The organism is Gordonia sp. WA4-43, assembly GCF_020520305.1.
GTDB classification, from domain to species: Bacteria; Actinomycetota; Actinomycetes; order Mycobacteriales; family Mycobacteriaceae; genus Gordonia; species Gordonia hongkongensis.
This window is the reverse complement of the sequence record NZ_CP084736.1, coordinates 3,506,676-3,968,048: the sequence shown is the minus strand read 5'-3', so window position 1 is coordinate 3,968,048 and position 461,373 is coordinate 3,506,676. Positions and strand designations below refer to the sequence as shown.

Here is a 461,373-nt window from a genome sequence, read left to right as displayed (position 1 = left end):
ATCGGTGAGTGGTACGCCGACCGCGGACTCCCTCCGCTCCTCGCCTACCCGGATCGCCTCATCCCGTCGGGCTCCGTTCCCGGAGACCCCGGGGTCGAGGTACAGATGCTGACCGCCGACCTGCCGGGGCTCCGCGCGCGCACCGGCGAGATGCACGGACGGACAGTACAACTCGATCCGCAACCGGACGCCCGCTGGTTGAGCGCATACGCCGGTGGGCGCGCGTCGCGCGGACTCGGCACCGTGGCCGGCGTCGTGACCGCCGGGGACGGCCCGATGACCTTCGCGACCGTCGACGACGCAGCAGCGATCGGGCGGGGTTCGGTGACCGAGTCGCCGGACGGACACCGGTGGCTGGGGTTGACCGCCCTGTGGACCGACCCGGGCTCGCGCGGGGGCGGGCTATCCTCCGCGGTGGTCGCGGCGCTGACGGCGTGGGGGGTCGAGCAGGGCGCCGACTCGGTCTACCTGCAGGTCGAGTCCACCAACCGGTTGGCCGGATCGTGGTATCGCCGCCTGGGTTTCGGGCTGCATCACACCTATCGCTATGTGACACCGCACGTGCCGGCCGCGTCGGAGGACATCCGATGAGGATCGCCACCTGGAACGTCAACTCGATTCGCGCCCGGTCCGAGTCCGTCGTCGCCTGGGCGGAGACCGCCGGCATCGACGTGCTCGCGATGCAGGAGACCAAGTGTCACGACGACGCGTTCCCGCTGATGAGTTTCCTCGCCGCCGGTTACGACGTCGCGCACGTCGGGCAAGGCGCCTACAACGGTGTCGCGATCGCCTCACGGGTCGGGCTCGACGAGGTCGAGATCTCCTTCGACGGCGTGCCGACGCACCCGGTCGACGGCCAACCGATCCGGGAGGCTCGGTCGATCTCCGCGCGCTGCAACGGTGTTCGCGTCTGGAGTCTCTATGTACCCAACGGCAGGACACCCGACGACCCGCACTACACCTACAAGCTCGCCTGGCTCGACGCGCTGCGGAATCACGTCACCCTGCGGCTGGCCCACGACCCCGCCGCAGACATGATGCTCGCCGGCGACTGGAACGTCGCCCAGACCGACGACGACGTGTGGGATCGCGAGTACTTCGAGGGACGCACACACGTGACCCCACCCGAACGCGCCGCAGTGCAGGGGTTCCTGGAGGCCGGCCTCGTCGACTCGGCCCTTCCGTACGCCCCGGGGTACACCTTCTGGGACTACACCCAGCTGCGGTTCCCCCGGAACGAGGGCATGCGCATCGACTACGCGTTCTGCTCGCCCGCTCTCGACACCCGCATCATGGGCGCCGTTGTCGATCGTGCCGCGCGAAAAGCGAAGGGCGCCAGCGATCACGCCCCCGTGGTCTTCGACGTCGCCGACTGATCGCGGCTGCGCAACACAACTACTCCCTCAGGTGCGAACCTCCCCATGCTCCCTGAGCCTGGATATTTCACTGATGTTGCTGGTGTTCGGCGTGTGATACGCGAAAGTGCCTGTCTACCTTGTGATTATTGATTCACCACAAACAAATAGTCACAAGAAGAAAGGCACCTCGCAGGTGAAGAATAACGTGTATCCCGAGTTGATGGTGGACCCCACGCGCACTGAGTCGGTGGTGACAACCTCGGGAGCGGTGTTGCTGACGAAAACCGTGCAGGTCTGCGGCCTGGGCGCCGTGAATCACCCTAGGTTCTGTGCCGCCTCCAATGTGGGCTGGTCCTCGGGGCCGAGGCCAGCGTAGTGGAGCGTTTCGAGCTCGGTCGGGGGGATCTGGCCGATACTCGAGTGCAGCCTGCTGTTGTTGTACCAGTCGACCCAACCAGCGGTCGCGAACTCGACGTCGGAGACTGTCTTGTACGGGCCGGAGTGGAAGATCGTGGTCCGGATGCACTCGGTCTTGTACAAGCCGTTCACCGACTCGGCCAGCGCGTTGTCGTAGGCGTCCCCGACCGTTCCGATCGACGCGGCGATGTCTTCGAGTCGCAGACGTTCAGTCAGTGTAACTGATGTGTACTGGGCGGGTTCAATCGGTCCATGCAACACCGGGTTGTTGTAGTGAGTGTAACTGTCCTTCAAAGACTTCGGCGGGGGTCTTCCAGCCGAGGGCCTTTCGGGGACGGTTGTTGAGGGTGTATGCGATGGCCTCGAGGTCGTTTGCAGACCACCGTGACAGGTCAGTTCCCTTCGGAAAATATTGGCGCAGCAGCCCATTAGTGTTCTCGTTGGACGGTCGCTGCCACGGTGAATGCGGATCGGCGAAGAACACCTGCGTTCCGGTATCCATCGCGAACTGGGCATGAGCGGACAGTTCCTTACCGCGATCCCACGTTAACGTCTTGCGCAACTGCTGCGGCAGCGCCGCTATCGACGCCGTCAGTGCCGCGTTCATCGCGATGGCGCCGTAGCCACCGAGTGCCGGCCCGTTCTTCACCCGCGGTTGCTCACCCCACCCTTGCAAGCGTGGGAGATGGACTAGAATCGTTGCGCGACTGCGCCGTTCGACAACAGTGCCGATAGCCGACCGACCCACACCGATGATGAGATCACCCTCCCAGTGGCCGGGGACAGCACGGTCGTGGGCCTCAGGCGGGCGCTGGCTGAGGACGACATCGGAGGTGACGTGACCCTGCGGCTTGTTGCGTGAGCGAGCACGGGGCTCCCGCAATGCCCGCCCGGTCCGCAGGCACGCCACCAACTCGCGTTTGAGCGCGCCACGGCCCTCGATGAACAGGGATTGATAGATTGCCTCATGACTGATGCGCATGGATTCATCATCGGGGAAATCGACCCGCAGGCGCTGGGAGATCTGCTCCGGACTCCATGCCAGAGACCACCGCCGGTCGGCCCGGTGCGGCTTGTTGAGCCCCTTCCACGGCGGCGGCGTGGGGCCGGCGACGATCGTGCCGTCGGGGCTACGGACAGTGCCCGCCAACCGCTCCTGCACGTACTCCCGCAACTCGACGTTGGCCACGAGTTTCGCTGTTTTCGGGCGCTTGGCGGCCTGCTCAGCTTTCCACTGCGCCACCGAGGCTCGATACTCACGTTTCCCACTCCTGGTAGCGGAGTTGCGGCGCAACTCACGCGAAGTCGTTGCCGGACTGCGTCCGATCTGCCGAGCAATCTCTCTCACACCACACTGTTGGGCGCGGAGCAGCGCGATCTCTTCCCGTTCAGCGAACGACAGGTAACGACCCGCCGGCTCGTCCAGACTCAGTGGCGTCATTCCGCCAGCGTGGCGGAACCACCGCGACCCCACCGGCACCGACACGCCGACCGCCACCGACGCCTCCGCCGTGCTCATCCCCGTCGCGATCAACCCCCAAAACTGACGTTGCACCGCCCGCGACGGCTCGGGCCGGCCCGGCGAACGCATCGCCGGCCGCAACGCACGATCAGCTCGCCCCTGCCGACGAACCCCCGTGGGCGCATCGCTGGTCTTCTTGCTCCAGTCTGCTGTAGCCAAAGCCAACACCTCCACGATCAAGGTGTTGCGACGACCAGTTGAATTCACCCTGACTGCCGGAATCCGAATGGTGAATCAGCTCAGCAGCTTTCACCGGATGCCCTTCCCGATTGCGCTGCCACAGCGCCATCCGAAGCGGGACCGTCACCAGCTCGACTGTCTTCGATGTCGATGCGTGCCACGCCACGATTCGACGGGAGAACACGTCGATGATGAACACCACGTACACCCACCCAGCCCAGGTCCGGCAGTAGGTGAAATCGGTCACCCAGACCCGGTTGGGTTCGGCGGCACTGAACTGTCGGTTCAGCAAATCCTCCGCGCGTACACCGTCAGCGGAGCGGACGGTCGTGCGGACCCCTTTGGATCTTCGAATTCCGTTGTGGCCTAGCATTTTCATTGCTCGATCAACAGCGCCGTAGGACACCCCAGGCAGTGTTGTGCGGTGCAGATGGGCGCGCATCTTCACCCGCCCGTAGAGGCCCTCGGGAGTCATCTTCCGTCGGCCGTCGTCATCGGTGCGCCAGACGACATTGCGCACCGCATCGACGACGTGAGCGTCGGAGACGGTACGAGCAGCAGGCATTCGTGTTCGCCATGCCCGGTAGGTTCGTGCGGCAACCATGCAGCCCTGCTCACGCAGGACCCGGCAGATCGACTCGACCGCAAAACCGTTGCTGCGCATCTGATCTATGAACGCCACGATCATCGGTTGCGGGGGTCGAGTTCCCCCGCGAAGAAAGTTGTCGCCGCCTTCAGAATGGCAACGTCTTCTCGCAACTGCTTGTTCTCCGCCTTGAGACGCTTGATCTCGGCGGACTCCTCCGAGGTGGTCCCGGAGCGGGCGCCGGCATCGACCTGTGCCTGCACTGCCCACCGGCGTACCGTCTCTCCGCCGACACCGACCTGCTTAGCGATCGCTTCGGCAGCGGCAGTCAACGACGTGTACTCGCCGCCGTGGGCCTCCAGCAACCGCAGAGCCCTCGAACGGACCTCTGGATCGATCTTTTTAGGCATGAGCTCATCCTTCCTGACTCAGAAGGAAGCGGCATCAAACCAGGGGTGATTCACCGCCCTGACCGCGGCAATGGCGCCATGGCGAACGACAGCCACGGTCCATGATCCGGCCAAGATCGTGCTGGATCTGGCGATGACCTTGGCGACCGGTGGTGACTGTGTGGCCGATGTGGCCACAGTCCGTGCTCAACCACAGTTGTATGGGCAGGTGGCCTCTGATCCCACGATCTCGCGGGTGATCACCCGACTCGCTGCTGATGTCGAGGCGGTCAGTACCGCGATCGGTGCGGCTCGCGCCGCCGCGCGGGAACGGGTGTGGGACATCGCCCGCCCACTGGAAGGCGCCGCGGGCAGCGTCGATGGCGGGCTGGTGACCGTCGATCTCGATGCCACGACCGTGACGGCCGGATCGGCCAAAGAACAGGCCCAGAAAACGTATAAACGGGTGTTCGGGCATTCCCCGATGTGTTCGTTCGTCGACCACGGCGCCTACGGCACCGGGGAAACACTGAACCTGGACCTGCGGCGTGGGGGCGCCTCCCCCAAGGGTGCGGACATGCACATCGCCGCCACCGAAAGGGCGGTGGCGCAGTTGCCCGCTGCCGAACGCGCCCACGTGCTCATCCGTACCGATTCGGCCGGGTGTGCCAAAGAGTTCCTGGCCTACCTGGCCGAGCAGAATCTGCAGTACTCGGTCGGGTTCACCATCACCGAACTGGTCAAAGAAGCCCTAGACGTGCTGCCCGAGGCTGCCTGGGTCACCGCGGTCAACAACGCCGACGCCGATCCGCGAGCTGATGCCCAGGTCGCCGAGATCACCCGCTACCTACCGCCGGCCACCCGTGCCGCAGAACCCGGCTACAAGTCCTGGCCATCGGGGATGCGGCTGATCGTGCGCCGTGAGTACCCCCACAACGGAGCCCAACACCTCATCACCGATATCGAGGGCCGCCGCTACACCGTGTTCGCCACCAACACCCGCGGCCGCGGCTGGACCCTACCGACCCTGGAACTACGACACCGTCAACGCGCCCGCGCCGAGGACCGTATCCGCTGCCTCAAAGACACCGGCATGGCCAACCTGCCCTTCGAGGAATTCGCCAAAAACCAACTGTGGCTCGACATTGTCGCCCTAGCCTCCGACCTACTCGCCTGGACTCAAACCCTCGGCTACACCCGCCACGACCCCATCCGCCGCTGGGAACCCAAACGCCTACGCCACCGCCTACTCACCGTCGCCGGCAAAATCATCACCCACGCCCGCACCACCACCCTGCGACTACCCACCGACTGGCCCTACAACCACCACATACACCACGGCTGGCAACGCCTCACCGCCTAACCAGCCCCCTGTCACACGCACCCGGTCACCGCAGCCCCCACCCCCACCAGGAACTGAGAACAACCAGCGAACCGAACGCTGGCGACCCACCCTGCCCACACACCAACACCAACCCCACAACCCCACACCGACCGTTGATCGACGAAAACCCAGTCACCCATGAAAGATTCAGGCTGAGGTGCGAGGAGCGATAGCGACGAGCCACGAAGGGCGCGGCGAGATGCGTCGCGAGGCCCTTCGAGGCTCGCTTCGCTCGCACCTCAGGGAGCAGGGGCGCCGTCAGGCGAACGACTTCCCGACGATCCAGTAGGCCTGGGATTTCACCGACTTCTTGGGAATCCCGTAATCGTCCCTGAACAATCCGGCGACCGTGCGGGTGCTCGTGGAATCGAGTGCAACCCAACCGAAGTGGTCGGCGGCGTCGAAGGCGGCGGATCGGACCGCGTCGACGAGAGCCGCGCCGTCGCGCTCACGCGGAAGCCAGTGCACCGTGTCCTGCGCGCGGGCGCGCAGCGGCAGCGATCTGTCGCTCTCGTGCTGATACTCGAACCAGATCGTCGCGCCCGCCCCGGAGTCGCCGAGCGAGTCCAGAAGCGAATTGATCGCCGGTAGCGAGGCGGTGTCGCCGGCGACGAGCCATCCCGCCGGCGCGGGGTCGGGGATCGCGAACTTCGAGCCCATCAGGGTCGCGCCGATGGCGTCACCCACATGTGCGTCCTGAGCCCATCGGGCGGCGGTGCCGTCGTGGATCGCGAACTCGATGTCGAAGGTGTCCGTCGCCGGGTCGGGATCGACGAGCGTGTACCCGCGCTGATGCAGCTTGCCGCCGTCGGCGAACCAGAGGCGCACCCACATGGTCGGGTGGATCGCGGAACCGGTGAGGAGCCCGCCACCGTGGAAGCGCAGTCGCAGATAGTGATCCGTCACCGCCTCTTTGCCGGTGAGGGTGAAGGTGAAGTCGTCACCGCCCAGGATCTTCATGACGGCGCCCTGCCAGCCGCGCCCCTTCGTGGATACCTCGCTCATGTCTGAACCTCTCTACAGTGCCTCCCCGGCCCGGGGTCCGGGCCGGGGAGACACTGTCATTCTCGTGACCGTCGGCATGACACGACGCACCACGGAAAACCGGACCTACTGGAAGGTGCCGTTCTCGACCATCTGACGGGTCTCCAGGCGACGGATCTTGCCGGATGTGGTGCGCGGCACCGAGTCCGGCGCGACGAAGATGACTTCGGCGGGCATGATCCCGCACGCCGACGCGACCTCGGAGTTGACCTCTGCACGCGCCTGGTCGGGATCGGACCCCTTGTACTCGGCGAGGATCACCAGGCCCGGCCGGGCCGAACCCTCCCCCCGCGCCATGGCGACGACGCCGCCGCGACGCACGCCGGCGACTTCGGCGGCCGCGCGCTCGATCTCGATCGGGAACAGGTTGCGGCCCGCGACGATGATGACCTCCTTGGCCCGGCCGCAGATCACCAGCCGATCGTCGATCAGGTAGCCGAGGTCGCCGGTCGAGAACCATTCGCCCGCACCGAGATCGGCGTCGCCCAGGTAGCCACGCATCATCGACGCGCCGCGGATCTCCACGTGTCCGACGTTGCGCCCGTCGATGACCGGGACGTCGACATTCGGCTCGACGATGCGAACCTGCATGCCGCCCAGCGGCTTACCAAGGATCGCGTACCGGCGGCGAATGGGCTCGCCACCGCCGGGCGGGGTCACGGTGACCTCGTCGTAGTGCACCCCCTCGCCGACCGCGGGCATCGTCACCGCGCAGGCGGATTCGGCCATTCCGTAGGCGGGTGCCGCGGCGGAACGATCGAATCCGAACGGAGCGGTCGCCTCGAGGAACTTGTCGAAGGCGTCGGCGTCGATCGGCTCACCGCCGCTGATCGCGACGCGCAGGTGTGAGAGGTCGATGTCGCGCAGCAGTTTGCCGTAGCGGCCGAGGATGTCGTAGGCGAAGTTCGGCGCCGCGGTGACGGTCGTCTTGGTCTCGGTGAGCCACTGCATCCACTTGAAGGGCGCCGCCGCGAAGGCGGTGTTCGGCACGATGTAGGCGGGGATGCCGGTGGTCATCCCGGCGAGCAGGAACATCAGACCCATGTCGTGGTAGAGCGGCAGCCAGCTGAACCCGGTGTCGCGGGTGCGGTGGAGGCCGAGCCGGCTGACCAGTTCGATGGCGTTCGAGTAGACGGCCGAGGCCGTCAGGGCGACGGTCTTGGGGTCTCCGGTCGATCCGGCGGTTCCCTGGAGGACGGCGATGGTGTTGCCGTTGACGTTGCGGGCGACGAAGTCGGTGGTGTCGGCGCCGAGGCCGTACTCGCCCACTCGCGCGATGTGCAGCCGTCCCTCGACCTTCGACAGCAGATCGAGCTGGGCTCCGCTGCCGAGGACGGTGCCGACGCCGATCGACACGTACCGGTGGTAGGTGTTCTGCGCCCATCGCTCCTCGTCGGCCCCCCGGATGGGGCCCGGCAGGATGGTGACCGGAACACCGGCGAGCCACGCGCCCTGGATGGCGGCGATCAGGTCGACCGTGGGGTCCCCGATGAGGCCGAGCGCCTGCGGCTCGTGCAGTTCGCTGTCGGCCAGCAACTGGACCGCGATCTGCTCCGCGCGGGCATGGACCTCGCGCCACGGCGCCGTCACCCACTCGCCGGTGTCGGAGTCCAGGACGGACAGACTCGTATCCCCCGCCAGCATCGCCTCACGAACGGTGGCCGCCAACGCATTGGTCGAGCCCGCTTCCTCCAGGATCACGCTGTTCTGCGACATTCTCGTTTCCCGTTCTCGCCAGCACCTGGCGTCGGTCGTCTGATCGTCTTCCGGTCGTGTGAGCGACCGAGTGGTCATACCGCGGGTCGTCCCCGACCGCTGGTCTCGGCGAACACAACTGCTCGCACCATTTGGGTAGGGTAGCCTAATCTTTCTCGGACACAAGACCCAGAGTCGATCATCGCGACTACGTGATCCGCGTCATCCGATGAGACCAATACGCGAAACTTAGGCTAACCTAATTCGCGTCGGCTCGCGGGGCTCTCGCCGGCATTGCCCAGAGATTGGGCGGAGCGGTTAGTTAGTATAACCTACCCTAAATGCGGGTTCCCCGGACTGAGTAAACATGTCACCGAACTGCGAGAGGCACGCCGGCTGATGGCCACGAATTCCCAGACCACGGATCTTGTCACCGCGGCCGACATCGTCGCCGAGGTGTCCGAGGCGCTCGGCGTGACGCCCGAGTCGATCGACCCGGAGCAGGACCTCATCGCCCAGGGACTCGACTCGCTGCGGATGATGCGACTGGCCGGCACCTTGCGCAAACGCGGCCTCGACGTCGACTTCGCCCGCCTCGCCGCACAACCGACCATCACCGCGTGGGCGGCGTTGCTGGGCGGCACGCCCGCGCCGACCACCGACGACATCGCACCTTCGTCATCGGAGCCGACCGAAGGACCGTTCCCCCTCGCTCCGATGCAGCACGCCTACTGGATCGGTAGGTCGGACAGCCACGCGTTCGGCAATGTCGCCGCTCACCTCTACATCGAGTTCGACGGTTCCGACGTCGATCCCGACCGCTTCACCTCGGCGATGGCCGCGCTGCTGGAACGCCACCCGATGCTGCGCGTCCGAGTGCTTCCCGACGGTACCCAGGAGATCGGCCCGGCACACCCCGAAGCCATTGCGGTGCACGACCTTCGGGAACATACATCGGAGACGGTCGAGCAGGTCCTCGCGGCCCGTCGCGCGGACGGCACCCACCGCGCACTGCCGGTCGACGAGGGAGCGGTGATCCGCGCCGAACTGAGTCTGCTGCCGGGGAACTCGACCCGTGTCCATCTCGACGTCGACATGATCGCCGCCGACGCGATGAGCTACCGCGTCCTCGTCGACGACTTCGCTCGCCTGTACCGCGGCGAGTCCCTTCCGGAACTCGGCGTCACCTTCGCGACGATCACCGCGGATCGCACGTCGCGGGAGATCCGCGACGACGACGTGACCTGGTGGCGCGAACGCATTCCCACGCTCCCCGGCCCGCCGGAACTCCCGCTCGACGAGCGGGCGATGCGCGGCGATGCCGAACCGCACAGTGTCCGCCTCCACCATTCGGTGTCCGCGTCGGACTGGAAGCGACTCGAGGAGCACGCGCACCGGCGCGGCGTCACCCCCGCGGCCGCGGTGGCCGCAGTGTTCGCCGAAGCCGTCGGAACACATTCGGCCACATCGCGATTCCTGCTCACCGTGCCGTTGTTCGATCGTCCACAGGTCCATCCGGACGTCGAGCGGGTGGTGGGCGACTTCACGTCGTCGATCCTCGTGGGCGTCGACCTGAGTGAGCCGGCGACGCTCGCCGAACGTGCGCGATCGATGCGGACATCGATGCACGAGGCCGCCGCGCACGGTTCGATGAACGGACTGGACGTGCTTCGCGAACTGAGTCGCCACCGGGGCGAACCGGTGGTCTCGCCGATCGTGTTCACCAGCGCGCTGGGACTGGGAGACCTGTTCTCGCAACAGGCAACCGACGTGCTGGGCGATCCGTCGTGGATCGTCTCGCAGGGTCCGCAGGTGCTGCTGGACGCACAGGTGACCGAGGTGGCCGGCGGGCTGCTCCTCAACTGGGACGTCCGCGCCTCCGACCTCGAACTCACCACCGCACGTTCGATGTTCGACCACTATGTCCGTCTGCTCGGGCTCCTCGTCGACGGTGAATGGGATGCGCCCGCGCCGGACCCGATCACGGCCGAGGTTCGAGCACAGCGCCTTTCGGTGGAGAGTCCACTACCGGCCACCGACACCTTCGACGGCACCCTGCACGGAACCTTCTTCGCCCGCGCCGCCGAGCGTGCCGGGACACCGGCAGTCGTGTCCGACGCACGCACCTGGACCCATGCCGAATTGGCCGACGAGGCCCGCCGAGTCGCCGGAGCCCTGGTCGCAGCCGGGGTCACACCGGGTGACACGGTCGTCGTGCACCTCCCCAAGGGCGGCGACCAGGTCGTCGCCGCACTCGGAGTGCTCGCCGCCGGCGCGGCCTACGTCCCGATCGCCCCCACCCAGCCCCGGGCGCGCCGCGAGCGCATCGTCGACGTCGCCACCCCGGCCGCAATTCTCACCTCCGAACCCTCCGCCTGGACCTCTGCCGAAGCCACCGTGCTCGAGGTGGACGACGCCCGACGCACCGATCCGGTCGACCCGGTCGCGATCGGCGGCGACGCCCTCGCCTACGTCCTGTTCACCTCGGGCTCCACCGGATTGCCCAAGGGCGTACAGGTTCCGCACCGGGCCGCGGTCGCCACGATCACCGACCTCGTCGACCGGTATGCGATCGGAGCCGACGATCGCAGCCTGCAGGTGTCCTCGCTGGAGTTCGACCTCTCGGTCTTCGACATCTTCGGCCTCCTCGCCGTCGGCGGCGCCGTCGTCGTGCCCGGCGACGACGAGCAGACCAAGGTCGACGACTGGGCGCGGCTGCTCACCCAGCACTCGGTGAGCGTGCTCAACTGCGTGCCGTCGATCCTCGGCATGCTCCTCGATCTCGCCCCCCTGCCCGCGTCGCTACGGATGATCATCATGGGCGGCGACAAGGTCGACGTGTCGCTGCTCGAGCGTGTCGGGGCACAGTTGCCGGATTGTCGCGTGGCCGGCCTCGGCGGGACCACCGAGACGGCGATCCATTCCACCATCTGCGAAGCGGATGCCGTCCCGGCCGGAATGGCGTTCGTGCCGTACGGGATTCCGCTCCGCGGTGTGCGCTGCCGGGTCGTCGACGACGCCGGTCGCGACCGTCCCGACCTCGTGCCGGGTGAACTGTGGATCGGCGGAGCCGGCGTCGCCGACGGTTACCGCGGCGACCCCGAGCGCACCGCCGATCGTTTCGTCGAGCACGAGGGACAGCGTTGGTACCGCACCGGCGATCTCGCGCGTTACCTCCCGGGTGGCTTCCTCGACTTCCTGGGCCGCGCCGACCACATGGTGAAGATCCGCGGGTACCGCGTCGAACTCGGTGAGGTCGAGGCCGGGTTGCTGGGTCTGGCCGGGGTGGGCTCGGCCGTCGCCTGGTCCGACGGTCGCGACCTGCGTGCCGCGGTGGTACTCACCGACGGATCGACCGAGGACGACGCCGCCCTGCGCGCCCGATTGTCGGAAGCCCTTCCACCGCACATGGTTCCGCGGTCCATCACGGTCCTGGACCGGTTCCCGCTGACGCCGAACGGCAAGCATGACCGCAAGGCCATCGCCGCCGGCGTCCGGTCCGACGACGACGCCGTCGAGGCGGTCGCGCCGCGCGGCCCGGTCGAAGAGGCCCTCACCCTGATCTTCGGCGAGGTCCTGCCGACCCCGCCCGGGAACGTCACCGAGGACTTCATCTCCCTCGGCGGCGATTCCGTCCAGGCCACCCGGGTGGTCGCACTGACGCGCCAGTGGCTCGACGCACCCGGCCTCTCGGTCGCCGACATCTTCTCCCGGCGGACGATCGCGGGGCTCGCCGGACGGCTCACCGAACTCGGCGGGGAACGCGCTGAGTTCGTGGCACAGACCTTCCTCGACGTCCTGCAACTCACCGACGAACAGGTGGAGGCCGAGATCGCGCGCGGCTGACCGCATCCGGCACCTTCTCCGGCACACCAACCGACCACCTCCAGAGCAAAGGCATCATGACCATTTCCTCCGCCCCGACCTACGACCTGACCTCGGTCGACCTCGACGACGTATCGCACGCCGCGACGGTCCACGGATGGCTCACCCATCCCAAGGCCAAGTACTGGGACATGCTCGACAGCTCGGTTGCCGACGTGGAGAAAATGATTCGCGAGTCGGCCGAGGCCACCGCCGGCACGCCCCACGGAATGCGCCTGGGCTACCACGACGGGCGCCCGCAGTTCCTGTTCGAGCTCTACGACCCGGCCACCAGCGAACTCGCCGACCCCGCCAGCGGTTACGTACCCGCCGACGGCGACATCGGCATGCACCTGCTGGTCGCCCACGCCGAACAGTCCCTGCCGGGCTTCACCGGCGCGGTGATGCTGCACATCATGCGGACCGCGATCCTGGAGGTCGGCGCCGCGCGCGTCGTCGTCGAGCCCGACGTCCGCAACAAGGCCGTGCACCGCCTCAACGCGAGTGTCGGCTTCCGCGTCGACGGCGACTACCCCGTCGGGAACAAGACCGCGCACCTGAGCTACTGCACCCGAGCCGACTTCCTCGAGGTGACCGACAACGGCAAGTGCGTCGGACCCGTCGAGGTCACGGACCTGGGGGCGTAGATCGTTGACTCTCCAGGACATCGGGACCACTCCGGGATTCGCGACGCGCACGGCCGGGGGGTCGGGTGCGCGAAGCCATCGCCAGACGTATCACACCAGGATCGCGAAGAAGATCCTCGCCGAGTTCTCCCACGAGCGGGCACTCGCCCCGGTGGCGAGTGGCGACGGGTACGTCGTCTCCTCCGCCGACGGCCGCACCGACTATTACTTCCGCGCCGACCGACTCGCCCTGGACAGCTGGGCGATCGACGAGTCGACGCTGCGTCGTGTGCGCGACGGCGCCGAACTCCCAGTCGACGCGGTGGCGATGATCGTCGACCTCGCCCCGTTCCTGGGGATCGGTCCCCAGGCGCTGCCGGAGTACCTCGAGGAGTTCATCAACACCCTGGCGATCAGCGCCGACCGTCCGGACGAACGACGCATCCCGGCAACGGATCTCGCTCACGCCGACTTCCAGACCATCGAGGCGACGATGACGGAGGGGCACCCGTGCATCGTCGCCAACGCCGGCCGTCTTGGTTTCAGCGCGGACGACATCGAGCGCTACGCCCCCGAGGTGGGCAACCACTTCAGGCTCGTCTGGCTCGCCGTCCGTCGCGAGGACTGTGACGTCGCCACGGTCAGCGACGTCGACTACGGCGCGCTGCTCCTCGACGAGCTCGGACCCGAGACGCTGTCCGACTTCGGGGACGCCCTGCGCGAAGTCGGTTGCGACCCGGCCGATTACCGGTACCTCCCGGTGCATCCCTGGCAGTGGGTCGAGAAAGTACGCAAGCTCTACTCCGCCGACATCGCCGACCAGCGCATCGTCGAGGTCGGCACGAGCCCCGACCTCTATCAGGCACAGCAGTCGATCCGCACGGTGTTCAACGCGACCACCCCGACCCGCAACTACGTCAAGGTCGCACTGTCGATCGTGAACATGGGTTTCACACGCGGGATGTCGGCCGACTACATGCGGACGACGCCGCTGATCAACAACTGGGTCCGTGGACTCGTCGCCGACGACCAGTACCTCGCCGCGATCGGCTTCGAGATGATCTTCGAGGTCGCGGCGATCGGTTACCGCAGTCCGACGTTCACGCCGATCACGCAGCCGGGGTCGGAGTACCGCAAGATCCTGTCCGCGCTGTGGCGACAGAGCCCGGTGCCGCTGGCAGCCGCCGACGAGCAACTGTCGACCATGGCCGCGCTGCTTCACGTCGACCACCTGGGGGAGCCACTGGTCGGCGCGTTCATCGACCGTTCGGGTGTTCCCGCGACCGAGTGGATCCGTCGCTACCTGCGCACCTATCTGCACCCCATCGCCTACCTGCTCTACCGATACGAGCTGAAGTTCTCACCGCACGGGGAGAACCTCATCCTGGTTCTCGCCGAGGGCATCCCGGTGCGAGCGATCCTCAAGGACATCGGCGAGGAGGTATCGGTGTTCGGCGAGGCGGACGGACTCCCGGAGAGTTGCGCCCGCGTCCGGACCACCGAACCGGACGAGATCCGCAACCTGGGTGTGCTGTCGGACGTCTTCGACGACTTCCTGCGTCCACTCGCCGAGATCCTGCACACGCACGGCATCGTCGGCGACGACGAGTTCTGGTCGCTGGTGGCCGAGAGCCTGCGTGAGTTCGTCGCCGCCCACCCCGATCTGGAAGACAGGTTCGCTCGCTGGGATCTGTTCGCACCGGAGTTCGGGGCGGTGCACATGAACGGGCTGCAACTGCGCAACAACAAGCGCATGGTCGACATCGAGGACTCCTACGCATCGCTGATCGACGCGGGTCACCGGCTCGTCAATCCGATTGCGCCGCCGAGGGACCGGTGACGGAGATGACCACCACCCGCACCCACGCACCCGACGACGTGGAGATCCTGCGTGATGACCACGGCATCCCGCACGTCCTCGCCACGACGCCGCGCGGAGCTCTGTACGGACAGGGCCGGGCATGCGGCGAGGACCGGCGCTGGCAGATCGAGTTCATGCGGCTGCGCGCCGAGGGACGCACCGCCGAGGTCTTCGGGGCCGGCTGCGTCGAATGGGACACCTTCGCCCGCCGCGCCCAGCTCGACGTGGCGGCGAAACGCATCTTCGACGCATCGTCCACCCGCACCCGGGAACTGGTCACCGCCTACGCCGACGGCGTGAACAGCACCCTCGGCGACCTCGAGACGTCGGCTGCCGCACCGGAACTCGAGGCGTTGGCGCATCGTCCGCTGCCGTGGCGGCCGTGGACGCCGATCTCGGTGTTCATCATGCATCACGTGCTCTTCGGGCGGTTCACCACGAAACTCTTCCGCCTGCATGCCTGCCGCACGCTCGGTCTGGATGCGCTGCGGTTCTGGGACTTCGAGACGCGGGAGACCGACCCCACGGTGCCCGCGATGCCCGATGAGGCGTTCCTGGGGGAGATCCTCGCGATCACCCGCCCGGCGTCGCCCGAGCAACCCGCCCCGGCGGTGGACCTCGGCGATCCGATGTCGGGGAGCAACGCCTGGGGTGTGTCCGCCGAGCGGAGTTCGACCGGTGCGCCCATCGTCGCCGGCGACCCGCATCGATTCCTCGAACTGCCGGGCATCTATCAGCAGTTCCACCTCGCCTCGACAGGTCCGCACGAAGCATTCGACATGGCCGGGTTCGCCTTTGCCGGTGTCCCGGGAGTCCCGCACTTCTGTCAGGGCGACGACATCGCCTGGGGCATCACGAATGCCATGGGTGACTATCAGGATCTGTACCTCGAGCGATTGACGCGCGACGAGGCCGGCACGCTCCTGGTCGAGGTACCGGGCGGCGGGCGGGTGCCGGCCGGGGTGAGCACCGAGACGATCCTCGTCCGGGATGCCGAACCCGTTGCCGTGCAGCTCGTCACCACCCCGAACGGTGCCGTCGTCTTCGGCGGCCCCGACGAGTCGTTCGCGATGAGCATCCGGTCCCCGCTGCTCACCGAAGAGGTCACCTTCGACGCGCCGATCGACCTCCTCTTCGCGCGCACCGTCGCCGATGTCGAAGCAGCCCTGACGAAGTGGGTCGAGCCGGTCAACCGCGCGGTCATCGCCCACGCCGACGGCACCGTCGCCACCCACGTGGCCGGCCGGGTGCCGGTCCGCGCGCCCGAGAACTACTGGTTGCCGGTCCCGGGCTGGGACGAGCGCTACCAGTGGCGCGGATACGAGGCGGGTTCGCTCGGTGACCCCGGCTTCGACGCGACCCTCCGCAGCAGCATCACCGTCACCGCCAACCAGCGGATGTCCGATGTGCCTGCGTTGCAGCCGCTCACGAGTGAGTGCGTCGAACCGTTCCGTGCCGACCGGATCACCGCGCGGCTCGACGGTCTCAATTCGGTGAGTCCGGCGGATTGCGCCGAGATCCACACCGATGTCCGGCTCGAGCAGGCGTCCGTCGTCCAGGAGTTGCTGTCACGCGTACGCGGCGCCGACGCCGAAGCCGAGGGCATCCGGGAGAGCCTGGTGGCGTGGGACCGGTCGATGACCGCCGACAGCACCGACGCGTACCTCTATGCCGAGTTCCGTACCCAGTTGGTTCTCGGGGTCGCGAGTACCGACGTGCTCGCGCCGCTGCGCGGGCCGCACGGGTTCCCGGCGGTGTTCCAGCCGTGGTTCGTGCCCGAGCCCCGTCTCGCGACCGCGCTGACCTCGGTCGTCGCCAACACGGCGGGGATCGGCATCGACATCGAGGCCGTGGCGGTCGCCGCCCTCGATGCCGTGGTGGCCCGGATCGGGACCTTCGGTTCGACGCCCACGTGGGGCAGCGTCCACCGCCTGTCACCGATCCACGGATTCGACCTGGTCGGCGCGTCGCCGCAGCACCCGGACCTGTTCGCCACCCTTCGTCCGACCCCCCTGCCCCTGGCGGGGGACGCCGAGTGCGTGTTCGCCAACGCCGCGGCGGTCGGCACCCACCTGTGCATCACGGGTGCCGCCGCACGCTACGTGTGGGACCTCGCCGACCGCGGGGCGAGCCGCTGGATCGTCCCGCTGGGCGTGAGCGGTGATCCCCGTTCCGACCACTTCCAGGACCAGGCGCCGCGGTGGGCGGCGGGCGAGCTGATCGAGGTCGTCCGCGACTGGGATGTGTTGCGTGGCACGACCGCAGCAGCGTCGACGCCGTCCACCGCCACATCGACCGAGAGGGAGCCATGCCCGCGTTGACCGAAGCGCGACTGACGCTGTTGCGGCGTCGAATCGCGCAGACCGGCGAACCCGCCCGCACGGCCGCAGCTGACGAACCAAGGACCTCCGTGCCGTTCGGCGAGTTCGGCACCGCCGAACGGCGGATGTGGCGGATCTACGACCTGGATCCGGAATCGGTGTCGCACAACATCGGACTCGTCCTGCAGTTCGGCGGGACGCGAACGCTCCGATCGGTCGTCGACTCCGCCGAACTACTCGTCGAGCGCTTCGGGGTCCTGAGATCGGTGGTCGAGGTCGACAACGAGGGCACGCCGCGTCGCCGCGTCGTGTCGCACGCGGGATCGTGGGACGCATCGGGCACGGTGTGGACCTGGGGCCTGCCGGACGCGGAGGCAACCGGACCCGTCGACGATGCCGACGCGATCGCGACCTCGCTGACCCGCACGCCATTCGATCTGACGTCGGATGTGCCGCTCCGGCTTCGGGTCTCGGGTTCGGACGGCGACGTCACGATGATCCTCGTCGTCCACCATCTCGCCGTCGACGACACCTCATGGCCGCTGCTGCTGGGCACCCTGGTCTCGGGTTCGTGGCCCGGGGACGTCACCGCCGACTCCCGCCCGGTCACACCCGATTCCGCGGCCGTCGCGGCGGCCGCCGACGACGCGGTGCGCCACGCCCTCACGACCTGGGCCGCCGAGGACGTCCGCTATCCGCTCAGCGGCGAGTTGCCCACCGAGAGTGCCGCCGACAGTTGGCTCTCGCCGATGGACGACCGCGACGGCATCAAGGTCGCCGCCCCGGTTGCGGCCGACTCGCTGGCCGCTTTCGGCCGAGTCGCCCAGACCGTCGGGGCCACCCCGAACGCGTTGCTGATCGGCGTGTGTTCGCTGGCCGCGTATGCCCTGACCGGCGCCGCCGATCACGTCCTGGTGGTGCCGGCCGACAACCGTCGTCGGACGCAGTCACCCCAGAACGTCGGATACTGCGGCAACATCATCCCGATGCGGTTCCGCATCGACCCCGACGCCACCGTCGAGCAGGCTCTCCGGGACGCGGGCGCAGTCATCTACCGATCGATGGAACACTCCGGCACCGACTTCGGGCCGATCCTCACCGCGTTGCGACAGCAAGGCGGCCGTTTTCCCGTCATCGAGATCATGGCGTCGGTCCGGCCCGCACCGCTGCGCGGGATCCCGCAACCCGCCGACGCCCCGGTCACCTGCCGGTCGGTGTTCAACGGGATCGCCAACTACCCGCTCTCGATCGCCTTCGAGGCCGACGACGAGAGCACCCGCGTCGAGGTCGACCACCAACCGGGGATCGTCCCCGACACGGTGGCCGACCGCGCCACCGCAGTACTCACCGCACTCGTCGATCTGATTCCGACGTCGTTGCACCAGAACGTCTCCGCACTCGTCGAAACCCTCGCCGAGAGCGCACCACAGAAGGGCAGCGCCGGATGACCGGCCTGCCACCGCGCCACCGCGCACCAGAGTCAACAGGGGGGAACTCAGTGTCCGAAGACCGCCAGTCCGTATGGGGTGCCTCGCGATTCGCCCGTCCCGGCGATGGCTGGGCCGACGTCGGGCGCGGCTTGGCCGAGGTCGCGGCCGCGGTCGGCGACGATCACCACGGCGCCCCGCTGCCGAGCGGTGACCCCGTCGCCGTGCTCGGCGGGGTGACGGCACTACTCGGTCCGCACGGAGTCCCGGAGAACGGGATCGGCGAGTCCGAGGCGCTGACCCGGCTCGCCCGCCTGGTGGCCGAGTTCGGACTGGACCTCACCCATCCGATGGCCGCGGCGCATCTGCAACCCGCTCCCCTGTCGGTCGCGGTCGCCGCCGACGCCCTGGCCTCGGCCACCAATGCCTCACTCGACACCTACGATTCCGGCCCGGCCACGCTGGCGCTCGAGACCTGGACCGTCCAGTCGCTGGCTCGTATGGCCGGGTTCGGCGAACATGCCGGCGGTGTCTTCAGTCCCGGTGGATCGATCTCGAATCTGCTGGCGCTCATGATCGCTCGCGACCACACCGCTGCCCGGCGGGGCATCGACGTGCGGCACGACGGCGTCGGCGCGTTGCACCGCCCGGTCGTCTTCTGCTCGCGCGTGGCGCACTTCTCGGTTCACCGCGCCTGTGCGGCACTGGGGCTGGGCGAGACCGCGGTCATCCCGGTCGAGGTCGACTCGCATCACCGGATGATCCCGGAGGCGCTGGAGACGGCCATCCGCGAGGCCGGCGCGGCGACCCCGCTGGCGATCGTCGCCACCGCGGGCACCACCGACTTCGGTACCGTCGACCCGCTCGGGGAGATCGCCGACATCGCCGAGCGGCACGAGATCTGGATGCACGTCGACGCCGCCTACGGATTCGGCTCGCTGTTCTCCGACCGTCTCGCCGGTCTGCTCACCGGCGTCGAACGCGCCGACTCGGTCACCCTCGACCTGCACAAGGTCGGTTGGCAGCCGGCGGCCGCGAGCCTCATGCTGCTGTCCGACGCCGATCGCTTCGTGTCCCTGAACCGTTCGGTGGCCTACCTCAACCCCGACGACGACGTGGAGGCCGGGTACAGCGGCCTCCTGGGTCAGACGCTGCAGACGACGCGACGACCCGACGTCCTCAAGGTCGCGGCGACCCTGCTCGCCTACGGACGCCGCACTCTGGGTGACATGCTCGACAAGTGCAACGACCTCGCGGTGTACGCCGAACAGCGAATCGCCACCGAACTGCAGCTCGAGCTCATCGCACCGGTCACGCTGACCACCGTCGTGTTCCGGTATCGGTGCACCGATCTCGACGCGGTCAACGGCGAACTGCGGCGTCGGTTGATCGCCGACGGCAAGGCACTCATCGGCCGTACCCAGGTCCGGGTGCCCGGTGAGGAAGAGCCCCAGACCTGCCTGAAGCTGACCCTCCTCAACCCGGAGACCTCGGAGAGCGACATCGACGAGCTGTTCGACGAACTGTTGCGCGTCGCGCTCGAGGTGGAGTCGGAAGGCACCGCCGCACCCGGCGCGGAAGTCCACAGTGAAGAAATGGTGAGAGTGTCCGAATGACCCCAGAAGAGAAGACCACTGTCGAGAACGTAGACGTACTCGCGATCGGTTGCGGCCCATTCAATCTGGGCCTCGCCGCGCTCGCCTCGACGCTCGACGACGTGAACCTCCTGGTCGTCGACTCGCGAGACGAGTTCCGGTGGCATCCGGGCCTGATGTTCGACGACGCCACCCTCCAGGTGAGCTTCCTGTCGGACCTGGTGACGCTCGTCGACCCGACCCATCCGCTGTCGTTCCTGAACTACATGGCCGACATCGATCGCATGTACCGGTTCCTGGTGCGCGAGGACTTCTTCCCGACCCGCATCGAGTACGAGGCCTACCTGCTCTGGTGCGTGTCCCGGCTCGACTCGCTCCGGTGGGGCACCACCGTCGACGACGTGGCCTGGGACGCCGAGGCCGACGCGTTCCGGGTGACCGTGCACACCGGCGCGAGCTCCTCGACGGTGATCGCACGACACGTGGTGGTCGGCATCGGCACCGAACCGCTCGTCCCGCAGGCACTCTCGTCGGATTCGCCCGCGGTGGTCCACAGCTCCGACTACCTGTTCAACCAGGAGAAGGCGCTCGCCGCCGAAACCGTCACCGTCATCGGCTCCGGCCAGTCGGGTGCCGAGATCGTCATCGATCTGCTGGAGGCGAACCTACGCGGCGGCCCCGCGGTCCGATGGTGGACGCGCACACCGTGGTTCGCGCCGCTGGACTTCACGAAGCTCTCGCTGGAGATGACCACGCCGGCCTACATGGACTACTTCCACAGCCTTCCCGAGGCCGCGCGGGATCGGGTTCGCCCGCAGCACTGGCAGTTCCACAAGGGCATTTCCACCGACACCCTGGAGCGCCTGCACGACCTGCTGTACCGGCGCCAGTTGCAGGACAAGCTCAACCCGGTGCAGCTGCGGATCTCGGTCGAGGTCGAGGGCATCGACACCCTCGCCGACGGCAAGCTCCGGGTCCGCGGCCGTCACCTCGACACCGGCTCCGAGCTGGCCCACACCACCGACATGGTCATCGCCAGTACCGGCTACCAGGCCCGCAGGGCGGACTTCCTGGCCCCGATCGAGTCTGCGCTGCACCGGGATTCGCGCGGGCGCCTGGTCATCGGCGCCAACCACGAGATCGAGACCGACGACGCCCTGACCAACCGGATCTTCGTCGCCAATGCCGAGGAGCACGCGCACGGCGTCTCGGCCCCGAACCTCGACATCGGCGCGGTCCGCAACGCACGCATCCTGAACACCGTGCTGGGCCGCGAGGCCTACCGCCTGCCCAAGCACACCGCGTTCACCAGCTTCGGCGCGTCGGACGACGACGACATCGTCGCGCCGTAACCCGCTAGCCGGCTCACGGCCCGATTCGCCACGTGCGGCTCGGGCCGTTGTCGTTGTTGCGAAGTGGCTTCGACACGGCTCCTCGCTGCGCTCGTCGCCTGCTCAACCAGCGGGGGTGATCCGCTGCGCTCGTCGCCTGCTCAACCAGCGGGGGCGATCCGCTGCTCCCTGAGGTGCGAGGAGCGATAGCGACGGGCACCCCCCTGCTCCCTGAGGTGCGAGGAGCGATAGCGACGGGCACCCCCCTGCTCCCTGAGGTGCGAGGAGCGATAGCGACGGGCACCCCCCTGCTCCCTGAGGTGCGAGGAGCGATAGCGACGAGCCACGAAGGGTCCGGTGCCCCCGAAAACCAACTCGCCCTCCGCATTCCGCGGAGGGCGAGTTCGTTCCAGACCGAGCTCAGTTGGACGCCGCGGCGAACGACGGCTTCAGCAGGTCGAGGACGTACGGGATCGAGTTCGGCGTCGGCGCGTTGAGACCCGTGATCTGCGACTGGGTCATGAACGTGACGGCGTTGTCCTTGACCGCCTTCAGGTTCTTGTACCCGGGCAGCGACTTCAGGGTCTCCGCCTGCTCGGGGGTGGCCGTGGCCACGACGAGCACGTCGGCGTCGAGCATCGGGATGTTCTCGGTGCTCAGCCCGAAGCGCGGCTGGCCGGTCCGCTGGTACTCGGCGACCAGCTTGGGAGCCATCTTCATCCCGAGCGAGGTGAACAGCTTTCCGGCGCCGTCGTTCTCGTCACCGAGCACCGACAGCTGGTCGTTGCCGTACATGAACGCGAACGCGTAGGTCTTACCCTTCAGATCCGGGTACTCCTGCGCCACCGCCGCGATCTTCGCGTTGGTGTCGTCGATGATCGACTTCGCCTTCTCCGGGTCGTGCAGCACGGTGCCCATCACCGTGACCATGTCCTGCCAGGGATCGATCTCCTGGTCGCTGATGGCGTTGACCGTCGGGGCCAGCTTCGAGATCTGCTGGAACTCCGGACTGTCCGAGGCGAAGCCGGGTGCGAAGATCAGGTCCGGGTTCAGCTTGGCGATGGTCGTCGCGTCGTCGCCCTTGGTGGGATCGACGAACGTCGCGTCGGCCAGTTTCTCGCCGTACCACGGCTGCATCTCGCCGGTCGCCGACTTCGAGTAGTCGTAGTACCCGACCGGCGTCTCACCGAAGGACAGAACGACGTCGGTCCATTGGTCTCCCAGGGTCACGATCCGCTCCGGGGTGTCCGGGATCGTCACCGACCGGCCGTCCGGAAGGTTGAGTTGGACGGTGCCACCGGCGGATTCGTCATCCGAGCTCGAGCAACCGGCCAGCAGGCCCGCGAACAGGAGTGCACTCGCGGCGAGTGCACCCAGGCGTGGTCGTGAAATCACGTGAAGATCCCCCAATGGGTTGTCGGTGTCGTCCGGCGGACCGGACCGTGTCACCCCGCGCGGTCAGAGCGAGCAGGGCAGCAGGACGAATCCCGCGATGGTGCAGACGCTTCGGTTGGAGAGCTTCCACTTGTTGCCGCTCCACACGAACGTCATCGAGCGATTCTGGCTACCGCGGCCGACCACGCTGATCTGCAGCGGAGCGGTCAGCGTGTTGCCGCTGACCTGGACGGGCCCGACCATCTGGTAGCTGAGCCCGACGTTGCCGTAGGTCGTGATCGCGCGGGCGACGAGGTCGATCTGACGGAGCGCGCGCTCACCGCCCTCGAGTTCGGCGGCGCGTGCGGCGCGGCTGCCACTGGAGTTCATGACGATGCGGACCTTGGTGTTGAGCTGTCCGGGCGTCAGCGCGGTCGGGCCGGCGGCAACGCTCTGCTGCGGGGCGGCCGTGGTGCCCGGCGCTGGAGCAGGTGCGGGGGCCGCACCCGGAGCCGGCGCGGCTCCTTCACCGGGAGGACCGACCGGTCCACCGATCGCTCCGCCGCCTTCGGGCACGTTTTCCGTCGGGGCCGCTGCCGGCGCTCCGGCCGGTGCGCCGGCGGGTGCGGGCTGACCCGGGACGGGCTGCTGGCCGGCAATGCCCTGCTGGGGCAGCGCGGTCTGCGCGGCACCGAGGTTGACGACGGTCGGCTGTGCGGCGGTGGCGGAGTCGTTGCGCTCGCTGACCACGATGCCCACCACGCCGATCGTCACGACGATCGCGGAGATGATGGCAGCGATGCCTGCCGACGCCAGGACGGTCGGGACGCTGACCCCGCCCGATCGGCTAGACGAACCGGTGTCCGACTCGCGGTGATCGACCCCCGAGTAGTAATCGGCCCCGGCCGGGTCCTGGTAGTTGACGTCGTTGCTCATGTTGTTCTTTCTCCGTGTATGTCTTCGCCCCCGCCGGGCCGACGGCCACCTGTATATTGCAGCCCTCGGACCCCGGATTACAAGGCAAGCCTAAGCTCGCACCCCCGTCAGGTCGACGGGAGGGCCTCCTGAAGTACTTCGTCGAGCGCGGACACGAATCGTTCGGCGTATCCGGGTAGCGCCTGCGCGTCGGTGACGACGCCGAACGTGGTGGTGTGTCCGAGGATCAGGGTCGTCACCGACAGTGAGTAGCCCGCGAGCGGCGACAACGGTGTCAGGGTGACGATCGAACGCCCCAGCACCGACCGGACCCGCGAGAACCCGGGGTTGATGCCGATGTGGATGTCGGGGTGCATGTGGGACATCGACGCGTTCACGATCGCGCGTTGCAGACCCCACAGCGGGGCGCGCGGCAGATCGTCGGCGGCGGCCAGGTACAGCTCCGGCTTGCGCGTTGCTATCGTCTCGAGTTCGCTTCGCGCACGGCCGATCTGACGCGACAGATCAGGCTCGTTGCCGAGCAGGTTGAGGAGCGCCACGGACACCGCGTTGCCGGTGTGCCGGAACTCGTCGTCGAGGGTCACGGGCAGTGTCACGCGGACGACGTCGGCCTGTGGGGACGCGGGCGGGTTGAGGCTGATCGCCCGGCCGATGGCCGCGAGGAGGAACTCGTGGACGGTCGCGCCGTTCCCCTTGGCCGCCTTGCGCAGCGTCCGGGTCGACGCGGAGAACAGGGCGTACTCACGCTCGCCCGACTTCGTCAGGGCGGGCCAGGCTCGTTTCTTGCCACCGCCCGCCGCGTGCTGGTCGCCATAGGCGGCCTTCGCCTCTTTGAGTTCCTCGGGATCGATGCCGCTGATCCGGAAGCGCGGGCTGGTGGCGAATCGCTCGAATTCCGCGAGATCGTCGGGCTCCCCGTCGGCGAGGAGGGCGGCGAAGGCCGCGCCCGCGATGCCGTCGGAGATGCTGTGGTGCACCCGGAGCAGGACCCACTGTCCGACACCTTCGGCACCCGCCGACGGCGTGAACAGGGTGATGTCCCAGAACGGGCGCGGGCGCGGCAGCGGCGACTCGAGCAGTTTCGTCACCCGGCGCTGGAGATGGGCGCGGTCGGTGAACCCGAACTCGGTCACGTGCTCGCCGGCGTCCCAGCTGTCGTCGGCGAGCACCACCTCGGGCTTGCGCCAGCGGCCGTTGCGGATGCCCAGCCGGAAGATCTCGAACAGGCCGGCCCGCTCCCGGACACGCGTCCGCACCTCGTCGAGGCCGAGCAACCCGCCGTCGCTCTCGAGTTGCAGGATCATCGACCAGTGCATGGGCGCACTGTCTTTGTCCATGTGCAGGTAGGTGTGGTCGGGCGGCGCGAGTTCGGTGACACGCGCGTCGGCCGGTGCCTGGCTGGCTGGGCTGTTCATGGGATGACCGCCTGGGTGAGAGGGACGATGGCTCGAGCGCTTCAGGACACCGGCGAGCCGGTGCCGTGGAGTTCGGAGTCGACGAACATGGCCTGGTACCGCTCGGTGTCGGGTTTCATCGCCGCCGCGACCAGTTCCCACAGCACCTCGTCGGTGCCGCCGCCGACGCGGGCCAGTTTCATGTCCCGCCACCAGCGACCGATCGGGGATCCGGTCTCGAGGTAACCGATCCCGCCGAAGATGTGCAGGCACTCCGACGCGACCTCTTCCCCGAGGTTGGCGGCGGTGGCCTTCAGTGCCGCGGCGGTGCGCAGGTTGATCTTGCCCTCCGCGGCGACTCCGGCCAGCGAGTAGCGCAGGACGTCCACCCTGGCCTGCAGGTCGGCGACGCGCAGGCGCAGCGCCTGATGGTCGTAGAGCTTCTTGCCGAACTGGGTGCGCTCCACCATCCGGGCAAGCGTCACGCCGATCATCACGTCGCACGCGGCGGCGATCTGGGCGGCCACCGAGTACCGCTCGTGCGCCAGTCCCCAGCTGATGATCGCCAGGCCCGTCCCCGGCCGGGCGATCAGCGCCTCGTCGGGAATCCAGGCGTCGATGGTCACCGGCGCGGTGTCGAGGGGCCCGGCGCCGAGTTTCGCATACGGCTTCCCCACCGTCACCGACTCGATCGGGACGGCGGCCAACGCCACGTTGCCGCCCACGTCGGGACCGTCGTCGACGCCCCGGCAGACCACGAACACGTGGTCCGCGATCGGCGAGAGAGACACGAACTTCTTGTGCCCGACGACGCGGAACCCGCCGTTCTCCGGCAGGATCCGGGTCTCGGAGTTCTGTAGATCCGACCCGCCCTGCTCCTCGGAGGCCCCGATACACAGCACGGTCTCGGCGGTCAGGGCGCGCTGGGCCAGGTCTCTGAGATAGTCGTTGCGGCCGAAGCGGCGGAGGATTGCGATGGCCGAATCGTGCAGGCTCACACCCACTCCGATGGCCGCGGAGCCCAGCGCGCCGAGATGTGCGCCGAGGGCGAAATGGTCGTGGAGGTCGGTGACCTTGCGGTCCTCCCACTTGCGGACGAAGACGCCCTCGGCACCGAGGTGTTCGAGCAGGGGCCGCGGGAATCGATGATCCCGCTCGGCCTGCGCCGTCCACGCCGTAACCTGCTCGTCGAACGCGGCGTCGAGCAGTTCGGCGTACGTCTGCACTGGGGTCTCCACAGTCATGTCGGGTCCGGGTCCTTTCAGGCCGGGGTGCCGGCCTTCGACCGGATGAGGTCCTCGAGGTCGCCGACGGTCTTGGACTCGAAGAGCTCCCGTTCCGACAGCTTCACGCCGAGACGCTCTTCGATCGCCACCACGCCGATGGCGAACGCCACCGAGTCCAGCCCCAGGTCGTCGATCAGCTTCGAGTCGCGGCTGATGTCGCCGAGCGCGAGGTCGAGGTCCTCTTCGAGGATGCCGCGCAGGGCTTCGGTGATGTGATCGGACATGTGGTGGCTCCTGGGGTGGTGATGTTCGGTCGAAAGTATCGGTAGGTCAGCGCGGGACCACGTACGGGGCGACGCTGGCCAGCTTCTCGCAGGTCTCGGTGAACTCGCGCTCCGGCGTGGACTGGGCGACGATCCCGGCACCGGCACGCAGCCATGCGCCTTGCCCGGACGAGAAGATGGTGCGCAGGGCCAGGGTCGCCTCGAGCTCGCCCGTCGACGACGCGGTGAGGATCGCACCGGAGTACAGGCCGCGGCGTCGGGGCTCGAGACGGTCGATCGCCTCCACGGCCGGGGTCTTGGGAATGCCCGACGCGGTGATCGACGGGAACACCACCTCAAGTGCGCGCCAGGGGGTTTCGTGGTCAGCAAGGGTTCCACGCACGGTCGAGGCCAGATGCTGGACGCTCCCGCGCTCGCGGACCTCCATGAACTCACTCACGGCCGTGGTGTCCGCAGTGGCGATCGAGGAGATCTCGTCGAAGCACGCACGTACCGACATGGCGTGCTCGGCGATCTCCTTGGCATCCGAGAGCAGGTCGGCCCGGGCCGCCGCGTCCTGCTCCGCGGAGATCCCGAAAGCCCTTGTGCCGGCAAGTGGTTCGGTGACCACGGTCCGGTCGTCGTGCACCGCGACCACGAGTTCGGGACTGAACCCGGCCGCCTGCAGGTCACCGAGCGAGAGCAGGTAGCTCCGGGCGGGGTTGTTGTCGGCGCGGCCGCGGGCGTAGGTGGCGGGGATGTCGACGTCGAACGGGATGTCGACGGCACGCGAGAGGATCACCTTCTGGTACCGGCCGGCTTCGATCTCGGCGACAGCGGTGGCCACACGGCCCCGGTAGTCGTCCGGGTCGGACTGCACGTCCACCGGCCGCGACTCGCCGGAAACGGTGGCTCGCGAGGCGATCTCGAGGAGACGACCGGCACGCTCGGCGTCGAGCGACCCGGTGTCGACCCCGTCGGCGTCCACGGTCACCTCGAACTCGGGGACGATGAGGTGCGCGAGGACGGTGTCCTCCGGAACACGGTCGATGATGCCGTGGTACGGGGCACAGAAGTCGAAGCCGACCCAGCCGTAGACGCGCCAGTCCGGAATCGACAGCGACGCGGTCGCGGCGGCGAGCGCGTCGGCGGGGTCGCCGTGCCAGGGCGTCGTCGTGCGGTCGCCCTGATCGTCGACGATGACCTCGCTGCGTGTGATCACCACGCGGGCGCGGACACCCGCCGCGAAGGTCCAGCGCCGGTCACGCTCGTAGACGACATGGTCGCCGAATTCGCCGGAGCCGGCCCAGGCCGCCGTGATCCGCGCGGCATCGGACTCGCTCAGCGGCGAGGCCGGCGCGAGCAGGTCGACGAACTGCGCGGCGTGCGATTCGGTTGTCAGCGACATGTCCTTCGTTCCTCCGGTCGTGATGCACTCGAGCACCGATGATCATAGGGAATCTTAGGGCAGCCTAATCAAACAATCCCCCGCGGGTCGATAGCCGGCCTCCCGCCCTGCATCGACCGGTAAGGTTACCCTATCCTGCCTGTGTTTGAATGAACTCATGCCGACGCATCTCGACCCCGCGACCGATCTGCTCGACGGTTTCGCTCCCCACACCGACGCACAGGCACAGAAGTACCGCGACGCCGGCGTCTTCCTCGACCGCCCGTTGTTCGCCGGCCTCGATCTGGCCGCCGAGCGAACTCCCGACTCCCCTGCGCTGACCGATGCCTCCACCGACGGGCCGCGCACGCTCACCTATGCCGAGTTCCGCGACGCCACCCTCCGTCGTGCCGCCGGTTTCGTCGCGGCCGGACTGCGGCCGACGCAACGGGTCGTGTTGCAGCTGAACAACTCCCTCGACTTCGCGGTCACCCTGTACGGCCTCCTACGCGCGGGTGTCGTGCCGGTGATGACGCTGCCCGCGCACCGGATCACCGAGATCGCCCATCTCGCAGCCGGTGCCGGCGCGGTCGCCTACATCGGCGAGGACGGCCGCCGGGGATTCGACTACCGCGACCTCGCGACCGAGCTGCAGTCACGGGTGCCCGACGTCGCGCAGGTCTTCATCTCCGGCGAACCGGGTCCATTCACACCGCTCCCCGACGCCGACCCCGCCTCGGTCGAGCTCCCGGCCGCCCCCGACGCCGGGCTTCCCGCCCTGTTCCTCGTGTCGGGGGGCACCACCGGACTGCCGAAACTCATCGCGCGCACGCACGACGACTACGACCTCAACGCCCGGCTGTCCGCGGACGTCGCCGGCCTCACCGCCGACGACACCTACCTCGTCGCATTGCCCGCCGCGCACAACTTCCCGCTGTGCTGCCCGGGAATCCTGGGCGTCTTCGGTGCGGGCGGCCACGTCGTCTTCGCCGACAACCCCAGTCCGGACAACACTTTCGAGCTCATCGAGCGGCACCGCGTCACGGTGACCGCGCTCGTCCCCGCGCTCGCGCAACTCTGGTGCGCGGCGACCGAGTGGGAGCCGGCGGACATCAGCTCCCTGCGCCTGCTGCAGGTGGGCGGCGCCAAGCTGGCCCAGTCCGACGCCGTCGCCCTTGACACGGCCCTCGGCCCCGTCGTCCAGCAGGTCTTCGGCATGGCCGAGGGGCTGATCTGCTACACCCGGACCGACGACCCACGCGACCTGGTCCACCAGGTGCAGGGGGCGCCGATGTCGGCGCTCGACGAGGTGCGGGTCGTCGACGAGCAGGGAGCCGATGTCCCCGACGGGGAAGAAGGCGAACTGCTGGTGCGGGGGCCGTACACGATCCGCGGCTACTACCGCGCCGAGGCGCACAACGAGAAATCGTTCACACCGGACGGCTTCTACCGGTCCGGGGACAAGGTCACCCGGCTGCCGTCGGGGCACCTGGCCGTGACCGGCCGCATCAAGGACACCATCGTGCGCGCCGGGGAGAACGTCGCCGCCGACGACGTCGAGGAGAACCTCCTCGCCCACGATTCGGTCCGGCAGGTCGCGGTGGTCGGGCTGCCCGACGATGCGCTCGGTGAGAAGATCTGTGCGGCAGTCGTGCTCTCGCACGAACACCCCCCGGCCCGACCGCTCGAGCTGGCGACGATCCGTACGTTCCTCGCCGAACGCGGTCTCGCGTCCTTCAAACTGCCCGACGTGATCCGCGTCGTGACCACCCTGCCGGTCACCGCGGTCGGCAAGATCGACAAGAAGGTGCTCCGCGAGACATTGCTGTCGGAGCCGTCGGCGGGCTGAGCCGAGTCGGAGCCCGTTCCTCACACCGGCGCGAGCGCGACCACCGCTTCCTAAGAGCCTGCTGAATTAGGGTCCAGCCTGGGTTGAGGTTCCTGCTGCGGGGATGTGTCGGTTCCGGGGTGTGGTCGTGGTGATCGATCTAGGTGGGGCGGCGGTGCCGCGGTTCAGGCGGTGGCCAGTGTCCAGGTGCCGTTGGTGGTAGTCAGTCCGAGGGTGATCAGGCGGCGTAGGTTGATCGCGGCGGCGCGGTGGTGCAGCCAGTTGTTGTTGCGTTCGATTCCACGGTAGGGCACCCGCCGGTTACCGCGGGTGAGCCAGGCAATCGTCCGTTCGACCATGGGTCGATGCTGGCGGTAGGTGTCGGCAATAGTGTTGTCAGAGAAGTGTTGTCGGTGTTCGCGCTGGAGTTGGTGGTGTTCGCCGAAACTGATTTTGCGTCCACGAACCGCGGTGGTGCACCGTGCCCGAAGTGGGCAGTCGTGGCAGGCCGCACCGTAGGTGACGTGGCCTTTCGCGCTGACCGGTCGGGTCAGGTTGTTGGGGCAGGTCAATGTGTTCGCGTCGGCGTCGAAGGTGAAATCGTCGACGACGAAACCACCAGCAACCGCCGGCATGTGTGGCTTGGGTTTGATCACCGCGTTCCATCGTGTCCGCGCCAGCGTGGCCAGCATGTCACCGGAGGCATACGCTGAATCACCCAGCACCTCACGATCGTCGGCGTCGTCGGCGACGGTCGGATCGCTCAGCAACAACCGTGCCCCGACTGCTCCGTCGGAAGTGTCCGGACCAGCGGCTTTGGTCATCTCGATCGCGGTGACCAACCCGGTCTCCGGTTCATTGACGATGTGGCCCTTGAACCCGTCCTGCTGGCGTGCCCGGGTTTTGTGGGCGTGCCGGGTGTCGGTATCGACGGTGGAGATCACCCGGTCCGGGGCGGTCCGGGGCGCGATGCGCCAGCGTCCGTCGGTGCCATCAGAACCTGGTGCCGGTTCCACATCCTGGCCGGTCACCAATGCCAGCAATGCCACCGCCTGCGCCTGGGCCTCGTTACTCGGCTCCTTGTCGATGGCCTCGAGGTCCAGACCGTCGAGCACGGCCAACCCATCTTCGACAAGGGCGCTGATCAGGTCCTGTTGAGCACACTCATCATCCCAGGCGATCCGCGGCTTGCCGGGCCGGTCATAGCCGCCGCCGGTCAACGCGGCCAGACGAGTCGCGTGCTGCTCGACCACCACCGCACCACCGTCGACCTCTCGGGCGACCCGCCGGATCGCCGCGATCACCTGGGTGATGGCGTCCTGGCGGGCCACCGCGTCATCGAAGATCGTCGAATCCAGCGCTCGACGGCTCTTACCCGCGAGCACCCCGGTGGTGGTGATGACCTCGCGTACCACCTCGAAAATGCGGTGCGGCCGATCGCTGGCTGCCAGTCGCCGACGCCAGTACGTCAGAGTCGACGGATGAAAACCTTTGTTACCCAACACGAATCCACACGCCGCTTTCCACCGCAGATCGAAAGTGACCGCATCAGCGGCTTCGCGATCGGACAAACCCTGCAGCGTTTGCAGCACGATCACCGACGCCATCGTGGCCGGCGGGATCGACGGACGGCCCCGGCCGCTGGGAAACAGGTCCGCGAACATCTCCGCAGGAAACAACTGCTCGCGATGAGCAGCCAAAAACGCGAACACACTGCCCTCGGCCAGCAAATGCCCGACGACCGAGTTCACATCCAGAAACTCACCCTGACGATCCGGCTCACCCTGCATACCCACCAGGATCCCAGCCCACCAGGCAAACCCGCTCACCCCACACCGAAACGACACCGACTATTTCAGCAGTCTCCTAATCCGAAAGAAGCGCATAACCCCTGCTCCCTGAGGTGCGAGGAGCGATAGCGACGAGCCTCGAAGGGTCCGGCGAGGAATGTTCTGGAGCCGCCGAGGCTTACCTTCGGATCACACCGGCGCGAGCGGCACGATCCCGGGATGGCTGTCGAGGTAGCGCTTGGTGAACGTGCACACCGGCCGGAGGCGGGCACCCTGTTCGCGGGTGTAGTGCACGGCGCTACGGGTGAGTCGCGTGGCGAGTCCGTGTCCGCTGTATTCGTCGTAGAGCACGGTGTGCAGCACGGTGATGGTGGTCTGACCGTCCGCCGACTCGGTCGAATAACCGAGCACGCCGACCAGGTCGCCGGCGACCCAGAGTTCGAATCGGTCGCGGTCGGGATTGTGTACCACCTGCGAGATCTGTTGCAGGATGGACTTTGCCGACTGTGGTGGTCGCTGACGATGCTTGCGTAGCACCCGACCCTCCTCACCTCGTGATCGCGGACATCGGATCACCGGCGCGTACCTGCCACACGCGACAGCGCCATCCCTGTGATCCGGGTCACACGGTACCTTACGGAACCGTAACTGCCGACCCCGATCGTGTGATCGTCGCAAATCGATACGGTCTTCCCCACCCGCACGCACCGACCGGACGATGCGATGTAGGGTGGCGGACGCACGACAACTACACACCGCGGGGGCTCTCACGATGACCGAGGGCTGAGATGGCGACGGGCGGTCGCCGACCGCTCGAACCTGTCCGGGTAATGCCGGCGTAGGGAGACCAGCCATGGGCACACGTGTATCCACCACCCGCAACAGCAGCGCACCCGCCGATTCCGGGTTCCTGACCCTCGGCCCGATCGAGGGCAGCGCCAAGCACTACCTCGCCGTCGACGACCTGCGTGTGCCGCAGCGTCGAATCCAGCTCACCAACGGCGAACACCTCGACGTCTACGACACCTCCGGCCCCTACACCGATACGGCGGCGCACATCGACGTCGAGAAGGGCCTCACCCCCACCCGCGACAGCTGGCATCGGCCCGACCCGATCGAAGGCGCGAGCACCCAGCTGGCCTGGGCGCGTGCCGGCATCATCACCGACGAGATGCGGTTCATCGCCGCCCGGGAGGGCGTCGACGCCGAACTGGTCCGGTCGGAGGTCGCCATCGGCCGCGCGGTCATCCCGGCCAACCACCGCCACCCCGAGTCCGAACCGATGATCATTGGCAAGAACTTCGCGGTGAAAGTCAATGCGAACATCGGTAATTCGGCGGTGCGCAGCTCGATCTCCGACGAGGTCGAGAAGATGGTGTGGGCCACCCGCTGGGGCGCCGACACGATCATGGATCTCTCGACCGGCGCCGACATCCACACCACCCGCGAGTGGATCATGCGTAACTCGCCGGTCCCCGTGGGGACGGTTCCGATCTACCAGGCGCTGGAGAAGGTCAACGGCGATCCCGCCTCGCTGACCTGGGAACTGTATCGCGACACAGTCATCGAGCAGGCGGAGCAGGGCGTCGATTATATGACCGTCCATGCCGGTGTCCTGCTGCGCTACGTTCCGCTGACCGCGAAGCGGGTGACGGGCATCGTCTCGCGCGGCGGTTCGATCATGGCGGCCTGGTGTCTCGCGCACCACCGGGAGTCGTTCCTGTACACGCACTTCGACGAGTTGTGCGAGATCTTCCGCCGCTACGACATCACGTTCTCCCTCGGCGACGGCTTGCGCCCCGGATCGATCGCCGACGCGAACGACGAGGCCCAGTTCGCCGAACTCCGCACTCTCGGCGAGCTGACCGCGATCGCCAAATCGCATGGTGTGCAGGTCATGATCGAAGGCCCCGGGCACGTCCCGATGCACAAGATCGCCGAGAACGTGCGCCTGGAGGAGGAGCTGTGCGAGGAGGCCCCCTTCTACACCCTGGGTCCGCTCGCCACCGACATCGCGCCGGCCTACGACCACATCACCTCGGCCATCGGCGCGGCGATGATCGCTCAGGCCGGCACCGCGATGCTGTGCTACGTGACTCCGAAAGAGCATCTAGGACTTCCGGACCGCGACGACGTCAAGGTCGGCGTGATCACGTACAAGATCGCGGCGCACTCGGCCGACCTGGCCAAAGGCCACCCGCGGGCACAGGAACGCGACGACGCACTGAGCAAGGCGCGCTTCGAGTTCCGCTGGACCGACCAGTTCAATCTCGCCCTCGACCCCGACACCGCGCGCGCATACCACGACGAGACGCTGCCCGCCGAGCCCGCGAAGACCGCCCACTTCTGCTCGATGTGCGGACCCAAGTTCTGCTCGATGCGGATCTCGGCGGACGTCCGCGCCTACGCCGAGGAGCACGGTCTCGTCACCGCGGACGACATCGACCGGACTATCGCCGAGGGCATGGCCGCGAAGTCGGCCGAGTTCGCCGAGGCCGGTAACCGCGTGTACCTCCCGCTCCAGACGACCGGCGGCGCCTGATGCGCACAGACGACGCACGACGACGCACAGTCGACGCGAATCAGCGCACGGTCGACGAACAGGCCTACACGGGACTCCCGCTGTCACCGCCCGGAACGGCCCCGGTACGGGTCCTGACCATCGCTGGTTCGGACTCCGGCGGGGGCGCGGGAATTCAAGCAGACATGCGCACCTTCGCCCTGCTCGGGGTGCACGGGTGTGTCGCGGTGACCGCGGTGACGGTCCAGAACTCGGTGGGCGTGAGCGGGTTCGAGGAGATCTCACCGCAGACCGTGGCGGCGCAGATCGACTCCGTGTCCGGTGACATCGGTGTGGCCGCGGCGAAGACCGGGATGCTCGCGTCGGCGCCCATCATCGAGGCCATCGTCGAGCAGTGCCGCACGAGCGGTATCGGCCGGGACACATCCGTTCCGCTGGTGGTCGATCCGGTGTGCGCGTCGATGCACGGCAACCAGCTGCTCGCCGACTCGGCACTCGACACCCTGCGGCACAGCCTGTTTCCCCTCGCGACGGTGGTGACCCCGAACCTGGACGAGGTTCGCCTGATCACCGGGATCGAGGTCACCGATACCGCGTCGCAACGCGACGCGGCCAGGGCGCTGCTCGATCTCGGGCCGCGCTGGGCGCTGGTGAAAGGCGGGCACCTGCGAAGCTCGGACCACTCCCCCGATCTGCTCTACGACGGCGACCAGTTCATCGAGCTCAGCCACGAACGCATCGACACCCCGCATGACCACGGCGCCGGCGACACCCTCGCCGCCGCGATCGCATGCGCGCTGGCCCACGGGCACGACGTTCCCGCGGCGGTCGGCTTCGGCAAGGACTGGGTGACCCGCTGCCTGGCCGCTGCGTATCCACTGGGCGCCGGCCACGGTCCGGTCAATCCGCTGTGGCGTGTGGGCGTCGGGTCGGCGGACTGACGCGAACACGAGAAACAGACAACGCTCCCCGACGGCGACCGGCGCCATCGGGGAGCGATGTCTGTGTCGAGGGACCGTCAGGCGGTTCCGCTGAGGGCCTTGCTCTTCAAGTGCTCGAACTCCTGGGGTGTGATCGCGCCCGAGTCGAGCAGGTTCTTCGCGTCGGCGATCTGCTGGGTCGGCGAGGTGCCTGCGACGGACCGGATGTACTCGTCGGACGCCTGCTTGGCCTCGCTGTAGGCCTCACGCTGACGCTCGGCCATCCCCTTGCCCTTGGCGAGCAGGTACACGATGGCGGTGAGGTACGGGAGGAAGATCAAGAAGACAATCCAGGCCGCCTTCTGCCAGCCCGACGCGGCCTTGTCCCGGAACAGGTCGCTGATGATGTGCCACAGGACGATCAGGTAGGCCACGAACGCGAAGATGACGATCGTGTACCAGATGAAGTCCCAGAATGAATCCCACATCGGAGTGTCTCCCTTGTCTAGAAGAAATCGGCGAGTTCAGAGCCGAGCACATGAACCGTTATGAAGCATTACACAGCACCGACCTCGACACCGTGACGAACTGGAAAGATGTTCGTGAAATCGTGTGAAAAGACCATTGCGGGCGCAATTCCTCCGATTTCGCCCCGCACGATCACAACTTCGCGAAGGGCGACATGGAATCTCACCCGGTAGGTATCGAGAAGGTCGAGCTCGGTCTCGACACGTTCGGGGACATCACCGCCGAACCCGACGGCACATTGCGCTCGGGGTCGCAGACCCTGCGCGATCTGCTCGAGCAGGCCATCCTCGCCGACACGGTCGGCGTCGACTTCCTCGGTGTCGGTGAGCATCACCGGGACGACTACGCGGTGTCGGCACCCGAGGTCGTACTCGGCGCCATCGCGGCGCGCACCACCCGGATGCGTCTCGGTTCGGCCGTCACCGTCCTGAGTTCCGATGATCCGATCCGCGTGTTCCAGCGGTTCTCGACAGTCGATGCGTTGTCGTCGGGTCGTGCCGAGGTGATCCTCGGGCGCGGGTCGTTCACCGAGTCGTTTCCGCTGTTCGGTTTCGACCTCTCCGATTACGAGGAACTGTTCAGCGACAAGCTGGCCCTGTTCGCCGAACTGCGCACCGGCCGACCGGTCTCCTGGTCGGGTTCCACGCGCAGTCCTCTGCAGTCCCAGACGGTCTACCCCGAACTCGAGAACCCGCCCCTGCCGACGTGGATCGCGGTCGGCGGCAGCCCGGAGTCGGTGGTACGTGCCGCGTCGTACGGCCTGCCGCTCATGCTCGCGATCATCGGCGGCGACCCACTGCGCTTCAAGCCGTACGTCGATCTCTATCACCGCGCCCTGCGCGAGATGGACAAGCCGCTGATGCCCGTCGGCGTGCACTCACCGGGACATGTCGCCGACACCGACGCGCAGGCACGCGACGACCTGTGGCCGCACTACCGCGAGTACGTCGGACGCATCGGTCGCGAACGCGGCTGGCCGCCCCCGACCCGCATCGAGTTCGAGCGGTCGACCGGACCCGGCGGCTCGCTCTACGTCGGGTCGCCCGACACCGTTGCCCGCAAGATCGCGTCGACCGTCCAAGCTCTGGGACTGAGCCGATTCGACCTGAAGTACTCGCACGGGACACTCGGCCACGCCGAGCTCATGCGCAGTGTCGAGCTCTATGGGACGCAGGTCATCCCGCGGGTGCGCGAACTGCTCAGCGTCGGGTCAGGGTGAGCTGGAAGTCGCCCGCGGGATCGGTCCACGCCGACACGACGGACAGTCCGGCCGACTCGAGTTCTTCCGCGAGCGCCCCCGGCTGGAACTTGGTGCTGATCTCGGTGTGGATCTCGGTTCCCGCGGGCACCCGCCACGATCGGCCCAGCACACCGAAGTACGCGTCGACGTCCCGTCGGGCACGTAGCCACATCTCGACGCGGTGCTCGCCCGGATTCCAGCGGGCGATGTGTTCGAAGTCGTCGGCGTAGAGCCCGCGAGCGTCGAGGCCGGCACGGAGCACCTCGATCATGTTCCGGTTGAAATCGGCGGTCACACCGGCACTGTCGTCGTAGGCGGCGACGAGCCGCCCGGTGTCCTTGACGAGGTCGGTGCCGAGGAGAAAGTAATCACCCGGGGACAACGAGCCGACCATCGAACGATAGAACTCCGCGCGCGCAGCAGGATCGAAGTTGCCGATAGTGCCACCGAGGAACACCGCGAGGCGCGGGCCGTCGGCGGGCGGGAGATCCAGGTCGGGCTCGGTGAAGTCGGCGACCACGGGGACGACGTCGATCCCGGGATAGTCGACGGCGAGCACTTCGGCTGTCGTCGTGAGCATCTCGGTGCTGACGTCGACGGGGACGTAGGTCGGACGCTCACCGTCGGCGGCCGCGTCCACGAAGGCGTCGAGCAGCAGACGCGTCTTGGTCGATGTGCCCGAGCCCAGTTCGACGATGACGTCGGCACGGGTCGTCGAGGCGATCTCGGCCGACCGCGCGCGCAGGATCGCGGTCTCGCGGCGGGTGGGATAGTACTCGGGCAGACGGGTGATCTCGTCGAAGAGCTTGCTGCCGCGCTCGTCGTACAACCACTTCGTCGGGAGGACCGGCGGTTGCTGCCACAATCCCGAGAGTGCGTCTGCGGCAAGGCCCCCGATGGCCGTCTCCCCGGTGGTCGCCGTCACCGGGGTGTCGCTGTCGAGGCTCATCGGGCCAGCCGGAGTCCCGAGAAGACCCAGCGCGACGGCGCCGGGAAGAAGTTCCGGTACGTCAGTCGTTCGTGACCCACAGGCGTCACCGCGCTCGCCCCGCGCAGCACATGCTGGTCGGACATGAACTTGCCGTTGTATTCACCCACCGCGCCGTTGGCGGGCACGAAGCCGGGATAGGGCAGGTACGCACTGGCCGTCCACTCCCACACATCCCCGATCATCGCCGCACCGACGCGGCCGGGATGACATCGGTCCGGGTCGAGCAGGGCCCCGCGCTCGGTACCCAGTGAGCCGGCAGCGATCTCCCACTCGAATTCGGTGGGCAGCCGGGCCCCCGCCCAGCGGGCGTAGGCGTCGGCCTCGTAGAACGAGACGTGCAGGACGGGCTCGTCGGGCACGATCTGCCGCCGGCCGGACAGGGTGTACGTCGTCCAGTCCGACGGGTCGGTGGAGCGCGCACCCGTTTCGTCGCGCCAGTATCCCGGTGCGTCCCATCCGGTCTGGCGGATGGTCGCCCACCCGTCGGACAACCAGAATTCGGCGCGCCGGTAACCGTCGTCGGCCATGAACTCCAGCCAGTCGGCGTTGGTGACCGCGCGGTCGGCTATCTCGAAGTCCTCGAGATACACCCGGTGCCGGGGGCCCTCGTTGTCGTAGGAGAATCCGCTGCCCAACGCGCCGATCTCGTTGACGCCGCCCTCGAACTGCCGCCAGCCCAACGCTTTCGCGATGCCCGGTTCGTCGGGTTCGCGATCGATGTACACCGGCCCGAACGTATTGGTGGAGAAGAGATGCTTGATGTCCATGAGCAGCAGCTCTTGGTGCTGCTGTTCGTGATTGAAGCCGAGTTCGACGAGTTCGAGTGCGGCCTCGTCGAGGTCGCCGCGCTCGAGGAGATCCACCATCGCGGCGTCGACATGCTCGCGGTAGCGGGTCACATCGCGGACACCCGGCCGCGTGACGAGACCGCGATCAGGTCGTGGATGCCGTTCTCCCACAGCCTCGTAGTAGCTGTTGAACAGGTACCGGAACGTGTCGTCGTAGACCTTGTACGCGGGGTCACGCCGCAGGATGAACTCCTCGAAGAACCAGGTGACGTGCGCCCGGTGCCATTTCGCCGGGCTCGCCTCGGTCATCGACTGCGGTGTCTGGTCCTCGGGCGAAAGCCGTTCGGACAGCGTGTCGGTCAGGGCGCGGACGTCGAGGTAGCGACGCGCGACATCGGTGACGACACCGTTCGCCGGCGGGCTCTCGGCGGACCGGGTGTCTGTGGACTGGGGACGAACCGACGGTTCGGTGATGCTCACTGGATAACCTCCCGTGGCAAAGCCTGGAGCGGCCGGCGACGACTTCGCCGATCTCCGCATCCATCGTCATGACGCTTGCCGTTCCTGTCAACGCACAGGCTCTTATCGGCCTCGACGTGTCGTCGTCAACTCGGGGTTGACGCGATCGACTCGTCAACCTACGGTTGACGCATGCCCCAGAATTCAGTCACCATCCGCCTCGACGACCTGATCCATGCCATCCGCAAGGTCCACGACGACCCGCTGGACCAACTCTCCGACGCGGTGGTCGCCGCGCAGCACCTGGGCGACATCGCCGACAGCCTGATCGGTCACTTCGTCGACCAGGCCCGCCGCTCGGGAGCATCGTGGACCGCGATCGGCACCAGCATGGGCGTGAGCAAACAGGCCGCTCAGAAGCGGTTCGTCGACCGCGTGTCGTCCGCAGGCGAGAACAATGCACCCGGCGCGGACAACCCGTTCTCGCGTTTCACGCCCCGGGCCGCGAACGTACTGATGGCCGCGAACGCGGCAGCGGCCGCGGGCCGTGCCGAGCACGTGACCCCGGCCCACATCGCGCAGGCCCTCACGGTCGAACCGAAGTCCCTCGTGTTCCATGTGCTGCGGGACTCCGGTATCGACGCCGACGCCTGGCGTGCAGCCATCGCGCCACTGCTCCCGGCACCGCGGGACATCGCCGACGACGAAGCAACGAGCGTGGTGCCCTACGACGACGCGTCGAAGTCGGTCCTGGAGTCGACCGTCGCTGCCGCCCTCGATCTCGGGCACAACCACATCGGCACGGAGCATCTCCTGCTCGGCTTCTTCGTCGATGCAACGCTCGCCGAGGCGATGAGCGGGCTGGGTCTCACGGCCGATGCCGTCCGCTCGACCATCGTCGCGACGCTGGCGCAGGTATTGGAGCAGCCCGGCGCCGGGAGCGAAGCGAGCGGGCCGAATCAAACCGGCGCCGGGAGCGAAGCGAGCGGGCCGAATCAAACCGGCGCCGGGAGCGAAGCGAGCGGGCCGGGTCAGACCGACTAGTCCGAATCGGAGATGTAGTGCACCGCAGCCTCTTCCGCGGAGGCCCCGGCGCCGTCGATCCCGGCGTCCTCGGCGACGGCGTCCGACTCGGTGTCGATACCAGATCCGGCATCCGGGGCGATGAGACGTCCGGCGCGGCGGTCGCCGACCTCGTCGTCTTCCTCGAACTCCTCGTCACGGTCGGAATCGTGTGCGCGCCAATCGGTCCGCGCACGTTCCTCGGCAGTGATCTCGTCGAGCGGATCGACCGCTCCGACGTCGGGCTCCTCCTCGGCCAGCCGCTCGTCGAGCGTCTCGCCCTCGGCCTGTTCCCGGGAGGTCAGCCCGTGGACGGCACCCTTGGGGACATAGTCGGGCGGTGAGTACCCCTCGTCGAGGACGTCGTCGACGCCGCGGTCGTCCAGAGTGTCCTCCGGCTGCAGTTGGTCGTCCTCGTCCAGGCTGTACTCGCCGTCCGAACCCTCCGGGGTGCTACCGATGTCGTCCTTCATCCTTGCCACGATGCCAGCCCGCCGGGAGTCCCGCCAGGACGACCCGACGGCGCGACGTGGCCGACCGCTGTCGGTCGCGCTCACCCGGTTCGGCCGAATCGCCGGTGCCGTCGTGCCGGATCGGCGACAATGTCGAGGGTGATCGAGGAAATGCAGGCCGAGGCCCGGGCGCTGCTCTCGGCCGGTGAATACGACCACGCGCTGGCCGAGTTCTCCGTGCTCCGCGAGATCAGATCGCGCCGCGAGGGACCGTATTCGGTGATGTACCTGTCCAATCTGCACGACTGCGTCCGCTGCATGTCCCATCTCATGCTGTGGTCCGACGCCAGCCACCTGTGTCGTGAACTGCACGGCAAGTACGTGCGCACGCACGGGCGCGCCGAAGCCGACACGGTCGACGTCGCGAAGCACTGGGCCTGGGCGCTCGTGCACCTGCACGACTATCCGCCGGCCGTCCGGTTGTACCTGCTGACCGCCGACGCGCTCTGGAAGTCCGATCCCGCCCAGGCGCAACGTCTGCTCGGCGCGGCGGTGGTCCATCGGCACGACACCGATCCCCTCGCGCTGATCTCGCCGGGGCTCATCGACGGTGTCGGACTCCGTCACGCCGACGAGGAGCGAGAACTGCTCACGCGCCTGGTCGATAGGTTGGCCGATGGTGGCGGCGCTCCGGCGAGCGCGGCCACCATCGACGGTCTGGCTCTGGTGTGAGCCGTCAGACGACGTCTCGGCGTCGGCGTCGCATGATGTAGCTGTCGGCGCCCATCCGGCCGGCCGACGTGTAGCCGACGGCCAGCAGGCCCGCGATCAGCGCGAGCGGCCACTCGTAACCGCCGTCCATGTTCCAGAACCCGGCGTCCCAGTGCACGAACACGATCGCGCCGATCATGTCGGCGATCAGCAGGGTCGCGACGATCGGCAGCAGCAGTCCGAGGATCAGCAGGATGCCGCCGATCAGCTCGACCCATGTCGCGTAGTACGCGGCGAGCTCTGGGTAGGGGATGTCCATGCCGGCCGGGCCGAATGCCGCCTTGGTGGCGTCCATACCCTGGGTGACCAGCTTCTGCCACCCGTGGGCGATGAAGATGATGCCGAGTATCAGGCGCGCGAGAAACTGCGCCACACTACCGAATCCGCTCATTCCGCACTCCTCGAATCGATCGGGCGGGCCGGCTGTGCCGCCGCCAGGTACTCTCTCAGTGTCCGGGACAGCATCGCCCCGTCGCGGGTGAACAGCCGAATCGAGACGTCACCACCGAACCGCAACCGCTTCGTGACCGGTCGCAGCGCGTCGCCGACGCGACTCGTCGAGGCGCGCCGCCGCACGTCAGCCCGCCGGGGCAGAACGGAGTAGGAGTCGAGAGTGCCGGGAAAGTCTGGGCTGGGTTCACGTGGCAACTCCGGGCAACCCGTGCTGGGGGCACCCGCCGACGTCCTCGATACATATCTGCCCGACAACGGCAATCTGGGCTATCGCATCTCTCGATACGATCTGGAACTTGAGTACAAGGTGTCGAGCAATCGACTCGAGGGCACCGCGATCCTGACCGCGACGTCGTATGCCGAGCTCAAGCGTTTCACCCTCGACCTGGCGAGCTCGCTGTCGGTGCAACGGGTGTCGGTCAACGACAAGCGCGCCCGCTATTCGCATCGTCGGCACAAGCTGACCATCACCCCCGACACTCCACTCCCCCCGGGCGGGGCGATGACCGTCACCGTCCGATACCACGGCAGTCCGCATCCGATCCGCGGCCCGTGGGGTGAGGTCGGTTGGGAGGAACTGACCGACGGCTCGCTCTGTGCGAACCAGCCCAACGGGGCGGCGTCGTGGTTCCCCTGCGACGACCACCCGAGCGCCAAGGCGCCGTACCGGATCTCGATCACCACCGACAGCCCGTATCACGCGCTCGCCAACGGCGTCCTGGAGTCCAAGCGGGTCCGCGCCGCGCAGACCACCTGGGTCTACGAGCAGGTGGAACCGATGCCCACCTACCTGGCGTCGATCCAGATCGGTCAGTACAAGCAGATCTCGTTGGCGTCCAAACCGATTCCGGTCTCGGGCCTCGTCCCCTCGCGACTCGAGGAGAACTTCGGGGTCGATTTCGGTCAGCAGACCGAGATGATGTCCGCGTTCGTCGAGATGTTCGGGCCGTATCCGTTCCCCCAGTACACCGTCGTGGTCACCGACGACGAACTCGAGATCCCCATCGAGGCACAGAGTTTCTCCACCTTCGGGGCCAATCACTGCGACGGCAGCCGGCACGCGGAGCGGTTGATCGCCCACGAGCTCGCGCATCAGTGGTTCGGCAACTCGGTGACCGCGGCCCGCTGGCGCGACATCTGGCTCCACGAGGGTTTCGCCTGTTACGCCGAGTGGCTGTGGAGTCAGCACTCGGGCGGCCGCAGCGCCGACGAATGGGCGCGTCACTACTACGCGAAACTCGAATCGTCGCCGGTGCGTGTGCCACTCGCCGATCCCGGTCCGCGCAAGATGTTCGACGACTGGATCTACAAACGCGGCGCACTCACCCTGCACGCCCTGCGGCTGACCATCGGTGACGGCGACTTCTTCGCGCTGCTGCAGCGGTGGACCGACAAGTATCGGTACGGCTCGGTGACCACCGAGGACTTCATGGCGCTCGCCGCCACCCACTCGTCGAAGCCGCTCAAGGATCTCTGGGACGACTGGCTGTTCACGCCCGAGTTGCCGCCGTTCCCGGGTCCTTCCTGAACCGTTCGATGACGACCGATCCGACGACGCCGGGTCCGGACGCCGGTTCGGCCAGTCCGCCAGGCGACACCGACGCACGTTCACTGGGCCGGGTCACGATGGCGACGATCGTCGCGGCCGCGTCGGGATATGTCGTCCTGCTCTTGGCGGCCAGGCATCTCGGGGCCGTCGGTTACGGCGTGTTCGCCGTGTTCTGGGCTGCCTACGGCCTGGTGACCGGGGCGCAGAACGGGCAACTCCAGGAGACGACGCGGGCGGTCCGGACCGCCGCATCGGAGGGGCTCGCCCGGTCACGCCCGTTGCTGGTCAACGCGGGCATCGGGCTCGGCCTGGCCGTTCTGGTCGTCGCGACGTCACCGGTGTGGAGCTCACGCGTTTTCACCGCGGATCGCGGCCTGTCGGTGCTGCTGCTCGCCGTCGGCGTGGCGAGCTTCGCGGTGTACGCGCACCTGTGCGGAGCGTTGTCGGGGCGGCTGGACTGGTCGTCGTTCGCGGTGCTGCTGTCGGTCGACGCGCTGATCCGGCTCGCTGGTGCCGGTGTCGCGGTGGCGGCCGGCTGGGGTGTCACCGCGTTCCTGGTCGTCACCGTCGTCGGGTCGGTGTCGTGGTGCCTGCTGCTCGTGGTGTCGGCCTCGGCCCGCCGTGCGATCGGCGTCGCCGGCGACGTCGCGCCCCGACGTCTGACGGGCAACACCCTGACCGCGATGGCCGCCGCCGCCGCGAGCGCCGTCCTCGTCATGGGTTTTCCCGTGCTCATCAACCTGACCACCGACCTGCGTGGCGGCCCCGACGCCGACGACGTCCGGACTATCGGCGCGCTGATCCTCGCCGTCACCCTGACCCGCGCACCACTACTGGTGCCGCTCAACAGCTTTCAGGGTGTGCTGATCTCGAGGTTCGTCGACCGCCGGGACCACCGCCTCGCCGCGCTGGGTGCTCCCCTCGGGATCGTCGCCGCGGTCGGTGGCGTCGGGGTGACGGCCGCGTGGCTGGTGGGCCCGTGGTTGCTGCGATCGGTGTTCGGCGCCGACTTCGATCTCGACGGTGTGGTCGTGGCGATGCTGACGCTCGGCGCGACGTGCCTGGCGCTGCTGACGGTGACCGGCGCCGCCGCGATCGCCGCGGGCGCCCACCGCTGGTACGCGGCCGGATGGTGGATGTCGACCCTGGTCGCGATCGCGATGTTGTTGCTGCCGCTCGACGTCGCGACCCGGACCTGCGTCGCCCTCGTCGTCGGACCCCTGGTCGGCCTCGGCGTTCATCTCGTCGGGGTGCTGCGGGCCTGACCCTTCGTGACGCTCGCAAGCTCGCTCCTCAGGGAGCATGGGGTCGGCTCGCAAGCTCGCCCCTCAGTACCTGCGGCCTCGCGGCCGTCGTTGACCGAAAGAACCGCATAACCCCTGCTCCCTGAGCCTGGATATTTCACTGATGTTGCTGGTGTTCGGCGTGTGATACGCGAAAGTGCCTGTCTACCTTGTGATTATTGATTCACCACAAACAAATAGTCACAAGAAGAAAGGCACCTCGCAGGTGAAGAATAACGTGTATCCCGAGTTGATTGTCGACCCCACGCGCACCGAGTCGGTGCTGACAACCTCCGGCGGGGTGTTACTGACGAAAACCGTGCAGGTCTGCGGCCTGGGCGCCGCCCTGACCGCGGCAATGGCGCCATGGCGAACGACAGCCACGGTCCATGATCCGGCCAAGATCGTGCTGGATCTGGCGATGACCTTGGCGACCGGTGGTGACTGTGTGGCCGATGTGGCCACAGTCCGTGCTCAACCACAGTTGTATGGGCAGGTGGCCTCTGATCCCACGATCTCGCGGGTGATCACCCGACTCGCTGCTGATGTCGAGGCGGTCAGTACCGCGATCGGTGCGGCTCGCGCCGCCGCGCGGGAACGGGTGTGGGACATCGCCCGCCCACTGGAAGGCGCCGCGGGCAGCGTCGATGGCGGGCTGGTGACCGTCGATCTCGATGCCACGACCGTGACGGCCGGATCGGCCAAAGAACAGGCCCAGAAAACGTATAAACGGGTGTTCGGGCATTCCCCGATGTGTTCGTTCGTCGACCACGGCGCCTACGGCACCGGGGAAACACTGAACCTGGACCTGCGGCGTGGGGGCGCCTCCCCCAAGGGTGCGGACATGCACATCGCCGCCACCGAAAGGGCGGTGGCGCAGTTGCCCGCTGCCGAACGCGCCCACGTGCTCATCCGTACCGATTCGGCCGGGTGTGCCAAAGAGTTCCTGGCCTACCTGGCCGAGCAGAATCTGCAGTACTCGGTCGGGTTCACCATCACCGAACTGGTCAAAGAAGCCCTAGACGTGCTGCCCGAGGCTGCCTGGGTCACCGCGGTCAACAACGCCGACGCCGATCCGCGAGCTGATGCCCAGGTCGCCGAGATCACCCGCTACCTACCGCCGGCCACCCGTGCCGCAGAACCCGGCTACAAGTCCTGGCCATCGGGGATGCGGCTGATCGTGCGCCGTGAATACCCCCACAACGGAGCCCAACACCTCATCACCGATATCGAGGGCCGCCGCTACACCGTGTTCGCCACCAACACCCGCGGCCGCGGCTGGACCCTACCGACCCTGGAACTACGACACCGTCAACGCGCCCGCGCCGAGGACCGTATCCGCTGCCTCAAAGACACCGGCATGGCCAACCTGCCCTTCGAGGAATTCGCCAAAAACCAACTGTGGCTCGACATCGTCGCCCTAGCCTCCGACCTACTCGCCTGGACTCAAACCCTCGGCTACACCCGCCACGACCCCATCCGCCGCTGGGAACCCAAACGCCTACGCCACCGCCTACTCACCGTCGCCGGCAAAATCATCACCCACGCCCGCACCACCACCCTGCGACTACCCACCGACTGGCCCTACAACCACCACATACACCACGGCTGGCAACGCCTCACCGCCTAACCAGCCCCCTGTCACACGCACCCGGTCACCGCAGCCCCCACCCCCACCAGGAACTGAGAACAACCAGCGAACCGAACGCTGGCGACCCACCCTGCCCACACACCAACACCAACCCCACAACCCCACACCGACCGTTGATCGACGAAAACCCAGCCACCCATGAAAGATTCAGGCTGAGGTGCGAGGAGCGCAAGCGACGAGCCACGAAGGGCGCGGCGAGATGCGTCGCGAGGCCCTTCGAGGCTCGCTTCGCTCGCACCTCAGGGAGCAGGGGTTAAGCTCGCTTCGCCCGCACCTCAGGGAGCAGGGGTTGGGCTCGCTTCACACGCACCTCGAGGAGCGGGGGGCGCTCCTAGCCCCCGGACGAACCCCGCAACCGGCCGAGGCCCGCCCCGACGCGAGCCGAGAGGTGGTTCAGCCTCGACGTCGCGTGCCACCTGGCGGCGCGTGCCGCCTTCGGCCAGCCGTGCGCCTCGCAACGCTGCGCTTCGTCGGCGAAGAATCGGTTCTCCTCGGCGAACCGCCGACCGTCGACGGCCTGCACGGAACTCACCGAGGCGCGGTGCCTGCGGTAGGAGAAGACCACCTCGGGGTCGTAGACCAGTGACCCGCCGGCGCTCGCCAAATCGACGAGGAGTGCGAGATCGAGGACGATCTCGAGTCCGGGCCGGAACCCGACCTCGCGCACGGCGGCGGTCCGCCACACCAGGGACGGAAAGTAGGTCCAGTTGCCGTGGTACAGCGAGGTGGCCAGCTGTTCCCCGGACAGCACGGTCGCCCGCGGCGGCGCGAGAACCGACTTGATCCGGTCACCGAGCGGCGTGACCGGTTGTCCGTTCTCGTCGATGACGTCGACGCCGGGCGCGATGACCGCGGCGTCGGGATGGTGGCGGGCCATCGTACGGACGGTGGCGAGGTAGGCACGGTGCATCACGTCGTCGCACCCCATGACCACGAACCAGTCGGCGGTGACCAGCTCGACGCAGCGCCGGAAGTTCCCGTTCACGCCGAGGTTGGTCTCGTTGCGGAGGTACTGGACCCGGGCGTCACCGAGCGACTCCAGCCAGTGCCGCGGCGTCGGATCCGGGTAGCAGTCGTCGACGACGACGAGCCGAAGGTCCGGGTCGTCTTGGTCGAGCACACTGGTGACGGCTTGCCGGAACTGGGCGACGTCGCCGTAGAACGGCATCATCACGTCGATCGTCACCGGACAAGACTAACCAGGTCCGATCACCACGCGGCCCCCGAGGCGTGCCGGGCGGCAGACCCCGCGCGGAAGCGGGTTAGGGTTGTTGACCATGGCCGACCCCAGTACCAACGCCGACGTGTGGCTGGTGGTACCCGTTTTCAACGAGGGCCAGGTGATCCGCGAGGTGGCGGCCAAGGCCCGCGAGACGTTTCCCAACATCGTCTGCGTCGACGACGGCAGCTCGGACAATTCGGCCGAGGAGATCCGGGCCGCCGGGGTGCATCTGGTTCGGCACCCGGTGAACCTCGGTCAGGGCGCCGCGATCCAGACCGGCGTCGAGTACGCGCGTCGCCGGCCGGGGGCACGGTTCTTCGTGACCTTCGACGCCGACGGACAGCACCAGGTCGACGACGTGTCGGCCATGATCGAGCGCTTACGACGCGAGCCGGTCGACATCATCGTCGGAACCCGCTTCGCCGATGGTCGCAGCGAATCGGTTCCGATCCTGCGCCGGATGGCGTTGCGCACCATCGTGTTCCTGAGCCCGCGCACCCGTCGCCTCGGATTGTCCGACGCGCACAACGGACTTCGGGCGTTCAACAAGACCGTGGCCGATCAGCTCGACCTGCTCATGAGCGGGATGAGCCACGCGTCGGAGTTCATCGCGCTCATCGATCACCACCGGTGGCGGGTGGCCGAACAGCCCGTGACGATCCTCTACACCGACTACTCGCGGGCGAAGGGACAGTCGCTGATCAACGGGGTCAACATCGTCGCCGACGGCCTGTTCCACACCCGGATGAGGAAGTGATGCCACGATGATCTGGTTCCAGATCCTCGCGATCCTCGGTCTGGTCGCGCTCGTCGGTTTCTTCGTGGTGAACCGGGGCACGGCCCGCGCGTCGGCAGGCGTGAAGCTGCTGTTCGTCGCGTTCATCGGCTTCGGCCTCTACGCGATGCTGAGGCAGGACGACGTCACATGGGTGGCCAACAAGATCGGCATCCAACGTGGCCTCGACCTGGTCCTGTTCCTGCTGGTCATCGCATTCGCCTTCACGACGGTGTCGACGTATCTGCGGTTCCGCGACCTGGAGGTCAAGTACGCGCGGCTGGCCCGCGCGATCGCGCTGCAGGACGCGGAGCGCGAGAACCATTCCGGAACGGGCGACTAGCTCCGGACCGTCATCGACTGCGCCACGGCACTACCCGACTCCAGCCGATCGTTCGCACCATCGGCGGCGGAACGGCTTTCGGCCGCGGCCACCTGGAACATGGTGGCGACGATGGAGGCGTACAACACCAGCTCACCGAAGTTGCCTAGCCAGAGAACCGACATGCCCGCGGCCGCGGTGACCAGCATCGTCACCGAGCCGAGCAACAGCCAGAGCGACCGCACCTGACGCCACGCGGTCATCCCGATCGCGACGAGGATCAGCACGGTGCCCAGTGCGGGGACCGGCGGGCCGGCAGCGGCGGCGTTGGCGTACCGCAGCGCATCACCGTCGGTCGCCGGCGTCAGCTCCAGCGCCACGAAGCACTCGACGATCCCGACGACCACCAATGCGGCGACGAGAACGGCCCCGACCACGACCACCGGACGACTCCACCGCACCCCCAGACGCCAAGCGAGCACGGCCGCGGCGACAACGATCAGCGGAGTCATCAGCCCGTGAATCCAGAAGCGGGGCAGATTGATCGCGTACAGGAGGTCACCGAAGCCGACGAACCGTCCCACCGCAACCGCCATGTTGTCGAATGTCAGTGCCACGCCGAGCAGGACCACCAACCAGGCCACGGCCCCACCCGACCGCCTCAGGCGGAACGCACACGCGGTCAACGCGATCATCCCCAGCCCTATCGCGGCCATGATCGCCGAATTTCCCATCAGTCCAGTGAGCATCAGCTCGCCACCTCCCATCGCTCAGCTTACTGAACGATTCGGAGCCGTCACCCTCACGGACTGCCCTCCCGGACACAGTTTCGCCAACCCCTTGCGTCTACGTATACATCTACATATAGTTACCGCATGCCCAACAAGACCATCTACGTCTCCGACGAGGACCTCAAAGTCCTCGAACGCGCTCAACAGGTGTCAGGAGGCAATCTCTCCGGCGCAGTCGTCGAGGCACTGCGCGCGTACGTGCGGGCGGCCGACTACCGCGACGCCGGTTACGACGAGGTCGTCCTGCGCGACGGTCCCGACGGAGTGCGTCGTAAACGGTTCTTCGGCAGACTCCTCGCCGAGGAGACCGAGTACGACGAAACCACCGGCAATGCAACCAAATTGACCGCATACGGAGGGCGGACCGGCAAGATCGTCCTCGCGGTCCACCACGTCGACTGGGCGAACTACGGGGTGACACATCGCCAGAAGACCGGTAACTGGCTGAAAGACCTGACCGGCCTTCCCAGTGTCCGCAGCCTGTTCACCGCCGACCTACCCGACTGGGGTGACTACCGCGTCGACATCGTCGACTCTCCCGACCAGCTCAAACCGCTTGTTCCCGAACGCTTCTACGCACGTACCGCAGCCGCCCTCCGACCCGAGGTCGAAGACCTGGATGTGTAACAGTCGAAGACCCTTCGTGACGCTTCGCTCCTCAGGGAGCACGGGGTGAACCCCACCCGACCGCACCGCTAGTACAACCGAGCACTTCCCGGCGACGTCTATCAGGGACGGTCGTCTACCCACACATGCATATATGCGCATGAGTTTATCTCTCGTTTCACCAACCACAGGGAGCACGATCATGACAACAACCGCCATCCGCGCCTCCGGACTCACGAAGTCCTTCGGCGACCACTCCGTCCTCGACGGTATCGATCTCGAAGTGCCCGCGGGCACGGTGTTCGCGCTGCTCGGACCCAACGGCTCCGGGAAGACGACCACCGTGAAGATTCTGTCCACGCTGTCGCAACAGGACGCCGGCGAGGTGGAGGTCGCCGGACTCGATCCGCGGACCAACCGCGCCGAGATCTGCGCGCAGATCGGCCTGACCGGGCAGTTCGCCGCCGTCGACACGTTGCTGACCGGGCGGGAGAACCTCACCATGGTCGCCCGCCTGCGACATCTCTCGAAAGCGGCGACCCGCGAACGGGTCGACCGGTTGCTGCGCGACTTCGACCTCACCGACGCCGCGGACCGTCGGGTCGCCGAATACTCCGGCGGTATGACCAGGCGCCTCGACCTGGCCATGACGTTGGTGGGCGAACCGTCGATCATCTTTCTCGACGAGCCGACGACCGGACTCGATCCACGGTCCCGCCGCGCGGTCTGGGACACCGTCCGCGGTCTCGTCGCGGGCGGCACCACCATCTTCCTCACCACGCAGTACCTCGAGGAAGCGGATCACCTCGCGGACCGGATCGCCGTGCTCGACCGCGGCCGCATCGTGGCCGAGGGGACGGCGGCCGAACTGAAGCGTCTCGTGCCGGGCGGATACATCCGGATCGATTTCACGAACGGCGACGACCTCGAACGGGCGCGGTCCCAGTTCCCCTCGGCGGTCGACACCCCGGGCGAGAACACCCTCGCCGTCCCCGGTGGCGCCGGTATCGGCGCTGTCCGCGACGTGCTCGCCACCCTCGACGACGCCCGGATCGACGCCGCCGGGATCTCGGTCCACACACCGGATCTCGACGACGTCTTCCTCACCATCACCGGCCGCACCGCCGCTACCACCAGCAACTAGGAGAAGTCATGACCACCACGCTCGACCACACCCTGTCCGACTCCGCTGTGATGGTGCGCCGCAACCTGATCCGGCTACGGCGCTACCCCACCATGATGTTCTCCACGATTGCGATGCCGGTCGTGATCCTGCTGATGATGACCTACTTCTTCGGCGGTGCCATCGAGAGCGCCCTCGCCGCGGACGGACCGCTGGACGGCAAGTACATCAACTATCTTCTCCCCGGCCTCCTGCTCTTCGTGCCGTCGTTCCTGACGGTGGCGGTTGCGGTCTCGGTCAATCAGGACGTCACCGAGGGCATCATCAATCGGCTGCGATCACTGGCCACTCCGCCGACAGCGATCCTGGCCGGACACTTCGTCGGCGCCCTCATCCAGGGTGTGGTCGCGGTCTGCTTCCTGCTCGCGGTCGCGTTCGCGATGGGCTTCCGTGCCGACGCAAGCCTTCTCGACTGGTTCGCGGCCGGCGGATTGCTCCTGCTACTGACCGCCGGCCTCGTGTGGATCGCGGTTGCCATGGGCGTCGTCGCGCCGAATCCGGAGAGTGCGAGCAACATGCCGCTGCCGCTGCTGTTCTTGCCCTACCTCGGCAGTGGGCTGGTCCCGACGGACAGCATGCCCAACGGTGTCCGCCAGTTCGCCGAGTACCAGCCGTTCAGTCCCATCGCCGACACGCTGCGCGGACTCCTCATGGGTCTCGACATCAGTGATCGCTGGCCGTGGGCGCTGGGATGGTGCCTGGTGTTCCTGGTGGTCGGCTACTTCTGGGCGGTCACCGCGTTCCGGCGGTCCACCACCGGCTGATGCTTCCCGCCCCGCGACGTGTACGGCTTGCGCCGTGCACGTTTCGGCGTTCGCGCCTCAGTCCCGCAGCGAACCCAGGAAGTCGGCCACCTCGTCGTGGTTCGGCAGCAGACCCGACTCGCGCGCCTCGGTGAGCCCCGGTGCCGCGGTGTCCTTCGGCGAGAGTTCGAACTCCAGCGGTGAGCCATCGGGGGCCTGCGTCGGCCATTCGATATCCAGTTCCGGATCGAGCGGGTTGATGCCGTGCTCACCCGTCGGGTTGTATCCGGTGGAACAGAGGTAGGTCACGGTCGAGTTGTCGGCGAGCGCGCAGAATGCGTGGCCGAGACCCTCGGACAGGTAGACCGCACGACGATCCACGTCGTCGAGCAGGACGGTGTCGTAGGTACCGAAAGTGGTTGAGCCGACGCGGATGTCGACGATGACGTCGAGAATCGCGCCGGTGGGGCAGGTGACGTATTTCGCCTGTCCGGGGGGGACGTCGGCGAAGTGCACGCCGCGCAGCACGCCGGCCGCGGACACCGAGAGGTTCACCTGCGCGAGGTCGAAGCGGTGGCCGATGGTCTCGGCGATCACGTCGGCCTTGAACGCCTCGGCGAACAACCCACGGGCATCGCCGTGTTGGACCGGGGTGAACTCCCACGCTCCGTCGATGGCGAGCGGGCGGACCTTCATGCGGACACCTTTCCCAGAGTCGGTCGTCGGATATGCGCCTCGGGGGCGGCGCTCAGAAACCCTTGCCCCGCTGCAACAGTTCGAGCAGGTAGTCACCGTAACCCGACTTGCGGAGTTTGTCGGCACGAGCCCGCAACTCCTCGTCGGAGAGATAGCCTTGCCGCCACGCGATCTCTTCTGGGACAGCGATTTTGAGCCCCTGGCGTTGTTCGACGGTGCGGACGAAGTTGCCGGCGTCGAGGAGGCTGTCGAACGTGCCGGTGTCGAGCCACGCCGTGCCGCGCGGCAGGACGGTGACCGACAGTTTGCCGCGGTCGAGGTAGTGGGCGTTGACGTCGGTGATCTCGTACTCGCCGCGGGAGCTGGGGCGCAGATTGCGGGCGATGTCGACGACATCGTTGTCGTAGAAGTACAGACCGGGCACCGCGAAGTTCGACTTCGGTTGTGCCGGTTTCTCTTCCAGCGAGATAGCGGTGCCGTCGGCATCGAAGTCGACCACCCCGTAGGCCTCCGGATTGGCCACCCAGTACGCGAACACCGCGCCACCGTCGACGTTCTCGAAACCCTGCAACCGGCTGCCGAGTCCGGGGCCGTAGAAGATGTTGTCGCCGAGGACGAGAGCCACCGAGTCTGTACCGATGTGGTCGGCGCCGAGGACAAAGGCCTGCGCGAGTCCGTCCGGGGATGGCTGGGTCTTGTAGGTGAGGTCGATGCCGAACTGGTCGCCGTTGCCGAGCAGGTTCTCGAAGGCCGGGGCGTCGTGCGGGGTGGTGATGATCAGGATGTCGCGGATCCCGGCCAGCATGAGCGTCGAGAGCGGGTAATAGATCATCGGCTTGTCGTAGACCGGGACGAGTTGCTTGCTCACCCCCTGCGTGATGGGGTGCAGCCGCGTGCCCGTACCGCCGGCCAGGATGATCCCTTTCATGGCGATCAGGGTAATGCCCGCGACGGCACGCGAGTCGCACCGCTGCGCTCACCCGAGGCGAGCAGGTCAGCTGCTCGGTAGAGTGACTGCGACCATCGACCTCGACGAAAGGCGCCGCGCGTGCGTGTTCTCGTGACCGGGGGTGCCGGGTTCATCGGCGCCAACTTCGTGCTGCGCACCCTGACGACCCGCCCCGACGTCTCGATCCGGGTCCTGGACAAACTCACCTACGCCGCCAACCCCGACACCCTCGCCCCGGTCGCCGATCGCGTCGAACTCGTCGAGGGCGACATCACCGACGCCGCCCTGGTCGGCCGACTCGTCGCCGACGCAGACCTCGTCGTGCACTTCGCCGCCGAATCCCACAACGACAACTCCCTGGCCGACCCGTCGGCGTTCGTCTCCACCAACCTCGTGGGCACCTACACCCTGCTCGAAGCGGTCCGCGCCCACCAGGTTCGCTACCACCACATCAGCACCGACGAGGTCTACGGCGACCTCGATCTCGACGACCCGGCCCGCTTCACCGAACAGACCGCCTACAACCCGTCGAGCCCCTACTCCTCGACCAAAGCCGGCAGCGACCTGCTCGTGCGCGCCTGGGTCCGCTCCTTCGGCGTGGCCGCGACCATCTCCAACTGCTCCAACAACTACGGCCCGTACCAGCACATCGAGAAGTTCATCCCCCGCCAGATCACCAACGTGCTCTCCGGGGTGCGCCCCAAGCTCTACGGCGACGGCCGCAACGTCCGGGACTGGATCCACGTCGACGACCACAACGACGCCGTGTGGACCATCATCGACCGCGGCCAGATCGGCGAGACCTACCTCATCGGCGCCGACGGCGAGGTCGACAACCGCACCGTCGTGGAGACCATCCTCGAACTCCTCGACCAGCCCGCCGACGCCTTCGACTTCGTCACCGACCGCCCCGGCCACGACCGCCGCTACGCCATCGACTCCACCCGCCTGCGCACCGAACTCGGCTGGACCCCCTCCTACCTCGACTTCCGCGCCGGCCTCGCCGCCACCATCGACTGGTACCGCGACCACCCCGGCTGGTGGCAACCCGCCAAAGAAGCCGTCGAACAGAAGTACGCCACCACCGAACGCGTCACCGGCTGACCGGCACCTCCGCTTATCGACCCAGCCCTCCACTAATTGACCCGCCCCCTCCGCTGGTTAAGCCGGCCCCTCCGCTGGTTGACCCGCCCCCCGCTGGTTGAGCCGGCCCTCCCGCTGGTTGACCCGCCACTCCCCTGGTTGAGCCGCCACTCCGCTGGTTGACCTGGCCCCTCCGCTAATTAACCAGCCCCTCCGCTGGTGACCCGGCCCCTCCACTGGTTGACCCGCACCCTCCGCTGGTTGAGCCGGCCCCTCCGCTGGTTGAGCCGGCCCCGAGCGAAGCGAGGCGCCGAGTCGAAGCCACCTGGTGACCTCCATGCGGTCCACTTGGCCCATTCCCAGGGTCGCCACTTACGGTGGTCCTCATGCGCGTACTCGTGAGCGGAGGCGCGGGCTACATCGGCTCGCACACCGTCATCCAATTGGTCTCGGCCGGACACGACGTCGTCATCGTCGACGATTTCAGCAATGCCAAACCCACTGTCGTGGGTCGGCTCGAGGCGCTGACCGACCGTTCCATCCCCGTCCACGCCTTCGACCTCGCCGACGTCGACAAGACCGAACACTTCTTCGCCCACGAGGACATCGACGCCGTCATCCACTTCGCGGGGTTCAAGGCGGTCGGCGAGTCGGTGGCCAAGCCGCTCGACTACTACCAGAACAACCTCGGCACCACGTTCGCCCTGCTCCGCGCGATGGAACGCCACGATGTGCACACGCTGGTGTTCTCGTCGTCGGCGACGGTCTACGGCGCCGAGCCACAGTTGCCGATGACCGAGGATCTGCCGACGTCGGCGACCAACCCGTACGGCTGGACCAAGGTGATGATCGAGCAGATCCTGCGCGATGTCGCCGCCAGTTCGGACGTGTGGCGCATCGCGGCACTGCGGTACTTCAATCCGGTGGGCGCACATCCGAGCGGGCAGATCGGCGAGGACCCGTCGGGCATTCCGAACAACCTGATGCCGTTCGTCGCGCAGGTCGCGGTCGGCCGGCGCGAGAAGCTGGCGGTCTTCGGCAACGACTACGACACCCCCGACGGCACCGGCGTGCGCGACTACATCCACGTCGACGACCTGGCCGCCGGCCACGTCGCGGCCCTCGACCGCATCAGCACCGGCGAGACCGGCATGTCGACCTGGAATCTCGGTACGGGGCAAGGTGTTTCGGTCTTGGAGGTCGTGCACGCGTTCGAGAAGGCCAGTGGGCGCCCCATCCCCTACGAGGTCGCCCCGCGGCGGGCCGGCGACATCGCCGCGTCCTACGCCGATCCGACCCGGGCGAACGACGACCTGAACTGGCACGCCGCCAAGACCATCGACGACATGTGCGCCGACACCTGGCGCTGGCAGTCGGGCAACCCGAAGGGCTACCCGGACGCCTGACTCGAACCGGCAGGTCCTCGGGCGGGCGCGTGCGGATCGTCGGAATCAACGATCGAGTCGGTGACCCAGCCGATGTAGCGCCGCGCCGAACTGTCCACCACGTCCCGGGCGTTCTCGGCCACGACGACACCGAACGCGTCGTAGAGCCGGTCGAACCGGAGTTCGTTCACCCGGTCGACGATCTGACGGACGAGCCGCGGTGACAGCGGGATCATGTTCGGGTAGCTGCGCATGAAGGTCACCATGCCGGGCTGCATGACGCCCTTGATGGTGTCGCCGGTCAGCACCGCACCCCGGCCGTCGGCGGCGTCGGGAAGGTGTAGCACCGCGCTGCCGGGGAAATGACCGCCGCACTGGACGAGTCGCACCCCGCCGAGGACTTCGGTGGTGTCCGACCAGAAGCGCACGACGGGGTCGGGTCGGGTGACCCATCGCCGGTCGGAGTCGTTGTAGTACACCGGAACTCGACCGAATCGATGACTGAGCGAGACGCTCGCGCCCACCAGATGGGGGTGACTCGCGGCGATGGCGGCGACCCCGCCGTGCTGCTCCAGCCAGTCGACGAGGGACGGCCCGAGGAAACCCGGCGGTTCCCAGAGGATGTTCCCGTCAGGAGTCGTGACGAGCAGGGCACGCTGCCCGATCCCGACGGAGGGCTGCACCGACAGCGCGATCAGACCGGGCTCCAGTTCGTGGGCGGTCAGCGCGTTGTCGGCGGTCTCGTCGAGGTGGGTCCAGCTGGGCCCGCTGACTGGAAGCCACTGCCGGTCGTCGTCGCAGATCGGGCACATCGCGGGCGGCGTCTCGCCCGGCGGGAACTCGTTGGCGCAGAACACACACATCCAGGGCCGCATGTCCCGACGCTAGCCCGTGCCCGTGCGTCGAACGGGGTGAATCGCCGCTCCGCTCCGTAAGGAGCGAGACGCGGCCCCACTGCTCCCGAGGAGCGAGACGCGGCCCCACTGCTCCCTGATCCGAAAGAAGCGACCCCATTGCTCCCTGAGGTGTGAGGAGCGATAGCGACGAGCCACGAAGGGCCTGGTGAGACACGTTGCGGAGCCCTTCGTGGCTCGCTTCGCTCGCACCTCAGGGAGCATGAGTTCAGTCGCCCAGGATTGGTCTTTCGTGGCCCACGACCGCCGGGCCGCAGTTACTGAGGAGCGGAGACACTCAGGGCGCGGGCGGCGGCGGGTAGACGAGGTCGTTGACGCGGTAGACCACCGCGTCGCCGCGGCGGAACACCTCGGTCAATCCGGGAGCGCCGTTCTGACGCAACGCCAGGAAGGGGTCGCCCTGGTGACCACGGGCGGGGTCGGGCATGCCGCGCTGGAACTCCCAGTAACTCGGCGGCGAGTCGATCACGTAGTGCACGTTCATGTCTCGCACGATCTGGTCGATGGCCGGGTCGGCGCCGATCTCCGACACACCCCAGAACAGGTCGCGCTGCCGCTCGGAGAACTCGTTGGCCCGGTAGAAGGGGAACATCGGGGTGACCCCGGTGACCGGGTACAGCCAGCCGGTGCCCTGGTCGAGGTTGTTGAGGACGAGTACGTCCTGGGCGTCGGGTTGCGCGGCGAGCCACTCGTAGGCGGCGAGATCGTCGGGCCCGACATACTTGCCGCCCCGCTCCTTCGACGCGATCTGCGCGTTCGGCGGATAACGCACGACGGCGGCGCCGGCGATCAGACCCAGCAACACCACGTACGTCGCGGCCACCACCCAGCGCGCCTTCCCCGAAGTCGCCTCGGCCTTCTCCTGACCGTCGGTCGGGTCCGATGCCACGCGCCGTCGGACCAGACCCGCGACGCCGAGCGCGAGAACCCCGATCGCGACGCCGGCCGCCGCGGCCGAGAGGATCGCGACCACGAACGTGAGCCGGTGGGGTGAGTTGTAGAAGTAGCCGCCGATCGCCCCGAGCGGGTACGACAGCGGCCCCAGGGACACCATCGCGTTGGCGGTCACCAGGGCGAACACGAACCATGCGACCAGGCCGGCCCAGCATCGCAGCCATACGAGCGCGATCAGCCCGAGCAGGGTGACGACGATCAGCGGCCACACCGGGAAGTGGTCGAGCTCGAGCGGGATCGTCCCGTTGAACGCGCCCTTGACGAGCCCGTCGAGAACGCCGATCGTCCCCTCACGGAAGTCGAAGAACGGGAGTTCGTTGGTGTCGGCGACCCGGATGGTGCCCAGGACGACCGGTGCGATGAGGACCAGCGTCACCACCGCCGTGACGGCCAGCGTCGCGAGATCGCGCAGGCGACCGGCGACCGGACGCCACAGACCCTCGCACAGCCACCAGAGGCCGACGATCACGCCGACGACGATCAGGCCGGAGGGGTGGGTGGCGGTCACACCGGCCACGGCCAGCGCGGCCGGCAGCACACGCGATCTGTCCGACACCACGCTCATCACGAGGACGGCGGCGACCGGCGCCAGGCTCACGCCGACCGCGTTCGGCACCGAGGTCAGCTGGACCTCGACGTAGGGCAGGGACGGGAACAGCGCGCTCAGCGCACCCGCGGTACCGGCGATGAGAGCCGACGAGTCGACGTCGTAGCGGTGCCGCGCGAACCAGTAGGCCAGCGACGCGACACCGAGCGGAACGGTGATCGCCAGCACGGCGGGCGAATACGTGTTGTAGAGCTCGACCGGGTCGGCACCGGTCAGCGGGAACAGCAACGCACCCAGCGCATGCCAGGTGTTCGGGTAGTAGTTGAACCCCTGGGTGTCGTAGTTCATCAGCTCGCCCATCCTCATGGCCGAGCCGACGCCCGTCTCGTGGATCCAGCGCAGCGAACTGGCGTGCCACAACGAATCCCACACCTGCGAGATGTTGCCGAGACCGGCGAATGCGGTCGTCGCGATCGGCCGGATACAGGTGACGGCGATGACGAGTCCACCGAGTCCGAGCCCGGCTGCGACGCGCACCATCGCGGTCCGTCCCACGCGGGATTCGCCGTCGGCGTCGGGTACCGGCGCCAGCCGCTGACCCCACCGGGTGAGCAGCAGTGCCGAGTAGACCCAGGCACCGCCGACCGCGAAGACCAGACCCACCAGGGCCGAGACGGCATTCCACTCGAAGCCGACGACGGAGTACAGCACCGTCAGGATCGAGACCAGGGCGAACGTGATGGGTGGACCGGCGGCCAGCGCGACCGGCCACGGGAGGTTCATCCGTCGGCCGACGAACGCGCCGGGCAGGATGAGCACGAGCGCGGTCACGACGACGACCCATGCTCCCAGCATCATCGTCTGCGCCTTTCCACACTCACCCGCTGCACTCCCCGTCGCACCGCGGTGTCACTGCGCGGTGCCTGATCAAACTCTCAGCAGGTTACCGGGTGGTCGATCGACGACGCGTCACCGTGTGCGGGCGGCCCCGGCGGCCGAGCCCGCCATCGCGGCGGTACCGGGTTCGTCGACGGGCGCACCGTGGCGACTATGTCCGAGGAGAGCGACGATCAGGCTCATCATCGCGGCGACGGCGCCGAAGCCGAACATGACCGGGTAGGTGATCGCCGGCCAGCTCTCCGAGATCCAGGCCAGAACCGCCGGAACCCCGAAGCCGAGGTAGGTCACGCCGTAGAACACGGCCGTGAGCCCGGCGAGGTCGTCGGGTCCGGCGATGCGCTGCACCTTTAGCAGGCCGACGATCATCGCCATGCCGTATCCGCAGCCGAGCAGCGTCGACGCCAGGAGCGCGACCCAGACGGTCAGCACGTGTGCCGCCACGGCCGCGAGGACCATTCCGGCCACGAGTACCACGAAGGCGACGACGACACCGCGGAGACTCCCCGGCCGGTTGATCCGCCGACCCAACGACTGGATGCCGAAACCGGCGGACAGGCCGAGGACGCAGCACAGGCCGGCGAACGCGATCGGCGCTCCCGCGGTGCGGGCGGACATGAGGGCGGGGACGATCGCGTAACCCGATGCGGCGGCACCGAAAACCCAGGGCGCCAGTGGCAGCACGACGAACAGGAAACGACGATGGCCCGCGGACGGGATGCGCAGGTCGTCACGCAGACGCCCCGGCGAGTCTTGTCTGGGACGTGTCTCCGGCACCAGCACGATCAGGTTCGTCGCGACGACCGCGACGGCGATGTTGATCAGGTACGGCAGCACATGCGGCCACGGCCCCCACTGCGCGAGCACCCCGGCCACCCCGGCGCCGACGCCGAAGCCGGCGGTGAGACTCATGGCCGCGCGACCGGCGCCGGCACCCGTCCGCGCACCGTCTCGGTCCGAGAGTTCCTTGATCCAGCTCCCGCCCACGGCCATCGAGAGACCCAGCGCGATGCCGCTGCACACCCGCCCGGCGGTCAGCAGTGCCACCGACTCCGAGCCCGCGGCCAGCAGTCCCGAGCCGACCGCCGCGAACAGCGGGGCGGGCAGCATGAGTGGCCGTCGGCCCAGCCGATCCGACAACGGGCCGCCGATCAGCAGGGCGGGCACGATGCCCAGGACGTAGGCGAAGAGCAACGCGTCGACGACGACCGGCGACATGTCGGTGATCTCCCGGTACATGACCAGCAGCGGCGTGAATTCGTTGCCGCCCCACGCGGTGGCGAACACGGCGAGCGCGACGGCGGGCCATCCGAAGCGCGCGCGGTCGGCGCTCATGCCGGTGCCCCGGGGAGGTCGTGCCCGGGTAGATCGTGAACCGCGACGAGGTGGCCGGCGAGCAGGGTGTCGAAACGTTCGGCGTCGGCGGACTCGATCGCGTCGAGGAGCGCGCGGTGGTCGTCGAGGATTCGGGCCGCGACACTCGCGTCCCGGTGCACCGACGCCGTCGTCATCCGTCGATGCCGCTCCCCGAGCGTGGTGTAGAAGCCGGACAGCAATGCGTTGTCGCCGGCGGCGGCGATGAGCTGATGGAACTCGGCGTCGATGCGGGAGAACTCTCGGATGTCCGAGGCGTCGGACCGACGATGGGCGTCGAGGTTGGCGCGCAGACTCCGCACGAGTCCGGCCACCGCGCCCGGCCGACCGACGACCGCACGCACCGCGTGCCGTTCGAGGAGCAGGCGTGCGTCCACGACGTCGCGGATCTCGCGCTCACCGATAGGGACCACGAGGGCTCCCCGTTTCGGGTAGAGACGCATCCAGCCTTCCGTCTCCAACCGCAGGAACGCCTCGCGCACCGGCGTACGGCTCACCGAGCACTTCGCGGCGATCTCACCCTCGCTGATCAGCTCACCGCCGGCGATCGCGTTTGTGAGAATCTGCTCTTTGACCTCGACATATACCCGCTCAGCAGCGGATTCGGAGGTCGCATGCAACATAGACACAAGTTGTACCTTATCAATGATCATTGGACACTTCACCTGGGCCGACCCACCTTCCGGAACGATCCCAGACGGTGAGACACTTAATCCGGCCGTAACGAGCGTCACCCCGCTCACACGAGCCCGGCCCGCGTCCGCTGAGCCCACCTGCTCGCGTCGATGCGGATCACTTCTAGCTCGCGGGCAGCGTGGCCGGCGAGACGATGCAACCCGCATTTTCGCGGCTTTTCAGGAGGACCCGTGACGAGCACGGAGGACACACGTATGGGTGAGACCCCCTACACCGAACCCACGATCGCCGACCAGCCCATCACCGACGAAGAGATCTTCTTGGCCCACGTCGGCGGCAAGCTCTCGGTGGAGCTGCGCGCACCCATCGACACCCAGCGCGACCTGTCGATCGCCTACACCCCGGGTGTGGCCCAGGTGTCGCGTGCGATCGACACCGATGCCACCCTGGTGAACAAGTACACCTGGACCGATCGCCTGGTCGCCGTGGTGAGCGACGGCTCTGCGGTCCTCGGACTCGGCGACATCGGTCCCCGCGCCTCGCTGCCGGTCATGGAGGGCAAGTCCGCACTGTTCCGCAGCTTCGCCGGACTCAACTCGATCCCCATCGTTCTCGACACCCAGGATCCCGACGAGATCGTCGAGACCCTGATCCGACTCCGCCCGAGCTTCGGCGCCGTGAACCTCGAGGACATCTCCGCGCCGCGCTGCTTCGAGATCGAGCGCCGCGTCATCGAGGCGCTCGACTGCCCGGTCATGCACGACGACCAGCACGGAACCGCGATCGTCGTCCTCGCCGCCCTCAAGGGCGCGACGACCCACCTCGGCCGCGATCTCGCCGGCCTGAAGGTCGTGATCTCCGGCGCCGGTGCCGCGGGTGTCGCGTGCGCGAACATCCTTCTGGCAGTGGGCATCTCCGATGTCGTCGTGTTGGATTCCAAGGGCATCGTGTCTGCGGGACGTGACGGCCTGAACGAGTCGAAGAGCGAACTGGCGTCGCGCACCAACCCGCGCGGGCTGACCGGTGGCGCGGTCGAGGCCCTCGCCGGCGCCGACGTCTTCATCGGTGTGTCGGCAGGTCTGATCCCCGAAGAGCTCATCGCGTCGATGAACGACGATTCGATCGTCTTCGCCCTGTCGAACCCCGACCCGGAGATCCATCCGGAGGCCGCCGCGAAGTACGCGGCGATCGTCGCGACCGGGCGCAGCGACTTCCCGAACCAGATCAACAACGTGCTCGCCTTCCCCGGCGTCTTCAAGGGTGCGCTCGACGCCGGTGCACGACGCATCAGCGAGGGCATGAAAATCGCTGCGGCCGAAGCCATCTTCTCGGTCGTCGCCGACGACCTGCGCGCCGACCGCATCGTGCCCAGCCCGCTCGACGACCGGGTCGCCCCGGCGGTCGCGGCCGCCGTCGCCGACGTCGCCCGCGCCGAGGGGCACTGCTCCTAGCCGTAGGGCTTCGATCTCGACTGAAAACCACCCTCCAGGAGGGCGCCGACGGCAATTTGTCGTCGGTCCGCCTGTGGAGGGTGGTTTTCAGCAGTTCGGCGGCGTCACTCACCACCCCGATTGATCAGTAGTTCTGGTCCTGCCAGGTGCACAGGCACACCTCGTTGCCCTCGGCGTCGGCGAGGACCCAGAAGGCCGGGGCGTACTCGTCGGTGAGGAGTTGGCCGCCGGCGGTGATGGCCGACTGCAGCCGCTCGTGTAGTTCGTCGGTCGGGATCCACAGGTCGACGTGCATCCTGCTCCGCTGGGGACGAGGTTCGTCCATCTGCTGGAACCAAACGCTGGGTAGGCGCCCAGCCGGATCGACGAGGTCGACAGGTTCGCGATCGGCCGCGTCGCCGTAGCCCAGGACGGCTTTCCAGAAGGGCCTGATGGCCGGGATGTCGAGGGCGTCGATGGCGAGGTTGAACTGGGTGACGGGTGCGGACACCGGCTCGAGGCCGAGGTCGGCGGCGATGCCGGTGATCCGGTTCGCCAGCGCGACATCGGCTTCGGTGAGCTGGTGCGCGCTGTGCGTGGTGAGCACGAGATGCACCGTGCCGTAGCGCAGGTCGATGTCGGGGTGGTGGTTCGCCTCTTCGGCGGCGTCGATGATCTTGGCGACGAATTCACCGCCCCGCACCATCGATCCGGTGTTGTAGGCGGCGGCGAGTCGGTCGGCGATGACACGCCAGGGATCGGCGACCATCTCGGCGGCCTCGGCGGTGGTGAGCGGTGAGCGAGTGGACCCGGTCATGTCGCCCCATGCTGCCCCGTTCCGGTGGATTGCGAAAGGGGGCGCGCCTCAGTGCCTGTTGGTGGTCGCCGCGGCCAGTGTCGCGATCGACTGGTGCGTCGCCGGCAGGAACCCGCGGCGCGCCTCTAGGTCCAGGGCGGTGCCGGCGCCGATGACCGGGTCGTAGTCGAGCCCGATGACTCCGCCGACCGCACCGGACACCACGTTCACCAGCATGTCGGCGAGGCCAACCTGATGGGTGGCCGGTAGTTGGGCGGAGATGACGACGATGGTCTTCTCCAGCACCCCGGCCCGGTCCCATTCGGTGAAGACGACCCGGGCGCGGTTGAGCAGGTCGGGTCGCGCCGCGATCACGAGTACCGGGGTGAGATTCGGGAGGTCGTCTTCGGCGAGTTCGGGCAGCAGCGTGAGCGGATGCGCGCCGGCGTCGACGACGGGAACCGCGCCCTGCCGCCACGTCTCGACGACGGCGTCGGTGACCGTCGCCTCCTCGGGCGGAAGCCACAGACCCGTGCCCGACGCCGTGCGCAACAGTTCGGGGTTACCCGACCCGCAGAGCCGCAGCTCGATGTCGCAGTCGTTCCCCGACGCATCCACCCACCACGAGAGAAGGCCGAGCGTCGACGACGCCCGATGCTCCGCGAGCAGCGCCGAGACAACCGACGTGCCAACGCCTCCCGCAGTCCCGCACACGACGACGGCCCGCTCGGCCCAGGCCTGCGGGTCGCCGTCGCGTGGAGTGGTCGGGTTGGTCATCAGGGGTCAAGGAACGAGCATGTAGATGGTCGAACCGTAGCCGGAAGGGACTCGAACAGGACTATTGGTGGAAAACCCACCGAACCCAAGGCTGACTGGACCTGAGCCGGTGTTGATCTCCCAAACCTTCTTCTCACCCGGACGCGGGCCGAACGTTGCGGTAACCCACTTTTCCAGGTTGTAACCCCGCACGCTGGTGTAGTAGTTCCCAAACAGCACTCGGCAATTCGGATTACGCTTCCAACTCGCCCCAGCCCCGGTGAACCCGTGCGACCGCACCGTGACCCTGACTACACCCCGCTTACCCTTCGGCGCATCCACAGTCGCGTTGACCGCACCCCGGCAGTAGGAGTGGTCGCCAAATATCCCGAAGTTGTAGCCGGTGGTCGAAACCTGGGGAATCGGAGCCGCAGACGCCTGACTGACGCCCGCCATGCACAACGCGCCAACGATAAGGCCGACAAACATAGTCGCGAGTAATCGTTTCACTTGATCCCTCCTTACCTTCTGCGGGCGCTCAGTTACGGGACCAACAGGTAGAAACCCGCCCCGTACGACTGGGGTGAGGCGATCGGGCTGTTAGTCGAGTAGGCAGTTACGCCGAATACGACTACACCCGAACCCGTATGGACGTCCCAAGTCTTGCTCTCACCGTGTCGCGGCCCGAAGCCAGCTCTCACCCACTTCTGAATGTTGAGTCCTCGACCGCTCGTGTACGTTGTCGCAAAAAGGACTCGACACCTCGGATTCTTTTTCCATCCCGGGCCGTCGCCTGTGAAGCCGTGCGACCGTGCAGTTACTCGAACCACGCCGGGCTTCCCTGCCGGCGCATCGAGACCGATGTTGACAGCTCCGCGGCAGAAGGAGTGGTCACCAAAGGTGCCGAAATTGTTCCCGGTCGTTGATAGCTGGGGAATAGGGGCTGCGGTTGAGTGACCACCGCCAGCAACCGTAGCGATACTTGCCAAGACAAGCACGACCATAAAGACCATGAGTTTATTCATTCGTCCCTCACTATTCGATTCGGATCAAAAATTGGAAGTGGCCCCGCGTCGGTGCGCCACCCATCTGTGAGCACGCACCGAATATCTTGTCGGCGCGGTGCGGCGTACTAGATCGTCAGTTTTCGCTGGGTTCGTCAAGGAACCAGCATGTAGTACGACACGCCCACCGACTGCCTCAGACGAATCGGGTTGTTACGGGCATACGTCGACACCAGAAACTCGACCACTCCCGACCCAGTCCTGACCTCGTGAACCACCTTCTGCCCACGCCTCGGACCAAAATTGGCATTGAAGAAGTTCCATTGCGCGTACCCAATCGCACTGGTGTGCACCGTGCCGACCAACAGCTTGCACACCGGATTCCGCTTCCAACTCGGCCCCTGGCCGGTAAATCCGCGAGACGTGAGCGAGACGCGGACAACTCCCGGCTCCCTGGGCGCTGCGGTGAGACTGACGTGTAGTACACCGTTGCAGAATGAATGGTTGCCCACCGTAGCAAATTGGTTGCCGCTGACCGAGATTCTCTGCAGTTCGGGCGCCGCGTTGACATCTCCTGGACCAGCGATCACCCCGGTCAGCGCTGCTACAGCCACCGTCAGTGCAACTGCAATACATCTTGACATCAGAAACTCAACTCACTTCGTAAGCTACGGGACCAACATGTAGTGCGACACTCCGTAGGACTGCATGACGCGAACGGGGTTGTTGCGCGCATACGAGACGGCCTGGAACTGAACAAGACCGGACCCGGTCCTGATGTCGTGGACCACCTTCTGTCCGCGGCGCGGTCCAAAATCGGCGTTAAAGAAGTTCCATTTGGCATACGCCTCGATGCTCGTATGCACTGTGCCGATCAGAAGCTTGCACACCGGCTTCCGCTTCCAACTCGGACCGTTTCCTGTGAAGCCAGAAGACGTGAGGGTGACCCGGACGACCCCGGGCTTGGATGGGGCGGCAGTCAAGCCCACGTGCAGGACTCCTCTGCAGTAGGAATGATCGCCAAAGGTTCCCATGGTGTCGCCGGTAATACCTATGCGTGGCAACTGTGGTGCAGCATCGCTTTTCCCAACTCCGACGACAACACCCGCGGACACGACGACAAGGCCGATCACTACACACAACAGACGTTTCATATTCAAAGGCCCTTGTTCTCAGTGATGTTCGGCTGAAGAGTTGCCAACCTCAGCCGGCCACAAGACGTCACTTCCAGGGACCGCGTTCTTCAGGCTGTCGGACTGTGCGCGAGTCCAGTCGCGTACCGACTTCTCAGTCTGCGGGCCGAACACTACATAGGGTGACCGAGCTTGCGCTCCCGACCATTTGAAGGTCGAAGCCCCTATTCTTGCGTCAACGTCGCCACGATGGTTGACGACATAGTCGACGGCTGGCAACCCCGCGCTGCGCGCGCGATCTGCTGTCAGGTGGAATTCAAACTGATTCGGCCCATCAGGCTGCGGGAGCGCGTGCCGTGGACCGTTCTGATTCCATGGCTCATCCGGGTTCGCGCCGGGGTCACCCGCGCCAAGCGCATACGCGAGGGCTCCGCCAGCAGTCCCACCGATGGCGAAACCGACTATTGCGCCTGCAGCGCCAGCCCCGGCACCTCCAACCCCGGCACCGATTAGTGCACCTACACCCGTCTGAAACGGCTGCGGCGGGAACGCGGAGCCGATCAACGCCCCGACTCCCGCACCAACTCCCGCGCCCACAACCGCCGACGGAATACCAAGCGCGACAGCACCAGCCGTGCCGCCGGCCATGACGCCGATGATCGTGGCGGCAGCGCGACGAGTCGCCTCGTCCTCAGGAACACCAGCAGAGATCAAACCCTGCGCAATCTTCGCCTCGCCGTACGCCGACCACGCATTGATCGAGTTCACATCCCGCTTCGACATCCCCTCCGGAATGTCGGTGACGAAGTTGCCCACACGGATCTTCTCCGGCGGCGGCGCGATCGGCCGAACCGGCGGAGCAACCCGCGGAGCCACCCGATTGTTGATCAACGGAGTGTAGGGCTCGTCATACGAATACGACCCAGGCGCGGTGTACGCCTGATACGGCGCCTCCACCGGCGGCCCCGGAATACTGCCCGGCCCCGGAACCACGACCGGCTCGACCGTGGCCTCAGCACCGGCACCACCATCCGGCGACACATCGCTCGGACTCGTGCCACCCTGCCCCGGCGCCGTGTCACCCGGACTCGTGCCCCCCTGCTCCGGCACCGCAAACGCCGCTCCCGCGCCCGCAGTGATCGACGCTGCGACCACCGCCGATGTCACCGACAGCAATGGACCACTCGGCACCCGACGCTTCCGGTGCCGACCCCGACTATGACTCATTACTCGACTACCTCTCTGGTGCGCCCACGGCGGGCGAGATCTCACTCAACTGATCGAATGGACTGGATGTAGGACCTTCCGCCGATGGTCGTCGTGCGGATGACCTGGCGGTAGGTGATGGGCGCCGCGTCGGGCTGCAGTTCGGTGAGCACCACCGAGTACTCGCCCGGGCCGCGCTCGGCGACCGTCAGACAGTGCCGGGTACCGATGGGACGCTGGTTGATGTACTGCTGCATCACGTACTCGGAGGCCACCGCGCCCGGCGCCGCGACCGCCCGTGCCGCCCTCGCCGAGCGCAGAACGTAGTAGGCGTGGTTGAAGGCGCGGATCGCGCCGGCGCCGGACTCTTGATCACCGGCATCGTCGCCGTCGGACACCGTCGTCCCCGCCCCCACCGGGCGTTGCGTACAGGCGGGCTCGCTCGCCACAGCGGACGTGGATGGCAACAGCGAATCAGAGGCGTCAGCGGTGGACGTCGATGCCGTCGTCGATTCGGACTCGCCGCCGCGCGTCAGGACCACACCCAAGGCTGTGGCGACAATCACAAGAATCGCTGCTGCCGCACCTGCGATTCGCAGTGGCGAACCGAGACGTGCGGGCGTCTCACCGCGTGCGGCCGATCCGCTCTTCCGCTTCGCACGGACCGACTTCTCCGCCTCCGCCAGGAACGCGTCGAGCTCCGACGCCGGGCGAGGCGCGACGACCTGCGGTACGGCGACCACCGGGCGGATCGGCTCCTCGAGCTGTGGAAGTGGACGCTCGAGAACAGCCACCACGGACGGCTGCGGGGCCACCTGAGCTGGGCCGACGGAGCGGTATCGGGCCAGGTGAGCGGCCAGATCGGCGGCTGGCGTCGCGTCGGAAGCGGGCGACGGCGGGACGTCGGGGAACCACAGTGCGGAAGCGCGCGGCGGCACCAAAGATCCCTCCCCCCGGCCGGTGATCATGTCGTCGTGAAGTTGCGCTCAACGACGGCACGACGCAGGGGGTCCCCCGATGACGTCGGCATATGCCGTCGCTGACCTCGGGACACCCTACAACAGCTCTCAGGACCTTCTCAGCTGTCATCCACAGAGGTGACAGACGATCCTGCGCTGCGAATTCATGCACACAGATGCCGCGCTGACTAGGGTCGCGAGTGTGCTTCTCACGGCCGCAGTCGCCCGCGGGGTCGCGGACGGAACCGTCGACCTCGCCTTCCGGCGATGGGGCCATCCGCGCATACATCCCGGCTCGAGCTTCATCGCGCTGACTCACGTCATCGAGGTGACGTCGCTGGAACGCGTCGACCCCGAGCGGATCACGCGCGACGAGGCGCGGCGCGCAGGATACGACGATGCCGACGCCGTCCGGGCCGCCCTCTGCGTCAACGTCCACAATCCGACCTACCGCATCGGACTGCAGTGCATCGGCGAGGACCCACGGATCGCCCTGCGCGCCGACGATGATCTCGCGGACGCGGACGTGGACGAGATCCGAACCCGCCTCGACCGGATGGACGCCCGGTCCAAGAACGGGCCGTGGACCCGAGAAACCCTCGACCTCATCGCGCGCCGCCCGGGCGTGGTGTCGACCGACCTCGCGGCCGAACTCGGCAGGGAACGAGCAGGATTGAAGCAGGACATCACCAAGCTCAAGAAGCTCGGGCTGACCGACAGCCTCGTCGTCGGGTACGAACTGTCGCCGCGCGGCGTCGAGTTTCGGCGTCGCGACCGCGACTGAGGTCACCGAACATCCGACGGCGACATGTCGACGTGGGCATCATCAATTCATGCCCAGCGCACACCCGGCCCGTCACCTTCTGCGCGCCAAGGATCTCGCGGACGTGCGCTTCGCCGAGCCGCTGACGGTCGACGACATGGCCGCCGCGGCGAAACTGTCCCGCGCCCACTTCTCGCGGGCCTTCGCAGCCGCATACGGACAGTCGCCACACGCGTATCTGCAGACTCGACGACTGGAACGGGCAGCGGCCATGCTGCGAACGACAGACCGTACCGTCGCCGACATCTGCATGGCGGTGGGTCTTTCCAGTGTCGGTTCGTTCACCACGAGCTTCACTCGCGCATTCGGCAAGACGCCGACCGCATATCGGGATTCGTTCCCACCCGCCTCCACGTACGCACGGATACCGGCATGCGTTCTGCGCGTCTACTCGCGCCCGGCGCCGACGAGCCGGACGAGCAACCCCCGGAAAGGGACGCAACATGCGACGGGCCAGGTGAGGACAGCACACGGGGAGAAGACCTCGACGGCCGCAGCGACCTACGTTGATCTCACCACCGCAGCATCCCCCAAGCGAAGGAAGACAACATGATTCGCATCGCCAGCGCCGAGTTCACCGAGACACCCGAAGAACGGCCGTACGGCATCGACGCGGGTTTCCGCGACCCGTCGGGAAACAGTGTTCGCCTGACGCAACTGGCCGAGGTACTCGCCTAGACCGCCCGGCGTTCCGGCAATCGCGGGTCGCGTCGCCGCGTCGTCGGCGACAATCCGACCATGAACAGCATCCGATCCGGAGTCACGGCGGCTGTGCTCGCGCTAGCCGCCGCAGGTTTGTGCCTCGTGGCCGGAAGCGCGAACGCCGCGCCGTTCCCGGTGATCACTGATGCGCCGACCGCCATCGCCACTCGCTACCTGAGTCCGGCATCGGAGTCGCCCGCCGGCGCCAACCGCTTCGGCTGCCGCGACCGGGACGGACGCAATCCGGTCGTGCTATTGCACGCGACCGCCATGAACCAGAGCGCCAACTGGGCGTATCTCGCGCCGACCCTGGCCAACGCGGGGTACTGCGTGTTCAGCCTGACCTACGGCCAGACGAGCTGGAGCGGCAACACCGGCGGCCTGGGCAACAAGGAGCAGTCCGCCCGTGTGGTCCCGGCTTTCGTCGGACGGGTTCTGGCTGCCACCGGTGCCCAGAAGGTCGATGTCGTCGGCCACAGCCAGGGCGGCGCGATCGCACAGCTCGTCACCCAATTGCCCGGACGCGCCGAACAGGTGGGCACGATCGTCGGGCTGTCCGCGTCGAACCGGGGATACTCCCGCGTCGGGTCGATCACCGACCGCCTACCGGCCCGTGCCCCCGGTCAGAGCTACTGGGGTCCGACGCATCGCTCGATCCGATACGTGAACCTCGCGACGCGATTCGACGAGATCTCGACGCCGTACACCGTGACCTTGATGCCGCCCGGCCCCAACATCACCAACACGGTGATCCAGGACGTGTGCCCGGCGTCGAAGATCGGTCACGTCGGGATGGCCTACTCCCCGACCGTCGCTGCGCTCGTCCGCAACGCACTCGATCCGCAGCGTCGGGTGCCGGTCGTCTGCGGTTCCGACTTCCCGGGTTGACCTGGGCCCTCTGGCTTCGACGACCCGGGTTTTGTTCGTGCCCCCGTCCCTCGCTAGACTCGTCTGCGCTGCCTCGCGTAGCACGCCGCCCTAGCTCAGTCGGTAGAGCAATTCACTCGTAATGAATAGGTCAGGGGTTCGATTCCCCTGGGCGGCTCCATCTCCTCCCGGCCACTCATGCCTCGGTTCTGGCCCACCCCTGCGTCGTCAGAAATCCGCCGCGCGGCCGCCTCGACGCACTGACCGCAGGCCGTTTAGTTCACTCGTTCAACCATGAACAGGCGGGCGTGTGGCAGCCCCGCGGTGCGCGACCCCCGTCGACCGACCCTGCGAACGCAGCCCTGGGCACCATTGGAACAATAGAGGCCACTCCGACTGTTCCTTATTTTATCTATCTCCGTCTCTGTATAACATAGGCCATACAGGCCACCCCGCTTTTGCGTATGGATGCGGAGATAGATCAAGTGTCATACAGAACGCTCAAGTCCGTCTTCCACCAGCGCGATCAAGTCGGCGCCGACGCTGAGGAACGGGTCCGACGCGAGTCTCCCGCCGCCCTCCGCTGGGACTTGATGATCGGCGAGTACCCGATGTTCGCGCTGCTGACCCCCGAGATCGCAGTGCTGATCGAACGAATCATGAGCTTTGAGCCGAAGATTCAGTCCGAGTGGAAAGATCTGCCAGGACGAGCACGGACCCACTATCTCCATCGCATGGTCATCGACGAAATCCAAGCGACCAACGAGATCGAACAGGTCCGTTCGACCCGACAGGAGATCGGTGCTGCGATCAGGGCCGTCCGGGCGCGACAACCCATCGAAAACAAGCGCTTCGCGGAGATGGCGCGTCTTTACCTCGACATCGGCAACGACGAGGCCGAAAGTCCGCATACGCTGGACGACATCCGGGCTGTCTACGACGCGGTGACCGCGGGAGAGATCCGTGATGAAGACGCTCCCGATGGGCGGCTGTTCCGGCAGGGACCGGTATCGATCGAATCCGGGACCAAGATCGTGCATACCGGAGTCGTGCCCGAGTCAGCGATCGACGCAGCGCTCACCCTGATGCTGAGCCAGGCGCGCGACGATTCGGTCCCCCAACTCATCAGGGCCGTGGCTGCGCACTTCATCTTCGAGTACACGCACCCGTTCTACGACGGCAACGGCCGAACCGGGCGCTACCTTCTCGCACTCGACCTCCGACAGGTGATCGCTCCGTACGCGAGCCTCGCGCTGTCGGCGACCGTCGCCGACAACAAGGACCGTTACTATCGCGCGTTCGCGGACGTGGAGAATCCACTGAATCGCGGGGATCTGACGCCTTTCTTGATCAGAATGTTGGAGATCATCGCCGAGGCACAACATCGGCTGCTGCTCGACCTCTCCGAACGTCGGCAGAAGATCGAGGCGCTCAGGGCACGCCTTCGCGATCTGGTTGATGACGAACAGTTTCCGCTCAGCGTAGGGCTCGACCGCGAGTCGTCACCGCCGATAAGTCCTGACGACTTCGGCGCGATCTTGTACACCCTCGGCCAGGCCTACTACTTCGATGTGAACCGCGCCGTCCGATCGAACACCCTGGCCGACGTGCTGGGAAGATCCAGTCAGTTCGTCCGACCGCGACTCCAGCTCTTGGACGACGCCGGGATCATCGAGACCGTCACGAGGAAACCGCTGCGTTTCCGGCTCACCCAGCGGGTGGCCGCGCTGCTGGATCTGGAAGGACCGTGATCTCCAGTAGCTGACCCTCCGAGTAGATGTCCCGATTTGTGTCATTCAGACGACAGCGAGCTGCCCACTCGTCGTCTAATATCTGATCGACAAAGAGGGGGCCCAGGGGTGGCAGGATATCGGCGCGGCACGCGACGCGCCGTCGAGAACGACGGCGTCGGTCCTCTTCGACGACCCTCGGGCCTCTCCAACGCCTCCCTCACCCTCGGCGTGCTCTCGCTGGCCACCGTCATCCCGACCGCGGTCGCCTCGATCAACGTGACCACCCTGGTCCACGCTCTCGCCGCGCCGGACACCGTCCAGGTGGCCACCGAATCGACCACAGGGTGGAGCCAACCGATCCCGTTGTCGCCGGGCGCCGGCGGCCCCGCCGCCCCGTCCGTCGCTGCGACACCGACCGGCGGGCCGGCCGCTCCCATGACACGCGACCTGTCTTCCACGGGTACACCGAGAACGCTGGTCATCGACTTTCCGCACTCGGTCGGACCCATCATCGCCGGCGGTCCCCGAACCCGCGCAGTGTTGTCGACGGAGCTCGACGACGAACTCAAAGAACGTGCGGTGCAACAGAACCTGGCGGTCATGACCGTCATCGCCGGACTCGACGCGAACAGTCCGTTCGTCGTCTACACCGGCGACGCCCAGGGCTCCGGCGGGCCCGGCGCGCCCGGTGTACCCGAGGGCGGCACCAGCCTGACTCCGCCCCCGCCGGGTACCGACGGGCCGGTCATCGTGCTGGTGTCGGATCCGCGCGGGCCGTGGAGCATTCGAGTCTGGCTGGAGACCATCCCGCTCGTCTCGGCACTCCTGAAGTCGATCGGATGGAAGGTCGACCCGCCCCGGACGGACCGCCCTGTCGAGACGCCACGTCCCGATGCCGGCACGGGCAGCGAGCCGGAGGTCACCGAACCACCCCGCGGACGGCCCATCGAGCCGACCACCGACCGTGGCGACACCACATCCGACGCCGGAGCCGATGCCGAGACGCCCAGGAACACCGTCGAGACACGGGACGTGGGCCGGGAAACCCTGCGGGACATCGTGGTCGACGATGACCAGGACTTGCCGACCGAGTCCGCCGATGTCGAAGACGACGGGGACACCGGACCGGACTCAGGCGAAGCGGGCGACGACGGTCCGTCCGAGGGCTCGGGCAACTCGCGATCCGACTCGTCGAGCCGTGACAGCTCCGGCGCGGGCGACGACAGCGACTCTTCCGACCACGGTGGTTCCGACAGCGAATCCTCGGAATCCGCCGCCTGATCCGTCGTCGTAGATCAACTGCTCAACCGAACACGGACCCGAGTGGTGCTGCCGAGTCGGGCGACAACGGCGAGGTCAGCATCACCGGCCCCTGCGCCATGAATCGTGGAGTCGCACCACGATGTTCGTCGGCCGCGTGCACGGTGAACGGATGGACCACGTAGACGTCACCGGGACTGCCGGTCGCGTAAGCGACGCGACGCTCGCGACTCGCGGCGTCCAGTAGCGGACCGGCGTCGAAGGGGCTCATCCCGTCGTCGTCGAGGACGGCGACTGCGTCGCGATGTGACCCCACCCGGATGCGTGTCGGTGCGTCGGTCGGTCCGACTTCGGAGAGCAGGGTCAGGATCAGCACGGTGTGGGGCCGTCGACTCACCACCCACGATCCGTCCTCGCGCGGTGTGTTGGCGTCGATGTGCCAGCCGCGGTCATCGACCGTCGGCGGCAGCGGGAAGCGGACCGGTATGTTGCCCAGGGCGCCGCGCGGTGTCCAACCGCCGACGCCACAGATCGCATCGAGCGCCTCGGTCAGCTCCGGACTGTTCGCGAGCAACCCGAATGGGCCGGCCCCCACCATGTCCGACGCCCAGCGCACCGGATCGGTCCAGGCGTCCGGGTCGTCCTCGGACAGACCCAGCTGAGCCCACAATCCTGCCCGCGCCCGGTCCGCGGCCTCGCGCAGCGACGGACGCTCGATCTTGAGGAAACCGTCTGCGCTGAACCTGTCGACGTCGATCACCGTCGCAGCCTCCCACCATCGGGCGTCTCCCGCGAGCGATTTTCGCCGCACCGCGGGCGACAGATCACCAAGCGTCGAGAAGCTCACGGCCGCAATACCTCTGGAATCGACTACCGGAGAGCTTGGTCGATCAGGACTTCGGCGGCGGCACGTGCATCGTCGGCGGCACGCGCCGAGCCCGCGATCGCCGCCGTGGTCTGGGCCCCCTCGGCGAGGATGGACAGCTGCGCGCCGAGGCCGTCGGGGCCTCCCAACTCCGCCACCAGACCCGCGACGTAACGCTGGAAATCAGCTTTCTGCGCACGGACCGCGGCGGCGACCGAGGGCATCTCGGCCCCGAGTTCGCCGTAGGCGTTGATGAACGCGCACCCGCGGAACTCGTCGGTGCCGAACCACTGGAACAAGAAGTCGAACACGGCGAGCAGCCTCTCCCGCGGCGACGACAGCCCCTCCGCACAGGCGGCGATCCCGCTGTTCCACTGCCGGGTCCGATCGTCGAGCACCGCGAGGATCAACGCCTCCTTCGACGGGAACATCGAGTAGATCTTCTTCAGCGACACCCCCGCCGCATCGCGGACCTTGTCCATCCCCACCGCGTGGACCCCGTGCGCGTTGAACAGCCGGTCAGCGGCACGGACCACCTGCTCGCGCGGGTCCACGGCGTCGGCCACCTCGATCTCCTCTGCTGCCGGATCCCGGCTTGGGGGTTGCGCGGGGAACGATCGTTCTCTAGTGTAGCAATCACCGGCGAGAACGACCGTTCTCCCGCCCGCCGCATCGATTCCGATCCCGATCGGGTCGCCTCAACAGAGAGAAGTGATCGCAATGGGCTACATCAAAGTCGGCACCGAGAACTCCACCGACGTCGAGCTGTACTACGAAGATCACGGCACCGGCCAGGCCGTCGTGCTGATCCACGGCTATCCGCTCGACGGCAACAGCTGGGAACTGCAGGCGCGCGAGCTCATCGACGCCGGCTACCGCGTGATCACCTATGACCGTCGCGGGTTCGGGAAGTCGAGCAAGGTCGGCACCGGCTACCACTACGACACCTTCGCCGCGGACCTGAACACCGTCCTGGAGACGCTCGATCTCCGCGACGTCATCCTCGTCGGATTCTCCATGGGCACCGGCGAACTCGCCCGTTACGCCAAGAACCACGGCACCGACCGGGTCGCGAAGTTCGCGTTCCTGGCGTCGCTCGAACCGTTCCTGGTGAAGACCGACGACAATCCCGAAGGCGTCGACCGGTCCGTCTTCGACGGTATCGCGGCGGCCGCCAAGGAGAACCGCTACGCCTGGTACACGCAGTTCTACAAGGACTTCTACAACCTCGACGACAACCTCGGCACCCGCATCACCCAGGAGGTCGTCGACGCGAACTGGAACACCGCGGTCGGCAGCGCGCCGGTCGCCGCCTACTCGGTCGTCCCCGCCTGGATCGAGGACTTCCGCGAAGATGTTGCCGCAGTCCGCGACTCGGGCAAGCCGACCCTCATCCTGCACGGCACGGCCGACAACATCCTGCCGATCGACGCCACCGGACGCCGCTTCCACCAGGCCGTTCCGGACGCCGAGTACGTCGAGATCCCCGATGCGCCGCACGGCCTGCTGTGGACTCACGCCGCCGAGGTGAACGAGGCGCTGCTGGGGTTCGTTCAGAAGTGAGCGACCCGGGGTGAGTTCGCCCAGCGAGCACACCCGCGTGACAGCAGGACGGCCGCCGGATGGATTCTCCATCCGGCGGTCGTTTGTCGTCTGCTTCCCTACCGCGACTCGCCCTCCACCGGCGCCGAATCGTCGGCGGTCTCGTCGGACGCCTCGGCGTCCTTGTTGTCGGCGAGGGGGTCGTAGCCGGGGACACCCTCGAGCACCGTCAGTTCCTGATCGATGGCGGCCGAGACGGCCTTGGCATCTTCCTTGATCTTGCGGATGAAGTCCGACATCGCTCGCTCCTCGCTCATCGTCCGGCCGCGGCACGCGACCGTGACCTCATGATAGGTCGAGGCCCGCGTCGCCCTTCGGCGATCGGAGTCCGGGCGCGACCGATCAGTCCCGGAACAGGTCCGCGTACGACGACGACAACGCCGGGTAGTAGGCGTCCCAGTCGACCTCGGCGACGCTACGGCCGGCCTCGGCCGCCACCAGACGGTCGAGGTAGTACTCCCATCCCGGGCCCACGTTCTCGGCCATGTCGGCCCGTGGCAGTCCCTGGGCGAAGCTCAGTGTCGTCGTTCCGTGGGCTTCGGCCAGGTCCAGTTCCAGCCGCCACACGTCCTCACCCCCGTCCTGAGCCGGGGACTTCGATTCGACGACCAGCCGGCCCGGCGGATCGCATTCCAGGATCGTGAACCGTTCGGACTCCACGTCCTCGCCCTCGGCGGTCATCCGGAAGTCGACGAACCCGTCGGCCGGATCGCCCGCCCACGTGCCGATCCAGCGTTCGAGCCGGGAAGGTTCAGTGATCGCCGCCCATACGGCGTCGATCGGCGCGGCGAACGACCGCTCGAGGACCACATGGGGCACGCCCGCACGGATCTCGCGTCGGCCCGTGGCCGTGATGTCCGCAGTCATCCTGTCTCCTTGTGTCGTTTGCCTGAATCGGGCTGTGCAAGAAGGGAGTCCGCGGATTTCTCATCGTCGAACTCGCGCACGGTGCGTCGCACCTCGAGGTCGAGCGCGTCGAGATGACGCTCATCGAATCTCGGCTGCACGGCGTGCGAGTCCACGGCGCGCGAGTCCACGGCGTGCGAGCCCGCAACCGCCGAGTCCACCGCGTCGAGCCACGCCCGGACCCCGGCCAGCGCGCCGGACGCCAGCTCGTAATGCCGCTCCCGGCCGTGGTCGACGGCCGTCGTCACGCCAGCTTCGCCGAGCACACGAAGGTGACGCGAGATCGCCGGTCGGCTGATCGGGTGGTCGGCCGCGAGATCGACGACGCGCGCCGACCCGCGAGCGAGCCGCTCGATCAGCGCACGACGCACCGGGTCGGCGATCGCCTCGAAGTCATCCACGTCCTATTGGTAACACACGAGTTACCAATAGGGAAGGGTGGAGCTGTCTACGCCCCGACCGGACGCGCAAGCGCGAGTCCGATCCGCGCGACCATGTCGTCGACGGCGAACTTCGGCTTCACGTTCATGTCGAGCGCCTCTCGGCACGCGAGCACGGCTTCGACGCACTGCAGCAGCTGCTCGGGCTTGGCGTAGCCGGCGAGCGGGTTCGCGAGGTCGGCGGCCTTGTCCGGATGCATCGCGGTGACCTGGGCGCCCACGCCGACGACGAGCGCGTCGCGGAACAGCGCGGCGAGATCGACCAGAGCACGGTCGAGGACGTCGCGTCCGACCCGGGTCGCCCTCGACTTCTGCCGCTTCTCCAGTTCCTTGAGCGCGCCGGCACTTCCGCGCGGCATCCGCGCGGTGCCCTTGCCCGTGCCGCCCGCCCCGAGCGCGGTCTTCATCTCCTCGGTCTCGGCCGCGTCTAGCTCGGCACTGATCGCCTTGGCGGCCTCATCGGCCGACCGGACGAGCTCCTCGGCAGCGGCATAGGCGGTCGAGTCGCGGGCGGCGGCACGCGCCAGCCCGAGCGCCTTCTCGCGTTGCGTGCGCGCTTCGGGATCCGTCGCCAGCCGACGCGCGCGCCCGATGTGGCCGCCACACACCGACGCCGCCCACCGAGCCTGCTCCGGATCGAGACCGTCGCGCTCGACGAGCACCCGCTCGATGTCGGCGGTCGTCGGCGTCACCAGTGCGATGTGCCGGCAGCGCGACCGCAGGGTCACCGAGATGTCCTCGGGATCGACCGACGGCGCGCACAGCAGGAACACCGTGCGTGACGGCGGCTCCTCGACGACCTTCAGCAGCGCGTTCGCGGCCTGCTCGGTGAGCCGGTCGGCGTCCTCGACGATGACGATCTGCCAGCGTCCCGTGCCCGGCCGGCGCGCGGCGGCCTGCACGATGTCCCGCATCGCGCCGACGGCGAGGCTCAACCCCTCCGGCACGACGTGGCGGACGTCGGCGTGGGTCTTCGCCATCACCGTGACGCACGCCCGGCATTCACCACAACCGACGTTCGTGGCGTCGGGCGCCTGACACTGGAGAGCCGCGGCGAAGCACTGCGCGGCCACCGACCGACCGCTGCCCGGTGGTCCGGTGAACAGCCACGAGTGGGTCATCGACGCCCGCGACCACCCCGCATCGACGGCCGGGATCTCGTCGTCGGCGAGGAACAGATCGTCCGACGCACCCGCGTCGAGCCTCGCCGCGAGAGCACGCGCTGCCCGGGCGGCGGCCCGCAGATCGTCGGCGATGGCCTCTTGCCCGGTCAGCCGATCGAAGACATTTGTCACAGCAACACCCTAATCCGCAGTTCGGACACGCCTGAGGCGCGGAACCGTGTTTAACGATTGCAAGCAGCCAGCTACCGTGGTCTCCGTGGTTCAACAACGGTCGCGGTGGTCAAAGGGCCTGCATCTGGCCCGATGGCTCATTCATACGCCGTGGCCGATTCTCGCGCTGGACATGCTGCGGGCGAACCTCGTGGGTGCACTGTTCACCTTCGCGTTCCTGCGCTTCGGCATGCCGATCCAGGATTCGATCAGCCTCGACGAGATCACCGCGCTGAACCAGGTCATCTTCGCGGCCTACCTGTTGATCGCGATGGTCATCGGCGGCTTCGCCAGCATCCAGTTGTCGCTACCCGTGCTCATCTGGCATCGGCGTCGCACCCGACTCGACAACGAGGCCGCACGACGCCGCGCCCTCGCGCTACCGATGCTGCTGACCGCGGTGAACGCCGCGCTGTGGGTCGTGGGCGGCACGCTGTTCACGCTCGTCAACCTGACCGTGTCGTCGAAGAACGCCTTCATCGTCGCGATCGCCAGCACGATCGGCGCGATGGTCACGTGTGCGCTCAGCTACATGCAGGCGGAGAAGGTCATGCGGCCGATCACGGTCGCGGCGATGGCCAACAATCCCGACAATGCCATCGCGCCCAGTGTCACCACCCGCATCACCGCGTTCTGGGTGATCAGCGTGGTCGCCCCGATGCTGGTGATCATCGGGATGATCGTGCTGCACCGGCTCGGCATCATCGAGGCCGACTCCACCGGCCTGGAGCGGCCGATCCTGTGGATGGCGATCTCGGCGCTCGCGTTCAGCGTGATCGCGATCGTGCGCGTTGTCGCCGCCATCAACGACCCGATCAAGCAGCTGCGGCGCGCACAGTCCAAGGTCAGCGAGGGCGACCTCAACGTCGCGGTGAAGATCTACGACGGCAGTGATCTCGGCCTGCTGCAGGCCGGGTTCAACGACATGGTCGCCGACCTGCGCGAACGCCAGCAGCTGCGCAACCTGTTCGGCCGCTACGTCGGCGAGGACGTTGCGCGGCGGGCCATCGAGACCGGCACCGAACTCGGTGGCGAGGAACGCTACGTCGGCGTCCTGTTCGTCGACATCGTCGGCTCGACGCGCCTGGCGGTGAATCGGCCGCCCCGCGAGATCGTCGAACTGCTCAACGAGTTCTTCCGGGTCGTCGTCGGCGTGGTCGGTCGCCACGGCGGGTTCGTCAACAAGTTCCAGGGCGACGCGGCGCTCGCCATCTTCGGGGCGCCGCTCGACCTCGACGACTTCGCCGGCCGGGCACTCGCGTCCGCGCGCGAGCTGCGGGCCGAGCTCTACGAGACGCTCGGTGACACCGACATCGGCATCGGAGTATCGGCCGGCAAGGCCATCGCCGGGCACATCGGCGCCGAGCAGCGACTGGAGTACACGGTCATCGGCGACCCGGTCAACGAGGCGGCCCGCCTCACCGAGCTCGCGAAGGACGAACCCACCCGCGTCCTCGGGTCCGCACGCGCGGTGTTCCTGGCATCTCACGAGGAAGCCGAGCACTGGGAGATCGGCGAGGGCGTCGAACTCCGCGGCCGCGGGATCGAGACGCTCCTCGCGCGCCCGCACCTCGAGCCGGACCGGCGGGACTGAGCTACCACCCTCCCCTGCCCCTGAGGCGACTCGCCTTCGCTTGTCCCCAGCGTTTATTGGGCGCATTTACTCGGCGTCCGGCGTCGCCTTCTTGGCCGCCGTCTTCTTGGCGGTCGACTTCTTGGCTGCGGTCTTCTTCGCCGTCGTCTTCTTGGCTGCGGTCTTCTTCGCCGCCGTCTTCTTGGCCGCTGCCTTCTTGGCGGGGGCCTTCTTCGCCGCCGCCTTCTTCGTGGTCTTCTTCGCAGCCTTCTTGGCCGGGCCACGTGCCCGACGATCGGCGAGCAACTCCATCGCGCGCTCCGGCGTGATCGAGGCGACCTCGTCGCCCTTGCGCAGGCTGGCGTTGGTCTCGCCGTCGGTCACGTACGGTCCGAACCGACCGTCCTTGATGACCATCGGCTTGCCGCTGACCTCGTCGTCCTTGCCGAGCTCACGCAACGGCGGCGCGGCGGCCTGACGACCGCGACGCTTGGGCTCCGAGTAGATCTTCAGCGCCTCGTCGAGGGTGATCTCGAAGAGCTGCTCCTCGGTGCCGAGGGACCGCGAGTCCGAGCCCTTCTTGAGATACGGGCCGTACCGGCCGTTCTGCGCGGTGATCTCGTCGCCCGACTCCGGGTCGACGCCGACGACGCGCGGCAGCGACAGCAGCTTCAGAGCGTCCTCGAGCGTGACCGTCGAGATGTCCATCGTCTTGAACAGCGAGCCCGTACGCGGCTTGGGACCGGCCTTCTTCGCCGCCTTCTTCGCGGTCTTCTTCGCCGCCGGCTTCGTCTTGGTGGCCGTGCCCCCGCCGGGCGAGTCGAGCGGGACGACGTCGCCGTCGGCGGCGTCCGAACCTCCGGTACCGCCCCCCGACCCGCCGTCACGCGGCGTCGGGCCCGCGGGAATGGTTGCGGGCGTGTCCCCGTCGTCGTCATCGTCGTCCGACGGCAGGACCTCGGTGACGTACGGACCGAAACGTCCTTCCTTGGCGACGATCTCGTGACCGGTGGCGGGGTCCGTACCGAGCGAACGCCCCTCTTGCGGTGTCGCGAACAGCTTTTCGGCGACCGCGAGGGTCAACTCGTCCGGGGTGATGTCGGCGGGCAGGTTGGCGCGCTGCAGATCCTCGTCCGCACCGTCCGCGGCGACATTGCGCTCGAGATACGGCCCGTAACGGCCGACCCGCACGTAGATCGGGCGGCCCTCTTCGTCGTTGAACAGACGGATGGAGTTGACCTGCCGTGCGTCGATCTCCTCGAGATTGACGCCGACGAGCTTCTTCAGACCGCCGTATTGCGCGATTGCCGAGTGGGCGGAACGGGTTTCACCGTCGGCACCCTGGTGATCATCGCCGAAGTAGAACTCCGACAACCACTTCGTGCGGTTCTCGTTACCCGTGGCGATCTGATCGAGGTCGTCTTCGAGGGTCGCGGTGAAGTCGTAGTCGACGAGGCTCTGGAAGTACGCCTCCAGCAGACCGACGACCGCGAATGCGATCCACGACGGCACCAGGGCGTTGCCCTTCTTGACCACGTACCCGCGGTCCTGGATGGTGCCGATGATCGACGCATACGTCGACGGTCGGCCGATCCCGAGTTCCTCGAGCACCTTCACCAGCGACGCCTCGGTGAACCGCGCGGGCGGGTTGGTGGAGTGACCGTCGGCCGTCAGGTCGGTGGCCGTCAGCGACTGCCCCTCGGTGAGCTGCGGCAACCGGTTCTCGGCGTCGTCGGCCTGGCCGCCGCTGAGCTCGTCGACCGTCTCCACGTAGGCCGACAGGAAGCCCGGGAAGGTGATCGTGCGACCTGACGCGGCAAAGGTGCAGCGCTCTCCGGAAGAGGCGGTACCGGCAATACGCAGGCTCAGAGTGGTGCCCTTGGCGTCGGCCATCTGCGACGCGACCGTGCGCTGCCAGATCAGTTCGTACAGGCGGAACTCGTCGGCCTCGAGCTGCCCGGCCACCTGGCCGGGGGTACGGAAGGTCTCACCGGCGGGTCGGATCGCCTCGTGAGCTTCCTGGGCGTTCTTGACCTTGCGGGTGTACTGACGCGGCGTCGGGTGGACGAAGTTGTCGCCGTAGAGCTCGCGGGCCTGGGCGCGGGCGGCGTTGATCGCCGACTCGCTGAGGCTCGTCGAGTCGGTACGCATGTAGGTGATGAAGCCGTTCTCGTACAACCGCTGCGCGATCCGCATCGTGCGGTCGGAGGTGAACCGCAACTTGCGGCCGGCCTCCTGCTGCAGCGTCGAGGTCATGAACGGCGCGTACGGACGGCGCGTGTAGGGCTTCTCCTCGACCGAGGTGACGGTCATCCCCGCACCTCGCAGGCCGGTGGCCAGACTCTCGGCGCGGTCGGCGTCGAGCACGATGACGCCGTCGGACCTCTTCAGGACACCCGTCGACTCGAAGTCGCGTCCCGTGGCGACCCGGGCTTCGTCGACGTTGACCAGCCGCGCCTTGAAGGTCTGCGGATTGGAGCTGTCCGCACTCTCCGCGCTCGCGTTCATCGTCGCGGAGATATCCCAGTACTCGGCCGACACGAACGCCATGCGCTCGCGCTCCCGCTCGACGATGATGCGCGTCGCCACCGACTGCACACGGCCCGCCGACAGCTTCGGCATGACCTTCTTCCACAGCACCGGCGACACCTCGTAGCCGTAGAGGCGGTCGAGGATGCGTCGGGTCTCCTGCGCGTCGACGAGGTCGATGTCGAGGTCACGCGGGTTCTCGGCAGCCGCCCGGATGGCCGGCTCGGTGATCTCGTGGAACACCATGCGCTTGACGGGGATCTTCGGCTTGAGGGTCTCGAGGAGATGCCAGGCGATCGCCTCCCCCTCGCGGTCACCGTCGGTGGCGAGGTAGAGCTCGTCGACGTCCTTCATCAGCGACTTGAGTTCGCTGACGGTCGACTTCTTGTCAGGCGACACCACGTACAGCGGCTCGAAGTTCTCGTCGACGTTCACGCCGAGACGTGCCCAGGACTGCCCCTTGTACTTGGCCGGCACGTCGGCGGCACCGCGCGGGAGGTCGCGGATGTGCCCTCGGGAGGACTCCACCACATAGTTCGCCCCCAGGTACCCGGCGATCTTGCGGGCCTTGGTCGGGGACTCGACGATCACGAGGCGTCGAATACCCCTGTTCGAGCGGGATGCGGTGCTGGTCTCTGCCACCGGGGCGTCCTTCGGTTGACTGGGTGGAGAACGTTCCTGCGTGTCAGTTCAGGTGTGTTCGATGGGTTTGTACCTTATGTATAGCGCCGTTTGCACATCTGAATTCCGTCTCGGACCCGGCGAGGTGACCGATCCGACACCGTTCCGACCCGTTGTAGCAGCTCAACGGCTCGAATGCGGGATGACTAATGCTCGTCGACCGGAGGCCAGTCGGCGACGGCCTCGGCACAGGGCGGGACGCCGACGTACTCGTGCAACCGGGACAGGCGCCGGTGGCCTGCGATCCGCAGGGCCGGGGAATGCCCGCGCGTACCGACGAGGGTTGGTGCGATGCCGACCCGCATCAGCGCCGTGGCGAGTGCCGCGTGCGACTCCGGAGCGTGGGGATCCAATCCGAGCTGGTAGCGGCCGGCATCCGAGTGACCGGCGGCGATCACCCACAGGCGCAGGGCCCGGAAACTCGGAACCCAGCCGGGGGGCATCGCCTTGACCGCTCCCGCGGACCAGGCCGCGTGCAGGGGATCGAGTTCATGGCAGGGCGCGGTCCGGGCCAGCGGCGTGCCCTCGTCCGAGACCGTCGACTCGGCTTCGAGGCCGGCCGCACGCATCTCGACGACGATCTGCTCTGCCCGCCAGCGGTCGGCGACCACGATCGAGACCCGCGTACCGGTTTCGGAGCGGACGGCCTGTCCGTGCGCCGCGAGCAGCCCCGCGAGGTCGGCGTACGCGGGCTGTTCGGTCTCCGCGGAGAAAAACGACAACTGGCCCACGATTCGAGACTAGTGCTGTGTCTCGGAAATAGGTGGGCGGTTCAGGTGGCGCGTTCGCGACGCGCGGAGCGCTGCGGAACGGGAGCCAGACAACAAACCGCTCCCGCCTCGACGAATCGAAACGGGAGCGGTGGTTTGCCCCGACTGCTTGGTGCAGTCACACGCGGGTCTTCTCAGACAGCGCGGACGCCGGTGGCCTGCGGCCCCTTGGTGCCCTGACCGACCTCGAACTCGACCCGCTGGTTCTCCTCGAGGGTGCGGAAACCGGATCCCTGGATCTCGGAATAGTGGACGAACACGTCGTCGGAACCCTCATCAGGCGCGATGAAGCCGAAGCCCTTTTCCGCGTTGAACCACTTCACAGTTCCCTGTGCCATTCTTGCAATCCTTTACATATCAACTGTCGCGACACGATGGGTCATCGTGTCGTGGCCGGTCGACCGCCATACCTCAAAGAGCCCCGCGAAGATCTGCATCGATCCGCCAAACTAACCTCAGTACCACGGCTGCAACATGCTTGTCGCCCACCGGGCGGTGGGTCGCGAAAGCTGCGGCCGGAACCAGTCAATCATGTTCGGCCCCCCAGCGATAGTCACACGAACCAAAGTGAGTCAAAACCTCGTCAAACTTCAGACCAACGACACCAGCCGGTAGCATCGACGCAGGTCGGAGACCCGTCGCTGCAACACTATTTCGAAGAGTTCTCACCAGAAGATGCAGTACTCCACATTCGGGACAGGCCTGTTGGCCCGCACCCTCGCGGGGTCCGACGCCGACCCCTCCCCGCTCACCCACCTCTCGGTAATCCCATCGCGCTCACCATCTTTCGACGCCTGGCCGGAGTGGGTGCCGCAGCCCCTGATCGACGCCTACGCCGACAACGGCATCGAGAAGGTGTGGACTCACCAGGCGCGTGCGGCCGACGCCGCATTCCGCGGCAATCATGTGGCTATTTGCACCGGGACCGCATCGGGCAAATCGATGTCGTATCAAATGCCCATTCTCACTTCTTTTCTGAACGAAAAGAATGCGACCGCGTTATACCTCGCGCCGACAAAAGCTCTCGGGGCCGACCAGATCCGGGCGGTGTCCTCGATCATCGCCGGGCGACCGGAGTTCGGGCACCTCCAGCCGTGCGCATACGACGGCGACACCGACCCCGAGATCCGGCAGTGGGCGCGCGCCCATTCGCGCTGGATCTTCACCAACCCCGACATGCTGCACATCGGCATCCTGTCCCATCACCACCGATGGCGTCAGTTCTTCCGGCATCTGCGGTTCATCGTCGTCGACGAATGTCACCACTACCGAGGCGTGTTCGGGTCTCACACCGCCCTGGTGATGCGGCGTCTGCTGCGGATCGCGCGGGCCGCCGGTGCCGATCCGGTCGTCATCGGCGCGAGTGCGACGGTCGCCGAACCGGCCGAGGCGCTGGGCCGGTTGATCGGTGAACCGGCCGTCGCGGTGACCGAGGACGCATCTCCCCGCGGGGAGCGGACCGTCGCCCTCTGGGAGCCCGATTTCCTGCCGGTGGTCACCGGCGAGAACGGTGCACCCGTCCGACGCTCGGCCGGCGCTGAATCCGCCCGACTGCTGGCCGATTTCGTGGTGGAAGGTGCTCGTACACTGTGTTTCGCCCGGAGCCGGCGGGGCGTCGAACTGACCGCACTCAGCGCACGACACCTGTTGTCACAGAGCGCCCCCGAGCTCGAGTCCCGGATCGGCGCGTACCGGGCGGGATACCTGGCCGACGATCGGCGACGTCTGGAGAAGGCCATCTCCGACGGCGAACTGCTGGGCGTGGCCACCACCAATGCGCTCGAACTCGGCGTGGACATCAGCGGACTCGACGCCGTGATCGTCAGCGGGTACCCCGGCACGGTCGCCTCGTTCTGGCAGCAGGCCGGGCGCGCGGGACGCCAGCGCGAGTCCGGCGACTCACTCGTCGTGCTCGTCGCCCGCGACGACCCGCTCGACACCTACCTCGTGCATCATCCGGAGTCACTCCTCGGCAAACCCGTCGAGGCCACGGTCACCGACCCCGCCAACCCGTACATCCTCGGTCCGCACCTGCTGTGCGCCGCCATGGAGAAACCGCTGTCGGACAGCGAGATCGACGCCTGGAACGCCCGCGACGTGGCGCAGGACCTGGCCGCCGACGGCCTGCTGCGCAAACGTAAGTCCGGCTGGTACGTCACGGCCGGAACCGAACCCCACGCCGACGTCGACATCCGCGGCGGCATCGGCGGGCAGGTCCTGATCGTCGACACCACGACGTCGCAGCTGCTCGGTACCGTCGACACCGGCCGGGCCATGTCGACGGTGCACCCCGGCGCCGTCCACATTCACCAGGGCGAGACCTATCTCGTCGACGAGCTCGATCTCGACGACGGTCTCGCGCTGGCGCATCCGGAGGACCCGGACTGGACGACGTCGGCGCGGGAGACGACGGACATCAGCATCACCGCGACGCTCGCGAGCCGGCGATTCGGCCCGCTGACGGTCGCGTTCGTGGAGGTCGACGTCACCCATCAGGTCGTCGGTTACCTGCGCACGTTGCGCACCGGAGAGGTGCTCGACGCCGTCGAGCTCGACATGCCCGAGCAGACCCTGAGCACCCGCGCCGTGATGTACACCCTCACACCGGAGGCACTCGCCGACGCCGGTATCGACGAGACCCGGTTGCCCGGTTCGTTGCACGCCGCGGAACACGCGGCCATCGGCCTCCTCCCTCTGGTTGCGACCTGCGACAGGTGGGACATCGGTGGACTCTCGACCGACCTCCACCCGGACACCGGTCTGCCGACGGTCTTCGTCTACGACGGGCACATGGGCGGTGCCGGTTTCGCCGAACGCGGGCATTCGGCGTTCCTGACCTGGATCGACGCCACCCGAGACGCCGTGGCCAGCTGCGGTTGTGAGAGCGGTTGCCCGTCCTGCGTGCAGAGTCCCAAATGCGGCAACGGTAACGATCCGCTCGACAAGAATGGCGCAGTAGCCGTCCTGGATCTTCTCCGTCGGGAATACTTGGCCCATGCATGACGAGGCATCCGACCGGGGGACCCACACGTATCGTCAGGTCACCCGACCCTCTCGTGCCTTCTTCCTGCTCGCCCGCCCGACGCAGAACACCGACCAGTTGCCGTCGTCCATCGGCGAGCGCGACGTGTTCTTCTCCGAAGACGAGGCGCTCGACGCCCTGGACCTCCACTACGCCTGGTGCGCGGCCCGTTCCGGAGGTTTCACCGATGTCGTGACCACGGCACAGTGGTATCTGCAGACGGCGATGGTCGGTCCGCGGGTCACCGCCTCCCTCGGTGAGGTCTATCTGGCGTCCACCGATGCCCACTCCGGTGAAACCTGGGCAGCGGCAGGCGGTTTCCTCACCGAGGGGGAACTCATCCACTGGTCGTCGTTCGTCCGGGCCGCCCGATCGTGGATTCCGCTGAACACCGGGACCGATGCGCTCGAACTCGCCTATCGCGGCGACACCGACGTGCACTTCCACCAATTGTGGTTCGCGCCCATGCAGTCCATCCGGGTGTATCCCAAGCGGATCTCCGTCGAATCCGACGGTCTCGGGTAGGGCCGCCCTTCGGCACGGGGTCAGTCCACCGGTCCCGCGCGCGCCTGGGCGGTGGCGTCGCTCGTCCCGAAGCTCCCGAGTGCCACCGGCACCCGAACCGTCACCACCACATCGTCTCCGGCGGTACGGCACTCCACGAGCTCGGCCCCCGAGTCCTGTCGGCGGCTCAGATCTCGTGCCGCCGCGCATGGATTCGGCTCACCCGCGGCATGCTCGATCGCCGCGGCCAGAGCGGACAGATCGGCCGCCGACTGGGCGCGGTGGCGGGCGAGCACCGCTGCCCCGACATAGATCACCATCACGAGAACCGCAGCCAGCGCCGCGATCACGAATGCGCCCAACACCGTTGCGTGACCGTCGTCGTCGGCGATCAGCCCACGACGGCGCGTCATGGCCCCACCCCCGGCGCGAACACCACCTGATCCGCACCTGTCGGCTCCTTGGCCGCGACCGCCCGGGCCGACACCGTGAGACCCGGCAGCATCGCCACACCCGATCGGACCTCGACCACGACGACCCGATCGTCCGCATCCGAGATCGACACCCGCGCATCATCTCCGACGAGCCGTTGCGCGACCTCGCGCCCCGAAGCATCACCCGCAGCGGACAGGCGAGCCACCTCGCGCGCCGCGTCGGTACAGCGGATCTGGGTGGTCACCGCGGCGACCGCACCCACGGCGATGAGCACCATCACGACGATCGCGGCGATCGCGTACGCGGCCTCGACCGTCACCATGCCTGATTCGTCGGCGAGCAGGCGTCGCAGCCACTTTCGGCGGTTCATCAACCGACCGAGGTGTTAAGCGCCTTTCCGATGATGCCCGTCAGGGCACTCACGATGTTGTCACCGGTGACCACCGTGTAGAGGATCGCCCCGAACGCCGCCGCGGCGATGGTGCCGATCGCGTACTCCGCCGTGGACATGCCTTCCTCGTCGGTCATCAGGCGCGTCATGTGCGCGCCTAGACGTCCGATCACATCGCTTCGATCGTGCGGCGCCGCGGCCTGGGTGGCGTCGTGGGTCCGGAACATGGTGCGTGACATGGTCTCTCCTGGGAGTCGATGGAACCGAGTGAACGGTGTTGCACGTACTTGGACGCAGCGCGTCGCCGTTCGGATCCCTCGGATTTGCCGACCCTGCCGTTCCGGCGCAAACCCCGACGATTCCCGGCTAAGAGGTCGACCACACCCCGAGTTCGTTGCCGCTCGGATCCGTGAAGTGGAACCTACGACCACCGGGAAAAGCGTAGGGGCCGTTCACGATCTCGCCACCCGCCGCGCGCACCCGCTCCACTGAGGCGTCGAGATCGTCGGAGTAGAGCAGCACAAGGGGACCACCGCGTACGGCCGCGACCTCGCTCGTCGCGAGACCCCCGACCTCGGGCAGGTCCGGGCCGCCCGGATTCGCGATTCCCGCGTATACGGGACCGTAGTCGTTGAACTGCCAGCCGAACGCAGCCGCGTAGAACGCCTGCGCCGCGGCCGAGTCGGTGACGGTGAGTTCGATGTAGTCGATGGCATGGTGTCGGTGCCCGGAGTCGGTCATGGAGAACATTCTGCGTCGTCGCACCGACAGATACGTCAGATCGAACCCAGAACCGACGAGGCGAGCCCGACGACGACCGGGACGATCCCGAGACAGATGAACGCGGGCAGGAAGCACAGTCCGAGCGGGCCACTGATCGCGACACCGGCCCGTTCGGCGGCGGCAAGTGCGTCGTCGTGCGCCCGGCGTCGAACATCGTCGGCGAGTTCGGCGAGACCGCCCGCCAGCGACGAGCCGGCCCGCGCCGACCGGCGCGCCATCGCGGCGAGTGCATCGAGATGGTCGTCGGACGTCTCGCCGTCCGGTCCGTCGAGCAGGGCCGACCATGCCGCGTCCGGATCGGCGCCCAGCTGCAGCAGGTCGGCGACGTGAGCGAGGGGCGCCGCCATCGACGCCGGCGCGCGTTCGGCGACCACCGAGGCCGCGGTCCCCACCGGCAGACCGGCGCGTAGGCACACCGCGAACAGATCGAAGGCCGCCGCGACCGCGAACGGGTCGTCGGCGGTGGGACCGGCACCGAGCCACCGCGGCGTGCGATCGGGCGGCGGCGGATCGGTCACCCGATAGAGCAGCCATCGCGGCGCAGGCCAGATCCACAGCGCGGCCGCGAGCAGCACCGCCGAACACGCAGTGCCGGTGAGGGCGCCGGCGATCAACGTGTCAGCACCTTGCCGGTGATGCGCTCGGACCAGCCGATCCCCGCCGCGACCAGAGCACACCCGACCACCAACAGGATCCCTCCCAGGCCACCGCCGAGGAGGACCTGGATCGGACCCGCACCGGTCGCCTGACCCAGGGCGATCCCGAGCAATGGCAGACCGGCGAGGACCGCCGCCGTCGCCCGCGGTCCCGACAGTCCGGCTCGTGTCCGATCCGCGAAGCCACGCCGCGCCTGAAGATCCGAACGCACCGCACCGAGCAGGTCGACCATCGGCAGGCCGCGGTCCTCGGCGATCTGCCAGGCCACGCCGATACGACGCCAGGACGCCTCGCCCGAGACCCTGCCCGCCAGGCCGGCCCCGGACACCGGGTCGATCACCGACCCGCCCAGGGCGGCCCGGAACGCCATCGACTCCAACCCGTTCGCGATCTCCGCTCCGGTGGCCGGGTCATGGGGCTCGCGACGACGGAGTTCGGCGACCGCGACCTCGCAGGCCCGGACCGGTGGCGCACCCACCGACAGTTCGGCGATCATCAGCGACAGCCCCAGGAGCAAGTCATCCGACTGGCGGTCGAGGCGCTTCTCGGCCGACCGCCGCCGACGTACCCACAGCACGACCGTCACAACGATCGCGGCAGCGACGGCGGCCGCCAGTCCGCCGATCAGGAGCGCCCCCAACGGGACCGTCATCGGGATCAGCACGGCCGGTGCCGATCTCCGGGCGGGGCGGGGTTGTCCGGACACCGTCTGGAGTCGGTGTCTCGCTCGCGGCGCGGCCGACAGCGGCAGCGCGACGCCCACGGCTCCCATGACCAGCGCGACGGCGACCGGCGTGGACATCATCGTCGGCCCCCCGACACCGGCCCACGCCCGGCGACCAACCGGTCGAAGTGATCGCGCTCCGCCGTGAATCCGCTGTTCCGCAACCAGATCGGCACGATCGTCACGCGTCCGGCGTCGTCGCGCCGGACGACCCCGACCTCGGCGAGTCCGCGGGTCCCGCCCGCGTTGCGCGCCACGCCGAGCACCACCTGCAGTGCGGCACCCAGCTGACTGTGGAGAGCGTCGCGGGCCATGCCTCCGAGGGCGGCGAGGGCCTCCATCCGCGCCGGCACCTCCGACGTCGAGTTCGCGTGGACCGTGCCGGCACTCCCGTCGTGCCCGGTGTTCAGCGCGGTGAGGAGGTCGATGACCTCACCGCCGCGAACCTCTCCGACGATGATCCGGTCGGGTCTCATCCGAAGTGCCTGACGGACCAGGGTCCGCACCGGCACCTCGCCCACGCCTTCGACATTCGACGCGCGCGCGACCAACCTCACCACCTGCTGATGGCGCGGGGCCAGTTCGAGCGCATCTTCGACGCAGACGACCCGCTCGCGCGGATCCATCGCTCCGATCAATGCGTTGAGCAGGGTCGTCTTGCCGGTCCCGGTACCGCCGATCACCAGGAATGCCAGGCGGTTCCGGAGGATGTCCCCGATGATCGGCACCACCTCGGACGGGATCGCGCCGCTCTCGACGAGGCTCGGCAGATCCTTGGATGCCGAACGCAGGACCCGCAAGGAGATACATGTACCGTCCGCGGCAAGCGGCGGGATGATCGCGTGCAGCCGCACGGTGTATCCGCGCCGACCGACGTTCGACAACTGCCCGTCGACCCAGGGCTGGGCGTCGTCGAGCCGCCGCCCGGCGCCCAGGGCCAGCCGACCCGCGAGGCGGCGTACCGACGCCTCGTCCGGGAAGCGGATCGTCGTCTGCTCGAGTCCGGATCCGCGGTCGACCCAGACCTCGTCGGGACCGGCGACCAGGATGTCGGCGATGTCGGGTTCGGCGAGGAGTTGCTCGAGCTTGCCCGCCCCGGTCAGCTCGGTCTGCAGGAAGCGGAGAGCGGCGAGCAGGTCGGTGTCACCCAGCACTCCCCCGGCCTCGGCGCGGATCGCGTCGGCGATGACGGCCGGACTCGGGTCGGCCGCGTCGGCGGCCAGTCGCGAGCGAACCCGGTCCAACAGCGCCTCGTCGGCCGGTCCGTCGATTCGCGCCTGGGTCACGACGCACGCTGTCGGCGCTCGGCGACTCTGGCGTGCACGGTGTGCGCCGCGCGTCCGAGCGGACTGCGGCGTCGCAACCGCAACGGACCACCCTCCAGCCTCCCCGCGAGACGGGGCTCCGGCCGATAGGCGGCGAGCAGTGGGAGTCCGATGGCATCGGCGACCTGTTGCGGACGCAACCCGCCGGGCGACGGTCCGCGCACCACCAGCTCGACGGCCACCTCGTCACCGACGACACGGTCGACGATGCGTCGAGCCGCGGCGCATCCGCCGACGGTGGGTGTGGTCACCACCACCACGACATCGGAGGACGCGATCGCGGCGCGCACCACCGGCGCGTCGGACCGGGGCAGGTCGAGCACGACGAGATCACCATGGGTGTGCCCGGCGTCGATCACCGCGGTGACCGCCTCGACACTCAACCCGGCGCTCGGCCGGCGTTGTGAGGTCAACACCGCCAGGCCCTCGCCCGCGCTCGGCAGCGCCTGGTGGAGCGCCGTACCGCCGACGACGCCGCCGTCGAGCGAGAGATCCTGCCACCGCAGCCCGCGGCGGCGCTCGATGCCCAGCAGGAGATCGGCTCCGGCGCCCATGTCGTCGAGGTCGAGCAGCAGCGTGGGCGACTCGGCACCTGCCGACGTCAGCGCGACCGCCGCGGCCAGGGTCGACGCCCCGGCACCACCGTGAGCACCGATGAGCGCCACGACACCCGCAGGTCGGCGCCTGGGCACCCGGCACTCCGTCAGTACCCGGACGAGGCGTCCTTCGTCGGCCGGGAGCGTCGACGCGTCCTCGATACCCAGTTCCATCGCCATCCGCCAGATGTGTGCTCCCGGTTCGGTCGCACTCACCAGTACGAGACCGGGTCGCCGAGGTGGGCGCACCCGGGCGAGAACGGCGATCGCGGACGGGTCGGCCGCGACGCCCCGGGCGGTCAGCCATTCGCGACGGCAATCGTCCGCCGGCGCGCTGAGCACGTGGTATCCGGCTGCGGCGGCGCAGCGTGCGACGTCGTCGTGGAGGTCGGGGTCTACGAGAACCAGGAGTTCATCGGGCATGCGGCCGATCATGCGACAGGCGCGGCGTTCCGACGGGCGGGATCGCGGGCGGTTGGGGATGGCGACGAAGGCTGTGGACAAACTCTCGCGACCGGCGGGGTCTCGGGATACAAAAGACCCCAGACAGAGGACAACCCCGGCCAGGGGGGGAGGAGGCCGGGGTCGTCACGTTTCAGCCCCGGGGGGTCGGGCTGAAACGTGACGGTATGAGAACCGGGTACCGATGACTATACACACGGGTTTGGATTATTTGCAAGCACAACAATCCCATTCACTAATGTCCGTTCTACTGCGGAGTAACCAGCAGATCAAATCAGACGCCCGTTCCGGGCGCATATTCGGGAATCGCGATTCAGGCTCGCGAATCGCGCAACGTCTTTGCAACGTTCCCGCTCGAGGCCGCCGAACTCCGAATCGGACACCTACCACCCCCAAACCAGCTGTCGATTCCGTCGAAGATGGTGCGTCACAGGGCGTTTCGTCCCCATCCGCAAGTCGTTCAACATTCCGGCGCGGAACGCTTGATGTGATCGGCATCACGGTGTAGAACAGTGGTTACGGAATCTCGGAAGGCCAAGTTCGATCCGGAAGAGAAGGAACGAACCCCCACGCCGAGCACTTCCCAGCACGGGCGGCAAGCACCCACGCGGAGCACGCCGCATATGGCAAAAGTGTTGTGCGCCTGCGACATCACAGTCAGGACGACCGACCGCCACCACTCGATGCGCCACCGCCTTCCCCTCGTGAGGCGCCAGGCCCGAGAGGAATGGCCCACAGCTGGCAGCACGTGGACGGTCAGTAATCCCGACTCGCGATCAATCGCCGAGGCGGTGACCACAACCCACCAAGCACGCTTGGTAACTTGAGTCCGTGCTACGCGGGCGGCAACCGCGTCGTTTACGACGCCGGTGGCCGCCCGCAGTGCTGTCCGGGCCGGGTTCGAGACCTCGCGAGACTAACCAGACCGGGCCGCGTCCGCGATCGACTTCGCCTCGGCCGCACCGGCTTCCAGGGCCTCGCAGCAGAAGATGATCCAGTCCCGCAGGCCCGACTCGGTACCAGCCCCGAAGTTCGTAGCCAACGTGCGATACTCGCCGACCCGCTTGAACCAGGTCACCTCCGGCACGCCGAGGCAGTGCGGGTCCAGCCCGGTCGCGGCGCCGACGAGCCGAGACGCGGCACGAGCGACGACACCGTTGGCAGCGGGGAAGGCGTCCACCGCCAGCAGCTCGCCGTGCACCACCGCCACGAGCACCGGCGCCGGGACCGAGGTGGCGCCGGTTGTCAACTGCCCCAACACGTTGAGACGTTCGGCGACATCCGTCCCACGCCGGGGCCGCCCGAGATCTTCCGGGTCGTCGACGAGGTCCGCGGCGGCGAGGGTGTGCAACCTCGCCAGCGCCTGCGCGGGAGCCCGGCGGATCACCGAGGTGAGTGTGACCAGCGAATCGCCGTCGAGGGCCTGCGACACCCGCATCGCGCCGGCCAAAATCGGGTCGTCGAAGTCGCCATCGCGTCGGAGCTCGACACTTCCGCCGTCGATCGCGGCCGAGGACCGGCCCGCCCGCCACGACGCCTCGGTGGCGGTCTTGTCCCATCCTCGCAGGTTGGCGGGGTGCCGGTGCACTGCGGAGAGGGCATCCCGTGCTCGATCGGCGGCGGCGGCGACGCCGGGCAGCTCCAGCAGGGGCAACAGTGGGTCGGTGGTCACGAACCGACGATAGTTGCGGCCGCGGACCGCTCACCAGGTCGCCCTCGGTTCGGTCGATCAGGGCTACGGATTCGGACACCCACGGTGTCAGCCGAATGGGCGCCGATGATCCATTGTTAGTCACCGTTTCAGATAATGCGCACCTGTAATTGTTCACGGTGTTCGTCAGTTGACTGACTGAAACGCATCGCTCCCGACGTCGGCGCGGTCCAGAGGGCATCCCGACCGCTCGTCGCCGCTTACCCGCCGTTCGTCGCCAATCGGCCGCGCTCACATACCGGACGGTTCCAGCCTAGACCGCGACGTGACTACGCTCACACTGATTGCCCGTTCTGACGCCAGGTCACCCTACTGTTGAGTGACCGCCGTCGACAGCGAAAGGCCCTTGTCACCGATGTCCTCCACCGTCCAGGCATTTCCTCCCTCCGACGAGTTCGCCGCCCAGGCCAACGGCACCGCCGAGATGTATGACCATGCCGATGCCGACCGCCTCGAGTTCTGGGCCGAGCAGGCCCGGCGGCTGGACTGGGCCACCGAGTTCACCACCACCCTCGACTGGTCCGACGCCCCGTTCGCCAAGTGGTTCGTCGGAGGCAAGCTCAACGTCGCGGTCAACTGCGTGGATCGGCACGTCGCCGCAGGCAAGGGCGACCGCGTCGCCATCCACTGGGTCGGTGAACCCGGCGACACCCGCGACCTCACCTACAGCCAGCTGCTCGCCGAGGTCAGCAAGGCCGCCAATTACTTCTCGTCCATCGGGCTGGTCGCCGGCGATCGCGTCGCCATCTACATGCCGATGGTCCCCGAGGCCCTGATCTCGATGCTCGCCTGCGCCCGCCTCGGCCTCACCCACTCCGTGGTCTTCGCCGGCTTCTCTTCCGGCGCGCTGCGCTCCCGCGTCGACGACGCCGAGGCCAAGCTCGTCATCACCACCGACGGGCAGTACCGCCGCGGCCAGCCGGCGCCGTTGAAGACCCAGGTCGACGAGGCGCTCGGCACCGGCGACGACGCCGCGAAATCCGTCGAGAAGGTCCTCGTCGTGCGTCGTACCAACCACGACCCCGACCTGAACTGGGTCGAAGGACGCGACGTGTGGTGGGAAGACACCGTCGACGAACAGTCGGGCACCCACGACGCCGAGGCCTTCGACGCCGAACACCCACTCTTCCTGCTCTACACCTCGGGCACCACCGGCAAGCCCAAGGGCATCGTCCACTCCTCCGGCGGTTACCTCACCCAGGTCAGCTACACGTTCCACTACGTCTTCGACCACAAAGAAGGTCGCGATGTCTTCTGGTGTGGCGCCGACATCGGCTGGGTGACCGGCCACTCCTACCTCGTCTACGGTCCGCTCTCCAACGGCGCGACCGAGGTCGTCTACGAGGGGACCCCCAACTCCCCCAACGAACACCGCCACTTCGAGATCATCCAGAAGTACGGCGTCACCATCTACTACATCGCGCCGACCCTGATCCGCACCTTCATGAAGTGGGGACGGGAGATCCCCGACGCCCACGATCTGTCCAGCATCCGGCTGCTCGGCAGCGTCGGCGAACCGATCAACCCCGAGGCCTGGAAGTGGTACCGCGAGGTCATCGGCGGCAACTCCGCGCCCATCGTCGACACCTGGTGGCAGACCGAGACCGGCGCCATCATGATCTCGCCGCTGCCCGGCGTGACCGCGACCAAGCCGGGATCGGCGATGAAGCCCCTGCCCGGTATCAGCGCCAACATCGTCGACGACCAGGGCAACCCCGTCGGCGCCGGTGAGCAGGGCTACCTCGTGCTCGACCAGCCGTGGCCGTCGATGCTGCGCGGGATCTGGGGCGACGACGAGCGCTTCCGCGACACGTACTGGTCACGGTTCGCCGAGCAGGGCTGGTACTTCGCCGGCGACGGCGCCCGCTACGACGAGGACCACGCACTCTGGGTCCTCGGACGCGTCGACGACGTCATGAACGTCTCCGGCCACCGCATCTCCACCGCCGAGGTCGAGTCCGCGCTCGTCGGGCACTCCGGTGTCGCCGAAGCCGCGGTCATCGGCGCGGCCGACGAGACCACCGGCCAGGGCATCGTCGCCTTCGTCATCCTGCGCGAGGGCGTGGAGAACACCGGGGACCAGCTGATCGCCGAACTGCGCCAGCAGGTGTCGGTGGAGATCTCGCCGATCGCCAAACCCCGCGAGATCAACGTCGTGCCCGAACTGCCCAAGACACGCTCGGGCAAGATCATGCGCCGTCTGCTCAAGGACGTCGCCGAGGGCCGCGAACTCGGCGACACCTCCACCCTCGTCGACCCGTCGGTCTTCGAAGCGATCCGCGCGAAGAAGGCCTGAGGCCGTTCGAGTTCTCCAGGGCCTGCCGACCTGAGGTCGGCAGGCCCTGCCCGTCTTCGCGCCACTCCATTCGACGGGTGGCTCGCCACCCCATTCGACGGGTGGCTCGCCACCCCATTCGACGGGTGGCTCGCCACCCGGACCGCCCGCGCATGGCAACATATGGCCATCAGCCGAACAACGGAGGATTCTGTGAGCCCCAACGAGCACGGCCTGCCCGACGCGGGCCGGGACTCCGTCCCGTCGATCCCGCTCTCCGACGCCAACGCCGGCCGCAACGGCGAGCCGACGATCGGAAGCCTGGTCAAGGACGCGACCGCCAGTGTCTCCACCCTGTTCCGATCCGAGGTCGCGCTCGCCAAGGCCGAGCTGGTCACCGAGGCCAAGAAGGCCGGCGCGGGCACCGGGCTGCTCATCGTCGCCGGTGTGATGGCGCTCTACGCGAGCTTCTTCTTCTTTTTCTTCCTCGCCGAACTGCTCGACGAGTGGGTCTGGCGCTGGCTGGCGTTCCTCATCGTGTTCCTCATCCTGGTGGCGGTCACGCTGATCGCCGCGTTCGTCGGATACCTGTTCTTCAAACGCGTGCGCGGACCCGCGAAGACGATCGAGACGGTCAACGAGCTGCCGACCGTCCTGCCCCACCGGGCCGCGGCGCACGACACCTCCACGCACCCGAGAATCCCGCCCGCCCGCGAAGGGTGATCCGTGAGCGAGGAGCCCGACCCCTCGACCGTTCGTCTCCCGGGTGATTGGGAGCATCTCGACGTCCGCGCCAACGGAGTCCGTTTCCACGCCGTCCAGCCCGCCGGCGTTCCCGCTGACGACCGCCCGCTGGTGCTGCTGCTCCACGGTTTCGGCGAGTTCTGGTGGAGCTGGCGACATCAGCTGACCGCGCTCACCGACGCCGGCTTCCGCGCCGTCGCCGTCGACCTCCGCGGCTACGGCGACACCGACAAACCGCCGCGCGGCTACGACGGCTGGACCCTGGCCGGCGACACCAACGGCCTCGTCCGCGCGCTCGGACACACCCGGGCCACCCTGATCGGACACTCCGACGGCGGCCTGGTCTGCTGGGCGACCGCCACGCTGCACCCGCGCGTCGTCGACCGGATCGTCGTCATCGCGTCCCCGCACCCCCGCGCCCTGCGTCGACGCGTGTTGCGCGACAAGGCACAACGCACACAGTTCCTACCTCTGTTCCTGCGCAACCAGATCCCCCGCCTCGGTGAACGGCAGGTCACCCGCGACGACGCGGCCTTCGTGTCCGACTACTTCGCGGAACGGTCGTCGGCTCCATGGCGCGGTGAACCCGACTACGCGCACACCGTCGAACTCAACCGGTCGGCCATGCTGATCCCCAACGTCGCGCACTGCAGCCTGGAGTACCGGCGCTGGGCGTTCCGTTCGCAGTTCCGACCCGACGGCGCCCGCTTCATGGAACTGATGGACCAGCGGCTGCATCTCCCCGTGCTGGCCCTGCGGGGCCGCGACGACCCGTACATCCTCGACGACGCGATGGCCGACAGTCACCGATGGGCCGCGCACCAGACGTATCGGCAGGTCGAGGGCAGCGGCCACTTCGTCCATCAAGAACAACCGGCCGCGGTGACCGAGCACATCCTCGAGTTCCTACGCCACGAACCCGCACCCACGGCCGACGGCGCGCGCCGATCGGCCCGCAAGGTCAGGCGAGGACGCAACGTTGCGTACTCACCCGCTCGCTTCGTCGCTCGGATTCGTCGAAGTCGGAGCGCACCTGACGGGCGGTGAGCACGAAACCGGTCTCGTCGGCGGCATTCTCGGCCGCACCGAAGACCACACCGAGCACCTCGCCGTCCGAATTCAGCAGCGGTCCACCCGAATTGCCCTGCCGGATCAGACCACGGACGGCGTAGACCTCACGGGTCACCTGCCCGGTCCGGTAGATGTCGTCACCGGTGTGGGCGAAGACCGCACGCACCCGCAGCGGGCTCACGTAGAACGGTCCGGCCTCGGGGAAACCGAGTGCGATGGCGTCGTCCCCGGTCGACGCGGGGCGTGAGGCGAACCGCAGGGCCGGCGCCCGGAGGCCCGGGACGTCGAGAACCGCGATGTCGTTCTCGCTGTCGAAGAGCACGACGCGCGCCGGGAGCTGCGCCCCCGTCGAGGTCTGGACCTCCAGCCGTTCGGTGCCCGCGACCACGTGCGCGTTCGTCATGACGCGCTCCGGAGAGACGACGAACCCGCTCCCCTCGAGAGCCTGCCGGCAGCTCGGTGCCACGCCTTCGATCTTCACCACGCTGGGACGCGCCTGCGTCACCACCGGCAGTTCGGCCAGCGCCTGATCGGGAGGGTCGACGTTCGTCGACGGGGTGCTGACGAACGGGAGCTTCGGGAGTCCCGAACTGTCCAGGAGCGCCTTGAAGTCGTCCGGGATGTCGTCGACCCACTGCGGCGACACCGCGTCGACGCCGGTGAGCACCTTCGAGTCCCGAACCGCCCCGGCGATCGCCGGGTCGGCGGACTCGCGCAGCGGGATCGCCAGCAGGCCCGCGGCCAGCAACACCGCGACCACCTGTAGGAGCGAGCCGACTCCGCTGTCGACGGCGCGCAGCCCGGGCGACCGGATCCCACCGCGAGCCGCACGTCCCAGAACCATGCCGGCGACCTCGCCGACGACCACGAGCACGACCAGCACCAGAATCCCGGCGAGCACCCGTACCTGCAGATCGTCGAACTGCTCGATCAGGCGGGGTGCGAGCAGCAGACCGGCGACGGCGCCGAGTGCGACTCCGATGAACGCCAGGGCCGAGGCGACCGCACCCGACCGGTACCCGCTGGCCGCCGCGAGCAGGGCGATGCCGATCACGATGATGTCGACCCATGTCGAGCCGGTCATCGGGCACCTCCGGACTCGGCGTTACCGGCGTCGACCACGTCGCGGTCGTCCGGGTGCAGTTCCGCGAACCCGGATTCCTGCCGGCTCCCGGCGAGCTCGATCATCTTCTCCAGCGAACGAACGTCGGCGGAGTCCCACGGACGGTCCCAGCCGGACACTTCGCTGATGGCGGCGATGAGCCCACCCGTGAATCCCCAGACGAGCAACTGGTCGACGAAGAACGCGGGCCCCTTGTAGACGATGCCGACCGCCTTGCGGCGGACCTGGAACCGGTTGTCCGGGTTCAGCAACTCGCGCAGATTGATCCGGTCCACGCGCGCGGTCTCGCCCTGGTCGACGACGCGCACCTCGCTCGGGCGGTGCCAGTAACCGATCACCGGGACGACGTCGAAGCCCGAGACCCCGACGGGAAAGCTCGGCAGGGTCGCGAGGATGGTCACCCCGGATGCGTCGAGGCCGGTCTCCTCGGCCGCCTCGCGCAGCGCGGTGCCCACCGGGAAGTCGTCGCCGGGATCGGCCGCGCCCCCGGGGAACGCGACCTGCCCGCTGTGCTGGCGAAGTGTGGGAGCGCGCTCGGTCAGCAGGACCTCGGCGTCGGCCGGCACCCCGCCGGGATGATCGTCGGCCGACTCCCACGAACCCGAGAACAGGATCAGAACGGCCGCCGACCGGGAGTTGGTCGGCAACATCGACGCCCAGCGCGATCGATCCCCGCCGCGGTTGTCGACGCTTTTCCTGACGGCGCTGACATCGTCGGTCAACGCCTGCAGCCACGGCGGGATCTCGTCACGCGGGACCAGCGGTCCCGCATCGGCGCGCGAACGCCCGCTCATATCCGCACGCCCAGATGCTCGGCCACCGAATCGGCGATCTCCTCCGGACTGTCGAAGACACCGGGATAGACCTCGGCGACCGTGCCGTCGGGTCGAAGGAAGACGGTCGACGGGAACACCCTGGGCGCGTTGATGGCCGCGGCCACCTTTCCGTCGAGGTCGAGCACGGACGGCAAGCGGACTCCGATCTCGGTGAGCAGCGTCAGCGGGAAGAACGGGTTGCTGCCGCCTTCCTTGGCGTGCAGGGCCAGCACGGTGACCCGGTCGCCGGCCCGCGCGGCGAACTCCTCGAAGTAGGGCAGCTCGGTCTTGCACGGACCGCACCACTGCGCCCAGACGTTGATGACGAGCGGTCGGCCGGCCGTCGAGGCACCGAGGTCGTAGGGCGCTCCGGTACTCAAGCAGGGTTCGACGACGCCGTCGAGGACGGAGTCCGGCGACTCCGGCAGTCCGGTGACCGGGCAGTCCGGCAGGTCGGCGGTGCTGCGCGCCTCCGCCAGACGCGCCTCGTCCACCGGCGCATCGATCGGGCGGACTCCACTCGACGAGGGCGGTGCGCTCGACATCGGCGACGGATCGTCCCCGCGCGGCCAGATCGCCACGATCAGCGCGATCATCACGACCACGAAGACCACGGTCCACCGCGCGGCAGGTGGAAACCGAGAACCCCGGGGTGACGTCGGCCCGCTTGGTTCGCTCACGGGGCCGCGATCCCGGCCAGCGCGAGGAGATGCTCGGTCTCCGGCCCTTTCACCAGGGCCGCGGCCTCGGCCTTGTCCATCGGTCCGGTGCCCACCGACGGACAGTCCTTGGCGAGGACGCACACCCCACACGCCGGCTTGCGCGCATGACACACCCGTCGGCCGTGGAAGATCACCCGGTGCGACAGGTCCGTCCACTCCCGCCGCTCGATCAGCTCGCCGACGGCGTGCTCGACCTTCACCGGATCGGTCTCCTCGGTCCACTGCCAGCGCCGGACCAGGCGGCCGAAGTGGGTGTCGACGGTGATGCCGGGCACACCGAACGCGTTGCCCAGCACCACGTTCGCGGTCTTGCGCCCGAACCCGGGCAGCGACACCAGATCCTTCAGATTGTCCGGGACCTCCCCGTCGAACCGCTCGACGAGCGCCTGCCCGAGTCCGATGATCGAGTTCGCCTTGTTCCGGTAGAAGCCGGTGGGACGGATCATCTCCTCGAGCTCGGTGCGGTCCGCCCCGGCATAGTCCGCGGCCGTCCGATACCTGGCGAACAGCGCGGGGGTGGTCATGTTCACGCGCACATCGGTGCACTGCGCCGACAGGATCGTCGCCACCGAGAGCTCGAGCGGGTCGGTGAAGTCGAGTTCGCAGTACACGTGCGGGAAGGCGACCTGGAGGGTCCGATTCATCCGCCGAGCGCGCCGGACCAATCCGAGATGGGTCTCCTGCTTGCGTGCCGGGGTCGGTCCCGCGGCCGCAGACTTGCGTGCGCTCACCTGATTCAGGTTAGCGATGCGCACGGCGAAGCCCGATTCCGCTGGCCCCCGACACGGGGCGAAGCACTCTCACACACCTCCTGAATGGAACATCACCGCAGGTCAGAACCGCGTGTTCGCCCTGGGAGAAGGGCTGGTCACGGCCACATCGGCGTGCTCACGCGCAACCTACGGTCAGGTAACAAGTCAATGACGGCGGCCCTCTCGATGCGGTTCCGGGCGGGTCGATTGTGTTTACTTGTCCCCATGCACGGTCTCGCGGCGCTGCTGTTCCCGGCTGTACTCATGTTGTTCGCCATGGGCATGGACAAGGTCCAGTCCCGGATCGACCGCTCGGCGGTCTCACGCGATGAGGTGGAGGACTTCCTCGACTCGGCCGACGCCCAGAACGTCCAGACCCTCGCCCGCGAGGGCATGCCGGCCGCGCTCGACGAACTCCGCGACCGACGGGTCACCCGTCACGAATCAGCGGTGTCCGGCCACACCGAATCGCCGCAGCGGGCCAGCTGACCGGCCGTCGCCGCCCCCGCTTCCGTACCGCCCGACCACCGCGTCGACACTCCGCCAATCGGACACACCCGCAATGAGCTTCCAGTGACCCATCCAACACATATGCTTGTGCGCGGGGTAGCGTAGCCAACGGCGCGATCTGACGCGGGCTGTAGAGAGATTCGAGAAAGGTTCCCTAGGTGGAAGAAGTACTGGCGCGGGCGGGCATATTCCAGGGCGTCGAGCCCTCCGCCGTCGCGGCGCTGACCAAGCAGCTTCAGCCCGTCGACTTCCCTCGCGGACACGTGATCTTCCACGAAGGCGAGCCCGGCGATCGGCTCTACATCATCATGTCCGGCAAGGTGAAGGTCGGCCGACGCTCGCCCGACGGACGCGAGAACCTGCTGACGATCATGGGCCCGTCCGACATGTTCGGCGAACTCTCCATCTTCGATCCCGGCCCCCGTACCTCGTCGGCGACGACAGTCACCGAGGTCCGCGCGGTGTCAATGGACCGTGACGCGCTGAAGGCGTGGATCAAGGACCGTCCGGAGATCGCCGAGCAGCTGCTGCGCGTGCTGGCACGCCGCTTGCGCCGCACCAACAACAACCTCGCCGACCTCATCTTCACCGACGTGCCCGGTCGCGTCGCCAAGCAGCTCCTGCAGCTTGCGCAGCGCTTCGGCACCCAGGAGGGCGGCGCGCTGCGCGTCACCCACGACCTGACCCAGGAAGAGATCGCCCAGCTCGTCGGCGCATCGCGCGAGACCGTCAACAAGGCGCTCGCCGACTTCGCCCAGCGCGGATGGCTGCGCCTCGAGGGCAAGAGCGTGCTCATCGCCGACTCGGAGCGTCTCGCGCGCCGCGCGCGCTGACTCGAGTTCACCACGAAGCCGCTCGCTCCTCCGGGAGCGGGCGGCTTTGCTCCTCCCCGCTCCCTGAGGTGCGAGCGGCGTTGCTCCTCCCCGCTCCCTGAGGTGCGAGCGAAGCGAGCCTCGAAGGGTCAGGCCTCGCGCAAATACTCCAACTGTGCCTTCACCGACATCCGCGCGGCGGGCCACAGCTTCTTGTCGACGTCGGAGTACACCTTGCGCACCACCTTCATCGGCTTCGCGTCGCGGGCCGAGACACCCATCGTGTCCAGAGCGGCGACGATCTGGTCGATCCGCTCCTCGCGATGCGCCTTGTAGTACCGCGCGACGGGGCCCAGATCGGGATGGTCCGGACCGTGCGCCGGGAGCAGTGCCGCCCCTTCCCCTTCGACGATCAGACGGTTCAGCGAGTTCAGATAGTCGCGCAACCCGCCGTCGGCGGGATCGAGCACGGTCGTGCCACTCCCGAGGATCGTGTCGCCGGTCAGGACCGCACGTTGTCCGTCGTGTTCGACGAGGAAGCTGACGGAATCCCCCGTATGTCCCGGGGTGAACAGCACCGTGATCCGCAGACCCGCGGCCTCGATCACCTCACGATCCCGCAGTGGCGCCCCGTTGCGGCAGTGCTTCTCCAACCGAGCACGTACCGGCGCACCCGTGCGCTTGTGCAGGCGCGACACCCCGCCGGTGTGGTCGAAGTGCCGATGGGTCACCAAGACCAGTGCGACCCCGGGCAATTCGGCGAGGCGCCGGGCGTGGTGTTTGTACTTCGGCGGTCCCGGGTCGACGACCACGCATTCCTCGCTGCCGGGAGCGCGCAGCACGTAGGTGTTCGTGCCGTCGAGTTCCATCATCCCGGAGTTGTCGCACAGCAGGACCGACGCGAAGGGGGTCACTTCCCGCAGCACCCCGTAGGCAGGGTGCGTGGGTGCGGCGTCGTTCGGTGAGCTCATGGTCCCCGAGCCTATCCACTCGGTGCGGAGAACCGGGCGAAGCCCGACGATCCGACCATGCCGAGTCGATCCCCGGGTCAGACCCCGCCGACCGTCGCACCGTTCACGGACTGCTCGCCGGCCGACCCGTCCACCACCGTGGGCGCCACCTGATCCTGCAGGCTGCGCAGCAGCGCGGCACCCTGGGTGATCACACCGGTCATGATCTCGTTGACGCCCTCGGCCCCGTTGTACACGGTGAGGTTCGCGGTGCTGAGGCCCTTGGCGACCTCGCCGACGAGCGTGGGCAGGGCCTCGATGAGCTGCTGATCGAGGGCGATGCGGTTGTGCTGTGCGGCGGCCGCCGACTGGATCTCGACCGCCTTGGCCTCCGCCTCGGCGATGATCTGTCGTCGTAGCGCCTCGGCCTCGGCCGGTTTCACCACTTCGGAGATCAGTTCCTGTTCACGGAGTTCGGCCTGCGCCTGCGCGAGCACGGACTGTTCGCGGATGACCTCTTGGTTGACCCGCGCCTGCGCGAGCGGACCGGCCTGGGCGGCTTCGGCATTGGCCTTGTCGGTCTCGGCCTTGATCGCAGCCCGCTTGATCGCGGTCTCCCGCTCGTAGTCGGCCTGGTTCCGCAGCGACTCCTGCTGCGCCTTCGCCGACTCCTGGTCGGCGCGAGCACGCTCGACCGCCGCCTCGCGCTGCACCTTGGCGATGTTCGGGGCAGCCAGCGCGTTGATGTAACCGGAATCCATGTCGTCGATCGACTGGATCTGGAACGAGTCGACGACGAGACCGATCGATCCCATCTCACGCTTGGACGCGTCGAGCACCTGACGGGCCAGGGTGTCGCGCTCGCGGATGATCTGCTCGACGGTCATCGAGCCCACGATGGAACGCAGGTGACCCGAGAAGATCTGTCCGGTCAGCTGATTCATCTCGTTCTCCTGCTCGGAGATGAAGCGCTGTCCGGCGTTGACGATCGACGCCACGTCATTCCCGACCTTGTGGGCGATGACCGCCCGCACGTTGAGTTGGATGCCCTGGGTCGTCACACAGACCTCGCGGATCGTCGCCTCGTGCAACGCCATCGACAGGAAACGGACCTTCCGGAAAAAGGGCATGACCCACTTCCCGTGCCCGACGACGACCACGAACGGCGCATCGTCGAAGTCGGACTTGGCGCCGGAGATCAGCATCGCCTCGTCGGGTTCGGGAACGTAGTAGCCGAGCATGGTCTCTCCTCGGGCGGCAGGCGGTATGTGTCGACGTCAGATCCTGCCGCATCCGGGACGTTTCGACGATCGGTTGTTCACATGGTTCGGTTCGCCGTGTCGGGGACCGGTACCCATGGCTCGACGTCGACGACTCGGCCGGAACGTTCGGCGATGACCAGAACGGGCGCGTCGAGCCCGATCGGTGCGGCGGCGCGGGCGAGGAACCGCTCGGTTCCGCCGGCCAACGGCAGTTCGATCTCCCCGAGGAGTTCGCCGCCCGGTATCGACATCGTCACCGTCCCTGTACGCCCGACGAGTTGCGATGCTGCCATCCGACGGCCTCCCCAGTGTCCCCGATCCGTGTGTCGAACCCTAGGCCATGGCGGTCCGTCGTCGGTCGCGGACACCGTCGAGCACCACGTAGGCCGCCGTGAGCACCGCGATCACGGCGGCGCCGAGCACCAGCACCCCGTAGCCGAAGGCCCCGACGACGAGTCCGGAGAGCGCGCCCGCCGCCGCGCCGGCCAGACTCATCGCGGTGTCCGAAACCCCCTGCGCCGGTGCGCGTCGCGCGGTGTCGACACTGTCGGTGAGGAGCGTGGAGGCCGCCACGGTCGACGCCGACCATCCCACGCCGAGCAGGACCAGCGCGACGACGAGACCCGTCTGAGATTCCGCGAAGACGAATCCGACGACGCAGCTGACGACGAGTGTCGCCTGACCGCCGAGGATCACCGGGATCCGGCCGGTCCGGTCGGCGAGCAGGCCCATCACCGGTGCGAGCGCGTACATCCCGGCGATGTGCGCGCTGATCGACAGGCCGACCAGCGTCACCGAGGCGCCCCCGTGATGCATGTGGACCGGCGTCAGCGCCATCACCCCGACCATGACCGCGTGCGCCGACACCACCGCGGCCATCGCGGCCCGCGCCGGCGGCGAGTGCGTGATCGCCGAGAGCCCCTCGGCCAGCGACGCTTTGACACGACCCCCGTCCGTGTCGCCGGTCGCCACGACCAGCGGGTCGGGGCGGAGGCCGACGAACAGCACGGCCGCCGCCCCGAGGCACCCGACCGCACCCACGAGGAACGGTCCCGACAGATCGGCCATCGCGAACCACCCGGCGACGGTGGCGCCGATCGGGACCACCGCCGGCCCGATCACCGCGCCGACCATCGTCGTCCACACCACGAGCGAGAGGTCGCGGCCACGAGTGCCGGCCGACGACAGATCCGTTGCCGCGAAACGTGCCTGCAGGCTCACCGCGGTGCCCGACCCCACCCCGGCCATCCCGACGAGCATCAACGCGAACCAGCCGCGATCGACGGCGGCGGCCACGACCAGCGAACCGGCCCCGGCGATCACCAGGCCCGTGGTCAACGCGGGACGCCGCCCGCGTCCGGCGGCCAAGGACGCCAGCGGGAGACCGGCGGCCGCGGCCCCCAGCGTGACCACGGTCGTCGGTATCCCGGCCAGGGACGCCGTTCCCGACAGTTCCTCACCGAGGATCGCCCCGAGCGCCAGCGCTCCGCCCATCGACAGGCCGGCCAGGATCTGGGCCGTGCACAGCAGGACGATGGTCCGCCGTTGCAGAGCGACGTTCTCACTCATGATTGCGGACGACCGGGTCTGCTCCGCATCCGCAGCGAATTGATCGTGCCGAGAACACCCGCAGCGAGTGGGACCACAAGCGCCACCTGTAGCGCGACCGGCCGGACTTCGGTGTTGATCCGGATGATCTCGTCGCTTACGTCCGTGGGCTGCCCGGCCAGCAACTCGGTCAGTTGTGTATTGCTCATGACCTGTGCGTCGTCGTCGAGCACCTGCGCCACCCGCTGCTGTTCCGAGGGCGCCAGGACCTCGCTGGACTCTGCCTCGCGCGCGAATCCGAAGGCGAGCGAGGCCAACAGGATCGCACCGGCACTCGCGAGTCCGAAGGACAGACCGAATGATCCGGCCGCAGAGTTGGTTCCGGCCGCCTCGCTCACACGCTCGTCGCTCATCGGCCCGAGCGTGTAGTCGTTCAGCTGCGAGACGAGCAGCCCCAGGCCGGCACCCGCCACGACGAGTGGCACGACGAGACCCCAGCCGAAGTCCGCCCGCGGCACGATCGGGAGCAGAACCGCGACCCCGAGCGTGAGCAAGCCGAAACCGATGAGCACCACCGTCGACGGGGGCCGGGTGTGTGTCCGCCGACCGGCGACCAGCGCGACCGCGAACATGCTGAGCGACAGGGGCGCCAGGGACAACCCGGCCTCCATGGCGTCGTACTCGAGGACCATCTGCAGATAGATCGGCAGCGAGATCATGATGCCGCCGAGAGCGATCTGCTGCAGCAACTGCTGGCTGACGCCCAGGCGGAACGGCTTGGAGCGAAACAGGTCCGGGTCCAATAGCGTGGGCCGCCCGGCGCGCCGCCGGCGGGTCAGCCACCAGGTCAGTCCGCCCAGACCCGCGGCACCCAGGACCAGCAGGATGCCGACGGCCTCACCGCCCTCCTGCCAGACGAGGATCCCCAGCACGATCCCACCCATTCCCAGCACCGAGAGCAGCGCACCGACGGGGTCGACTCCCCGTGGACCCGTGTACTCGACGTCGCGGACCAAACCGACGCCGCACAACACGATCGCGATGATGACGACCTCACCGACGAAGGCGATCCGCCAGGACAGGTATGTGGTGATGAAACCGCCCAGGAGCGGGCCGACGGCGGCCGCGATCGCGGCGGCGGCGCCCACGAGGGCGTAGACCCGCTTCTGGTCGCCGCCGTGAAAGTTGCCGTGTACCAGCGACTGCATCGCGGGCAGGAGCAGGGACGCCCCTATCCCGCCGACGATCGCCCAGAAGACGATGATCGTCGTGAGACCTTGTGCGAGCGCCATGGCCGACGCGCCCACGGCATAGGCGAGCAAACCGATCACGTAGGCCCGCCGGCGACCGATCAGATCCCCGACCTTGCCCCCGATCAGGATGAACGCGGCGGACACCAACGCCTCGAGGGCAATCGCCGACTGCACACCGCTCACGGTCGTGTCCAGATCACGGACCACCGCCGAGATCGACACATTCATGAACGAGGTGTCCACGACGAGAACGAACATCGCCATCGCGAGGAGCAGCGCGAGGACCCGCTGCTTTCCCGACAGCGGCGTCGCGGCCTCGGAAGCCGTCGAATCGCTGATGATGCACCGCCTCTACGACGATCGGGTCGCGACCCGTCCGCTGCGGGGTCGACGAGGAGAGCATAGTTCGGCCGATGCCGTTCCACAGCGCTGTCCGCCGAGTCCGGCCACCTCAGCCGACGATCAGGTCGTACCCGAGCTTCCCCACCATCACGACGACGACGGCCAGCAGGACCCACCGCACGAACGAACTGCCGCGGCCGATCGCCATGTGCGAGCCGATCTGGGCGCCGACGATGTTGGCGACGGCCAGGCCGAGACCCAAGAGCCACAGCACATTTCCCTGCAGGCCGAAGACCGTGAGGGCGCCGAGGTTGGTACCGGTGTTGATGACCTTCGCCATCGCCGAGCTCTCCAGGAAACTCGTCCCGACCAGCGCGGTCAGGCTGATGATGAGGAAGGTACCGGTCCCGGGACCCATCACCCCGTCGTAGAAGGCCACGACGACACCGGCCAGCACGAGGCCCGCGATCGTCGAGACGCGCGAGCGCGGTCCCGTCGACGCGTCAGTCCCGAAGCCGGGATTGAGCGCGACGAACAGTCCGACGCCGACCAGCATGACCAGCACGATCGGCGTGAAGATCTCGGTGGGCAGGACGACGGCCACCGTCGCGCCGAGGGCCGAGAAGGCGAGCGCCGCAACGAACACCGGGATCAGGCGACGAAGATCGATCCGGACGTGCCGCACGTAACGCCACGCTGCCGACGCGGTCCCGAAGACCGCCGCCAGCTTGTTGGTCCCCAGGGCCGTCGCGATCGGCAACCCCGGCTGGGCGATCAGCATCGCCGGGATCAGGACGAGGCCACCGCCGCCGACCACGGCGTCGACCCACCCGGCCGCGGCGGCTGCCACGACCAGCAGCGCGACGTCCAATGGAGACGTCAGGCCACTTCGACGATCAGTTCCACCTCGACCGGCGCACCGAGCGGGAGTTCGGCGACGCCGACCGCGGACCGGGCGTGCACACCGGCGTCGCCGAAGATCTCACCGAGGACGTCCGAAGCCCCGTTGATCACGGCCGGCTGACCGGTGAAGCCCGGTGCGGACGCGACGAACCCGACGACCTTGACCACCCGGACGACCGAGTCGATCCCGACGAGTGCGTGGATCGCGGCGAGCGCGTTCAGCGCGCAGACCCGGGCTGCTGCCGTCGCCTCGTCCGGCCGAACGACGCCTTCGGCGCCCTCGTGGACCTTGCCCCGCGCCGACAGTTCGCCGTCGACGATGGGCAGCTGTCCCGAGGTGTAGACGAGGTTGCCGGTGCGCACGGCCGGGGTGTAGCTCGCCACCGGTGGCACCACCGACGGGAGTTCGATGCCCAGTTCGGCCAGACGATCGGTCCACGTGGTCGCCATGGTCAGCCCTTCGGTCGCTTCAGGTAGGCGACGTGCTGCTCGCCGGTGGGACCGGGCAGAACCGAAACCAGTTCCCAACCGTCTGCGCCCCACTGATCGAGGATCTGCTTCGTGGCGTGCGTCAGCAGCGGCACGGTCACGTATTCCCACGCGGTCACTTCACTCATGGACTCACCCTATCTGGCGACGGTCAATGGATAAGGTGTTGCGGTGGCCAACGAACAGGGCTCACGATCCGGGTCGGGCGAGGCGCTCGATTCCGGCGTGACAGACAACTCCTCCGTCGCGCGCGAGAACGAGTGGCCGGCGGCCGCCGCGCGCGCTCGCCTGCACTTCGTGACGGGCAAGGGCGGCACCGGCAAGACCACGATCGCCGCGGCGCTCGCACTCGCGCTCGCCGCCGACGGCAAGAAGGTCCTCCTCGTCGAGACCGAGGGTCGCCAGGGCATCGCGCAGGTCTTCGACATCCCGCCGCTGCCACCCACCGACACCCGCATCGCGACCGCCGAGGGCGGTGGCGAGGTGTCCGCGCTGGCCATCGACATCGAGCACGCCCTTCTCGAGTACCTCGACATGTTCTACAACCTCGGCTTCGCCGGCCGCGCGATGAAGCGGATCGGCGCGATCGACTTCGTGACGACCGTCGCTCCCGGACTCCGCGACGTCCTGCTCACCGGCAAGATCAAAGAGCGCATCATCCACACCGACAAGCAGGGCAACCGCGTGTACGACGCGGTGGTCGTCGACGCGCCGCCGACCGGCCGGATCGGCAATTTCCTCGACGTCACCCAGGCCATGGCCGACCTCGCCAAGACCGGCCCGATCCGCAACCAGAGCGAAGGTGTCGTCCGCCTGCTCCACTCGGAGGAGACGATCATCCACCTGGTGACGCTCCTCGAGGCGATGCCGATCCAGGAGACGATCGAGGCGATCGACGAACTGCGGGGCAAGAACCTCAACCTCGGCAGTCTCGTCATCAACCGCGTCAGCGAACCCCACCTGCCGGCCGAGGTGATCGACGAGATCGCCGAAGGTCGGGTCGACGCGGGGCGTGTCGAGGACGGCCTCACCGCCGCCGGACTCAAGCTCGCCGACGGGGACCTGGCCGGCCTGCTCACCGAGACGATCGAGCACGCGACCCGCCTGCAGGCGCAGCAGATCGCCAAGGCGCAGCTCGACGAGGTGGAGATGCCGACACTCGAACTGCCGTCCCTCGGTGACGGCGTCGACCTGGGGTCGATCTATGAGCTGGCCGACCTCCTCCAGAAAGCGGGTGCGTGATGCCACTCGACCTCAAGATGGGCGCGGTGCTCACCGACCCCGCGACCCGCGTCGTGATCTGTTGCGGCGCAGGCGGAGTCGGCAAGACAACGACTGCTGCCGCGATGGCGATGTACGCCGCCGAACAGGGCCGGACCGTGGCCGTGCTGACGATCGACCCGGCCCGGCGCCTGGCGCAGTCGCTCGGGATGTCCGAACTCACCAACGACCCGCAGCCGGTCGCGATCGACGGCAAGGGCACGCTCGACGCGATGATGCTCGACATGCGGCGCACGTTCGACGAGATGGTGCTCGAGTACTCCACTCCCGAACGCGCCGAGGCGATCATGCAGAACGCCTTCTATCAGACGGTCGCCTCGTCGTTCTCCGGGACGCAGGAGTACATGGCGATGGAGAAGCTCGGCAAGCTTCTCGAGCAGGACCACTGGGACCTGATCGTCGTCGACACCCCGCCGTCGCGCAACGCACTGGACTTCCTCGACGCCCCGCAGCGGTTGGGGTCGTTCCTGTCCGGGCGTCTGATGAAGGTGCTGGTCGGCGGCGGTCGCGGCGTCGGCCGGATGGTGACCGGCGCGATGAGCCTGGCCATGCGGGGTGTCTCGACGATCATCGGCGGCGAGATGCTCCGCGACGTGGCGACCTTCGTGCAGTCACTGGACTCGATGTTCGGCGGCTTCCAGGACCGCGCCGCGAAGACCTATGCCCTGCTGAAACAGCCGGGCACCCAGTTCGCGGTGGTGGCTGCGGCCGAGGCCGATGCCCTGCGGGAGGCCGCGTTCTTCGTCGACCGCCTGTCCGAGGAGTCGATGCCACTGGCCGGACTGATCCTCAACCGGACCCACCCGAACCTGACGTCGATCCACGAGGAGGCAGCGCTGGTCGCCCTCGAATCGGTCAACGACGAACTGGCTCGCGGTGTACTCCGGATTCACGCGGATCGGGCCGCCACCGGGAAGCGCGAACTCCATCTGCTGCAACGGTTCACGGCGTCGCACCCGCGGGTGCCGATCGTCGGGGTCCCGGCGCTGCCGTTCGAGGTGGCCGATGTGACCGCCCTGCGCGCGGTGGCCGAGCAGATCACCGGCCGCGGCTGATCACCGAGCGCGACGAGCCGTCCCCCGCTGGTTGAGAAGGCGAGGAGCGTGCGACGAGCCGCCTCCCGCTGGTTGCAGGCGAGGAGCGTGCGCCGAGCCCCCCCCCTGCTGGTTGAGCAGGCGAGGAGCGTGCGACGAGCCGTGTCGAAACCACTCGACACGGCTCGGCGGAGAAGAGGTCAGACGGCGTCGCGATGACGCCGGCGCTGCGCGGCGAAGAACGCCGACCAGGACGTGACCTCGGGGTGCTGGCGGAGGAGTGCGCGACGCTGACGTTCGGTCAGTCCGCCCCAGACGCCGAACTCGACGCGGTTGTCGAGTGCATCGGCACCGCATTCGAGCTGCACCGGGCAGTGGCGGCAGATCGTGGCGGCTTTGCGCTGGGCCGCGCCCCGCACGAACAGATCATCGGGGTCTCCCCCTCGACAACGCGCCTGAGCAACCCACGCCAAGCGATCCTCTTCGTTGGAAACTGCCGCTGTCGCCATCCGCCACCCCTACCTGTCGTATCTGCGTAGCTGCGAGAACGTCTCAACCTCGCTGCTCAAGCCACATTTGCAGCGAACTGTTAAGTGAGTCACATTCTGCACTCAATCTAGGGATCTGTGCTTGGGGGCGCAACCCCTGGAGCGAACAAAGTGGGACAACCGTGCAAACTCATCCGAACGGACGGCCCCGCGGGCGGCGGCCGCCGGCGCATCCGCCGGCGATCCTCGGGCACCCCGACCGTCGGCTCGGGACCACGCTGCGCCGATGCCGCGGGCGAGGCAGGACGATGTTCGGAACGAACGCACGTATCCTGTCGGGGTGATGTCGAAGAAACTGTGGTCGCTGGCGTGGGCGAGCCTGCTGGCCGGAGTTCTCGTCGCCGGCCTGCTGTACCCCGTGGCCAGCGGAATCGGCGTCGTCTCCAACCGAGCGGCGGCCGCTGTCGAGAACGTGTCCTCCGAACTGCTCAACGGCACGTTGCCGGAGGTCACCACGATGACCGACGTCGACGGGAAGCCGATCGCGGTGCTATTCGACCAGTACCGGTATCAGGTGGGCTACAACGACATCTCCCCCGACATGATCCGAGCGATCATCTCCGTCGAGGACCGGCGGTTCCTGGAACACGACGGCGTCGACTGGAAGGGCACCATCCGTGCCGCTTTGAAGAACTCGTCGTCGGGCGAGGTCCAGCAGGGTGCGTCGACGCTCGACCAGCAGTACATCAAGAACTATCAGCTCCTGGTGCTCGCACGGACCGAGGCGGACCGCCAGGCCGCGATCGAGACCACGCCCGCGCGCAAGCTCCGCGAGGTGCGCATGGCGCTCACCCTCGAGCAGACCCTGATCGACCAGGCCAAACGCGACAAGGGACTCGACGACGCCGCCGCCAAGCAGGAGGCGAAGAAGCAGATCGTCACGCGGTACCTGAACGTCGTCCCGTTCGGCAACAACGCCTACGGCATCGAGGCCGCCGCGCAGACCTACTTCGGCATCCCCGCCAAGGACCTGCGGGTCGAGCAGGCCGCGTTGCTGGCCGGCATGGTGCAGTCCAGCTCCGCGCTGAATCCGTACTCGAACCCCGAGGCCTCCCTCGCGCGCCGGAACATCGTGCTGGACACGATGATCGACAACTTCCCGGAACGACGCGCCGAGCTCGTCGCGGCCAAGGAGGCACCCCTGGGCGTGCTCCCGAGTCCGCGGACCCCGACCCAGGGCTGCATCGCGGCCGACAACAACGGCTTCTTCTGCGACTACGCCCTGCAGTTCCTGGCCGAGAACGGCATGTCCCGCAATTCGGTCCTGCGCGGCGGCTACATCATCCAGACCACGCTCGACCCCGAGGTCCAGCGCTCCACGGTCCGCGCGGTGAAGAGTCAGGCCAGCCCGACCGCCGACGGCGTCGCCGACGTGATGAGCACCCTGCGTCCGGGCAAGAAATCGCACGACGTGCTCTCGATGGCGTCGAGCCGCGACTATGGTCTCGATCTCAACCGCGGCGAGACGATGCAGCCGCAACCCTTCTCGATGGTCGGCGACGGTGCCGGGTCGGTATTCAAGATCTTCACAGTCGCCGCCGCGATGGAGAAGGGTCTCGGCGCCGGCTCCACCATCCCCGTCCCCGGGTCCATCGCCGTCGAGGGCATGGGCAACAGCGGCGGGGCGAACGGGTGTCCCGCCAATGCGTACTGCGTCAAGAACGACGGCCGCTACCCGGCGTCGATGTCGGTGACGAACGCCCTGGCACAGTCGCCGAACACCGCTTTCGTGAAGCTGCTGCAGCAGGTCGGCGTCAAGCCGGCGGTCGACATGGCCGTTCGCCTGGGCCTGCGTTCGTACACCATCCCCGGGTCGTCGGGTTACGGCGAGAAGAGCATGGCCCAGTACGTCAAGGACGGGAACTTCGGCTCCTTCACCCTCGGCCCGCTACCGCTCAACGGCCTCGAGCTCGCCAACGTCGCCGCCACCATCGCGTCGGGCGGCACCTGGTGCCCGCCCAACCCGATCAAGTCGATCAGCCAGATCAAGCGGGACCAGTACGGCAACCCGGTCATGGGACCGGACGGCCGGCGCGCCCTGACCGCGGTGCCGTTCACGCCACCTCCGTGCGAGCAGGTCGTGGACGAAGGCCTGGCACACTCGCTGGCCAACGCCATGAGCAAGGACGACGTGGGCGCCGGCACCGCGGCCGGTGCCGCGGGCTCCGCGGGCTGGACGCTGCCGATGTCGGGTAAGACCGGCACGACGGAAGCGCACCGCTCCTCGGCATTCGTCGGGTTCACCAACCAGATCGCCGGCGCCGCGTACGTCTACAGCGACGGCCCGAACCCGCAGGGCGTCTGCAGCAGTCCGCTGCGCTCCTGCTACGACGGCGACCTCTACGGCGGCATGGAACCGGCGCGCACCTGGTTCCAGGCCGTCAAACCGGTGGCGACGAAGTTCGGCCCCGTCAACCTGCCCCCGATCGACCGCGAATACTGGAACGGCAGCGACCGGGGCCGCATCCCGCAGGTCAGCGGCCTGCCCGCCAGCGAGGCCACATCGCGCCTGCAGGGTGCCGGGTTCAAGGTCAGCGAGCTCGACGTGGACAGCGGACGCCCGCAGGGCACCGTGGTCTTCACCGCACCGTCCGACTCGGCCATGCCCGGCAGCACCGTGACGATCTACGTCAGCAACGGCCGCCGCGCCGACGGTGACGAGGGCGGCCCCACCGAGACCACCGTCGTGGTGCCCGGTGTCGGCCCGGTGGTGATCCAGCTACCCGGCTGACCCGCGGTGTGGGTACGGCCCGCTCCGCAAACCGGGGCGGGATCGTCGTCGGGGATGCGTATTCTGGGGTGATGCAGCACTCCGAACTCGACATCGCACGCCTCGGCATCTCTCGCCTCGGTCCGTCCGGTTCCGGGGTACCCGCGCGCGCTCTGGCCGGCGTGGCGGGGCTCGCCGCCGCCGGTCTGCTCTACTCGACGGTGATCGAGCGCAACGCCTTTGCGTTACGACACACGACGCTGTCCGTTCTCGAACCGGGCGCCTCGCCGTTGCGTGTCCTGCACATCAGTGACCTGCACATGATGCCCAACCAACGGCTCAAGCAGGCATGGATCGCCGAGCTCGAGGCGCTCGAACCCGACCTCGTCGTCAACACCGGGGACAACCTCGCGCACCCGCAGGCCGTGCCGTCGGTCATCCAGTCGCTGGGTGGGTTGTTGTCGCGGCCCGGCCTGTTCGTCTTCGGGTCCAACGACTACTTCGGTCCCAAACCGAAGAACCCTCTCAAGTACTTCAAGAAGGACCATCAGCGCACCCAGGGCGATCCCCTGCCGTGGCAGGATCTGCGTGCGGCGTTCACCGAGCGTGGATGGCTCGACGCGACGCACACGGTCCGCGAGCTGGAGGTCAGCGGCGTGCGGGTCGTCGCGGCCGGCGTCGACGATCCCCATATCGAGCGAGACCGCTACGAGACGATCGCGGGCCGTCCGAACCCCCTGGCACACTTGCGGCTCGGGCTCACCCACTCCCCCGAACCCCGGGTCCTCGACCGGTTCGCCGCGGACGGCTACGACCTCGTGATGGCCGGACACACGCACGGCGGCCAGCTCTGCCTGCCGTTCTTCGGCGCGCTGGTGACGAACTGCCAGTTGGATCGTTCCCGGGTCAAGGGTCCGTCGAGCTGGGGATCGTCGATGAAGCTCCACGTGAGTGCGGGCCTGGGCACGTCCCCGTACGCCCCGGCACGCTTCTGCTGCCGCCCCGAGGCCAGCCTGCTCACCCTCACACCGGTGTCGCACGGTGATGCCGACTACGACGCCGACCAGTCGCTCCCGCAGCTGGCCCGGGAGACCATGTGAGCGTTGACCTTCATCCCCGTGTGAAGGTCCTGGCGTTCGACACCTTCGGGACGGTCACCGACTGGTTCACCGGGATATCCGGTGCCGTCGGCGCGATCGCACCGGAGATCGACGCCGCGGCGTTCGCCAAGGAGTGGCGACGCCGGTACTCGCCGATCCTGGCTCGCGTCGAATCCGGCGAGCTGCCGTGGCGTCGCCTCGACGACCTGCAGACCGAGACGCTGCACGACGTCGCCTCGCTGTTTGCGCTGTCACTCGACGACGATCAGGCCCGCACCCTCGTCCGAGCCTGGCGGACGATTCCCGCCTGGCCGGACGCGGTCGAGGGTCTGCAACTCCTCAAACGCGATCACATCGTCTGCGCACTGAGCAACGGCACCGTCGCGCTGCTCACCGACATGGCCCGGTACAACGCGTTCCCCTGGGACGTGATCGGCGGGTCCGACCTCTGGCGGCACTACAAACCTGCGCGCGAGACCTACTGCGGGCTGGCGGATCTGCTCGAGGTGGAGCCCGCCGAGGTGATGATGGTGGCCACCCACCAGAGCGATCTCGACGCCGCGCGCTCCTTCGGCCTCCGGACGGCCTTCGTCGAGCGGCCAGACGAGTGGGGCGGGGACGAGAAGGACGATTCGGGCTCGCCGGACAACGACTTCCACGCGACGGATCTCCTCGACCTCGCGCGGCAGCTGGGCCCGTCGGTGACCGGCCCGTCCCGATGACCCTCGACGACCTGCTGCGCTGGGAGGATTCGGGGGCGTCGTGGCGGGTGGTCCATCACGGACCGGATGGAATCACCCTGGGTCTGCTGCGCTGCGACGGTGGCGAGGAGGTGGACCGCGTCGTCACCGACGATCCGATCATCCTGGCCCACATCGGGGGCCGGTCGTCGTCGGACGAGGACCCGGAGTGACCCCGCAGAGACGAGGAGACCCCGACCGGATTTCTCCAGGTCAGGGTCTCTTCTGCAATCTCAACCTTGCGTCGGGGTGGCGGGATTCGAACCCACGACCTCTTCGTCCCGAACGAAGCGCGCTACCAAGCTGCGCCACACCCCGTGTGTAGCCTGCGATAGCTTATACCCCGCCCCGGCCGACTACTAAATCGCCTGGTCAAAGATGCGTCCGGTCTGGCTGAAACCCGTGCGGAGGAGAGTCGCACACCCCATCCTTGATGTGGTCCATCCGTACCAGTGCCGCCGCGCCGTCGGTCGGGACCAAGGAGTCGGCGCACAACCACTGAAAGGACACGCCAAACAATGAGCGCTTCCCCCGATCAGCAGGCCAACTCATCGGCCAAGCAGGGTTTCGCCTTCGGTATCGCGATCGTGGCCGCCGCGCTGCTCTTCGTGGCCGGCTTGGTCTCGATCTTCCAGGGCATCTCGGCCATCGCGAACGACGACCTGTTCGTCGCCGGCCAGAACTACATCTTCGAGTTCGACCTCACCACCTGGGGCTGGATCCACCTGATCCTCGGCATCGTCGGAGTCCTCGTCGCCGGCGGTCTCGCGGTGGGCGCCGACTGGGCGCGGATCTCTGCGATCATCATCGCCTCGCTGTCGATCATCGCCCAGTTCCTGTGGCTGCCCTACTACCCGGCCTGGGCCATCCTGATCATCGTGCTGGACCTGATCGTCATCTGGGCTGTCTCCACCTGGAACCCCAACAACGAATACAACCTGTGACCGACCGCTCTGACGCAGTGACGACAGTTCGCTGAGACGAGGGCTGCGGGGTAACCAATCCACGACGCGCATCCGGTCCGAATCGTCTGGTGACGCTGCTCCACTTGGGCGGCGCGACGACGAACCGCCCGAAAGGAACACCATGCGCATCGCCCGGTCCCTCGCAGCCCTTGTCGCCGGCGTCCTCCTCAGCGTCGGCTTCGCCGCCGGGACGGGTCCGGCGCAAGCCGCACCGCTGGCCCCCGTGGCGAAGGTCGAGGTGGATCGCTACCTCGGCAAGTGGTGGCAGCTCGCCACCGTGCCGTCCTTCTTCGGGGTCACCTGCGCCCGGGACACCAGCGCGACCTACACCTACATCGACGCCAAGACGATCGGCGTCGACAACCAGTGCACCGGCCCCACCGGCATGCGTGGTGGCGTCGTCGGCCGTGCGACGGTCGTCGACCCGCAGACCAATGCCCAACTGAGCGTCCGGTTCCCACAGACACCGGGCAGCATCAACCCGGGCGGCGCACCGAACTACATCGTCGCCTACCTCGAAGACGGGCCGGATCCCGCCGGGCCGTACCGGTACGCGATCGTCGGGGACCCCTCGCGCGGATCGGGATTCCTGCTGTCGCGCGACAAGGTGGTCCCCAACTCGGAGTTGCGTCGCCTGACCAAGGAGATCGAGAAGGTCGGGTACAACCCGTGCACGTTCCTCGTCTCGCCGACCACCGGTGGTCGCAGCGACTATTCACCGCTCTGCACCGTGTGACGGTCAACGCCATACGATGACGCGACTCCGGCGCAGACAGGAAAAGGTCTGCGCCGGAGGTGTTTCAGCCGGCTTCGGCGTCCGGTCCCGACGCCGGCGCCATCCGGCGGAACTCGTCGGGGGTGCACCCGAACTTCGACCGGAAGCGGTTGCGCATCGTCGCCGTCGAGGCGAATCCCGACGCGTGGGCGATGGCCTCGAGTTTCAGGTTGCCCGGACCCATGAGCAGCCCCTCCGCCCACTCCAGGCGTCGATCGGCGATCATCTCGGCGAGCGACGTGGTGCCACCGGCGAGCACCCGGTACAGGTGCCGGCGGCTCACGTGCAGGTGCCGGGCGACGACCTCCACACTGAAGTCGGGATCACGAAAATTCTGCTCGATGAGGTCGGCGACCGCGGCACGCAGGTACCGCTCACTCGTCCGGACGTCCGACCGTACTACACTCGAAACCGATTCCGGCACAACACGTATCGACTGAACGTCACGACCATTGAGGACTGCGGTCACCTGGGTTCCTTCCACGCGAGAGAATGCTCCCGCCCGATACACGAGTTTATCGACGGTCACACCTGCGGTCTTGGGCCTTTTGTCCCACTTTCAAGGATTCCGGTCCCGCGATTGTGCTGCGCGGCGCGAACTTCCGTGAGCGGCCGCGACGGCGGAGTCGGTCAGTCGTCCAACTTCCCTGCCGGCCCGGACACTCGTCGTACTGTGAGAGTCGTGACCACCCAGGACGCCGGAGCCGAGCGACGAGCCGAGTTGCGAACAGCAGCGCTCAGGGTGGCCGACGAGGTCCTGTTCCCTGCGGCCGGCGAGGTGGACCGCACCGGAGCGGTCCCCGAATCCCACTGGCGAGCGCTGGCCGACGCGGGCCTGTACGGCATCGCGGCGCCGGTCGAGGCCGGCGGGCCGGGACTCGAATTCGGTGAGGTCACCGAGATCCTCGAGGTGCTCACCAGTGGGTGCCTCGCCACCGCTTTCACCTGGATCCAGCACCACGGCGTCGTCCTGTCCCTCTCCCGGACCACCAACGACGAGCTACGTGGTGAACTCCTCGACGCGACCGTGAGCGGACGTCTACACGCGGGCGTCGCCTACGCCGGAGTCGTCCCCACGCCACCACGGATGGTCGCGACGCGCACCGACGACGGTTGGCTCCTGAACGGGCACGCACCGTTCGTCAGCGGCTGGGGTGTCGTCGACCTGCTCCAGATCTCGGCGCGCGACGCCGCGACCGATGACGTCATCTCCGCGATCCTGCGCATGCCCGACCTGGTCGGCGGCAGGTCGTCCGCAGCGGTCCGGGCAACGCCCGTGGATCTGTCCGCCGCCGCCGCGACGACCACGGTGTCCCTACGGGTCGACGGTCTGATGGTCCCGTTCGATCGCGAGGTCACGCGCGTGGGCCTCGCGGAATTCTTCGCGACCCAGAACGTCGGCGTCCGATTGAACGGCACCCTGCCCTTTGGTCTGGTGCGGCGCTGTGCGGGACTGCTCGATGTCGGCGGCCATCACCGGGAGGGGCGGGCGCTGCGCGAGCGCGCCGACGTCGTCCGAACCGCGCTCGACGCCGGGATGGCGGATGCCACCGCACTGCTGGCGGCCCGGGCCGACGCCGCGGCTCTGGCGCTCGATGCCGCGGCCGCGTTGGTGTCCGCGGACGGCGGCCGCGGCGTCGTGCGCGGGAGCGATTCCGAACGGTTGTTCCGCGAAGCCGCGTTCGTCCTGGTGGCCGCGAGCCGCCCGGAACTCAAAACAGCTCTGCTACACCGCTTCAGCGGTACCTGAAGTCGCGCAGGAAGAGTGCCTCGGCCAGGGCGATCCGCTCGATCTCGGAGGGGTCGACGCTCTCGTTGGGTGCGTGGATCAGGCACCGCGGTTCCTCGACGCCGAACAGCATGATCTCGGCGTCGGGGTACAGCGATTGGAGAACGTTGCACAACGGGATCGATCCACCCTGCCCCTGGATCAGCACCTCGCTGTCGTAGGCGGTCGACAGGGCGCCGGTGAGCGTGTCGTACGCCGGACCGCTGGTGGATCCGACGAAGGGCGCGCCCACCGCCTCGCGCTCGAAGGACACCCGTGAGTTCCAGGGCGCGACGCGATGGAGGTGCTCGACGAGCGCGTCCTGCGCAACCATCGGGTCCATCCCCGGTGGCACGCGGAGGTTGATGCGCGCCCGCGCCCGCGGCTGCACCGCCGCCGACGATCCGACCACCGGCGGGCAGTCGATGCCGAGGACCGTCGCGGCCGGGCGCGCCCACACCATGTCGGACACCGATCCCGATCCGACCAGGTCGACTCCGTCGAGAACCGTTGCATCGTTGCGGAATCGGTCGGGCGGGTAGGACACACCCGGCCAACGGGCGTCGGCATCGAGTCCGGCGACGGTGGTGTTGCCGTGCTCGTCACGCAGGGTCGCGAGCATCGAGATGAGCGCCGCGAGTGCGTCCGGGGCGGCCCCGCCGAACATTCCGGAGTGCATCGCCGACCCCAGCGTCTCCACGGACACGACGACGTTCGCGATGCCGCGCAGCGTCGTCGTCAGACTCGGTTTCCCGACCGCGAAGTTGCCGGAGTCCGCGATCAGGATTGCGTCGGCGGCAAGCAAGTCCGGATTGCGGACCGCGAAGTCCTCGAGGCCTCCCGTCCCCTGCTCCTCGGACCCCTCGCCGATGATCTTCACCGTCACCCCGGCCCGGCCGGCGACTGCGCGCAGCGCGGTGAGGTGCACGGCGATGTTGCCCTTGCAGTCGGCAGCGCCGCGGCCGTACCACCGCCCGTCCCGCTCGGTCAGTTCCCAGACGGGAGAGTCCCATTCGTCGTCGCCGAGCGGCGGTTGCACGTCGTGGTGGAAGTAGAGCAGGACGGTCGGAGCACCCTCCGGGCCGGGAATGGACCCGGTGATCGCCTTGCTGCCGTCGCTGGTGACATGCGCGGCGGCGTCGTCGACGCCGACGGCACCGAAGGCCGCCAGCAGCCAGTCGACCATCCCGTTACACTCCTCGACGGGGAACTGCTGCGGGTCGTGCACCGACCGGAACCGGACCATCTCCGCGAGATCTGATCTCGCCTGCGGCATCAGCGCGGCGACCTGCTCCCGCAACGACGTCTCATCTTCGCGCGCAGTCGGTTCCACCGGCATCCTTCCCTGTCGGACTCAACTCTTACCCTCGGCCGCCAGGTCGTACACCTCGAGCTCGCCTCGACCGATGGCCTCCATCATCCGGGTGTGGTCGGAGTCGTTGAGATTCGCGTACGCGAGCGAGAACTCGGCGATCGCGTCACTGAAACCCTTCGTGGTCCCGAGGTACTCGGCGATCCGGAACCGGCTCGCGGTCCGGGCGTGTGCCTGACCGAGAACCAGCCCGCACAGCTGTGCGTACAACTTCATCCCCTCCGCGCTCAGGGCTTCGACGACGACCGAACCCTTTCCGTCGCGGAGCTGCCGCACGTAGAAGTCGCGTCGCTCACCGTTCTCGTCGATCCCGGTCGACCAGCCGAGGAAGAGGTCGCTCGTCGCCTGGAGCAGGCGTTGACCCTCGACCACCCGCTGCCCTTGGTTGTCGAAGCCCGATGCCGGCACGTGGTCGGCGAGCACCGACCGCTGCGCTTCCTTGACCTGCAAGAACAACGGATCACCCAGCTCCTTGCCGGTGAGCAGGATGATCCACGCCCGCGTGCCGACACTGCCGACGCCGACCACCTTGAACGCGATGTCGACGATCGCGAACTGGTCGAGGAGCGCCTGCACGTGCAAGGGCACGGTGTCGCGGTAGGCGCTGACCCGCTCGCGGACCCGTTCGGCCACGATCTCGGCGGTCTCGGCCGGAAACCGCTCGTGCAGCGGCACCAGCAGCGGTGGGTCGCTGCGGATGAGAGCGGAGCCGTCGGCGCCGATCACACAGAGCTTCGCGAGGGCCTGCGCACTGTCGCGGTGCCGCGCCTTCTTCAGCGCCCTCTGCGTTCGCTCGCTCATCGACGTGTCCAGCTTGGGTCCGAACTCCGCCAGGAAATGGTCGACGTCGATCCCGGCGTACCAGTTCTCCAGAGTCGTCTTCGACGCACTGCGCACGACCGCCCGCCGGTACGCCTTGGCAACGGTCTTGGCGACCCTGCGATTGGTCGCGTCGTCGAATCCGTTGTTACGTCCCGCGATCGCGAAGCTCGCGGCGAGACGCTTGACGTCCCACTCGAACGGTCCGATGTGCGTCTCGTCGAAGTCGTTCAGGTCGAACACCATTCGACGCTCCGGGCTGAAGAAGAGGCCCAGATTGCTCAGGTGCGCATCGCCGCACAGCTGGGTGATGATCCCGGTGTCCGGCGTTCTCGACAGGTCGTCGGACATCACCGCGGCCGCACCACGATAGAAGGTGAACGGCGTCGCCGACATCCGCGCGTGCCGGACCGGGACGAGATCGGCGACCCGGGTCTGCGCCTGCGCTTCCAGGATGCGCAGCGGGTCGGCCCGCTCCGTCGGCGTCGGGCACGCGGCGAGTTCGACAGCGGTGGGCGGAGTGGACAGAAGTGTCGACACGGAGTGCTCCTTCACGTCGATGCGGCCCCGCCACAGGCAGAGGTCCGTGTGTCCGGGCCCGGTCGGAACCCGCGGGTGAACGCCGCCGAAAACGAAGTCCTCCGAGGGAGAATTCTTCCAGCCCGTCGGCAGTTCCGCCGATGGATCGGTGATCAATCTGCGCCACGTTCCCCCGGTTGCGTCCTCGTCGGGTCCACCGGGATCTGCCGACCGCCGCCCAGGGCGTGTGACCCGCTTCACGACTGCAACAGGTTCTAGTTGTAGCGTGAACGTCGTGGATTACTGGGGTGTGATGGTCGGGTTGGGGCTCGTGGCGACGGCGCTCGGCGTCATCGGGTTCGTGCGGTACCGCGAGCGGGAATCGACGAGTCTGCAGCGTCAGACCCAGCTGGCGCGCGAACTGCGTGACCTCGCCGGCGGCGACGAGGTCCGGCTGGCCGCGGTCGACGAGTTCTCGCTGACCATCTACCAACGGCTGTTCTACGTCTCGGTGGTGGCCCCGTGGATACGGAGTGCCGCGTGGGCTCTGCTCGGCGCGGCGCTGGCCGGTGCGGGAGCGCTCGCGACCGGACCGCTCGACGGGGTGTTCGCGACCGTCGCACACATCGCGGCGATCCTCGTGTCCGCGGTGTTCGCGCTGGCCGCCCTCGTGTACGTCGGCATCGCGCTCTACCACTCGGCGACCACGCCTCGGGTCTCCTTCAGCGACTCCTATGCCGACGATGACGCCGATCCCGCCGTCGACGCCCTCGATCCCGGCACCTCCGATCCCGGCATCCCCGGATCTGCTCGGTCCGTCGACTGATCAGGCCCCCGGACACAACGAACCCCCGTCGCGAGTCGACGGGGGTTCGTTGCTGTGAGAGGGTCAGGCGTACTCGCTCACGCGATCTGCGCCTGCCACATCCAGTGCAGCTGCTCGAGTTTCGACGCGAACGAGATCAGCAGGTCCTGAGTGACCGGATCGGCCTCCTCGGTGACCCCGATTCGCTCGCGGAGACCCGCGACCACTGCTTTGAGATTGTCGACGATCGACTCGACGACGTCGCTGTCCTTGGTCCATCCCTCACCGAATCCCTTGGTGTGGGCGGTCTTTGCGACGGTCTCGGCACGGCCGTCCGGGCTCACGCCGATCGCGGTGGCCCGCTCGGCGGCCGCGTCGGTGAACTCCCTGGACACCGTGACCAGTTCATCGAGGTCGAGATGCACCGACCGGAACTGCTTGCCGACGACGTTCCAGTGCGCCTGCTTCGCAATGAGGGACAGGTCGATGAGGTCGACGAGGGTGTCCTGCAACGCCTTTCCGGCGACGGACTGCTGCTCGTCGGTGAGCGTGCTGGTGATCGGGTTGGTCATGATCAAGAACTCTCTCTTGTCCTATGGATTACCTCTGCTCCCTGAGGTGCGAGGAGCGATAGCGACGAGCCACGAAGGGCGCCGACACCGACACCCCGCACGGCTCAACGATCAGACGCGTACGGTGACCGACGAGTCGATGTTGCCCTTGGTCGCCTTCGAGTACGGACAGAATGTGTAGGCGAGGTCGGCGAGTTCCTTGGCCTTGGCCTCGTCGAGGCCGGGCAGCGAGACCTCGATGGCGACGGTGAGACCGAACCCGTTGTCCGCCGGGTCTTTTCCGATCCCCACGGCCACGTCCACGGTCGCCCCGTCGGGCACCGGGGTGTCGGCCTGCTTGGCGGTGGCGCGCAGCGCGCTCAGGAAGCAGGCCGCGTAACCCGCCGAGAACAATTCCTCGGGATTGGTCCCCTCACCGCTGCCACCCAGTTCCTTCGGCGGCCGCAGGTCCAGATCGATCTGGCCGCTCGCCGAGACGACTTCGCCGTCGCGTCCGCCGCCGGACGCCTTGGACGAGATGGTGTACACCGGTTCGATTGCCATTCGAATTCCTCCTGGATGCTCAGTGCGGGTCCGGGCCAACGGTCGGTTCAACCCACCCCGCTCGCGGAACATTCCGACGACACCGGCGACGGCGACGTGATGGTCACGACACCGGCGTCGGAGTCCGGTTCACCGTCCGCGCATCATCCGCGTGGGCTTCATCCGGGTCGACTCCGGCAGCCACTGGTTGACCGGTCGCCGGAGGGTGCAGAGGGCGGCGACCACCAGGAGACCGAACTGGAGGTAGCTCAGGACGACCATGACGGACGACACGTCCGGGTATCGGAACAGCAGGTCGACTCCGACGGGGATGCACAGCAGATGCACGACGACGGCGGCCAGGAAGAAGTTGCGGAGATGGCGGCTGTGTTGCGACGCAGCGGTCACCAGGCACGCGTACTCGATGGCCAGCACGACGACGATCATCACCAGCATGAACGGCGGGAAGAAGCCGGCGAGGGTCTCGACCTCGCTCTCGGGTGCGGAGTTCGCCGGGTCCGAGACCACGCCTTCGAGCAGTCGGCTGCGCAGATCGTCGGTGATGGTGCCGAGGTTGAAGAAGCCGTAGATCGTCAGCACGAGACCGATCACGGCCGCACCCCACCACACGATGCGCGCGTGCACCGCCAGCGCCTCCGGCGGCGGTCCCGGCTCGCCCGGCCGCGTCGGATAGAGCGCCGACTGGTCCCGATCGCGCGAGGACCGCTCGATGGCCGCCAGATCCTCGGCGTCCAGCTCGGCCTGGCTCGGGACGCGATCGGGGTCATCCGCGGCAGAATCGCCGGACGCGCCCCCAGCCGGGTCCTTCGGATCCGTCATGCCCCGATCCTGCCACTCACCCCGGCGGGCCTCCAGCATCGAGGAGGTTCGGCCGCGAGCGGCTCACTTCCGGAACTCGGCGAGGACGAACTCCATCCCGGGGACGAACGTGCCGAGCATGGGGACGACATGGTTCACGACCGACTTCGTCAAGATGGGCGGGGTGGGGTCGGTGACGAAGGTGACGTCGACGCCCTGGGCGCGCCAGTCCGCCGCGAGTTGCGCGACCTGGCCGTACGGGATCGCGTCGTCGTGCAGTCCGCCTTCGACGAAGACGGGCGCGTTCGGCTTCAGGCGACCGATCCGCTGCTGGCGGACAACCTCTTGCATTCCCGGGGATCGTGCGATGAGGGACGACAGCGTCTCGCCGGTTCGCGTCCAGGTCTCGACGCGGCGGAAACCGAAGGCCGGGATGATGTCCCCGATGCAGCTGGTCGAGAGCTGTTTCAGCGCGGCCTTGCCGGTGGCGTTGGTCTCTCGTCGCACCACGTCGGCGACGTTCGGATACCGCTCGGTCAGCCCGTTGACGGCAAAGCCGATCGCCCCCGCGATGGTGGTGCCGTCGATCGCGGGGATGACCTTCTCGAGGTCGGCCGGGGGCGCGCCGGCGTAGGTCGCGCGCACGTCGAGTTCCGGTGCGTAGGTCTCGGCGAGTTCGGCGGCCGACGCGGCTGCGCCACCGCCCTGCGAGTAACCGGCGAAACCTACGGGGGCGTCCTTCGGGGCGCCCGAGATCGCGAGTGCGGCCCGGGCGCCGTCGAGCATCGCCTGACCGGTCTCCGCGCGGTTGACGTAGGTGTGGACACCGGGCGTGCCCATCCCGATGTAATCGGTGATGAACACCCGCACGCCGTTGACGAGCATGTAATACATCTCCGGCGCGGTGTAGTTGACCGAGATGCCCGGCTTCGTGATGTCCACTGCGAGCGGCAGACCCATGAGCTTCGACGGCGCACACTGGTCGCCCTGACCGATCGTCCCCGAACCGATGACCACGGTCGGGCGCGGACCCGGGCCGCGCCATGCCGCGGTGGGTTCGATGACGGTTCCGGTGACCGCGGCGGGCTTTCCGTCCTGGTAACGCGAGGTGTACATGACCTTGCGGGCGGTCCCCGGCCACTGACCCGCCATGCCGGGGATCTGGAGCAGCAGCGGACTCGGCTGACTGCGGATCACCGATCCCGGCTCGGACGCGAACCGGGCCGGCGGGGTGTAGAAATCCGCCGCCGCTGCAGTACCGACCGCTGCGGGGGCCAGCGACGCGACGCACGCTGCCACCAGCGCGGCGATCCCGAGCGTCCGTCTCGATGTCCTGCGATGGGTCATGATTCTCCCCGACTTCCAGTTCATGGCGGTGTGACCTACCGCACAGTAACACGAGTCAGGTGACTGGTGTCGCTTCCGAGTGTGTGACGCCTCGCAGAGGGCCACAAGGGTGTCGCCGATCGACGGCCTAGCGGCCCGGCGTCACCTTGAGCATGCGGCCGAGAGTTGCCTGCCACAGCGTTCCGTCGGCCGCGATCGTCCCGGTCAGTTCGAGCGGCTCGTCGAACGGCGCCGTCCCGACCGGCACCGTCGCCACCCGCCGGCCGGTCGCGAAGTCGGTTGCCACGTAGGCGACTTCGCCGATCTGCTGTGGGAGGTTCGGCGGGATCGGGCCATACCCGATCGCGTGGATCAGACCGTCCGCGCGGGACAACTTGGGGAGTGTCGCGATCCGGTCGCCGTTCTCCCACACGCGACCACAGCCGCCTTCCCCGACATCGATGCGGGTGGCGCCGCCGACGAACGGTGCATCGGCCGGGTCCGACGGCCCCTGCACCGCCATCGGCGGGTACTGGTAGCCGTAGGTGCTCGGGATGACCAGCGAGTTGCCCCAGGCCATCGGCGAGTTCTCGGTGCCCGGCCCGGACGTCGAAAAGGCCCGCATGCGGCAGACCTCGGAGCCGTCATCGCTGCGCAGCACGCGGAGATCCGGCGGTTCCGCGTTGTCGACGATGGCGACCCAACCATCGCCACCGGGACCGAAGTACGTCGGCGTCGTCCCCGAACCCCAGGTGAGCTGTCCGGGTTTGCGTGCCGACCCCCGGTCATAGGCGCGACGCCAGACGACCTCCGGTGCCGCACCCGGATCGGCACGCATCTCGTAGAGCGCGTGCGTCGTCAGGATCGACGCCCCCGTCCGCCGGATCGACAGGCCGTTGCCGAGTTCCTCTCCCGCGGGCAGCCGGGTGGACCGCACAGCGCCGTGCCGGTCGACTGTCCCGACCACCCCGCGCGTCGTCGCGAACCACACGCGGCCGTCGAAGCCGGGCGCCAGGCCGGTGATCGCGTCACCCGCCGGTATCGCGTGGTCGACGTCGACCCGATCGTCGACGAACACTCGCCAGCCGCTGGCCGTCTTCGCATGCGCGACACGGAGAATCGACCCGGACCCGTCGGCGACGACCACCCGGTCGCGGTCGTCGAGATAGCCGTACACGCCGCCGAGCAGTCCGCCCTTCGTCAGCTGCGTCGACGCCAGTGGTTGCGCGGTCCGGGGATCGAAGAGGACGACCGACGGCACCGCGAATGCCGGGGGCGACGATCCGACGAATTGCGTACACAACGCGACGGGCATCCCGTCGCGTCCCACGAACGTTGCCGCGCAGGCGCCGCCCGGTATCGAGGAGCCGGCCAGTCGAGCCCCGCGGCCGGGGCCTCGATGCGCCGTGGAGTCCGTGGAGGCGAGGTCGCCGTGCATGAGCGAGGTGTCGCTCGGTCCGAGTCCGGTGCTCGGCGAATCGGGTTGTGCCGCTGCGGGGTACGCGAGCGTCGCCGCCAACGCCAGAACCCCGGTGACCACCGCCGCCCGGACCCGCATCTTCCGTGTCATGAGTGGTCAAACTACCGCACAGAGGGCCGGCTCAGATGACCAAGCCGAGTGCGAGTACCACGATCAATCCGGTCACCGAGAGGACCGTCTCCATCATCGACCAGGTCTTGAAGGTCTGTCCGACGGTCATGCCGAAGTACTCCTTCACCAGCCAGAAACCGGCGTCGTTGACGTGGGACAGGAACACCGACCCGGCACCGATCGCCAGGACGACCAGCGAGAGTTCTCCCGAACCCATCCCGTCGACCAGACCCAAGATCAGCGACGACGCGGTGATCGTGGCAACGGTCGCCGATCCGGTCGCCAGGCGGATCAGTGCCGCGAGCGTCCAGGCCAGCAGGAGCACCGAGACGTTCGCGCCGGTCGCCCAGTCGGCGAGCAGGGTGCCGATCCCGGTGTCGACGAGGACCTCCTTGAATCCGCCACCCGCGGAGACGATCAGCAGGATGCCCGCGATCGCGGGGAGTGCCGCACCCGTGCACTTCGAGATGGTCTCGCGGTCCATGCCGGAACCGCGGCCGAGGGTGAACATCGCGACGATCACCGCGATGAGCAGCGCGATGAGGGGCGTGCCGAGGATGTCGAGGACCTTGCGCACGGGCTGGTCCTCGTCGGCGATGAAGATCTCGGCGAGTGCCTTGCCGAGCATCAGCACGACGGGCAGCAGGACGCTGAACATGGTGATCGCGAAGGACGGACGCTTGGTGGTCGGGCCGTCGGACGGATCGACGTCGAAGGTCGTCGGGGCCTCGACCGTCACCCATCGCCCGGCGAGCACGCCGAAGAGCGGCCCCGACACGATGATGGTCGGGATGGCAACCAGCACACCGAGTCCGAGTGTCATGCCGAGATCCGCGCCGAGGGCGTCGATCGCCACGAGCGGGCCGGGATGCGGCGGGACGAACCCGTGCATCGCCGACAACCCGGCCAGCGCGGGGATGCCGATCGGGATCAGGCCGAGACCCGAGCGTCGGGCCACCAGGTAGATCACCGGCATCAACAGCACGAGACCGATCTCGAAGAACATCGGCAGACCGATGATGGCGCCGACGAGCGCCATCGCCCACGGCAGCATCCGCGGTGAGGCGTGACCGACGATCGTGTCCACGATCTCGTCGGCACGACCGGAGTCGGCCAGCAGCTTGGCGAACATGGCGCCGAGTGCAATCAGGATGCCGACTCCCGCTGCGGTGGTGCCGAATCCGGCGGTGAACGACTCGAGGACCGTCGGGATCGACTCACCCGCGACGATGCCGACGGTCGCGCCGCCGCCCACCAACGCCAGGAAGGGATGGACCTTGGCGATCGTGATCGCCACGACGATGACGGCGATACCCGCCAGCGCCGCGACGATGAGTTGCCAGCCGGGCGCGACCGGCTGCGGCAGATCTGTGCTCGCGGCGAGGATCGTGGTGGTCGGCGACATCAGTTCTCCTCGGCGTCGAGATCGGAACCGTGCGAGAGGGCCTCGACCAGTTCGTCGATGATGGCGTCCACGCTCTGGCCCACGTCAACGGTCAGGCCGCGTTCGTCGGGGGTCAGTTGCTCGAGGGTCTCGAACTGCGAGGCGAGCAGGGCCGGTGGCATGAAATGCCCCGGGCGTGATGCCTGCCGTCGTGAGATGACCTCGACCGACCCGGCCAGATGCGCGAACAGCGTCGTCGGTGCGTGATCACGAAGATGGTCACGGTAATGCCGTTTGAGCGCGGAGCAGCTCATGACACCGCCGTCGGCGTGTTCGGCGAGCCAGACGCCGATCGACTCGAGCCAGGGTCGGCGGTCGTCGTCGTCGAGCGGTTCTCCCGCCGACATCTTGGCGATGTTCTCGGCGGGGTGGAAGTCGTCGGCGTCGGCGAACGGCACCCGCAGGCGCTGTGCCAACGCCGCTCCGACGGTCGACTTCCCGGACCCCGACACCCCCATGACGACGATGGGCGATCGCATGTTCACTCCTCACCACGCTGTGCTGCTGATCACGTAGCCTGCCTCAATAGTCATACTTTTGCAAGCCTCAGGGGAGATTAAGTATGCACATTGGTGCGTACCTAGATGAATGAGAAGATGAAACGGTGAGTCAGGGCACACGGAGCACAGGCGAGCGGCACGACGAGATCCTCGCGGCGATCGGCCGACGCATCGCCTCGGGAGCGCAGCCGGCCGGCAGCGTGCTGACCCTCGACGCCATCAGCGCCGAACACGGGGTGTCACGGACGGTATCCCGCGAGGTGATCCGGGTTCTCGAGTCGATGGGCCTCGTCGAATCCCGACGCCGCGTCGGCATCACGATCCAGCCGCGGACCCGATGGAGCGTGTTCGACGCCCGGCTGATCCGTTGGCGCCTCGACGGCGCCGACCGCGCCGAGTTCCTCGCCACCCTCTCGGAGCTACGACGCGGCTTCGAGCCGGTGGCGGCGGCCCTCGCCGCCGAGCGCGCGAACGAGCACCAGTGCCGCATCCTGGCGGCAGCCGTGTCGGACATGTCGGTGCACGGGCGCAACGGCGATCTCGAGTCGTACCTGCTGGCCGACAAGGTCTTTCATCGAACGCTCTTGGAGGCCAGCGGCAACGAGATGTTCCGGTCACTCACCGGGGTGGTGAACGAGGTCCTCGCCGGCCGCACCCATCACGGGATGATGCCCGCGACACCGAATCCGGTGGCCATCGCACTACACGACGATGTCGCCAGAGCAATACGCCTCCGCGACCCGGAGGCCGCGGAGGCGTCGATGCGCGCGATCATCACCGAGGCGGCGGCTGCTGTATCGCCCCCGCCACCTGAGGTGCTCTAGACCAGCAGCTCGGCGATCTGAATCGTGTTGAGGGCAGCGCCCTTCCGGAGGTTGTCCCCCGAGACGAACAGCGCGAGACCCCGGCCGTCCGGAACACCCGGGTCCTGCCGGATCCGGCCGACCAGCGAGGCGTCCTTGCCGGCGGCGGCCAGTGGCGTCGGCACGTCCGCGAGCTCCACACCCGCTGCGCCACCGAGGATCTCCTGTGCACGTGCTACCGACAGCGGGTTCGCGAACTCCGCGTTGATCGACAGCGAGTGGCCGGTGAACACCGGCACGCGTACGCAGGTTCCGCTCACGAGGAGTTCGGGCAGCCCGAGGATCTTGCGCGATTCGTTGCGCAGCTTCTGGTCCTCGTCGGTCTCACCCGAACCGTCGTCGACGAGCGAACCGGCGAGCGCCACGACGTTGAACGCGATGGGCGCGACGTATTTGTTCGGGGCGGGGAAGTCCACGGCGGAGCCGTCGTGCACGAGCTTCTCCGCGTCGCCGGCGACCGCACGCACCTGGGTGGCCAATTCGTCGACACCGGCCAGACCGCTACCCGAGACCGCCTGGTAGCTCGAGATGATCAGGCGCTGCAGACCGGCCTCGTCGTGAAGCGGCTTGAGGACCGGCATGGCCGCCATCGTGGTGCAGTTCGGGTTGGCGATGATGCCCTTGGGCGGGTTCTTCGCCAGCTCACCGTTGACCTCCGAGACCACCAGCGGCACATCGGGATCCTTGCGCCAGGCCGACGAGTTGTCGATGACGGTCACGCCGGCCTCGGCGAAGCGGGGCGCCTGTTCGCGCGACATCGTGGCACCCGCCGAGAACAGCGCGATGTCGAGTCCGGACGGATCGGCGGTGGCCGTGTCCTCGACGACGATCTCGCCGTCGCCCCACGGCAGCTTCTTGCCCGCCGAGCGCGAGGACGCGAAGAAGCGCACCTCGTCGGCCGGGAAGTTGCGCTCCGCCAACAGGGTTCGCATGACGGCGCCGACCTGACCGGTCGCGCCCACGACTCCGATACGTACGCCCACTGCTATCGCCCCGTTCCGGCGTAGACGACGGCTTCTTCTTCGCCGCCGAGATCGAAGGCGGCGTGCAGAGCGCGCACCGCGTCGTCGAGTTCGGTGTCCCGGCACAGCACCGAGATCCGGATCTCCGAGGTGGAGATCAGCTCGATGTTCACGCCGGCCTCGCTGAGGGCCTCACAGAAGGTGGCCGTGACACCGGGGTGCGACTTCATGCCCGCGCCCACGAGCGACACCTTGCCGATGTGATCGTCGTAGAGCAGATCGGTGAACCCGATCTCGGTCTGCAGCTTGGTGAGCTTCTCAACGCCGAGCGGCCCGAGCTCGCGCGGCAGGGTGAAGGTGATGTCGGTCTTGCCGGTGTCGACCTTCGAGACGTTCTGCAACACCATGTCGATGTTGATCTCGGCGTCGGCCACGGCGCGGAACACCCGCGCGGCGTAACCGGGCTTGTCGTCGAGGCCGACGACGGTGATCTTGGCCTCGCTGCGGTCATGTGCGACGCCGGTGAGAATGGCTTCTTCCACGGGGATGTCCTCCATCGATCCGGTCACAATGGTGCCGGGTTTGGTCGAGTACGACGAGCGCACGTGAACGGGAACGTTGTATCGGCGCGCGTATTCGACGCACCGCAGCATCAGCACCTTGGCGCCACAGGCAGCCAGCTCGAGCATCTCCTCGAAGCAGACGGTGTCGAGACGGCGGGCGTCGGGCACGATCCGCGGATCGGCCGAGTAGACGCCGTCGACGTCGGTGTAGATCTCGCAGACGTCGGCCTCGAGCGCGGCCGCCAGCGCGACCGCGGTGGTGTCGGAGCCGCCGCGTCCCAGTGTGGTCACGTCCTTGGTGTCCTGCGAGACGCCCTGGAAGCCGGCGACCAGCACGATCTTGCCCTCGTCGAGTGCGCTGCGAACGCGCCCGGGCGTGACGTCGATGATCTTGGCCTTGCCGTGGCTGCTCGTCGTGATGACACCGGCCTGCGATCCGGTGAACGACTGCGCCTGCGCGCCCATCGAGCTGATCGCCATCGCGACGAGCGAGTTGGAGATCCGCTCACCCGAGGTCAGCAGCATGTCCATCTCACGGGCCGGCGGCGCCGGGTTGACCTGCTGGGCGAGGTCGAGGAGCTCATCGGTGGTGTCGCCCATCGCCGACACGACCACGACGACGTCGTTGCCCTGCTTCTTGGTCTCGACGATCCGCTCGGCGACGCGACGGATGCGTTCGGCCGTTGCGACCGAGGATCCGCCGTACTTCTGCACCACGAGGGCCACGTCGAGTTACCTCCCGCCGGCCAGTGTGCCGGTCGATAGACGTCAACTTGCCGGGACAACCTTACCGGGACCGCCGCGACCGCTCTGACCTGGTCTCCGCCCCACCCGACGGGACCGGACCGAGGTGATCCGCCCTAGGATCGCTCGCGTGGCCTCCCCAACCGACGTCGGTGACACCGGAACCGGTCCCGTCGGTACGAACAGCTACGGCCGTCGACTGGCGTCGATGACCCGCGGTTATTTCGGTCCTCTCGGTTCGTCGCCCGCCGCGGTCCGTGGTCATCGCTGGTGGCTCGACGCGCTGCTCGTCTTCCTCGTCATCCGCGCCATCGGCATCCTCGTCCTGGCGCGGTTCGCCGATCTCCGCGGCACCACGCTGGGCGACTCCCTGGCGGTCTGGGACGGGCAGTGGATGATCGCGATCGCGACCCACGGCTACGACGGCGTGCCATACACGCTCACCGACGCCCGGGGTCTGCACACCGTCGACACCGCGTACGCCTTCTTTCCCGGTTACCCCTACCTGGTGGGCTTGATCGCGAAGCTGCCGGGCCTGAGTCCCTTCGGTGCGGCGATCACGGTGAACGTGATCCTGGGATGCGTGGCGGCGGTCGGTGCGGCACGTCTCGGAATGGTGTGCGCCCGACTCATGGCACGACGGTCCCCGATCGGCCCGGCACCCGAACGCGGAACCGGACTGTTCCTGGTGGTGCTCTTCGCGGCGACGCCGATGTCGATCGTGCTGAACATGGCCTACACCGAGGCGCTGTTCTGCGCGCTCGCGGTGTGGGCGCTGGTGGGGGTCCTCGAGAAACGCTGGCTCCTCGCCGGCGTCGTCGCCGCGCTCTGCGGTCTGTGCCGGCCGACGGCGGCGGTCCTGATCGGGGTCGTGATGCTCGCGGCCCTCGTGTTCCTGTGGCAGGCGCGCGGGACCGACGTCCCGAGAGCGGCACGCGTCCGCGCGATCGTCGCCATCGTCATCAGCCCGCTCGGTTACCTCGCCTATCTCTGCGTGGTGTGGGCGCACACCGGGTCGCCGACCGGGTGGTTCCGCATCCAGACCGAGGGCTGGGACACCCAGTTCGACTGGGGCGTGGCCGCTTTCGAGTTCATCAACGAAATGCTCGTCCATTCGGCCGAGATCGCCCCGGTGGCCACGTCGTGGATCGTGCTGAGCACGCTGGTGATGCTGGGCGTCGCTGTCTGGTCACGGGTGCCGTGGCCGGTCCTGCTCTACGGTTCGCTGCTGGTCGCGCAGATCGTGCTGTCGAGCGGACTGATGATGAGCCGGCCCCGGTTGCTGTTGCCCGCCTTCGTCCTGCTGATCCCGCTGGCGATGGCGCTCGCGCGGATGCGGCCGGTGGTCGCCGGACTGATCGTCGTGCCGATCGTGGTCGGCAGCTCGTGGTTCGGCGCGCACATGCTCACCGTGTTCCCCCACGCCATGTGACAACCGCTTGCCCTGCTCCCCGAGGAGCGCGACCCCTCTACCCCAAAGCGCGACGAGCGGACCCCCTCTGCCCCCAAGCGCGACGAGCGGACCCTCTGCTCCCTGAGGTGCGAGGAGCGATAGCGACGAGCCTCGAAGGGCCTGGTGAGATGCCGTGCGAGACCCTTCGAGGCACGCTACGCTCGCACCTCAGGGAGCAGGAGACGACCCGCTACGCTCGCACCTCAGGGAGCAGGAGACGACCCGCTACGCTCGCTCCTCAGGGAGCAGAAAAACCCTCTTCGCTCGCCTCTCAGGGAGCCGAAGGTTGTCACACCGCCGACGCCGCGAATCCCAGGCAGAGGTATTCGATTCCGGCGTCGAGGCGCGCCCGGGGATCGAGCAGCCGGCCGGCATCGCGACGGCCGGCGAGGCGGGCGAGATGCGACGGGACCTCGACCTCGGACTCCCCCGAGATCACCTCGGCCAGTCCCGCGGACGGCAGCAGGGCGTCGTCGTGAAGCAACTGATCGCTCACCGCGACAAGGGCGACGCCGTGGACGAAGCTCCAGACCGACAGCGCCATGTCGGTGGCGCGTTCGATGCCGACGCCGAGCTCGAGGAATCCGGCCGCCAGCCAGTCGAGGCACGCCAGCGAATCCTCGCCGTAACTGTGCCGGGGCGACGAGTAGGCCAGGACCACCCACGGATGCCGGGTGTAGAGGTCCCAGTCGACGTCGACGGCGATCCCGACCCGTGTCCGCCACTCGGGCGCGGTGTCGACGGGGTACGGGAACCGCCGTCCGACCTCGGTCGACATCGCCTGCAGCAGCGCGTCCTTGTCCTCGACGTGGCGATACAGCGACATGGCCCCGACCCCGAGCTTCTCGGCGACCCGCCGCATCGACAGCGAGCCGATCCCGGCATCGTCGGCCACGGCGATGGCGGCATCGACGATCGTCGCCGTCGACAGTTTCGAGGTGTCGGCCGTCACGTTCTCGTTCCTCCTGCTCAGGGCGGGAATAATCCGATTGCGTACAGCGTACTCATCCCCGTACGCTGACCCGCGTACACCGTACGCGCAGGTAGCTGCCGTCTGCCGCGAAGGAGGAATGATGTCCGCCCAGCTCGACCCGTCGAACCGGCTCCGCCCGACCACCTCGGGTACCGCCGACCGGCGAACGTGGCTGGGACTGGCCGTGCTGACCCTGCCGGTGTTCCTGGTCTCGATGGACGTCTCGGTGCTGTACCTCGCCATCCCGTCGATCACCGATGCCCTCGCGCCGTCCGCAGCCCAGCAGCTGTGGATTCTCGACATCTACGGCTTCCTCATCGCCGGGCTGCTCATCACGATGGGCAATGTCGGGGACCGCGTCGGCCGTCGACGCATCCTCCTCGCCGGCGCCGCCCTGTTCGGCATCGCGTCGGTCATCGCTGCTTTCGCACCCTCGCCCGAGATCCTGATCGCGGCGCGCGCCCTCATGGGCATCGGCGGTGCCACCCTGCTGCCCTCGAGCCTGTCGCTCATCGCCAACATGTTCCCCGACGCCCGCGAGCGCGGGCGCGCGATCGGTGTGTGGACCGCGGCGTTCGCCGGCGGCAGTGCGGTCGGCCCGGTCATCGGAGGCGTTCTGCTGCACCACTTCTGGTGGGGCGTGGTCTTCCTCATCAACGTCCCGGTGCTCGCCGCACTGTTCGTCTTCGGGCCGCGCCTGATCCCCGAGTACCGGGCCGCGACGAACGACCCGTTCGATGTCGTCGGCGTCGTGCTCTCGATGGCCGGAATCCTCCCGCTCGTCTATGCCGTCAAGACGGTCGCGAGCGAAGGCGCCACGACCGGCGTGGTCGTCGCCGGAGTGGTGGGTGCCGCGCTGCTCGTCACATTCCTGCTGCACCAGCGCCGGGTCACGTCACCGCTCCTGGACCTCAAGCTGTTCGGCAATGCGCAGTTCAGCGGAGCGGTCGCCGTTGCGCTGATCGGCATGATGGCCCTCGGCGGCATGTCGTACCTGACCGGCGTCTACCTCCAGTCGGTCATGGGCCACGATGTCCTGGCCGCGGCCATCGCCGGCCTCCCGATGGCCGTCGCGGTGGCGGTGTTCTCCATCGGCGCGACCCGGGTCGCCGCGTTCCTGGGCACCCGGCTGGCCTTCGTCGGTTCTGTCGGCCTGGCCGCCGCAGGCAATCTCGGCATGCTGACCCTCGGCACCTCGACCCCGGTTTTCTGGGTGTACGTGCTGTGCACGACGATCGCGGGCGTCGGCTACGGCATCCAGTTCAGCCTGGTGTCGGTCGTGGTCGTCGGCTCGGTGCCGCCGGAGCGGTCGGGCGCCGCGTCGGGCATCTCGGAGACGAGCTTCGAGCTCGGGACCGCGATGGGCCTGGCCCTTCTCGGATCGCTGGCCACCCTCGTGTTCCGAGACGGCGACCGGGGTTGGTCGTTCGGCGACACCCTGGGCGAGACCCTGCACCGGGCGACCGACATGGGTTCGGCCGGAGAGGGGTTGGCCACCGCCGCGAAGCAGGCCTTCGTCGACGGCATGCACGCGGCGTCGCTGGCGAGCGGTCTCGCGCTCCTTGCACTCGGCACGGTCCTGCTGTTCGTGATGCGCGACGAGCCCACCGATCCGCAGGCCGAGGTCGCCGCGGTGCAACTTCCCGACGGTGCTGATTCGGTCCCGCTCGCTTCGCTCCCGGCGACCGGTCCCGTGGGCGTCGCACGCACCGACTCCTGACAGCGAGCCCGGCGATCGCCGCGCCACTACCCTCGGGCGGATGCACGAACTCATCTCGGGCCGCCGCAGCGCCCGCGGCTACGATCCGTCCTCGACCATCTCGCTCGACGACGTCACCACGATCGTCGACGCCGGGCGCTGGGCTCCCACCTGGGGCCGGGTGCAGCCGGTGCGCTTCATCGCGGGACTGCGCGGCGACCCGACGTTCGACGCCCTCGCCGGCGTCCTGACCCGGGGGAACTCGGGGTGGGCGCCGCGCTCGGCAGCCCTGATCCTGGTCTGTACCACCGATGACCCCGACGACGCGAAGGCCCACACGTACGGGGCCGTCGACTGTGGACTGGCGGTGGCGCAGATGATCCTGCAGTCCGAGGCCCTCGGCTTCAATGCCCATCCGATGGCCGGTTTCGACGCCGAGGCAGCCCGGGACATCTTCGGGATCCCCGCCGACAAACGACCGCTGGTGCTGCTCGGAGTCGGCGCGCTCGCCGACCCGGCGTCCCTTCCCGAGGAGATCCGCGCCCGCGACGAGAAACCCCGCACCCGGCTCCCGCTGTCCGAGGTCGCGTTCGCGGGCCGCTGGGGACGTCCCGCGTTCCCGGACTCCGCAGGCGCCTGACCGGCGAATGTGACGAACGAGGCATATGAGACAGAAGTGACGTGTGGTACTTGTTCTCCATGACTGTCACACCTCAACCTCGAGGACTCCTCCGCCGACTGGGAGCGCACCTCGCGCCCGTCGCCGCCGTCACCGCACTGACAGCCGCGGCAGCACTGTCCGTGCCGGCGGCCGCCCACGCCGACGAGCCGTTCAGCCTCGAATTCGATGGCGCCGCCGGCACTCTCCCGTCGGCGCTGCAGCACGAGACCGGCGCCGGCGGCTGGGGCAACAACGAGGTGCAGAACTACACCGCCGATCGGCTGAACTCGCGACTCGACGGCAACGGCAACCTGCTCATCGAGGCGCGCCGCGCGGCGACCGGCGGCTGGACGTCGGCCCGGCTCACCACCGAGGACAGCTTCGAGTTCACCTACGGGACGATCTCCGCGCGCATCTCCCTGCCGCAGGGTCGCGGGTTGCACCCGGCGTTCTGGCTGCTGGGAAGCGACATCGACTCCGTCGGGTACCCGGCGGCCGGCGAGGTCGACATCGCCGAGACGATCAACTCCTCCGACTGGGTCCACGTGGGCGTGCACGGCCCGACGGCGCTGGGCACCGCGATGGGATCACTCGATCTCTCGCTCGCCGATCTCCTCCCCGGACTGCCGCTGCCGGGGCCGCTCGCCGGCCGCTGGGAGCGGGGCCACGACCTCACCGGCATCGATCCGGGCGACTTCCACGTCTACGCGGTGACCAAGTCGTCGTCGCAGATACGTTTCACCATCGACGGGAACGCGGTCTACACGATCAACCGCTCCTCGCTCACCGGCGACGAACGGTGGGTCTTCGACAAGCCGATGTACGCACTGCTCAACGTCGCGGTCGGCGGCATCTGGCCCGGGCCCCCGTCGTCGACGACTCCGAGCCCGGCAACCATGACGGTCGACTGGTTGCGCTACACGCCGTCCACTCCCGCTCCCTGAGCTGAGGAGCGCCCGTAGCTTGCGGACGGTGGCAGCGACTCCGCCCCGAGCCGACAGGCCCGGGGCGGATTTCTTGTATTTGATTGCGGGACAATCGCTTACGCGACAAGCACCTGCTCGTCGTCGGTGACCGACGCCCGCATCGTCTTGTCCTTGGTCTCGACGATCTTGATCGTGCACACGACACTGAGTGCCGACAGACCGGCGAGCAGGACACCCACCCAGATCGCACCGGGACCCGCGATCAGCGGGGCGGCGATCAGCGGCGGGATCGCCCCACCGAGGATGCCGGCCAGGTTGTAACCCATCCCCGCACCGGTGTAGCGGTACCGCGCCTCGAACAGTTCGGGCAGAAGCGCACCGGCCGGACCGTAGGCGATGCCGAAGATCAGCAGCGTCCCGAAGAGTCCGACCACGAACGCGAAGCCGCCGCCGATCTCCAGGATCGGGAACAGCACCAGCGCCCAGGGGATCGCGACGCTGCACGAGGTGAGGATGACCCGGCGACGACCCACGCGGTCCGACCACACCGCCGACGCCGCGGTCGACAGTCCGAACACCACGGCCGCGCCCATCCCCGCGGTCAGCACGAAGGTCCGGGACAGCTCCAGTGACTTGGTGCCGTAGTTCGTGAGGAACGCCGTGCCCATGTAGAACAGCGAGAAAAGGCTCGCCAGCGCGCCGCCGGCGATGAGGATCTCGCGCCACTGGTGGCGGAAGGCGTCGAGGAACGGCAGTGCCGGACCGTCGACCACGGGACCGTCGATTGCCCTGCGCTGCTGGGCTTCTCGGAACACCGGCGTCTCCGCGACCGCGAGCCGCACCCACAGCCCGACGGCGACGAGCGCGAAGGACAGGATGAACGGGATGCGCCAGCCGTAGTCGAGGAAGGCCGAACTGGTCTCGCCGAGCGTCAGGCTCGCGATGAGGAACGTCAGGCTCGACAGGAAGAACGCGAAGGCCGGGCCGAGTTGCGGGAACATCGCGTACAGCCCCCGCTTGCCCGGTGGGGCGTACTCGGCGGTGAGAAGCGTTGCGCCCGCCCATTCGCCGCCGACGGCGAAGCCCTGCAGGAACCGCAGGAAGACGAGGAGGATGGGCGCCGCGATGCCGATCCCGGATTCGGCGAAGCCGAACACGCCGGTCTCGTAACCGGGGAGAAGACCGATCGCGACCGTCGCCAATCCCATGATGAGCAGGGTCCACACCAGGGTGCGTTTACGGCCGATCCGGTCGCCGAAGTGACCGAAGAGCATCGCGCCGACCGGCCGCGCGAAGAAGGCCACGGCGAAGGTGGCAAAGGACGCGATGGTCCCGGTGACCTCGTCGGCGGCCGGGAAGAACACGGTCGGGAACACCAGGGCGGCGGCGGTGCCGTAGATGAAGAAGTCGTAGAACTCGATCGTCGTGCCGATGGAACTCGCGGCGGCCACGCGTCGAAGGCTCGTGCGTTTACCCTCCGGCGGTTCGGTCACCGGCGGTTCGGCGGAGATGGTCGTCACTGGCGTTAGCCCTTTCTGCAGACGGCCGCGTCGGGGTGGCGGCTCGAGATCCCGGGCATCATCGGTCCGGGTGCCCCTGTCCGCCGCTCGGATGATTTGGGTCACTCCGGCTGCGCGGTGAGAGGCATGTCATAGTCTGGAGCCCGTGTCGGTGAGGCGGCACCCCCCGAAGAGGGGGACGTCATGACCCGGCCTCACCTGCAGCTTTGGCCACCTCGTCGCCGGGGAGTACAGTCGAGCGCATGCAGCGCGCACTCCTCCTCGGTTGCCGCGGCGGGGTCTGAACCGACCGGCCCTCCGTCGCGGGGCCTCATCACGCGCCGGTCACTTTCCTTCCACACACGGAGAATGACCACCATGGCACCAGCAGACAGCTTCACTTCCGGCGCCAGCCGAATCGTCGAGCCCGCGGGCCCGATTCCCGCCGGACAACCCTCATGGAATCCGCAGCGCAGCTCCGCGATGCCGGTTCATCGTTATCGACAGTTCGCCGACGAGGTCGAGAAAGTGGCGGTTCCCGACCGCACTTGGCCCGACAAGGTCATCACCACCGCCCCGATGTGGTGCGCGGTCGACCTCCGCGACGGCAACCAGGCACTCATCGACCCCATGAGCCCGGCACGCAAGCGCCGCATGTTCGACCTCCTCGTACGGATGGGTTACAAGGAGATCGAGGTCGGCTTCCCGTCGGCCAGCCAGACCGATTACGACTTCGTCCGCGAGATCATCGAAGACGGCGCCATCCCCGACGACGTGACGATCCAGGTGCTGACCCAGTGTCGTGACGAACTGATCGAGCGCACCTTCGACGCCTGCCGCGGCGCGGCCAACGTGATCGTCCACTTCTACAACTCGACGTCGGTCCTGCAGCGTCGAGTCGTGTTCCGCGCGGACAAGGCGGCGATCACCAAGATCGCGACCGACGCCGCACACAAGGTCCTCGAGGTACAGCAGAACTACCCGGACACCAACTGGCGGTACGAGTACTCGCCGGAGTCCTACACGGGCACCGAGCTGAGCTTCGCCAAGGAGGTGTGCGACGCGGTCACCGAGATCATCGCCCCCACCCCGGAGCGCCCGATGATCATCAATCTGCCGGCGACCGTCGAGATGGCCACGCCCAACGTCTACGCCGACTCGATCGAGTGGATGCACCGCAACCTCGCCCGGCGCGACTCGGTCATCCTGAGCCTGCACCCCCACAACGACCGCGGAACCGCCGTTGCCGCAGCCGAACTGGGCTACCAGGCGGGCGCCGACCGCATCGAGGGATGCCTGTTCGGCAACGGCGAGCGCACCGGCAACGTCTGTCTGGTCACCCTCGGCATGAACATGTTCAGCCGCGGCGTCGACCCGCAGATCAGCTTCTCCGACATCGACGAGATCCGCCGGACGGTCGAGTACTGCAACCAGCTCAACGTCCCCGAGCGTCACCCCTACGGCGGCGACCTGGTCTACACCGCGTTCTCAGGCAGCCACCAGGACGCGATCAACAAGGGCCTCGACCAGATGAAGGTCGACGCCGACAACGCCGACTCCGACGTCGACGACATCACCTGGGCCGTCCCGTATCTGCCGATCGACCCCAAGGACGTCGGCCGCAACTACGAAGCGGTCATCCGCGTCAACAGCCAGTCCGGCAAGGGCGGCGTCGCCTACATCATGAAGGCCGACCACGGCATGAACCTGCCGCGTCGTCTGCAGATCGAGTTCAGCCGAGAGATCCAGAAGATCACCGACGGCGAGGGCGGCGAGGTCAATCCCAAGGAGATGTGGGACGTCTTCGCGGAGAACTACCTGCACCCGATCTGGCCGCTCGAGCGCATCCGGCAGAAGGTGGACGCGGCCGAGGTCGACGGCGGCGACGACCACATCACCGCCGTGGTGAAGGTCGAGGGCAACGAGCGGGAGATCTCTGGCTCCGGCAACGGTCCGCTGGCGGCATTCGTCGACGCGCTCGGCGCCGTCGGCTATGAGGTCCGGGTCCTCGACTACAGCGAGCACGCGCTGACCGCCGGCGGCGACGCCAGCGCCGCGGCGTACGTCGAGACCGAGGTCAACGGCGAGACGGTCTGGGGTGTCGGCATCGCGTCGTCGATCACCACCGCCAGCCTGCGCGCAGTCGTCTCGGCCGTGAACCGCGCTTACCGGGTCACCTCGGTTCCGGTCGCCGACGGCGAGGCCGCCCCGGGCACCTGGGCGCCCTGACCCTCCTCCTTCGAAGATCCGATTCCGTCCCGTCGATCGCGCCGATCGGCGGGACGGAATCGTTCTGACGGGAACAAAACGGACCAGAGTTTCATTTAGAGGGCATGAAGAACATCGGTTTCCTGTCGTTCGGTCACTGGTCGGACGCCCACGGGTCCCAGGTGCGGTCCGGCGCGGACACGCTGCTGCAGTCCATCGACCTCGCGGTGGCCGCCGAGGAGCTCGGCGCCGACGGTGCGTACTTCCGCGTCCATCACTTCGCACGGCAACTCGCGTCGCCGTTCCCGTTGCTCGCGGCGATCGGCGCGAAGACCAGTCACATCGAGATCGGCACCGGCGTCATCGACATGCGCTACGAGAACCCGCTGTACATGGCCGAAGACGCAGGCGCCGCGGATCTCATCTCCGGCGGCCGGCTCCAGCTCGGGATCAGTCGTGGGTCCCCCGAGCAGGTCATCGACGGCTACAAGTACTTCGGCTACGTCCCGCCCGAGGGTTCGACCGATGCGGACATGGCACGACAGCACACCGAGGTGTTCCTGAAGGTCATCGAAGGCGGCGGCTTCGCCACGCCGAATCCTCGTCCGATGTTCCCCAACCCGCCGGGACTCCTGCCCATCGAGCCGCAGTCCCCCGGTCTGCGGGACCGCATCTGGTGGGGCGCCGGGACCCGGGCGACCGCGGAATGGACTGCCCAGCAGGGCATGAACCTGATGAGCTCGACGCTGCTGACCGAGGACACCGGTGTGCCCTTCCACCAGCTGCAGGCCGAACAGATCCAGCGGTTCCGCAAGGCCTGGGCCGACGCCGGGCACCCGCGCGAGCCACGAGTATCGGTGAGCCGCAGCATCTTCGCCATCGTCGACGACCGAGACCGCGCCTACTTCGGCCGCGGCGGCGCCGAATCCGATCAGGTCGGCGTCATCGACAACAGCGTCGCCCGCTTCGGACGCAGTTACGCGGACGAGCCGGACAAGCTGATCGAGCAGTTGCGCGAGGACGAGGCGATCGCCGCGGCCGACACTCTCCTGCTGACCGTGCCGAACCAACTCGGTGTCGAGTACAACGCGCACGTCCTCGAGTCGATCCTCACGCACGTCGCGCCGGCTCTCGGCTGGCGCTGACACCGCGTTACGCACACCTCGTCGGCCCCGTCGGCCGCGCCGGTCCTCCCGCGCGCAGCCGTTCGGGGCCGGCGTTCTTGCGCAGGGTGCCGAAATCGCCACATCGAGACGACTCGCTGACCTAACGTCACCGGGGTGTCCGGTGTCCGAGGGACATCACCGACGAGTTGTCGAGACACACGCCGAGCCCCACGCGAACGGAGAGCCCCCATGTCCGAAGTGATCGTCGTCGCCACCATCTCCCCCAAGCCCGGAGAAGAACAGGCGGTGCGGGAGGCCGTGCTGGCTGCGATCCCCGAGGTGCACGGCGAGCCGGGATGCGGGAAATACGCGTTGCACGAGGCCACCGGCGACTCGACCGACCTGGTGATGATCGAGCGCTGGGAATCGATGGAGGCCCTCGCGACCCACGGCGCCGCCCCGGCGCTCACCACGCTGGGCAAGGCCATCGGCGGACTGCTGGCCGGCCCCCTGGACGTCCGGACATTCACCGCAGTTCCCGCAGGTCAGCCCGACAAAGGCACCATCTGACACGTCACGACGCCGCCCTCACCCGTCCACCCGGGTGAGGGCGGTACCCATTTCTGCGGGTGCTTGCTGTTGATTCCGCCACCGAGCGCGTGCTAGACCGGTATAACGATCGTTAGATAAAGTGAGCCGCGCTTACTGCTGCGCTGGTCCCCGCTCCCGAGAGGAACCCTCATGCCCGAAGCCGTCATCGTCGACGTCGTACGCCTCGCGTCCGGAAAGGGGAAGCCCGGGGGCGCGCTGTCGGAGACCAAGCCCGTCGAGTTGCTCGCACACGTGCTGCGCTCGCTGGTCGAGCGCAACGATCTCGACCCGGCCCTCGTCGACGATGTGATCGGCGGTTGCGTCGGCCAGGCCGGTGAGCAGGCCCTGAACATCTCGCGGACCGCCCTGCTGTCCGCCGGCTTCCCCGAGTCGGTGCCCGCGACGACCGTCGACCGTCAGTGCGGGTCGAGCCAGCAGGCCGCGCACTTCGCCGCGCAGGGCATCATCGCCGGCGCCTACGACGTGGTGATCGCCGCCGGCGTCGAGTCCATGAGCCGCGTCCCGATGGGCTTCACCACCGCCGGAAAAAGCCCCTACGGTCCGAGCATCGCCGCGCGCTACCCCGACGGCCTGGTGAACCAGGGCATCTCGGCCGAACTGATCTCGGCCAAATGGAAGTTCGATCGTGACACCCTCGATGCCTTTGCCGCCCAGTCGCATCAGCGTGCTGCGGCAGCCGCCGCCGAGGGATTCTTCGACCGCGAGGTGCTGCCGATCGATGTCGCCGACGCCAACGGCGACATCGTCACCCACCGCGTCGACGAAACGGTTCGCGCGTCGACCACCGCCGAGGGACTGTCCGGCCTGCGCCCGTCCTTCTACACCGAGGACACCGCCGCACGCTTTCCCGACATCAACTGGCTCATCACCCCGGGCAATTCCTCGCCGCTCACCGACGGGGCCTCCGGCGCGCTCATGATGAGCGATGTCATGGCGTCGAAGCTCGGCCTGACCCCTCGTGCGCGTTTCCACTCGTTCTCGGTCGCCGGCGACGACCCGATCTTCATGCTCACCGCACCGATCCCGGCCACCCACAAGGTCCTCAAGCGGGCCGGCCTGTCCATCGACGAGATCGACACCTATGAGGTCAACGAGGCCTTCGCTCCGGTGCCGCTGGCCTGGGCCCACGAGTTCGGCGCCGACCCGGCGAAACTGAATCCGCGCGGTGGCGCGATCTCGCTCGGCCACGCACTCGGCTCCTCCGGCACCCGACTGCTGTCGACGATGGTCAACCACCTCGAGGCCACCGGCGGCCGGTACGGCCTGCAGACCATGTGCGAGGGCGCGGGCATGGCCAACGCCACCATCATCGAACGTGTCTGAGGCGGCGCGGACGGCTCCCACCCGGAGGCTGACGATCGAGACCGAGGGCCTGGACTGGCGGGAGCGCGAACCGGTGCCGCTGCCGGCCACCCTCGTCGCGGCCAAGCACGCCTTCTACGAGCGCGGTTATCACGGCACCTCGATCCGTGACATCGCCTCGCGGGCAGGCGTTTCGCTGCCGACGCTCTACTACCACCACGACAACAAGCTCGGCATCCTCGTCGAACTGCTCGAGGCCGCGATGACCTCGGTGCTGGCGTGGGTCGGCGCGGCCATTCAGTCCGGCCGGACGCCGAGCGAGCAGCTGTCCAACGCGATCGAGTCGATCGTCCTGCACATGACCAACGACGTCGAACTCGCCAGCGTGGCAAGCGAGTTCCGCCACCTCGACGTCGAGGATCCCCGACGGGAGACCTACGTCGCGATGCGGACCGAGACCGAGGAGCTGCTCGCTGGTGTCATCGAGCGTGGCGTCGAATCCGGTGAGTTCCACTTCGACGACGACGTGAAAGACGTGCTGCGCTACCTGTTCGGCGCATGCCAGGCGATCACCACCTGGTACCGCCCCTCGGGTGCCCGGACACCGGCCGAGGTCGCGGCGTCGTATGCGCTGCTCTCACTGCGCGTCGTCGGCGCGCGCGACGCCGACCAGAACGACAACTGACCGACCGACAACTCCTGAACGACGATCGAGTAGAGCAGAAAGGGAGAAGCCATGAAACGCACCATCTTCGAAGACGAGCACGAGGCCCTGCGGGAAACCGCGCGGCAATTCCTGCAGCGCGAATGCGCCCCGTACACCGAGGAGTGGACGCGAGCCGGTCAGGTCGATCGCATCGCCTTCAAGAAGGCCGGTGACGCAGGTCTTCTCGGATTCAACATTCCCGAGGAGTACGGCGGCGGCGGTGCCATGGACGACTTCCGGTTCAACGCCGTGGTGGTCGAGGAGTTCGCGAAGTTCGACGGCGCGGCACCCGGCCTCAGCCTGCAGAACGACGTCGTCGCACCGTACTTCGTGCACCTCGCCAACGACGAGCAGAAGAAGCGCTGGATGCCCGGGATCGCCACCGGCGAGACGATCCTCGCCGTCGCGATGACCGAGCCGGGCGCGGGCTCCGACCTGGCGGGCATCAAGACCTCGGCCAAGCTCGAGGGCGATCACTATGTCCTGAACGGCAACAAGACGTTCATCTCGTCGGGCATCAACTCCGACCTCGTGGTCGTGGTCTGCCGGACCAACCCCGATCCCGAGGCGGGCCACAAGGCGTTCTCGCTGCTCGTCGTCGAGCGCGGCATGGAGGGCTTCGAGCGCGGCCGCAAGCTCGACAAGATGGGCCTCAAGGCCCAGGACACCGCCGAGCTGCACTTCAACGACGTGCGCGTCCCGGTCGAGAATTTGCTCGGCCAGGAGGGCATGGGCTTCTACCACCTCATGCAGAACCTGCCGTCGGAGCGGCTGTCGATCGGCATCGGCGCCATCGCCGGTGCGCGTGCGATCTTCGACGAGACCCTGCAGTACACCAAGGACCGCAAGGCCTTCGGCCGTCCGATCGGCACCTTCCAGGCGAACCGCTTCAGCCTCGCCGAGATGGCGACCGAGCTCGACATCGCCGAGGTCTACATCGACCGCTGCCTGCAGGGCGTTCTCGACGGCGAGCTGAACGCCGTCGACGCCTCGAAGAACAAGTGGTGGTGTACCGAACTGGCCAAGCGCGTCATCGACAGCTGCCTGCAGCTGCACGGCGGCTACGGCTACATGAACGAGTACCGCGTCGCCCGCGCCTACACCGACGCGCGTATCCAGACGATCTTCGGTGGCACCACCGAGATCATGAAGGACATCGTCGGCAAGAGCCTCGGCGTCTGAGTCCTCGCAATCGTCGACAGCCCGGGGCACGCGCCCCGGGCTGTCGGCGTATCCGGGCCCGCCCAAGTGGCGTCGGGCCGTCAGCCCTGTTCGGCACCCACCGCACGTAGGTGATCGACGACCTGCTGCACCGCCGCCCGCGAACGCGGGCGGGCCAGCGCCTCGTAGACCCGTGCGGCGCGAACCCCCTTGAGCACCAGTCGTTTCACCTCCGGGTGCCGGACCGCGAAACGCGGCATCAGCGCGATGCCGTGACCGTGCGCCACGAGCGCCTCGATGGTGGTGAAGTCCAGCATCCGCTGTGTCACCCGGGGCGCCACCCCGGTCGCCGCCGAGATCGACTGCAGCACATCGTCGACCGGGAAGCCGCCCTCGACGCTGATCCAGTCGTGATCGGCGAGTTCGGTGACCGCGACCTGGTCGCGCACGGCGAGTTCGCTGCCGGCGGCGACGATCACGTCGACGGGTTCACGCATCAGCTCGGTGACGCGGACCCGCGGGACGTTGATCGCCGGGGTCCGTTCATCGCGGTGGGTGACCACGATGTCGTGATCGGCGAGAGCCGGTGCCGCGTCGGGGTATCCGACGTCGAGATGGACCGCGTGTACGTCGATGCCCGATGCGGTGGCCCGCTCCAGGACCGCCGGCAGCAGAAGCGTCGCACCCGACGGGAACATCGCCAGCCGGACGCGCGCCTTGCCGGACCGGTACGACGACATCTCCTCCTGGGCCCGATCCACCGCCGCGATCACGTCGTCGGCGCGCAACACGAGTGCGCGTCCGGCCTCCGTCAGACGGATTCGCCTGCCGTCGGGTTCGAACAGCGCGACCCCCGCCTCCTCGGCCAGGACCTTCAACTGCTGTGACACCGCTGACGGGGTCATGTGCATCGCATCGGCCACCGCACCGATCGACTCCCGATCGGCGAACTCACGCAGCAGCCGTAGACGCCGGACCTCCATGCGGCAACGGTACTCACCCATGCCGGCGGCCCACTCCGGCCGACTGCTCGCGCAACGTGCATCGAGTCCCCGTCGGGGCTGCCCGGAATGTCTGGACCCCCCACACCGTTGTCGGGGGCATGGCATCACAAGACATCACCCTGGAAACCTTCGAGGACACCATCGCCTCGGACGGCATCGTCCTCCTCGACTTCTGGGCCGGCTGGTGCGGCCCGTGCCGGCAGTTCGCGCCCGTCTTCGAGAAGGCCTCCGAAGCACACTCCGACATCGTGTTCGGCAAGATCGACACCGAGGCCGAGCAGCAGCTCGCCGGCAGTCTCGGAATCCGTTCCATCCCGACGCTCATGGCATTCCGGGACGGGATCCTGGTCTTCAACCAGCCCGGTGCACTACCTGCGGCTCAGCTCGAGGAACTGATCGGCGCCGTCGAGGGGCTCGACATGGATGACGTGCGGGCGAAGGTCGCCGCGGCACAGAAGTAACCGTTCAGAGAAACTGAATAGTTATTCCGGTTAAATTCGATTGTCCTTCACATCGTCCACGCCGACGATGGGGCCATGTCCACTCGTGATCGCCTCCTCGCGTTGTTCGTCGTCGTCCTCTGGGGACTGAACTTCATCGCGATCCGACTCGGACTCGACCACTTCCCGCCGTTCTTCCTCGCCGCGATGCGATTTGCGGTGATGGCGATACCGGTCATGTTGTTCGTGCGGTTCCCGAAGGTGCGCCTGAAGTGGTTCCTGCTGTACGTCGCCGGCTTCGGCAGCGTGCAGTTCATCATGCTGTTCCTGGCCATGGATCTGGGCATGCCGACCGGGCTCGCCTCGCTGGTCCTCCAGACCTCGGCGCCCTTCACGGTCATGCTCGGCGTGCTGTTCCTCCGCGAACGGATGACGACCGGACAGATCCTCGGCCTGGCGGTCGCGGTCCTCGGCATGGCGGTCATCGCGATCGACCGGATGCGCGGCAGCGACCTCGGCGTGGCCGCTCTGCTCCCGATTGGTCTCACCGTGCTCGGTGGTCTGAGCTGGGCAGCGGGCAACATCGGGGGCAGACTCGCCCGTCCCGACGACTCCTTGCGGATGACGTTGTGGATGGCCGTCGTCGCCACTCCGCCGCTGTATGCGGTGAGCTTGATCGTCGAGGGACCCTCCGCCGGCTTCGACGCGCTAGCCACGCTCGGTACCGAGAGTGGACTCCGTGCCCTGGGTGGCCTCGCCTACCTCGCGATCTTCGGCACCGTCATCGGTGCGGGTCTGTGGACCACGCTGCTGGGACGCAACGACGCGAGCCGGGTGTCGCCCATGTCGCTGCTCGTGCCCGTGGTTGGGATCTCGGCAGCATTCTTCGTTCTCGGCGAAGTCCCCAGCGTCGGGGAGATCGTCGGTGCGGTCATTGTCGTCGCGGGGTGCGCTGCCGGGGTGATGGCCCGGCCGAGAGCCCGTAGGCGCTCGATCGTTCCAAGTGCCACCCCGGCGCCGGCCGATTCCGTGTCGGCGGTGACGGGCGCTCGGGAGGGCGCCGGAACACCGGTGCGCTCAGGCGGCTGAGCTGGACCCGGCCGGCGGAAGGGCCTCGCGCACCACCGCGCACAGACGGTCGACCGCGGCCCGGGCACCCGGACTGATCAAGGTCATGTTGACGAACCCGTGGATCATCGCGCCCTCTCGCCGGACCGTGACCGGCACGCCGGCCTCCTCGAGCCTGCGCGCGTACGCGAGGCCCTCGTCACGCAGCGGGTCGAAGCCGGCGACCATGACATGCGCGGGCGGGAGACCGCTGAGATCGTCGGCGAGCAGTGGCGAGCAGCGCGGGTCGCTCCGCTGCGCGGCGTCGGGCAGGTAGCGATCGGTGAACCAGTCGATGCCGTCGGCGGTGAGGAAGTACCCCGACGCGAACTCCCGGCGCGAGGGTGTGTCGGCGGCCTGGTCGGTCACCGGGTAGATGAGCAGCTGGAAAGCCGGGGTGACCGCTTCGCCACGGACCTCCCGGGCGACGACGGTCGCGAGATTTCCGCCCGCGCTGTCACCGGCGACGACGATCCGCGCCGGATCGAGACCCCACCGCGGCGCCACCTCGACAGCGAAGCGCCACGCCGCCACCGCGTCCTCGACGGCCGCGGGGAACGGGGCGTCGGGGGCCAACCGGTAGTCGACGGAGAGCACGTCGAGGCCGGTGCCATGTGCCAGACGTCGGACGAAGGTGTCGTGGCTGATCCGGCTGCCGGTGACGAAGCCGCCGCCGTGGAAGTAGACGAGCAGCCCGGCCGAGTCGGTGGTGGAGCGATACCGGGTGGCCGGGATCGGGCCGGCGGGTCCGTCGATGACGAGGTCCTCCACCGCCATGGGCGGCAGCGCCTCGGCCATGGCGGCGCCGACCTCGTCGGTCTGCGCACGCGACTGCGCCACCTCGCCCTGGAAGGGATTCAGCCCGGGCACGTTGTCGTTGGCCCAGCCGATCGCGGCAAGCTCGGGGGCGACCCGCTCACCGTCGGAGTTGACCGATGCCCGTCGCCCCAGAACGGCCAACGCTCCGGCCGGGATTCGTGCGACGGCGAGCAACAGTCCGCGTTGCACTCGGGCGGGCAGGGACAGGCGCAGATGGGTGTCGCGACTCACAGCCGCCGAGCCTACGCGGCGTCGGCGCACGGCACGACCACTCCCGTCGGATCGGCCTGTGACACACTCGTGCGCATGCCCGACCGACTCTCTTCCGCCGGTTCCGCAACCCGTACGAACACCCGTGTTCCCGCCCGTACCGCCGTCGCCCTGGGCGCTGCGGCCGCGGCCCGGTGGGCGTCGCGCACCGCGGGACGGGGCAAGGGGTCGATGATCGGCGGGCTGGTCGCCGCGAAGATCGACCCCCAGATCATGGGTCGGCTCGCCGCGGGCAAACGCACCGCGATCGTCACCGGCACCAACGGGAAGTCGACGACCACACGGATGACCGCAGCCGCGATGGCCGAACTCGGCGAGGTCGCCACCCAGGCCGACGGCGCCAACATGGACGCCGGCATCATCGCGACGCTGACCCTGAGCCGGACGGCGCCGTTCTGCGCGCTCGAGGTCGACGAACTGCACGTCCCGCACGTCAGCGACGCCGTCGACCCCGAGGTCCTCGTGATGCTCAACCTCTCCCGGGATCAGCTCGACCGAGTCGGCGAGATCAACATGATCGAGCGTCGGCTGCGTGAAGGCATCGCACGTCATCCCGAGACCACGGTGATCGCCAACTGCGACGACGTCCTGGTGACGTCGGCCGCCTTCGACGCCCCGGACGTGGTCTGGGTGGCGGCCGGCGCGAGCTGGGTCGGCGATTCCGTCAGCTGCCCCCGTACCGGTGAGCCCATCGTCCGTTCCGAGGAGGGGTGGCGGTCGACCGGCGACGACAACTTCCGCCGCCCCACCCCCGAGTGGTGGTTCGACGACGAGAACATCTACGGCCCCGACGGTTTCAGCGCTCCCCTGGAGCTCGCGGTGCCGGGCAGGGCCAACCGCGGCAACGCGACCCAGGCGGTGGCCGCGGCCGTCGCGATGGGCGCCGACCCGCGCAACGCGGTGGCCGCCGTCGGCACCGTCGGCGAGGTCGCCGGCCGATACGGCATCCACCAGGTCGGAAACCACTCGGTCCGAACACTTCTCGCGAAGAACCCGGCCGGGTGGCAAGAAGCGATGTCGATGATCGACCAGGACGCCGACGGGCTGGTGATCGCGGTCAACGGCCAGGTGCCCGACGGCGAGGACCTGTCCTGGTTGTGGGACGTGCGCTTCGAGGCGTTCGAGACCATGCAGGTCGTCGCGGCCGGCGAGCGCGCCGCCGACCTGTCGGTCCGGCTGCTCTACGCGGGCGCCGAACACACCACCATCCCGGATCCCATGGCCGCCATCGCATCCTGTCCGCCGGGACGCGTCGAGGTCCTGGCGAACTACACGGCGTTCCGCGATCTCGGCACCGCCCTGGAAAGCGCAGCACGATCGCGGAAGGCGGAGCGGTGAGCGAATCGACCCTGCGGATCGGCCTCGTCCTGCCCGACGTCATGGGTACCTACGGGGACGGTGGGAACGCCCTCATCCTGAAGCGCCGCGCACTGATGCGTGGCATCGACGCCGAGGTCATCCACATCACCCTCGACGACCCGGTCCCCGACTCGCTCGACGTCTACACCCTCGGTGGCGCCGAGGATTACGCGCAGCGGCTCGCCACCCGGCACCTCACGCGCCACCCGGGTCTGCAGCAGGCGGCGGCGGCCGGACGGCCGGTGCTGGCCATCTGCGCCGCCATCCAGGTACTCGGCCACTGGTACGAGACATCGGCGGGCGAACGCGTCGACGGCATCTCCCTGTTCGATCTCACGACGGCGCCCCAGGCGGAGCGGAGTATCGGCGAGTTGTTGGTCGACCCCGCCCTCCCAGGACTGTCACAACCCCTCACCGGTTTCGAGAACCACCGCGGCGGAACGACTCTCGGGTCCGACGCGGCCCCACTGGGTCGCGTACGGCATGGCGTCGGCAACGGCGTCGGCGACGGCACCGAGGGCGTCGTCCAGGGCAGCGTCATCGGCACCTACATGCACGGTCCGGCGCTGGCCCGCAACCCCGAACTCGCCGACCATCTCCTGGCCACCGCGCTCGGCGTCGAATCCCTTGCCCCGCTTGACCTCCCTGAGGTCGATCGGCTACGCCGGGAACGCCTCGCCGCCGGACGACGTCGGTAACGTCGACGACGGCCTTCCGCTGACCGAGGGCTCCCTCAAGCACTCTCGATCCCCGCCGACCGCGCCGCCGCGGTGAGTACGTCGACGACCATCTCCACGGTGAGCCGTCCGGTGAAGGTGTTCTGCTGGCTCACGTGGTAGCAGCCGAAGACCTCGAGTTCGGCACCGTCGCGGACGAGGGTGGTGGAGACACCGTGACCGAACTTCGGCATCGGCTTCGGGACCGTCCAGCCGAGCCTCGCGAAGGTACGAAGCGTTGACTGCCAACCGAATCCACCGAGTGTCATCACCGAACGGACCGTCGGCGCGAGCAACTCGAGTTCGGCGTGCAGCCAGTACGAACAGGTGTCGCGCTCTTCGACCGTCGGCTTGTTCTGCGGTGGTGCACAGTGGACCGGTGCGGTGATCCGCGTGTCGAACAGCTCCAATCCGTCGCCGATCGCGACCGAGAGCGGCTGGCTCGCAAGGCCGGCGCGATACAGCGCCGAGAACAGGACATCGCCGCTGCGGTCACCCGTGAACATGCGCCCGGTCCGATTCCCACCGTGCGCCGCGGGGGCGAGGCCGACGATCAGCAGTCGCGCATCCGCCGGACCGATACCGGCCACCGGCCTCCCCCAGTACTCCTCGTCGGCGTACGCGCGTCGCTTCTCCTGCGCGACCAACTCCCGCCATTCGACGAGGCGCGGGCATGCACGGCACTCGATCAGCTGCGCGTCGAGCTCCGCCAGATCACGGAAGCGTCGTCGGGTGGCCATCCCTCGACACTAACCGCGGCGTCCGGTCGGCATCCCCGCCGGCCGACGGGACCGTCGGTCCGAGACCGCTCAGTCCAGTACGACGCACCGTTCTCGCGTGCGATCCACGCCGAACCAGCCGCGCTCGAACTCCTGCCACGCCTGAAGATGACCTCGCGCGTCCTCACCGTCGCGGGCGACCGTCCGCTCGAGCCGTTCGCTCGGGGTCCCGCCGTCGAGCCACAGCGCGTGGGACAGGCGGTCGGCGATCCGGCGCCGCGCCGAGGACACCCCTTCGATGATCAGCAGCGGCTGCCACTCGATCCACACGCGGGGCCCGGGGGCCGGGACGCCGTCCTGCCACACGCGGGGCCGGTACCGGTAGTCGCGTCGTCGGGTGAACGGATGCAGCACATCGGTTTCCAGCTCCGGCCACCACGCGACGGGATCGTCCCAGGTCGCGAAGTCGTCGGTGCGGACCAGAGTCACACCGACTCCCCGAGCGCGCAGGTCCGCGACCAGGAGATCGGCGATCGTCGACTTGCCCGCTCCGGACGGTCCGTCGATCGCGACGATCCCGGCGTCGAGGCGAGCGGCCAGTTCGGTCACACGGGCACGGGTCTGCGGGCTCACCAGATCAGGATGGGTCACCGACCGGCCGCCCCGGACGCGAACGCCGAGGGCAACCGGGTGAGCGGAGCCGTGATCGGTGCTTCGGGGACGCGCTGCACCGAGGTCCGGCCGGTGCGGAGGTACTCGACGATGGCGTCGTCGAGCGGCTTGTTGGCGCGACCGAGCTGCGCGTGGTCGCCACCACCGACCGTGATGAGGTGGCTGCGCATGAGTTCACGCATCTTCAGCGACCCGCGATACGGGGTCTGCGGGTCGCCGACGCTCTGGATCTGCAGGGGCGCCACCGCCAGCCCGCGGTTGCGGATCTCGACCGGCCGCACGAGCGCCGGCGCTCCGGCACACGCGAGGCCGGACTCGTAGGCGAGACCTGGTGCCTCGAACGGATCCCCGGTCACGTAGTTCGCGAGGAACGCCTGGAAGCCGAGCGACGGCTGCGCGGGGACCTGGTTCTCGTTGCACAGCACCGCGGCCTGCATGTCCTGCGAGACCTGGGCGGCCTCGATCGCGGCGGGGCCCGGGGTGGGCAGCTTCCGGCCTGGGTTCGCCGTCATCAGCGCCACTGTCGGCCAGGAGTTGCGATCGGGCGCGAGCGCGCGGGTGAGGACCAGTAGCTGCGACGTCAGCTGTAGCGACCCGGGCCGGAGCAAGGTGAACACCAGGTTCTCGAACCTGGCACGCGCGTCGGCGGTCAGATCGGTTCCCGCGATGTACTGCTGCGCGACCGCCCGCAGGCCCGGCGGCACGTCCCCGACCTGCGCGGGAGGTGCCAGCAGCGATGGCGGCACACCTGCCTCGGCACTGACCCGGTCGCTCCACTTCCGGTACACGGCGAGTGGCGTCGTGCCGAGATGGTAGATCCGGTCGTGGCGCGCGATCCACGCCATCATCTCGTGAACCCGCGCCTTGTAGCCGGGTGTCTGCACGGAGAGAAGACTGTTCCACACCACGCCCGGGTCGAAACCGGAGTCGAGGACCATCCGGTCGACGCGCTGCGGGAACAGTGTTGCGTACGTCGACATCAGCAGGGTGCCGTACGAGATGCCGTAGAGGCTGACCTTCGGTTCGCCGAGCAGCCGCCGGACGACCTCCATGTCACGGGCGGTGTTCTCGGTGGTGAGCGTAGCCCCCAGGCCCGGCGTACGCGCCTCGCAGCGATCGCGATTGAGCTTGCCCAGCGCCGTCATCAGTTCGGGCTCGTCGCCGGTGATCGGATCGCAGCGCAGCGGCGTGCCCGACACCAGACCACGCGGCTGCACGGCCACCAGATCCCATTCGTCGAGCATGGCCGCCGGCGGGCGCAGCTGACTGAACATCGCGATGCCGTCGCCGCCCGGGCCGCCCGGGTTGCCCATCACGACACCGCGACGCCGGGATTGGTCGCGCGCCTGCATACGGCTCACGCCGATCTCGATGGTCTCGCCGTTCGGCTCGGAGTGGTCGAGCGGAACTTCGACCGTCGCGCACCGGACCGTCGCCGGTACGCCGTGCACCGCGGGGCATGCCTGCCAGTCGAGCGCGGGCGCTGCGGTGCTTCCGGCGCCGACGCGAGCTGAGCCGCGCTCACCAGGCCGGCCACGACCACCACCGTCAGGCCTGCTGCAACACCCCGGACACGACGACGCCACCCAGTACGCGAGATCACCACATGACCCTAGCCGTCCGGTTTGCCGGGTACGACGGCCACCGACCTCACGCCAGGATGCGACGACCCGACAGTGCACGACCCAAGGTGAGTTCGTCGGCGAACTCGAGGTCGCCGCCCATCGGCAGCCCCGACGCGAGCCGGGTGACCGACAGGCCGGGAAAGTCCTTCAGCATGCGCTGGAGGTAGGTCGCGGTCGCCTCGCCCTCGGTGTTCGGGTCGGTGGCGACGATCACCTCGGAGACGTCGACGCCGTCTTCCTGATTGGCCAGCCGACGCAGCAGTTCGCGGATACGCAACTGGTCCGGGCCGATCCCGGACAACGGGTCGAGAGCACCACCGAGTACGTGGTAGCGCCCGGTGAACTCCTTGGTCCGTTCGATCGCGTGCACGTCTTTCGGCTCCTCGACGACACAGATCTTGCTGGCGTCGCGGCGGGCGTCCGAACAGATCCGGCACAGGCGATTGGCCGAGACGTTCCCGCACTCCGCGCAGAAGACGACGTCGTCGCGGACCCGTCCCAGCGCGGCGACGAGGCGATCGATGTCGGACTTCTCCCCGGCCAGCAGGTGGAACGCGATGCGCTGGGCGCCCTTCGGACCGAGGCCCGGCTGTTTGGCCAGCTCGTCGATCAGGTCCTGGATCGGTCCCTCATACATGCTGATCTGCGTCCACGGTGTCCGGGATTCCTACTCGTCGTTCGGCGTCGTACGCGGGTGGGCGTACTCAGCCGCCAAATCCGGGGAGGCCGCCGCCGAGACCACCGGCGAGCGGGCCCATCTTCTCGCTGGCCAGCTGCTCGCGCTTCTCCGACAGGTCGGCCAACGCACCGAGCAACAGGTCCTGCAGGGTCTCCACGTCGTCGGGATCGACGACCTTCGGATCGATCGACACGGCGGTCACCTCACCGGTGCCGTTGCCGGTCACGGTCACGAGCCCGTTGCCCGCACTGCCGACCACCTCCGCCGCCGCGATCTCGTTCTGCGCCGACAGGAGCTTCTCCTGCATCTGCTGCGCCTGGGCCAGCAGTCCGGCCATCGGGTTCTCCCCGCCCTGACCGCCGCCGAACAACGCGCTGGGATCGAATGGTTGCGTCACCCGGCCCAGGGTAGTCGCAGCGTCAGCGCAGCAACCGATCGACATGCGCGGCGATGTCGTCGACGGTCGACTCCTCGACGGCGGCCACCTCGAAGGACAGGACCTCGTCGCCGAACAACCGACCCGCGCGCGCCGTGAGCGCGAACTCGAACCGGTCGTCGACGCGACGCCACTGCGTGATCCCGCCGTAGACGGGCGCACTGGCTCCCGTGGTGACGCAGTATTCGTCGGCGCGCGGCCCGCCGACCAGATCGCGCTGGATCTGGAAACAGGCCAGTGACTCGTCGTCGATGAAGACCACGGCCTCGCAGCCCAGGTCGGGATGCCGTTCGTAGGACGCGCGGATGGTCATGGCGCCAGGGTAGATCGTGGCCCTACCCCGACCCCGACACCGGCCGTCGGCTCTCGAACCGGCGCTCCACTCCGGTCAGCGGGTCGGTGAACTCCAGCACTCGGGCGACCAGGCGTAGCGGCCGGGTGAAGTCCCCGTGATCCGGAAGAGCGGCGAGTCCCGGCCGCACGTCGGGGTAGAGCGGGTCGTCGACGATGGGCACCCCGAGCGACGCCATGTGCAACCGGAGCTGATGGGTGCGGCCGGTGTGTGGCACCAGCCGATAGACGCCGAGGCCGCCGACGACCTCGGTCAGCGTGATGTCGCTGATGGCGTTGACCGGCCCGTCCACCACGAGGGCGCGTAGGTCGCCCGCGGTCTTCTCGATCCGGTCCCGCACGGTCACGGTCGACGCCAGCGCCTCGTCGGCCGGCGCGAGCGCGAGGTACTCCTTGCGGGCGGTCCGGGACGCGAACAGGTCCTGATAGGCCGCGCGCACCTCGGGCCGCAGCGTGAACAGCAGCACCCCGGCGGTGAGGCGGTCCAGGCGGTGCGCCGGCGAGACGGTGTCGGAGCCAAGTTCCCGACGCAGCCGCACCAGCGCGGTCTCGCTCACGTGACGACCCCGCGGCATCGTGGCGAGGAAATGCGGTTTGTCCACCACGACGATGTTCTCGTCGCGGTGGATCAACGGCAGGTCGAACGGGACCGCGATCTCGTCGTCGAGGTCGCGGTAGAGGTACAGCGAGACATTGCGGCTCGACGGCGCGGCCAGATCCGCGGGTCGGCCGTCGGCATCGACGATCTCGCCCGCGGCGGCGCGTCGACCCAGATCGTCGGCGGTCAGCCCCGCCAGCGCGGGCGCGGCCAGCAGCGCCTGACCGACGGTCAGCTCCGGCCCCGAACGCAACACCACGCGCGTGGCGTCGACGCCGTCGCGCATGGGCAAGGGCGACGGCCTTGCGCGGCCACGGCGGCGCCGGACGGGATCGGTCGATCCCGCGCCCGTCATCGCACGCTGTCGGGTGAGCAGGTCATCGAGCGCCGCGGTCGGAGATCCGAGCCGTCAGCTCTCGAGGCGCTTCTTCAGGTTGCCGAGGACCTCGGCCTGAATCCGGTTGAGACCCTTCGGCGCAAATGTCTTCTCGAAGAACCCACCGATGCCGCCGGCCCCCTGCCACGTGGTGGTGGTCGTGACGCGCGAACCGCTGCCCGATGCCGCGACGGAGTAGGTGGTCACCATCGTCGAGTTGGCGTCGCGTTCGGTGACGGTGTCCGGGGTGACGCTGACGGTTGCCTGCACGTCGCGCTGCCGCTTCGACGTGGCCTGCAGAATCCAGTGCACGACGGTGCCGTCGCCCTTGCCGCCGCTGATCACCTTGTAGTCGCGGTACTGCTCCGGGAGGATGGCCGGCCGCACGACCTCATAGTCGGCGAGAGCTCCGACCACGGCGTCCGGGGCGGCGGCGATGTCGAGCGACTGCGATGCGGAAACCTGACCCACGATTGGACACTCCTCAGTTACGAAACGATTGGCGGGCGAACTGATCAAGTCCTAGGCTAACCGGGTGACCAACGGGCTCGAGATGGGGGGAGCGGCATTCGACCAGGGGGTTGCCGACCTTCTGGCCAGCTATCGTGCCATCCCGCCGCAGGCAACCGTGCGTCTTGCGAAGAAGACGTCCAACCTCTTTCGTAAGCGCGCCGCCAATCCGCATCCGGGACTGGACGTCTCCGGACTCGATCGGGTCATCTCGGTGAATCCCGAGGCGCGCACCGCCGACGTCGCCGGCATGTGCACCTACGAGAACCTCGTCGCGGCCACTCTGCCGTACGGCCTCGCACCGCTGGTCGTCCCACAGCTCAAGACGATCACCCTCGGCGGCGCGGTCACCGGACTCGGCATCGAGAGCACGTCCTTCCGCTCCGGACTGCCCCATGAGTCGGTTCTCGAGATCGACATCCTCACCGGCGACGGCGAGATCCTGACCGCGACGCCCACCAACGAACATGCCGACCTCTTCTTCGGTTTCCCGAATTCCTATGGCACGCTCGGTTATTCGGTTCGGCTGCGGATCGAGCTGGAGCCGGTGAAGCCGTATGTGGCACTGCGCCATCTCCGGTTCACGAGTATCGCCGATCTCCAGTCGGCGATGGACACGATCGTCACCACGAAGTCGCACGACGGCGAACCGGTCGACTACCTCGACGGAGTCGTGTTCTCCGCCAACGAGTCCTATCTGACGCTGGGCCGCCAGACCGACGAGGACGGACCGGTCAGCGATTACACCGGGATGGACATCTTCTATCGGTCCATCCAACAGAAGACGACCGACCGGTTGACGATCCACGACTACCTCTGGCGCTGGGACACCGACTGGTTCTGGTGCTCGCGCGCCTTCGGCGCACAGAACCCGCGAATCCGGCGCTGGTGGCCGAAGCGGTACCTCCGCAGCAGTTTCTACTGGAAGCTGATCGGGCTCGACCAGCGATTCGACATCGGCGACCGGTTGAACGCCCGCAAGGGACTACCGGCAGGTGAACGCGTCGTGCAGGACATCGAGGTCCCCATCGACCGGACCGCCGACTACGTCGAGTGGTTCCTCTCCGAGATCCCCATCGAGCCGATCTGGCTGTGCCCGCTCCGGCTCCGCGAACCCGCCCTTCCCGGCGCCGACCCGGTACGCCCCTGGCCGCTGTATCCCCTTGCCCCGCAACGCACGTACGTCAACGTCGGCTTCTGGTCCGCCGTGCCGGTCACCCCGGGCGATCCCGGGCACACCAACAAGATCATCGAACGCAAGGTCGCCGAACTCGACGGCCACAAGTCGCTGTATTCAGAGAGTTTCTACACGCCGGAGGAGTTCGACGAACTCTACGGCGGAGAGAGTTATCGGCTCCTCAAGAAGCGGTACGACCCGCGGGGTCGCCTGCTGGACCTCTACTCGAAAGCGGTGAAACGCCAATGACCACGTTCAAGGAGAGTTCGGCGTCGAGTGTGGACTCGCACGCCGGCAAGATGACCCTCGCCGAGATCTTCGAAACACTCCTCGGCGGAAACCTGTCGATCCGGATCACCGCCTACGACGGCAGCAGCGCCGGACCCGTCGACGCCCAGTACGGCCTCGACCTGAAGACCCCGCGCGGTACGACGTATCTGGTGACCGCACCCGGCGATCTCGGACTCGCGCGCGCCTACATCGCAGGCGATCTCGAACTCATCGGCGCGCACCCCGGTGATCCCTACCCCGCGCTGAAGGCACTGGCCAGCAACCTGCAGTTCCACCGCCCCTCCCCCCTGTCGCTCGCCCACATCGCGCGGTCGCTGGGCATCGATCACTTCAAGCCGATCGCACCGCCGCCGCAGGAGGCCGTGCCGCGCTGGCGTCGATTTGCGGAAGGACTGCGGCACAGCAAGTCCCGCGATGCCGAGGTCATCCACTACCACTACGACGTCTCGAACACGTTCTACGAGTGGGTGCTCGGACCGTCGATGACGTACACCTGCGCCGTCTACCCGGAACGCGACGCATCGCTGGAAGCCGCCCAGGAGAACAAGTACCGCCTCATCTTCGAGAAGCTCCGCCTCAAGCCCGGCGACCGCCTCCTCGACATCGGTTGCGGTTGGGGCGGAATGGTCCGCTATGCCGCCCGACGCGGCGTACACGCGATCGGGGCGACGCTGTCCGCCGAGCAGGCGCAGTGGGCCCAGAAGGCGATCGCCGACGAAGGGCTCGGCGAGTTCGCCGAGGTCCGGCACAGCGACTACCGCGACGTCACCGAAAGCGGCTTCGACGCGGTGTCGTCCATCGGGCTCACCGAGCACATCGGTGTCCACAACTACCCGTCCTACTTCGGGTTCATGCGCGACAAGCTCCGTCCCGGCGGCATGCTGCTGAACCACTGCATCACGCGCCCCGACAACGCGAGCCGCAGCAAGGCGGGATCGTTCATCGACCGCTACGTCTTCCCCGACGGCGAGCTCACCGGCTCCGGCAAGATCATCTCCAAGCTGCAGGACATCGGCGGCATGGAGGTCATCCACGAGGAGAACTTCCGCGAGCACTACGCGATGACGCTGCGCGACTGGAACATCAACCTCGTCGAGCACTGGGACGAAGCGGTGGCCGAGGTCGGCGAGGGCACCGCGCGGCTGTGGGGCCTCTACATGGCCGGTTGCCGAATCGGGTTCGACCGCAACATCATCCAGCTCCACCACGTGCTCGCCACCAAACTCGACGAGGACGGCGGCCATCAGGTGCCACTCCGGCCGTGGTGGGACGCCTGAGCCCGACCCGCCTCTGAAAACCGCCCTCAGAAATCGGACACGCGGCGTATCGTCGTCGAACCTGTTGCGCGGGGCGGTTTTCAGACAAAGCTTCCGAGCGCACCCGGTCACTCGAGCGGCCGTGCCCCCAGCTCCGATTTGAGCAGCTCCAGCGCCACCTGGTCGGGGTCGAGCCGCTGCTCGGGGCTGCCGGTGCGTGCATCGGCCACCATCTCCGCGCGTTCGTCGTGCGGGATGTCCTCGTCGGCACGTGGCGGCTCGGGCTCCTCCGGTTCGGCGACCGGCTCCGGTGCGGGCGCCGGCGTCGCCGACTGGTCACGCGCGCGACTCGGACGCGAGTACGACTGCCGCGCCTTGGCAGCTTGCTTCGACGGCGGCGCGGTCGACGTGGCGGAGGGTGCGGCGGCGCCCGGCGCCTGGTGCACGGTACGCACGTCGAGTTCGGTGCCGAAGACCTCGGTGAGCGCCTCGCGGATGATCGTCACGGCGTGCGGCGCGGACAACCGCCCGACCAGCACCTCGACCGGATGCGAGAGCACGACGGTCGTCCCGTCGACGTCGGCGATGACCGCCGCCGACAGCATCGGCTCGAGACTCTTCGACCGTTCCCGCACCGCGGCCCGGATGTCCTGATACCGCTTGCGAACCGAGTCGGCGTCGAGCCCGGCGGTCGCCTCGGGCTCGGGCTCCGGTTCGGGCACCGGCTCGGGCTCGGGCCGACGGGCACGGACCGGCATCGCGTCGGGTGGCGGGACGTCGTCCTCGTCGACGGGCTCATCGGGCAGCGGGATGTCGTCGTACGCCGCGGTCGACGCCGGTTCGGCAATCGGTTCCGGTTCGGGCGAGGGCGCGTCCCGATGGCGCGACGGCGGTTCGGGCGCGGACGGGGTCCGGTCGGACCGTGCCGGCGGCTGAGTCGGCGGCGTCGGCGGGGCGGGCACCTCGATCAGGGACGCCGTCTCGTCGTCCGATGAGGCGTCAGCGGCCGGCGCCGGTTCGACCTCTGCCGCCCCGGCACTCGGTTGGTCGGCGATCAGCTCGTCGAACATCGACTCGTCGTCGGCGGGCTCCTCCGCGGGCAGCACGGCCTCGGCCTCGACCCCCGAACCCTTTGCGACGCCGGTCGAGTCGGGATCAACCGCCTCGGGCGCCGCACCTGCCGCGACCGCTTCAGCAACGACGGGTTCCGGCGCAGGAGTCTCCACCACCATCTCTGGCGCGACCGGCTTAGACACCACCGGTTCCGGCACCCGGCCGGCGTCGGGTTGCGCGGCGTCGGCCTCGACGGCTTCCGCGGCCGCGCGCTCGGACGCCTCAGCAGCCTTGGCCTCTTCCATCGCCTTGCGCTGCGAGGGTCGAACGAACTTCGGTTCCGGTTCCGGCTCAGCCGGTTTCGCGGGTACCGGGATCGACGTCGTGCCGATCCCCGACTCGAGTCGTTCGAGTCGCTGCAACAGAGCTGCGTCGTCGTCGGAGACCGCGGGCAGCAGCATCCGCGCGCACATCACCTCGAGCAGGAGTCGCGGCGACGTCGTGCCGCGCATCTCCCCGAGAGCGTTGTGCACGATCTCGGCGAACCTGGTCAGCGACGCGGGCCCGAGGGTCTCGATCTGGGCGCGCATGCGGGCGAGCTGGTCACCCGGCGCCTCGACGAGTCCGCGGTCCGCGGCGTCCGGAACAGCCTGCAGCAGAATCAGATCGCGCAGACGTTCCAGCAGGTCGACGGCGAACCGTCGAGGATCGTGCCCGGCGTCGACCACCTTCTCCACCGTGCCGAACAATGCCGAACCGTCGGCGTCGGCGAGAGCGTCGACCGCGGTGTCGATCAGCGCCACGTCGGTGACACCGAGCAGCGCGAGTGCGCGTTCGTAGGCGACACCCTGGTCGTCGGCGCCGGCCAGCAGCTGATCGAGGATCGACAGCGAGTCACGAGGCGAACCGCCACCCGCCCGGATGACGAGCGGGTACACCTCGGACGCGACGGTCACGCCCTCGCGCTCACAGATCGTCTCCAGGAGACCGCGCATGACCGGCGGCGCGAGCAGCCGGAACGGGTAGTGGTGGGTGCGCGACCGGATGGTCGGCAGCACCTTCTCGGGTTCGGTGGTCGCGAACACGAAGATCAGATGCTCCGGCGGCTCCTCGACGATCTTGAGGAGCGCGTTGAATCCCGCGTTCGTCACCATGTGCGCCTCGTCGACGATGAACACGCGGTAGCGCGACTCGGCGGGCGCATAGAAGGCGCGGTCGCGCAGCTCGCGGGTGTCGTCGACACCGCCGTGACTGGCGGCATCGAGCTCGATGACGTCGAGGTTGCCCGGACCCCCCGGCGCGAGCGCCACACAGGAGACACACGTTCCGCACGGTGTGGAGGTGGGGCCCTGCACACAGTTCAGCGAACGAGCCAGGATCCGCGCCGACGACGTCTTGCCACAACCGCGGGGACCGGAGAAGAGATACGCGTGATTGATGCGACCGGAATCCAGGGCACGGCTCAACGGATCGGTGACGTGCTCCTGCCCCACGACGTCGGCGAAGGTAGCCGGGCGATAGGTGCGATACAGAGCCACGCGTCGAGACTACCGGCGACCCGTGACAGTCGATGAGTGTGCCTCACACTGGTGCAGCGGGCCCCTGATCGGGTGTCTCGGTGACGGGTTCGCCATCGGTTCCGACCAGGTCATCGGCCATCCCGCGGGTGTCTTCCGAAGTACGCAAAGTGTGCCCGGACGTGCCTCGCGAGTCGCGCGGCCCGGACTCCTCGCCATCCGTGTCCGGCCGTCGTGTGCCCTCACTGCCGGTGCCGCCCGCATCGCCGGTCGGCAGCCCGCCCTCGGCGATCACCGCAGCCGCGACGCCGGGCGGGATGATCGGGTCGGCGGGCGTCGGCGTGGAGTAGCCACGGCTGCCGACCATCCGCAGGCCGACGACCGTCGCGACGAGCACGCCGAGGTAGGCCCACAGATAGGGGCTGACCGTGAACCAGTTGAGCCACGTGATGCGGGTCTTGACGTACAGCCCCGTGTAATAGCCGTCCGGGATCAGCGCCGGTACATGCGTCGGCCACGAAAACGCGAGTAGCACCAGTGCCGCCACGCCCACGCCGGCCCACACCCGCGGTGCCCGCGGCTGCCGGGCGTCGAGAACGAGGTGGATTCCGATGACCAGGATCGGGATGAACCACACCCAGTGGTGGCCCCACGACATCGGCGACACCACGCAGGCGGTCATCCCGACAATGCTGACGGCAAGGAGTTCCTGACCTTTGCGATGGGCGTACGTCGCCACCGCGAAGCCGACCGCCAGCACTGCCAGCACCAGGGCGAGCCAGAGCAGCGTCGGCGGATTGTCGGTGTCGAGGTGGTTGGCCAGCATGCCGCGCAGGGACTGGTTACCGCGCAACTGAGCCGAGCCGACCCGGTCGGACTCGAACAGCTTGCCCGTCCAGTACGACCACGAGTCCCCGGGCAAGGCGGCGAACCCGATGAGCATGGTGGTGGCGAAGCCGCCCACCACCCCGGCGAGGGCGCGCCAGTTCCGTTGCACGAGGAAGTAGCCGGCGAAGATGAGGGGCGTCAGCTTGATTCCCGCGGCGACTCCGGTCCAGAACCCCTTGAGGCGTCCACCGTCCGGACGCGCCAGATCGGCCACGATCACGAGCATCAGGAACACATTGATCTGCCCGTACCAGATCGTCGTACGAACCGGCTCGAACAACATCGCCACCGCCACCAGCGACGCCGCGATCACGCGCAGTGGCCAGGTCACCGGCCGGCCGAGGCTGCGGAAGCTCAGCATGATCACCAGATAGAGCGCCACGACGATGCCCGCCGACCACAACATGCGAGCGACGTCGAAGGACATCCAGGCCAGCGGACTGAACAGCAAGGCGGAGAACGGCGAGTAGGTGTAGTCCAGGTCGCCGATCATCTTGACGTCGTAGAGACTGACGCCGTTGGCGACCGCCCGGGCACCCGCCTGATACACCGAGAGATCGATCTGGTTGTGCAGCAAACCCCAGAATTGGGCGCCCAGGGGTACGACGACATCCTGGAGTGCCAGTGCGATGACCCCCACGACGGCGAAACCGGTTGCGAGAAGAACCGGCCTGGGCAGATTCACGATTTGAAAGCCTGTCACAAAGTGGCGCGCACGCCAGCGCACTCGCCGGAGAATGAGAGCAATCTAACGCCGGGATCGGCGTGTCGGGTCAGCTGGAGCGGGCGAGCAGGGTCTCCGCCGCGGCCAGCAGCACGCACGTGGATACCCCGTCCATCGCAGCCCGCAGGTCGTCGGTGTTCGGGAACGTCGGTGCGAGTCGGATGTTCTGATCGTGCGGATCGGTCTTGTACGGGAACGCCGATCCGGCGGCGGTGAGCGCGATACCGGCTTCTTTGGCCAGCTCGATGGTGCGTCGGGCCGCGCCGTCGACGACGTCGAGGCTGATGAAGTAGCCGCCCTCCGGCTCCGACCACGACGCCACCTTCGACTCCGTGAGACGGTCCTCGAGGATGTCGAGCACGAGCTTGAATTTCGGAGCGAGGATCTCCCGGTGGCGGGCCATGTGCGCCCGCACACCGTCGGCATCGCCGAAGAACTTGAGGTGACGCAGCTGATTGACCTTGTCGGGTCCGATGGTCTTCAGCGACAGGTACTTGCTGAACCAGGCCAGATTCTCCGGCGACGACCCGAAGAACGAGACGCCGGCGCCGGCGAAGGTGATCTTCGACGTCGAGCCGAGGACGTACACGCGGTTCGGGTGCCCGGCCTGCGCCGCCATCTCCAGGATCGGCAGCGGCGTCGGCGGGGTCTCCACCAGCGTGTGGACGACGTAGGCGTTGTCCCAGTAGATCCGGAAGTCCGGCGCCGCGGACATCTCGAGCAGCCCGCGCGTGACCTCCTCGGAGAAGGTGACGCCGGTCGGGTTCGAGTAGGTGGGCACCGCCCACATGCCCTTGATGCTCGGGTCGGAGGCGACGAGTTCGGCGCACACCCGCACGTCGGGGCCGTCGGGCAGCATCGGCACCGGGATCATCTCGATGCCGAAGCTCTCGGTGATCGCGAAGTGGCGGTCATAACCGGGCGACGGGCACAGGAACTTGATCGTCTGACGTCCCCACGGCTCGTCGGAGTCGGCGGTGCCGTGCAGCAGCCCGAAGACCGTGAGGTCGTGCATGATCTCGAGGCTCGAGTTGCCGAGCGCGAGCAGGTTGTCGGGGTCGACGGCGAGGAGTTCCCCGAAGATGCCGCGCAACTCGGGCAGTCCGTTGAGTCCGCCGTAGTTGCGGGTGTCGGTGCCCGCGCCGTCTCGATACTCGTCACCGGGCAGCGACAGGAGACCGTTCGAGAGATCGAGCTGCTCGGGGGCCGGCTTGCCGCGGGTGAGGTCGAGCTTGAGACCCAGCGCGCGCAGCGCCTCGTATTGCTTGGTCAGTTCCGTCTGGGTGTTCCGGAGTTGGTCGGCACTCATCGAGTGAAAATTCAACGTTGGCCCTCTCGCGGCTCGACGCCGGTGCGGGTGGCCGACGCCCCTGACCTGAAACTTCGTATCGGGAAAATAGGGGACCCCGCGCACCCGAGAGAGCCCGTTGACCCTTGCTGCCTTCCGGCCCTGGGGGAGTTCACAGGATGCACGCCGCGCGGGATCCGTCGTCCAGTGTAGCGAGGGGTTCCGGCGGCCGGAGCCGGGGTCCTCGAACCGGTCCGCGCGGCTCGATCACACTCGGCCCGCACGCTCGGGGATACGACGAAGGTCCGCAGTGTCACCCGGTAATACGGGTGTCACTGCGGACCTTCGGTGGCGGAGGATAGGGGATTCGAACCCCTGAGGGCTGTTAACCCAACCCGCGTTCCAGGCGAGCGCCATAGGCCACTAGGCGAATCCTCCAACGTCGAGATGATAGCCGCCGACGGCGCACTCACCCAAACCGTCCGGCCGTCGAGTGTGACCGCTAGGGTCGACGACATGGCCGATTCCTCTCCTGTCGTTGTCGTCGGAGCCACCGGAGGGCAGGGCGGCGCTGTGCTCGACGCGCTGCTCGAGGCCGGTTTCCCGGTCCGCGCCGTTGTGCGGGACGCGGTGTCGAGCAAGGCGGCACGCCTGGCCGACCGAGGCGTCGAACTCGCCGTCGGGGACATCGTGAGCGGGTCGGGTCTCACCGAGGCATTCACCGGGTCCGCGGGCGTGTTCGCGCTCACCACCCCGTTCGAATCCGGCGTCGAGGCCGAGATCGGTCAGGGTCGTGCGCTGATCGAAGCCGCCACGTCCGCGTCGATCCCGTACCTCGTGTTCTCCTCGGTGGCCTCGGCCGATCGTCAGACCGGCGTGCCGCATTTCGATTCCAAGTTCGAGGTCGAGCAGATGCTCGCAGCCACCGAGATCCCGCACACGATCGTCGGCCCGGCCTACTTCTTCGACAACCTGCTCGGCGGAGCCGACGCGCTCGCGGCGGGCGTGATGCCGATCGCGATGCCCGCGGACAAGCCGCTGCAACAACTCTCGCGGCGCGACCTCGGCCGACTCGTCGCCACTCTGTTCGCCGCCCCGGACGTCCACGTCGGCCAGCGCATCGACCTCGCGTCCGATCAGCCGACGCCCGAGGAGATGGCGCGCATCATCGGCGACGTTCTCGGCACCACGGTCACGGCGGAGTCCTACGATCCCGAACGTATCGAGTCCGAGGACATGCGGGCGATGTTCACGTTCCTCGGCGACCGCGGGTACGAGGTCGACATCCCGACGCTGCACCGCCGGTTCCCTGATGTGGGCTGGCAGAGTTTCGCGACCTGGGCGGCCGAGGCGCTGCGCCGCTGACCCATACGGAACCCGGGCATCAGCCGTCGGAGCGTCGGTTGCCCTTCTCATCCCAGTGCTCGGCGACCTTCTTGCTCGGCTGTACGCGCGGCGGCTCGCCCGGCATCTTGGGATAGCTGGGCGGATAAGGCATGTCGCCCAGTCCGTTTGCGTCGTCGGCCTGCACCATCTCCAGCAGTTTCTCGACGCCGCGCCGGTGGTCGGCGATGTCGGCCCATGGGTCGCCGCGATCTTCCAGGAGCTTCGGGACGGTCGCGATGGTGCAGTCGTCCGGATCGACGTCGGCGAGTTCGTCCCACGTCACCGGCGTCGACACCCGGGCGCGGGCGCTGCGTCGAACGGAGTACGGGGATGCCATAGTGCGGTCGCGGGCGTTCTGGTTGTAATCGATGAAGATCCGTTCTCCGCGTTCTTCTTTCCACCACGATGTGGTGACCGCGTCCGGGTCGCGGCGTTCGAGTTCCCGGGCGATCGCGATGACGCAGCGTCGGGTCGCGATGAAGTCCCACAGCGGTTCGATGGGCACGTACACGTGTACTCCCCGACCGCCCGAGGTCTTCACGAAACCGGTGAAGCCCAGTTCGTCGAGCAGGGGCTTGAGCCCCTCGATCGCCACACGCCGGACATCCTCGAACGTCGTGCCGGGTTGCGGATCGAGGTCGATGCGAAGCTGATCGGGATGGTCGTTGTCGGGGTGGAGGGTCGGCCAGGTATGGAAGGTGACGGTCCCCAGGTTCGCGCCCCACACGAGATCAGCCGGCACCGTGGGACGGATCGCGTCGCCGGTTCGTTTGGAGGGGAACACGATCGGGGTGGACTGCACATGCTCGGGCCGCTTCTTCGCGATGTGCTTCTGGTAGATCTCCTCGCCCTCGACGCCGTCGGGGAAGCGCTGCAGAAAGGTCGGGCGGTCGCGGGTGGCGCGCATCAGCGGTCCGTCGCCGCTGTCGTCGGCCCTGCCACCCGTGTCGCCGAGTGCGACGGTGCGGTAGTACCCGACGAGATCGCGCTTGCGGCCGCCGTTCTCGCCCAGTTCGGGGAAGTAGATCTTGTCCGGGTTGCTCATCCGGACGGCGACCCCGTCGACGTCGAGTTCCTCGGCGGGCGAACGAGATGCCATGGTCATTCTCCTTCGAGGACGTCGTGGAGATCGTAGGTCAGCGGAACGTCGAGCTGGTCGTAACCGCAGCTCTCCGGTTCTCGATCGGGCCGCCAGCGAAGGAATTTCACCGTGTGCCGAAAGCGATGGTTCTCCATCTGGTCATAGGCGAACTCCGCGACCAGCTCCGGACGGATCGGGATCCACTCCCCCGATTTCTCCGAACGCCACCGCGTCGGCTCGCCCGGCGATGCCTTCTCCGGGTCCAGCCGCATCGGCTCGAACATCTGCTGCAACTCGATCCGCTTGGCGTCGGAGAAGGCCCCGGCCCCGCCGACCATCCGCAGTTCGCCGTCGTCACCGTACAGTCCGAGCAGCATCGATCCGATCCCCTTGCCCGACTTGTGGATTCGATACCCGAAGACCACACAGTCCGCGGTCCGTTTGTGTTTGATCTTCAGCATCTCCCGCTTGTTCTCGACGTACACGCCGACCAGTCGCTTGGCGACGACGCCGTCGAGCCCGGCGCCTTCGAAGGCGGAGAACCAGTCCTCGGCGACCGCCGGGTCGCTCGTCACCCGGCTGACATGCACGCGTCGGTCCCGTCCGCCCGGACCGACGGCCCGCAGCAACGCTTCCCGGCGCACCTCGAAGGGTTCGCCCATCACGCTCGTCGACTCCAGCGCCAACGCGTCGAACCCGATGAAGATCGCCGGTGTCTTCTCCGCGAGCATGGTGACGCGCGACTCCGCCGGATGGATCCGCTGTGCGAGCGAATCCCAGTCGAGGCGATGGGTGTCGCCGATGAGCGCGGGCACCCCGATCTCACCGTCGAGGACCACCTTGTCGGGCAGTTCGTCCTTCACCGCCGCGACGATCTCGGGGAAGTACCGGGCCAGGTCCTTGCCGCCTCGCGAACCGATCGTCACCTCGTCGCCGTCGCGGAAGACCAACGCGCGAAAACCATCCCACTTGGGTTCATACGACCACGCCACCGAACCGTCCGGCTGCGGCGGCACGCTGGTCACCGCCTTGGCCAGCATCGGCGCAACAGGCGGCATGACCGGGAGATCCATGAAACTCATCGTTCCTCACTCGTCGAGGGGACCGCAACGCCTACGCGCCGCCGCATACCCGGGGTGTGGTCGTCGGGCCGTTACAGGCAGACCGGCCACGGCGCGGATTCTCATCGCCGACCGGTAATCTCGACGCGGTGTCGACGCAGCGAGCGGGCCGGTACGCGCCCTCCCCCTCCGGGGACCTCCACGTCGGCAATCTGCGGACCGCCCTGCTCGCCTGGCTCTTCGCACGGACCACCGGCCGACAATTCCTGATCCGGATGGAGGATCTCGACCGAGCCGTCGAGGGCGCGGATTCCCGGCAGTTGTCCGATCTCGCGGCCCTGGGCCTCGACTGGGACCCGCCCGTCGTCCACCAGACCGACCGGCTCGAGGCATACCGTGCCGTCCTCGACGACCTGCGCGACGCCGGCCGCACCTTCGAGTGTTTCTGCACCCGCCGAGAGATCCTCGACGCGCCGTCCGCACCCCATGCGCCGCAGGGCGCCTACCCGGGCACGTGCCGCGACCTCACCGCCGCCGAACGCGACGAACGCCGTGCCACCCGGCCACCCGCGATCCGGCTGCGGGCCGACGTCCGGGAGTACGGCGTCGATGACCTGCTGCACGGCCCCTACATGGGCGCGGTCGACGACTTCGTGCTGCTGCGCAACGACGGCACCCCCGCCTACAACCTGGCCGTCGTCGTCGACGATGCCGCGCAGGGCGTCGACCAGGTCGTCCGCGGGGACGATCTGTTGTCGTCGGCGCCCCGGCAGGCCTACCTGGCGACGCTGCTCGGGAAGACCCCGCCGACGTACGCGCACGTCCCGATGGTGCTCAACGCCAACGGAATCCGGCTCAGCAAGCGGGACGGGGCGGTGACCCTGGCCGATCTCGCCGCCGCAGGGGTGGCGACGTCGACCTTGTTGTCCCGCATCGCCCATTCACTGGGGCTCGGCGGCCGGGACGAGCCCGTGCGCGCAGAGCAACTGGCGAACCGGTTCGACCCCGCCGCGCTGCCGACCGAACCGTGGTTCCTGACGGCCGACGAGTGGACCTAGCGGCCCACTCCCCCGTTCCCTAATCCCTGAACGCATAACCCCTGCTCCCTGAGGTGCGAGGAGCGCAAGCGACGAGCCACGAAGACATCCCAGGGGTGCAAGGTGTCAAGCGGCGAGGTTGGCGCGGTGGTTCCAGGCGGTGTGTTCGTTGTAGAGGGTGCGGTGTTTGAGGCAGCCGTGGAGGATGCCGATGAGCCGGTTGGCGAGCGCACGCAAGGCTTGGGGGTGGGACTTCTTCTGATCTCGCAGGCTGTCGTAGTAGACGCGGGCGCCGGGACTGCCGGTCAGCGCGCTTTGCGCCATCGCCATGGCGGCGGCGTTGAGGCGGGTGTTGCGGATATGGCGGGCCAGCACGACGTGCCCTTTGCCTGAGGCGATGGTCCGTGGTGAGGTGCCGGCATAGTTTCTGCGAGACTTGGCGGTGGCATAGCGTTCGGGGTCGTCCCCGAACTCGCCAAGCATCCGGGCGCCGGTGATGTCACCGACTCCGGGCATGGACAGGTAGATCTCGGCGTCGGCGATGCGCTCTAAAAGACTGGGCCATACTGGTTTCCAGTTGATCAATTTGGGTGTTGAGCGTCGTCAGCATGTTCACCGTCACGGTCACGGTCGCCGCATACGCTGCGGTAAGTGCCTCCGGTGCGCTCAGATGACCGCCCCCACGCAGGGCCTGCTGGATCTCGCGGGCACGGGTATCGGTATTGCGTTGGCGGCCACCCTGTTTCAGAGCTGATCGGATCGCCGCGACCGTCAGTGCCGCTCCCTGTCGTGGGGTGGGAGCGCGACGCAACACCGCCAGGCAGTCTTTGTGGGCGAGGTCGCCGCCGAAGGCATCGACCGCGGCCGGATAGTAGGCGCCCAGTTGAGCGCGCAACACGTTCTGTTGTGCTGAGCGCGCCCACACCAGATTCTGATGCGTACGGGCCATCACCGTGATCGCCTTGACCTCGACGGTGTCGGCGGCGACCAATCGATGATTGTGCCGGTCGGTCCGCACCAGATCAGCCAGCGTTTTCGCGTCAGCCTTATCGGATTTGGTGCCCCCGACATGGTGGCGGTCGCGGTACCGCGACACCGACAACGGGTTGATCGCATACACCTGATAGCCCGCGGCGACCAGGGCGGCGACCCACATGCCGTGATCGGTTTCGATCCCCACCACCACCTCAGAGGGGTCGTGGGCGAACCGGGCGAGCAGGTCATGCATCGCCGTCACGCCGGCCGCGTTCTCGGGTAGTCGGCGGGTGGCCAGGGTGGTGCCGTGTTCATCCATCACGCACACGTCGTGATGATCCGACGCCCAGTCGTTGCCCACACAGATCATGTCGGTCGTTCACCTCGTCTTCGGTCGTCTCGATCGATCGTCGGTGTGAACCTTGGGGTGATCACCCTTGACGCGGCCTAATGGATCAGTGCTCACCCCACATGGTTCAGGGGGCACGACATCCCAGAAGCGTTCTAGCGGGTGATCCTTACCCGGCCGGGCCACGGTCTTCGTGTAGAAATCCGACACCGTTTCAGGGTCTCGGAGTGGTCACCGGCCGGGAAGGCTCACACAAACCAGCATCCCCTGCAGGACGCCGATCCACCCCCATTAGGGTAAGCGACGCACGCTCGTCAACCCTCCTACGCCGTGGTCGCAAGCAACCGCTGGAGCACGTCGTTGATGGTGATGAGTCCGACCGCGCGGCCCCCATCGGTGACGAGCGCGAGGTGGGCGCGCTGTTCCCGCATGGCGGTGAGCGTCTCGTACACCGGCTGCGCCGACTCGACGCTCAGGACCGGGCGCATGAGATCGGCCGCCGTGGTGCCGGGCGACGCGGTCAGGCTGTCGCGCACATGCACGACACCGCGGACCGGCGCCCCGGACGCATCGTCGCGCACCAGCAGGCGCAGGTGGCCCGAGGTCCGGCCGGCCGTCTGGATCTGATCGGCGTCCGCGGCCGGACCGACGACGGCCAGATGGTCGTTGGGGGTCACGACGTCGCCGACGGTCAACGACTCCAGTTCCAGAGCACTCGTCAGATGGGCGTGGTATCGCTCGTCGAGTGTGCCCACGGTGGCCGAGTGCTCCACCAGGTGTCGGAGGGCGTCGCTGTCCTGCCCGGTCGCGACCTGATCCACCGGCTCGACGCCGACGCGCTTGAGGCACCAGTTGGCGAGGTGGTTGAGCTGGACGATGAACGGACGGGTCACCCACATGAAGGCGCGCATCGGGATCGCGAGCATGATCGCCGACTTCTCGGGGTGGGCGATGGCCCACGATTTCGGCGCCATCTCACCGACGACGAGGTGTAGGAACGTCACGATGACGAGGGCGAGAACGAAGCCGATCACGTCGGCCGACCAGTACGGCAGACCCCAGCCGGCGAACAGCGGCGTGAGCCAGTAGTGCACAGCGGGTTTCGTGACCGAACCCAGTGCCAGCGTGCACACCGTGATGCCGAGCTGCGACCCGGCGAGCAGCACCGACAGTTCCGATGCGCTCCGCAGTGCTGCGCGGGCGCTGCCGCTGGTCGCGGCCGCGTCTTCGAGCCGGTGCCGACGCGCGGCGATCAGGGCGAACTCGACCGCGACGAAGAAGGCGCTGGACGCGATCAGGCCCACGGTGACGGCCGCGACGACCCACGGGTTATCCATTGTCGCTCTCCTCTCCGTTCTCGGCCGGGTTCTTCTTCTCGCCCGGGTTGTTGTCGTTGTGTGCCACGCTCATCGACAGCAGAGCGGGGACGCGCTTGTCGACTTCGAGCACCGTGGCCCGCACGGTGCGGGGTGGCGCCTCGTCGTCTTCGAGCAGGGTCGACGGATCGGGATCGATCTCGATCGTCACCGTGTCCCCGACCTCCGGGAGTCCGACGAACTCGGCGATCACCAGTCCGGCCATCGTCTCGTAGTCGCCTTCGGGGAGGTCCCAGCCGACGGTCCGGGAAACCTCGTCGACGTGTGCGTCACCCCGCACGCGCCATCCCTCGGGGCTTTCCTCGATCGCGACGGTCGCCTCGGAGTCGTGTTCGTCGTCGATCTCGCCGACCAGTTCCTCGGCGATGTCCTCGGCGGTCACGACCCCGGCGAAACCGCCGTATTCGTCGATGACCACCGCCATCTCGTCTTGTGCGTCCGCGAGGGTCTCCAACACCTCGGGCAGCGGGAGCGTCGAGGGCACCACCACTGCGGGACGACACAGGTCGACCGCGGTGGCCGACGAATCAGCCTGCGGCGGTTTCTTTTTCAGCGCGTAGCTCCACTCCAGGAGGTCCTGGAGGTGGATCACACCGCGTACCTCGTCGTCACCGCCGGCCAGCACGGGGTACCGCGTGTGGCCGGTGCTCATCAGTGTCAGCACCTCACCCGCCGCCAGATCGGCGTCGACATGGTCGGTGTTCGGTCGCGGGATCATCGCGTGTTCTGCGGTGCGCGTGGGGAATTCGAGCACACGGTCGAGCAGGACGGACAGCTCGTCGGGCAGGTCACCCGCGTCGCGGGACTCGGCGACGATGTGCTCTAGGTCGCGCACCGACGCCGAATGCTCGACGTCGTGCACGGGCTCGATGCGCAGCGCTCGCAGCAGCAGGTTCGACGACTTGTCGAACAATGCGATGAGCCAACCGAACACGGCCAGGTAGATCGTCGTCGAACGGGCGAGCCACCGTGCGACCGGCTCGGGCCGGGCGATGGCGAGGTTCTTGGGGAACAGCTCACCGAAGACCATCTGCACGACGGTGGAGAAGATGATCGCGATGATCGTGCCGATCGCGACACCGACGCCCACCGGGATACCCACGCCGCCGAGCAGCTCGCCGACGCCGGAACCGATCAGGGGTTCGGCCACGTAGCCGACGAGCAGGCCGGTGACAGTGATGCCCAGCTGGGCGCCGGAGAGCATGAAGGACGTGCGGCGGGTGACCGCGAGCGCGCGTTTCGCGGCGGCGTCACCGGTTTCGGCACGGGCTTTGAGGCGGGACCGGTCGACCGCCATGTAGCCGAATTCCTGGGCCACGAAGTAACCGGTGAGGGCGGTGATCAGGAAGACCACCAGGATTCCGAGTCCGATTCCGAGGAGGGTCAGCATGAGACCGTCCCGGCGTCGGGGCCGGGCGGAACACCCGGGTCATTCAATTCACAACAGGGGGCCGACTGGTGTCGTCGGCGTTTTCGGCGCTTTCCGCGTCTCATCGTCTCTCTCGCTGGTGCTCGGGTGTTTCATACCGGGTGCCGGGAGCAAAGGCATGTGCGTAAATGTCCGGTATGTGGTCCCAACGTACCGAATGCGCTCCGAGTTCCGCGACATGCCCGGCGATCCTTCTCCGCGGAGTGCGGACCGACACATTCGGCCGATGAGCGACCCGTCGATACGCGACGAGGTCGCCGCGGCCGCTCGACGGCTGGCGGCCGAAGGTCTCCTGATCGGCACCTCCGGCAACGTGTCGGCGCGTGCGGGCGATCACGTCGCGATCACCGGAACCGGGGTTGTACTCGCGAACTGTGCCGCGACCGACGTGACGGTGGTGTCCCTTGCCGGCGACGTCGTCGACGGGCCGATCGCGCCGTCGTCCGAGCTGGACCTGCACCTCCGCGTCTACGAGGAAACCGGCACACAGGCGATCGTCCACACCCACGCACCCTTCGGGACCGCGGTCGCCTGCGTCAGCGGACTGACCTCGTTGCCGGTGCTGCACTACCAACAACTAGGCCTCGGCGGTGCCATCCCGGTCGCGCCGTACGCCACGTTCGGGAGCCCGGAGCTCGCCGGGATCGTCGCCGACGCGCTGGCCGACACCCAGGTCGCGCTGATGGCGAACCACGGTTCGGTGGCACGCGGCTCCAGCCTGGCCCACGCGGTGAAGAACGCCCTGCTGCTGGAGTGGCTCGCGACCCTCTATCACCGGACCATGAGCATGGGCCGGCCTCGCGAACTCACCGAGGACCAACAGCAGTCCACCGTCGCCCAAGCGATCCGGCTGGACTACGGGGCACCCAAGGAGAACCGGACGTGACACCCTCACCGCTGCTCGAACCGCCGACGATCGCAACCGTGGGCGTCCATGTGCTGGACATCCACGTCGTCGGGATCGAGTCCATCCCGGCGGGGTCCGACGGCGCGCTCGTCCAGTCCATCGGTTTCTCCGCCGCCGGTACCGCGGGCGGAACCGCGCTCGTCCTCAGTCGGCTGGGCGCCACGGTCCGGACCCACGGAGCGATCGGCGACGACACGATCGGGCGTTCGCTGACCGCACTGCTGGACGCCGAAGGCGTCGACACCGGCGGCCTGGTTCCGAAGCCCGGGGTCCAGACGTCGTCATCGGTCATACCCATCCGACCCAACGGGGACCGTCCCGCATGGCACTGCATCGGGGCGAATGCGCAGTTCACGCTCGACGACCTGGGTGCAGACGCGCTGGCCGGGCTCGACCACCTGCACCTCGGCGGCCCGGAGTTCCTCGGCGGCGCGGTCGCCGCAGAGCTCCTCGGCCGGGCGCGCGACCGCGGGATCACGACGTCGGCCGATCTCCTGTCGGGTGGCGACCCCGGCCTTCTCGAGTGGATCGCCGACGCACTTCCCCACCTCGACTACCTGCTGCCCAACGACGACCAGATCCGGGGACTGACCGGAACCGACGACCTCACCGACGGCGCACGGGCCCTCCTGGACCGCGGCGTCGGTTGCGTCGCGCTCACCCGCGGCGCCGACGGCGCACTGGTCGTGACCGGCGACGATGTGGTCACGGTGCCGGCGTTCGAGGTGGACGTCGTGGACACCACCGGCTGCGGCGACTCGTTCTCCGCCGGGTTCTTGACCGGCCGGCTGCGCGGGCTCGGTCTCGCCGACTCCGCCGAACTCGGTTGCGCGGTGGCCGCGCACGTCGCCCAGGGCATCGGGACCGCGGCGAACTCGTACGATCTCGCCGCGATCGAGTCCTTCCGGCAGTCCCGCGCCGCGGGCTGAGCGCGCCTCCTCTCGGTTTGGTGAACCCCGCCTCGGGTAGGCGATCACCATGACAGACAACAAGGAAATCAACGGCTCCACCGTCGTCATCGCCGGCGCGTCGAGCGGATTCGGACGCGGCGCCGCGGTGCGACTCGGAGAACTCGGCGCGAACGTCGTCGTCGCGGCGCGTCGAACCGCGGTCCTCGACGAGGTCGTCGCGGAGATCACCGGCAAGGGCGGGTCGGCGCTGGCGGTGCCCACCGATGTCAGCGATCCGCGTGCCGTCGCCCATCTCGCGTCCGCCGCGCTCGAACGGTTCGGGTCGATCGACGTGTGGGTGAACAACGTCGGCGTCGGCGCGGTCGGATACTTCTGGGACATCCCGATCGAGGACCACGCTCGCCTCGTCGACGTGAACCTGAAGGGCCTGATCTACGGCGCACATGCGGCGCTGCGCGTCTTCCGGTCGCAGGGTCGCGGCACACTCATCAACGTGGGCTCGGTCGACAGCGAGGTACCCATCGCACTCCAGAACACCTACGCCGCAACGAAAGCGGCGGTTCGGAGCCTCGGGCACTCGATCAGCGAAGAGCTGCGCATGGCCGGCGACGACGCCATCAAGGTCGGCACCATCATGCCGTGGGCCGTGGACACCCCATGGTGGGTCCACGCCGCCAACTACACCGGACACGAACCGCGGATGTCCGCGATGGACGATCCGCAGATCGTGGTCGACGCGATCGTGGCAGCCTGCACCGACCCGAAGCTGGACCAACCGGTCGGCTACAAGGCCAAGGCCGCCAACGCTTCTCACCATCTCATGCCCGGGATCACCGAGCGGTTCTCGGCGGCGACGGCGAAGTCCGAGACCGAGAAGGGGACACCGGTCGAGCCGCACGCGGGTGCGATCCACGACCCCAACCCGGACAGCACCGGGGTCGCCGGCGGCATCCGCGAACGGATGGTTGCCGAGGACTCCCGCTGACACCCGTCCGCCGTCGCTCGTTGTGGTGCGCCGCCCTCTGCTGGTCGAGCACCGCCGCGGTGTCCCGCTGGTCGAGCAGCTCGACCGAGCGAAGCGAGGACGCAACGCCCGTCGAGGCCACCGAGGCGACGCGTCACTCTTGTCGGTGCGGCGTGATTCGATTGCCAGACCACCCCGAGAAATCCAGAGATCACCCTTGACTCGAACATATATTCGAGTATCGTGGAGGTATGTCATCGGGGGCGGGGGCCAGATCCACTACATCGGTGGACCCATTACAGGAGTCGGTCGAGCCGCGCTTTCGTCCCGACCATGAACTCTCCGCATCCGAACTCGTCGAGGTCCTCAACCACTGCGCGGGCTTGGCGGCAGCGTCCGCGCATCGAATGATGGTCGTTGCCAGCCTCATTCACGATGAACGCGAGATGGACTACGCCCAGCGGCGCGCCGAGACGCACAGCGGCGAACTTGATTCGATTGAGGCCTTCGATGCCCTGTCCGCGCGAGTGGCCGCGGGTGAGAACCCCTACGAGCAGTTCGGACCGAACGGTCTCGAACAGGCCATCGCCGAAGTCGGCGCCACCCTCACCGTGACACCGGCCGAGGCGAAAGACCTCATCGAAGCCGGCGACGCACTGCGCTACCGACTCTCCTTCACCGGACACGCACTCGCGTGCGGTCGAATCGACAAGCGCCGCTTCCTCATCGCCCTCAAACGCACCGACCTCATCACCGACGACGAAGAGATGCAGACCGTCGACGCCCATCTCGCCGAAGCGATCTTCGCCCGCCCACCGATGTCGACGGCCCGGTTCACCGCCATGGTCGATTCCATCGTCACCAAGTGGGCACCCGACGCGATCCGCCGACGTAAGGAACGCGTCAAGGGTGATCGCAAGGTGACGGTGAGCCCCGATCGCTTCACACCCGGGCAGTCCCGGATCTCCGGCACGCTGCCCAATGCTGATGCCGCCGAGTTCGACGCCCGCCTGACGGCGATGGCCACCGCGGTCCACGCCGGTGACCCTCGAAAGTTGGCCAACCGCCGAGTCGACGCTCTGAAAGCGCTCGCCCGGGGTGAAGCCGCCATCACCTGCCTCTGCGACGACTGTGTCATCACCGCAACCGAACCCGACACAGCACCAGACCTCGATGCAGCGACAGTGGATACCGCCGAGCCGCCTACATCAGCTGCTGAGATGGTGGATGCGGACAACGACGTCGACCCGTCAGCCGACGTCGTTGTCGATGACCCGGCCGCGCCGGCCGCCTCGGCGTCGGACTCACCCGCGCCGCGCGCGACTTTCCACGTCGTGGTGAACCTGTCGACCCTGATCGGCCTCGACGACGACCCCGCCTTCCTCGACCGCCACGGCATCATCGACGCCGACACCGCCCGAACACTCCTCGCCGAAGCCCGCCGCACCTACATCCATCCCGCACCCGACGCACCCGACGGTTCACCGCCTCCCGACGCGGACAGTTCGACAACGCGATACACCCCCTCGAAGAAGCTGCAGGCGCTGGTGCGCGCCGGCGAACTGTGCTGCACCTTCCCCGGCTGCAACGCCCCGGTCTGGCAGATCGATCTCGACCACACCGAACCCTTCGACCACGCCGACCCGCGTCGCGGTGGCCCGACCGATGCGCGCAACCTCAAACCGCTGTGCCGGTTCCATCACCGCATCAAGACCTTCACCAGCTGGCAGGACCACCAAGACGAACTCCAGACCGCCTGGTTCACCACACCCACCGGGCACATGTTCGTCGGCAACGCCTTCAGCGGACGCGACCTGTTCAACAAGCTCTTCCCCAGACGGTCACCCGATCACCCCGCCCGAGACAGACTCAACACCCAGCGCGACAACGACTTCCGACGCCACCAACGCGCCGAGAAGCGCTGGAACGACGCCAACCCGCCACCGTTCTGAGCAATGGTCACGCCTACCGGGGACCTCCGTAGTAACGCCGGAGGAACTCGTCGCGGTACTCGGTGTATGTGCCGTTCTCGATGGCCTGGCGGGCCCGGTCGACGAGCGTGACGATGAAGGACACGTTGTGCAGCGTCGCCAGCGTGGGGCCGAGGCCTTCCTTCGCCTTGAACAGATGATGCAGGTAGGCCCGGCTGTACTGCGACGTGTAGTTCTCGACCTCAGGGTCGAGCGGCCGGAAGTCACTGCGATACTTGGCATTCGTGACGTTGTACCGGCCGTCGAGTGAGTAGATCGCACCGTTGCGGGCGACCCGGGTCGGCGACACGCAGTCGAAGGTGTCGACGCCGTTCTCGATGGCGGTGAAGATGTCGTCGGGTTCACTGATCCCCAAGAGGTGCTTCGGGGAGCCCTCCGGGAGTTCGTCGTTGACCCAACCGACGATGGTGCCGAGGTTGTCCTTCTCGAGTGCTCCGCCGATGCCGTACCCGCCGAAGCCCTTTCCGCCGGCAGCGCGGTCCGCCTCGCTCAACGCGACGAGGTCGCGAGCGGCCTTGCGCCGCAGATCCTCGTACTGGGCGCCCTGGATGACCCCCCAGAGCGACTGTTGTGGCCGGTGTGCGCGCTCGACGCTCAACCGATTGTGTTCGGCGAGACAGCGAATCGCCCACAACCGGGTGCGCTCGAGCGAGTTCACCTGGTACTCGCGAGTGTTCATCAGGGTGGTCAGCTCGTCGAAGGCGAAGATGATGTCGGCGCCCAGCTGGTGCTGGATCTGCATCGACACCTCCGGCGTGAAGCGATGCGCCGAACCGTCGAGGTGCGACTTGAAGGTCACCCCGTCGTCGTCGACCCGCGAGAGCCGTTCTTTGCCGTTGGCGGTGAGGTCGTCGTCGGGGGTGCCGGTGGCCTCCATCGAGATGACCTTCTTGAACCCCGCACCCAGCGACATCACCTGGAAGCCGCCGCTGTCGGTGTACGTGGGCCCCCGCCAGTTCATGAACGCGCCGAGCCCGCCGGCCGCGTCGATGATCTCCGGCCCGGGCTGCAGGTACAGGTGGTAGGCGTTGGCGAGCACGGCCTGCGCGCCGAGGGCGGAGACCGATTCCGGGAGGACCGTCTTCACGGTCGCCTTGGTACCGACGGGGATGAACGCGGGGGTGTGGATCGGTCCATGCGGTGTGGTGATCGTCCCCGTGCGCCCGCGGGTGCCGGCGAGGGTGGTGCCGACGGCGTAGGTGGGGTCGGCGACTTCGATTCCGGTACTGCTCACGTGCAGCATCTTCGCAGGTCGGACGCGCCCATCCCAAACCGACGGCCGGCACCGGCCACCGGTGCGGTCGACGACACCGCATTCGCTACCGTGGTGAACCATGTCGCGCAGAACTCGTCCCACCGGTCCCACCACGAGCCGCTCTCGCCGACCGATCAGGGTCGCGGCGGCGGCCCTGGGACTAGCGGCGGCGATGTCGACGCTCGTGGCCTGCGGCGCGGAACAGGACGTGACCACCGCTTCGTCGACCTCTCAGGCCGGCGCCGCGGAGTCGGGACCACCGTCCGCCGAACAGCCCGCCACCTCGCCGCCGGTGGTCCCCGGCCGCAAGCCGGTGTCGACCACGGCGTCGAGTGCGACCGCGTCCGACGACTCCGACACCACTTGCGGCACCATCCCGGGCCCCGACGGCGCGTTGCGTGTCATGATCCTCGCCGGCGACGTGTCCTGCGATTCGGCACGGACCATCGCCACCCAGTACGGACCTAAGATCACCACCGGTCAACAGCAGTCGGTGGCCGGCTGGACCTGCGCGCCGTCTCAGCTCGAAGGCGTCCTTGCGGCCTGCCAGAAGGGCACCGCGGTCATCGGCTTCGCACCGTGACCTCGACTTCCTGATCGCCACATCTTCCGGGAGCGGCCTCCGGCTGGGCGAACGACCTGCCTGCGTGGGTCGTTCTGGCTATGGATTCTCGCCGCGCGTGGCGACGGCTCGCTCGTGTGCGGTGAGCCCACCCCAGACGCCGTACGGTTCGCGGACTCTGAGCGCATGGGTCCGGCAGTCGATGCGGACCGGGCAGCCGTGACAGATGGCCTTGGCGTTGGCTTCGACCTCACGGCGTTCGTGCCCCCTCAACCCGAACCGCGGGTAGAAGTGGTCGACGGGAAGGTCGCGGCAGCGGGCTCGGAGTTGCCAGTCCCAGTTGTCGGCGTGGGCGCCGGGCAGTCGCACGCCGATGCCGCGGTGGTAGCGCTGCGTGGCGGTGTCGTATTCCTGGGCCGTCATGTTCGCGGGTCGGGCACCGGTGGCAGCAATTACTCGCGGGGAGCTGCTGGAATCGTCATCAGGGCGAGTGTTGGGGCGCATCGTATGTCCTTGCGGGCGTATTCAGGCGGAAGCGATTGTCGGACCGGCCATTCTGGGCGTGTTGACCGGGTTCGGCGGGCGCCTCCCGGTGAGGGCGGCGATGACGTTCTCGGCGGCGATGATGCCCGCCCGGGACCGGGCCTGCTCGGTTTGACCGGCCAGATGCGAGGTGATGATCACATTGTCTCGTCCCCGGAGCGCGGAAGTCGGCGGCAGTGGCTCGATGTCGACGACGTCGAGCGCGGCGGCGGCGAGCCGGCCACCGTCGAGTGCATCGATGAGTGCGTCGTGGTCGACCAGTGACCCGCGGGCGGTGTTGACCAGCACGGCAGAGGGTTTCATCACGGCAAGCCGCTCGGCGTTGATCAAGTGGACGTTGGACGCGTCGGCCTTGCTGTGAAGGCTGATGTAATCGGCACTGGCGCAGAGGGTGTCGAGGTCGACGAAGGTGACACCGCCCCGGGGCGGGCGTGGGTGGCGGGTGTGGACCAGTACGGTCATCCCGAATGCGCGGGCGATGCCGGTGACGGCCTGCCCGCTCGGCCCGAATCCGATGACGCCGAGGACGGCTCCCCGTAGCTCGGTACCGCCCTGCCGCGGCCACTGTCCGGACTGCACGGCCGCGGACACCGACGAAACGGAACGGGCGACGTCGAGGAGCAACGCGAACGTCATCTCGGCCACGGAATGGTGGTTGACGCCGGGTGTGTTGGTGACCCAGATTCCGAGATCCGCTGCTGTGGCGTCGTCGACCGCGTCGTGACCGACGCCGGAGCGTGCGACGATACGCAGTGTCGGCGCTGCGGCCATCATCGGTGCGGTGATCGGTTCGCCACCCACGATCGCGGCATCTGCACCGGCCAGGATGTCGTCCGCTCCGTTGGGGTTCCGGACGTAGCGGACTTCGTGGCCGGAGCCGGTGAGTGCTCGGTGGACCCGGTCCCCGTGTACGAGGAAGTCGGTGGTGATCACGACGGTCGCCATCGTGTGCCTTCCTTTGTCGATCAGTGGTCGGCTTCGCCGATCCGGTGCACGGTGATCAGGTTCGTCGACCCTGAGACCCCGGGCGGCGCTCCGGCGAGAACCACGACGGTGTCGCCCTTGGCGAGGCGGTTGGTTCGGATGAGCTGGCGGTCGACTTCCTCGATCAGGTCATCGGTGCTCACCGCGTTGGTGACGTCGAAGATCTCGGTACCCCAGCTGAGGGTGAGCTGATTGCGGACGTCCGAATCCGCCGCGAACGCGAGGAGCGGGAGCCGCGGATGCAGACGCGCCAGTCGCCGCACGGTGTCCCCGGATTCGGTGAACGCCACCAGCGCAGTGGCGTTGAGCCGGTCGGCGATGTCGCGGGCTGCATAGGACAGCACACCGCGTTGGGTCTGCGGAACGTGCTGCAGCGGGGGCACCCGCCGGGGTCCGGACTCGACCGTTCGGGCGATCCGGTCCATGGTCGCGACCGCCTCGCGCGGATACTCGCCTACGGAGGTCTCGCCGGAGAGCATTACTGCGTCGGCTCCGTCGAGCACCGCGTTGGCCACATCGGACGCCTCGGCCCGCGTTGGCCGCGAATTCGTGATCATCGAGTCGAGCATCTGGGTCGCGACGATCACCGGCTTCGCCTGCGCGCGAGCTGTGTCGATGACCTGCTTCTGCACGAGCGGGACCTCTTCGAGGGGAACTTCCACACCCAGGTCGCCGCGAGCGACCATCACCGCGTCGAAAACGGAGACGATCGGCTCGAGATCGGTGATCGCCTCCGGCTTCTCGAGTTTCGCGATCACCGGGACCCGTCGGCCGACCGCGTCCATGACCTCGTGGACCGATTCGATGTCGGAGGGGTCGCGGACGAACGACAACGCGATCATGTCCACTCCGAGACGCAGCGCGAAGTCGAGGTCGGTGACGTCTTTGGCCGACAGCGCGGGTGCGGAGACGTTCATACCCGGGACGGAAAGGCCCTTGTGATTGCTGACCGGTCCACCTTCGACGACTTCACAGACGACGTCGTCACCCTCGACGGCAGTCACGACCAATCCGACCTTGCCGTCGTCGACCAGGACTCGGTCACCTGCGACAGCATCCTGTGCCAGCCGGACATAGGTCGTCGACACACGGTCGTGGGTACCGTCGACGTCGGCCACGGTGATGCGGACCGTTTCGCCTGTGGCCCAATACACTCCGCTCTTCGTGCTTTCCTCGTCGAACGCACCCAGACGAATCTTGGGGCCCTGGAGATCGGCGAGTATGCCGACGGGCCGGCCGACGTCCTCGGCGGCTCGGCGCACCCGTTCGTACATGGTGGCGTGGTCGTCGTGGGTGCCGTGGCTGAAGTTGAGCCGCGCGACATCCATTCCGGTGGCAACGAGGTCTTTGAGTTGTTCGGGGGCCGCGGTGGCCGGGCCCAGGGTGCACACGATCTTGGTGCGTCGCATCAGGGTGCTTTCGTTGTCGGGCTGGTGCGGGGAACGGGTTCGATGGTCGACTTACGACACCGCGCGTTGACCGGCATGGCCGCGGGCACCCGCGGCCGACCGGCTGTGCTCGCGCGCGATGTCACGGCCGACCTGTGTCAGCAGTCGTCTCGTGAGTGCGGGGTCGGCGGCGGTGTCGAGCGTGGTGAGGTCGGCCAGCGCGTGGACGGCGGTGAAACCGCCCTGCGCCCACTCCTGCCTCGGCAGGTCGTTTCGGCCGGCCACGGCGACGACCGGAGTCGGGTGGGCGCGGGCGGCCAGGGCCGACAGCAACTTCCCGTGCGTGGTCTGGCGGTCGATTCGTCCCTCGCCGGTGATGACGAGATCGGCGGTGGCGCGGTGCGCGTCGAAGTCGAGGAGGTCGAGGAAGAAGTCGGCGCCGGACACCATGCGCCCGCCCAAGAGCATGGCGGCGAATCCAGCGCCACCGGCCGCACCGGCGCCGGCGTTCGCGGCGATCGCGTGCGCGGCGGGAAACCCGTTGTGGCTGAGAACATCCACGAACTTCGTGGCGGCGGCGTCGAGCCACTGCACGGTCGCGGTGTCGGCGCCCTTCTGCGGGCCGTAGACGTGCGCGGCACCGTCGGGTCCGGTCAGCGGGTTGGTGACGTCGCCGGCGATGAGCAGTTCGACGTCGTCCAGTCCGGGCAGGGAGTGCCCCTCGATCCGGGCGATGTGCGGCAGCGAGGCGGCGTCGGGGGTGAGGATCTCTCCCGCGTCGTCGCGGAAGGTGAACCCGAGGGCGGACAGCAGGCCGACGCCCGCGTCCGAGCTCGCACTCCCACCGAGAGCGAGGACCACCCGAGAGGTCCGGTGTCGCAGCGCCGCTCGCAGGGCTTGCCCTGCTCCCAGGCTGGAGGCTCGCAGCGGGTCTTTGTGGCCTGCGGGCAGGGTGACCAGTCCGCAGGTGTTGGCGATCTCCACAACAGCGGTGCATGCGTTGTGCGCGTACGACGCGGTGTGGAGATCGCCGAGGGCCGCGGCGACGCGGATCCGCTCGTGGCGGAGTCCCGCGGAGACGGCTGCGTCGACGCTTCCGTCTCCGCCGTCGGCCAGGGGGAGGGTAGTGATCTCAGCACCCGACGCCCTCATCCCCTCGGCAAGACTGTCGGCCACCTCCCGGGCGGTGAGGCTGCCCTTGAACTTGTCCGGGGCGATGAGGGCGTGCATGGTGCTGGTGCCTTTCAGTGGTGGTGGATCGGTTGCGGCTCGGGGCCCGCGGGCCTGCCGAGCCGCAACCGAAGCTTCGTGCCGGTCAGATACGTTGGCCGGTCAGGCGGTCTGCTTCCCCGGAGTGTGTCGAGGAGCCGCTCTCCAGCACACGCTCGGCATCGGTGATCGGGATGTCCTGGGTGATCGGCTCATCCGGGTCCGTCGGATCTCCGGTAGGGTCCGCCGCGTCTTCCAGTGGCGGGACGTCCTCTCCGGCGAACACCTTCCGTGCCCGATCGACGTCGAGCTCCTTGTTCCACTTGGCGACGAACAGCGTGGCCACCGCGTTGCCGATGAAGTTGACCAGAGCCCGGCATTCGGACATGAACTTGTCGATGCCGAAGATGAGCATGATCGCGATGGCCGGGATGTGGCCGATCGTGCTCAGCGTCGCGGTGAGGGCGATGAACCCGCCGCCGGCGACACCCGCCGCACCCTTGGAGGTCAGCAACATCACGGCGAGCAGGCCGATCTGCTGGCCGATCGTGAGATCGGTGTTGGTCGCCTGGGCCAGGTAGAGCGCGGCCAGGGACAGGTAGATCGCGGCACCGTCGAGGTTGAAGCTGTAGCCCGTGGGTACGACCAGACCGACGGTCGGCTTGCTCACGCCGGCGTGCTCCATCTTCCGCATGAGTCCCGGCAGAGCCGGCTCGGCAGTCGAGGTGCCCAGGATGAGCAGCAGCTCTTCGCGGAAGTACTTCAACATCGAGAAGATGTTGAGCCGCAGGTAGGCCATGACCGACCCGAGGACCACGAACACGAACAGCGCCGAGGTGACGTAGAACAGCAGGATCAGGCTGCCCAGGCTGGTGAGCGTGGAGATCCCGTACTTGCCGATCGCGTAGGCCATCGCGCCAAAGGCACCCAGCGGGGCCAACTTCATGATGTAGCCGAGGATCTTGAACGTGATCGCCGTCAGCCGGTTGACCATGGCCAGGACCGGCCCGCCCAGGGTCTGCCCGACCGCGTTGAGCGCAACACCGAAGATCACCGCGAGGAAGATGATCTGCAGGATGTCGCCTTCGACGAACGGGCTGACGACACTCTCCGGCACGATGTGGGTGATGAACTCCCACCACTGCTTCGTTTCGCCGGTGGTGATCAACTTCTCGGCCGAATCGGTCGTCTCGATCTTGCTCACATCGGCGTTGACACCGTCGCCGAGGCGGAAGATGTTGATCGCGACCAGGCCGGTGATCATGGCGATGATCGTGCCCACCTGGAAGTAGGTGAGCGCTTTCACCCCGGTCAGCCCGACCCGTTTCAGATCGGCGACGCTGGCGATTCCTCCGACGATGGTGAGGAAGACGATCGGGCCGATGAGCATCTTCATCGCGGTGATGAAGGTGGTGCCGACCGGCTCCATGGCCACCCCGACCGCCGGGGCCAGCCATCCGACGGCGATGCCGACGACGATGGCGACCAGGACCCAGAAGTACAGCTGCTTGTACCAGCGCTTCTTTGCGTAGCTGGGGATGTTGCCCTCAGCGGTATCGATGTTCATCGCGTGATCTCCTTGTCACTCGCCGGAGGAGAACTCAGGCGTTGGCGAGCTGGTCGACGGCCGGTGCGGTCAGCTGCAGGGCCGCGACCACCGCATCGGTGACCTGCGCGGTGTCGGCGCTGCCGCCGATGTCGCGGGTGCTGACCCCCGCGGCGGTGGCGTGTTCGATGGCTGCCTCGACACGGCGTGCCTCCTCATGCAGGCCGAAGTGGTCGAGCATGAGCGCGGCACTGGCGATCGCGCCGATCGGGTTGCTGATCCCGAGGCCGGCGATGTCGGGAGCCGAGCCGTGGACGGGCTCGAACATGCTCGGGAAACGGCGCTCGGGGTTGAGGTTGGCACTCGCTGCGATGCCCAGGCTTCCGGCGAGGGCCGAGCCGAGGTCGGAGAGGATGTCGGCGTTGAGGTTCGAGGCGACCACGACCGACAGGTCCTCCGGGTGCAGGATGAACTTCGCGCTCATGGCGTCGACGAGCACGCTCTCGGTGGCGACGTCGGGGTAGTCGAGGGCGACACGTTCGAAGACCTCGTCCCACAGGACCATGCCGTACTGCTGCGCGTTGGACTTGGTGACGCTGGAGACCTTCTTGACCGTGCGGGTGCGGGCCAGATCGAACGCGAAGCGCATGATGCGCTCGCATCCCTTTTCGGTGAACAGCGCGGTCTGCAGGGCGACCTCGTTGCCCGGCCCGCGACCGCTGAGGTTGCGGCCGCCGAGGCCGGCGTATTCGCCCTCGCTGTTCTCGCGGACGACGACCCAGTCGAGTTCGGTGTTGTCGGCCTTGCGGAGCGGAGAGACGATGCCCGGCAGGAACTTGACCGGCCGGATGTTCGCCCACTGATCGAAGTTCTGGGTGATGTTGAGACGCAGCCCCCACAGGCTGATGTGGTCGGGGACGTTCTCCCAGCCCACGGCGCCGAAGTAGATCGCGTCGAAGCGCTTCAGGGTCTCGAGGCCGTCGGCGGGCATCATGACGCCGTTGCGGTCGTAGTACTCCGAACCCCAGTCGAACTCCTCCCACTGGAACTCGAACTTGCCCGCGGACTGCTCAGCCAGGCTGTCGAGGACACGGCGGCCGGCTTCGACGACCTCTTTGCCGACCCCGTCGGCGGGGATGGCGGCGATGGAGAATGTCTGAGCGGTCATGCTGGTGGTACCTCCGGTGTGTTGTGCAAGTCACATTGTTGCTGCACACCATTAACCGCTCACACAGCGGGGGCGTCCAAGACCGAAACCCGATCCTGAATATAGAATTGGCCTATAAGTAGAGCTAGGGAGGGTTCCGCGATGGATGCGCGCCAGCTGAGGTACTTCCTTGCGGTCGTCGACGAGGGGGGTATCAGCAAGGCCGCCGACAAGCTGTTCATCGCACAGCCCTCGTTGTCCCAGGCCGTCTCGACCCTCGAACGAGACCTCGGCGTGCCGCTGTTCCATCGGATCGGCCGCAGGTTGGTCTTGAGCGACGCGGGACGGGAGCTCATCGGCCCCGCCCGTGTCGTCCTGCGCGATCTGGAGAACGCCCGCGCGTCGGTGCAGGCGGTCCGTCAGTTGCGCGCCGGGACCGTGGATCTGATCACCATGCCGTCGCCGGGGATCGAACCGCTGACCAGCATCCTCGCCGCCTTCGCCCATCAGTACCCACGGGTGACGGTGAACTCGAAGGCCGCCTTCGTCCCCGACGAAGTGGTCAGGTCCGTTCGTTCCGGGGACTCCGAGATCGGCGTTCTCGGCTCCGAAACCCTTTTCAAGGCAACCGATCTCGATGTCGTCCAGCTCGAGAGTCAACCGCTTGTCCTGATATGCGGATCAGCCCCCCAAGCCCCACCCGCGGGCGACGTCGCCCGCACCGACCTGACCGGAATGCGACTGATCGTTTCCCAACGGGGATCGTTGATGCGCGCTCTCGTCGATGACATCCTCGCGAGCGGCGTCGACATCACGATCGCAGTCGAAGTCGCGCATCGGACATCGATCCTGCCCATGGTCACCGAGGGAATCGGACATGCGATCATGCCGTCGTCGTGGACCCGTACCGCGTTGCAGGCCGGCGCCACCGTCCACCGCATCGTGCCGGAGAGCTACCTTCACGTCTCGATGATCAGTCGCACAACGGATCTCACCCCGCCGGCCGAGTCACTGCTTTCTCACGCACGCGCCTACGCGGAGAAGAGCAGCACGTCGACGCTTTGAGGTCAGAGGTCCCCACGCGAGCAGCCTCGAAGCCACCCCTCAGCGCAGTGCGGCGACGACCTGGTCAGCCATCGCCTTCTGGCCGTGCGCGTTGGCGTGCATCGCGGGGAAGCTGACCGCACCCAGCGTCGGCTCGACCCATCGCCGTTCGCCCGCGCAGGCGTCGTGGCCCGCGGAGACCTTGGTCATGTCGACGAAGGTCACGCGGGTGGCTGCGGCGGCGCGGCGCATGGCGTCGTTGAGGGCTTTGAAGACACGATGCAGGTATGCGGTGTCCCCGGGTGTCGTGAGCAACGACGCCGAGCAGAGCGCCGAACCCGTGGCCGGGAAGATCTGCGGATATCCGACGAGGACGACGCGTGCGCGCGGCGCTTCGCGGCCGACGAGGCGCAGGGCGTCCACGAGGTCGGGGTAGGACGAGGAGTTGATCTTGTCGACCAACGAGGTACCGAACTCGTCGCGACATGGGGTCGCCGACAACGGCGCGGACATCCACGCCCGCTGGCAGGCCGAGGTCGAATTGCTGAACAGTCCGTTGTTGTTCGCGCCGATCGTGAGGGTGATCAAGCGGGTGTCCGGTCCGATCGCGCTGATCTGCGGTCCCTGCCACCGATACTGCGACTTCGTCAGGTCTTCGGTCGTCGCGCCCGCGCAACTGACATCGACGACCTCGGTACCGCGTCGTTTGGCAACGAGGCTGGAGTAGTTGATCGCCGAGTTCGAGCAGAAGGTCGCCGCACTCGTCGCCTGGGGGAACACCGATGCGCCCGCGGTGTAGCTGTCACCCAGATTCACGTATGGGTATCCGTCCGCTGCCTGGGCCCCGCCGGCCGTGACGAGTCCGACGAGGAGAGCGACTACGGTGGCCGCCGCGGTCAACAGGGCTCGGATGCCGAGGCCTCGGCGGGGGCTGCGGCCATACGGCACGGACATGCGGTGACTCCAGATCGTGGTACGCGTGTTACTGATGTTGCAGGTGATATCAACACTATCGGGCCGACGGCCCGAGCTCGGTGCACCCGTACCCTAGTTTCCAATCTGATACACATGTCAAGTTTCTATGACGCCGACGGCATGAGCCGTCCACCGATCGCTCCGCTCGCTTGACCCTCACGCGACGTCAGGCAGCAGGGTTGTCGATGTGAGCGAGGAAAAGCACACTTCGAAGGTGGACACCCGGGAGCTGACCGTCGGTGTCGTCGCCGGCATCGTCGGCGTCAGCATCCGCACGCTGCATCACTACGACCAGATCGGCCTGGTGGTGCCATCCGGTCGGACACCAGCCGGGTACCGCGTCTACGACGACACCGACGTCGAACGTCTCCACCAGGTACTCACCTACCGTGAGCTGGGCTTTTCCCTTGAGCAGATAGCGACCCTGCTCGACGATCCGGACGTGGACCCCATGGGTCACCTCGAGACGCAGCGCGAGCTGCTGACCGAACGGATCGATCGCCTGCTCCGGATGGTCGCCTCACTGGAGGAGATGATGAACGCAAAGAAGGAAGGCATCGCCCTGTCGGCGGCCGAGCAGGCCGAGATCTTCGGCGACCAATGGCCAGGCGAGGAGTACGCCGCCGAGGCCGAGGAACGCTGGGGGAACACCGACGCGTGGAAGCAGAGCCAGAAGCGGACCGGGCAGTTCTCCAAGGAGGACTGGCAGCGCATCAAGGACGAGACCGACGACCTGGAACGGCGGCTCGCGGACGCGATGCGTCGCGGGGTGACTCCTGGTACCGCCGAGGCGAACTCGCTCGCCGAAGAGCACCGCGCACAGATCGGGCGCTTCTACGACTGCGATCACGACATGCAGGTCTGCCTCGCCGACATGTACGTCGCGGACCCGCGGTTCACCGCACACTACGACGAGCAGGCGCCCGGCCTGGCCGTCTACCTGCGGGAGGTGATCCACGCAAACGCGGGGCGAGGGTGAAAGATCGCCACCCGCCGGTCGTCCGGGTCGGATAGGTTCGATGTCCATGACCACCGACCCGGGCGTCCACAACAAGAGCGGTGGCGCCCGCGCCACCACCAACATCGGCGATGCGATGACCCTGCGCACCGTCTTCAACCGCGAAGGCGAGGCCACCGACCTCCCCAAGTTCGCGCTGGGCGACTCGATGTTGTTGCCCGACACGGCTTATCAGATCGTCCACGACGAGGCGATGCTCGACGGGAACGCCCGCCTCAACCTCGCGACCTTTGTGTCGACGTGGATGGACGACGAGGCGAAGAAGTTGTACTCGGAGACCTTCGACAAGAACATGATCGACAAGGACGAGTACCCGCAGACGGCCGCGATCGAGGACCGGTGCTGGCGAATCCTCGCCGACCTGTGGCACAACCCGGACGTCGACAACGCGATCGGTACCTCGACGATCGGCTCGTCGGAGGCCTGCATGCTCGGTGGGCTCGCGCTCAAACGGCACTGGCAGACCCGGCGCCGCGCCGAGGGCAAGTCGACCGAGAATCCCAACATCGTGCTGTCGACGGCGGTCCAGGTGTGCTGGGAGAAGTTCTGCAACTACTTCGAGGTCGAGCCCAAATGGGTACCGATCAGCCCCGACCACCTCGTCCTCGACGGTCACGAGCTCGAGAAGTACGTGGACGAGAACACGATCGGGGTCGTCGCCATCATGGGACAGACCTACACCGGGATGTACGAGCCGGTGACCGCGATCGCGGCCAAGCTCGACGAGATCCAGGCCGACACCGGACTCGACGTCAAGATCCACATCGACGGCGCGTCGGGTGCGATGATCGCCCCCTTCTGTCAGCCGGACCTCGAATGGGACTTCCGTGTCGATCGCGTGGTCTCGATCAACACCTCGGGCCACAAATACGGACTGGTCTATCCCGGTGTCGGCTGGATCGTGTGGCGCGACACCGACGCACTGCCCGAGAGCATGGTGTTCCACTGCTCCTACCTCGGCGGCGACATGCCGACCCTGGCACTCAACTTCTCCCGCCCCGGCGCACAGGTCCTGCTGCAATACTACGTGTTCCTGCGGCTCGGGCGCGACGGCTTCACCCAGGTCCAGCAGGGTTCTCTCGATGTGGCGCAATGGCTTTCCGGACAGATCGCCCAGATCGACGGCCTCGAACTGGTCAGCAAGGGCGACACGATCCCGGTCTTCGCCTGGAAACTGAAGGCCGGGCACAGCGAGAACTGGAACCTCTACGACCTGTCCGACCGGCTGCGCATGAAGGGCTGGCTGGTTCCCGCATACCCGATGGCCGACGACCTCGCCGACCTGACCGTGCAGCGAATCGTCGTGCGCGCCGGGCTGAGTCACGACCTCGCCCGTGCACTCATCGCCGACATCCGGACCGAGGTCGACTTCCTCAATCGCCTGGAGAGCCCGATGCCACGCGAGGGCGACGGGTCACACTTCCACCACTGAGTCAGTCCAGCAGCGCCTGCGCCACGCGCTCGAGGGCGGCGACCCGACTCCCCTTGACCAGCACTGCGGTCCCGTCGTCGAGGTCGCCGAGTTCGGCCGACACGCCGTCGACGTCGGAAACGTGCCGAGCGGTGTCACCGTAGTCGGCCTCGGCGACCGCGATGACCTCGATGCCCAGATCCCTGGCCTCCAGTGCGATCGCACGGTGCTGGTCTGGCGAGTCGGCGCCGAGTTCGGCCATGGTGCCGAGAACCGCCACCCGACGCGACGCGGGGAGTGTCGCCAGCGACCGCAGCGCAGCCGACATCGACGTCGGGTTGGCGTTGTAGGCATCGTTGAGGACCGTGACGCCTCGCGACGAGGTGGCGAGTTCCATTCGTAGACCGGACAATTCGGCGGCGAGGAACCCGTCCGCCATCGACTCGACCGGCACCCCTAGCCCGCCGGCGGCAGCCGCCGCCGCCAGCGCGTTGGGGACCTGGTGCTCGCCGCGGGCGCCCAGTCGGACCTCCGTCGAACCCCACGGTGTGTGCAGCCGGAACGTCGCGCGCAACTCGTCGTCCAGGACGATGTCGGACGCGTACACATCGGCGTCCGGCGACAGCCCGTAGCGCAGGACACGCGCCGAGGTGCGATCCGCCATCGCCGCGACGTACCGATGGTCGGCATTGAGCACCGCGATCCCGTCGGCCGGGAGCGATTCCACCAGTTCACCCTTCGCGCGCGCGACGGACTCGATGTCACCGAACAGCTCCAGGTGCACGCCCTCGACGCGGGTGATCACGCCGACCGTCGGTTTCGCGATGGAACACAGCAGGTCGATGTGCCCGACGCCGCGGGCGCCCATCTCGAGGACCACCGCCTCCACGTCGTCGGCGGCCGCGGCGAGGGTGATCGGCAGCCCGAGCTCGTTGTTGAACGACTTCTCGCTCGCCGCGGTGCGGTAGGTGGTGCGCAGCACACCCGCGAGCAGATCCTTGGTCGAGGTCTTGCCTACCGAGCCGGTGATGCCCACCACGCGATCGGGGACCCGGGCGCGGACCGCTCGACCGAGGTCGGCGAGGGCGAGCGCGGTGTCGGCGACGCGGATGGCGGTCCCGCCGACCGGGTCGACCCTCGAGGAGAGGTAGGCGGTGGCCCCGCCGTCGAGTGCGGACTCGATGAAATCGTGGCCGTCGCGCTCGGCGACGATCGGCACGAACAGCTGGCCCGGCCGAACACTCCGCGAGTCGATGCTCGCCCCGTCGATCTGCACGTCGGGGCCCAGCAGCTCCCCGCCCACGGCCTCCGCGACCTCGCTTGCTCTGAAATGCACGGTCTCACGCTAGCCGAGTCCCCAGCACACGCCGAGAACCCGATTGCACGGGGCCGTATCGTGACAGGCATGTCTTCTCGGCTGTTGCGTCTGGTGGTTCTCTACGGTGGCGTCTCCGCCGAGCACGATGTGTCGCGGGTCACAGCGGCTCATGTCCTGGCCGCGGCCGACCGGGCCAAATACGACCTGGTCCCCATCGGCATCGCCAAGGACGGCACGTGGTTGCGCAACGACAAGGCGATCGCCGCCATCGCCGACGGCACGCCACTCCCCGACACCCTCGAGGTCGCCGGAACCGCCGTCGACCCGCTGACCGAACTGCGTGGTCACGCGGACGAGGCCATCACGGTCGTCCTTCCCCTTCTCCATGGACCGCACGGTGAGGACGGCACCATCCAGGGGATGCTCGAGCTGTTCAAGCTGCCGTATGTGGGCGCGGGTGTGTTGTCGTCCGCGGTATGCATGGACAAGGCGATGGCCAAGATCGTCGCCGAGCAGGCAGGCATCCCGCAGTGCCGCTGGGTCGAGTTCCGCGACGGTGTCGACGACCCGGAGACGATCACCGCCCGCGCGATCGACGCGCTGGGGCTCCCGGTGTTCGTCAAGCCGGCGAACCTCGGCTCGTCGGTGGGCATCACCAAGGCGCACGACGAGGCCGAACTCGACGCGGCGGTGAATCTCGCGCTCCGATACGACAACGTGGTCATCATCGAGGAGGCCGTCACCGGGCGCGAGATCGAGGTCGCCGTTCTCGGTGACACGGCGCCCGAGACCTCGGTGCCGGGCGAGATCAAACCCGGGAGCGAGTTCTACGACTACGAGGACAAGTACGTCACCGGCGCCGCCCAGCTGGTCATCCCCGCTGCGGTGTCCGACGCGGCGGCCGCCGAGGTCCGCGAGCTCGCGGCGAGGACGTTCACCGCGATGCGCTGCACCGGCATGGCCCGCGTCGACTTCTTCTACGAGGAGTCCGGCCGTGGCTGGCTGCTCAACGAGGTCAACACCATCCCGGGGTTCACCCCGGGATCGATGTACCCCAAGCTGTGGGAGGCGACCGGCGTGCCCTACCCGGACCTGATCGATCAGCTCGTCACGTTCGCGCTCGAGGTGCACCGGCGTCGCACGGGGTTCTCCACCGAGCACTGAGCGCGGCGCACGCTCGTGACGCCGATGTGCAGACGCGCGCATGTTCCAGGGCTCGGCGAGGGTGCCGGGTTGTAGCATGCCAACCGTGACCGACTCCCAGTCTGCGCGGGCCCTGCGGGTGCTGGTCTATTCCGACGACGCGCAGACCCGCGCGCAGGTCATCGGCGCGATCGGAACCCGGCCCGACCCGGACATCCCACCGGTCAGCTACATCGAGGTCGCCACCGCCCCAATGGTGTTCGCGCAGCTCGACGCCGGTGTCGTCGACGCCGTGATCGCCGACGGGGAAGCCACCCCGGCCGGTGGCATGGGCCTGGCCAAGCAGATGAAAGACGAACTCGATCCCTGTCCACCCGTGCTCGTCCTGCTCGGGCGTGCCGACGACCGGTGGCTCGCGGACTGGTCCCGCGCGGACGCCGTGGCCGTCCTGCCCGTCGATCCGATCACTCTTCCGCGTGCGTTCGTCGGCATGATCGGAAACGCCGAACTCTAGAAAACAGTGACTCGCGCCACACACTCACACTAGGCTTGTGTTGCAGCTCACATTCGTACTGCCGGACCAGATCGGCCGACGGCACGGATAGGACGAACACCCGGGCCGGCCCGCACCGAACAGATGCCTTCCGGTCGCCACAAGCGAGGAGGGGTCCGCGCTTTGAACGCCTACGTCCCGATCATGGTCCTCGGGGCAATCGGCGTGGCGTTTGCCGTTTTCAGCGTCTTCATCGGCATCGCGATCGGTCCGAAACGGTACAACCGCGCCAAACTCGAGCCCTACGAGTGCGGCATCGAGCCGGTCGAACAGAGTCTGCTCTACCCGACGCGACGCACCGCCGGCGGCACGGTGGCCACCGGCTCGATCCAGCGCGTACCGGTCAAGTACTACCTCACCGCGATGCTCTTCATCATCTTCGACATCGAGATCGTGTTCCTCTACCCGTGGGCGGTCGCCTTCGACTCACTCGGGTGGTTCGGCCTCATGGCCATGCTCCTTTTCATCGTCAACGTCTCCGTCGCGTACGCCTACGAGTGGCGCCGTGGCGGACTGAGTTGGGACTGAGCACTTTTCACCGATCCGATACGGCAAGGAGGTCACCCATGGGACTCGAGGAACGACTCCCCAGCGGATTCCTGCTGAGTACCGTCGAGGATCTGGCCGGGTTCATGCGCAAGGGCTCGCTCTGGCCGGCGACTTTCGGGCTGGCCTGCTGCGCCATCGAGATGATGGCCACCACCTCGGGACGGTACGACCTCGCCCGGTTCGGCATGGAGGCGTTCCGGGCGTCGCCGCGACAGGCCGATCTCATGATCGTCGCCGGCCGCGTCAGCCAGAAGATGGCCCCCGTCCTCCGGCAGATCTACGACCAGATGCCGGAGCCCAAATGGGTTCTTGCCATGGGGGTCTGCGCGTCGTCGGGCGGGATGTTCAACAACTACGCGATCGTCCAGGGCGTCGATCACGTGGTCCCTGTCGACATCTACCTGCCGGGCTGTCCGCCACGCCCGGAGATGTTGCTGCACGCCATCCTGAAGCTGCACGAGAAGATCCAGGAGATGCCGCTCGGTGTCAATCGCGAGGAGGCCATCTGGGCGGCCGAACGTGCCGCCCTCCAGGCCACCCCGACGATCGAGCTGAAGGGGTTGCTCCGATGACCACGCCCGCAGGCCATCAGGACCCCGAGAACCCGGCACCCCCTCCGCACGACGCGGAGCAGATCGGCGTCCGACACGGGTTGTTCGGTCCGCCCGGAACCGGCGACACGTCGGGGTACGGCGGCCTGGTCCGGCCGGTCACGCTGCCGCCCAGTACGTCCCGACCCTACGGCGGGTATTTCGACGAGATCGCCGACTGTCTGCTCCACGAGATGGGCGACGGCTACGACGACGCGATCGAGAAGGTCGTGGTCTTCCGGGGCGAGATGACCATCCACGTTGTACGACAGCACCTTCCCGCCGTCGCACTGACTCTGCGCAACGCGCCCGCGTTGCGATTCGAACTCTGCCTCGGCGTGAGCGGGGTCCACTATCCCGGCGACCCGGGCCGCGAACTCCATGCCATCTATCCGCTCGCCTCCCTGACCCACGGGCGTCGCGTCCGTCTCGAGGTCGCGGCGCCCGATGCCGACCCGCACATCCCGAGCATCTGCGACATCTACCCCACCAATGACTGGCACGAACGCGAGACCTACGACTTCTTCGGCATCGTCTTCGACGGCCATCGCTCACTGACCCGGATCGAGATGCCCGACGACTGGGAGGGCCACCCCCAGCGCAAGGACTACCCGCTCGGCGGAGTCCCGGTGGAATACAAGGGAACCCGCGTCGACCCGCCGGACCGGAGGAGGTCGTACAACTGATGACCGACACCCATACGCACACCTACACCGTGTCGGGACAGGACTGGGACTCGATCGTGTCCGACGTCCGTACCCGCGCCGAGCAGCAACCGGGAGACGAACGCATCGTCGTCAACATGGGTCCGCAACACCCGTCGACGCACGGCGTCCTGCGCCTGATCCTCGAGATCGAAGGCGAGACCGTCACCGAGGCCCGCTGCGGAATCGGCTACCTGCACACCGGGATCGAGAAAAACCTCGAGTACCGCAACTGGACGCAGGGCGTCACGTTCGTCACCCGGATGGACTACTTGTCACCGTTCTTCAACGAGACCGCCTACTGCCTCGGCGTGGAGAAGCTCCTCGGTATCACCGACGACATCCCGGAACGCGCCACCGTCATCCGGGTGATGCTGATGGAGCTCAACCGCATCTCCAGCCATCTCGTCGCGCTGGCCACCGGCGGAATGGAACTCGGTGCCGTGACGGCGATGTTCCTCGGTTTCCGCGAGCGGGAGATGATTCTCGACCTCTTCGAACTCATCACCGGCCTGCGGATGAACCACGCCTACATCCGCCCCGGAGGTGTCGCACAGGACCTGCCGGAGGATGGCATCGACCGGGTCGCCGAGGTCATCCGACAGCTCCCCGGCCGCCTGGACGAACTCGGAGACCTGCTGAACGACAACTACATCTGGAAGGCGCGGACCCAGGGCGTCGGTTATCTCGACCTCACCGGTTGCATGGCACTCGGGATCACCGGTCCGGTGCTGCGGTCCACCGGTTACCCCCACGACCTGCGCCGCGCCGAGCCGTACTGCGGCTACGAGAACTACGAGTTCGACGTCATCACCGAGGACACCTGCGACTCCTACGGCCGCTACCTGATCCGCGTGCGCGAGATGCGCGAGTCGATCCGCATCGTGGAGCAGTGCCTGGAACGGCTCCGGCCGGGGCCGGTGATGGTCGCCGACCGCAAGCTCGCCTGGCCGGCCGACCTCGCGCTCGGACCGGACGGACTGGGCAACTCGCCCGAGCACATCGCCCGGATCATGGGCACCTCCATGGAAGCCCTCATCCACCACTTCAAACTCGTCACCGAGGGGATGCGCGTCCCGGCCGGCCAGTGCTACGTCGCCGTCGAATCACCGCGGGGCGAGCTCGGCGTGCACATGGTCAGCGACGGCGGCACCCGGCCGTACCGCGTCCACTTCCGCGACCCGTCGTTCACGAATCTGCAGGCCGTCGCGGCGATGTGCGAAGGGGGGATGGTGGCCGACGTCATCACGGCGGTGGCCAGCATCGACCCCGTGATGGGAGGCGTGGACCGATGACCGATCCCGTGTTCGTGGACCTGAGCACCGCACCCCAGCCGGAGGGGTCGGCGCCGGCGCACGGCGCACCCGTCCCACCGATCAGCTTCGACGGCCCGGCCGACTATCCCGACGAGGTCATCGAACAGCTGACCGCAGAAGCGCTCCCGATCATCGCGCGCTATCCGCAGGCGCGGTCGGCGCTGCTGCCGCTGCTGCACCTGGTGCAGTCCCACGACGGCCGACTCACACGTGCCGGCATCGAATTCTGTGCCGCACAGCTGGATCTGACCCCCGCACAGGTGGCCTCGGTCGCCACCTTCTACTCCATGTACCGGCGCACACCCACCGGCGAGTACCTCGTCGGGGTCTGCACGAACACTCTGTGCGCGACCCTGGGTGGCGACGAGATCCTCCGTTCGGTCTGCGAGCACCTGGGCGTGGAACCCGGGGACACGACGGCCGACCACCGCATCACCGTCGAACACGTCGAATGCAATGCGGCCTGCGACTTCGCGCCGGTGGTGATGGTCAACTGGGAGTTCTTCGACGACCAGACCCCGGAGTCGACCATCGAGCTCATCGAGGACCTTCGCGCCGGTGTCGAGGTCACCCCGGCTCGCGGTACCGGCCCCGTGCGATCGTTCCGCGAGACCGAACGCGACCTTGCCGGGGCCCGTCCTCCGCTGGTTGAGCCGGCACCGAGCGCCCCTCCGCTGGTTCAGCCCACCCCGCCGCTGGCTGAGCCCTCCCCTCCGCTGGTTGAGCCGGCACCGAGCGCAGCGAGGCGCCGAGTCGAAGCCACCTCGCAACCACCACAACCCACCCCCGAACCCGAACCCCCGGAAACGCCGATCCTCTCCCGCCACTGGGACGAACCGCAATCCTGGACCCTGGACAACTATCTGCGCCACAACGGTTATCGAGCGTTGGCGACCGCACTGACCACTCCCCCCGACGACATCATCGAGACGGTCAAGGCCTCCGGTCTCCGTGGCCGAGGCGGCGCGGGCTTCCCGGTCGGGATGAAGTGGTCGTTCATTCCCCAGCAGGATTCCACGCAGACCGACCCGTCTGTCCCGCACTATCTCGTGGTCAACGCCGACGAATCCGAGCCGGGCACGTGCAAGGACATGCCGCTGATGCTCGCGTCGCCGCACACCCTCGTCGAAGGCGTGATCATCGCGGCGTATGCCATCCGCGCGCACCACGCGTTCATCTACGTGCGCGGTGAAGTCGCCTCGGTTCTCCGTCGACTGCGCACCGCCGTCGACGAGGCTTACGCCGCAGGCTATCTCGGCACGGACATCGTGGGATCCGGCTTCGATCTCGAACTGATCGTCCACGCCGGCGCGGGCGCCTACATCTGCGGCGAGGAAACCGCCCTGCTCGATTCGCTCGAGGGCCGCCGGGGACAACCCCGTCTGCGCCCGCCCTTCCCGGCGGTCGCCGGCCTGTACGCGAGTCCGACGGTCGTGAACAACGTGGAGTCGATCGCGAGCGTCCCGGCTATCATCCGCAACGGCGTCGACTGGTTCCGGTCCATGGGCACCGAGAAGTCACCCGGGTTCACCCTCTACTCGCTGTCGGGGCACGTGACGCGTCCCGGACAATACGAAGCGCCGCTGGGTGTTTCGCTACGAGAGCTACTCGACCGGGCGGGCGGGGTGCGCGCCGGGCACGAGCTGAAGTTCTGGACACCGGGCGGGTCGTCGACACCACTCCTGACGCCGGAGCACCTCGACGTCCCGCTCGACTACGAGGGCGTCGGCGCGGCCGGTTCGATGCTGGGCACCAAGGCCCTGCAGATCTTCGACGAGACGACCTGTGTCGTCGGCGCGGTCCTGCGGTGGACGGAGTTCTACGAACACGAGTCCTGCGGCAAATGCACCCCGTGCCGCGAGGGCACGTACTGGCTGGTGCAACTGCTGCACCGGCTGGAGCACGAGGGCGGAACCGCCGCGGACCTCGACACCCTCGCCGATGTCACCAACAGCATCGTCGGGAAGTCGTTCTGCGCGCTCGGGGACGGAGCGGGCAGCCCGATCGTGTCGTCGCTGAAGTACTTCCGCGACGAGTACCTCGCCCACCTCGACCACGGGTGCCCGTTCGACCATTCACGCTCGACCGTCTGGGCAGGAGGCGTCCGATGACACTCACCCACGGGAGCGACCCGGCGGCCGCGACCGACAACCTGGTCGGCATCACCATCGACGGTCGCGCCGTCCGGGTACCCAAGGGCACGTTGGTGATCCGCGCGGCCGAACAGATCGGCATCATGATCCCGCGCTTCTGCGACCATCCGCTCCTCGAACCGGTCGGTGCCTGCCGGCAGTGTCTCGTCGAGGTCGAGGGGCAGCGCAAACCGCTCGCATCATGCACGACGGTGGCCACCGAGGGGATGGTGGTGCGGACGCAGCTCAGCTCGGAGATCGCGGCGGGAGCGCAACGCGGGGTGATGGAACTCCTCCTGATCAACCACCCGCTGGACTGCCCGGTATGCGACAAGGGCGGTGAGTGCCCGCTGCAGAACCAGGCGATGTCGGCCGGCCGTTCCGAGTCGCGGTTCGACGGCGTCAAGCGGACCTTCACCAAGCCGGTCCCGTTGTCGTCGGAGGTCCTGCTCGACCGGGAGCGATGTGTGTTGTGTGCCCGCTGCACCCGGTTCTCCACACAGGTCGCGGGTGATCCGCTCATCGAGCTCGCGGATCGCGGTGCGCTACAACAGGTCAGCATCTACGCCGACGAACCGTTCGACTCCTACTTCTCCGGCAACACCGTGCAGATCTGCCCCGTCGGTGCGCTGACGGGGGCGCAGTACCGGTTCCGCGCCCGGCCGTTCGACCTGGTGTCGACGCCGAGCGTGTGCGAACACTGTGCGAGTGGATGCGCCCAGCGCACCGATCACCGCCGTGGAAAGGTGCTGCGCCGGCTGGCCGGTGACGATCCCGAGGTCAACTCGGAGTGGAACTGCGACAAGGGGCGATGGGCGTTCGCCTACACGTCGTCGCCCGACCGGATCACCGCCCCGCTCGTCCGGGACCGGCACGGCGATCTTCGTGAGGTGTCGTGGGCCGACGCCGTGCGCGCGGCGGCCGAGGGATTGACCCGTTCACCGGGCAACGTCGGTGTACTCACGGGTGGCCGGTTGACCGTGGAGGACGCCTACGCGTACTCCCGCTTCGCGCGAACCGTGTTGCACACCAACGACATCGACTTCCGCGCCCGAAGCCACAGCACCGAGGAGGCCGCCTTCCTCGCCGCGCGTATCGCCGGTCACGGACTCGCGACCACCTACGACGACCTGTCCGCCGCACCCGCGGTGCTGCTCGCCGGTTTCGAACCCGAGGAAGAGTCCCCGATCGTCTTCCTCCGTCTCCGGCGGGCAGTACGCACCGCCGGGCAGCGCGTCGCGACGGTCGCCCCGTTCGCGAGCCGCGGCGCCACCAAACTCGACGCCGCGGTCTTCCGGTCCGTTCCCGGCAGCGAGGCACAGGTGCTGCAATCGGAGGAGGTGACCGCGCACCTGCGGCCCGCCGGCTCGGTCATCCTCGTCGGTGAACGGCTGGCCACCCGGCCCGGCGCGTTGGCCGCAGTCGCGGCACTGGCCGACCGCACCGGCGCCCGGCTGGCCTGGATTCCGCGCCGCGCCGGCGAACGAGGCGCGCTCGAAGCGGGCGCCTTGCCGGGCCTGCTACCCGGCGGCCGGCCACTCGACGACGAGGACGCCCGTACGGCGGTGTCGGAGATCTGGGGCACCGATCTCGCCCCGCGGCCCGGACGCGACACCGCCGGGATCATCGACGCCGCGCGCTATCACGGGCTCTCGCTGGTGATCGGCGGCGTCGACGTCGACGACCTCCCCGACCCCGTCGCGGCGACCGAGGCGCTGACCGCCGCACCGTTCGTCGTCAGCCTCGAGCAACGCCGCAGCGCCGCCACACGCTGCGCGAACGTGGTCTTCCCGGTGGCTGCCGTCGCGGAGAAGGAGGGCACGTTCGTCGACTGGGAGGGCCGCCCGCGGAGCTTCACCACCGCCCTGACGGACTCGGGCCACCTGTCCGACCACCGCATCCTTGACGCGATCGCCCGGCAGATGGGTGTCGACCTGCGGTGCGCCGACGTCCCGACCATCCACATCGACCTGCGACGCATCGGCGCATGGTCCGGCCGGCGGGCCCCCATCGACGCCGCTGACAGGCCCCAGCCCGACCCGGCTGCCGGCCAGGCGGTGCTGGCGGGGTGGCACACGCTGCTCGACGACGGCCGGATGCAAGACGGGGAACCGCACCTCGCCGGCACCGCCCGCCCGCCGGTGGCCCGGCTCGCGCCGTCGACCGCCGCCGAAGCCGGTGTCGGGTCGGGCGACCTCCTGCGCGTCAGCACCGCCGACGGCGCCATCGTTCTGCCGGTGGAGATCACCGACATGCCGGATCGGGTCGTCTGGCTCCCGCTGTTCTCTCCCGGCTCGCACGTCCACGCCACGCTTCGCGCGCAGGAGGGTGACCTCGTGGCCCTCGCGCCGGCCCCGGTCGACGCCACCGACGCCGCAGGGGGTGCCGCGTGAACCTCGCCACCGACTTCCCGACCCTCGACGACTTCGGCCAGGACCCGATCTGGCTCGTCGTCGCCAAGGCGCTGGCCGTGTTCGTGTTCCTTGTGCTCAATCCGCTCATCGCCATCCTGCTCGAGCGAAAGATCATGGCACGCATGCAGACCCGCCTCGGGCCGAATCGGGTCGGCCCCAAGGGAATCTTGCAGAGCCTTGCCGACGGCGTGAAACTCGCACTCAAGGAGGGGATCATCCCCACCGGCGTCGACAAGGTGATCTATCTGCTGGCACCGATCATCGCGGTCGTCCCGGCGGTGATGGCCTTCGCGGTCATCCCGTTCGGGCCGATGGTGTCGGTCTTCGGTCACCAGACTCCGTTGCAGCTCACCGATCTCCCCGTCGGGGTGCTGTATGTCCTGGCGGTCACGTCGGTGGGTGTCTACGGGATCGTGCTGGCCGGCTGGTCGTCGGGCTCGACCTATCCGCTGCTCGGCGGACTCCGCTCGACGGCACAGGTCATCTCGTACGAGATTGCGATGGGACTCACCTTCGCCGCGGTGTTCCTCGACGCCGCGACCATGTCGACGTCGGGAATCGTTGCCGCCCAGGAACACCACTGGTACGTGTTGCTGCTGTTGCCCTCGTTCGTCATCTACGCCATCTCGATGGTCGGCGAGACCAACCGGGCGCCTTTCGATCTGCCCGAGGCCGAGGGTGAGCTGGTCGGCGGGTTTCACACCGAGTACTCGTCGTTGAAGTTCGCCATGTTCATGCTCGCCGAGTACATCAACATGGTCACCGTCTCCGCGCTCGCCACCACTCTGTTCCTCGGCGGTTGGCAGGCGCCGTGGCCGCTGAGCACGTTCGACTGGGCGAATTCCGGTTGGTGGCCCGTTCTCTGGTTCACGCTCAAGGTGTGGGCGTTCCTGTTCGTGTTCATCTGGCTGCGAACCAGTCTGCCGCGCTTGCGGTACGACCAGTTCATGAATCTGGGTTGGAAGGTCCTGATCCCCATCTCTCTCACCTGGGTGATGGTCGTCGCGATCATCCGCGCCGCCTTCGCCGGCGAGGACGCCGACCTCACCCGCGCGCTGGTCTCCGCCGGCGCCGGACTCGTCGTCACCGGGCTCATCGCCTACGCGGTGTGGCGGTTGATGCGGGTCCCCGACATCCCGGACCCGACGCAGGACTCCGCAGACCCGTCCGCCGCACCCGACGAGTTCGACCCGATGGCCGGCGGATTCCCCGTGCCGCCGATGCCCAGCACCGTGAGGGAGACCACCGATGCCTGACTTCCTGAAACCGGTGAGCGGATTGCGCGTCACCTTCGGCGGCATGTTCCAACCCACGATCACGGAGCAGTACCCCGAGCAGAAACGGCCGACCGCAGCGCGCTATCACGGTCGCCATCAACTGAATCGGCACCCCGACGGTCTCGAGAAGTGCATCGGGTGCGAGCTGTGCGCGTGGGCGTGCCCGGCTGACGCCATCTATGTGGAGGGCGCCGACAACACACCCGACGAGCGCTACTCGCCCGGCGAACGGTACGGGCGCGTCTACCAGATCAACTATCTGCGGTGCATCGGTTGCGGGCTCTGCATCGAGGCGTGCCCCACGCGCGCGCTCACGATGACCAACGACTACGAACTCGCCGATGACAATCGCGCCGACCTCATCTACGAGAAGGACCGTCTGCTGGCCCCGCTGCAGCCCGGCGTCGACGCGCCGCCGCACGCGATGGCGCCGGGCTCCACCGAGGAGAACTACTACCGGGGCGAGGTGACGTCCGACGGGCGGGTCGCCCTGCCCGATCCGACTGTCCCGACCAGACGCGAGCCGCGGTCATGACTTCCGGTGGCACCCTGTGGCTCGCCGACGAGGTGGTGCGAACCTCCACCGGTGAGGCGATCCAGTTCTGGGTTCTCGGGGCCGTCGCGGTTGCCGGTGCGCTGGGTGTCGTCTTCGCCACCAAGGCCGTCTACTCGGCGATCTTCCTGGCCACCACGATGATCGTGCTGGCCGTCTTCTACGTCGCGCAGGGGGCGCTGTTCCTGGGCGTGGTGCAGGTGGTCGTGTACACCGGTGCGGTGATGATGCTGTTCCTGTTCGTCATCATGCTGATCGGCGTCGACTCGTCGGACTCACTGCGGGAGACCCTGCGCGGCCAGCGACTGTCCGCGGTGTTGCTCGGTGTCGGCTTCGGGATCCTGTTGATCGCCGGGATCGGCAGCGCCACCGTCGGTGTCGTCACCGGTGCCACCAACCCCGACGTGGTGGCCGCGCAGAGCGACGCCGGTGTGGAGGCCATCGCCGAGCTGATCTTCGTCCGCTACCTGTGGGCGTTCGAGCTCACCGGAGCCCTCCTCATCGCCGCCACGCTCGGCGCCATGGTGCTCGCGCACCGGGAGCGTTTCGGCCCACGACTCACCCAGAAAGAACTGTCGCAGGCGCGGTTCCGCAGTGGGGTCAACCTGACCCCGCTGCCGACACCCGGGGTCTACGCGCGACACAACGCGGTCGACGTGCCGGCCCGTCTGCCCGACGGGTCGCCGTCGGACCTGTCGGTCAACGCCATCCTGGCCGCGCGGACACTCCGCACCCGCCCGGCCGACGACCCGGGGACCGACCGGTGAACCCGGAGAACTACCTCTACCTCGCAGCGCTGCTGTTCACCATCGGCGCGGCCGGAGTACTGCTGCGACGCAACGCGATCGTCGTGTTCATGTGCGTCGAGCTCATGCTCAATGCGGCCAACCTCGCCTTCGTCACCTTCGCCCGGATGAACCAGTCGTTCGACGGCCAGGTCATCGCGTTCTTCACCATGGTCGTCGCCGCGGCGGAAGTGGTGGTCGGGCTGGCGATCATCATGACCATCTTCCGATCACGCCGCTCGGCGTCGGTCGACGACGCGGATCTGCTGAAGAGGTAGAGGAGGATTGGTGAACGCCGAACTCACTGCGTCATTGCTCTGGCTGATACCGGCTCTGCCGCTCCTGGGTGCGGCGATCCTCCTTCTCGGTGGTCGCGCCACGGACCGGTGGGGGCATTTGCTCGGGACGGGCCTCGCGATCGCGTCGTTCGCGGTGGCGCTGATCATGTTCATCGGCATGGTGTCCCGATCTGCCGACGACCGCGTCGTGTCGGACGTCCTGTTCAGTTGGGTACCGGTGGGCGAGCTCCAGGTCGACTTCGGGTTTCTCCTCGACCAGCTGTCGATGTGCTTCGTCCTGCTGATCACCGGCGTCGGCTCGCTCATCCACGTCTATTCGATCGGCTACATGCAGCACGATCCGGATCGTCGCCGATTCTTCGCCTACCTCAACCTGTTTCTCGCGGCCATGCTCGTCCTGGTCCTGGCCGACAACTACCTGGGTCTCTACCTCGGCTGGGAAGGCGTCGGACTCGCGTCGTACCTGCTGATCGGTTTCTGGCAGCACAAGCCGTCGGCGGCCACCGCGGCCAAGAAGGCATTCGTCGTCAACCGGGTCGGCGACATCGGACTCGCTGTCGCCCTGATGATCATGTTCGCCACCTTTGGCTCAGTGGCCTTCACCGCGGTGTTCGACGGTGCCTCCCAGGCGGGCGAGACGACACTCACCGCACTGGGTTTCGTGCTTCTTCTCGCCTCATGCGGCAAGTCGGCGCAGGTGCCGCTGCAGTCGTGGCTGGGCGACGCGATGGAGGGCCCGACGCCGGTGTCGGCGCTGATCCACGCCGCGACCATGGTGACCGCAGGCGTCTACCTCATCGTGCGCTCGGGCCCGATCTTCGACCTCGCCCCCGCCGCCCAGGTCGGGGTCGTGGTCGTCGGCGCGGTCACCCTGCTGTTCGGCGCCGTCATCGGTTGCGCGAAGGACGACATCAAGAAGGCGCTCGCCGCGTCGACGATGAGCCAGATCGGGTACATGGTCCTGGCCGCCGGGCTCGGTCCGGCGGGTTACGCGTTCGCCATCATGCACCTGCTCACCCACGGCTTCTTCAAGGCGGGGCTGTTCCTCGGTGCGGGATCGGTGATGCACGGGATGAACGACGAGACCGACATGCGCCGCTACGGCGGATTGCGCACCCTCATGCCGATCACGTTCGTCACCTTCGGTGTCGGGTATCTCGCGATCATCGGTGTGCCGCCGTTCGCGGGCTTCTACTCGAAGGACCACATCATCGAGGCCGCGTTCGGCGCCGGTGGAGCGAAAGGTCTGATCCTCGGTGGCGCAGCACTTCTCGGCGCTGGGATCACCGCGTTCTACATGACCCGGGTCATGTTGCTCACCTTCTTCGGCGAGAAGCGTTGGCACGACGGCACGCACGCGCCGGCACCTCACCCGCACGAGTCGCCGCGTGTCATGACCGGCCCGATGATCCTGATCGCGCTCGGCTCCGTTGCATCGGGCGGCCTGCTGGCCATCGGCGGGTCGCTGGAGACGTGGCTCGAACCCGTTGTCGGAGGACACACCGAGCACCATCTCCTCCCGGTGTGGGCCATGACGGCGATCATCCTGCTCGTGGTCGCCGTCGGCGTGGCTGTCGCCTACCGTCAGTACGCGACTCGACCGGTGCCGGTGACCGCGCCCGAGGACGTATCGGTGCTCACCGTCGCCGCTCGCCGCGATCTGTACGGCGACGCCGTCAACGAGGAGCTGCTGATGCGGCCGGGTCAGCGGGTCACCGCCGGCCTCGTCGCGGTCGAGTCCGACGGCGTCGACGCGCTCACCAGTGGTGTCGGTGATGCGGTGACCGGCGCGTCGCGTCGAATACGCGGGTGGCAGAACGGTTATGTCCGGTCGTATGCCTTGTCGATGTTCGCGGGTACCACCGTGATCGTGGCCCTGGTGATGGCGGTGAACGTCCTGTGAGCATCCCCTGGTTGACCATCCTCTGGGTTGCGCCCGCCGTCGGCGCGGCCCTCGTCCTCGCGGTCCCGGCGCACCGGGCGACCGCGGCGAGATGGTTCGCGCTCGTGGTGTCCGTGGCTGTCCTCGTCCTCTCGGTCGGTCTCGCGGCCGGTTTCGATCCCGGTGGGGAGCGCTACCAGTTCGTCGAAGACGTCAGCTGGATACCGGCGCTGGGTACGCGGTATGCGCTGGGGCTCGACGGCATCGGACTCGTCCTGGTGCTGCTGACCGCGGCGCTCCTGCCCCTGCTGCTCGTGGCCGGCTGGCGCGATGCCGAGTCGGCGGGCTCGCTGGACAATTCGGGTGGCCGCGCGCAGAAGGGCCCGCACATCTACCTGGCGCTGTTCCTCGCCACCGAGGCGATGGTGCTGATGAGCTTCGTCGCGCTCGACGTGCTGCTGTTCTACATCTTCTTCGAGGCGATGCTCATCCCGATGTACTTCCTGATCGGCGGGTTCGGCACCGGACCCAACCGATCGGCAGCCGCGGTGAAGTTCCTGTTGTACAACCTCTTCGGCGGACTCCTTCTGTTGGCCGCGGTCATCGGACTGTACGTGGTGACCGCCCAGGACGGGGTGGGCCCAGACGGTGGCGGGACGTTCGCGCTGCCGGACATCGCCGCAGCTGTCGCGAGCGGACAGATCGACGACTCGACCGGGTTGGCCAAACTCCTGTTCCTCGGCTTCCTGTTCGCCTTCGCGGTGAAAGCACCGCTGTGGCCGTTGCATTCGTGGTTGCCCGACGCCGCCGTCGCCGCCACGCCCGCCTCGGCGGTGCTGATGATGGCCGTGATCGACAAGGTCGGGACCTTCGCGATGCTGCGATTCTGCATGCAGCTGTTCCCGGACGCATCCCAGTACTTCGCGCCGCTCGTCTGCGGACTCGCGGTCGTCAGCATCGTCTACGGCGCGGTCCTGGCAATCGGCCAGACCGACGTGATGCGGCTCATCGCCTACACCTCCATCTCGCACTTCGGCTTCATCATCCTCGGCATCTTCGCGATGACCGACCAGGGCCAGACCGGGTCGACGCTCTACATGGTCAACCACGGGATCTCCACCGCCGCACTGTTCCTCATCGCCGGCTTCCTCGTATCACGTCGTGGGAGCACCCTGATCGCCGACTACGGCGGCGTGCAGAAGGTCGCGCCCGTCCTCGCCGGCACCTTTCTCGTCGCCGGGCTCGCCACCCTCTCGCTCCCGGGGCTGGCCCCGTTCATCAGCGAGTTCCTGGTTCTCATCGGCACCTTCACCCGCTACCCGGTGGCGGCGGTGATCGCCTGCTCGGCGCTCGTCCTGTCGGCGATCTACATCCTGTGGACTTATCAGCGCATGATGGGCGGACCGACGAAACCGGCCGGCGACCGCTTGTCGTCGATGCGGGACCTGGCGGGTCGCGAACTCGTGGTCGTCGCTCCGCTGCTCGCCCTCCTCATCGCGCTGGGGGTGTATCCGAAGCCGATGATCGACCTGATCGATCCGGCGGTACAGGCAACGCTCACCACTGTCGGCGTCGAGGCGCCGGAACCGGCCGTCGCCGAGTCTGATCCGGAGGGCAACTGATGACATCGACCACCCTCGTCGACGGTCCGATGACGCTGGCCGCCATCGACACCCCCAGCGTCGAATACGCATCTCTCGCACCGATGCTCATCGTGTTCGGCGTCGGGGTCGTCGGGGTGCTCGTCGAGGCGTTCGCGCCGCGTCGTCTGCGGTATCCCCTGCAACTCTCGCTCGCGCTCGGCGGGTTGGTCGTCGGGTTGGGTGCCCTGATCGCGGTGGCGGTCGCGCAGACACACGATGGCGCGAACGGCGAGTTCGCGATGTCGGGTGCGGTCGTGATCGACCGACCGGCGCTGTATCTACAAGGGCTGCTGCTGATCATCGCGGTCATCGCCGTCGGGTTCATGGCCGAGCGCCGACTCGAGCGAGTGGTCGCACCGGTGACGATGCGAAGGCTCGCCGGGGTCGGCGGCGGAGACGACGCGATCACGCGTGGCGGCCCGGCCGGTGGCGGTGTGGACGCCGACATGTTCACCCCCTCCGGTGCCTCGGTACCCAACACCGATGCCGAGTTCGAGGCCACCCGCGCCGGAGCGGTGACGACCGAGGTCTTTCCCCTGGCCCTGCTCGCGGTGGGCGGGATGATGCTGTTCCCGGCGTGTGGGGACCTGCTCACGATGTTCATAGCGCTGGAGGTGTTCTCGCTCCCGCTGTATCTGCTGTGCGGACTGGCCCGGCGTCGGCGCCTCATCTCGCAGGAAGCCTCCCTGAAGTACTTTCTGCTGGGCGCCTTCTCGTCCGCGTTCTTCCTGTTCGGAGCGGCCTTCGTCTACGGCGCCACGGGTTCGCTGAACCTCTCGACGATCGGAGCGTCGATCTCGACGACCGCCGACAGCGGCGGTGACACCACGCTCGCACTCATCGGGCTGGCGCTGCTCGCCGTCGGCCTGCTCTTCAAAGTGGGTGCGGTGCCGTTCCATTCGTGGATTCCGGATGTCTACCAGGGCGCTCCGACGCCCGTCACCTCGTTCATGGCCGCCGCCACCAAGGTCGCCGCTTTCGGCGCGTTGCTCCGGGTCTTCTACGTCGGTTTCCCGGGCCTGCGTGAGCAATGGGAACCCGCGTTGTGGGCGGTGGCCATCGCGTCGATGGTCATCGCCTCGGTCATGGCGGTGACCCAGAACGACGTCAAGCGGATGCTCGCGTACTCGTCCATCGCGCACGCCGGGTTCATCCTGCTCGGCCTGATCGCCTTCGACGAGGCCGGACTCGGCGCCACGCTGTTCTACCTCGCCGCCTACGCGTTCACCACTCTCGGCGCCTTCGCCACCGTCGCCGTCATCCGCGAGCCCGACACCGACTCCAGTCCGTCCGCCCGTACAGTCGCCATCCACGGCACGGCACCGCTGCCGCGAAACCCGCACCTGTCCGGCCGCGAGGCCACCGACCTCACCCAGTGGTCGGGGTTGGGGCGCCGTTACCCGCTGGTGGGCGCCATGTTCTCGGTGTACCTGCTCTCGTTCGCAGGCATCCCGCTGACCAGTGGCTTCATCGCCAAGTTCGACGTCTTCGCCGCAGCAGCCGGTTCCGGCGGCGGCGTCCTAGTGGTCATCGGCGTCATCAGCAGCGCCATCGCCGCCTACGTCTACGTCCGCATCATCGTCGCCATGTTCTTCGACGACGTTCCCACCTCCGGCGCCCCGCACGTGGTGAAACCCAGTGTGCTGACGACGACCGGCATCGCCCTGTGCACTCTGATGACGGTCGCCCTCGGCATCTTTCCGCAACCGCTGCTCGACCTCGCCGACGCGGCAGCGGTGTTCTTGCGCTGACAGATGATCAGGAACGGATCCGTCAACGAAACGTCGACCACTGCGGAGTTGTGCAGGATCGTGCACGGTCACATATCGAGTTGGGGCATTTGGGTCCGGTATGCGACGCAGACTGCCCCCGCGTCAGGCACTATGGTCGCGCTACGTCGTCCAAACGCATCGTCCGACCTGCGGGTCTTCTCTAGCCGATGTCCCGTCTCCGTCAACGCTCAGCAAAAGACCGAGCGGCAACGGATATTGTGAGCGATCCATCAAAATAGGAGCGCCGCCAATGTCTGATCTCGACCCCCTCGGTGAGCGTCTACGCCTAATGGCGGTGTCTCAGGCAAAAGTGACCGATCACCGATCGGTTGCCGGAATCGTTCGGGTGGACGTTGATCACGCGGCGTATCAACGCGACCCAGCAGCGGCACGGTGCGGTCTCCTCGACCGCTACGTCGCCACCGCTCACGCGGACCGTGGCGGTCATGACGCGATTTCTATCGCCCTTACGAGATTCATCGTCGATTCTTCGGTCGACGTGAATGACCTGCTCGACCACGCGTTCGTGGAGTCTCGTGGCCTCCCCGGATGGATCGAGGACCGAGCGGACCGATTCCCGGTCAGCAACCGCACCGAAGGCGGAACCATCCAAGCCGGGCACTGGGTCGGCCCGGACGGACGGTCGCGGTATCTCGCGAACAAGGACGTGCTGTACCAACGAGCGAACGTCGTGTATCTGCTGCAGACTTCTGCAACCACCGCGTCCACCAGCACGACGGTGCAGGCAGGTTTGCAGGACATCGTGGTGTCAGCCCACCTCGAGGATTGAGAGCGACATGGTGACCCGGAACTCCGTTGTGTCCGATCTGGAGTCGGCCATGAACACCGTCATCCACTTCGTCGCCGATCCGGATGATGCCAGCTGGTACATGGGTGACGCCGAGCGACATACTCTCTACCTGCGTATGGGCGATTTCCCTGATGAGGAGGCGTTCTCGCTGTACCTCGGTCACGGCAGATGGATGGACTTCTCAACTCCTCCGGCCACTTGGACGATCGCGACTCCGACACAATGGCCGCCAACTGCGCGTCCTCGGTTACCCAAAGGCGAGTTCCACGAGTGACACTCGCCCACTTCTCAGCTGAACCCTTCCCGCGTGCAACCATGCCATCCTGGAACCCGTGGATCTGATCAGGCACTTGCGGTTCTTCGTCGCCGTGGCCGAGGAGGGCCACTTCGGCGAGGCCGCTACGCGCCTGGAGATGACGCAGCCGCCGGTTTCTCAGGGTCTGCGTCGCCTGGAGAAGCAGCTGGGACTCCAGCTCATCCGACGCACCACTCGCGGCGCCGAACTCACCGATGCCGGACGCGAACTGCTTCCGCGCGCACGTCTACTCGTCGACGACGCTTCGAGATTCGTCGGCGAGGCCCGGCGGCTCCACGAGCGTACCGAGGTATTGCGTTGGGGTACCCCATCACTGGTCGGCCCGACGATCACGGCCACGCTAGCACGCCGCATCGCCGGGGTCGCGTCCGGACAGGACACGGTCAGCTCCTCGACGGTGAATCTTGTCGAACAGGTGTCGGCCGGGTCACTCGACCTTGCGGTCGTCGAAGCGCCCTGCGTCACCGGGTCGTTGGCCACCGGACCGGTCGTCGTCCTCAAGCGTTCGATCGTGGTGCCCGCTTCGCATCCGACAGCAGATGCCGATCGGCCGCGCCTGCGCCAACTCGCGGGGTTGCACTTCTGCCACACACCAAGGTCGTTCAACCCGCCTGCGCACGACCAGCTGATCGACCGGCTCCGAGAGTCCGGCCTCGACCCGCAGCTGAATCCGGTGACGTCCGCCGACCAAGTACTGGCGGCAGTAGCTGCCGGGCACGCCTTCGCGCTGACCGTTGATAGCGATGTCCTTGCTGCGGTCGACGCCGTTCGCTGCCTGTCCGTCGGACCGGACGCCACCGCGCTGCGCCTTCGCGTCGTCTACCGCGAACCCGGCCTCAGCGAGGTGGCTGAGGTCGTCACCGCCGCCCTCTACCGGATCGGCAAGGCGACGTGAGCTCGTCGGCGCCCCTCCCCGAGTCGGTCCGCACCCAGCTCGACCGCGCTGTCCACGAGACCTTCGCCGACGCCGGGTGTTCGGGGTGCGTGCATGTTCGGACCATCGGTCCGACGCCGGTCGAGTACTGCCACGACGCCGACACCCCGGTCGTCCTCGCGTCGGTGTACAAACTCGCGGTGTTGGTCTCCCTGTGCCGCATGGCAGATCGCGGCGACATCGATCTCACGGCGTCGATCTCGGTCGATCCCACTCGGTGGGCTCAGGGCCCGACCGGGCTCGCACTGTTCTCGGACCCGGTCACCATTTCCTGGCGCGACCTCGCCACCTCGATGATGACCGTCTCGGACAACGTCGCCGCCGACGTCATACTCGCCCACATCGGACTGCCGCAGATCCACGACGACCTGGTCGACCTCGGCCTCACGCACACCCGCATCGTCGGTGGTGTCGCCGAATCGCACGCACGTCTGCAGCGGGAGACCGGCACGAGCACCGTCGCCGAAGCGTTCGCCGCCCTGGCCGATCCCGACTTCGACGCCTCGGTCAGCGCCTACGACGCCGCCTACTCCAGTGCCGCAACACCGCGCGACTGCACGACGCTGCTGGACGCGATATGGACCGATCGCGCAGCGTCCGCGACGTCGTGCGAGTTCATTCGCCAGACGATGAGGAAACAGGTCTTCACCTCGCGCCTCGCTTCGGGCTTTCCGTTCCGCCGGGTGAGCGTCGCGGGTAAGACGGGCACGCTCGTCGCCGTTCGCAACGAGATCGGCGTCATCGAGTTCCCCGGCGAAGTGCCGATCGCGGTCGCGGTGTTCACGATGAGCGCGAGATCTGAGATGGCACTACCCGAGGTCGACCGCGCCATCGGAGAGGTGGCCCGCGTGATTGTCACCGAACTCCGAAGACCGGATGACTGACCTGAAACCGGACCAGGAACAGCGACGATAGCGAACCGCTATCGGCCGATCGCGTGCCGAAACTTGGCATCACGGCGTCCCGATGGGTTGGCTCGGGTCATGCGTCGATGGTGGGCACTGGTGAGTGCATGTATGGCGATCGTGGGCACGATGTCGGGTTGCTTCCTGTCCTCAGAATCACCTGAGGAGGCGCTACGGTCGTTCGCGGCCGCGCTGCAGGAGGGCGATGCCACCAGAGCCGCGGCGCTCACCGACGATCCGACCGCGGCAGGCGCGGCGATCACCGCCATGTTCGATGGCATGGGCCGCACGCCCAAGCTCTCGGTCGCGGCCGACCTGGTCGACGACAAGGAGGTCAGCGGCACACTCGACCATCGCTGGCAGATCCGCGATCGGAGCGTCGAGTATCAGACCTCTGTCGTTCTCGCCGAGTCGGATTCCCAATGGAAGATCCGGTGGCAGCCCTCCGTCCTGCACCGGCAACTCCGTGCCGGGGAATCGTTCTCGTACAGCGACGATCGCGCCTACCGGACGCCGGTCCTCGACACCAACGATCGGCCGCTCATGACCTGGCAGGCCGTCACCCTGGTCGCGTTGCAACGCGCGCAACTCGATTCGGCGGAGATGCTCGCCCGCGCCCTCCGACCCGTCGAACCCGGTATGAGCGCCGCCGGTATCCGCGCGGCCTTCGCAGGCAACAATGCGCCGCAGCACACGGTGATCCGGCTCCGCGAGTCCGATCTCCGGCGCGTCCGGCGCTCGGTGGAGTCGATTCCGGGTGTCGCGCTCAGCGAGCAGGGCGCGCTGCTCAGCGCCACCAGAGCACTGCATTCGCCGGCGATGTCGGGACTCGAGGAGATCTGGCGCGAGCACATCGACGCCACGGCGGGGTGGTCCGTCCAGATCGTCGGCGCCGACGGCACACCCACTCATCTCGTCGACTCAGCGCAACCCGGTGTCACGCCACCGGTACGCACGACCCTCGATCGCGATGTCCAGACCCGAGCACAACTCGCCGTCGACGGCGAACGACGCCCTGCCATGGTCGTGGCCATCGAACCGTCGACCGGAGGCATCGTCGCCGTCGCGCAGAACGATGCTGCCGACAGGTCGGGATCGGTCTCGCTGTCCGGGCTCTACCCTCCGGGTTCGACGTTCAAGACCATCACGACCGCAGCCGCACTGGACGCCGGAGCCGTGCAACCGACGTCACAGGTCCGCTGTCCTGGCCGCACCACGATCGAAGGTCGGACGATCCCGAACGAGGACGACTTCGACCTCGGGACCGTGGCACTTTCAACAGCTTTCGCGCGCTCGTGCAACACGACGATGGGCGCCCTCGCGAACAGGCTGCCCGACGACGCGCTCACCGCCATGGCACGACGGTTCGGCATCGGCGCGGACTACACCGTTCCGGGCCTGACGACCGTCACCGGGTCGGTGCCCCGCGCCGATTCACCTGCGTTGCGGGTCGAGAACGGTATCGGTCAGGGTACGGTGACGGTCAGCCCCTTCGGTCTCGCCCTGGCCGAGGCGAGCCTCGCGCGCGGTGAGACCGTGACCCCCGGCCTGGTTCGCGGAATGGACACGACGGGAGACGTGGAACCGCAACAGATCCCGGGCGACATCACTCGTGCGCTCCGAGGCATGATGCGTGACACCGTCACCCGCGGGACGGCAACCGCACTACGCGACATCCCCGGCCTCGGCGGCAAGACCGGCACGGCGGAGTACGGCGACAACAAGAACCCGCATGGCTGGTTCGCCGGGATCGTCGGGGACCTGGCGTTCGCGACGCTCGTCGTCGGAGGCGGGTCGTCCGCACCCGCTGTCGAGGTGACAGGAGAGTTCCTGCGGCCGCTGAGCGAGTGAGCAGCTTCCGCAGAGTGCGGGAACGGCACCGGATTCCGGGACGAATCCCGCACTCTGTCAACGGGTCGTCACGACGCCGGCTCGAGGTCCTTTCGGTACAGGGTCTTGCCCGACGCGTCGACCAGATCCACGCTCAGCACCTTGGTCCGACCGTCGATCGTCACCTCGCCGAAGTGTTGAAACCCCTCCGCCGGTGACACATTCGACTCGGTGGGCGCGTGGACGAATTCGTATTCGGCACCGAATGTGCTGTCCAACGGGCTCTCCGGGAACGCACCGGCGTGCAACGGGCCGGCGACGAACTCCCAGAACGGCGCGAAATCCTTGAAGCCGGCGCGGTCTGGCTCGTAGGAGATCGCGGCAGTGTAGTGGACATCGGCGGTCAGGAACACCACGTTCCGAACGTTCTTCGTCTGAGACAAGATGCGAGAGAACGCGATCTCACGACCAAGCGGATCGCCGGCATCACCCTGGGCCACCGCTTCCATTGCCTTCGGACCGTCCGGCGGTGTCGTGTTCTTGTCCGCCACGACGATGCTCAGCGGCAGGTCATTGGCGACGACCTTCCAGGTCGCCGTCGAACCCCGCAGTCCGTCGATGAGCCACTGGGTCTGTTCCGGACCGAGCAAGCCGTCGACGTTGTCCCCTGACCACGCATCGGGGTTCGGGTCCTTGTGGCTGCGCATGTCGAGGATGAAGACGTCGAGCAGCGGACCGTATGACACCCTGCGGTACAGACGATCCGAAGCACCGATCTCGACGGGCTGCCATTCCTGCCACGCCTGACGTCCGTTGCGCGCCAACACGTCGACGCTCATCTCGGTGTAACCCTCGCGGCCCTGCCCCTCGAGGCTCTCCCCGGGGAACCAGTTGTTGACGACCTCGTGGTCGTCCCACTGCACCAGCTGCGGGACTGATCCGACGAAGCGTCGGAAGTGGTCGTCGGTCAGGTTGTACGCGTAGTTTCCACGAAACTGATCGACGGTCTGCGCCACCTGCGCCTTCGCCGGACTGGTGATGTTCCGATAGGTCTTCCCGTCGTTCTGTTCCTGAGTCGCCTCGACCGGGTTGTCGGCGTAGATAGCGTCGCCGGAGTGGATGAAGAACTGCGGATCACGGTCGGCCATGGTGGCGAAGATGGTCATCCCGCCCATATCGGGGTTGATGCCCCACCCCTGCCCGACCACGTCGCCGGACCACTGGAACCTGATGTCGCCGTCTCGTACCGGAGCTGTCGTGAAGATTCCGGTCGCCGGTTCGGAGAGCGCGCCGTCCTCACCTTCGAAGGTGACGCGATAGTGCACGGTCTGGCCGGGCTCCAGGCCGGCCACCCGCAGTCGGCCGGTCCCGTCGCCGGCGGGCGTCACCTGCGGTCCGCGGAATTTCCGTGCAGCGCCGAAGGACTCGCTCGATGCGGTCTCGACGATCATGGTCGCCGGCCGGTCCGACCGCGCCCACACCAGCGCCCCTCCGCTGGTCACCTCGCCGGTGGCCACCCCGTGGGTGAGGACCGGCCGGTTTCTGACCAGACTCGGCGTCGCCGAACCAGGATTCGACGACCCACAGGCCGCCAGCGCGGACCCGACCGGGACGAGGAGCGCGCCCGCGGCGGCAGTCCGCAGAATCGTGCGTCGGGACGTGGGACGGTCTGCTCGATGAGGTCGGGTCACGGGCGCCAGGGTGGCGCAGCACTTCCAATGGCTGGTGAAGCGCAGGTGAAGTCTCGGCGTCCGTCCGGCTCGCGCGCGGCAACACATCAGCGAGATCTACGCGTTCCGTCCCCTGATGGAACGAGACGCCGGGCCACCTCGGGACCGCCGACCTCCAAAACGAATTGCGGGTCTCCGCAAACGATCAACTGATCACGCGCCCGAGACAGCCCGACGTAGAGCCGCTCGCGTGACCGCTCCCACGACTTCTCCTCGTTGAGCGCAAGCACGATGACGCGCCGTTCCAGACCTTTGAAACCCAGCACGTGACCGTAGAAGACCTGTTCGGCATCCCAGAACGACGACCAGTACTCCCGATTTCCCTGCGACTGGCGCGCCTTCTGTTCCTCGTGTCGGCTGCCGGTCGTCAGCAGCGCGATGTCTTCCGGGCGCCATCCGTCCTCGAGCAGCGGGTCGATCTGATCGTCGGCCACACCGAGTGCTTCCTCAGCCGTGCAGGCGATGAACCGGACCGACGGCCCGTCGCCACCGTTGAGCCTCATCCGTTGCCCGACGAGCGGTTTGAACGCCTCTGCGATCTGTTTGGTGTTGCGCAGATTGTGGTCGAGGACGAGTGGCACCAGGTCGACGGGCGGCGACCCCTGCCGAGCGAACACACGCTGGGCCTCGTCGCTGAACACGAAGATCCCGCTGGTGTCCTCGTCACGCAGGCAGGCGAGCATCGGCTTCCACCATTCGTCGGCGAAGTCCTGCGCTTCGTCGACCACGATCGCGTCGAATCGCCTGCCCGGCGAAAGCGCCTGGGCCAGTTCGTACATCTGCTGCGGCAGCGTGTACTCCCAGAAGTCCGACGCGGCCTTGGTGCGCTCCTGCTCGTCGGGTCCGCTTGCGGCTCCCCACGTGATTCCCAGTTCATGGAACTCGCCCACATAGGCGGGTCGTTCCTTGCGACTCCAGGTTGCGGTGAGCCGCTCGAGATACGAAGCGAGTCCGTGTGAATAGCAAACCAGCGCAACACGTTGTCCGTCACGCGCCAGACGCCGAGCTTGTTCGATGGCGAGGAACGTCTTGCCGCTTCCGGCGCCACCCCGGATCTCGACGCGACGGAGTTGATGGGCGGCCCGTAGGATGACAGCCTGCTGAGAGGTCAGAGCGTCGGCCACCTCTTCGTTCTCCAGCGCGCGGGCCACAACGTCGCGCTGCGGCAGGCCACGCCCGCTCAGCACCGTGGCGAGCTGCTCGATCCCGGGACCGTCGAGGACCGGAAGGCTCCCGACTTTCTGCAGCAGAACCTCTCGAATCAGCGGCGATATCTGCTCAATCTGATTGCGGTCGACGATCTTCCACCGCGGACAGTCCGCCAGCGCGAACGCGGGCCCGACTTCCGAGTGCGGGAACACGACCATGTGATCCCATCTCACCCGCCCCTGAGTCCATCTCGGATCCGATTCGACGAACTCTCGCAGTGCGTAGCAGCCACCGCGGGCCTGCCCGACGGGGTCGATACGTTTGGCAGACTGCCCTGCCCGCTCCTGCCACCACGATGTTCCGTCGTGCCACACTTCACCGCCTTTCACTTCGACGCAGACGATTCCGGCGCCGGCGATGGCAACGAGGAAATCGATCTCGTGATCCTTCGCGTGGTCGGTGACGCGCTGTCCGACGATCAGCAGGTCGTCCTCAAGCAACTGTCCGACGATCGCCTTGAACACAGTCTCTTCACTCGACGCCGCGAATCGCGGAGTCGCAGGAAGTACTGTCACCACCGCGTTCCCCTTCCACCAGGCGGTTCATCTACGTCGACACCTCGACTGTCACTCATCCTGCCCCCACTGAGGACCAGGGCGCAGGACTCGCAGGTAGGGACCAGCGATTTGAAGACTCTTTCGCATCAGAAAGCCGGCGGATCCGCACTCGGCAACCGCCATCCGAAGGTTGCCGTCGGCGGCGCCTCCTTCGCGAACAGCCGCGCCGGACGGCCGCCGGCGACACGTGTGACCGGGTTTCCGTCGCCGTCGGTCTGCGGCGCCAGCAGAGGCTGGACCCGCCGGTTGAACGAATCCCGCATCAAGCGTCGCCCCAGGATCGCCTCGTGAAGCTCTCGCAGTTCTGACAGGGTGTACGGCTCCCGCAGCAGATTGTCCGGGTCGGGCTTGTCCTCGTAGCGCTCGCGCAGATTGTCGGTGGCTGCTGCCAGTATGGCGTCGTGGTCGTACAGCAGCCGCTCCCCTGAAGCCAGAGCCCCGTCCGGCGTCACCTCGACGAGTTCTCCGGTCACCCCACCCAGGTCGTCGGCTCCCAACGCGACCACATGCGCGATCGAGATCGTCCAGCCCCGTGGATCTCGATCAGGATCACTGAACACCGCCAGAAGATGCGGATGAACGTGATCGGGCGAGAGCCCCAGCTTCAGCTCAAGTACCTCACGCACGGTGTCAGTGACCGAACGTCGCTCCCTCACGAACCGACCTGGCAAAGCCACGCGCCCTGAGTCGGGATGCCGCTGTACGACAACGTGCACAGCACCTGCAGCGACGGTCAGCACGGCGATGTCGACGGCGACGTTGGGGCGCGGATAGTCAGACAACTGTTCGGACGATCTCGAAGCCACCGCTTGACACTATGCGATAATTTGCGCAAACTACTAATCGCATTACTGCGTAAAGGGTGTCTCAAGGCCCATTTCCCCGCCGTCCGCAGCACGGGCCTCACCTCTCCAGGGCACACGCGCCCACCTCACCACCGAAGGAGCATCATGAAGCTCTCTGCCGCACTGGATTTCGACGTCGTCGCCCTGGAATCCGCCGATGAGCTGACGGTTCTCGTGGAGCTGGTAGCACCGGAGGCGCCGACTGCGAACCGGCCCCCGACGGCCCTGCAGGTCGTTCTCGACCGCAGCGGCTCCATGTCCGGCGCGCCGCTCGACGGCGCCAAGAAGGCGCTGGCCGGGGTGGTCGCCCAACTCGACCCGCACGACGTGTTCGGCGTCGTCACGTTCGACGACACGGCCCAGGTGGCGCTGCCTGCTTCGACGTTGATGGACAAGCAGCGCGCCGCCGACGCGATCAGTGAAACGCCCCGGGTTTGTCGGAGGCTCTCGAATCTGTGAAGGATGGAGAGCATGGCAGCACCACGGAAGTACAGCGTTGAGCTGAAGGAGCGGGCGACGCGGATGGCGGTGGAGGCCCGCAAGGACCCAGCCACGCGACCAGGGGCGCTCAAACGGATCGGCGATCAACTCGGTGTGCACCCGGAGTCGCTTCGCACCTGGGTCAAGCAGGCCGAGATCGATGGCGGGGACCGCCCGGGGACCACGACCAGCGAGGCTGAGCGGATCGCGCAGCTGGAACGGGAGAACCGGGAGTTGCGGCGGGCGAACACCATCTTGAAGCAGGCATCAGCTTTCTTTGCGGCGGAGATCGACCGCCCACAGCGTTGATCGTGGAGTTCGTCGCCGCTTTCCGCGACGAACACGGAGTCGATCCGATCTGCGCGGCCCTGCGCGACACGGCCGCCCAGATCGCTCCGTCCACAGTCCGAGCCCATCTGAGCTCTCGACGAGTCGAGGCGCCACGGGTGGTCCGTGACCGCGAGATCCTCGGTGAGATCCGCACCGTGCATGCCGACAATCTCGGCGTCTACGGTGCCCGCAAAGTCCACGCCGAACTACGCAGAAAGGGTATCGGCGTGGCCCGGTGCACCGTCGAGCGGTTGATGAAAGCTGATGGGCTGCAGGGGATAACGAGATCCAAGACGCGGAAGACCACGCACAGCGAGGGGGCCGAAACTCCGCAGCCGGCCGATCGTGTCGAACGGCAGTTCACCGCGGCGGCGCCCAACGCGCTGTGGGTGGCGGACCTGACCTACATCCGCACACACTCGGGGTGGGTGTATGCCGCGTTCATCCTCGACGTCTTCTCAAGGATGGTCGTGGGCTGGCAGGTCTCGACCACCATGCACACCGACCTCGCGCTCGACGCCTTGGATATGGGGTTGTGGGCGCGGTCGCGTGCCGGCCAGGGCGTGGCCGGGCTGATTCACCACTCCGACCGCGGAGTGCAGTATCGAGCCATCCGCTACACCGAACGTCTCGCCGAAGCAGACGCAGTGACTTCTGTTGGCTCCAAGGGTGATTCGTACGACAATGCGATGGCCGAGGCGTTCAACTCGTTGTTCAAGGCCGAGTGTATCCGTAACCCAGTCATGCGCCCTCGCGGTGGCTGGGGCGGTGTCGGCGAGGTCGAGATCGCCGTCGCCGAGTACATCGACTGGTTCAACCACCGCCGCCTGCACGGCGAGATCGGGCACGTCCCACCCGTCGAGTACGAGACCACCTACTGGTCGACCCACACAGTCACCAGCTACCGTGAGAACCCGGTCCCGGCAGTCGCTGGAACCAAGTAAACGAGCCCCCAGCAAACCCGGGGCGATTCACAGGGCCATCGAAACCGGCGGTTGCACCGACTTGTCGTCGGGTTATCTACGCGGCCTGCAGGAGATACGGCGCGCCGGCGAGTCTGCCGGCATCCGCGGCGGGACCGTCCTGGTGATCAGCGACGGTCACATCAACAGCGGGATCCGCGACGTCGACGAGTTCGCGGGCATCACGGCGAAAGCAGGATCCAAAGGGATCGTCACCTCCACCATGGGCTACGGCCGCGGGTACGACGAAACGTTGTTGTCGGCGATCTCGCGCGCCGGCAACGGAAATCATGTGTTCGCCGATAATCCGGATGCCGCCGGTGCTGCCATCGCGGGTGAGGTCGACGGCCTGCTCTCGAAGTCGGCGCAAGCGGCCACCTTGACCGTTCGATACGACCAGCGCGTCCAAGAGCTCGCGTTGTTCAATGATCTTCCCGCACACCAGATCGGCGATGGTGAGGTGATGATCGAGCTGGGTGATCTCTACGCACTCGAGGAACGAAAACTCTTGCTGCGCATGAAGGTCGGTTCGATTTCCGCCCTCGGCCTGACCGAACTGGCAACGTTGCAGCTGCGCTACGTCGAGACCGCGTCCCTCGTGGAACACACGGTGTCGCTGCCCGTCGTCGTGAACGTCGTCCCTGGCGACGAAGCTGCAGGCCGTGTCCCTGACCCGAAGGTGTACTCCGAGCGTCTCTACCAAGAAGGTCAGCAGGACAAGCTAAAGGCCTCCCGAGCGTACGAGGCCGGCGACATCGACGGCGGTTCGCGGCGCCTCGCACGATCGCGTCAGAAGCTCGAGTACGCCATGCAGGAGGCTCGTCCCGAGGACCGTGCGGCCATCGCCGACGAGATCGCGATGCTCGACCGCTTCGGAGTCAGCGCAGGCGCCCTGGACAGCGTGTATGCATCCAAGGCGATGCGCGCCTCGTACCACCGGACGAACCGCAAGCGTGGCCGACGCCATTGAGGATGTCCGCTTGTTCCCGCCCATCCGACCGAAGGGACCTCACGTGAGTCGACTCACCATCGCCCAACTCGACCGAGCCGCAGGGGTTCTCCTCGGTACAGCCGCCGGGGACGCGCTCGGCGTTCCGTACGAGTTCGAAAGCAGAAGTCTGTGTTCTGACGAGAGACCGATGATGCTCGGCGGCGGACTGGGCGACTTCGCACCCGGCGAGTGGAGCGACGACACGTCGATGGCCATGGCGATCGCACTCGTTGCTGCCAAGGGCGCCGATCTCACCTCCGAGGACGCGATCGACGCCATCGCGACGAACTTTCTGAGTTGGTTCGACGGCAACCCACCAGATGTCGGAGTACAGACCCGCGCGGTGCTGAGCGCCGTTCGACGCGGGTCAGCTTCGAACGATGAGCGCGTCGGGTCCCTCATGCGGGACGAGGCAGCGCGTTTTGCGCAGACACATCCGCGGTCGCCAGGCAACGGAGCGCTCATGCGAACCGCACCGGTCGCGCTGGCGCACCTCCACGACCGGCACCGACTGGCGATCGCCACCCGCGCCGTCACGGAGCTGACCCACGCCGACCCGCTGGCCGGCGACTCGTGTGTGCTGTGGTCCGAAGCCATCCGCACAGCCGTGCTCACCGGGCGGGTCGATGTGTCCACCGGCCTCGACCTGTTGCCCGCCGACCGCAGGTCGCGGTGGTCGCAATGGCTCGACGAGGCGACGACCGCAGATCCGAAAACATTCACTCCCAACGGTTTCACGGTGACCGCGCTCCAGGCCGCCGTCGCCGCGATCATGCAGACGCCGATCCCGGACGACGTTCCGTGCCGCCACCTGCAGCACGCGCTCGATACCGCCATCCGCATCGGGAACGACACGGACACCGTCGCAGCAATCGCGGGCGGTCTACTCGGTGCCCGTTGGGGCGCAAGCGCGGTGCCCTGGTCCTGGAGGCGCGCGGTACACGGTTGGCCTCGGCAGGGTTGCTCACCGGAGGATCGGCCCAGCGATGCGCGGGACCTGGTACGCCTCGGCACCTTGGCCGCGTGCGACGGGCGGGCGGATCCGAAGGGGTGGCCGACCGTCGACGACGTCCGCTATCGGGAGCATGTCGCCACCGAGGTGGTGGCGCATCCGTACGACGACGGCGTGTTGTTGGGGACGCACGCCACGGTCGAGCATGGCGCTGACGCAGTGGTGTCGATGTGCCGGGTCGGTCGACGCCAGACTTGCTTCGCGGGCGCTGCCGACATCGTCGAATCACGGTTGATCGACTCCGACGATCCAGCCGACAACCCGAACCTGGAGTTCGTGATCGCCGACACCGCAGACGCGGTTCGTGGTCTGCGCGCCCAGGGCAGAACCGTGCTGTTGCACTGCGTGGCCGGACACCAGCGAACACCCAGCGTGGCTGTCGCTTACGGTGTCCTGCTCGGCCATCCGGTCGCTGAGGTACAGCAGAAGGTGCTCGAACTACTACCGGCGGCACGGGGTCGCGGACTCGTGTGGGACGCCGGCTCGTCTTCGATCGCAGTTATATGACCGTCTCGGTCGAATGCAGCAACCGCGGGGCCTCACCGGCGTAGCTTCGCAAGTGCATCCACCGTTCGACGCTACCGGGGAGACAACCATGTCCGGCTCACGCCTACGTGCCGTCCAACAACTGATCGTGGTCGCGGTTGCGCTACTCGCCATCACGCTCGCTGCGCCCACAGCATCAGCTGCCCCGCAACGGAGCCAACCGGTGGCCGGAACAGCGGGGCAAGGATTATGCCTCGATCTGAATTCGTCGGAGGTCAAGCTCGGCCTCCGCGCGGTCGGTCCCCCTTTCGGGCAGCCCGGACTGCGATGGGTAGCGCGTCGCGCACCGATGGCGCGATCGCTGGATCGCGCGCCTAACTGCCCGTCCCTGATGTGGGCGACGTTCGACGTCGCGGGCGGCACCGTCTCGTCGCCGGCCGTGGTGCTGCTCTTCCGGCCCGGAAAGTACCTTGGTGTCACCAACCGCCCGACCGGACACACCCGGGTCAGCGGATTCACTCCGGTGAGCGTCACCGTGACCTACCGCTGGCCACGTGCCGCGGACGCCAATGCCAATCCGACGGGTGGCCCGGTCTCATCGACTTTCGTACAGGTCTTCGACCGCGTGTTCAGGTTCGGGGAGTTGCCGCCGGGGGTGTGACAAGCGACTTTCATAGCTTGGGTACCGATGCGAAGGTTCTCGATTCTCGGTCTCACGTCTGCCGGCGACGCCTATCGTTGAACGATGGCGTCGACTTCACCCCGGCTCCGCCCAGGTCAGACGATCACCAACGACGATGGCCGGAAGTACTGTATTCAGGCGTACATCGCCGGTGGAGGTTACGGCTCTGTGTACCGCGCGACGGCAATGTCGGGCCGCGGACAACGCAAAGCCACCACCGTCTGCGTCAAAATTTGTGCGTCCGCTGACGACTGGCATTGCGAGGCACACTTCGGCAACCTGCTGTCCGGATACTCGGAGGTGGTCGAGCTTCTCGATTCGTTTGCGTTCGGCACCGGGGCGGGCCGGCGCACTCGCTATGTCCTTGTGACGGAGTACATGCCCGAAGGGACCGTCGCCGATCTGGCAGACGACCGGGACTGGCACGGTTGGACTCCAGGTCGAGTCCGTCGCGAGATCAGCCGCCTGCTGAAAGTGCTCGCACTCATGCACGCAAGTGGCGTGACCCACCGTGACATCAAGCCCGCCAACGTCTTCATCCGAGATGGGCATCTTGTGCTGGGCGACTTCGGTATCTCCAAACACTCCCTGACCCCGAGACGCTCTGCTATCGACGCCTACACCCCTGCCTACTCCCCGAACAACATGGACGAACGACAGAACTGGGCAACGTGGGTGGACATCTACCAGGTCGGGTTGCTAGCCGGTACCTTGTTGACGGGCGACGATTTCGACAGTAGTCACGTGCCCGGCATCCGCGACTTGGACATCCCCGACGATCTGAAATGTTGGATGTGGCACGCCACCGCACATCACGGCCTTCGATACGTGAGCGGGTTGCAAGCATCTCAGGCGCTTCGGCAGCTACGAGATGTCGACATGAGAGACAAGTCCGGGCCGAAATCGATACGGGGACATCATGTAACGCTCACAGGCCGGTTCGCAATGGGGTCGCAACGCAAGTTGGCGCAGATGATCAGTCGCGCTGGCGGAACCGTCCAATCCACGGTCACCGACAAGACGACAGTCATCGTCCGGGCCGGCAATATGGCGAATACGGTAGGGGTCGGCGAGGGAAGCAAGCTGTTCGAAGTCCGCGAACGCAAACGTCGCGGCGAACGAATCCATGTCATCAACGAGGAGCGGTTAAGCACATTGCTCAACCGCTGACCCGTGCTGTTCATTCTCAAAAAATGGCAGATCCATGTCGCCCTACGAGTTCGAGTTAGTGCTCAATCAGCGAGCTCGGCGCCAGCGTCGAGAACCATCTTCTGATGTTCCATCCGGATCGAGCGGCTCTTTTGGATCGACCAGGTTCCCCAATTTACCAGAATCAGGGGAGTGCAGCTTCCCTTCCTCCGGGAAGTCAGCCTCCAACCGAAGCAATCGGACCTGAGTTCGTTCCGCACTCGCGCCTAACGAGAACCCGATCTTCGTCAACCGGTTGGCTATATCTGAGTCCATTCGAAACGCCGACTGGCTCTCGATGTTGATCGCTACCCGTCGGGCACCATTCAGCAACACAGCACGACGAGCAGCCTCAAAGCCCGCCTCATCAGGATAGACGCTCTGGCCCGGGTCAACAGGCGGACCCCCTGTACCAAACTGTTCGAACGCCACTTCTTCTCGAGTGGTCCTCGAAAGGTCTGCAGATCCTCCTCCCGCCTGAGGAATTCGTCCCCGAATTGACAGTCGAGACACGCCACCGCGAAAACTCTTCGTGACGACAGTGTGTGCCCCTAGAGTTTGGACGATTCGCAGCGCCTCGTTGAACTTGTCCGTCATGACCAACGTGTCGTACTGCCCATAGGGAACTAGCCGCGCCTCAATTCTTGGATGTCTAACATAAATGACCTTCGCTATCGTCGGTTCGTTGCCGAAGGTATAGTCGCTGGCCTCTGTGAACGGAAACTGTAAGACCGACGCGTCATCAGTCTTGACAGGCTCCTTCTCATAGAAAGAGATTAGCTGCATCATGCCACCTCGATTTTCTTACCGTAGTGCCCACCATCATTGATCCACGCCGACTCAGTTTGTCTACCCGTCGCGCCGCCAGTCATCTGCACATTGCGTGCACGTCCCAGCTTCGTGGCACGCCCCGGCGCGAGAGACCCATCGGACTCAGAGCGTCCACCGGTCCGTCCATTGCGGCCGTGGGCTGATCCCCGCGATTCCATACCGGCGCGCATCAGACACTCCTTGCTACCACAGCTGCCGCTCCCACCCGACAGAACACCAGCTCCAACCGAACGACGTTCTCCCCCGTCGCCTTTCGCAGCAGATCGGCGTAGATCGCCAGCTGCGCCCAGTAGGCCTCGAGCGTGTGCGCAGCGACACCGACGTCGGTCTTGTAGTCCGCGATGACGAGTCCGCCGTCGGGGTCGCGGTAGACCAGATCCGCGATGCCCTCGACCACCGTTGTGCCATCGGGACCCAGCCCCGCGAGCTGCATCTCCTTCCAGTGCTCGCCGACAGCCGCGCGATGGACGGGTTCGGACTCGAGTGCAGATCGGGCCAGTGCGACGAAGTGGTCGACGTCGACGATGCCGACGGCAGCAGCAGCCTGGCGGGCGACCGCCTCGAAGGTCTCGTCGAGGACCGCGCCTAACTCGGTCTGCTCCAAGACCCCGTGCAGGGCGGTGCCCAGCGAAGCCCCGCTGTCGACGCCTCCAATGCCGGGTGAAACACGCTCTCCTGCAGTGACAGTCAAGAGACCGGCTTCACGGTAGCGGTCCAGCAGCGCAACCTCGGCGGCATCATCACCATGCACTATCCGCGTCGCCGAGTACGACGCACGCAACGCCGACGACACCTCGATTGCGGCCGTCTCGGCTGTCCACTCATCCCAGGGCTGCCGCTCGAACTGCTCGATCGGATCGTCGTCGCGTCGTACCGGTTCGATCAGCTCGGGCACCCTGTTCGGCAGACCGTCCAGCGCGGGAGCCAGCGTCGCACCCCACGAGGCACCTTTGCCCGTGTATCCGGAAACGGCGAGGTGACTCTCTGCGCGAGTGCAGGCAACGTAGAGGAGTCGCTTCTTCTCAGCCTCGGCGTGGACCTTCTCCGCGTCGGCTGCCGGCTTGTACCCCTTCGACGTCACCGACTTCGACACGCATGCCTGCAGTGTGCCGCTCGCATCCCAGAGCAAGGACTCCGGCAGCGTGCGGAATCCGCCGCTCATCCCGGCGACCACGACCATCGGAAATTGCAGACCCTTGGCGGCGTGGATGGTCATGATCCGCACGGCGTCCACGCCGAACTCGGGAAGGACGGTCTCGGCCACACGCGCGTTTTCGTCGGCCTGGGTGTCGGCCCAGTCGATGTAGTCGCGCAACGATCCCCGATCCTCGGCGTACCACGCGCGAGCCTGATCGATGACGAACCGCAGTCGTCGCCACACGTCGCGGTGTCGGGGCGAATCCATCGAGACCTCGAAGACGCGTCGGTCGGTCGCCAACCGACTCAGCAGGGCACCGGGATTCAGGTCACCGAGCTCGAACGACAGCTCGCGCAGGTACCGATATGCGGCGGCAACGGGTGAGGATCCGAGCACCTCGGTCGGAGCGTCGGCGTGGATACTCCATCGGCCGTTCGCTGTGCTCCACCGCAGCAGGTCGTCGTCGCCACAACCGAACAGCGGTGTGCGCAACGCCGCGACGAGAGCCGCTTCGTCTGCGGTGTTCGCCAACGCCCGACAGGTCACCAGCAGGTCATGGACCTCCTGCGTCGAATAGACGAGACTCGATGCTTCCGAACGGAATTCGATCCCTGCCGCATCCAGACTCTTCTCCAGGAAGGGCAGAACCGTGCGCGACGGGATGAGGATGCAGATGTCTTTCCATGTCAATGCCGCATGCTCGTAGGTCTCGTCGTCGGCTCGCGACTCTCGACACCAGCCCTTGTCGACAGCCGTTGCGATGATCCGGGCGACATCGCGAGACTCCCGTGCTCGAATCGCCTCCGCCGGCGACAGCGAAGCCTCATCGTCGACGGGCTCGTCGTTGTCAGGGAATACGAATGGTTCCGGACCCCACTCGATGTCCCACCGAGGCCTGCTCGGCACGGGGTCCAGCGGCGTGTAGGTCGCCTGGACGTGACCGTCGGCGACGATCATCCGACCGAACACCGTGTTGATCCATTCGATGACCGGCCGTGTGGAGCGGAAGTTGGTCGTCAGTTGGACGACGTCGGCGGCAGGGGTCTGGTCACGCGCGGCCATGTAGGCGGCGATGTCGGCCCGGCGGAAGCGGTAGATGGACTGCTTGGGGTCACCCACTGAGAACAGCCTGCCCGCTTCGTCGGTGCCGGCGACGATACGTTGCGCCAGCTCGAGTTGCAGCGGGTCGGTGTCCTGGAACTCGTCGAGCAGCACCCGTTGGTAGCGCTCGTGGGTGGTCGCGGCGACGGCGTGCTTGCTGAGCACGTCGCGAGCGAGGACGAGTAGGTCATGGAATTCGAGTTGGCCGCTCCGCTGCCGCTCGCGCGCTTCGTCGAGGACGATCTCGGACAGATGCCGCACCACCACGCGAACTGCGCCGTCGACATAGGTGCCGACGATGTCGGGACAGATCTCGTCACGCAACGCCTTGACTCGAGTCTTGATCTCTTTGACCTGAGCGGACCCACCGCGCCAGTTCTTCCCTGCGCCACCGTTTCCCGGGCCTGGACAGAGAGCCGCTACAGGTATCCATCCTGTCGCATCGCGTTCTGCCGCAACAAGGATGCGCCACTCCTGCAGCTCGGTCAGCTTCTGCGCGAGCTTGTCGTCGAGGTCGAGGCAATCGGCGAGGTTGTCGGCGATCGCGTCTGCCTCCCACAGCATGCGGTCGATGTGTGCGGGAGCGATGCCTTGTGGGTTGTCGTCGAGGGTGAGGCGGTCCCAGTTGCGATCGAGTGCGTCGGCGAGCGCGCGCATCTGATCGAGCGAGGCGCCGGCCGCCATGATGATGCCCATGGCGTCGACGAGAATCGGCGGCGCGGCGTCGGTGAAAAGGCGGGTGCGCATGCGTCGCCAGCGGCGTTCGAACGACAGCTGCGACCCCATCGCGTCGACGACCGCGATGCGCGGGGGTACACCGGCTTCGAGTGGATGCTCACTGATGATGCGGGCGGCGAACGCATGCAGGGTGCCGATGGCCGCGGTGTCGATCTGTTCGAGGGCACCGCGGGCACGTTCGGTGTCGTGCTCAGCCAACTCGACTCGGATTCGTTCGCGAAGTTCGGCTGCGGCCTTCTCGGTGAACGTGATGGCGGCGATCCGATCGAGTTCGATGCCGTCGTGCAGGACGAGCCGGCAGATGCGGCCGACCAGGGAGTGGGTTTTGCCGCTGCCGGCGCCGGCTTCGACGAACAGGGTGGTGGCGGTGTCGGAGGTGATCCGATCGCGGGCTGCTTGGTCGGCAAGAGGGAGTGCGGTCATGTCAGCCTCCGTACTTCCGTACATAGTCGGCGATTTCGTCAACGTCCTCCAACGCAGCCCAGGCACGGCGGAGTCCGGCGCGGCCGAGGAGGTCGATGACCGGCAGCTCCCAGTGTGTGTCCTCGACCTTGGGCGGGAAGTGGCCGGCGAGAATCGAGCGGTGGACGAGGGCCATGTCGTCGATCAGGGTCGCGATGACGTCGTCGGTGACGGGATAGCCGATGGAGGCGAACTTGCCTGTGGAGGTCACGAACCAGTACCGGGCCTCGACGTCGGCTCCTAGCGTGCGGGCGAACAGTCCGTAGACGGGGAGCTGGAACTGTAGCCCCGAATTGGTGGGAGCGACGTCGGAAAGGTCCTTGTACTTGTCACCCTTGCCGGTCTTGTAGTCGGTGACGCGGATGCGGCCGCCGCTGTGTCGGTCGATGCGATCGATCTGGCCGCGGAAGCGGATTCTGTTGTCGCCGAACGCCAGTGACACCTCGGCTGCCGAGTCGGTGCCGAATGTCTGTTCAGCGTGCGTCGGGCGCCAGCCATCGTCTTGGTCGGCGCGGTTGTGCTTGTGCCAGTCGGCGAGATCGCGGAGCATGATGCCGCGGTCTTTGGCCCACAGTTGCTCGAGCCAGCCGGGACTGTTGGCCTGCGCTTCGTCGAGTACCTCATGGGCGACGAGGTGCAGACGGGCGAGGTCCAGTTCGGCGCCGTCGATGGTGTCGAGAACGTAGCGCTCGAGGATCGTGTGAATGAGAGTGCCGCGGGTGAGGGCGTCGATCTGGGCGACCTCGTCGGGGTCGCCCAGCGCACGGAGCTGCAGAATGTGTTCGAGGAAGTACTGATAGGGACTTTGCACCCAGAGTTCGAGACCGGTCGGCGACACCGGGCGGTCGAAGGTGGTGATCAGCTCCTTGACCGTCGACAGGTTGCCGTTGAACCGGGTGAAGCGGCCGTTCAGGCGGTCGCTGCGCAGGTTCATGCCGAGGTTGATGATCGGGTCGTCGAGGGCGCCGCGGCGTTGATCGGCGGGGACGGCTGCGAGCTCGCGGAGCCGCCATTCGGTGTCGGATGCGGCTGATGCACCTATTCGGTCGTCGGCGCGCTGGGCGGCGACGTCGAAAGATTCGACCGCGACGATCGGCTCCACGTTCTCGGTTTCGCGTTGCCAGTTTACGACATTGACGTCACGACCGGCCAGTCCGCCCATCGCCGGGATGAGCCATCGTGACGGCACCCTCTCCGCGCCACCGCGCAGGTTGCCGCGGGGGAACGTGACGATCCGTTCCGTGCGCCCTGTGCTGACCGCACTCGCAAAGGCGATACGTTGCCGTTCCATACGCTCGCGGGCGGTGATGCCGGTGAGTTCTGCAGGTAGCAGCGGATCGTCGCGGCGGGGTGCGGGGATGATCCCTTCAGCGCTGCCCATGACGACACTGACGTCCAGGTCGCGCCCGGCGCCCGCGGCGATCGGTCCGATGGTCACGCCTGCGCCGGAGTCTCCATGCATTGTTCGGTGCGCAGTCAGGCGCACGCTGACCGCATCCAGAACGCGCGCAGCGTTCGGCGGCGGTGCGATGCCGTCCATGCCGGCAAGGCTGATGCAGTCGGCCCGGGTAGTGGCAAAGTCGGCCGCAGCGACCTCGCGCGTGGGTGTACGGAAGTAGCGGTCGACCAGTGCAACCAGCCGTCCGGCCGCGGTGGTCCAGTCGGGCGCTTCGACGATGGCGTGCAGGTCGGCTTGCAGCTGTCTGACGTACGTGTACAGCGCTACGGCCATCGCATGATGCTCTTCATGTGCACCGACACGGGTGAGTCGTTCCCAGTCGGCGCCGCCGACGATGGGTTCGTCCTCGCGGGTGAGGCGTTCGAGCCGACGTTGCGAGATCGGGTCGTCGTCGATTTCGGGGCGCCGGACTGCACCCCCGGCGAGGAGGGTGAAGAGTTCGCGGCGCGGCATCCCGTCGAGGTCGAGCTTGAGCAGCCCGAGTAGTGCACGGCCGGTGGGTCTGTCGACGAGCGTGTGGCATTCGGGCCCGGTGAAGGCGATGTGACCGGCGGTGAGGTGTTCGTGGAGCAGTGGTAGGTATGGGTCATCGCTGCCGTAGAAGACGCCGATGCGGTGGCCGGGTGTGCCCCCGGCCAGATGCTTGCGCACGAGGCGGACAACGGCTCTGACCTCGTCGTCGGCGTCAGAGGTGTGGATGATCCGGGTTGGCGAGACGGTGACCGCCTGTTCGACGGTCTCACCGTGTTGTTGGAGTGCACGCAGGAGCTTCTGCTCGGCGCGGGTCCTGCTGACAGGGTGGTAGACGATCACCGCGCCGAGGTCGGCCAGACGTTCAACTGCAATCGCATACGCCTCGTGCGGGAGGTAGTACCTGGTGATCAGACGCTCGATCGCTGCGCGATATACGCGGAGGAGGTCGGCGACCAGGGGCGTCGGTGAGTCCACCCGCGGCTCGTCGATTGCGGTGAGTTCCCAAGCCGCGCCGGCGAGGGCTTGCGCCGTGATGGATTGGTCGGCGACGTCGGTGAAGACTCCCGGGACGTCGGCGAGGACTCGCGCAATCGCGGCTTCCAGCAGTGGATATGCGAGTGCCAGGCGAGGTGCGAGAGTTGGACCCGCGAGATTCGAGACGACTTGCTGAAGCGTGAGAACGCTAGTGCTGGCCACGGACCCTGCTCGAGCCAGACTGTGGAGGACATCCCGTCCGGAGCCGTGGTCGGGCACGACGACACTGACCTTGGCGAGTGGCGCACCAGCTTTCATCCGCATAACAGCTTCGGCCAGGAGGTCGATCGGGGGCATGGGGTCATGATGCCTGGTCCGTCTGACACATCATCGATGTTGGACTGACCGGTGGGTCGTGGTGCTCTCGGTCGAGAGCCTCTCCGCGATGTCCGGCTACAGAGTGTCGGACCTGCGTTCTATCCTGAGGGCGTCAAGTGATCCTGCGCCGGCTACGGCGCGGACCATCTCACCGCTCCCATTCGAGAGCACTCCCCAGCTCGCCCGCGTTCGGGTCCTCGTCGAGGTCGAACGTGGCCGGAAAGGAGACAACCATGGCCAAGGACACCTTCGAGGCAGCCGTAGAAACGGCGTGGGCTCACTTCGAACGCACGCTGACAGCTCGGCTGGCAACGATGGAACTCGACGACATCGTCTTCGTCATGCCGACGGAAAACACCGGCCTCCGCTTCGCTCTGCGATTCGGCCGGCGGAGACACGGGTCATTGCACGCCACCATCGCCTGTGAGACAACCGGTTTGGACGATCTCATTCGAACGTCCGGTTGGCGGAAACGAACTGACGGGCGCTTGACCTGCGAACGGCACCAGGGACCCGCCGCCTTGGCGGAGATCGCCGCGCAGACGCTGCGCGAAGTCTGGAACGTCCCGGATCCCGGCTTCATCAGTGATGTCGGTCGGCCCCGTCCAGACCGGGCGCCGGTGATCGACCCCGAAAATCTCGGACCGGATCGGTTCCGCCTGCTGATCCGCGACGAACTCGCCACCTTCTGCGGCGGGTCCTTCCCCATCCGTTCCGACGCCACCATCGCACTTCCTACAGCGCATTTCACGTCGTCGATCGGCATCTCCCTTGACGCTCCGTGTATCGACATCTTCGGGCACCTCGAATCGGACGTCAGGCGCCCGCGATTCACTCAGGGCCTACTCGACGATCTCGCGGGTGACTACCCCACCGTCGAGTTCGTCCTCGACGGAACCGACCTTTGGGCTGTTCGACGCGTCGACGCCCGCTGCTTCGGACGCGACCATCTGTTCACGGGGCTCTACCAGTGGTTCGACTTCGTCGACAACGGGCTGCCCCGACTCCACGACCGGCTTCACCCGGCCCCACGGTTACAGACCGTTCGACGGGGTAGGCCCGCCGGTGACAGGATCGTCAACCTGCAGCCGCGGCTCCAGCACAACAGTGACTGACGCTCGGGGACTGCGACCCACTCTCAATGTGACAGTTCAATTCTCACCACAGGAGGAACCATGAGCACACCTTCCAAGAAAGTCCTCTACATCGACATGGACAACACTCTCGTCGACTTCGAGTCCGGCATCGCGAAACTGAGCGAGGCCGAGCAGCAGCGGTTCCACGGCGACCTCGATGACGTCCCGGGAATCTTCTCGTTGATGGAGCCGATGCCCGGCGCCATCGAAGCGTTTCACGAATTGTCCGGGCTGTTCGACACCTACATCCTGTCCACCGCACCGTGGGACAATCCGCTGGCCTGGACCGAGAAACTGCTCTGGGTGAAGTTGCATTTCGGTCGAGGCGAAGACTCGCCCGCCTACAAACGCCTGATTCTCTCGCATCACAAGAATCTGAATCTCGGCCATTACATCATCGACGACCGGACCGCGCGTGGGGTCGAGCAATTCCAGGGCGAGCACATCCACTTCGGGCAGCCGGACTACGAGAACTGGGAGAAGGTCGTCGCGCACATGCGTCCGCTGGCAGCGACATAGACTCGACCCCATGTCCGCGCCCGCCGATCCGCTCGAGCTCGGGCAGAAACTCGTGGCGATTCTCGAGGGCGGTAGGCGGACGGCAACGTACAAGCTGGCCGTGCTCGTCGCACTGTTGGACCTCGCAGTCGAGTCGGTTCCCGCCGACGCAAACGCTGAAGTCGACATCAGCCTCGACGACCTGACCGACCGCGTCATCGAACTGTACGCGCGACAGCTGCGACCGCTCGACGGTCACCGACTTCGTCAGTCCACTGACGGTCGCGGAGTCATCTTCAATGTCGTTGCGACTCTGGGTTCGTCCAATGTGGGGCCACGGGTGAGCGGGCTCAGAGTCGGCGGGCCCCACGACTCTGACGCTTATCGAGCCGCACACTCGACAGTCAAACGCACGCTGGTGAGGTACCCGCTGAAACTACTCCAGAACCTGACATCAGGCGACACCAACTCGCGCTTCCTGTACGACGATTCCTGGATGGGGACCGACTCCCGGAAAGTGGTTACCGCACACGGCGACAAGCTGACCTTGTTCCCCGGCGTATGCACGGCGCTCGCCCGCTTGGCACCGCTGCTCAAGCCGGCCTTTCAGCTCGCCTGGATCGACGACGTTCGACGCATGAACAAGTACATCCTCGACGACGGCCCCGATTTAGCGCACCATCTGTTCGGCGCCGACCGCGTATCCCTGCAGCGAGCAGGCGACGCACTGGTCGACGAGTTCGGGGCAGTGTGCTTCTACTGCGGCAACACAATTCGGCGCAACCGGCACGTCGACCACATCCTTCCCTGGTCGCGCGTAGGTATCGACGGACTCACCAACCTTGTGGTGGCCTGCCAGGTGTGCAACTCCAGCAAGTCCGATCGGCTTCCCGCCCCGACCCACGTGAGGCGCGCCCTTGGTCGCGGGAGGCCCACGCTCGACGCCATCGCCAGCGAGATCAACTGGCCGAGCCAGTACGACCGCGTCGTCGCGGCGAGCCGCGGACTCTACGCCACCCAGCCGATCAACACGCCAATCTGGCTGGACCGCAACACCATCACGCTACTGGCGCGGACCGACATCAGCTGGAACGCCTAGGTCCGCGTCTCGGTACACGTGTTCGCTGCGCCTCGGCGAACGTCCCAACCGAGACTCTGTTCCGTGATCCGACGCTCAGACGCCAGGCCGCGACAGCGAATGCTCCTTGACTGAACGTGTTGATCGACTGCTCGATCCACTGCAACGCGACCGTCTGCTCCTGCCCTGCCAACGGCCCCAACGTGTAAGTGCCCACCAGACAGACCACCAGAAACGCCACCGTCGTCACATCTCGGTCGCGCCATGCGTCGCGCGCGAGAGCTGCGTACAGCGCGGTGGCTCCGACGATGACACCGACCAGGTACCGGCCCGCGATATCCGGTACCGCGACGCCGATGGCAGCCGCACCCACTACGGGCGCCGCGAGAGCAATATTGCGGACTCCCCACGCGCTAGTGGTGTGTCTCGCAATTGTCTAGCTCGTTGTTCGGTAGGCTGGGTTGATGAGTGCACCGGCAGCTTGTTTGCGGTTGACGAAAGCCGAGCGGGAGACGTTGGAAACGTTGGCGCGGGCGCAGACCGCGCCGCACCGTGAGGTGTTGCGGGCCAGGGTTTTGCTGATGGCCGCCGACGGCGAAGCGAATCGGGTGATCGCCGAGGAACTTGGGGTGACCGCGGTGACAGTGCGGGCGTGGCGCACGCGTTTCGCCGAGGACGGGTTGACGAAGTTCGGGCAGGTACGAGCTGGTCGGGGCCGTAAGTCTTCGATCAGTGAGGAGAAGGTCGCCGAGATCGTGCGGTTGACCAAGACGAGCACTCCACCCGGGCATACCCATTGGTCGTGCCGCACGATGGCCGCCCATGTTGGGGTGAGTCCGGCTACCGTGCAACGCATTTGGTCTGATCTTGGGCTTAAGCCGCATCGGGTGGACACGTTCAAGGTATCCAACGATCCGCAGTTCGAAGAGAAGCTGATCGATGTGGTCGGCTTGTACCTGACACCGCCGGACAAGGCGATTGTGCTGTGTATGGACGAGAAATCACAGATCCAAGCCCTCGACCGAACCCAGCCGTCGTTGCCGATGGTCACCGGCCGTGCCGCTACGATGACCCACGACTACAAACGCAACGGCACCACCACCTTGTTCGCCGCGCTCGACGTGCTCACCGGCACGGTGATCGGACAATGCTTACCCAGACATCGCCACAGCGAGTTCATCACGTTCCTCAACACCGTTAACCGTGAAGTCCCCAAGGGATTGCAGGTGCACGTGATCCTGGACAACTACGGCACCCACAAACATCCCGAAGTCCTGCGATGGTTGGAGCGGCACAAACGTTTTCACTTCCATTTCACCCCGACCTCGTCGTCGTGGCTCAACCAGGTCGAACGCTGGTTTCGGGAGTTGACCGACAAGAACATCCGCCGTGGGATCTTCGCCAGCGTGCCCGACCTCATCGAGAGCATCGAGGAATACCTCAACGCCCACAACGACAACCCGACACCATATGTCTGGACCGCAACCTCCAGGTCGATCCTGGCCAAGGTCGCCCGCGCCCGCGCCGCACTCGAACAAGGAGTTAGCTAAAACCGAGACACACCACTAGCGGCCAGAAGCAGGAACCCGCAACCCATCACAGGGAACAGGGCATCCGCGAGCCTCGGGATGTCCGCGATACCAGTGGCCGACAAGAGCTTCTCCGTCGCCTTGGCAAACCCACCCGCGAAGATCATCGCGGCACCGATGTACGCAAGCGCCGCCCCCAGGCGTCGCGCGACGAGGAAGGCTCCGACCGCACCCAGCACGACCGGCACATAGTCGAACAGTGCGAGCGGCACCGAGACCTGATCCACGGGTGTCACACTCACACCCGAGCTTCCACTGCCGTACGCACGGCGCGTCGTTCACCCATATTATTCAGCATGCTGAACAATATACTGGACGCGTCCACTGCCACCGCATTGAGCTGCGGTGAACTCTCGACTTCGGCACGCGACACGCTTGACCGCGCTCCAGCGGTGGGCTCAGATGGACTGATGAGCGACGAACTGTTCGAGCACAAGACCAAGACACAGCTCACCCGTGAAGAAGCAGCGAAGCGAATTCACGAACTCGCCGACGCGATCGCACGCCACAACGAAGTGTCGTATGTGGAGAACAACAAGACAGTGCGCGTCGACATCCCGGACACGGTGCAGTTGAAGATCGAGATCGAACGGGGCACCGAGGAGTCCGAGCTGGAGATCGAGATCTCCTGGTAGACAGGCGCAGCGTCTGTACTCAACAGTCCGTTGGGTGACCCGGCCACCGGCGAACCTCATCTCGACTCCTGGACTTCGATCGAGGTCTGGCCATCGAGTTGAGGTCTGGCGGTCGCGGGGGTACTGACCCCTGTGGTGCAGGATGCTCCTGGCTGCGACAACATCCAAGTGTTCCGCTCACGGTGATGCAGACTGTCGGCGTACTCAGCTGCGCCCGATAGCTTCGTCGGCAACCAGACCGTCGAAGGAGCACCATGACCGAGACCGCCACCCGCCTCAACGACGTGGACATAGACGCCGTCGGCCAATTGGTCGCAGCGATCCAAGGAGATGCGACCAAGGCACAGACAACGTGGGCCGCGCACGTCCGGTGGACCGGTTCGTTCGCATCCGAGGCCCGTATTCGAAACTTCCCGCCTGTGGCGTCAGATGAGCCCGCCGTCCTCGGTGGCGGCGACACGGCACCCAACCCGGTCGAGCAGTTGCTCGGCGCCCTGGGCAACTGCCTGGCTGTCGGCTATGCCGCGAACGCCACCACTGCGGGCATCGAACTAAAGGACCTGCGAATCGACCTGAAGGGCGACCTCGACCTGCACGTGTTCCTCGGCCTTGCAGAAGGTCACGCAGGCTTCGAATCCATCACCGCGAGAGTCACACTCGACTCCGACGCACCGCGCGAGAAGCTCGACGAACTACACGCCAAGGTCCGGGCCAGCTCACCTGTCGGACACACCCTCGGCAACGCGGTGCCAGTGGAGATCGTACTGACCTGAGGACTCCGAAGTTCTCGGACTCGGCGACCGTCTGGTCTACGAGTCGGCTATCGGATTCTCGCGTACCCAACCGGGCGCATCGTCATCCAGTGATCAAACGATCCAACTTCAGACTCTTGGGCTACACCACTTACCGTCTCATCGCCGCGAGGACATCCGAAGCTATCGAAAGGCCCTTCTCGGATTCGATGTTCGGGAAATCCTCGAGAACCTGTCTTCTGAATTCAATCAATTCGCTGTTGGCCTTGCGGCGCGGCGCCCCAGGCGGCAGTTGCGGCGCCATCGGAACGAACAGCGCAAGCAACATGACTACGAAACCGGTCCAGAACAGCGACATTGCGATCGACTCCATTGCAGCGTCGTCGGCTATCACTCCCGCGAGTCCGATACCGCTGCCGGTGAGAGCGAGGATCCCACCCGGAACGAACAGAAGAAGAAACCAACGGGCACGAACACGGGTGGAACTCAGTAGTGCGCCGCGCACGAGCACATCCCTGTACTGGTCGAGCCGAAGACGCAGGTTGCCTTCCGGCAGCTTCTCGCTGATCTCTATCAGCAGCATTATTCTCTCCCAGCTCCCCTTGGTAGCCATGTCGCCGCGCGCTTTCACAGTCACAGCAAGCGCGCCGATCAACGCAGTAGCCAATCCGCCGATCAGCGGTATCCATTCAGTCATATGTCGATACTCGCCCAGGGGTCCGACAAAGCCTCGACCTGACGTCCCCTTATCTGGCACCGAGACCTGGATGCGGGTCACGGTGCTGCGTGGGCCAGGACGCCCTGGGTTCGGCGGACGACCCTGAAGTGCGAAGACACCCGAGCACCGGCCCCCACCGCGCGGGCGTATCGTCACCGTGTGACCGACCGCATCACCGACGAACGAACATCCGAACATGGCGTCGCAGGTCACGCGATGCTCGAAAATCCGGCTCTCGCGGCCCTGACCGGACCGCATGCCCACTTCGCGCAGCGCCACGGTGCGGCCCTGCGGTACCACCCCGACGTATGCCCCATGGCGGCTCTGCCCGACTCCCCCACCGCGGAAGACTGGTCGGACGCCGCCCAACTCGTCGGTCCGGGTGGCTCCCTGTTCCTGCCGGTGGTCACGAATCGAGCTCCCGCCGAATGGGATACAACGATGGATCTGCCCGGCGTGCAGATGATCGACGCCGGACTCGACACTCGACCAGACGACGAAGCCGTGACACTGGCGCACGAGGATGTGCCCGAGATGACCGAGCTGGTCCGACTCACCCGCCCAGGCCCCTTCCGGCCGAGGACCATCGAGATGGGCACCTACGTCGGGATCCGACGCAACGGCCGCCTCATCGCGATGGGTGGCGAACGGTTGAGCCCACCGGGATACACCGAGATCAGCGCCGTGTGCACGGACCCCGACCATCGCGGCCTCGGACTCGCCTCACGACTCGTACTCGACCTGGCGCACCGCATCCGGGCACGCGGCGACATCCCGATCCTGCATGCTGATGCCCGCAACGTCGGCGCAATCCGACTGTACGAGCAGCTCGGCTTCGTCGTCCGCCGGGAAGTGCTGTTCCAGATCGCCACTGCCCCAGAGTGATCACGGTGCCAGAAGCCTACAGTCGATCGCGCCTCAGCGATTTCACCAGCGGCGCAATCTCATCGAGGTAGATCGAGGCCAGCACATCCGATTCGTCGGCCAGGTGCCGCACCCGATCGGCCTCTGCCCGATCCCATTCGGTGGCGACGGCGTGCTCGAAATCGTCGATCTCACCGACACGGTCGAGCCACGCTTGCTTCTCCTGGCGATGTTGAATCTGCGCGACGATCTGCTCGTACCCGGCGAACGCCTCGAGTCGCCGCACGAGTTCGTCGAGTCGCCCCGAAAGGAGGAACGATTTGTCGGCGAAGGTCGAGACCACTTCCGGGTCGGCGGCCAGGTGTCCCGACGGCGCCTCGCCGAGCAGCGCGAACTGGTCGCGAAGGCCGACGGCCGCGCTCGCGATTGCGGTGACCTCACTGCCCAGGTCGACGCGCACAAAGTGGCGATCGAAGAAGTCGAGACGCCACGCGGGTAGTTCACTGATGCGGTCGGCAACCGCCGCGGTCGTCCACGCGATCTGGCCTATCGGGTCGGATGCGAAGCGGTCGAGTGCGCCGGTGTCGGATCCGACGTCGATCCCCTCGGGCGACCGACCGCACCAGATGTCCAGGGCACGGAGCCTGAACCCGCCGGCACCGGCCTTCCCACCGTCAGTGGAATCGTCGTCCAGTCGCTCGCGGATTGCCTGACACGACTCCCAGCGTCGAGCCTGTGCGAGTCGAAGCGTGTCGGCGAGGTCGCCCAACGGATCCGTCGGGGAGTCCTGGGGTGCCCGCGCCGGGCCCGGGTTGCCCGACCGCAACCGTACCTCCGACCTCCGGGCGCGTCGGTCGTCGCGCATGCCCGAGAACATCGCCGAGAACGCGCCGATGGCCATTCCCATTAAGACGACGAGGGCCGCCGCCATGACCACCACGAAGACGGCAATCACGACGTACATCATCAATCCAGTACACCACGGTTGACGACGAGGTGGCCGATTCCTGTGCAGGACAGCGCACGCCTGAAGATGTCGGACCCCGTGCATACCCTCGAGCCACAACCGACTCCGTGGAGGTCCCCAATGCCCATGACCATCGACGACGACTGTTTAGACTTCGCATTCCCGGAGGTCCACGCCGAGGCCCGCCTGTCCATCGCAGTGCAGCGAACCCTGCGCGTCCCCGATGACCAGACCACATTCGGTCTACCGCCCGGGCTGGGACGCTTCCACCTCACGAACGCAGGCAGACTTCGAGGCCGGCATGCCGATTGGTCCGAGTCCGACACGCTGCTCCCCATGTGGCAGGCCGAGGCGGCATGGTTTCGCTTCACCTCCCCGACCGACTACCCGTTCCTCGTACGCATGTCTGTCGGCGGGATCGATGCGATCACCGGCGAGGATTTCGCGCAAACCGTGGACTTCGACGCCGAGGACTATTTCGAGGTACCCGAACAACCCTGGCTCGACGGTTTCCGCGTCGACGAGAGATCCGTCCGTCAGTTCGTCGCCATGCCACTCGGCTCCGGTTACACCGCCGCGGAGCAGCTCGTCGGGTCCGACGACGGCGCGATACGCATCCAGGTCACGCCCCTCCGCGCGTCGACATGGAACGAGCGCCTGGCTGCTCGACGCGCGACACCGGAGCCGCCGGCTGATCTCGGCACCCTGAACTTCTGTCCCGCACCTACATCCGACTTCGCGATGGGCCTCGGCGCGGGTGGGTCGATCACCCAGTCCATCGTCAGTCCGCTCGAGCCGCGCGAGAACTGGGCGGTGGGCGACACCGTCGAGGCGACCGTGCGGATCGTCAACAGTGACGCATGGCACGATCTCACCGGGTCCGCACCGCACCATGCTCCACCGACGATCACCGAGTACCAGCGATACGGTTATCCGTGGTTCGAGTGGTACGACGACTCGCTCGCCCGCCGCGGCGCGTCGAAGCTGTCGGGAGTGAAGACCATCAAGGAGATCGGTGACGGTCTGGGTCAGACACCGCTTCCGGACAATCCCAGCTTCGACCCACCTGAGCCGCACATCGTCGGGCCCTAGGAGCCTGCTGAATTAGGGTCCAGCCTGGGTTGAGGTTCCTGCTGCGGGGATGTGTCGGTTCCGGGGTGTGGTCGTGGTGATCGATCTAGGTGGGGCGGCGGTGCCGCGGTTCAGGCGGTGGCCAGTGTCCAGGTGCCGTTGGTGGTAGTCAGTCCGAGGGTGATCAGGCGGCGTAGGTTGATCGCGGCGGCGCGGTGGTGCAGCCAGTTGTTGTTGCGTTCGATTCCACGGTAGGGAACCCGCCGGTTACCGCGGGTGAGCCAGGCAATCGTCCGTTCGACCATGGGTCGATGCTGGCGGTAGGTGTCGGCAATAGTGTTGTCAGAGAAGTGTTGTCGGTGTTCGCGCTGGAGTTGGTGGTGTTCGCCGAAACTAATTTTGCGTCCACGAACCGCGGTGGTGCACCGTGCCCGAAGTGGGCAGTCTTGGCAGGCCGCACCGTAGGTGACGTGGCCTTTCGCGCTGACCGGTCGGGTCAGGTTGTTGGGGCAGGTCAATGTGTTCGCGTCGGCGTCGAAGGTGAAATCGTCGACGACGAAACCACCAGCAACCGCCGGCATGTGTGGCTTGGGTTTGATCACCGCGTTCCATCGTGTCCGCGCCAGCGTGGCCAGCATGTCACCGGAGGCATACGCTGAATCACCCCGCACCTCACGATCGTCGGCGTCGTCGGCGACGGTCGGATCGCTCAGCAACAACCGTGCCCCGACTGCTCCGTCGGAAGTGTCCGGACCAGCGGCTTTGGTCATCTCGATCGCGGTGACTAACCCGGTCTCCGGTTCATTGACGATGTGGCCCTTGAACCCGTCCTGCTGGCGTGCCCGGGTTTTGTGGGCGTGCCGGGTGTCGGTATCGACGGTGGAGATCACCCGGTCCGGGGCGGTCCGGGGCGCGATGCGCCAGCGTCCGTCGGTGCCATCAGAACCTGGTGCCGGTTCCACATCCTGGCCGGTCACCAATGCCAGCAATGCCACCGCCTGCGCCTGGGCCTGGTTACTCGGTTCCTTGTCGATGGCCTCGAGGTCCAGACCGTCGAGCACGGCCAACCCATCTTCGACAAGGGCGCTGATCAGGTCCTGTTGAGCACACTCATCATCCCAGGCGATCCGCGGCTTGCCGGGCCGGTCATAGCCGCCGCCGGTCAACGCGGCCAGACGAGTCGCACGCTGCTCGACCACCACCGCACCACCGTCGACCTCTCGGGCGACCCGCCGGATCGCCGCGATCACCTGGGTGACGGCGTCCTGGCGGGCCACCGCGTCATCGAAGATCGTCGAATCCAGCGCTCGACGGCTCTTACCCGCGAGCACCCCGGTGGTGGTGATGACCTCGCGTACCACCTCGAAAATGCGGTACGGCCGGTCGCTGGCTGCCAGTCGCCGACGCCAGTACGTCAGAGTCGACGGATGAAAACCTTTGTTACCCAACACGAATCCACACGCCGCTTTCCACCGCAGATCAAAAGTGACCGCATCAGCGGCTTCGCGATCGGACAAACCCTGCAGCGTTTGCAGCACGATCACCGACGCCATCGTGGCCGGCGGGATCGACGGACGGCCCCGGCCGCTGGGAAACAGGTCCGCGAACATCTCCGCAGGAAACAACTGCTCGCGACGAGCAGCCAAAAACGCGAACACACTGCCCTCGGCCAGCAAATGCCCGACGACCGAGTTCACATCCAGAAACTCACCCTGACGATCCGGCTCACCCTGCATACCCACCAGGATCCCAGCCCACCAGGCAAACCCGCTCACCCCACACCGAAACGACACCGACTATTTCAGCAGTCTCCTAGGCGGCTTCGCTCGTCAGCCCCCCGGCGTGGTCCCGCCGAGCAACTCGCGGATGTCATCGGCGCCGATGGCGGCGCCGAAAAGGTCACCATCGTCGACGACGGCGTCGAACAGGTCGCGCTTACGTTGTTGCAGCGCAACCACTTTCTCTTCGATCGTGTTCGCCGACACCAGGCGATAGACCGTGACCGGACGAGTCTGACCGATGCGATGGGCGCGGTCCACGGCCTGGGCCTCGGCCGCCGGGTTCCACCACGGATCACACACGAAGCAGTAGTCCGCCTCGGTCAGGTTCAGCCCGAAACCGCCCGCCTTGAGACTGATCAGGAACACCTTCGACGCCCCGCTCGTGAACTGCTTGATCGCCGCAGTGCGCCGACGCGCGGTCATCGATCCGTCGAGGTAGCTGTATTCGACTCCGGCATCGTCGAGGGCGCGTTCGACCAATCGGAGGAAACCGGTGAACTGGCTGAAGATCAGGGCGGAATGACCTTCGGCGATGAGCTCGGGAATCTGCTCGACGAGGAACTCGATCTTGGCGGAGTCGATGTCGGTGTGCTTCTCGTCGACGAGCCCGGCGTGCAGGCTCAGTTGCCGGAGCATGGTGAGCGATCGGAAGATCTGGAACCGGTTGCCGTCGAAGTCGTCGAGCAGGCCGAGCACGCTCTGCCGCTCCCGAGTGAGGCGCGTCTGATACAGCTTGTCGTGCTTCGCGTTCAGGCTGATCGACAGTACCTGTTCCTGCTTGGCGGGCAGGTCTGTGGCAACCTGATGCTTCGTGCGCCGCAGCATGATCGGACGGATCCGTCGTCGTAGCAACGCCAACCGCCCGGGCTCCGTGCCACTTTCGATCGGCTTGCGGAAGTACGACGTGAAGGTCTTCGCCGACGGGAACAGACCCGGCACGGTCAACGCCATCAGCGACCACAGCTCCATCAGGTTGTTCTCCAGCGGCGTGCCGGTGATCGCGATCTTGACCTCGGCATCAAGACGGCGAGCGCACTGATGAGCTTTGCTGGCGTGGTTCTTGACGAACTGTGCCTCGTCGAGAAACACGGCCGTCCAACTGACCGATGCGAATTCGTCGATCCCGATGCGCATCAGCGCGTATGAGGTGACGATCAGTTGCGCTCCCGCGATACGATCGGCGAACGCGATCTTCGCCCGTCCGCTCGTCTCGGTCACCGTTGCAATCCTCAGACCTGGTACGAACCGTTCTGCTTCGACCGCCCAGTTCGAGATCACGCTCGTCGGTGCGACCACGAGAAAGCGAGCCTGCGGTTCCTCCTCGATGACCTTCGCAATCAGCGCGAGGGACTGGAGGGTCTTGCCCAGCCCCATGTCGTCGGCGAGCACTCCGCCGATTCTGTTCTCCCACAGGAAGTTCAGCCAGTCGAGGCCGGCCCTCTGATAGTCACGCAAGTCCGCACGCAGCCCGGTCGGCACCGGACAAGGCGCCGGCGGTGTCGCGGCGGCCAGACGACGCAACTGCTCGCGCCACTTCGTGAGATCGTCGTCGGCCGTCCCGAGTTCGAGCAGCTCGTCCCACAGAGTGGCGTTGTGCGTATCCCGGCGGACCCGCCCGCGGTCGAGTTCACCCAGTGCGCGGGCCTCGGCCACCAGTTCGGCCAGGCGTTGCAGCTCCGGGGTGTCGAGCACGAAATAGGCCCCGTCGGGCAACAGCATGTGTGTCGCTCCGTTCGACAACGCCGTCAGCACCTGGTGCAGCGGCACCGCGACGCCGTCGACCTCGACGGTGATCGACAGGCCGAGCCAGTCGTTGTCATCGGACCGTTCGGCACCGAAACCGATCTCGGGGACGACCTCGGCGGCACGGTAGTCGGGGAGCTCGCCGACGATCTCCACCTCGATCCCGTCAGCCCGCAGCTCCGGGGCGACCTCGGTGACGAACCGCGCAGTGTCGACGGGCGAGTAACGGTAGCGGCGGGTCAGGAGCGCAACCGATGCCGATGCGAGAGCCTCGTCGCGACTCATCTCGGCGAGTTCCGGATCGTCTGCGAACTTGCTGCCCGGAAATCCGGCGACCTGAATCTGCCATCGATCACACACCCGAGCCGCAGCTTCGAGGTGGCCACGGAGTTGCTTCCACAGGCGACGTTCGGCCACGTCGTCACCGAACCCAGAGCTCTGCCCGGACGGGAAGAATCGTCTGCTCCCGTTCACGCGGTAGACGACACCCCACTCGAGGTGCGCGCCGCCATCGTCGGCGACCCGAAGCGTGACTGCCGCGTCGGGACCGGTGATCTCGGGTCGGGTCACGGCGCCATCGGCCACGGTCACGGACATCCGACCGGCGAGGTCGGGGAGGACCTCGTCGGCGAACTCCGCGATGTCGGTATCGGGAATCCTGATCGTCCCGGCGTCGAGCAGTGCCCGGAGGGCTTTCGACGTCCCGTCGTCGACGAGCGGCGCCAGGAACATCGTGCCGCCTCGTACCAGGCTCGCTCCGTGAGGTACCGAGCCGAACAGCATCAAAGCGTCATCCGCAGACGGCCCGACGGTCGGGAAGTCGACACCGCCGGACACCACGAGACCCTCGTCGTCGCGATCGACGGTCAACGCGGCCGACGCGGGTGGAAGCAACTCGACCTTTTTCGCGCCCGTCGACTTGTGCGCCACCAGTACGACACCATCGTCGACCGCCGCCCGTAGAGCGGTCCAGATCTCGGCGGACGCCTGGTCCAATCGGTGAACCTGGGAGGTCCCGTACAGGTGTTTGTCCCCGGCGCAAAGGTGGACGGCACGGACTCGTGCCAGGTGAACGGGGTCGAAGTGCTCAGCCGGATGGTCGGTGGTGGACCTGTAGTACTCGGTCACATGTCCCGGCTCGATGGAACTCCACGTGATCCCCGTGCGTACCCAGTTGCCCTTCTTGCCGGGGGTCACCAGGCGCAATGTCACCGTCTTCAGGCTCATCCACTCGGGATCGTCGATCTCGACGAGCAGTCCGATGGGAGCCGATCCCGGCTCTTTCGGGGTGGCACCGGCGACGAGGTCACCCAGCAAAGCCCGCCACGGCTCCGACGCATGCCTCACGCCTCGAGGCGACGCATTGAGGAGCCCAGCACGCATCACCCCCAGCGCCAGACCAACGGCGTGCTTGCAGGCCTCCCCGACCGGACAGTCGCATTCAGTGAAGTCGACCACGCACTGGCGGGTGTCGTCGACGAACCCGACCTCGAGGTAGTACAAGTCGCCGCTCGAACCGACGCAGGTCCCGGCCGCCGACATCAATGCCGGGTCCCAGCTCTCGAGAGCTACGCGCCCCTGCCGTGCGTAAGCGGCACCTCGGCTGATCGTGGCGTCGTCGAAACCCACGAACAGGCCCGACTCCGCGGGCGATAACTGATCGAACGCTGCCACACGACGAGGCTAGGCGATTCTGCCGGCGGCGGGACCCAACGTCTGCACCGCATCGGATGTCATCCACGTTTCTCCACAGCGTCACCGAATCAGCACCAAGCAAGCACTTGGTTTGTTAGGTTCTCGGTCGATGGGATTCCTGAAGCAGACCACGCCGGAGATCGACTTCCCGACCTGGAGTCAGGGCACGCGCGCGGAGAAGATCGAGCCGATGGCGCGGCACTGGGCCGAGGTCGGGTTCGGGACGCCGGTGGCGCTGCACCTGTTCTATGTGGGCAAGATCCTCCTCTACGTGCTTGTCGGCTGGGTCATCGTGATCAGCACACCCGGGATCGACGGCTTCTTCGACGTCGCCGACTGGTACAACGAGCCGATCGTCTTCCAGAAGATCGTGCTGTACACGATGCTGTTCGAGGTCGTCGGTCTGGGATGCGGGTTCGGTCCGCTGAACAACCGGTTCTTCCCGCCGCTGGGTTCGATCCTCTACTGGCTACGTCCGAAGACGATCCGGCAGCCACCATGGCCGCGGATCCCGTTGACTGCCGGTGATTCCCGTAACCCGGTCGACGTCATCCTCTATGGCGCCCTGCTCGCCTTGCTGGTCATAGCGCTGTTCAGTCCGGGTAGCGGCGCGATCCCGGAGCTGGACACCACCGTCGGCGTCCTCCCCAACTGGCAGATCTGGGCCGTCCTGGGTGTGCTCGCGGCGATCGGCCTGCGTGACAAGACCGTCTTCCTCGCGGCGCGCGGTGAGGTCTACGGCGCGTTCACCGTGGCGTTCCTCTTCAGCGGGGTCGACATGATCATCGCCGCGAAGCTGGTCTTCCTCTGCATCTGGCTCGGGGCAGCGACGTCGAAGTTGAACAAGCACTTCCCCTTCGTCATCGCGACGATGATGTCCAACAACCCGATCTGGCGTTCCCCGAAGATCAAACGGAAGTTTTTCGAGGACTTTCCCGACGACCTGCGGCCGGGCCGTCGATCACGATGGATCGCGCACTTCTCCACTGCGGTCGAAGGACTCGTGCCGCTCGTCCTGTTCTTCTCCCACGGCGGGTGGGTGACCGCGGTGGCGGCGACGATCATGCTGATCTTCCATTTCGGCATCTTGTCGTCGATCCCGATGGGCGTCCCGCTGGAGTGGAACGTCTTCATGATGTTCGGCATCCTGGCGATCTTCGTGGGACACCCCGACATCGGACTCGCCGATCTCCAATCCCCCTGGCCGATAGTGCTCTTCGCAGTGTCCGCCGGTACGGTGATCGTCGGAAACCTGATGCCGCGGAAGGTTTCGTTCCTACCGGGCATGCGCTACTACGCCGGGAACTGGGACACCGGCCTGTGGTGCATCAAGCCGTCCGCGTCGGCGAAGATCGAACAGGGCATCGTCGCCATCGCGTCGATGCCGGCCGCGCAGCTCGAACGCTTCTACGGCAGTCCCGAAGCGGCCCAGATCCCTCTCTACATGGGATACGCGTTCCGCTCGTTCAACAGTCACGGTCGGGCGCTGTTCACGTTGGCGCACCGAGCGATGGCCGGCGCCGGAAGCGGAGCGAGCGGGCCGGATGAGAACGGCGTCGCGGAGTCGGAGTATGTACTGACCGACGGCGAACGAATCTGCAGCACAGCGATGGGATGGAACTTCGGCGACGGGCATCTCTCCAACGAGCAGCTCATCGAATCCTTGCAGCGGCGTTGTCATTTCGAGCCCGGGGAGGTCCGGATCGTACTGCTCGACGCGCAGCCGATCCACCGTCAGACGCAGGAGTACCGCCTCGTCGACCCGGCGGTCGGCGAGTTCGAACGCGGCTACGTGCGCGTTGCGGATCTCGTCACCCGGCAACCGTGGGACGACCAGGTTCCCGTCACGGTGACCTGGCGCGCCGACGACGGCCGGGCAGATCCCACCGGGTGAGTCGGGGCGATTGGGTCCGCCAGGCGGATCACAATGCCCCCACAGCTTCAGCAGCCCGGCGCCGGTCACGCACCTTGGTCGACGACTCCGCCCGATTCACGACCCAGGTGGCGCCACCGGCCATGGCAAGCCCGAGAGCCGTTGCCCAGCCGAAGGGTTCGCCGTACATAGCGGTGCCCCACACCGCGGTGACGGGCGGCATCAGGAACATCAGCGTGTTCACCGAGGTGACGCCGGACCGTCGTAGAAGTATCCAGTACAGCCCGTAACCGCCGAGCGTCGACAGGATCGACAGCCAGGCGATCGCCAGCCAGAAGGTGCGGTCGGCCGGCGGCACCGCCACCCCCGCGAGAAGGCCTGCCGCGGTGAAGATCACCGCGGAGACGCCGCAGTGGATCGCCAGGATGATCATGGGTGACGGCGGGTCGACGACGCGTCGTTCGCAGAAAGTGGCGGCAACCAGCGCGGCCATACCGAGCAGCGGGACGAGATACGCCCACCACGGCGCGTCCGCGGATGACGTCGCGTCCGACCAGGTGACCAGTACAACCCCGGCCGCCCCGACGAGCAGACCCCACCACTGTCGTCGGTGGGTGACCGCCCCGAGCAACGGACCTGCCAGTGCGGCGACGACGAGCGGTTGGACACCGTCGATGAGTGCGGTCGTCCCGGTGCTGACGCCGAGAGCGATCGCCCAGTACACCGTGACCGTGTAGCCGGCTTGCGAGAGCGCACCGATGACGACCTGGGAACCGACCGCTCGCCCGGACATCGGCGCGAGGCCACGCCGACGCCACCGGAAGTACACCGCGGCCCCGAGTACGACCGCGACCACCAGGAATCGCCACATGAGGACCGTGAGCACCGGCGCCTCACCCGCGCCCAGCTTCGCGCCGATGAAACCCGACGACCAACAGACGACGAACACCGCCGACATGACAACTGTCACCCATCGCGCAGGTATACCGATCTGTGAAGTTCGCATGCCGACGACCTTACCGATCGGTGTAGTCTTTGTCATGTGACTGCCGAGACCACACTCTCGACCGTGGAGTGGACACCCAAGGCCCGACTCATCCTCGACGCGGCCTCGGCACTGTTCTACGAACACGGCATCCACGCGGTCGGTGTCGACTCCATCGCGGCAGCCGCGGGCGTCACGAAACGCACGCTCTACGACCGCTTCGGCTCCAAGGAGCAACTGGTCGTCGAGTATCTGCGTGCCCGCAACGCCGCCTGGCAAGAGTTCCTCCGGTCCCGCCTGGACGCCGCCGATGCGTCGCCGAGCGCACAACTCGCGGCGATCTTCGACGCCACGCGGGACTGGTCGGAGGACCGCGGCCACAAGGGCTGCGCAATGATCAACGCGCACGCCGAGATCAGCGATCCCGGGCATCCCGCGTTCTCGATCATCGTCGGACAGAAGCACGAGCTCCAGGACCTCTTCACCTCGATCGCGACGAAGGCCGGCGTGCCCGACTCGCACACATTGGCACAGCGACTGTTCATCCTCCATGAGGGCGCGCTGGTGACCGCCGGGATGGGGGTCGAGCCGGGAGCTCTCGACGCGGCACGCGACTTCGCACTCGAGACCTTCGACGGCCAGCAGTCGAATTGACGAACTCTTAGCGCCCGGATGCGTTCCGCAGCAACATGATGCGGAGTAGATCTGATGCGGTGACCTTGTTCGACATACTGCCCTCTCTGAAAGGCGTCACCGTGACCAGATCGTTCGACACCGCGACGTGGGGAACACCGTTACGCACCGTCGGACCGGACGTCGTCGCCGGCGACCTGTCCCTCCGCACCGAATCGCTGCACCGCAAGATCGCGTTCTACCTCGATGCCGACGGCGAGCCCGTCTGCCAATCCCTGTGCCCGACCGGGGTGTGGTTCCCGACGCTGGTCACCCGGGTCACGTCTGCGATCGTCGCCCGGGAACGCGTCGTCGTCCATGTCGACGCCGCCCTCCCGCTTCACTCCGCACTGCTCGATGTCGCTTTCCCGGGGACTCATCTGGCGGGTGCGACCATGGTCGACATCACCGTCGTCGACCTGTCCCGGCATCGTCGCACCCTGCACGCCGAAGCCCCCGCGCATCTCACGGTCACCGGCACCATCGCCCTGGCCCTGTCGCCCGTGATCCCGCCGCGGACAACGGACCCGCGACACGCCCCCCGGGCGGTCACCGCCTGACACAATCGCAAACGGCACGACAACTACTGGGCAAAGAGAGGCCGAAACCGCCGCCAGGGCTCATAATCGCCTGATGCAACCGGAAACGGTCTCACGATTCCTGCCCGGACTGGGAGTGCTCCGCAGCTACGAGCGGTCATGGCTGAAGGGTGACATCGTCGCCGGGATCGTCCTGACGGCGTTGCTCATTCCCGCCGGCATGGGGTACGCCGAAGTCGCCGGGTTGCCACCGGTCACCGGTCTCTACGCAACGGTCATACCGCTGCTCGTCTACGCCGTCGTCGGACCGTCCCGCATCTTGGTCCTCGGCCCCGACTCGTCGCTCGCCCCGATCATCGCGGCGTCGATCATTCCGCTCGCAGCATTCGACGCCGAGCGCATCGCTTTGGCCGGCGTACTCGCCATCGAGGTCGGTCTGGTGCTGCTGATCGGCGGCCTCCTCCGGCTCGGCTTCGTCACCGACCTGCTGTCCAAACCCATCCGCATCGGCTACCTCAACGGGATCGCACTGGTCGTGGTGCTCAGCCAGTTGCCGAAACTGTTGGGCTTCAGCGTCGACGGTGACTCGGTCATCCAGGAGGCGATCAACATCGTCAAGGGTGTCGCGTCCGGGGAGGCCGAACTGCTGCCGACGGTCATCGGGGTGTCGTGCCTGGTCCTGATCTTCGCACTCAAGTTCTGGCGCAAAGCCATTCCGGGAGTCCTGGTCGCCGTGGTGGCCTCGATCATCGCAGTCGCGGTCTTCGGCTGGTCCGATGACCTGCCGGTCGTCGGAGCGATGCCCCGCGGATTCCCGTCGCCGTCCCTGGAAGGCGTGACCCTCGACGACGTCATCAGCCTGATCGGCCCGGCCGTCGGTATCGCGCTGATCGCGTTCGCGGACACCAGCGTGCTGTCGCGAACATTCGCCGCGCGTGCGGGTGACCAGGTCAACGGCAGCCAGGAGATGGCGGCCATCGGCACCGCGAACATCGCCACCGGCTTCCTGAGCGGCTTCGCGATCTCGGCGTCGTCCTCCCGCACCCCGGTGGCCGAACAGGCCGGCGCCAAATCCCAACTCGCCGCGGTCGTCGGGGCGCTTCTGATCGTCGTGTTCATCTTCGTCGCACCGGGAGTCACCGCCTACCTTCCGTCAGCAGCGCTGGCCGCCGTCGTGATCGCCGCGGCCATCTCGCTGATCGACATCTCCGGCGTGGTGGCGCTGTTCCGCGCAAACTGGGTCGAGGGTGCGCTGTCGATCGCCGCGTTCCTCGGTGTCGCGCTGATCGGTGTCCTGCAGGGCATCCTGGTTGCGATCGGCCTGTCGTTCATCGCCTTCGTGAATCTCGCGTGGCGACCGTACCGGACGGAGTTGGGGCGGGTTCCGGGACTGCGCGGCTACCACGATGTGACCCGCCATCCCGAGGCCGAACGCATCGACGGTGTGCTCATCATCCGATTCGACGCCCCGTTGTTCTTCGCCAACGGCGGCATGTTCGACGACTACGTCCGAGGCAAAGTCCGCGAGGCGAGAACAGCGGGGCGAGAGCTCCACACCGTGATCATCGCCGCCGAGCCCATCGTCGACATCGACGCCACCGCTGTCGACGAACTCGTCGAACTCGACGATTACCTCCGCACCCACGACATCGAACTCGTCTTCGCGGAGATGAAAGATCCGGTGCGGGACAAACTCCGGCGGTACGACTTGCGTGTCGACGGGAGGCCTCGCTTCGACGACTCGCGTTTCGCGCCCACGACGGGAGCGAAGATCGACGAGATCACCGGGCAACTCCGTCGGGACATCGAACCGTCGGACGGTCAGGCCTGAGTCCCGCGCGGGTAGCCTTTGTTGTCACTGCCGACCGGCGACCCGCCACCGTCCGCTGAGGAACTGCCACCGATGACCGCGTCCCCGAATGTGCCACCGACGGCCGGGCGATCGGGCACCGAGGCAGCGGCGAAAGCCGCCATCGCCGACTTCGAGGCGGGGCTCTCGGACCGGGACCGTCGAGTACTGACCGAGCGCATCTACGCCCTGCACCCACGGACGCAATCCGAGGTGGCCGAGCTCCTCGGATCGTCCCGCGAGCGAGTCACCCAGATCGACCGCTCACTGCGTCGGCGACTCGCCTCCGTGGTCGGCACGACACCCCCGCTGGCCGAAGTGTCCACCGCGATCCATCGTGCGACCGCCCCGATCGCCGACGCCGTCCGGCTCGTTGCCGACGTACCGATCGCCGGGGCCCTCGTCGGCGTTGACGACGCACCTTGCTGGCGCGTGGTGGCCAGGGCCTCCGGCCTGCGCACGACCGAGGACTGGATCATCCGGGGCACGTTGCGCGCCGTCGCCAAGCTCACGAAGACGGTCGCCGACGGCGCCGCCGACACCGGCGGGCTGGTTCCGGTCGACGCCGTCGCCGCCGGCCTCAGCCTGACCCGCGCGTCCGGCGCACGATGGTTGCGTCGCACGGGATACGCGGTGCTCGGTGACCACGCGATCGCGATGACCTCGTCGACGGGTGACGTCGTCGCCGCTGTGCTCGGAGAAAGCGGCGCACCACTGACCTTCGGCGAGATCGTCGACGCCATGCGACCGATTCCCCGCGCACAGGCCAGCATCCGTAACGCCATCACCTCGGACGCCCGCATCGTCAAGACCGATCGCACCCGCTACGGCCTCGCCGAGTGGGGGCTTCGCCGGTACGAGCCGGTGCATCTGCAGATCGATGCGATTCTCTCCGACCACGACGGCGCCGCACCCATCGACGACGTCATCGCGACGATCCAGGGCCGACACGAGGTCAGCGACACCACGATCCGTGCGTACGCAGGCGCCGGCGAATTCCAGATTCGCGACGGCATCGTCACCCGACGCGAACGACCACATCGGCCGCGGCGGACGCCGGGACGAACGCGCGGACTGTACCGCGAAGACGACGTCGTGCACTGGTCGACGACGATCACTCCCGCGCAGTGTCGCGGAACGGGTTTCAACATACCCAGCGCACTCGCCGGCCTTCTCGGCATCGGCCCCGGTTCACCGGTCACACTCGAGACCGAGCTGGGCACACAGGCTTTCACGTGGGCATCGGTTCAGGCACGGACCGGCTCGATCAAGCGGTTCATCGATGAGCTCGAACTGGAACCGGGTACGCCCGTGTTCCTCGACTTCGGGCCGCACACCTTCGCCGTTCGACGGGCCGAGCACGCAACCGCGTTGTCCGCCGCGGACATCCTGACCCGGATCGGGCGGCGGCCAGCCCGGCTCACCCGAACCCGACTCATCCAGGTTCTCGCCGAATCACTCTGGTTGCCATCGAAATCCGGCATCGACGAGGTCGTCGAGCTCCTCCGCAGGCGTCGCGAGACCGACCTCTCGGACCGGGTCGCGGGCGCACTGCGCTGAGCATCGGGCATCGGTCAGCGAGTGCTCGGGGCACCCCAGTGGGGCTCGCCGTACGGGGCGTCGACCGCGACGCATGCGCCGGCCGACGCGCAGGCGAGGATCCGGACCATGGTGTCGCGAGTACCGAGATCGCCTTCGAAAGACACATACTCGCCACGACGCAGCCCGACGTCCGCCACCATCCGCTCCGCTTCGGCGATGAGTTGGCCTGTGGCGGCTTGTGGTCCGTGTCCGAGGTCGACGAGGCCGCCCTCGTTCCGGAGCATGTCCGCCGTCCGGAGTGCAGCGAGGACGAACTCGTCGCCGACGCGGTACATCTGACGACAGTGTTTTCGGGGCACGGCGGCTTCGACCAGATCCTCGACCTCGATGCATTGATCGACATGAGCGAGCACGAAACCGATCTCGCACGAATGTGCCGGTTCGCTCGATGGGCCGAGGGCGATCGGAACCGTGACGGCGTCGATCTCCAGCAAGGAATGCCAGGCGAGCACGAATTCCCAGCCCGTGCGGATCACGAGACCCACCCGACTGCCCGCGCGGACCCCGCAGGAGACCAGTTGTTCGGCCGTCCATTCCACGGACTCGTAGAACCGTTCGAAGTCGATGACGGCGTCACCGGTGTGCACCGCGGGCAGCGAGCCATGGGTGTCGTGGGCGCCGCTCAGCAGCGAACATGAAGCCGACGTCGAACTCACACATCCCCGTATGCGTAGCGAGTTCGTCTGCCGTGCAGCCGAACTCGTAGAACGCGCGGGCGACTCCACCGTCTCGCACCGGCATGAGACCCTCGCCTTGCGGAGGTTAGGCTACCTTTACCAAGCGGGTCGGTGTCAACCCCCCGTACATAGTTTTTCACTCATCTCGCATTTAGGGTACGTTCACCTACGATCCCACCCTGCCGCAGCTGTCGGGTCTCCCCCTGCGATGAGTCCCGACGTTCATGCGACACCCCGTTTCTGAACGGGTACATGACACGAGGAGAGCACGAGATGACACAACGAACCCTGCGGGCCGTCGGACTGTCCGCACTCATCGGCGGATCGGTGACTGCCGCGCTGCTCGCCGGCGCCGCGTCGGCGGGCGCAGACACATTCGTCCGGCTTCCGGGCGGCACCGCGAAAGGTGAGGGCGTCCAGATCGTCCGATCCGAGGAGAGCGCGCGGGTCTCGACGTCGATGGCCGCCAACGGCGTGTCCAGAACCACCTGGGTCAGCGGCCAGATCACCTTGTACGCACCGAATCTCAAACCCGCGAAGGCAGGACCGAGCGTCGGCGCGGCCGGCGAGACAACCCTGCCCGGAAGCAACGGAACCGCCACGAACGGCGCCGCCGCCACCCTTTCCACCGGCTACATCATCGGGTGCCAGGTGAACATCAAGGGCCTGCAGGGCGGTCTGTCCGGATCGTTGACCCCGACCGCCCCCTCCCTGTCGGGGACCCTGACCGTCCCGCTGGCCGCCGGCGACGTCACGTTCGTGGTGTTGAACACCAAGAACATCGAGAAGGCCGGTACCTATCACCTCGGTTACGACGACGCGCAGATCGACGTGCAGAACTGCGGCGGTTACGCCCAGGCGCGAGCATTCACCACGATCGAGACCACCGGCGAGGTGCACCAGAAGGTGAACCTCTACGGCAAGCCGTTCTCCATCGGCTGACCGCGAACCCGTTGCCCACCACCATGACCCGCCGAATCGGAGCTCCCATGACCGTCACCAAGCGCCGCACCACGCGCACCCGGCTCATCGCGTCCGCCACCGCAATCGCCTGCGCGACAATCATTCCTGCACTGACGACCGGACCCGCACAGGCCGACGCCACCGTCCAGCTCTCGGACAGACCGTCACGAAGAAGTTGAAAGACGGTACGACGATGACCATCACGCGCAGCAATGAATCCGCGCGGATCAACCCCTCGATGGGTGGCACACCCCTACACCGCAATGCATGGGTCTCCGGCAAGTACGTGGTGACGACCTCCGACAAGGCAGCGTCGATCGGCGTCGCCTCGGGTTACATCGTCGGCTGCCAGCTGACGCTGGGCGGCAACTCGAACAGCCGGGCCGGAGGGTCGGCGCCCGACTACGACCTCCAGAGCGCCACGGTGACGGCCGAGACCGGCGCCGGCGTGACCATCGGGCCCGGCCAGGCGGTCAACTACGTCATCAACGACCGTGAGTACAAAGACGCGTTCGGTGCCGCCGGCCACTCGTCGTCGATCAGCTTCTCCGGCGGCAAGGGCACGCTGGCGTACACCAACGAGACCATGATGGTGAACGGCTGCGCCGGTTACGCGCAGGCCCGGTCGTACGCCAAGGTGAGCATCACCACCGACAACGTGTCGCAGTCGATCGCCGTGTACGGAAAGCCGTTCAGCATGGGCTGACCGACCACCGCTCTCCCAGAGATGCGAAATGGCCCCCCATCCGTGAGGATGGGGGGCCATTTCTGGCGGTGGCGGAGGGATTTGAACCCTCGGTACGGGGTTACCGCACACAGCATTTCGAGTGCTGCACCTTCGGCCGCTCGGACACGCCACCGCCGAAGACTGTACCGCAGACCCGCGGTCAGACTTAAATCGGCTGCTCAGGCCCACCCCCGCCCCCTGAGGAGCGAGCTTGCGAGCGTCACGAAGGGTCCTCGCAACTCGTCTCGGCAGGCCCCTTCGAGGCTTGTCGCTATCGCTCCTCGCACCTCAGGGAGCAGGGGGCCTAGTGGCCGGTCAGCTTGTCCTTGACGTCGTCGATCTTGCCCTTGACGGCGTCGGCGGCGTCGGTGATCTTCTGCTTGCCCTCGGCCTGCGCCTGGTCGCCCTTGCCCTCGTTCTTGAGGTCCTGATCGTCGGTGAGGCTGCCGGCAGCTTCCTTGCCGCGACCCTTGAGCTCTTCGGCCTTGTTCTTGGCGTCGTCCGTGGTTCCCATGAAGCCTCCTCGGTGAGGTTCGGCGCGGCCGGGTGCCGTCCGATGTGGAAGAACTCGGCGACGACCGACGCGCCGGCTGCTCGACACTGGCGCCGCCTGGGGAGCGGACTCCCGCATCCCACCGTGCCACAGGTGTGCACTGAGCTGCATGACCGCAGGTCAGCGACCTGTCAGCGGCTGTTGAACTTCTGGGACACCTCGTTGATCTTGTCCTTGGCGGTACTGAACGCCTCTTGGACCTTCTCGTTCTCGGCGAGATCGTTGAGCTTGTCCTTGGCGGTGCCCAGCGCGTCCTGGACCTGCTTGCTCTCGACGAACTCGTCGATCTTGTCGCGCGCGGTACCCAGCGCCTCCTGGACCTTGCCGCTCTCGGCGAACTCGTTGATCTTGGCCTTGGCGGTGTCGAAGGCCGCGGTCACCTTGTCGGACGGATCGGTCATGATTACTCCTCGCGGATCGGGGATGCTGACGTCCAATCTGCCAGGACCGCCCGCCACCGACCACCGGTCTGCACCCTGAGATCTCACCGATCTTGAGTCCTCACGACCCCGAGATGACGACGGTCACGGGTGTCGTCGGGTGGCGAAGAAGTCGACCATGAGTGCGCGGCACTCGGCTTCGAGGACGCCGCCCTTCACCTGGGGGCGATGTGACAGCCGTGGATCGCGGACGACGTCCCACAGCGAACCGACGGCACCGGTCTTGGGCTCCCACGCCCCGAAGACGACGGCGTCGACCCGGGACAGCGTGATCGCTCCGGCACACATGGTGCACGGTTCGACGGTCACCGCGATAGTGCATCCCGGGAGCCGCCATCCATCACCGAACGCCCGCGCCGCGGCACGCAGCGCAAGCACCTCGGCGTGGGCCGTCGGATCGGAATCGGCCTCGCGACGGTTGGCGGCGCGGGCCAGTTCGACGCCCTCGGGGTCGAACACGACTGCCCCGATGGGTACGTCGTCGGTCCCCGACAGTGCCGCCGCGTCGAGCGCGGAGCGGACCATGGCCTCCCAGGCGGGCGCACTCATCGCGCGGCTTCGTGCGGGCTCAGTGGCCGAGCGAGTCGAGAACCTTGCCCAGCTCGTCGGCGAAACCGAGCCGCGCCGCGATCATGCCGAGCTGTTCGTCGGCGTACAGATCGGTGTCCCCGACGATGATGCTCATGACCGCGTCGGGCAGTCCCAGGTCCGCGAGCAACCCGAGGTCCCCTTCCTCCCACGGATCGATCTGATCGAGCTCGTCCGGATCGATGTCGGGGACCTCGATGTTGAGGGCGTCCAATGCGTCGACCGCGATGTCGTAGTCGACGGAGGCGGTCGCATCGGAGATCAGGAGACGCGCCCCGGTCGGCGACGGCCGGACGATGATGAAGAACTCGTCGTCGACGTCGAGGAGCCCGAAGACCGCGCCCGCCGAACGCAGCTCACGCAACTGGGTCTCGGCGTCCTCGAGATCAGAGAGCGCCGACGGTTTCATCGCGGTGACCTTCCACCCGCTCTCGTCGCGGACGACCGCCACGGCGAAACCGTCGATGTCGTCGTCCACGTCCTGCGCGTTCGACCCCGACTTCCCAAATCCGGCACCGGCCATGCGACAAACCGTAGCCCCTATCACCGGTACTCCCAAGTCCCGGTTCACCGGGCATGACCGGTATGGGAACGTGTCAGGGTGACTGCCGCGCCGTCGTCCCCCGCTGTCGCCCTTCCCACGCCGGTCTGTGTGCTGGGTCTCGGCCTGATCGGCGGCTCGCTGCTGCGGGCCCTGCACGACGCCGGGCACGAGGCGTTCGGCTACAACCGGTCGGCCACGACCGTCGATGCGGCCATCGGCGACGGGTATGACGCGTCCGCGGATCTTGTTGCGACGCTTTGGCGCGCGGCGTCGTCGGACGCGCTGCTCGTGCTCGCGACACCGGTGACGACGATCGGCCCCCTGGTGACGGCCATCGCCGAGAACGCGCCCGGGCTCCTGGTCACCGACGTCATCAGCGTCAAGCAGGAAGTCGAGCGCCTACTCGCCGATCTGCATCCCGGAGGTCGATACGTCGGCGGGCATCCGATGGCCGGGACCAGTTCGTCGGGCTGGGCGGCAACCGACGCCACCCTCTTCGACGGGGCCATGTGGGCGGTCACCACCACCGATCACACCCCGGCCGACGACTGGCTCACGGTGGCCGCGCTGGCCGTGACGGTCGGCTCGCGAGTGGTGCCGGTCGCACCCGACGCGCACGATCGGGCGGTCGCCGCGATCTCGCATCTGCCACACCTGACCGCCGCGGCCACGGCCGCCGTCGGGGCCGGTGAGAGCGACCTCGCCCTACGCCTGGCCGCCGGCAGCTTCCGTGACGGCACCCGGGTCGCCGGCACCGCACCCGCCCTGCAACGCGCGATGATCGAGGCCAACGGCATCGCCGTGCTCAACGTCCTCAGCGAGACGATCGACCGCCTCACCGCCGTGCGCGACGAACTCCGCGACCACGGAACCGCCGAAGTACTCGTCGACGACGGGCACCGCGCGCGGAAGGCGTACGAACAATTGCATTCCGGCGCCGCGGAGGTGATCTCCGGGGTGACGGTCGGCGACGACGGCTGGCAGCAGGAACTACGCCGGCAGGCCCATCAGGGCCGGGTGTGGGTGGGCTGACCGCCGCGCCGCGTCCCTGGGGCCGCCCGCACACGTCAGACCCGGCGTGCGAGACCCGGGTAGTCGACGACGAAGTTATTCTCGTCCACGGTGATGGTGGTCGTCGCCAACGGCGACACCACACGGAATCCGTCCGTGCCCGGGGTGTACGACATCGTCGCCGGCTTCACGTCTCCGCTGGGCAGGTACATGTAGGCGACGGGGATCTCGACCGCTCCGGGAGTCGACGCCGAGAGGGCACGTCGCCGGATCGGCAAGGCGTTGAACATCGGTGACAGTGCGAGGTCCACGTCTTCGGCGCCGTCGAAGTCCGAGCGGGTGGTCTCACCGTCGGGACGACGGATCAGCCACGTGCCCTCGTCGTCGCGCGTGATGCCGAACTGCGTCTCACCGTCAGTGCGTACCAGGTGAACGGTGAGCCGCTTGACCACACCGGCATCGGTGGTCTGCAGTTCGTACGACGCGGAGAACGCCTCGTGGTCGGCGGTCGCCGCGGCGATGATCCGTCCATAGGCCTTGAGTCGTGCGCCGGACACGACCAGGCGGACCTGTTCCAGTCGATCGGTGTCTTCGCCTCGCCACGTGAGCATCGTCTTGAACTCGTCGTTGGTGGCGGAGGACTGACCGCTGTCAGGGGCTGTCTGCGGAGAACTCACGTGACCACGGTAGCGAGCAACCGCCCCGATCACACATCGGACGACCTGGTCACCCGACCGATCACCCCGCCCGGGGCCCTGAAGACGTGACCGTTCAGGCGATACAGGACGCGGTTCGGCGGGTCGATGACGGCGTCACGGTGTCTTCGACCACCACCTCGCCCGCCACCGTGATCGAGCAACTCACCGAGCTGCCCGTTCCGGCGATGACCAGGAGGCGCAGCGGGTTGACCCCGCCGGTGAACTGGACGGTCCACGGATTCGTCGGGGCGAACTCCGAGCGCAAGCCGTTGTCGTCGACGTAGAGGATGGTGGCCTGCCCGTCGATGGTCGCCTCGTAGGTCACCGGTTTGTTCTGCGGATCGATGCGCTCACCGGGTTGACCCGGGAGCCGCTGTCCCGGGTCGGGCGGGGTCAGGCTGGGCGGTTCGAAGGTGCGTGGGATCGGCATGGTGTCGGTGACCGTCGGCGAGTCGGCGAAGCGGTCCTGCGGTGCCTCCTCCCGCAGCCCGAGGAACCCGACGAAAGCCACCACGAGCAGCACCACCACGCCCAGGGTCAGGATCAGGGTCGCGGTGGGCACCTTGCGAATGCGTGATCCCGGTCGGCCGTCGGCGCTTTCGGCCTCCCGCTCGGCAGTCGCGACGCGTTCGGCCTCGGCACGCTCGGCGCGCTCGGCCATGGTGAGCTCGGTGTTCGTCGGCTGGCCGGGGCGGAACATCGGGGTCCCGTCCGCGGCGTACCCGAGCGGCGGATAGAGCTGCGGTGCGACGGGTTGCCCGTAGAGATCGCGAGGCGACCCGCCGGTCTGGCTGCCGCCTCCGTCGCGGCGTCGAGGGTCGTGAGCGCCGGGGTTCGGCCCCCCGTACGGCTGTCCCATCGTCGGCCTCCGGTCGGATTCTCGAGCGTCGTCGCCGACGCGGCGCGGCCTCGACCGAAACCTACGGTTCGGCTCGACGCCGCGCGTCATTCCCTCTCCGACCTTACGGCGCGAAGTCGGGAGCCCACCTCGACGATCGGAAAACCGCAGGCCACGACGATGCCGCGACGACAGTGAACCAGTCGGTCGAATGAGCCCGAACATCGATGACGGAGACGCGGAAACCGTGGCCGCGCTGCCGCCCCACCCCCGTGCCCTCGGGGGCGGCAGCCCCCTGACAGGCCCCACCGAAAAGAGTTCACCGTAGTGAACTGAAAGTACTTTCACATACAGCACCGTGGGCTGCAACAGCTGCGCGGACGTCCAGGACAAGTGATATCGGGGTCCGTTTCACCTGCGCACCCGCCGATCTCTGCCCCTTTCACCATAAGCCCTGGACAGGGGCTTGCCGCAAGACCCCCTATCCGGTGCAGAATCGCTGTCTCACCTGCGACGACCACCCCTGCCACCTGCTGATTCGGAGTCATCTCTGTGCCCCCAGTCCCTGACAATGCGACGTCAACGACCACCGCGGTGTTCGCCCTCCCCGACAGCCTGTCCCCGAAGAACGATCCGGCCCTCGTCGCCGACGACACCCGACACTTCGCCTCGATCACCACGAACCTTCGACGCACCTTGGCCGACGCCGACGAGCGCCTGCAGCAGCTTCGGCGCGAGGCCGGTGGCAGGGGTCGCCGGGCCGTCGACCGGGACATGGAGGTCCACCAGCTCGGCGCACGTATCCGATCGCTGCGGCGGTTCGGCCTCGACCTGTGCCTGGGTCGGCTGGTCCGCGACGACGGGGAGATCCTCTACATCGGCCGGCTCGGGTTGACCGATGCCGCCGGCGAGACCCTGCTCGTCGACTGGCGCACCCCGCTGGCCGCGCCGTTCTTCGCCGCCACCCGCCGCGACCCGATGGGACTGGTGAGCCGACGCCGCTACCGCTGGACCCACGGCCGGATCACCGACTACTGGGACGAGGTCTTCGTCGACGACCCCGCGGTGCTCACCTCGCACGCGGCGCTCGACGAGCAGTCCGCGTTCCTCGCCGACCTCGGCGCCAGTCGTTCCCCGCGCATGCGAGATGTCCTGGGCACCATCGCCACCGATCAGGACGCGATCATCCGAGCCGACTCGCACGGGACCCTCGTCGTCGACGGCGGGCCGGGAACCGGCAAGACCGTCGTCGCGCTGCATCGTGCCGCCTACCTCGTCTACGCCGATCCGCGCCTCGCCGGTAATCGGGGCGGGTTGCTCGTCGTCGGACCTCATCGGCCGTACCTCGCCTACGTCGCCGATGTGCTGCCGAGCCTCGGGGAGGAGAGCGTCCAGACGTGCACCCTCGCCGATCTCGTCGTCGAAGGTGATTCGGCGACAACCGAAGCCGACGTCGACGTGGCACGGTTGAAGTCGTCGCCCCGGATGGTCGAGGCGGTCGAGCCGGCGGTCAAGTTCTACGAACAACCGCCGACGACGCCGTTCGTGGTCGAAACACCCTGGACGGAAACGAGTCTGACCGCCGGCGACTGGGCGGACGCCTTCGACGCAGCCGAGAGCGGGACCGCACACAACGAGGCGCGGGACGAGGTGTGGGAAGAACTGGTGTCGATCATCGCGTCGCGACACGACGACGACGTGCCCCAGCACGCGCTGCGTCGTGCGTTGGCGGCGAATGACGAACTCGCGGCGGCCTTCTCGCGAGCGTGGCCGATACTGGACGCCGCCGAGATCATCGGTGATCTCTGGTCGGTGCCGGCCTTCCTCCGCATGTGTGCGCCGTGGCTGTCGCCCGGCGAGGTACGCGCACTCCAGCGCAGCGTCCCCGACGCCTGGACCGATGCCGACCTGCCGATCCTCGACCGCGCCCACCGCCGGATCGGGGACCCGGCAGCGTCGGCCCGACGTCGCCGGCAGCGCGCGGACCTGACGAGGGAACGCGAGCAGATCGACCAGGTGGTCGACGACCTGATCGCCGCCGAGGTCCACGACGACGGCGAGGGACTCATGACGATGCTCCGGCACGAGAACCTGCGCCACAACCTCGGGGACGGGTCCGTGGGCGAAACCGCCCGCCCACTGTCCGGGCCGTTCGCGCACATCGTCGTCGACGAAGCGCAGGAACTCACCGACGCCCAGTGGCAGATGCTCATCGACCGTTGCCCGTCGAAGAGCTTCACCGTCGTCGGCGACCGCGCGCAGGCACGACGCGGATTCCCCGAGTCATGGGCAGAGCGACTTCGGCGCGTCGGTCTGCGCGACGTCACCTCGGCGGGACTCACGATCAACTACCGGACCCCGGAAGAGATCATGGATGCGGCCGCCCCCGTCATCCGCGCGGCCCTCCCCGATGCGAACGTGCCGACTTCGGTTCGGCGCGCGGGCATTCCGGTCACCTACGGCGACCGCGCAGACCTCGACACCGTGATCGACGACTGGACCTCGACGCATCGAGACGGAATCGCCTGTGTGATCGGCGAACCCGGCTTCGCCGGGACCGACCGCGTGCGGTCGCTCACCCCCACCCTCGCCAAAGGGCTCGAGTTCGACCTCGTGGTGCTCGTCGACCCCGACGCCTTCGGTGCGGGCACCGAAGGCGCGGTCGACCGCTACGTGTCGATGACCCGGGCGACCCAGCAGTTGGTGATCCTCCGCGCGTAGTGGTGGCGCCGGCGATTGGGGTAGTGCCGTACTCGTGTCGACGTCCCGGACGCCGGCGAAGATGGATGACAGCACCGGCACCTCGTCCACCCACCCAGGGTTCCGGTGCACACAGAAGAGGCCCGTCACCGGGATCGGTGACGGGCCTCTGTGGTGCGCCCGTAGGGATTCGAACCCCAGACTTTCTGCACGCGGCGCTACCCCCGAGCCGCAACCGCCTGCTTCGCCGCCTCGACCAAATGTTCCGCAGCGCGATTCATCTTCTTCAACTCTGCGGAGCTCAGGTCCTGATGTGTGTAAGCAACCTTGTTCTTCAAATTGAGCAGCGTATTCAGATGCCGTTCGGATCCGCTGTCCGCTCGCCGGAGCAGGGCAACAGCCTCACTGTGGTTGCCGGTGTTCGAGTGCGTACCGAGGCGCACGCAGCAGATCGCGTCCGCGGCAGCGATACCCGCATCGACGTACAAGTCGCCGGCAGCGTTGGGCATTTCGTCGACGAGAAGTTCTGCGGCGTCGAAAAATTCGTTCGCCTTCGACAGACGCCCCGCGGTGACCCCGGAGTCACAGTTCCGCTGTCCGGCCATCAAGGCCTCCTCACCGAACGCAGCTGCGCGTTGAACCAGGACCGTGTCCCCGCGACGGTCAGGCCCTGCTTCGACACGTCGTCGAACACAGCCTCACCGGCAGAGGCCGCGGCATGAAACTCCTGCTCGGCGTACTCGACAATCCGGCCGTCGTTACCGGTCCACGCGGTGATCAGTCGAGCGAGTTCGGTCACCCGTTGTTCCCACAAGTCGTCCCCGTCGTCGGAGGAATCAGGGCCCCGCACCAGGAACAAATCGATGTCGCTGTCGAGCGCCATCCGCCCCGTGGCGGCCGAACCGAACACGGCGGCGTAACGCAGCGTGCTCCCCCAGCTGCTCAGGTGTTGTTCGAGTCGGCGCAGAAAAGTCGAGTTCAGGCGCGATACCGCCATGATTGCGTCAGCCGCTAGATGCTCGGTGTTGAGACGGTAAGTGTGGGTCCTACCCACCTCGTCATGCAGCACCACGCCCTGTTTGGTGAGGCGGTTGAGGACCTTGCGAATTCCTTCTCCCGACGCAGAGGTGAGAATGCGCTGGACCTGAGTGATCGTGAATGTTTCGTCTGCACTCGCAAGGACATCGAGCACGTCGCCGTCCAGGGTCGGCGTCACCGTCGCGAACGGCTTGTGGAGCTGCATCTCCGACTCCCCTCCAACTAAAGTTAGACTATCGCAACTATAGTTGGGGATCAGCATCTCGTGGTGAGAAGACGAAACAAAACGCCAGGCGAGACATGGTCTCGCCTGGCGATTCTCTGTGCGCCCGTAGGGATTCGAACCCCAAACCTTCTGTTGTGAGGATGACCAACGCGCGAGTGATGGAGTTTCCGCAGCTCAGCCCGCTTGAGCGAGCTTCCTGACGCAGCTACAAACCGTCCGGTTGCGTCGGCAAACTCCCTTTCTCATTCTGAGACGGACATTAGTCCGAGTAGACGAATCTACTTCGTTCGCGACGCGAATGTCCGAATAGCGAAGGCAAAGTCACTCCATGCACAACAACACCACCAACCCCAAACGCACCGGACGCCCCAAGCCTGTACCCGCCGAATGGGACACCGAAATTCGCGCCTTCCTCCGACATCTCAAGGCCGTCGGCCGACCATCCACGACGATCAACACCCGCCGTCAGCAACTCGAGCGACTCGCCCGTGCAGTCGCCCCGTTGACCCCGCAGACGGTGACGTACGACGACCTGGTCGGCTATCACGCAGACCAGGTCTGGGCATTGGAAACGCGGCGCGGTCACCGCAACGCGGCGGTCCTGTTCTTCACCTGGGCGCACACCACCGGGCGCCTTCCCTCCAACCCGGCCGCCGACATGCCGATCATCCCGTCTGCTGTCCCGGCGCCTCGACCCGCGCCGGACCGGATTGTCGACGCCGGACTCCAGACCCCGTCCGCCCGCGTGCGGCTGATGCTGCGGCTCGCCTGCGAGCTCGGCCTACGCCGCGCCGAGGTGGCGCAAGTCCACTCCGAGCACATCGAGGAGGGCTCGCACGGTCCGATGCTCCGGGTCCGCGGGAAGGGCGGGAAGATCCGCGTCATTCCGATCAGCGACGACCTGGCTGTGCAGATCGAGATGGGCGCGTCGTCCCACACGCCCGACGCGCCGCGGTCGGGTTACCTGTTCCCCGGGGACGACGCCGGCCACCTGTCGCCCCAGTGGGTGGGCACGCTGTGCGCCGAGGCACTACCCGGCGGATGGACGATGCACACGCTGCGGCACCGGTTCGCAACCCGCGCCTACCGCGGAACACGGAACCTGCGCGCCGTACAGACGCTCCTCGGCCACACCAGCGTGGCGACCACCCAGCGGTACACGGCCGTCGATGAGGACGAAGTGCGCGCGGCGATGATCTCCGCTGCATAGCGGTCCGATCCGTCCGTGATTTCTGATCGCGTGGGCTACATTCGCGGGCATGAAAATGACTCGTGGATTTCTGTGGCCCGCTGCTGTTCTCTCGTCGTTGACGCTCGCGCTCGTTGGGTGCTCCGGGACGGAGACGCCGAACGCGGGTGAGTCGACGACGTCCACGTCGACGACCGCGACGACGACGACGTCCAGCTCGGCGGCCGCCGAGACCTCGACAACGACGTCCGCCGCGGCCGCGGCCATGTCGATGGACGATGCGCTCACGGCCGCGGGAGCGGACTGCGCCGCCGGCACCGGGGAGCGGGACTGCACCCTCAACGGGGTCTCGTTCACGCTCTCCGACAGTTGGAAGCAGAGCGCGGGCATGCGGGAGCGGGCGTGCACCGAGGGGTACATCAATACCGACTACCAGGTCCTCACCGACGGAACCTCGTACATCAGCAGCGACTACGACACCGACTACCCGGCGATCGCGTCAGCGCTCGAGGAGCAGGGCGTGACCGTCGAGACGACGAACTACTGCCCCTAGATCCAGTGGAAGTGCATGCGGTCGCCGACGCCCGCTCCGGGCTCGGCGTCGGCCTTCGCGCGGACGTCGATGTAGTCGACCACGCAGCGGATGACAACGCGGCGGGTATCGATCGGGGCGTCGGCCCACCACTCCACGACCTCGGCGTCCGTCACCTTCTCCGGGAGGCTGGCCGTCGCGTCCAGTAGCGCGATGCGGCCTCGCGCGGCGTCGGCAACCTCGCGCGCCTTCGCCACACCTGCGTCGAACGCCTGCTGGTTGCCACCCTCGCCGAACACCTCGGCCAGGTGGACCATCCGATTCTCGGCGTCGGCGATCTCGGACTCAAACGTCTCGACGGACTGCCGGCGGACGTCGGCGACGTCTTCCAGCCACTCGTCGCCGGTGATGCGGATGAGGACACGTTCGGTGACTTCGGTGTCAGCGAGGCGTTGGGACACGGCGATCTCGCCGCAGCCGCCGTAGCGGGCGGAGCAGGCATAGGACGGTCCGGTCGCGTGGAGGTTGCGGCCACACTTCCCGCACCGCAGGATCCCAGCGAGCAGGGTGGGCGGGTTCTTGCGGCCGGCGAACCGTTGCCGGGAGGGGTCTTTCAGGATCGCGACGACCTGGTCGTAGGTGTCCCGGTCGAGGATCGGGTCGACGCCCGGGATGGGTTCGAGGGTTCCGTCGCGGTCACGCATGCCGATCATGCGGGGCGAGGTGAGTGCGCGGGTGATGGTGGGTGCGGCCCAGGTCTTGCCGGTGACGGTGGCGACGCCGCGGTCGTTGAGGTCGACGACGAGGGGGCGGATGGCTCCGCCGTCGATGACGTGCTGAGCCCAGGAGCGGATCTCGGAGGCTTCGTCGTCGACGATCGTGCCGTCGTTGGTCCAGCCGTACGCGCGCAAGCTCATCTAGGTCTCTCTCCGTCGTGGTGAAACAGTTCCAACTGTAACCCACGTTTCGGTGAGCAGCGTGTGCGTTCCCTGAGTCAACGCGCGGCGTGCGCCTGCGCGCGCAGCCACACCGCCAGCTCCTCGAGGTACGTGCGGCCGCGGTACGGGCGCTGCCAGTTGTAGACCGTGTGCTGCGACGGCACCCGTCGGAGGGTAGCCGGGTCCACCCCGAGGTATCCGGCCGCGCCGGTGATGGCCTGGTTGTAGCGGGCGAACTCCGCGACCGGGTTCCAGGTGCGGAACGGGGCGCGCAGACGGCCGGCGCGCAACTTGGTGAGGACGTCGATGCCCCAAGCCGCCGGGTCGGCCAGCGAGAACGCCGCGGACAGTTCCGCAAAGTCGGTCAGCGGCGAGTCGGGCGGGCACGCGCAGATCACGTCGCGACGGTTCGACTCCCACCGCACCCGCACCGACGCCGGGATCTCGCGGCGACCGGCGATCCCCCCGTTCGGGTCGAATGGGTCCGAGACCAGCCCGGCGGCAACGAGGTTCGGATGTCCAGCCCGAGCGACGTGCCCCAGCACGCCGGCCCCGCCGGAAAACGCGGCGGCGATCGATGGTCCGACATCAAGCGCCGCTCTGGTCCTGGCGATCCCGTCGGCCATCGACATGGTGAACGCCGGGCCGAACGGATCCCGTCGGGGGTTGACGAACCCGTAGCTCGCCGACCACCGCACCAGGACGTGCTCGAACTCCGGTAGCGCGCGGCGCAATTGGCCGAGCATGTCTTGCCCGGGTACTTCCCCGATGCCGCAGACGGTGACCAGACGCTCAACCCTCGGCACGGTCGACCGCCTCCCGAGCCCGTGCGCGGTCGGCCTGCTGGCGGCGCATCAGCGAGACCTCCATCGCTATGTAGGAGATGAAGCCGAGTGTGTACAGCACCGGTCGCACGTAGTCGCGGCCCGGGTACTCGGAGTCGGTAAACGACGACAGCGCCACCTGCAGGAACAGCGCCGACACGATCGTCGACTTCCACAGGAAGATCCGGCCGACGTCGTTCGTCCACCACGGCGACCGGAACCCGTAGGTCAGGCCGAACAGCGACATCATGATCGCGATCGCCATCAGGCAGGCGTCGCCCCAGAGTTCGTCCGGCACACCGGGAAAGAAGACGTTCAGCAGCCACACGACCGCGGTGGCCACCCCCGACAAAATCAGAATGTAGGCGGCACCCTTGAGTACCAACCGTCGCGGTTCGCTCACCCTCGACCTTCCTGCGCGGCGCCGCGGCCACCCCACGACGCGGCGAACATCTCTGTCCACCCGTTCAATCGCATCTGTTCACGCAGTGCGTCGGTGCTGGCTTTCGATTCGACCGCCAGACGTTCGGCGGCCGCGCGACGCTGCGCGGACTTCTCTGCTTCGATCTCGTACTGCCGCGTCGCTCTGCGCGCGGCTTCGCGGTCCTCATGCCGCGACCATGGCCAACGGATCATGTGGCCCCTCCATCACGGCGAGCGGCCCCGAGCTCTCCTTGGATGACGTCGCGCACGGCTTGCATGAAGTGCGCGTTGGCCTGGTCGCTCGCGTTCTTTTCGGTGAGCGCGGTAGTCAGTGTGCCGATCGCTTTCGCGTCTTCGACTGCGCGCGCGTCGGCCTTGTTCAGGCGGTCTCTGAGGTCACCGAGGCGCTCCTTGTGGGTGACGCCGAGAACGATCCGCTCCGTGAGCAGCGCCCACATGAAGAGCACGACGACGATCCCGAACAGACCGACGACGCTGACATCGGAGATCGCGCTCGGCGTCAACCACGTTGGCATCGGTTAGACGACGGGAGCGAGAGTCGGCGAGCCCTTCGCAGGGCCGACAGGCAGCGACGCGAACGACGTCAGCAGCGACAGCACGGCGGCGGTTGTTGCGTAGGCGGCGATCTCGCCCCAGTGCACGCTGCTGAATGTCGGCGCGTTGGCGGCGTCCTGGACCACGGGGAGCGCTCCGGCGAACGCGGCGATGAACGTGCGGCCGGCGCGGATGAGTGCCTCGATGGTCGGGTTCGTCGACGTGATCGACCGGTCGAGCAGCGCGAGCAAAACGGTGGCGGCGGTGCCGATCGCGGCGGCCTGCAGGGCGGTACTCCAAGGCACGGACATCACGGTGACGCCACCGACGAGGAACAGCAGGAGGAGCTGGGCGAAGGTCTTGGTCGCCCGCTCGATCAGGTCCTCGATGAACAGGACAGCGGGGTTCGTGCGCGGAGCGCTCTGGGCGGAGCCGGTGAGGTCGTTGTGTGTCATGGTCACTTCTCCTTGGGTGCAGTGCTGACGCTGGACGGATGCCACAGCGCGAGATCGTGTTCGAACTTCTGCTTCTGGCCACCGTCAGCGGTCGGCGCCTCGAACCCGGCGGGCCAACCCCACGGCCCCTCATGGCCCTTCAGATCGTCGTAGCGGTCGCCGATCGCGCCGCCAACGAGGTAGCCGGGTTCACCGAATCGTCGGTAGATGGTTCCGCCCTGGAATCGCTGGATCGTGCCGACACCGGGGATCGTCCGGTGACGCTCGATCGGGAACCCAGCGAGACCGGCCTCGAAGTCCATTCCGGACCAGGTCTCGAAGATGTCCTTCGGGACGGCGATAGCTCGGTCGCCGGCCCGGTGCGTCTTGCGGACGTCGGGGTGCCAGTACACGGTGCCGTTCTCGTAGTGGACGTACCGGCCGCGGCCGTCGGGTCGGGTGGGGAGTTCGTCGACGGCGAGTCGCTTTCCGATCCACGCGCGAGCGCGCTCGGCTTCTGCGTTGATCTCGTTGATGACCGGTGCGGGAGCTGCGCCGCCCTTGACCATCCAGTCGTAGTGCTCGCCGGCGATCTTCATGTACCGGGCGTGGTACTTGCCGCCGGGGGCGAGGTGGTACGGGCAGCTTGTGCCGAAGAACTCGCGGTGGAATCGGACGTTGGTGCCGGCCTTCGGCCTGCCGAGTTTGTAAAACCAGCAGAGGGCCGCGGTCCACTTCGCTCCTGCCGCGATGACGGTGTCCGAGATTGGCCAGTCCTTCGCCGCACCAGCCGAGTTCGAGTGCTCGATCGCGATCGACTCGGCATTCGAATTGCTGTTGCCATTCGACCAGGCGGTGTCCCCGTCGTAGACGAGCTGGCCGACACGTCCCGACGGCTCGATCTGATAGTGGGCCGACGCCTGCCGGGACTGCCAGGTGTTCCACGAGTCGAGGGTCGTCGAGATGCCCGCATTGTGATGCAGGGTGATGTACCGGACCTTTCGCCCGCCCCGGCCGGAGCTGAAGTGCTTGTTCATCAGCCGAGTGAGGTCAGGCTGGACCTTGAAATAGTCGGGCATGATGGCTCTCTCCGGGTTCGACGTGGTGGATCGTCGCCCGGCCCTCGGCCAGCAGCTATCCCCAGAATAGACCGCGACCGCTCAGATGACGGGCAGCCCGCCCACGGCGCGGGTGTGACCCCGGCCGTGGGCTGAGCCGACCGGACTATGCCGCTGAGCCGAAGTATCCAGCGACGATGTACGCGGCGTGGTTGTCGAGCACCTGGCGGCCGCGGTCGTACGTCGAGAGGGTGGTGGAGACGTCGGAGTGCCGGGCCGACAGCTGCACAGTGCGCGGCGACGCGCCGGCGTCGAGAGCGCCGACGACGAACGTGTGGCGCAGCGTGTGCGGCGACACCGTGACCGCGGTGATGCCGGCGGCTTTCGCGCACCGCTTCACCACCCGATCAGCGGAACGGCGCGTCATCCGTGTCCCGTCGCGGCGCACGATGAGCGGGCCCTCGGCGCGGTCGCCGATCGCGGCGTCGACGGCGCGTTGCACCGCGGGCGGCATCGGCACCGTGGCGGGCTTGTTGCCCTTGCCGACGAACCTCACGCACCGGTGGGCTTTGGCGATCTCGTAGCAGTCGCCGACGTCAAGGCCGCACGCCTCGGACACCCGCAGCCCGCACATCCCCATCAAGAGGATCAGGGCGTGGTCGGCCGGACTCGACGCGGCCGCCGCGGCGATGAGGCGCTGCATCTCGTCGCGCGTCAGTGCGATCCGCTCATCCGGCCGTGGGGTGGCGCGCGGCCGGCGGACCAGACGGCACGGATTCTTGGTCACGAGGTCGTCGTCGAGGGCGAGCTCGAAGAACTGCGACAGGGTGCCCACACGGTGATAGATCGTGATCGGCGCGTTGCCGCGCTCGTCGCGCAGCCACCGCATCCAGATCTCGATGAGCGGGCGGGAGGCGTCGGAGATGGGGTGCTTGTTGTTGAGGTGGCACCACATCAGCCAGGCGGTGAGGTCCTGGCGGTAGGTGTTGCGGGTGCCCGGGGATTCCCAGCGGGCGAGGAACGATTCGACGTACAGGTCGACGTCGGCGAGTGAGAGCGCGCACGGCGCGGTAGCGTGAGACACGGTCATCCTTCAGATAGCAGCTGAATGGGTGGCAAGGCCTCGGATGGTGTTGGCGCACCGCCGGGGCCGCTCTTGTTTCTACCCTTCGGGTTGCTGTCTGCGCCACTGGGATTCGCACACAGCAGAACGGCCCGACCCTTTCGGGTCGATGATCCGGCCTCAGTCGAGGTCGGGGGGCTGTTGCGACGAGGAGCCATCCGGCGACGACGCAGGTGACGATGGCGAGGACCGTGTCGAGGACCATGCAGGCTTGGACGCAGCCGGCGGCCGGACGGTTCCCTGCGATGATGGCCGGGTGACCGATCGTGAGACGCTGCGCGCCGCCGCCCAAGCTGTCGCATCTGTGATGCGGCGTCGGCAGGCTGAGCATCAGGTGCGCACCGACGGCGGGTGGGTCGAGCCGGACCCCGACCTGCTCGAGCTGGTGGTCGAGTGCGAGGACGTGATCTACAGCCGCCGGCCCGAGGAACCCGACCTCACCGACCGACTCGCCCAGGTGCTTGGCGACGACTGGGAACCCTAGATTTCAAGGTTCCGGCCCCAACCTTGAATTTGCCGGTGCCGATTTCAAGGTTTGGATGACCCGCCCATATCGGCGTTTTCAAGGTTGGATGAACCCGCCCATATCCGCCCAGTTGGGTGCCAGAGGTTGAATTTTAACCGTCGATGTAACTCGGATCAGCAGCCCCGCCAGACGCCGTCGATCAGGAACCCGTGGAGGCCGCAGTCGTCGCAGCCGCACGAGGGCGTGACGGTCACCGGGTCGGTCGTGACGATCGTGTGGCCGTTGTCGAGCTGGAGCAGCGGCGCGGTGTGCAGGACGATTGACGGGCGCCTGCACTTGTGGCGCAGCCGCACCCGCCCGTCCGGGTACCAGACCGTCTGCACCCGCCCGTGATCCACGATCCGGTCGTAGCCATCCTCGGTGAGGTCGGGCATGTGTCGGTGACGCTCATCAGTCTCCTTCGTTGGTGAAGTGCTGGCGGTCGCAGCCGGGGTCGTCGCAGTCGTGGCGGAAGTCCTGCCGATGGTTCATGGCCGGATCATCTGGGCGTCGATCCCGATACCAGGACTGCCGCCCACTGCGGTGATGTGGATGGTGATCTTGTGCCCGGTGATGAACGTGAACGGGCCAGTCGCGACACCCTGAGTTTGTCCCGCCGCGATCGTGACCGAGGTACCGGCGATGGTGACGCCGTTGTCCCGCAGCTCCACTGTCATCGACCCCGATCCGTCGGCGGTGCCGAGGAAATAGGCCACCGCACCCACCACTCGGTTGGTGGTGATGTACATCGGGATCGAGGCCTGGCCCACCGCCCGCGCTGACGGGAACATGCCCTTGATGACCGGCTCCCACGCGGCAAGCTGGTCAAACGTTTTGCGGGTAAGGAACTGCTGTGAGGGAGCTTTCACCCCGCCAGTGATGACCCACGCGTCAGCGATATTGGCGATTGCATCGGTGTTTCCCGCGTTGGCGTAGCACTCGATGTAGAAGCTGGACCCGATGTTGTCGGCCAGTGCGGCGTGGGTGTAGCTCATGACCTGTCCGTCAGGCATATGGATGCGGATACCGTTGCCGCTGCGGAAGAACTGGACCTCGTGCTCGGTGAAGTTGTCCTGCGCTAACGCGGATGCGAAGACCACATCAGGACCGATATTCCCGAACGTCGGCGTACTGCCGCCGGTGATGTACTGAATTTGCGCCGCGGACGGAGTGATCACCAAGTGCAGTGCTGCGTCGGGGAACGGCGCGGCCAGCGCGGTCATCTTCGTCTTCGTCAACGTGATGCAGATCGACCCGCCATCGGTGGTGCGGCCTGTCTTGTTCCACTTCCACCGCAGCCCGCCGCCAGTGATCAGTGCACCCGCATCACCCGACAGATACCCCGCCGCCCCGCCTGCTGCTGTGGGCGCGAAGGTGAGGAACCCGTTGAGCACCCGTAGCGCCGCGCCGGCAGCCGCGTTGTCGAACAGCGACGGCACAATTCCGCCAACATCGAAGTTCGGTGCCACTGCCGCCGCTGTGTTGGCCTTGTCCCAGTACGCCACCTGGTGCTGTGGGGTGTTGCGTTGCAGCCGGGAGGAGAACCGCCGCCGCAGATCAGTGTCCGGGACCAGCGCAAGCAAGGTCTGCACCGCCGACGCCAGATCAGCGCTGGGGATACCGCCGCCGGGTTTGGTGTACTTCGCTGCGATCGAGCCCGTGACGGTGGCCGCGAAGTTCGGATCATCACCCAACGCTTGCGCCAGCTCGTCGAGAGTGTCGAGCGCGCCGGGTGCCGCGTTGATCAGGTTGTTGATCGCCGTGGTGATCTGACCGGGCGTTGCGGCGTCGATCGCCGAACGAGCGGCAGCCGCGTTCGATGCCTTCACTACCGCTTTGCCCACCGTAGTGGCGTCGGTCAGGCCGTCCACCGTCGTAGTGCCCCCACCGGAGGCGACCGTCCACGCCGCCAGCTCCGTGGCATCGAACGTCGCACGGCTCGTCCCCGCCGCGGTCCGCTTGCCCGTCGTACCGTTCGGCAAGAACACCGGATCATTGATCGCATACGCCGTATTGGGCTGCCAGCGCGGGGCATAAGTCTCGTCTAGAACCGTTCGTGCCCCGGACTCCGGGTCGGCCAGGATCCCCTCGACGAGCGGACCGGTGACCTCGGTATCGACGTTGGCGTCCATCCACTTCTGCACGGCCTGGGACAGGCTCGTCACCGGCGACTTGTCCGGCAGGCCCGCGACGATCAGGTCTTGCAGGTCCGCGGGTCCGTCTACGTCGATGGGGTACCGGCGTTTGTCGACTCCGGACACCCACCACGGTCCGTCGGGCAGGTCGGTGGATGCTTCGACGTCGAACTGGTACGGGACGTCGCGCCACGACTTCCCGGGAGAGACGAGTTCGCCGTTGGCGTCGAAGAACTCCTGGCGGGGTGTGAACTTCGCCATCCCGCCGCCACGGGATGCGGGGCCCTCGACGGTGAAAGTGATGACAGACATCAGGACTCCTCAGGTGTGACGACGAGGGTGTAACCGAGCGCCACGATCGCTTCGGCATGAGTCGAAACCCCGGGGTCTAGTCGAATCACGGCATCGGACTCGGGGTCGGTAGAGGCGTACGGGGTGAGACCGTTCAGCAGGTTGCCGTCAGCGTCGAGTAGCGCGCCGTTCTCGTCAGCGTGAAACACAGCAGCCTCGGGCTGGATGTGTGACTCTTCGATCTGCACCCGGAACGTCGCGTTCGTGATCAACGACATTCCCATCACATCGACAACGAGCACCGCGAGATGCGTGCCGTCGTCGGCTCGGTACAGCTTCGTCGTCGGCGGGTGCCATGGCAGGTCTTGGACGTACTCCACTCGCATCCCAGTCACCTCCAGAAGATCCACAAAATGCCGGTCGCGCCGCTTCCGCCGGCACCAGCATTCGAGTTGCCGAACGCGGCCTGCCCGCCACGGCCGCCACCGCCGCCACCGCCGCCACCGGGGTATCCGCCCGGCCCGCCGGCGCCGCCGTAGCGGGTCGTTCCCGTCGTCGCGGTGCCGCTGCCGCCACCGCCGCCGCCTCCACCACCGCCGCACTTCGTGCGGGTCGCAGCACTCACATTGCCGCCCGCCGTGCCAGGTTGGCCGCTGTCCAGCCTGTCGCCGGATGTGCCTCCGGCACCAGCGGCACCCAACGCAGATGCCTCGCCAGCAAGCCCGGGGAACGAGTCGTAGTTACTGCCCTCGTTGCCTTTTCCGCCGTTGCCGCCCTTGCCTGGTGTCGACGTCGTCGGAGTGAAACCGAACTCCGTTGCTATACCGCCTGCGCCGCCATTGACGTTCAGGAATGACCCGAAGGTTGTTGCCTGGCCCGCTGCGCCGATCGTGTAGGAGACGCTCGCCGGGATGTCGGCCGGGTTGAGCGTCTGTGCGATGAACCCGCCGCCGAGACCCCCGGCGCCGCCGGCTCCGCCGATGTCTGTACTGCCGTTGGCGCCGCTGCGGCCTCCGCCGATACCGATGACTGTCAACTCGCTGATCGGTTCGGGTTTGGTCCACGTACCCGACGTCACCTTGGTTTCCACCGTGTACCCGTTGATGACCGCGTCGGCGATGGCTTCGATCGTGTACTGCACCTGCTGCGGATCACCAACGCCACCGCCACCGAACCAACCGTTGAAAATGCCGTTGATGACTTGCTGCAGCGGTCGTGGCACAGACGGACTAGCGCCCCCTGCCACGTTGTCGGCATACGCCGATGCGCTCGCCAGCGACTTCTTACGCTTCCCCGGCTGCTGCACACCCTGCATGTCGTCGACGACGTTGCCGAGTGCTCCCATGATGAGGCTTCCGATCAGCCCGGACGGGCCGGTCATGCCGGTCATCTGGCCGCGTAGCGTGTCTGACGCGTTCGCGCCCTGCAAATCTGACAGGGGCGCACTATTGGCGGCGTCGTCATGCTCGGGGACGTCGCCGGGAGTCAGGTTCGGTGTCGTCACTGCGACCCCCCTGTCGCCTTGCGGAGGTCGCGTTTCGCCGCCGCGTACCGGGCGGCCTGCGCCGGTGTGACCATCACCGTGGTCTTGTCCTTCCGAACGTAGGGCACCTTGCCGTCCTCGTCCGGAATCACCGCAGCCGGCGCCGACCCCTTCTCCCTCGCCGCCTTCTGCCGCGCAACGAGATCCAGCAACTCCCGCGCCTCGGGTGACAACTCGTCCGCCGGATCATCCGGAGCATCCATCGGCACCCACTCCCCCGGCGAGACCAGCCAGTTCGGGTTGTCGGTCTGCGGTTTCCGGTACTTCAACGTCCGCAACTCGGGGTGATACCGGAACCCCAGATTCCACAACCGCCGAGACACCAACCGCAGGATCGTCACCGGCAGCGGCAGCGGAGCCCCGTTCTGCCCGGGCAACCCGACGAGCGCCCACACCGCGAACTGGTCAGGGTCGTCAGGGTCGCAGTTGTCGACGGTCGGGAAATCTGGCACAGCGATCGGCGACTCCCGCTTCTTCGGCGGCCGGTTCTTGCTGCGTCTGCCCATGACTCCCTCAGTACCTAGGTTTCTGAATAACCGTAACCTGCTGCTCTAGACGACGCCGAGATCGTGGAGCCCCGACATCGTGTCGCGAATCCTGGCCATCGCTTCCTCGAACGGGTCGCGGTTCTTCGCGTCCTCCCCCACCGTGATCGTCCAGTCCGGGTGGAAGTTGTCTTCGTCGGCCGACAGGACGAGTTTCTTGATGCGGTCGACCCACACTCGCCCGGACTGGTCGCGCGGCGCCGTGGTGCCGACCCGGTCCGACAGCCACATGTGGCCGACGCCGTTGTCGCCGACCATCCACGGGCAGGCGTCGAGGATCTTCACCTCGTGCGACGTCCACCGGCGGGTTGCCCACAGGCCGAGTCGGATCACCATCAGCGAGTTCAGGGTGTACGCCTGGTCGGCGCCTTCCTGGAAGAACTCGACGTAGCGGGACCAGCCGAGTTTCTGTGCGCGGGAGGTGAGTTTCGTGTCAGTCCACGCGAGGATGGTGTCGGTGTACAGCGGCCGCAGGAGCGTGTCGATAGCGCCGCCGATCGAGCCGACGCCGTAGCCCATGATGTTGATGTTGTCGCCGACGATGTCGCCGATGGCCTGTATGAGCGCGGAGATGCCCTCGTTCACGCCGGGGGCCGATTTGCCGCCGGTGATGATCTTCGCGACCTTCTCCGGCGTGCGGGTGAACTTCGCCGACACGACCCCGGGTGTCCGGCCGGGCTCGAGGATGACGTACGGCATCCTCTTGTTCGTCGACTTCGCGCCGATCTGCATGTACTCGCCCGGGATCGGCTGACCGGTGATCAGTGAGCGGGTTGTGTCCAGGGCGTCAGAGGTGAACTGGTCGATCGTGTTGAGCAGGCCACCGAAGAGGTTGCCGCCCATGCTGGTTCCGGTGTTGTAGCGTCCGGACTTGTCGGCGATCGAGATCACCAGCGCGCCGTTGCGGAGGTCCGCGCCCTCCCACGGTAGGTCGTCACCTTCGAGCCAGCGGTCGGCCTGCACCGACAGCTCGGCGTCTTCCATCATCGCGTGGAAGGCGTCGTGCCAATACTTCATTCGGATGATCGGCATCCCCCACAGCACGCCCGACGCCATGGCCTGGGTGAACGACACGGGGTTCGGCACGATCTGCCAGGTGTTGACGTTGAAGCCCTCGACCCAGTCACCGAGGTCCATCGGGTCGTCGGGGATCGTCAGCGGCGTCTCGTCGCGCATCAGGTTCAGGAACAAGGTGGTGAGCGCGCACCAGTTGACCGGGCCAAGCAGGATCCACGCGCGCAGCTGAAAGATCGCGGGGAACAGTGGCGACGGGAAGCACTCGATCCACTTCAGGTTCTCGTAGTCGTGGAGGAACGTCGCGGTGATCACTTCGTCGCCGGTCGAGGTCAGCTCGATCGACACGTCTTCCATACGGCCGCCCCACCGTGCGCCCACGTAGTCGGCGGTGATGTGGACGTTCACGCCCTCCTCGCGGAGGTCGCGGCCTTCGAAGTCGAGCATCCACTGACCGAGCGGCGAGTCGGCGAGCACCACGATTTCTGCTGTGCCCGTGTCGTTGTCGACCCACTCGAACGTGTACGACAGCACATCGGTCGCGACGTGCTGCAGGTGCCACTCGGCATCCCACAGCCGCAGGATCGGGTCCTCGCGGCGGGCGCGCACCTCGTCCCGTTCGGCCTGCTGAGTGGCTTCGAGGATCGCGTTGCACTGGTCGAGCAACGACTGCGAGTCGTAGTCCTCCATCGCGGAAACCGCCCGGGCCGCGCGCGCCTGGACGGTGGCCTTGGCTTCTTTCGTCAGGAACGCGCTCACACTCGCCCCCAGGGCTTCCGGAATCGCAACGGCTGGTGGCACTCAACTCGCATCCCACCAGCCGGGACCTGAACGGCCTGCACGGTGACGCTCTGCCGCTGGGTGGAGCGCGGGATCAGGTTCTTCGGGAAGTCGCCCTGGACCGGCATCTGTCCAACAAGGTTGTGGTCAAACGCATCCCGCACCGGAACCCTCCCCGGCTCGGGGGTCGCGACGAGACCACCCATCGCGGTGGTGATGTTGGGGTACAGCAGGGTGCGGGTCGGGTATGCCCCGCCCGGCGCCCGGTTCCACGGCTTCCCGGTCCAGGTGTTGTCCGGGAGCCGTACCTGTCCGCGGGTGGTGACCCACGTGGGCGCCATGTCGACGCCGGTCGGGTTCTCGATTTCGAGGGTCTTCGTCCCGGGGGTGGTGAACTCGACAGCGGTGGGAGTGTTGGCTTCTCGCCAGAACGGGTCGTAGGCCTTCAGGTGAATCTCCCAGATCCATGACCCGTGGTGCTGCGGTAAGAGTTCGGCATCGTAGGTATGCCCGGGGGCGAGCACGACTTCGATCCACCGTGTCGATTCGTCTGTCTCCCATTCGATCCGCGCTAGTTTCGACTGGTCGTAGTACGGATCGAGTTCGAAGCTGAATGCCTCGCGCAGTCGTCCGTCGATGACGCCGAAGGTCTCGTTGACCAGTTTGCGGCTCACTGCGACGGTGATGACCGGTTCCATGATCGCGGTCTTCACGGCGCGGAGCATGCCGCCGTCCATCCGCACCGGGGTTCGCTCGATTTGTCGGATCGGGGCTTCGACGATGTCCCGCCACCCGCCCTTGAGGAGCTTCACACCGGTGGTGCCGGCATCCTCGCCGTGGATCGGGTGGATGTCGCCGTCGTCGCATCCGACGATGCGGATGTTGGATACCTCGGAGACGCACGTCATCACTTCACGTACCTCCGCATCCGGCGTCGCCGGTCCTGGTCGACCTTGCGCACGACGTCGTCTCCGTCCTGGGGGTTAATCACGGTGAGTTGCATAGGGCCGCCGCGGAGGAACGCGTCGACGAGGTCGATGAGGTCCTTCTTCGTCGCGGTACCGTCCTCGCCCTTGTCCCGCGGGTTGTCCTGCATGTAGGCGCCGACGGCGTCGAGGATCGGCGGCTGGACGTCCATGCCGACGATGCCCAGCGCGGAACCGACCTGGCCCGAGATGGCCGCGTTCGCGACACCGCCAGCGCGGTCGCCGAGGGACGTGCCTTCGGTGTTGTCGTAGTTGCCGAGCAGCCCTGGGTTTGCGGCGATGAAGTCGTCGAGCCCGTTGTGCAGCGCGGTCTTCACCAGCCCGCCGAGCTGCGCCGACAGCGCGCCGCCGCCGATGGTGAACTCCTGCGCCTCACGCTTCTTCGTGTCGTCACCGCCACTCTCTCCCACGTTGTAGCCGCCGCCTGGGTCCTCGCTCGGCGTCAGCGTGGGAGTGTCCGACGGTGTCACCGGGGCAACGTCGGTCGGTGTGGTGGTCGGGTCGGGAGCAGGGGCGGGTGCGGGCGCCGGGGCGGCAGGCGCTCGCTTCGCCGCCTCGTCAGCCAGCTTTCGGGCCTCTGCCTCATGCGCGCGCATCTCGTCTAGGTAGGCCTGTCGCCCGCCGGAGAACGCCTCGTCGGCAGTCGAGATCCCGGGCCGTTGCTGAAGCCAGAAGATGTTCTTCCACATGTCCTTCGACGCGCCGGGATCTTTGCGCTTCGTGTCGAGGCGGTCGAGGAACGCGGCGATGTTCTTGTTCGGGTCGTCGCGGCCTGGGTACGAGGTGTCCTGCTGGAACACGCCGTGCCAGGCTCCGCCGCCGCCGATCGCCTTCGGGTCGAGGTTGGATTCGCCGCGTGCGGTCGCAAGGATCGCGATCGCCTCGTCGTGGGAGTAGCCACGCTTTCGCGCCTCCCAGTAGATCGCGTCGGCGACCTCCTGCTTGCTCGAGTTGCGGGTGAGCTTCCCGATACCCGCGCCGGCTGGGATCGCTGTGCCGCCAGCGCCCGCACCACCGGCTGGGAGCGCCGAAGGGTCGCCGCCACCCAGCGACGTCGGCGCCCCCGCGCCCCCACCGCCGCCGCCGAGCGACGCCGGCCAGTTCTCCACCCAGACCGGGATTACGCCGCCCTTGTCGGCCTCCGCCGCCGAGTTGAACGCCGACTGGCCGCCCGAGTTGCCCCACGACCCGCCGAGCCCCGACCCGATCGGGGTCGACGCGCCGCCCCCGAGGTCACCACCCGGCGCCGTCCCGACGCCGATACCCGTGTCGAACCCGGGACGCGGGCCGCCGCTCAGCGCGCCCGCCGGCACTTCCTTGTTCGCCATCACGTGGATGTGGTTCGAGTGCTGCCCGAACACCACATCCGATCCGTAGATCGGGATGGCATCCTTGCCGGCGGCCTCGGTTCCGCCGATGTTGTAGTAGTTCCACTGGCCGTCGCCGCCGCCGTAGATGATCTGCCCGAGGTCGAGTGCCTTCCGGTTCGCGAACAGCCAGGCGGCGACGTCGTCGCGGTTGTCGAGGTCGAGCGCCATCCCGCGCGGGTGGTAGCCGCCGTCGTCGAAGTGGTCGGTCTTGGCCGAGGTGATCTTGATGTCGGGGAACTGGCGCCGGACCGCTTCGGCGAGGGACCGGTTGACGGTTCCGCCGCCCATGCGGGCGACCTCGTCCTGGGTGAGCAGCGGACCACCGCCGGCGAACCCGGGTAGACCGCCGCCGAGTGCCGCGCCGGTCAGCCATGCCGGAGGCGTCCAGCCGGAACGCATCGCCTCGAGGAGCGGCAGGGTGCGGGCGTTCACCGCGTGCGCCGGGGAAACGAACTCGCCGTTCGACAGCCACGACAGGATCGAGTCCGACGTCGCCGTGCCCTTCCCGCGGACCTGGCCGCCGTAGGCGAAGGTCGGGATCTGCGGCATCGAGAACTTCTTCCCGCCGACGCCCGGGATCCAGTCGGGCACCGTGAAGTTGACCTTGCCGACGGTGTTGTTCCACAGGCGCGCGATCGAGTTGAACACGGCCTTCGCCGCGTTCTTGATCGGGTCCCAGATCTTGCCTGCGAGGTCGCGCATGGTGGCGGGGAGGCCGCGGAAGAAGTCGATGACGAGGTTGAACTTTTCGACGACCCAGTCCTTGGCCAGTGTCGCCTTGTCGCGGATCCCCTCTGCGAGGTTGGTGAAGAATCCGACGACCCGGCCGACCATGTCCCATACCCAGCCGCCGACCGACACGAGGATGTCTCGGAAGAACCCGAACACGATCTGCACGCCGGACCACCAGGTCGTGATGATGGTGCGGATAGCGTTGAACGCGGGCGTAACCACGTTGTTCCACAACCACATCACCACGGACCCGACCGCACGGAAGATGGTCATCCACGAGTTGAAGATGAACTTCACGACCTCCCAGACGCCGCCGATGATTGTGCCGATGAACGAGAACGCCGGCTGGATGATGTTCTGCCACAACCAGGTGATCACCGTGCCGAGCGCCTGGATCACGGTCGAGACCACACCGAACTTCGACTGCAGCGCGGCGAGGATCCCGATCGGCCCACCGAGGACCGCGGCGAAGATCTCCCAGTGATCCATGACCCAGCCGATAGCGGTCGCGATCCCGTTGAAGGCGGGCTGTATCGCGTTCTCCCACAGCCACTTGGCGATGTCGCCGAGCTTCTGGAACCCGGCCTGCAGGGCGGGCCACACCGCGTCCCAGGCCGCCTTGATGACGTCCCAGACCGCGGTGAATGTGGACTTGATGGCGCCCCAGATGGTGTCCCATAGGCGGCGTCCGGTCTCGGTCTTGGTGAAGAACAGGTACAGGCCGGCGGCGAGGGCAGCGATCGCGGTGATGATCATGCCGATAGGCGATGCGGCGAAGGCCAGCGACAGCAGCGTCCACGCGGTGCGCACGATCGCGATGATTGTCTGCACCGCCTTGAACACCTTGAAGGCGCCGTAGGCAACGAGGACCGCGCCCGCGACGGCGCCGATGGCGGTCGTGAACGGCTGGAGCATCTGAAGGATGCCGGTGACCAGCGGCATCATCTCGGCGAGTGCCTGCACGGCGAGGACGATCGACGGCACGAGTACCTGCAGCGCAGCGCCGAGCGCACCGCCGATCATCGACGCGAGCTGCCCGATCACAGGGCCGAGCGCGACGAACAGCTCCGAAATCGGTTGCACGGCAGGCATGAGCGCCTGCAGCAGCACGATCAACGAGTTTCCGACCGTGGCCAGCACCGGGCCGAGGGCCTGCGCGAGCGCGCCAATGATCGGCCCGGCGAGTTCGACGAACGTCGCAATGAGCTGCCCGAGGACGGGCATGACCGGGGCGAGCGCGGTCGCGATCGCCGAGATGGCGGTACCGAGTGGCTGCATCGCCGGTGCGATCGCCTGCAGCCCTTCGCCGAGCGCGGTCACGAATCCACCGACCGCGGGCGCGATCTGGACCAGCAGGTTCGACAGGGCGGGCGCGATCGTCGTGCCGATGATCCCTGCCAGTTGCAGCAGAATCGGTAGCACCGCCCCCATGCCAGCGGTCATCGACTCGAAGAACGACACCAGGGCGGTCTGGCCGGGCCCGTTGACCCACTCCGAGATCGTCGACAGCGACGCCTGCAAGTTGCCGAGGAAGTTCCCGCCGGCCGCGGTGCCTGCCGCGTTGAAGACGCCGCCGATGATCGAACCGAGCTCGGAGAGGACCTGCCCGAACTGCTTCGCGACGGCCACCGCCTCGCGGAAGTACCCGGCCATGCGCCCGGACTCCTGCGCCTGGATCAGCATCTCGGAGAACCCGCGGGTCGCACCGGCGAGGCCGTCGGTCATGGGCGAGAAGACCTGTCCTGCACCGGCTCCAACCGCAGCGAGACCAGGGATGAGTTCGCCGAGCGCGCGTCCGAAGTTGCCGGCCATGTTCGACGACGTCCCGAGCAGCGTCGACATCACGCCGAGGCCTCGGGTGGAGTTGAGGAACCCGATCGCGGCGAGAGCGCCGTCGTTGAACCCGCGCGTCACCCCCACGAGCGCCGAGGTCAACAGCGGAACGTAGTTGTCGGTGAGCGGCTGGATCTGGGCGGCGAGGTTCGCGAAGAGCGCGTCCTGCACCTCGCGCTTCATGGCGGCCCACGCGGGCTTGACGGCCTGGATCGCGAGGACGAACGCGCGGGCGTTGGGTGCAAGTTTCGCCATCGCCTGGGCGGCCTTGTCGACACCGCCACCACCGGCGGCACCCTTCTGGGCTTCGGTCACCGCCTCCTGGGCGCGCTGGACGGCCTCGGTGGCGTCCTTCAATCGCTTCTGGGCGTCGACGACCTCGTCGGAACCCTCGACGCCCTTCCGCCGCTGCTCGTTGGTGTCCTCGATGAGATCGCCGTTGCCGCGCTGTATTTCGGTCAGGCGCAGTTCGGCCTTCTGGTATGCGAGGACCGCCTTCTGCTTCTCGCGGGAGTTCTTGAAGTCACCGCGCGCGAGCTCATCGCGGGCGTCGGCCAGGTCGATCGCCGCTTCCTTCTCCGACAGCGCGGCGCCGCGGAGTTCCAGGTCGAGGTCGCGGAGCTTGCGGCGGGCGTCGTCGCGAGCCCGACCGACGTCCTTCTGGGCGTCGCGTTCATCCTCGATCGCGTTCGTGAGGTCGCGCTGCGCGTCACGTACCTGTTTGGCGTTGTCGACCGCGGCACCACCGCCAGACGCGGACGCTTCGCCGAGCGCTGAGAACGCATCACCGACGCCGGATAGGCCGGTCTTGAGCGCGGCGAATCCGGTTGCTGCGGCGGCGATTCCTGCGATGCCCGCACCACCGGCAGCCACACCGACCGAGGCCAGCGCGGCGCCGAGCGCGGCGATCACCGGGAGCGCGGCACCGGCGGCCATCGTCGCGCCAGTCAGGATGGTCGTCCACTTCGCTACCGAGCCGAGCGCCGACGAGATCCCTCTGGTGAGACTCTGAATCCCCCCACGGCCCCCGGCGAGGCCGCGTGAGTTGGCCCGCACGTCGACCTCGAGAGGGTTGGCCTGTAGCCACGACTGCATGGCGATGTGCGTGGCTTGCAGAGACGCCATCGATCGGGCTGTGTCGACGCCGACGCGCACCGTGAGCGGGTTTGTGTTCAACCAGGTCTGCAGGGTGCCGTGGACCCGCTTGAGTTCGGTGAGCGCGCCGCTGGAGTCGATCGAGAGGGTGGCGGTTACCCGGACGTCGCGGATGCGTTGCAGCTGCGCGTTGATCCGCGCCACCGTGGCCTGGGTGTTGCGGACCATGCCGTCGGTCTGGCGTGTGTACGACTGGCCCATCCGGCCGAAGGTGACCTCGGCGTTACGGCGCAGGTTGTCGAGATGTCGTTGCGCGGCGCGGGACGCGATAAGCGTCGACCGCTCCAACTTCTGCCGAAGCTCCTGATCAACGTTCGACCAGTCGAGTTCGACGCCGACACGAGCTTTCGCCCATTCACCGCCAGGACTGGTCACGCGCTGCCTCCAAGGACAACGCGCCCGGCCCTCGGCCAGCAGCGCGAGCTGCTTCTATTTCCGGTCTAGCGTATCCGAGCTGCCGCTGTCACTGGTGGACGCTGACGTCTGGGGCCCGCTTTGGGCCTGCTGCCACACACTCTGCAGCGCCATGAACCCAGAGGCATCGCCGTCGGCGGCAGCCTCCTCTTCCTCGTCCTCTTTCTCGATCACCCGCAGGGGTGGCTTGTCGAGTTCCCGGGTGAAGCGACCCATCTCGTCCTTGTCGTGGCGGAGCACCCTGCGCCACAACGCCCACACCAGCGCGGTCGCCCGCCCGAACGGCAGCTCGAGGACGTCGACGCCACCAAGCTGGAGCTCGCCGTCGACGAACGCCCAGTTCTGCATCGTCTTGGTCCACAGATGCTCGACGGTCCAGCGGCGCAGCCCGCCGCCGTACATCGACACGAGTTCATCGGCGACGAACTGCATCTCGGTCAGCGACACCGCTTCGTCCGCGGGCCCGTAGAGTCGAGTGAGCAGATGGATGCGGTCGCTATCCCGTGGCGTGCACGCGAACACTACTGCGAGACCGGACAGTTCGTAGTCGGCGTCAGACGCCAGCAGCGCACGAACCATGTCCGGGGTGGACGGCTCGGACAGACGCAACACCCGCCCGTCGAGAGACCAGGCGGGTGCAGCATCGAACCACGGCGGGCCGGCAGTCACTTACGTGCAGTGGATTTCCGCTGTGCGGCCTTCTTCGCCGGGGCCTTCTTCGCCGCCTGTCGGCGTTGCGACCGGTTCGCGCCGATCGGGGTTGGCGGCACCGCGGGTGCCTCCGCATCGTTCTCGGCGTTGAACTTGCGGTACATCTCGGCGACGGACTTGTTGCCCCACAGGTCGAGTGCGGTCGCCACAATCGTCGGCGGGATCGTGACGTTGAAGTCGTTCGCCGGGTCTGTCATTCGGGCCAGCAGGTAGCTGATGGCGGGGCGGTCGAGGATGACGTCGAGGAACTTCATCATCGAGTCGAACCGCTCAGAACCGTCCGGGCTGGTCAGCTTCGGCACGTACAGGTACAGGGTGTAGTCCGAAGGCTGTGTCATCACGAACTGCTGGCCATCGATCGTGATTGCCCGTCGCTCGAATTTCCGGCCAACGTCCTTCGACGAGAACTGCAGCGACTCGGGGATTTCCTCATCGATCGGAGCGAGCCCCAGTTTCGAACGGGTCTCGGGGTCCTCGATGTCGAAGTCGTCGTCGACGTTGATGTCGCGGGTGCTGTCGTCGGTGGTGCTCATTGGACGGTGGTTCCCTTTCGGTGGATGGTGTTTCGATCTAACGGAGGGTGTCGATGACGCCCATGACCTCTCGGAGCGCGTCGATCAGGAACGGATCGGGTTCGATGCCCTTGACCGACGCCGCGAAGAACCAGCCGCGTTGTTCCTTCGGGAGTTTCTTCTTCGCGCCGCCGCCCGTGGGTTCCCACCGGAACTTGAGGGCCTTGCGGGTGACCGGGACGATCGGCGTGCCCTTGGGCCCGTATATGCCTGTGCCGGTGTGAAAGTACTCGGCGTAGTCGAGGGGCGACCCGATGGTGATGTGACATGCGCCGGCCGACCATTCGAGGGTGTAGTCGATGCTCGCGCGGAGAGCGCCTTCGTCGACCGGTGCGCGGCGTTTCGCGGAGTTGGTGACGCGGCGGCCGATGCGGTTGCCCCACCGCTCGGCCGCGGCGCGGTTGTCCTGTTCGATCGTGTGGTGGTGGATGTCAACTGGCATCGCCAGTCGGCTTCTTCCGCCGGCCGGACGCCGGGGCCTGGTCCGCTGCGTCTGCGGGGCTCTCGGGGTCCGAGGCCTGTTCGCCCGCAGCCAGCTCTGCATTGAGCCGGTCAAGGGTTTCGCGGGCCTCGGTCTGTGCGTCGGAGAGGTCCGCTGCTGCGGCATCCGGGTCGACGACGGTCACGCGTCCTTGCGCGATGAGCTGCTCGATCTTCTCGGTGCGCTCGACGGTCACCACCGTTCCCGGTACCAATCCCGCGACACGCTGTTCTGCCCTGATAGTCACCTCAGCCATACCCGCAGGATACGCCCGAACAGTGACCTACGAACGTAACGCTCAGCCGCGCGGGTCGCCGTCGAGCATCGGCACCGACTCGTCAGAGAACAGCGACAGCGGCGCGGTCACCGAGACGTCCATCGTTGACCCGTGCCCGCCGCCCTGCGGTGTGACCGGCCGCCACCCGCCGAGGATGGGTTCGAGGTCCCATTCGTCGTCGGTGTGTTCCTCCGACCAGGCGTGTAGCGCGGCGCGGCGCATGGCCTCGAAGTCGTCAAGGATGTCCCGCGACGCCGAATCCAGCACGGGAGACGACGGGGGGCCGAGTTTCGGGTCGACCGGGAAGCAGCGGTACACGCCCATCGTCAGCGACACCTGGTGATCGGGCGCGACGTCGCGGATCGCGCCCGGGGATCCGCCGGCACCGTTACTCGCTGTGATGCCGGAGAACGCCACCCACCCGGTGCTGCACGTCTCCATCACCGCGGCCTGCGGGGACGTTAGCACCGCCATGCGTTTCGGCACATCGGCACGCGCCTCGACGAGCTCGGTGGCGAGCTGGTCGAGAAGCCGCTTCGCGATCGCGTACGGATTGCAGACCGTCATGACAGACGCTCCACCCTGGGTCGGTCCGGCGACGAGATCCGCGCAGGGCGGCGCGACTTGTACGGGTTCACCGCCATGATCCACTCGTCGACGGCTTCGATCCCGGTCAGCCCCTCGGCGAAGTACGCGCGCGGGTCAACTTCCATCGTGAGGCCCTGCCGCGAGATCGACGTGAGGTTCGACGGAAGCGCACACTCGCCGCCGGTAATGCCACGCAACAGGTCCACGGCGAGCGCGCCGGCCGCGAACTGCCCCTCCGGCGGAACGGGCACGCCGCGCTGGTATTCGATCACGAACGCGCCCGGTGCGTCGTCCGGTGCGTCGAGGTTCTGGTTCTGCGGCCACGGCTGGCCGTCGATGCGGCGCAGCCAGCGCCGAGACCGGACGACGTACGCGGAGTCCGGAACGTCGACGCCGTCGACAGTCACCCTCGTGACCGAGGCGATCGGCCCGGGCACCCACACGTCGTGGTCGGTGACGTGGCGGCAGTTCGAGCGGCAGCCGCACGCGCCGGACGCTCCGGGGTTCCCGACCCCAACGCCGGGCCACCACGCCGGTGTGGGGTCAGCGGGCCCGAAGTAGGTGGAACCGCGGGTCTGCGGCGTGAAGCACGGCCGCACCTTCTCGGCTCTGAGGCCAAACACCTCGCCGGTCAGCGCCCACAGGATGCGGCCGGCGAACGCTTCGGCGGCCTCCTTGTCGGTTACGTCGGCACCGGCCCACAGATCGCGGGCGTTCGACGGGATGACGATCGGCCACTCAACCACGGAAGACTCCTATTCGTTCGTCAGAACCGGGAACGCCCCCGACCCAGCCGGTTGGGGATCGGCTGGGGCGGGGGCGCGTAACCCACCATCCAAGGAGGGAGATCAGGCCAGCGGAACAGCGCCCGCCGTCACCGCGGGCGGCGGAACCTTCGTCTGGAACATCACCAGATGATCCTTCGCCGTCAGCGCCGTGTTCAGCTTCGCCGGAACCGGAGTCGCCGCGTCGTCGAGCTCGACGTTGTACGGTCCGGTGCCCCAACCGTTGGCGTCCTTCGTGATCGCGTTCGTCAGCGAGAACTCCGCACGCTCCGCCTGGATCGCGATCTCGCCGATGCGGGCCGGGCCGATGAACGGCAGCAGGAAGTAGCCGTACGCCTTGGCACCCTGGCACACCTGGCCGGGGATGTCGGTCCACAGCTCGAGCGCGAAGTTCGCGTCGATGTCGTCGTAGGTGCCGACCTTGATGCCCGCGGCGTCGCCGGCCGCGTCGGTCCAGATCGGGTTGCCGGACACGATCTCGTACGCCTCGGGATCGACACCGACGAACTGGATCTCCGCGGTGAGGTACTTCAGGAGGTCCTTCCCGCGGTCGACGAACGCGAAGGTGTCGTCGGCGGTCTTGGGTGCGTTCTCGGTGGCGTCCTCGTACTCGGGGGAGACGGTGACGCTGATGTAGCCCTTGGTGACCAGAGTGGTCTTCGGGCCGACGACGGGTTCGCCGCATTCGTCGAGACGGGTGAAGCGTGCTCGCTTGCCGCGGATGGACGGCCAGGTCAGGTTCGCCATTTCAGACCTCCAGGTCGGTCGTGAGTGTGGTCACGCCCGGCCCTCGGCCAGCGGCTTGCTGTCATCAGGATAGTCCCCGATGCAGGTCTTTCGTTGTTACGCATCGCCTGTGCGCTTGTCGTGCTCGGCGATCAGCTCGGTGCGGGTCATACCGCCGGTGTGCATGCCGGGGTAGCGCTTGCGCATGAACTCGGCCCAGTCGGCGGTGCGGCCGTTGCGGTCGGGTTCCTCGAGATCATCGACGGGGATCACAGGTTCGCCGGACACCAGCGGCGGGTCCGGCACTGGCTGCTCGTCCGGCTCATCAGTTGCGTCCTCACCGATCTCGTCGGCGAGCGCGTCGTCGACCTCGAACGCCAACCGCTGGCCGGTCGTCACGATCCGGAACCGTGTCTCGTCGCCCTTGGTCGCATCGAGCAACTTCCGCGCGATCTGCGACGCCTCACGGTCGTTGCTGGTCAGAATCGTCGGCATGACTCATCCCTTCTAGGTGAGATTCACCAGCACCGCGCTGGTGATGTCGTCGAACGAAATGACGTAGGAACGTTCGGCGATGCCCTGGATGTTGTTGCGACGCCAGTCGATGCGCGCATTCTGCTGTGCCGTGTGGACCTTCACTTCGCCGCGGCGGGCGACGACATCACCGGAGGCGACGATCCAGTACGTGCCGGCAGCGGCGGCCTGCCCGTCGGGACCGGTCGCCGGGTAGTTCCCCAGCGACGCCGGGGTTCCGACGAGCGTGGTCAGCTTCGACCCAGAGGCATGCAGCACCGACTTGTGATCCGCGAGCGAGCCGAGCACCCGCGGGATGTGCAGCGCGCCAACACCTCCGTACTCGCTGCGGAGCCACCCTTCGAGGAGCCCGATCCCGATCTCGAGCGGCACCGCGGTGTCCTCGACGACGACCGTGTCCGGCGACATCAGGGAAGGGTCGGACTCGGACCACAGCTGCGATTCGAGATGAGGGGACTCGGCGGCAGCGAGTTTCGCCCGCGCGTAGGAATCAATCTCAGCGGCGTCCAGGCCGACGGCCGAGCATTCGAATCCCGACCAGGCGCGCAGCGGCATCGCGGTCGTGGTGGGATGGCCGCGGTCGAGGTCCAGCGGTTCGTCGGGAACATCGACGCAGTCGGTCGGCGAGGCGGTCGCTTTCGGCTCCGGCGGCAGGTCGTACTCGATGCCGCTGTAGACGGCGCGATCGCCGCCGTCGGTGGGCATCGACGCGATGGACAGCAGCCCGAACCGCGGCGCCTCCGGCGCGGTCGGCCGGGCGACGTATACGGGTGGTCCGACGGGCATCTCGGCTCCTTCTAGTGGTGGAACGAGGAACGCTCCCGGCTCCCGCGCGGGGAACCGGGAGCGCCCTCATCTGCTCAGCTCGCGACTACGGAGTCTCGGGTTCGATCGGACCGCCGTGAGCCAGCTCGCGCGGCGCCGAGGTCGCACCGTTGACCGCCAGCGGCAGCGTCACCAGAAGGCTCTTGTACGCCCGCTTGTGGACCAGAAGCTTCTCCTCCTGGAACATCTCGAGGTAGTCGTTCTTCCGGATGTTCACCGAGTCGTAGGTGACACCGAGCGAGATGATCTCGCCGCGACCACGAACGAAGGTGCCGGCCGGGTAGACCAGTGCGTTGACCGAGGTCGCGAACGTCTGCTTGACCGAGGCCGAGCCGAAACCGCCAGACACGCCGGAGAACGCGTCCTGCCAGTCGTAGACCCACTGGACGCGGGCGCCGCGTGCGACGAAGAACGCGTTGATCTGCTCGTTGGTGACCTGGTTGAAGTCGACACCCGACCGCAGAGCGAGGTCGGAGCGGACGTGCAGCTTCAGCCAGATCGGCAGAACCACTTCGAGAGTCATCGACTCCGGTGCGCGGTACCGGTACCGCAGGTCCACGATGACCAGCTCGAGACCGTTGAGGACCGACGCAGTCGCCGACGGGCCGAGCTCCTGAGTCAGGTCGACTGCGCTGCCCGACAGGGCCACCATGTCGGCGATCGTCAACTCGTTGACGCGGTGGGCGTGCGCCGCCATCGCCGCCTCGACGTGCTGGCGGGTGAGCTCGGGGTAGGCCGAGTTCTGCAGGATGCCTGCCTCGATGCCGGTGTAGACCACACCGGCGCGCTTCTCGACGAAGTCCGTGCAGGGCACCCGGTAGAGCACCTTCTGGTAGTCCGGATCGGAGGCGTTGGCGATTGCCTGCGTCTCGGTCTCGCGGATACCAACCTCGCCCCCGGAGTAGATCGCCGCGTAGTCGGCGCCCTCGGTGGTTCGGATACCGCCGCGCTTCACCGAGATCTCGGGGACGTCGACGAGGCCCGCGGTGGCGTCGGCGAGGACCGGCGACAGCTCGTACAGGGTCTCCGACGGGGCGCACCAGCCGCCGGCCGCGACGAGCGAACCGCCCTGACCGGTCCGACGGTTCTTCAGGCGGGCCTGGTTGGCGGCGTACTCCATCAGGGCGTTGTCGTCCTGGCCGGACGCGACGAGTTCCTTCGGGTAGTCGACCTTGAAGTGCGCGATGTCTTCTTTCATCGCGACGCCCTCGATACCGCGGGGCATGTTCTCGATGCGTGCCTGTGCGGCGGCGGTGACGCCGTCGAGGTCGAGGGCCTGTCCGGCCTCGTATCCTCGGACACGCGCGGCGGCGGTGATCGAGAACCCGCGGGGCTTCTCGTCCTCGGCGGGCTTCGGCTTCGGGGTCCGCTTGCCGATCGCGGACAGGTCGAACCGGTTGCGCTTGGCCGACGCGAGGACCGGTTCGGCAGCGGTCGGAGCAGCTTCGGTGGACGGGGTGGACTCGGTGCCGGTGCCGGCGTCACTGGTTTCGGTGGCCGGTTCCGTTGCGGCAGCGGCGCTGTCGTCGGCACCCTGGCCGCCTTCACCACCCTCCTGACCCTCGTCGCCGCCCTCGGCAGCTTCGTCGTCGCCCTCTGCGGAGGCATCGGCGCCCTTAATCTCGGCCTCCATCGCAGCGCGGCGGGCCCGGGCCTGCTCATCGGCAGCGTCGAGGTCGGACTGCACCGACCGGGTCACCTGGACGAACTCGGTCAGGGCCTCGAGGCCAGCGAGACCTTCCTCGTCGGTGGGGTCGGTCGCGTTGAGCTCGCCCCACTTCTCGATCGCCTCATCCTGGAGCGATTCGATCGTCGCGCGGTCGACGCCAGCGAGCTTCTCGCGGATCGCATCCTTGCGCTGGTCGACTGTGGGGGCCTGGCCCTCTTCACCGGCACCGTGTGCCGCATCAAGCAGGTCCTGAAGGGTGAGTTCCACCGGAATCTCCTGTCGGGTCGCATCTCGCTATCAATGCGCCCGGCCCTCGGCCAGCGGCTCTGTCCAATACTGTAACCCGCGACCTGCGGGTTAGGTCGTAACCGGCTCCACGGTCCCGTCTCGGTCGTCCGCCCAGGCCCGGGCGTCGCCCTCGTCGAGGAACCGTTTACGGCGTCCGTCGGGCAGTCGGACCACCCAGACCGTGACTGACCCGCCGCCGCAGTTGCAGCCCATCACGCCACCGCCGAACGGGATTCAGGGGTTTCCGTCTCGCGACCACCTATACCGTCAGTAGAACCGAGCGGCACGTCGGTGTGTTTGCCACGCAACGACACTCGCAGTCGATCGAACGTAACCGGGCCGTACACACCAGGGATGGGGTCGCCCGGGGTGACGCCGCCGGATGAGTAGGTGATGTGCGGTAGGAACCCGTCGAAGTCCTTCGACACGAACGGCACCTGGCCGTCGCTGTCGTGGAGCGCATCGGTCAGCGCGTTGCGTCGGTCGGTCAGGCCCGGGGTGTTGACCAGCCACACCGCCACGCCGCCGCCGAGGTTGCCGGCGCCGTTCACTTCGCCGCGGATCGGGCCGTCGGCGTGGAACATCTCGGCCAGCATGGCTGGGTCGTCGAAGTCGCCTACGTCCGGCAGATAGGCCAAGGTCAGGTGGAGCTCGTCGACCGAGACGTCCCCGACCGCGAGGCGTTTCGCGTCCTCGGCCGTCGGGAGGAGTGCGATCATCCCGTCGGTATCGTGGTCGTCGCCGCCGTTTCCGGCGGCCGTCATTTTCCCGAACCACCACCCGCGGCGGCCGCGAGGAGAGCAGTCTCGGCGCGGTCTAGTGCGGCGCGCACCCCGGGCGCGTCGAACACGGCGGATGCGGCGAGCTTCCCTGATCCTTTGTCTCCGCGCTGCTTTCCCGGCCACTGCTTGAAGACGTCGTGGTACAGGTTCGCGGCGAGGCCCTTGATCTGCTCCGGCGTCATGTCCTTGATCTCGGCCTGCAGCGCCCGGACGAGGGACCGGTACGGCGTCGGGGTGGTCGCCCACTTCGCCAGCCCCTTGCCCGTCGTCCAGTACCGATGCAGCTGGTTCGGCATCCGTCCAGCGACGTCGTTGGCGGTGGACTCCACACCGGCGGCTAGCAGCCCGGCCATCTGACCGCGCGCCTTCTCCTTACGCACGTCCGCGATCGCGGACCCGGACGCCTTCTTTCGCTTGTCCGCGTTCTTCTTCCGCTGGTCCTCGCGGTCGGTGTCGACTTCGCCCTTCACCGCGGCGAACGCCTCCTCCGCTTTCTTTCGGCGCTCGGTGATCTTCTGCGCGTCCGATACGGCTGCCGAAACGAGACTAGTCAGGTCGGCGTAGGTGACGGGGCTGTTCGGGTCGCGGCGGTGCACAATGCCGGCGGCAACGAGACCGACGGGCTGTCCGGCTGCGACCAGGGTCTCCGTCCGCGGGATCGGGAAGCCGGGGACGTTGACCGCCAGCGCGGCGACCAGCTCGTACTGGCCCTGCCTGGTCACGTCGCGCCAATCCCCGGACACCGACGAGCGGCGAAGTTCATCGATCTGGCGGTCGTCGGTGCCCGGAACGATCCGGCCAGCCATCCAGATCCCGTGGCGGTCCTCCCCCGCGCGGACGACGGCCACCGTCGATCCGGTGTTGTCGTAGTGAGCGGCCGCGGCCATCGCATCCCCGCCCGGTCCGGCGTGACCAGTGCCGAGGGTGAGCTTCCCGACGGGCAGGTCTCCCGCAGCCGTGCGGACCACGCCCTGATGGAAGTACGCGTACGACGTCGAACTGTGGGGCGGCGGCACGATCTCGCCGTAACCGATGTGCGGGGTGTCCCAGATCGCGAGGTGACCGCGGACCCGTCCGTCGTCGGACACCTGCAGGGCGGTCGGACCCTCCAGCTGCGGGTCGGAGAAGTCCGACAGCTCGTACACGATCCCGCTGGCTGTGAGCGCGGCGGTCAGCGAATCACCCATCGGAGGCTCCCGTTCTATGTGGCTACATCGAACAGTATCCACCACAAGGAACGGACTCCCAGGGTTCGGCGCGTCCTGCGGAAACTACGGACGTGCCGACACGCTGGTCATCTGCGCGATCTCGTCCGCGAAGTGCGGGAAGCCGGCGACGAACACCTCGCCGGTCGACTTCTCGATCCGGACGAGCGCGTTGTTCGTCATCGGCGCCGGCATACCGGGCGGCAGATCGTCTTTCGTGCTCACGATGAAGTGGGTGTCGTTCTCGTAGCCGTCGGGTTGAACGACCTTTCCGGGCACGGCAGAGCTGGCGATCGTCATCGCCTCAGCGAACGTCGATACAGCCATAGCTGTCAGCTCCTTCATCACAACCCTCATCGTACGTCGGGGACCTGCTCGTGTCCTACGCCTCGTCAACCAGACCGCGAACATCGTCGGTCGGCACCAGGTTGTCCACGCGCATCCAGGTGTGGTTCTTCGACGTCGCGAAGTAGCTCGCGGCGTCCGACTGGGCGTTCTGCGCGTCGTAGTACCGCACGATCGGCACGCCCGCCGGCGCGACCACCTCCCACGAGAAGATGTGCCGATCATCGCCATTGATCCAGTCAACGGTCGTCCAACCCCGCGCCCCGACCTCGGTGGCGTCGAGGATGGCTTTCGTCATCGCGGCCTCGGCGCCGAGGAGTTGCACGTCGACGGGCGCGAGTTTCTCGAACCTCGACATCGATCCGTCGCGGTGCCGCCACAGGTCGTTGAAGTGGTGGTGGATGCGGTTGGTCTTCTGCTCCCATGCCTTGCGGAGCTTGACCCACATGTCGCGCACCTGATCGTGCACGGCGGGCGGAGGCGGCACCGCGGTTTCGTCGTTCGACTGGGCGACGACGTCGTAGCCGCGGCGGCGGAGCTCGAGGGCCTGCACCACGCGCTGACAGTTGATCCGCCATTCGAGGCCCTGGGAGTAGTTCAGGTTCGTTCTGGCGAAGTCCTCGTTCGCCTCGAACTGTCGTTGCAGCGGGAGGGTGAGATCGCGGCCGATGACCTTGCGTCTCAGCCCAGGCAGCGGGTCGGCCAGCCATTCCTGCTCGGCCGCCAGCCATGCCGACACCTCGTTGAGGTGGTCGGTTTCGGCGGCGAGCCAGTCGGCGACGTCGGAACGCCACGCGTCTTCGGCGGTCAGCCAGTCCAAGACCGCCTGGTCCTCGGCAGCGACCACATCGGTGTCTGGCTCCGGGGCGAGGTCGAAGGCGGCACTGTCGGTCTCACCGTGTCGGCGTTCCCACTCCTGTTCGGCGGCATCCCACTGGGCCTGATTGCCGGTATCGTTCGCGCGCTGCATCTCGTCCAACAGTTGGTCGTCGGAGAGTCGGCTCAGGTCACTGGTGGGCCGGTCCGACGGCGGGAGCTGTTCGCGGTCGTCGGTCAGCTCGACCGGCTCGGGCGCGGCCGGGGCCGGCTGGCCGCGGTCCTCGCCGCGCTGACCCAGACGGGCAGGGCGTGACAGCCCCTCGGCTTCAGCGACCTCGGCGATCACCCGGTCGGCCTCGTCCGGGTCGTCCGGGCCGATCCGCACCCCACCCGGCCGGATCTCGCCCATCGACCCGTCGGGGCCCTGCAGTTCGTCCTGAAGCTCGTCGTCGTCGTAAATCAGCAGATCGCAGCGGCAGTTGATCACCTCGTGCGGGGCGATCGTGATGGCGTCCGCGGGGTGGTCGAGGAGGAACCCGCCGACGCGGAACCGTTCGGTCAGCGGCACGGTCTGTCCGTCGGCCACGCGGTGGGTCGCGCGGGTGCGTGTGTCCTCGGTGGCCAGCCAGCGTTTCCACATTCGGAGGTCGGGGTCGAGTTCAGAGCGCGCCTGGGCGGCAGCGAGTTTCCCAGCTTGCACGGCGCCGTGGGCCTCGGTCCGGGCGATGCGGCGGGCCTTCCACTGCCACTCCCCCAAGCTCTCGTCATGCTCGTCCCACAGCTCGCGGCGTCGGGCGTTCAGAACGCGGCGGGTGTTGGAGTCAAGGTCGGGGTCCTCGAGGCGCTGTTCGACCTCGTGGATGGTGGCGCGGATCGCGCGCGTCCGGGCGTCGATGTTAAGCACGCGGCCAACCCGGTCGCGGATCTCGTCGATGGACTCACCCTCGGCGAGCGCTTCCATCAGCTCCGGTCGGATGTCCTCGAACGCGCCCTCGGGCCAGATCTTGAGCCGATCGGAAACTTCCTCGAGGTACTGCTGCTGGTAGCGGTACGAGTTCAGCGGGTCGCGGCGGCGGGACTGCTGGAACGCCTCGGAGAACTCGATCGAAACCGACGGAATGACCTGCCGATCGAGCTGCCGACGCCACTCGCCATATGAGCCTTGGACGGCGGCGTCGACGATGTGCGGGCCGTGCGGGAAGGCTGCGGCTTGGACGCTGCCGGGGGCGCCGAGTTCGCGGAACAGGTGGAATCGGACGGCGGTTAGCCAGGCGTCGATCGCGGCCAGGACCGCGGCGTCGATGCGGCGTTCGGCGCGCAGAAGTAGACGCCGGGAGGCGCGGGCCCTATCGGCTTGCCGACGGGACGGCATGGTCGAGCACCTCGGCGAGCGCGTTCCGGGCCGGTGACCGTTGGGTCAGGATGAGACCGCGGGTGTAGGTGTCGCAGGCGTTGACGATGCGGGCGGCGTCCTGCTCGGGTAGGACGGCGGCGAGGAGGTCGAAGGTGCCTGAGATCAGCCGGTCACACTCGGTGTCGTTGTGGGCGAGTAGCACCCGGGTGTGCACTGCGTGGGCGGGCACACCGTCGTTGCGGAGCTGCCCGACCAAAGCTCGCGGCAGGCGGCCCCGTTTCCCTGCGGTGACCAGGGCTTGCAGTACGGCGAACTCGCACACCATCTCGACGGCGCGATCGGTCACAGTGAGGGTCCTTCCGTAGCGGCGGCCGGCGGGTCGTCGCGGGTTTCGGGGATGGCGCGGGTCTGGTCGACCGGGTCGGGGTCGGTGGCGCCCTCTTCTGCGGATGATCCGGGCGTCGCGGGTTCGGCGGTCGGGGCGGCTTTCGTCCAGTCGATGTCGCCGAGGTCGATCAGATCGGCGAGGGCCGGCGCGAACGCCGGGTTGGCGAGGACAAGCTTCTCGGCGAGGAAGCGGCGGTGCTCGTCGGCGTTCGGCTTGTCGCGGTCGGTGAACCCGGTCTCGCGGCGGACGGTCTCGCCGGACACGGCGCCGCGCTCGTGGAGGTCTTTCGCGTCCTTCGACCGGTCGGGCCGCATGTCGAGTGGGGCGGTGTCGAACCAGACGACGTGCGCGTCGGCGTCGGTGACGCCCATCTGCTCGAGCAGCGGTTGGACGACCTGGGTGAGGGCGTGGCACGCCGTCGAGAGAATCGGGGCGACACCGAGTTTCACTTCGTTCTCGTCGACGGCCCACGCTGACCAGTGGTTCGAGTCGGCCATGCCAAGCAGGACAGACGGGTCGGAGTCCATGCCGAGGGCGATACGGCGGATCGCTTCCTGCCTGCGTTCGTGCATGTGCGGGTCGAGTGGGGAGTCGAAGGTGAGGTGTTTGACCTTGTCGACGAGCTCGGGTGGCACCATCGCCATGAACGGCACCACCGACGCCGCGCTGTCGCGGTCGCGGATCGGGACGACCATGTAGTCGGTGAGCTCGTCGGCGAACGAGTAGTCGTCGGGGCGGTCCGTGTCTGCGGTCATGATCGATTCGATGCCCTGCGGCAGGAGCAGCAGCCCGGCGCCGGCCAGGCGGGAATCGACCTGCGCGGACACGTACTTCGTCAGGCCGATCAGCTCCCGGGCGACGGGCATCACCGCGACGACCGGTGCGTCGGGCATCGCGGACCGTTCGGGGTCCGGGGTCCACGACCGGACGAGCATCTGCGTGGCCGGGTCGATGTTCGACGTCGTGATGCCGTCGTTGAGCTTGAAGTTCGGTGAGTCGCCGGTGATCTCGGACGCGGCGTGGGGCGCCCAGTCGATGCGGCCTTCTTTCTCGGTGAACAGCAGCAGGCTTTCGCCGTTGAAGATGAGGTGTTGGCCGTAGCGCTTCAACGCCTGCTCGACCATCGGTTCGTTCCCGAACAGCATCTCGGCGAGGTCGGCGGCCGGGCCGTCCTCGACCGGGGTGGTTTCCTCGTCGAGCTTGTCGCGGCGCCCGATGAACAGGCGCACCTGGGAGCAGGCGCGGGCTTGGCGGTCGCCCATGAAGCGGAGTTCTGGTGTCTCGCGGCGCAACTGCCACGCCTCGGACTGCCAGCGCTGGGCGGGGACTCGTCGGGTGCGGCGGTCGATCTTCTTCTGGGTGAGGACCTGCGCCGAAGCGGTGATCGATTCGCCGCGCGATCCGCGGCGTCCGGACTTCGTCTTCGGGACCGGGTAGGAGGCGACGACGGCGCCCGACGGGACGCGGATGCGGGAGAACACTCCGCGGGGACGTCCGGCCTGCTCGGCGATCGCGGGGGCGGTGGAATCGGGTAGCCGTCGCACAGGTCAGTCCTTTTCCTGGTAGGCGGGGTCGATCTGGGTGGCGATCCCGGACAGCCAGGAGGCGGTGCCGGCGAGTGCGACCCACTGCCACCAGGGGCCTTCGGCGACGAAGTAGCCGGCGGTGGCGACGGCGGCGCCGACCCACACCGACATGCACCAGGCGCAGCAGACGAGGGTGGCGATGGGGTGGTCGGGTCCGAGCCAGACGACGATGCGGGCGCGGATGGGGTGGGTGATGGTGTCGGCGACGATGAGCCGGGTGAGTCGGATGATGAGTCCGATGGTGAGTATGGCTGTCAGGAAGGTCACCGTGTGCACCCTTTCGCGTGGTTACGGATAAGAGTAACCGTGTGAAATGCGGTGCTGGCAGCACTCGGCCCGCCTGCGCGTGTGTCAGGCGGGCCGAGTTCTCTGGTTCCGCTACCCCATCCCCGAGGTAGCGGGAGTCATCTGTTGGCCAGTTCGAGGAGTACGTCGGCGTGGCATTCGAGTTCGAGCGGGCACCAACAGGCGAGGTCGTGACCGGCGAGCTCGGGTAGGCGTTCCGTCAGCTGTCGGTGTGCGTCGGCGTAGGCGTGGCTGAGGTTGTGGCTTGACCAGATGGTTCCGTCGGTGTGCTGAATCCACCATTGGAACCAGCGGACGGCGCGCTGGTGCGCCTCGGATCGGGTGAGGAACGAGCCGATGATCGGGCCGACGTCGCCGGCGTAGACGGTGAACCGCTCTCGGTCCGACGGGACTACCTCGATCATCGCTGGGTTTCCGAATGCGCTGGGCCGTCCGACACTGATTGCGCCTGCGGGCATGCGCCAGCCCTTCGTCCGCTTCCGCTGGATACGTTGCGGCATCAGTGATCACCGCCGACGAGTAGGTCGCGGTTCGCGTCCCGGAATGCGGAGCCGTGTCTGTCGATCCAGCGTTGCGTGACTCGCCGGTCGTGCCGGTCAAGCTCAGGGTTGACCGCGTATGTGCCGTCACGCATGAGGAGGGCGGGCACCATGTTGCGGATGCCGGGGATGTCGATCGCGCATGCGGCGAGACGGGTGTCGAAAACGGACATCAGGACACCACCTGGAAGAGATCAAGCTGTTGGCCAGCGAACCCATTGGCGTGGCAGTCGCATTCGCAGGTGTAGTGCTCGACTGGTGCGACGATGCGGGCGCTGGTACTGGTGGTGTGCTGCGACCAGCCGGGACGGAAGGTGGCGACGATGCCGAGGGGACTGGTGCGGCGGTTCTTCCGGTCGCGCCAGCACACGTGGTTCGGTGGTCGTTCGCGTCCGGCCCAGCACGCCGCGTGCTCGTCGGCGGTGCAGTGTGGCGAAGTCGGCGTGGCGGCGCTGCTCGGCGGTCCGGTGAACCACTCGGCGCGGGCCTGCTCGATCTCGCGACGGCCTTGGAGGTCGAGCGCTTCGAGGGTGATGCGGTACAGCTTCGGGATGTCGCGGGTGTCGACCGGGTACACGCGCCACGCAACCAAGGCTCGGGCGCGCAGCTCGTCGGGCAGGCTGTCGGCCCACTTCCGGACGCGAGTCAGGCTGATCGAGACCTCGCGTTCGGGCTTCCACTGGGTGGGCCACCAGCCGGTGAGCTTGCCACCGCGCACCTCGTAGGAGAACCGGCCGTTTCCGCCGCCGCGCAGGCTGCTTCGGACGTGGTCGACCATCCCGGAGGTGGCGACGATCGGAGCGATGACGCGGTGAGCGTTGCGGAGGAGGTCGATCTCGTCAACGGTCAGGACCAGGGGCGTCATAAGTCGGCTCCTGTGCCGGTGATGGTGTTGTGTTCCTCGGGTTCGGCGTTGCGGCGCTGCTGCAACACCCAAACCACGCGGAGGATGCCTGCGAGGAGCGCGACGAACGCGAGCGCGGACAGCACGCCGTCGGCGGTCATCGGAGGTCGCCTCTCAGGTCGCGGCGGATAAGGCGTTCGACGTCGTCGGCGAGGTTCCACAGACCGAGCGCACCGCGGGCGGGGATCGGCTCGATGAGTTTGCGGGGGTTCTCCAGCACGAGGTGGGTGATGGCGCCGCGGGGTTCGAAGATGCCTGGTGTGCGGTCGCCCCAGGTCGAGCACGTCTTGGTGCAGTCGTCGCCGGCGAAGTGGATGTCGACGAGGTCCGCGACGCCAAGGATGACACCGAGGTCGGTCGGCTGCGGCCAGTGCGGTGGAGCGGCAACCACGGCGTCGCGCACCCGTCGGTCACGCCAACCAGCCTCGGAGGCCTGTTTGCCGGCGTGGATGGCGAGGGGTCCGCGGTAGTTCCACATCTGGGTGCGGTTCTCGATGTTCTTCCCGTGGAAGATCGCCCACGCCCACGGCTGGCGAATCGTCAGAGCTTTCACGAGCCACCGCCGAGGATGCTGCGGAGCACGCGCCGACCTGACGGTGTGAGGTCGCCGTGCGTCACCAGCTCGTCGAGGGCGGCTTGTGCCCGTTTGATGTCAGCGCGAGCCTCGTCCCTTTGACGCAGAGTCCTCGCCTCCATCTTCACCGAGTAGGCGTCCGACTTGTGCTCCGTCTCGGCGATGAGCCACTCCGCGATCTGCTGCGCCTGGTCGAGTTCGGCGAGGAGTCGTTCCATCAGCTCCGGTGCGGCGTTGTGCGCGTCCGGGATTGACTGATCGCGGTTTCCACTCCCCGACCACAGCGTCAGCGGACCCGGCCACGTGTCGAGCCATCGGCGGGCGACGGCCCGCACATCGACAGACATCAGACGCCCGTCGTGTTGACGACGCCGTACGCGAGCAGCAGCGTCGCGGCGATGCCCCAGGCGGCGGCGTGTAGATGGTCTTTCCAGGTGATGTTCATGATCATGGTCCTCTCCGAACTGTTGTGGTGATGCGAACACGGTAGCTTTGCTAGGTCACTGTTTCAAGTGTTACCTATGTTCACCCCGCGATACGGCGTGCTGCGACACCCGTGCGAGGTGTCGCGCCCCGCGACCGGGCCGCCGGGTTCGCGACCGACGCCCCACGCGGAAGTGCCGGCAACACCTCCATCGAGCCGTACACCCCGGCGTCCAGCGCACCCGGCGACCAGGTCGTGCCGGGCTCCCACAGCAGCCACTCATCCGACAGCTGCTTCAGGTCGGCGCCGGCGGCGAACCACTGCCGTTCGGACTTGATGGCCTGGGCGATCGGCTCGGCGCGCAGGATCTTCGACTTCTTCGCCGTCACTTCCTTGATCAACGGGCACAGCGCATCCCGCGGAATCTTCCCCTCGCGTTGGAGCTCGGCCCACGCCTGCGCGATCAGCGTCTTCGCCATGTCGCCGCCGAAGTTCTTCTCCACGACGATGTGCCCGGCCTCGTGCTCGTGGGCGACCAGGCACGCCTTCCGCGACCACTCGTACGAGGACATGTTCGCGGTGTAGTCGGCGCGGAACCAGCCGCGTTTCTCCATGTCGAGGCCGACGACGACGATGCCGGCGGTGTCGCGGCCGCCGCCGGACGGGTCGACAGCGACCACGTTCCGCCGCCATTCCGTTGGCGCGGTGGCGGTGTGGTTACGGATGTCGTCGGCGGTGAGCAGCGCACCCTGGGCGTCGAACGGTGTGCCCTGATAGAGGGCGTTCCAGTCGCGGTTGGTGACAGTCTTCCGCGCGCGGCCCCAATGCGCGAGCAGGGCGCCGATGTCAGCGGCATCGATACGGGGGTGGGTGATCGGTTCGCCCGGTTCACGGCCGAGCGGATCCGCGTAGATCCCCTTCTCGGGGTCCTCGGCGAGCGCGAGGGTCGGGAGGTGCAGGACGTGCCACTCCCCTCCTTCCTCGACGCGCCCGTCCTGGTCGAGCAGTCGGCCGGCGAGGTCGTCCTTGTGGAAGCGGGTCATGATCAACGCTTCGCGGAACGTCGGCGACTTACGCGACGACCACACCGACGAGTACCAGTCCCACACCGATTCGCGGACCACCGGAGACTCGGCCTGCTCGCGGTCCTTCACCGGATCGTCGATGATGCCCAAGTCCATCGGCTGACCGGTCAGGCCACCGCGGACACCGACCGACCGCATGCCCCCGCCGGTGCGGAGCATCCATGCGGCCCTTGTATTCTCGGCGTCCTTGAGCTGCAGGCCGTACTCGCCGCCGTACATGGTGACGAGGTCTCGGGTTGCGGAGCCGTGGGTGACGGCGAGGCTGGCGGCGTAGGAGCCGAGGACGATGCGGTCGCGGGGTCGCATCGTCAGCCACCAGAACGGGAACCACCGCGAGGTGCGTGTGGACTTGCCGGTCTGGGGGCCGATGAAGATCATCTGTCGGCGGTTGGGTTCGGCGAGTAGGCCGATGAGTGCGTTGTCGATCGCCTCGAGGTGCGGGCGCTGGACCTGGGAGTGGTCGTGTTTCAGCGCGAGCTGTCCGGGGCTCGTGGTGTCGTTGACGGCGATGCCGAGTTCAGCGCACTGGGCGGCGAGGCGGCGTTTCAGTTCGAGGCGCGCGGCGCGGGTCATGCCGATGAGCGCGGACGGCGCGACCTCGAGATCGTCGGGGGTGGTCACCGATCCACCTTCCATATCCCCCGCTTCCGGAGGGCCTCCTCGACCTGGCTGGTGACGCCCTGCGGGACCACCAGCACGCCGGGTCTGACGACTACCGACTGCCGCATGCGCCCGGTCACCACGCCGGCGCTGCCGCGCGGCGGGATGCGGCTGGGATCGCCCTGCCCTCCTCCACTGCGCGGTGCGCGCCGGGCCGGGGGTGTCGCGCGCGCGGCGCGGTCGATAGCGCGTTCCTGGCGGATGAGGTCGCGCCATTCGGCGTACCGCCAGCCCGCTTTCCACGATGCCCAGAAGCACGGGTACGACGCGCCGATGGCGACCCCCGCGTCAGCGAGGACGGACCAGGCGCTCACGGGGCGACCTCGGGATCGGTCCACGTGGACGCGTCGAACGGGTCATCCGGGATGCGCCACCGATCGCGGTCGCCGTACCCCCACTCGAAGACGGCGGGAGCCAGGGTCCCGTACGCCTGCACCAGCGCGAACAGGAATGGGCGGAGGCCGCCGCACATCCGGACGTCGTGACGGAGGCGGGAAGGCGGGTGCAGGCGTGGCACCCGGTTGACGACGCGGGCGGTCACTGTTCGTCGTCCTCGTCGGGCGTGAACGAGTAGATGCGGCATTCGATGCCGTCGCACGTGAGGCCACCTGCGATGCGGCCGAGCACTTCCCAGGCACGCGCGACCTCGGCGTCGGTGGTGGTGTCGATCGCGAGGGTGACCGTCCTACGCTGTTCACTCATCGGCGTTTCCGTCCGTCGGCGCGGGCCGCCCACATCGGCGGGGTGTGCGACGGTCGGGGCAGGGCGCGTTGCTGCGGGGTGCTGTCAGCGGCATCGACCGGGATGCCGGCGCGCTCCATGACACCGAGCAGGTTCCGCATCTCGTCCGACACGTTCTGGAGCACGATGGTGAACTGCCGACCGGCTTCCTGGAATGCCTGGCGGACACCCTCCCAAGCGGTAACGAGCTCGTCGTCGGTCGGGGGCGTGATCTGAAAGTCGATGACCGCGCCGCGGATCGGAGTCTGGTTCCCGTCGGCGTCGATGATCGATACGCGCGCGGCCGCCTTGGACCGGGCTGGCCAGATGGGCGGTTTCAGCGGTCCCTGCACTGCGGAGCCCGGGCACCTCGCGTGCGGCAGTCCGTGCCAGCGTGCTTGGCATCCGGCGTGCGGACAGTGGGGCTGGTTAATGTTGTGGTCCCACCCTGACGCCTCCTGTTGGAGCTGCTCGTCGACGAGGGCGTCGATCGCGTCGAGCACCGCGGTCTCGGGGTTCACGCCTCGGCCTCGTTCTCGACGACCTGGGCGTCGACGATCGAGTCCAGGACCGGTGTCGGCGGCAACGCGGCCGGGTCGCCCTGCCCCTTCAACTTCCGTACCAGCGCGGCGATCTCGTCGTCGAGTTCGTCCTTCACCCGCACGGTGGCCTCGACCTGGACGGGCGCGGTGATGCCCTCGAGCTTCGCTTTCCGGTCGAACACGCGGAGTACGGCGTCGAGCGCCTTGTAGTGGTCGGGGTGGTCGCGGTTGAGTGCGGTGGGCATCTCTGTCGAGATCAGCATGTCGAGCTGGTCGAGCATGATCGTGGCGGCTTCGTCGGCGAGCTCGTCGCGTTCTCTGCGGCGGCGGGCGATCGCGCGTTCGATTGCCTTCTTCGCGGACTGGGGTTCGCGGTAGCCGACCTCCTTCGCTATGTCGACGTACTTCATGCCCTTGAGGAACAGGTCGAGGCACATCACTTCGCGTTCGACGATGGCGTTTTGGTAGCGGGGGCTGGTCTTGGCGTCGCCCATGGTTCCCTCCTGGTGTGGTGATGGTCTGTTCAGTATGAGTGATTGTTGCAGGTTTCTCTTGAACTGTTACCTATGTTCAGTCTATGTTTGTTCACATCACCACAACAACGACGGAGAGAGCCAGAGATGATGGAGCTGCTGAACCCCCCGAACGAACTGACCGACCTCGAAGCGCAGATCGCGACCGGGTGGGACGACTGGGAAGCCATGCCCGACGGCGCCGGCCGCGACCGGCTGCGGGATGAGCTGTGGGCGATGGAAGACCGCGCCGACCGCCTCATCGACGAGGCCGGCCGATGAGCGCGAGCGACCTCGTCGTCGAGGACATCGCGATCGCAGTCGAGATTCGCGGAGTCTACGACGGCACCAGCGCCTACCTGATGAAGGACGGGACCTGGCGCAACCGCTGGGACGGGCTCGGACTTCCGAAACGCCAACGCGCTACCGCCGATTGGATCGAGCAGAACGGCGAAGCGTTCCGCGAGGCGAACCGCGACCTCCTCGACGAGGATGCGCGGTGACGGCGCTCGTGGCGCAGGACACGGCGGCGTGCGACTGCGGGACCCAGCGTCCCGTCCACGCCCCGTGGTGCGCGTCCGAGGTCGAGTGGTACACCACCCCCTGGGGTGCGACGACCCTCGTGGCCGAGTACTTCGCGGTCACCGTCCTCGCCGTCGAGGAACACGGCGGGCTGGTGCTGTGGTGGGTCGCGACCGTCCGCACCACCCTGTACGCGCCGATCCAGTCGTTCCGGTGGTCGGCGACGTTCGACAGCCGCGAGGAGGCGCAGGAGGCCGCGGTGGTCACCGTCCGCACCCATCTGACGGTCGCGAATGCCCGGGCCGAGTCATGATGTTCGCCAACATGATTCGAGAACTCAGTGCCGCCGCCCGCTCCCATCCGACCGCAGCGCTGGCCGCGCTCGGGGTCGGGGTGTTCGCCTTACTGTCCGCGGTGCTCGCCGACGTCGACCCCGCGATCGCGGTCGTGTCGTTCGTCCTCGCGACGGTCGTGGTGCTGGCGATCGCCGTCCCGGCCGGACGCCGCCGGTACCGGCTGGCGCAGGAACGCCGCAACCAGGACCTTGCCGACCGCGCCGACGACCAGAACCGGCGCTGGAACGAGCACGGCCACCTCTGGTGAGCCTGGGTCGTGCGCCCCGCCCCCGGAGTTGCGCCGGGGGTGTGGACGGTCAACCCAGGCCACAGAATCTAAGGAGAACAGCATGATTCGCAAACTGAGCATCGCCCTGGCCTCGCTCGCCGTCCTGGCCGCCCCGGTGGCCGTCGCCATGGCCAACCCCACCCCAGCTCCGGCTCGGGTGCCGGCGCCGTGCGTCATCCAGCTCGGCAACGGTGGGACGGCGCCGTGCCCGCCGCCGATCGTGTCGACGGACGGCTCCTCGATCGGTGGTGGCGCCAACACGGACCCGGTGAACATGGGCGACCTCCCCCGCACGGGACCCGACTACTCCTACGAGGCCCCGACGTGGACGCCGGCCGAGGAGGAGCCGGACACCGAGGAGCCGACCGAGACCGAAGAGCCCGCGCCGGAGGCGGAGTGAACACACTGACCAGCCGCATGTCGGTGCTGGACAGGTTGGGTCGGACAGCCACGGTGACGTGGCTGTCCACCCACCTGACCCCCGACCGGGCGCGGGAACTCCTCGAGCAGGGCACCGCCCCGGCGGACTTGCAGGAGGCGTGGAACGCGGCGGTCGCCGACGGCGCGACGAAAGAGCAGATGGACGACGCCCTCGACTACACGTATCGGAATGCGCTGCACAGCATCCGGTGGGGGCGGGCGGTGGAGTGGTGAAGGCGTCGGACGTAATGGATCTTCCCGAGGTCGCGGACGCGGCTGGCTGGACGATCGAATCGGCGCGGGTGCTCTACGCGCGGGCCCGCCGCAACCGCGAGAACGGAACACCAGGCCGCGCCGACCTGCCCGCCCCGCTGCGGACCGTGTCGGGCCGTTACCCGATCTGGACGCGATCGCAGATCGAGGACTGGATTCGGCGTCGTGAGAGGCGGTGCAAGCAGTGTGGTGATCCGGTCGCGTCGCCGTTGCCGCCGGGCCACAACTTCGAATGCGCCAGGTGCGCTGGACTGGAAGAGGAGATGCGCGGTGAGTGACTACCCAGCCGGCATGACGCTACGGCCGATTGAGCGGTGGCCCAGGAAGCTGACCGTCAACCGGGAACGGTCACCGTTCTCGGCGCCGTGGAGCGCGACTCTCGAACTCCTCGAGCGGGAGCTGTCGCATCTGTCGGCCGACCCGCGGCGGCTCGTCGCGCCGTCGGTGCTGCAGATCGCGATGCGTGAGCAGGACTTCCGGCTCGACGGGATGCCGCGGGCGAACGCACGACCGGAACACCCAGGCGTGATCCTGTCCGTCGAGTCGCACGCGCGGGGGACGCTGTCGTTCCCGTGCGACAAGTACCTGACCTGGCAGGACAACTTGCGGGCGATCGCACTGTCCCTCGAGGCGTTGCGGAAGGTTGACCGCTACGGCACCACCCCGAATGCCGAGCAGTACACGGGCTGGGCGCAGTTGCCGTCAGCGTCGACGGTGTCGGCGTCGCTGACGGTGGAGGAGGCGGAGGCGACGTTGCGGCGGTTGGCCGGCGACATGGACGAGTCGCTGTCGTTGGGGACGCTGGCGCAGGTGTACCGGCGTGCTCGGGCGGTCGCCCACCCGGACCGGCACCACGACGACCGCCAGTTGTGGGACGCCGTCGAGGCTGCGGCCGATGTGCTCCGCGCGGCGGGCCGGCTGTGACGGTGGCGATCCCGCCCGCGGTGTGGGTGCACGGTCGGGGCGGGTCATGGATGATCGTCGACCTCGACGCTGGCCAATACCTGTCGCTGCAGGTCGACGGAAACGGGTGGCTGGTTGAACTGTGCGGCCCTGACGACGCTGTCATCGAGCGTCGCCAGGGCCGGTCACGGTCAGGGCTTCACGCCCGAGCGGCGGCGGTGGGAGCAGCCCGGGAGCTGCGCACCGCCGTCGCGTGAGCGGCTACCGCTTCCCGACCTCGCGCGCGAGGTTCTCCAGTTCCTCAACGTGCTCGGCCTCGGAGCTCTTCAGCTCCGCGGCCTTCCGAGCCTTGTCGAACTCGTTGTAGCGTCCGCCGACGACCGACTTCATGTGCGCCGACGACACAGACCCGGCGTTCCGCAGGACGCTGCGGTCGTTGAAGTCGAGGAACTTGTCAGTGACCTCGATCCAATCGGCCATGGTCATGGTCTCGCGGCGCTTCGCGCGGTCCTCGGCGTAGTCGAGGAACATCGTGGTCAACCGGTTCAGCGCGTCCACTTCATCCTTGGTCAGGTAGTTCTTCGAGACCTCGATGTCGCATTTCCGCACCTTCGGACCCTTCCAGGTCGTCAGGCCCATGTTCGGCTTAGCCGGGTCGGACCGGTCGCAGACGAGCTCGGCGGCGGTGCGGCCGGTGACCGCGTAGACCAGCTTGTTCTGGATCGTCGAGAAGAACGTCTGCGCGGCCGGCGACTCCCGGTCGTAGTCGCTCGACGTCTCCTTGAACAGGTCGCGAACCTTCTGGTAGAACCGCTTCTCCGACGCGCGGATATCGCGGATCCGCTCGAGCAGCTCGTCGAAGTAGTCCAGGCCCGCGGGGTCCTTGAGCTTCGCGTCGTTCATCGCGAAGCCCTTGACCAGGTAGTCCTTGAGGACCGTGGTCGCGTACTGGCGGAACTTCGTGCCGCGGTCGGAGCGGACGCGGTACCCGACCGCGAGGATGACGTCGAGGTTGTACGTGTCGACGAGACGGCCGACGAGCCGGCCGCCCTCCTCCTGAACTATTCGGGATTTCCGAATAGTTGCCTCGGGGTCGCACTCCTCGTCGTCGAAGATGTTCTTGATGTGCTCGTTGATGGTCGGCACTGACTTGTCGAAGAGACGAGCGATGTCGCGCTGGGACAGCCACACGGTGCCGTCAACAGCACGAAGGTGGATCTCCGTCGCGCCGTCGTCGGAGGTGTAGACGATGAATTCGCCGTCTGTGGCGGGTTCGATGCCGTTATTGTCGGCCATGAGATGTAGCTCCTGGTGTGGAATTGATCGATCAGCGAGAACTCCACCGCCCGAAAACACACCGAGTGCCGCTGAGCACGTTTTTTAACGCGCTGAGCGGTTATGGCCTACCATCGAATATGTCTCGCCAGACAATATTCAGATGGTTGGCCGTCCGGAGCGATCTGGGCGGTGGAGTCATCATCCGAGCCGGGTCCGTTCTTCGGGCCCGGCTCGTCTCAGTGTAGTGCCTGGTACCGGCTGGAACGCGCATCATGGGCCGCTAACAGCGCCTGTGAATAACATTGATGGAAGACGCGCAGGTCAGGCGGGTGCATGACCGTGAGGCCGATTTTCCGCCTCGTCTCATCCTGTGGATAACTCGGCCGATTTCGCGTCCGTTGCTGGTAGGAGCGGTGCTTGTCCACCGTGTGTCCACACCTTGCCCGCTCGGGTCAGCGCGTGTGATCGGCCGCAGGCCGGACAGAATCCTCGAGGCCGCACTTGTCGTCGAAGTACGGCTGCGTGACCATCAGGTCGCCGGCCACTCCCGGGACACCTCACGCCTGCGGCGCCTCGTTCGCTCGTGCGAGATCCTGGCGGGCCTCGGCGAGGCGCTGTTCGGCGCGGCGGACTGCGAGCACGGGGTCGACGGCCTCGGGCTCGTCGTAGGTTTCGGCGAAGATGTCGGGCTTGCATGGGTAGAACTCGCCCTGGACGCCACGGATGATCCAGTCGCCAGCGTCGGCGCGCATGGTGCCTTCGAGGGTGTCAATGAACACGCCCCCGGGCGAGGCCGGACAACCTTGGACGGTGCCGTCGTCCAGCTCGTGACGTATCTCCTCGTAGGGCTCGTCGAAACGGGCAGTGGCGCCGTTGGCGAGGACCCAGTCGATGATCGGGGTCGCGCCGGCCGCGGTGCCGTCCCACTGCATCGCGTCGATCTCGACGGGCTTCTTCCGGTAGCGCTTCGGCCCGGTCATCAGAAGGTCCTCTCGGTGGTCTTGTCCTGCGGGTGGGTCTGTGCAAGCCAGCTGTCCCGCAGCGACACTTCGCGGCCGCGGTAGTCGAACAGGAGGCTGGTGTGGTGGCTGACCGATGCGGCGACACCGCCGAGGCCGGGCCAGTACAGCTCGACGTGGTCGATTTCGAGGCCGCGGCTGCGGTGGAGGTGCGGCCACGGCTTCCACGAGAACCCGGGCGGAGGCATGGTGCCGTGCGGGCTGCCCCATCGGTAGATGCCGACGCGTCGGGTGCTGTGTGGGCGTTTCCACTCGAGCAGGACGTTCCGCGGGCTGTGGCGGAGTTTCAGGTTCGGCGTGAGCCTCAGGGCGAGTGCGCGCCAGAGCATGCGGGTCAGTCCTTCTGTGTGAGTTGGCGGATGGTGGGCTGTAGGTCGTCGAGCTGTCGGCACATGCGGGCGAAGGGGCTGTCGGCTGGCGGGTCGAAGGTGGCCGGGCCGATGTGGACGCGGCCGCCGATGAACACACCGACGGGGCCGTCGGGTATCCGGACGATGCTGCCGTTGGCGTCGCGGAGAAGGCCGTTGTGGTGGTCGAAGTGGGGCGCTTCGTAGTAGTCGGTGCCGTGCTTCTTCACCCAGCCGGGCGGCGGCTCCTGGATCTCGTCGTGGTCGCGGCCGTCGATGACGAAGTCGCCGTCGACGATCTTGTAGCCGCCTCGCTTGGCGGCGACGAGGTCGGGGGCTGGGAGCGCGGCGGCGCCGAGGTGACGGAAGGTGTGGCGTCCGCGGGCCCGGCGGATCACTTCTTCCCTGCCTGCAGTGCGAGCCATTCGTCGTGTGCGTCGAGCACGGCGTCGAACCATTCGGCGTTGTCGTCGCCGAGCACGTTCTCGCAGTCGTCGTATGCGGTGTCCGAGGTCGGCGGGTAGACCATCGTGCCGTACCCGTTTTCGACCCGGTCGCGCACGAACTCGCGCCGGTCGTCGAGCAGCTTGCGGTACGGGTTGTGCGGCACGGCGTCGGGCCGCTGGCCCTCGTTGTATCCCTCGTCGTACGCCTCGGCCATCGCGTCGAGGTGATGCGGCGCCGAGTGTGTGGCGGGGTGCCCGATGATCGCGAGTGCTTGCTGCGTTGCGGTCTCGATGATGGCGGCGAGTTGCCGTAGATGCTGTTCGGGTGTGGTCTGGTCGGTCATGGTGTTTCCGTTCGTGGTTGGGGTTAGTCGGGCATGCGGAGTACGAGGTGGTTGGTGCCGGCGATCAGTCCGACGACGCGGTAGGTCCATTCGCCGTTGGCCATGTGGAAGCGGTAGGTGAGGTGGTCGTCGGAGATGGTGAGGTTGCCGGTGTTCTGTAGCTCGGTGATGACGTCGGCGGAGATCGCGAACTCTGGTGTGACGTTGCACAGTTCGATGAGGCCGTCGTGGCGGACGCGGAGCCAGGGTGCGCCTCGGGTGTGGGGCCAGTCGGCTGGGCGCGGGAGTGTGGGGATGGGGGCGGTCACGGGTCGCTCTTCGGGAGGGCGGATGCGAAGGTGACTGCGTCGCCGTGGTTGTCGAACTCGAACCACACCCACCACTGCTGGTCGACGAGCCCGATCATCTGGGCCATGGCGTAGGTGGTGTCGACGAAGGGGGCGTAGGCCACCCACCAGCGGCCGTCGACCTTCCGGACGTAGGTGGTGGTCTGCGACCACTCGATCGGGACGTCCATCGGTCGGCCGTTCCCGCTGGCGTTGAACGCGCTGGACACCAACGCGCCGAGCAGATTGACCAGGCTCATCGTTCCCCAACCGCCTCGATCGTGGCGCAGGGCCACAGTTTCCGGCATTCGACACAGCGGGGTACGACGTCTTCGGGGTCGCAGCGATGCAGGCTCCGCACCGTGTGGATGGCTTCGCGGACGTGGGAGACCCAGCGGGCGTGGACGAACACGGCGGGGTGGTGCGCGTCGTCATAGGTGCCGGTGTGATCGCCGTGGATGGTTGTTCCGCATGGGTCGGGGTGTCGGCGGTCGGACGCGGCGCCGAGGGTTCGGAGGTCGCTGGTGATCACTGCTGGGGCCGCCATCCGTCGGCGATGAGTTGGCGGGCGATGCGGTAGCGGTCGTGCAGCGGCACGAAGGCGTGAGCGTGGATCGCCTGGGTGATCTGGTTTTCGAGGGGCGTGACCTCGAGGTAGCGGGGGCACCGCACGGTGTGGCCGTCGGCGGGGTAGGTCCTTCCGCAGTCGACGCAGACGGTATTGGGCACGGCTACACCGCCTTCAGGACGTCGCGGATGTTGACGCGGTGGCCCTGCCAGGACATGCCGGCGCAGGTGCACTCGTGTCCGGCGGGACGGGGGAACGCGCACCCGCGGGCGACGCCGAGGGACGGGTTGCCGTCGTGGTGTCGGTGGGCGAAGTGGCCGCAGTCGTCGCAGATTCCGCCGGGTCCGGCGTGGAACAGCGACGCGACGGCCTCGTCGTACGTGGTGGCAGGTGCGCTCACTGTTGGTGCCTCCGTCGGAGTTCGGCGATCTGGTAGTTCGCCTCGCCCATGTGGGCGCGTAACCGGATCGCGATCGCTTCGAGGGCATTGGCGACGATCGCGACGTCGTCGAACGCGTCGTGGTCGATCGCGATCGCGGACTCGGCGGCAACCGCCCCGCATCCGCAGTCGCAGGTCTCGCCGGTGGGGAACAGGATCACTGCGACACCTGGGCGGGTGAGGTCCATGTCGGGGTGTTGCTCGAGGATCTGGTCTCGGGCTTTGTCGAGGTAGTCGCTCATTCCGACACCTCGATGTTTGCGGGTGGGGTCCATCCGTTGCGGACGAGCCAGTCGCCGAGCTCGTATCCGGCGGTGAGGTCGGACAGGTCGCGTGCGGGTTTGCCGGCCGCCTTGGCTTGCGCACCGAGACGTCCGACGTCGCGGCGGGATTCGACGGCTGCGTTTGCGCGTTGCCGGTAGCGGTCGGCGATCTCGTCGAGGGGCGTGCCGTACCCACCTCCTCCGGCCATGGCTTCTGCGTCGTATTCGAGTTGGCTGGCGGTTTCGTCGAGGCGGTCGGCGATGTGGTGTTCGTCGCGTCGGATCTGTTTCATGCGTGCGTCTTTCGTGACGGTGTCGCTGCGGGTCGGCCGGCGGGGTCGACGATGAGCCAGGGGCGGTCGGCCCAGAGGGGTTCGGCTGCGCGGCAGAGGGCTTTGTGGAGGGTGCCGAGGTCTTCGGGTTCGAGGACGTTGGCGGTGTCGGTGAGCGTGAACATTCCGCGGGTCATCGGACACCCGCGGGTGACCAGCCGGGCACGTTGAGCCGCACCAGGGTTCGGGGCGTGGTGGTCGGCACCGGGACGCTCTCGTGGAGGAGCGCCACGTTCCCCGCCCAGCAGGTGCCGTCCCGTAGCTCGACGCGATCGAGAGCGGTGACGTCGACGTGTGAGCAGTCGCCGCCCTTCCCGATGGGTCCGTCGAACGCGCCGACGTAGGCGTCGCACGCGTAGACGTCGGTTGCGAGCAGCAGCGCCTCGAGGGGCCCGTCGTGGTGCGAGTGGCTACCGGGTGCCGGCGCATCGTGGCGGGGTGCGGGGTTCCGGTGCCAGTCGGGCATGGGCGGGACGTGTCGGCGGATCGGCCTGGGTGCGTCGTGGTGGTGACGCCGTGGGGCGGGGGTGCTGTGCCGTGGGTAGCTCGGTGTGGGGTTGCCGTGGCTGGCGTCGATCCAGTGGCCGTCGACGTGGAGTCCGCCGCGGCGGTGGAGGTTTCCGGCTTGGACGATGCCTTGGTCGATCATCAGGTAGGCGACGCCGTCGACGTCGATGCCGTCGAGCATGGCGTCCACGGTTGGTTGCCAGCGTGCGAGGTCGGCGGGTAGGCCGTCGGCCGGTGTGAAGGGTCGCATGTAGACGCGTTCGTGGGTGAACGCGGGGAACGGGACGCTGTCGGTGCGTGCCTCGAGGACGCTGACGAAGTCGCTCATCGGACGCCCCCGGGGATCATGCCGACGACCTGCGCGCCGTCGGTGGTCCACGCCCAGGTGTTGCCGGCGTCGTGGTGGAGGTTGGTGGCGTGTCCGGCGTCCAGAGCGCAGGTGAGTGTGTCGCCTCCGTTGGGTGGCGTAAAGGTGCTGTCGCAGTAGCCGATCCGCTCGGCGCGCTTCACCCACTCCGTGCCGTTCCACCCGAGCTCTCCGGACTTGATGCGGGCGATCAGGCGCTGCGAGTTGTTCGACGACCGACGCCACGCTTCGGCCGTGTCAGCTCGTCTGCGGAGCACGGCGATCGTGGCGGCATGGTCCAACGACTGCTGGACGGCGGCGTCGCGCTGTGCGCGGACCGCGTCGAGCCGTAGCTCGAGGTCGCGAACCTGGTAGTCGGGCAGAGACGATTTCGCCTCATCCGCCCGAAGCAGGTTGTCAGCCTCGATCAGCCCGTGCCCCATGATGTTCAGTGCCTCATCGGTTGTGAGGCCGTCAACATTCGGCGGGGTTCCTGTCGTGCCGGATCGCGCGGCCTGGATGGCATTGGCCAACACGGCGCGCAACTGTTGCCGGTCGTCGTTCGCGGCGGTCACTGGGCACCACCCTGGGGTGCGTCGACGAACGCCAGCGTGACGTCGCGGGGGCAAGCGATCATCGCCCACACCCCACCCCCAGCGTCCGGGGGTATCTCGCCGAGCGTGATCGGCCACGACGGGACCGTGAACTTGTGAGCAATCCCGATGATCGAGAACCCCAACCCACGGCCAGCGTGCGCGTTGACCGTGAGCTGCTCCGGATCGTCGGCAACTCGGTTGAGCGTGAACGTCGTGCACCCGATGCGTGACGGCCGCGCGACCGGCGCATTCCCGTCCGGCGCGACGTCTTCGAGATCGATACGCGCGACCCGCAACTCGGGTGCGGCGGAACCGAAGTCCTGGAACACCGCCGAGAACACAACCGGGTACTCGGCGGTGGTCTCGAGGATGCTGCGGTCAAGGATCGGCGGCATGTGTTCTGTCATAGGTTGCTCTCCAACTGTGTCCTACGTGGTGATGCCGGTAACAGTACCTTGGCGATCGCCTCCCGGTGTCGTTCCAGGACACGGAACGGCATCCCGACGGTGTCGGCGGTGACCCGCGGCACGGACAGCACCAGTCCGATCGAGGCGAGCGCGAGTGCGTCGAACTGGTCGTCGCCGTGCGGGTGGGCGTCGGGCCACATGCGGGTGATCGCGGCGGCGACGTCGGCCTTCTTCGCCGCGCCGGAGCTGGCTGCGAACTTCTTCAGGGTCGTGGGTGCGACTTCGGCGACGGGGATCTCGAGGTGGTGGAGGCCGGCGACGACGAGCCACCAGTTGCCGTTGAGGTCGTGGACGTTGGCGCCGCGGGCTGCGAATGCGGGCGCTTCGACGCAGACGAGGTCGGCGCCGCGGCAGGTGTTGACGATGGCGGCGCGGAGTCGGCGTAGGCGTTCGGCTCGGTCGGCGAGGGTACGGGTTCCGCGGGGGCTGCTGGTGATCGTTTGGAGTTCGACGGTGTGGCGGCCGTCTGCGGGGTCGTAGGCGATGTGGGCGATGCCCGTGCTCGTGAGGCTTAAGTCGAGGCCAACGATTGTTGTCAAGGTTCTCTCCGGGTGTGGTGTGGTTTGGGGGCTGAGAGCGTCTGTGTGGGTTTGGGGGTTACTGGGGTGCGGGTGGGTGGGTGTTTGGCCGTCAGCGTTGATCTGGGCGGCGGGATGGTGGCTCGTGTCGTGGTTCTGTGGGGTCCAGTTGAATTGTTTCCTGGTTTTCGGGGTGCGGGCAGCGGCGTGCGCGGCCGTCGAAGTCGATGACCCACCCGGAAGGGTCGCAGTGGCGGCAGGCGTGGATGGCGCGGCGGCGTTCGCGTGCTGCGGCTCGTTGGGCGTCGGTGAGTCCGGTCATGGTTCAGGGTCCTGCTCGGGTTCGGGTGTGGCCTTGGCGGCTTTGGCTGCGGCCATCTGGGCTCGGACGGCGTCGAGGCGTTCGCGGCCTCGGGCGTTGATGGCGTCGCGGTCTGGGTTGTGGTCACAGATGCCGCCGCGGAGTCCGTGGTGGTCGCGGCGGTAGCCGTGGTCGTCGCAGAGGTCGCAGGCGTCGACTTCGGCGAGGCGGGTGTCGGCGTGGTGGCGTGCGGCGGCGGATTCGGCTTCGGCACGGGCTCGGGCGGCTTGGCGTTCGGGGTCGTGTTCGTGATCCCAGGTTTCGCGTTGGCGGCGGGCGGCGGCGCAGCCGCGGCATGGCGCGTCGGTGCCGTCGGGATGTCGGGGACAGGTTCGGGGTGGGGGGTCGTTGGGGTCGGGGGTCACGTGCTGGTGACGTTCCCCTGATACGTAACCACCATTGGAGCTGGTTGTAGGAGCTGGAGCAGGAGCTGGTAGGGAGTTGACCCCCAAACCTTCGGGCTGGGTTTTAGTGAAGCCGACCGGCAAATCTACGGGTAACGCTTGGGGTAAACCTTCCCCCAAACCTTGGGGTAAATCTACGGGTAATCCTTGGGGGTAGTCCTCGGGTAAATCGAGGGTGGAACGCTCCACCAAGTCCGCCGGGTCGATGCTCTCCCGATCGAGGAGGGCGACCACCTTGGACACGTCCCAAGCCTTCAGATCGGGCTGTGTAGAGCGCAGCCGCTGGAGCTGATGAATGATCACACCCCGCACCATTTTTGATGCCACAGAGGCGTACGCATTCGCCATCGACACACTCGTCTTTGGGTTGCGGAGCAGTCCGTCGTGCTTGACGAACGACCGCACCAGGACCTCCTCGGTGTCCTCGTCGATGACGATAAACAGTCCGTCGACGAGCTCGGCTGCGGCCATGCGGACACCGGCGGCAGACCAGCCCGCAGAGACAGCCGCGATACGTCCGGGACGCCAGTCGGCGACGCCGCAGTAGGACAGCGTGGGCGAGGTGAGGAGGACGAAGTAGAGGTGTTGGGCGGCTGGGGATATCCGACGAAAGTCGTCGTCGGTCCAGATATCGAGTCGGATCTGGGCGTAGTCACGAGCCATGCGAGGTGGCCTTCTGGTTGTCGATGTAGGTGTCGAGGTCGTCCCGATCGAGGAGCCTGCGAGCTCGCCGACCGGTAGCGTCGCCTCCGATTCGGACAACCGGGAGTGTGCCGTTGTCGATGAGGCGTTCGACGCTGGATATGCCTATGCCGAGGTAGTGTGCGGCGTCTGGTATCCCGATGAGCCGGGGCTCTACCTTAGGTGGCTTCATGGTCCCTCATGCTAAGTGGCATCATTTAACTGTTACCTACCGTCTTGGTTCGGCGTGTTGCGTTGTCGGTGGCGTTCGGTCATCTTCGTGAGTGAGGTGGTGGCGAGTCCGAGGCGGCGGGCGATGCGGGTGTCGTCCCAGCCGTAGTCGGCGAGGTGGCGCCATTCCTCGCGGATAAGGGGGTCGGTGATCGCGGCCGGGTTGAAGCGGGCGGGCCGGCCGGTGAGGTCCTTCGGCCACTTCTCGATCGCGGTCACGATGCCACCGCCCGCCGCAGCTCACTGATGGCGTCAAGGCGGACGCCGAGCTCTGTGCGCGCTTGGAGCTGGACTTGGCTGGGTGCTGCGTCGTACAGGGCCAGGAGCAGGTCGTGGGAGATCTTCGTGTGCGTGGTCTGGCGGGTGCGGTGATATTGAGCCGTCGCAGCTTGGGCGCTAGCCCGTCTACATGGTTCACACGGCTCCTCGCCGCGGCGCTGATGTGCTGCGTACCCGTTCCTTGTGCCGCATCGGGGACGGTGTCGTTCGACTCGCGCTGTCGCCGCCACAGGGTCGGCGGCGATGCCCATCTCCGTGCGGTCACGCTGGACTGTGCGATCGGTGACGCCGAGCTTCTCTGCGATCTCATCGGCGGTGTAGCCGGCCGCGGAGAGCTCGCCGACGCGAATCTGGCGGCGGGCTTTCTCGCTCGCGGACACCATCACTCGGACCGAGGATCGACTGACTCGACCCCGGTATACGAGTCGATGGTGCGGAGGACGCTGGGCCAGATGTCGCTGAGCCAGCGGGCTTCGTCGGCGGTGATCCCGCGGATGTGCTGCACGGTCCATACCTCGCCGGTGAGGAACTCGACGCCGCCGTCTTCGTCGACCTCGACGCGGAAGCTGCGGCGGCTGTCGGGCATCCGCCACCGGAACTGGGTGCTGACGGTGTCGTCCCAGTCGTGGGGCGGGACGGTGGTTGTGTCGTCGGTGGTCATGCTTCTCTCCGTGTGGTGGTGGGGTCGAGGTGGTCGGTCCAGGCGAGGTCGTCCTCGATGTCGCGGTTGATGTCGCGGGCGGCGCAGGCGGCGATGAACGCGGCTGCGAGGCGGGTGGGTGTCCATCGCGAGACTTCGCGCCACACGTCGGCGGGGTCGAGGTCGCGGACGTCGCAGGTGATTCGGTCGACGTCGCGGGCGGCTTGGCCGGCGGCCTGGTACGCGTTGCGGGGGTAGGGGATGTCGGCGGCCTTCACGGCGGGGGCGTCCTTCGGGGGGAATGGGATTGTGCCGGGCGGCGGGAGGGTCATGTCCCGGATCTGGTGGTCGGTGTAGCCGGAGGCGAGGAGCTGGTCCCAGCGGGCGTGGAAGTCCCGGATGGTGTGGGCCAGCTCCTCGGCGTCGCGGACTGCCGCCCACTTGGGGCGGCGGGCCATCAGGGGGCAGCCGAGAAGATCTGCTTGGGATCGTCGTTGGGCTTCGCGGCCGGTTCGGTGATGTCGGAGTCGAGGTTGTCGTCGGCGGCCGGTGGGACGTCGTCGATGCTGGTCTGGTTCGGGTCCTGGTTGTCGGCACGCGCGACCAGGCGGGCGGGCTTGGAATCGATGATCTTCCAGCCGATGACCTCGCGGTCGCCGTCCTTCACGTGGTCGGACACGACCTTGGTCAGTTCGGCTCGGACCTCGAAGACGTACACGTCGCCGCGGTGGTCTCGCGGGTCGCCCGGGAACTCGTACTGGGTGATGGGGCTTCCGGAGAACGCGTGCTTGTACATGCCAGCGGACGTGCCGCCGTCGCCGTTCATGTTGGTGACTTTCGTCATGGGGTGTGGTGCTCCTTCGTTGTGTGTTGGTGGGTGGTGCGTGGGTTACTGATCGGTTGTCCGGCCGCCGTTTTCGAGGGATTCGAAGACCTTCTGCACCTCCTCGCTGGTGAGTTCCTTGGAGGTGGTGAGCTCGTTGCCGGGCTCGCGCTCGACGACGTCGCTCATGTAGGCCAGTGCGCCTTCGCGGTCGTTGCCGAGTCCGGCTTCGCCGAGCATCGCGTGGAGGCGCTTCAACTGGGCTGCGGTGATGAGCTTCTGGGCGGGCTTCTTCTGCTCGGTCGGAGGCTCGTCGCTGGCGGGCGGCTCGTCGGCGACGGGGGCTTCGGCCGGGGCGACGTCCTCGGCGGGCTTCGACACCGGGGCGCCGAGACGCTGGCGGAGTCCCGCGGCGCCGGTGGTCGTCTGGGCCTCGTTGCGCACGTACTGCGGCTGCTCCAGCTCGAGTTCCTCACGGCTGTAGGCGATGCCGAGGAGGACGTGGGGCGCGATCTTGCGGCAGACCTCGGTCGCGGCCTTGGCGTAGAGCATCGCCTGGGGGTCGGTCTCGTACTTCTTATTGGAGGTGTAGCCGGCGCGGCGGGCGCGGTCGTAGGTCCACGTCGACTCTTCGGTCTCGCCGGTGCGCGGGTCCCCGGCGCGGACGGTGACCGAGGTGTCTGTCGACTCGACGGTCTGGATCGCGTAGCCGTGCGACTTCACGAGGGCGACCATCGTCCGCGCGTAGATCGCGGGCTGGCCGTGGACAACGAAGATCTGTTGCAGCGACTGGATGGGGTTGAGCCCGAGTTCGCCGCCGTAGAGGATGGCGGCGGCACCGTTGGCGGGCTTGCCCCGGTAGATGGCGGGCACGAGTTCGGACGAGCACATGGCGTCGGCGAGCTTCTTCGCCGCGCCCATCGCTTCGGCGTGCTGCATGAGCTGGCCGATGGCGGCGGGGACGGACGGCCGCTGGGCGGGGAGGATCGAGAGGGTGTCGTCGCTCTGGTGGGCGAGTTCGTTGCTGGTCATGCGGGGACTCCAATCATGTTGCGGGCTCGGTCGATTGCGATTTCGGCGTTGGTGTACGCCCAGGGCGGGAGGGAGATGGTTCCGACTTCGTCGGGGAGCCCGGGCCAGGTGTCGGTCTGGTGGCAGTGGGCGTAGAGGTCGATAGCGGCGCGGTTGAGGCGTCGGCCGAGGTCCATGTCGGCGGGGGTGAGTTCGACGACCGCCATCAGGTAGGGCGGTTCTTTCTCGACGGCGACGAAGAAGAACGAGTCGATCTTGATGCCGGCGAGCTCGGCGACGTCGGTGTAGAAAGGCGCCTGCTGGTGGTAGCCGTATTCGGCGATCGACTTCTCGAAGCGCGCGGCGTCGTTGGTGGTCTTGAGGTCGACGAACGTGGTGGCCCGGGTGTGCCAGTCGGGACGGCAGCGGAGGCGTACGCCGGTGTCGGGGTCGTGGGCGTAGATCGACTGCTCCGGCGCGCCTTCCTCGAACAGCACCGCGGCCAGCGGGTTCGCCAGGACGGCGTCGCGCAGCCCTTCGGCGCGCACGTAGTCCTTGCGCAGGATCGGGACCCGGCCGTCGGCGTACGCGTTGTCGCGCTGCTCCTTCGCGGCCTTGGTGCGCCAGTCCGGCGCGTCGACGACCTCGATGCCCTGCCCCTTGCCGAGGATGAGTTCGTGGGCGACGTGGCCGTAGTCCCACTCCTTCTTCTCCTTGCGGGGCGCGTAGCGAAGTAGCGCGGGCCCGCCGGGCTTGAGGATCGTGCGGGCCTGCGACGACGACAGCGAGCCGGGGTCGCCGTGGTAGGCGTCCTCCGAGACGTCGGCGTGCAGCCCGTCGGATTCGGGAACTCGTAGGTCACCCATGTTCTGCCTCCTGATTGTTGCCGCCACGCCAGTCGAGGTGGTCGTCGATCTCCTCGCGCGTGAGGTCGCGGTCGTCGCTCACCGTGCCGCCACCTCATGCCAGTCGTTGACCGCGGTGATCGTCTCGTCGTCATGAGCGAGGTCGTTGACCGCGTGTGACGCGGCGAGGGTGTGGCCGATCAGTCCGGCGTGCGCAGTCGCGGCGGCGAGCGCGAGAGTTGCGTGGACCTGCGCGGCGACAATTCGCACCTGCGCTCCTTGGTAGTCGCAGCGATCGTCGCGCGACTCCTCGAGGAGACGTTCGGCTTCGCGGTAGTGCTCGGGTCCGTTCACAGGGTGCGCCTTTCGGGTAGTGGGGTTACCAGTGGATGGAAGGGGTCGGGTCAAAGTTGTCGACCGGAACGAAGTCGTCAGCGCGTCGCTCGGCGAGGTCGTCGATCCAGGCGTCGTAGGCCTCCTGCTCCTCGGCGCGCAGCTGGGAACGCTGGTAGTCGTCGAGGAACATCCGAGATCGGGGCATGCGGTCTCCTCGCGGAGGGAGGGATGAAGGGCCAGCCCAACAGGGCGGGGCGAGATCACGATCGAGGCGCAACGGCTGCGGTATCGTGGGTGCGTCACTTGGTTACTCTCCGACGTGACTAGAGGCCGGACGGCTCGCATAAACGGGGTTGTGGTGACCCCCGCGATCACCGTCCGGCTTCGTCGTGTGTGGGGTGGAAGTCGTCGGGCCACATGAGGGCCGCGATACGGCGGGCCTGAGACGGCGACGGCCGGCCCGACGGGACCAGACCGGGCTCCGCGGCACGGCGGGCACGAACACGCTCGAGGAGCGCTGCGGCCTCGGCACTCACGCGGACACCGCCTCGCGGGTCGCGCGCCACCGTTCGAAGTCCCGGCGCTTGATGATGTAGCCAACGCCGGGCAGTTTCTCGGCGCGAAGCTTGCGCGTTTGGATGGCGTAAAGGATCGTTCGCTTTGGGATTCCGGACTCGCTGGAGGCGGCTGAAGCCGAGAGTGTTTTCGTAGCGTGATCGTGCATACGCACGAATCTAGGCTCTTGCGCGAACGCGTGCAACGACATCACAGAACTTGCGTATTGCGTGTTTGCGCGGTCGCGCATAGTATCCGGCTCATGACCACTGCATACGAATCAGGCCGGGTCCCTGAAATTTCGTTGCGACACCGACTGCGGATCGCACGCGAGGAAGCGGGACTGGAGCAACAGTCACTTGCCGAGCGCATGGGCGTCTCACGTAACACCGTGTCGGCGGCCGAGAAGGGGAAGAACGCTCCCCGGAAGGTCGTGCTCAACGCGTGGGCGTTGGCGACCGGCTTCGATGTGAAGTGGCTAGAAACAGGCGTCGCCCCCCAGCCTGGGCCGGAGGGCGACGATGGGTGCGCCCGTAGGGATTCGAACCCCAAACCTTCTGATCCGTAGTCAGATGCTCTATCCGTTGAGCTACGGGCGCGTGCTATTCAGTTGTACCGCCGTCGGCCGACTGCGGTGGCGGAGGCGAGAGGATTTGAACCTCCGGTCCCGTTTTAGCGAGACAACTCATTAGCAGTGAGTCCCATTCGGCCGCTCTGGCACGCCTCCTTGGCGGAGTCCTTTCGAACTGCCGAGTCGAAAGGTTACACACCCTTCGCGTCCACAAGCAAACCGGTTGGTCAGAGCCGGTTTCTGCCTCATCGGGGTCGCGGCCTACATTGGTCGGGTGAGCCTGCGAATCCGCCCCGACCTGGACGACCTTCCCGTATACGTACCGGGCAAGACGTTTCCGGGAGCGGTGAAGCTCGCCAGCAACGAGGTCACCGAAGGTCCGCTGCCGAGCGTCGTCGAGGCGATCGGCGCGGCGGCCGCAGCCGTGAACCGCTACCCCGACAACGGGATGGTGGAGCTGACCGCAGCGCTGGCCAAGAGCCTCGGGGTCACCGAAGACGAGGTCCAGGTGGGATGCGGGTCGGTCATCCTCTGCCAGAACCTCATCCTCGTCACCAGCGGACCGGGCGACGAGGTGGTCTTCGGGTGGCGGTCCTTCGAGACCTATCCCCTGGCGACGCGCGTCGCGGGCGCGACACCGGTCCAGGTCCCGCTCACCGGCGATCTGACCTACGACCTGCGCGCGATGGCCGACGCGATCACCGACCGCACGCGGCTGATCTTCGTGTGCAATCCGAACAACCCGACCGGGACCGTGGTCGAGGCAGCCGACCTGCGGGAGTTCCTGCAGAACGTGCCGTCCGACGTCATCGTCGCTCTCGACGAGGCGTACTTCGAATACCTGCGCTTGCCGTCGAGTCAGGCGTACGACGCACTCGAACTCCGACGCGAGTTCCGCAACCTCGTGGTGCTGCGCACCTTCTCGAAGGCGTACGGGCTGGCCGGGCTGCGCGTGGGTTACGCGATCGCCGATCCGGAGGTCATCACCGCCCTCGGCAAGGTCCATGTGCCGTTCTCGGTCAGCAGCGTCGCCCAGGCCGCCGCGCTCGCCAGCCTCGACGCCGGGGACCAGTTGCTGGCCCGCACCGACGCGGTCGTCGCCGAACGGGCCCGCGTCACCGCACGACTGCGCGACGCGGGCTACCGGGTCCCCGATTCGCAAGCCAACTTCGTGTGGCTCGACCTGGGAGCGGCGTCGATGGACTTCGCGCGCGCCTGCGTCGACGCCGGGGTGGTGGTCCGCCCGTTCGACGGCGACGGCGTGCGGGTGACCGTCACCAACGCCGCCGAGGACGACGTGTTCCTGCGGTTCGCCGAGAGCTGGGACGGTCCCCGGAGCTGATCCTGGACCCCGAGCCGGTCAGAGCCCCCGGCCGATGGTCGGCCACAGGGCCGCGAGGTCGCGCTCCCAGTACGCCCACGTGTGGGTTCCGATGAGGCGGAAACCGTCGGTGTAGGGCACCCCCGCGGCACGCATCGTGATGGCGAACCCGAGCGAACAGCGGTAGGCACCCAGTTCGAGCGCCGACGAGGATGCCGTCACGACGTCGCGCGGCCCCTCGTCCGGCTCGATCTGACGCTGGAGGTCGAGGGGGCCGATGGCTCCCGAACCGGCGGCGATGAAGATGTTCTTCCCGCGCAACCGGTCGAGATGAAGGCTCGGGTCGTGTGCGCGCCAGCCAGCGGAGCCGAACGGGCCCCACATGTTGGTGGCGTCGCCGCCGTCGCGACCGACCGTCGTACGGACGTAGGCCTCGTTGACCGGACCGGACACCGGCGGGCAGCCGCTGAGCGAGGCGACGCCGGTGTACATCTCCGGGTGCCGGATGGCCAGGGAGAACGCGGCCTGCCCACCCATCGACAGCCCGATGACCGCGTTGCGGCCGTTGCCGTCGAACCGTTCGTCGATCAGCGGCGGCAGCTCCTTGGTGAGGAACGTCTCCCACATCGGCTTGCCGAGCGCGGCGTCCTTCTTCTGCCAGTCGGTGTAGAAGGTGCCCTTTCCTCCGGTGGGGAGTACGACGTTGACGTTCTTGTCGGCGAAGAAGCGTCCGGCGCGACCCTTCGTGATCCAGTCGCTGACCTCGCCCTCGGCGCCGGCGCCGTCGAGCATGTAGACCGTCGACCGCGGCGTCGATCCGTCGACCGGGGTGAGTACCGACAGCTTGATCCGCTCGTTCATCGCCGGTGAGAAGACCCAGATGTCGGTACGCAGCGCACTCAGCTTCTCGGATTTGGCGATGCGCGCCACCTGTTTGGGAGCGGCGTCGGCGATGGCCGGGGTCGACAGAATCCCCACCATCAGGCACATCAGACCCGCGATCAATCGCCTCGACATCTCGCCAACTCCCTCACCGACAATCCCCCCGGAGTGCACCCGGGACCTCGTCGTGTCACCACGTGCGAGTCCGCGCCGACCGGATCGGCCCGACGCGGACATCTAGACTCACAGACTACCCGGCGTTCAGCCGAGTGGAAGGTCGTGACCACGGCATCTCACGGGCACCGGGACCTCCGAGGAAAGTCGACGATGCCCACTTCACCTTCTGCTCATCACGCGCGTTCCGAGCGGCACGAGCCACCGTCGACCACGGGACTCGGTCCGAATGACTTCGCCTTCGTCGCCGAGGTCGGGGTGCGCTGGTCGGGACATGGACGCGTTCGGACACATCAACCACGCGCGGATGGTCACGCTGATGGAGGAGGCGCGCATCGCGTGGCTGTTGAGCGCCGGCGAGGACTACGCCCCGCTGATCACCAGCGCGATGATCGTGCACGTCGACATCCGATACCAGGCCCAGCTGCGTCACGACGACTCGCCGCTGCGAATCGGGATGTGGATCAAGGGTTTCCGTTCGGTGGACTTCACCATCGGCTACGAGATCCGCAGCGGCGATGCCGACGACGCCAGTCGGCCGGCGTGCGTCGCGAGCACGCAGATGGCCGTCGTCGACATCGAGAAGCACACCCTGCGGCGGCTGTCCCCCACCGAGAAGGACTACCTCAGCACGTGGTCACGACGGCTCGTAGCGGGCGGGTAACTCGCGGGGCACCGCCGGCGAGATCCGCGCGATGTTGCCCTGCAACACATCTCGATAGATGCGCAACTGCTCTTCGCCGCTGCGGACCTGTTCGGTGAGCCGTTTGGCGTTGTCGACGGAGATCTCGCGGTCGCCCGACCGCGCGATCAACGCGTCGATGCGGTCGTCCAGGGTCGCCGCTTTGTTGTACTCGGCGAGGACCTGCAGCTCGACGGCCGCGGATTCGACGACATGCGCGACCTCGCCGAGCGCCTGGACACGGTCGATGAGTTCGGTCCACACCGGTCGCAGTGTCGTCTCACGCTGATCGATCTGCGCGGCGAAGGTGCGGTCGAAGCCGCCGTTGCGCTTGGCCCGGTCGAGGTCGATGCGTACCGCCCGCAACGCGATGACGTCGGCGGCGATCTCGGCGACCTCGGCGTGCAGGTTCACCTGGGTGCGCTGGACCTCGAAATGGTCGGAGCGCCAGGCGGGGTTGCCGAGGATGCGGTCGTAGTAGTGACCGGTGATGAACAGCAGCGTCTCGTAGCCGTCGACGAACGCCGCGGTGCGGGGGGCGCCGGTCTGAGTCGCTCCGCCCGGCGCCTCGCGCACGCCCGACAGGAACTGGTCCGCCCACTGCCCCGCCTGCGAGTTGCCCGACTTCGCGGCGACCTGCCCCACCACGCCGGCGATCCGGTCGAACGCGGCGGTGCCGGCGCGACGGACATAGCTCGACGCGTTGACGTTGGGGGTCGGAGTGCACAGCAGCCCGGCGAACAACCGGTCTCGTTCCTCGATCTCGAGATAGACGTTCTCCCGCCGCTCGCGTCGGATCGCCCGGGTCCCCGACGCGAACACACCCTTACCGGCGACGATCTGCTTGCGTGCGTCCTCGCGGCGTCGTTGCAGGCCGTTGAGCCGGTTGCGCATCACGGCCGCGACCACACCGGGCACCACCGGGCTCGACAACTGGTGTTCGATCTGGACGATCGCGCGCTGCAAGCGGCGCAGATCGCCGAAACCCGCAGACATGGACGGCATCGGCCGACCGGTGGAGATCCTGCGCACCACGATCGCACGACCACCCGGGGTGAGGTATCCGGAGGCGATGAGCAGCGCCGCGGTGTCCGACAGTTCGCGCCGCTCGCCCGGTACCGCCGAACGATCGCACCACTCGCGGATCTGTTCGCTCGTGCGCGCGGGCATCAAGCGATGTCCGCGGGAACTGCTGTCGACCATGCCGCCGCCTTACCTGGAGAATCGGTGTCCGCGCCCGTCCACAGACACCGATTTCGATGCTACCCGCGGGCGACGACCACCCGGTGTGGTCGACATCTCGCCTGCCTGTCGCACCGACGGAACACCCCCACCGGTGTCACGATGGCCACATGACAGTTCCCTCGGATGTGTCGGGACCTCGCGGCGTCGAACGCATCCGTGGTCAGATCTGGCGGAACGGCGACCCGGTGGACGGCTTCGACCTCGAGGAGATCTCCACCTGTCTCGACAATCCGGAGAAGTTGATCTGGGCGGATCTGGAATGCCCCACCCACGAGACCCTGTCCCGGTTGGCGGCCGAACTCGACCTCGACCCGTTCGCGATCGAGGACACGGTCGCGGCGGCCGAACGGGTCAAGACCGTCACCTACACCGGGCACACCTTCGTGATGGTCTACGCGGTGTCGCTGCACGACGGCGAGTCGCCGGCCGACGACCGGGACGACGACGATGACGACGGCTCCGCGGCCACCGACTTCCGCGCCTCCGCGAGCGGTCGGGCGCGGATGTTCGACCTGCACCGCATCTCGATCTTCGTCAAGCGCAACGCACTCATCACCGTGCGACCGACCCCGGCGCTCGACATCGACGAGGTCATGCGGCGTTGGTCGGACAGCGGCGCCACGCAGTACGGGATCGGCGCGCTCGTGCACGGACTGCTCGATGTCGTCGTCGACGGGCACTTCGACGCCGTGCAACGCCTCGACGACGAGATCGAGGACCTCGAGGCACTGCTGTTCGACGAGCGCATCCCCGGCCGCGAACTGCAGCGCCGAACCTACGACCTGCGCAAGGACCTCGTCGTCCTGCGACGGGTGGTCCTGCCGATGCGCGAGGTGATCGCCGGCATCCAACGACGGCGGTTCGACAACCACGCGCCACCGGAGCTCGACCCGCATTTCTCCGATCTCTACGACCACGCGCTCCGGGCGTCGGAGTGGACGGAATCGTTGCGGGACATGATCACCACCGTCTTCGAGACCAACCTGACCCTCGCCGACGCGCGACTCAACACCGTCATGAAGAAGCTGACCGCGTGGGCCGCGATCATCGCCGTGCCGACGGCCATCACCGGCTTCTACGGGCAGAACGTTCCGTTCCCCGGTTTCGACCGACTACTCGGCTTCATCACCAGCACGACGCTGATCCTCGTCGTGGTCGTCGGCCTCTATCTGTCGTTCCGCAAACGCGACTGGTTGTGACCGCGTCGTCGGATGTGTTGTCCCGCAACGGGTGTGACTCGTACACGGCGGGTTTCGACATGAAAGCGGTTGACCACGTGCGCGTTTGATAGCGTATGGGCCAGCCCACCGACGGAAGGCACCGATGGAGTCACCCGCGATCACGATCGACGGTCTCACCAAGCGATTCGGCAGCCTGACCGCGGTCGACGACCTGTCGTTCACCGTTGCCCCCGGTCGCGTCACCGGGTTCCTCGGACCGAACGGTTCGGGTAAGACCACGACCCTGCGGATGCTCCTGGGCCTGGTCGAACCGACCGCCGGCCGGGCACTCATCGGCGACCGCCCGTTCCGGGAGATCCCGCGACCCGCACAGCACGTCGGCGCGGCACTGGAGGCGTCGAGCTTCCACCCCGGGCGCACCGGACTCGGTCATCTGAATGCACTCGCCCCGCAGGTCGGGGTCCCGACGTCGCGGTGCCGGGAAGTGCTCGACTTCGTCGGACTCGCCCAGGCCGCGGACCGCCGCGTCGGCGGTTACTCGATGGGCATGCGGCAGCGCCTCGGCCTGGCCACCGCGCTGCTCGGCGATCCGCAGATCATCCTGCTCGACGAACCGGCCAACGGTCTCGACCCCCAGGGCATCGTGTGGCTGCGCGGGCTGCTGCGGTCGCTCGCCCACGAGGGACGGACGGTCCTGGTCTCCAGCCACGTGCTCGCCGAGGTGCGGAGCACCGTCGACGACGTGGTGGTGATCGGCAACGGCAAACTGGTCCGGGCCTCCACGCTCGCCGACTTCGAGGCGCTGGCCGAGCACGCGGTCGTCGTGCGGACGCCGTCACGGGCGTCGTTCGTCGCGCTCGCGGGCGAGCGCGGGTGGAACCTCGAGGACACGCACGACGGTTTCCGGGTGCCCGGCGTGAGCGCGGCCACGGTCGGGACGGCCGCCTTCACCGCGGGCATCGAACTCCACCAACTCGCCGACGTCGGCGCCGACCTCGAGGCGGTCTTCCTGCATCTCACGAAGTCTTCGGACGCACCGACCAGTCATTTCGCCGGCGGGTCAGCCGATCCCGGCCCGAACGGGGCACCGACGTCGCCGGGGGCAGTCCGATGAGGGCCGCCCTGATCGCCGAGTACCGCAAGTTCACCTCCACGCGGATGTGGTGGGTCCTGCTCATCGCCATGGTCGCCTATCTCGGGTTCATCGGTGCGGCACTGGCGTTCTCGATGACGACCGAGAATGCCATGCAACAACCCACGACGCTCGTCGGCGCCGATCTGGCCCGCTCGATCTACGCCCTCACCAGCCCGATCGGTTACGTGTTCGCCCTGGTGATCGGCAGCCTCGCGGTGACCGGGGAGTTCCGGCACAAGACCATCACGGCGAGCCTGCTCGTCGAACCGCGACGCGGAATCCTGTTGGTGGCCAAACTGATCGCCGGCATCCCGATGGGACTCCTCTACGGCGTCCTCGGCACTCTCGCGGTCGTCGCGACGGCGGCACCGATCCTCGCGACGGTCGGGGACGGCGCATTCCTCGGCGACAGCTCCACCCTCGAGGTGATCGGCCTGTCGATGCTGGTGATGGTGCTGTGGACCGCGATGGGGGTGGCGTTCGGCGCTGTGGTGTCCAACCAGGTCGCCGCGATCGTGATCCTGCTGGCCTTCACCCAGCTCGTGGAACCGATCGCACGCATCGCGCTGGCGACCTTCGACGTCACGTCGTCGGTGTCGAAGTTCCTGCCCGGGTCGGCTGCCGACGCCCTCGTCGGCTCCAGCTTCTTCGCCACGATGGGTGGTGGCAGTGACGACCTGCTCCCGCAATGGGCCGGCGCCCTAGTCATGCTCGCCTACATCGCCGCGTTCGCGGTCATCGGTCGGTACACGACGTTCCGCCGGGACATCGCCTGACGGTGCCCGCGGCGCTCACGCCGGTCGCGGGACCGCCGACGAGAGGCTCTGTCCGATCCACGACGGCACGTCTCGTGCCACCTCCGCGGCACCGTGGATCTCGACGCGGTCGGCGGCGAGCGCGAGACGCCAGTCGATGTCGCCCCGCCAGATCTCGGTGAGAGTACGCAGATCGGTCATCACGGTGGCGTCGAGTTCGTAACCGGGGTTGAAGTCGCACACCTGCGCCTCACCACCCGCGACGACCAGCCACCAGGTGCTCGCCTTGCCGATGACATCGCGAAAGACGAACTGCACCATGGTGCGTCGTCGCGGCCACCGGTCGATCGGGACGGTGCGGTGCATGTCCCACATCAGCAGATGCGGGTCGAGGTCGGCGTCGCCCAGCTCGCCGATCCAGCGGATACCCCACGCGCTCAATGCCTCTACGACCGTGGTGAGCTCCTCACCCATCGTCGTCAACGTGTACACCGAACGACCGCCGACAACGCTGCGGTTGATCACCCCGGCACGTTCCAGACTGCGTAGGCGCTTGGTGAGCAGAGCCGGCGACATCTTCGGCACCCCGCGTCGCAACTCGTTGAAATGCCGACTGCCCAAGAGCAGTTCGCGGACGATGAGAATCGTCCAGCGCTCGTCGAGCAACTCCATCGCCTTGGCCACCGGACAGAACTGTCCATACGATGTCATCGCAGCCTCCCCACTGCTGGTCGAGCCGGCGCCGCCTCTTGCTGGTTGAGCCGGCACCGAGCGAAGCGAGGCGCCGCCTCTTGCTGGTTGAGCCGGCCCCGAGCGAAGCGAGGCGCCGTGTCGAAACCTCCCCCGACCCAGTACACACCCGTCGCCGGCTGATGACCAGTACAGAAACTGAACTGCCGCCAGTACAGATGTTGGTCTAGAGGACGGGTCGGACTTCGTCGGATGCTCGTTGTGTCCGGTCACGGACGACCACCATTCGACGACTTCGAGGGACCGCCATCATGACCACGACCCACCCCACCCCGTTCGACGCCGAGATCAAGGCCCGCCACCGCAAGCTGTGGGCGTCGGGCGACTATCCCGCCGTCGCCGACCTCATCGCGCCGCTGGGCCGACGCCTCGTCGACGCATTGCACATCACCGCCGGGGACAAACTCCTCGACGTCGCCGCCGGCGCGGGCAACGTCGCCGTACCCGCGGCCGAAGCCGGCGGGCACGTCGTCGCCAGCGACCTCACGCCCGAGCTCCTGTCCGTGGGCGAAGCCCGGCACCGCGACCTGCCGATCACCTGGCGCACCGCCGACGCCGAAGATCTCCCGTTCGACGATGACGACTTCGACATCGCGACGTCGTGCGTGGGCGTCATGTTCGCGCCGAATCACCAGAAGTGCGCCGACGAACTCGTGCGAGTCGTGCGTCCCGGCGGACGGATCGACCTGATCAACTGGACTCCAACGGGATTCATCGGTGAGTTGTTCGCGGTGATGAAGCCGTACGCCCCGCCACCGCCGCCCGGTGCGCAGCCGGGGCCGCTCTGGGGCGACGCCGAACACGTGCGGTCGCTGTTCGGTTCCGCTGTCACCGACCACGAGTTCGTCACCGAAACCGTCGAGATCAGCGAGTTCAACGACGGCGTGGCGTTCCGCGACTTCTTCAAGGCGCACTACGGACCGACCATCATGGCGTACCGCAACGTCGGTGACGACCCCGCGCGCGTCGACGAACTCGACGCCGCCATCGCCGCCCACGCCGACCGCTATCTCACCGACGGACGGATGGAGTGGGAGTACCTCCGCGCGGTGCTGACGGTCGCGTGAGCCACAACCACCGCTGGTCGAGCCGCAGCCGCAACCGCAACCACCGCTGGTCGAGCCGGCACCGAGCGCCAGCGAGGCGCCGAGTCGAAGCCACTCGGCGACAACCGCTGGTCACGCCGCCCACCCGCCGGTTGAGCCGGCACCGAGCGCCAGCGAGGCGCCGAGTCGAAGCCACCCGGCGACAACCGCTGGTCACGCCGCCCACCCGCTGGTTGAGCCGGCACCGAGCGCCAGCGAGGCGCCGAGTCGAAACCACCCGGCGACAACCGCTGGTCACGCCGCCCACCCGCTGGTTGAGCCGGCACCGAGCGCCAGCGAGGCGCCGAGTCGAAACCACCCGGCGACAACCGCTGGTCACGCCGCCCACCCGCTGGTTGAGCCGGCACCGAGCGCCAGCGAGGCGCCGAGTCGAAACCACCCGGCGACAACCACCATTCACGTGACGCGGAAGTCGCGACCCCGGATCACAGCTCGGCGTACTCGACAACCAGCGGGGCGTGATCGGACAGCCGAAGGTCCGGCGACGCCTTCTGTCGACCACCACCGAGCGCGCCCGCCGGGCAAGCGCGGGCGAGGCGAGCTGGTGGTCGATGCGCCACCCGACGTCCTTGACGAACGACTCCCCCGCCCAGCTCCACCAGGTGAGCGGTCCGGGACGGTCACCGTGCAGGGCGCGTACGACGTCCACCAGCCGGCGCGGGCCGGTGATCTCGCCGAACCAGGCGCGTTCCTCGGGCAGGAAGCCCTCCATCTTGCGGGCCGCGCGCCAGTTGGTGACGTCGTGTTCGAGGTGTGCCACGTTGAGGTCGCAGAGGAGCAGGAACTCCCGGCCGGCGCGGCGGGCGGCGAGCCGGTTGCGCTCGAGTTCACGGGTGAACCCGGCCAGAAAGCGTTGCTTGCGTGCGTGTTTGGCGCCGCCGTCGGGCGCCTCCCGCATCGAGCCGGGGCGCTGCAACTCGACTGGGAGTCCGCCCTTGGGCAGATACAGACTGGCGACGGTCAGTGGACGATCGGCGAGGTCGACCTCGACGTAGCGACCCTCGTGAGCGAAGGCGGGCAGCCCGCGAGCCTTCGGCGGATGGGTCAGCCAGGTGCGCACCGCGGCCGGCTCGTTTCTGGTGAGCACCGCGACGCCGTTACGTCCCGCGATGGAGCCGACGTCGACCGCTGCGTGGTAACCGTCGAACTCGCCGACGTCGTCGATGCCACACCGCAGTTCCTGTAGTCCGACCACGTCGGGCTGCCGTCCGGCGAGCCAGGCGTCGAACCCCCGACGGCGCGCGGCGCGGATCCCGTTGACGTTGAACGACGCAACCGTGAATCCACCGGTGCTCGTCATCATTCTCCTCTGGCCTCGGCGTCGCTCAGTACTCCAGGGCAGTCAGGACAGCATCGCACTGAAAGATCCGGTCGTACCGACCAGCGGTACGCTGTCGAAGAATTTTCAGGTCCACTAACTTCGCTATCGCAGAGTTCGCTGCTTGGTACGAAACCCCGTACAACTTCGAAGCGAGGGTGGCCGTGATCATTGGGTACCCCACCAAGTCGTCAGCGATACGCAGTGCGACGCCCTTCGACCCGCGCAGTGTCAGCTGGAAGCTCTCGCGCAGGGCGAGTAGCCGATCGACTCGGGCCACAACCTCGAGAGCCTCGGCGTGAATTGCTGCAGACATAAAGCAAATCCACGTGTCCCAGTCCCCCGTCTGTGACACGCGAAGCAATCCTTCTTGATACTCAGAGCGCCTCTGCACTAGCCATGGAGACAAGTTCAGAATGGGGTATCGCAACTCGCCCGCGCACATGAGCTGCAAAGTCGCGACGAGCCGACCCAAGCGACCGTTTCCGTCGTGAAACGGGTGGAGCGTCTCAAACTGGTAGTGAGACACAGCAACACGGATGATCGTGGGCACGTCGTTGACCTCGCGTATCCACGCTTGCCACGCTTCCAAGCCATCGGTCAAACGATGGTCCGCTGGAGGCGGAACGAAGCGGGCCGAATCCACACGCCGGTTGCCGACACCTATGAAGACCTGAGAGGTGCGCACGCTACCGGCGTGTGCACCGTCACTGGGTGTGCCTCGGAGTAGTTCAGCTTGCAGGTCTTCGAGCATTCGGATGGAGATCGATCGGCCTTGACCGATCATCTCGTAAGCGCGCTCCGCTGCGGTTACGTAGTTTCGAACTTCACTGACTGAGCTGGTCATCTCGTCGTTGTCAAGGAAGTCCGCCTCGAACACGTCCGACAGAGCCGCGTAAGTCCCTTCTAGAGCCGACGTGCTGACTGCCTCGCGGCGCGTCGCCGGCCGCGCCAGCAGTGTGGGATTGGGGAGCAGCGAAGAAGCCTGATCTGCTCGGGCGAGCGCTGCGGTCGCTTCGACAACGACCGAGTACGTCGACGCCTGCAACTCGAAACCCGCAGGCAGTCTGTTGGGGACGTAGCCGAAGTACTCGTACTCCTCGTTGAACCGAGGGTCGTAACCCCTGATGGGCACTAGCTCCCCGACCGGGCTGTTTCTCAATCTCTCGAGATCCACTGGGTGATCCAACCTTGAAAACCAACGATGTGATTTCAAGGTTAACGCACTAACCTTGAAATTGGCCCCGTCAATTTCAAGGTTCACCGCAGCCCTGGAAAGCGGGTCCGTCGAGCACCGATGCAGTGAGGTGAGGCCAACTCGCGGGCCGCATCGACGGTCGCCACAGAGACTGTTGCTCAAACACCCTGATGCAGGTCATCCACTAGACGACGATCTGAAGGCCGTCGTCAACGCCGCAGACCGTCAGGCATCTGCCGGCGTCGAGCAGTCAGGGCACGGGTGGCGCGGACTCAGGCGGCTGGCTTGCCTGCGCAAACAAGTAACACCTCTGGCGGAAGCGGAGGGATTTGAACCCCCGGTGGTTTTACCCACGCTCGCTTTCAAGGCGAGTGCATTCGGCCGCTCTGCCACGCTTCCCTGACGAGCAAGGTTACACACGAACGCCGGACCGGACCTCGCCTGGCACTGCGGTGCGCTGTGACACCATTGAAGAGGTGAAAGCCATCGTCGTCGAATCAGAGAACCTGTCCCTGTCCGATGTGCCCGACCCGACTCCCGCGTCCGGCGAGGTCGTGATCGATGTGGTCGCGGCCGGCGTGAATCGCGCCGACATCCTCCAACGTGCGGGCAACTATCCCCCGCCACCCGGTGCGTCGGACACCCTCGGACTCGAGGTCTCGGGGCGGATCTCGGCCCTCGGCGACGGGGTCAGCGGCTGGTCGGAGGGCGACGAGGTGTGCGCGCTGCTCGCCGGCGGCGGTTACGCGGAGAAGGTGGCGGTTCCGGTCGAGCAGGTCCTCGCGGTACCCAAGGGCGTCGACCTGGTGTCGGCGGCGGCGCTGCCCGAGGTGGCGTGCACCGTGTCGTCGAACATCTTCGACACCGCGCACCTGACCACCGGCGAGCTCCTGCTGATCCACGGCGGGTCTAGTGGCATCGGCACCCACGCCACCCAGATCGCACACGCGATGGGCGCTCGCGTCGCGGTGACCGCCCGCACGCAGGACAAGCTCGAGCGCTGCCGCGAGTTCGGCGCCGACATCCTCATCGACTACTCGAGCCAGGACTTCGCCGAGATCCTCCGGGACGCCGGCGGCGCCGACGTGATCCTCGACATCATCGGCGCGAAGTACCTGAAGTCGAACCTGAAGGCGCTGCGTACCGACGGGCGCCTCGTCATCATCGGCATGCAGGGCGGCACGACGACCGAGATCAACCTCGGGCATCTGCTGGCCAAGCGGCTGTCGGTGATGGGTACGACGCTGCGCGCCCGGCCCGTCCACGGTCCGGGCGGCAAGGCCGAGGTCGTGGCGTCGACACTGACCCGCACCTGGCCGTTGATCGAGGCCGGGACGGTCGTACCCGTCGTCGATCGCGTGTTACCGCTCGCCGACGCCGGCGCCGCGCACGACCATCTCAACAGCGGTGACGTGGTCGGGAAGGTACTGCTGAGCGTCGCGGACTGAGCGGGGGCTCAGTCGGAAGATGCAGACTCTGCGGCGTCGAGGGCCTCCCGGATCTTGCGGAACGCGACGCCGAGGGCGGCGAACTCCTCCGGGGTCATCGCGTCGACGACGAACTGCCGGATCACTTGGTCTCGGACGCTCACATGGTCGGCGAGGGTGCGCAGACCGTGATCGGTCAGACGCACGAGTCGGTGTCGGCCGTCGGCCTTCGACTCGAACCGGTGGATGTTGCCGTCGTCGCTGAGCCGGCCAATCATGCGCGACACCGTGCTGATCCGCATGTGCACGGCGTCGGCGACCTCGCTGACGCTCAACTGCCGATTGGTACAGACCGCTTCGAGAATGCGCAGATCGGAAACGGAGAGTCCTCGTCTCGCGAACTCGTCGTTGACGCGGGCGAAGAGCGCCCAGCCGCCGTCGACGAGGTTCATCCAGCTCTCGGCCTCCGCAGCGGTGAGCGACCGGGGCGGGCCCTTTCGTGGACCATCAATCGATTTTGCCGACACAGCATGACAACATACATTGTCGTTAACCCAAACAACACCATAGTGAATTTCGGAAGGTTGCCGGGCACTTCAGGCCAATGAACCCAGCGTTCGCACCAGGTGATCGACCTCGTACGGCGTCGAGTACGGGGCCAGCCCGACCGTGACGGCACCGCCGAAGTCGGGTGCGCCCATCCGTGCGAGTGCGCGGTTGGGAAGGTCGGCGAGTGCGCAGACACCGTTGTCGGCCAGACGCCGGACGACCTTGTCGGCACCCACCGACTCCACGGTGAAGCTCGCCAGCGGTATCCGGTTCTCCTCGGTCCCCACGAGGTTCACATGGTTGAGCTGGGACAGTGTCGTGACCAGGTAATAGTTGAGGCGCTGCAGATACTCGTAGACACCGTCCATCGACGTGACGAGACGCCGCCGACGCTTGCCGATCCCGGCCTCGTCGAGTCCGGCGAGGTGTTCCACCGACGCGACCACCCCGGCGAGCATCGCGCCCTGATGCGGTTCGGGTTCGAGCCGGGCGGGCCCGCGCGCGGACGGGTCCATCGACATCAGCTTCAGCCGGTCGATCAGGTGGGGTTCGCGGAAGGCCATGGCCGCCATGCGCGGACCACCCCACCGCTCGGCCGAGACGACGAGGACGTCGGCACCCAGGTCGTGGATGTCCAGGCTGATGTACGGCGCCGCGTTGGTGGCGTCGACGACCAGAAGCGCGCCGGCTTCGCGGACCAGCGGCGCGATCTCGCTGATGTCGGTGACGGCTCCCGTCGTGGACGACGCGAGGGTCACCGCGACGACCTCCGTATCGGGCGTGACGAGATCGCCGAACTGCCAGGCCGGTAGTCCGCCGGTCTCGACGTCGACCTCGGCCCAGCGAACCCGGCCGCCGTAACGATCCGCCGCGCGCAGCCACGGCACGATGTTCGGCTCGTCATCCTGACGCGTGACGACGACGTCACCCCGCAGCCACGCATGCGGCGCGAGGGCCTCCGCCAGACCGGCCAGCAGCACGTACCGCGACGGTCCGAGCACCACACCCGCGGCGTCTCCGCCGACGACATCGGCGATCGCGCGCCGGGCACCGTCGACCACCTCCGCGCTCGCGCGAGCCGACGGGTAGACCCCGCCCGGGGCGGCGGACAGAGAGCGGAAACTGGTGGTCACAGCGGTCGCGACCGAATCGGGGATCTGCATCCCCGCCTGCGGGTCGAGGTGGATCCAGCCGTCGCCGAGCGATGGAATCAATCCACGCACGTAGGCGACGTCGAAAGCCATGGGCACGAGGATAGACGTCGGCCATCTGCCGTTTCGCGGTGTCCGGGCACAATGGGACGCATGGCTATCGAAGGCACTCCAGGACCCGGCCCCACCTCAGGACCGTTCGGCTCGGCCGGCGACTCCGACAACGTGATCGTCGTCGGCGCGGGCACGGATGGGCAGACGGACGGCGAGTCGTCGGAATCGACCAGCGTCGCCGACATGGTCGAGCAACCCGCCAAGGTCATGCGCATCGGCACGATGATCAAGCAGCTGCTCGAAGAGGTGCGTGCGGCTCCTCTCGACGACGCGTCGCGCAATCGCCTGCGTGAGATCCACCAATCGTCGGTGCGTGAACTCGAAGAGGGGCTCGCGCCCGAGCTGCGCGAAGAACTCGAACGTCTCGCGCTCCCCTTCTCCGACGAGGGCACCCCGTCGGACGCCGAGCTCCGCATCGCCCAAGCCCAGCTCGTGGGCTGGCTCGAGGGACTCTTCCACGGCATCCAGACCGCACTGTTCGCCCAGCAGATGGCCGCCCGCGCCCAGCTCGAACAGATGCGTCAGGGCGCGCTTCCGCCCGGCATGCCCACCCCCGGCGGCGCCGGCGGACCCGGCCACAGCACGGGGCAGTACCTCTAGGTCGCCACACCGGCTCAACCGGCTGAGGGTCACCCGCTCAACCGGCAGCGGGCAGCGGATGGGCCGAGGGGTACGCTGACTCCTCGTGTCAGCGGTAGTAGACGACGACGCGATCCCCGCGCGTCCCCAGGGCTCTGATTCGCGCAGCTTCGCGCGCGCGGTCAAGGACCTCCGCGACGGTTTCGCGAGCCGCGAACTGTGGTTCCACCTCGGCTGGCAGGACATCAAGCAGCGCTACCGACGTTCGGTCCTGGGACCGCTGTGGATCGTGATCGCGACCGGTGTCACCGCGATCGCGATGGGTCTGCTCTATGGCGAGCTCTTCGGCATGGACATCAGGGTGTTCCTGCCATACGTCGCGCTTGGCTTCATCTTCTGGAACTTCATCTCGAGCTCGATCCTCGAGGGATCCGAGGTGTTCTCGAAGAACGAGGGCCTGATCAAACAGCTTCCGGCTCCCGTGAGCGTGCACGTCTACCGCGTGGTGTGGCGCGCGTTGATCATCTTCGCGCACAACGTCGTCATCATCGTCATCCTGTTCCTGATCTTCCCGCCGCCGCTCAACTGGACCGTCACGCTGATCGTCCCGGCCCTCGCGCTGTATGTGGTCAATTCGATCTGGGTGACGATCGTGTTCGGCATCCTGTCGACCCGATTCCGCGACATCGGCCAGCTCCTCACCACCGCGGTGCAGCTGGTCTTCTTCATGACGCCGATCATCTGGACGACGCAGAGCCTCGGGAACGCGACCGGCGAGGCGTCGTCGAGGTTGAAGCTCGTCGAGCTGAACCCGATGTTCCATTATCTGGAAATAGCGCGCGGACCGCTGCTGGGCGAGCCGGTCGAGTTCTACCACTGGGCCGTCGTCCTGGGCTGCACCGCCGTGGGCTGGGTGCTGGCCATGCTGGTGTTGCGCAACTACCGGGCCCGCGTGGCGTACTGGGTGTAGGGACGGATTCGATGGCCAGGAACAACGATCTCGGAGACACCCGCGTCCGCGTGGACACGTGGGACGCGTGTGTGGACTTCCCGATCTTCGACGCCAAGACCCGGTCGCTGAAGAAGTCGGTCATCGGCGCGGCGGGCGGCGTCATCGGCTCCACCGAGTCGAACGTGGTGGTCGTCGAGGCGCTCAAGGACATCAACCTGCACCTCAAGCACGGCGACCGGATCGGGCTGGTCGGCCACAACGGCGCCGGCAAGTCGACGCTGCTGCGTCTGCTTTCGGGCATCTACGAACCCACGCGCGGCGCCTGCCGGGTGCACGGCCGGGTCGCCCCCGTCTTCGACCTCGGCGTCGGCATGGACCCGGAGATCTCCGGCTACGAGAACATCATCATCCGCGGCATGTTCCTGGGCATGACGCGCAAGGAGATGCTCAAGAAGATCGACGACATCGCGGAGTTCACCGAGCTCGGCGACTACCTGCAGATGCCGCTGCGAACCTACTCCACCGGTATGCGGGTGCGCATCGCACTCGGCGTGGTGACCTCCATCGACCCGGAGATCCTCATCCTCGACGAGGGCATCGGCGCCGTCGACGCCGACTTCATGCGCAAGGCGCGGGGTCGGCTCCAGGCGCTCGTTGAGCGGTCGGGAATCCTGGTGTTCGCCAGCCATTCCAACGAGTTCCTGGCCCAGCTGTGCGACCGCGCCCTGTGGATCGACCACGGACAGGTCCGCATGGAAGGCGGCATCGAAGAGGTCGTCGAAGCCTATGAGGGCCCCGACGCCGCGGCACACGTCCGCCGGGTGATCGCCGACCTGGAGAAGGCGGACAAGAAGGGGACTCCGGAGTGACCGACGGCGCCGTCGCTCCGAAGGTCATCGCGGTCGTGGTCACGCACCGTCGCGTGGAGCTGCTCGCCGAGTCGCTGGCCGTGGTGTCGGGCCAGGACCGGCCCGTCGACCATCTGATCGTCGTCGACAACGCGGACGAACCCGAAGTCGCCGAACTCGTTGCGGCGCAGCCCGTTCCGACGACCTACCTCGGGTCGAGACGAAACCTCGGCGGTGCCGGCGGATTCGCGCTGGGCATGCTGCATGCGCTCGCCCTCGGCGCCGACTGGGTCTGGTGCGCCGACGACGACGGCCGACCCGACGGTCCGGCGGTCCTCTCGACGCTGCTCGACTGCGCCGCACGGCACGACCTCGACGAGGTGTCACCGGTGGTCGCCAACCTCGACGACCCGGACACCCTCGCCTTCCCGCTGCGACGCGGACTCGTGTGGCGACGGAAGCGGTCGGAACTCTTTGCCGACGGTGAGACCCAGGACGACGATCTGCTGCCCGGCATCGCGTCGCTGTTCAACGGCGCTCTGTTCTCTGCACGGTGCCTCGAACAGGTGGGCGTGCCGGACCTGCGGCTGTTCTTCCGCGGCGACGAGGTGGAGGTGCACCGTCGGCTGGTCCGCTCGGGCGTGCGGTTCGGCACCTGCCTGCGCGCGGGATACCTCCACCCCGACGGCTCGGCGGAATTCCGACCGATCCTGGGCGGTCGCATGCACACCCAGTACCCCGACAACGACACCAAGCGGTTCTTCACCTACCGCAACCGCGGCTACCTGATGAGCCAGCCCGGACTCCGCAGGCTGCTGCCCCAGGAGTACGCCCGGTTCGGCTGGTTCTTCCTTGTGCAGCAACGTGATCCGAAGGGCTTCGCCGAGTGGGTGCGTCTTCGCGGCCTCGGTCGCCGAGAGCGGTTCACGCGGCCCTGAGGTGTTGATCCTTCACTGCTCCCTGAGCTGCGAGCGAAGCGAGCCACGAAGGGTTTCACAAGGCACGTCACCATGCCCTTCGAGGCTCGTCGACCTCGACGCGCTCCTTCGTCGCTTGCTCGGCCCGGCGGCTTGCGCTCCTCACACCTCAGGGAGCAATGGGTCCTCACACCTCAGGCAGCGGAATTCAGCACCGCGCGCGGGGTCATCCCCAACGCCGAGATCGCGCCCAGCGCAGCGATTCCCGCGAGTACCCACCAGGCGGTCAGGAACGAGTTGTGCACATCGGCGTACACCGCCGAGGTGCCGATGATCGCGACCAGCAAGCTGACACCCAGCGACATGCCGATCTGACGACTCATGTTGACCACCGCGCTTCCGGTGGCGGCCTGATCTGCGGGGAGGTCGGCGGTCGCCGAGGAGAGGATCGACGGCAACGCGAAGCCCACTCCGACACCGCCGATCAGCCAGCCAGGCAGGAACTCGGTGGCGAAATCCGGTGTGGCGTCGACCGACAGGGCGATGAGGGCCGACCCGAGACCGAAGAGCACACAACCGAAGGCGACGAGTCGCCCCACCGGGACCCGCGCACTGAGGCGATGCGACACGGCCGCGAAGATCGGGACCATCAGCGGTCCGGTTGACACCGCGAGACCCGTCACGATCGGCGAGAAATCCCAGACCTGCTGCAACCACAGGATGTTCGCGAGAAGTGCGCCGGCGAACGGGATGGAGAACAGCAGCATCGTCACGTTCGCGACCGAGAAGGCCCGGATCCGCAGCAGTGCAGGCGAGATCACCGGTTCGGGATGACGCGCCGAACTGAGGACGAAGCCGACGAGCCCTGCCCCGGCGACGATCCACGCACCGGTGATCCGCGCGTCCGTCCAACCCCACTCACTCCCCTGGACCAGACCGAGTGTCAAGGCCCCCACCGAGACGACCAGGAGAAGCGCGCCCAACGCGTCGGGAAAGCCACTGGCCGAGACGTTTTGGGGGCGGGACAGTACGATCGCCCCGGCGACGATCGCCGCCACACCGACGGGCACGTTGACCAGGAACACCCAGCGCCACGACGCCTCGACGAGAAGACCGCCGACCGCCGGCCCGAAGGCCGCGGCCAAGGCGCCGGTGGCCGCCCAGATGCGCACCGACCGGGCCCGACGTTCCGGCGGCAACGTCGCCACGACCAGACCCAGACTCGCCGGCGTCAGAATCGCTGCACCTTGCGCCTGCAGTGCACGGAATGCCACCAGCCACCAGACGCCCTGCGCCGCGGCACATGCGGCACTCGCCGCGGTGAAGATCGCGAGACCGAGCAGGAAGCCGCCCTTGCGGCCGTACCGATCGACGATCCGGCCCGCCGGAACAAGGAGCGCCGCATACAGGATGGCGTATGCGTTGAGGATCCAGGACATCTGGGACAGGGTCGCACCGGTGAAGTCGGCACCGATGTCGTCGAAGGCGACGTTGACGATGAACACGTCGAGGCTGGCCATGAACGCCGCCCCAGACAGGATGAGCAGGACAAGGTTGGGCCGCGCGACAGTCGGCGCCGGCGTCGCCGGGCCGCTTCGAGTGACCGTCATCGGACCGGCCATCCGAGAACCCGGCGACTCTGGCGCGCGGAGGCGAGGAGCCGGCCGCCGCGGTCGCGCAGCGTGGTGTCGTCGACCGACCAGCCGCCGGACGTCGAGGTGTTACGCGTATGGACGAGGATCGGCGCCGGAGTGGCGTCGTCCAGCGGCGCCGTCACATGCATGGAGAATGCCACCGTCGGAAGTGCGAGCGGCGCGGTCAGAGTCGGGAAGACGGCGGGCGGTAGGCAGTCCGCCAGCAGGGCCAGGTAGGCGGCGTCGACGGCCATCGGGGTTCGGGTGGTGATCCATGCCCGCATCCAGGCCTCGTCGGCTCCGGTGAGCGCGAGCGGACCGTCGACCGGTCGCACATCGAGCTGCCAGCCCATCGGCACGATCTCCGGGGGAATCATGAAGGGGTCGAGCCCTTCCGGGCCGGGAACGCCCGCGACCCGGTCGATGACATCGGTGGGTGCGGATTCCCCGACCCGCCCGGTCGTGACTGATGCCGACGCGATGTCGACACCCGCCTGGGTGACCGTGACGTCGACGACCCTCGTGTGCCGACCGACCTCCCGGACCGTCGGCGTCAGGAGCAACTCCCCGCCGTCGGGCTTGCCGACGAATCGCAGATCGAGAGCGCGCACCGTCGTACCCGGCGCTGCATCGGCGCCGACCCGGACGGCCAGCGCCGCGATGGCACCACCGTGCGGGCCCGACCATCCCCACCAGGAACGGTCGATGGTCGCCGACCATCGACCGTCTCCGGTCGGGGTCGATCCGAAACTGTCCAACAATCCGTCAATGGCTTGTTGCCTGGTGAGTTGCTTCACGCAACTCATGCAAGCAGGTTGAGTTGCGTCACGCAACCCACTACTCTCGATCCTATGCGCCGCGCCTCATTCGCCGAGATGAACTGCTCGATCGCCCAAACACTGGAGATCGTCGGCGAATGGTGGACGCTGCTGATCGTCCGGGACGCGATGTTCGGCGTGACGCGATTCGACGAGTTCTCGTCGCGGCTCGGCATCGCGCGCAACGTGTTGACCCAGCGACTGGACACCCTCGTCGAACACGAGATCCTGGCGAAGGAGCCGTATCAGGACAACCCGGTGCGCTACGACTACCGCCTCACCGAGAAGGGCCGGGACCTCTGGACGGTTCTGGCCGCGTTACGTCAGTGGGGTGACCGGTGGACCGCCGAGGACGGCGCACCAGTGGTGTCGACGCACTCCTGCGGCCAGACGATGACGGTCGAGCCGACGTGCTCGGCATGCGGCGAGCGAATCGGCACCGGCGAACTACGGGTACACCCGGGCCCCGGCGCGACTACGGACAATCCCCTCGCAGGGCTTCGCTGACCCTGGGCGCCACCAGCCGACAATTGCCATCCCCCTGCGCGCTGGAGACCTGCGACGATGACGAAGTCCATGTCGAATAACTAGAACGTGTTCTACTGTGGACGGAGTTTCACTGCCGTCCCGAGGAGCATGATGCGGTTCACGTATGCCGAGGCCATGACCGATCCGTCGTACTACGCGCCGCTCGCGCAGGCCGCCGAAGCCGCGGGGTACGCCGGCTTCACCATTCCCGACTCGCTGGCCTATCCGGAGGAATCGGACGCGAAGTATCCGTACACCCCCGACGGCAATCGCGAGTTCCTCGACGGCAAGGCGTTCATCGAGACCTTCATCCAGGCCGCGGCGCTCGGCGCGGTCACCTCGACCATCCGCTTCACCCCGTTCGTGGTGAAGCTGCCGGTCCGCCCGCCCGCGCTGGTCGCCAAGCAGGCCAGCTCGGTGGCGTACCTGACGAACAACCGCTTCGCGATGGGCGTCGGCACGAGTCCGTGGCCCGAGGACTACGACTTCATGGGCGTGGACTTCAAGCGCCGCGGCAAGCGGATGGACGAGTGCATGGACATCATCCGCGGCCTGACCACCGGCGAGTACTTCGAGTTCCACGGCGAGTTCTACGACATCCCCAAGATCAAGATGACGCCCGCGCCCACCGAACCGATCCCGCTACTCGTGGGCGGCCACGCCGACGCCGCGCTGCGTCGTGCGGTCATCCGCGGCGACGGTTGGATGCACGGTGGCGGTCCGCCCGAGGAGCTCGAGACGCTGCTGGACCGGATCAACGAGATCCGCATGGCCGAGGGAAAGACCAACGATCCGTTCGAGATCCACGTGATCTCCATGGACGCCTACACCGTCGACGGATGTAAGCGGCTGGAAGACAAGGGGATCACCGACGTGATCGTCGGTTTCCGGCTGCCGTATGTCATGGGCGACGACACCGAGCCGCTGCAGACCAAGATCGACCATCTGAACTGGTACGCCGACAACGTGATCGCCAAGGTCAACGGCTGATCGTCCTGCCTCTCCCGGTATTCTCCGCCCTGCCCTGGGGTATGGCACGGTTGCACCACCTGTACCGCTGGGGCACACTGCACAGCGGGGCGCCCCACGCATGCCGTGGCGCGTCCGACGTGCGGTGAGACTCCGAGGCGAACACTCGCCGGGCGGGAGGACAGTGATGACCGATTCGCCGAGCGGGTCGGTGTATTCATCTGTGCGCGAGCAGCTTCCGCCGCGCAGACCCGACGTTCTCGATCGCCGCGGGTTCCTTCGCGTCGCCGGTGTCGCCGGAACCGCCTTGCTGGGCACGTCCGTGCTGGCCGCATGCGGTGGCGGGTCGTCGGACACCGTCAACACCATCAAGGCCGCCATCGCCGGTGAACCCGACCAGCTCGACCCGCAGAAGTCCAGCTCCTACTTCACCTTCGAAGTACTCGAGAACGTCTTCGACACCCTCGTCGAACCCGACGAGCAACTCCAGATGCGGCCGGCACTGGCCGAGAGCTGGGAGGTCAGCCCCGACGGCCTGCAATGGACGTTCACGCTGCGCGACGGGGTCACGTTCCACAACGGCGACCCGCTGACCGCAGCCGATGTCGAATACTCCTTCCGTCGGATCATCGACGAAGAACTGTCCAACGCATACAAACTCGAGGCCATCGCGTCGATCACCGCCCTCGACGACCGTCGGGTCCGGTTCACCGTCAGCGCGCCGACCCCCAATCTGCTGACGAGCATCGGCGGGTTCAAGGGACTGGCCATCGTCAACCGCCGCAACGTCGAATCCGGTGAGATCACGACCAGGCCGATCGGCACCGGGCCGTTCTCGTTCGTCTCCCGGTCGCCGGGCGCATCCATCGTGTTGGCGTCGAATCCCGACTACTGGGGTGGGGCACCCGCCGTCGACGGGGTCCGCTACAGCTTCATCTCACAGGGCACCACCGCGGTGTCCGCACTACGGTCGGGTGAGATCGATTGGACCGACGCCATTCCCGCCCAGCAGCTCAGCATCCTGCGCCGCGACGACACACTCGATGTCGGGACCGTGGTCGCCAACGACTACTGGTACGTCACGATGAACTTCGACGCCCCACCGTTCGACGACACCCGGGTCCGCCAGGCGGTCGCGTATGCGATCGACCGGGACTCGATCGCCCAGGTCGTCGGATACGGGACCGCGACGCCCAACGAGCTCGCGATCCCCTCGACCAGTCCCTGGTTCGCACCCTACGACCGCTATACCGCCGGACTCGACCGCGCCGCCGCCGTCGCGAACGCCAGAGACCTGCTCCGGCAGGCCGGCATCCGCGGACTCGACATGCGCCTGATGGTGACCACCGAGTATCCCGAGACGGTGACGGCGGCGCAGGTGATCGCGTCGAACCTCGCCGACGTCGGGATCGACGTGCGGATCGAACAACTCGACTTCGGCGCATGGCTCGATCGCCAGGCCGCCGGCGACTTCGACGCCCTGCTACTGGGCTGGCTGGGCAACATCGACCCGGACGACTTCTACTACGCCCAACACCATTCCGAGGGCACGTCGAACTCGCAGAAGTACTCGAACCCCGAGGTCGACGCGCTGTTGGACCGGGGCCGAACCGAACTCGACGTCGAGGCCCGCAAGCGGATCTACGCCGAGGCCGCGAGCATCATCGCCGACGACGTGAGCTACCTCTACCTCTACAACCCGTCGTCGACCCAGGCTTTTGTGACGCAGCTCCGGGGATATGTCGTCCGACCCGACAAGGCCATCCGGTTCCGCGATGCCCGGCTGGAGAGGAGCTGAGATGACCGCATTGCACTCGCCGCTGGCGCGCTTCATCATCGTGCGGCTGCTCTACACGGTCGCGGTGTTGCTCGGCGTGATCGTCGCGGTGTTCTTCCTGATGCAGGTCGTGCCCGGTGATCCCGTCCGCATCGCACTCGGCACCCGCTACACCCCGGAATCGTATGAGGCGCTGCGCAGCGCCTCCGGACTCGACCAGCCGCTCGCATCACAGCTGGTGAACTATGTCGGCAGTGCCTTCACCGGCGACCTGGGCGTCAGCTTCCGCAACAGCGAACCGGTCACGACGATGCTCTTCGATCGGCTTCCCGCCACCATCACACTCGCGACCGCGGCGATCGTCGTCGCATTGCTCATCGCCGTCCCTCTCGGTTTCTGGGCGGCACTGCGGGAAGGTCGGTTGGCCGACAACGTCATTCGCGTGGTGAGCCAGTTCGGGATCTCCGTGCCCGACTTCTGGATGGGCATCCTGCTGATCGGTCTCTTCTCCACCGCGCTCGGCTGGTTACCATCGGCCGGGTACCAACCCTTCGCCGACGACCCACTCGGTTGGCTCGAACACCTCGTGCTGCCGGCGATCACGGTCGGGGTGGTGACCGGGGCGATCATGACGCGCTACGTGCGCTCGTCGGTGCTCGACGTGGTGAACGCACCGTTCGTGACGACGGCCGAATCAAAAGGGCTGAGCACCAAGCGTGTTCTCCTCGATCACGTCGGACGCAACGCGCTCGTACCCGTGCTGACCATCTCCGGTATCCAGTTCGCAGGTCTGCTCGGTGGTGTCATCGTCGTGGAGGTCGTGTTCGCCTGGCCCGGACTGGGTCTGCTGGTCTACGACTCGGTCGCCGCGCGCGACTACCCGGTCCTACAGGGTGCGATCCTGCTCATCGCGGTGATCTTCCTGGTCGTCAACCTCGTCGTCGACATCCTCTACGCCGTCATCGATCCCAGGATTCGGCTGTCATGACCCTCACCTCTCCCGACCCGCCGGAACCCGGTACCGGAGTCGACGACGAATCGGCCGGAGCTCCTTCGACCGATTCGGCCTGGCGATTGCTGCTACGCAACCGCACCTCGGTGATCGGGTTGATCATCATCGCGGTCGTCCTCGTGTGCGCGGTGTTCGGTCCACTCATCGCTCCGTACGGCGCCAACGAGATCGACGTCCCGAATGCGCTGCAGGCGCCCAGCTGGTCCCACCTCTTCGGGACCGACGACCTGGGTCGCGACGTCTTCTCCCGGGTGGTGCTCGCCGCGTCGGTGAGCATGCGCGTGGCGGTCATCGCAGTGGCGATCTCCCTCACCGTCGGCGTGGTCCTCGGTATGGTCGCCGGTTTCGCCGGTGGCGTCCTCGACACCGCGCTCATGCGGATCGTCGATGTGGTCTTCTCCTTCCCGGTACTGCTGCTCGCGCTCGCCATCGTCGCCATCCTGGGACCGGGAGTCACCTCGGCGATGATCGCGATCGGCGTCGTCTACATACCGATCTTCGCCCGGGTGGCGCGCGCCGACACCCTGCGTGTGCGACAGACCCAGTACGTCCAGGCATCGCGGACCATGGGTGTGGGGACATCGGCCATCCTCATGCGGCATGTGCTGCCCAACATCTCGGGTCCGGTCATCGTCCAGACCTCCATCTCGCTCGCGTTCGCGATCCTGTCGGAGGCGGCGCTGTCGTTCCTCGGTCTGGGCGTCCAGCCACCGGACCCGTCGTGGGGCCGGATGCTCTTCGACGCACAGGGGTTCATCACCACCGCCTGGTGGATGGGTGTGTTCCCCGGTCTGGCGATCCTCGTGACGGTCTTCGCATTCAACCTCGTCGGCGACGGCGTACGCGATGTGCTCGACCCGCGCCAGCGCACGCTGCTGCGCAACCGTGGGTACGAACGCAAGTCGCCGACGGTGACCACACCGTCGACCGCGAAACACGTCAGCTCCGACGGATCGGTGCTGCGCGTGGACGACCTCGTCGTCGGTGTCGGTCCGCGAGAGATCGTGCACGGCATCAGTTTCTCGGTCGCGCCGGGTGAGACGCTCGGTATCGTCGGGGAGAGCGGATCGGGCAAGTCACTGAGCGTGTTGTCGGCGACCGGGCTCTTCGACGCGCCCAGCGCGTACGTCCGCGGGTCGGCCCGCCTCGGCGACACCGAAATCGTCGGCGCCACACCGGCGAAACTGCGGGCTCTGCACGGTTCGCGTGTCGGCTTCGTCTTCCAGGACCCGTCGTCGAGCCTCAATCCCCTGCTCACCGTCGAACAACAACTGACCGAGGGCCCGCGCCGGCATCTCGGCCTCTCGCGGGGCGAGGCGCGCGAACGGGCCCTGGCGCTGCTGCGCGACGTGAACCTGCCCGACCCCGAAAGCCGTTTGCGCGCATACCCGCATCAGTTGTCCGGCGGCCAACGGCAGCGCGTCATGATCGCGATCGCATTGGCCTGCGATCCGGAACTCCTCATCGCCGACGAGGCCACCACCGCACTCGACGTGACCACGCAGGCACAGATCATCGACCTCGTCGCGAAACTCCAGCGCGAGCGCGGTATGGCGGTGGTGTGGATCAGCCACGACCTCGGCGTCATCGGGCGGATCGCCGACCGGGTGATGGTGCTTCGATCCGGCCGGATCGTCGAGAGCAATGACGTCACAACGCTGTTCGACGACCCGCAGGACGAGTACAGCCGCACACTGCTGGACTCACGTCCGCTGTTGAGCAAGGTCACCGAACGTGATGGCGCGTCGCCTCTTCAGAAGCGAACCCACGCCGACCCACTGCTCCGCGTCACGGGGCTGGGCGTCGACTATGTGGTCCGCGGCCCGTCGGGGCGCCGGGTGGTGCACGCCGCCGACGGGGTGGACCTGCAGGTCGCTCGTGGCCGGACGCTCGGGATCGTCGGCGAATCGGGATCGGGGAAGTCGACCGTGGCCGGCGTCATCACCGGCCTCATCACGTCCGCCCAGGGCACGACGGTGCGGGGCAGCGTGACCGTCACCCTCGACGGCCGGCGGGTCGAGGCCATCGGGGCACGCGGTGCCGACGAGGCCCTGCTCCGACGCCGCGTCGCCATGGTGTTCCAGGACCCGGCCGCCTCGCTCGATCCGCGGATGACGGTGGCGGCGTCGATCGCCGAACCGCTGCGGACGCACGGCCTCACCGACGGCCGGGACGGCACGCGGAGTCGTGCCGAAGAGTTGCTCGCCGACGTCAGCCTCGACGCGTCATACCTCGACCGCTATCCGCACGAGATGTCCGGCGGCCAGCGGCAGCGGGTGAGCATCGCCCGCGCGCTGGCGTCCGACCCGGAGGTCCTGATCCTGGACGAGTCGACGGCGTCGCTCGACGTGTCGGTGCAGGCCAGCGTCCTCGACCTGCTCGCCGAGCTCCAGCGTCAGAAGGGGCTGACGTACCTGTTCATCGCGCACGACCTGGCCGTCGTCGAGCAGATCAGCGACACCGTCGCGGTGATGCAGGACGGGAAGGTCGTGGAGAGTGGACCGGCGTCGACCATCCTCCACGACCCCGCGACCGACTACACCCGCGCGTTGCTCGCGGCCATCCCGCCGGAGGTCCCGCAGCGGGCCTGACCCGTCGACTGTGCGTTGCAACCCCGCCACGCCCGTCGGCACGGTTGCCAGGGCGTCGTCGGCTAGGGTGTCAGCGTGTCTCGACCCGACCCTGGTGACCACGTCCGCGATGACGACGAACCGAGCCACGAGGACTTCGCCACACGCCATGCGCCGATGCCGATCGAGCTGCCCCTCGACGACGAAGAGGCGTCGACGAACGTCGGTCTGAAGACCCAGCTGGTGCGCTTCGTCATCACCGGCGGGTTCTCCGGGCTGCTGGACTTCGGGCTGACGATCCTCCTGCAATACGGTCTGGACGTCCCGTTCTGGCCCGCGAAATCCGCCGGGTTCATCCTTGGCACCACCGTCGCGTACCTGCTGAACCGTCGATGGACATTCCGAGCCGAACCGAGCATGGCGCGGTTCGTGTCGGTCGTCGCGCTCTACGTGGTGACCTACTTCGTCAACGTCGGTATCTACACGCTTCTGTCGCATGCCTGGCAGGAAACGCTGCTGTACAGCTTTGCGGCGTACGTCGTCGCACAAGGCACCGCTACGGTCATCAACTTCGTCGTCCAGCGGATGGTCATCTTCAAGATCCGCTGACCCGAGAACGCACGGTCAACGAAAGCGGACGCCCAGTCGACGGGCAGGGTCAGAACTCCTCGTCGACGTCGGAGTCACGGGCGGCGCGCTCACCGCGGTCGAGGGTGGCGAGTTCGGCCAGGTCGGCGGGGTCGAGAGCGAAGTCGAACAGGTCGGCGTTCTCCACCTGACGGCCGGTGTGCGACGACTTCGGGACGACGCTGATGCCGTTCTGCACCGACCAGCGCAACGCGATCTGCGTCGGCGACTTGCCGTACTTGCGCGCGATCCGGAGGATGACCGGGTCGGCGAGCAGGCCTTCCTTGCGGCCGGTCGGATGCCACGCCTGAGCATGAATACCCTTGTCGGACATGAACTCCCGCAATTCGGTCCGTGGCAGTGAGGGAGAGCACTGGATTTGATTCAGAACCGGCCAGCGTCCCGTCTCGTCGAAGAGCATCTGCAGGTGGTGCTGTTTGAAGTTCGAGACGCCGGGTGTGCGGACGTATCCCTCGTCGGCGAGCGTGAGCAACGCTTTCCAGGAGTCGACGGTGCGGCCCAGGCTCGGGCACGGCCAGTGGATGAGGTAGACGTCGATATGCGCGACACCGAGCCTGCGGGCGCTCTCCTTGGCGGCGTTGATCGCCTCGTCGAAACCCTGGTCGCCGCCGCTCAGCTTGGTCTGCACGACGATCTCCTCGCGCGGGACGCCGGTGCCGTGCAGCCCCATCCCGACACTCAGCTCATTGCTGTACCGGGGCGCGGTGTCGAGGAGGCGGTATCCGGACTTGATCGCCGAGCTGACGGCGCTGACAGCCGGCCGGCCGAGCATGTTGTAGGTGCCGAGCCCCACCAGGGGGATCGAGGTGCCGTTGCTGAGCTCGACCGAGGGGATGTCCACCGCATCAGGATATGTCGACAACCGCATCCTGCGCCGCCGGTCGATCTGGAACGCTTGACCGATGAGCACCGGAGACGACGCGTCGTACGACGACATCGTGGTGGGCGCGGGACACAACGGCCTGACCGCTGCGGCCTACCTCGCTCGTGCCGGCCGGCGTGTGCTCGTCCTCGAGAAGGCCGACCACGTCGGCGGCGCCACGGTGTCGGCGACGCCGTTCGCCGGTCTCTCCGCGCGGTTGTCGCGGTACTCGTACCTGGTCTCGCTGATGCCGAGCCAGATCATCACCGACCTCGACCTCGACGTCACACTCATCCGACGGCGCTATTCGTCGTACACGCCCCTGCCGTCGGATCCGGCGCGCGGCATCCTCGTCGACAACCTCGATGACGATGCGACGGCCGCGTCGTTCCGGCGGGTGACCGGCTCCGACCTCGGTTTCACCGCGTGGCAGTCGTTCTACCGTCGGCTCGGCGTGGTCGCCGACCGCGTCTTCCCGACCATGACCCAGCCGTTGCGGACCGCCGCCGACATGCACGACCTCGTCGTCGGCCCAGACAAGTCCACCACCGACACGTCGACCGCCGAACTGTGGGAGGCGCTCACCACGCTGCCGCTGGGCACGCTGCTCCGTCAGTACTTCGACGACGACCTGATCCGCGGGATCGCCGCCACCGACGGACTCATCGGCACCTTCGCCGACCTCGACGATCCGTCCCTGCGCCAGAACATCTGCTTCCTGTACCACGTGATCGGCGGCGGAACCGACGACTGGGACGTCCCGGTCGGCGGGATGGGCGCGGTGTCGGGTGCGCTCTACCAGGCGGCGACCTCGGCGGGAGCCGAGATCAGAACGGGCGTCGAGATCACCGGCGTCGATCCCGGCGACGGGACCGTCGAGACGACGAGCGGCACCTTCCGCGGTTCGATGATCTATGCCGCGTGCGCGCCGCAGGTGTTCAATACGTTCCTCGACGGGACGCCGATCCCCTGCGAGCCAGACGCCAGCGGGTCGCAACTCAAGATCAACCTCCTGCTCGACCGACTACCGCGACTCCGCGACGGGTCAACCCCGCCCGCGTCGGCCTTCGCCGGGACCTTTCACATCAACCAGACCGCCACCCAGCTGCACGACGCGTGGCGGCAAGCAAATCGTGGTGAGGTGCCGGAAGTCCCGCCGTGCGAGATCTACTGCCACACGCTCACCGACCCGTCGATCCTGGGCCCGGAGCTCGCAGGCAAACACACGCTGACGCTCTTCGGGATGCACATGCCATCAGAGGTGTTCGACGAACCCGGTGCCGTCGAGCACGCTGTCGGCGCGACCTTCGCCTCGCTGAATTCGGTGTTGGGGGAACCGATCCAGTCGGTGATCGCGCACGATGCGAACGGCCGGCCGTGCATCGAGGCGAAGACCCCGCAGGACCTCGAGGACGCCGTCGGACTGCCCGGCGGGCACATCTTCCACCGGCCGTTGCAATGGCCGTGGGCCGAGACCGTGTCGGAAGTCGGCCAGTGGGGCGTGGAGACCCCGCATCCGCGACTTCTGTTGTGCGGCGCGGGCGCTCGCCGCGGCGGCGGGGTCAGCGGTATCCCCGGCCGTAACGCCGCGGCGGCGGTCCTGGGTGCGGGCGCGCTCGCGTTGCCTCGTTAGACATCACGGCCGGACCTCCACACCCGGTCAGTCACCCTCGATCTTCTGCGCATTCGCCCACCGGCGTCCCGGGTCGCCGCCCCACGCATCCCAGGCCACGCGTCCCGCTGACGGGAAGCCGTCCTCGCCGTTGTTGAACCCGGTCGCGTTCTTGTCCACCTCGTGGCGAGAGAAGTAGTTGCGCATCTTCTTGATCTGGTCGTCGTCGACGTCCTTGCCGTCGGCCAACTGGTGGGCCCGATGGCGGCCGGTGTCGGTGAACCCCTTACCCGCCTTGCCGTCGTCGATCCATCGCACCGCGCGCTGGGCAGCCTCTTGGACGTCCTTCGGTGGCTTGTGACTCATCTGCCGCGCTCCTGTTGTCGGGTCGTGAGATATCTGCGTGCCCGAGGGCGCTTGGCGTCAAACCCGTCGACGGGGCCCTACGGGCGCATCTCGGCGAGGGGACGGTCATCGGCGATGGTCGTCGTAGCCCGATCCGCTACTCGCGCAGGCAGCGACACGAACGGCGTCGGCCACCAGAACCAGCGACCGGACAAACGCGCGATGGCCGGCATCACCAGCGTGCGGACGAGGAGCGTGTCGATCAGCAGTCCGATCGCCACGGTCGTGCCGATCTGCGCGACGTTGTGGACGTAGCTGGCGAGCATGGCCAGCATCGTGATCCCGACGGTGAGGCCGGCCTGGGTGACCACGCTGCCCGTACCGACCATCGCGCGGATCAGACCGGTTCCACCGCCCGCGCCGTACTCCTCACGAAAACGGCTGACCAGCAACATGTTGTAGTCGGCACCCACGGCGACCAGAAAGGTGAACGCGATGGGCGCGACCGACCAGTGCAGCGGACTACCGATGAGACCCTGCCACAGGAACACTGACACCCCCATCGCGGACAGGTAGGAAAGCCCGACGGTCCCGATCACGGCGAGTGCCGCGACGAGGCTGCGCAGCAGGAACAGGGCGACGCAGAACACGAAGGCGAAGGCGGCGACGACGATCGCGATGAAGTCCTCGTGCGCGAACGACTCCATGTTGAGGAGCATGCCGCCCGGCCCGCCGATGCTGACGGTCGATCCGGCGAGCGATGTGTTCTTGATCGCCGCGAGTGACGTCGGGATCACCTCCGCGCTCACGTCCATCGCGTCGCGGCTGAAACCTTCGCGCTGCGGGGTGACGATCATCCGCGTCGCCTTGCCGTCATCGGAGAAGTAGTACGGGATACCGCTCTGGAAGAGCGGGCTCTCCAACGCCTGGCTGGGCAGGAAGAAGGCGCCGGCGGCGGGGCTGCCCGCCGAGTAGGCGCCACTGACCTCGTCGAGGAAGTCGGTGATCTCGCCGACCTGCGGGAGCAGCGCACCCAGTGTCGTGCGCAAGGGGCCGATCAGCTCGCGGATGTCGGTGACCGTGGCGCGCAGCGTCGGGATCTGCGCGGCGGCGGTGGGCAACGCGCCACTCAGGGAGCGGGTGCCGCCGGCGAGATCCCGGACCGATTCGCGCAGTGCCGGAACGTCATCGAGAACAGACAGCCCGCTCAGTGCGGTGCGGCATGCGTCGACGTCCCGGCACTGCGGAACCGATTCGACGAGTCCACGCACCGGTGCGATCCCCGCCGACAGTTCGTCGACCTTGGTGAGCGTCGACTCGCTCGTGCGCCGCAATTGCGCAGTGGCATCGGACAAGGATCCCGCGCCGGCCGCCCCTTGCTGCAGCGCGGTGTCGAGGCCGTCGATGGCGGTGTCCAGACGATCGACCGTTACGCCGATCGCGTCGAGATCGGTGATCCGATCGCGCAGAAGCGATGTCATCTGACCGAAGCGGCTACCGATGTACCCGGCCTGCGACGTGAGAGTCCCTTGGTCGAGGGTCTGCCCGAGGGGGCGGGTGATCCCCTGGACCGCGTTCACCCCGTCGATCGAGGCGACGGCGTCGGTCATCTGCGCGAGAGCGACCAGATCCGCCGCATTGCGCATGTCATGGTCGGACTCGACGATGAGCACGCTCGGCGCCATGATGTTGGGCGGCAGGTGCCTATCTGCCGCAGCGAATCCCACGTTCGCCGGTGAGTCCGCCGGCTGGGCGCGACGTTCGTTGTAGCTCGGCGCGTACATGGCGAGCGGGACGATCATGACCGCGAGCACCGCGAGTGCGGCCGCGAGCACCGGAGCCGGCCATCGAGCGACGGTGGTTCCGATCCGGCGCCAGCGTCGTGGCGACGCCGACTCGCGCGGCTCCACGAACCCGAGCCTGGTGGCGAGGGCCAGGACCGCGGGGCCGAGGGTGAGCGCAGCCGCGAGGGTGATGAGAATGGCTATGGTGCACGGCAATCCGGAGGTGCTGAACATCGCCAGACGCGTTGCCGCGAGGCACGCCATCGCACCGGCCACTGTCAGCGCCGACGCCACAACGATGTGCTGTACGCCGGCCAGTGCGTCGTAGTAGGCGTCTTCGGGGTCACGTCCCTTTCGGCGCGCCTCCTGATATCGGCCCACCAGGAAGATCCCGTAGTTGGTGCCCGCGCCCAGGACGATCACCGCCGACAGTGCTGCCGCGAAGATCGAGACCTTGATGATCTCGTTCTCCGCCAGGAACGAGATGGTCGCGCGGGCCACGGCCAACGCCAGCCCCACCCCGAGAAGCGGGACCATCGCGGTGACCACGGACCGGTAGACGAGCAGCAGCACGGCACCGACCAGCAACGCGCACACCGACACCAGCAGGATGATGGAGTCGTTGATCGCGACCATCTCGTCGTTGACGACGGCCGACGGCCCGGTGACGTGCACGTCGATGCCGGGTGGCGGCGTCGACGCGGCGATGGTGTCACGCGCTGCCTGGGTCGATTCCATGGCGAGCGCGGTGCCCATGTTGCCGGCGAGGTTCACCAGGACGTAGGCGACGTGGCCGTCGGCACTCTGCGCGGCCGGGGCGAGGTCGGGGTTCGACCACAGGTCCATCGCAGAGTTGACGTGCTCGGTGTCCGCGGTCAACTCGGCCAACAGGTCGGTGTAGTACGTACGGGATTCGGGCCCAAGGGGTTCGTCGCCCTCCATCAGGACGTAGACGAAGTTGTTGCTGCCCCCGCCGCCGAAGTACTCACCCATCTTGACGAGCGCCTGCACGGACGACGCCTCGTCGGGCAGGAAGGACTGCGCATGTTCGGTGACCGTCGATTCCAGTTGCGATACAACGATGTTGAGACCACCTGCGATGAGAAGCCAGATGACGATGACCGGTACCGAACACGCGTAGAGAAATCGCGCGAATCGTGGCCGCGAGGAGTCGCGACGCATCACGTCGAAACGTACGGGCCGCCGGATCTCCACGGCGAGCCCCTGGCGAAGTCGAGCGAACCGCTCGCGTGCGTTGACCATCGAAGGCTCCCCGTCGTCGGTGTTCATCTACGCCACCGGGACCAGACACTTGGCGACCGTACTGCCGTCGGCGCCCGTACCGGCCTGGCGTACGCGCTCGAATCCGTTGACCCGCACCGCACATGACACCGTCCCGCGGCCCGATGACTGGGTCAGGACCCCGACGGACGTCGTCAGTTCCCGGGTACGGAGAATCACTCGCCACGGAACGGACACCTTGTCGTCGACGACCCGTCCCCCGGGCTCGATGTAGGACACCCGCGCTGACGAGCCCGCCGGGCCGGTCACCACGTACTCGATCGACTTGTCGCGCACGACGCCCGCCTCAGGCGCCGCCGGCGAGTGGCCGATCGCCCGGTCGGGGATCTCACTCAGGCGCAGCTTGCCGACGTAGAACGCCGACACGGACATCACCGCGATGACCACCCACACGATCCACCACGAGCCTGCATACGCAACGGACTTCTTCATCGGACCCCCATCGACATCAGGCATCCGCGCCTCGACCTGGCCCTATGCCTGCCGAGCCACGTTCTGCCTGCCAGTGGCAGGGACTTTATATGTGACATCGCACGTTGGCAAGGTCCACCGAACGCCCCGGTCTTGCTTCGAAGCCATCCGACGCGGACCTCCGCCATGAACTCCATGCGTGATGGCCGTGACCCCTTCTTCCGGGGGTGGTGAGTCACGTCGCAAGGCGCGACCATGGGCTCCTCGCGAAGCGAGCAGGGTGCGCCCCTGTGACGGAAGGCCTTGCCATGACCACGAGCCGATTCCCCTTGACCGAACTCGCCGACCTGCCGGATGACCTTCGCGATCGCATCCACCCCATCGCGGAGAAGTCCGGTTTCGTCCCCAACAGCTTTCGCGCGCTGGGGCATCGCCCGAACGAGCTACGAGCGTTCCTCGATTATCACGACGTGTTGATGGAGGAACCGGGCCCGCTGTCGAAGGCCGAACGTGAACTGGTCGTGGTCGCCTCGTCTGGAGCGAACAGATGCGTCTACTGCGTCGTCGCCCACGGCGCCATCCTGCGCGTGCGATCCAAGGATCCACACCTCTCCGATCACGTGGCAACCAACCCTGCCGGAGCGGTCCTGGATGAGCGTCAGCGCGCGATCGTCGAGCTCACTCTCGCCCTGACCAGGACCCCAGAACTGTTCGCGGACAGCGACATGGCTCGCGCCCGGCAAGCGGGGCTCACCGATGACGAGATCTGGGACGTCGGGGCGATCACTGCGTTCTTCGCCGCGTCGAACCGACTCGCACACCTGACGGCGGTGGCACCCAATCACGAGTTCTATTCCATGGGTCGGTGACTCGGGACACGGCCGGATCAGCTCACCGCGGATCGAGCCGGTACAGACGCGAGTGAGCGGGTGTCACAACACGGGGCTAGGTGGAGCTCAGTGCCGAAACGAGCGCCGACACGAGCCTGGGTATCGCGGTTCGATCTGCCGACGCATGCGCCGGGTCGAGCTGCCCGATCGACAGTCCCCAGCAGTCGGGGTCCTGTAGCAGCGTGCCGAGCGCCTGTTCGAGGATCGCGATGGTCGGTCCGCTGTTTCGGCCGTTCACGTTCTCGCGATCGGCGCGTGCATGAAGTCGAGTACGTCGACGTCGAGGTGCACGACGAACGGTCCGGACGCCAGAATCCGGCGAGCGTCGGCGGCGGCACCTCGGGGGTCGTCGCAGAGCGCGGTCTGGTCGACGATCGCGATTCCGTGTTCTGCAGCCTGCGCGCGTTCCCAGTCGGTCGTTTCCCGGGTCAGATCCACCCCGAGGTAGACCAGGTCCGACGGCTGCAGCAACGGTGTGCGGTACGTCAGGTCGACCAACTCCGGCGCAGCCCCCTCGAGACCCAACGCGTGTGCCATCCCCATCCAGCTCAGTGAACCCTCCGAGGTCGAGCGGGGGGTGTTGAGATCCAGATGCCGGTCTATGTAGACGAGCCTGGGCCGTTCTCCGGCACGTGCCATCGCGTCGCAGAGTCCGACGGCGACCGTGCAGCTTCCGCCGAGCACGAGCAGACGTTGCTCCGCTGCGAGCAGGCTCGCCGCAGCGGTAGAAAGCTCGACGAGTGCGTCCGCCTCGTCGCCGAGGTTCTGCGCGAACGGTCGCTCACGGTCGGGAAACCACAGCCGCGTCGTCAGATCGCCGGCATCGACGACGTCCGTCCCCGACGCCCGCAGCTGTTCGACGAGTCCGGCAGCTCGCAACGCGCCGGGCGCTCGTTCTACGCCCACGCAATACGCGCCCGCACTATTGGGCACGCCCAGCACCGTCGTTCTCATCGAGTGCCGTCGACCGGACTGCCGTGGGCTGGCTCCATGGCCCCATCGTCGCAGAATGAATCGCCTGCTGGACGCCCAGATCGAATGACAGTCCAGAAAGATCCGAAGCCGGCGTCCCTCGCCGGCCGCCGCCCGGTTCGTACAAGAGGGCGAGGTCGTGCCACGTCACGAACGCCGTGAGCCATAATCGCGGGCATGCAGAAGCCGGCTTGCCCGATCCGACGCCGGACCGCGCCCGAGGTCCGTGAAGCTCTGCTCGTCGCGGCTGTCGCCGAACTCGACGAGGCCGGACCCGAGAACGCGAGCCTGCGTGCGATCGCCCGCCGGGTGGGTATCACGCATCAGTCGGTGGCCCACCACTTCGCCGATCGTGGGGCGTTGTTCACCGCGGTCGCGGTACGCGGTTTCGACAACCTCCACACCGAACACATGCGCGCGCTCGAGCAACTGCCGGACGACGCCCCGCTCGGCGAGGCCGTCGCCACGCTGGGGCAGGTCTACGTCCGATTCGCGCGTGACAACCGCGCCACGGTCACGCTGATGATGGGCTCACGACTCGTCGACAACAAGGCGCCCGACCTGGTCGCGGCACGGGCGCGCGGATGGGAGTTGCACACGCGCACCGTCTCCGACGCCGCCGACCACGGTTGGGGCGGCGGCGTGCCCGGCAACCTCATCGCCGTCGCAACCTTCGCCATGGCGCACGGCCTGGCCGCACTGGAGACCGACTTCGCCGACCAATTGCCCGACGGCACCGGCATCGAAGACCTGCTCTCGCTGGTCAATGCCGCGATCATCACTCCGCCGCACCAGGATTCGTGATCGCCGGGGACGTTCGGCACCGGCCCGTCAGAGCATGTGCACCTTACGGTAGATCCGCGCCGCGGGCCGGGTGAGCAGACCCACCTCGTCGAGGAAGCCCATCAAGTGCGCGCAACCCGAGCGGACCATCGACTGGAAATGGTGGTTGCGGCGCATCTCTCCGACCGCCCGACGGTGGTCCAGACCGGCGTCGGCGTAGGCCTTCGGGCGGACGAGGCTGACGAGGATGTAGGACACGGCCATCGCGGTGATCACCGAACTGAGCTGTCGCCGAATCCAACTGGCTTCCGCCATGGACTGGCGCACCTCCTCTCGCGCGAAACGCATGTGGCGAGATTCCTCGAGGACGTGGATCTCGTTGACGGTGCGCACGAGCGGCAGCACCCGATCGTCACGCATGCAGCCACGCTGCAGCACGTCCAGGACTTCCTCGGCGGCAAGGATTCCGGCGTAGGCGACTTCGCTGCCCGCGACCCGCATGAACAACTTGCCGAAGCGACCCAGGCGCGGGTGCGGCGTGTAGCTGGTCCCGGTCAGCTTGTGCGACGTCTTGGCGAACATCAGCGAGTGCCGACACTCGTCGGCGACCTCGGTCAGGGCGAACTGGAACTCCGGGCGGTGGTAGTCGCCGAGGTACTGATCGCGGATCACCATCTCCTGCAGCATCATCTCGAACCAGATGCCGATGCTCATGATCGACGCCGTCTCGTGCCGGGTGAGGGCGATCCGCTGCTGCTCGGTCATCTCATCCCAGTAGGCCGTTCCATAGAGAGTCGACCACTCCGGGCTGCAGCCGTACTTGTCCTTCTCGAGCGGCGCATCCCAGTCGATCTCGGTCAGTGCATTGCGCGACAACCGCGCGGCAGATGCCAGCAGGCGCTGCGACACCTCGTCGATTCCGTCGTCGGAACGGGTCACATCTCTGAGCGCTTCCATGCCGGGCTCCTCGTCGTGCGCGGTATTACGTCTGTGATGCATGCCACCACGGATCGTGCCATCAGTCAATGGTGCGTTTCTCGATGGCATCGACGGGGCGCTCGACCCGCGGTACGACTCCGCCTCCCCTCGGCATGACGGTCGGTGCGCGAACCCCGCCCAGGTAATCTCTCTAGCGATGTCTACTGAAGAGTTGCTGCCGATCACGACCCGCAAGCTGGTGGGCTGGTCTCGCACCACCCCGATCGAGGGTCACGTCCTGTCCACGCCGTACCCCGAGGTCATCGCCGAGGCGGTGGCCCGCGTGGCCGACGACAACGCGGACAAGCCGGACTACCTCAAGCGCGGCGTCATCGCCCGCGGGCTGGGCCGCTCGTACAACGAGTCGGGCCAGAACAGCGGCGGCCTCACGATCGACATGACCCCACTGACCAGGATTTACGCGATCGACGACGAGTCGGCCACGGTCGACGTCGACGCCGGCGTCTCCCTGGACACGCTCATGCAGGCAGCTCTCCCCCACGGCTTGTGGGTTCCGGTGCTCCCGGGTACCCGACAGGTGACGGTGGGCGGCGCGATCGCGCACGACATCCACGGGAAGAACCACCACAGCCAGGGCAGCTTCGGCAACCACGTCGTCGAGATGCAGCTCCTCGTCGCCGACGGCCGCATCCTCACCCTCACCCCCGGCGGCTCGGCCGACGACCCGAACGGCGAACTCTTCTGGGCGACCATCGGCGGCATCGGACTGACGGGCATCGTGTTGCGCGCCAAGATCCAGATGAAGCGGACTGAGAGCGCCTACTTCATCGCCGACACCGCGCGCACCGGCTCGCTGCAGGAGACCCTCGACCTGCATCTCCAGGACGGTTTCGAGGACGGGTACGAGTACGCCTCGGGGTGGTTCGACACCATCAGCGCGCCGCCGAAGCTCGGTCGCGGCACGTTCTCCCGGGGAAACCTCGCCCGCGTCGACGAACTGCCGGAGAAGTACCGCGACAACCCGCTGTCGTTCAACAACAAGCCACTGGTCCGCTTCCCCGACATCTTCCCGCGCGGGCTCGCCAACAAGCTCAGCTTCTCCGCGGTCGGCGAGGCCTACTACCGGATCGGGCCGCCCAGCGAGGGCAAGGTCAAGAATCTCGCGCAGTTCTACCACATGCTCGACGTGTTCGGTGACTGGAACAACGCCTACGGACGCGGCGGCGGTTTCTGCCAGTACCAGTTCATCGTGCCAACTGGCAACGAGGGCGAGTTCACCGCGCTCATCGAGGACATCCAGGCGTCGGGTCATGTCAGCTTCCTCAACGTCATCAAGCTCTTCGGCGAGGGCAACCGCGCGCCGCTGAGCTTCCCGTTCAAGGGCTGGAACGTCTGCCTCGACTTCCCGGTCAAGGCCGGCCTCGCCGAGTTCCTCAACGAGCTCGACCGCCGCGTCATGGCGATGGGCGGACGCCTCTACACCGCCAAGGACTCGCGCACCTCGGCCGAGAACTTCCACGCCATGTACCCGGAGATCGACGACTGGATCGCGACGCGTCGTCGCATCGACCCCAACCGGGTGTTCATGTCGGACATGGGTCGGCGACTCGAACTCGCCTGACCGACAGCCCTTTTCGATGCGCCGCACGCGCACCCGACCTGTACGTCACCGAAAGCGAGTACACAAATGATCAACGCCGTGGGCGTCCCACAGTCCATCCTGGTCCTGGGCGGCAGCTCCGAGATCGGGCTCGCCATCACCGCGGAGTACCTCAGCAAGGGCCCCGCGCGGGTCATCCTCGCCACCCTGCCGGGTGACCCCACGGCCGCCGCGGCGGTGGAGAAGGCCAAGAACGCCGGCGCCACCGAGGTCACGCAGATCGACTTCGACGCCCGTGCCACCGACACCCACCGGGCGGTCATCGACAAGGCGTTCGCCGACGGTGACGTCGACGTCGCGATCGTCGCCTTCGGCATCCAGGGCGACGACGAGCAGGCCTGGCAGGACCACGGCCTCGCGGTCGCCGAAGCCGAGATCAACTACACCGCAGCCGTTTCCGTCGGAGTCTTGCTGGGCGAGAAGTTCAAGGCCCAGGGCCACGGACAGATCATCGCCATGAGCTCCGTCGCCGGTGAGCGCGTGCGCCGCAGCAACTTCGTCTACGGCTCCACCAAGGCCGGACTCGACGGCTTCTACCTCGGGCTCGGAGAGGCGCTGCGCCCCTTCGGTGCTCGCGTCCTCGTCATCCGCCCCGGCCAGGTACGCACCCGGTTGTCGGCGCATGTCAAGGAAGCGCCGCTCACGGTCGACAAGGAGGACGTGGGTCGCCTCGCGGTGGCCGCGGCCACCAAGGGCAAGGAGATCGTCTGGGTGCCCGGGCCGTTCCGTTACATCATGATGGTGCTCCGCCACATCCCGCGTCCGATCTTCCGCAAGCTGCCGATCTGATCGCTGAATCGCCCAATCGCTGAACAGCAGAGTCTGAGTGGACGTGATGAACCGACCTGACCCTTCGAGACGTCCCTCCGCAAGCTCCGGGACTCCTCAGGGAGCGGGGGGAGAGTCGCCCACCGCACCTCAGGGAGCCGGGGGAGAGTCGCCAACCGCACCTCAGGGAGCGGGGGAAGCCTCGCCGGCCGACCTTCGAAGTACAACAGGCTACGGGCGGGCCGTCCTGTCACTGCTGATCGCCGTGGTGGTCGGCGGGTTGGTGTCGATGGCGGGACTGACGGCCATCGGGACCGTCGAGTGGCCGGCGTTCAACTCCTCCAACGTGACCCGGTCGCTGACGACCGCCGGACAGGTGCTGGCGATCGCCATCCTGGTGGTCGCCGCACTGCTCTATCGCTACGGCAAGGGCCGACTGCTGGTGCCGGTGCTGTCGGCGGCCGCGATGTCCGGCTTCGTCACGGTGACCATCGGAATGCCGCTGGGCGCGACACGTCTCTACCTCTTCGGACTCTCGGTCGACCAGGAGTTCCGCACCGAGTACCTCACCCGCATGACGTCGAGCCCGCACCTGGCGGACATGACCTACACCGATCTGCCGCCCTACTACCCAGCCGGTTGGTTCTGGTGGGGCGGCCGGTTCGCGAACCTGCTCGGCCAACCCGGCTGGGAGGCCTACAAGACCTGGGCGATCGTGTCGATGGCGGTGGCCGCGGCCGTCGGCGTCGTCCTGTTCATCCGCATGTTCGGGGCGGATCGCGGTGTCGCGCTCGGCCTCGCGGTCACCACCGTAACGTTGCTGTACGCCTCGCCGGAGCCGTATGCGGCCATTCTGGTGCTGATCGGCGTACCCATGCTGATCACGCTGACCTACGCGCTGCGCGGACGAACCCGTGCCGCCGACGGACCCGTGGGTCCGCTCTTCGGCGCGACGAGTTGGCCTGCGGTGGCGGCGTCCGGTGTGTTCCTGGGGATCTCGGCCGCTACCTACACGCTCTACACCGGACTGTTCGCCCTCTCAGCTGTCCTGCTGGCCGGTTACTTCGCCGTCCAAGGCTGGCTGAGCGCGTCGAACAAGGCCACTCCGTCGGCCACGGTGACCAGCCGCCGGCGCGGTGTCGTGCTCGCTGTGATCGGTCGTCTGGTCGCCGTCGGGGTCATCTCCGGCCTGATCGCCCTGCTGGTGTGGGCGCCCTACCTGTGGGCCCGCCTGACCAACACGCCCGCCAGCGGCGGTACCGCCGAACACTATCTGCCCGAACGCGGTTCGGTGCTGCCGCTGCCGATGTTCGGGCTGAACCTCGTGGGCGCGATCACGATGATCGGCCTCCTCTGGATTCTGCTGCGCTTCCGCACCCGCACCGTCGCACTGGCCATGGGCGTCACGGTGGTGACGGTCTATCTTTTCTGCCTGCTGTCGATGCTGATGACCGCCCTGGGCACGACCCTGCTCTCGTTCCGTCTCGAGCCGATCCTGGTGGCCACACTGAGCGCGGCGGGCGTCTTCGGTGTCGTCGACCTCGCGCATGCGGCGGTACGGCGCTTCGGTGACGTTCGTGTGGTCGTCGGCGCACTCGCCGTCCTCTCGGCAATCGCGATGGCACAGAGCATCCCGGGTCATCTCGCCACCGAGATCACCACCGCCTACACCGACACCGACGGATACGGCGAACGCGCCGACGCCCGCCCGGCGGGTGCCGAATCCTATTTCGCGGAGCTGGACAAGCTGATCGGTGAACAGACCGGCCGGCCGCGCACCGAAAACGTCGTTCTCACCGCCGACTTCGGTTTCCTGTCGATCTACCCGTACTGGGGATTCCAGGGACTCACCTCGCACTACGCGAATCCGCTGGCCGAATTCGACAAGCGCGCAGCCGCGATCGAGCGTTGGGCGGAAAGCGAGAACGCCGACCAGCTCGTCGACGCGCTCGACCGATCCCCCTGGACCCCGCCGAATGTCTTCCTGTTCCGGTACAGCGCAGACGGTTACACGCTCCGCCTCGCCGAGGACGTCTATCCCAACGATCCGAACGTGAAGCGATACACGGTCACCTTCGACCCGGCGGTGTTCGACGACCCGCGCTTCCAGGTCACCGAACGCGGCCCGTTCGTGCTCGTCGTCCGGAAGTGATGATGATGCGACTCCCGTTGCGTACCGCGCGACCGATGACGATCACCCGGGTCGACGGCGATTCGTCGACAACGCATTTCGTCTCCACCGACGTCGTGAACTGGGTGCTGCTCGAGCAGGACGGCGAGCTGACGCTCATCGACGGCGGTTATCCGGGCCAGGCCGCCCAGGTCGTCGAGTCCATCGAGCGGATCGGCCGCAAGCCCGAGGACGTACGTGGCGCGCTCCTCACCCATGCTCACGTCGACCACCTGGGTGGCCTCGTCAAGCTGCAGGCGCAGTACGGGTTCGACGTCTACATGGACCCGGTCGAGGTAAATCACGCGCTGCGCCATCACCTCCAGCAGGCGAACGCGCTCGATCTCGCCCCGCAGGCCGCAAATCCCCGCCTGTGGGCGTGGCTGGCCAAGACCACTCCGCTCGGCGTCCTCAGTCGTGCGGGTCTCGTCCAGGCGTCTGGGTTCTCCACCAGTGGGCACCGACCGCTCGACCTCCCGGGCGCACCGGTCCCCGTGGCGAGCCCCGGCCACACCGACGGCCACAGCGCCTACCTCGTCGCCGACGGCCGCGCCCTGGTGTCCGGCGACGCACTGGTGAGCGGACACGAGATCTCGTCGATCACCGGGCCGCAGTGCATCCCGTCGCTCTTCCAGCACGACGAACCCACCGCGCGACGCAGCGTCGAACGGTTCACCGAGCTCGATGCCGACATCCTGCTGCCGGGCCACGGCCCGATTCGTCGCGGCGGCGTGGCCGCGGCCGCGCGTGCGGCGCTGTCGCGCTGAGCTCCGGCAGGATCGGCCCCACCGCTACTCGAAGCCGACGAACGTCGCGGCCTCGGCCACCGACTTGCGTTCGGAGACCACCGCATTGGCCGGGAAGGTCTCATCCGGCCAGCCGAGCGCGATGCTCTTCATGATCACCTGATCGTCGGGGATGCCGGCGTGCTCGCGAACCACGGGCGACTGCATGATGCCCTGGCTGTTGATGACCGCGCCGAGACCGCGCGACCAGGCGGCGTTGACCAGTGCATTCGAGACCGCGCCGCAATCGAACGGGGTGTCGTCGCTGCCGTCGAGGATGCGGTCGTAGGTCACGATCACGCAGACCGGGGCGTCGAACTGGCGGAACCCCCGCAGCACCCAGTCCTGCCGCATCTCCATGTCCTCGCGGGCGATGCCCATCGCGCCGAACAGTTGCTTCGCAACCTGGACCTGACGGTCGCGGTGCGTTCCGGTGAACTTCTCCGCGCCCGTCCGGAACTCTCGCGAATGGGGAACGCCGGCCAGGTTGCGCTCGGTGTTGCCCGCGCGGATGCGATCCAACGGTTCACCCGTGATCACGTGGAAGTTCCACGGTTGTGTGTTCATCGACGACGGGGCTCGCATGGCGAGGGTGAGGATCTCCTCGATGAGCTCTCGAGGCACGGGGTCGGAGGTGAACCCGCGGGTGCTGCGACGTCCCAGAACCACTTCGTCGTACTGCATCGTCGATTTCTCCTCGTACGCCTCGAACAACCCCGTCGTCGCGGACGGCGATGCAGGACCACACCGTCCGACGACCGGTGAACACGTTACCGCCGACCGGCCGGATGTCTCCGCTTCCGGTGTCATGCCCGGCCGACCAGGCCGCTTCCCTACTCCCACCCGCTCCGATCGTGCTCCTTCGCGCGACTAAGGGTAGGTTTGCCAGGCAAGCTGTCGGGACCGGAGGAGGGGCCGAGTCCCGCGCGGCGTGGCACCGTTGCCCGGGCTCGAGTTCGCCTGGCCCGTCCATGACCGTCGACGTTTCCCGCTCCGCGGAAGTTTGAGGACATGAACAGCCATAACCCTCCCGAAGCCCCGGTGACTCCCACCGGCGCCACGGTCGTCACCGACCTTCCGGGCGTCGACGCCGCCGACACCGCCGCGGCCCGATGGCGAGCCGTCGCCGCGATACGTGGTGAGGCCGTCGCACTCCAGACCCCCGAGCAGTCGATCACGTTCGCCGACGCCGCCTCCCGGGTCGACGACCTCGCGCGCACGATCGTCGCCACCACCGATCCGGGCCGACCCGTGGCGGTGGAGATCGAATCCGACATCGACTCGGTGATCGCGATGCTGGCGGTGCTGTGTTCGGGACGCCCCCTCGTCCTTCTCGACCCGTTCCTGCCGCCGGACCGACGCGACGTCGTGCTGGAACGGTCCGGTGCCGATGTCCTGGACACCGCAGCCGATGCCCGAGAACCAGGTCAGTCGCGTATCGCGGACCAGCCCGGCCCGAACGATCCGGCGGTCCTGCTCTTCACGTCGGGCTCGACCGGCACCCCCAAAGGCGTGGTGCTGGCGCAGAAGATGCCGGTCAATCACGCCCGGGACGGCCGTCGCTTCCTCGGCATGCGACCCGACGACCGCGCCGTCGTCCTGCTACCCCTCAGTTTTGGCGGCGGCCTCGACGCGCTCGCGATGAGCTTGCTCAACGGGTCGACCATGCTGCTCTGGGATGTCCGCCGCCGCACCACGACCGGGCTTCGGGACTGGCTTGTCGCACAGGAGGCGACCACCGCGCACTGCACCCCGTCGCTGCTGCGATCCTGGCTGGGTGAGCTGTCGGCCGACGACGCCGTCGAATCCCTGCGACTGCTGTCGACCTGCGGTGAGCCGACGCACCGCGCCGACATCCAGCTGGCCCGCGACACGATCCTGACCGACGGAGTCTTCTGTTGCTGGGCAGGCGCATCGGAGGTCGGCAACCTGGCCTTCAACCTGTTCCCGCCTGAGCGGGACGTCGAGCCCGGCGCCATCCCCGTGGGCGTGCCGGCGTCGGACAAGCACGTCCGGATCGTCGACGCGGACGGGAACGATCTGCCGGTCGGCAGCACGGGCGAGGTCATCGTCGAATCCGCCCATGTAGCGTCCGGTTACCACCAGGATCCGGAGCTGACGGCGACGCGCTTCATCGGGTTGCACGACGGCCGGACACGTTATCGCACCGGCGATCTCGGACGCTTCGACGAGTCCGGCGAACTCGCGCTCCTCGGGCGCAGTGATGACGCGATCAAGATCCGCGGGTACCTCGTCGAACCGCTCGAGGTGGAAGCCGCCATCCGCGCGCTGCCCTGGACCACCGACGCGGTCGTCACCGCCAACCGCGACGAGGCACGGCTCACCGCCCACGTCGCCGTGGACCCCGAGAAGTGGTCACCCTCCCCGGCCGAGATCCGGCAGGAGCTCGGGAAGACGTTGACCCCGTGGATGATTCCGCGCGACATCATCGTGCTCGCCGAACTTCCGCGCAACGAGCGCGGCAAGGTGGACCGGGCGGCCATGCCTTCGCCGCCCGCACGTCCGGATCACGAACCGCCCCGCGGGATGACCGAGATGGCGCTGCACCGGTTCTGGTGCCAGATCCTCGGCCTCGAATCCATCGGCCGGAACGAGGATTTCGTCGAACTCGGCGGCGACTCGCTGGCCGCCGCGAAGATGCTGGCCGAGGTGCAGCATCACCTCCAGCTGGACGTCAACACCGCGATGCTCGCCGAGGCGCCGACCATCGCGCTGTTCGCCCAGCGCATCGAGTCGGCCGCGAAAGAGCGGTCGGCGAACGCGTCGGGGGCCACCCTCATCCCGTTGCGACAGGGCACGGGCCGGCCGATCTTCCTGGTGGCCGGCGCCGGTAGCCTGGCGACCAGCCTCACCCCGGTCGTCCGAGCACTGCAGACCGACCGGCCGGTCTACGCGATCCAGTCGCGTGGCGTCGAAAAGCGCGGCCGCGCTGATCATTCCGTGCGCGCCGCGGCACGACGCGCGATCGCCGACATGCGATCGGTGCAACCACACGGTCCGTACCAGGTCGGCGGCTACTCGCTGGGCGGGTTCGTCGCGATGGAGGTCGCGGCGCAGCTGACCAAGGCCGGCGAGACATGTGATCCAGTCGTCGTGCTGGACTCGCTCTTCGACCCGGCACTGGCCAAGCGGGTTCGTGGTGAGAAGGTCGGGATCGTCGGACGCCTGCGTGCGCTGCGCGGCGGCACCCGCGACACCGCCCTGCCCGACCGCACCGGGGACGACCCCACGCCTGCCCGCGAACCGCTCCCCCAGCGAATCGTGAAGGAGCTCGCGCTGGCCGTCCTCGTCCCCACCGCGGGGATGGTCCAGCTCCCGACGCCGGTTCAGTGGATCGTGTTCTTCCGGTTGGGCACCAGGATGATCCGCCGGTACCGACCCCGGGAGTACGCGGGTCCCGTCGGCGTCATCCGCGCCCGCACCAATCCCGATGACCCGGGCCTGTGGCGGCGGATGTCGACCGGCGCCGTGACCTTTCACGACGTCTCCGGCGACCACATCTCGATGATCCGCGCACCCCACGCCGCCGACACCGCCAGGGCGATCGACGAGGTGATCGGATCCGCTGCTCCCTCCGCTACAGCCGCCCCCTGAGGAGCCCTGCGCTCTCTGAGCTGAGGGAGCGAGTCGACGCCCCCTCTGCTCCCTGAGGAGCGAACTTGCGAGCGTCACGAAGGGTCTCTCGAGTCGTCTCACCAGGACCCTTCGAGGCTCGTCGCTATCGCTCCTCGCACCTCAGGGAGCAATGGGTGTCGCTTCTTTCGGATCATGGAGGGTTGTCGTGCGGCTCAGCCCTCTTCGGCGCGGAGTTTGATGTCGGCCAGACGGCGATCCCAACCACGGCCGATGGTGTCGAGCCGATGCGCAACCCGCGACAGCTGTGCCCCCACGGCTTCGTAACGGATCTCGCGGCCGACACGTGAGGACGTCACCAGCCCCGCCTCGGTGAGGACCCGAAGGTGTTTCGCGATCGCCTGCCTGCTGATCGGGAGTTCGGCCGCGAGATGTGACGCGGACGCGGGTTCCGAACCCAGTCGCGTGAGGATCTGCCATCGGCTCTCGTCGGACAGCGCGGCGAAGACCTCGACGGGAGCGACGTCAGGCATGCACGCCGCCGAGATGTGTTCGGGCCAGCTCGAGTTCGATGGTCCATCCCTCGTTGTTGCCGTCGAACCGTGCGCGTCGCTCCGCTTCCGTTCCCGGCAGCGACGCGAAACCGGACTCCACGACCTTGAGGAGCACGCCGGAGTCCGCCGGCGTGATCCAGAACTCGACGAGGGTCGAATCCGATTGCGGATCAGCGGCATCGGCGAGCCATCGAAACGCTGCGTATCGCGGCTCGTCGAGTTCGACGGTGCGGAAGGTGAAGGCGCCGTGGACCGGGTCGTGGATGGTCGACAGGTCGCCGTCGCGTTCGATCCGGTGCTCGGTGATCGCCTTGTCGTTGATGAACCATCCCGGTTCGCTGACCAGAGACCAGACCCGGTCGGCGGGTGCGTCGATCGCGATCTCGCGCTCGATCCGGTCGAATTCTCCTGTCGCCGAATCGGTCACGTCATGTGTGGTTGTGTTCTCGCTCATCGATACTCCCTCGCCTAAGTTGATTGCTGCAACTCCATAGTTGCAGCAGTCCGGAGGTTCTGCAACCCTACGGTTGCGCCAGTCGATGATTTCTGGACTCGCGAGTCGCTTGACGGCGGCTGCCCGAGGCTGACAACTAACCACTGGCGGGGCGAGATCCAGCCGGAGCCTGCCCGCCGGGACCGCCCGCTCCTCCGGCCATGCCGGTGGCGGCTTGCTGGGTCACGCTGCCGGCGTAGTCGTTGCCGGGATCGCGATAAATCGTATGGACGTGTCCCCAGCCCGACGTCGTCACGCCCTCGACATCGGCACCGGCGGAACCCTGCTGCGCGGCGAATTCGATGTACACGTCGGGGCCGGAGATCTGGAAGTAGATACCGTCACCCTGTGTCATGTCGTAGGCGGTGGCTCCCGACCAGTTGATGTAGGTCTCGTCGAGCGTCGCTTCGATCTCGGCGAGTGCCTCGGAGGTGGTCTCCTCGTCGGACAGGCCCACCCAGTTCGCGATGACGTCGAGCAGCAGCTTTTTCTGCTCATCCGTCAGATCAGCGCCCGAAATTCCTGTCCCCGTGGGGTAATCACAAGTGCTTCCGGGAGCGCACACCATGTTCGCGACGGTCGACCCCTGGTACAGGGCTGCCTTTTGTTCGTCGGTCAGGCTGTCGTAGAACGCGAACGCCGTGGTGTAGATGCCGTCGAACGGTTGGACCTCGTTGCCGTCGGAATCGGTGTACACCGCCGGCTGAATTCCCAGATGTGTGGGAGCGAAGGTGATCTCATCGGCCGCGCCATCGAGTGTGGCGTTGATGCCGAGATGGTGCCCGCCGAACTGGATCTCCCAGGCACTCGAATCAGACGGATCGCCGAAGAAGGCGATGTAGTACTGGCCGAGCGACTCCTCCGTCGAACTGCTCTTCTCATGAAGATATTTGTCATTGCCCATGATTCCGGTGACGGTGGCGTAGCCCTCGTCGCTGAGGAGCGCTTCCAGGACCTTCATCGCGGCGGCCCGCTGCTCGTCGGACAGATCTGCGAGGTTCACCCCGGCGCGGTCGACGAAGGTGACCGGGAAGTTCGACCACGACGTCGTCTTGGTCTCGTCGTCGTAGTCGTAGGTGACCTGCTCGCGTTGTTCATCGGACAGGGTGGCAAGGAACGCCTGAGCGGCTTCGGCGGACGACGAGATCGTGGTGGCGGTGGTTGACGCGTCTTCGGTGGTGATCGAGGAGGACACGGACGAAGACGCAGAGGTCGAGGCCGATGACGTGCTGGGAGCGTCGGTGGTGCAGCCACCGAGGAGCAGGCCCCCGGCCAGCAGCGCCGACACGATGGCGACGCGCACGCGGCGAGGAGAAGAGGCAAGGGCAGAGGCAGAGGTTCGCTTGTGCATACGACGAAAGCTATCGGCGCCCACTGCTCCCTCCCTGGGAGAAACCTGGACGGTTCCTGGGAACCGTGCCGCTCTGGTCAGCCGACCAGATCGACGAGTCGGCGAACCGCGAATTCGTAACCGCGGATGCCGAAACCGGCGATGACCCCGGCGGCGATCGGTGACACATAGGAGTGATGCCGGAATGCCTCGCGCCGATGGACGTTGCTGATGTGCACCTCGAGGATCGGGACATCGGGGACGACGAGCGCATCGGCGAGGGCGACCGAGGTGTGGGTCCATCCCCCGGGGTTGATGACGATGCCGCTGATCTCGCCGACGGATTCGTGGATCCAGTCGAGCATCTGCCCCTCGTGATTGGTCTGCGCCGCGCGTACACCGAAACCGAGTTCGGCGGCGGTGCGCTCGGCCAGGTCGACCACGTCGGCCAGGGTGTCCGAGCCGTAGACGGCCGGCTCCCGGGTGCCGAGAGTGTTCAGGTTGGGGCCGTTGAGCAGCAGGATCGGCAGACGGTCGGGCACCTCGGCGTCGGACATGGCGTTCACCTTACTGGCCCTGACCTGGCGATCGGCGTTCCTGCGTCGCCGCGGCGCGACCGTGAGCACCCGCCCGTCGTGCCCGCACCGCCGCCGACGGGGGTGAGACATCCCAACGGCTACCATCTCTCTTTGTGCCAGCGCAGACCGTTCGACGAGCGAGGATCGTCGCCATCGTCACCGGTCTACTCGGATTCCTGCTCGCACTCGCGACTCCCCTCATGCCGGTGTCGCAGCGAACGGCCGAGATCGACTGGCCGCAGAACGGTCAGATCGGTTCGGTGTCGGCCCCGCTGATCGGCTACACGCCCGTCGACCTCGACGTCTCGATTCCCTGCACTGCCGTGAACGCCCTGCCGCCCGGCGGGTCGGTGCTGCTCTCGACGACTCCCAAGCAGGCACCGAAGTCCGGTGAGCGCGGCCTGTTCATCCGCAAGACCGGTGCTGCCGATGCGCCCCTGGACCGGCAGGGCGTCGAGGTGGTCATCCGCAACGTCTCGCTGGTGTCGGCGACGCTGCAGGACATGCGCGACCAGGGGTGCCGAGAGATCGTCGTGCATGCCGATTCCGACGCGGTGACCGCCGAATTCGTCGGCATGACGAGCGGTATCCGGAACGAGGACGGCGAGGACGAGCCACTCGCCGGCACGACCGAGGACAAAGAGGCCTTCAAGTATTCGTCCGACCAGCGCCCCCAGGTGACCGGCCTCTTCACCGATCTCGCCGGGCCGGCGGCCGACATCGCGGGACTCGACGCCCACGTCACCATCGATTCGCGCTACAACACCGCGCCGACCATCTCGAAGTGGCTGGTCGTGATCGTCGGAGTGGCGTCGACGCTACTGGCTCTGTCCGCCCTGGCAGCACTGGACTCGACCGACGGCCGACGGCATCGTCGGATCTTCCCGGCACGGTGGTGGCGACTCAATGCGCGCGACTATGTGGTGATCGGCGCGCTGATCGTGTGGCACATGATCGGGCCCAACACCTCCGACGACGGTTACCTCCTGACCATGTCGAGGGTGGCCCAGGACAGCGACTACACCGCGAACTACTTCCGCTGGTACGGCGCGCCCGAGGCGCCGTTCGGTTGGTACTACCAGGTCTTCGGACTGCTCAGCCACATCTCGGTGGCCAGTCCGTGGATGCGTCTGCCCGCACTGTTGTGCGGAATCCTGGTGTGGCTCATCGTCAGTCACGAGGTTCTCCCCCGCCTGGGACGTGCCGCGCTGACCCGCCCGATGGTCGCCTGGACGGCGGCGTTCGCGTTCCTCGCGTGCTGGTTCCCCTTCAACAACGGCCTACGGCCCGAACCGATCATCTGCCTGGGTGCCCTGCTGACCTGGTGTTCGGTCGAGCGGGCCATCGCCACCGGTCGAATGCTGCCGGCCGCCGTCGCGTGCCTGATCGGAGCGTTCAGCATCGCCGCCGGCCCGACGGGCCTGCTCGCGGTGGCGGCACTGATCGCCGGCGCACGCCCGATGATCATGGCGCTCATCAAGCGAGCCCGCGTCGTCGCCGAACTGTCCTCCGCCGACACCGAATCCGCGGGATCGGCATCCGGCGATCCCGCGACCGCCGACCGCGATCGCAAACGCTCGCTGCGATGGTCGTTCGTGGCGCTCATCGCGCCGATCCTCGCCGCCGGAACCTTCGTCGTCTTCGTCGTGTTCTCGAACCTGACCCTGCGGTCGTTCGTCGAGGCGTCGAGCATGAAGTCGGCGCTCGGGCCGTCGATGAGCTGGTACAACGAGATCGGTCGCTACTCGGCGCTCTTCGCCTTCTCCGCCGACGGTTCCATCGCCCGTCGGTTCGCGGTACTGGCCATGATCCTGGGCTTGGTCGTCTCGGCGGCAGTGCTGGTCCGCAAGAACCGCATCCCCGGCACCGCCATCGGCCCGACCCGCCGCATCGTCGCGATCACCTTCGCATCGCTGGTGTTCCTCATGTTCACCCCCACCAAATGGACCCACCACTTCGGCGTCTTCGCCGGTATCGCGGCCGCCCTCGCCGCGATCGCGGCCATCGCCGCCAGCCAGCAGTCCATGCACTCGAGGCGAAACCGCACCCTGTTCTGCGCGCTCGTCCTTTTCATCGGCGGACTCGCCTTCACCGCGCCGAACTCGTACTACTACTACTCCGCGTGGGGCATGCCGTGGGGCGTCGAGCAGGTCAAGATCGGCGGCATCATGCTCGGCAGCGTGCTGCTCTATGCCGCGCTCGCCCTGCTGCTGGTCGCACTGTGGTTCCACTTCCGCGAGCCGTTCACCGGGACCGATCCGCACGTCGAGGAATCCACCGGCGCCGACGCCGCGCATCAGCGGTGGTACCGACGACTGGTCGCCTCGATGGCGGCCGCCCCGCTGGCCTATCTGGCGATGGCGGTGGTCGTCTTCCAGATCGTCACCGCGATCTTCGCCGGCATCCACCAGAGCTCGTCGTACTCGGTACCCCGGTCCAACTTCGCCGCCGTCGCCGGCAACCCGTGCGGGATGGCCGACAAGGTCTGGGTGGAGTCCGACCCCGACCGCGACATGCTCCGCCCGGTCGACCCGACGCTGCCCAACCCTCTCGGCGGACCACCGCCCGCACCGGGCAGCGTGCCGTCCACCTCGGGATTCTCCCCCAACGGTGTGCCGACAGCACTCGAGTCGACAGCCAGCGAGGGGTCGCTGGGTGTCCTGTCCGGCGACGTCTGGCAGTCCCCCGACATCGTCAACTCCAACCCCGGCGGTACCGGCGGCGGCGAGATCGCCGAACCCGGGATCAACGGCAGCACCGCGGCGCTCCCGTTCTTCCTCGATCCCGCCTCGACGCCGGTCATGGGCAGCTACTCCAAGCTCGACCAGGTCCCGGCCCGCCTCACCTCCGGGTGGTACGCGCTGCCGCCGGATTGGCGGGACCGCCCGCTGCTCACGATGTCGGTGGCCGGTGAGTACGACAACCCGAACGTGATGCTCGAGTACACCGCGGACCCGATCGGTCCCGACACCGGCGATGCCGACCTCGAGGCCGCCGGCGACACCGAACTGATCGATCCCGGTCCACGGCCGTCGTGGCGCAACCTGCGCTACAACACCGACGAGTTGCCGTCCGACACCACCGCCGTGCGGATCGTCGCGACCGACGACAACCTCGCCGAGGACCGGTTCATCGTGCTCACCCCGCCGCGGATCCCGCAGATGGACACCCTGCAGGACGTGGTCGGCAGCACCGACCCGGTCCACATCGACTGGACTTCGGGCCTGGCGTTCCCGTGCCAGCGCCCGTTCACCCACGACGTCGGGGTCGCGGAGATCCCGAAGTGGCGCATCAAGCCGGGCTCCGACCTGGCAGCCGCGGTGTCGGCGTGGCAGAACCGCTTCGGCGGCGGTCCGCTCGGCTGGCTCGAGGTCTCCCAGCAGGCGACGGCGGTGCCGACCTATCTGATGGCCGACATCGGACGCGACTGGGGCGCCCTCGAACGCTACGAGCCATACGGCGACGTCGACACGCTCGCCGAGATCGAGACCGGCACCGCCACCCGCAGCGGACTGTGGAGTCCCGCGCCGTTGCGGCACTGACGGTTCGACGGCCCGGTCGCCGCGGTGGTAGTCGGCGAGGCGATCTGCTTTGCCGTCACCGGTGGTCGGTGAGTATGCGTGCGAGTTCTGCTTCGACCGGGGTCAGCGGTGGGCTGGTGAGGTGCTCCGGCGGTGTTCGCGGATGGACCAGTTCGCGATAAGCGAGTTCGAGGCGCCGGCCGCGGTCGCCGTAGCCGACGGCGTCGGGGCGCCCGCTGCTCCCTGAGGAGCGCCCGGAGCTTGCGTAGGGCGCGTCACGAAGGGTTGGGCGCGAGTCATCGCCGGACCTGGTGGCAGGTCCGTGGATCTCGTTGCGCACGGTGTTCAGGTGGTCTGCGAACCGCCGGGGTATGTCGGGTCGGCGGTTGAGGCGCTCGGGGTTGGGCGGTGCACCGGGTTCGGCGTTCAACCGCCACAGGCAGCGGCCTTCGTCGGGTCCGGACCGGGCGATGCGGGTGGTGTACTGCCCGGGCTGGTCACCGACCATCCGGTTATGTCGCGGGCAGGCCGGGGCGAGGTCGTCGATGTCGGTGAGACCGCCCTTGGCCCAATCCCTGTGGGCGTGATGCATGTCGACCTGGGTGGCGGGCTGATCACACCCGGGTGCCGAGCACACTTCCCCGTCGGGGCGGGCGAAAGAGACGAGGCGCTGTTCGCGGGTGGCCAGACGTCTGCCGCGCCCGAAGTGCAGCGGCACAGTGGTGGCGTCTTTGAAGATCGCCAACCACGGCTGGACGTCACCGGCCATCGCGATCAAGTCCCGGATGGGCAGCAGGGTTCCGGTGGCGGTGGTCGCGAGTCCGGCTTCGCGGACGAGGTCGCCGAGGTCGGCTTTGATGATCAGTTGGACGGGCAGGCCGCGGTGCGAGGTGCCGAGTGCGCCGTCGGCGAAACCTGCGGCGAGTGCAGCGTCGAGCGCGTCGTGATTGGACTGGGCGAGGGTGCGGCCGTCGCGGTCGGCTGCGGTGGCCAGGGCGTCGGGGTCGGCGGCACCGGCCGGCCCGCTGGGCGAGGCGGGGTCGTCGGGGTTATTGAGTCCGGGTTTGCCCCACACGGCGAACATCATGGTGAGTCGGGCGGCGAGTGCGGGTGTCAGGGTGCCGGAGATCTTGGCGGTGCCATCGGCGCGTTGCCGACCGATCCACAGGCCGCGGCGTCGTTTCTGGTCGGTGTCGTCGGTCAGGGTGCCGTCGGGGTCGAGGTGGGCGAGCAGGCGGGCACCGAGTTGGGTGATCTCAGCGGGGGTGTGGTCGGTGGCGATCTCGGCCATCTGCCGCTCAGCGGCGACCTTGATGTCGTGGTCGACGGCGACCGGGATGCGGTCGAGGACATCCAATGCGGCCTGCACGTGCGCGGTGCCGACCGCGCCTTGTGCGAAAGCTTCCGCGAGGCAGGGGTATTCGGGTGGGAGGACCTCGCCGCCGAGGCTGGTCCGGTGGGCGGTGGCGTCCATCTGCTTACGGCGGCGCATCGGGTTCGAGACTCGTAGCCGATGTGTCATGTACTGCATGAGGGTCCGGCAGCCGGCCTTGCGGGGCAGGTCGCGAGCGACGGCCTGATCGATCTGCCGGTCTCCGGCGACGGTCAGACGTGCGATGGCGCGTTCGGTCTCCGCGGCCACTTCAGCGAGTTCGGCATCGGTACACGGTGACAGATCCACGGTCTGCAACTTGTCGAGGGTGCGGTGGAGATCGGCCACCAACTCAACGGCACGCGGTTGCGGCGCTGTCGAATCGCCACCGACGCGTGTGGTGTCGGACATGACGGTCACCTCCCCCGAGAACCGTTGCTGCGAATGTACGTTCGACTGTACACGAAAGAAGGGTAAACGGCAGCTCGAAATACGTTGTCCAACAGAATCTTTGCTGCGCGGAGTTGCCACCTTGGATTGTCGGTGGTTGCTGGTAGTCTCCGCCTGCGGGCAAGAACTGTGCGGTCTTTGCGGTGTGGGACCCTTCGTGACGCGCCCTCCGCAAGCTCCGGCCGCTCCTCAGGGAGCAGTGGTTGGCCGCGCCCTCCGCAAGCTCCGGCCGCTCCTCAGCTCTCGACGCAATGGTTGTGTCGTTCTTTCGGATCAGGGAGCAGGGGTACCGGCGCTCACGCACCTCAACCTTTAGAGCCGCGGGGTGGGCCCTAGGTACCCCGGGGGACGTCGCTTACGATGAGGCACCGTGCCTGTGACAGCCCCGACCTCGCCTGAGGATTCCGCCGAACCGTCCTCGTCGGGGCCGGCATCGTCGGGGCAAGGGACCAGGATCTCCGCGGGCACCGCCCGGTGGATCGCGATCGTGGCGGGGATCGCCGGCATCGTGCTGTGTGCCCTCACCCCGCTGCTGCCGGTCAAGGCCGTCGATGCCGGTTTCGAGTGGCCGGCCGGGCAGGATCTGAACGCCGACACGTCGTCGGTGATGGCGCCGCTCATCGCGCAGACCCCGCAGACCCTCGACGCCCGCATTCCGTGCGCGACGCTGGCGTCGGCACCGGACGGCGTGGTCCTCGCCACGATGCCGACCAATGCACCACGCTCGAAGTCGTCGTCGCTGTGGGTCACCGCCACCGACGCCGCGATCACCGTGACCTTCCGGAACAGTCTCGCCGCGACCGCCTCCCGCGCCGACCTGAGCCGATGCTCGGAACTGCGCATCTTCTCCGCCCCCACCGGCCCGGGTGCGCAGTTCGTCGGGCTCGGCGAGTCGACGACCCTGCCGCCGGACCGCCGCCCGCAGGTCGACGGCATCTTCAGCAACCTCAGCCCGGAACAGGCACGCGACGCCGCTGGTAACGGCCTGCGCGTGCAGGTGGCCATCGACAACCGGTACGAGTCGTCCCCGTCGATCCTCAAGATCATCGTGATGGTGCTCGCCACGCTGTCGGTACTCGTCGCCGTCGTCGCGCTCGGGCTGCTCGACCGCATCGGCGGGTACCACCGGCGGATCGGCGCGCGCACCCGCTCGTGGTGGCATTTACTGAAAGCCCGGGCCAGCGACCTGGTCGTCACCGCGATCCTGCTGATTTGGAGCGTCCTCGGGGCCGGTTCGCCCGACGACGGTTACATCCTCAACATGGGCCGTACCGCCGACGGTTTCGGCTACCTCGCCAACTACTACCGCTTCTACGGCATCCCCGAAGCACCGTTCGACTGGTACTACAGCTTCCTTGCGGCGTGGTCGTCGGTCTCGCCGTCGGTGCTGTGGATGCACATCCCGCAACTCGTCGCCGGACTCGTGTCGTGGTTCGTCCTGAGCCGGGTGCTGCTGCCACGCCTCGGCCCCGCGGTACGGCGCAGTTCGTCGGCCATCTGGGCGGGCGCCCTGACGTTCACCGCGTTCTGGTTGCCGTTCTGCAGCGGCTTGCGCAGCGAGGGGATCATCGTCCTCGGTTCGCTGCTGACCTGGTGGGCAGCGGAATACGCCATCGCGACCCGGCGGCTCCTGCCCGCGGCACTGGCCGCCCTCGTCGCGGGCTTCACCCTGGCGCTCGCCCCGCACGGCGTCGTCGGCGTGGCCATCCTGCTGGTGGCGGCCCGCTCACTGCTGCACATCCTCATCGACCGACGGAACCGGATGGACGGATCCCGTTGGGCGGCAACGCTCGCCCTCCTCGCGCCGATCGCGGCCGCAGGCATGCTGGTCCTGATCGTGGTGTTCCGCGATCAGACCCTGGCCACCGTCCTCGAAGCGATCAAGCTGCGCTACTCGGTCGGGCCGGTCATCTCCTGGCACCAGGAGTTCCTGCGGTACTACTTCATCTCGGTCGTGACCGACGACGGCGCCCTCACCCGTCGCGTACCGCTGCTCCTGCTACTCGCCGGCCTGTTCGTCACGGTCGCGGTCATGTTGCGGCGCACGAGGATTCGCGGAGTCGACCCGGGACCCGTGTGGCGTCTCATCGGCGCCGTCGGGGTCACCCTCCTCCTGTTCGCGTTCACGCCGACCAAGTGGACCATCCAGTTCGGCGTGCTCGCCGGGCTGGCGGCGGCGATCGCGGCGGCGGCCACCGTCGCCGTGGCCCAGTCGGCGGCCCGTTCGGCGCGAAACCTGACGGTCTTCGTCTCCGGACTGTTGTTCGCGATGGCCGCCGCGATGGCCGGATACAACTCGTGGCCGTTCCTCTACGAATACGGCATCTCCTGGTTCGACCGCGCCCCCGTCATCGCCGGCTACCAGGCGTCGACGCTGTTCCTCATCCTCGCCGTGCTCGCGGCCGCGGTCGCGGTCTGGCAACACCTGCGGCTGGACTACGTGACCAATCGCGGTCTCGCACATGCCGACACCGGGCCCGGCGAGACCCGAGCCGATCGCCGACGACTCTTTCTCGCCTCCTCACCACTGGCGGTGATCGCCGGTCTGCTGGTGATCGTGGAGTTGCTGCTGTTCGCCAAAGCCGCGGTGACCCGGTACCCGGCGTCGACCGCACTCGCCGAGAACCTGAACGCGCTGCGCGGCAACAGCTGTGGCCTCGCCGACGATGTCCTCGTCGAACTCGACCCCAACGCCGGCATGCTGATCCCGGCCGACGGCGCCACCACGACGCAGGCACTGCGCGGTGAGAACCCGGTCGGGTTCTCCCCGAACGGGATTCCCGACGACCTCCAGCCCGAGCCGGGTAGCCAGCGCCCCGGACAGATGAACGTGTCGGCGAGTATGGCCCGCCCGTTCGCGATCACCGGCGGGCTGGGCGCCGGGACCACCGGCGGGCGCGGACCGGAAACCGTGAACGGTTCCACCGCCAAGTTGCCGTACGGGCTCGACCCCGCCACCACGCCGGTCCTGGGCAGCTACGGGTATCCGGGCGAGGCCCGGCTCACGACCGGCTGGTACGACCTGCCCGCCGACCGTGCCGCGTCGCAGCTGCTGGTGTTCAGCACCGCGGGCGCCGTCTCGACCATCGACACCTTCGGCGTACGCAACTTCGGGCAGAAGATGGTGGTGCAGTTCGGCCGCCCGGGTGCGGACGGGAACTTCGAACAGGTCGGCCCGGACATCCTGCCCATCGACCCCGGTCCCGTGATCCTGAACATGCCCTGGCGCAACATGCGCGTACCGATGTCGGCCGCCCCGCCGCGCGCGACCGTGATGCGGTTGTCGCTGCAGGACAACAACCTCGGCGAGAAGCAGTTCATCGGGATCACCCCGCCGCGCGCACCGCGGTTGCAGACGCTGCAGGCAGTCGTCGGCTCGACGGTACCCACCCTCATCGACTTCGGGGTGGCGTCGCACTTCCCGTGCCAGCGGCCGATGGGTGTGTCCCACGGCGTCGCCCAGGTCCCGCAGTGGCGCATCCTGGGTGACTATCCGCTGACGAACTCCCAGTCCAAGACGTGGCAGGCCGGCGTGGACGGCGGGTTGCTGGGGATCTCGGAGGCCACCACGTCCGCGTCGGCGGTCTCGACGTACCTGCAGGACGACTGGGTGCGCGACTGGGGCGCACTGGAGAAGCTGACCCCGCTCGTGTCCGACGCACCGGACGCGCGGATCGACACGGCACAGACGACGCAATGGGGCTGGTCACGAGCCGGCTCGATCAGGGTGGAGCCCCAATCCGATGAGTGAGTCCCGTACGCCTCGTACGTCCCGTCTGGCGACCACGGTCAACCCGAAGATCGTCGCGACCGTCACCGGTCTGCTCGGATTCCTGCTGGCGATCCTCTCCCCGCTGTTGCCGGTGAACCAGTCGACCGCCGAACTGCAGTGGCCGCAGGGCGGCGACGTCTCCGATGTCGCCGCCCCGCTGGTCTCCTTCGTGCCGATCGACATGGAGACGTCGGTTCCGTGTTCACTCGCCACCCGCCTGCCCGGCCAGGGCGGAGTACTGCTGTCGACGATCCCCGAAGGCGGCCAGGACGCCGGGGCCCGCGGGCTCTTCGTCCGGGCGACGTCCGACGCTCTGACCCTCACCGACCGCAACGTCGCCCTGCTGAACACCGATCGAGCGGCTGCGCAATCGAATCCGAACTGTCGCATCGTCTTCCGGGCCGACGGCGAGGGGGTGAGCGGACGATTCGAGGGCCTGCCCGAACCGGCCGCGGACTCCGGCGCCGCGCACGGCTTCGCGCTGGCCGACCACGAGATGCGTCCCCAGATCGTCGGCGTCTACAGCGATCTGCCCGCCGATGTCTCTCGTGACGGGTTGTCGCTGCGCGCCACCATCGACACCCGCTACGTCAGCACCCCGACCCTGCTGAAGCTCACCGCGATCGTGCTCGGCATCCTCATGACGATCGTCTCGCTGATCGCGCTCGGCATCCTGGACCGCCGGGACGGCCGCAGCCACAAGCGTTTCCTGCCGTCGGGCTGGTTCACGATCCGGCCGCCCGATGTCGCGGTGTTCGCGATTCTCGCCTTCTGGTGGTTCGCGGGCGCCAACACCTCCGACGACGGCTACAACTTCATCGTCGGCCGGATCACCGGAGACGCCGGGTACGCCGACAACTACTTCCGCTACTTCGGTGTGCCGCAGGACCCGTTCGGCTGGCACTTCCAGGTCATCTCGGCCATGACGGACGTGAGCGTCGCGGCACCGTTCATGCGACTACCGGCCTTCCTCCTCGGGTTGCTGGGCTGGTGGCTCATCAGCCGAGAGGTCATCCCGCGCCTGGGCCGCGCGGTGCGGCACAGCACGCCGGCGGTGTGGTCGGCCGCGTTCGTCTTCCTCGCGATCTGGTTGCCGTTCAACAACGGTCTGCGTCCGGAACCGGCCGAGGCCGTCGGCGCTCTGCTCACCTGGTGCTGCGTGGAACGCGCGATCGCCACTCGCCGACTGCTCCCCTACGCCGTCGCGGTGGTCACCGCCGCCTTCACCCTCGCGCTCGCGCCCGGCGGTCTGATGGCGGTCGCCGCACTGCTCGCCGGGATCCGACCGATCGTGAAGACCCTGGTGTCGCGCCGGTCCCGGGACGGCCTGCTGCCGATGCTCGCGCCCATCCTGGCGGCCGGCACCGCGGTACTGTTCCAGATCTTCGCCGATCAGCCGCTCGCGCCGCTCATCGCGGGTAACAAGGTCGCCTCCGACGTCGGCCCGACGCTGGAGTGGTGGCAGGAACCGATCCGGTACTACTACCTGATCCTGCCGACCGCCGACGGCACGCTCGCACGACGCTTCGGCGTGCTGGCGATGATCCTGTGCCTGTTCGTCGTGTTGCTCCGCCTACTTCGGCGGGAGCATCCCAACGGCATTGCGCGCGCACCGATCTGGCGACTGGTCGCCGTCACCCTCGGCACGATGTTCTTCATCGCCTTCACGCCGACCAAGTGGACCCACCACTTCGGTGTGTACGCGGGCATCGCCGCGGGCCTCGCCGCCGCGGCGGGCGCCATGATGGCGCCGGCCGTGCTGCGGTCGCGACGCAATCGCAGCTTCTTCGCCGCCGCGGTGCTCGCGATCACGGGGATCTCCTTCGCCGGCACCAACGGCTGGTGGTTCGTCGGCAGCTACGGCGTCCCGTGGTGGGATCGCCCACCGACGGTGGGCGGCATCAACATCGCATGGTTCATCCTCGCCGCCGCGGTCGCCACCGCACTTGCCGGCCTGTGGTTCCACTTCCGCGACGACTTCGTCGACGAACAGACCCGTACGCGCGGGGCCGACAAGTGGTATTCGAAGCTCAAGTTCTCGCCGCTGCCGGTCATCTCCGGGCTGATGGTGCTGTTCATGGTCGCTTCGTTCGCGAAAGGCGCCTACGAGCAACGTGATTCGTGGTCGTGGATGAAGTCCAACGCACGCGCTCTCACCGGGAACTCGTGCGGGCTGGCCAACGACGTCCTCGTCGAAGCCGATCCGACCGCCGGACTGCTGCAGCCCGCGGCGGTCGACGGTCGGCCCGCCCCCGGCATCGCCGCGGCGCTGGCCGGACCGGACACGACGGGCTTCTCCCCGAACGGCGTACCCGATCGCCTGTCCGTCGACGCCACCGAGGACACCGAGTCGTCGACCACCTCCGGCGCGCAGAACAGCGCCCAGACCGGCGCCGGCTCAGACGAATCCGGCGACAGCTCGTCCGCGCAGGGCGGCACCGAAGGCGGCCAGGGCGCACGAGGCGTCAACGGGTCGACAGTGCGTCTGCCGTTCGGCCTGAACCCCGCCGAGACCCCCGTCCTGGGCAGCTATGGCTCGCCGTCGGGTACCGGCTCGCTGACCTCGGACTGGTACCAGCTGCCCGAACGTTCCGACGACACCCCGCTGCTGACGATGGCGGTCGCCGGATCGGTCGAGGCGGTCGACGGCATCGGGGTCGTGCACGCCGGCCAGAAGGTCACGATGCAGTTCGGCCGCGTGGAGGCCGACGGGCGGGTGAGCGCGCTGGGCCGGATGTTCCCGATCGACATCGGGGAGACCCCCACCTGGCGCAACCTGCGGTTCCCGCTCGCCGACGCACCGCCCCGGGCCGATGTCGTCCGGGTCGAGGTCGCCGACACCGCGGCCGCACCGTCGGAATGGGTCGCGGTGACGCCACCGCGGGTCAGCACCCTGGCCACCCTCAACGACGTCGTTGGCCAGACCGACCCGGTCTTCATCGACTGGCTGCCCGGCATGGTCTTCCCGTGTCAGCAGCCGATGAAGGTGCGCAACGGCGTCCTCGAGGTACCGCAATGGCGGATCATGCCCGACGCCGAGGCCACCCGGAAGAACAGCCAGACCTGGATGTCGGGCACCGCGGGCGGTCCGCTCGGCATCACCGAGGCGATGCTACGACCGACCCTGTTGCCGACGTACCTCCGGAACAACTGGGGACGCGACTGGGGCGGGCTGCAGAAGTTCACCGAGATCATCCCGGCGCCGGCTGCGGAACTGGACCTCGGGACGGCTCGCCGTTCAGGATTGTACGACCCCGCGCCGATGCGCTCCAGCGGGTATTGACCTGGTGTCTGTCACCGCGCCGACCTGGGATTTCCCGTTTCCCCACGGTCGGTGCGGCAAACACGCTCGAGGCCTTCGTTATCTCACTGTGATGTGCTGTCTCGGTTCCGTCACTCATGGCCGGCAGTCCTCGTCACGCCGCCGATACCGGCCTAGCTTCGAGTCATGCCTTCATTCACCGCACCTGGACTCAGCAACGAAGCCGCCAACGAGGTCGTGGGCATCCTGCAGGAGCGTCTCAGCGCGCTGAACGACCTGCACCTCACCCTCAAGCACATCCATTGGAACGTCGTCGGCGCGAACTTCATCGGCGTGCACGAGATGATCGACCCGCAGGTCGAGCTCGTCCGCGGCTACGCGGACACCATCGCCGAACGCATCGCCACGCTCGGAGCGTCGCCGAAGGGCACCGCCAAGGCGATCGAGAACGACCGCTCGTGGAACGACTACTCCATCGGACGCGACACCGCGCAGGCCCACCTCGGCGCGCTCGACCTGGTCTATGACGGGTTCATCACCTCGCACCGCGACGGCATCAAGAAGATCGGCGACATCGATCCGATCACCGAGGACATCCTCATCGGACAGACCGCCGAACTGGAGAAATTCCAGTGGTTCGTCCGCGCACACCTCGAGAGCTACACCGGTGAGCTCACCCACGCCGGCGCCAGCGGCGAAAAGGCAGCGGCCGACGCAGCCCGCTGACCTGGCGCAACAGACCGAGTAGCGGGTCACCACACCCCTGGACCCGCCCCGGAGCCGCGGTCGCGACCTTCCGCCCCGTTGGTCGCGGCCGCGGTAACACCTCTCTGTACCCACCAACTACGAACAGGCACTGACACCCGCACCCGGATTCACAGCCGAATACCTTGCGCCGCTTGGGACCTCAGGGACCAAGGGCTTCTCGACCATGTTCACGGTTCGTGGTTTGTTACGCTGACCACAGGCTAATGCCGCGAACAGGATGTGAAGCAATCCGCGTCCACCAGATCGATCGGGGCGCTTTTCCGCTCTGACGGGGAGGCACGTGTGTCCGAAACGCGATCATTCACCCTGTTCGATGATCTGGAGCTCCACATGCAGTTCGCGCCGGTCTGCCGGCTGTCCGATGGCGCTCTCGCCGCCGTCGAACTGCAGCTCAGGGGGCCGGCCGGCACCCGGCTCGCCACCGCCGCCGCCCTCAAACGCGCCGCCCGTCTCGTCGAAGAACACCCTGTACTCGACGAGCGGAAGCGCAAGATGGCCGCGTCCCAACGTGCGCAGTCGCTGGCCAAGATCCTGCCGCTGCTGGTCTCCCTCGATCTCGACCTGATCGACAACCTCGACGACGAGACGGCGCGACGCCTCGAACGCCACGTCATGGTCATCCTCCCCGACGCCGTCGAACGCAGCCCGCAGCGGACACTCGCCCGCGTCGCCCGCGCCCGGGCGGCCGGCAAGATCATCTGCGTCGACGGGCTCGTCCGCAGCGAGCACGCGGCCACGCTGCTCTCCCTCGTCGAGCCCGACATCATCGTCACCGGTGCCGAACTGCTCACGTCGCGGACCAGCTCCGACGCCGCGCACCTCGCCCACGCGCTGGCCGCGCACACCGAACGCAGCCATGCCGTCGTCATCGCCGAGGGCGTCGACGACGAGGCCACCCGGATCACTGCCCAGACGATGGGCGCCGCCTTCGGTATCGGCGACCTGTACCCCGCCGTGACCGACCCGTCCGTCCTCGCCACCCGGACCGTCGTGCCGCTGCCCGAGATGCCGGTGTGGACCACTCCCGGCCCGGACAAGTCGACGCCGTACCGCATCGCGTCGACCTCGATCCCGCCGCGTATGGGCAACAAACGCCTGCTCATCGAGATGAGCAAGGCACTCGAGGAGCAGGCGGCGATCGGCGGCGCCGCGATCGTGCTGGGCACCTTCCAGTTCGCCGAACACTTCACCTCGCGAACCGCCAAGCGGTGGCGGGAGATGTCGGAGAAGACCGGCCTGGCCGGGGTCTACGGTGTCGGGTTGCCCGACATCCGGGACGGGAACGTCCACCGCGCGCCGCTCGACGCGGAGGACGACCTGATCAACGAGTGGAATGTCGCCGTCCTCGGGCCACATTTCGCGGCGCTGCTCTCGGCGCGCGACCAGCACGACGCCGGTCCCGATCTCGAGCGCACCTTCGAGTTCGTGCAGACCTACGACCGCATGACCGTCACCCAGGCCGTGCACTCGATCCTCATGAGGTTCTCCTGATCCGAGTCGCGCGCGGGAAGTGACCTCGACGGACGCGGCGGCCTCGCTGCGCTCGGACGACGCTGCTCGGCCAGCGGGCGGGGAGCCGGCGGCCTCGCTGCGCTCGGACGACGCTGCTCGGCCAGCGGGCGGGGAGCTGGCGGCCTCGCTGAGCTCGGACGACGCTGCTCGGCCAGCGGGCGGGAATCCGGCGGCCTCGCCGCGCTCGGACGAGGCTGCTCGGCCAGCGGGCGGGACTCCGGCGGTCTCGCCTCTCCCGCTGGTTGAGCAGGTGACGAGCGCAGCGAGGAGCCGTGTCGAAGCCACCCAGGCCACGTCGAGCTATCCGGTCAGGGGATTTGGGTTTGTCACAGCATGGCTGACTACGATGCGCCTGTGCCGAAGTCGCCTGAAGTGTCCGCTGGCAACGCCGACACCACCGTTGGAGCTGCTGCCCAGCGTGCGTCCGGCGCACCACAGTCCCGCACCGTCGCGCTCGTCGCCGCGGTCGCCGGGCTCATCGCCGTCGTCGCCGGCGTCCTGACCCCGTTCCTGCCCGTCAGCACCTCGACGGCGTCGATCACGTGGCCGCAGCAGACCGGCACTTCGGCATCGGTCACGGCCCCACTGGTGGCGCAGACCGCACGGAACGTCGACATCTCGATCCCGTGTCGCGTGCTGTCGACGACCCCTGCCGACACGTCGACCGTCGTGCTGTCGACGATGCCCGCGGCCGCGGTGAAAGCGCGGGACAACGGGCTGTTCGTCGTCGCCGACGCGAACGGCGTATCCGTCACCAACCGCAACAAGACGCTCGCCTCGGTGCCGAGGGACGCGCTGGCCGGTTGTACCGAACTCCGCATCTTCTCCGACGCCACGACGACCGGCGCGCAGTTCGTCGGTCTGCCCCCGGGACCGGCGATCGCGGGCGGCGGCGCCATCGGCCTCGCCGAACCGGCGTCGAACCCGCAGATAGCCGGCATCTTCACCGACCTCACGCCCGAACAGCTCCGGGCCGCCCCGGGTGTCGACGTCCGCCTCGAGATCGACGATCGCTTCGACTCGTCGCCGTCGATCCTCAAGTGGGTGGTGATGGTGGTCGGTGTCGCAGCCGCGCTCGTCGCGCTCGTGGCCGTCGGACGCCTCGACCGCATCCACGGCTATCACCGACGAGTCGGCCGGCGCCTCCGGTGGCGCCGGGTCCTGCGGCCCGGCCCCACCGACATCGGCGTGACGGTGACGCTGGTGGTCTGGCACTTCCTCGGGGCGGGGTCACCCGACGACGGTTACATCCTCAACATGGGGCGCAACGCCGCCGACGCCGGATATCTCGCGAACTACTACCGCTTCTACGGCATCCCCGAGGCACCGTTCGACTGGTACTACAACTTCCTGGCGTACTGGTCGACCATCTCGACGACCGGCCTGTGGATGCGGCTCCCGTCGCTTTTCGCGGGCCTGGCCGCCTGGTTCATCCTCAGCCGAGTTCTCCTGCCCCGCCTGGGCGGCGCCGTGCGGCGGTCGCAGTGGGCGATGCTCACCGGCGCGGCGGTCTTCCTCGCGTTCTGGCTCCCGATGTGTTCGGGGCTGCGCAGCGAGGGAATCATCGTCCTCGGCACCCTGGCGACCTGGTGGGCGGTGGAGGTCACGGTCTCGACGCGACGAATGCTGCCGGCCGTCATCGCCGCATTCACCGCGGCGCTGACGCTCGCCCTGGCCCCGCATGGTCTCGTCGCGCTCGCCCTGCTCATCGCGAGCGCCCGGCCCATGCTCCGCATCCTGGTCCGACGCCGCGCCGAAGACGGACTCCTGCCGCTGCTCGCCCCGCTTCTCGCGGGTGTGGCCCTGGTCATCATCATCGTCTTCCGCGACCAGACCCTGGCGACCGTCTTCGAGGCCCTGCGGATCCGTTACGCGGTCGGTCCGACGCTGGCGTGGTATCAGGAACTCCTGCGCTACTACTTCCTCGCGGTGAACACCACCGACGGCGCCCTGGCCCGCCGCATCCCGGTGCTCCTGTTCGCCGTGTCCATGTTCGTCGTCCTGGCGATCATGTTGCGCCGCAAGCGGATCGACGGCCTCGATCCGGGTGCGGTGTGGCGGGCACTGGGCGCCTCCCTGCTGACGATCCTGTTCCTGTCGTTCACGCCGACGAAGTGGACCATCCAGTTCGGCATCTTCGCCGGCCTCGGCGCGGCGCTGGCCGCCGTCGCCTGCGTGGCGATCGGGCAGGCGGCACGCCGCACGCTCCGCAATCTGTCGATCCTGGTCGCCGGGCTGCTGGTGGCGTGCGCGGCCGCAGCGGCGGGCAAGAACGCCTGGCCGTGGCCCTACAACTTCGGCATCGCCTGGTTCGACAAGGCACCTGTCGTCGCCGGGATCCAGGTGTCGACCGTGCTCCTCGCGCTCGCGGTGGTGGCATTGCTGTTCGCCATCTGGCAACACCTCCGGATGGACTTCGTCGACGAGACCGGCCTCGCCCATGACCGCGGTGCCGCGTCCGCCGGCTGGCGCATCGGGGTCGCGTCCGCACCGATCGCGGTGATCGCCGTCCTCATCGTCGTCAGTGAACTCGCGGTGTTCGCGAAGGCCGCGACCAGCCGCGCGGACACCTTCACGATGCTGTCCGCCAATCTCGACTCCGCGCGCGGAAACACCTGCGCGATGGCCGATTCCGTGCTCGTCGAGCCCGACCCGAACCGGGGCATGCTGGCACCCGCGGACGGCGGCACGGCGTCGTCGACGCTGCAGGGGCAATCCGAGGGATTCCGTCCCGACGGGGTGAAGCCGGACCTCACACCGCAGGCCGGCGCCCAGAAACCCGGCGCGATGAACACCTCCGCGGACCTGTCGAAGACATTCATCGTCTACGGCAGCAACCCGGGAACCACCGGCGGCGTCGGGCCTCGCGGCGTCAACGGCAGCACCGCGGCACTGCCGTTCGGCCTCGATCCGGCGACCACACCCGTGCTGGGCAGCCACGAGACCAACAGCGGCCAGGCCACTCTGACCACCGGTTGGTATCGCCTGCCCGCCCGCGACTCCTCACCGCTGATCGTCATCACCGCCGCCGGCGCGGTCTTCACGCTCGACCGGGACGGCGTCCCGAACTTCGGGCAGGCGTTGGAGGTCCAGTTCGGTAGGGAGTCCGAAGCCGGCGCCGGGAGCGAAGCGAGCGGGCCGAATGTTCCTGCCAACGGACAGTTCGAGGAGGTCGGCGCGCCCGCGATCCCGATCGACCCCGAGCGGACCAACCGCCCGTGGCGAAACCTGCGCATCCCGATGGACCGCGTTCCCGCTGATGCGACCGTGATGCGAATCGTCGCCCGGGACAACAACCTCGACCCGGACCAGTGGCTCGCGATCACCCCGCCGCGAGCCCCGGTGCTGCAGACCCTGCAGACCGTCGTCGGCTCCACCGATCCCGTGCTCATCGACTTCGCCGCCGGCGCGGTGTTCCCGTGCCAGCGTCCGATGACCGCCCACCACGGCGTCTTCGACCTCCCGCAGTGGCGCATCCTGCCCGAGTCGTGGATCGCCAACTCGCAGTCCAAGACCTGGATGGCCACCGAGGACGGCGGCCTGCTGGCGCCGGTGGAGGCGCTCACGCGGCCGTCGACTCTCGCCACCTACCTGGACGACGACTGGTACCGCGAGTGGGGCAACCTGCAGCGCCTGACCCCGTTGGTGCCGCAGGCGCGACCCGCGGAGGTGCAGACGGGAACGTCGACCACCTGGGGATGGTCGCGCCCCGGCCCGATCAGGGTGGTGCCCGAAGATGACTGAGCCCGACCACTCGCACGCCGAACCGGCGACGCGGCACACCGGAGAGAACCAGGCAGACGTGGCAGACACCGACACTTCTTCCCGAAGTCCCGCCGACACCGCGCCATTCGTGAGTGACCGCCGCCCGGGCTTCGCCGAACGCCACGCCGGCACCGCGCGTATCGTCGCGATGACCGCGGGCATCGTGGGCATCCTGCTCGCACTGCTCAGCCCGTTCCTGCCGGTCGACTACACCAAGGCCGAACTGACCTGGCCGCAACAGGGTTCGGTGGCGAACGTCGCCGCACCGAACGTGTCGTTCGTCCCGGTCTCCATGGACGTCACGATTCCGTGCGCACTCGGCGCATCCTTGCCCTCGTCCGGCGGAGTGCTGTTGTCGACGGTGCCCGAAGGCGGCGCGGAGGCAGGCAAGGTCGGCCTCTTCGTCCGGGCCACCGCCGACTCGCTCCAGGTCGTGCAACGAAACGTCGTGCTGCTCAACACTCCTCGCGCGGCCGCACAGTCGGCGCCGGACTGCCGGATCGTCGTCGAATCCGACACCGAGGGCACGCGGGGGTCGATCCAGGGCCTGCCGGAGAACGCCGCCGGCGCCGGGAGCGGAGCGAGCGCGCCGAATGACGATGACACCGGCGCCGTCCGGTCCTTCGATCTGCGGGATCCCAACGCCCGGCCGCAGATCATCGGTGTGTACTCGAGCCTTCCGGCCGACGTCAGCACCGACGGACTCTCCTTCCGGTCGACCATCGACACCCGGTTCGTCTCCACGCCCACGACACTCAAGTTCTGGCTGCTGGTCCTCGGCATCGCGTCGACGATCCTCTCCCTCGCCGCGCTGGCGGTCCTCGACGCCCGCGACGCGCGCGGCCATCACAAGATCTTCCCGGCGGGCTGGTGGCGCGTACGCCCGGTCGACGGAGTCGTCACCCTGGTGCTGCTGATCTGGCTGTTCGTCGGCGGCAACACCGCCGACGACGGATACCAGGTGACGGTCGGCCGGATCGCCGGCGAGGCCGGTTATCTCGACAACTACTACCGCTACTTCGGTGTCCCGCAGGATCCGTTCGGCTGGCACTACCACTACCTGTCGGCGTGGATGGAGATCAGCACCGCGACGCCGTGGTTGCGATTGCTGCCGTTCATGTTCGCGATGGCGTCGTGGTGGTTGATCAGCAGGGCGGCGATCCCCCGCCTAGGGCGGGCCGTCCGCGAGTCGACGCCGGCGATCTGGGCTGCCGCCCTGGTCTTCCTGGCGGTGTGGATGCCGTACAACAACGGACTGCGCGTCGAACCGCTCATCGCGCTGGGCACCATCTTCACCTGGGTGTGCGTCGAGCGCGCGATCGCCACCGGCCGGTTCTTCCCGCTGACGATCGGCATCATCTCCGCGGCGTTCACCCTCACCATCCATCCCACCGGCGTCATCGCCTCGATCGCCCTGATCGCCGGCATCCGGCCGCTGATCAAACGTCTCGCGGTGCGCCGCAAGCGCGACGGTCTGTGGCCGCTGCTCCTCCCGATCCTCGCCGCCGGGCTCGCGGTGATGTTCGAGATCTTCGCCGACCAGCCGCTGGCACCGATCCTGGAGGCGGTCTCGGTCAACGGGCAGGTCGGCCCCACCAACAAGTGGTGGGAAGAGCCGATGCGCTACTACATGCTGATGAACCCCACCGCCGACGGCGGAATCGCCCGGCGTTTCGGCATTCTCATCGTGTTCACCTGCTTCGTCCTGGTCGTGGTCATGCTGCTCAATCGGCGCCGCCTGCCCGGCATCGCCACCGCACCCACGTGGCGTCTGGTCGCCATGGTCGCCGGCTCGGCCGTGCTGATGGCATTCCTGCCGACCAAGTGGACCCACCAGCTCGGCGTGTACGCCGCGATCGGCGGCGCGCTCGCCGCGGTGGCAACCGCGTGCGCTGATCGCACGATCATGCGTCGTCGCCGCAACCGGACCCTGTTCGCCGCCGCCTGCGCATATGTCCTGGCGCTCGCATTCTCCGGACGCAACCAGTGGTGGTACGTCGGCAGCTACGGAATACCCTGGCGAGACGCGGTTCCCGACGTCCGGGGCATTCCGCTCTGGACCGGGATCCTCGCGGTTGCGGTGGCGCTGACCGCCCTCGGTCTGTGGCAACACTTCCGCGACGACTACGTCGACGACGCCGTCCGGACCGGTACTTCGCGGTCGGTGTTCGCCCGACTCCGCAGCCCGTCGATCATCGTCGTGTCGACCATCATGCTGCTGTTCACCCTGGTGTCATTCGCGAAAGCGGACTGGACGCAGCGCAATTCGTGGTCGTGGCTGAGCTCGAACGTCAACGCGCTGCAAGGACAGCCGTGCGCGCTCGCCGACGCCGTACTGGTGGAGGACGATCCGAACGCCGGACTGCTGTCACCCGCGCGAGTGGCGGGACAGGACAACCCGTCGCCGGGCGCCGCGCTGGCCGGAACCGGGATGGAAGGGTTCGACCCCAACGGAGTGGCGTCGGACCTGTCCGAGGAGACCGAAGAGGAAGCCGAGGAGTCCTCGTCGGGCACCTCGACCGCGGAAGTCGACCGCACCCAGTCCGATCCGACCGAGGACGGAACCAGCGCCGAGACCGACACCACGACCGGTTCCAGCGACACCAGCGGTGGGCGGACCGCCCAGGCCGGCGTCAACGGGTCGACCGTGAAGCTGCCGTTCGGTCTGTCACCGAGCCAGACCCCGGTCCTCGGAACCTACAACTCCCCCAGCGGCACCGGACGCCTCACGTCCGACTGGTATCAGTTGCCGGAGAACCCCTCCGGCGAGCAGCCGCTCGTCACGATGTCGGTGGCGGGGCAGGTCGAGTACATCGACGACCTCGCCGTCACCCGGCCCGGACAGCGAGTGCGACTGCAGTTCGGCCGCGTCGCGCCGGACGGCACGGTGGCACCGGCCGGTCAGATGGTGCCGCTCGACATCGGTGGTGCCCCCGAGTGGCGCAACCTGCGCTTCCCGATGGACCAGGCGCCCCCGGGCGCGACGGTGGTCCGCGTTCTCGCCGAGGACCCCTCGACGCTGCGCGACCAGTGGCTGGCCGTCACCCCGCCGCGCGTCTCGTCGATGGTGACGCTGAATTCGCTGGTGGGCAGCGAGGATCCGGTGCTCATCGACTGGGAGGCCGGTCTCGCCTTCCCGTGCCAGCGTCCCGCCCAGGTGAAGTACGGGGTCCTGGAGACACCGGAGTGGCGGATCTCGCCGGACCGCGAAGGCGAACGGGTCAACTCGCAGCGCTGGATGGCCGGCGACTCCGGCGGCCCGCTCGGCATCATCGAGAACGAGTTGCGGCCGCGCGTGTACCCGTCGTACCTGCGCAACGACTGGGCCAAGGACTGGGGCATGCTCCAGAGCCTCACCCCGATCCTCCCGCAGACCGACGCCGAGTTGACCATCACCACCGACACCCACCACGGACTCTGGACACCGGGACCGATGCGGGCGGTGAAGAACTAGGCAGTCCTGCTACCCGCGCACTACCACGCCCTCTGCTCCCCGAGGAGCGCCCGGAGCTTGCGGAGGGCGCGTCACGAAGGGTCTTCGCGACCCGAGTCACCAGGACCCTTCGTGACGGCCTCCGCAAGCTCCGGCCTCCTCAGGGAGCAGTGGTTCTTTCGTTGTCCACGACGGCCGCCAGGCCGCGCATACTGAGGAGCGAGCTCGCGGGCGACCGGCAGGTGCGAGGGGTGTCCTCCGCTAGATCGGCATCAGGAAGTGCTTGCGCGGGGTCTTGAGGACCTCCTTGTCGCGCAACTGCGCCAACGCCTTCCGGAGCTGCAACCGGGTCTCGGCGGGTTCGATGACCGCGTCGACGTAGCCACGCTCGGCGGCGAGGTAAGGAGTGGCCATCATCGTGTTGTAGAAGTCGATGAACTCGCGGCGGATCTTGTCCGCCTCGGCGGCCGAGAGACCTTCGGTCTGACGTCGGGTCAGCACCGCGGCCGCCGACTCGGCGCCCATCACCGCGATCTTCGCTGTCGGCCAGGCGAAGTTGACGTCGGCACCGAGGTGCTTGCTGCCCATCACCGCGTAGGCGCCGCCGTAAGCCTTGCGCAGCACGACGGTCACCTTGGGGACATCGGCTTCGACGTAGGCGTACAGGAAGCGGCCGGAGCGGCGGATGGTGCCCTTCTGCTCCTCCGCGAGACCCGGGAGGATGCCCGGGGTGTCTACCAGGAACACCAACGGGATGCTGAAGGCGTTGCAGATGCGCACGAAACGCGTTGCCTTCTCCGACGAGTCGGTGTCGAGCACACCCGACATCACGCTCGGCTGATTGGCGACCACACCCACCGACCGGCCGTCGACCCGTGCGTACCCGGTGATGATGTTGGGCGCGAACAACTCTCCCACCTCGTGGAAGGCGCCGTCGTCGAACAGCTTGATGATGATGTCGTGCATGTCGTACCCGGCGTTGTCGTTGTCGGGCATGAAGTCGTTGAGCGACAGGTCGGACTCGGTGATCTCCGGCTCGAGACCCGGGTTGACGACGGGCGGCCGCTCGTAGGCACTCGACGGCATGTACTGCAGGTACTCACGGACCCAGTCGAACGCGGACTTCTCGTCGGGGGCGACGTGATGGATGTTGCCCCACCGCGCCTGATTGTGCGCGCTGCCGAGGTCCTCGGCCGAGATCTCCTCGCCGTTCACCTGTTTCAGCACATCGGGTCCGGTCACGAACATGTACGACTTGTCCTCGACGGCCACCAGGATGTCGGTGTTGGCGGGGGTGTAGACCGCGCCGCCGGCGCACTTGCCCAGGATCACCGAGATCTGCGGCGCGAGACCGGAGAGCAGATCGTTGCGGCGACCCATCTCGGCGTACCACGCGAGTGAGGTGACGGCGTCCTGGATCCGCGCTCCGGCCGAGTCGTTGATACCGACCATCGGGCAGCCGATCTTGCCCGCCCACTCCATCAGCGAGGCGACCTTGCGGCCGAACATCTCACCGACGGTTCCGCCGAAGACCGACTGGTCGTGGGAGAACGCCGCCACCGGACGCCCGTGCACCAGCCCGTGTCCGGTGACCACGCCGTCGCCGTAACCACTCTCGGCCGCACCCGGCATCTTCGCCAGCGCACCGATCTCGACGAAGGTCCCGGGATCGAAGAGCATGCTCAGACGCTCACGCGGAGAACAGATCCCCTTCGCCGCGCGTTTCGCGAGCGCCTTCTCGCCTCCCGGCTCGCGAGCGGCCTCCAACTTCTGACGGAGGTCGGCGAGCTTGCCTGCGGTGGTGTCAGCCACGGTGTCTCACTTTCTACGCGACCACTGATTGACGATGAGCAGCCGTGCCGCTACTGCTCATCGAGCCGTCCGACCCGCGCGGCCAGGTCGTTACCGATCTTGGCGATGTACGGCTCGTCGACGATCGAGAGGTGGTCACCGCCGACGTGGATGATCTCCAGATCGTCGACGACCTCACCCCAGCGGCCGTCCTCGTCGATCTCGGCCCACTGCGGTTCGAGTTCGACGGCGCCGGCGTGCATCTTGTCGGCCCGGTACAGCACGACCTTGCCGTCGTAGGGTTCCGGCGCGATGCTGCTCAGCACGCGGTTCTCGATGAACGAGGTCCGCTGGTGTTCGATGATGCCGCCGGGGATCTTGGTACCCGACATCGACATCATCTCCATGATGATCGCGAACTGCCCCTCGTCGTCGGCCTCGACGAGCCGATCCATCGGGATCGGTACATCGGGGTCGAGGTCGTAGTTGCGGATCGCGAACTCCTTCCAGCGCTCGAGCCGCGCCCGCTTGCTGTCCGGCGTCTCGGTCATGTCCGCGCGAGGGCGCACCACGTCGATGAGGCCCACGAAGGCAACTTCTTCCCCGGCCTCACGCAGGAGTTGCGCGACGCCATAGGCGAGCGCACCGCCGAAGGACCAGCCGACCAGCACGTACGGGCCGTTCGGCTGCAGCTCACGCAGGCGCGGAAGGTATTCGCGCACACGGTCTTCGATCGATCCCTCGACTCCACGGTCGAAGCCGATGACGGGCCGGTCCGCCGGCAGACGCTTCAGCAGCGCCTCGTAGGCGGAGGTGTTCCCGCCCGCGGGATGGAACAGCAGGATCGGCGTCGGATCGCCGGCGGACGGGTCATAGACCTTCTTGCCGTCCGGGACGAGGCGCAGGTAGCGCAGGAACCCGTCGGTCGACGCGCCGGCATCGAGATGCTCGCGCACGTAGTTCGACATCTCCTCGATCGTCTCGGAGTCGAGGATGTCCTCGACGTCGAGATCCCCGCCGGTGCGCTCGTTGAGGCGATCGGTGAGCTGCTGGGCCACGTCCTCCGACAGCACCGGCAGCTTGTTGAAGATGCCGCCGGCCGAGGCCTTGGTGACCACCGCGTACGTGCCGAAGGTCAAGCGCTCGGCGGCATCCCGCGGCGGCACGTCCGAGCCGGCCGCCTCGGCGACGGCCCGCTGCGAGGTGATGTCGGTGGCCGGCTTCGGGGTTGCCGCGGGAGCGGCCGACTCCTCGACCGCCTCCTCGCGTGACGACACCTCTGGTTCGGGCGAGTTCGCGACCGCCTGCTCGACGTCGGCCAGATCCTCGGCGATGTGCCGCTTCGGCTCCGGCGACTGCTCGCCGGGCTCGTCGGACTGACCGGCCGGTGCGGAGGCCGCCGACTCACCACCGCCGGCGTTCTGCTCGTCGATGTAGGCATTGAGCGCCGCGGTGTCGAGTTCGCCACCGCCGGCGGCATTCTGGGCGAGATCGTCGAGCTGATCGCGATGCGTCACCGCGAAGTCGACGAACTTCTCGACGTCGGCGAGGTTCGCCTGGCGCATCGCCTGCAGTTGCAGCTGCGGGATGTCGAACTCGTACTCGACGCGGTTCTTGATCCGCACCGCCATCAGCGAGTCGAGACCGAGCTCGATCAGCGGGATCTCGCGCGGCAGGTCCTCGGGGTCGTAGCCCATGGACTCGCCGACGATGATCGCGAGCCGATCACCCACCGTCTCACCGGATTCGGGACTCCATCGGTTGCCGATGTCGTCGACTACGTCGTCCTCGACGACCACCGTGTCATCGGCGAACACCTCGGCACCGGACCGTGCCGGAGCTGCCGGCGCGGCCGTGACCTCACCTGCGGTGTCGTCGAGGTCGCCGGTCACCGCCGCCTCGAACAGCAGCTGGAAGTTCTTGTCCGCCTTGGCGTGCACGGTCACCGCCGCACCGCCGGGATGCGGGCTCAGCGTCGTCGTGAGGGTTCCCGATGCCGGGATGGCGCTGTGCGCGACCGACGCCCCGACAGCCGCATTCGCCAGGACCTGGGCCGCCGCGGCACGCACCAGTTCACGCGGATCGGTGACCGCGGCCGCGTTGACCTCCCAGGCGTGACGGCCGTCGGGCAGTGCCACGTGCGATCCCGGGACCGTGCCGGCCGAGCCGCCCGAGGAGATCTTCGCGGTGAGCCAGAACTCCTTGCGCTCGAAGCGGGTACGCGGAATGGCCGCGTGACCACCGCGACCGAACAGCGACGCGACGTCGACCGGATGTCCGTGCACGTAGAGCTTCATCAGCGCGTTGACGAGTCCGTAGCTCTCGTCCTCCTTGCGCCGCAGCGTCTCGATGAGCTCGGCGTCGTGCAGCCCAGCCGAGAAGGTCACCGCGGCAACGGAGATCAGGACGGCCGGGTTCGGCGAAAGCTCCAGGAAGGTGCGGTGGCCGTTCTCCACCGACTTCGCGATCGCCTGGCTGAACCACACGCTGTGGCGCAGGCCCTTGGTGAAGTAGTCGATCGTGTGGACGGGTTCGTGACCGGCGCGGTAGAAGACCTCGCGGTCGACCGAGCTGTAGAACCCGGTGGTGGGCCGCAGCGGCGTGATACCGGTGAGCTCGTAGGCCAGTTCACCCAGCAGGGGGTCCATCTGCGAGGTGTGACTCGCACCCTTGGTCGCCAGTTTGCGTCCGAGCTTGCCCTCCTTCTCGGCACGCTCGACGATGGCGTCGACCTGCGACTCCGGTCCGCCGATGACGGTGTGCGTCGGAGCGGCGTAGACGCAGATCTCGAGGTCGGGGTAGTCGGTGAGGACGTCGGTGATGTCCTCGGCGCTGTACTCGACGAGCGCCATCAGGCGGATGTCGTCGCCCTGGAGCATCGACTCGCCTTCGCCCATCAGGCGCGAGCGCTGGCAGATCACCCGGGTCGCGTCTTCGAGCGAGAGGCCGCCGCTGATGTACGCGGCCGAGGCCTCGCCCATCGAATGCGGCACGAGCACACCGGGTTCGGCGCCGTGGTGCCGCAGGGTGTCGGCGAGCGCGACCTGGATCGTGTAGATGCCGACCTGGCTCTGCTCGATGCCGTAGGTCTGCTCGTCGTCGACGAACATCTCCGCGATCGAGTACCCGAGCTCGTTCTGCACCAGCTCGTCGACCCGGTCGACGTACTTGGCGAAGATCGGGTTCTCGGTGTAGAGCTGCTTGGCCATCTTGCGGTGCTGCGAACCGAAGCCGGAGAGCAGCCAGACCGCGGACGCGGCGTCGGGCGAATCCGACGAGTAGACAAGCGGATTGCTCTTGCCCTCGGCCACCGCGCGGACACCGGTGATCGCGTCGTCGCGCGTACGGGCCATGACGACGGCGCGCGAGCGTCCGTGATTGCGGTGTGCCAGCGCGCGGCCGATGTCGGCGAGCGGCGTCGACCGTCCCTCGTCGGACTCGAGCCACTCGAGCAGGTCCGCGGCGGTCTTGCGCCGACGCGACGGCAGGAAGCCCGAGATGACCAGCGGCACAACCGAACCCTCGACCGCGCACGGTGCGAACCCGGCGGCCGGATCCGGCGCGGTCTCCTCGATCACCGGATCGATGTTCTTCGCCTGCGCGGCGAGCACGGCGCGCTCGGCCTCGGTGAGGAACTCATCATCGGTTTCGACAGGCTCAACCAGCGGGGAACGGTCAGGCTCTCCCGGCAGCGACGCCGACGCCGGCAACTCGGATGCGCCCGCATCGCCTGCGGGCGCGGACTCCGGCGCGAGATCCTCGGGCCGCACCTCGCGGACGACGACGTGCGCGTTGGTGCCGCCGAAACCGAATCCGGAGACACCGGCGACGGCATGACCGGAATAGCGCGGCCACTCGGTGGCCTCCGGGATGACCTTGAGATTGTTGGCGTCGAACTGGATGTACGGGTTGGGGCCGCTGTAGTTCAGCGACGCCGGGATGGTGCCGTGCTGCATCGCGAGGACGACCTTGGCCAGCGCACCCGCGCCCGCGGCCGACTCCATGTGGCCGTAGTTCGTCTTGACCGACCCGAGCAGCATCGGCGAGCCGGGGAGGCGTCCGCGACCGACCACGCGGCCCAGGGCGTCGGCCTCGATGGGATCGCCGAGGATGGTCCCGGTGCCGTGGGCCTCCACGTAGTCGACGGTGCGCGGATCGATCGCGGCGTCGGCATAGGCGTCCCGCAGGACGTCGACCTGCGCCTCGGGGTTCGGGGCCGGCAGGCCGTTCGAGCGACCGTCGCTGTTGACCGCCGAGCCCGCGATGACCGCGAGGACGTCATCGCCGTCACGACGCGCGTCGGACAGTCGCTTCAGGACGAACAATCCGCCGCCCTCGGCGCGGATGAATCCGTCCGCGTCGGCGGAGAACGCCTTCACGTGTCCGTCCGCCGCCTGGGCGCCGATCTTGTCGAAACCGAGCGTCGCCGCCGGGTTGATGATCATGTTGACGCCGCCGGCCAGCGCGAGGTCGGATTCGCCGGTCCGCAGGCTGCGTACGGCCTGATGGACGGCCACCAGCGACGACGAGCACGCGGTGTCGAGGGCGATCGACGGTCCGCGGAAGTCGTAGAAGTAGGACACCCGGTTCGCGACGATCGCGGTGGAGGTGCCGGTCAGCGCATACGCGGCCGTGTCCTCGGCGCCCTCGCTCAGGCCGAGGGTCGCCAGCAGCTGGTAGTCGTTCGTGGAGGAGCCGATGAACACACCGACCGGAGCGCCCTTGAGATCGCTCGGCGGGATGTGCGCGTGCTCGAGTGCCTCCCAGGTCAGCTCGAGCGCGAGACGCTGCTGCGGGTCGACCATCTCGACCTCGCGCGGGCTCATCTGGAAGAAGTCGGCGTCGAAGGTGCGGACGTCGTCGAGGTAGCCGCCCTTGGTGTTGGCCGCGTCGAGGATCTCGACGAGCCGGGGATCGGACCGGAACTCCGACCACCGATCCGCGGGCAGGTCCGAGACACCGTCGACGCCGGCGATCAGCGCGTCCCAGGTCGACTCGGGCGTCGTGCCCGACTTCGGGAACCGGGTCGACAGCCCGACGATCGCGATATCGTCGTCCGCGGTGCGCTCGCGCCGCCAGAAGGTGTCCGCGTCGCCGTCGGCGCCCTCGTCGGGATCGCCCTCGATGATGCGCTGCGCAAGCGTGGCGATCGTCGGATGGTTGTAGACGACCGTCGCGGTGAGGATCACGCCGGTCTTGTCCTCGACGTCGGCGGCGAGCGCCACGGCGTCGCGAGACGAGAGACCGAGCTCCTCCATGGGACGGTCGACGGCGATCTGCTCGACGGGGAGCCCGGTCGCCTGTGACACCCACTCGCGCAGCCAATCACGAAGCTGGTCGACAGTGAGGTCACCGGCGGTCTCGCCGTCGGTGCCGGCCGCGGCGGAATCGATACTGCGGGCCTCGTCGGTATTCAGTTCAGACATCGCTTCCAGACTACTGATCTCGGGGCACCTGAACTGGTGCCGGGTGCATTATCAGCCCGCGGGGTGTCCGGGCGCGGCAACTCGACGCACTCACCCCGCCCGGGTCCGCAGATTCGCTACTCGGCGTCCGGGAACGCCGTCTGCTTGTAGCCGCCCCGGAGACTGCCGTCGATGTAGGCCGCACGGGTCGCGCGCCGCGCGATCTTGCCCGACGACGTGCGCGGGATCGAGCCGGCCGGAACCAGCAGGACGTCGCGGACCATCACGCCATGACGCTGGGCCACCGCGGCACGCACGGTGTCGGCGACCTCCTGCGGGTCGGCCTTGCGGCCGGGTCCGCGCTCGGCGACGATGACCAGCTGCTCGGACGCGTCGTCGGCGTCGGGCTTCAAGCCGCTGCCGGCGAACTCGAACACCTCGCCCGGCAACTGATTGGCCGGCACCGAGAACGCGGCGACGAAGCCGGGGCGCAGCGCGTCGCTGGCTTCCTGCGCGCTGTACTCGAGGTCCTGCGGGTAGTGGTTGCGGCCGTCGACGATCACCAGGTCCTTGACTCGCCCGGTGATGTAGAGCTCACCGTCGAGCCAGACCCCGAAGTCGCCGGTGCGCATCCAGATCGCGTCCGCGGGCGCACCCTCGGCGTGACTGTTCTCCGGGAGCGGGGTGACCAGCTTGTTGTGGAATGTCTCCTCGGTCTCCTCCGGCTTGTTCCAGTAGCCGGCGCCGATGTTCAGACCGTGCAACCAGATCTCCCCGACATGGCCGTCGGGCTGTTCGGTCGCCGTCTCGGTGTCGACGATGGTGGCCCACTGGCTCACCGCGACCTGACCACACGACACCTGCGCGACCGCGTTGGGCGCGTCGGACTCGACGAGGGTGAAACTGCCGGCGTTGAGGTCGTCGCGGTCGACATAGACGACCTTCGCCTCGTTCTCGCGCTGCGTCGCGGACACGAACAGCGTGGCCTCGGCCATGCCGTAACAGGGCTTGATCGCCGTCTTCGGCAGCCCGTACGGCGCGAACGCCTCGTTGAACTTCTTCATCGAGCTGACCGTGACCGGCTCCGACCCGTTGATCAGACCGATGACGTTGGAGAGGTCGAGCTCCTCGCCCTCCTTCGGCAGACCGCGCGCGGCGGCGTGCTCGAAGGCGAAGTTGGGAGCCGCGGCGAAGGTCTCCGCGCCGTCGGCGGCGGCGGCGAGCTCCTTGATCCAGCGACCGGGACGGCGCACGAATGCCTGCGGGCTCATGATCGTGATGTAGCGGCCGCCGAGCGCGGGCAGGATCACGGTGAGCAGACCCATGTCGTGGAACATCGGCAGCCAGGTGACGCCGCGGGCCTTGCGATCGATGCCGATGGTGTCGGAGATCTGCAGCACGTTCGCGGCGACCGCCTGATAGGTGATCTCCACACCGGCCGGGACGCGCGTCGAACCCGAGGTGTACTGCAGGTAGGCGACGGTGTCCTTGTTGTGGTCCTGACCGGCGACCGGTGCCACCCAGCTCGACCCGACCGAATCCGGGACGGCGTCGACGGCGATGACGCGCGGACGCTCCTTGGCCGGCAGCGGCGCGAAGAAGTCACGCACCGCCTCGGCGGACTTCGTCGAGGTGAGGATCGCGGTCGGCTTGCAGTCGTCGAGGACCGCGTGCAGTCGGTCGGTGTGTCCGGGCTCGTCCGGAGAGAACAGCGGGACGGCGACGTTGCTGGCGTAGAGCGCCGCGAAGAACCCGATCACGTACTCCAGCGACTGCGGCGCGAGGATCGCCACGCGGTCGCCCGGCTTGGTGACCTGCTGCAGACGTGCTGCAACGGCGCGGAGTCGCTTGCCGAACTGCGCCCACGTCAGATCCTGGGGCTCGCCATCGCGTTCGCGGCTGTAGTCGATGAACCGGTAGGCCAGTGTGTCGGCCTGTTCGCGGACGTTCTGCTCGACATAGTCGACCAGTGTCGCTTCCTCGGTGAAAGAGATGTTCCCGGTCTCATCGAGAAAGTCTTCGAGTTCAGTACTCAGCATTCATTACTCCTGTGCCCCCTCGTGGACTCCCCCACGCGGGCGCAGTTCTCCGGCGAGGTCTTGACGACACCACCACGCAGTCCTGCTGTCCACGTCCTGTGCCGACCGCGGGATACGGTAGCGCACGTCCAGTTACCCAACGAAAAAACTCGCGTTCGTCATGCTCGGCTTCGCATGAGCGCGCGTCGCCCTTCGACGCGCGCCCCCGGGTTCACCGCCCCGTCACCTCGCTGTTGACTCGCGAGACCGTCGGCCATCCTACTCCCCCTTCAATTGCGCCAGCACGGGCGCAAAAGCATCCATCTGCGTGGGGAACACCCCTACGTAGGACATGGTGGTGCGGCGGCGCACCTCCCGGATCTGGTCGGCGATCTCGTCGAAGCTCCCGATCGCGATGTACGGCGAGGTCAGCACGTCGTCGACGGTGAACTCGGTGTCGTGCGCGATGTTGGGCGGATAGCCCTGTTCGAGCGCCTTCAGCGCCATCTCGGCGGTGGCGACCCGATCGTCGGTGATGACGATGACAGCGATCGTCCAGTTCAGTTCGAGCTCGTCGAACCGGTCGCCGGCGGCCTGCCGGATCCGGTCGACACGCTCGGCGGTCTTCTCGATGGTCATGTCGGACAGCTTCATCTTGCCGTCGGTGGTGGTGCCGGGCGCGACGGAGATGATGTCGGCGTGCTTGGCGGCCAGGGCGAGCATCTTGGGTCCACCGCCGCCGACGGCGATCGGCGGACGCGGTCCCTGCCGCGGCCGTGGACTGCCCTCGAGGCCGTTGATCTGATAGAACTCGCCGTCGAAGTTCACCGTCTCCCCGCGCATCAGGCCGTCGAGGACGGTCAGCGCCTCGTCGAGGCGACGGATCCGGACGCCGGGCGACTCGAATTCGATGCCGGCCTTGTCGAACTCCTCTTTCATCCATCCGGCGCCGATGCCCAACTCGAGTCGTCCCCTGCTCAGGACGTCGATCGTGTTGGCCTCCTTGGCGAGGAGGGCGGGATGACGCCAGCCGTTGGCCAGCACCGAGGTCGCGAGGCGGATCGTGCTGGTGGCCTGCGTCAGCGCGCCGAGGGCCGCGAGCGGACCGACCTGGTTGCCGAGGTGGTCGGGCACCGCGAAGGTGTCGTAGCCGTATTCCTCGGCCGTCTGCGCCAGCTTGACGAACTTGCGGGCACCGCCCTCGTCCTTGTTGCCCTCACCACCCGCGCCGAAGCGGAACTTCCGCAATCCGGCCGAGGTGGCACCGGCATCGCTCGGGGGTTGCGTCATCGCTGTCCTCTCATCGTGATCGCCGGCTGGTGAGGTCGCGTGCGGCGTCTGCGGCGCACTGCGGTGTTCCTCGGGCCAGCCCAACACGTTAATGCAGCGTGACGGCGCCGCCAAACGAATCGGCCGCAGCCGCGAGAAGAGGTTACCGGCCGGTTAGTTCGACGATGCGGGCGGTCGGGTGAGTCGCGTCTGGAGACGCTTCTATCCGGCCAGCCGTGACCGGCAGGTTGCCGGTCAGTTGTGCTTCGGCTGGGGTGCGCCCTCGATGAGATCCTTGGACCAGTCGTACATCCACTGGGTCGCGGTCTGACCGTCGTTCTCCCAGTAGCGGGTGGTCGCGTACATCGCGTGGACGGGATTCGACGCCGCGTTCGCCAGCTTCGACACCGCCGCCAGCGGGTTGACGATCGTCGGCGAGTCACAGATGAGATCGCCCGGGGCGCAGATGGATTGAACCCGGTCACGGAGGTCGCCGAAACCGCCGGTGCGCGGGCCGGTCATGGAGATGCCGGGAACGAGGTTGCCCATGCCGCCGAGCGCGATCTCGGCGCCCACGCCGTTCGGGCTCGGCTCGATGTCGTTCTGCTCACCCGGTTGGCGCCGACCGTCGGCGATCAGCCCGACGCCCAGCACGAGATCCTGGTCACCGTCCTCGAGGACGCCCCGGCCGTTGCCGATGTTGCTGGCCAGATCGCCGGCGATGACCGCACCCTGACTGAATCCCATGATCACGTAGCTCGTCAGCGGGCAGCGTTCGTTGGTGGAGATGATCTTGCCCGCCGCGCGCTTGTATCCCTGCGTGCGTGACACGTTGTAGTCGGCCTGCCGGTCGGCGAGGTTGGTCGGATTCCGGAACTGCGCCGTGTAGGGAACGGTGTAGATCTCGCTGCGGGACGAGTCGAAGTCATTCGAGAGGGCACGCGACACGCGCAGCATCAACGAGTTCGGATTCGCCGACGGCGCGTACGGATCGTCGTCGGCGCTGGACTCCCAGGTCCCGGGCACGACGACGGTCAGGACGTCCGGACAGTCCGCCGGCTGTGCATCCGGCCGTTCCTTCGACGGCGGGGTCGTCGACGGCCCGCCGGGGCCGATCGGCGCGGGCCCCGGTGCCAGCCACACCAGGACCAGCACGACGATGAGCACGATCGCGATGACCGCGAGCGCGAGGAGGAGCAGCGCGAAGGCGCCGAGCCGCCGGACGGGACCCTTCCGGGTGCGGCCCGCGGCGTTGCGTCGAGCGGCCACGTCAGCAGTAGTGCTGTTCGGCCGCGCGGATGACCTTGTCGGCCTTCGAGTTCGCTTCCTCGACGTTGTCCGCCCCCGGACCCACGGAGGCGGTGACGAAGGCCTTCACCATGCTCGGGTCGGTGCCCTTCTGCTTGGCACCACAGACGTACTTCGCCATCGTCAGGGCCACTGAATTGTCGTTGTCACCCATGAACGTGACGTCCTGCTGCTTCAACGCGGCGAGATACGCGCGGGCCTTGTCGTCGAGCGGCTGTCCGCTGGGTCCGGGAAAGCTGGCCGGGACCTTCGTGCTGGGGTTCGGTTCGGTCGCCGGCAGCTCCGACGTGCCGCCGGGCGTGGACGGGGTGGTCTCCTCGGATGTGGAACCCTGCGACGCGCTCGTCGAGGGAGCGGCCGAGTACAGCGATGTCGTCGTGACCGGGTTGTTGGTGATCGGCGCACTGGCCGTCGAGTCATCGGCGCAGGCCGACACGGACCCGAGCGCGAGAGCGAGGCCCGTCACGGCCAGCACCAGCCGCACACACTTCGTTGTCATCGCCACTTCCTGCCGAACCTTTCGGGTCGAGATCAACGCACCGCCGGACGGTCTCGTCCGGCGACACTCACGTCCGGCCTACGGCCGATCGCAACGCAGGGGCACCCTGCATCGCACACCACGTCAGGCTACCGTCCGCGCGGGGCCGTTCCGGCCGCCGCACCAGCACCACCTGCGGTAACGGTCCGATTCCTCAGCGAAGTTTCAGGCCGTACACACGTGGGGTCGAGGTTGGGGCGCCGTCGGCGCCCCGTCCCCTCCGTCTGACCGTCACTTCAGGACCTTGGTGCCGTCCTTCGCCGTCCAGGTGATCCGGCCGTGCTCGAAGTGGTTGACGCGGCCCTTGCCGTCGCGGGTCGGGAGTTCGTCGGTCGTCGGCTTGCCGAGACGTCCGCTCGGTCCACCGGCGGCGACGTAGGCGCCACCGATCGCGCCGGTGACGATCTTCGGACCCTTCGGGCCGGTGAACATGCGTCCGCCGGCGAAGTCCTGTGCCTTGCCACCGGCAACCGGGTACGACGGGGTGAGGCAGCCCCCGAGCGTCGCCTTGTTGGCGTCCCAGACCTTGCGGAAGGCGCCGTCGACGCGGCATGCGACCGCGTCGCGCGACAGTCCGAGTGCCGCGGCGGCCTGCGGCCACGCCTGCATCATCTCGAACTCCCAGTACGGCCAGGTGTGGGTGCCCGACGGCCGATAGTTCGCCTGGCCCGGAATCCCCTTGCGGTTCAACTGGATCGCGAACTGTTGCGAGGTCACGCGGCTCAGCATCTCGAGTCCGACGCCGGAATAGTTGGTCGCGAGCATCGGGATGTCCGACGGCTTGTCGTGCGGCCCGACCATGCCGTTGCCCGACGAGACGTACAGGCTCGTGCCCTGCAGTTTGTCGACCATCAGATAGGGGTCGTGCTCTTTCCACGCCGGATCGGAGGGCGGTCCGAACATCTTCATCGAGTCGTAGCCGCCACCGTCGCGCACCGCGAACTGGATGGCCTGCGGCATGCCGAACGAACTCAGCTGCAGGATCCCCGAGAACGACGCCGCGAACTTGTAGAAGCCGGGATTGCGCGCGGCCAGCATCATGGCCGCGGAGCCACCCATCGACAGGCCCTCGATGCCGCGGACGTCCGTGGAGCGCCAATCGTTCTCCAGAATGGGCGGCAGTTCCCGCATGAGGAACGTCTCCCACTTGTAGTTCTTGCCGCGGTCAGGTTCCTTCCAGTCGGTGTAGAAGCTCGACTCACCACCTATCGGCAGGATGACGTTGACGTTCTTGTCCTTGTAGAAGTCGACGATCTTGGTGTTGATGATCCAGCCGCTCTGATCGTCCTGCGCGCGCAGGCCGTCGAGCATCGTCAGCTGCGGGAACTTCTCCTTCGGCTTCGCGTGCCAGTCACGGGCCAGCAGGATCTGCACCTGGATGTTGGTGTTCATCGCCGGCGAGTAGACCCACAGGGCCACGCGCCGGTCGGTGTACCAGTAGGTGTTCGTCACCCTCGCCGGCTGGGCGGCCGGCACCGACGCCGGAGCGACCGGGGCGCGCGAGCTCGGTGGCGCGGGCGCCGGAGCGCTCGGCGACGCCGGCGGCGCGGGCGGGGCCGCGGGGGCAGGCGGGGCCGGAGCGGGCTCGGCGCCGGCGAGACCGTTGCCGATGACGAGCACCGCGGCGGTCGCCAGCGCGACCACGGCGGCCGTCACCGGGCGAAGAGTCGCCCGACGACCGGCCGGGCGCGCGTCACCCTGTCCTGCGTCAGCCGGTCGCGCGTCGACCCTGCCTGTACCACTGTTTCGCCGCATCACTCTCCAGAACTCCTTCGCCCCTGTACGCCGGCGCCCGCAGCGTCGTGACCGATTCCCCGTCAGTCACACGTGCCTCATGAGTATCAAACGCCTCAGGAGTTTCTTACACGCCGCAGCGAGGCCTGTCCGCACGCCACGCTGTGACACGTGGGATTTGTGTGACAGTTGATATCTGTGGGGTCGGACGCCCGCTGGAAACCACCCTCCATACAGGGGCGGCGGACTGTAGGGCGTTGGAGCCCCTCTGGAGGGTGGTTTTCAGCGTGGACCTCAGAGCAGGGCGCGCCCACGCACGACGACGCCCCGCCCGGAAACCCGGGCGGGGCGTCGTGTGGCCGGCGGACCGGCGATGTCAGATCAGCGGAAGAACCCGCGGTTCTTGGCGTTCCAGATCATGTCCTGCCAGTAGCCCCAGGCGTGGGTGCCGTTGGCGTAGTAGGTCATCAGCGGGACGCCCTGGACGAAGGCCGCGGCCTCGAAGGCCTTGGACTGTGTGAAGGCGAGCAGCTCGAGGGTCGAACCCTTGAACAGGTCGTCGAACACGTTGGGCAGTGCGTTGTAGCGGCCGAACAGACCGTTACCGGAACCGACGAACACCTTCATGCCGCGCATCAGGCCGATGTTCCAGAAGGGATCGTTCTGGAACCAGCGGATGCTCCACGGCGGGCCCCACATCGCGTCGATGTTCCACGGCTTCGGGTCGACGTCGAGCATCGCCAGGCGCAGCGCGGTACGCATGCCGGGAGCGCTCAGGAAGTTGTAGCCCGAAAGCGAGCCGGCGCGGTCGAAGTGCTGACGGTTCTGGGCACCGAGGACCAGTGCGGCGTTACCACCCATGGACAGGCCCATGATGGCGTAGCGCTTCGACGGTCCGACGCGGAAGCCGCGGGCGTCGAGCGCGCTGATCAGGGTCCGGCTGATGACGCAGTTCCAGCGGTACCGGTAGGGCTGCCGGTTGAAGTTGCTGGGTGCGTCCCAGTCCGTGTAGAAGCTTGCCGGTCCACCGATGGGCTCGACGACGTTGACGCCGGACTTCACCATCTCCTGGACGTTGGTGTTGATCTCCCAGCCGCTGTAGTCGTACTGGGCGCGCATGCCATCGAGGAGGATGACGGTCTTGTAGTTGCCGGGCTTCTTCCAGGCGCGGACCTTGACGTTCGGCATCCCGCAGCCGTTGACCCAGAACTCCTGCTTGCCGACCTGCGTTCCGCCGATCCGGGCGTTGGCCTGGCCGGCGACGACACCGGTCAGTCCCACAACTGTCAGGATGGCGACGACAGCGGCGATCAACCGGTTGCTCATCCGGTTGCGCGCAGGCCTCGGCGCCTCGGTGGCAGCTTCACGCATGTACAGAATCTCCCTCTTCAGCCGATCGGCCGGAACTCTTGGTCCCCGGTGGCCGACCGGTCCTTGTGCGTCACACATTTTTCGTCCCCCGGCTCATTGCGCGGCGCGACGTCGTTCACGAGTCGTTCTCGCATGCGATTCACCGTCGGCGAGCCTATTCGATGCCCCCGAACGTAACAAACCATGTGATCGCGATCACAACCCCGTCACTTCGGCGTCCCAGCAGTTCAGAACGCCTCAGTCACGACCTTTCTATCGGCCGCGCCCACGGGGACGTTACCGATCCGAGATGTTCGACGGCAACTCCACAGGTTCGACCCCGCGTTTTCTCGGGATTCTCTTGGTGTCGTGTGGTTGGGTGCAGCGCCCGGGCGCGCGTCCCTAGCGCGGGTTCACCGGCGGTGGCATCTCCAGGCCGCAGCGCTGGATCTCGTACTCCGGCTCACGCTGGATGCGGTAGCTGTTGAAGGTGAACGCCTGCCGCAGGTTGTGCTTGAAGCGGTCGAAGGACCACGGTGCCTCGAACGAGGCGAACCGGTCCTTGGTCTCCGGGCACTGCAGCGCCACCTGGGCCTGACGGACCAGGTCCTCGTCGAGATAACCGGGCAGCACGGGGCGGCGCGGGTATGCCCCGGCCTCGGCGACGACCCACTCGCTCGGCAGGATCTTGTCGTGGCCGATGCGGCCGTCCTCGAGACGCTCGGTGTGCGCGGCGAGCGGGTACGCCAGACCCATCTGGTCGATGACGCGCACATCCAGCGGGGCGTTCATGCTCGTCATGCCGAGGTTGAGGAAGTAGACGGTCACCTGCCGCTCGGCGCCCTTCGGCATCACGCCGGGAAGTTGCGCCACGTACCACTCGTCGTAGTTGAACGACGGCAGGATGACGCCGCCGTCCTCGCGGTACTCGTCGATCTTCTCGACCATCGCACTCATGCGCGGGTAGTCGAGGTAATCCTCGGCGGTCACGGGATTCTCGTTGCCCATGTTGGTGACGTAGAAGCGGCGCTCGTCGACGATGCCGCTGCGGCCGATGTCGATTCCCGCGTTCGGCAGCACGTTGGCGTGGGTGGAGACCGCCCACACGACGACGGTGATCCACATGGCGCTCATGGCGACCGCGCCGACCAGTTGGGCCCGCGCGCGCCGGCGGTCGGCGGGGACGGGTGCGGTCACCGGTGGAGCGGCGTCGTCCACCGGGTCGGAGATCACGGACTCGGAGTCCGTCGACGGCCGGCGACGGAATGCCGCACCGACGTGGGCGGGAATCGTCACCGGCACGACCATCAAGGGCAACAGGGTGATGAAGATCGGAACGAGCAGCACCCGGCCGTGCATGAAGTCGCCGCCCTGACGCATCCAGTAGACGATCAGCACGATGCCGGCGAGGACCATGACGGTCACGACCGCGGTCGAGGACTGCAGTCGGCGCGACCATCCGGCGAGGCGCGACGACCGGGTGTCCGTCGTCGAGTCGGCCGTTGCCTCAACCGAGTCCGCGGTCGCGTCGGCACCCGTGGCATCGGCCCTCTTCGACCGCATGCGGCCGCCGACGACCAGCAGCACCCCGGCCACCGCCGCCAGGACGACCGGCAGCACGAGCACGTAGGGGCCGAAGAGATTGGTCAGATAGGCGAAGCCCTGATCCCACTTGGCACCGCTGGCGTCCTTCGCGACCGCGGGATTGGGAACCAGCAGGGCGTAATAGCCCATGCGGAAGATCTGGTAGCCGACCGGCAGGGTCCCCGCGACCACGACGACGCCCAGACGCATCTTCCAGCCGAGGGGCGCGAAGAACACCAGCAGCAGCACGAGGCCGCCGAGGATCGTCAGTTCGGGCCGGATCAGCGGCGCCAGACCGGCGGTGAAGGCGAGTACGAGCGTGGCCGCCGCGCTCCTGCGGCTCGTGGGCGCGCCGCGCCGCGCCCAGGCGACGAGCTGGCACCACAGGACGGCCGCCCAGAAGATGCAGAGTCCGTTCTCGAGCCCGCTCGTGGCGAAGTCGCGCGCGGGCGGAATGGCGATGTAGATGACCGCGCCGAACGGCAGCAGCAGGGTCCAGCCGTCGCCGGTGAGCCCGCCGATGCGTGTCCCGAACAGTCGCGCGCTGCCGTACATCGCGATCGGGATCGCGGCGACCGAGCACACCAGCGCCACCCAGAGCGCGACGTACTCGAGTTGACCGTCGGTGAGCCACGCCCAGAACCACAGCAGGTAGGTCCAGGCGGTCGAGGTGTTCGCCTCGACCCGCTCCCCGGCGTTGAAGACCGGACCGTTGCCGGCGAAGAGGTTGCGCAACGTCCGCAGGACGATGAGTCCGTCGTCGGCGATCCACCGGCGCTGCCACGCACCGATCGCGAAGAACGTCGTGACGACGGCGGCCCCGACGACGAAACTGACGGCCGCGACCTTGGTGCGGCCGGTCGTCAGCGCCCGGAATCCGGTTGGCGATCCGTCAATTGACTGCATAGACCGCGATACCCACACACACCAGCCACGCCACGGCGAGCAGCTGCAGGACACGATCGCCGAGCGCGATCTCCTCGGGCTCGCCCGCGGCACCCCCGTCGACGTCGACGGCGTAGCGCAGGATCGCCACGGTGAACGGCACCATCGAGATGGCGTACGCGACGTTGGTGTCGCCCTTGTCGAAGGCCCACAGGCCGTAGAAGATCACGACCGCGGTGGCCGACAGGGTCCACACGAAGCGCAGGTAGGTGGTCGTGTAGTACTCGAGGGCCTTGCGGATCTTGGCGCCCGTGCGTTCGGCGAGCTGGAGCTCGGCGTAGCGCTTACCCGCCGCCATGAACAGCGACCCGAAGGCCATCACGAGCAGGAACCACTGCGACAGCACGATCTCGGCGGCGACACCACCGGCGATGGCGCGCAGCAGGAAGCCCGACGACACGATGCAGATGTCGATGACGGCCTGGTTCTTCAGGCCGAAGCAGTAGCCGAGCTGGATCACCAGGTAGATGGCGATGACGACGGCCGTCTGCCAGTTGGCGAGGAACGCGATGCCGATCGAGCCGACGAGGAGGACGACGGCGAGGACATAGGCCAGGGTCACCGGGACGACGCCGGCGGCGATCGGCCGGAACCGCTTGGTCGGGTGGTTGCGGTCGGACTCGACGTCCATCGCGTCGTTGACCAGGTAGATGCTCGACGCGGCGAGGCAGAAGGCGACGAAGGCGATACCGGCGGAGCCCAGCACCGAGACGTCGGTGATGTTGCCCGCGGCGAGCGGAGCGGCGAGCACCAGGACGTTCTTGACCCACTGCCGCGGCCGGACGGCCTTGATCAGCCCGGACGTCAGGTTCTTCGGCGGTCCGAGAACCTTCCCGTGCTCGATCGGCTCCTCGCTCATGCACTCTCCCTGTGTCGTGTCACCCGCGCGATGACGGGGGACGCGGCAAGACGCAGCGTCCCGCCGGGGACCGCGGCCGTCAGGCCGAGCCGGGCCAGGACGCGCGCCGCGCGGCGGGCACGTCCGGACTCCTGGTCATTCCGGGTGGGTTCGAGCAGCACCTTATCGCCCACGATGACCGCCGCTGCGCTCGCGGCACCGATCGCGGCACCCGCGGTGACGTCGGTCGGGTAGTGCACGCCCAGCACCAGTCGGGACAGCAGCATCGGCGGGACCAGCACAGCGGGCAGCACCTTCGGGTCCCAGCCGGCGGCGCGGCCGATGAGGATCGCTGCCGCGGTGGTCGAGGTGGCGTGTGAGGACGGGAAACTCAGTTTGCTCGGCGTCGACACCCCGATGGCGATCGCCGGGTGTGCGGGCCGCGGGCGGCGCACGATCCGCTTGATGATCACCGACGCGGCGTGCGCGCCGAATGCGCCCACTCCCGCCTCGAGCCAGAGCTGTTGCGCCCGTACGTCACCGCGGCGGCGGGCCAGGGCCCAACCGGTCCCCGAGATCGCGAGCCAGCCCAGCGCGTGCTCGCCCACGTGCGACAGTCCGCGCGCGGCCGGGCGGACGCCCGGGCGGGCGCCGATCCCGGCCTGGATGGCGACCAGCGCCTTCTCCTCGCCGTTCAGGGGACGCGGGGTGTCGTCGGCCGGGACCTTCCCCGTCTCCGCACGGTCCTCCAGGACCGTGTCGCCCCCGCTGCCGATCACCGGACCATCAGATTCCGAAGACACCCGCCCAGCTCTCCTTCGACGTCAGGTCGCGGTGTGCAGACCTGTACTGCTGCTTCATCTCCGGGAACTTGTCCTGAAGTTCCTTCACGAGGGCGAAATGTTCCCGGGCGAGCTCGATCATCTTCTCGCGGTCGCGCTGCCGGTAGACGACGCCGCGGCCGTCGGCGGTGGTGACCGTGACACCGTCGACCCGTCCGAGGGAGAACCATCGTGCCTCGATCGGTGGGAAGTTGGCCTGCGGCACCTCGTGATGCCGGGGATCGGCCGGGCGGACATTGTTCACCACCGCGGCGGTCAGCGCCTTGATCTTGCTGATCGGGTTCAGCGGTATCGAGGTCCCGAGACGCGTAGCCTCGCCCGAGGTCCGCGGCAGCTCGGTCGCCGAGGGGAGGACGACCGCGTCCGGATACTGCTTGCGCATCTGCGCGACCTTCGGCAGCGCGGTGGGCAGCAGACTGCGGATGTGATCGGGTCCGGCGAGGAAGTCCCGGATCGCCTCGTTCTGGATCGCGACCGTCGAATACTCCAGGCAGAGAAGGTGTTTCGCGGTCGCCTTGGTCATCGACCGGACGATCCCCTTGATGGGACCGTCGTGGTGGATCGATGCGACGACGAGCCGGTTGCGCAGGTGGAAGTACGCCTGCCAGTCGATCGCGTCGTCCTTGTCGCTCCAGGCCATGTGCCAGATCGCGATACCCGGCACGGTGGCGGTGGGATAACCGGCCTTCGACGCGCGGAGTGCGAACTCCCAGTCGTCCCACTTGATGAACAGGGGCATCGGGAGGCCGATCTGCTCCGCACATTCGCGCGGGATCATGCACATCCACCAACCGTTGCCCTCGACGTCGATCCGCCGGTGCAGGTTCTTCGAGTTCTCGCGGTCGCGCAGTGGGTGTTTGGAGAAGTTGTGGTCGTACTCGACGAACGGCGCGGCGGTCCACATGAAGGTGTCGCGCCGGATCACCTCACCCATGCAGTGGAGGTGACTGCGGTCCTGCAGGTTCAGCATCTGACCGCCGACGAGCATGGGCGCCTTGGCGAATCGCGACATGGCCAGCGCCCGCAGGATCGAGTCGGGTTCGATCGCGATGTCGTCGTCCATGTAGAGGACGTAGGGCGAGTCGGTGAGCCGCAGCGCCTCGTACATGATGCGCGCGTATCCGCCGGAGCCGCCGAGGTTGCCCTGGTCGAAGATGTGCAGCCGGTCGCCGAGAGCGGCTGCGGCCTCGGTGTAACCGGGTTCGTCGATGACCTTCTTGGTGCCCTGGTCGGGCATCATCACCGCGTCGATCACCTCGTCGACCATCGGGTCGGAGGTCAACGCGGCCAACGCGTTCACCGCGTCGGTGGGTCGGTTGAAGGTCGGGATGCCCACCGTGACGCGCTTGGTCTCCGCGTCCGGGGTCGGCGCCTCGATGGGCGCGTACCAACCGGCGGAGACGATCTCGGTGTCGGTGTCGGTGGTGACGTCGAACCAGATCCAGCCGCCGTCTTCGAAGGGGCCGAGGTCCAGCTCGAATTCGACTACGCCGCGGCCGGTTTCGTCGGTGTCCACGAGGTCACCGCCGATGCCGATACGCGACCCGTCGATCTTGGAGCGGTACAGGTCGACGCGGCAGGTGCCGATCACCTCGACGCGGAGCACCACGGAGTCGAGGATGCTCCAGCGGCGCCAGTAGGCCGCGGCGAAGGCGTTGAAGTAGGTCTCGAAGCTCACCTCGGACTCGGCACCGAGGAGCACCGAGGTCCGGCTGGGGGCGTGCGCCCGGCGGTTGTTGCTCTCGGACTCCACGACGTACAGCGACCGGACGTCGAGGGGTTCGCCTGCGCGCGGGAAGATCACCCGCTGCAGAAGCGATTTCGCCTTCGACGGCCCCACTCCGGCGTCGGGGATGTCGGATTGGTTCACGGGAGTCACCGTCATCTATTCGGCTCCTGCGGGGTCGGCCACCAGCGGCGCACCATCACGCAGATGCGGTGCCAGGGTGTTGTCGAACATGGTGAGCGCACTCGCGATCGCCATGTGCATGTCGAGGTACTGATAGGTGCCCAGGCGACCGCCGAACAACACTCCGGCACTTGCGGTCTCGGTGCGGGCGAGGTCACGGTAGGTGGTCAGCATCGCCCGGTCCTCGGGTGTGTTGATCGGGTAGTACGGCTCGTCGTCGTTCTCGGCGAACCGGCTGAACTCCCGCATGATGACCGTCTTGTCGTCGGGGTAGGAGTTCCGCTCGGGATGGAAATGCCGGAACTCGTGGATCCGGGTGAACGGGACGTCGGCGTCGTTGTAGTTCATCACCGGTGTGCCCTGGAAGTCGCCGGTGTCGAGCACCTCGGTCTCGAAATCGAGTGTGCGCCAGCCGAGTCGGCCGGCCGAGTACTCGAAGTAACGGTCCACGGGGCCGGTGTAGACGATCGGGGCGTCGGGACTGTCCGCGCGCAATTGCTCACGGACGTCGAACCAGTCGGTGGACAGGCGCACCTCGATGCGGTCGTCGGCCGCCATGTTCTCGAGCCACGCGGTGTAACCGTCGACCGGTAGACCCTCGTAGGTGTCGTTGAAGTAGCGGTTGTCGAAGGTGTAGCGGACCGGAAGCCGGGTGATGTTGCCCGCGGGCAGTTCTTTGGGATCGGTCTGCCACTGCTTGGCGGTGTAGTGCTTGATGAACGCCTCGTACAACGGGCGGCCGATCAGGCTGATCGCCTTCTCCTCGAGGTTGCGCGCCTCGGCGGTCTCGATCTCGCTGGCCTGCTCGGCGATCAGCTTCCGCGCCTCGTCGGGACTGAAGTAGCGGCCGAAGAACTGGCTGACCAGCCCGAGGCCCATCGGGAACTGGTAGGCCTGCCCGTTGTGCAGCGCGAACACCCGGTGCTGATAGCCGGTGAAGTCGGTGAACTGGTTGACGTACTCCCACACCCGCTCGTTGGACGTGTGGAACAGGTGTGCCCCGTACTTGTGGATCTCGATGCCGGTCGTCGGCTCGGCTTCGGAGTACGCGTTGCCACCGAGGTGGTCGCGCCGGTCGAGCACGAGGACCCGTTTGCCCAGCTGCGTCGCGGCCCGCTCGGCGACGGTGAGGCCGAAGAATCCGGAGCCGACGACGATCAGGTCATAGCTGCTACTGGTTGCCACGGGTCCTCAGGGTAACGGACCCTCCCTGAGTAATCTCCGAGCCACGTGGCCTGGCACGGAAGGCGGGTATTGTTTCGAACATCGGCCTGTAGCCCCCGGGCCCCATCCTCTCCTGTGATCAGTTCGGGGTTTGAGTGACGCCGCTGTTCGTACGATCGCCCGACGACCGGGTGTCCGCGACCCTTCGTGACGCCCCTCCGCAGGCTCCGGGGCTCCTCAGGGAGCAGACACAAACACCTCCGCAGGCTCCGGGGCTCCTCAGGGAGCAGGCAACGGCTCCGATCGAGCGCATCGTCGTCGTGGTGCCCGTCCACAACGAGGCCGAGCGACTGCCCGCGTGCCTCGAAGCCCTGCAGGACGCGGCGACGGCGGTACCGATCCCCGTGGAGGTGATCGTGGTGCTCGACGCCTGCGACGACGACTCCGCGACGCTGGTCACGGACGAGGTGTCGACCGTGGTGGTCGATGTCCGCTGTGTCGGCGCGGCGCGCGGAGCCGGTTTCGCGTCCGTGGTTGCGTCGTCGTCGGAACCGGACACCACGTGGTTCGCGACGACCGATGCCGATTCGACGGTTCCGCGCGACTGGTTCGCCGAGCATGTCGCCGCCGCGGACGCGGGGGCGGACGCGTACGTGGGCACGGTCACCCCGGACGGTTTCGACGAGTGGCCGGCGGGAACGGGCGAGATGTACCTGCGGGAGTACGACCCGTCCCCCGGGCACGGCCACGTCCACGGCGCCAATCTCGGCGTCCGCGCCTCGACCTACGCCGAGGTCGGCGGGTTCCGTGAGCTCGACACCGACGAGGACGTTGATCTCGTCGACCGCCTGCATGCCGCGGACGCGGTCATCGAACGGGGTGCGCACGCGCCGGTCCGCACCTCGACGCGACGCGACGGGCGCGCACGGCACGGGTTCGCGGGCTACCTGCGGCAACTGTCCGGGGCCCGGCCCGACGAGGTCGCCGGGTGACGCCCGCACGGGCACGCGCGATCGTCGGCGACCCGTCCTTCGCGCTCCCCCGCCCGGGCGGCGGACGCACCCTCGACCGGTTCGCCGCCCTCGTCCGGGCCTGCGCCGACGACATCAGCACGGGTCGCCTCGTCGAGGCGCACGCCGACGCCGACGCCATCCTCGCCGAGATCTGCGACGGCGGGACCGCCCCGGGCGAGTTCTGGGGTGTGTGGGCGGCCGAGACCCGCGGGAGCGGCGTCGACGCCCGCCGAGGCGCACACGGCTGGGAACTGAGCGGGACCAAGGAGTGGTGCTCGGGCGCGTCGTCGTGCAACCACGCGCTGGTCACCGCGCGCACCGACACCGGCAACCGGTTGTTCGGCGTCGACCTCGGCCACCCGGGGGTTTCCGCGGACAGCTCGGGCTGGGCCAACGCGGGCATGCGGGACTCCGACACCGGGACCGTCACGTTCGACGCCGTGCCCGCCGACGCGATCGGCGAACCGGGCGCATACCTCGACCGGCCGGGATTCTGGCACGGCGGGATCGGGGTCGCGGCATGCTGGTTCGGCGGGGCCCGCAAGGTCGCGGCGCCGCTCTACCGCGCGGCCGCCCGTTCCGACGACCCGCTGCTGCTGATGCACGCCGGCGCGGTCGACGCCCATCTCGCGTCCGGGTGGGCGCATCTGCAGGCCGCGGCACGCGAGATCGACACCGACCCGGGCGCGCCGTCGAAACGACTCGCCTTCGCCGTGCGCTGGTCGGTCGAACAGGTCGCGACCGCGGTGATCGACCGGGTGGGACGCGCGCTCGGTCCCGGCCCGCTGTCCGCCGACGCCGGTCACGCGCAGGCCGTCGCCGATCTCACCGTCTACATCCGGCAGTCCCACGCCGATCGAGACCTCGCAGTACTCGGCGCACTGACCGACGGCGTCCCACCCGGACCGGGATCGGCGGGTCCATGACCGCCGACGGCTCCCCCTCGACGCACCGCTTCGGCGCCACCCCCACCTCGGCGGAGGGAACTCCCGAAGTCGAATGGCAACGGTGGTTCGCCGCGCGGGGTCCGTGGCCCGACTTCGAGCCGGGCGTCCGGCGGCTCGTGGTCCTGGCCGCCCATCCCGACGACGAGGTACTCGGGGTCGGCGGGTTGATGGCGGCTGCCCACCGACGTGGCATCGAGGTCGTCGCGCTCTGCCTGTCCGACGGCTCGGCGTCGCACCCTGGTTCGCCCACGCTCTCGCCCGCCGAGCTGGCGATCCGACGACGCGCCGAAGTAGACTCCGCGACATCGGTTCTGGGCATCGAACCGACGCGATGGTGCGGGCTCGGCGACGGCACGCTCGCCGACCACGAGGACGAGATCGAGGCCATCGTCGAGCACACCCTCGCCGAGCAGCCCGAGACCCCGACGGCCCTGCTGGCGGTGTGGGCGCACGACGGTCATCCCGACCACGAGGCCGTCGGACGGGGGGCCCGACGCGTCGGCGACCGATGTGGCGTCCCCGCCTGGATGTATCCGATCTGGATGTGGCACTGGGCGACACCCGACGATCCCGACATCCCGTGGGAGCGGATGCGGACCTTCGTCCTCGACGACGATCTCGAGGCCGCCAAACGAGAGGCCGTGCAGGCCTTCGACACCCAGATCCGCCCGCTGTCACCCGCCCCCGAAGACGCCACCGTCCTCGGACCACACATCCTCGACCGCCTCCTCCGCGATCGGGAGTTCGTCTTCGTGTGAACCAAGACGCTCACGACATCGGCATCGACGAGGACCCGGGACGGCACTCGACACCGACGATCATCAGGACTGACGACATGGCCGACGACCACACTGCAAGGAGCCGAGAAGGGCTCGCCGACAACTACTTCCACGACATGTACCGAGACAGCGACGACCCCTGGGGCTTCACGACGCGGTGGTACGAACAACGAAAGTACGCCCTCAGCCTGGCGGCCTTGAGCTCTCCCCGGTACGGGTCGGTGTTCGAGCCCGGCTGCTCGGTCGGCGTGCTCAGCGCGCAGTTGGCCACGCGCGCCGATCATCTGCTGTGCACGGACGTCAGTCCGCGCGCGGTGGAGCTCGCACGCGAGCGACTCGACGGCCACGACTCCGTCGAGGTGCGCGTCGGCGACATCGTCTCCGACTGGCCGCCCGGCCGGTTCGACCTGATCGTCCTCAGTGAGGTCCTCTACTACCTCGGTGACGCGGATCTCGACGAACTGATCGCGCGGTTGCCGGAATGTCTGACCCCGACGGGCGAGGTGCTCGCGGTGCACTGGCGGTGGCGGGTCGAGGAGTACCCGCGAACCGGTGACGAGGTGCACGCGGCCCTGCGGTCGTCGGCGTTGCACCCGTCAGCGTCGTACTCGGACACGGACTTCTGCGTCGACGTGATGACTTCATCACCCATCGGGTCGGTCGCGCAACGAGAAGGACTCGTCACCGTCGCGGACGCGCACCGTACGGCATAATGATCTCTTTGAACGCCTGGGGGAGTTCGAAGCCTGCGCTTTGCTGTCGGTCCAGTCGAAGCGCTCTGAACAACGTCTCACGAGGAGGCAGGAGTGACCGAGTTGGCGGACTTCGGGGCTCAGATGACGCGCATCGCCGGCGAGATGCGCCGCGAGAGTGACGACACCGAAGCAGCGCTGCGTTCGATGACCAAATTCGCGGTCGACGCCATTCCGGGAGCCGAGTACGCGACCGTGACCCTCGTCGCGAACGGCACCATCGAGACGCCGGTGATGGTCGGCGACCTCGGCGGCCAGGCCGACAATCTGCAGCGGGACCTCGGCGAGGGCCCGTGCATCCGGGCTGCGGTCTCCGATCTCACCGTCTGGATCGACGACATGCGGACCGAGACGCGCTGGCCGAACTTCGCGGCTGCGGCAGCCGATCTCGGTATCCGGTCGATGGCCTGCTTCTACCTCTACATCGACGGCGATGACTCGGCCGCGCTGAATCTTCACAGCACCGAACCGGCGGCATTCACCGCCGAGGCCCGTCAACTCGGCGAGCTGTTCGCCGCGCACGCCGCGACCGCCTTCGGGGCCATCCAGGAGAAGCAGCAACTGCGCGCCGCGCTCGGCTCGCGCGACATCATCGGCCAGGCCAAGGGCATGATCATGGAGCGCTACCGGCTCGACGCCGACGAAGCGTTCGCACTGCTCGCCAGGTTGTCGCAGGACACCAACACCAAACTCGTGGAGGTCGCCACCCAGATCGTCAAGGCGGGACCGGAAGGCGACTGAGCTCTCAGCGGAACGCGTCGCGCTTCGGGAAACCGAGCGCGGGGATGCCGCCGCGATCCTGGTAGCGCTCGAGCCCCTTGCCGACGAGGACCCGCGGTCCGGTGGCCGGGGTGAAGAACATCATCCCCTTCTCGAAGAGCTGGGTGACGCCCGCGGCGTCGGGGGTCAGGGTCGGCACACCGAGCGCCTGGCCCAGCGGTCCGGTGATCCCGCCGAGGTCCGCGAACCGTCCGTTCATCGCCGACGTCGCCATGTCGAGGAACTTCGACGATCCGGGCAGGATCTGTTCGGCGAGCTGGTTGAGGCTGCCGAAATCGATACCCCCGCCGCCGGGCGACGCCGGGCCGGTGGGCGGTTTGACGATCCGCGGCGGCGAGGGCTGACCCTGGACCGCGAACCACGACGACTTCAGCTGCAGCTTGGTTCGAGCTTCCTCGCCACTCACTTCCGCGGTCCCGTCGGAGCCGACCGCGCGCACCTTGATCGCGCGTCCGTGTTCGGCGCCCAGGCCGTTGGCCTCGATCACCTCGAAGCTCCGCAGCGCACCGACTCCGAACGCCGATCCGATGCTGCCCGCGCTGACGGTGGCGGTCCAGTTGTGGTTGGGCGAGACCGTGTCGCCCTCGTCGACGACGGCCGGGAAACGTCCGCCGGCCGTGTAGCCGCCGGTCGACGCGGAGAACTCGGTGAAGGCCGGTTGACCGTTCTGCATCAGGATCTGGCCGGCGGTGGCGTCGGCGGCCGCGTTGGTCCGGCGGTCCTCGCCCGAGACACCGCCGTAGACCTGCGAATTCTGGGTGTCGTCGATCTTCTTGCCGCCCGCGATCGCCGCTAGTGCGTAGGTGCGGGCCGCCACGGCCTGCGCCTGCAGCGCCGCCGCGCCGCCGGAGTCGCCCCAGGCGGGCAGGCTCTCGCGCGGGATGACGCCCTTGACGTAGTCGTCGATGTGGATGCGATTGACCACGCGCCCGCCTTCGAGTCCCATGGCCCCGCGGTAGGCCTTGTTCGATCCGCAGAACTTGAGGAATTCACCGGCCGGGCGGTTGGGCGCCATGCTGAGGGGTTCGACGAAGGTGGCCGGCACCGACCGCACCACACCGCCGCCGCACCCGCTGCGGATGGTGGCCGTGCCCCCGGACAGGCTGACCGCCTGCCCGGGAGCCACCGTCTGACCACCGACTCGCATGCCGGCGTCCGCGTGCACATTCACCGAGCCCTGACCCGTGAGGGCCACCAGGATCTCGGGCCTGTCCACCTTCCCCGCGGTGGTGCCACCGTAGTAGTGGCGCAAGATCTGCTGTGCCGTCCAGCCCTTGCGGGCGTAGCCGTACGCTCCCCATTGCCCCATTCCGCGGCCGTGGCCATGACCGTGCCCGATCAGCGTCACCGTCGACCCGACCGAGAGCTCGACCTGTTCGGCCGATTCCGATGAGCTCGCGACAGCGAGTCCACCGGCCAGCAGTGCGGGCGCCAGCCCCGCCGCGGCCCAGGTCAACGCGCGGTTGCGGGCCCGTCCGGGCCGCGCACCGCTCGCCGGCCATCGCGGCAGAAGCCGTGTAGGTCGGGCTTTGGTCACTGCAGAACACATCCTTCGGTCGCGACGACACCAGCCGCGGGCGGCGAACTTCTGCACCGCTCGTAACGCCTGTGACTGATGTGACGATTGGGACTTAAGTGACCCTAGTGAATTCAGATGCCGATCACCAACCCGAGGGGATCACAACCGGATCACGAGTTGCCCGGGCCGCCGTGACCTCTGGCGCGGGGGTCAGGTCCCCGGATTCATTGCCACCTCATCGTCGAGCATCAACACATCAGTCACATCCGTCACACAGATAACAAGAACATCACGAGTTACCGATGCGCGGCGTGTGTCGCCGCCGTCGTCGATGCCTGACGGCGACGATGACCGCCGTACCGAGCACAGTCGACGACTTCGAAGTCCTGGTGGCTTCGACGCCGTCGGCTGCGCTGATGTCGACGGCTGAGCGGACCCGACCACACCCCCGGAGCACCAGCGCCGCGGTCCGACCAACCTGCGAGGAGACCTGAGTGCGTTACCCCAGACCGAAACCTTCGATCGCGCTCGCCGCGATCGCCGCCGCGGTCGTCGCGAGCCCGTTCGTGGTGATCGCGAGCCAGTCCGAACCACAGTTGGTGGACAACAAGCAGACGGTCTCCAACACCGAGATCGAGCAGGTCCCGTTACGGGAACTGCCCGCCGCCATCGTCGACGTGGCGACGTCCGGCCTCGCCGCGGCGGGGGTCGAACTGCCGCCGATCGATCCGGACGCGTTCCCGCTGCCGGATCTGACGGTCCCGCTGCCGAAGGGTCTCGTCCCGGGAGCCGGCTCATCGTCGAGCACCGATCCCTCTGCCCCATCGGGATCGCCGTCGAGGGAGTCATCGGCAGAATCGTCGCCGCCGGAATCCCCCTCGGCAGAATCGTCGCCGCCGGAAACCAGCTCGGAGACAACCGAACCCGCCGCCACCCCGACGACCGAGGCGCCCAGCAGCAGCGAGCGGTCGGCACCGTCGACGACGCGGGAACAGCCGGCGCCTCGAGGTGACCGGGCACCGGGGACCCCGACCCGATCGAACCCGAGCAGCACGACCCCGGCGACACCGACGATGGCCGACGGCCGCGAGGTCGGGGCGGCGGTCACGCACATCGTGCGCGAGGCGCCGATCAAGATGGTGGCGTTCACCTGGGAGCGACCCGTGGACGTCGACCTCAAGCTGCGTGCGAAGAACCCCGACGGCAAGTGGGGACCGTGGACGGTCCTGGAGCAGATCTCCCGCGGACAGGCGCCCAGCGCGAAGAACCCGGTCGGTACCGAACCGGTCTGGGTGGGCGACGCACGTGAGGTGCAGGTCGCCGCGAGCAAGGACGGCCTCGCGATCCCGGCGGCGGAAACCCAGGGCGGCGATCTCGCCCAGCTGGCCGTCGGCACCGCGAGCACGGTGGTGACGGAGTTGGCCACGGTTGCCCTCAATGCGCTGAAGGCGACGCTCATCAGCCCCGAGAGCCTGCTCGGCCTGGGTTCGTCGTTGCTGTCGCCGCTGACCGGCGGACCGCAGGTCGTGGCCCGCCAGGCCTGGGGCGCCGACGAGTCCATCCGGTGTTCGCAGCCGGTGTACTCGCCGCAGATGCGCGGTGCGATCGTGCACCACACGGCCGGCAGCAACGACTACACCCCGCAGCAGTCCGCGGAGATCGTCCGGGGCATCTACGCCTATCACGCACGCAGCCTGAACTGGTGCGACATCGGGTACAACGTGCTCATCGACAAGTACGGCCAGATCTTCGAGGGCGCGTTCGGCGGACTCGACCGCAATGTCGAGGGCACGCACACCGGCGGGTTCAACAAGGAGACCCTCGGGGTGTCGATGATCGGCAACCTCGAGGAGGCGCCGCCGACCGCGGCGATGGTGTCGGCGACCGGCAAGTTCCTGCGCTGGCGCCTCGGCAAGGCCGGACTCAACCCGGCGGGCACGGCGACGCTGACCTCAGAGGGGTTCGCGGGCACCAAGTTCGCGGCGGGCACGCAGTCGAACCTGCCGGTCATCTCCGGGCACCGCGACTACAACAGCACCAGCTGTCCGGGAGTCCACGGCTACGCGGCGCTCACCGCGATCCGGGCGCTCGCCGGCGGCGCCCCGCCGGCACCCGAACCGACGCCGCCCGCCGATCCCGCAGCCCCGGCACCTCCACCGGCCGCACCCGGTGCCCCCGCGCCGCCGGTCGAACCGGGTGCCCCCGCCCCGGTGCCGCCGGCGGCCTGAGCCGGGTCCGGCGATTCGCGGGGACGGATCAGGTTCCGGCGAACCAACGCTCGAGCACCTTCGCGACGCCGTCGTCATTGTTGCCCACGGTGACCTCGTCGGCGGCGTCGAGTGCGGTCGGATGACCGTGTCCCATCGCGACCCCGTGGCCCGCCCAGGTGAGCATCTCGGCGTCATTGGGCATGTCGCCGAACGCGATCACCGCATCGACGGGGAGTCCGGTGAGCTCGGCGAGCCGGGCGAGTCCAGACGCCTTGTGTGTGCCCGGTACGGACAGCTCGATGAGCCCGTTGTCGGTGGAGAAGGTCACCTGGGCGAGGTCGCCGACCATCGGCTCCAGACGACGAGCCATCTCGTCGGAGGCCATGCCCGGCTTACGGACCAGGAGTTTCACGGCCGGATCGCCGAACACCTCGTCGTCACCGACCTCGACGTGGTCGGGGTTGAGCCATGCGTGTTCGTAGCCGGCGCTCGCGACGAACGGTGCGGTCGCGGCGTCGTGTGCGGAACGGCCCGCCCGCTCGGCCGCGATGCCGCATCCCGGGATCTGCTGGTAGGCGATCTCGCCGAGTTTGACCAGGGCGTCGGGTTCGAGATTTGCCGACCAGAGCACGTGGTCGTGCTCGGCGTCGTAGATGATGGCGCCGTTGGCGCACACCGCGTACCGGACGAACGCGTCGGTGCCGGCGAACTGGTCGGTGATCTCGGCGATCCAGCGCGGGGGGCGACCGGTGGCCAGCACGAATTCCGTACCGGCGGCACGGGCGGCGGCGAGCACGGCCAGCGTGCGCGGGGAGACCCGGTTCTCGTCGTCGATGAGGGTTCCGTCCACGTCGCTGGCGATGAGTGTGGGTGGACCGAATGTCATCAGCGTCTGCTTTCTCTCGACCGTGATCTCTCGGCGGCTCGTCTCGCCCGCGCCTCGGCTTTGCGGAGCGCCTCGTCGGCTTCGATCACCGCGGCTTCCTGAGGTGTCGGTGCCGAACCGCCCAGTCGCGACGGAACCCAGAACTCACCCGGCGGGTGCGGACCGTAGGCGTCCTGGACCTCGATGAGCATCGAGTTCATGGTGTCGCGGAGCCTCAGGGTCTCACGCTCGGGGGACTCACCCGGAGCTGGGGTGAACGGCAGACCGAACCGGACATGCACCGGCAGCCGGCTCCGGCCGATGTTCCGCAGTCCGCCCTTCGTCCACTGGCGGTGGGCACCCCACACGATCGCCGGGATGATGGGCACCCCGGTCTCGGCGGCCATCCGGGCCGCACCGCTCTTGAACTCCTTGAGCTCGAAGCTGCGGCTGATCGTCGCCTCCGGATAGACCGCGACGATGTGGCCGTCCCGCAGCCGACCGAGCGCGGCTCGATACGCCTCGGCGCCACGCGACCGGTCCACCGGGACGGTCTTGGTGTGGTTGACCAGGAACCGCATGATCCCGATGTCCATGACCTCGGACTTGATGAGGAAACGGGTCCGGCGTCCGGCCCGCTGCACCCCGAGCGCGAGCGGCAGGAAGTCGACGTAGCCGGTGTGGTTGACGCACAGCACGGCGCCGCCGGAGTCGGGGATGTTGTCGATGCCGGTGAAGTGCAGGTCGAGAGCCTGCGCCCGGACGATCCCGTTGGCGATGAGCTCCAAGGTGCGATACACCGGCTCGCGGTGTCCGTGCCTGGCTGCGCTCATGGGTCCAGGTTAACGCCGCCTCACCGGCCGACAGTCGATCAGACGACCCCGGGGTCGTCCTTCCGCGGCTCGCGTTTGGCGGCACGTTCCGCCTGCTCCTGGGCGTCCATCCGGTTGGCCTCCTCGAGTGTCGGCGCCGAACCGCCGAGCCGGGCGGGGACCCAGAACTCACCCTTCGGGTGCTCGCCGTAGGCATCCTGCAGTTCGAGGAGTTTCGCACTCATGACCTCGTGCAGCTTGGCCGTGAGGGCGTCGGCGCTGCCCGTGGCCTCGAGGGGCTCGCAGACGCCGATGGAGATCTTGTACCCGGTGCGCCCCAGCTGTTTGGGGTGCCCCTTGGTCCACACACGCTGCGCACCCCAGATCACCGTGGGGACGATCGGCGCGCCGGATTCGATCGCCATGCGGGCGGCACCGGACTTGAAGGCCTTCAGCTCGAAGCTCCGGCTGATCGTCGCCTCGGGGTAGACCCCGACGAGCTCGCCGCGCTTGAGGTACTCGACCGCGTTGCGGTAGCTGTCCGCACCCTGCGCGCGGTCGACGGGAATGTGCTTGAGCGAACGCATGATCGGCCCGGAGATCTTGTTGTCGAAGACCTCCTTCTTCGCCATGAAGCGGACCTTGCGACGGCCCTGCAGGTAGGCCGGGATACCCGCGTAGGTGAAGTCCAGGTAGCCGGTGTGGTTGATCGCGACGACGCCGGCGCCGTCGTCCGGTACGTGTTCCACACCCGACACCTTGAACTTCAGACCTTCGGCCAGCCACAACAGGCGGGCGGCGGTGATCACGGTGTCGTACACGGGTTCCATGCGAGAGAGCTTAGCCACTCTCCCCGGAGCCCTCGCCGCCGTCGGCGGCCTGGTCGCCGTGACCGGCCGTTCATCACGCCAGGACCCGTGAGACTCCTCACGGTGAGCACCCCGCGGGACTCATGGCCCACGCACCGGCCCGGCACGGCTCGATACCCTGGACGTCTGTAGTGCCCTGCCGCGCAGCCCCGCGCACACCATGAAAGGCCCCTTCGTGCAGATCACCAGCATCGGTCATGCCGGTTTCCACATCCAGACCACCGCCGGATCGATCCTCTGCGACCCCTGGGTCAACCCGACGTACTTCGCCTCCTGGGTGCCCTTCCCGGACAACTCCGAACTCGACTGGAAGACGCTCGGCGACTGCGATTACCTCTACGTCTCGCACCTGCACCGCGACCACTTCGACGAGCGGAACCTGCGCGAGAACGTGAACAAGGACGCCACCGTCCTGCTCCCCGACTACCCGGTGCCGGACCTGCGCCGCGAACTCGAGAAGCTCGGATTCGCCAAGTTCGTGGAAACCACCGACTCGGTCAAGACGACGGTGACGAACGACAAGGGTTCGTTGGACGTCATGATCATCGCGTTGCGGGCGCCCGCCGACGGCCCGATCGGCGACAGTGGACTCATCGTCTCCGACGGCGAGACGGTGTGCTTCAACATGAACGACGCCCGGCCGATCGACCTGGACGTCGTCGACGAGGCGTTCGGGCACGTCGACGTCCACCTGCTGCAGTACTCCGGCGCGATCTGGTACCCGATGGTCTACGACATTCCGCGGAAGTCCAAGGCCAACTTCGCCTCTCAGAAACGTCAGCGCGGAATGGACCGTGCGCGTTCCTATATCGAGCAGGTCGGGGCGACGTGGGTGGTGCCGTCGGCCGGACCGCCGATGTTCCTCGACGAGGACCTGTTCTACCTCAACGACTTCGGGTCCGGCGAGACCGCGGACACCACGTCGATCTTCCCGGACCAGGAGACCTTCCTGGAGCAGATGCGCATCCACGGCACCGACGACGGCGAGAAGCACCGCGGCCTGATGATGGTGTCGGGTTCGGTCGCCGACTTCTCGGGACCGACGCTGAACGAGGTCACCCATCCCTACGCGCCCGCCGATGTCTTCGGCGAGAACAAGCGGGCCTACCTCGAGCGGATGAAGGAGAAGTTCGCACCGGTCATCGCCGCGGAGAAGGCCACGTGGGCACCGGCCGAGGGCGAGCCGCTGATCGGCGCCCTCCGCGAGCTGTTCGAGCCGATCATGGCGCAGTCGGATCTGATCTGCGACGGCATCGGCTACCCCGTCGGACTGGTGATGACCCCCGGCGGCGGCCCGGCCAACGACGCCACCGAGACCGTCGTGATCGACTTCCCGAACCGCATCGTCCGCGAGCCCAAGGAGGGAGAGGGCAAGTACCGCTACGGTTTCCGGATCGCCACCGAACTGGTCCGGACCGTCCTGCGCGACAACGAGCCCGACTGGGTCAACACCATCTTCCTGTCGACGCGGTTCACCACCTGGCGCATCGGCGGTTACAACGAGTTCCTCTACACCTTCTTCAAGTGCCTGACCGACGAACGGATCGCTTACGCCGACGGCTGGTTCGCCGAAGCACACGACGACTCGGCGTCGATCACCAAGGACGGTTGGGAGATCCAGCGGCGCTGCCCGCACCTCAAGGCCGATCTCGGCAAGTTCGGGGTCATCGAGGGCGAGAAGCTGACCTGCAATCTGCACGGATGGCAGTGGGATCTGCCCACGGGACGCTGCCTGACGTCGAAGGGGCATGAACTCCGCGCGTCGAAGCTCGACTCGTAGCCGGATCGCGGAGTGCGGGCTGGCGATCTCGACGAGGTCGCCGTCGTGCACACCGCTGCGCGCGGCATCGAGTGCGTTGACCTCCACCCACACCTCCGGCGCCACCCCGTCGAGTTCGGGTGCGCGGCCCGTCTTGGTGCGCGTGTGGAAGTGGTAGACCGTTCGTCCCGTGATCAGCGCGAAAGGGTGTTCAGCACTGGGACTCTCGGGAGGTGGCAGGTGTGGCGCCGCCTTGATCAGCGCCCGCGCCCCCGGGTTGAGGTCGCGGTACTCGTCGGGTTGCAGCGGCTCGCCGGTGAGCAGATCCTTGCCGTACGACTCGCAGTAGTCCGCCGCGCTGTAGAACCGGCCGTCGGCGTGGAGACGCTCGGTGCCCTCGGGAGCGTCCGCGGTGCACGGCCACTGCACGCCACCGCGGGCCCGCAGCAACTCATACGTCATCCCGCTGTAGTCGCAGGGCCGGCCCGCGCTGCACTCACGCCAGGCTTCGAAAGCGGATTCGGCATCCGTCCACGGGGGCAACGGCTTCCCATCCCGGTCACGGAAGTCCATCCGACGGGCGTAGTCGAGAAAGATGTCGAGGTCGGCTCTGGCCTCGCCGGGCGGATCGACGGCCTTCTCCGACAGGTGCACGGTGCGATCGGCGTTGGTGAACGTGCCCGTCTTCTCGCCCCAGCCAGCTGCCGGGAGGACGACGTCGGCGAGTGCGGTCGTCTCGTTCGGGAACATGTCCTGCGCCACGACGAACACGTCGTCCCGGTCGAGGATCGCCCGGATTCGCCTCAGCTCCGGCAGGGACACGGCGGGATTCGTGGCACTGATCCACAGCATCCGTATCGTCCCCTTCTCGGCGAGGCGGAAGATCTCCATCGCGTGGGTGGGCGGGTTTTCATGCGGGAGCTGGTCTTTCTCGATGTTCCACAGGTCGGCCAGTTCGCGCACGTGCGCGTCGTTCTCCCAGTTTCGGAACCCCGCGAGATCGCCGTCGGCCCCGCACTCCCTGGTGTTCTCGGCGGTGGGCTGGCCGTTCATCTGCAGCAGACCGCAACCGGGCCGCCCGAGCATCCCCCGGATGAGGTGGATGTTGTTGACCTGAACCGCCGCGGCGGTCGCCTGGTGCGATTGGTAGAAGCCCTGCAACACCGTCGACACCAGTCGTTCGGCGCTGCCCAACAGACGTGCGGCGTGACGGAGATCGTCGGCCGGGACATCGCAAATCTTGGCGACGCGTTCCGGTGGATAGTCGTCGACCATCCGACGCAGGTCGTCGAAACCGACTGTGTGCGAGTCGATGTAGTCGTGGTCGACCCAATCGTTGGCGATTATTTCGTGCAGCAGCCCGTTCATCAGCGCGAAGTTCGTGCCGGGCAGCGGTGCCAGATGGACGGTGGCATGCCGGGCCACCGGCGTCGTCCGCGGATCGACGCAGATGATGGCCGGCGGGTGGGGACCCGCGAGTCGGTCGAGGATGCGCATCCACGTGACGCTCTGGGTCTCGGCGATGTTGTGCCCGAACAGCGCGATGGTGTCGGCATGGTCGAGGTCGGTGTAGGTGCCGGGCTGACCGTCGCTGGCGAACGAGGCCTTCAGCGCTTCTGCGGCCGTCGCAGTGCACAACCGGGTGTTGCCGTCCACGTGGTCGGTGCCGATGGCGCCGTGCGCGATGACCCCGAGCGTGTAGTACTCCTCCAAGAAGAGCTGTCCGGACGTGTAGAAGCCGATCGCGGCGGGTCCGTATTCGTCGAGTAGAGCCCGGGACCGTTCGACGATGCGTCCCATGGCGTCGTCCCACGTCGCCTCGACCAGCCGACCGTGCTGCCGGACGAGCGGGCGGGTCAGTCGGTCCCGAGACGAACTGGCCTGCCATCCGTAGAGATCCTTGACGTCGACGCGACCACGGTTGACACGGTCGTCGGCCCGGCCGCGGACGCCGACGATCCGGTCGTCGACCACCGCGATGTCGAGGGCGTCGCCGTTGGAGTGCAGGACCGACGCCGAGCGAACCCATCGTTGTACCTCGTCATGACCGATCCCGTCGCCCAGATGCTGATCGACCCGGACCGGCCATCGTTCACCCGGCGCGTACGGGGTGCGCCCGCCCCAGAGGTCGTCGATGCGATCGGCCACGATTCCCTCCCCACGACGTCACGACGCCTTCGGACCGTCGGGGTGTACCCAACCGCGTCCGGAGTCATTCGTCGTCCGTGGACCGCGATTCGACGCCGGCCGATTACTCCGACGCGATTGTGGGTAGCCCTCCGGCACGTTCGCTCGCGACCCGTTACCGACCCGTTGCGCGCGACACGATCCGAGCTCGACGACCTCGGCAAGGGGGTCCCGGGCGCGGACAGATTTCTACGATGAGGAACAGGGCTCACGGCCGGACACGACGTCAGACCGCGAGTCGCACACAACGACCGTGAGGAGAACATCATGGCCAAGTACCGCGTCATCGATTCGAGCGAGAACGTCGTCGAAGAGAAAGAGTTCGACGATGCCACCGGCGCATACGACTGGTTCAAGACCGTCGCCGCACCGGACGACAGCCTCGGCACCGTCATGCAGGTGCACGACGACGGCGAGTGGAAGAACTTCGAGGTCTCGGACGGGGGCACCAACGCCAGCCCGTCCGCCGACGCCGACTGAACCGCCTCCCCTCGGCAGGACGAGGTCGGCCACCCTTCGCGCCCCGGGTCTCCCGGGGCGCGAAGTCCGTTCTCAGACCCCGAACGCAGCCGGGTAGGTGATCGTCCCGCTCGGCACCGGTCGCGCATCGTCGAGAGCCAGCGCCATCATCGCCTCGTCCGGGACGTCGAACGGTGCGCGGATTCCGAATCGGGACGCGGGGACGAAACCGAATCTCGGGTAGTACTCGGCGTGGCCGAGCACGACAACCAAGTTCTCGCCGTGCGCGCGGGCAACGTCGAGACCCGCGGCGATGGCCGCGGAGCCCGCCCCGGACCGTTGACACGACGGCAACACGGCGCAGGGTCCGAGCGTGAGCGCCGGCTCTGCGTCGACGCGGCACCGCGAATACAACGCGTACCCGACGATCGTGCTGTCGGCGTCGGTCGTGACGATGGAGAGCCCGTCGATCCAGGCGTCGCTGTCGGCCCGCAGCTCGTCGACGATCCGTGCTTCGTCGGGTGTCGGGAACGCCGCGAGCACCACGTCGCGGATCGCGTCGGCATCCCCGTCACGCTCGGCGCGGGTCGTCCACCTGCTCACGGGTTTCCCGTGCATCGAAGAGGATCTGCGGCCACGGCGGCAGTCACCGGCCGCACCCGCCGGCCGGCTGCCCGGAGAAGCGACTGTTGAGGAAGCCGAGCGCTTCGGCGCTCCACGGGATGAACGCCCGGGTGTGGTTCGAGCCGCGGTACTCGGTGAACGTCGTCGGCACCCCGCGGTTGCAGAACGAGCCGGCGAGGCGCGCGACATCGGCCGCGATCATCACACCGTCACCGGTGCCGTCGACGTTGCCGACCCCGAGCATCATGGGGCTGCGCGGAGTGCCGAGCGTCCCCATCACATTCTGCGAGATCGCCTGTCGGACACCGGGAACGTCCAGCAGGCCGCCGACCGTCGGCACGAGAAGCTGGTGATCGGTCAGACCCGGGTACTTGTCGGCGAACGCCTCGATGCACTCCCCCGCGACCTGTCCGAGGACCTGCTTGCCCTTCGGGGAGAGGTAGGACTGCATGTCGATGCCGTAGGTCTCGGCGTACACCGCCATCAGCGCCGGGATCACGCCGGCCCAGTTCTCACTGCCGTTGACGTAGCCCAGATTGTTGGCCGGGTTCACCAGCACGCCACCCGCGGCGGCCCCGACGATGTTCAGCTCCGGCGCGTAGCGCGGCGCCAGCTCGGCACCGAAGCCGGTGGGGATCGATCCGCCGGAGTAGCCGAACAGTCCGATCGGTGTCCGGGCCGGCGCCCGCAGGTGACCGAGTGCGGCACGCACGCTGTCGAGCGCGGAGTACCCCGATTCGCGCGCCATCGTCCAGCGCAGCCCGCGGCCCTCGTAGTCGGGGGCGGCGACGGTGTAACCGGCGGCGAGGAGCCCGGAGATGAGCGTGATGTCGATCGGCGCCTCCGCGGCATTACCGCCGCGCAGCGTGTACGACGGGTCGCACTGCGAGCCGAGGGCGTCGTAGAACGAGTGGTAGGAGACGACGCGGCGCGGCGCCCCGGCGGCAGCGCCCGGCGGCGAGATGACCGTGGTGACCGTCGCCGTCGGCCTGCCGAACTGGTTCGTCGTCCGGTAGAGGATCTGGGTGGCCGAGATCGGGATACTGGTTCCGCGCCAACCCAACTCGACCTGACGCGTCCGCAGCGCTGCGCCCGGTGACCGCGATTCGTAGCCCGCGGGCGGATCGTAGAACGGGTCCTGCGACGGCAACTGCGCCGGCGCTGCCGCGGGTACCGGAACGGGCGCCGCCGACACCGTGGGCGCGAGGAGGGACAGGGTCGTCGTCAGCCCGAGGATCGCGGTCAGCGTTCCGAGGCCGCGGGAGAGAGGCCGCATGGATCGTCATCATGCCCGATATGCGGCGTCTACGGCGTCTTTCGTTCCGCCTTCGGGTCTGACTGGCCCGAGGCGCCCCCGGAGGTGTCGTCCGGCACCGGGTTCTCGCCGGCCCGCTCGACCGCCTCGACCACCGGCGACATCGCCACCACCACCGCGCCGGCCACGGCAGCGACGAAGGCGATCACGGCGACGGCGCCCCAACCGGCACGCGTGGTGTCGCCGAGCACCAGGATGCCGATGACACCGGGGACGACCGTCTCGCCGACGACCAGAGCGGCCGACGCCGCGCTGACCGACCCCTTCTGCAGGGCGACGGTGAACATGTAGAAGCCACCCGGGCCACACAGGATGATCGCGTAGAGCGCCGGGTCGGTGAGCAGTTCACCGAGATCGAAGGGGTCGAGGCCGTCGAGGATGCGCACCGCGACCGCGAGGACCCCGAACAGCACGCCGGCGGAGAGGCCCGCCAGTACCGCGACACGACTCTGCATCCGCGGCAGGATCGCGGCGCCGAGTCCCAGGATCGCTGCTCCCACGACGAGCACCGCCCAGTGCAGCCACCATTCGTGCTCGTGACCCTCGTCGCCGGCCGAGAAGCCCAGCAGGACCAGCGATACGACGACGACCGCGATCGCCGTCCAGTCGCGGACCGACAACCGCGCGTGCAGGAACAGCGTGGCGAGCACGACGGTCACGACGAGGTTCGCACTGACGATCGGTTGCGCCAGGAACAGTGGGATCATGCGGGCGGCGACCATGTTGCCCAGGAATCCGATCCCGTCGAGCGCCGTGCCCGCGAGGAACGACACCGTCAGCATCGCGGTGATCGTCGACCGCAGCGACGGCGCCTCCCCCGGCGCGCCGGTGTCCTCGACACTCTGCGCGCCGCGCGCCTGCAACACCGACGCGGTGCCGTACGCCAGCGCCGCGAACACCGCCGCGAGGATCCCGATCAGCATGGTCGAACAGTAGCCACCGCCGGGCGGTCGTGCGGGACGATGACGATCGCGATCAGTTCGTCGACGCGTCGGCGACGTAGGCGTCGGCGAACTCGTCGGCCGCGGGGATCGGCTGGATGCAGTCGAGGAGTACGCCGTCGGGACCTTCGACGATGAAATGCCGCTGACCGAAGTCCTCGTCGCGCAACTCGAGTACCGGACGGAGTCCGTGTTCGTCCGTGAGACGTCGGTAGAGCACGTCGACGTCGTCGACCTCGATGTTGACCAGCAGTCCGGCGGCGGGTCGGCGGTGGCCCTCGGGGATCGTCGGATGAGTCGCATCCACGAGCCCCAGCTCGAACACGCCGGTGCGCATGCTGACGTACCAGTCCGCGGAGAAGGTGACCTCGAAGCCGAGAACCCGCTGGTAGAAGTTTGAGGCCGCGGCCACGTCCGTGGACATGAGAACCGGGTAGACACTGGTGACGTTCATGGTGGAGCTCCTTTACGTACGATGTGTTTGTATAACGGACTATACATACGCAACGTACGTAAAGGAACCTTCCATGCCGAGAGCCTCCGCCGCGGCCGCAGCCGAAACGGCCCGTGCCGTCCTCGCCGCCGCCACCCGTCAGTTCGCCGATCGTGGATTCTCCGACGTGTCCCTCGACGACGTCGCCGAAGCCGCGGGCGTCACCCGCGGCGCCGTCTATCACCACTTCCGCAACAAGGGCGCCTTGTTCGCGGCGGTCGCCGCGGCCTGCCATCAGCAGGTCGCCGATGCGGTCGTCGCGGCGGCCGAAGCCGCCGGCACCGACCCGGCGGGTCAGTTGAGTGCCGGGTCGCACGCGTTCGTGGACGCGATCACCAGTGGAGCCGCCGTGCGGATCCTGCTGATCGACGGACCTGCGGTGGTCGGCTGGGACGAGTGGCGCCGACTCGACGAGGCCGGGTCGGCGACCCATCTGCGCGAGGCCCTCGTGGCGGTCGGCGTCGACGGCGAGTTGGTCGACGTGATGACGATGCTGTTGTCGGGTGCGATGAACGAGGCCGCCCTCTGGCTCGCCCGGCATCCCGACGACGACACCGCACGCGAACGCGCCCACCGCGCACTGGATCGGCTGCTGGCCGCGATCGTGTGAGAGATCCGATGAGACCACGTTGCGATTCGTCCCGGAAGGCGGGATGGAACGTAACGCGAGCTGTGGGCCTCGTGGCCTATCGCCGTTCGACCTCGCGCGGCGGATGGCCGTACCCGCGAGGCGCATTCGTCGCATCGGCCTTCTCGACCGCGGTGACGGCACCCGACGACGCCAGTACGACGCCGCCGAGAACTGCGCCGAGGAAGGCCACGATCGCGACCGGACCCCATCCGGCACGCGTGACGTCGCCGAGGAACGCGATGCCGACCGCCCCGGGCAGGACCGTCTGACCGACGACCAGCGCGGCGGCCGCGCCGTTGACCGAGCCGGTCTGCAGCGCCACGGTGAACAGGTAGAAACCGCCGATCCCGCTGAGCAGCAACGCATACAGCGCGGGGTCGGTGAACAACACCGACAGATCGAGTGGGTCGAGACCGTCCAGGATGCGAGAGGCCACCGCCATCACACCGAAGACGGCCCCGGCGATGAGACCGGTCACCGCCGCGATGTGCTTACGCAAGCGGCGCATCACGATGACGCCCAGCGCTATCAGCGACGGTCCGGCAACGAGTACCGCCCAGTGCATCCACGCATCGTGCTCCACGCCTTCGCGACCCGCCGAGAGCGCGAGCAGCACCAACGACAGCACGATCACCGCCCCGGAGATCCAATCCCGCAGCGTCAGGCCGACTTTCAGGACCACCATCGCCAGCAGCGCGGTGGCCACGAGCCGTGCGGAGATGATCGTCTGCGACAAGAAGAGCGGGATCAGCCGTGCCGACGCGATGGTCGCGACGAAACCGATGATGTCGAAGACGAATCCGACGAGGAACGGCACCGTGAGCATGGTGGCCGCGGTGGAGCGCAACGACGGATGCGCGGCGGCGGACCGACGGCGCTCCTCACGGATCGCCGCTCGCTGAGCGACCTGCTCGGCGCCCAGCGCCTGCAGCACCGCTGCGGCGGCGAACGCCAGCGACCCGATCACCGCGATCACGATGCCGGCGGTCATGACAGGAGCTCAGCTCAACGCGGGGTGAGCACGTCGGTGCCCACGAACTTGGCGAGTTCGGCGGGCAGCCGGACCGAACCGTCGGGTTGCTGGTGGTTCTCGAGGATCGCGACCAGCCAGCGGGTGGTCGCCAGCGTTCCGTTGAGCGTCGCGGCGGTCTGCGGTTTGCCGTTCTCGTCGCGGTAGCGGATCGAGAGGCGTCGTGCCTGGAACGTGGTGCAGTTCGACGTCGAGGTCAGCTCGCGGTAGGTGCCCTGCGTCGGCACCCAGGCCTCGCAGTCGTACTTCCGCGAGGCCGACGAGCCGAGGTCGCCGCCGGCGACATCGATCACGCGGTACGGCACGTCGATGGCGGCGAGCATGTCCTTCTCCCAGCCCAGCAGGCGCTGGTGTTCGGCCTCGGCGTCCTCGGGCCGGCAGTAGACGAAGCCCTCGACCTTGTCGAACTGGTGGACGCGGATGATGCCGCGGGTGTCCTTGCCGTAGCTGCCGGCCTCGCGTCGGAAACAGGTCGACCAGCCGGCGTAGCGCTTCGGACCGTCGGACAGGTCGAGGATCTCGTCCATGTGGTACCCCGCGAGCGGCACCTCCGACGTGCCGACCAGGTACAGGTCGTCGTCCTTGTCGAGGTGGTAGACCTCGTCGGCATGGGCGCCGAGGAACCCGGTTCCCTCCATGACCTCCGGCCGGACCAGCACCGGCGGGATCATCAAGGTGAACCCGTTCGCGGTGGCCTTCGCCGCGGCCATGTTCAGCAGTGCGAGCTGGAGCTGCGCACCCTGGCCGGTGAGGAAGTAGAACCTCGAGCCCGACACCTTGGCGCCGCGCTCCATGTCGAGCAGTCCGAGCGACTCACCGAGTTCGAGGTGATCCTTCGGGTTCTCGATGGCGCGGGGCTCGCCGACGTGCTCGAGGACCACGTAGTCGTCCTCACCGCCGGCGGGCGCCCCATCGGCGACGATGTTGGAGATGGCCCGATGGGCCTTCGCCGCGGCCGCATCGGCCTCGGACTGGCGCGCCACCGCGGCCTTGACCTGCTCGGCGAGCTCTTTGCCCTTGGCCAGCAGCGCCTGCTTGTCGTCGCCCTGTGCCTTACCGACCTGCTTGCCGAGAGCTTTCTGTTCGGAGCGCAACGCGTCCGCCTCGACGATGGCCGCCCGGCGCTCGGCGTCGGCGGCGAGCAGCGCGTCCACCAGGCCCGGGTCCTCACCGCGGGAGCGCTGTGAGGTGCGGACGAGGTCGGGGTTGTCGCGAACAGTCTTCAGGTCGATCACGACTTCAAACCCTACTTGAGAGCACGATGCGAACCCGATCACGCCGTCGCAGTCCCCGGGGAGGTCTCAGCTCCACAGACGCCGCAGGTCCTCACGGCCGAACATCGCTGCCGCGGCATCGGCGGCCGGAGTCCCCACGTGCGGGTCCGCCCCGGCGTCGACGAGCGCCCGCACCACGTCGTCGAAACCCTTGAACACCGCGCCTGCCAACGGCGTCTGCCCCTTGTCGTTGGCGAGGTCGGCGTCGGCGCCGCGGTCGAGGAGGGCCGACACCGTCGACGCGTGGCCGTGGTAGGCCGCGAGCATGAGGAGCGAGTCACCGGACTGGTTGCGCAGATCGGCCGGGACGCCGGCGTCGAGGTAACCAGCGAGTGTGTCGGTAGCACCGGAACGCGCCATGTCGAAGAGTCGGGTGGCCAGTTCGACGACCTCGGGGCCCGGGGCGTCGATGCCGGGCCCGGCCTCGGATGCATCGTCGGAATGGGTTGCCACTCCCGCGAGTGTAGGCGCGGCCGACACTCCCTCGATCTGGGTGAGGCCGCGGGCACCGCATCGTGTGGGAGACTCGGCGCAGTGACTCCTCCCGACGCGCAGCACGAATCCGGCGGACCCGGCGAGAGTTTCCTGACGGTCGTCATCGCGTTCGTGTCGAACCTCTTGATCGCCGTCGCCAAGACCGGCGCCGCGATGGTCACCGGCTCCGCGTCGCTCGTCGCCGAAGCGGCCCACTCGTGGGCCGACACCGGGAACGAGATCCTGCTGCTGATCGCGGAACGACGCGCGCATCGGCCCCGGGATGCCCGTCACCCACAGGGCTACGGACGCGAGGCGTACATCTGGTCGATGTTCGCGGCGTTCGGGTTGTTCGCGGTCGGAGCCGCGGTGTCGGTGCAGCACGGCATCACCGAACTGCTGTCACCGGAGCCGGCGACGGATTACGGCATCGCCTATGCGGTCCTGGCGATCGCCGCGGTACTCGAGGGCATCTCGTTCGTGCGGTCGTATCAACAGGCGAAGCGCGGCGCGGTCAAGCGTCGGATCGGTCTGCTGCGACAGGTCTTCCGCACCTCCGACCCGACTCTGCGTGCCGTCTTCGCCGAGGACGCGGCCGCGCTCATCGGTCTGGCCATCGCCTTCGTCGGAGTGCTCCTGCACCAGATCACCGGGTCGGCCACCTACGACGCGATCGGGTCGATCCTGGTGGGCGTGCTCCTCGGAGTCGTCGCCATCGTCCTGATCAACCAGAACAGGCGATTCCTGCTCGGACAGGCCGTCGACGACGCCGTCCAGCAGCGCGTCCTCCGAGACCTGCTCGCACACAGCAACATCGAGCGCGTCACCTATCTGCACGTCGAGTACACCGGGCCCGTTCAGCTGTTCCTCGTCGCCGCCGTCGATTTCACGGGTGACGACGCCGAGTCGTCGGTGGCCGTCGCTCTCCGGCAACTCGAGAACGAGCTGGAGCGCGACCCGCGAATCACGGAGGCGGTACTCACCTTCTCCGCCCCCGGTGACACGGACCTCGTGCCCGACGCACCCTGATCCTCTCCGGGATCTCGTAGCGCAAAGGCGCGCTAGGCCGTGTCCTCGCTACGAGATCCCGGTGATTCCGTTTCACACTGTGGAGTTGTCAAAGGTCATGCGGCACCGGAGTCGATGCCGGAGGGTCTGGTCTGTGGAGTGTTCGCGTGGACTGTCTAGACGAGGGCGTCGTCGAGTCGCATGGTGCGTCGGTTGTAGGCCGGCCGGGGTAGGCGTTTCGGGTCGATGTCGGCGGGCGGGATCAACCACGGATGCCGGTCGGGACCCATCACCACCTGCCAGCCGTGATGATGAACCTGGGTGTGACAGCGTTGGCACAACAGGCACCCGTTGTCCAGATCGGTCGGACCACCATCGACCCAATGAACCAGATGGTGAACTTGCGTATGCGCGGCTGGCGCCCCGCATTTCACACAACACCGATCGCGCACGATGATCGCCTGCCGCAGGTGATGCGGGAACAGTCGCTTCGTGGTGCCCATCCGCAACGGCACCCCTTCGTCGTCGAGGACGATCTCGGCCACCCCACCATCACACGACAGTCGTCGTGTCGTCGACTCTGAGACCGCCCCCATCCACGGCAGGCGCGCCGGATCAGCGCAGTCGGCGGGGATGGTCACCATCAGTTGGGTGCGGGGTGCGCCGGCGGTGGTCATCGCCGCGCCGATCGCGGCTTGATCCAACAGCAACTCCAGCGCATCGGCGCGTCGCTCGGCCGCACCTCGACGATCGGCAGCGCCGTCGGGTTCGGGACGCGGGCAGGATCGTTCGTCGATCATGGACACGAACTTCTCTCCGATCACCGCGGTCACATCTCCGGCGATCGCGACCCGCCCGTCTTCGGTGATGTGGGTGTGCACGGTGTTCAGCGATGCGTCATCGGCCGCCGGCACGGTGCTGGGGTCGGTGGGGGCGACCCGGATGGCGATCCCACGGGCGTGGTCGTCGATCTGAACGGGGGTGGCTCCGGAGAACGCCTGCGCAAGCAACTCGCTCTCATATCCGCTGCGATCGTCGTCGGACAGCGTTGTGGCAGAACGCTTGTCGATGAGCGCTAGCCCGCGGATCACTGCGTCGACGCACTCGGCGGATAGATAGCCCTCGGCGGCACAGTCTCCGACCTTCGGCACCGACTCCAGCCCGCCGGCGATGCGCACATAGCGGTGCGCGGCAGCGGGCGGCATGCCCATTTCGATCAACGCGTTCCGTGTGGTCGACCCCGCCCGCCCAGCGGCACCTATTGCGTCAAAAAGCGCTACGTGCACGGCGATCTGATGATCGAGCACGTTGCGCAACATCCGTAGTTCGTCGAGCCGCTCGTGCAGAGCACAGCCATTGCCGTCGTCGGGTGGCGGTTGCAGGACGGTGAGGGTGTAACGGAGTCCGGTGATCGAGGGCATGACACCAAGCTACTCGCAATCACGTTCGACGACGAGATTTCTCCACAGCCCTCATTGTCGCGAATCCTGTTGCGCAGCAGTCGCCGTCAATCGCTCCCCAGTGGTGAACCGTGGTGGACTGTGGTGAACAGAAACCCCACCAGTCACAGATGCCGGACGGGTGCACCGGGGGGCACCGCCTCGGACGCCGGACCCTTCGTGACGCGCCCTCCGCAAGCTCCGGACGCTCCTCAGGGGGCGGCGGGGCCGCGCCCTCCGCAAGCTCCGGACGCTCCTCGGCTCAGGGAGCAGTGGGGGCCGCGCCCTCCGCAAGCTCCGGACGCTCCTCAGCTCAGGGAGCAGGGCGGGGGCGCAGTTCGCTCACGCCAGTGCGGCGTCGATCACTCTGTCGGCGCGAGGAATTGAGCACGCTTCCAGTCGCCGTTGATCTCATCGCGTTCGCGGACGGCGTCCCGGAACCCGACGGTTGCGGCCCGCTGCTGGAAGGCGTAGCCCTCGCGGGTGTGGCGGGAGATGCCGTCGAAGACCGTGCTGATCATCCCCGAATTCGCGACGCCCTGGGCCAGGAGCGCACTGTTGAGCGCCAGTTTGGCCATCACGAGTTGATTGATCGGCATGCGGGCGATCCGCTCGAGCAATGCCTCCGTCCGGTCGTCGAGCTCGTCGGCCGAGGGCGCCTCGACGGCCAGCCCCCACTCGTGCGCCTGTGCGCCCGACAGGCAATCGCCGGTGAACAGCAGTCGCTTGGCGCGCTGATCGCCGAGCCGATGAGCCCACATCCCCGCGGCGGGGATGCCCCACACCCGGGTCGGCGGATAGCCGATCTTGGTGTCGTCGGCGCAGATGATCTGGTCGGCGTAGAGGGCGATGTCCGTGCCGCCGGCGACGGCGAACCCGTGCAGCTTGGCGACCGTCGGCTTGTTCGCGTGGAGCAGGCTGGCGAAACCGCGGTTGAACCTGCTCATCATCGCGTAGTCGATCATGGGATCCCAGGTGCGGCCCGGGTCGTGATTACGTGCCTGCACAACGGGATCGAGGACGGTGCCGGTCCGGGGATCGACGGCCTCGGACGGGTCGCCGCCGTGCTCGGCGAAGATCGACAGGTCGTATCCGCCGCAGAAACCCTTGCCCCGCCCGGATACGACGATCACGTGGACACCGGGGTCGAGGTCGGCGCGCTCCACCGCGTGCGACAGTTCGACGGGGGTGTCGACGGTGATCGCGTTGCCCTGATCCGGCCGGTTGAAGGTGATACGGGCGATCCGGCCGGTGACCTCGTAGGTGAGCGTGCGGTAGTCGACATCCGGCTCACGTCCGGCGCGGCCGGTGAACAACGAGTCCGGACCGCCGCGCAGGTCGTTGCGCCACGCGGCCGGCGGCGAGCCGGACGACTCATCCACGGACGTTGTCCTGCACGGTCTTCGGCGTCACCCGTTCGATGATCGATGCCGTGTCGATCCCCGACGGCAGGGTGCCGAACACGTCCCCCCGGTCGTTGCCGAGCCGGCTCGCGGCGAACGCGTCGGCGACCGCCGGATGGCCGTACCGCACCAGCAGGGAGGCCTGGAGGAGCTGGGCCATGCGGCCGACGACCCGCCGGGCCCGGTATTGCATCGCGTCGAGGTCGCCCAGCTCCCGTCGGAGTTCGTCGGCCGCGGCGTCGAGGTGCCGGTCCGCCCCTGCTGCACTGTCGATCTCGTCGAGGAACACGGTCACCGTGTCGGGCTGTTTGGCCATCGCCCGCAACACATCGAGCGCGGCCACATTCCCCGACCCCTCCCAGATCGACATGAGCGGCGACTCCCGGAAGAGCCGCGGCATCCGTGACTCCTCCACATATCCGTTGCCGCCCAGGCACTCCAGCGCTTCGGCGGCATGGATCGGGGCGCGTTTGCACACGTAGTACTTGCTGACCGCCAGCGAGATCCGCCGCAGCGCATCCGCCCGAGTGTCGCCTGCGGTCGCCTTGTCGGTCAGTTCCGCGAGCCACAGTGCTGTCATCGTGGCTCCTTCCGACTCGACCGCGAGATCGGCGAGCACGTTGCGCATCAGCGGTTGGTCGACGAGCGCGGCGCCGAAGGCCCGGCGGTGGGTGGCGTGATGGGCGGCCTGGGCGACGCCGACCCGCATGCCGGTCGCCGAGCCGAGGGTGCAGTCCAGGCGGGTCATGTTCACCATCTCGATGATCGTCGCCACCCCGCGGCCCTCGTCACCGACGAGCCACCCGACCGTGTCGTCGTACTCGACTTCGCTGCTCGCGTTGGAGTGGTTGCCCAGCTTGGCCTTCAGCCGCTGCAGCATAAAGGTGTTGCGGGATCCGTCGGGCAGCACCCGCGGCACGAAGAAGCACGACAGACCTCCCGGCGCCTGCGCCAGCACCAGGAACACATCGCACATGGGTGCGGAGGTGAACCATTTGTGGCCGGTGATGCGGTACGTCCCGTCCGGTTGGACGACGGCTGTCGTGGTGTTCGCGCGAACGTCGGAGCCGCCCTGCTTCTCGGTCATCGACATTCCGGCGGTCAGCCCCGCTTTCGACAGCGGCGCCCGGAGACCGGGATCGTAGGTCGTCGAGACGAGCAGCGGCTCGTACAGCGCCGCGAGTTCGGGGTTGGCCCGCAGTGCCGGCACCACCCCGTAGGTCATCGACAACGGGCAGCTGTGCCCGGCGTCCACCGAACCCCACACGCTCGACTTCACCGCACGCTCGAAGTGCGCCGTCGGACTCGGGTCCGACCATGCGGTACCGCCGAGACCGAAACCGATGCCCGTCCGCATGAGGTGGTGATATGCGGGGTCGTAGGTGACCTCGTCCACCCGGTTGCCGTAGCGGTCGTGCGTCCGCAGTTCCGGCGGGTGGGACTCGGCGAGGTCTCCCCATCCGAGCGCTTCGGCACCACCGGCGAGACGGCCGATCCGGTGCAGGTCCTCGAGCATGTGGTCGGCGCCCGCGCGGTGAACCGCCTCGGAGATGGCCGGATTGTCCGCGGCGTCGAAGTCGACGAGTTCGGGGACCTGATTGGTGACGACGTGGGTGGACATGGCGGAACCCGCTTCCTGGTGGAGGTCGTGATCCACGGTATTACATCATTCTGCTGTGCGCCAGAGTTTTGTAATACCCGTCGTCGCCGCCGAGCCGATCCCGCCCGATAGCATCGACGCCGTGCCCGGACGCGTGGACATTCCCAAGCTCACGGCGCGATCGGTCATCCTCAGCGCCCTCCTCGGCCTCGACTCCCCCGATGCGTCGATCAACGGGCTCCTGGCCACGGCCACCGAGCTCGGGCTCCGCGAATCGACCGTCCGGGTGGCGCTGACGCGACTGGTCGCGGCGGGAGACCTGGAACGCATCGACGGCAGATGCCGACTCTCGCCCCGCCTGGTCGAACGACAGCTGCGCCAGGACCGGGCCCTGCATCCCGCACGACGGGACTGGGACGGCAGCTGGGATCTCGCGATCGTGACGATCGGTTCGGAGAGCTCGACCGAACGAGCCCTGCTGCGCGACACGCTGCGGAAGGCCCGGCTCGGCGAGATCCGGGAGGGCGTCTGGGCCCGCCCGGCCAACCTCGACATCGAGCTCCCACCCGAACTGCGCCGCCGTCTGAGCCTCTTCCGGGCGGCTCCCGAGGAGGCGTCGACCGAGCTGGCCGCACGACTGTTCACGCCGTCGACCTGGGCCGCGACCGCGGACGAATTGCTCGACGCACTCGCCGCCGCGGCGACGGTCGCCGATCGATTCGAGGTCGCCGCCGCCATCGTGCGGCACATCCTCCGCGACCCGCTTCTGCCCGCGGAACTCCTCCCCGACGCCTGGCCCGGGGATCGGCTCCGCGAGGGGTACGAGGGCTTTCGAAGCGAGCTCACCGGACTCACCGCCCGGCACCTGGCACCCGACGGGGAGTGAGGAACCGGGTCTCCGAACCCGACCGGCGCGGTCATGCGGTGCATCGGCCCGGTCCGGCCATCGGCGCACGAGGGTGTGCCCCGTCCGGTCCGTTAGGCATGATGGATCCCGATGAACGCGCCCGACCCCGACCGCAGCCACCCCGCCGACGCCGACGCACCGGCCGGCGGACCCCGCCGACCAGGCGCTTTCGCCCGCAACCCGGTCTTCGTGGTCCTGGGCGCGATCGTCGTCGGCGCACTCGTGGCAGGCGGGATCGCCTTCGCTGCGGGGGTCTTCGACGACAGCGGCAGCGTCGGCGGCAGCAACATCGGCGAGGGTGAGCGGTTGGTCGAGAACGCCTTCACGAAGTCGGTCGCAGGCGACTGTCTGGACTGGCCGGCCGGCAACCCCGGCCAGCCGGTCGATGTGCCGTGCGAGCAGAAACACCGCTTCGAGGTCGCGGGAGCCATCGACACCGCATTGATCCCCGGCGCGGAGTTCGGCGAAGACGCTCTCTGGCCCGGCGCCGAGCGGTTCGCGACGATCCGCGACGAACAGTGCCCGGTGATGGTGGACCAGTATCTCGCCGGGCGCCTCGACCCGCAGGGACGCTTCGCTGTCGGGATGATGTACCCCTCCCAGGTGCAGTGGGACAAGGGCGCGCGTCAGCTGCGGTGCGGGGTCCAGGAGAACGGCGCCGACGGAGCCCCGGTCCAGTTCTCCGGCCGGGTCGCCGACCAGAACCAGTCGTACGTCTGGCCCGAGGGCACCTGCGTCGGCATCGATCCCGAAACGCGCGCCCCGACCGGTTTCGCGGTGAGTTGTGCTGAGCCGCATGCCTTCCAGACGACCGGGATCGTCGATCTGTCGGTCCGCTTCGGCGACCGGATGTCGAACAAGCCGTGGCCGCCGACCGGCGCCCAGAACAGCTACCTCGGCTCGATCTGCCCAGTCCAGGCCGAACGGTTCGTGGGCGGGCGCAAGCAGCTCGACGCGACCACGCTCAACGTCCAGTGGTCGGTGCTCAGCGAGCCGAGTTGGCTCGTCGGCAGCCGCAAGGTGGTGTGCTACCTCGGGCTACCCGACAAGCGCGGCGGCTTCGCGACCCTGGTGGGCGACGCCAAGGGCGGCGCGCTGCTGATCAACGGGCGCGCGCCGGTCGCACCCCCGGAGGCGCCCCCGGGCCGGGCCCTGCCGACGCCGGTGCCGCTCCCGCCGGGCATCGCGCCCAACCCCGCCGAAGCACCGGCCCCGGCGGGCTGACCCGATGGCCGTGTACATGTCCGACGACGAGTTCGACGGGCTGGTCTCCGACGCGCTGGACACCATCCCCGGCGAACTGACCGACGCGATGAACAACGTCGTGATCCTCGTCGAACCGCACAACCCGGAAGAACCCGGCATCCTCGGGCTGTATCACGGTGTGGCACTGACGATGCGGACCACCGACTACGGCGGATTCCTGCCCGACACCATCACCGTCTACCGCGACCCCATCCTCGCGATGTGCCACTCGCGGGAGGAGGTCGTCCACGAGGTGGCGGTCACCGTCGTCCACGAGATCGCACACCACTTCGGCATCGACGACGAGTGGCTGCACGCCAACGGCTGGGGCTAGTGGTGTGGCCGGCGCCCCGATGCCGCCGACTCGATGTTTGACCTGCGGCGGAACGCGGTATGAGGGGTAGCAGATCGAGCAGCCCTCTATCTCAGGAGTACGTCCATGTCCTCAGACGCCATCGTCATCCTCCGGGACGACCACAAGGAGATCCGCAAACTGTTCCGCGACTTCAGGTCGCAGGGCGACAACGCCGTGAAGACCAAGGGCAAGATCGTCGACAAGATCATCGAGGCCCTCACCGTGCACACCTACATCGAGAACGAGGTGATGTACCCCGAGATCCGCAAGCGGGTCCCCGATCTCGAGGACGACATCCTCGAGTCCTACGAGGAGCACCACGTCGCCGACGTACTGGTCGTCGAGTTGGCCGCTCTCTCGCCGGACAACGAGCGGTTCGACGCCAAGACCACCGTCCTGATCGAGAACGTGGAGCACCACATCGAGGAGGAAGAGGACGAGTGGTTCCCGAAGGTCCGAGAGGCGCTGAGCCGCAAGGAACTGCGGGAGATCGGTGAGGAGATGCTGCGCCGCCGGGAGAAGGCTCCCCGACGCCCGTCGCAACCGTCGGCGCTGAAGAAGACGGTCGACGCCATCATCAAGTAACCCTTCGTGACGCTCGCAAGCTCGCTCCTCAGGGAACGGGGTGACGTCGCAAGCTCGCTCCTCAGGGAACGGAGGGACGCCGTCAGCCCATCGGTTCGTCGACGAGCGGCTCGTCGGCGATCTCGAACGGGGCCGTTGTGGCGCCCCATCGCGTGCACACCCAGATGCCGTCGGAGTACTCGAGTTCGATGGAACCGGTGTTGCCGAGGTGGGTCGCCGCGGCGAACCGGGAGTCGATCCCGGCGAGCCGGGCGGCGATCAGGCGGATGGCCGCACCGTGACTCACCAGGAACACATCGCGCTGGTCCGGTCCGGTGAGGTACATGTCGGCGAGGTCCTCGACCGTCGGCAGGTACCGGTCGTAGACCATCGCGAGGGATTCGCCGCCGGGGATGCGTGCGTCGAGGTCGCCGGCGTGCCAGCGGTGCATGATGTCCTGGAAGACCTCATGCGATTCGTGGTCGGAGCGGTCCTCGAGCTCGCCGGCCTGGACCTCGTGCACGCCGTCGATCGCCGCGGTCTCCACATCCCACACCGACCCGATCAGCTCGGCGGTCTGCCGGGCGCGGAGCGCGCGTGAACTGAGCAGCACCGCGTGCTGTTCCGGCACGTTCTCGAGACCGAACCGAACACCCTGTCGCGCACCGAAATCGGTGAGCGCGGCACCGGGCAGAGCGGTGTCGAGGCGGCGCATGACGTTCGAGGTGGTCTCACCGTGACGGACCAGATGCAGCCGCGCCATCACTTCCCTCCCCGACGCATCGAGTCGACCCATGCAAGCGACTCGGTGTGGTCCGGCGGCGCGGAGCCGGTGGTGCGCACCGCGGGCCACGAGCCGAGGAACACCACCCGCTCGCACCGGCGGTGAAGGGCGGCAAGGGCTTCGGCGACGGCCGCATCGTCGATGTGTCCGACCGCGTCCAGGAAGAACCGGTATCGGCCGGCGATGCTGCGACCCTCGGCCTCGTCACGCTGCGGGCGCGACTCGATACGAGTGAGGTCGATTCCGCGCGAGGCGAATTCGTTCATCGCCGCCATCAGGCTACCCGGCTCGTTCGACAGCTCGAGGATGACCGAGGTGCGGTCGGCGCCGGTGCGGGGCAACGGAACCCCGGGCCGGCCGAGCAGGAGGAACCGCGTGGTCGCCTCCCGCGCGTCGGCGACACCATCGGCGAGCACGACGAGTCCGGACAGACGAGCGGCGAGCCCCGTGGTGACCGCGGCATCCGCTTTGCCGGCCGCGACGTCTTGCGCGGCAGCGGCATTGGAGCTCGAGATCACGAACTGGGCGTTCGGGAACAGCTCACCGATCGACTGACGCACCTGCGCGGAGGCAACCGGGTAGGCGGCGACCGTGCGGACATCGGCCGCGGCCATCGGCGCGGCGGCGGCGATCGCGAACGAGATGTCGAGCACCGTCTCGGCGAAGGCCTGCACCCGACCGTCGGCGCCGTCGGCCACGGGCGGTACCAGCGCGTCCATCGTCGCCGGCACCGAACCCTCCAGCGAACTCTCGATCGGCACACAGCCGTAGTCGGCCTCACCGGTGCGGATCATGGCGATGGTGGCGGTGGGACTCGACGCGGCAACCCGATCGACTCCGCCCGACAGGTCGAGGCCGTCCGCGGACTGTTGTTCGGCGAGGACCGCGTCGAGCGCCATCTCGGTGAAGGTTCCGGGCGGGCCGAAATAGGCGATCACAGGCACCACACGAGCCTAGTGGAAGAGCTCCGCCGAGACCCTTTCGCGCATGTGTCCCAGGCTCTACGCAGGGGTGTCGAAACCATTGACGCGTGGGCTCCGGGTATTTAGGTTAGGGTTACCTTTCATACGACCGCGCCCCGCGATGCCGACCGGAGAGACTGTCATGACGAGAACGACGACCGACCGCCCCACGGATGCCGAGATGATCCAGACGGCTTGTCGTCGCGGCGGTTCCGCCATCCTCGCCGTCGAGGGAGCGGACGCCACCCCGATCGACGTCGTGCACCTCTTCGAGTCCCAGGCCTTCGTCCTCGTACCCACCGGCGGGGACGCGATGCGGACCGTCGACGGCGCCGAGGGAGTGCCCGCCATGCTCGAGGTCACCGACTGGGCACCCATCGAGCTGCGTGAACGCGTGCGGTCGGTGATCTGGCTCAACGGCACGTTGCACGAGGTCCCGCGGAACCTGGAACGCGACCTGGCCATCGAGATCGCGGGCGAACACCCCGACGACGGGCTTCTCGACATCGGGCACGGCGCGTCGATGCTGCGTCTGCAGGTCGACACCGCGGTCATCGCGTCCTCGGACGGTGCAGCCTCGGTGCCGGCCACCGAACTCGCCGATGCCGACCCCGACCCGTTCTGGGAGCACGAGGGCAGCTGGCTCGAGCACCTCGACACCGACCACGCCGACATCGTCGGACAACTCGTCCGCAAGCTTCCCGCCGAGCTGCGCGCCGGACGGGTGCGTCCGCTCGGCCTCGATCGCTTCGGCATCCGGTTCCGCATCGAGGGGCTCGCAGGCGACTCCGACGTCCGCCTTCCCTTCGCCCGTCCGGTTTCCGACGTGTTCGAACTGTCACGCGCGCTGCGGAATCTCGCGGGCTGCCCGTTCCTGAACTCGATGCCCGATTGACCCCGATTCCGTAACACCGACCCGCTCGTTCCGCATCATCGCCGCGGATCGCGGGGTCCTAGGCTGACCGCCATGGCCTTGCGCGAGTACCTCACACCGTCGCCCCACGGCATCCCGGCTGTCACCGACCGGACCGAACGACGCGGCATCATCGTCGAACTGGCCATCGTCGGCGTCCTCACATTCGCGTTCTCGGCGCTGTCCGCGGCACTCGCACTGCTGGAGGCGCAGCTCGCCGGCGGTATCGGCGAGACCACGGTCGCACTCAATCCCAGCCGCTCCGACCTCGGTCTCATCGACGCCGTCCGGCAGATCATGGGCGGCCTCCGACTGTTCGCCATCGCCGCTTTGGGGATATATCTGTTGTGGCGCAGCGGGATCGGACTGTCGCGCGTCGGTCTGGGTCGGTGGACCCCGCGCCGCGACATCCCCTCGGGACTGGTCCTCGCCGCCGTCATCGGTCTGCCCGGCCTGGGACTCGTCGCCGTGGCCCGGGCCCTGGGCCTCAACGCGAGCCTGGTGCCCAGCCAGGCCGACACCTGGTGGGAGTGGCCGGTTCTGGTGCTGATCGCGATCGGCAACGCCGCCGCCGAGGAGATCGTGGTGGTCGCGTACTTCATCACCCGGTTGCGACAACTCGGGGTGTCCGACAACGCGTCGCTCGCCGCCAGCGCGATCCTCCGCGGCGGCTATCACCTGTACCAGGGCTTCGGCGGCGGACTCGGGAATCTGGTCATGGGCGTGGTCTACGGGCGCTTCTTCCAGGTCACCGGCCGCGTCTGGCCCCTCGTGATCGCCCACGCGGTCATCGACGTGGTCGCCTTCGTCGGCTACGGACTGCTCCGCGACCATCTGTCCTGGGTCGGCTGAGAACCGAGACATCGTCGACCGTGCGGCCTATCTCGTCGACTGTGCGTCGATTCCCGTCGACTGTGCACTCCGACCGTGCGCCCCTACCGGCCACCATTGAACGGGGTGAGATGATTAGCTAGATTCGTCTCATGACCGTCGATGCGCCGTCGTACCCGACCGCCGAGCCGGCGAGCCTCCCCTTCCCGCGACGCCATCGAGCCGCCGAGTCCCGCGGCCGGCGCATCGGCAGACTCCTCAAGGTCTACAACCACCTCCGTGAGCCCGGCGACGACGAGCTCGCGGAGCTCGGGCGTCGGCTGCGCACGCGAGACGAACCCGCCGCGGCGCTGGTCCGGGCCATGCGCCTCCCGCGGGACGCCGACGGCCGGGTCACGATGCGCCAGTTCGAGCAGGCGCTTGCCGGTGACATGCCCTCCGATGCGCCCGACGCCCTGCGCGACTTCTTCGCACTCGTAGAGAAGACACCGGACTGGGTCGATCGCGCTCTCTGCGACCGCGGGGCCGCCGTCTATCGACGGTTCGGCCAGAACGCCAACGACGTCCTGCTCCAGCTCTCCCTGATCGGCGGCTACCGCTTCGGCGGGCCCGCCGACCTGCTGGTCGCGACCGGCGGCCTCACCGGGAACACGGTCATCCGACGACTCGGCGAGACGCAGACCTGGGCCATCGCGGTCGGCGAACCGGGCGGGATGGCACGCGACGGCGACGGCTGGCGACTCACCGTCCATGTGCGCCTCATGCACGCCCTGGTCAACGAGCGGTATGAGCACAACGGCCGCTGGGACATCGACCAGTGGGGCCTGCCGATCAACCAGTCCGACCTCGCCGCGACGCTGAACCTCTTCAGCGGCGCACTGATGATGGGGGTCCGCGCCCTCGGCGTCCCGGTGAGCCGTGACGACTCCCGCGCCCTCATGCACCTCTGGAAGTACGTCGGGTGGCTGATCGGCGTCGACGACGACTGGCTCTTCGACTCCGAACGCGACCAGCATCAGCTGAGTTATGCGGTCTTACTCGCGCAGCACGACGTGACCGACGCCGGCGCGGCCCTCACGACGGCGATCGTCGACGCCCAGAGCCGCTTGCACTACCGGTTGTTCCCCCGCCTCGCCGCGCGCTACACCCGCGCCCGCCTGCTGAGCATGCTGCAGGGCTTCCTCGGCGTGCGCGGCATGCGCGACCTCGGTCTCCGCCCTGCGGCGCCGTGGGCGTTCGGTCTCGCGTGGGTCCGCAACGCTGTTGTCTACCAGGTCATCGCACGGACACCGGCCGGTCCGCGCTATCTGGAATGGACCGGCACCCGTTCCCGACGCCGAGCACTCTTCCGCCACTTCGGCCCGGACGCCCCCGAGATCGGATCGCTCGCGGAGCGTTGAGAAGCCGTATGACGTCGTGCCCGGATTCCGGGCTCGAGATCATACGTTTTCCCAGGCCTCGGCCTGCACCCCTGTCCTAGCGGCGTTCGCCCCACCCGGACGCGAAGTGCCCCAACGGTAATTCACTGTCGCGCCACGGGTCCGGCGCCTACGGTGGACCGATGTCGACAACCGGGACGATCCGCGAATGGCACCACGACGAGGGCTGGGGTGTCATCGAGTCACCGGCGTTGTCCGGCACCGTCCACGTGACCACTTTCGTCGTCCGTGTTCGGGCCGTTCAGAATCTCGACGAGCTGTCCCTGCCCGGCTTGCGTCCGGGGACCGTCGTCGACTTCGACCATGCGATAGCTGTGCCACCGGAAAGCGGATGCCGATATGTGGCGCTCTCGGTCTGGCCGACCGAGGTGGCCCGGCCGGATCCGAAGCACAATGGCGTGTTCCGAACTGCCCTGTGGCACAGCGTCGGTGATGCCGGACCGGACGGACTCACGACGATCGAGGAGACCGCCCTCACCGACGCACCGACGTCACCGCCGGCCGCCCTCGGCCCGAACACCACCGGGACCGTTCGGTCGTGGAACGACGAAGAGGGTTGGGGCGTACTCGATTCCGATGCCACCCCGGGCGGGGCGTGGGCGTTCTACAGCGAGATCGTCGGTACCGGTTTCCGGGACCTGGTGCCGGGGCAGACCGTCGAATTCCAGTACGAGCGAGCGAGTCAGGACGGATACGACTACCGCGCGAACAACATCCGCGTCAGGTGAGGCGCCGGGAGCTGTGGTCGTCGTCGATGTCGTCGTGGTTGACCCGGCGCCCACCCGACCCGGTCACACGCGCGAGGAGATAGAGCACGAGTCCGACGACGATCAGGATGCCCGCGCGCAACCAGGTCGACGCGCTCTGCTGCGTCATCAGGACGATGCAGGAGATCACCGCGAGCACGGGCAGGATCGTCGGCGCGCGGAAGTGGTCGGTGTCCGTGCGGTCGCGGCGCAGGACGAGGACGGCGACGTTGGTGCTGACGAACACGAACAGCAGTAGGAGCACCACCGTCTCGGCGAGTGCCGCGACGGTCCCGGTTGCCGAGAGGATCATCGCGACGGCGGTGGTGGCGACGATCGCCGTCCACGGCGTCCGACGACCGGGCAGCACCTTCGCCAGCGCACCGGGCAGCAACCCGTCGCGGGCCATGCCGAAGGTCAGGCGCGACGCCATGATCATCGTGAGCAGCGCGCCGTTCGCGACGGCGATGAGCGCGATCAGGGAGAACAGCTGGTCGGGGATCCCGACATCGGCGATCGAGACGACCTCGAGCAACGGGCCCGACGACTCCACCAGGCGCTCCGGTGGCGCGACGACCGACACGGCGAGACCGACGAGGACGTAGACGACGCCGGCGGCGATCAGCGCACCGAACAGCGCCTTCGGATAGACCCGCCGCACGTCACGGACCTCTTCGGCCATGTTCGCGGAGGTCTCGAACCCGACGAACGAGTAGTAGGCGAGCAACGCCGCGCCCAGCACGGCGAGAGCCGGAGTGGTCTCGTCGGTGAACTCCAGCACCCGCTGCGGCTCACCGTCACCGCGACCCAGCACGATCCCGGCCAGCACGACGACGAGCAGGAGTCCGGAGACCTCCACCACCGTCATCACCACGTTGGCCCGCAGGGACTCGGAGATCCCGCGGGCGTTCAGCGCCGCGACGGCGAGCAGGAACACCAGGGCCGCCGCGGTGGTGGGCACGTCCAGAAAGACCTGCAGGTAGTCACCCGCGAAGGCGAGCGCCAACCCGGCGGCGCTCGTCACCCCGGCCGCCAGCATGCAGAACCCCACCAGGAACGAGATGAGCGGATGGCGGTACGCGTGCCGCGCGAACACCGCCGCGCCGCCGGCCCGCGGGTACTTGGTGACGAGCTCCGCATACGACGCCGCGGTCAGCATCGCCAGCGCGAGGGCGAGCGCCAACGGCACCCAGATCGCTCCCCCGACCTCACCGGCGACCTCACCGACGAGCGCATAGATGCCCGCACCGAGGACGTCGCCCAGGATGAACAGGATCAGGAGTTTGCCGGTGATGGCGCGACGCAGCGGGGTGTGCCCGCCGTCGGTCCGGGCGTCATCGTTCCCGGAGTCCTGCGACGTGGCGTCGGCGACGTGTTTGTCGGTCATGGCGTGTCCTGTACCCCGTTCGGTCCGGAACGAGACCTCATGTGGGCGGTTCGACGCCACGTCGGCAACCAACCGACCGACATCCGTCGCCACCGCCCATGCGTACATTGGTTGGGATGAACGAGCAGGACCCGCCGATCCTCCGGCGAGGTCGCCCCGGACCGCCGATGCCGCCCGGGCGGCCAGCGGGCCCGTCTCCGCGCCCGGGGCCGCCACCCGGACAAGGCCACCGCCCGCCTCCCGGTGCCGTCGGTCCGTCCGCTCATCCGCAGGCCATGCCGCGGATCCCTGCACGCGGTCCCGACCCGCGCCGGGCGCCGGGCCCCGGTCCCACCGGCCGGCCCCCGCACCCGTCCCCGGCCGATCGGCCGCCACCGTCGGCGCGGCCCGCTCCCGGCGGGTATGCGCCCACCCAGAAGCCGGAGCCGATCCCCGACGATCGGTCTCGTGGACCTCGTCCGCCGCGTGGCGACCGTCGCGACCGCGACCGGGCCGTCGGACGTCCGCCCGCGCCCCCGCGGCCGGCCGGTCCTCCCCGGCCCCGGCGCACGGGGCGCCGCGCGGTCCGGGTGGGCAAGATCCTGATGATCCTGCTGCTCGTCGTCGTCCTCGGCAGTGTGGGACTGCTGTTCTACTACGACACGAGACTGGACCGGATCGACGCCCTGCCGGCCTACGCCGGACGCCCGTCGGACACCCCCGGCACCAACTGGCTCATCGTCGGCACCGACTCGCGATCCGATCTCACCGAGGAACAACGCCGGGCGCTGGCCACGGGTGACGCCGACGGCTCCCGCACCGACACGATCATGCTCGTCCACAACCCACCCGGCGGCGGCAAGGCGATCGTGGTGAGCATCCCGCGCGACCTGTACGTGGAGGTGCCGGGTCACGGCAGCCTGAAGATCAACGCCTCGTTCAGCATCGGCGGTCCGGCGCTGCTCGTGCAGACCGTCGAGAACCTGACCGGCATCCGCATCGACCACTACGCCGAGATCGGCTTCGGCGGATTCGACACCCTCGTCGACTCGGTCGGCGGCGTCGACATGTGTATCGACCAACCGCTCAACGACCCCAAAGCCGGTCTGCGCCTGGCGAAAGGCTGTCACCGC

General features: G+C 67.6%; 427 protein-coding genes, 7 tRNA genes, 1 other RNA gene, 11 pseudogenes, 1 riboswitch and 1 other annotated feature (2 of these 448 running past the window's edge). Of the genes and pseudogenes, 187 read left to right on the top strand and 259 right to left on the bottom strand.

Annotation, left to right across the window (positions count from 1 at the left end):
• Positions 1-591: the 3' portion of a GNAT family N-acetyltransferase gene (locus tag LEL84_RS17885; RefSeq protein ID WP_226512352.1), read on the top strand. 393 nt of this gene lie to the left of the window's left edge; only the last 591 of its 984 coding nucleotides appear in the window; the start codon falls outside the window, past its left edge; it ends in the stop codon at positions 589-591.
• The gene (locus LEL84_RS17880; protein WP_137808596.1) at positions 588-1,376 is read left to right on the top strand and encodes an exodeoxyribonuclease III; all 789 of its coding nucleotides are present in this window, start codon (positions 588-590) and stop codon (positions 1,374-1,376) included. Before LEL84_RS17885 ends, LEL84_RS17880 begins: the two co-directional genes overlap by 4 nt.
• Positions 1,377-1,673: 297 nt before the next feature.
• On the opposite strand, the pseudogene LEL84_RS17875 reads toward LEL84_RS17880, so the two are convergent.
• The 3 genes and pseudogenes from LEL84_RS17875 to LEL84_RS17865 form a co-directional block, all read right to left on the bottom strand.
• A pseudogene (locus LEL84_RS17875) lies at positions 1,674-2,015 on the bottom strand (integrase core domain-containing protein); the annotation flags it as partial.
• 1 nt (position 2,016) lies between these two features.
• Positions 2,017-3,216, bottom strand: a complete 1,200-nt coding sequence (locus LEL84_RS17870; protein ID WP_226512351.1) for an IS30 family transposase — start codon at positions 3,214-3,216, stop codon at positions 2,017-2,019.
• Between the two features lie 286 nt (positions 3,217-3,502).
• Positions 3,503-4,473: pseudogene (locus tag LEL84_RS17865) on the bottom strand (IS3 family transposase); the annotation flags it as partial.
• Positions 4,474-4,531: 58 nt separating this feature from the next.
• Between LEL84_RS17865 and LEL84_RS17860 the strand changes: the two are divergent.
• On the top strand, positions 4,532-5,815 hold the full coding sequence (locus tag LEL84_RS17860) for an IS1380 family transposase (protein WP_319005280.1): 1,284 nt from the start codon (positions 4,532-4,534) through the stop codon (positions 5,813-5,815).
• A 279-nt stretch (positions 5,816-6,094) separates the two neighbouring features.
• Here LEL84_RS17860 and LEL84_RS17855 read toward each other — a convergent pair whose 3' ends face one another.
• Together LEL84_RS17855 and mbtM are read right to left on the bottom strand one after the other, a co-directional pair.
• On the bottom strand, positions 6,095-6,841 hold the full coding sequence (locus LEL84_RS17855; protein WP_226512350.1) for a siderophore-interacting protein: 747 nt from the start codon (positions 6,839-6,841) through the stop codon (positions 6,095-6,097).
• A 105-nt stretch (positions 6,842-6,946) separates the two neighbouring features.
• Positions 6,947-8,596, bottom strand: coding sequence for a long-chain-fatty acid--ACP ligase MbtM (mbtM, locus tag LEL84_RS17850; RefSeq protein ID WP_058251360.1), 1,650 nt, complete (start codon positions 8,594-8,596; stop codon positions 6,947-6,949).
• 378 nt (positions 8,597-8,974) lie between these two features.
• Between mbtM and LEL84_RS17845 the strand changes: the two genes are divergently transcribed.
• Genes LEL84_RS17845 through LEL84_RS17815 form a run of 7 tightly spaced genes read left to right on the top strand, consistent with a single transcriptional unit; the run spans position 8,975 to position 21,621 of the window.
• Positions 8,975-12,421, top strand: a complete 3,447-nt coding sequence (locus tag LEL84_RS17845) for a non-ribosomal peptide synthetase (RefSeq protein WP_226512349.1) — start codon at positions 8,975-8,977, stop codon at positions 12,419-12,421.
• A gap of 56 nt (positions 12,422-12,477) precedes the next feature.
• Positions 12,478-13,086 carry a GNAT family N-acetyltransferase gene (locus LEL84_RS17840; RefSeq protein ID WP_226512348.1) on the top strand — a complete coding sequence of 203 codons (609 nt, stop codon included), beginning with the start codon at positions 12,478-12,480 and terminating at the stop codon, positions 13,084-13,086.
• Between the two features lie 4 nt (positions 13,087-13,090).
• Positions 13,091-14,905, top strand: a complete 1,815-nt coding sequence (locus LEL84_RS17835) for an IucA/IucC family protein (protein ID WP_226512347.1) — start codon at positions 13,091-13,093, stop codon at positions 14,903-14,905.
• 5 nt (positions 14,906-14,910) lie between these two features.
• Positions 14,911-17,247 (top strand): penicillin acylase family protein, encoded by a 2,337-nt coding sequence (locus LEL84_RS17830; protein ID WP_226512346.1) that lies wholly within the window; start codon positions 14,911-14,913, stop codon positions 17,245-17,247.
• Positions 17,235-18,695: a condensation domain-containing protein gene (locus tag LEL84_RS17825; RefSeq protein WP_065630480.1), complete on the top strand. Its 1,461-nt coding sequence runs from the start codon at positions 17,235-17,237 to the stop codon at positions 18,693-18,695. Before LEL84_RS17830 ends, LEL84_RS17825 begins: the two co-directional genes overlap by 13 nt.
• Positions 18,696-18,745: 50 nt before the next feature.
• Positions 18,746-20,290, top strand: coding sequence for a pyridoxal phosphate-dependent decarboxylase family protein (locus tag LEL84_RS17820; RefSeq protein WP_159369981.1), 1,545 nt, complete (start codon positions 18,746-18,748; stop codon positions 20,288-20,290).
• A complete protein-coding gene (locus LEL84_RS17815) occupies positions 20,287-21,621 on the top strand; it encodes a lysine N(6)-hydroxylase/L-ornithine N(5)-oxygenase family protein (RefSeq protein ID WP_226512345.1) in 1,335 nt (444 codons plus the stop codon). The genes LEL84_RS17820 and LEL84_RS17815 overlap by 4 nt, the downstream gene beginning before the upstream one ends.
• Positions 21,622-22,020: 399 nt before the next feature.
• Here the strand turns inward: LEL84_RS17815 and LEL84_RS17810 are convergent, their stop codons facing one another.
• The 6 genes from LEL84_RS17810 to LEL84_RS17785 form a co-directional block, all read right to left on the bottom strand.
• A complete protein-coding gene (locus tag LEL84_RS17810) occupies positions 22,021-22,995 on the bottom strand; it encodes an ABC transporter substrate-binding protein (RefSeq protein WP_058251432.1) in 975 nt (324 codons plus the stop codon).
• A gap of 63 nt (positions 22,996-23,058) precedes the next feature.
• The gene (locus LEL84_RS17805; RefSeq protein WP_226512344.1) at positions 23,059-23,910 is read right to left on the bottom strand and encodes a hypothetical protein; all 852 of its coding nucleotides are present in this window, start codon (positions 23,908-23,910) and stop codon (positions 23,059-23,061) included.
• A 107-nt stretch (positions 23,911-24,017) separates the two neighbouring features.
• Positions 24,018-25,325, bottom strand: a complete 1,308-nt coding sequence (locus tag LEL84_RS17800; RefSeq protein ID WP_226512343.1) for a wax ester/triacylglycerol synthase domain-containing protein — start codon at positions 25,323-25,325, stop codon at positions 24,018-24,020.
• Positions 25,326-25,366: 41 nt separating this feature from the next.
• A complete protein-coding gene (locus LEL84_RS17795; RefSeq protein WP_226512342.1) occupies positions 25,367-26,548 on the bottom strand; it encodes an acyl-CoA dehydrogenase family protein in 1,182 nt (393 codons plus the stop codon).
• 17 nt (positions 26,549-26,565) lie between these two features.
• On the bottom strand, positions 26,566-26,814 hold the full coding sequence (locus tag LEL84_RS17790) for an acyl carrier protein (RefSeq protein WP_058251371.1): 249 nt from the start codon (positions 26,812-26,814) through the stop codon (positions 26,566-26,568).
• Between the two features lie 46 nt (positions 26,815-26,860).
• Entirely contained in the window at positions 26,861-28,201 is a 1,341-nt protein-coding gene (locus LEL84_RS17785; RefSeq protein WP_226512341.1) for a salicylate synthase, read from the bottom strand.
• A 157-nt stretch (positions 28,202-28,358) separates the two neighbouring features.
• Between LEL84_RS17785 and LEL84_RS17780 the strand changes: the two genes are divergently transcribed.
• Entirely contained in the window at positions 28,359-30,029 is a 1,671-nt protein-coding gene (locus LEL84_RS17780) for a (2,3-dihydroxybenzoyl)adenylate synthase (protein WP_226512340.1), read from the top strand.
• Between the two features lie 164 nt (positions 30,030-30,193).
• On the opposite strand, the gene LEL84_RS17775 is transcribed toward LEL84_RS17780, so the two are convergent.
• Complete coding sequence (locus tag LEL84_RS17775; RefSeq protein ID WP_226514278.1) at positions 30,194-31,798, bottom strand: IS1182 family transposase; 1,605 nt, start codon at positions 31,796-31,798, stop codon at positions 30,194-30,196.
• 189 nt (positions 31,799-31,987) lie between these two features.
• Positions 31,988-32,335, bottom strand: coding sequence for a GNAT family N-acetyltransferase (locus tag LEL84_RS17770; RefSeq protein ID WP_065630486.1), 348 nt, complete (start codon positions 32,333-32,335; stop codon positions 31,988-31,990).
• A gap of 219 nt (positions 32,336-32,554) precedes the next feature.
• A riboswitch (TPP riboswitch) is annotated at positions 32,555-32,644 on the top strand.
• A gap of 7 nt (positions 32,645-32,651) precedes the next feature.
• Between LEL84_RS17770 and thiC the strand changes: the two genes are divergently transcribed.
• A complete protein-coding gene (thiC, locus tag LEL84_RS17765) occupies positions 32,652-34,340 on the top strand; it encodes a phosphomethylpyrimidine synthase ThiC (protein ID WP_226512339.1) in 1,689 nt (562 codons plus the stop codon).
• Positions 34,340-35,260, top strand: coding sequence for a bifunctional hydroxymethylpyrimidine kinase/phosphomethylpyrimidine kinase (thiD, locus tag LEL84_RS17760; protein ID WP_205333744.1), 921 nt, complete (start codon positions 34,340-34,342; stop codon positions 35,258-35,260). The genes thiC and thiD overlap by 1 nt, the downstream gene beginning before the upstream one ends.
• 77 nt (positions 35,261-35,337) lie before the next feature.
• Here thiD and LEL84_RS17755 read toward each other — a convergent pair whose 3' ends face one another.
• A complete protein-coding gene (locus LEL84_RS17755; protein WP_065630488.1) occupies positions 35,338-35,727 on the bottom strand; it encodes an SHOCT domain-containing protein in 390 nt (129 codons plus the stop codon).
• A 194-nt stretch (positions 35,728-35,921) separates the two neighbouring features.
• On the opposite strand from LEL84_RS17755, the gene LEL84_RS17750 reads away from it, so the two are divergent.
• Positions 35,922-36,986: an LLM class flavin-dependent oxidoreductase gene (locus LEL84_RS17750; RefSeq protein WP_065630489.1), complete on the top strand. Its 1,065-nt coding sequence runs from the start codon at positions 35,922-35,924 to the stop codon at positions 36,984-36,986.
• Here the strand turns inward: LEL84_RS17750 and egtD are convergent.
• Together egtD and egtB are read right to left on the bottom strand one after the other, a co-directional pair.
• A complete protein-coding gene (gene egtD, locus LEL84_RS17745) occupies positions 36,967-37,956 on the bottom strand; it encodes an L-histidine N(alpha)-methyltransferase (protein WP_065630490.1) in 990 nt (329 codons plus the stop codon). The genes LEL84_RS17750 and egtD overlap by 20 nt on opposite strands.
• Positions 37,953-39,266, bottom strand: a complete 1,314-nt coding sequence (gene egtB / locus LEL84_RS17740; RefSeq protein WP_226512338.1) for an ergothioneine biosynthesis protein EgtB — start codon at positions 39,264-39,266, stop codon at positions 37,953-37,955. The genes egtD and egtB overlap by 4 nt, the downstream gene beginning before the upstream one ends.
• Before the next feature lie 171 nt (positions 39,267-39,437).
• Here egtB and LEL84_RS17735 point away from each other — a divergent pair, with 171 nt between their 5' ends.
• Positions 39,438-40,289, top strand: coding sequence for a Clp protease N-terminal domain-containing protein (locus LEL84_RS17735; RefSeq protein ID WP_226512337.1), 852 nt, complete (start codon positions 39,438-39,440; stop codon positions 40,287-40,289).
• On the opposite strand, the gene LEL84_RS17730 is transcribed toward LEL84_RS17735, so the two are convergent.
• Entirely contained in the window at positions 40,286-40,780 is a 495-nt protein-coding gene (locus tag LEL84_RS17730) for a DUF5709 domain-containing protein (protein WP_065630492.1), read from the bottom strand. The two genes, LEL84_RS17735 and LEL84_RS17730, sit on opposite strands and share 4 nt — an antisense overlap.
• A gap of 129 nt (positions 40,781-40,909) precedes the next feature.
• Here LEL84_RS17730 and LEL84_RS17725 point away from each other — a divergent pair, with 129 nt between their 5' ends.
• Positions 40,910-41,491, top strand: a complete 582-nt coding sequence (locus LEL84_RS17725; RefSeq protein WP_175401114.1) for a hypothetical protein — start codon at positions 40,910-40,912, stop codon at positions 41,489-41,491.
• A gap of 4 nt (positions 41,492-41,495) precedes the next feature.
• Here the strand turns inward: LEL84_RS17725 and LEL84_RS17720 are convergent, their stop codons facing one another.
• Complete coding sequence (locus LEL84_RS17720) at positions 41,496-41,921, bottom strand: DoxX family protein (protein WP_058251379.1); 426 nt, start codon at positions 41,919-41,921, stop codon at positions 41,496-41,498.
• A gap of 222 nt (positions 41,922-42,143) precedes the next feature.
• Here LEL84_RS17720 and LEL84_RS17715 point away from each other — a divergent pair, with 222 nt between their 5' ends.
• The 3 genes from LEL84_RS17715 (at position 42,144) to LEL84_RS17705 (ending at position 46,445) form a co-directional block, all read left to right on the top strand.
• Positions 42,144-43,511, top strand: coding sequence for a M1 family metallopeptidase (locus LEL84_RS17715; RefSeq protein WP_226512336.1), 1,368 nt, complete (start codon positions 42,144-42,146; stop codon positions 43,509-43,511).
• A gap of 8 nt (positions 43,512-43,519) precedes the next feature.
• A complete protein-coding gene (locus LEL84_RS17710; RefSeq protein ID WP_226512335.1) occupies positions 43,520-44,797 on the top strand; it encodes a polysaccharide biosynthesis protein in 1,278 nt (425 codons plus the stop codon).
• Positions 44,798-45,041: 244 nt separating this feature from the next.
• The gene (locus LEL84_RS17705) at positions 45,042-46,445 is read left to right on the top strand and encodes an IS1380 family transposase (protein ID WP_319005244.1); all 1,404 of its coding nucleotides are present in this window, start codon (positions 45,042-45,044) and stop codon (positions 46,443-46,445) included.
• Positions 46,446-46,797: 352 nt separating this feature from the next.
• Here LEL84_RS17705 and LEL84_RS17700 read toward each other — a convergent pair whose 3' ends face one another.
• Positions 46,798-47,652: a glycosyltransferase family 2 protein gene (locus LEL84_RS17700; RefSeq protein WP_226512334.1), complete on the bottom strand. Its 855-nt coding sequence runs from the start codon at positions 47,650-47,652 to the stop codon at positions 46,798-46,800.
• Positions 47,653-47,743: 91 nt separating this feature from the next.
• On the opposite strand from LEL84_RS17700, the gene LEL84_RS17695 reads away from it, so the two are divergent.
• Together LEL84_RS17695 and LEL84_RS17690 are read left to right on the top strand one after the other, a co-directional pair.
• Positions 47,744-48,445 carry a glycosyltransferase family 2 protein gene (locus LEL84_RS17695; RefSeq protein WP_226512333.1) on the top strand — a complete coding sequence of 234 codons (702 nt, stop codon included), beginning with the start codon at positions 47,744-47,746 and terminating at the stop codon, positions 48,443-48,445.
• Positions 48,446-48,452: 7 nt separating this feature from the next.
• The gene (locus LEL84_RS17690) at positions 48,453-48,806 is read left to right on the top strand and encodes a DUF2304 domain-containing protein (protein ID WP_058251385.1); all 354 of its coding nucleotides are present in this window, start codon (positions 48,453-48,455) and stop codon (positions 48,804-48,806) included.
• On the opposite strand, the gene LEL84_RS17685 is transcribed toward LEL84_RS17690, so the two are convergent.
• Positions 48,803-49,534 (bottom strand): hypothetical protein, encoded by a 732-nt coding sequence (locus LEL84_RS17685; protein ID WP_226512332.1) that lies wholly within the window; start codon positions 49,532-49,534, stop codon positions 48,803-48,805. The two genes, LEL84_RS17690 and LEL84_RS17685, sit on opposite strands and share 4 nt — an antisense overlap.
• 126 nt (positions 49,535-49,660) lie before the next feature.
• Here LEL84_RS17685 and LEL84_RS17680 point away from each other — a divergent pair, with 126 nt between their 5' ends.
• The 3 genes from LEL84_RS17680 (at position 49,661) to LEL84_RS17670 (ending at position 52,129) form a co-directional block, all read left to right on the top strand.
• Entirely contained in the window at positions 49,661-50,203 is a 543-nt protein-coding gene (locus LEL84_RS17680; RefSeq protein ID WP_226512331.1) for an EXLDI protein, read from the top strand.
• Between the two features lie 181 nt (positions 50,204-50,384).
• Positions 50,385-51,326, top strand: a complete 942-nt coding sequence (locus tag LEL84_RS17675) for an ABC transporter ATP-binding protein (protein ID WP_226512330.1) — start codon at positions 50,385-50,387, stop codon at positions 51,324-51,326.
• Between the two features lie 8 nt (positions 51,327-51,334).
• A complete protein-coding gene (locus LEL84_RS17670) occupies positions 51,335-52,129 on the top strand; it encodes an ABC transporter permease (protein ID WP_226512329.1) in 795 nt (264 codons plus the stop codon).
• 57 nt (positions 52,130-52,186) lie between these two features.
• Here LEL84_RS17670 and LEL84_RS17665 read toward each other — a convergent pair whose 3' ends face one another.
• Both LEL84_RS17665 and rfbA read right to left on the bottom strand, forming a co-directional pair.
• The gene (locus LEL84_RS17665) at positions 52,187-52,804 is read right to left on the bottom strand and encodes a dTDP-4-dehydrorhamnose 3,5-epimerase family protein (protein WP_226512328.1); all 618 of its coding nucleotides are present in this window, start codon (positions 52,802-52,804) and stop codon (positions 52,187-52,189) included.
• A 52-nt stretch (positions 52,805-52,856) separates the two neighbouring features.
• Positions 52,857-53,732 (bottom strand): glucose-1-phosphate thymidylyltransferase RfbA, encoded by an 876-nt coding sequence (rfbA, locus tag LEL84_RS17660; protein WP_065630504.1) that lies wholly within the window; start codon positions 53,730-53,732, stop codon positions 52,857-52,859.
• 120 nt (positions 53,733-53,852) lie between these two features.
• Here rfbA and rfbB point away from each other — a divergent pair, with 120 nt between their 5' ends.
• Entirely contained in the window at positions 53,853-54,857 is a 1,005-nt protein-coding gene (gene rfbB, locus LEL84_RS17655; RefSeq protein WP_226512327.1) for a dTDP-glucose 4,6-dehydratase, read from the top strand.
• A gap of 365 nt (positions 54,858-55,222) precedes the next feature.
• The gene (gene galE / locus LEL84_RS17650; RefSeq protein ID WP_137808616.1) at positions 55,223-56,242 is read left to right on the top strand and encodes a UDP-glucose 4-epimerase GalE; all 1,020 of its coding nucleotides are present in this window, start codon (positions 55,223-55,225) and stop codon (positions 56,240-56,242) included.
• On the opposite strand, the gene LEL84_RS17645 is transcribed toward galE, so the two are convergent.
• From LEL84_RS17645 to LEL84_RS17630, 4 genes are all read right to left on the bottom strand, one after another.
• A complete protein-coding gene (locus tag LEL84_RS17645; protein WP_226512326.1) occupies positions 56,227-57,096 on the bottom strand; it encodes a hydrolase in 870 nt (289 codons plus the stop codon). The genes galE and LEL84_RS17645 overlap by 16 nt on opposite strands.
• Positions 57,097-57,412: 316 nt before the next feature.
• Positions 57,413-59,494 carry a DUF6541 family protein gene (locus LEL84_RS17640; protein WP_226512325.1) on the bottom strand — a complete coding sequence of 694 codons (2,082 nt, stop codon included), beginning with the start codon at positions 59,492-59,494 and terminating at the stop codon, positions 57,413-57,415.
• A gap of 111 nt (positions 59,495-59,605) precedes the next feature.
• Positions 59,606-60,868 (bottom strand): MFS transporter, encoded by a 1,263-nt coding sequence (locus LEL84_RS17635; RefSeq protein ID WP_226512324.1) that lies wholly within the window; start codon positions 60,866-60,868, stop codon positions 59,606-59,608.
• A complete protein-coding gene (locus LEL84_RS17630; RefSeq protein ID WP_065630510.1) occupies positions 60,865-61,530 on the bottom strand; it encodes a GntR family transcriptional regulator in 666 nt (221 codons plus the stop codon). The genes LEL84_RS17635 and LEL84_RS17630 overlap by 4 nt, the downstream gene beginning before the upstream one ends.
• Positions 61,531-61,797: 267 nt before the next feature.
• Here LEL84_RS17630 and LEL84_RS17625 point away from each other — a divergent pair, with 267 nt between their 5' ends.
• On the top strand, positions 61,798-62,994 hold the full coding sequence (locus LEL84_RS17625) for an NADP-dependent malic enzyme (protein ID WP_226514347.1): 1,197 nt from the start codon (positions 61,798-61,800) through the stop codon (positions 62,992-62,994).
• Between the two features lie 124 nt (positions 62,995-63,118).
• Here LEL84_RS17625 and LEL84_RS17620 read toward each other — a convergent pair whose 3' ends face one another.
• From LEL84_RS17620 to LEL84_RS17585, 7 genes are all read right to left on the bottom strand, one after another.
• Entirely contained in the window at positions 63,119-63,790 is a 672-nt protein-coding gene (locus LEL84_RS17620; RefSeq protein ID WP_058251398.1) for a VOC family protein, read from the bottom strand.
• A 48-nt stretch (positions 63,791-63,838) separates the two neighbouring features.
• Positions 63,839-64,546, bottom strand: coding sequence for a hypothetical protein (locus LEL84_RS17615; RefSeq protein ID WP_226512323.1), 708 nt, complete (start codon positions 64,544-64,546; stop codon positions 63,839-63,841).
• Positions 64,547-64,552: 6 nt separating this feature from the next.
• The gene (locus LEL84_RS17610) at positions 64,553-65,014 is read right to left on the bottom strand and encodes an enoyl-CoA hydratase (RefSeq protein ID WP_413466988.1); all 462 of its coding nucleotides are present in this window, start codon (positions 65,012-65,014) and stop codon (positions 64,553-64,555) included.
• A 670-nt stretch (positions 65,015-65,684) separates the two neighbouring features.
• Positions 65,685-66,143, bottom strand: a complete 459-nt coding sequence (locus tag LEL84_RS17600) for an enoyl-CoA hydratase (RefSeq protein WP_226512320.1) — start codon at positions 66,141-66,143, stop codon at positions 65,685-65,687.
• Between the two features lie 54 nt (positions 66,144-66,197).
• A complete protein-coding gene (locus LEL84_RS17595) occupies positions 66,198-66,683 on the bottom strand; it encodes a hypothetical protein (protein WP_065630519.1) in 486 nt (161 codons plus the stop codon).
• Between the two features lie 18 nt (positions 66,684-66,701).
• Positions 66,702-67,889: a hypothetical protein gene (locus tag LEL84_RS17590; RefSeq protein WP_226512319.1), complete on the bottom strand. Its 1,188-nt coding sequence runs from the start codon at positions 67,887-67,889 to the stop codon at positions 66,702-66,704.
• Positions 67,890-67,930: 41 nt separating this feature from the next.
• A complete protein-coding gene (locus LEL84_RS17585) occupies positions 67,931-68,806 on the bottom strand; it encodes a hypothetical protein (RefSeq protein ID WP_226512318.1) in 876 nt (291 codons plus the stop codon).
• 223 nt (positions 68,807-69,029) lie between these two features.
• On the opposite strand from LEL84_RS17585, the gene LEL84_RS17580 reads away from it, so the two are divergent.
• The 7 genes and pseudogenes from LEL84_RS17580 to LEL84_RS17550 all read left to right on the top strand — a co-directional run bounded on the left by LEL84_RS17580 (position 69,030) and on the right by LEL84_RS17550 (position 74,233).
• The gene (locus LEL84_RS17580; RefSeq protein WP_226512317.1) at positions 69,030-69,611 is read left to right on the top strand and encodes a hypothetical protein; all 582 of its coding nucleotides are present in this window, start codon (positions 69,030-69,032) and stop codon (positions 69,609-69,611) included.
• Between the two features lie 49 nt (positions 69,612-69,660).
• On the top strand, positions 69,661-70,203 hold the full coding sequence (locus LEL84_RS17575) for a helix-turn-helix domain-containing protein (protein ID WP_226512316.1): 543 nt from the start codon (positions 69,661-69,663) through the stop codon (positions 70,201-70,203).
• Between the two features lie 17 nt (positions 70,204-70,220).
• Positions 70,221-70,328, top strand: a pseudogene (locus LEL84_RS17570) (VOC family protein); the annotation flags it as partial.
• A 60-nt stretch (positions 70,329-70,388) separates the two neighbouring features.
• Complete coding sequence (locus tag LEL84_RS17565; protein WP_065630522.1) at positions 70,389-71,240, top strand: esterase/lipase family protein; 852 nt, start codon at positions 70,389-70,391, stop codon at positions 71,238-71,240.
• 84 nt (positions 71,241-71,324) lie between these two features.
• Positions 71,325-71,400 (top strand) — tRNA-Thr (locus LEL84_RS17560).
• A gap of 304 nt (positions 71,401-71,704) precedes the next feature.
• A complete protein-coding gene (locus tag LEL84_RS17555; RefSeq protein WP_065630523.1) occupies positions 71,705-72,970 on the top strand; it encodes a Fic family protein in 1,266 nt (421 codons plus the stop codon).
• A 108-nt stretch (positions 72,971-73,078) separates the two neighbouring features.
• The gene (locus LEL84_RS17550) at positions 73,079-74,233 is read left to right on the top strand and encodes a hypothetical protein (protein WP_226512315.1); all 1,155 of its coding nucleotides are present in this window, start codon (positions 73,079-73,081) and stop codon (positions 74,231-74,233) included.
• 22 nt (positions 74,234-74,255) lie between these two features.
• Here LEL84_RS17550 and LEL84_RS17545 read toward each other — a convergent pair whose 3' ends face one another.
• Together LEL84_RS17545 and LEL84_RS17540 are read right to left on the bottom strand one after the other, a co-directional pair.
• Positions 74,256-74,972, bottom strand: a complete 717-nt coding sequence (locus LEL84_RS17545) for a phytanoyl-CoA dioxygenase family protein (RefSeq protein ID WP_226514346.1) — start codon at positions 74,970-74,972, stop codon at positions 74,256-74,258.
• 110 nt (positions 74,973-75,082) lie between these two features.
• Positions 75,083-75,643 carry a TetR/AcrR family transcriptional regulator gene (locus LEL84_RS17540; protein ID WP_226512314.1) on the bottom strand — a complete coding sequence of 187 codons (561 nt, stop codon included), beginning with the start codon at positions 75,641-75,643 and terminating at the stop codon, positions 75,083-75,085.
• 154 nt (positions 75,644-75,797) lie between these two features.
• Here LEL84_RS17540 and LEL84_RS17535 point away from each other — a divergent pair, with 154 nt between their 5' ends.
• Positions 75,798-76,640: an alpha/beta fold hydrolase gene (locus tag LEL84_RS17535; RefSeq protein ID WP_226512313.1), complete on the top strand. Its 843-nt coding sequence runs from the start codon at positions 75,798-75,800 to the stop codon at positions 76,638-76,640.
• Positions 76,641-76,738: 98 nt separating this feature from the next.
• Here LEL84_RS17535 and LEL84_RS17530 read toward each other — a convergent pair whose 3' ends face one another.
• The 4 genes from LEL84_RS17530 to LEL84_RS17515 form a co-directional block, all read right to left on the bottom strand.
• A complete protein-coding gene (locus LEL84_RS17530) occupies positions 76,739-76,918 on the bottom strand; it encodes a hypothetical protein (RefSeq protein ID WP_226512312.1) in 180 nt (59 codons plus the stop codon).
• A gap of 103 nt (positions 76,919-77,021) precedes the next feature.
• Positions 77,022-77,546, bottom strand: coding sequence for an SRPBCC domain-containing protein (locus LEL84_RS17525; protein WP_226512311.1), 525 nt, complete (start codon positions 77,544-77,546; stop codon positions 77,022-77,024).
• Positions 77,543-77,986 (bottom strand): ArsR/SmtB family transcription factor, encoded by a 444-nt coding sequence (locus LEL84_RS17520; RefSeq protein ID WP_226512310.1) that lies wholly within the window; start codon positions 77,984-77,986, stop codon positions 77,543-77,545. The genes LEL84_RS17525 and LEL84_RS17520 overlap by 4 nt, the downstream gene beginning before the upstream one ends.
• Positions 77,987-78,033: 47 nt before the next feature.
• Positions 78,034-79,320, bottom strand: coding sequence for a DNA polymerase III subunit delta' (locus LEL84_RS17515; protein ID WP_226512309.1), 1,287 nt, complete (start codon positions 79,318-79,320; stop codon positions 78,034-78,036).
• Positions 79,321-79,492: 172 nt separating this feature from the next.
• On the opposite strand from LEL84_RS17515, the gene LEL84_RS17510 reads away from it, so the two are divergent.
• Positions 79,493-80,953, top strand: a complete 1,461-nt coding sequence (locus LEL84_RS17510) for an adenylate/guanylate cyclase domain-containing protein (protein ID WP_078111767.1) — start codon at positions 79,493-79,495, stop codon at positions 80,951-80,953.
• Between the two features lie 66 nt (positions 80,954-81,019).
• Here the strand turns inward: LEL84_RS17510 and topA are convergent, their stop codons facing one another.
• The 3 genes from topA to LEL84_RS17495 form a co-directional block, all read right to left on the bottom strand.
• Entirely contained in the window at positions 81,020-84,103 is a 3,084-nt protein-coding gene (gene topA, locus LEL84_RS17505; RefSeq protein WP_226512308.1) for a type I DNA topoisomerase, read from the bottom strand.
• A gap of 185 nt (positions 84,104-84,288) precedes the next feature.
• The gene (locus LEL84_RS17500; RefSeq protein WP_065630531.1) at positions 84,289-84,873 is read right to left on the bottom strand and encodes a hypothetical protein; all 585 of its coding nucleotides are present in this window, start codon (positions 84,871-84,873) and stop codon (positions 84,289-84,291) included.
• A 173-nt stretch (positions 84,874-85,046) separates the two neighbouring features.
• Positions 85,047-85,250, bottom strand: a complete 204-nt coding sequence (locus LEL84_RS17495) for a cold-shock protein (RefSeq protein WP_004022110.1) — start codon at positions 85,248-85,250, stop codon at positions 85,047-85,049.
• Between the two features lie 337 nt (positions 85,251-85,587).
• Between LEL84_RS17495 and LEL84_RS17490 the strand changes: the two genes are divergently transcribed.
• Both LEL84_RS17490 and LEL84_RS17485 read left to right on the top strand, forming a co-directional pair.
• Positions 85,588-87,915, top strand: a complete 2,328-nt coding sequence (locus tag LEL84_RS17490) for a DEAD/DEAH box helicase (protein WP_226512307.1) — start codon at positions 85,588-85,590, stop codon at positions 87,913-87,915.
• A complete protein-coding gene (locus LEL84_RS17485; RefSeq protein ID WP_065630533.1) occupies positions 87,908-88,459 on the top strand; it encodes a hypothetical protein in 552 nt (183 codons plus the stop codon). Before LEL84_RS17490 ends, LEL84_RS17485 begins: the two co-directional genes overlap by 8 nt.
• 20 nt (positions 88,460-88,479) lie before the next feature.
• Here LEL84_RS17485 and LEL84_RS17480 read toward each other — a convergent pair whose 3' ends face one another.
• The 9 genes from LEL84_RS17480 to LEL84_RS17440 form a co-directional block, all read right to left on the bottom strand.
• Positions 88,480-88,851: an Rv3654c family TadE-like protein gene (locus LEL84_RS17480; protein ID WP_065630534.1), complete on the bottom strand. Its 372-nt coding sequence runs from the start codon at positions 88,849-88,851 to the stop codon at positions 88,480-88,482.
• The gene (locus tag LEL84_RS17475) at positions 88,848-89,243 is read right to left on the bottom strand and encodes a TadE family type IV pilus minor pilin (protein ID WP_226512306.1); all 396 of its coding nucleotides are present in this window, start codon (positions 89,241-89,243) and stop codon (positions 88,848-88,850) included. The genes LEL84_RS17480 and LEL84_RS17475 overlap by 4 nt, the downstream gene beginning before the upstream one ends.
• Positions 89,243-89,503, bottom strand: a complete 261-nt coding sequence (locus LEL84_RS17470) for a DUF4244 domain-containing protein (protein WP_078111772.1) — start codon at positions 89,501-89,503, stop codon at positions 89,243-89,245. Before LEL84_RS17470 ends, LEL84_RS17475 begins: the two co-directional genes overlap by 1 nt.
• A gap of 127 nt (positions 89,504-89,630) precedes the next feature.
• Positions 89,631-90,005, bottom strand: a complete 375-nt coding sequence (locus tag LEL84_RS17465; protein ID WP_165630696.1) for a VOC family protein — start codon at positions 90,003-90,005, stop codon at positions 89,631-89,633.
• Positions 90,006-90,040: 35 nt separating this feature from the next.
• A complete protein-coding gene (locus tag LEL84_RS17460; protein WP_413466875.1) occupies positions 90,041-90,661 on the bottom strand; it encodes a type II secretion system F family protein in 621 nt (206 codons plus the stop codon).
• A complete protein-coding gene (locus tag LEL84_RS17455) occupies positions 90,658-91,509 on the bottom strand; it encodes a type II secretion system F family protein (RefSeq protein WP_226512305.1) in 852 nt (283 codons plus the stop codon). Before LEL84_RS17455 ends, LEL84_RS17460 begins: the two co-directional genes overlap by 4 nt.
• On the bottom strand, positions 91,506-92,714 hold the full coding sequence (locus tag LEL84_RS17450) for a TadA family conjugal transfer-associated ATPase (RefSeq protein WP_226512304.1): 1,209 nt from the start codon (positions 92,712-92,714) through the stop codon (positions 91,506-91,508). Before LEL84_RS17450 ends, LEL84_RS17455 begins: the two co-directional genes overlap by 4 nt.
• Positions 92,711-93,772 carry a septum site-determining protein Ssd gene (gene ssd / locus LEL84_RS17445; RefSeq protein WP_226512303.1) on the bottom strand — a complete coding sequence of 354 codons (1,062 nt, stop codon included), beginning with the start codon at positions 93,770-93,772 and terminating at the stop codon, positions 92,711-92,713. Before ssd ends, LEL84_RS17450 begins: the two co-directional genes overlap by 4 nt.
• Before the next feature lie 955 nt (positions 93,773-94,727).
• Positions 94,728-95,483 (bottom strand): oxidoreductase, encoded by a 756-nt coding sequence (locus LEL84_RS17440; protein WP_226512302.1) that lies wholly within the window; start codon positions 95,481-95,483, stop codon positions 94,728-94,730.
• A gap of 394 nt (positions 95,484-95,877) precedes the next feature.
• On the opposite strand from LEL84_RS17440, the gene acs reads away from it, so the two are divergent.
• The 3 genes from acs (at position 95,878) to LEL84_RS17425 (ending at position 99,588) form a co-directional block, all read left to right on the top strand.
• A complete protein-coding gene (gene acs, locus LEL84_RS17435; protein ID WP_226512301.1) occupies positions 95,878-97,818 on the top strand; it encodes an acetate--CoA ligase in 1,941 nt (646 codons plus the stop codon).
• A gap of 192 nt (positions 97,819-98,010) precedes the next feature.
• Positions 98,011-98,520, top strand: a complete 510-nt coding sequence (locus LEL84_RS17430; RefSeq protein WP_068970210.1) for a phage holin family protein — start codon at positions 98,011-98,013, stop codon at positions 98,518-98,520.
• A 3-nt stretch (positions 98,521-98,523) separates the two neighbouring features.
• Complete coding sequence (locus tag LEL84_RS17425) at positions 98,524-99,588, top strand: alpha/beta fold hydrolase (protein WP_137808647.1); 1,065 nt, start codon at positions 98,524-98,526, stop codon at positions 99,586-99,588.
• Here LEL84_RS17425 and LEL84_RS17420 read toward each other — a convergent pair.
• The 4 genes from LEL84_RS17420 to nth form a co-directional block, all read right to left on the bottom strand.
• Entirely contained in the window at positions 99,503-100,696 is a 1,194-nt protein-coding gene (locus LEL84_RS17420) for a MarP family serine protease (protein WP_065630682.1), read from the bottom strand. The two genes, LEL84_RS17425 and LEL84_RS17420, sit on opposite strands and share 86 nt — an antisense overlap.
• Positions 100,693-101,529 carry an NUDIX hydrolase gene (locus tag LEL84_RS17415; protein ID WP_226512300.1) on the bottom strand — a complete coding sequence of 279 codons (837 nt, stop codon included), beginning with the start codon at positions 101,527-101,529 and terminating at the stop codon, positions 100,693-100,695. The genes LEL84_RS17420 and LEL84_RS17415 overlap by 4 nt, the downstream gene beginning before the upstream one ends.
• A complete protein-coding gene (locus tag LEL84_RS17410; protein ID WP_240199209.1) occupies positions 101,526-102,146 on the bottom strand; it encodes a TlpA family protein disulfide reductase in 621 nt (206 codons plus the stop codon). Before LEL84_RS17410 ends, LEL84_RS17415 begins: the two co-directional genes overlap by 4 nt.
• Positions 102,147-102,226: 80 nt before the next feature.
• Positions 102,227-102,916, bottom strand: coding sequence for an endonuclease III (gene nth, locus LEL84_RS17405; RefSeq protein WP_226514344.1), 690 nt, complete (start codon positions 102,914-102,916; stop codon positions 102,227-102,229).
• 333 nt (positions 102,917-103,249) lie between these two features.
• Here nth and LEL84_RS17400 point away from each other — a divergent pair, with 333 nt between their 5' ends.
• A complete protein-coding gene (locus LEL84_RS17400) occupies positions 103,250-103,513 on the top strand; it encodes a hypothetical protein (protein WP_058251089.1) in 264 nt (87 codons plus the stop codon).
• A 179-nt stretch (positions 103,514-103,692) separates the two neighbouring features.
• Positions 103,693-104,367 (top strand): Crp/Fnr family transcriptional regulator, encoded by a 675-nt coding sequence (locus LEL84_RS17395; RefSeq protein WP_004022089.1) that lies wholly within the window; start codon positions 103,693-103,695, stop codon positions 104,365-104,367.
• Positions 104,368-104,495: 128 nt separating this feature from the next.
• On the opposite strand, the gene LEL84_RS17390 is transcribed toward LEL84_RS17395, so the two are convergent.
• The 8 genes from LEL84_RS17390 to LEL84_RS17355 form a co-directional block, all read right to left on the bottom strand.
• A complete protein-coding gene (locus LEL84_RS17390; RefSeq protein WP_078111781.1) occupies positions 104,496-105,317 on the bottom strand; it encodes an MBL fold metallo-hydrolase in 822 nt (273 codons plus the stop codon).
• A gap of 77 nt (positions 105,318-105,394) precedes the next feature.
• Positions 105,395-106,537, bottom strand: coding sequence for a flotillin family protein (locus LEL84_RS17385; protein ID WP_058251087.1), 1,143 nt, complete (start codon positions 106,535-106,537; stop codon positions 105,395-105,397).
• A 77-nt stretch (positions 106,538-106,614) separates the two neighbouring features.
• Positions 106,615-106,851 (bottom strand): hypothetical protein, encoded by a 237-nt coding sequence (locus LEL84_RS17380; RefSeq protein WP_226512298.1) that lies wholly within the window; start codon positions 106,849-106,851, stop codon positions 106,615-106,617.
• A 40-nt stretch (positions 106,852-106,891) separates the two neighbouring features.
• Positions 106,892-108,127, bottom strand: coding sequence for an MFS transporter (locus LEL84_RS17375; protein WP_211538699.1), 1,236 nt, complete (start codon positions 108,125-108,127; stop codon positions 106,892-106,894).
• Positions 108,124-109,623, bottom strand: coding sequence for an MFS transporter (locus LEL84_RS17370; protein ID WP_226512297.1), 1,500 nt, complete (start codon positions 109,621-109,623; stop codon positions 108,124-108,126). Before LEL84_RS17370 ends, LEL84_RS17375 begins: the two co-directional genes overlap by 4 nt.
• Before the next feature lie 187 nt (positions 109,624-109,810).
• The gene (locus LEL84_RS17365) at positions 109,811-110,572 is read right to left on the bottom strand and encodes a TSUP family transporter (RefSeq protein WP_165630705.1); all 762 of its coding nucleotides are present in this window, start codon (positions 110,570-110,572) and stop codon (positions 109,811-109,813) included.
• 8 nt (positions 110,573-110,580) lie between these two features.
• A complete protein-coding gene (locus LEL84_RS17360) occupies positions 110,581-111,054 on the bottom strand; it encodes a RidA family protein (protein ID WP_159369926.1) in 474 nt (157 codons plus the stop codon).
• 2 nt (positions 111,055-111,056) lie between these two features.
• A complete protein-coding gene (locus LEL84_RS17355) occupies positions 111,057-111,221 on the bottom strand; it encodes a DUF4177 domain-containing protein (protein WP_004022081.1) in 165 nt (54 codons plus the stop codon).
• 43 nt (positions 111,222-111,264) lie between these two features.
• On the opposite strand from LEL84_RS17355, the gene LEL84_RS17350 reads away from it, so the two are divergent.
• On the top strand, positions 111,265-112,335 hold the full coding sequence (locus tag LEL84_RS17350) for an ArsA-related P-loop ATPase (RefSeq protein WP_058251082.1): 1,071 nt from the start codon (positions 111,265-111,267) through the stop codon (positions 112,333-112,335).
• Positions 112,335-113,429 carry an ArsA family ATPase gene (locus LEL84_RS17345; protein ID WP_058251081.1) on the top strand — a complete coding sequence of 365 codons (1,095 nt, stop codon included), beginning with the start codon at positions 112,335-112,337 and terminating at the stop codon, positions 113,427-113,429. Before LEL84_RS17350 ends, LEL84_RS17345 begins: the two co-directional genes overlap by 1 nt.
• Before the next feature lie 179 nt (positions 113,430-113,608).
• On the opposite strand, the gene LEL84_RS17340 is transcribed toward LEL84_RS17345, so the two are convergent.
• Entirely contained in the window at positions 113,609-113,917 is a 309-nt protein-coding gene (locus tag LEL84_RS17340; protein WP_004022078.1) for a WhiB family transcriptional regulator, read from the bottom strand.
• A 322-nt stretch (positions 113,918-114,239) separates the two neighbouring features.
• Between LEL84_RS17340 and LEL84_RS17335 the strand changes: the two genes are divergently transcribed.
• The 4 genes from LEL84_RS17335 to LEL84_RS17320 all read left to right on the top strand — a co-directional run bounded on the left by LEL84_RS17335 (position 114,240) and on the right by LEL84_RS17320 (position 118,679).
• Positions 114,240-116,687, top strand: coding sequence for a penicillin-binding protein (locus LEL84_RS17335; protein ID WP_226514343.1), 2,448 nt, complete (start codon positions 114,240-114,242; stop codon positions 116,685-116,687).
• 71 nt (positions 116,688-116,758) lie between these two features.
• Positions 116,759-117,766, top strand: a complete 1,008-nt coding sequence (locus LEL84_RS17330) for a metallophosphoesterase (protein WP_068969836.1) — start codon at positions 116,759-116,761, stop codon at positions 117,764-117,766.
• On the top strand, positions 117,763-118,488 hold the full coding sequence (locus LEL84_RS17325; protein WP_226512296.1) for a haloacid dehalogenase type II: 726 nt from the start codon (positions 117,763-117,765) through the stop codon (positions 118,486-118,488). The genes LEL84_RS17330 and LEL84_RS17325 overlap by 4 nt, the downstream gene beginning before the upstream one ends.
• On the top strand, positions 118,485-118,679 hold the full coding sequence (locus LEL84_RS17320; protein ID WP_065630670.1) for a hypothetical protein: 195 nt from the start codon (positions 118,485-118,487) through the stop codon (positions 118,677-118,679). The genes LEL84_RS17325 and LEL84_RS17320 overlap by 4 nt, the downstream gene beginning before the upstream one ends.
• Before the next feature lie 71 nt (positions 118,680-118,750).
• Here LEL84_RS17320 and LEL84_RS17315 read toward each other — a convergent pair.
• Positions 118,751-118,824: transfer RNA gene (locus LEL84_RS17315), tRNA-Pro, on the bottom strand.
• Positions 118,825-119,024: 200 nt separating this feature from the next.
• Here LEL84_RS17315 and LEL84_RS17310 point away from each other — a divergent pair.
• Complete coding sequence (locus tag LEL84_RS17310; protein WP_058251076.1) at positions 119,025-119,450, top strand: hypothetical protein; 426 nt, start codon at positions 119,025-119,027, stop codon at positions 119,448-119,450.
• Positions 119,451-119,592: 142 nt separating this feature from the next.
• The gene (locus LEL84_RS17305) at positions 119,593-120,207 is read left to right on the top strand and encodes a lipocalin family protein (RefSeq protein ID WP_226512295.1); all 615 of its coding nucleotides are present in this window, start codon (positions 119,593-119,595) and stop codon (positions 120,205-120,207) included.
• Between the two features lie 64 nt (positions 120,208-120,271).
• Here LEL84_RS17305 and LEL84_RS17300 read toward each other — a convergent pair whose 3' ends face one another.
• Positions 120,272-120,715, bottom strand: coding sequence for a helix-turn-helix transcriptional regulator (locus tag LEL84_RS17300; protein ID WP_165630708.1), 444 nt, complete (start codon positions 120,713-120,715; stop codon positions 120,272-120,274).
• Positions 120,716-120,928: 213 nt separating this feature from the next.
• Between LEL84_RS17300 and LEL84_RS17295 the strand changes: the two genes are divergently transcribed.
• Complete coding sequence (locus LEL84_RS17295) at positions 120,929-121,996, top strand: acyl-CoA dehydrogenase family protein (RefSeq protein ID WP_137808651.1); 1,068 nt, start codon at positions 120,929-120,931, stop codon at positions 121,994-121,996.
• Here LEL84_RS17295 and LEL84_RS17290 read toward each other — a convergent pair.
• Together LEL84_RS17290 and LEL84_RS17285 are read right to left on the bottom strand one after the other, a co-directional pair.
• Positions 121,983-123,353 (bottom strand): dipeptidase, encoded by a 1,371-nt coding sequence (locus LEL84_RS17290; RefSeq protein WP_226512294.1) that lies wholly within the window; start codon positions 123,351-123,353, stop codon positions 121,983-121,985. The two genes, LEL84_RS17295 and LEL84_RS17290, sit on opposite strands and share 14 nt — an antisense overlap.
• 15 nt (positions 123,354-123,368) lie before the next feature.
• Positions 123,369-124,745, bottom strand: a complete 1,377-nt coding sequence (locus LEL84_RS17285) for a DUF2252 domain-containing protein (protein WP_226512293.1) — start codon at positions 124,743-124,745, stop codon at positions 123,369-123,371.
• Positions 124,746-125,010: 265 nt separating this feature from the next.
• On the opposite strand from LEL84_RS17285, the gene LEL84_RS17280 reads away from it, so the two are divergent.
• Positions 125,011-125,550: a hypothetical protein gene (locus LEL84_RS17280; protein ID WP_226512292.1), complete on the top strand. Its 540-nt coding sequence runs from the start codon at positions 125,011-125,013 to the stop codon at positions 125,548-125,550.
• A 77-nt stretch (positions 125,551-125,627) separates the two neighbouring features.
• Here LEL84_RS17280 and LEL84_RS17275 read toward each other — a convergent pair whose 3' ends face one another.
• The 7 genes from LEL84_RS17275 to LEL84_RS17245 all read right to left on the bottom strand — a co-directional run bounded on the left by LEL84_RS17275 (position 125,628) and on the right by LEL84_RS17245 (position 132,282).
• Complete coding sequence (locus tag LEL84_RS17275) at positions 125,628-126,101, bottom strand: Dps family protein (protein ID WP_068969841.1); 474 nt, start codon at positions 126,099-126,101, stop codon at positions 125,628-125,630.
• 111 nt (positions 126,102-126,212) lie between these two features.
• Positions 126,213-126,644: an organic hydroperoxide resistance protein gene (locus LEL84_RS17270; RefSeq protein WP_065630665.1), complete on the bottom strand. Its 432-nt coding sequence runs from the start codon at positions 126,642-126,644 to the stop codon at positions 126,213-126,215.
• Positions 126,645-126,773: 129 nt separating this feature from the next.
• Positions 126,774-127,463: a hypothetical protein gene (locus LEL84_RS17265; protein ID WP_078111973.1), complete on the bottom strand. Its 690-nt coding sequence runs from the start codon at positions 127,461-127,463 to the stop codon at positions 126,774-126,776.
• A gap of 63 nt (positions 127,464-127,526) precedes the next feature.
• Positions 127,527-128,789, bottom strand: a complete 1,263-nt coding sequence (locus tag LEL84_RS17260) for a lipase family protein (RefSeq protein ID WP_226512291.1) — start codon at positions 128,787-128,789, stop codon at positions 127,527-127,529.
• 127 nt (positions 128,790-128,916) lie between these two features.
• A complete protein-coding gene (locus LEL84_RS17255) occupies positions 128,917-130,326 on the bottom strand; it encodes a hypothetical protein (protein WP_413466987.1) in 1,410 nt (469 codons plus the stop codon).
• 43 nt (positions 130,327-130,369) lie between these two features.
• A complete protein-coding gene (locus LEL84_RS17250; RefSeq protein ID WP_226512289.1) occupies positions 130,370-131,764 on the bottom strand; it encodes a GntP family permease in 1,395 nt (464 codons plus the stop codon).
• Positions 131,764-132,282 carry a gluconokinase gene (locus LEL84_RS17245; RefSeq protein ID WP_226512288.1) on the bottom strand — a complete coding sequence of 173 codons (519 nt, stop codon included), beginning with the start codon at positions 132,280-132,282 and terminating at the stop codon, positions 131,764-131,766. Before LEL84_RS17245 ends, LEL84_RS17250 begins: the two co-directional genes overlap by 1 nt.
• Before the next feature lie 125 nt (positions 132,283-132,407).
• On the opposite strand from LEL84_RS17245, the gene LEL84_RS17240 reads away from it, so the two are divergent.
• Positions 132,408-133,127, top strand: a complete 720-nt coding sequence (locus LEL84_RS17240) for a FadR/GntR family transcriptional regulator (protein WP_226512287.1) — start codon at positions 132,408-132,410, stop codon at positions 133,125-133,127.
• On the opposite strand, the gene LEL84_RS17235 is transcribed toward LEL84_RS17240, so the two are convergent.
• Together LEL84_RS17235 and LEL84_RS17230 are read right to left on the bottom strand one after the other, a co-directional pair.
• Entirely contained in the window at positions 133,124-134,149 is a 1,026-nt protein-coding gene (locus tag LEL84_RS17235) for an aspartate-semialdehyde dehydrogenase (RefSeq protein WP_226512286.1), read from the bottom strand. The genes LEL84_RS17240 and LEL84_RS17235 overlap by 4 nt on opposite strands.
• A 2-nt stretch (positions 134,150-134,151) precedes the next feature.
• Positions 134,152-135,417 (bottom strand): aspartate kinase, encoded by a 1,266-nt coding sequence (locus LEL84_RS17230; RefSeq protein ID WP_065630659.1) that lies wholly within the window; start codon positions 135,415-135,417, stop codon positions 134,152-134,154.
• Between the two features lie 148 nt (positions 135,418-135,565).
• Here LEL84_RS17230 and LEL84_RS17225 point away from each other — a divergent pair, with 148 nt between their 5' ends.
• Positions 135,566-136,867, top strand: coding sequence for a mannosyltransferase family protein (locus LEL84_RS17225; RefSeq protein WP_413466874.1), 1,302 nt, complete (start codon positions 135,566-135,568; stop codon positions 136,865-136,867).
• 310 nt (positions 136,868-137,177) lie between these two features.
• Here the strand turns inward: LEL84_RS17225 and LEL84_RS17220 are convergent, their stop codons facing one another.
• Entirely contained in the window at positions 137,178-137,840 is a 663-nt protein-coding gene (locus tag LEL84_RS17220; RefSeq protein ID WP_226512285.1) for a TetR/AcrR family transcriptional regulator, read from the bottom strand.
• A gap of 121 nt (positions 137,841-137,961) precedes the next feature.
• Here LEL84_RS17220 and LEL84_RS17215 point away from each other — a divergent pair, with 121 nt between their 5' ends.
• The 3 genes from LEL84_RS17215 to LEL84_RS17205 are packed head-to-tail and all read left to right on the top strand — an operon-like array spanning position 137,962 to position 141,165.
• Complete coding sequence (locus LEL84_RS17215) at positions 137,962-139,581, top strand: MFS transporter (protein WP_226514341.1); 1,620 nt, start codon at positions 137,962-137,964, stop codon at positions 139,579-139,581.
• 40 nt (positions 139,582-139,621) lie between these two features.
• Positions 139,622-140,200, top strand: a complete 579-nt coding sequence (locus LEL84_RS17210; protein ID WP_065630656.1) for a nitroreductase family protein — start codon at positions 139,622-139,624, stop codon at positions 140,198-140,200.
• 59 nt (positions 140,201-140,259) lie between these two features.
• Positions 140,260-141,165, top strand: a complete 906-nt coding sequence (locus tag LEL84_RS17205) for a glycoside hydrolase family 16 protein (protein ID WP_226512284.1) — start codon at positions 140,260-140,262, stop codon at positions 141,163-141,165.
• Positions 141,166-141,263: 98 nt separating this feature from the next.
• Here LEL84_RS17205 and LEL84_RS17200 read toward each other — a convergent pair whose 3' ends face one another.
• Entirely contained in the window at positions 141,264-142,667 is a 1,404-nt protein-coding gene (locus LEL84_RS17200) for an MFS transporter (protein WP_226512283.1), read from the bottom strand.
• Between the two features lie 357 nt (positions 142,668-143,024).
• On the opposite strand from LEL84_RS17200, the gene leuA reads away from it, so the two are divergent.
• The 6 genes from leuA to LEL84_RS17170 all read left to right on the top strand — a co-directional run bounded on the left by leuA (position 143,025) and on the right by LEL84_RS17170 (position 149,762).
• Entirely contained in the window at positions 143,025-144,875 is a 1,851-nt protein-coding gene (gene leuA / locus LEL84_RS17195) for a 2-isopropylmalate synthase (protein ID WP_226512282.1), read from the top strand.
• 104 nt (positions 144,876-144,979) lie between these two features.
• Positions 144,980-145,999, top strand: coding sequence for an LLM class flavin-dependent oxidoreductase (locus tag LEL84_RS17190; protein WP_068972282.1), 1,020 nt, complete (start codon positions 144,980-144,982; stop codon positions 145,997-145,999).
• 210 nt (positions 146,000-146,209) lie between these two features.
• Entirely contained in the window at positions 146,210-146,530 is a 321-nt protein-coding gene (locus LEL84_RS17185) for a putative quinol monooxygenase (RefSeq protein WP_065632076.1), read from the top strand.
• Positions 146,531-146,701: 171 nt separating this feature from the next.
• Positions 146,702-147,895, top strand: a complete 1,194-nt coding sequence (locus LEL84_RS17180) for a thiolase family protein (RefSeq protein WP_226512281.1) — start codon at positions 146,702-146,704, stop codon at positions 147,893-147,895.
• The gene (locus tag LEL84_RS17175; protein WP_226512280.1) at positions 147,888-148,559 is read left to right on the top strand and encodes a TetR/AcrR family transcriptional regulator; all 672 of its coding nucleotides are present in this window, start codon (positions 147,888-147,890) and stop codon (positions 148,557-148,559) included. The genes LEL84_RS17180 and LEL84_RS17175 overlap by 8 nt, the downstream gene beginning before the upstream one ends.
• A gap of 51 nt (positions 148,560-148,610) precedes the next feature.
• A complete protein-coding gene (locus tag LEL84_RS17170) occupies positions 148,611-149,762 on the top strand; it encodes an acyl-CoA dehydrogenase family protein (RefSeq protein WP_058251055.1) in 1,152 nt (383 codons plus the stop codon).
• An 80-nt stretch (positions 149,763-149,842) separates the two neighbouring features.
• Here LEL84_RS17170 and LEL84_RS17165 read toward each other — a convergent pair whose 3' ends face one another.
• Positions 149,843-150,724 (bottom strand): LysR family transcriptional regulator, encoded by an 882-nt coding sequence (locus LEL84_RS17165; RefSeq protein ID WP_226512279.1) that lies wholly within the window; start codon positions 150,722-150,724, stop codon positions 149,843-149,845.
• A 119-nt stretch (positions 150,725-150,843) separates the two neighbouring features.
• On the opposite strand from LEL84_RS17165, the gene trxA reads away from it, so the two are divergent.
• Together trxA and LEL84_RS17155 are read left to right on the top strand one after the other, a co-directional pair.
• On the top strand, positions 150,844-151,206 hold the full coding sequence (gene trxA, locus LEL84_RS17160) for a thioredoxin (protein WP_226512278.1): 363 nt from the start codon (positions 150,844-150,846) through the stop codon (positions 151,204-151,206).
• A gap of 75 nt (positions 151,207-151,281) precedes the next feature.
• Positions 151,282-152,274 (top strand): EamA family transporter, encoded by a 993-nt coding sequence (locus LEL84_RS17155; protein WP_226512277.1) that lies wholly within the window; start codon positions 151,282-151,284, stop codon positions 152,272-152,274.
• Here LEL84_RS17155 and LEL84_RS17150 read toward each other — a convergent pair.
• Entirely contained in the window at positions 152,263-153,342 is a 1,080-nt protein-coding gene (locus LEL84_RS17150) for an alpha/beta hydrolase (protein WP_226512276.1), read from the bottom strand. The genes LEL84_RS17155 and LEL84_RS17150 overlap by 12 nt on opposite strands.
• Positions 153,343-153,417: 75 nt before the next feature.
• On the opposite strand from LEL84_RS17150, the gene LEL84_RS17145 reads away from it, so the two are divergent.
• Entirely contained in the window at positions 153,418-154,719 is a 1,302-nt protein-coding gene (locus tag LEL84_RS17145; protein WP_226512275.1) for a MurT ligase domain-containing protein, read from the top strand.
• Positions 154,716-155,438 carry a type 1 glutamine amidotransferase gene (locus tag LEL84_RS17140; protein ID WP_226512274.1) on the top strand — a complete coding sequence of 241 codons (723 nt, stop codon included), beginning with the start codon at positions 154,716-154,718 and terminating at the stop codon, positions 155,436-155,438. Before LEL84_RS17145 ends, LEL84_RS17140 begins: the two co-directional genes overlap by 4 nt.
• A 35-nt stretch (positions 155,439-155,473) precedes the next feature.
• On the opposite strand, the gene LEL84_RS17135 is transcribed toward LEL84_RS17140, so the two are convergent.
• From LEL84_RS17135 to LEL84_RS17100, 8 genes are all read right to left on the bottom strand, one after another.
• Complete coding sequence (locus LEL84_RS17135; RefSeq protein WP_058251048.1) at positions 155,474-156,196, bottom strand: uracil-DNA glycosylase; 723 nt, start codon at positions 156,194-156,196, stop codon at positions 155,474-155,476.
• A 69-nt stretch (positions 156,197-156,265) separates the two neighbouring features.
• Positions 156,266-156,808 carry a uridine kinase gene (locus LEL84_RS17130; RefSeq protein ID WP_374610693.1) on the bottom strand — a complete coding sequence of 181 codons (543 nt, stop codon included), beginning with the start codon at positions 156,806-156,808 and terminating at the stop codon, positions 156,266-156,268.
• Positions 156,809-156,822: 14 nt separating this feature from the next.
• Complete coding sequence (locus tag LEL84_RS17125) at positions 156,823-158,298, bottom strand: alpha/beta fold hydrolase (RefSeq protein ID WP_413466873.1); 1,476 nt, start codon at positions 158,296-158,298, stop codon at positions 156,823-156,825.
• Between the two features lie 199 nt (positions 158,299-158,497).
• Complete coding sequence (gene recR / locus LEL84_RS17120) at positions 158,498-159,109, bottom strand: recombination mediator RecR (protein ID WP_058251045.1); 612 nt, start codon at positions 159,107-159,109, stop codon at positions 158,498-158,500.
• Between the two features lie 67 nt (positions 159,110-159,176).
• Entirely contained in the window at positions 159,177-159,593 is a 417-nt protein-coding gene (locus LEL84_RS17115) for a YbaB/EbfC family nucleoid-associated protein (protein WP_413466872.1), read from the bottom strand.
• A complete protein-coding gene (locus tag LEL84_RS17110) occupies positions 159,571-159,900 on the bottom strand; it encodes a hypothetical protein (RefSeq protein WP_226512271.1) in 330 nt (109 codons plus the stop codon). The genes LEL84_RS17115 and LEL84_RS17110 overlap by 23 nt, the downstream gene beginning before the upstream one ends.
• A 22-nt stretch (positions 159,901-159,922) precedes the next feature.
• Complete coding sequence (locus LEL84_RS17105; protein ID WP_226514340.1) at positions 159,923-160,822, bottom strand: pseudouridine synthase; 900 nt, start codon at positions 160,820-160,822, stop codon at positions 159,923-159,925.
• 123 nt (positions 160,823-160,945) lie between these two features.
• Entirely contained in the window at positions 160,946-161,383 is a 438-nt protein-coding gene (locus tag LEL84_RS17100; RefSeq protein ID WP_058251042.1) for an SRPBCC family protein, read from the bottom strand.
• Between the two features lie 82 nt (positions 161,384-161,465).
• Here LEL84_RS17100 and LEL84_RS17095 point away from each other — a divergent pair, with 82 nt between their 5' ends.
• On the top strand, positions 161,466-162,848 hold the full coding sequence (locus tag LEL84_RS17095) for an FAD-binding oxidoreductase (RefSeq protein ID WP_226514339.1): 1,383 nt from the start codon (positions 161,466-161,468) through the stop codon (positions 162,846-162,848).
• Positions 162,845-164,167, top strand: a complete 1,323-nt coding sequence (locus LEL84_RS17090; protein ID WP_226512270.1) for a class I SAM-dependent methyltransferase — start codon at positions 162,845-162,847, stop codon at positions 164,165-164,167. Before LEL84_RS17095 ends, LEL84_RS17090 begins: the two co-directional genes overlap by 4 nt.
• 107 nt (positions 164,168-164,274) lie before the next feature.
• On the opposite strand, the gene LEL84_RS17085 is transcribed toward LEL84_RS17090, so the two are convergent.
• The 5 genes from LEL84_RS17085 to LEL84_RS17065 form a co-directional block, all read right to left on the bottom strand.
• Positions 164,275-166,737, bottom strand: coding sequence for a DNA polymerase III subunit gamma and tau (locus LEL84_RS17085; RefSeq protein WP_226512269.1), 2,463 nt, complete (start codon positions 166,735-166,737; stop codon positions 164,275-164,277).
• Positions 166,738-166,780: 43 nt separating this feature from the next.
• Complete coding sequence (locus tag LEL84_RS17080; RefSeq protein ID WP_226512268.1) at positions 166,781-168,289, bottom strand: glycosyltransferase 87 family protein; 1,509 nt, start codon at positions 168,287-168,289, stop codon at positions 166,781-166,783.
• A gap of 88 nt (positions 168,290-168,377) precedes the next feature.
• Complete coding sequence (locus LEL84_RS17075) at positions 168,378-169,652, bottom strand: aminotransferase class I/II-fold pyridoxal phosphate-dependent enzyme (protein ID WP_226512267.1); 1,275 nt, start codon at positions 169,650-169,652, stop codon at positions 168,378-168,380.
• Positions 169,653-169,723: 71 nt separating this feature from the next.
• Positions 169,724-169,818, bottom strand: an RNA gene (gene ffs, locus LEL84_RS17070) — signal recognition particle sRNA small type.
• Positions 169,819-169,965: 147 nt separating this feature from the next.
• Positions 169,966-170,054 (bottom strand) — tRNA-Ser (locus LEL84_RS17065).
• Positions 170,055-170,132: 78 nt separating this feature from the next.
• Between LEL84_RS17065 and LEL84_RS17060 the strand changes: the two genes are divergently transcribed.
• Complete coding sequence (locus tag LEL84_RS17060) at positions 170,133-170,981, top strand: NmrA/HSCARG family protein (protein WP_078111806.1); 849 nt, start codon at positions 170,133-170,135, stop codon at positions 170,979-170,981.
• A 19-nt stretch (positions 170,982-171,000) separates the two neighbouring features.
• Here LEL84_RS17060 and LEL84_RS17055 read toward each other — a convergent pair whose 3' ends face one another.
• Both LEL84_RS17055 and LEL84_RS17050 read right to left on the bottom strand, forming a co-directional pair.
• Entirely contained in the window at positions 171,001-172,101 is a 1,101-nt protein-coding gene (locus LEL84_RS17055; protein ID WP_226512266.1) for a DNA polymerase domain-containing protein, read from the bottom strand.
• Positions 172,102-172,103: 2 nt separating this feature from the next.
• Complete coding sequence (locus LEL84_RS17050; protein ID WP_226514338.1) at positions 172,104-173,156, bottom strand: ATP-dependent DNA ligase; 1,053 nt, start codon at positions 173,154-173,156, stop codon at positions 172,104-172,106.
• 137 nt (positions 173,157-173,293) lie between these two features.
• Between LEL84_RS17050 and gluQRS the strand changes: the two genes are divergently transcribed.
• Positions 173,294-174,202 carry a tRNA glutamyl-Q(34) synthetase GluQRS gene (gene gluQRS, locus LEL84_RS17045; protein ID WP_226512265.1) on the top strand — a complete coding sequence of 303 codons (909 nt, stop codon included), beginning with the start codon at positions 173,294-173,296 and terminating at the stop codon, positions 174,200-174,202.
• 105 nt (positions 174,203-174,307) lie between these two features.
• On the opposite strand, the pseudogene LEL84_RS17040 reads toward gluQRS, so the two are convergent.
• The 3 genes and pseudogenes from LEL84_RS17040 to LEL84_RS17030 form a co-directional block, all read right to left on the bottom strand.
• Positions 174,308-175,526 (bottom strand): annotated as a pseudogene (locus LEL84_RS17040) (IS110 family transposase).
• Between the two features lie 302 nt (positions 175,527-175,828).
• A complete protein-coding gene (locus tag LEL84_RS17035) occupies positions 175,829-176,842 on the bottom strand; it encodes a hemolysin family protein (protein ID WP_226512264.1) in 1,014 nt (337 codons plus the stop codon).
• On the bottom strand, positions 176,835-178,271 hold the full coding sequence (locus LEL84_RS17030; RefSeq protein ID WP_226512263.1) for a hemolysin family protein: 1,437 nt from the start codon (positions 178,269-178,271) through the stop codon (positions 176,835-176,837). Before LEL84_RS17030 ends, LEL84_RS17035 begins: the two co-directional genes overlap by 8 nt.
• A 265-nt stretch (positions 178,272-178,536) precedes the next feature.
• On the opposite strand from LEL84_RS17030, the gene LEL84_RS17025 reads away from it, so the two are divergent.
• From LEL84_RS17025 to LEL84_RS17010, 4 genes are all read left to right on the top strand, one after another.
• Positions 178,537-179,196 carry a class II aldolase/adducin family protein gene (locus LEL84_RS17025; protein WP_226512262.1) on the top strand — a complete coding sequence of 220 codons (660 nt, stop codon included), beginning with the start codon at positions 178,537-178,539 and terminating at the stop codon, positions 179,194-179,196.
• The gene (locus LEL84_RS17020) at positions 179,193-180,146 is read left to right on the top strand and encodes a carbohydrate kinase family protein (RefSeq protein WP_226512261.1); all 954 of its coding nucleotides are present in this window, start codon (positions 179,193-179,195) and stop codon (positions 180,144-180,146) included. The genes LEL84_RS17025 and LEL84_RS17020 overlap by 4 nt, the downstream gene beginning before the upstream one ends.
• A 49-nt stretch (positions 180,147-180,195) precedes the next feature.
• Positions 180,196-181,113, top strand: coding sequence for an SDR family NAD(P)-dependent oxidoreductase (locus tag LEL84_RS17015; protein WP_226512260.1), 918 nt, complete (start codon positions 180,196-180,198; stop codon positions 181,111-181,113).
• 230 nt (positions 181,114-181,343) lie between these two features.
• Complete coding sequence (locus LEL84_RS17010) at positions 181,344-183,044, top strand: DUF222 domain-containing protein (protein WP_413466871.1); 1,701 nt, start codon at positions 181,344-181,346, stop codon at positions 183,042-183,044.
• 13 nt (positions 183,045-183,057) lie between these two features.
• Here the strand turns inward: LEL84_RS17010 and tgt are convergent, their stop codons facing one another.
• Positions 183,058-184,326: a tRNA guanosine(34) transglycosylase Tgt gene (tgt, locus tag LEL84_RS17005; protein ID WP_226512258.1), complete on the bottom strand. Its 1,269-nt coding sequence runs from the start codon at positions 184,324-184,326 to the stop codon at positions 183,058-183,060.
• 91 nt (positions 184,327-184,417) lie between these two features.
• Here tgt and LEL84_RS17000 point away from each other — a divergent pair, with 91 nt between their 5' ends.
• On the top strand, positions 184,418-184,921 hold the full coding sequence (locus LEL84_RS17000) for a hypothetical protein (RefSeq protein WP_226512257.1): 504 nt from the start codon (positions 184,418-184,420) through the stop codon (positions 184,919-184,921).
• Between the two features lie 78 nt (positions 184,922-184,999).
• On the opposite strand, the gene LEL84_RS16995 is transcribed toward LEL84_RS17000, so the two are convergent.
• From LEL84_RS16995 to LEL84_RS16970, 6 genes are all read right to left on the bottom strand, one after another.
• Complete coding sequence (locus LEL84_RS16995; RefSeq protein WP_319005243.1) at positions 185,000-185,404, bottom strand: WhiB family transcriptional regulator; 405 nt, start codon at positions 185,402-185,404, stop codon at positions 185,000-185,002.
• 21 nt (positions 185,405-185,425) lie between these two features.
• On the bottom strand, positions 185,426-186,388 hold the full coding sequence (locus tag LEL84_RS16990; protein WP_226512256.1) for a phosphoglycerate dehydrogenase: 963 nt from the start codon (positions 186,386-186,388) through the stop codon (positions 185,426-185,428).
• 20 nt (positions 186,389-186,408) lie between these two features.
• Positions 186,409-187,839, bottom strand: a complete 1,431-nt coding sequence (gene pyk / locus LEL84_RS16985; protein ID WP_226514336.1) for a pyruvate kinase — start codon at positions 187,837-187,839, stop codon at positions 186,409-186,411.
• Between the two features lie 48 nt (positions 187,840-187,887).
• Complete coding sequence (locus LEL84_RS16980) at positions 187,888-189,045, bottom strand: glycerate kinase (protein WP_226512255.1); 1,158 nt, start codon at positions 189,043-189,045, stop codon at positions 187,888-187,890.
• An 85-nt stretch (positions 189,046-189,130) separates the two neighbouring features.
• Complete coding sequence (gene dctA, locus LEL84_RS16975) at positions 189,131-190,591, bottom strand: C4-dicarboxylate transporter DctA (RefSeq protein WP_226512254.1); 1,461 nt, start codon at positions 190,589-190,591, stop codon at positions 189,131-189,133.
• 34 nt (positions 190,592-190,625) lie between these two features.
• On the bottom strand, positions 190,626-191,738 hold the full coding sequence (locus LEL84_RS16970) for a tartrate dehydrogenase (protein ID WP_226512253.1): 1,113 nt from the start codon (positions 191,736-191,738) through the stop codon (positions 190,626-190,628).
• A 141-nt stretch (positions 191,739-191,879) separates the two neighbouring features.
• Between LEL84_RS16970 and LEL84_RS16965 the strand changes: the two genes are divergently transcribed.
• Positions 191,880-192,782 carry a LysR family transcriptional regulator gene (locus tag LEL84_RS16965; protein ID WP_226512252.1) on the top strand — a complete coding sequence of 301 codons (903 nt, stop codon included), beginning with the start codon at positions 191,880-191,882 and terminating at the stop codon, positions 192,780-192,782.
• Positions 192,783-192,821: 39 nt separating this feature from the next.
• On the opposite strand, the gene LEL84_RS16960 is transcribed toward LEL84_RS16965, so the two are convergent.
• Positions 192,822-193,715 carry an SGNH/GDSL hydrolase family protein gene (locus LEL84_RS16960; RefSeq protein ID WP_226512251.1) on the bottom strand — a complete coding sequence of 298 codons (894 nt, stop codon included), beginning with the start codon at positions 193,713-193,715 and terminating at the stop codon, positions 192,822-192,824.
• 235 nt (positions 193,716-193,950) lie between these two features.
• On the opposite strand from LEL84_RS16960, the gene LEL84_RS16955 reads away from it, so the two are divergent.
• Both LEL84_RS16955 and LEL84_RS16950 read left to right on the top strand, forming a co-directional pair.
• Entirely contained in the window at positions 193,951-194,715 is a 765-nt protein-coding gene (locus LEL84_RS16955) for a MerR family transcriptional regulator (protein ID WP_226512250.1), read from the top strand.
• Between the two features lie 46 nt (positions 194,716-194,761).
• A complete protein-coding gene (locus LEL84_RS16950; protein WP_137810091.1) occupies positions 194,762-196,186 on the top strand; it encodes a glutamate decarboxylase in 1,425 nt (474 codons plus the stop codon).
• A 1-nt stretch (position 196,187) separates the two neighbouring features.
• Here LEL84_RS16950 and LEL84_RS16945 read toward each other — a convergent pair whose 3' ends face one another.
• Complete coding sequence (locus LEL84_RS16945) at positions 196,188-197,501, bottom strand: UDP-N-acetylmuramoyl-tripeptide--D-alanyl-D-alanine ligase (RefSeq protein WP_226512249.1); 1,314 nt, start codon at positions 197,499-197,501, stop codon at positions 196,188-196,190.
• A 69-nt stretch (positions 197,502-197,570) separates the two neighbouring features.
• Between LEL84_RS16945 and LEL84_RS16940 the strand changes: the two genes are divergently transcribed.
• The 20 genes from LEL84_RS16940 (at position 197,571) to LEL84_RS16845 (ending at position 219,912) form a co-directional block, all read left to right on the top strand.
• Entirely contained in the window at positions 197,571-198,647 is a 1,077-nt protein-coding gene (locus LEL84_RS16940; RefSeq protein WP_065631166.1) for a D-alanine--D-alanine ligase family protein, read from the top strand.
• Between the two features lie 85 nt (positions 198,648-198,732).
• Positions 198,733-199,140 (top strand): hypothetical protein, encoded by a 408-nt coding sequence (locus tag LEL84_RS16935; protein ID WP_065631167.1) that lies wholly within the window; start codon positions 198,733-198,735, stop codon positions 199,138-199,140.
• Positions 199,141-199,302: 162 nt separating this feature from the next.
• Positions 199,303-199,707, top strand: coding sequence for an NADH-quinone oxidoreductase subunit A (locus tag LEL84_RS16930; RefSeq protein ID WP_004021559.1), 405 nt, complete (start codon positions 199,303-199,305; stop codon positions 199,705-199,707).
• A gap of 38 nt (positions 199,708-199,745) precedes the next feature.
• Entirely contained in the window at positions 199,746-200,300 is a 555-nt protein-coding gene (locus LEL84_RS16925) for a NuoB/complex I 20 kDa subunit family protein (protein WP_004021558.1), read from the top strand.
• Positions 200,297-201,004, top strand: a complete 708-nt coding sequence (locus LEL84_RS16920) for an NADH-quinone oxidoreductase subunit C (protein ID WP_065631168.1) — start codon at positions 200,297-200,299, stop codon at positions 201,002-201,004. The genes LEL84_RS16925 and LEL84_RS16920 overlap by 4 nt, the downstream gene beginning before the upstream one ends.
• Positions 201,004-202,317: an NADH dehydrogenase (quinone) subunit D gene (gene nuoD / locus LEL84_RS16915; protein WP_065631169.1), complete on the top strand. Its 1,314-nt coding sequence runs from the start codon at positions 201,004-201,006 to the stop codon at positions 202,315-202,317. The genes LEL84_RS16920 and nuoD overlap by 1 nt, the downstream gene beginning before the upstream one ends.
• Entirely contained in the window at positions 202,314-204,449 is a 2,136-nt protein-coding gene (nuoF, locus tag LEL84_RS16910; RefSeq protein WP_226512248.1) for an NADH-quinone oxidoreductase subunit NuoF, read from the top strand. Before nuoD ends, nuoF begins: the two co-directional genes overlap by 4 nt.
• Positions 204,446-206,863: an NADH-quinone oxidoreductase subunit G gene (locus LEL84_RS16905; RefSeq protein ID WP_065631170.1), complete on the top strand. Its 2,418-nt coding sequence runs from the start codon at positions 204,446-204,448 to the stop codon at positions 206,861-206,863. The genes nuoF and LEL84_RS16905 overlap by 4 nt, the downstream gene beginning before the upstream one ends.
• Positions 206,860-208,140: an NADH-quinone oxidoreductase subunit NuoH gene (nuoH, locus tag LEL84_RS16900; protein ID WP_068972607.1), complete on the top strand. Its 1,281-nt coding sequence runs from the start codon at positions 206,860-206,862 to the stop codon at positions 208,138-208,140. The genes LEL84_RS16905 and nuoH overlap by 4 nt, the downstream gene beginning before the upstream one ends.
• Complete coding sequence (gene nuoI, locus LEL84_RS16895) at positions 208,133-208,696, top strand: NADH-quinone oxidoreductase subunit NuoI (protein WP_137810096.1); 564 nt, start codon at positions 208,133-208,135, stop codon at positions 208,694-208,696. Before nuoH ends, nuoI begins: the two co-directional genes overlap by 8 nt.
• Positions 208,693-209,481, top strand: coding sequence for an NADH-quinone oxidoreductase subunit J (locus tag LEL84_RS16890; protein WP_137810097.1), 789 nt, complete (start codon positions 208,693-208,695; stop codon positions 209,479-209,481). The genes nuoI and LEL84_RS16890 overlap by 4 nt, the downstream gene beginning before the upstream one ends.
• Entirely contained in the window at positions 209,478-209,777 is a 300-nt protein-coding gene (gene nuoK, locus LEL84_RS16885; protein WP_058251017.1) for an NADH-quinone oxidoreductase subunit NuoK, read from the top strand. The genes LEL84_RS16890 and nuoK overlap by 4 nt, the downstream gene beginning before the upstream one ends.
• Positions 209,778-209,787: 10 nt before the next feature.
• Positions 209,788-211,701, top strand: a complete 1,914-nt coding sequence (nuoL, locus tag LEL84_RS16880; RefSeq protein ID WP_159369890.1) for an NADH-quinone oxidoreductase subunit L — start codon at positions 209,788-209,790, stop codon at positions 211,699-211,701.
• Complete coding sequence (locus LEL84_RS16875) at positions 211,698-213,302, top strand: NADH-quinone oxidoreductase subunit M (RefSeq protein WP_137810099.1); 1,605 nt, start codon at positions 211,698-211,700, stop codon at positions 213,300-213,302. Before nuoL ends, LEL84_RS16875 begins: the two co-directional genes overlap by 4 nt.
• Complete coding sequence (gene nuoN, locus LEL84_RS16870) at positions 213,302-215,074, top strand: NADH-quinone oxidoreductase subunit NuoN (RefSeq protein WP_226512247.1); 1,773 nt, start codon at positions 213,302-213,304, stop codon at positions 215,072-215,074. The genes LEL84_RS16875 and nuoN overlap by 1 nt, the downstream gene beginning before the upstream one ends.
• A gap of 271 nt (positions 215,075-215,345) precedes the next feature.
• Positions 215,346-215,885 carry an LpqN/LpqT family lipoprotein gene (locus LEL84_RS16865; protein ID WP_226512246.1) on the top strand — a complete coding sequence of 180 codons (540 nt, stop codon included), beginning with the start codon at positions 215,346-215,348 and terminating at the stop codon, positions 215,883-215,885.
• 49 nt (positions 215,886-215,934) lie between these two features.
• On the top strand, positions 215,935-216,180 hold the full coding sequence (locus LEL84_RS16860) for a hypothetical protein (protein ID WP_226512245.1): 246 nt from the start codon (positions 215,935-215,937) through the stop codon (positions 216,178-216,180).
• A 58-nt stretch (positions 216,181-216,238) separates the two neighbouring features.
• Positions 216,239-217,117 (top strand): LysR family transcriptional regulator, encoded by an 879-nt coding sequence (locus tag LEL84_RS16855; protein WP_226512244.1) that lies wholly within the window; start codon positions 216,239-216,241, stop codon positions 217,115-217,117.
• On the top strand, positions 217,114-218,040 hold the full coding sequence (locus LEL84_RS16850) for a serine hydrolase (protein WP_226512243.1): 927 nt from the start codon (positions 217,114-217,116) through the stop codon (positions 218,038-218,040). The genes LEL84_RS16855 and LEL84_RS16850 overlap by 4 nt, the downstream gene beginning before the upstream one ends.
• Positions 218,041-218,139: 99 nt before the next feature.
• Positions 218,140-219,912 (top strand): penicillin-binding transpeptidase domain-containing protein, encoded by a 1,773-nt coding sequence (locus tag LEL84_RS16845; RefSeq protein ID WP_226512242.1) that lies wholly within the window; start codon positions 218,140-218,142, stop codon positions 219,910-219,912.
• A gap of 68 nt (positions 219,913-219,980) precedes the next feature.
• Here the strand turns inward: LEL84_RS16845 and LEL84_RS16840 are convergent, their stop codons facing one another.
• From LEL84_RS16840 to LEL84_RS16830, 3 genes are all read right to left on the bottom strand, one after another.
• Positions 219,981-221,582 carry an alkaline phosphatase D family protein gene (locus LEL84_RS16840; RefSeq protein ID WP_226512241.1) on the bottom strand — a complete coding sequence of 534 codons (1,602 nt, stop codon included), beginning with the start codon at positions 221,580-221,582 and terminating at the stop codon, positions 219,981-219,983.
• An 86-nt stretch (positions 221,583-221,668) separates the two neighbouring features.
• The gene (locus LEL84_RS16835; RefSeq protein WP_159369885.1) at positions 221,669-223,348 is read right to left on the bottom strand and encodes a nuclease-related domain-containing DEAD/DEAH box helicase; all 1,680 of its coding nucleotides are present in this window, start codon (positions 223,346-223,348) and stop codon (positions 221,669-221,671) included.
• Positions 223,349-223,473: 125 nt separating this feature from the next.
• The gene (locus tag LEL84_RS16830) at positions 223,474-224,193 is read right to left on the bottom strand and encodes an NUDIX hydrolase (RefSeq protein ID WP_226512240.1); all 720 of its coding nucleotides are present in this window, start codon (positions 224,191-224,193) and stop codon (positions 223,474-223,476) included.
• A 144-nt stretch (positions 224,194-224,337) separates the two neighbouring features.
• Between LEL84_RS16830 and LEL84_RS16825 the strand changes: the two are divergent.
• The 6 genes and pseudogenes from LEL84_RS16825 to LEL84_RS16800 all read left to right on the top strand — a co-directional run.
• A pseudogene (locus LEL84_RS16825) lies at positions 224,338-224,649 on the top strand (VWA domain-containing protein); the annotation flags it as partial.
• 54 nt (positions 224,650-224,703) lie between these two features.
• Positions 224,704-225,986 (top strand): annotated as a pseudogene (locus tag LEL84_RS16820) (IS3 family transposase).
• Positions 224,982-225,110, top strand: a sequence feature (AL1L pseudoknot). It overlaps the preceding pseudogene by 129 nt.
• A gap of 34 nt (positions 225,987-226,020) precedes the next feature.
• Positions 226,021-226,974: pseudogene (locus LEL84_RS16815) on the top strand (hypothetical protein); the annotation flags it as partial.
• Positions 226,975-227,017: 43 nt separating this feature from the next.
• Complete coding sequence (locus tag LEL84_RS16810) at positions 227,018-228,514, top strand: ADP-ribosylglycohydrolase family protein (protein WP_226512239.1); 1,497 nt, start codon at positions 227,018-227,020, stop codon at positions 228,512-228,514.
• A gap of 202 nt (positions 228,515-228,716) precedes the next feature.
• On the top strand, positions 228,717-229,154 hold the full coding sequence (locus LEL84_RS16805; RefSeq protein WP_226512238.1) for an LppP/LprE family lipoprotein: 438 nt from the start codon (positions 228,717-228,719) through the stop codon (positions 229,152-229,154).
• A gap of 84 nt (positions 229,155-229,238) precedes the next feature.
• Positions 229,239-230,345: a protein kinase domain-containing protein gene (locus LEL84_RS16800; RefSeq protein ID WP_226512237.1), complete on the top strand. Its 1,107-nt coding sequence runs from the start codon at positions 229,239-229,241 to the stop codon at positions 230,343-230,345.
• A gap of 66 nt (positions 230,346-230,411) precedes the next feature.
• Here the strand turns inward: LEL84_RS16800 and LEL84_RS16795 are convergent, their stop codons facing one another.
• From LEL84_RS16795 to LEL84_RS16785, 3 genes are all read right to left on the bottom strand, one after another.
• Positions 230,412-231,152, bottom strand: a complete 741-nt coding sequence (locus tag LEL84_RS16795; RefSeq protein ID WP_226512236.1) for a hypothetical protein — start codon at positions 231,150-231,152, stop codon at positions 230,412-230,414.
• Between the two features lie 211 nt (positions 231,153-231,363).
• A complete protein-coding gene (locus LEL84_RS16790; RefSeq protein ID WP_226512235.1) occupies positions 231,364-234,594 on the bottom strand; it encodes a UvrD-helicase domain-containing protein in 3,231 nt (1,076 codons plus the stop codon).
• A 1-nt stretch (position 234,595) separates the two neighbouring features.
• Positions 234,596-237,397, bottom strand: coding sequence for a PD-(D/E)XK nuclease family protein (locus tag LEL84_RS16785; protein ID WP_065631188.1), 2,802 nt, complete (start codon positions 237,395-237,397; stop codon positions 234,596-234,598).
• A gap of 254 nt (positions 237,398-237,651) precedes the next feature.
• On the opposite strand from LEL84_RS16785, the gene LEL84_RS16780 reads away from it, so the two are divergent.
• The 4 genes from LEL84_RS16780 to LEL84_RS16765 all read left to right on the top strand — a co-directional run bounded on the left by LEL84_RS16780 (position 237,652) and on the right by LEL84_RS16765 (position 241,680).
• A complete protein-coding gene (locus LEL84_RS16780; RefSeq protein WP_413466870.1) occupies positions 237,652-238,533 on the top strand; it encodes a TY-Chap domain-containing protein in 882 nt (293 codons plus the stop codon).
• A gap of 60 nt (positions 238,534-238,593) precedes the next feature.
• On the top strand, positions 238,594-239,073 hold the full coding sequence (locus tag LEL84_RS16775; RefSeq protein WP_065631191.1) for a 5' nucleotidase, NT5C type: 480 nt from the start codon (positions 238,594-238,596) through the stop codon (positions 239,071-239,073).
• A 10-nt stretch (positions 239,074-239,083) separates the two neighbouring features.
• Positions 239,084-240,151 carry an HNH endonuclease gene (locus tag LEL84_RS16770; protein WP_137810112.1) on the top strand — a complete coding sequence of 356 codons (1,068 nt, stop codon included), beginning with the start codon at positions 239,084-239,086 and terminating at the stop codon, positions 240,149-240,151.
• A 443-nt stretch (positions 240,152-240,594) separates the two neighbouring features.
• The gene (locus LEL84_RS16765) at positions 240,595-241,680 is read left to right on the top strand and encodes an IS630 family transposase (protein ID WP_211540894.1); all 1,086 of its coding nucleotides are present in this window, start codon (positions 240,595-240,597) and stop codon (positions 241,678-241,680) included.
• Here the strand turns inward: LEL84_RS16765 and LEL84_RS16760 are convergent.
• Entirely contained in the window at positions 241,677-241,946 is a 270-nt protein-coding gene (locus LEL84_RS16760) for a hypothetical protein (protein ID WP_226512233.1), read from the bottom strand. The two genes, LEL84_RS16765 and LEL84_RS16760, sit on opposite strands and share 4 nt — an antisense overlap.
• 183 nt (positions 241,947-242,129) lie before the next feature.
• Between LEL84_RS16760 and LEL84_RS16755 the strand changes: the two genes are divergently transcribed.
• Together LEL84_RS16755 and LEL84_RS16750 are read left to right on the top strand one after the other, a co-directional pair.
• Complete coding sequence (locus LEL84_RS16755; RefSeq protein WP_065631193.1) at positions 242,130-242,354, top strand: amphi-Trp domain-containing protein; 225 nt, start codon at positions 242,130-242,132, stop codon at positions 242,352-242,354.
• 254 nt (positions 242,355-242,608) lie between these two features.
• Positions 242,609-243,127: an OsmC family protein gene (locus tag LEL84_RS16750; RefSeq protein WP_065631194.1), complete on the top strand. Its 519-nt coding sequence runs from the start codon at positions 242,609-242,611 to the stop codon at positions 243,125-243,127.
• A 130-nt stretch (positions 243,128-243,257) separates the two neighbouring features.
• Here the strand turns inward: LEL84_RS16750 and LEL84_RS16745 are convergent, their stop codons facing one another.
• Positions 243,258-243,803 (bottom strand): hypothetical protein, encoded by a 546-nt coding sequence (locus LEL84_RS16745; protein ID WP_065631195.1) that lies wholly within the window; start codon positions 243,801-243,803, stop codon positions 243,258-243,260.
• 180 nt (positions 243,804-243,983) lie between these two features.
• Here LEL84_RS16745 and LEL84_RS16740 point away from each other — a divergent pair, with 180 nt between their 5' ends.
• A complete protein-coding gene (locus LEL84_RS16740; RefSeq protein ID WP_226512232.1) occupies positions 243,984-244,709 on the top strand; it encodes a GNAT family N-acetyltransferase in 726 nt (241 codons plus the stop codon).
• Between the two features lie 16 nt (positions 244,710-244,725).
• Here the strand turns inward: LEL84_RS16740 and LEL84_RS16735 are convergent, their stop codons facing one another.
• A complete protein-coding gene (locus LEL84_RS16735; protein WP_226512231.1) occupies positions 244,726-245,655 on the bottom strand; it encodes a hypothetical protein in 930 nt (309 codons plus the stop codon).
• A 120-nt stretch (positions 245,656-245,775) separates the two neighbouring features.
• On the opposite strand from LEL84_RS16735, the gene LEL84_RS16730 reads away from it, so the two are divergent.
• Complete coding sequence (locus LEL84_RS16730) at positions 245,776-246,747, top strand: hypothetical protein (RefSeq protein WP_413466869.1); 972 nt, start codon at positions 245,776-245,778, stop codon at positions 246,745-246,747.
• A 110-nt stretch (positions 246,748-246,857) separates the two neighbouring features.
• Here LEL84_RS16730 and LEL84_RS16725 read toward each other — a convergent pair whose 3' ends face one another.
• Together LEL84_RS16725 and LEL84_RS16720 are read right to left on the bottom strand one after the other, a co-directional pair.
• Positions 246,858-248,462 carry an IS1182 family transposase gene (locus LEL84_RS16725; RefSeq protein WP_226514335.1) on the bottom strand — a complete coding sequence of 535 codons (1,605 nt, stop codon included), beginning with the start codon at positions 248,460-248,462 and terminating at the stop codon, positions 246,858-246,860.
• A 93-nt stretch (positions 248,463-248,555) separates the two neighbouring features.
• The gene (locus LEL84_RS16720) at positions 248,556-251,924 is read right to left on the bottom strand and encodes a DEAD/DEAH box helicase (RefSeq protein WP_226512229.1); all 3,369 of its coding nucleotides are present in this window, start codon (positions 251,922-251,924) and stop codon (positions 248,556-248,558) included.
• Between the two features lie 130 nt (positions 251,925-252,054).
• Here LEL84_RS16720 and LEL84_RS16715 point away from each other — a divergent pair, with 130 nt between their 5' ends.
• Positions 252,055-253,839: a DUF3556 domain-containing protein gene (locus LEL84_RS16715; RefSeq protein WP_226512228.1), complete on the top strand. Its 1,785-nt coding sequence runs from the start codon at positions 252,055-252,057 to the stop codon at positions 253,837-253,839.
• A 28-nt stretch (positions 253,840-253,867) separates the two neighbouring features.
• Here LEL84_RS16715 and LEL84_RS16710 read toward each other — a convergent pair whose 3' ends face one another.
• The gene (locus LEL84_RS16710; protein ID WP_171011641.1) at positions 253,868-254,824 is read right to left on the bottom strand and encodes a DMT family transporter; all 957 of its coding nucleotides are present in this window, start codon (positions 254,822-254,824) and stop codon (positions 253,868-253,870) included.
• Between the two features lie 36 nt (positions 254,825-254,860).
• Between LEL84_RS16710 and LEL84_RS16705 the strand changes: the two genes are divergently transcribed.
• The 4 genes from LEL84_RS16705 (at position 254,861) to LEL84_RS16690 (ending at position 259,423) form a co-directional block, all read left to right on the top strand.
• Positions 254,861-255,457 (top strand): TetR/AcrR family transcriptional regulator, encoded by a 597-nt coding sequence (locus LEL84_RS16705; RefSeq protein ID WP_226512227.1) that lies wholly within the window; start codon positions 254,861-254,863, stop codon positions 255,455-255,457.
• Between the two features lie 101 nt (positions 255,458-255,558).
• A complete protein-coding gene (locus LEL84_RS16700) occupies positions 255,559-256,035 on the top strand; it encodes a hypothetical protein (RefSeq protein ID WP_226512226.1) in 477 nt (158 codons plus the stop codon).
• Positions 256,036-256,108: 73 nt separating this feature from the next.
• A complete protein-coding gene (locus LEL84_RS16695) occupies positions 256,109-257,845 on the top strand; it encodes a SulP family inorganic anion transporter (protein WP_226512225.1) in 1,737 nt (578 codons plus the stop codon).
• A 72-nt stretch (positions 257,846-257,917) separates the two neighbouring features.
• A complete protein-coding gene (locus LEL84_RS16690; RefSeq protein ID WP_226512224.1) occupies positions 257,918-259,423 on the top strand; it encodes a sigma factor-like helix-turn-helix DNA-binding protein in 1,506 nt (501 codons plus the stop codon).
• 14 nt (positions 259,424-259,437) lie between these two features.
• Here the strand turns inward: LEL84_RS16690 and LEL84_RS16685 are convergent, their stop codons facing one another.
• Entirely contained in the window at positions 259,438-260,121 is a 684-nt protein-coding gene (locus LEL84_RS16685; protein WP_226512223.1) for an AMP-binding protein, read from the bottom strand.
• A gap of 294 nt (positions 260,122-260,415) precedes the next feature.
• Here LEL84_RS16685 and LEL84_RS16680 point away from each other — a divergent pair, with 294 nt between their 5' ends.
• Both LEL84_RS16680 and LEL84_RS16670 read left to right on the top strand, forming a co-directional pair.
• Positions 260,416-261,084, top strand: coding sequence for an MspA family porin (locus tag LEL84_RS16680; RefSeq protein WP_068972621.1), 669 nt, complete (start codon positions 260,416-260,418; stop codon positions 261,082-261,084).
• Between the two features lie 23 nt (positions 261,085-261,107).
• Positions 261,108-261,811 (top strand): annotated as a pseudogene (locus tag LEL84_RS16670) (MspA family porin).
• 63 nt (positions 261,812-261,874) lie between these two features.
• Here LEL84_RS16670 and LEL84_RS16665 read toward each other — a convergent pair.
• From LEL84_RS16665 to LEL84_RS16645, 5 genes are all read right to left on the bottom strand, one after another.
• Positions 261,875-261,965: transfer RNA gene (locus LEL84_RS16665), tRNA-Ser, on the bottom strand.
• A gap of 171 nt (positions 261,966-262,136) precedes the next feature.
• Positions 262,137-262,346, bottom strand: a complete 210-nt coding sequence (locus LEL84_RS16660) for a CsbD family protein (protein WP_058250988.1) — start codon at positions 262,344-262,346, stop codon at positions 262,137-262,139.
• Positions 262,347-262,516: 170 nt separating this feature from the next.
• Complete coding sequence (locus LEL84_RS16655; protein WP_137810127.1) at positions 262,517-262,786, bottom strand: hypothetical protein; 270 nt, start codon at positions 262,784-262,786, stop codon at positions 262,517-262,519.
• A gap of 123 nt (positions 262,787-262,909) precedes the next feature.
• Positions 262,910-263,374: a nucleoside deaminase gene (locus LEL84_RS16650; protein ID WP_171011642.1), complete on the bottom strand. Its 465-nt coding sequence runs from the start codon at positions 263,372-263,374 to the stop codon at positions 262,910-262,912.
• Between the two features lie 19 nt (positions 263,375-263,393).
• Positions 263,394-263,936: a tRNA adenosine deaminase-associated protein gene (locus LEL84_RS16645; protein WP_058250986.1), complete on the bottom strand. Its 543-nt coding sequence runs from the start codon at positions 263,934-263,936 to the stop codon at positions 263,394-263,396.
• A 78-nt stretch (positions 263,937-264,014) separates the two neighbouring features.
• Between LEL84_RS16645 and LEL84_RS16640 the strand changes: the two genes are divergently transcribed.
• A complete protein-coding gene (locus LEL84_RS16640) occupies positions 264,015-264,989 on the top strand; it encodes a prephenate dehydrogenase (protein WP_226512220.1) in 975 nt (324 codons plus the stop codon).
• Between the two features lie 35 nt (positions 264,990-265,024).
• On the opposite strand, the gene LEL84_RS16635 is transcribed toward LEL84_RS16640, so the two are convergent.
• Positions 265,025-265,579 (bottom strand): putative glycolipid-binding domain-containing protein, encoded by a 555-nt coding sequence (locus tag LEL84_RS16635; RefSeq protein ID WP_082652894.1) that lies wholly within the window; start codon positions 265,577-265,579, stop codon positions 265,025-265,027.
• Positions 265,580-265,739: 160 nt separating this feature from the next.
• The gene (locus LEL84_RS16630; RefSeq protein ID WP_068972623.1) at positions 265,740-266,525 is read right to left on the bottom strand and encodes a hypothetical protein; all 786 of its coding nucleotides are present in this window, start codon (positions 266,523-266,525) and stop codon (positions 265,740-265,742) included.
• A gap of 573 nt (positions 266,526-267,098) precedes the next feature.
• On the opposite strand from LEL84_RS16630, the gene helR reads away from it, so the two are divergent.
• The gene (helR, locus tag LEL84_RS16625; protein WP_226512219.1) at positions 267,099-269,225 is read left to right on the top strand and encodes an RNA polymerase recycling motor ATPase HelR; all 2,127 of its coding nucleotides are present in this window, start codon (positions 267,099-267,101) and stop codon (positions 269,223-269,225) included.
• A gap of 197 nt (positions 269,226-269,422) precedes the next feature.
• On the opposite strand, the gene LEL84_RS16620 is transcribed toward helR, so the two are convergent.
• Together LEL84_RS16620 and LEL84_RS16615 are read right to left on the bottom strand one after the other, a co-directional pair.
• Positions 269,423-269,809 (bottom strand): hypothetical protein, encoded by a 387-nt coding sequence (locus LEL84_RS16620; RefSeq protein WP_065631212.1) that lies wholly within the window; start codon positions 269,807-269,809, stop codon positions 269,423-269,425.
• Entirely contained in the window at positions 269,809-270,447 is a 639-nt protein-coding gene (locus LEL84_RS16615; RefSeq protein ID WP_065631213.1) for a BlaI/MecI/CopY family transcriptional regulator, read from the bottom strand. Before LEL84_RS16615 ends, LEL84_RS16620 begins: the two co-directional genes overlap by 1 nt.
• A 349-nt stretch (positions 270,448-270,796) precedes the next feature.
• On the opposite strand from LEL84_RS16615, the gene LEL84_RS16610 reads away from it, so the two are divergent.
• Both LEL84_RS16610 and LEL84_RS16605 read left to right on the top strand, forming a co-directional pair.
• Complete coding sequence (locus tag LEL84_RS16610; RefSeq protein ID WP_226512218.1) at positions 270,797-271,678, top strand: tyrosine-type recombinase/integrase; 882 nt, start codon at positions 270,797-270,799, stop codon at positions 271,676-271,678.
• A 49-nt stretch (positions 271,679-271,727) separates the two neighbouring features.
• The gene (locus LEL84_RS16605) at positions 271,728-272,210 is read left to right on the top strand and encodes a hypothetical protein (protein ID WP_226512217.1); all 483 of its coding nucleotides are present in this window, start codon (positions 271,728-271,730) and stop codon (positions 272,208-272,210) included.
• Here LEL84_RS16605 and LEL84_RS16600 read toward each other — a convergent pair.
• The 8 genes from LEL84_RS16600 to LEL84_RS16565 all read right to left on the bottom strand — a co-directional run bounded on the left by LEL84_RS16600 (position 272,207) and on the right by LEL84_RS16565 (position 277,505).
• Complete coding sequence (locus tag LEL84_RS16600) at positions 272,207-273,106, bottom strand: recombinase family protein (RefSeq protein ID WP_226512216.1); 900 nt, start codon at positions 273,104-273,106, stop codon at positions 272,207-272,209. The genes LEL84_RS16605 and LEL84_RS16600 overlap by 4 nt on opposite strands.
• Before the next feature lie 77 nt (positions 273,107-273,183).
• The gene (locus LEL84_RS16595; RefSeq protein WP_226512215.1) at positions 273,184-273,933 is read right to left on the bottom strand and encodes a hypothetical protein; all 750 of its coding nucleotides are present in this window, start codon (positions 273,931-273,933) and stop codon (positions 273,184-273,186) included.
• Complete coding sequence (locus LEL84_RS16590; RefSeq protein ID WP_226512214.1) at positions 273,920-274,354, bottom strand: hypothetical protein; 435 nt, start codon at positions 274,352-274,354, stop codon at positions 273,920-273,922. The genes LEL84_RS16595 and LEL84_RS16590 overlap by 14 nt, the downstream gene beginning before the upstream one ends.
• Positions 274,351-274,587, bottom strand: coding sequence for a hypothetical protein (locus tag LEL84_RS16585; RefSeq protein WP_226512213.1), 237 nt, complete (start codon positions 274,585-274,587; stop codon positions 274,351-274,353). The genes LEL84_RS16590 and LEL84_RS16585 overlap by 4 nt, the downstream gene beginning before the upstream one ends.
• Positions 274,584-274,910: a hypothetical protein gene (locus LEL84_RS16580; RefSeq protein ID WP_226512212.1), complete on the bottom strand. Its 327-nt coding sequence runs from the start codon at positions 274,908-274,910 to the stop codon at positions 274,584-274,586. Before LEL84_RS16580 ends, LEL84_RS16585 begins: the two co-directional genes overlap by 4 nt.
• A 3-nt stretch (positions 274,911-274,913) precedes the next feature.
• Entirely contained in the window at positions 274,914-275,384 is a 471-nt protein-coding gene (locus LEL84_RS16575; protein ID WP_226512211.1) for a holin, read from the bottom strand.
• Between the two features lie 2 nt (positions 275,385-275,386).
• Positions 275,387-276,442: an N-acetylmuramoyl-L-alanine amidase gene (locus LEL84_RS16570; RefSeq protein WP_226512210.1), complete on the bottom strand. Its 1,056-nt coding sequence runs from the start codon at positions 276,440-276,442 to the stop codon at positions 275,387-275,389.
• Between the two features lie 145 nt (positions 276,443-276,587).
• Entirely contained in the window at positions 276,588-277,505 is a 918-nt protein-coding gene (locus LEL84_RS16565) for a tyrosine-type recombinase/integrase (RefSeq protein WP_226512209.1), read from the bottom strand.
• Between the two features lie 295 nt (positions 277,506-277,800).
• Between LEL84_RS16565 and LEL84_RS16560 the strand changes: the two genes are divergently transcribed.
• Complete coding sequence (locus tag LEL84_RS16560) at positions 277,801-278,028, top strand: hypothetical protein (RefSeq protein WP_226512208.1); 228 nt, start codon at positions 277,801-277,803, stop codon at positions 278,026-278,028.
• 155 nt (positions 278,029-278,183) lie between these two features.
• On the opposite strand, the gene LEL84_RS16555 is transcribed toward LEL84_RS16560, so the two are convergent.
• The 37 genes from LEL84_RS16555 to LEL84_RS16375 form a co-directional block, all read right to left on the bottom strand.
• Positions 278,184-278,444: a hypothetical protein gene (locus LEL84_RS16555; protein WP_226512207.1), complete on the bottom strand. Its 261-nt coding sequence runs from the start codon at positions 278,442-278,444 to the stop codon at positions 278,184-278,186.
• A 93-nt stretch (positions 278,445-278,537) separates the two neighbouring features.
• A complete protein-coding gene (locus tag LEL84_RS16550) occupies positions 278,538-280,496 on the bottom strand; it encodes a hypothetical protein (protein ID WP_226512206.1) in 1,959 nt (652 codons plus the stop codon).
• The gene (locus LEL84_RS16545) at positions 280,496-280,861 is read right to left on the bottom strand and encodes a hypothetical protein (RefSeq protein ID WP_226512205.1); all 366 of its coding nucleotides are present in this window, start codon (positions 280,859-280,861) and stop codon (positions 280,496-280,498) included. Before LEL84_RS16545 ends, LEL84_RS16550 begins: the two co-directional genes overlap by 1 nt.
• Positions 280,862-280,866: 5 nt before the next feature.
• Positions 280,867-281,979 carry a hypothetical protein gene (locus tag LEL84_RS16540; protein ID WP_226514403.1) on the bottom strand — a complete coding sequence of 371 codons (1,113 nt, stop codon included), beginning with the start codon at positions 281,977-281,979 and terminating at the stop codon, positions 280,867-280,869.
• On the bottom strand, positions 281,976-282,524 hold the full coding sequence (locus tag LEL84_RS16535) for a DUF2744 domain-containing protein (protein WP_226512204.1): 549 nt from the start codon (positions 282,522-282,524) through the stop codon (positions 281,976-281,978). The genes LEL84_RS16540 and LEL84_RS16535 overlap by 4 nt, the downstream gene beginning before the upstream one ends.
• Positions 282,525-282,569: 45 nt before the next feature.
• Positions 282,570-284,336 (bottom strand): hypothetical protein, encoded by a 1,767-nt coding sequence (locus LEL84_RS16530; RefSeq protein WP_226512203.1) that lies wholly within the window; start codon positions 284,334-284,336, stop codon positions 282,570-282,572.
• On the bottom strand, positions 284,333-285,265 hold the full coding sequence (locus LEL84_RS16525) for a hypothetical protein (RefSeq protein WP_226512202.1): 933 nt from the start codon (positions 285,263-285,265) through the stop codon (positions 284,333-284,335). Before LEL84_RS16525 ends, LEL84_RS16530 begins: the two co-directional genes overlap by 4 nt.
• Positions 285,265-290,808, bottom strand: coding sequence for a hypothetical protein (locus LEL84_RS16520; RefSeq protein WP_226512201.1), 5,544 nt, complete (start codon positions 290,806-290,808; stop codon positions 285,265-285,267). The genes LEL84_RS16525 and LEL84_RS16520 overlap by 1 nt, the downstream gene beginning before the upstream one ends.
• A 54-nt stretch (positions 290,809-290,862) precedes the next feature.
• Positions 290,863-291,516: a hypothetical protein gene (locus LEL84_RS16515; RefSeq protein WP_226512200.1), complete on the bottom strand. Its 654-nt coding sequence runs from the start codon at positions 291,514-291,516 to the stop codon at positions 290,863-290,865.
• Positions 291,513-292,091, bottom strand: coding sequence for a hypothetical protein (locus LEL84_RS16510; protein WP_226512199.1), 579 nt, complete (start codon positions 292,089-292,091; stop codon positions 291,513-291,515). Before LEL84_RS16510 ends, LEL84_RS16515 begins: the two co-directional genes overlap by 4 nt.
• Positions 292,092-292,128: 37 nt before the next feature.
• Positions 292,129-292,572, bottom strand: a complete 444-nt coding sequence (locus LEL84_RS16505) for an HK97 gp10 family phage protein (protein ID WP_226512198.1) — start codon at positions 292,570-292,572, stop codon at positions 292,129-292,131.
• A complete protein-coding gene (locus tag LEL84_RS16500) occupies positions 292,562-292,867 on the bottom strand; it encodes a hypothetical protein (RefSeq protein WP_226512197.1) in 306 nt (101 codons plus the stop codon). The genes LEL84_RS16505 and LEL84_RS16500 overlap by 11 nt, the downstream gene beginning before the upstream one ends.
• A gap of 42 nt (positions 292,868-292,909) precedes the next feature.
• Positions 292,910-293,455: a hypothetical protein gene (locus LEL84_RS16495; RefSeq protein ID WP_226512196.1), complete on the bottom strand. Its 546-nt coding sequence runs from the start codon at positions 293,453-293,455 to the stop codon at positions 292,910-292,912.
• The gene (locus tag LEL84_RS16490) at positions 293,452-294,222 is read right to left on the bottom strand and encodes a hypothetical protein (RefSeq protein WP_226512195.1); all 771 of its coding nucleotides are present in this window, start codon (positions 294,220-294,222) and stop codon (positions 293,452-293,454) included. The genes LEL84_RS16495 and LEL84_RS16490 overlap by 4 nt, the downstream gene beginning before the upstream one ends.
• A gap of 102 nt (positions 294,223-294,324) precedes the next feature.
• Entirely contained in the window at positions 294,325-295,008 is a 684-nt protein-coding gene (locus LEL84_RS16485) for a hypothetical protein (RefSeq protein WP_226512194.1), read from the bottom strand.
• Between the two features lie 96 nt (positions 295,009-295,104).
• Positions 295,105-295,482 (bottom strand): hypothetical protein, encoded by a 378-nt coding sequence (locus LEL84_RS16480; RefSeq protein WP_226512193.1) that lies wholly within the window; start codon positions 295,480-295,482, stop codon positions 295,105-295,107.
• A 12-nt stretch (positions 295,483-295,494) separates the two neighbouring features.
• Positions 295,495-296,307, bottom strand: a complete 813-nt coding sequence (locus tag LEL84_RS16475; RefSeq protein WP_226512192.1) for a hypothetical protein — start codon at positions 296,305-296,307, stop codon at positions 295,495-295,497.
• A gap of 85 nt (positions 296,308-296,392) precedes the next feature.
• The gene (locus LEL84_RS16470; protein WP_226512191.1) at positions 296,393-298,282 is read right to left on the bottom strand and encodes a major capsid protein; all 1,890 of its coding nucleotides are present in this window, start codon (positions 298,280-298,282) and stop codon (positions 296,393-296,395) included.
• A gap of 233 nt (positions 298,283-298,515) precedes the next feature.
• Positions 298,516-299,067 carry a hypothetical protein gene (locus LEL84_RS16465; protein ID WP_226512190.1) on the bottom strand — a complete coding sequence of 184 codons (552 nt, stop codon included), beginning with the start codon at positions 299,065-299,067 and terminating at the stop codon, positions 298,516-298,518.
• Complete coding sequence (locus tag LEL84_RS16460; RefSeq protein WP_226512189.1) at positions 299,064-300,272, bottom strand: hypothetical protein; 1,209 nt, start codon at positions 300,270-300,272, stop codon at positions 299,064-299,066. Before LEL84_RS16460 ends, LEL84_RS16465 begins: the two co-directional genes overlap by 4 nt.
• Before the next feature lie 84 nt (positions 300,273-300,356).
• A complete protein-coding gene (locus LEL84_RS16455; protein ID WP_226512188.1) occupies positions 300,357-300,617 on the bottom strand; it encodes a hypothetical protein in 261 nt (86 codons plus the stop codon).
• A gap of 55 nt (positions 300,618-300,672) precedes the next feature.
• On the bottom strand, positions 300,673-302,826 hold the full coding sequence (locus LEL84_RS16450; RefSeq protein ID WP_226512187.1) for a phage minor head protein: 2,154 nt from the start codon (positions 302,824-302,826) through the stop codon (positions 300,673-300,675).
• On the bottom strand, positions 302,801-303,154 hold the full coding sequence (locus LEL84_RS16445; RefSeq protein WP_226512186.1) for a hypothetical protein: 354 nt from the start codon (positions 303,152-303,154) through the stop codon (positions 302,801-302,803). Before LEL84_RS16445 ends, LEL84_RS16450 begins: the two co-directional genes overlap by 26 nt.
• Positions 303,151-304,740, bottom strand: coding sequence for a hypothetical protein (locus tag LEL84_RS16440; RefSeq protein ID WP_226512185.1), 1,590 nt, complete (start codon positions 304,738-304,740; stop codon positions 303,151-303,153). The genes LEL84_RS16445 and LEL84_RS16440 overlap by 4 nt, the downstream gene beginning before the upstream one ends.
• Before the next feature lie 3 nt (positions 304,741-304,743).
• Positions 304,744-305,049, bottom strand: a complete 306-nt coding sequence (locus tag LEL84_RS16435) for a DUF1360 domain-containing protein (RefSeq protein WP_226512184.1) — start codon at positions 305,047-305,049, stop codon at positions 304,744-304,746.
• Between the two features lie 137 nt (positions 305,050-305,186).
• Positions 305,187-305,588 carry a DUF4326 domain-containing protein gene (locus LEL84_RS16430; RefSeq protein ID WP_226512183.1) on the bottom strand — a complete coding sequence of 134 codons (402 nt, stop codon included), beginning with the start codon at positions 305,586-305,588 and terminating at the stop codon, positions 305,187-305,189.
• On the bottom strand, positions 305,588-305,800 hold the full coding sequence (locus LEL84_RS16425) for a hypothetical protein (RefSeq protein ID WP_226512182.1): 213 nt from the start codon (positions 305,798-305,800) through the stop codon (positions 305,588-305,590). The genes LEL84_RS16430 and LEL84_RS16425 overlap by 1 nt, the downstream gene beginning before the upstream one ends.
• Entirely contained in the window at positions 305,800-306,492 is a 693-nt protein-coding gene (locus tag LEL84_RS16420) for a hypothetical protein (RefSeq protein ID WP_226512181.1), read from the bottom strand. Before LEL84_RS16420 ends, LEL84_RS16425 begins: the two co-directional genes overlap by 1 nt.
• Entirely contained in the window at positions 306,489-306,632 is a 144-nt protein-coding gene (locus tag LEL84_RS16415; RefSeq protein ID WP_226512180.1) for a hypothetical protein, read from the bottom strand. The genes LEL84_RS16420 and LEL84_RS16415 overlap by 4 nt, the downstream gene beginning before the upstream one ends.
• On the bottom strand, positions 306,629-307,084 hold the full coding sequence (locus LEL84_RS16410) for a hypothetical protein (protein ID WP_226512179.1): 456 nt from the start codon (positions 307,082-307,084) through the stop codon (positions 306,629-306,631). The genes LEL84_RS16415 and LEL84_RS16410 overlap by 4 nt, the downstream gene beginning before the upstream one ends.
• Positions 307,081-307,452 (bottom strand): hypothetical protein, encoded by a 372-nt coding sequence (locus LEL84_RS16405; RefSeq protein WP_226512178.1) that lies wholly within the window; start codon positions 307,450-307,452, stop codon positions 307,081-307,083. The genes LEL84_RS16410 and LEL84_RS16405 overlap by 4 nt, the downstream gene beginning before the upstream one ends.
• A gap of 178 nt (positions 307,453-307,630) precedes the next feature.
• Positions 307,631-309,235 (bottom strand): terminase large subunit domain-containing protein, encoded by a 1,605-nt coding sequence (locus LEL84_RS16400; protein WP_226512177.1) that lies wholly within the window; start codon positions 309,233-309,235, stop codon positions 307,631-307,633.
• Positions 309,232-309,588: a hypothetical protein gene (locus LEL84_RS16395; RefSeq protein WP_226512176.1), complete on the bottom strand. Its 357-nt coding sequence runs from the start codon at positions 309,586-309,588 to the stop codon at positions 309,232-309,234. Before LEL84_RS16395 ends, LEL84_RS16400 begins: the two co-directional genes overlap by 4 nt.
• Positions 309,585-309,815: a hypothetical protein gene (locus LEL84_RS16390; protein WP_226512175.1), complete on the bottom strand. Its 231-nt coding sequence runs from the start codon at positions 309,813-309,815 to the stop codon at positions 309,585-309,587. Before LEL84_RS16390 ends, LEL84_RS16395 begins: the two co-directional genes overlap by 4 nt.
• Positions 309,812-309,976 (bottom strand): hypothetical protein, encoded by a 165-nt coding sequence (locus LEL84_RS16385; RefSeq protein ID WP_226512174.1) that lies wholly within the window; start codon positions 309,974-309,976, stop codon positions 309,812-309,814. Before LEL84_RS16385 ends, LEL84_RS16390 begins: the two co-directional genes overlap by 4 nt.
• Complete coding sequence (locus LEL84_RS16380; protein WP_226512173.1) at positions 309,973-310,515, bottom strand: hypothetical protein; 543 nt, start codon at positions 310,513-310,515, stop codon at positions 309,973-309,975. The genes LEL84_RS16385 and LEL84_RS16380 overlap by 4 nt, the downstream gene beginning before the upstream one ends.
• The gene (locus LEL84_RS16375) at positions 310,512-311,030 is read right to left on the bottom strand and encodes a hypothetical protein (RefSeq protein WP_226512172.1); all 519 of its coding nucleotides are present in this window, start codon (positions 311,028-311,030) and stop codon (positions 310,512-310,514) included. Before LEL84_RS16375 ends, LEL84_RS16380 begins: the two co-directional genes overlap by 4 nt.
• Positions 311,031-311,156: 126 nt before the next feature.
• Between LEL84_RS16375 and LEL84_RS16370 the strand changes: the two genes are divergently transcribed.
• From LEL84_RS16370 to LEL84_RS16330, 9 genes are all read left to right on the top strand, one after another.
• Positions 311,157-311,330: a hypothetical protein gene (locus tag LEL84_RS16370; RefSeq protein ID WP_226512171.1), complete on the top strand. Its 174-nt coding sequence runs from the start codon at positions 311,157-311,159 to the stop codon at positions 311,328-311,330.
• A complete protein-coding gene (locus LEL84_RS16365) occupies positions 311,327-311,551 on the top strand; it encodes a hypothetical protein (protein ID WP_226512170.1) in 225 nt (74 codons plus the stop codon). The genes LEL84_RS16370 and LEL84_RS16365 overlap by 4 nt, the downstream gene beginning before the upstream one ends.
• Entirely contained in the window at positions 311,548-311,883 is a 336-nt protein-coding gene (locus LEL84_RS16360; RefSeq protein WP_226512169.1) for a hypothetical protein, read from the top strand. The genes LEL84_RS16365 and LEL84_RS16360 overlap by 4 nt, the downstream gene beginning before the upstream one ends.
• A gap of 11 nt (positions 311,884-311,894) precedes the next feature.
• Positions 311,895-312,173: a hypothetical protein gene (locus tag LEL84_RS16355; RefSeq protein WP_226512168.1), complete on the top strand. Its 279-nt coding sequence runs from the start codon at positions 311,895-311,897 to the stop codon at positions 312,171-312,173.
• An 82-nt stretch (positions 312,174-312,255) separates the two neighbouring features.
• Positions 312,256-312,594, top strand: coding sequence for a hypothetical protein (locus LEL84_RS16350; RefSeq protein WP_226512167.1), 339 nt, complete (start codon positions 312,256-312,258; stop codon positions 312,592-312,594).
• Entirely contained in the window at positions 312,591-312,848 is a 258-nt protein-coding gene (locus LEL84_RS16345) for a hypothetical protein (protein ID WP_226512166.1), read from the top strand. Before LEL84_RS16350 ends, LEL84_RS16345 begins: the two co-directional genes overlap by 4 nt.
• A 14-nt stretch (positions 312,849-312,862) precedes the next feature.
• Positions 312,863-313,165, top strand: a complete 303-nt coding sequence (locus tag LEL84_RS16340) for a hypothetical protein (RefSeq protein ID WP_226512165.1) — start codon at positions 312,863-312,865, stop codon at positions 313,163-313,165.
• Positions 313,158-313,811, top strand: a complete 654-nt coding sequence (locus LEL84_RS16335; RefSeq protein WP_226512164.1) for a molecular chaperone DnaJ — start codon at positions 313,158-313,160, stop codon at positions 313,809-313,811. Before LEL84_RS16340 ends, LEL84_RS16335 begins: the two co-directional genes overlap by 8 nt.
• A 50-nt stretch (positions 313,812-313,861) precedes the next feature.
• Entirely contained in the window at positions 313,862-314,047 is a 186-nt protein-coding gene (locus LEL84_RS16330; RefSeq protein ID WP_226512163.1) for a hypothetical protein, read from the top strand.
• A gap of 4 nt (positions 314,048-314,051) precedes the next feature.
• Here LEL84_RS16330 and LEL84_RS16325 read toward each other — a convergent pair whose 3' ends face one another.
• The 28 genes from LEL84_RS16325 to LEL84_RS16195 form a co-directional block, all read right to left on the bottom strand.
• Positions 314,052-315,086, bottom strand: coding sequence for a virulence RhuM family protein (locus LEL84_RS16325; RefSeq protein ID WP_226512162.1), 1,035 nt, complete (start codon positions 315,084-315,086; stop codon positions 314,052-314,054).
• A 539-nt stretch (positions 315,087-315,625) separates the two neighbouring features.
• Positions 315,626-316,048 (bottom strand): hypothetical protein, encoded by a 423-nt coding sequence (locus LEL84_RS16320; RefSeq protein ID WP_226512161.1) that lies wholly within the window; start codon positions 316,046-316,048, stop codon positions 315,626-315,628.
• Positions 316,048-316,416, bottom strand: a complete 369-nt coding sequence (locus LEL84_RS16315; protein ID WP_226512160.1) for a hypothetical protein — start codon at positions 316,414-316,416, stop codon at positions 316,048-316,050. Before LEL84_RS16315 ends, LEL84_RS16320 begins: the two co-directional genes overlap by 1 nt.
• A 5-nt stretch (positions 316,417-316,421) precedes the next feature.
• Positions 316,422-316,859: a hypothetical protein gene (locus LEL84_RS16310; RefSeq protein WP_226512159.1), complete on the bottom strand. Its 438-nt coding sequence runs from the start codon at positions 316,857-316,859 to the stop codon at positions 316,422-316,424.
• Entirely contained in the window at positions 316,829-317,224 is a 396-nt protein-coding gene (locus LEL84_RS16305) for a hypothetical protein (RefSeq protein ID WP_226512158.1), read from the bottom strand. The genes LEL84_RS16310 and LEL84_RS16305 overlap by 31 nt, the downstream gene beginning before the upstream one ends.
• A gap of 23 nt (positions 317,225-317,247) precedes the next feature.
• Positions 317,248-317,532 (bottom strand): hypothetical protein, encoded by a 285-nt coding sequence (locus tag LEL84_RS16300; RefSeq protein ID WP_226512157.1) that lies wholly within the window; start codon positions 317,530-317,532, stop codon positions 317,248-317,250.
• Positions 317,529-317,810: a hypothetical protein gene (locus tag LEL84_RS16295; RefSeq protein WP_226512156.1), complete on the bottom strand. Its 282-nt coding sequence runs from the start codon at positions 317,808-317,810 to the stop codon at positions 317,529-317,531. Before LEL84_RS16295 ends, LEL84_RS16300 begins: the two co-directional genes overlap by 4 nt.
• 268 nt (positions 317,811-318,078) lie before the next feature.
• Positions 318,079-318,279, bottom strand: coding sequence for a hypothetical protein (locus LEL84_RS16290; protein WP_226512155.1), 201 nt, complete (start codon positions 318,277-318,279; stop codon positions 318,079-318,081).
• 2 nt (positions 318,280-318,281) lie between these two features.
• Positions 318,282-318,518 (bottom strand): hypothetical protein, encoded by a 237-nt coding sequence (locus LEL84_RS16285; RefSeq protein WP_226512154.1) that lies wholly within the window; start codon positions 318,516-318,518, stop codon positions 318,282-318,284.
• Positions 318,515-318,799, bottom strand: a complete 285-nt coding sequence (locus LEL84_RS16280) for a hypothetical protein (protein ID WP_226512153.1) — start codon at positions 318,797-318,799, stop codon at positions 318,515-318,517. The genes LEL84_RS16285 and LEL84_RS16280 overlap by 4 nt, the downstream gene beginning before the upstream one ends.
• On the bottom strand, positions 318,796-319,113 hold the full coding sequence (locus LEL84_RS16275) for a hypothetical protein (protein ID WP_226512152.1): 318 nt from the start codon (positions 319,111-319,113) through the stop codon (positions 318,796-318,798). The genes LEL84_RS16280 and LEL84_RS16275 overlap by 4 nt, the downstream gene beginning before the upstream one ends.
• Entirely contained in the window at positions 319,110-319,289 is a 180-nt protein-coding gene (locus LEL84_RS16270) for a hypothetical protein (RefSeq protein WP_226512151.1), read from the bottom strand. The genes LEL84_RS16275 and LEL84_RS16270 overlap by 4 nt, the downstream gene beginning before the upstream one ends.
• Entirely contained in the window at positions 319,286-319,987 is a 702-nt protein-coding gene (locus tag LEL84_RS16265) for a hypothetical protein (RefSeq protein ID WP_226512150.1), read from the bottom strand. The genes LEL84_RS16270 and LEL84_RS16265 overlap by 4 nt, the downstream gene beginning before the upstream one ends.
• Positions 319,984-320,580 (bottom strand): hypothetical protein, encoded by a 597-nt coding sequence (locus LEL84_RS16260; protein ID WP_226512149.1) that lies wholly within the window; start codon positions 320,578-320,580, stop codon positions 319,984-319,986. Before LEL84_RS16260 ends, LEL84_RS16265 begins: the two co-directional genes overlap by 4 nt.
• Positions 320,577-320,996, bottom strand: a complete 420-nt coding sequence (locus LEL84_RS16255) for a hypothetical protein (protein WP_226512148.1) — start codon at positions 320,994-320,996, stop codon at positions 320,577-320,579. Before LEL84_RS16255 ends, LEL84_RS16260 begins: the two co-directional genes overlap by 4 nt.
• A gap of 8 nt (positions 320,997-321,004) precedes the next feature.
• On the bottom strand, positions 321,005-321,607 hold the full coding sequence (locus tag LEL84_RS16250; RefSeq protein ID WP_226512147.1) for a hypothetical protein: 603 nt from the start codon (positions 321,605-321,607) through the stop codon (positions 321,005-321,007).
• A 297-nt stretch (positions 321,608-321,904) separates the two neighbouring features.
• On the bottom strand, positions 321,905-323,014 hold the full coding sequence (locus LEL84_RS16245; RefSeq protein ID WP_226512146.1) for a hypothetical protein: 1,110 nt from the start codon (positions 323,012-323,014) through the stop codon (positions 321,905-321,907).
• The gene (locus tag LEL84_RS16240) at positions 323,004-323,225 is read right to left on the bottom strand and encodes a helix-turn-helix transcriptional regulator (RefSeq protein WP_226512145.1); all 222 of its coding nucleotides are present in this window, start codon (positions 323,223-323,225) and stop codon (positions 323,004-323,006) included. The genes LEL84_RS16245 and LEL84_RS16240 overlap by 11 nt, the downstream gene beginning before the upstream one ends.
• A gap of 32 nt (positions 323,226-323,257) precedes the next feature.
• A complete protein-coding gene (locus LEL84_RS16235) occupies positions 323,258-323,482 on the bottom strand; it encodes a hypothetical protein (protein WP_226512144.1) in 225 nt (74 codons plus the stop codon).
• Positions 323,479-323,925, bottom strand: coding sequence for a helix-turn-helix domain-containing protein (locus tag LEL84_RS24930; RefSeq protein WP_413466986.1), 447 nt, complete (start codon positions 323,923-323,925; stop codon positions 323,479-323,481). Before LEL84_RS24930 ends, LEL84_RS16235 begins: the two co-directional genes overlap by 4 nt.
• Positions 323,925-324,203: a hypothetical protein gene (locus LEL84_RS16230; RefSeq protein WP_226512143.1), complete on the bottom strand. Its 279-nt coding sequence runs from the start codon at positions 324,201-324,203 to the stop codon at positions 323,925-323,927. Before LEL84_RS16230 ends, LEL84_RS24930 begins: the two co-directional genes overlap by 1 nt.
• Entirely contained in the window at positions 324,200-324,640 is a 441-nt protein-coding gene (locus LEL84_RS16225; protein ID WP_226512142.1) for a hypothetical protein, read from the bottom strand. The genes LEL84_RS16230 and LEL84_RS16225 overlap by 4 nt, the downstream gene beginning before the upstream one ends.
• Entirely contained in the window at positions 324,640-325,026 is a 387-nt protein-coding gene (locus tag LEL84_RS16220; RefSeq protein ID WP_226512141.1) for a hypothetical protein, read from the bottom strand. Before LEL84_RS16220 ends, LEL84_RS16225 begins: the two co-directional genes overlap by 1 nt.
• Before the next feature lie 45 nt (positions 325,027-325,071).
• Positions 325,072-326,037, bottom strand: a complete 966-nt coding sequence (locus LEL84_RS16215; protein WP_226512140.1) for a hypothetical protein — start codon at positions 326,035-326,037, stop codon at positions 325,072-325,074.
• Positions 326,034-326,882 (bottom strand): PD-(D/E)XK nuclease-like domain-containing protein, encoded by an 849-nt coding sequence (locus LEL84_RS16210; RefSeq protein WP_226512139.1) that lies wholly within the window; start codon positions 326,880-326,882, stop codon positions 326,034-326,036. Before LEL84_RS16210 ends, LEL84_RS16215 begins: the two co-directional genes overlap by 4 nt.
• 78 nt (positions 326,883-326,960) lie before the next feature.
• Positions 326,961-327,215 (bottom strand): hypothetical protein, encoded by a 255-nt coding sequence (locus LEL84_RS16205; protein WP_226512138.1) that lies wholly within the window; start codon positions 327,213-327,215, stop codon positions 326,961-326,963.
• Positions 327,216-327,240: 25 nt separating this feature from the next.
• Positions 327,241-327,402, bottom strand: a complete 162-nt coding sequence (locus LEL84_RS16200) for a hypothetical protein (RefSeq protein ID WP_226512137.1) — start codon at positions 327,400-327,402, stop codon at positions 327,241-327,243.
• 166 nt (positions 327,403-327,568) lie between these two features.
• Positions 327,569-327,733: a hypothetical protein gene (locus tag LEL84_RS16195; protein ID WP_182373475.1), complete on the bottom strand. Its 165-nt coding sequence runs from the start codon at positions 327,731-327,733 to the stop codon at positions 327,569-327,571.
• A 281-nt stretch (positions 327,734-328,014) separates the two neighbouring features.
• Between LEL84_RS16195 and LEL84_RS16190 the strand changes: the two genes are divergently transcribed.
• Positions 328,015-328,320, top strand: a complete 306-nt coding sequence (locus LEL84_RS16190) for a helix-turn-helix transcriptional regulator (RefSeq protein WP_182374373.1) — start codon at positions 328,015-328,017, stop codon at positions 328,318-328,320.
• Here the strand turns inward: LEL84_RS16190 and LEL84_RS16185 are convergent.
• Positions 328,279-328,351 (bottom strand) — tRNA-Arg (locus LEL84_RS16185). The genes LEL84_RS16190 and LEL84_RS16185 overlap by 42 nt on opposite strands.
• Before the next feature lie 36 nt (positions 328,352-328,387).
• Positions 328,388-328,479, bottom strand: a tRNA-Ser gene (locus tag LEL84_RS16180).
• A gap of 118 nt (positions 328,480-328,597) precedes the next feature.
• Between LEL84_RS16180 and hisC the strand changes: the two genes are divergently transcribed.
• A complete protein-coding gene (gene hisC / locus LEL84_RS16175; protein ID WP_226512136.1) occupies positions 328,598-329,665 on the top strand; it encodes a histidinol-phosphate transaminase in 1,068 nt (355 codons plus the stop codon).
• 18 nt (positions 329,666-329,683) lie between these two features.
• Here the strand turns inward: hisC and LEL84_RS16170 are convergent, their stop codons facing one another.
• Positions 329,684-330,661 carry an alpha/beta hydrolase gene (locus LEL84_RS16170; protein WP_226512135.1) on the bottom strand — a complete coding sequence of 326 codons (978 nt, stop codon included), beginning with the start codon at positions 330,659-330,661 and terminating at the stop codon, positions 329,684-329,686.
• A gap of 192 nt (positions 330,662-330,853) precedes the next feature.
• Between LEL84_RS16170 and LEL84_RS16165 the strand changes: the two are divergent.
• A pseudogene (locus LEL84_RS16165) lies at positions 330,854-331,364 on the top strand (acyl-CoA thioesterase).
• Here LEL84_RS16165 and LEL84_RS16160 read toward each other — a convergent pair.
• Positions 331,338-332,585, bottom strand: a complete 1,248-nt coding sequence (locus tag LEL84_RS16160; protein WP_226512134.1) for a hypothetical protein — start codon at positions 332,583-332,585, stop codon at positions 331,338-331,340. The pseudogene LEL84_RS16165 and the gene LEL84_RS16160 overlap by 27 nt on opposite strands.
• A gap of 149 nt (positions 332,586-332,734) precedes the next feature.
• Here LEL84_RS16160 and LEL84_RS16155 point away from each other — a divergent pair, with 149 nt between their 5' ends.
• The 3 genes from LEL84_RS16155 to LEL84_RS16145 all read left to right on the top strand — a co-directional run bounded on the left by LEL84_RS16155 (position 332,735) and on the right by LEL84_RS16145 (position 335,719).
• The gene (locus tag LEL84_RS16155) at positions 332,735-333,826 is read left to right on the top strand and encodes a magnesium transporter CorA family protein (RefSeq protein WP_226512133.1); all 1,092 of its coding nucleotides are present in this window, start codon (positions 332,735-332,737) and stop codon (positions 333,824-333,826) included.
• 124 nt (positions 333,827-333,950) lie between these two features.
• Complete coding sequence (locus LEL84_RS16150; protein ID WP_226512132.1) at positions 333,951-334,922, top strand: ABC transporter ATP-binding protein; 972 nt, start codon at positions 333,951-333,953, stop codon at positions 334,920-334,922.
• Positions 334,919-335,719, top strand: a complete 801-nt coding sequence (locus tag LEL84_RS16145; protein ID WP_058250975.1) for an ABC transporter permease subunit — start codon at positions 334,919-334,921, stop codon at positions 335,717-335,719. The genes LEL84_RS16150 and LEL84_RS16145 overlap by 4 nt, the downstream gene beginning before the upstream one ends.
• Positions 335,720-335,734: 15 nt before the next feature.
• Here LEL84_RS16145 and LEL84_RS16140 read toward each other — a convergent pair whose 3' ends face one another.
• Positions 335,735-336,409, bottom strand: coding sequence for a winged helix-turn-helix transcriptional regulator (locus LEL84_RS16140; RefSeq protein ID WP_226512131.1), 675 nt, complete (start codon positions 336,407-336,409; stop codon positions 335,735-335,737).
• Positions 336,410-336,699: 290 nt separating this feature from the next.
• On the opposite strand from LEL84_RS16140, the gene LEL84_RS16135 reads away from it, so the two are divergent.
• On the top strand, positions 336,700-337,515 hold the full coding sequence (locus LEL84_RS16135; protein WP_226512130.1) for a class I SAM-dependent methyltransferase: 816 nt from the start codon (positions 336,700-336,702) through the stop codon (positions 337,513-337,515).
• A gap of 464 nt (positions 337,516-337,979) precedes the next feature.
• On the opposite strand, the pseudogene LEL84_RS16130 reads toward LEL84_RS16135, so the two are convergent.
• The 3 genes and pseudogenes from LEL84_RS16130 to LEL84_RS16120 form a co-directional block, all read right to left on the bottom strand.
• A pseudogene (locus LEL84_RS16130) lies at positions 337,980-338,854 on the bottom strand (exodeoxyribonuclease III).
• A gap of 25 nt (positions 338,855-338,879) precedes the next feature.
• Positions 338,880-340,049: a Fic family protein gene (locus tag LEL84_RS16125; RefSeq protein ID WP_226512129.1), complete on the bottom strand. Its 1,170-nt coding sequence runs from the start codon at positions 340,047-340,049 to the stop codon at positions 338,880-338,882.
• A 332-nt stretch (positions 340,050-340,381) separates the two neighbouring features.
• Positions 340,382-340,469: transfer RNA gene (locus tag LEL84_RS16120), tRNA-Ser, on the bottom strand.
• A gap of 77 nt (positions 340,470-340,546) precedes the next feature.
• Here LEL84_RS16120 and LEL84_RS16115 point away from each other — a divergent pair.
• Positions 340,547-341,518 carry an NAD(P)H-quinone oxidoreductase gene (locus LEL84_RS16115; RefSeq protein WP_068971145.1) on the top strand — a complete coding sequence of 324 codons (972 nt, stop codon included), beginning with the start codon at positions 340,547-340,549 and terminating at the stop codon, positions 341,516-341,518.
• Between the two features lie 8 nt (positions 341,519-341,526).
• Here LEL84_RS16115 and LEL84_RS16110 read toward each other — a convergent pair whose 3' ends face one another.
• Positions 341,527-341,949: a MarR family winged helix-turn-helix transcriptional regulator gene (locus LEL84_RS16110; protein WP_068971146.1), complete on the bottom strand. Its 423-nt coding sequence runs from the start codon at positions 341,947-341,949 to the stop codon at positions 341,527-341,529.
• Between the two features lie 144 nt (positions 341,950-342,093).
• Positions 342,094-343,290 carry a cysteine desulfurase-like protein gene (locus tag LEL84_RS16105; RefSeq protein ID WP_068971147.1) on the bottom strand — a complete coding sequence of 399 codons (1,197 nt, stop codon included), beginning with the start codon at positions 343,288-343,290 and terminating at the stop codon, positions 342,094-342,096.
• 60 nt (positions 343,291-343,350) lie between these two features.
• Between LEL84_RS16105 and LEL84_RS16100 the strand changes: the two genes are divergently transcribed.
• The 4 genes from LEL84_RS16100 to LEL84_RS16085 all read left to right on the top strand — a co-directional run bounded on the left by LEL84_RS16100 (position 343,351) and on the right by LEL84_RS16085 (position 346,628).
• Positions 343,351-343,911 carry a bacterial proteasome activator family protein gene (locus tag LEL84_RS16100; RefSeq protein WP_068971149.1) on the top strand — a complete coding sequence of 187 codons (561 nt, stop codon included), beginning with the start codon at positions 343,351-343,353 and terminating at the stop codon, positions 343,909-343,911.
• Positions 343,912-343,996: 85 nt separating this feature from the next.
• Complete coding sequence (locus tag LEL84_RS16095; protein ID WP_065631226.1) at positions 343,997-344,860, top strand: ABC transporter permease; 864 nt, start codon at positions 343,997-343,999, stop codon at positions 344,858-344,860.
• A gap of 11 nt (positions 344,861-344,871) precedes the next feature.
• Positions 344,872-345,711, top strand: coding sequence for an ABC transporter ATP-binding protein (locus tag LEL84_RS16090; protein ID WP_137810774.1), 840 nt, complete (start codon positions 344,872-344,874; stop codon positions 345,709-345,711).
• Positions 345,708-346,628: a glycosyltransferase gene (locus tag LEL84_RS16085; protein WP_205333287.1), complete on the top strand. Its 921-nt coding sequence runs from the start codon at positions 345,708-345,710 to the stop codon at positions 346,626-346,628. Before LEL84_RS16090 ends, LEL84_RS16085 begins: the two co-directional genes overlap by 4 nt.
• 173 nt (positions 346,629-346,801) lie before the next feature.
• Here the strand turns inward: LEL84_RS16085 and LEL84_RS16080 are convergent, their stop codons facing one another.
• Positions 346,802-348,229, bottom strand: a complete 1,428-nt coding sequence (locus tag LEL84_RS16080) for a DHA2 family efflux MFS transporter permease subunit (RefSeq protein ID WP_226512128.1) — start codon at positions 348,227-348,229, stop codon at positions 346,802-346,804.
• Entirely contained in the window at positions 348,214-349,038 is an 825-nt protein-coding gene (locus tag LEL84_RS16075) for an acyl-CoA thioesterase (protein WP_226514334.1), read from the bottom strand. The genes LEL84_RS16080 and LEL84_RS16075 overlap by 16 nt, the downstream gene beginning before the upstream one ends.
• A 54-nt stretch (positions 349,039-349,092) precedes the next feature.
• Between LEL84_RS16075 and LEL84_RS16070 the strand changes: the two genes are divergently transcribed.
• From LEL84_RS16070 to LEL84_RS16045, 6 genes are all read left to right on the top strand, one after another.
• Positions 349,093-349,566, top strand: coding sequence for a winged helix-turn-helix transcriptional regulator (locus LEL84_RS16070; RefSeq protein WP_065631230.1), 474 nt, complete (start codon positions 349,093-349,095; stop codon positions 349,564-349,566).
• A gap of 132 nt (positions 349,567-349,698) precedes the next feature.
• The gene (locus tag LEL84_RS16065; protein ID WP_065631365.1) at positions 349,699-350,577 is read left to right on the top strand and encodes a TIGR03619 family F420-dependent LLM class oxidoreductase; all 879 of its coding nucleotides are present in this window, start codon (positions 349,699-349,701) and stop codon (positions 350,575-350,577) included.
• A 166-nt stretch (positions 350,578-350,743) separates the two neighbouring features.
• On the top strand, positions 350,744-352,354 hold the full coding sequence (locus LEL84_RS16060; protein ID WP_226512127.1) for an ABC transporter substrate-binding protein: 1,611 nt from the start codon (positions 350,744-350,746) through the stop codon (positions 352,352-352,354).
• Position 352,355: 1 nt separating this feature from the next.
• Positions 352,356-353,321: an ABC transporter permease gene (locus LEL84_RS16055; protein ID WP_159369845.1), complete on the top strand. Its 966-nt coding sequence runs from the start codon at positions 352,356-352,358 to the stop codon at positions 353,319-353,321.
• Positions 353,318-355,936, top strand: coding sequence for a dipeptide ABC transporter ATP-binding protein (locus LEL84_RS16050; RefSeq protein WP_226512126.1), 2,619 nt, complete (start codon positions 353,318-353,320; stop codon positions 355,934-355,936). The genes LEL84_RS16055 and LEL84_RS16050 overlap by 4 nt, the downstream gene beginning before the upstream one ends.
• A gap of 75 nt (positions 355,937-356,011) precedes the next feature.
• Positions 356,012-356,524: a GtrA family protein gene (locus LEL84_RS16045; protein WP_078111851.1), complete on the top strand. Its 513-nt coding sequence runs from the start codon at positions 356,012-356,014 to the stop codon at positions 356,522-356,524.
• A 49-nt stretch (positions 356,525-356,573) separates the two neighbouring features.
• Here the strand turns inward: LEL84_RS16045 and LEL84_RS16040 are convergent, their stop codons facing one another.
• A complete protein-coding gene (locus LEL84_RS16040) occupies positions 356,574-357,404 on the bottom strand; it encodes an aldo/keto reductase (RefSeq protein ID WP_159369843.1) in 831 nt (276 codons plus the stop codon).
• Positions 357,405-357,465: 61 nt separating this feature from the next.
• On the opposite strand from LEL84_RS16040, the gene LEL84_RS16035 reads away from it, so the two are divergent.
• Positions 357,466-359,058 (top strand): phytoene desaturase family protein, encoded by a 1,593-nt coding sequence (locus tag LEL84_RS16035; protein ID WP_226512125.1) that lies wholly within the window; start codon positions 357,466-357,468, stop codon positions 359,056-359,058.
• Between the two features lie 27 nt (positions 359,059-359,085).
• Here LEL84_RS16035 and LEL84_RS16030 read toward each other — a convergent pair whose 3' ends face one another.
• From LEL84_RS16030 to LEL84_RS16020, 3 genes are all read right to left on the bottom strand, one after another.
• Entirely contained in the window at positions 359,086-359,403 is a 318-nt protein-coding gene (locus LEL84_RS16030) for a hypothetical protein (RefSeq protein ID WP_078111854.1), read from the bottom strand.
• A 77-nt stretch (positions 359,404-359,480) separates the two neighbouring features.
• Positions 359,481-362,456: an RND family transporter gene (locus LEL84_RS16025; protein WP_226512124.1), complete on the bottom strand. Its 2,976-nt coding sequence runs from the start codon at positions 362,454-362,456 to the stop codon at positions 359,481-359,483.
• Positions 362,457-362,900, bottom strand: coding sequence for an MmpS family transport accessory protein (locus LEL84_RS16020; protein ID WP_226512123.1), 444 nt, complete (start codon positions 362,898-362,900; stop codon positions 362,457-362,459).
• Positions 362,901-363,187: 287 nt separating this feature from the next.
• On the opposite strand from LEL84_RS16020, the gene LEL84_RS16015 reads away from it, so the two are divergent.
• The gene (locus LEL84_RS16015) at positions 363,188-363,748 is read left to right on the top strand and encodes a peroxidase-related enzyme (protein WP_226512122.1); all 561 of its coding nucleotides are present in this window, start codon (positions 363,188-363,190) and stop codon (positions 363,746-363,748) included.
• A gap of 76 nt (positions 363,749-363,824) precedes the next feature.
• Here the strand turns inward: LEL84_RS16015 and LEL84_RS16010 are convergent, their stop codons facing one another.
• The gene (locus tag LEL84_RS16010; protein WP_226512121.1) at positions 363,825-364,007 is read right to left on the bottom strand and encodes a hypothetical protein; all 183 of its coding nucleotides are present in this window, start codon (positions 364,005-364,007) and stop codon (positions 363,825-363,827) included.
• Entirely contained in the window at positions 364,004-364,702 is a 699-nt protein-coding gene (locus LEL84_RS16005; protein ID WP_264186669.1) for an arginase family protein, read from the bottom strand. Before LEL84_RS16005 ends, LEL84_RS16010 begins: the two co-directional genes overlap by 4 nt.
• A 216-nt stretch (positions 364,703-364,918) precedes the next feature.
• On the opposite strand from LEL84_RS16005, the gene LEL84_RS16000 reads away from it, so the two are divergent.
• Positions 364,919-365,545, top strand: a complete 627-nt coding sequence (locus LEL84_RS16000) for a TetR/AcrR family transcriptional regulator (protein WP_226512119.1) — start codon at positions 364,919-364,921, stop codon at positions 365,543-365,545.
• A 27-nt stretch (positions 365,546-365,572) separates the two neighbouring features.
• On the opposite strand, the gene LEL84_RS15995 is transcribed toward LEL84_RS16000, so the two are convergent.
• On the bottom strand, positions 365,573-366,481 hold the full coding sequence (locus LEL84_RS15995; RefSeq protein ID WP_226512118.1) for an AurF N-oxygenase family protein: 909 nt from the start codon (positions 366,479-366,481) through the stop codon (positions 365,573-365,575).
• Between the two features lie 178 nt (positions 366,482-366,659).
• Here LEL84_RS15995 and LEL84_RS15990 point away from each other — a divergent pair, with 178 nt between their 5' ends.
• The 4 genes from LEL84_RS15990 to LEL84_RS15975 all read left to right on the top strand — a co-directional run bounded on the left by LEL84_RS15990 (position 366,660) and on the right by LEL84_RS15975 (position 371,828).
• Positions 366,660-368,084 (top strand): FAD-binding oxidoreductase, encoded by a 1,425-nt coding sequence (locus LEL84_RS15990; RefSeq protein ID WP_226512117.1) that lies wholly within the window; start codon positions 366,660-366,662, stop codon positions 368,082-368,084.
• Between the two features lie 66 nt (positions 368,085-368,150).
• A complete protein-coding gene (locus LEL84_RS15985; RefSeq protein WP_058250949.1) occupies positions 368,151-368,912 on the top strand; it encodes a decaprenylphospho-beta-D-erythro-pentofuranosid-2-ulose 2-reductase in 762 nt (253 codons plus the stop codon).
• 268 nt (positions 368,913-369,180) lie between these two features.
• Positions 369,181-371,043 (top strand): galactan 5-O-arabinofuranosyltransferase, encoded by a 1,863-nt coding sequence (locus LEL84_RS15980; RefSeq protein WP_413466868.1) that lies wholly within the window; start codon positions 369,181-369,183, stop codon positions 371,041-371,043.
• A gap of 5 nt (positions 371,044-371,048) precedes the next feature.
• Positions 371,049-371,828: an MBL fold metallo-hydrolase gene (locus LEL84_RS15975; RefSeq protein ID WP_226514333.1), complete on the top strand. Its 780-nt coding sequence runs from the start codon at positions 371,049-371,051 to the stop codon at positions 371,826-371,828.
• Between the two features lie 24 nt (positions 371,829-371,852).
• On the opposite strand, the gene LEL84_RS15970 is transcribed toward LEL84_RS15975, so the two are convergent.
• Positions 371,853-372,530: a nitroreductase gene (locus tag LEL84_RS15970; RefSeq protein ID WP_065631369.1), complete on the bottom strand. Its 678-nt coding sequence runs from the start codon at positions 372,528-372,530 to the stop codon at positions 371,853-371,855.
• Between the two features lie 327 nt (positions 372,531-372,857).
• Here LEL84_RS15970 and LEL84_RS15965 point away from each other — a divergent pair, with 327 nt between their 5' ends.
• A complete protein-coding gene (locus tag LEL84_RS15965; RefSeq protein ID WP_226512115.1) occupies positions 372,858-375,461 on the top strand; it encodes an AMP-binding protein in 2,604 nt (867 codons plus the stop codon).
• Positions 375,462-375,655: 194 nt separating this feature from the next.
• Here LEL84_RS15965 and LEL84_RS15960 read toward each other — a convergent pair whose 3' ends face one another.
• The 4 genes from LEL84_RS15960 to aroQ form a co-directional block, all read right to left on the bottom strand.
• Positions 375,656-375,973 (bottom strand): ArsR/SmtB family transcription factor, encoded by a 318-nt coding sequence (locus LEL84_RS15960; protein ID WP_068971647.1) that lies wholly within the window; start codon positions 375,971-375,973, stop codon positions 375,656-375,658.
• Entirely contained in the window at positions 375,966-376,448 is a 483-nt protein-coding gene (locus LEL84_RS15955; protein ID WP_137811045.1) for an SRPBCC domain-containing protein, read from the bottom strand. The genes LEL84_RS15960 and LEL84_RS15955 overlap by 8 nt, the downstream gene beginning before the upstream one ends.
• Before the next feature lie 136 nt (positions 376,449-376,584).
• Positions 376,585-377,838: a DUF3500 domain-containing protein gene (locus LEL84_RS15950; protein WP_226512114.1), complete on the bottom strand. Its 1,254-nt coding sequence runs from the start codon at positions 377,836-377,838 to the stop codon at positions 376,585-376,587.
• A gap of 77 nt (positions 377,839-377,915) precedes the next feature.
• Complete coding sequence (aroQ, locus tag LEL84_RS15945) at positions 377,916-378,374, bottom strand: type II 3-dehydroquinate dehydratase (RefSeq protein WP_068971650.1); 459 nt, start codon at positions 378,372-378,374, stop codon at positions 377,916-377,918.
• A gap of 134 nt (positions 378,375-378,508) precedes the next feature.
• On the opposite strand from aroQ, the gene LEL84_RS15940 reads away from it, so the two are divergent.
• A complete protein-coding gene (locus tag LEL84_RS15940) occupies positions 378,509-381,937 on the top strand; it encodes an arabinosyltransferase domain-containing protein (protein ID WP_226512113.1) in 3,429 nt (1,142 codons plus the stop codon).
• 55 nt (positions 381,938-381,992) lie between these two features.
• Here the strand turns inward: LEL84_RS15940 and LEL84_RS15935 are convergent, their stop codons facing one another.
• Positions 381,993-383,699: an HNH endonuclease signature motif containing protein gene (locus LEL84_RS15935; RefSeq protein WP_226512112.1), complete on the bottom strand. Its 1,707-nt coding sequence runs from the start codon at positions 383,697-383,699 to the stop codon at positions 381,993-381,995.
• Positions 383,700-384,108: 409 nt separating this feature from the next.
• On the opposite strand from LEL84_RS15935, the gene LEL84_RS15930 reads away from it, so the two are divergent.
• The 6 genes from LEL84_RS15930 (at position 384,109) to LEL84_RS15905 (ending at position 400,271) form a co-directional block, all read left to right on the top strand.
• Complete coding sequence (locus tag LEL84_RS15930; RefSeq protein ID WP_226512111.1) at positions 384,109-387,489, top strand: arabinosyltransferase domain-containing protein; 3,381 nt, start codon at positions 384,109-384,111, stop codon at positions 387,487-387,489.
• Positions 387,482-390,793, top strand: a complete 3,312-nt coding sequence (locus tag LEL84_RS15925) for an arabinosyltransferase domain-containing protein (RefSeq protein ID WP_226512110.1) — start codon at positions 387,482-387,484, stop codon at positions 390,791-390,793. Before LEL84_RS15930 ends, LEL84_RS15925 begins: the two co-directional genes overlap by 8 nt.
• Before the next feature lie 165 nt (positions 390,794-390,958).
• The gene (locus tag LEL84_RS15920) at positions 390,959-391,498 is read left to right on the top strand and encodes a Dps family protein (RefSeq protein ID WP_058250943.1); all 540 of its coding nucleotides are present in this window, start codon (positions 390,959-390,961) and stop codon (positions 391,496-391,498) included.
• A gap of 324 nt (positions 391,499-391,822) precedes the next feature.
• Positions 391,823-393,031, top strand: a complete 1,209-nt coding sequence (locus LEL84_RS15915) for a DICT sensory domain-containing protein (protein WP_065631246.1) — start codon at positions 391,823-391,825, stop codon at positions 393,029-393,031.
• 354 nt (positions 393,032-393,385) lie between these two features.
• On the top strand, positions 393,386-396,796 hold the full coding sequence (locus tag LEL84_RS15910) for an arabinosyltransferase domain-containing protein (protein WP_226512109.1): 3,411 nt from the start codon (positions 393,386-393,388) through the stop codon (positions 396,794-396,796).
• Positions 396,789-400,271, top strand: coding sequence for an arabinosyltransferase domain-containing protein (locus LEL84_RS15905; RefSeq protein WP_226512108.1), 3,483 nt, complete (start codon positions 396,789-396,791; stop codon positions 400,269-400,271). Before LEL84_RS15910 ends, LEL84_RS15905 begins: the two co-directional genes overlap by 8 nt.
• 240 nt (positions 400,272-400,511) lie before the next feature.
• Here LEL84_RS15905 and LEL84_RS15900 read toward each other — a convergent pair whose 3' ends face one another.
• From LEL84_RS15900 to glf, 13 genes are all read right to left on the bottom strand, one after another.
• Positions 400,512-402,062 carry an acyl-CoA carboxylase subunit beta gene (locus LEL84_RS15900; RefSeq protein WP_058250940.1) on the bottom strand — a complete coding sequence of 517 codons (1,551 nt, stop codon included), beginning with the start codon at positions 402,060-402,062 and terminating at the stop codon, positions 400,512-400,514.
• 50 nt (positions 402,063-402,112) lie between these two features.
• Entirely contained in the window at positions 402,113-407,467 is a 5,355-nt protein-coding gene (gene pks13 / locus LEL84_RS15895; protein WP_226512107.1) for a polyketide synthase Pks13, read from the bottom strand.
• Positions 407,468-407,583: 116 nt separating this feature from the next.
• The gene (gene fadD32 / locus LEL84_RS15890; protein ID WP_226512106.1) at positions 407,584-409,485 is read right to left on the bottom strand and encodes a long-chain-fatty-acid--AMP ligase FadD32; all 1,902 of its coding nucleotides are present in this window, start codon (positions 409,483-409,485) and stop codon (positions 407,584-407,586) included.
• A 258-nt stretch (positions 409,486-409,743) separates the two neighbouring features.
• Complete coding sequence (locus LEL84_RS15885) at positions 409,744-410,754, bottom strand: LLM class F420-dependent oxidoreductase (RefSeq protein WP_205333297.1); 1,011 nt, start codon at positions 410,752-410,754, stop codon at positions 409,744-409,746.
• A 234-nt stretch (positions 410,755-410,988) separates the two neighbouring features.
• Positions 410,989-412,002: a cutinase family protein gene (locus LEL84_RS15880; protein ID WP_068970994.1), complete on the bottom strand. Its 1,014-nt coding sequence runs from the start codon at positions 412,000-412,002 to the stop codon at positions 410,989-410,991.
• Between the two features lies 1 nt (position 412,003).
• On the bottom strand, positions 412,004-412,540 hold the full coding sequence (locus LEL84_RS15875) for a DUF732 domain-containing protein (protein WP_065631375.1): 537 nt from the start codon (positions 412,538-412,540) through the stop codon (positions 412,004-412,006).
• Between the two features lie 270 nt (positions 412,541-412,810).
• Positions 412,811-414,334, bottom strand: a complete 1,524-nt coding sequence (locus LEL84_RS15870) for an alpha/beta hydrolase-fold protein (protein WP_226512105.1) — start codon at positions 414,332-414,334, stop codon at positions 412,811-412,813.
• Between the two features lie 360 nt (positions 414,335-414,694).
• On the bottom strand, positions 414,695-415,684 hold the full coding sequence (locus LEL84_RS15865) for an alpha/beta hydrolase (RefSeq protein ID WP_165629202.1): 990 nt from the start codon (positions 415,682-415,684) through the stop codon (positions 414,695-414,697).
• Positions 415,685-416,065: 381 nt separating this feature from the next.
• Positions 416,066-418,153 carry a flagellar motor control protein ZomB gene (gene zomB / locus LEL84_RS15860; protein WP_165629203.1) on the bottom strand — a complete coding sequence of 696 codons (2,088 nt, stop codon included), beginning with the start codon at positions 418,151-418,153 and terminating at the stop codon, positions 416,066-416,068.
• A complete protein-coding gene (locus tag LEL84_RS15855) occupies positions 418,140-419,051 on the bottom strand; it encodes a decaprenyl-phosphate phosphoribosyltransferase (protein WP_226512104.1) in 912 nt (303 codons plus the stop codon). Before LEL84_RS15855 ends, zomB begins: the two co-directional genes overlap by 14 nt.
• Complete coding sequence (locus tag LEL84_RS15850) at positions 419,048-419,833, bottom strand: phosphatase PAP2 family protein (RefSeq protein ID WP_374611739.1); 786 nt, start codon at positions 419,831-419,833, stop codon at positions 419,048-419,050. Before LEL84_RS15850 ends, LEL84_RS15855 begins: the two co-directional genes overlap by 4 nt.
• Positions 419,817-421,757: a glycosyltransferase gene (locus LEL84_RS15845; protein WP_226512103.1), complete on the bottom strand. Its 1,941-nt coding sequence runs from the start codon at positions 421,755-421,757 to the stop codon at positions 419,817-419,819. Before LEL84_RS15845 ends, LEL84_RS15850 begins: the two co-directional genes overlap by 17 nt.
• The gene (glf, locus tag LEL84_RS15840) at positions 421,758-422,966 is read right to left on the bottom strand and encodes a UDP-galactopyranose mutase (RefSeq protein ID WP_159369818.1); all 1,209 of its coding nucleotides are present in this window, start codon (positions 422,964-422,966) and stop codon (positions 421,758-421,760) included. It abuts the gene before it with no gap.
• A gap of 134 nt (positions 422,967-423,100) precedes the next feature.
• Here glf and LEL84_RS15835 point away from each other — a divergent pair, with 134 nt between their 5' ends.
• The 5 genes from LEL84_RS15835 (at position 423,101) to LEL84_RS15815 (ending at position 427,177) form a co-directional block, all read left to right on the top strand.
• A complete protein-coding gene (locus LEL84_RS15835) occupies positions 423,101-423,937 on the top strand; it encodes a glycosyltransferase (RefSeq protein WP_413466867.1) in 837 nt (278 codons plus the stop codon).
• Complete coding sequence (locus tag LEL84_RS15830) at positions 423,934-424,884, top strand: acyl-CoA dehydrogenase family protein (protein ID WP_226512102.1); 951 nt, start codon at positions 423,934-423,936, stop codon at positions 424,882-424,884. Before LEL84_RS15835 ends, LEL84_RS15830 begins: the two co-directional genes overlap by 4 nt.
• The gene (locus tag LEL84_RS15825) at positions 424,881-425,663 is read left to right on the top strand and encodes a PIG-L deacetylase family protein (RefSeq protein WP_226512101.1); all 783 of its coding nucleotides are present in this window, start codon (positions 424,881-424,883) and stop codon (positions 425,661-425,663) included. Before LEL84_RS15830 ends, LEL84_RS15825 begins: the two co-directional genes overlap by 4 nt.
• A gap of 77 nt (positions 425,664-425,740) precedes the next feature.
• Positions 425,741-426,397 carry a class I SAM-dependent DNA methyltransferase gene (locus tag LEL84_RS15820; protein ID WP_226514331.1) on the top strand — a complete coding sequence of 219 codons (657 nt, stop codon included), beginning with the start codon at positions 425,741-425,743 and terminating at the stop codon, positions 426,395-426,397.
• Between the two features lie 93 nt (positions 426,398-426,490).
• Entirely contained in the window at positions 426,491-427,177 is a 687-nt protein-coding gene (locus LEL84_RS15815) for a GAF and ANTAR domain-containing protein (protein ID WP_226512100.1), read from the top strand.
• 4 nt (positions 427,178-427,181) lie between these two features.
• On the opposite strand, the gene LEL84_RS15810 is transcribed toward LEL84_RS15815, so the two are convergent.
• A complete protein-coding gene (locus LEL84_RS15810) occupies positions 427,182-428,765 on the bottom strand; it encodes a SpoIID/LytB domain-containing protein (RefSeq protein WP_226512099.1) in 1,584 nt (527 codons plus the stop codon).
• Positions 428,766-429,229: 464 nt separating this feature from the next.
• Between LEL84_RS15810 and LEL84_RS15805 the strand changes: the two genes are divergently transcribed.
• Complete coding sequence (locus tag LEL84_RS15805) at positions 429,230-430,963, top strand: peptidoglycan recognition protein (protein ID WP_065631259.1); 1,734 nt, start codon at positions 429,230-429,232, stop codon at positions 430,961-430,963.
• A gap of 28 nt (positions 430,964-430,991) precedes the next feature.
• Here LEL84_RS15805 and LEL84_RS15800 read toward each other — a convergent pair whose 3' ends face one another.
• Genes LEL84_RS15800 through LEL84_RS15790 form a run of 3 tightly spaced genes read right to left on the bottom strand, consistent with a single transcriptional unit; the run spans position 430,992 to position 433,452 of the window.
• Complete coding sequence (locus LEL84_RS15800; protein WP_065631260.1) at positions 430,992-431,831, bottom strand: Cof-type HAD-IIB family hydrolase; 840 nt, start codon at positions 431,829-431,831, stop codon at positions 430,992-430,994.
• Positions 431,831-432,643 (bottom strand): lysophospholipid acyltransferase family protein, encoded by an 813-nt coding sequence (locus tag LEL84_RS15795; protein ID WP_068970552.1) that lies wholly within the window; start codon positions 432,641-432,643, stop codon positions 431,831-431,833. The genes LEL84_RS15800 and LEL84_RS15795 overlap by 1 nt, the downstream gene beginning before the upstream one ends.
• A 38-nt stretch (positions 432,644-432,681) precedes the next feature.
• Entirely contained in the window at positions 432,682-433,452 is a 771-nt protein-coding gene (locus LEL84_RS15790) for a lysophospholipid acyltransferase family protein (RefSeq protein ID WP_068970553.1), read from the bottom strand.
• A 214-nt stretch (positions 433,453-433,666) separates the two neighbouring features.
• Here LEL84_RS15790 and LEL84_RS15785 point away from each other — a divergent pair, with 214 nt between their 5' ends.
• Positions 433,667-435,271, top strand: coding sequence for a Rieske 2Fe-2S domain-containing protein (locus LEL84_RS15785; RefSeq protein WP_068970555.1), 1,605 nt, complete (start codon positions 433,667-433,669; stop codon positions 435,269-435,271).
• A 3-nt stretch (positions 435,272-435,274) separates the two neighbouring features.
• On the opposite strand, the pseudogene LEL84_RS15780 reads toward LEL84_RS15785, so the two are convergent.
• Positions 435,275-437,401: pseudogene (locus tag LEL84_RS15780) on the bottom strand (molybdopterin oxidoreductase family protein); the annotation flags it as partial.
• Between the two features lie 303 nt (positions 437,402-437,704).
• On the opposite strand from LEL84_RS15780, the gene LEL84_RS15775 reads away from it, so the two are divergent.
• Entirely contained in the window at positions 437,705-437,917 is a 213-nt protein-coding gene (locus LEL84_RS15775; RefSeq protein WP_058250921.1) for a hypothetical protein, read from the top strand.
• 72 nt (positions 437,918-437,989) lie between these two features.
• On the opposite strand, the gene LEL84_RS15770 is transcribed toward LEL84_RS15775, so the two are convergent.
• The 4 genes from LEL84_RS15770 to LEL84_RS15755 are packed head-to-tail and all read right to left on the bottom strand — an operon-like array spanning position 437,990 to position 441,230.
• The gene (locus LEL84_RS15770; RefSeq protein WP_226512098.1) at positions 437,990-438,499 is read right to left on the bottom strand and encodes a GNAT family N-acetyltransferase; all 510 of its coding nucleotides are present in this window, start codon (positions 438,497-438,499) and stop codon (positions 437,990-437,992) included.
• A 43-nt stretch (positions 438,500-438,542) separates the two neighbouring features.
• Positions 438,543-439,796 (bottom strand): lipase family protein, encoded by a 1,254-nt coding sequence (locus LEL84_RS15765; RefSeq protein ID WP_226512097.1) that lies wholly within the window; start codon positions 439,794-439,796, stop codon positions 438,543-438,545.
• A gap of 29 nt (positions 439,797-439,825) precedes the next feature.
• A complete protein-coding gene (locus tag LEL84_RS15760; protein WP_065631264.1) occupies positions 439,826-440,758 on the bottom strand; it encodes a DMT family transporter in 933 nt (310 codons plus the stop codon).
• A 52-nt stretch (positions 440,759-440,810) separates the two neighbouring features.
• Positions 440,811-441,230 (bottom strand): VOC family protein, encoded by a 420-nt coding sequence (locus LEL84_RS15755; RefSeq protein WP_226512096.1) that lies wholly within the window; start codon positions 441,228-441,230, stop codon positions 440,811-440,813.
• Between the two features lie 73 nt (positions 441,231-441,303).
• Here LEL84_RS15755 and LEL84_RS15750 point away from each other — a divergent pair, with 73 nt between their 5' ends.
• Positions 441,304-441,879, top strand: coding sequence for a helix-turn-helix domain-containing protein (locus LEL84_RS15750; RefSeq protein ID WP_058250916.1), 576 nt, complete (start codon positions 441,304-441,306; stop codon positions 441,877-441,879).
• A gap of 76 nt (positions 441,880-441,955) precedes the next feature.
• On the opposite strand, the gene LEL84_RS15745 is transcribed toward LEL84_RS15750, so the two are convergent.
• From LEL84_RS15745 to LEL84_RS15735, 3 genes are all read right to left on the bottom strand, one after another.
• Entirely contained in the window at positions 441,956-442,891 is a 936-nt protein-coding gene (locus tag LEL84_RS15745) for an EamA/RhaT family transporter (protein ID WP_226512095.1), read from the bottom strand.
• Positions 442,892-442,905: 14 nt separating this feature from the next.
• A complete protein-coding gene (gene serS, locus LEL84_RS15740; RefSeq protein WP_058250914.1) occupies positions 442,906-444,165 on the bottom strand; it encodes a serine--tRNA ligase in 1,260 nt (419 codons plus the stop codon).
• 66 nt (positions 444,166-444,231) lie between these two features.
• The gene (locus LEL84_RS15735) at positions 444,232-444,657 is read right to left on the bottom strand and encodes an ankyrin repeat domain-containing protein (RefSeq protein ID WP_223259060.1); all 426 of its coding nucleotides are present in this window, start codon (positions 444,655-444,657) and stop codon (positions 444,232-444,234) included.
• A gap of 81 nt (positions 444,658-444,738) precedes the next feature.
• Here LEL84_RS15735 and LEL84_RS15730 point away from each other — a divergent pair, with 81 nt between their 5' ends.
• Complete coding sequence (locus LEL84_RS15730) at positions 444,739-445,707, top strand: cation diffusion facilitator family transporter (RefSeq protein ID WP_226512094.1); 969 nt, start codon at positions 444,739-444,741, stop codon at positions 445,705-445,707.
• A gap of 155 nt (positions 445,708-445,862) precedes the next feature.
• On the opposite strand, the gene LEL84_RS15725 is transcribed toward LEL84_RS15730, so the two are convergent.
• From LEL84_RS15725 to LEL84_RS15715, 3 genes are all read right to left on the bottom strand, one after another.
• The gene (locus LEL84_RS15725) at positions 445,863-447,107 is read right to left on the bottom strand and encodes an HNH endonuclease (RefSeq protein WP_226512093.1); all 1,245 of its coding nucleotides are present in this window, start codon (positions 447,105-447,107) and stop codon (positions 445,863-445,865) included.
• 380 nt (positions 447,108-447,487) lie between these two features.
• Positions 447,488-448,507, bottom strand: coding sequence for a crotonase/enoyl-CoA hydratase family protein (locus LEL84_RS15720; RefSeq protein WP_226512092.1), 1,020 nt, complete (start codon positions 448,505-448,507; stop codon positions 447,488-447,490).
• Complete coding sequence (locus tag LEL84_RS15715; protein ID WP_226514330.1) at positions 448,500-450,149, bottom strand: acyl-CoA dehydrogenase family protein; 1,650 nt, start codon at positions 450,147-450,149, stop codon at positions 448,500-448,502. The genes LEL84_RS15720 and LEL84_RS15715 overlap by 8 nt, the downstream gene beginning before the upstream one ends.
• 121 nt (positions 450,150-450,270) lie before the next feature.
• Here LEL84_RS15715 and LEL84_RS15710 point away from each other — a divergent pair, with 121 nt between their 5' ends.
• The 4 genes from LEL84_RS15710 (at position 450,271) to LEL84_RS15695 (ending at position 453,220) form a co-directional block, all read left to right on the top strand.
• Positions 450,271-451,014: a PaaX family transcriptional regulator C-terminal domain-containing protein gene (locus LEL84_RS15710; protein WP_226512091.1), complete on the top strand. Its 744-nt coding sequence runs from the start codon at positions 450,271-450,273 to the stop codon at positions 451,012-451,014.
• Between the two features lie 111 nt (positions 451,015-451,125).
• Positions 451,126-452,259: a septum formation family protein gene (locus tag LEL84_RS15705; RefSeq protein WP_226512090.1), complete on the top strand. Its 1,134-nt coding sequence runs from the start codon at positions 451,126-451,128 to the stop codon at positions 452,257-452,259.
• Between the two features lie 4 nt (positions 452,260-452,263).
• A complete protein-coding gene (locus tag LEL84_RS15700) occupies positions 452,264-452,614 on the top strand; it encodes a metallopeptidase family protein (RefSeq protein WP_226512089.1) in 351 nt (116 codons plus the stop codon).
• 105 nt (positions 452,615-452,719) lie between these two features.
• Complete coding sequence (locus LEL84_RS15695; protein ID WP_058250908.1) at positions 452,720-453,220, top strand: hemerythrin domain-containing protein; 501 nt, start codon at positions 452,720-452,722, stop codon at positions 453,218-453,220.
• Between the two features lie 82 nt (positions 453,221-453,302).
• On the opposite strand, the gene LEL84_RS15690 is transcribed toward LEL84_RS15695, so the two are convergent.
• Together LEL84_RS15690 and pheA are read right to left on the bottom strand one after the other, a co-directional pair.
• A complete protein-coding gene (locus LEL84_RS15690) occupies positions 453,303-453,962 on the bottom strand; it encodes a histidine phosphatase family protein (RefSeq protein ID WP_226512088.1) in 660 nt (219 codons plus the stop codon).
• Entirely contained in the window at positions 453,962-454,930 is a 969-nt protein-coding gene (pheA, locus tag LEL84_RS15685; RefSeq protein WP_226512087.1) for a prephenate dehydratase, read from the bottom strand. The genes LEL84_RS15690 and pheA overlap by 1 nt, the downstream gene beginning before the upstream one ends.
• Positions 454,931-455,087: 157 nt before the next feature.
• On the opposite strand from pheA, the gene LEL84_RS15680 reads away from it, so the two are divergent.
• From LEL84_RS15680 to LEL84_RS15665, 4 genes are all read left to right on the top strand, one after another.
• On the top strand, positions 455,088-455,840 hold the full coding sequence (locus LEL84_RS15680) for a DUF2470 domain-containing protein (RefSeq protein WP_226512086.1): 753 nt from the start codon (positions 455,088-455,090) through the stop codon (positions 455,838-455,840).
• Between the two features lie 72 nt (positions 455,841-455,912).
• A complete protein-coding gene (locus LEL84_RS15675) occupies positions 455,913-456,710 on the top strand; it encodes a CPBP family intramembrane glutamic endopeptidase (RefSeq protein WP_226512085.1) in 798 nt (265 codons plus the stop codon).
• Between the two features lie 131 nt (positions 456,711-456,841).
• Positions 456,842-458,089 carry an oxygenase MpaB family protein gene (locus LEL84_RS15670; protein ID WP_226512084.1) on the top strand — a complete coding sequence of 416 codons (1,248 nt, stop codon included), beginning with the start codon at positions 456,842-456,844 and terminating at the stop codon, positions 458,087-458,089.
• Positions 458,090-458,250: 161 nt separating this feature from the next.
• The gene (locus LEL84_RS15665) at positions 458,251-458,856 is read left to right on the top strand and encodes a cold-shock protein (RefSeq protein ID WP_226512083.1); all 606 of its coding nucleotides are present in this window, start codon (positions 458,251-458,253) and stop codon (positions 458,854-458,856) included.
• Here the strand turns inward: LEL84_RS15665 and LEL84_RS15660 are convergent.
• Entirely contained in the window at positions 458,849-460,261 is a 1,413-nt protein-coding gene (locus tag LEL84_RS15660) for an APC family permease (RefSeq protein ID WP_226512082.1), read from the bottom strand. The two genes, LEL84_RS15665 and LEL84_RS15660, sit on opposite strands and share 8 nt — an antisense overlap.
• Positions 460,262-460,536: 275 nt before the next feature.
• On the opposite strand from LEL84_RS15660, the gene LEL84_RS15655 reads away from it, so the two are divergent.
• On the top strand, positions 460,537-461,373 hold the 5' portion of the coding sequence (locus LEL84_RS15655; protein ID WP_226512081.1) for an LCP family protein. 396 nt of this gene lie beyond the right edge of the window; 837 of the gene's 1,233 nt are visible here — the first part of the coding sequence; its start codon is at positions 460,537-460,539; its stop codon lies beyond the right edge, outside the window.

Bases quoted from the DNA above. Each gene is read 5' to 3' on its own strand.
- LEL84_RS17880 (WP_137808596.1), top strand. From the start codon at position 588: ATGAGGATCGCCACCTGGAACGTCAACTCGATTCGCGCCCGGTCCGAG.
- LEL84_RS17870 (WP_226512351.1), bottom strand. From the start codon at position 3,216: ATGACGCCACTGAGTCTGGACGAGCCGGCGGGTCGTTACCTGTCGTTC.
- LEL84_RS17855 (WP_226512350.1), bottom strand. From the start codon at position 6,841: ATGAGCGAGGTATCCACGAAGGGGCGCGGCTGGCAGGGCGCCGTCATG.
- mbtM (WP_058251360.1), bottom strand. From the start codon at position 8,596: ATGTCGCAGAACAGCGTGATCCTGGAGGAAGCGGGCTCGACCAATGCG.
- LEL84_RS17845 (WP_226512349.1), top strand. From the start codon at position 8,975: ATGGCCACGAATTCCCAGACCACGGATCTTGTCACCGCGGCCGACATC.
- LEL84_RS17840 (WP_226512348.1), top strand. From the start codon at position 12,478: ATGACCATTTCCTCCGCCCCGACCTACGACCTGACCTCGGTCGACCTC.
- LEL84_RS17830 (WP_226512346.1), top strand. From the start codon at position 14,911: ATGACCACCACCCGCACCCACGCACCCGACGACGTGGAGATCCTGCGT.
- LEL84_RS17825 (WP_065630480.1), top strand. From the start codon at position 17,235: ATGCCCGCGTTGACCGAAGCGCGACTGACGCTGTTGCGGCGTCGAATC.
- LEL84_RS17815 (WP_226512345.1), top strand. From the start codon at position 20,287: ATGACCCCAGAAGAGAAGACCACTGTCGAGAACGTAGACGTACTCGCG.
- LEL84_RS17805 (WP_226512344.1), bottom strand. From the start codon at position 23,910: ATGAGCAACGACGTCAACTACCAGGACCCGGCCGGGGCCGATTACTAC.
- LEL84_RS17800 (WP_226512343.1), bottom strand. From the start codon at position 25,325: ATGAACAGCCCAGCCAGCCAGGCACCGGCCGACGCGCGTGTCACCGAA.
- LEL84_RS17795 (WP_226512342.1), bottom strand. From the start codon at position 26,548: ATGACTGTGGAGACCCCAGTGCAGACGTACGCCGAACTGCTCGACGCC.
- LEL84_RS17790 (WP_058251371.1), bottom strand. From the start codon at position 26,814: ATGTCCGATCACATCACCGAAGCCCTGCGCGGCATCCTCGAAGAGGAC.
- LEL84_RS17785 (WP_226512341.1), bottom strand. From the start codon at position 28,201: ATGTCGCTGACAACCGAATCGCACGCCGCGCAGTTCGTCGACCTGCTC.
- LEL84_RS17780 (WP_226512340.1), top strand. From the start codon at position 28,359: ATGCCGACGCATCTCGACCCCGCGACCGATCTGCTCGACGGTTTCGCT.
- LEL84_RS17775 (WP_226514278.1), bottom strand. From the start codon at position 31,798: ATGCAGGGTGAGCCGGATCGTCAGGGTGAGTTTCTGGATGTGAACTCG.
- thiC (WP_226512339.1), top strand. From the start codon at position 32,652: ATGGGCACACGTGTATCCACCACCCGCAACAGCAGCGCACCCGCCGAT.
- thiD (WP_205333744.1), top strand. From the start codon at position 34,340: ATGCGCACAGACGACGCACGACGACGCACAGTCGACGCGAATCAGCGC.
- LEL84_RS17755 (WP_065630488.1), bottom strand. From the start codon at position 35,727: ATGTGGGATTCATTCTGGGACTTCATCTGGTACACGATCGTCATCTTC.
- LEL84_RS17750 (WP_065630489.1), top strand. From the start codon at position 35,922: ATGGAATCTCACCCGGTAGGTATCGAGAAGGTCGAGCTCGGTCTCGAC.
- egtD (WP_065630490.1), bottom strand. From the start codon at position 37,956: ATGAGCCTCGACAGCGACACCCCGGTGACGGCGACCACCGGGGAGACG.
- LEL84_RS17735 (WP_226512337.1), top strand. From the start codon at position 39,438: ATGCCCCAGAATTCAGTCACCATCCGCCTCGACGACCTGATCCATGCC.
- LEL84_RS17730 (WP_065630492.1), bottom strand. From the start codon at position 40,780: ATGAAGGACGACATCGGTAGCACCCCGGAGGGTTCGGACGGCGAGTAC.
- LEL84_RS17725 (WP_175401114.1), top strand. From the start codon at position 40,910: ATGTCGAGGGTGATCGAGGAAATGCAGGCCGAGGCCCGGGCGCTGCTC.
- LEL84_RS17720 (WP_058251379.1), bottom strand. From the start codon at position 41,921: ATGAGCGGATTCGGTAGTGTGGCGCAGTTTCTCGCGCGCCTGATACTC.
- LEL84_RS17710 (WP_226512335.1), top strand. From the start codon at position 43,520: ATGACGACCGATCCGACGACGCCGGGTCCGGACGCCGGTTCGGCCAGT.
- LEL84_RS17695 (WP_226512333.1), top strand. From the start codon at position 47,744: ATGGCCGACCCCAGTACCAACGCCGACGTGTGGCTGGTGGTACCCGTT.
- LEL84_RS17690 (WP_058251385.1), top strand. From the start codon at position 48,453: ATGATCTGGTTCCAGATCCTCGCGATCCTCGGTCTGGTCGCGCTCGTC.
- LEL84_RS17685 (WP_226512332.1), bottom strand. From the start codon at position 49,534: ATGCTCACTGGACTGATGGGAAATTCGGCGATCATGGCCGCGATAGGG.
- LEL84_RS17680 (WP_226512331.1), top strand. From the start codon at position 49,661: ATGCCCAACAAGACCATCTACGTCTCCGACGAGGACCTCAAAGTCCTC.
- LEL84_RS17675 (WP_226512330.1), top strand. From the start codon at position 50,385: ATGACAACAACCGCCATCCGCGCCTCCGGACTCACGAAGTCCTTCGGC.
- LEL84_RS17670 (WP_226512329.1), top strand. From the start codon at position 51,335: ATGACCACCACGCTCGACCACACCCTGTCCGACTCCGCTGTGATGGTG.
- LEL84_RS17665 (WP_226512328.1), bottom strand. From the start codon at position 52,804: ATGAAGGTCCGCCCGCTCGCCATCGACGGAGCGTGGGAGTTCACCCCG.
- rfbA (WP_065630504.1), bottom strand. From the start codon at position 53,732: ATGAAAGGGATCATCCTGGCCGGCGGTACGGGCACGCGGCTGCACCCC.
- galE (WP_137808616.1), top strand. From the start codon at position 55,223: ATGCGCGTACTCGTGAGCGGAGGCGCGGGCTACATCGGCTCGCACACC.
- LEL84_RS17645 (WP_226512326.1), bottom strand. From the start codon at position 57,096: ATGCGGCCCTGGATGTGTGTGTTCTGCGCCAACGAGTTCCCGCCGGGC.
- LEL84_RS17640 (WP_226512325.1), bottom strand. From the start codon at position 59,494: ATGATGCTGGGAGCATGGGTCGTCGTCGTGACCGCGCTCGTGCTCATC.
- LEL84_RS17635 (WP_226512324.1), bottom strand. From the start codon at position 60,868: ATGAGCGCCGACCGCGCGCGCTTCGGATGGCCCGCCGTCGCGCTCGCC.
- LEL84_RS17630 (WP_065630510.1), bottom strand. From the start codon at position 61,530: ATGTTGCATGCGACCTCCGAATCCGCTGCTGAGCGGGTATATGTCGAG.
- LEL84_RS17625 (WP_226514347.1), top strand. From the start codon at position 61,798: ATGGGTGAGACCCCCTACACCGAACCCACGATCGCCGACCAGCCCATC.
- LEL84_RS17620 (WP_058251398.1), bottom strand. From the start codon at position 63,790: ATGACCGGGTCCACTCGCTCACCGCTCACCACCGCCGAGGCCGCCGAG.
- LEL84_RS17615 (WP_226512323.1), bottom strand. From the start codon at position 64,546: ATGACCAACCCGACCACTCCACGCGACGGCGACCCGCAGGCCTGGGCC.
- LEL84_RS17610 (WP_413466988.1), bottom strand. From the start codon at position 65,014: ATGTTTGTCGGCCTTATCGTTGGCGCGTTGTGCATGGCGGGCGTCAGT.
- LEL84_RS17595 (WP_065630519.1), bottom strand. From the start codon at position 66,683: ATGAAACGTCTGTTGTGTGTAGTGATCGGCCTTGTCGTCGTGTCCGCG.
- LEL84_RS17590 (WP_226512319.1), bottom strand. From the start codon at position 67,889: ATGAGTCATAGTCGGGGTCGGCACCGGAAGCGTCGGGTGCCGAGTGGT.
- LEL84_RS17575 (WP_226512316.1), top strand. From the start codon at position 69,661: ATGCCCAGCGCACACCCGGCCCGTCACCTTCTGCGCGCCAAGGATCTC.
- LEL84_RS17565 (WP_065630522.1), top strand. From the start codon at position 70,389: ATGAACAGCATCCGATCCGGAGTCACGGCGGCTGTGCTCGCGCTAGCC.
- LEL84_RS17535 (WP_226512313.1), top strand. From the start codon at position 75,798: ATGGGCTACATCAAAGTCGGCACCGAGAACTCCACCGACGTCGAGCTG.
- LEL84_RS17530 (WP_226512312.1), bottom strand. From the start codon at position 76,918: ATGTCGGACTTCATCCGCAAGATCAAGGAAGATGCCAAGGCCGTCTCG.
- LEL84_RS17525 (WP_226512311.1), bottom strand. From the start codon at position 77,546: ATGACTGCGGACATCACGGCCACGGGCCGACGCGAGATCCGTGCGGGC.
- LEL84_RS17510 (WP_078111767.1), top strand. From the start codon at position 79,493: ATGCTGCGGGCGAACCTCGTGGGTGCACTGTTCACCTTCGCGTTCCTG.
- LEL84_RS17495 (WP_004022110.1), bottom strand. From the start codon at position 85,250: ATGGCACAGGGAACTGTGAAGTGGTTCAACGCGGAAAAGGGCTTCGGC.
- LEL84_RS17490 (WP_226512307.1), top strand. From the start codon at position 85,588: ATGCAGTACTCCACATTCGGGACAGGCCTGTTGGCCCGCACCCTCGCG.
- LEL84_RS17485 (WP_065630533.1), top strand. From the start codon at position 87,908: ATGCATGACGAGGCATCCGACCGGGGGACCCACACGTATCGTCAGGTC.
- LEL84_RS17480 (WP_065630534.1), bottom strand. From the start codon at position 88,851: ATGACGCGCCGTCGTGGGCTGATCGCCGACGACGACGGTCACGCAACG.
- LEL84_RS17475 (WP_226512306.1), bottom strand. From the start codon at position 89,243: ATGAACCGCCGAAAGTGGCTGCGACGCCTGCTCGCCGACGAATCAGGC.
- LEL84_RS17470 (WP_078111772.1), bottom strand. From the start codon at position 89,503: ATGTCACGCACCATGTTCCGGACCCACGACGCCACCCAGGCCGCGGCG.
- LEL84_RS17465 (WP_165630696.1), bottom strand. From the start codon at position 90,005: ATGACCGACTCCGGGCACCGACACCATGCCATCGACTACATCGAACTC.
- LEL84_RS17455 (WP_226512305.1), bottom strand. From the start codon at position 91,509: ATGATGTCCACGCCGGTCGCCGTCGCGCTGGTCATGGGAGCCGTGGGC.
- ssd (WP_226512303.1), bottom strand. From the start codon at position 93,772: ATGCCCGATGAACTCCTGGTTCTCGTAGACCCCGACCTCCACGACGAC.
- acs (WP_226512301.1), top strand. From the start codon at position 95,878: ATGTCCTCCACCGTCCAGGCATTTCCTCCCTCCGACGAGTTCGCCGCC.
- LEL84_RS17420 (WP_065630682.1), bottom strand. From the start codon at position 100,696: ATGACCGGCTCGACATGGGTCGACATCATCGTGATCGGCATCGCCCTG.
- LEL84_RS17415 (WP_226512300.1), bottom strand. From the start codon at position 101,529: ATGAGCGGGCGTTCGCGCGCCGATGCGGGACCGCTGGTCCCGCGTGAC.
- LEL84_RS17410 (WP_240199209.1), bottom strand. From the start codon at position 102,146: ATGATCGCGCTGATCGTGGCGATCTGGCCGCGCGGGGACGATCCGTCG.
- nth (WP_226514344.1), bottom strand. From the start codon at position 102,916: ATGAATCGGACCCTCCAGGTCGCCTTCCCGCACGTGTACTGCGAACTC.
- LEL84_RS17400 (WP_058251089.1), top strand. From the start codon at position 103,250: ATGCACGGTCTCGCGGCGCTGCTGTTCCCGGCTGTACTCATGTTGTTC.
- LEL84_RS17390 (WP_078111781.1), bottom strand. From the start codon at position 105,317: ATGAGCTCACCGAACGACGCCGCACCCACGCACCCTGCCTACGGGGTG.
- LEL84_RS17385 (WP_058251087.1), bottom strand. From the start codon at position 106,537: ATGCTCGGCTACTACGTTCCCGAACCCGACGAGGCGATGCTGATCTCC.
- LEL84_RS17380 (WP_226512298.1), bottom strand. From the start codon at position 106,851: ATGGCAGCATCGCAACTCGTCGGGCGTACAGGGACGGTGACGATGTCG.
- LEL84_RS17375 (WP_211538699.1), bottom strand. From the start codon at position 108,127: ATGAGTGAGAACGTCGCTCTGCAACGGCGGACCATCGTCCTGCTGTGC.
- LEL84_RS17370 (WP_226512297.1), bottom strand. From the start codon at position 109,623: ATGGCGATGTTCGTTCTCGTCGTGGACACCTCGTTCATGAATGTGTCG.
- LEL84_RS17360 (WP_159369926.1), bottom strand. From the start codon at position 111,054: ATGGCGACCACGTGGACCGATCGTCTGGCCGAACTGGGCATCGAACTC.
- LEL84_RS17355 (WP_004022081.1), bottom strand. From the start codon at position 111,221: ATGAGTGAAGTGACCGCGTGGGAATACGTGACCGTGCCGCTGCTGACG.
- LEL84_RS17345 (WP_058251081.1), top strand. From the start codon at position 112,335: ATGCCACTCGACCTCAAGATGGGCGCGGTGCTCACCGACCCCGCGACC.
- LEL84_RS17340 (WP_004022078.1), bottom strand. From the start codon at position 113,917: ATGGCGACAGCGGCAGTTTCCAACGAAGAGGATCGCTTGGCGTGGGTT.
- LEL84_RS17335 (WP_226514343.1), top strand. From the start codon at position 114,240: ATGTCGAAGAAACTGTGGTCGCTGGCGTGGGCGAGCCTGCTGGCCGGA.
- LEL84_RS17330 (WP_068969836.1), top strand. From the start codon at position 116,759: ATGCAGCACTCCGAACTCGACATCGCACGCCTCGGCATCTCTCGCCTC.
- LEL84_RS17320 (WP_065630670.1), top strand. From the start codon at position 118,485: ATGACCCTCGACGACCTGCTGCGCTGGGAGGATTCGGGGGCGTCGTGG.
- LEL84_RS17310 (WP_058251076.1), top strand. From the start codon at position 119,025: ATGAGCGCTTCCCCCGATCAGCAGGCCAACTCATCGGCCAAGCAGGGT.
- LEL84_RS17305 (WP_226512295.1), top strand. From the start codon at position 119,593: ATGCGCATCGCCCGGTCCCTCGCAGCCCTTGTCGCCGGCGTCCTCCTC.
- LEL84_RS17290 (WP_226512294.1), bottom strand. From the start codon at position 123,353: ATGCCGGTGGAACCGACTGCGCGCGAAGATGAGACGTCGTTGCGGGAG.
- LEL84_RS17275 (WP_068969841.1), bottom strand. From the start codon at position 126,101: ATGACCAACCCGATCACCAGCACGCTCACCGACGAGCAGCAGTCCGTC.
- LEL84_RS17270 (WP_065630665.1), bottom strand. From the start codon at position 126,644: ATGGCAATCGAACCGGTGTACACCATCTCGTCCAAGGCGTCCGGCGGC.
- LEL84_RS17265 (WP_078111973.1), bottom strand. From the start codon at position 127,463: ATGACGGATCCGAAGGACCCGGCTGGGGGCGCGTCCGGCGATTCTGCC.
- LEL84_RS17260 (WP_226512291.1), bottom strand. From the start codon at position 128,789: ATGACCCATCGCAGGACATCGAGACGGACGCTCGGGATCGCCGCGCTG.
- LEL84_RS17255 (WP_413466987.1), bottom strand. From the start codon at position 130,326: ATGCGGGTCCGGGCGGCGGTGGTCACCGGGGTTCTGGCGTTGGCGGCG.
- LEL84_RS17250 (WP_226512289.1), bottom strand. From the start codon at position 131,764: ATGTCGCCGACCACCACGATCCTCGCCGCGAGCACAGATCTGCCGCAG.
- LEL84_RS17245 (WP_226512288.1), bottom strand. From the start codon at position 132,282: ATGCGATCGCCCATCGTCGTCATGGGGGTGTCGGGGTCCGGGAAGTCG.
- LEL84_RS17215 (WP_226514341.1), top strand. From the start codon at position 137,962: ATGTCCGCCCAGCTCGACCCGTCGAACCGGCTCCGCCCGACCACCTCG.
- LEL84_RS17210 (WP_065630656.1), top strand. From the start codon at position 139,622: ATGCACGAACTCATCTCGGGCCGCCGCAGCGCCCGCGGCTACGATCCG.
- LEL84_RS17205 (WP_226512284.1), top strand. From the start codon at position 140,260: ATGACTGTCACACCTCAACCTCGAGGACTCCTCCGCCGACTGGGAGCG.
- leuA (WP_226512282.1), top strand. From the start codon at position 143,025: ATGGCACCAGCAGACAGCTTCACTTCCGGCGCCAGCCGAATCGTCGAG.
- LEL84_RS17190 (WP_068972282.1), top strand. From the start codon at position 144,980: ATGAAGAACATCGGTTTCCTGTCGTTCGGTCACTGGTCGGACGCCCAC.
- LEL84_RS17185 (WP_065632076.1), top strand. From the start codon at position 146,210: ATGTCCGAAGTGATCGTCGTCGCCACCATCTCCCCCAAGCCCGGAGAA.
- LEL84_RS17180 (WP_226512281.1), top strand. From the start codon at position 146,702: ATGCCCGAAGCCGTCATCGTCGACGTCGTACGCCTCGCGTCCGGAAAG.
- LEL84_RS17170 (WP_058251055.1), top strand. From the start codon at position 148,611: ATGAAACGCACCATCTTCGAAGACGAGCACGAGGCCCTGCGGGAAACC.
- LEL84_RS17165 (WP_226512279.1), bottom strand. From the start codon at position 150,724: ATGGAGGTCCGGCGTCTACGGCTGCTGCGTGAGTTCGCCGATCGGGAG.
- trxA (WP_226512278.1), top strand. From the start codon at position 150,844: ATGGCATCACAAGACATCACCCTGGAAACCTTCGAGGACACCATCGCC.
- LEL84_RS17155 (WP_226512277.1), top strand. From the start codon at position 151,282: ATGTCCACTCGTGATCGCCTCCTCGCGTTGTTCGTCGTCGTCCTCTGG.
- LEL84_RS17145 (WP_226512275.1), top strand. From the start codon at position 153,418: ATGCCCGACCGACTCTCTTCCGCCGGTTCCGCAACCCGTACGAACACC.
- LEL84_RS17135 (WP_058251048.1), bottom strand. From the start codon at position 156,196: ATGGCCACCCGACGACGCTTCCGTGATCTGGCGGAGCTCGACGCGCAG.
- recR (WP_058251045.1), bottom strand. From the start codon at position 159,109: ATGTATGAGGGACCGATCCAGGACCTGATCGACGAGCTGGCCAAACAG.
- LEL84_RS17115 (WP_413466872.1), bottom strand. From the start codon at position 159,593: ATGTCGATCGGTTGCTGCGCTGACGCTGCGACTACCCTGGGCCGGGTG.
- LEL84_RS17110 (WP_226512271.1), bottom strand. From the start codon at position 159,900: ATGACCATCCGCGCGTCCTACGAACGGCATCCCGACCTGGGCTGCGAG.
- LEL84_RS17105 (WP_226514340.1), bottom strand. From the start codon at position 160,822: ATGCGCGACGGCGTCGACGCCACGCGCGTGGTGTTGCGTTCGGGGCCG.
- LEL84_RS17095 (WP_226514339.1), top strand. From the start codon at position 161,466: ATGGGGGGAGCGGCATTCGACCAGGGGGTTGCCGACCTTCTGGCCAGC.
- LEL84_RS17090 (WP_226512270.1), top strand. From the start codon at position 162,845: ATGACCACGTTCAAGGAGAGTTCGGCGTCGAGTGTGGACTCGCACGCC.
- LEL84_RS17060 (WP_078111806.1), top strand. From the start codon at position 170,133: ATGGCCGATTCCTCTCCTGTCGTTGTCGTCGGAGCCACCGGAGGGCAG.
- LEL84_RS17055 (WP_226512266.1), bottom strand. From the start codon at position 172,101: ATGGCATCTCGTTCGCCCGCCGAGGAACTCGACGTCGACGGGGTCGCC.
- LEL84_RS17050 (WP_226514338.1), bottom strand. From the start codon at position 173,156: ATGGATCTCCCGGTCATGCCGCCTGTTGCGCCGATGCTGGCCAAGGCG.
- LEL84_RS17035 (WP_226512264.1), bottom strand. From the start codon at position 176,842: ATGGATAACCCGTGGGTCGTCGCGGCCGTCACCGTGGGCCTGATCGCG.
- LEL84_RS17030 (WP_226512263.1), bottom strand. From the start codon at position 178,271: ATGCTGACCCTCCTCGGAATCGGACTCGGAATCCTGGTGGTCTTCCTG.
- LEL84_RS17025 (WP_226512262.1), top strand. From the start codon at position 178,537: ATGAGCGACCCGTCGATACGCGACGAGGTCGCCGCGGCCGCTCGACGG.
- LEL84_RS17015 (WP_226512260.1), top strand. From the start codon at position 180,196: ATGACAGACAACAAGGAAATCAACGGCTCCACCGTCGTCATCGCCGGC.
- LEL84_RS17010 (WP_413466871.1), top strand. From the start codon at position 181,344: ATGTCATCGGGGGCGGGGGCCAGATCCACTACATCGGTGGACCCATTA.
- tgt (WP_226512258.1), bottom strand. From the start codon at position 184,326: ATGCTGCACGTGAGCAGTACCGGAATCGAAGTCGCCGACCCCACCTAC.
- LEL84_RS17000 (WP_226512257.1), top strand. From the start codon at position 184,418: ATGTCGCGCAGAACTCGTCCCACCGGTCCCACCACGAGCCGCTCTCGC.
- LEL84_RS16995 (WP_319005243.1), bottom strand. From the start codon at position 185,404: ATGCGCCCCAACACTCGCCCTGATGACGATTCCAGCAGCTCCCCGCGA.
- LEL84_RS16990 (WP_226512256.1), bottom strand. From the start codon at position 186,388: ATGGCGACCGTCGTGATCACCACCGACTTCCTCGTACACGGGGACCGG.
- LEL84_RS16980 (WP_226512255.1), bottom strand. From the start codon at position 189,045: ATGCACGCCCTCATCGCCCCGGACAAGTTCAAGGGCAGCCTCACCGCC.
- dctA (WP_226512254.1), bottom strand. From the start codon at position 190,591: ATGAACATCGATACCGCTGAGGGCAACATCCCCAGCTACGCAAAGAAG.
- LEL84_RS16970 (WP_226512253.1), bottom strand. From the start codon at position 191,738: ATGACCGCTCAGACATTCTCCATCGCCGCCATCCCCGCCGACGGGGTC.
- LEL84_RS16965 (WP_226512252.1), top strand. From the start codon at position 191,880: ATGGATGCGCGCCAGCTGAGGTACTTCCTTGCGGTCGTCGACGAGGGG.
- LEL84_RS16960 (WP_226512251.1), bottom strand. From the start codon at position 193,715: ATGTCCGTGCCGTATGGCCGCAGCCCCCGCCGAGGCCTCGGCATCCGA.
- LEL84_RS16950 (WP_137810091.1), top strand. From the start codon at position 194,762: ATGACCACCGACCCGGGCGTCCACAACAAGAGCGGTGGCGCCCGCGCC.
- LEL84_RS16940 (WP_065631166.1), top strand. From the start codon at position 197,571: ATGTCTTCTCGGCTGTTGCGTCTGGTGGTTCTCTACGGTGGCGTCTCC.
- LEL84_RS16925 (WP_004021558.1), top strand. From the start codon at position 199,746: ATGGGACTCGAGGAACGACTCCCCAGCGGATTCCTGCTGAGTACCGTC.
- LEL84_RS16920 (WP_065631168.1), top strand. From the start codon at position 200,297: ATGACCACGCCCGCAGGCCATCAGGACCCCGAGAACCCGGCACCCCCT.
- nuoD (WP_065631169.1), top strand. From the start codon at position 201,004: ATGACCGACACCCATACGCACACCTACACCGTGTCGGGACAGGACTGG.
- nuoF (WP_226512248.1), top strand. From the start codon at position 202,314: ATGACCGATCCCGTGTTCGTGGACCTGAGCACCGCACCCCAGCCGGAG.
- LEL84_RS16905 (WP_065631170.1), top strand. From the start codon at position 204,446: ATGACACTCACCCACGGGAGCGACCCGGCGGCCGCGACCGACAACCTG.
- nuoI (WP_137810096.1), top strand. From the start codon at position 208,133: ATGCCTGACTTCCTGAAACCGGTGAGCGGATTGCGCGTCACCTTCGGC.
- LEL84_RS16890 (WP_137810097.1), top strand. From the start codon at position 208,693: ATGACTTCCGGTGGCACCCTGTGGCTCGCCGACGAGGTGGTGCGAACC.
- nuoN (WP_226512247.1), top strand. From the start codon at position 213,302: ATGACATCGACCACCCTCGTCGACGGTCCGATGACGCTGGCCGCCATC.
- LEL84_RS16865 (WP_226512246.1), top strand. From the start codon at position 215,346: ATGTCTGATCTCGACCCCCTCGGTGAGCGTCTACGCCTAATGGCGGTG.
- LEL84_RS16860 (WP_226512245.1), top strand. From the start codon at position 215,935: ATGAACACCGTCATCCACTTCGTCGCCGATCCGGATGATGCCAGCTGG.
- LEL84_RS16845 (WP_226512242.1), top strand. From the start codon at position 218,140: ATGCGTCGATGGTGGGCACTGGTGAGTGCATGTATGGCGATCGTGGGC.
- LEL84_RS16800 (WP_226512237.1), top strand. From the start codon at position 229,239: ATGGCGTCGACTTCACCCCGGCTCCGCCCAGGTCAGACGATCACCAAC.
- LEL84_RS16795 (WP_226512236.1), bottom strand. From the start codon at position 231,152: ATGATGCAGCTAATCTCTTTCTATGAGAAGGAGCCTGTCAAGACTGAT.
- LEL84_RS16790 (WP_226512235.1), bottom strand. From the start codon at position 234,594: ATGACCGCACTCCCTCTTGCCGACCAAGCAGCCCGCGATCGGATCACC.
- LEL84_RS16785 (WP_065631188.1), bottom strand. From the start codon at position 237,397: ATGCCCCCGATCGACCTCCTGGCCGAAGCTGTTATGCGGATGAAAGCT.
- LEL84_RS16780 (WP_413466870.1), top strand. From the start codon at position 237,652: ATGGCCAAGGACACCTTCGAGGCAGCCGTAGAAACGGCGTGGGCTCAC.
- LEL84_RS16775 (WP_065631191.1), top strand. From the start codon at position 238,594: ATGAGCACACCTTCCAAGAAAGTCCTCTACATCGACATGGACAACACT.
- LEL84_RS16770 (WP_137810112.1), top strand. From the start codon at position 239,084: ATGTCCGCGCCCGCCGATCCGCTCGAGCTCGGGCAGAAACTCGTGGCG.
- LEL84_RS16765 (WP_211540894.1), top strand. From the start codon at position 240,595: ATGAGTGCACCGGCAGCTTGTTTGCGGTTGACGAAAGCCGAGCGGGAG.
- LEL84_RS16755 (WP_065631193.1), top strand. From the start codon at position 242,130: ATGAGCGACGAACTGTTCGAGCACAAGACCAAGACACAGCTCACCCGT.
- LEL84_RS16750 (WP_065631194.1), top strand. From the start codon at position 242,609: ATGACCGAGACCGCCACCCGCCTCAACGACGTGGACATAGACGCCGTC.
- LEL84_RS16745 (WP_065631195.1), bottom strand. From the start codon at position 243,803: ATGACTGAATGGATACCGCTGATCGGCGGATTGGCTACTGCGTTGATC.
- LEL84_RS16735 (WP_226512231.1), bottom strand. From the start codon at position 245,655: ATGATGTACGTCGTGATTGCCGTCTTCGTGGTGGTCATGGCGGCGGCC.
- LEL84_RS16730 (WP_413466869.1), top strand. From the start codon at position 245,776: ATGCCCATGACCATCGACGACGACTGTTTAGACTTCGCATTCCCGGAG.
- LEL84_RS16725 (WP_226514335.1), bottom strand. From the start codon at position 248,462: ATGCAGGGTGAGCCGGATCGTCAGGGTGAGTTTCTGGATGTGAACTCG.
- LEL84_RS16715 (WP_226512228.1), top strand. From the start codon at position 252,055: ATGGGATTCCTGAAGCAGACCACGCCGGAGATCGACTTCCCGACCTGG.
- LEL84_RS16710 (WP_171011641.1), bottom strand. From the start codon at position 254,824: ATGCGAACTTCACAGATCGGTATACCTGCGCGATGGGTGACAGTTGTC.
- LEL84_RS16695 (WP_226512225.1), top strand. From the start codon at position 256,109: ATGCAACCGGAAACGGTCTCACGATTCCTGCCCGGACTGGGAGTGCTC.
- LEL84_RS16690 (WP_226512224.1), top strand. From the start codon at position 257,918: ATGACCGCGTCCCCGAATGTGCCACCGACGGCCGGGCGATCGGGCACC.
- LEL84_RS16680 (WP_068972621.1), top strand. From the start codon at position 260,416: ATGACACAACGAACCCTGCGGGCCGTCGGACTGTCCGCACTCATCGGC.
- LEL84_RS16660 (WP_058250988.1), bottom strand. From the start codon at position 262,346: ATGGGAACCACGGACGACGCCAAGAACAAGGCCGAAGAGCTCAAGGGT.
- LEL84_RS16655 (WP_137810127.1), bottom strand. From the start codon at position 262,786: ATGACCGATCCGTCCGACAAGGTGACCGCGGCCTTCGACACCGCCAAG.
- LEL84_RS16650 (WP_171011642.1), bottom strand. From the start codon at position 263,374: ATGAGTGCGCCCGCCTGGGAGGCCATGGTCCGCTCCGCGCTCGACGCG.
- LEL84_RS16645 (WP_058250986.1), bottom strand. From the start codon at position 263,936: ATGGCCGGTGCCGGATTTGGGAAGTCGGGGTCGAACGCGCAGGACGTG.
- LEL84_RS16635 (WP_082652894.1), bottom strand. From the start codon at position 265,579: ATGCTCACGTGGCGAGGCGAAGACACCGATCGACTGGAACAGGTCCGC.
- LEL84_RS16630 (WP_068972623.1), bottom strand. From the start codon at position 266,525: ATGGGACAGCCGTACGGGGGGCCGAACCCCGGCGCTCACGACCCTCGA.
- LEL84_RS16620 (WP_065631212.1), bottom strand. From the start codon at position 269,809: ATGGCCGGACAGCGGAACTGTGACTCCGGGGTCACCGCGGGGCGTCTG.
- LEL84_RS16615 (WP_065631213.1), bottom strand. From the start codon at position 270,447: ATGCAGCTCCACAAGCCGTTCGCGACGGTGACGCCGACCCTGGACGGC.
- LEL84_RS16610 (WP_226512218.1), top strand. From the start codon at position 270,797: ATGCACAACAACACCACCAACCCCAAACGCACCGGACGCCCCAAGCCT.
- LEL84_RS16605 (WP_226512217.1), top strand. From the start codon at position 271,728: ATGAAAATGACTCGTGGATTTCTGTGGCCCGCTGCTGTTCTCTCGTCG.
- LEL84_RS16600 (WP_226512216.1), bottom strand. From the start codon at position 273,106: ATGAGCTTGCGCGCGTACGGCTGGACCAACGACGGCACGATCGTCGAC.
- LEL84_RS16585 (WP_226512213.1), bottom strand. From the start codon at position 274,587: ATGATCCGTTGGCCATGGTCGCGGCATGAGGACCGCGAAGCCGCGCGC.
- LEL84_RS16580 (WP_226512212.1), bottom strand. From the start codon at position 274,910: ATGCCAACGTGGTTGACGCCGAGCGCGATCTCCGATGTCAGCGTCGTC.
- LEL84_RS16575 (WP_226512211.1), bottom strand. From the start codon at position 275,384: ATGACACACAACGACCTCACCGGCTCCGCCCAGAGCGCTCCGCGCACG.
- LEL84_RS16570 (WP_226512210.1), bottom strand. From the start codon at position 276,442: ATGCCCGACTATTTCAAGGTCCAGCCTGACCTCACTCGGCTGATGAAC.
- LEL84_RS16555 (WP_226512207.1), bottom strand. From the start codon at position 278,444: ATGCCCGACCTCACCGAGGATGGCTACGACCGGATCGTGGATCACGGG.
- LEL84_RS16550 (WP_226512206.1), bottom strand. From the start codon at position 280,496: ATGTCTGTCATCACTTTCACCGTCGAGGGCCCCGCATCCCGTGGCGGC.
- LEL84_RS16545 (WP_226512205.1), bottom strand. From the start codon at position 280,861: ATGCGAGTGGAGTACGTCCAAGACCTGCCATGGCACCCGCCGACGACG.
- LEL84_RS16535 (WP_226512204.1), bottom strand. From the start codon at position 282,524: ATGGGCAGACGCAGCAAGAACCGGCCGCCGAAGAAGCGGGAGTCGCCG.
- LEL84_RS16525 (WP_226512202.1), bottom strand. From the start codon at position 285,265: ATGACGTGCGTCTCCGAGGTATCCAACATCCGCATCGTCGGATGCGAC.
- LEL84_RS16510 (WP_226512199.1), bottom strand. From the start codon at position 292,091: ATGAGCACCACCGACGACAGCACCCGCGACATCAACGTCGACGACGAC.
- LEL84_RS16505 (WP_226512198.1), bottom strand. From the start codon at position 292,572: ATGCCAGTTGACATCCACCACCACACGATCGAACAGGACAACCGCGCC.
- LEL84_RS16500 (WP_226512197.1), bottom strand. From the start codon at position 292,867: ATGGCTGAGGTGACTATCAGGGCAGAACAGCGTGTCGCGGGATTGGTA.
- LEL84_RS16495 (WP_226512196.1), bottom strand. From the start codon at position 293,455: ATGACGGTCTGCAATCCGTACGCGATCGCGAAGCGGCTTCTCGACCAG.
- LEL84_RS16485 (WP_226512194.1), bottom strand. From the start codon at position 295,008: ATGGCGAACCTGACCTGGCCGTCCATCCGCGGCAAGCGAGCACGCTTC.
- LEL84_RS16480 (WP_226512193.1), bottom strand. From the start codon at position 295,482: ATGCCGACGATTCTGACCAGCAACGACCGTGAGGCGTCGCAGATCGCG.
- LEL84_RS16475 (WP_226512192.1), bottom strand. From the start codon at position 296,307: ATGCCCGTCGGACCACCCGTATACGTCGCCCGGCCGACCGCGCCGGAG.
- LEL84_RS16465 (WP_226512190.1), bottom strand. From the start codon at position 299,067: ATGACGGCCGCCGGAAACGGCGGCGACGACCACGATACCGACGGGATG.
- LEL84_RS16460 (WP_226512189.1), bottom strand. From the start codon at position 300,272: ATGGGTGATTCGCTGACCGCCGCGCTCACAGCCAGCGGGATCGTGTAC.
- LEL84_RS16455 (WP_226512188.1), bottom strand. From the start codon at position 300,617: ATGGCTGTATCGACGTTCGCTGAGGCGATGACGATCGCCAGCTCTGCC.
- LEL84_RS16450 (WP_226512187.1), bottom strand. From the start codon at position 302,826: ATGCCGTCCCGTCGGCAAGCCGATAGGGCCCGCGCCTCCCGGCGTCTA.
- LEL84_RS16430 (WP_226512183.1), bottom strand. From the start codon at position 305,588: ATGCCGCAACGTATCCAGCGGAAGCGGACGAAGGGCTGGCGCATGCCC.
- LEL84_RS16425 (WP_226512182.1), bottom strand. From the start codon at position 305,800: ATGTCCGTTTTCGACACCCGTCTCGCCGCATGCGCGATCGACATCCCC.
- LEL84_RS16420 (WP_226512181.1), bottom strand. From the start codon at position 306,492: ATGACGCCCCTGGTCCTGACCGTTGACGAGATCGACCTCCTCCGCAAC.
- LEL84_RS16415 (WP_226512180.1), bottom strand. From the start codon at position 306,632: ATGACCGCCGACGGCGTGCTGTCCGCGCTCGCGTTCGTCGCGCTCCTC.
- LEL84_RS16405 (WP_226512178.1), bottom strand. From the start codon at position 307,452: ATGTCTGTCGATGTGCGGGCCGTCGCCCGCCGATGGCTCGACACGTGG.
- LEL84_RS16385 (WP_226512174.1), bottom strand. From the start codon at position 309,976: ATGAGTGAACAGCGTAGGACGGTCACCCTCGCGATCGACACCACCACC.
- LEL84_RS16375 (WP_226512172.1), bottom strand. From the start codon at position 311,030: ATGGGCGACGCCAAGACCAGCCCCCGCTACCAAAACGCCATCGTCGAA.
- LEL84_RS16370 (WP_226512171.1), top strand. From the start codon at position 311,157: ATGATGGAGCTGCTGAACCCCCCGAACGAACTGACCGACCTCGAAGCG.
- LEL84_RS16365 (WP_226512170.1), top strand. From the start codon at position 311,327: ATGAGCGCGAGCGACCTCGTCGTCGAGGACATCGCGATCGCAGTCGAG.
- LEL84_RS16355 (WP_226512168.1), top strand. From the start codon at position 311,895: ATGATTCGAGAACTCAGTGCCGCCGCCCGCTCCCATCCGACCGCAGCG.
- LEL84_RS16350 (WP_226512167.1), top strand. From the start codon at position 312,256: ATGATTCGCAAACTGAGCATCGCCCTGGCCTCGCTCGCCGTCCTGGCC.
- LEL84_RS16340 (WP_226512165.1), top strand. From the start codon at position 312,863: ATGGATCTTCCCGAGGTCGCGGACGCGGCTGGCTGGACGATCGAATCG.
- LEL84_RS16330 (WP_226512163.1), top strand. From the start codon at position 313,862: ATGATCGTCGACCTCGACGCTGGCCAATACCTGTCGCTGCAGGTCGAC.
- LEL84_RS16325 (WP_226512162.1), bottom strand. From the start codon at position 315,086: ATGGCCGACAATAACGGCATCGAACCCGCCACAGACGGCGAATTCATC.
- LEL84_RS16320 (WP_226512161.1), bottom strand. From the start codon at position 316,048: ATGACCGGGCCGAAGCGCTACCGGAAGAAGCCCGTCGAGATCGACGCG.
- LEL84_RS16315 (WP_226512160.1), bottom strand. From the start codon at position 316,416: ATGCTCTGGCGCGCACTCGCCCTGAGGCTCACGCCGAACCTGAAACTC.
- LEL84_RS16310 (WP_226512159.1), bottom strand. From the start codon at position 316,859: ATGGCTCGCACTGCAGGCAGGGAAGAAGTGATCCGCCGGGCCCGCGGA.
- LEL84_RS16305 (WP_226512158.1), bottom strand. From the start codon at position 317,224: ATGACCGACCAGACCACACCCGAACAGCATCTACGGCAACTCGCCGCC.
- LEL84_RS16295 (WP_226512156.1), bottom strand. From the start codon at position 317,810: ATGAGCCTGGTCAATCTGCTCGGCGCGTTGGTGTCCAGCGCGTTCAAC.
- LEL84_RS16280 (WP_226512153.1), bottom strand. From the start codon at position 318,799: ATGAGCGACTACCTCGACAAAGCCCGAGACCAGATCCTCGAGCAACAC.
- LEL84_RS16275 (WP_226512152.1), bottom strand. From the start codon at position 319,113: ATGAAACAGATCCGACGCGACGAACACCACATCGCCGACCGCCTCGAC.
- LEL84_RS16270 (WP_226512151.1), bottom strand. From the start codon at position 319,289: ATGACCCGCGGAATGTTCACGCTCACCGACACCGCCAACGTCCTCGAA.
- LEL84_RS16265 (WP_226512150.1), bottom strand. From the start codon at position 319,987: ATGAGCGACTTCGTCAGCGTCCTCGAGGCACGCACCGACAGCGTCCCG.
- LEL84_RS16255 (WP_226512148.1), bottom strand. From the start codon at position 320,996: ATGCCGCCGATCCTTGACCGCAGCATCCTCGAGACCACCGCCGAGTAC.
- LEL84_RS16245 (WP_226512146.1), bottom strand. From the start codon at position 323,014: ATGGCTCGTGACTACGCCCAGATCCGACTCGATATCTGGACCGACGAC.
- LEL84_RS16240 (WP_226512145.1), bottom strand. From the start codon at position 323,225: ATGAAGCCACCTAAGGTAGAGCCCCGGCTCATCGGGATACCAGACGCC.
- LEL84_RS24930 (WP_413466986.1), bottom strand. From the start codon at position 323,925: ATGGTGTCCGCGAGCGAGAAAGCCCGCCGCCAGATTCGCGTCGGCGAG.
- LEL84_RS16230 (WP_226512143.1), bottom strand. From the start codon at position 324,203: ATGACCACCGACGACACAACCACCGTCCCGCCCCACGACTGGGACGAC.
- LEL84_RS16225 (WP_226512142.1), bottom strand. From the start codon at position 324,640: ATGGCCCGCCGCCCCAAGTGGGCGGCAGTCCGCGACGCCGAGGAGCTG.
- LEL84_RS16220 (WP_226512141.1), bottom strand. From the start codon at position 325,026: ATGACGAAAGTCACCAACATGAACGGCGACGGCGGCACGTCCGCTGGC.
- LEL84_RS16215 (WP_226512140.1), bottom strand. From the start codon at position 326,037: ATGACCAGCAACGAACTCGCCCACCAGAGCGACGACACCCTCTCGATC.
- LEL84_RS16210 (WP_226512139.1), bottom strand. From the start codon at position 326,882: ATGGGTGACCTACGAGTTCCCGAATCCGACGGGCTGCACGCCGACGTC.
- LEL84_RS16200 (WP_226512137.1), bottom strand. From the start codon at position 327,402: ATGCCCCGATCTCGGATGTTCCTCGACGACTACCAGCGTTCCCAGCTG.
- LEL84_RS16190 (WP_182374373.1), top strand. From the start codon at position 328,015: ATGACCACTGCATACGAATCAGGCCGGGTCCCTGAAATTTCGTTGCGA.
- LEL84_RS16170 (WP_226512135.1), bottom strand. From the start codon at position 330,661: ATGTCGAGGCGATTGATCGCGGGTCTGATGTGCCTGATGGTGGGGATT.
- LEL84_RS16160 (WP_226512134.1), bottom strand. From the start codon at position 332,585: ATGGTCGACAGCAGTTCCCGCGGACATCGCTTGATGCCCGCGCGCACG.
- LEL84_RS16155 (WP_226512133.1), top strand. From the start codon at position 332,735: ATGACAGTTCCCTCGGATGTGTCGGGACCTCGCGGCGTCGAACGCATC.
- LEL84_RS16150 (WP_226512132.1), top strand. From the start codon at position 333,951: ATGGAGTCACCCGCGATCACGATCGACGGTCTCACCAAGCGATTCGGC.
- LEL84_RS16145 (WP_058250975.1), top strand. From the start codon at position 334,919: ATGAGGGCCGCCCTGATCGCCGAGTACCGCAAGTTCACCTCCACGCGG.
- LEL84_RS16140 (WP_226512131.1), bottom strand. From the start codon at position 336,409: ATGACATCGTATGGACAGTTCTGTCCGGTGGCCAAGGCGATGGAGTTG.
- LEL84_RS16135 (WP_226512130.1), top strand. From the start codon at position 336,700: ATGACCACGACCCACCCCACCCCGTTCGACGCCGAGATCAAGGCCCGC.
- LEL84_RS16110 (WP_068971146.1), bottom strand. From the start codon at position 341,949: ATGAACCTCGTCGACGGCGGCTGGGCGCTCTTCGCCCGCGTCAACGAC.
- LEL84_RS16105 (WP_068971147.1), bottom strand. From the start codon at position 343,290: ATGGCTTTCGACGTCGCCTACGTGCGTGGATTGATTCCATCGCTCGGC.
- LEL84_RS16100 (WP_068971149.1), top strand. From the start codon at position 343,351: ATGGCTATCGAAGGCACTCCAGGACCCGGCCCCACCTCAGGACCGTTC.
- LEL84_RS16090 (WP_137810774.1), top strand. From the start codon at position 344,872: ATGGCCAGGAACAACGATCTCGGAGACACCCGCGTCCGCGTGGACACG.
- LEL84_RS16080 (WP_226512128.1), bottom strand. From the start codon at position 348,229: ATGGCCGGTCCGATGACGGTCACTCGAAGCGGCCCGGCGACGCCGGCG.
- LEL84_RS16070 (WP_065631230.1), top strand. From the start codon at position 349,093: ATGCGCCGCGCCTCATTCGCCGAGATGAACTGCTCGATCGCCCAAACA.
- LEL84_RS16065 (WP_065631365.1), top strand. From the start codon at position 349,699: ATGCGGTTCACGTATGCCGAGGCCATGACCGATCCGTCGTACTACGCG.
- LEL84_RS16060 (WP_226512127.1), top strand. From the start codon at position 350,744: ATGACCGATTCGCCGAGCGGGTCGGTGTATTCATCTGTGCGCGAGCAG.
- LEL84_RS16055 (WP_159369845.1), top strand. From the start codon at position 352,356: ATGACCGCATTGCACTCGCCGCTGGCGCGCTTCATCATCGTGCGGCTG.
- LEL84_RS16050 (WP_226512126.1), top strand. From the start codon at position 353,318: ATGACCCTCACCTCTCCCGACCCGCCGGAACCCGGTACCGGAGTCGAC.
- LEL84_RS16035 (WP_226512125.1), top strand. From the start codon at position 357,466: ATGAGCACCGGAGACGACGCGTCGTACGACGACATCGTGGTGGGCGCG.
- LEL84_RS16030 (WP_078111854.1), bottom strand. From the start codon at position 359,403: ATGAGTCACAAGCCACCGAAGGACGTCCAAGAGGCTGCCCAGCGCGCG.
- LEL84_RS16025 (WP_226512124.1), bottom strand. From the start codon at position 362,456: ATGAACACCGACGACGGGGAGCCTTCGATGGTCAACGCACGCGAGCGG.
- LEL84_RS16020 (WP_226512123.1), bottom strand. From the start codon at position 362,900: ATGAAGAAGTCCGTTGCGTATGCAGGCTCGTGGTGGATCGTGTGGGTG.
- LEL84_RS16015 (WP_226512122.1), top strand. From the start codon at position 363,188: ATGACCACGAGCCGATTCCCCTTGACCGAACTCGCCGACCTGCCGGAT.
- LEL84_RS16000 (WP_226512119.1), top strand. From the start codon at position 364,919: ATGCAGAAGCCGGCTTGCCCGATCCGACGCCGGACCGCGCCCGAGGTC.
- LEL84_RS15995 (WP_226512118.1), bottom strand. From the start codon at position 366,481: ATGGAAGCGCTCAGAGATGTGACCCGTTCCGACGACGGAATCGACGAG.
- LEL84_RS15990 (WP_226512117.1), top strand. From the start codon at position 366,660: ATGTCTACTGAAGAGTTGCTGCCGATCACGACCCGCAAGCTGGTGGGC.
- LEL84_RS15985 (WP_058250949.1), top strand. From the start codon at position 368,151: ATGATCAACGCCGTGGGCGTCCCACAGTCCATCCTGGTCCTGGGCGGC.
- LEL84_RS15980 (WP_413466868.1), top strand. From the start codon at position 369,181: ATGGCGGGACTGACGGCCATCGGGACCGTCGAGTGGCCGGCGTTCAAC.
- LEL84_RS15975 (WP_226514333.1), top strand. From the start codon at position 371,049: ATGCGACTCCCGTTGCGTACCGCGCGACCGATGACGATCACCCGGGTC.
- LEL84_RS15970 (WP_065631369.1), bottom strand. From the start codon at position 372,530: ATGCAGTACGACGAAGTGGTTCTGGGACGTCGCAGCACCCGCGGGTTC.
- LEL84_RS15965 (WP_226512115.1), top strand. From the start codon at position 372,858: ATGAACAGCCATAACCCTCCCGAAGCCCCGGTGACTCCCACCGGCGCC.
- LEL84_RS15960 (WP_068971647.1), bottom strand. From the start codon at position 375,973: ATGCCTGACGTCGCTCCCGTCGAGGTCTTCGCCGCGCTGTCCGACGAG.
- LEL84_RS15955 (WP_137811045.1), bottom strand. From the start codon at position 376,448: ATGAGCGAGAACACAACCACACATGACGTGACCGATTCGGCGACAGGA.
- LEL84_RS15950 (WP_226512114.1), bottom strand. From the start codon at position 377,838: ATGCACAAGCGAACCTCTGCCTCTGCCCTTGCCTCTTCTCCTCGCCGC.
- aroQ (WP_068971650.1), bottom strand. From the start codon at position 378,374: ATGTCCGACGCCGAGGTGCCCGACCGTCTGCCGATCCTGCTGCTCAAC.
- LEL84_RS15935 (WP_226512112.1), bottom strand. From the start codon at position 383,699: ATGTCCGACACCACACGCGTCGGTGGCGATTCGACAGCGCCGCAACCG.
- LEL84_RS15925 (WP_226512110.1), top strand. From the start codon at position 387,482: ATGAGTGAGTCCCGTACGCCTCGTACGTCCCGTCTGGCGACCACGGTC.
- LEL84_RS15920 (WP_058250943.1), top strand. From the start codon at position 390,959: ATGCCTTCATTCACCGCACCTGGACTCAGCAACGAAGCCGCCAACGAG.
- LEL84_RS15910 (WP_226512109.1), top strand. From the start codon at position 393,386: ATGGCTGACTACGATGCGCCTGTGCCGAAGTCGCCTGAAGTGTCCGCT.
- LEL84_RS15905 (WP_226512108.1), top strand. From the start codon at position 396,789: ATGACTGAGCCCGACCACTCGCACGCCGAACCGGCGACGCGGCACACC.
- pks13 (WP_226512107.1), bottom strand. From the start codon at position 407,467: ATGTCTGAACTGAATACCGACGAGGCCCGCAGTATCGATTCCGCCGCG.
- fadD32 (WP_226512106.1), bottom strand. From the start codon at position 409,485: ATGCTGAGTACTGAACTCGAAGACTTTCTCGATGAGACCGGGAACATC.
- LEL84_RS15885 (WP_205333297.1), bottom strand. From the start codon at position 410,754: ATGACGCAACCCCCGAGCGATGCCGGTGCCACCTCGGCCGGATTGCGG.
- LEL84_RS15875 (WP_065631375.1), bottom strand. From the start codon at position 412,540: ATGACAACGAAGTGTGTGCGGCTGGTGCTGGCCGTGACGGGCCTCGCT.
- LEL84_RS15870 (WP_226512105.1), bottom strand. From the start codon at position 414,334: ATGCGGCGAAACAGTGGTACAGGCAGGGTCGACGCGCGACCGGCTGAC.
- LEL84_RS15865 (WP_165629202.1), bottom strand. From the start codon at position 415,684: ATGCGTGAAGCTGCCACCGAGGCGCCGAGGCCTGCGCGCAACCGGATG.
- zomB (WP_165629203.1), bottom strand. From the start codon at position 418,153: ATGCAGTCAATTGACGGATCGCCAACCGGATTCCGGGCGCTGACGACC.
- LEL84_RS15855 (WP_226512104.1), bottom strand. From the start codon at position 419,051: ATGAGCGAGGAGCCGATCGAGCACGGGAAGGTTCTCGGACCGCCGAAG.
- LEL84_RS15845 (WP_226512103.1), bottom strand. From the start codon at position 421,757: ATGACGGTGACTCCCGTGAACCAATCCGACATCCCCGACGCCGGAGTG.
- LEL84_RS15825 (WP_226512101.1), top strand. From the start codon at position 424,881: ATGACCGCCGACGGCTCCCCCTCGACGCACCGCTTCGGCGCCACCCCC.
- LEL84_RS15820 (WP_226514331.1), top strand. From the start codon at position 425,741: ATGGCCGACGACCACACTGCAAGGAGCCGAGAAGGGCTCGCCGACAAC.
- LEL84_RS15810 (WP_226512099.1), bottom strand. From the start codon at position 428,765: ATGTGTTCTGCAGTGACCAAAGCCCGACCTACACGGCTTCTGCCGCGA.
- LEL84_RS15800 (WP_065631260.1), bottom strand. From the start codon at position 431,831: ATGACATTCGGTCCACCCACACTCATCGCCAGCGACGTGGACGGAACC.
- LEL84_RS15795 (WP_068970552.1), bottom strand. From the start codon at position 432,643: ATGAGCGCAGCCAGGCACGGACACCGCGAGCCGGTGTATCGCACCTTG.
- LEL84_RS15790 (WP_068970553.1), bottom strand. From the start codon at position 433,452: ATGGAACCCGTGTACGACACCGTGATCACCGCCGCCCGCCTGTTGTGG.
- LEL84_RS15775 (WP_058250921.1), top strand. From the start codon at position 437,705: ATGGCCAAGTACCGCGTCATCGATTCGAGCGAGAACGTCGTCGAAGAG.
- LEL84_RS15765 (WP_226512097.1), bottom strand. From the start codon at position 439,796: ATGCGGCCTCTCTCCCGCGGCCTCGGAACGCTGACCGCGATCCTCGGG.
- LEL84_RS15760 (WP_065631264.1), bottom strand. From the start codon at position 440,758: ATGCTGATCGGGATCCTCGCGGCGGTGTTCGCGGCGCTGGCGTACGGC.
- LEL84_RS15755 (WP_226512096.1), bottom strand. From the start codon at position 441,230: ATGAACGTCACCAGTGTCTACCCGGTTCTCATGTCCACGGACGTGGCC.
- LEL84_RS15750 (WP_058250916.1), top strand. From the start codon at position 441,304: ATGCCGAGAGCCTCCGCCGCGGCCGCAGCCGAAACGGCCCGTGCCGTC.
- LEL84_RS15745 (WP_226512095.1), bottom strand. From the start codon at position 442,891: ATGACCGCCGGCATCGTGATCGCGGTGATCGGGTCGCTGGCGTTCGCC.
- LEL84_RS15725 (WP_226512093.1), bottom strand. From the start codon at position 447,107: ATGCCCTCGATCACCGGACTCCGTTACACCCTCACCGTCCTGCAACCG.
- LEL84_RS15715 (WP_226514330.1), bottom strand. From the start codon at position 450,149: ATGTCCACCCACGTCGTCACCAATCAGGTCCCCGAACTCGTCGACTTC.
- LEL84_RS15705 (WP_226512090.1), top strand. From the start codon at position 451,126: ATGAACGCGCCCGACCCCGACCGCAGCCACCCCGCCGACGCCGACGCA.
- LEL84_RS15700 (WP_226512089.1), top strand. From the start codon at position 452,264: ATGGCCGTGTACATGTCCGACGACGAGTTCGACGGGCTGGTCTCCGAC.
- LEL84_RS15695 (WP_058250908.1), top strand. From the start codon at position 452,720: ATGTCCTCAGACGCCATCGTCATCCTCCGGGACGACCACAAGGAGATC.
- LEL84_RS15690 (WP_226512088.1), bottom strand. From the start codon at position 453,962: ATGGCGCGGCTGCATCTGGTCCGTCACGGTGAGACCACCTCGAACGTC.
- LEL84_RS15680 (WP_226512086.1), top strand. From the start codon at position 455,088: ATGACGAGAACGACGACCGACCGCCCCACGGATGCCGAGATGATCCAG.
- LEL84_RS15675 (WP_226512085.1), top strand. From the start codon at position 455,913: ATGGCCTTGCGCGAGTACCTCACACCGTCGCCCCACGGCATCCCGGCT.
- LEL84_RS15670 (WP_226512084.1), top strand. From the start codon at position 456,842: ATGACCGTCGATGCGCCGTCGTACCCGACCGCCGAGCCGGCGAGCCTC.
- LEL84_RS15665 (WP_226512083.1), top strand. From the start codon at position 458,251: ATGTCGACAACCGGGACGATCCGCGAATGGCACCACGACGAGGGCTGG.
- LEL84_RS15660 (WP_226512082.1), bottom strand. From the start codon at position 460,261: ATGACCGACAAACACGTCGCCGACGCCACGTCGCAGGACTCCGGGAAC.